Origin of the sequence: Streptomyces sp. NBC_00250 (assembly GCF_036192275.1) — a bacterium.
In the GTDB taxonomy this organism is placed as follows: Bacteria; Actinomycetota; Actinomycetes; order Streptomycetales; family Streptomycetaceae; genus Streptomyces.
This window is the reverse complement of the sequence record NZ_CP108088.1, coordinates 2,667,501-3,128,873: the sequence shown is the minus strand read 5'-3', so window position 1 is coordinate 3,128,873 and position 461,373 is coordinate 2,667,501. Positions and strand designations below refer to the sequence as shown.

Here is a 461,373-nt window from a genome sequence, read left to right as displayed (position 1 = left end):
CTCAGTGAGACTGAGTCCGGCCCTTCATCTTCGGCACTTCAGCAGGTCAGCGTCTTGATCACGCTGTCCGGGCTGGAGTGCCCCCGGCAGGATTCGAACCTGCGCACACGGCTCCGGAGGCCGTTGCTCTATCCCCTGAGCTACGGGGGCGTCCGCCGCGTTCGGCGGCGACGGGTAGAACCCTACCAGCTCTGTGGGAGTGGCTGTGAACAGGTATTTCCGGGGTGTCACCAGGGGCTGGGTCCCCCGCACGGGTCAGAAGTGGGTAAAACCCGGACGCAGCCGTTCGGGGCGGCCTACTCTCGTTCGTGTGTCAGGCGTGTCCGGTCGGGTGCTCGTTGTCGACGACAACAAGGTGATCCGGCAGTTGATCAGGGTCAATCTCGAACTCGAGGGGTTCGAGGTCGTGACCGCGGCCGATGGTGCCGAGTGTCTGGATGTCGTACATCGGGTTCGTCCTGATGTCGTCACCCTGGACGTCGTCATGCCCCGCTTGGACGGGATCAAGACGGCCGAGCGGCTACGTGCCGATCCGCGGACCAGTCATCTGCCGGTCGCGATCATCAGCGCCTGCGGTGAGCACGAGGTCTCCGGTGGGGCCGCCTCCGGCGTCGACGCCTTCCTCGCCAAGCCCTTCGAGCCCTCCGAGCTCGTGCGCGTCGTACGTCAGTTGATGCACCGCGAGCGGCGCGAGCGGCCGGAGGCGGCCGGGCCGGACGGGCCGGACGGGGGAGAGGAGCCGGCCGCAGTCGACGGCCGGCCAGACCCCCGACACGCCGGGAGCACCACCGGCCCGCACCAATGAGCCCGGCCCTCGCACCCCGGCCTGTGCACCACTGAGCCCGGCCCGCGTCACCGAGCCGGCCCGCACCGCGGAGTCGATCCGCACCGCCGAGCCGGCCCCGGACCACTGAGCCCGGCCCCTCCGCGCCGTCCTCCCCCGCACTGCCCCCGCCGAGTTCCGCCCGCACCGAGCCGAGCCTCTCCTCGCCCACGTGCCCCCACCGGGCCGAGCCTCTCCTCGCCCACGTGCCCGCACCGGGCCGAGCCTCTCCTCGCCCACGTGCCCCCACCGGGCCGAGCCTCTCCTCGCCCAGGTGCCCGCATCGCGAAACCGGTTCGCGTGAGGCCCCCCCTCCTCCCCTAGGCTTGTCCCGTGACCCCCGCGGACCTCTCCCTCACCGTGCTGCACGCCGTGCGCCGTGCGGTCGACGACGGTGCGCTGCGGGTCGACGTACCCCCGACGGTCAAGGTCGAGCGTGCTCGGCCCGGTGGTGCCGGGGAGTACGCCAGCAGCATCGCGCTCTCCCTCGCCCGGTCCGCCGGGCGTCCCGCCCTCGATGTCGCCGGGATCCTGGAGGAGCGTCTCCGTGACGCTCCCGGGCTTCGCGAGGTCGTGATCACCGGGCCCGGATTCCTGAACTTCTCCCTTCGGCGCGACGCCGACGCCGAGCTCGTACGGGCCGTCCGCGAGGCCGGGGACTCGTACGGGAGCAGTGACGCGCTCGCCGGGACCACCGTCCGTTTCGCCGGTCCGCCCGACCTGACAGAGTCGCGGGCCCTGCTCGTCACCGAGACCGTCGTCCGGCTCCTTCGGTCGCAAGGCGCCGACGCCGGGTTCGCCGGGTTCTCCGGACCGTCCGACGACGAGCGGGGCGAGAGCGTCGAGCGGGTCGAGCGGATCCATGTGCACCCCGGCGCCCACCAGGGCGAAGTCCTCGGTGTCGACGCCGCTCGCTGGGCGCTGCTCCGGCCCTCGCCCCAGGACCGGCCCCTCGACGGGCCTCCCCTTCTCGTGCAGCACGAGCGCAACTCGCTCTTCCGCGTCCGGTACGCGTACTCCCGGGTGCGGAGGCTGCTCGTCAACGGGCGGCAGCTCGGTGTCGTTCCGGTGTACGAGCACGATGCGCCCCTCCACGCACCCGAACTTCTCGGCGTCCTCCGCGACCACCCCGTCGTTCTTCTCGCCGCCGCTCGCCACCGCGCCCCCGACCGGGTCGCCCGGCACCTGGAAGCCACCGCCGACGCGCTGCTCGCGTTCCAGCACACCGTTCTGCCGCTCGGCGACGAGAAACCCTCGGCCGCCCACCGTTCCCGGCTCGCGCTCGCCGAAGCCGCCGGGACGGTGCTCGCCGGTGGCCTCTCCGTGCTCGGCATCAGCGCACCCGAACGGATTTGAAAGAGTTCTGACATGAGTCGTTCCGCCCATCCCGCAGGCCCTCGCCACGCCGACGTCCTCCCCGAAGGCCACTACACCGCGCCCGCCGCCGACCTCAACGTCCTCGACCCCAAGGTGTGGTCCCGGACCGTCGAGCGGGACGAGCACGGGGTCGTCACCGTCGGCGGGCTGAGCGTGACCGACCTCGCCGAGGAGTTCGGGACCCCCGCCTACTTCCTCGACGAGACCGACTTCCGGGCGCGCTGCCGCGCCTGGGCCGAGGCCTTCGGCAAGGACGCCGACGTGTTCTACGCGGGGAAGGCGTTCCTCTCCCGGGCCGTCGTGCGGTGGCTCAAGGAGGAGGGGCTGAACCTGGACGTGTGCTCCGGCGGCGAGCTCACCACCGCCCTCTCCGCCGGGATGCCCGCCGAGCGCATCGCCTTCCACGGCAACAACAAGAGCGAGGAGGAGATCCGTACGGCCGTCGAGGTCGGCGTGGGGCGGATCGTTCTCGACTCCTTCCAGGAGATCGTTCGCGTCGCCCACATCGCTCAGGGGCTCGGCAAGCGCCAGCGCGTGCAGATCCGGGTGACCGTCGGCGTCGAGGCCCACACGCACGAGTTCATCGCCACCGCGCACGAGGACCAGAAGTTCGGCATCGCGCTCGCCGGGGGACAGGCCGCCGAGGCCGTGCGCCGGGCGCTGAAGCTCGACGGTCTCGAGCTCATCGGCATTCACTCGCACATCGGCTCGCAGATCTTCGACATGGCCGGCTTCGAGGTGTCCGCGCGGCGGGTCGTCCAGCTGCTCGCCGAGGTCCGTGACGAGCACGGGGTCGAGCTGCCCGAGATCGACCTCGGCGGCGGTCTCGGCATCGCGTACACCTCCGAGGACGACCCGCGCGAGCCGCACGAGATCGCGAAGGCGCTGAGCGAGATCGTGACGCGGGAGTGCGAGGCCGCCGGGCTCGCAACGCCTCGCATCTCCGTCGAGCCGGGGCGCGCCATCGTCGGGCCCACCGCCTTCACGCTCTACCGGGTCGGCACCATCAAGCCGCTCGAAGGGCTGCGGACGTACGTGAGTGTCGACGGCGGCATGTCGGACAACATCCGCACCGCGCTGTACGACGCCGAGTACAGCGTCAACCTCGTCTCGCGGACCAGCGACGCCGCGCCCATGCTCTCCCGGGTCGTCGGCAAGCACTGCGAGAGCGGCGACATCGTCGTACGGGACGCCTTCCTCCCCTCGGACCTGGCGCCCGGCGACCTCATCGCCGTGCCGGCCACCGGTGCGTACTGCCGCTCCATGGCCAGCAACTACAACCACGCGCTCCGGCCGCCCGTCGTCGCCGTTCGTGACGGCGAGGCCCGGGTGATCGTCCGGCGTGAGACGGAGGAAGATCTCCTGCGTCTCGACGTCGGGTGATGAAATAGTCGAGTGATGAAATAGATGTCTCAGGATCCGGACTAGGGGCTGAATCCCTCGTCCGGTGAGTGAGACTGGTTCCGCGTAGAGATACGAAACCGTAGAGATACGAAGTAGTACGAGAAAGAGGTCGGATGATGCGTACGCGTCCGCTGAAGGTGGCGCTGCTGGGCTGTGGAGTGGTCGGCTCAGAGGTGGCGCGCATCATGACGACGCACGCCGACGACCTCGCCGCGCGCATCGGCGCACCGGTCGAGCTCGCCGGCGTGGCGGTCCGCCGCCCGGACAAGGTCCGTGAGGGAATCGCTCCCGAGCTGATCACCACCGACGCCACCGCGCTGGTCAAACGGGGGGACATCGACGTCATCGTCGAGGTCATCGGCGGGGTCGAGCCGGCCCGCACCCTCATCACCACCGCGTTCGAGCACGGCGCCTCCGTCGTCTCGGCGAACAAGGCGCTGCTCGCCCAGGACGGCGCGGCCCTCTACGCCGCCGCCGAGGAGCACGGCCAGGACCTCTACTACGAGGCCGCCGTCGCCGGCGCCATCCCGCTGGTCCGGCCGCTGCGCGAGTCCCTCGCCGGCGACAAGATCAACCGCGTCATGGGCATCGTCAACGGCACGACGAACTTCATCCTCGACAAGATGGACACGTCCGGAGCCGGCTACTCCGAGGCGCTCGACGAGGCCACCGCCCTCGGGTACGCCGAGGCCGACCCGACCGCCGACGTCGAGGGCTTCGACGCCGCCGCCAAGGCCGCCATCCTCGCCGGAATCGCCTTCCACACGCGCGTGCGCCTCGACGACGTCTACCGCGAGGGCATGACCGAGGTCACCGCCGCCGACTTCGCCTCCGCCAAGCAGATGGGCTGCACCATCAAGCTGCTCGCCATCTGCGAGCGCGCCGCCGACGGCGGCTCGGTCACCGCGCGCGTGCACCCGGCGATGATCCCGCTGAGCCACCCGCTCGCCTCCGTCCGCGAGGCGTACAACGCGGTCTTCGTCGAGGCCGAGGCGGCCGGTCAGCTCATGTTCTACGGCCCCGGCGCCGGCGGCGCCCCGACCGCGTCGGCCGTCCTCGGCGACCTGGTCGCCGTGTGCCGCAACAAGCTCAACGAGGCCAACGGCCCCGGCGAGTCCGCGTACACCCAGCTGCCCGTGAGCTCCATGGGCGAGGTCGTCACGCGGTACCACATCAGCCTCGACGTGGCCGACAAGCCGGGCGTCCTCGCCCAGGTCGCGACGGTCTTCGCCGAGCACGGCGTATCCATCGATACGGTGCGCCAGCAAGGTCGACAAGACGGATTCGGCGAGGCCTCCCTCGTCGTCGTCACCCACCGCGCGCCCGACGCAGCCCTTTCCGGGACCGTCGAGGCGCTGCGCAAGCTCGACACCGTGCGCGGTGTCGCCAGCATCATGCGTGTTGAAGGGGAGTAAGGACCCATGACCCACAAGGGCACCCACCAGTGGCGCGGCATCATCGAGGAGTACCGGGACCGCCTTCCGGTCACGGACACGACGCCGGTCGTCACGCTCCGTGAGGGCGGCACGCCGCTCGTACCCGCTCAGGTCCTCTCCGAGCGCACGGGCTGCGAGGTGCACCTCAAGGTCGAGGGCGCCAACCCCACCGGCTCCTTCAAGGACCGGGGCATGACCATGGCCATCTCCAAGGCCAAGGAGGAGGGGGCGCAGGCCGTCATCTGCGCCTCCACCGGCAACACCTCCGCCTCCGCCGCGGCCTACGCGGTCCGCGCCGGCATGGTCTCCGCCGTCCTCGTGCCGCAGGGCAAGATCGCGCTCGGCAAGATGGGCCAGGCCCTCGTGCACGGCGCGAAGATCCTCCAGGTCGACGGCAACTTCGACGACTGCCTGACCCTGGCCCGCAGCCTCTCCGAGAACTACCCGGTGGCGCTGGTCAATTCGGTCAACCCGGTCCGTATCGAGGGCCAGAAGACCGCCGCCTTCGAGATCGTGGACATGCTGGGCGACGCGCCCGACATCCACGTCCTGCCCGTGGGCAACGCCGGCAACATCACGGCGTACTGGAAGGGGTACCGCGAGTACGCCGCCGACGGTCTCGCGACGCACCGCCCGCGCATGTGGGGCTTCCAGGCCTCCGGCTCCGCGCCGCTCGTGCGCGGCGAGGTCGTCAAGGACCCGTCGACGATCGCCACCGCGATCCGCATCGGCAACCCGGCCTCGTGGGACTACGCGATCGCCGCGCGCGACGAGTCGGGCGGCTTCATCGACGAGGTGACGGACCGTGAGATCCTGCGCGCCTACCGCCTGTTGGCCGCGCAGGAGGGCGTCTTCGTCGAGCCCGCGTCGGCCGCTTCGGTCGCCGGTCTGCTGAAGGCCGCCGAGCAGGGCAAGGTCGACCCCGGCCAGCGGATCGTCTGCACGGTCACCGGCAACGGGCTCAAGGACCCCGACTGGGCCGTCGCCGGCGCGCCGCAGCCGGTCACCGTTCCGGTCGACGCGGCCGCCGCCGCCGAGCGCCTCGGTCTGGCCTGATCACACCCCCTCCGCGCGGGGAAAAGTACTGATCGAAACCCGATCAGGAACCTACATAGGCGCACAGGTTGGCTCGCGACACGCATCGTGCGCCTCCTGTGCGCCCTATGTCGCGGCAGAACCTTCCTTCGATAGGCTGTACCGAACCCGCCCCGACGCATATGCGCGGTGTCGTTGCCGTTGTCGCCTCCGTGGCCGAAACGGCCCCCGGGTTTCCCGTACTTCTCTCGAAACAACCGCTGTGCCGCAACACCCGCTGTTCCGAACCGACTGCTGTTCGTCAACACCTGTTGATCCGCACCACCTGCTGTTCTGAAACACCGTTGTCGCAATCAAGGAGAGTCATCGAGCGATGGCCGGTCCAGCGTTCCGCGCCGCCGCCGTACGGGTGCGCGTCCCCGCCACCAGCGCCAATCTCGGTCCGGGCTTCGACGCCTTCGGCCTGTCGCTGGGCCTCTACGACGACGTCGTCGTCCGTGTCGCCGACTCCGGGCTGCACGTCGACATCGCCGGCGAGGGTGCCGAGACGCTCCCGCGCGACGAGAGCCACCTGCTCGTGCGCTCCCTGCGTACCGCCTTCGACCTGCTCGGCGGACAGCCGCGCGGCCTGGAGGTCGTCTGCGCCAACCGCATCCCGCACGGCCGCGGCCTCGGCTCCTCCTCCGCCGCCATCTGCGCCGGCATCGTCGCCGCCCGCGCCGTGACCATAGGCGGGGACGCCAAGCTCGACGAGGCCGCCCTCCTGGAGCTCGCCACCGAGATCGAGGGCCACCCCGACAACGTCGCCGCCTGTCTGCTCGGCGGATTCACGCTCGCCTGGACCGAGTCCGGTGCCGCGCGAGCCATCAGGATGGAACCCTCGGATTCCATCGTTCCGGTGGTTTTCGTCCCCGGGAAGCCGGTGCTGACCGAGACCGCCCGCGGACTCCTGCCGCGCACCGTCCCGCACGTGGACGCCGCGGCCAACGCCGGGCGCGCCGCCCTCCTCGTCGAGGCCCTGACCCGCCGCCCCGAGCTGCTGCTCGCGGCCACCGAGGACCGGCTGCACCAGGAGTACCGGGCTCCCGCGATGCCCGAGAGCATCGCCCTGGTGAACCGACTGCGCGCGGACGGCGTCCCCGCGGTCATCTCCGGCGCGGGCCCCACGGTCCTCGCGCTGGCCGAACACGGGACGGCCGACAAGGTCGCCCGACTGGCGGGCGAGGGCTGGGCCGCGAACCGGCTCGACCTCGACGCCTCCGGCGCGAGCGTCCTGCCGCTGGCGCCCTAGGCGCACGGCGGCCGGACGCCGGGCAGCGTCCGGGACAGGAGATTGCCGGTGAGGGAGAGGGGGAATGTTTGTTGGAGCCGGTAGTGTTAACCTCAAGTCAGCACCCGGCGCCTTTGTGGCGCGGTGCTGAGTGTCCCCATCAGGGACCACCGATTCTTCCGGGAGCCTCCCCAACTGCCTGAGCAGCCTGCCTGAGCAGTTTCGAGCACGCTCCGGAACCGGCACGACACCCCTCGCTCTTCTGCAGTGAGGGCCGAGCAGGGGGCGCTCGGGCCGGACCCACAGCACGTTTCTCTCCGCCGTACCCGGCGGGACCACCGCCCCGGACACGGTCCACCCAACACGGGACCGCTGCCGGACAGCACAACCGGTCGCCGAGCCAGATGGCCGACGTCCGCTCCAGGGAAGGACCCTTCGTGAGCGACACCACCGATCTGATGGGCGTGACTGCCGACAGCAGTGTCGACGCCGCCGCGCCCGCCGCAGGTGCTGCCACCGGCGGCACCGCACGGCGCCGCCGCTCCGGCACCGGCCTCGAGGGCATGGTCCTGGCCGAGCTGCAGCAGGTCGCGTCCGGCCTCGGCATCAGGGGCACCGCGCGGATGCGCAAGAGCCAGCTGATCGAGGTCATCAAGGAGGCGCAGGCCGGTGGCGGTTCCGCCGCCCCCGCCAAGGCCGCCGACGCCGCCGAGACCAAGCCGAAGCGCCGCGCCACCGCCAAGACCCGTACGGGTGAGACCGCTGCCGAGGCCGCCGAGCCCAAGGCGGAGAAGGCCGAGAAGGCCGTCGCCCAGCAGCAGATCGACATCCCGGGCCAGCCGGCCTCCGACGACCAGCCCGCGGGCGAGCGTCGTCGCCGTCGTGCCACCGCCCCCGCCGGTTCGCCGGAGGGCGAGGCCAAGGCCGAGGCCGCGCAGGTCGTCAAGACCGAGGCCCGTACCGAGGCCAAGGCCGACGCGGGCACCGACAGCAAGGCCGAGGCCGCCGTCGACGGCGCCGAGGGCCGCGGCCGTCGTGACCGCGGCGAGCGCGGGGAGCGCGGCGAGCGCCGTGACCGCCGTGACCGTCAGCGCGACCGTGGCAAGGGCGACGAGCAGCAGGGCGGTGGCCAGGGCGGCCAGCGCCAGCGCCAGGGCGGCCAGGGCGGCCAGGGCCAGGGCCAGGGCGGCCAGGGTCAGGGCCAGCAGGTCCAGGGCCAGGGCCAGCAGGCCGGTCCGCAGGACGACTACGACGACGCCGAGGGCGGCCGCCGTGGGCGTCGCGGCCGTTACCGCGACCGCCGTGGGCGTCGTGGGCGTGACGACTTCCAGGCCGGCGAGCCGCAGGTCGCCGACGACGACGTCCTGATCCCCGTCGCGGGCATCCTCGACATCCTCGACAACTACGCGTTCATCCGGACCTCCGGCTACCTGCCCGGTCCGAACGACGTGTACGTCTCCCTCGCCCAGGTCCGCAAGAACGGTCTGCGCAAGGGTGACCACGTCACCGGCGCCGTGCGTCAGCCGAAGGAGGGCGAGCGCCGCGAGAAGTTCAACGCGCTGGTCCGCCTGGACTCGGCGAACGGCATGGCCGCCGACTCCGGCCGCGGCCGCCCCGAGTTCAACAAGCTGACCCCGCTCTACCCGCAGGACCGGCTCCGTCTGGAGACCGACCCGGGCGTGCTGACCACGCGGATCATCGACCTCGTGTCGCCGATCGGCAAGGGCCAGCGCGGTCTGATCGTGGCCCCGCCGAAGACCGGCAAGACCATGATCATGCAGGCGATCGCCAACGCGATCACCACCAACAACCCCGAGTGCCACCTGATGGTCGTCCTGGTCGACGAGCGTCCGGAAGAGGTCACCGACATGCAGCGGTCGGTCAAGGGCGAGGTCATCTCCTCGACCTTCGACCGTCCGGCCGAGGACCACACCACCGTCGCCGAGCTGGCCATCGAGCGCGCCAAGCGTCTCGTGGAGCTGGGTCACGACGTGGTCGTCCTGCTCGACTCGATCACCCGCCTGGGCCGCGCGTACAACCTCGCGGCGCCTGCCTCCGGCCGCATCCTGTCCGGTGGTGTCGACTCGACCGCGCTCTACCCGCCGAAGCGCTTCTTCGGTGCGGCCCGGAACATCGAGGACGGCGGCTCGCTCACCATCCTCGCCACCGCCCTGGTGGACACCGGTTCGCGCATGGACGAGGTGATCTTCGAGGAGTTCAAGGGCACCGGCAACATGGAGCTCAAGCTCGACCGGAAGCTCGCCGACAAGCGCATCTTCCCGGCCGTCGACGTCGACGCCTCGGGTACGCGTAAGGAAGAGATCCTGCTCGGCGCCGACGAGCTCGCCGTGACCTGGAAGCTCCGTCGTGTGCTGCACGCGCTCGACCAGCAGCAGGCGATCGAGCTGCTGCTCGACAAGATGAAGCAGACGAAGTCGAACGGCGAGTTCCTGCTCCAGATCCAGAAGACGACGCCTGGCGGCAAGAACGACGACTGACGTGTGACCTGCGTCATGCTCCAGTCGCGCGACCAGGACGCGGCCTCGGCCCCGTAACCCTGTCGTGACCTGCGTGAACCACTGCGCCCACCGTGCCCCGCACGGTGGGCGCAGTGCTGTTCCCGGCTGAGCTCACCGAAACCTCACAGGCCCGTATGCAACCCTTTTGGGTGCTTCGCCGTCACACATGGTGAACCGAGGGCCCGAGGGATGACGATGACCGAGCAGAGCAAGAGCAGCCGAATAGGCGGCGCGGGAAGCGGCCGCCGCCGCAAGCAGCCCGCCAAGCGCAGCCGAAAGGTGGCCGTCCTGGTCTCGGGGGCCCTCGCCGTCCTCGTCCTCGGCGGCGCCGGTCTCGGATACGTCTACTTCAAGCTCGACGGCAACCTCGAAGGCGTCGACATCAACGCCCAGCTGGGCACCGACCGCCCCGACGACGTCGACAACGGCTCCATGGACATCCTCGTCCTCGGCTCCGACTCCCGCTCCGGCGACAACGGCGCCTACGGCAAGGACGAGGGCGGCGCCCGCTCCGACACCGCGATGGTCGTCCACGTCTACGAGGGCCACAAGAAGGCCAGTGTGGTCTCCGTACCCCGCGACACCCTCGTCGACCGGCCCTCGTGCACCGACGCCCAGGGCACCGCCGTCGCGGGCGAGCAGCGGGCCATGTTCAACACCGCGTACGAGGTCGGCGGCCCCGCCTGCGCCGTCAAGACCGTCGAGGCGATGTCCGGCATCCGCATGGACCACTACATCGAGGTCGACTTCACCGGCTTCAAGAAGCTCATCGACGAACTCGGCGGGGTGGAGATCACCACCACCGCGGCCATCGAGGACAGCAAGAGCCACCTCGACCTCGAACCGGGCACCCACACCCTCGACGGCGAGCAGTCCCTCGGCCTCGTCCGCACCCGCAAGAGCGTCGGCGACGGCAGCGACCTCGGCCGCATCCAGCTCCAGCAGGCCTTCATGAAGGCCTTCATCGACCAGGTCAAGGACGTCGGCGTCTTCACCAACCCGACGAAGCTCCTCGACCTCGCCGACGCCGCCACCAAGGCCATCACCCCAGACTCCGAACTCGACTCGGTCCAGGAGCTGATGGGCTTCGCGAAGGGCCTCTCCGGCATCGGCGCCCAGGACGTCCACATGGTCACCATGCCCGTCGAGTACGACCCCCGGGACCCCAACCGCGTCGTGCCCCTGGAAGCCCAGTCCCGGCAGGTCTGGACGGCCCTGAAGAAGGACCTCCCGATCCCCGCCTCGGCGACGAAGGACGCGGCCACCGGCCAGGCCGACGGCGTCGTGAAGTAGCACCGGAAGCGCCGTCCGCGGCAGCTCAGGAATAGTTCCGGCCCGACCCCGGTTTTGGGAGATACGGCCGGTCCTGGCAGACTGGTACGTCGGCCCCGGTTCACGCTTGCCGCAACCCGCGACGGCGACCCGGAGCCCTCCCGAAACTAGGAGACACCTTGAAGCGCGAGATCCACCCCCAGTACGTCGAGACCCAGGTCAGCTGCACCTGTGGCGCGTCGTTCACCACCCGGAGCACGCTGACCGAGGGCACCATCCGTGCCGAGGTCTGCTCCGAGTGCCACCCGTTCTACACGGGCAAGCAGAAGATCCTCGACACCGGCGGCCGCGTCGCCCGCTTCGAGGCCCGCTTCGGCAAGGCCGCCGGCTCCAAGTAGCGAGCCCCTGCGCCGGTCCACGGTCGCCCCGCGCGGGTGGCCGGGACCGGCGCTTTGCCGTCCCCGTAGCAACTGACGAAAAAACCAGGAGCCCCCGATGTTCGAGGCGGTCGAGGAACTGGTCGGCGAACACGCCGGCCTGGAGACGAAGCTCGCGGACCCTTCGGTCCACGCCGACCAGGCGAACGCGCGCAAGCTGAACAAGCGCTACGCCGAGCTGACCCCGATCGTCGCCACCTACCGGGCCTGGAAGCAGACCGGTGACGACATCGAGACCGCCCGCGAGCTGGCACACGACGACCCCGACTTCGCCGCCGAGGTCAAGCAGCTGGAGAAGGACCGGGAGGAGCTCACCGAGAAGCTCCGACTGCTCCTCGTCCCGCGCGACCCCAGCGACGACAAGGACGTCATCCTGGAGATCAAGGCGGGCGCGGGCGGCGACGAGTCCGCACTCTTCGCCGGCGACCTGCTCCGCATGTACCTCCGGTACGCCGAGCGCGTCGGCTGGAAGACCGAGATCATCGACGCCACCGAGTCCGAGCTGGGCGGCTACAAGGACGTCCAGGTCGCCGTGAAGACCAAGGGCGGCAACGGCGCCACCGAGCCCGGCCAGGGCGTCTGGGCGCGCCTCAAGTACGAGGGCGGGGTGCACCGCGTCCAGCGCGTGCCCGCGACCGAGTCCGCCGGCCGCATCCACACCTCCGCCGCCGGCGTGCTCGTCACGCCCGAGGCCGAGGAGGTCGAGGTCGAGGTCCACGCCAACGACCTGCGCATCGACGTCTACCGCTCGTCCGGCCCCGGCGGCCAGTCGGTCAACACCACCGACTCCGCCGTCCGCATCACCCACCTGCCGACCGGCATCGTCGCCTCCTGCCAGAACGAGAAGAGCCAGCTCCAGAACAAGGAGCAGGCCATGCGTATCCTGCGGTCCCGGCTGCTCGCCGCCGCGCAGGAGGAGGCCGAGTCCAAGGCCGCCGACGCCCGTCGCAGCCAGGTCCGCACCGTCGACCGGTCCGAGAAGATCCGTACGTACAACTTCCCGGAGAACCGGATCTCGGACCACCGCGTCGGCTTCAAGGCGTACAACTTGGACCAGGTGCTCGACGGCGAACTGGACCCGATGATCCAGGCGTGCGTCGACGCCGACTCGGCTGCCAAGCTCGCAGCGGCGTAAGTTCCGTAAGCCCCACCCCGCACCACGGAGGACCAGCGTGAACCTGCTGCTTGCCGAGGTGGCCCAGGCCACCCAGCGGCTGGCCGACGCCGGCGTTCCCTCACCGCGTTTCGACGCGGAGGAGCTCGCCGCGTTCGTGCACGGCGTCAAGCGGGGGGAGCTGCACAACGTCAAGGACGCGGACTTCGACGCCCGCTACTGGGAGACCGTCGCCCGCCGCGAGGCCCGCGAACCGCTCCAGCACATCACCGGGCGGGCGTTCTTCCGGTACCTGGAGCTCCAGGTCGGACCCGGGGTCTTCGTGCCCCGCCCGGAGACCGAGTCGGTCGTCGGCTGGGCCATAGACGCCGTCCGCGCGATGGACGTCGTCGAACCCCTCATCGTCGACCTCTGCACCGGCTCCGGGGCCATCGCCCTCGCCATGGCACAGGAGGTGCCACGCTCGCGCGTGCACGCCGTCGAGCTCTCCGACGACGCCCTCGTGTGGACCCGGAAGAACGCCGAGGGCTCCCGCGTCACCGTCCACCAGGGCAACGCGCTGACCGCGCTCCCGGAGCTGGACGGCCAGGTCGACCTGGTCATCTCCAACCCGCCGTACATCCCGCTCACCGAGTGGGAGTACGTGGCACCCGAGGCCCGCGACCACGACCCGGAGATGGCCCTCTTCTCCGGCGAGGACGGCCTCGACACCATCCGCGGCATCGAGCGCACCGCCCACCGTCTGCTGCGCCCCGGCGGCCTCGTCGTCATCGAGCACGCGGACACCCAGGGCGGGCAGGTGCCGTGGATCTTCAACGAAGAGGCCGGCTGGGCCGACGCCGCCGACCACCCGGACCTGAACAACCGGCCGCGCTTCGCGACCGCCCGCAAGGCCATGCCATGACCGGCACGACTGCCATGACGAACCACGCTTACGAGGAGGCCGGGAACTGATGGCACGGCGATACGACTGCAACGAGGCGACCGACCGTGTGACGGGTCTGCGCGAGGCCGCGTCCGCCGTCCGCCGGGGCGAGCTGGTCGTGCTGCCCACCGACACCGTGTACGGGATCGGGGCGGACGCCTTCAGCAGCGAGGCCGTGGCGGACCTGCTCGCCGCCAAGGGCCGGGGCCGCAACATGCCCACGCCCGTGCTCATCGGCTCCCCGAACACCCTCCACGGCCTGGTCACGGACTTCTCCGAGCAGGCGTGGGAGCTCGTCGACGCCTTCTGGCCCGGCGCCCTCACCCTCGTCGCCAAGCACCAGCCGTCCCTCCAGTGGGACCTCGGCGACACCCGTGGCACCGTCGCCATCCGCATGCCGCTGCACCCGGTCGCCATCGAGCTGCTCACCGAGGTCGGCCCGATGGCCGTCTCCTCGGCGAACCTCACCGGCCACCCGTCGCCGGAGGACTGCGACGCGGCCCAGCAGATGCTCGGCGACTCCGTCTCCGTCTACCTGGACGGCGGACCGACCCCCGGCATCGTGCCGTCGTCCATCGTCGACGTCACGGGCAAGGTGCCGGTGCTGCTGCGCGAGGGCGCGCTCTCGCCGGAGGAGCTCCGGAAGGTCGTACCCGACCTCGAGGTGGCGAATTGACCGCCCCTGAGGGGCGTGGCATAGCGGGGTTCGACGACAGCAACACCTTCCGCATCCTCCACGTCAGCACCGGCAACGTCTGCCGCTCGCCGATCACCGAGCGGCTGACCCGCCATGCCCTGAGCGACCGTCTCGGAGACCCTCTCGGCGGCGGCCTGATCGTGGAGAGCGCGGGCACCTGGGGCCACGAGGGCGCCCCGATGGAGGCCAACGCGGAACTGGTCCTCGCCGACTTCGGCGCGGACTACAGCGGCTTCGTGGGGCGCGAGCTCCTCGACGAGCACGTCATCCGCGCGGACCTGGTCCTCACGGCGACCCGCGACCACCGCGCCCAGGTCATCTCGATGGGCCACTCGGCGGGTCTGCGCACCTTCACCCTGAAGGAGTTCACCCGCCTGGTCCGCGCGATCGACCCGGCCACGCTCCCGGACGCCCGCGACGAGGGCATGGTGGAACGCGCGCGTGCCCTGGTCCGCGCGGCGGCGGCTCTACGCGGGTGGCTCCTGGCCCCCTCGGTGGACGCGGACGAGGTCAACGACCCGTACGGCGCCCCGATCACCTTCTTCCGCTCGATCGGCGACGAGATCAACCAGGCACTGGATCCGGTGGTGACGGCGCTGACCGGGGTACGGGCGCGCGACTGACTGCTGTCAGGGGGCGCGGGCGCGCGACTGACCGCTGTCAGGGGGCGCGTGGGGGAGTGCGTGCCTACATTGGTGACATGTCGGTCACCGCTCCCCCCGATGAGGCTCTCGACGTCCTGCGCCGACAGGACCCGGAGATCGCCGACGTGCTGCTCGGCGAGGTGCGTCGGCAGGCCGACAGCCTGCAGTTGATCGCCGCCGAGAACTTCACCTCGCCCGCGGTCCTCGCAGCCCTCGGTTCCCCGCTGGCCAACAAGTACGCCGAGGGGTATCCCGGCGCACGTCACCACGGTGGCTGCGAGTACGCCGACGCCGCCGAGCGGATCGCCGTGGAGCGGGCCACCGCGCTCTTCGGGGCCGACCATGCGAACGTCCAGGCACATTCGGGCTCCTCGGCCGTCCTGGCGGCGTACGCGGCCCTTCTGAGGCCCGGTGACACGGTCCTGGCCATGGGCCTGGACCACGGTGGGCACCTCACCCACGGTTCGCCCGCCAACTTCTCCGGGCGCTGGTTCGACTTCGTGCCGTACGGCGTCGACGCCGAGACCGGGCTCGTCGACTACGAGCAGGTCGCCGCCCTCGCCCGCCACCACCGCCCCAAGGCGATCGTGTGCGGTTCCATCTCGTACCCCCGGCACCTCGACTACGCGACCTTCCGCGAGATCGCCGACGAGATCGGCGCCTATCTCATCGCCGACGCCGCCCATCCCATCGGTCTGGTCGCCGGGGGAGCGGCGCCCAGCCCCGTCCCGTACGCCGACGTCGTCTGCGCGACCACCCACAAGGTGCTGCGCGGTCCGCGCGGCGGAATGGTCCTGTGCGGCTCGGACCTCGCGGGGCGGATCGACCGCGCGGTGTTCCCGTTCACCCAGGGCGGCGCCCAGATGCACACGATCGCGGCCAAGGCGGTGGCCTTCGGCGAGGCGTCCACCCCGGCGTTCACCGCGTACGCCCATCAGGTGGTCGAGAACGCCCGCGTCATGGCGGCCGCGCTCGCCGCCGAGGGCTTCGCGCTGACCACCGGCGGCACCGACACCCACCTGATCACCGCCGACTCCGCACCCCTCGGCGTCGACGGCCGCACCGCACGCTCCCGGCTCGCCGCCGCCGGCATGGTCCTCGACACCTGCGCCCTGCCGTACGGGGAGGGGCGCGGGATCCGGCTCGGTACGGCCGCCGTCACCACCCAGGGGATGGGCGCCCCGGAGATGGCGCGGATCGCCGCCTTGTTCACCGCCGCACTGCGTGACGACGCCGCGGAGACGGCGAGGGTACGGGGGGAGGTACGGGCTCTGACCGGCCGATTTCCCCCGTATGGACGCTGAGGAAAGATCACGGAAAGTCGCTGTGCAACCGTTCGGGGGGTCCAGGTGTCTCCAAGCACATGGACGGCACGGCTAGGGTGTGGGGCTGAGATGGCCAGCGATTCCTGTGGGGCAGCCCGTGCGTGATTACCTGCTGACGCTCTGTGTCACGGCCGCGGTGACCTATCTGCTCACCGGTCCGGTGCGGAAGTTCGCCATCGCGACCGGGGCGATGCCGGAGATCCGTGCGCGAGACGTACACCGAGAACCGACTCCGCGGCTCGGTGGCATCGCCATGTTCTTCGGGCTGTGCGCGGGACTGCTCGTCGCCGACCACCTGCAGAACCTGAACAGCGTCTTCGAGCTCTCCAACGAGCCGCGGGCCCTGCTCTCCGGTGCCGCCCTGATCTGGCTGATCGGCGTCCTCGACGACAAGTTCGAGCTGGACGCGCTGATCAAGCTGGGCGCGCAGATGATCTCGGCGGGCGTCATGGTCGCCCAGGGTCTGACCATCCTGTGGCTGCCGATCCCGGGTGTCGGCGTCGTCTCGCTGACCCCGTGGCAGGGCACGCTCCTGACCGTCGCCCTGGTCGTCCTCACCATCAACGCGGTCAACTTCGTCGACGGTCTCGACGGTCTCGCCGCCGGCATGGTCTGCATCGCCGCCGCCGCGTTCTTCCTGTACGCCTATCGCCTCTGGTACGGCTACACGATCGAGGCCGCCGCCCCCGCGACGCTCTTCACCGTCATCCTCATGGGCATGTGCCTGGGCTTCCTGCCGCACAACATGCATCCGGCGCGGATCTTCATGGGCGACTCCGGCTCGATGCTGATCGGTCTGATCCTGGCGGCCTCGGCCATCTCGATCACCGGTCAGGTCGACCCCGACGCGCTGAAGATCTTCGAGGGCTCGACGCGTCAGGCCACGCACGCCGCACTGCCGGTCTTCATCCCGCTGATGCTGCCGCTGTCGATCATCGCGATCCCGATGGCGGACCTGGTCCTGGCGATCGTGCGCCGTACGTGGAAGGGCCAGTCGCCGTTCGCGGCCGACCGCGGGCACCTGCACCACCGGCTCCTGGAGATCGGGCACTCGCACAGCCGCGCGGTCCTGATCATGTACTTCTGGTCGGCGCTCATCGCCTTCGGGACGCTGGCGTACTCGGTCCACTCGGCCTCGATGTGGATCGTCCTCTGCGTCGTCGCGCTCAGCGCGATCGGCCTGGTGCTGCTTCTGCTGCCGCGCTTCACACCGCGCGCACCCCGCTGGGCCGAGTCCGTCGTACCGCCCCGCTACCGGCGCCGCAAGCGCGCCCTCGCGGTGGAGACCGCTCCGGACCCGGTCGTGGTCGAGGAGGAGCGGATTCCGGTGCCCGCCGGGATCAACGGCGCCACCGCCATCGGCAACCGCGGGCGCTTCACCGACAGGCGGAAGGCCGGAACGCCAAGTTGACGAAAGCCGCACACGCGGCCATTAGCACACAAGGCGCCTTCTCGTCGTGCACACACGCGCGGGGTAGCTCTCAGGTGTGACAGTTGGCACACCTTATGGGTAAAGACCTATTCAAATAGTTTGTGATACCGTTCACGAGACCCGGCGACAGTGCCGAAAGACCGTAGTGCGACGGTCTGTTGGCCCCGAGACCCACCTCGGACCGGGCTTACGCTCGTCCTCGACGACACCATCGCCCCCTCCAGCAAGCGGAGACACCGCCATGCCGTCCAACGACGCACGCATCCTTCTGCACACCGCCGTACCCACCGCAGCCGTCGGCGCGATCGCCACGGTCATCAGTGGCGTGGTCGCCGGTGGCAAGGGCGCGCTCGGCGCCGTGGTCGGCACTCTGGTCGTGCTCCTCTTCATGGGGATCGGTCAGCTCGTCCTGCAGCGGACGGCGAAGTCGCTCCCGCATCTGTTCCAGGCCATGGGGCTCATGCTCTACACGGCCCAGTTGCTGTTGCTCTTCATCTTCCTGGCTTTGCTCAAGAACACCACGCTGTTCGACTTCAAGGCCTTCGCTTTCACGCTGCTCGCGACGACCGTGGTGTGGGTCGCCGCACAGGCCCGCGCCTACATGAAGGCCAAGATCACGTACATCGACCCCGGAAACACGGGGTCGAAGTCGTGAAGGGTAGGGCCGGGATAAAGCCGCCTTCGGCTTCCTGCTATCGTCCGGTGCCAACTGCGGCATTGCGGGCGCGGGCATCCGAGACGCCTGTCCCAGCGCGAGGCTCGATGCCGAACCGCCGCCCCCTTATCCGTAAGACCAGTCCAGTGCCGACCCGCGGCTGCGTGCCGCGCCGACACAACGAGGTTGCCGTACCTATGCGCCACGCTGAAGGAGCCCGCGGTGAGTGCTGACCAGACGCTTGCCTTCGACCCGGATTGCCACATCTTCAGTGGATGTGGCTTCCCGGCGCCGGGCCTGCACACGTTCATGTACGAGCCCATCGCCACGGTGGCCGGCATCGAGATCACGAAGCCGATGCTGCTCGCGCTCCTCGGTTCCATCGTGGTCGTCGGGTTCTTCTGGGCCGCCTTCAACAAGCCCAAGCTGATCCCCGGCAAGATGCAGATGGTCGGCGAGGCCGGTTACGACTTCGTCCGCCGCGGCATCGTCTACGAGATCATCGGCAAGAAGGACGGCGAGAAGTACGTCCCCTTCATGGTGTCGTTGTTCTTCTTCGTCTGGATCATGAACCTCTGGTCGATCATTCCGCTCGCCCAGTTCCCGGTCACCTCGCTGATCGCCTTCCCGGCCGGTCTCGCGCTGATCGTGTATGTCATGTGGATCTCGCTCACTTTCAAGAAGCACGGCTTCGTGGGCGGCTGGAAGAACATCGTCGGCTACGACAAGTCCCTCGGTGCGATCCTCCCGATGGTCGTCGTCCTCGAGTTCTTCTCGAACCTCCTCATCCGGCCCTTCACGCACGCGGTGCGACTGTTCGCGAACATGTTCGCCGGTCACCTGCTGATCGTGATGTTCTCGCTGGCCACCTGGTACCTCATGAACGGCCTGGGCTTCGTCTACGCCGGCGCCTCGTTCGTGATGGTCCTCGTGATGACCGCCTTCGAGCTCTTCATCCAGGCCGTCCAGGCGTACGTCTTCGTGCTCCTGGCTTGCAGCTACATCCAGGGCGCCCTCTCCGAGCACCACTGAGCCGTCCCGGCCCGTAGCTCCACCCCGAAACCATCAGTCGTCCGGTGGCCAACCCCCACCGGGTCATTGAAAGAGAAGGAAGTAACGGCATGTCCGCTGCTCTCGACATGATCAACCTCGCCGCCGAAGGCGGCAGCGCCAAGACCAACGTCGTTGGCAACGTCGCCTCGATCGGTTACGGCCTGGCCGCGATCGGCCCCGGCGTCGGCGTCGGCATCATCTTCGGTAACGGTACGCAGGCTCTCGCCCGTCAGCCCGAAGCTGCCGGCCTGATCCGCACCAACCAGATCATGGGCTTCGCGTTCTGTGAGGCGCTTGCCCTCATCGGCATCGTCATGGGCTTCGTCTACCAGTAAATCGGACCGACAGCCCAAACCTTTTTACGGAAGGCACTGATGTGAACGCGCTGCTTCTTGCGCAGGCGGAGGAGCCCCAGCCTCCTCTGATCCCGCATCTCGACGAGCTCGTCATCGGCCTGATCGCCTTCGTCATCGTCTTCGGTTTCCTCGCCAAGAAGCTCCTCCCGAACATCAACAAGGTTCTGGAGCAGCGCCGCGAGGCCATCGAGGGCGGCATCGAGAAGGCCGAGTCGGCCCAGATCGAGGCTCAGAGCGTGCTGGAGCAGTACAAGGCCCAGCTCGCCGAGGCCCGCCACGAGGCCGCGCGTCTTCGCCAGGAGGCGACGGAGCAGGGCACCGCGATCATCCAGGAGATGAAGGCGGAAGGCCAGCGCCAGCGCGAGGAGATCATCGCGGCCGGCCACACGCAGATCGAGGCCGATCGCAAGGCCGCTTCCGCTTCGCTGCGTCAGGACGTGGGCAAGCTCGCCACCGACCTGGCCGGCAAGCTGGTGGGCGAGTCCCTCGAGGACACCGCCCGCCAGAGCCGGACGATCGACCGCTTCCTCGACGAGCTCGAGGAGAAGGCGGAGGCCGTCCGATGAACGGAGCGAGTCGCGAGGCACTGGCCGCCGGACGTGAGTCCCTCGACGCGCTGACCGACAACACGTCGGTCGACGCGACGAAGCTCGCGGACGAGCTGGCCTCCGTCACCACGCTGCTCGACCGCGAGGTGTCGCTGCGTCGGGTCCTGACCGACCCCGCGCAGTCGGGTGAGGCCAAGGCCGAGCTCGCGCAGCGACTCCTGACCGGTCAGGTGGGTGGCGAAACCGTCGACCTGGTGTCCGGCATGGTGCGTTCCCGCTGGTCGCGTTCGCGTGACCTGGTCGACGCGGCCGAGGAGCTGGCGAACATCGCCGACCTCACCGCGGCGCAGAAGGCGGGCGCCCTCGACGGCGTCGAGGACGAGCTGTTCCGCTTCGGCCGGATCGTGTCCTCCAGCCCCGAGCTCCGCTCGGCGCTGACGGACAAGGCCGCCACGGCCACCGCCAAGGGCGCGCTGCTCCGCAGCCTGCTCGGCGGCAAGGCCAACGCCGCCACCGAGCGTCTGGTCGTCCGTCTGGTGACCCAGCCCCGGGGACGTAGCCTGGAAGCGGGACTCGAGTCCCTCTCCAAGCTCGCCGCGGCGCGCCGGAACCGGATGGTCGCCGTCGTCACCACGGCGGTGCCGCTGTCGGACCAGCAGAAGCAGCGCCTCGGAGCCGTACTGGCCAAGCTGTACGGCCGCGAGATGCACCTGAACCTGGACGTGGACCCCTCGGTCCTCGGCGGGATCACGGTGCAGGTCGGCGACGAGGTCATCAACGGCTCGATCGCGGAGCGTCTCGACGAGGCGACCCGCCGCCTGGCCGGCTGACGACCGTCACCAGCAGCACAAGGCATCACAGCTACACAGCATCACCAGCGGCCCGGTTGGGCCGTGCAGAGATTGCAGAAGATTCCTGGGGGTCGGCCCCCAGACCCCTTAAGAAACTTCGGGCCCAACAAGGAGAGCAGGGAACCCAGATGGCGGAGCTCACGATCCGGCCGGAGGAGATCCGGGACGCACTGGAGAACTTTGTCCAGTCGTACCAGCCGGACGCGGCCTCGCGCGAGGAGGTCGGCACGGTCAGCCTGGCCGGTGACGGTATCGCGAAGATCGAGGGTCTTCCCTCGGCCATGGCGAACGAGCTGCTGAAGTTCGAGGACGGGACCCTCGGTCTCGCGCTGAACCTCGAAGAGCGCGAGATCGGTGCGATCGTCCTCGGCGAGTTCAGCGGCATCGAGGAGGGTCAGTCGGTGCAGCGCACCGGCGAGGTCCTCTCCGTCGGTGTCGGTGAGGGTTACCTGGGTCGCGTCGTCGACCCGCTCGGCAACCCGATCGACGGTCTCGGCGAGATCGCGACCGAGGGCCGCCGCGCCCTCGAGCTGCAGGCCCCGGGCGTTATGGCCCGTAAGTCGGTGCACGAGCCGATGGAGACCGGCTACAAGGCCGTCGACGCCATGACGCCGGTCGGCCGTGGTCAGCGTCAGCTGATCATCGGTGACCGTCAGACCGGCAAGACCGCTCTGTGTGTCGACACGATCATCAACCAGCGCGACAACTGGCGCTCGGGCGACGTGAACAAGCAGGTTCGCTGCATCTACGTCGCCGTCGGTCAGAAGGGCTCGACCATCGCCTCCGTGCGTGGCGCCCTGGAAGAGGCCGGCGCGCTCGAGTACACGACGATCGTCGCCGCCCCGGCGTCCGACCCGGCCGGCTTCAAGTACCTGGCGCCGTACACCGGCTCCGCCATCGGTCAGCACTGGATGTACCAGGGCAAGCACGTCCTGATCGTCTTCGACGACCTGTCGAAGCAGGCCGACGCCTACCGCGCCGTGTCGCTGCTGCTGCGCCGCCCGCCGGGCCGTGAGGCCTACCCGGGTGACGTCTTCTACCTGCACTCGCGTCTGCTCGAGCGCTGCGCGAAGCTCTCGGACGAGCTGGGTGCCGGTTCGATGACCGGTCTCCCGATCGTCGAGACCAAGGCGAACGACGTGTCGGCGTTCATCCCGACCAACGTCATCTCCATCACCGACGGCCAGTGCTTCCTGGAGTCCGACCTGTTCAACGCCGGCCAGCGTCCGGCCCTGAACGTCGGTATCTCGGTCTCGCGTGTCGGTGGCTCCGCCCAGCACAAGGCGATGAAGCAGATCTCCGGTCGCCTCCGTGTGGACCTGGCCCAGTTCCGTGAGCTGGAGGCGTTCGCCGCCTTCGGTTCCGACCTGGACGCCGCCTCCAAGGCGCAGCTGGAGCGTGGACAGCGCATGGTCGAGCTGCTCAAGCAGGCTCAGTACCAGCCGATGCCCACCGAGAACCAGGTCGTCTCCGTCTGGGCCGGTACCACCGGCAAGATGGACGACGTCCCGGTCGTCGACATCCGCCGCTTCGAGGCCGAGCTCCTGGCGTACCTGCGCCAGAGCCACTCGGGCCTCATGACCTCCATCCGTGAGGGCGGCAAGATGTCCGACGACACCCTGCAGGCCGTGGGCGACGCCATCGCGGAGTTCAAGAAGCAGTTCGAGACCTCTGACGGCAAGCTGCTGGGCGAGGACGCTCCTGCCGCCGTCAACGTCTCGAAGTGACGACGGAAGGGACCTGACTCATGGGAGCGCAGCTCCGGGTCTACAAGCGTCGCATCAAATCCGTCACCGCGACGAAGAAGATCACCAAGGCGATGGAGATGATCGCCGCCTCGCGTGTCGTCAAGGCGCAGCGCAAGGTGCAGGCGTCGACTCCGTACGCGACCGAGCTGACGCGCGCGGTCACGGCGGTGGCCACGGGTGCGAACGACAAGCACCCGCTGACCACCGAGGCGGAGAACCCGATCCGCGCCGCGGTCCTGCTCCTTTCGAGCGACCGCGGTCTGGCCGGTGCCTTCAACTCCAACGCCATCAAGGCGGCGGAGAAGCTGACGGCGAAGCTGGAGGGCGAGGGTCGCGAGGTCACCATCTACGTGGTGGGCCGTCGTGGCATCGCGCACTACAACTTCCGTGAGCGGAAGCTGGCCGGCTCGTGGACCGGGTTCACGGACCAGCCTTCGTACGGCGACGCCAAGACGATCGCGGCTCCGCTGATCGAGGCGATCGAGCAGGACACGGCGGAGGGTGGTGTGGACGAGCTCCACATCGTCTACACCGAGTTCGTCTCGATGATGACGCAGACCGCGGTCGAGGCCCGGCTGCTGCCCCTCAGCCTCGACGAGGTGGCGAAGGAGGCGGGCGACTCGGACACGCTTCGTCCGCTGTACGACTTCGAGCCGTCGGCGGAGGACGTCCTCGACGCCCTGCTGCCGCGGTACGTCGAGAGCCGGATCTACAACGCGCTGCTCCAGTCGGCTGCTTCCAAGCACGCCGCCACGCGACGCGCGATGAAGTCGGCGACCGACAACGCGGGAGACTTGATCAACAACCTCTCCCGACTTGCCAACGCGGCCCGCCAGGCCGAAATCACCCAGGAAATCAGCGAGATCGTCGGTGGCACCGCAGCCCTGGCCGACGCGACCGCGGGGAGTGACAAGTAATGACGACCACTGTTGAGACGGCCGCCGCCACGGGCCGCGTCGCCCGGGTCATCGGCCCGGTCGTCGACGTGGAGTTCCCCGTCGACGCGATGCCGGCGATCTACAACGCGCTGCACGTCGAGGTCATGGACCCGACCGAGGAGGGCGCGACCAAGACGCTGACCCTCGAGGTCGCCCAGCACCTCGGTGACGGCGTCGTCCGCGCCATCTCCATGCAGCCCACCGACGGTCTGGTCCGCCAGGCCCCGGTGACCGACACGGGTACGGGCATCACCGTCCCGGTCGGCGACGTCACCAAGGGCCGCGTGTTCAACACGCTCGGTCAGGTGCTGAACGCCGACGAGTCCACCGTGGCCGACGCGCCGCGCTGGACGATCCACCGCAAGGCCCCGGACTTCGACCAGCTCGAGTCCAAGACCGAGATGTTCGAGACCGGCCTCAAGGTCGTCGACCTTCTCACCCCGTACGTCAAGGGTGGAAAGATCGGTCTGTTCGGTGGTGCCGGTGTCGGCAAGACCGTTCTGATCCAGGAAATGATCGTCCGTGTGGCCAAGCTGCACGACGGTGTGTCGGTCTTCGCGGGCGTCGGTGAGCGCACCCGTGAGGGCAACGACCTCATGGTGGAGATGGAGGAGGCCGGCGTTCTGGACAAGACCGCGCTGGTCTTCGGCCAGATGGACGAGCCCCCGGGCACCCGTCTCCGCGTGGCCCTCGCCGGTCTGACCATGGCGGAGTACTTCCGCGATGTGCAGAAGCAGGACGTGCTGTTCTTCATCGACAACATCTTCCGCTTCACCCAGGCCGGTTCCGAGGTGTCGACCCTGCTCGGCCGTATGCCCTCCGCGGTGGGTTACCAGCCGAACCTGGCCGACGAGATGGGTCTCCTCCAGGAGCGCATCACCTCGACCCGTGGTCACTCGATCACCTCGATGCAGGCGATCTACGTCCCCGCGGACGACCTGACCGACCCGGCTCCGGCCACCACCTTCGCCCACCTCGACGCGACGACGGTTCTCTCCCGTCCGATCTCCGAGAAGGGCATCTACCCGGCCGTGGACCCGCTGGACTCCACGTCCCGGATCCTGGACCCGCGCTACATCGCGCAGGACCACTACGACGCCGCCACGCGCGTCAAGGGAATCCTGCAGAAGTACAAGGACCTCCAGGACATCATCGCGATCCTCGGTATCGACGAGCTGAGCGAGGAGGACAAGCTCGTTGTCCACCGCGCCCGCCGTGTCGAGCGCTTCCTGTCCCAGAACACCCACGCGGCGAAGCAGTTCACCGGTGTGGACGGTTCGGACGTTCCGCTCGACGAGTCGATCGCCGCGTTCAACGCGATCTGCGACGGTGAGTACGACCACTTCCCCGAGCAGGCGTTCTTCATGTGTGGTGGCCTTGAGGACCTCAAGGCCAACGCCAAGGAGCTCGGCGTCTCCTGAGCCCCGTGCTCTCCCGAGGGGGGCGGGATCGGTCCCGCCCCCCTCACCACGCCCACTAGAATTGACCCCAACACCCGGCACGACCGCCGGGTGGTGACCCGAGGAGCCACCCTTGGCTGCTGAGCTGCACGTCGAGCTGGTCGCCGCGGACCGGAGTGTCTGGTCCGGCGAGGCCACCCTGGTCATCGCGCGTACCACCTCCGGCGACATCGGCGTCATGCCCGGCCACCAGCCGCTGCTCGGTGTGCTGGAGTCGGGCCCGGTGACCATCCGTACCAGTGAGGGCGCGACTGTCGTCGCCGCCGTCCACGGTGGATTCATCTCGTTCGCCGACGACAAGCTGTCTCTGCTCGCGGAGATCTGCGAGCTGGCGGACGAGATCGACGCCCAGCGCGCCGAGCGCGCGCTGGAGCGTGCGAAGTCGGATTCCGACGCGGCCGCCGAGCGGCGCGCCGATGTCCGGCTGCGCGCGGTAGCGGTCCGCTGACGGTCCGCGCAGAGTAGTGCCCTCAGCCGCGGCACGGCTGGAATTTTCCAGACCGTGCCGCGGCTGAGGCGATGCAGATGCAGGTTGTATTCGGTTCTGCCGGCGGTGCCGGCTACGGGACGCAGCGAGGAGGTCGGTGAAGATGTTCCTCGCTCTGCTCGTGTGCGGCCTGGTCGTCGCACTGGTGGTGATCGGGCTCTTCGTCTTCGGCTTGCGCCGGAGGCTGATCCAGCGCGCCGGCGGCACCTTCGACTGCTCGCTGCACTGGAACGTCCCGGACGAGCCGGATCCGAGCGGCAAGGGCTGGGTGTACGGCGTCGCCCGTTACAGCGGTGACGAGATCGCCTGGTTCCGGGTCTTCTCGTACGCGCCCCGCCCGCGCCGGACCCTGGAGCGCTCGTCCATCGTGGCCCTGGAGCGCCGGATGCCGGAGGGCGAGGAGGAGCTCGCACTGCTCTCCGAGATGGTGATCCAGCCCTGTATGTACGAGGGCGTCCGTCTGGAGCTCGCGATGAGCGAGGACGCCCGGACGGGTTTCATGGCCTGGCTGGAGGCGGCGCCTCCCGGCCAGAGGGTCAATGTGGCCTGAGACGTCCATGTGAGGAAGCGGGGGACGGCGTGCTGCGCCGTCCCCCGCTTCTTCGTAGGCGCTAGTTCAGACCGGTGTTGATGGCGCCGACGAGCTCGCCGTTGCCGGTGTCACCGCTGAACTCCCAGAAGAACGCGCCGCCCAGGCCCTGGTTCTTCGCCCAGCTCATCTTGGACGTGACCGTGGCGGGGGTGTCGTAGCTCCACCAGTTGCTGCCGCACTTGGCGTACGCCGTGCCCGCGACGGTGCCGGTGGCCGGGCAGGAGGTCTTGAGGACCTTGTAGTCCTCGATGCCCTGCTCGTAGGTGCCGGGAGCCGGGCCGGTCGCCGTGCCGCCGGGGGCGGCCTGGGTGACGCCGGTCCAGCCGCGTCCGTAGAAGCCGATGCCGAGGAGCAGCTTGTTGGCGGGGACGCCCTTCGCCTTGAACTTGGCGATGGCCTCGGCGGAGTTGAAGCCGGCCTGCGGGATGCCGGCGTACGAGGTGAGCGGGGAGTGCGGGGCCGTCGGGCCCTGCGCCGCCCAGGCGCCGAAGAAGTCGTACGTCATGACGTTGAACCAGTTCATGTACTGTGCGGCGCCGGCGTAGTCGGCGGCGTCGATCTTGCCGCCGCTGGAGGCGTCGGCCGTGACGGCCGCGGTGACCAGGTAGTTGGCACCGAACTTGGCGCGCATGGCCTGCATCATGTTCTTGAAGGACGCGGCGCCGCTGGTGTCACAGGAGAGACCGCAGGCGTTGGGGTACTCCCAGTCCAGGTCGATGCCGTCGAAGACGTCGGCCCAGCGCGGGTCCTCGATCAGGTCGTAGCAGGACTGCGCGAAGGCCGCCGGGTTCTGCACGGCCTGGCCGAAGCCGCCGGACCAGGTCCAGCCGCCGAAGGACCACAGGATCTTGATGTTCGGGTAGGCCTTCTTCAGCTTGCGCAGCTGGTTGAAGTTGCCGCGCAGCGGCTGGTCCCAGGTGTCGGCGACGCCGTCGACGGACTGGTCGGCGGTGTAGGCCTTGTCGTAGTCGGCGTAGGCGTCACCGATGGTGCACTTGCCGCCCTGGACGTTGCCGAAGGCGTAGTTGATGTGGGTGATCTTGGACGCGGAGCCCGAGGTCACGATGTTCTTCACGTGGTAGTTGCGTCCGTAGACGCCCCAGTTGGTGAAGTAGCCCATCTTCACCGCGTTGGGGAGCGGCTGGCCGCCGCCGCCACCGGTGGTGTGGACGGGGACCGACCCGGAGTCGGGGCCGGTCTGGTCGATGGTGTCGCGGGCGACGACCGTGTAGCCGTAGTCGGTGCCGGCGGTGAGGCCCGTGTCGGTGTAGGTGAGGCCGGTGACCGTGGCGACGGTGGCGCCGTCGCGCTTGACGTCGTAGTTCTTGATGCCCTTGTCGTCGGTGGCCGCGGTCCAGGTGAGCTTCACGGAGGTGTCGGTGATGGCGGAGGCGACGGGGGTGCCGGGGGCGGAGGGGGCGTTGTCGCCGGGCTGGCTGGTGCCGTCACAGGCGGCGCCGTTGATCTTGCAGCCGCTGGGGGCGCCGGGGCCCGCGCCGTTGTAGCCGAAGGAGACGGAGGCGCCGGGGGCGAGGGTCCCGTTCCAGCCGACGTTCTTGGCGGTCCAGTGGGTGCCGGAGCTGGTGACGGTGGCGTCCCAGGCGGAGGTCACGGAGGTGCCGGCGGGGTAGTCCCACTCGACGGTCCAGGAGTTGATGGTGGTGGTGCCGGTGTTCTTGACGGTCCAGCTGGCGCCGAATCCGGTGCCCCAGTCCTGCGTCTTGGTGTACGTGGCCGTGGCCGAGGTGGCCGCTTCGGCGGGGGTGGCGAGGCCGACCATGGCGGCGAGGGGCAGGATCAGGGCGGTGAGACCGGCGGCGGCCCGGTGTCTGAACCCTGTTCTGCGCGTCGGTGCTTGAGTGCTCAACGGTGCTCCTCAAGTTGCGGACGGACATGGGTGGGGGTGGTCCGTGAAGATGCGCGCGCCCCGCGAGCGTAGGAAGGTCTGGACCAATCGTCAAGAGGTCCAGACCAACGTCGCCGATGTCCCCCTAGACGCCCAACTCCTGTGCTAGCACGGCCGCTTGAACCCTGCTCCGCAGCGCCAGCTTCCCCAGCACCTTGCTGACGTGGGTCTTCACCGTCGCCTCCGCCATGTCCAGCCGGACGGCGATCTCCGCGTTCGACAGACCCTCGCCGAGCGTCGACAGCACCTCCCGCTCCCGGGGCGTCAGCGCGTCGAGCACGGCCGGGTCCGTCCCCGCCGTCGCCCGCACCGGACGGCCCGTCGACGCGAACTCCGCGATCAGCCGCCGGGTCACCGCCGGGGCGATCAGACCCTCGCCGCGCGCCACCGTCCGTACCGCCTCGATCAGTTCCCGCGCGTCCGCGTTCTTCAGCAGGAAACCCGACGCCCCCGCCCGCAGCGCCCCGAAGACGTACGCGTCGATGTCGAAGGTCGTCAGGACCAGCACATCGGCGAGACCCTCCGACACGACGATCCCGGTCGCCGTCACCCCGTCCATCCGGGGCATCTGCACATCCATCAGGACCAGATCCGGCCGCAGTTCGCGGGCCAGCTCCACCGCCCGCTCGCCGTCCGCCGCCTCCCCGACCACCTCGATGTCCGGTGCGCTGCCCAGGATGAGGACAAGCCCCGCCCGTACCGCGGACTGGTCCTCGGCGACCACCACCCGCACTGTCATGCCCGCTCCTCGTCACTCGCGTCCATGGGCAGTTCCGCCCTGACCCGCCACTGTTTCCGGCCTTCGCGGTCCGTCGTCGGACCCGCCTCGAACTCGCCGCCGAGCAGGTCCACCCGCTCCCGCATCCCCACCAGGCCCGCCCCCGAACCGGGCGCGGTCGGCCCGGGGCGTTCCCCCGACGGACTCGTCACCTCGACCGTAAGGGCTCTGCGTTCGCGGCCGAGCACCACCCTGACCTCGCCGGGTGCCGCGTGCTTGAGCGCGTTCGTCAGGGACTCCTGCACGATCCGGTACGCGGCCAGTTCCACCGGCGCCGGAAGACCCGCCGCCGTGTCCCGGGTGTCCTCCAGGACGAGGACGAGACCGCTCGGCCGGGCGTTCGTCCGTGCCTGTTCGACCAGGGCGTCCAGACCCGCGAGGGTGGGCGCGGCGGCCGGCTCCGTGTCCCCGCTGCTGTCCCGCAGGAGTCCGATGAGCCGTCGCATCTCCGACAGGCCCGCCACGCTGTTCTCCCGGATGACGGTCAGCGCCTGCCGGGTGGTGGCCGCTTCGTCGATCGAGAGCGCCGCCGTGGAGTGGATCGCGATCGCCGAGAGGTGGTTCGCGACCATGTCGTGCAGCTCGCGCGCCATCCGGGCCCGCTCGGCCACCACGGCCTGCGCCCGGTCCATCTCGGCGAGCAACGCCGTCTGTTCGGCCCGGAGGCGGGCGGCCTCCGCGACCTCCCGGTGGTTGCGCACGACGGCACCGGTCATGGCGGGCATGAAGGAGATCATCGCGCTGATCACCCCGATGAGCAGGGCGATCGCGTTCTGCCACCAGACGAGGAAGCCGACCGTCATCGCGACCGAGATCAGCCCCGTGGTGTACGGGACGCGTCGGGCCGAGGTGGGAGGGCCGTACACCACGGACGCGTAGACCACGTCCGTGAACATCAGGACCGTGGCCAGGTTCCCGTTGGTGAACTGGTCGGCGACGATCGCGAGAGTGCCGACGTTCAGAGCCGTCCGCGGCATCGTCCGGCGTACCGCCTCCGTCGCCGCCATCACCGCGAGCGGGATCAGCGGCGCCCACCGCTGGTCGAGGACGCGGTCGCCGGTCGTGTAGAGACCGAAGGACCACAGGAGCAGCCCGGTGGCGAACCCGGCGAGGGCGATGAGCAGATCGAAGCGGTGCGGGCGGGGGAGTGTCACGGACTCATCCAACACGCCCGTACCCGCCCTGACCTCCTCGTCCGGGCCGATCCGTCCCTCCGTCGAAGGATGTACGCGGACGTCGTCACCGGCGACGACGAATCCGGCCGGATCCCACGAGACGCTGAAGGGGAACCGAAAGGGGAACCGCTGTGATCGTCACGCTGATCGTCATCTGCGAGGTCGGCTTCTGGGTCCTGCTGGCCGCCGGCCTCGCCACCCGCTACCTCCTGAAGATGCCCCGGACGGGTATCGCGCTGCTGCTCGCCGAGCCGCTCCTGGAGGTTCTGCTCCTCGTCGTCACCGCGATCGATCTCAAGAACGGCGCCGACCCCAGCTGGAAGCACGGCCTCGCCGCCCTCTACATCGGCTACACCGTCGGCCACGGCCACCGCACCGTGAAGTGGCTCGACGGCCACGCCGCCCACCGCTTCGGCGGGGCGCCCCCGCCGCCGAAGCCGCCGAAGTACGGGATGGCCCGCGCCCGCCACGAGGGTGCGGTCTGGGTCGGCTCGGCGGTCGCCGCGGCCGTCGCCTCGGTCCTGCTGCTCCTGGCCGCCTGGTACGTCGGCGACGACGGCGACACCGACGGGCTGTACGGCTGGATCTTCGTCGCCTGGCGGGCGGCGGGCATCCACGGCCTGATCGCGCTCACCTACGCGATCTGGCCGAAGAAGGCCCCGGTGAACGAGTCAGCGGTCCCCGCCCGGGACCCAGAGCACGTCCCCGACCTCCTTGTTCGCGGTGCGCGCAAGGATGAAGAGCAGGTCTGACAGGCGGTTGAGGTACGTGGCGGTCAGGGCGTTCATCGTCTCGCCGTGCACCTCCAGGGCCGCCCAGGTGGAGCGCTCCGCCCGCCGGACCACCGTGCACGCCTGGTGCAGCAGCGCTGCCCCGGGCGTGCCGCCCGGCAGGATGAAGGAGCGCAGCTTGTCGAGCTGCTCCAGGAAGAGGTCGCAGTCGGCCTCCAGCTTGTCGACGTACGACTGCTCGACCCGCAGCGGCGGGTACTTCGGGTCCTCCACCACCGGCGTGCAGAGGTCCGCGCCCACGTCGAAGAGGTCGTTCTGGACCCGGACGAGGACCTTCACGACCTCCGCGTCGAGCTGCCCGAGGGCGATCGCCGTACCGATGGCGGCGTTGGCCTCGTTGGCGTCGGCGTAGGCCGAGATCCGCAGATCCGTCTTGGCGGTCCTGCTCATGTCGCCGAGAGCCGTCGTGCCCTGGTCGCCGGTACGGGTGTAGATGCGCGTCAGATTGACCATGGGACCAGCCTAGTTAGGCGATGGCCTTCTGGAACGTCCGTGTGCCGACCGTCACGGCGAGTGCCGCGATCCCGAGGGCGACGAGCACCCCGTACAGCAGCGTCGGTGTCGTGTAGTGGCCGATGTACGCCTCCCGGACCGCGTCCACCAGATGGCGGAACGGCATCAGGCGCGAGAGCACGTCCAACCAGCCGGGGGCGAGGGTCATCGGCAGCATCAGGCCCGACAGCAGCATCGCCGGCATCGCGAGCGTGTTGATCGCGGGTCCGAACTCCTGCGGGGTCCGCAGCTTCAGGGCGAGTGCGTACGAGAGCGAGGCCAGCGCCACCGACAGGAGGGCGACGAAGCCGAAGCCGATCAGGATGCCGCCGAGCGGGGCCCTGAGGCCCATCGGCAGGGCGGCCAGGACGAGCAGTACCGCCTGGAAGACGAAGAGCGCGGCGTCCCGCAGGACCCGGCCGAGCAGCAGGGCGAGCCGGCTCACCGGGGTGACCCGCATGCGGTCGAAGACGCCCCAGTTCTTCTCCATGATGATCGAGAAACCAGCGAACGAGGCGCCGAAGAGCCCGAGTTGGAGCAGCAGGCCGGGGACGAGGATCTGCCAGGAGTCGCCCTTGCCGCCGAGTGGGAGTCCGGTGAGCAGCGGTCCGAAGAGGAGCAGGTAGAGCAGCGGCATCAGGGCGCCGAAGAAGATCTGGAACGGGGAGCGCAGGGTCTGGCGGGCGTAGCGCCCGAAGAGGAGAGCGGTGTCGTGGAGAAGCATCGGATGTCCTAGGGGACTGAGTGGCCAGGGGGCTTAGACCGCTACGGGGGTGGTGTCGACGGGGGCCGGGCCGCGTCCGGTGACGGCCAGGAAGGCGTCCTGGAGGGTGGCCGCGCCATGGGCGGCCTTGAGGGCGGCGGGGGTGTCCTCGGCGACGACCGTGCCCTTGTCGACGACGACCAGCCGGTCGGCGAGGGTGTCGGCCTCGTCCAGGTAGTGGGTGGTGAGGACGACGGTGGTGCCGTGCTCGTCGCGCAGCCGTCGCACCAGGGCCCAGAGGTCGGCGCGGCTGCCGGGGTCCAGGCCGGTCGTCGGTTCGTCGAGGAAGAGGATCTCCGGCCGGTGGGTGAGCCCCATCGCGAGGTCGAGCCGACGGCGCTGGCCGCCGGAGAGTGCCGGGGTCCTCCGGTCGAGGAGTTCGGTGAGCCCGAGGTCGGCCGCGAGTTCCTCGGCGCGGGCCGCCGCGTCGGCCCGGTTCATGCCGTAGAGCCGGCCCTGGAGGACCAGCTCGGAGCGGACGGTCTCCTGGGGGTCGAGGCCGCCGGACTGGGCGACGTATCCGATGCGGCGGCGGACGGCGGCGGGGTCCCGTACGAGGTCGTGGCCGGCGACGGTGGCGGCGCCGCCGGTGGGCGGGAGGAGCGTGGTGAGCATCCGGAGGGTGGTGGTCTTGCCGGCCCCGTTGGGTCCGAGCAGTCCGACGATCTCGCCGGGCCGGACGGTGAGGTCGATCCCGCGGACGGCCTGGACGGGGCCGTTCCTGGTGGCGAAGGTCCGGGCGAGCCCGGCCGTGTTGATGATGGGCATGGCGACTACAAAAACAGAGTCACTGAAATTTTGCAACGTCTCCAAAATTTCAGAGCCACTGAAATTTCAGGGAGCCTAGGATGAGGGGCATGGCCGAGGGACTCAGGGAACGTAAGAAGCGCGAGACGAAGCAGCGGATCTCGGACATCGCGACCGGGCTCTTCCTGGAGCACGGCTTCGTCCACGTCACCGTCGCGGACGTCGCCGAGGCGGCGGACGTCTCCGTCAACACCGTCTACAACTACTTCCCGGCCAAGGAGGACCTCTTCCTCGACCGGATGGACGGCGTCACCCAGCGCCTCGCCCGGATGATCCGAGGCCGCGACCGGGGGGAGTCCGCCGCGCGCGCCGTCCTGCGCGAACTCCGCCAGGACATCGGGGCGGTGTCACCCGCGTACGGGCTCATGGACGGCTTCGACGCCTTCATGAACGTCATCGAGCACGCCCCCACGCTCAAGGCCCGGCTCTTCCACGTCCAGCAGCAGGTCCACGACGCCGTCGTCGCCACCCTCCGCGAGGAGACCGGCGCGCCTGCCGAGGACCCGCTGCCGCTGCTGGTCGGGGGGCAGCTCGCCTGGATCGAGAGCACCGTCGTCGGCTACATCACCCGCGAGATGACCGACGGAGGCAAGGCGACCACCGTCTCCCGCGAGGCCCTCGTGCTCCTCGACGAGATCGAGGAGCTGCTGAGCGAGAAGGTGCTGACCTACGCGGTGCGCGAGGGCTGACGGACCACCCTGACCGGCGCCGACGGTGACTCCGCGGGCCGGCGCCGACGGTGACGCCGCGGGCCGGGGTGATGCCTACGCCGTGTGCGCCCGCCGGGGTGGCGCCTACGCCGTGTGCGCCTGGCGGCGGACGGCCACCGCCGCCAGCGCGTGGGCCGCGCGGACCGCGTCCGCCTCCGTCGTGAAACGGCCGAACGAGATCCGGACACTGCCCCGGATCCGCTCCGGCGGGAGCCCGATCGCCGCCAGGACGTGCGAGGGCTCCTGGGCCGAGCTGTTGCAGGCCGAACCCGTCGAGACGGCCAGATCGGCGACCTCCAGGAGCAGCTGCTGCGCGTCCACGCCCGGGAAGGAGAGATTCACGGCGTGCGGCAGGAAACCAGGACCCGTACCGCTGTTGAGCTCGTACGGGACGAGGCCGGCGAGCTCGGACAGGAACAGCGCCCGCAGCCCCGCGAGCCGTACCGCCTCCTCCTCCCGGCCCGCCGCGAGGACGCCGACGGCCGCGCCGAGACCGATGACCGCGGCGGTGTTGAGGGTGCCCGCGCGCAGCCCCCGCTCCTGGCCGCCACCGTGCAGCAGCGGCACCAGCGGCGCCCGGTCCGAGAGCCGGTGGGAGACGTAGAGGACGCCGACGCCCTTGGGGCCGTAGATCTTGTGCCCGGAGAAGGTCAGCAGGTCGACGCCGAGCGCCCGTACGTCCACCGGCAGCGAGCCCACCCCCTGGGTCGCGTCGCAGTGCAGCGGGACGCCCGCCGTCCGGGTCAGCGCGCCGATCTCGGCGACCGGCTGGATCGTGGAGACCTCGTTGTTGGCGAGCATCACGGAGACGAGCGCGGTGTCCGGCCGCAGCGCCGCCGCCACCTGCTCCGGGTCGACCCGGCCCGCGCCGTCGACCGGCAGCACCGTCACCTCGTGGCCCGCCTCCCGCAGCGAACGGCAGGTGTCGAGCACGGACTTGTGCTCCACCGCGGTCGTCACCACATGACGGGCCGTGCCGGGGCCGAGGGCGGGTGGGACGACCCCTTTGATCGCGAGGTTGTTGCCCTCCGTCGCCCCGGAGGTGAAGCAGATCTCGCTGCGTCCCGCCCCGATGAGCCGGGCGACCGCCCCGCGCGCCCGCTCGACCTCGCGGAAGGCGCGGATGCCGGCGGCGTGCGGGCTGGACGGGTTGGCGTAACAGTGGACGGCGGCGAACTGCATCGCCTCGACGACCGCCGGGTCCGCAGGGGTGGTCGCCTGGTGGTCGAGATAGATCGTGGACATGCCGGTTCTCTTCCTCTTCCGCTGTGACGGGTGATCAGAAGTCGGTGCTGTCAGAAGTCGTACGCCGTGTAGGTCAGGGCCAGCGGATCGGCGCAGGACGGATCGGCGAAGACGAGCACGATCTCCTCCTCGGGCGTGCCGTGCGTCCGGAAGTAGATCTCGGCGCCCTTGGTCACCTTGTCCCGGTCGGCGAGCGAGTTGATGTCGACGACATGGCGGTGCGCGCAGTCGGGGAAGGCCCGCCGCAGTCGGGCGAAGTAGCGGGCGAAGTACTCGGCGACGATCAGCGGGCAGCGCGGTACGACGTGGTCGTCCTCGACGACTCCGGCGAGCACCTTCTCGTACTGGCGGGAACGGAAGACGATCTCGTCGCCGTCGCGGGTGAACAGCGGCTGGGCGGCGGGGTCGCGCAGCCACCGTTTCATCGACCGGGCGGCGCGATTGCGCAGGTTCCGCTCGCGGGTGACGGTGAAGGAGATCCCGGCCTCGGCGGCCGAGGCGGTGAGCGGGGAGAGGTCGGTCTCCTCGGAGCCGGCGGCCGGCAGCGTGCAGACGTCGGTGGAACAGGACATGCCCAGGTCGTTGACGATGACGTCGTAGAGCACCTTGTTGCCCCGGTGCAGCCGGCGCGCGGCCGCGCCGGTCTCCTGCGCGAGGGCGAAGGAGTTGAGCGAGAAGGCGCCGATGCCGGCGGCCGTGTCGAAGTAGCCGCCCGCGACGAGGACCGCCGAGCGGGAGGTGGTGGAGACGGTCTCCAGGAGGGGTGCGACGCGGGGCGGCGGGCTCGTACGGCTCCGGGAGGTGGGCAGGGTGGTCATGAGTGCACTCCGTTCTTCCGGGACGGGGATCGATCGGACGGTGCGGTGGAGGTGTCGGGTGGTCCGGCTTCGGTGGGCGTGCCCGCGGCGGCCCGGCCCGTGCCGACGGCCGCGCCCACCACGCAGAGCACGGCCGCCCACTGGAGCCACGACAGGCGCTCACCGAGCAGGGCGAGCCCCACCAGGGCCGCGATGACCGGCTCCACCGTGGAGAGGACGGCGAAGACCCGCGGCGGCATCCGGCGCAGCGCGGCGAACTCCAGCGAGAACGGCACCACGGTCGTGAGGACCGCCACCGCGAGCGCGGCCGCGAGCACCCCGGGATCTAGGAGGACGTCCGGGGAGGGAAGGCCGAGCACCGGGGCGGTGGGCAGGGCGAGGACGGCGGCCACGGTGAGGCCGAGGGCCAGGCCCGAGCCGCCGGGGACGGCCCTGCCGACCCGGGCCCCGAGCAGGATGTAGCCGGTGAGCGCTGCTCCGGTGAGCAGGCTCGCGGCCAGGCCGACCGGGTCGTCCATGCCTTTCGTGCCGCCGAGGGCGAGCAGGCCGAGGCCCGCGAGTGCCACCCGGAGGCGGTCGAGCGCGCGGCGTGAGGTGAGGGCGGCGAGCAGCAGGGGGCCGCTGAACTCCAGCGTCACCACGACTCCGAGGGGGAGCCGTGAGGTCGCCTCGTAGAACGAGAACTGCATCACGGCGAAGACGGCTCCGTAGGGCAGCAGCAGCCGCCAGTGGGTGCGCAGCAGCCGGGGCGCGGGCCGGGAGAGCAGACAGAGCAGGGCGGCGGCGATGAGCAGCCGCAACAGGGTGGCGCCGGTCGGGCCGGTCTGTTCGAAGAGCCGTTTCGCGAAGGCGGAGCCGAACTGGAGGCTGACCATGCCGGTCAGCAGGAGCAGCGGGGCGGGGACGGCCCCCAGGGCGTACGGACGCATGACGACAGCTCCTCCCGGGTGACGGCCGACCGGACCAGTGCGCTCGACCATATACCCCCCATGGGTATGTGGCGACCGTGGAGGTGCCCGAACGGGGCGCTGAGAGGTGCTGCGAGTGTGACGTCCGTCAAAGAGGGCGTGACGCGCATTACTTCACGGTCACATGGCGGCTCCAGACCGCTAATCTCCGCCGGAGAGTCAGAAGTGAACAGGCGTTGAGGGGTGGAACATCGTGGCCAGGAAGCTCGCCGTCATCGGGGCCGGACTCATGGGGTCCGGCATCGCGCAGGTCTCGGCACAGGCGGGCTGGGACGTCGTCCTGCGTGACGTCACCGACGCCGCCCTCACCCGCGGCACCGACGGCATCAAGGCGTCGTACGACCGGTTCGTCGCCAAGGGCAAGCTGGACGCCGCCGACGCCGAAGCCGCGCTCGGCCGGATCACCGCCACCACCGAGCTGGAGGCCGTCGCCGACGCCGACATCGTCGTCGAGGCCGTCTTCGAGAACCTCGACGTCAAGCACGAGATCTTCCGCTCGCTCGACAAGGTCGTGAAGGACGGTGCCGTCCTCGCCTCCAACACCTCCGCGATCCCGATCACCAAGATCGCCGCGGTGACCGAGCGCCCCGAGTCCGTCGTCGGCGTCCACTTCTTCTCGCCGGTCCCGATGATGCAGCTCGTCGAGCTCGTCCGCGGCTACAAGACCAGCGACGAGACCCTCGCCGCCGCCCGGGAGTTCGCCGAGTCCGTCGGCAAGACCTGCATCGTCGTCAACCGCGACGTCGCCGGCTTCGTCACCACCCGCCTCATCTCGGCCCTCGTCGTCGAGGCCGCCAAGCTCCACGAGTCCGGCGTCGCCACCGCAGAGGACATCGACATCGCCTGCAAGCTGGGCTTCGGCCACGCCATGGGCCCGCTCGCCACCGCCGACCTCACCGGCATCGACATCCTGGTGAACGCGGCCAACAACATCTACACCGAGTCCCAGGACGAGAAGTTCGCGGTGCCCGAAGCGATGCGCCGGATGGTGGACGCGGGTGACATCGGCCGCAAGAGCGGGCAGGGCTTCTACAAGTACTGAGCCGTACCCGCCACCCCGCCTCACCCCGTGGGGTGAATTTCGGTATCGGTTCGCTGACAAGGCGCAACGTATCTGCCGGTGCGGCAGTCAGTTGTTGCGAAGACGGAGCACTCTCGGGGAGCGCATATGCACATCAGGGGCGACCATGTCGAGCTGGTCGTCGGGGGCCGCCTCGACGTCCGGAGCGCGGCGGACGCCCGTACGGTCCTGCACTCGGCCGTCGACGACGGAGTCGGCGACCTGGTGCTCGACCTGACCGGCCTCGACTCCTGGGACGCGACCGGGCTCGGCGTCATCATGGGCGCCCACCGGCGCGCGGGCCGCTGCGGCCGGCGACTCGTCCTGCGCGGGGTGCCGCCCCAGATGCAGCGGCTCCTCGTCGCCACCAAGCTGCACCGCATCCTCGCCATCGAGGGCGGCCTCGCCCTGGAGTCCCTGCCCCGGGTGTGACGCCCGGGGCCGCCGGGAGTGTGAAGCAGCCGTGTGAAGCAGCCGTGTGAAGCAGGTGTGTGAACCAGGCGTCACGCTCAATCCTCACAAGACCGTGACGTCTTGGTCTCCGGGGCACCCCACCTGTTCCCGAGCGCCTGACCACGGTCTAGGGTTCGGTCGCCTGCACATTGACGGACCCACCCGGCGGGCACCGGACACCGCTCTTGGGGGCTTGGACCATGGACCCGATCAACCGGGGACCGGAGGAGTACGGACACGACGCCGAAGGCGACGACGTCCGCCAGGGACGCGGCACGCCCGCGCCCGCACCCGCGCGTGCCCGCGTCGTCCGGCTCGTCTCCGGCGACCTGCTCGTCACCGTCAACCCGGTCGACGGCAGCGAGATCGAACCCTGCCCGCCCGGACAGGAACCCGCGGCCCCCCGCCCCCTCACCGCCGAGGAGCGGACCGAGGCCGACCGCGCCGCGGCCCCGGCCGTCCCGCCGGGACCGGCCGCACCCGAGCTGCCCCTCCTCGAACGCCACGAGGAGCGCGAGCGCCTCGTCGCCGTCCTCGGCCGCGGCCGCTCCGCCCGCCTGACCGGCCCCGCCGGATCCGGCCGCACCGCCCTCCTCGACGCGGTCGCAGCCGACTGCGCCGGCCTCGCACCCGACGGAGTCGTCCGGCTCTCCGGCCACCACCGCACCCCCGCCGAACTCCTCCACGAGCTGTTCGCCGCCGTCCGGCACGCCCCCGACCACCGGCCCGGCCGGGCCCTGCTCCTCGACCGGCTCCGCGAGATCGGCGCCGTCGTGGTCGTCGACGACCTGGAGTTCGGCGGCGCCGCCCTCGACGAGCTCCTCGCCGCCGCCCCCGAATGCGCCTTCCTGCTCGCCGCGGGACCCGACGTCCCGGCCCCCTCGGCCGACGCCCACGTCGAGGACCTCCACCTCGCGGGCCTCGGCCGCGGCGCCGCCCTCAAGCTCCTGGAGAGCGCCGTCGGCCGCACCCTCACCGACGACGAGGCCAACTGGGCCGGCGACCTGTGGTTCGAGTCCGAGGGCCTGCCGCTGCGCTTCGTCCAGGCCGGCGCCCTGCTCCGCCAGCGCGACCGGCTCCGCGTCACCCCCGCCGAGTTCGACGCCTTCGGCGCCCTCGAAGAGGCCTTCGGGCCGACCGACCCCGACGCGGCCGCGGCCGTCGCCGCGGCGGCCTTCGACGGAATCGACGACCCCGACGTCGAACTGCGCGAGATACCCCTGCCCAGCCTCGGCGAGGGCGCAGCCCCCGCCGCCCTGCTCGCCTCCCGACTCAGCCGCTCCGCCCAGACCGCCCTGCGCTTCGCCGTCGCCCTCGGCGGCGAGGTCCCGCACCAGGCCCATCTGCCGGCCCTCGTCGGCGACACCCACGCCGACGCCGCCCTCGGCGAGCTCATGGCCTGCGGCCTGCTCTCCCCGGTCGGCTCCCGCTACCGGCTCGCCGCCGGGGTGCTCACCCAGCTCCTCGCCCAGGGGTACGGGCCCGACGAGGCCGCCGCCGACCGCGCCCACACCGCCGCCCAGCACTACGCCTGGTGGGCGGCCCATCCCTCCGTCACCCCCGAGCGGGCCGCCGCCGAGTCCGACGCCCTCCTCGCCTCCCTCACCGTCCTGGTCACCGGCACCGGAGGCACCCCCGAGGCCGTCGCCGAGCACCGCGCCACCGCCGTGCTGCTCGCCCGCGCCGCCGCCCCCGCCTTCGCCGCCGGACTGCACTGGGGCGCCTGGGAGCGGGCCCTGCGCGCCGGCCAGGAGGCCGCCCGGCTCACCGGCGAGGTCGCCGAGGAGGCCTACTTCCACCACGAGCTGGGCGTCCTCGCCCTGTGCGCCGGAAACCTGGAGCGGGCCCGCGCCGAGCTGGAGGCCTCCATCGGCATGCGCGGGGTGCTCGCCGACAAGCGCGGCACCGTCGCCGGCCGGCGGGCGCTCGCCCTCGTCGCCGACCTCGCCGGGGAGCACACCGCCCCGGCCCGCGCCGAGGAGCCCGTCTCGCCGCCGCGCGGCACGCCGGCCCTGCGCGGCCCCGCCCGCAGACCGGCCCCCGAGCCCGCCACCGCGCCGCTGCCGGGCGGAGCCGCACGGCCGGCCCCGCTGACCGGCGGTCCCGGACGGGGTCCGGCGCAGGCCCCGATCCCGGCGTTCCCCGACTTCGCCGACGAGGGCCCGACCCTCATCACCCGCCCCGACACCGTCGACGGCGGGGGCCGCCCGAGCCTCAAGGGCGGCATCCTCGACGGCGCGCGCCGCAACCTCGCCGCCGTCGGCGCGGGCGCGCTCCTCGTCGCCGTCCTCGGCACCGTCGTGACCCTCGGCGCCACCTCCGGCAACGGCGAGGACCCGGCCACCAACCGCGTCACCTCCGACAGCACCGCCACCGAAGGCGCCACCGACGACGGCATCGACGGCGAGGAGCAGCCGGCCGACGGCGAGGCGGGGGAGCCCGGCGAGACGGGCAAGGCCACCCGCTCCGACTCCCCGAGCCCCTCCGCCTCCGGAAGCGCCTCCACGTCGGACCCCTCGGACCCGTCGAGCTCGGGCACCCCGGGCGGCTCCGGCACCCCGTCGACCTCGGACAGCCCGACGACGACCACACCGCCCACCACCACGACGGCCCCGCCGACGGGCCCGACGAACACGACCACCCGGCCGCCGCGGCCCACGACGACGTCCCCGAAGCCGCCGACCACCACGACGCCGCCGGTGACCCCGCCCACGACCACGCCGCCGGTGACTCCGCCGACCACCACCCCGCCGACGACTCCGCCGACCACCGCGCCGTCGACGGAGGAGAACAGCCCCAGCATCTCCGCCTCCTCGACCCTCGGCGGCTCGCCGGCCCCCGGTGACACCACCGGCTCCGTCACGCCCGCCTGACGGACGTGACGGAGCCGGAGGGCACCTAAGGAGACGGGGACGGCCCCGGGCGCGTTCACCGCACCCGGGGCCGTCCCCGTACCGCTGCCTTCGCCGTCGTCAGAACAGCCGCAGCTTGTCGTCCTCGATGCCCCGCATCGCGTCGTAGTCCAGGACCACGCAGCCGATCCCGCGGTCCGTCGCCAGGACCCGCGCCTGCGGCTTGATCTCCTGCGCCGCGAACACGCCCCGCACCGGTGCCAGGTGCGGATCGCGGTTGAGCAGCTCCAGGTAGCGGGTCAGCTGCTCGACGCCGTCGATCTCCCCGCGCCGCTTGATCTCCACCGCGACCGTCGCGCCGTCCGAGTCGCGGCACAGGATGTCCACCGGGCCGATCGCGGTCGGGTACTCGCGGCGGATCAGCGTGTAGCCCTCGCCGAGGGTCTCGATCCGGTCGGCGAGCAGCTCCTGGAGGTGCGCCTCGACGCCGTCCTTGATGAGACCCGGGTCCACACCCAGTTCGTGCGAGGAGTCGTGGAGGATCTCCTCCATCGTGATGATCAGTTTCTCGCCCGCTTTGTTGATCACGGTCCAGATGCCTGCCTCACCGTCGGCCCCCTCCTTCAGGGTGCACGGAGGGGACATCCAGTTGAGCGGTTTGTACGCCCGGTCGTCCGCGTGGATGGAGACGCTGCCGTCTGCCTTGATCAGGATCAGACGGGGGGCGGAGGGCAGGTGGGCCGTGAGCCGGCCCGCGTAGTCCACGGAGCAACGGGCAATGACGAGACGCATGGTCGACAACGCTACAAGACGGGCGCTCCTCCGCGCGATTCGGTCATCGGCCGGACACCCTCGGGGCGTGATCCTGAGCCGAACACCCGTCGGTTATCAGCCGGTTGTGTTCCCAATCTCCTGGTGCGGTCAGGACTGCGCGCTTACCGTGGAAGCTGGAGGTCGTCGCCCGTGCACGCTGCGTGGCGGGCGGCCCGGCCTTCGTCCCTGCCCGCAAGACCCCGTCCGCGGGGTCGCGAGAGGAGAACCCATGTCGCTCGACGTCTCACCGGCACTGTTGGAACAGGCCGAGCGAGGCGAGGTCGACGAAGCCGACTTCGTCGACTGCGTCCGGACCTCCCTGCCCTACGCATGGGAGATGATCAGTTCTCTGGTGGCCCAGCTGAAGGTCGACGGCGGAGAGTTCGCCGACAACCAGACGCCGCCGCCGAATGAGCAGGCACGTGGTCAGCTGCTGCGCGCGCTCGCGAGCGACGCCATTCGTGGTGCGCTGCAGCGGCATTTCGGGGTGCGTCTCGCCTTCCAGAACTGCCACCGGGTGGCGGTCTTCCCGCTGGACCCGTCGGTGGACGACCGGCTCGCCCGCTTCACGTCCGTACGGGGGCAGCTGCTCAACCAGTCGCCGGAACTGCGCGACTGCTGAGTCATGGTGCTGCCGCTCCCCATCGCGGGAGACGCGATCGATGCGTGTCGACGCGCATCGCCGCGCGGAGATGCCGGAGCGGCAGCACAGCCCCGCCCTGTCCGCCCGCTGCCCGTGCGGACAGCCCCACCCCCGTCCGTACGGACCGCACCCGTGTCCGTACGGTCAGACGAGCAGCGGCAGGACCTCCGTGCCCAGCCGCCGCACGTTCTCCTCGGTCGCCGCGAGGTCGCCCGTGCCCTCGGCGAGCAGCGCGAAGCGGGTGATGCCGGTGCGCTCCGCCGTCGCCGCGAGCCGGTCCGCCGCGCGCCGGGGCGTGCCCACCGGGTGCAGACCGCACAGCAGCTCCGTGTACGCCACGGGGTCCCGCATCGACCGGTGCCGGCCGTCGACCGTCACATGCGCGTCGAGGCCCTGCTTCAGCCAGCCCGGCATCGCCTTCACCAGCGCCTCCGCCGCGTCCGCCCCCCGGTCCGCGAGCTGCGCCACCCCCGCCGAGACGTGATCGGCCCCGATCCGCGCGATCTCGTCCGGGTCCCGTCCGGCCTCCCGCGCACAGCGCGCCCAGGCCGCGACCATCTCGGCCTTCTCCTCGTCGCCGCAGTGCATTCCGAGCAGCATCGGCAGTCCGCGCTCGGCGGCCAGCCGTACGCTCTTCGGCGAGGTGCAGGCCACCACGACCTCGGGGGCCGCGGCGCCGCCGATCAGCTCGTCGGGACGGGGCACCACCGGTACCTCACGGAAGCCGAATCGTTCTCCCTCGGCGCCCACGCGCGGCTCGGAGAGCCAGCGCAGCAGCAGGTCGAGCGATTCCGGGAAGCCCTGCTCGTACGCGCCGAGGCCCGCGCCGAACACCTCCAGATCCACCCACGGACCGCCCCGGCCCACCCCCAGGGTGAACCTGCCGCCCGAGGTGAGGTGCAGCAGCGCCGCCTGCTCGCCCAGGGCCACCGGGTGGACGGTCGGCAGCACGCTGACCGCCGTGCCCACCCGCAGCCGCTTCGTGCGGCCGAGCAGCAGCGCGGCCAGCGTCACGGCCGAGGGGCAGACCCCGTACGGCACGAAGTGGTGCTCGGCCAGCCAGGCCGATTCGAGACCCGCCTCCTCGGCGACCTCGGCGGTCCGCACCGCCCGGTGCAGGGCCTCACCCTGTCCCTGGCCCGGGAACTGGGCGGCCAGAACGAACGTACCCACGCGCATCGCCTTGTGCCTCCTTTGCGGCCGACGCGTAACTCCCCTCGCACCGGCAACAACGTCTGACACGTGCCAAAGGCAACGGCCGTTCGTTAAGTTCTTGCGATTTTCGGCTAAGCCGTCCCGGGCGGGGCCCGGGGCACCGTATGGCGGCCCGTAGGCTTGACGGAACGGTCCGTGTTCCCAGACCCCGTGAGGTGTGCCCGTGTCCCCGCGCCACAACCGCTCCCGAGGCGGCGAGAAGCCCGAGCAGCAGCAGGGCGACAACGGCGACCGGTACGGCGGCGTGCAGCGCAGCGAGACCTGGCAGGGCGAGGAGTGGTACGTCCGCCTCGTCGCCGGGGCCAGCGCGCCCGGCAAGCGCTACCGCTGCCCCGGTTGCGACCAGGAGATCCCGGGCGGCGCCCCGCACGTGGTCGCCTGGCCCGAGTACGGGGGAGTGGACGACCGGCGCCACTGGCACAAGGCCTGCTGGAACGCCAAGGACCGCCGCACCAGCAGGGTGCAGCGGTCCCGTAACGCGCCGAAGTACTAGGAGTGCCGGGAGCCCTCCGGACCGCTACACGTCCCGGTTGTTCAGCAGGGCGAAGGCGCCGGCGAGCGCGACCCCGGCGACCCCGCCCATGATCAGCAGCGGCTCCCAGCCCGAGGGGCCGTTGTCGCCGAACGGCGGCTGCGCCGCGTACAGCGAGATCATCTGCGAGGGGATCGCGTACGTGAAGAGCCACTCCTGCACGGGCTTCAGCGCCTCGGAGAACATGAACAGCGCCGCCACCAGCGGCAGCAGCAGCAGACCGATCATCACCGTGATCGCACCGGCCGAGTGCCGGATCAGCGTGCCGAGCGCCAGCGACAGCAGCCCCAGCATGGCCAGGTAGAGACCCGCGCCCACCGTGGCCCGCAGCCACTCGGCCGTCGTCGGGGTGTCCGCCCCGTCCACGACGGCGACCTGCACCGCGCCCACGAACGTGGCGACCACGGTGGTCACCGTGAAGACGAGCAGGAAGAACACGATCGCCTTCGCCGTCAGCACCCGGGCACGGCTCGGGCAGGCCGTCAGCGTCGTACGGATCATGCCGGTGCCGTACTCGGAGGCGATGGTCAGCACGCCGAGCGTGATCACACAGATCGAGGCCGGCAGCATCCCGAAGAAGCCGAAGCCGAGCGCCGACTCGTCGCCCATCCCCGCCTCGCCGGCGTTGGCGGCGATCGCCGCCACCCCCAGGCCGATGGTCAGCATCAGCAGGACCATGACCCCGAGCGTCCACAGCGTCGAACGCACCGAGCGGATCTTCGTCCACTCGGAGGCGAGGGCGTCACCGAGGTGCGCCCTGCGGACCGGGATGGGGGAGACGTAGGAGTGCGGCGCCGGAGCGTGGTGCGGGGCGGGGGCGGTCATCGGGCGTCCTTGGTGGTGTCGCTCGGCTGGGGGGCGGCCGGCTGCTGAGCGGCCGGAGGGGCGTACGGGCCCGGCACGGGCGGCTGGCCGGGAGCCCCGGCGTACGGGTTCTGCGCGGGCGGCGGCGGGGCGTACCAGCCCTGCTGCGGCACGTCCTGGACCACCGGCTGCGGCGGCATCCCGTACCCCTGGTGGCCGTGCTGCTGCGGCGGCTGGAGGTGCGCGAGCCGGTCGTCCGTGGAGCGGTAGTCCACGGCGCCCTGGGTCAGCCGCATGTACGCCTCTTCGAGGGAGGCCTGGTGCGGGGACAGCTCCCAGAGCCGTACGTCCGCGTCGTGCGCCAGGTCGCTGATCCTCGGCAGCGGCAGCCCCGTCACCCGCAGCGCGCCGTCCGGCTCGGACATCACCTGGCCGCCGGCCTCCACGAGGGCCGCCGTCAGCTTCTCCCGCTGACCCGGATCGGTCTGCGGGGTCCGCACCCGGGCGAAGTCCGCCGAGTTCGCCGAGATGAAGTCCGTGACGCTCATGTCCGCGAGCAGCTGGCCGCGGCCGATCACGATCAGATGGTCGGCGGTGAGGGCCATCTCGCTCATGAGGTGGCTGGAGACGAAGACCGTCCGCCCCTCGGAGGCCAGCTTCTTCATCAGGTTGCGGACCCAGAGGATGCCCTCCGGGTCCAGGCCGTTGACCGGCTCGTCGAAGAGCAGCACCTGCGGGTCGCCGAGGAGCGCCGCCGCGATGCCGAGCCGCTGGCCCATGCCGAGCGAGAAGCCCTTGGAGCGCCGCTTGGCCACGTCCTGGAGACCGACGACCCCGAGGACCTCGTCGACGCGCTGCGCCGGGATGCCGGCGAGCTGCGCGAGCGACAGCAGATGGCTGCGGGCGCTCCGCCCGCCGTGCACGGCCTTGGCGTCGAGGAGCGCGCCGACCTGCCGGGGCGCGTTCGGCAGCTGCCGGAAGGGGTGGCCGCCGATCGTCACATGGCCCGAGGTGGGCCGGTCGAGGCCCAGGATCATGCGCATCGTGGTCGACTTGCCGGACCCGTTGGGCCCCAGGAACCCGGTGACGACACCGGGCCTCACCTGGAAGGAAAGGTTGTACACGGCCGTCTTGGCGCCGTAGCGCTTCGTCAGGCCGACTGCCTCGATCATTCTTCCAGCCCCATCGACAGGTCGGTCGCACCAAGGTCGGGGCGTGACGGCCGTCGGCCGGAGCCCCCCGTATGAGCTAGGAGCTTATCCAGCCATTGACGGTTCCGGCGAAGTGGAGACGGCCTCCGGGCAGTCTCCGGGGGAACGTCGGGGCTGCCCCTAGGGGACCGGAGGGGCCCCCGGGGCGGCCCCGGGCACGGTCTGGGGACCCGGCGCGAGAACCGGCGGGATCAGGCGTCGCGGTTCTTCAGCACCAGATAGCCGCCGAGCAGCGCGGCCGCCACCCACAGCACCATGATCCCGAGCCCGGCCCACGGGCCGTACGGAGCCGCCTCCGAGTTCATGGCGTCGGGGATGACCCGCATGATCTTCGCGCCGGCCTGGTCCGGGAAGTACTGGGCCACCTCCTTGGCCTTCGGTACCGCCGAGAGGATGTTGGAGACCAGGAGGAGGAACGGCACCAGGATGCCGAGCGACAGCATCGACGAGCGCAGCATCGCCGCCACACCCATGGAGAACAGAGCGATCAGACCCATGTAGAGCCCGGCGCCGAACACCGCGCGCAGTACGTTGTCGTCGCCGATCGAGGCGCTGTGCTCGCCGAGCAGGGCCTGCGACAGGAAGAAGGTGAGGAAGCTCGTCGCGAGCCCCACCAGGAGGGCGAGCCCGCCCGCCACCGCGATCTTCGAGAAGAGGAAGGTCGCGCGCTGCGGCACGGCCGCCAGCGAGGTGCGGATCATGCCCGAGGAGTACTCGGTCCCCACCACCAGGACACCGAAGACCACCATGGCCAGCTGGCCGAGGATCATCCCGGAGAAGCTGACCAGGGTCGGGTCGAAGGTGAGCCGCTCCGCCTCGTTGAGATCGTCGAAGGTGGAGTTCACCAGGGCGCTCAGCCCCGCGCCCATCGCCACCGTGACGAGGAAGGCGCTCGCCAGCGTCCAGATGGTCGACGACACCGTCCGGATCTTGGTCCACTCGGACTGCAGGACCGCGGATGCCACTGCCATCGTTCAGGCTCCCTGGGAGGTCGTGCCCCACTGGGGGCCGGGCGCCGGGGCGCCACCGTGGATATCGGTGCCGTGCGCGTGGTACTCCACCGCACCCGCCGTCATCTGCATGAAGGCCTCTTCGAGCGAGGCGCGCTGGGAGCTCAGCTCGTGCAGCACGAGGCCGTGCTCGGCAGCGAGTTCGCCCAGCTTCTCGGTCGTCGTGCCGTCCACCTCAAGGGTGCCGTTGCCCGCCTCGACCGCGATGAATCCATTGGCGTGCAGCACGTCCCGGAGCCGCTCCTGCTGCGGAGAGCGCAGCCGTACATAACTCCGGGAATTCTGCTGGATGAAATCCGCCATCGACGTGTCGGCCAGCAGCTTTCCCTGTCCGATCACGATCAGATGATCGGCCGTCAGCGCCATTTCACTCATCAGATGGCTGGAAACGAAGATCGTTCTGCCCTCGGCCGCCAACGCCTTCATCAGATTGCGGATCCAGTGAATTCCCTCGGGGTCCAGACCATTGACGGGTTCGTCGAACATCAGGATCTCGGGATCGCCGAGCAGCGCCGACGCGATGCCGAGCCGCTGTCCCATACCGAGGGAGAAACCCTTCGACTTCTTCTTCGCGACCGGCGTCAGACCCACCAGGTCCAGCACCTCGCTCACCCGGGGCTCCGGGATGCGGTTCGCCTGCGCCAGACACAGCAGGTTGTTGTACGCCGAGCGGCCGCCGTGCATCGCCTTGGCATCGAGCAGCGCCCCGATGTACTTCAGCGGCTCGTCGAGCTCCCGGTAGTGCTTGCCGTCGATCCGGACCGTCCCGCTCGTCGGGTTGTCCAGGTCCAGCATCATCCGCATCGTCGTCGACTTGCCCGCCCCGTTGGGCCCGAGGAAGCCGGTGATCACCCCGGGACGCACCTGGAAGGAGAGATGGTCGACCGCGGTCTTCGCCCCGTAGCGCTTGGTCAGGCCCTCAAGCTCGATCATGCGTCCCAACCTACGGGCGCGCAAAACCCCCCGCCACCGGAATGACAGGGGGTTCTGGGGAACGCTACGTACTCGTTACCGGCCGTGCGCCGACAGGACGACGACGGCCGGAACGGGCGTCAGCGGGACTGCTGGGCCGGGACACCGGCCGGGCGCTCGTCGTCGATCGGCGAGCCGGCCGCCGCCACCGCGGCACCGGTCAGCGTCGCCAGCATCTCGCGGACGTTGGTCAGCTGGGCGTTGATCGAGTCCCGGCGGTTCGTCAGCGCCGCCAGCTCGCGCTCCGATTCGCTGCGGATCCGGTCGGCCTTGGCGTTCGCGTCGGCCACGATGTCCTCGGCCTGGCGCTGCGCGGTCTCCACCGTCTGACGGGCCCGGCGCTCCGCGTCCGTACGCAGCTTCTCGGCCTCCAGGCGGAGCTGCTCGGCGCGGTGCTCGATCTCCGCGAGGCGCTTCTCGGCCTTGGCCTGACGCGAGGCCAGGTCGCGCTCCGACTGCTCGCGGCGCTTGGCCAGGTTGGTCTCGAAGTCCGCGGCGGCCTGGGCGGCCTTGGCGCGGGTCTCCTCGAAGAGGGCGTCCGCCTCCTCGCGCTTCGACTGCGCGTCCTTCTGCGCCTCGGCACGCAGCGAGTTGGCCTCGCCCTGCGCCTTCTCGACGATCCGGACGCCCTCGTCCTCGGCCTTCGACTTGCGCTCGGCCGCGAAGGACTCCGCGTCGTTGCGCACCTGCTGGGCGGCCGACTCGGCCAGCTCGCGGTGCTGCTCGGCGGCGCGACGGGCCTCCTCACGCAGGTCCTTCGCCTCCTCCTCGGCGAGCCGGAGGATCTTCTCGACCCGGGCGCCGAGCCCCGCGTACGACGGCTCGGCGTCGGTGACCTGCGCCTGGGCGTTCTGCGTCTCGAGGTGGAGCTCCTCGATGCGCTTCTCCAGGGAGGTGATGCGGGACAGTGCGCTGTCGCGGTCGGAAACGAGCTTGGTAATGCGGTCGTCCACCTGACCGCGGTCGTAACCGCGCCGCACGAGCTCGAAGCCGAAGGGGGAGGATGTGTCGCTCATGGGTTTCCTGTCGAATGAGACCGGTGAGGTGTTAGAGGGAATCCTAGGGGCCGAAGCGGCGTGTCATCGAGCGTATGCCCGTTTGATCTGGAGAATGTCCAGCCTTTTGAGTGGCTAGCCGTCCTGGGACTTGCCACTCGAACGAGTGGACCCCACGGACGCACCCGCCTTGGCGCCTACCGCCCCGCCCGACTTCGCGCCGGCCGACGGAGTCTCGAAAGACTCCAACGCCTCCAGCACGTCCTGGACACGGGAGATCTCGGCATTGATGTCCTTGCGGCGCCGCACGAGCACCTCCAGTTCGCGCTGGCCCTCCTCGACCGTCTTCTCGGCCTCCGCCTGCGCCTCCGCCCGGGTCCGCTCCGCCTCGGCCTTGATGCCCTCGGCCTCCGCGACCAGCGAGGCCTTCTTCTGCTCGGCCTCCTTGAGGAGCGCCTCGGCCTTGCGGACCGCGGCGATACGGACCTTGCTCGCCTCCGAACTCGCCTCGGAGACCAGCTCCTTGGCCTTCTCCTCGGCCTCGGTGCGCTGTTCCGTCGCGGCCTTCACCAGGTTGTCGACCCGCTCGCCCGCCGTCTTCATCTGCTCGGCGCTCTCGCGGCGCGCCCGCTCGTGCAGCTCCTCGATCTCGCCCTCGATCCGGCCCCGCAGCTCCTCGGCCCGCTCCCTTATGGCCGTCGCGTCGCCGCGGGCCCCGACCAGGAGCTCGTCCGCGTCCGTACGGGCCTTCTCCACCAGCGAGTTGCCCTCGACGGTGGCCTCGGCGACGATCCGCTCGGCCTCCTTGCGGGCCGCGCCGACCATCGTGTCGGCCTGCGACTCGGCCTCGGTGGTGGCGCGCAGCGCCTCCTCCTGGGCCTTGCCGATGAGCTGGTCCGCCTGCTCGGCCGCGTCCGAACGCTTCCGGGCGCCGGCCTCCCGCGCCTCGTCGAGCACCCGGTCCGACTCCTCGCGGGCCTCCGCACGCATCTGCTCGGCCGCCGCCTCGGCGTCGGCCTTGAGCCGCTCCGACTCGGTACGGATCCGCTCGGCGTCCTGCTGGGCGGCGCCCACCGTCGCCTCGGCCCCGGCGTGCGCCTCCGCCGTGACGGCCTCGGCGAGTTCGCCCGCCTCGCGGGTGAGCCGCTCGGCTTCCGAGGTCGCCTCCGCGAGGAGGGCGTCGGCCTGTTCGGCGGCGTCGCTGCGTCGCTTGTCGGCGGCCTTGCGGGCCTCGTCGAGGAGCTGCTCGCCGTCGGCCAGGGCCGCGTTCCGCAGGGCCTGCGCGTGCGCCTCGCCGTCGATCTTGACCTGTTCGGCCTCGGTGCGGAGCCGTCGGGCGTCCTGCTCGGTGGTCTCCATGAGCTCGACCGCCTCGGCGGTGAGCCGTTCGGCCTCGGCGGCCGTCTCGCGGGTGAGTCGTTCGGCTTCCGAGGTCGCCTCCGCGAGGAGGGCGTCGGCCTGTTCGGCGGCGTCGCTGCGTCGCTTGTCGGCGGCCTTGCGGGCCTCGTCGAGGACCTGCTCGCCGTCGGCGACCGCGGCGGCCCGCAGCGCCTCCGCGTGCGCCTCACCGTCGGCCTTGACCTGTTCGGCCTCGGTGCGGAGCCGTCGGGCGTCCTGCTCGGTGGTCTCCATGAGCTCGACCGCCTCGGCGGTGAGCCGTTCGGCCTCGGCGGCCGTCTCGCGGGTGAGTCGTTCGGCTTCCGAGGTCGCCTCCGCGAGGAGGGCGTCGGCCTGCTCGGCGGCGTCGCCACGGCGCTTGTCCGCCGCCTGACGTGCCTCGTCCAGCACCTGCTCCGCCTCGGCGGCGATCCGCTCCGCCTCCGTACGGGCCTCGCCGATCACCGACTCGGCGCGCTCGGCGGCCTCCGAACGGATCCGGTTCGCGTCCTCCCGGGCGTCGGCCCGGGTGCGGGACGCGTCCTGCTCGGCCGAGGCGAGTGAATCCGTCACCTCGGTCCGTACCCGCTGCGCGTACTCGGCGGTGTCCGCCCGCAGCTTCTCCGACTCGGCGATCGCGTCGGCGACCGTCCGCTCGGCCAGCGACTTCGCGGCCTCGGTCTCCTCCTGGGCGCGCGCCCGCGTACGGCCCGCGTCCTCGGTCGCCCGCTCCCGCTCCTCGTACGCGTCGGCGCGGACCCGGTCCGCCTCCTCCTGCGCCTCGGTACGCGTCCGCTCGGCCGCGTGCTCGGCGGCGCTGCGCAGCCCGGAGATCTCCTCCTCGGCCTGCTCGCGCAGACCCGCCACCGAGTCCCGCACCTCCTGGGCGGCTCGCGAGGCCGCGGTGACCATCTCGGTCGCCCGCGTGTCCGCCTCCTCGACCAGGCGCTGCGCCTCGGTCTGCGCGTCCTCGACCCGCTTGCGGGCGGCCGCGAGGAGCTCCTCGGACTGCTCGCGGGCGTGCTCCCGCTCCCGGCCGGCCTCGGAACGGGCCGAATCGAGGGTCTCCTCGGCCTCCCGACGACGCCGGACGGCCTCGTCCTGGGCGGCGGCCAGCGCCTCGGCGGCCTCGGCGGCGACCCGCTCGGCGGCGGCGGCGGCCTCGGCCCGTACCCGGTCGGCGTTCTCCTGGGCCTCCGACCGCAGTCGCTCGGCCTCCTCGGCCGCCTCCGTACGCAGCCGTCCCGCGGCGGTCTCCGCCTCGGTACGGGTGGTGGACGCCTCCGACGCGGCCTCGGCGCGCAGCCGCTCGGCCTCCTGCTCGGCCTGCTCCTGGAGCGTACGGATGCGCTCGGCGGACTCGGTCCGCAGCCGCTCCGTCTCCTCGGCGGCCTCGCGCCGGATCAGCTCGCCCTCGGCACGCGCGTCGGAGAGCTCCTCCCCGGCGGCCGCGACCTTCGCCTCGGCGTCGGTGTGCAGCCGGGTCAGCTCCGCGGCGGCCTCCGCGCGGCGGGCCTCGGCGGCCCGCTCCGCGTCGGCGCGCAGCCCCGCGGCGGCCTCCTCGGCCGCGCCCTTCACCGACTCGGCCTGCTCCTCGGCCTCGGCGCGCAGCCGCTCGGCCTCGGCGCGGGTGCGCTCCAGGGTCTCCTCGGCCTGCGTCCGGAGCGTCTGGGCGCGCTCCATGGCCTCCGACTTGACCCGCTCGCTCTCGGCGCCGGCCTTCGTCCGCATCTCGTCGGCGTCGGTACGGGCCTTGGTGAGGAGCTCCTCGGCGCTGCTGGCCGCCTCCTCGATCTGCTGGACGGCCTCGCGGCGGGCCTCGCCGCGGATCCGCTCGCCCTCCGCGATGGCCTCGGCGCGCAGCTGCTCGGCCTCGCCGCGCAGCCGGCGCGCCTCCTCCTGCAGCTCGACCGTCTTGGCGCGGTACTCCTTGGTGTCGTCCTTCGCCGAACCGAGCAGCTCGTCGGCCTGCTCCTCGGCCTGGGAGCGCAGCCGGTCGATCTCCGCCTCGGTCTCGCGGCGGATCCGCTCGGCCTCCTCGGAGGCCTTGCGGGTGGTCTCCCGGGCGTCGTCGGACGCCTTGGTGAGGATCTCCTCGGCGTTCCGCGCGGCCTTGGCGAGCGCGGCGGCGGAGTCCTCCGCGGCGACCGTACGGGCGTTCTCGGAGGCCTCCGAGACGAGCTTCTCCGCCTCGGCGGTCGCCTCGCGCAGCTTCTCCGCGGCCTCGGCCTTGAGCGCCTCGGCGTCCTTGGTGGCCTCGCCCACCAGCCGGGCGATCTCCGTCTTGGCGGTGCGGGTGCGCTGCTCGTTGACCGACTCGGCGTTGGCGAGCTGCTTGGCGGCGGCGTCCTTGGCCTCGGTGAGGGCCTTCTCGGCCTCGGCGCGGGCGACCCGCAGCTTCTCCTCGGCCTCCTGCATGCGCTGCTCGGCGGCGCGGGAGAGGTCGGTGGCCTGCCGGCGGGCCTGGTCGGTCTCGGCCGCGGTGGTGGAGCGGAGCTGCTCGGCGTGGCTGGTGGCCTCCTGCGCCTGGCTGGAGGCGGCGCCGATCAGCCGCTCGGCGTCCTTGCGGGCGCGCAGCAGAATCGCCTCGGCCTCGGCACGGGCGGCTTCGGCGTCGGCGCCGACGCGCCGGCTGGTCTCCTCGGCGAGGCGGGTGGCCTCGGCGCGGGCGGCGGCGAGCGACTGCTCCGCCTCCGCGCGGGACTCCTCCATCAGGCGGCGGGCCTGGGACTCCGTGCGGGCGCGGAGCTGCTCGGCCCAGGCGACGTTCTCGTTGACGTGCGCCTCGACGGTCTGCCGGCGCTCGCTGAGCTCCTGGTCCAGCTGCTGACGGCGCTGGACCGCCTCGTTGTGCAGCTCGGCCTGGAGCCGGGACTGGTGCTCCGCGTGCTCCTGGAGGATGCGCTGCGTCTGGGCGCGGGCGTCCCGGAGCTCGCGCTCGGCGTCCTGGCGTAGCTGCTCGGCCTGCGCCTGCGCGTTCCGCAGCAGCTGCTCGGCCTGGTAGCCGATGTCCGCGCTGTCGTAGGCGGGCCGGGACGCGATGGTGCGGCGCGCCTCGTGGAGCTTGGCGCGCAAGACCTCGACCTGGTATCCGAGGTCCTCGGCGTGCTGGACGGCCTTCTCGCGCTCGGTCTTCAGCCGGTCCATCTCGGCTTCGAACCTGGCGAGATGGTCGTCCTCAGCTCGGTGGCCCTCCTGGCGTTCGTAGCCCCGCACTGCGCGGTCCATCCTTCCCCGAGCTCTTCGAGCAGGGGAGACCCCAACCCTGGTCGCAACTCCGACGAGCACCGTCCTCACGGCCGAGGACGGACCCCCGGGGAATCGTGGCAGATCGGACGACCCCGACATCCCGACTACGGTGCCGCACGGAGCGGCCCCGACCGGCCCCGGCCCGGAGTCGCCCACTCTACCGGGCCAGGAATCCGGAGGTCAGTGCTCCGCTGAGGAGTGGTCAGCGGACGGCTTGGCCGAGGTGACCAGTTCCGTGAGGACGCCGTGGGTGTCCTTGGGGTGGAGGAAGGTGATCCGGGAGCCCATGGAGCCGATCCGGGGCTGGTCGTAGAGGACTCGGATGTCCTTGGAACGGATGGCCTCGGCGTCCCCGTCGACGTCCGCCGTACCGAAGGCGATGTGGTGCACGCCCTCACCGTTCTTGGCGAGCCACTTGCCCACCGCCGAGTCCTCCCGGGTCGGCTCCAGGAGCTGGAGGTACGAGGACCCGCCGTCCGAGGTGTCGTTGATCTTGAGCATGGCCTCGCGGACGCCCTGCTCCTCGTTGACCTCGGAGTGGAAGACCTCGAAGCCGTACGTCGCACGGTAGAACTCGACAGTCTTGTCCAGGTCGAAACAGGCGATCCCGATGTGGTCGATTCGCGTCAGCATGCCTCCAGTGCAGCGCCGCGCGGATGGTTACGCAACGTGCGGGCCGTCACACCGACCGGCCGGTGACCCGGCGGGCCGCCGCTCAGTACATTGGCGGTAAACCCTCGTTCACTTCTCATCCCTAGGGGCCGTGCCTCATGTCTGGAACGACCGGTACCACCTCAGTGATCGTCGCGGGCGCCCGCACGCCCATGGGTCGCCTGCTCGGCTCGCTCAAGTCCTTCTCGGGCGCCGAGCTCGGCGGCTTCGCCATCAAGGCCGCGCTCGACCGGGCCGGCATCGGCGGCGACCAGGTGCAGTACGTGATCATGGGCCAGGTGCTCCAGGCGGGCGCCGGCCAGATCCCCGCCCGCCAGGCCGCGGTCAAGGCCGGCATCCCCATGAACGTTCCCGCGCTCACCATCAACAAGGTGTGTCTCTCGGGTCTCGACGCCATCGCGCTCGCCGACCAGCTGATCCGCGCCGGCGAGTTCGACATCGTCGTCGCCGGCGGCCAGGAGTCGATGACCAACGCCCCGCACCTGCTGCCGAAGTCCCGCGAGGGCTTCAAGTACGGCGCCATCGAGATGCTCGACTCCATGGCGTACGACGGCCTCACCGACTCCTTCGAGGGCGTCGCCATGGGCGAGTCCACGGAGAAGCACAACACCCGCCTCGGCATCAAGCGCCCCGAGCAGGACGAGATCGCCGCCCTGTCGCACCAGCGCGCCGCCGCCGCCCAGAAGAACGGCATCTTCGAGGCCGAGATCACCCCGGTCGAGATCCCGCAGCGCAAGGGCGAGCCGGTCGTCTTCTCCAAGGACGAGGGCATCCGCGCGGAGACCACCGCCGAGTCCCTCGGCAAGCTCCGCCCGGCCTTCGCCAAGGACGGCACCATCACCGCCGGCACCTCCTCGCAGATCTCCGACGGTGCCGCCGCCGTCGTCGTGATGAGCAAGGCCAAGGCCGAGGAGCTGGGCCTGGAGTGGATCGCCGAGATCGGCGCCCACGGCAACGTCGCGGGCCCGGACAACTCGCTCCAGTCGCAGCCGGCCAACGCGATCCTGCACGCCCTCAAGAAGGACGGCCTGGCCGTCGAGGACCTCGACCTCATCGAGATCAACGAGGCCTTCGCCGCGGTCGCCGTCCAGTCAATGAAGGACCTCGGTGTTACCCCCGAGAAGGTGAACGTCAACGGTGGCGCCATCGCCCTCGGTCACCCGATCGGCATGTCCGGCGCCCGCGTGGTGCTCCACCTCGCCCTGGAGCTCAAGCGGCGCGGCGGCGGCATCGGCGCGGCCGCCCTCTGCGGCGGCGGCGGTCAGGGCGACGCGCTGATCGTCCGCGTCTCCGGCAAGTAAGTCACCTCCGCAAGGTCAGGCAAGGAGTTCTGCACATGGTGGACGTCCCCGCTCTGGTCACCCAGGCACGGGAGGGCAGGCCGCGGGCCGTGGCCCGGCTGATCTCACTCGTGGAGGGGGCGTCCCCGCAGCTGCGCGAGGTGATGGCGACGCTCGCGCCGCTCACCGGCGGCGCGTACGTGGTGGGCCTGACCGGCTCGCCCGGCGTCGGCAAGTCCACGTCGACGTCCGCGCTGGTCTCCGCCTACCGGCGGGCCGGCAAGCGGGTCGGCGTCCTCGCCGTCGACCCGTCCTCGCCGTTCAGCGGCGGGGCGCTCCTCGGCGACCGGGTCCGGATGTCGGAGCACGCCTCCGACCCCGGCGTCTACATCCGCTCCATGGCGACCCGCGGTCACCTGGGCGGCCTCGCCTGGTCCGCCCCGCAGGCCATCCGCGTCCTGGACGCGGCCGGCTGCGAGGTGATCCTCGTCGAGACCGTCGGCGTCGGGCAGTCGGAGGTCGAGATCGCCTCCCAGGCCGACACCTCGGTCGTCCTGCTCGCGCCGGGCATGGGCGACGGGATCCAGGCCGCGAAGGCGGGCATCCTGGAGATCGGCGACGTGTACGTGGTGAACAAGGCCGACCGGGACGGCGCGGACGCCACCGCCCGCGAGCTCAACCACATGCTGGGCCTCGGCGAGTCGCGCGGCCCCGGTGACTGGCGGCCGCCGATCGTCAAGACGGTCGCGGCGCGCGGCGAGGGAATCGACGAGGTCGTGGAGGCCCTGGAGAAGCACCGCGCCTGGATGGAGGAGCACGGGGTCCTGGCGGAGCGCCGCCGCGCCCGTGCCGCGCGCGAGGTCGAGACCATCGCGGTCACGGCCCTGCGCGAGCGGATCGGCGATCTGCACGGCGACCGGCGGCTGGACGCGCTCGCGGAGCGGATCGTGGCGGGCGACCTCGACCCGTACGCGGCCTCGGACGAGCTGGTCGCGAGCATCACGGGCAACTGACGCGGTGACCGTACGCAGAAGGGCCTCCCCGGTCGCCCGGGGAGGCCCTTCTCTGTCAGGTACGGCCGCCGCTACGGCTTGCCGCGGCGCCCGCGCAGCTGTTCGGCGACGGGCTTGAGCGACGCGTGGAGGCCGCCGAGGGACTCCGGGCCGATCTGGTCGATGAAGTGCTTGCGCACCGACTCGACGTGGTGCGGGGCGACCTTGTGCATGGTCTCCATGCCCGCGTCGGTGAGGACGGCGTAGAGCCCGCGCCGGTCGGACTCGCAGTTCTCGCGCCGGACGAGTCCGGCGTTCTCCATGCGGGTGATCTGGTGCGAGAGTCGGCTCTTCGACTGAAGGGTGGCCGCGGCCAGGTCGCTCATGCGCAGCCGCCGCTCCGCCGACTCCGAGAGGTTCACGAGGATCTCGTAGTCGTTCATCGTCAGGCCGAAGGGCTGGAGGTCCCGCTCCAGCTGGTACGTCAGCATTCTGTTGACGTCCAGGAACGTGCGCCACGCACACTGCTCGGCGTCGGTGAGCCACGGGGTGGCGGTCTCGGTCTCCATGTATGGATTCTACCTAAGAAGTTGAATACTTGACGAAGTCTGGGAGCGTGCGTTCGAGGACGTCACACTCCGCAGACTACCGCTCACAGACCGAAGCGACGCTGGAGGTCCCCGAGCTGGCCGGGAAGGCGCGGTACCGAGCCTTGCACAGCCTGGCCGGAACCATGTGCACCGTGGCCGCCCGGTACGCCCGCCTGGGCGGGAGGGGCGCCGATCGCGCGGTCCGCCATCAGCAGTTCCGTCGACTGGAGCAGGACCGTGCCGGCGCCCACGAACTCGAACTGGTGCTCCTCGCCCGAGGTGCCGCCGATGCCCGTCAGGGCGCGGACGCCGCCCATCACGCCCGTCATGTAGCCGTGGTCGTAGTGGTGGCAGGGGGAGGGGCAGTCGGCCCAGCCGACCAGGGCCTGCGGGTCCACCCGCATCGGGGGCTCCATGAAGACCACCGGGCCGTTCGACGCCGCCACGAACTTCCCGGTGCCGATCAGCGTCACGAAGCCCGGCACGATCGACTGCTTCAGGGCGAGGGTGGGCTGGTAGGCGAGCAGGTTGCCGGAACGGATCGTCAGATTGCCCTTGTCCAGGTCGAACGAGTTCACGTCGAAGGCCCGGTCCGCGAGCAGCATCTTCCCGCTGCCCTCGGCCACCACCCAGTCGCTCGCGTGCAGCGGCGAGTGGAACGACGTCCGGACCAGCCGGTCCAGCCGCCCGTGCCCGATGCCGTTGAACTCGATCCGCCCGTAGTAGGCGATCATCTTGCCCTTCTGCAGGAACCACTGGGAGCCCTTGAGCTCCACGCAGAAGGTGTACGGGTTCACGTTGTCGTCCGACGGCAGGGTCGTCGGGTCGTGGATCACGGGACCGGTCACAGCTTTTCCTCCGAGGCCTGCACGTACACCGCACCGCTGCCGCTCAGCTCCAGCTGGAACGCCTCGCCCGAGCCGCGCCCCACCATGTCGCGCCAGCCGAGCGCGGTGGAGAGCTTGTTCCGCACGTCGCCGTGGTGGGCCACGTACGCCTGCGGGTCCACGTGGACCGGGCGGCCCGGGGTGATCGGCAGCTCGATGACTCCGCCGTGCGCCATGACCGCCACCGCGCCGTGGCCCTTCAGGGTGGTGGTGAAGAGGCCCTGGCCGGTCACCTGGCCGCGGACCATGCCCATGACCCCGCCCTGCGAGCCCATGAACATCGTGCCCTGTTCCAGGGTGCCGTCGAAGGCGAGCAGCCGGTCGGCCTCCACGTACAGGGTGTCGCCGGTCAGCCCGATCACCTGGATGTGGTGGCCGCCGTGCCCGAACATCACCGTGCCGTTGCCCTCGACGGTCATCAGCGGGGTCGCCTCGCCGGCCACCCGGCGGCCGATCATCGACATCACGCCGCCCTGGCCACCCGCCATGTTCGGCGTGAAAGTGACGTCGCCGCGGTACGCGAGCATCGCGCCGCGCTGGCTGAACATCCGCTGCCCGGGGATGACGGTCGCCTCGACCATCTTCGAGTTGATCTCGCGGAACGGCATCAGACGTCGCCCCCGATCGTGTTCCGCTCGCTCGGCTGGACGTACACCAGGCCGTCCCCCTCGAAGCGGATCTGGAAGGCCTCGCCGCCGCCCTCGCCCATGAGGGTGCGGAACGTCACACCCGACTGGAAGTGCTGCTGGAGGTTGCCCTGGTGGGCGATGTACGCGCCGGGGTCCACCTGGAGCGGGTACTGCGGGGTCACCCGCAGCACCACCGCCGGGCCGTCGGACATGATCGCCGCCTGCCCGTTGCCCTCGACGGTCGTCGTGAAGAGGCCGTTGCCGGTGGCCCCGCCGCGCATGCCGGTGAAGGTGGTGCCGGTGCGCAGCCCCGCGTCGGTGCAGAGCAGATTGCTCGCCTCGACCCAGAGCTTGTCGCCGTGCAGGGAGACGAGGTTGATCTCGGAGGCCCGGTCGGCGAACCAGCAGGTGCCCTGCCCGCGTACCTCCATCATCTCCATCTGCTCACCCGTGAGCCGGCGGGTGACCATGCCGCGCAGGCCCTCACCGCCACCACTCATCTTCTTGAACGCCATCTGGCCGTCGTAGGCGACCATCGAGCCGTTCTTCGCCTTGACGGAGTCGCCGGTCATGGAGACGGCGAGCACCTTGCTGCCTTGGAGTCGGAACGTTGCCACCCGCTGAAGGTACTGGGGACCCGGATAAAGAGACAGCAAAGTCGGCGTGCACAATGGACGGGCCCTTGTGCATCCGTTCACAAGATCGAACGAAGGTGACCCCCTCCGTGGACATCAAGACCGCTTCCTCCCTCCACCGGCTCCGGCTCGTCTCCGCGCCGGAGGCCGTCTCGTTCCTGCTCCTGCTCGTCTGCTCGGTGCTCAAGCGGACGACGGACTTCAACGCGGTGCCGGTCATGGGTGCGATCCACGGCGTGCTCTTCATCCTCTACGTCCTCTTCTGGCTGGACGCCTGGAACCGCACCAAGTGGAGCTTCGGGACCGCCGCCCTCTACTTCCTGCTCTCGGTGCTGCCCCTGGGCGGCTTCTACGCCGAGCGGAAGCTGAAGCGCGAGGCCGAGGAGGCCGTCGCCGCCTCCCGCGCCGCCGCCGGTGCCGCCGGGGACGCGGTGAAGGCGTGATCATCGCTTTCTCGGTCACCCCGCTGGGTGTGGGGGAGGAGGTCGGCGAGTACGTGGCCGACGCCGTCAGGGTCGTCCGCGAGTCCGGGCTCCCGAACCGCACCGACGCCATGTTCACCTCGATCGAGGGTGAGTGGGACGAGGTCATGGACGTCGTGAAGCGCGCCGTCGCCGCCGTCGAGGCGCGTGCGCCGCGCGTCTCGGTGGTCATGAAGGCCGACATCCGCCCGGGTGTCACGGACGGGCTCACCGGCAAGGTCGCCACCGTCGAGCGGTATCTGGAGGGCTGAGCCCCCCACGCGTACGTACGCGGACAAGCCCCCGGTCCTGGTTCAGGGCCGGGGGCTTCGTCGTGCCCGGAGATCCGTCTTGAGCGACTGCTCAAAATCGGCTACCTTCAGCGCGAGGCAGATTTGAGCAGTCGCTCAAAATGCTGGACGAACTGGGGGAACACCCATGGGTCTCTACATCGAGACACGGGTCCGCGCGGACCTGGAGACGCTCTGGGAGCACACCCAGGAACCCGACCGCCACCAGCGTTGGGACCTGCGGTTCACGGAGATCGCCTACCTCCCGCGCCCGGAGGGCGAACCCCAGCACTTCCGGTACGCGACCCGCGTCCTGCCCTTCCTGGTCGTCGCCGGCACCGGTGTCTCCGCGGGGGAGCGCCACCGGGCCGGCGGCGACCGGGTCTCCGCCCTCCGGTTCTCCTCGCCGCACCCGCTGTCGCTGCTCGCCGAGGGCAGCGGCTACTGGAGGTACGTGCCCACCGCCGACGGCGTCCGCTTCCTCACCGGCTACGACTACCGGCCCCGCTGGGGCCTCCTCGGCCGCGCCGCCGACCGGCTCGTCTTCCGGCCCCTCATGGGCTGGGCCACGGCCTGGTCCTTCGACCGGCTGCGGCTCTGGTGCGAGCGGGGGATCGCCCCGGAGCGCTCGCGGAACCGCTGGCTGCTCGAAGTCCTCCTCCGGGTGCTGGCCGTGGCCGTGCCGTGGGCCGCCGGCTCGCTGCCGCTGGCGTTCGCGTCGCTCGCCGCCGTCCCGCTCACCATCCTCGGGCTCGCCGCCGCCGTCCTCGTACCGCCCTCGTCGCGCGCCCCCGCGGCCCGGCGCTGCCTGCGCGTCCCGCCCGCCCGTACCCGGGAGCCCCGGCTCCTCGCCGGCCTGGAGCCCACCGCGAAGCCCGTCGCCCTGCGCACCCCGAAGTCCGCCCCGAAGTCCCCCCTGGAGCGGTCGTGACCTCGATCTTCCGTACCGCCATGGGGGACGCGGCCTTCGAGCGACTGCACCCCGAGCTCCAGCGGCGCTTCTCCGTCGGGCTCGCGAGCGGGGAGCTGTGCGTCGGGCGGGGCGTCATGGACCGGATCTGGCACGGCCGGGCCTTCGTGAAGCCGTTCCTCGCGGTCGGCGGGCTGCGGAACATCCTGCTGCCCCGCACCGGCCGGGACGTCCCCTTCACCATCGAGAACGTGCCGTACGCGGACTCGTACGGGCGCGAGACCGTCACCTTCGTCCGGACCTTCGCCCTGCCCGACGGGCCCCGGCGCTTCGACGCCACCATGGTCCACAGTCCCGAGCGCGACTGCGTCCTCGACTACCTCGGCACCCATCAGCACCTCGCCAGCGATCTGCACCTGTCCGCCGAACCGGACGGCTCGCTCCTCATCCGCTCCGGCGAACACCGCTTCCGTGAGGGTCCGTTGGACGTGCGCGTCCCGGAACTGGTCGGCGGCCGCGCCGAGGTGCGCGAGTCCTTCGACGAGCGCACCGGCCGCTTCCGCATCAAGGTGCGGGTGGTCAACCGGTACTTCGGCCCGCTCTTCGGCTACGAGGGGTCCTTCACCGCCCGGTACGCCGACGTAGGCTCCCACGGGGTGCGCGCCGGGCTGCGCCCGGTGCGCGAGGAGGTACGGGCGTGAGCGGGACCGCGGGCGGGGACCTGAGGAGCAGGAAGGCCGGGGACGCCAAGGGGCAGGACGCCCGCAGCCAGGAGACCCGGGAGAAGCTGCTCGAAGGCGCCCTGCGGACCCTCGTCGAGCAGGGCATCACCAAGGCCTCCGCCCGGGCCATCGCGACCACCGCCGGGGTGAACCAGGCCCTCGTCTTCTACCACTTCGGTTCCGTCGACGAGCTGCTCGCCGCGGCCTGCCGGCACGGCGCCGAGCAGCGGGTCGCCCGCCACCGCGAGCGCCTGGCCGAGGTCGGCAGTCTGACCGAGCTGCTCGCCTTCGGGCGGGAGCTGCACGAGGAGGAGCGGGCGGCCGGCCACGTCGCCTTCCTCGGGCAGCTGCTCGCGGGGGCGCAGGCGCACCCCCGGCTCGTGCCGGCCACGGTCGCCGGGCTCGACCTGTGGATCGCCGAGATCGAGCAGGTGCTCGTCCGGGTCCTCGCGGGGACCCCGATCGCCGAGTTCACCGACCCCGCCGGGCTGGCCCGCGCGGTCGGCGCCTCCTTCGTCGGCCTCGAACTGTACGAGGGCGTCGACCCGGCGGGCGCGGAGGCGGCCTTCGCGGCCCTTGAGCAGCTCGGCGCCCTGATGGCGGCCGTCGAGGAGCTGAACCCGGTCGCCCGGAAGGCCGTCACGTACACACTGCGGCGGCAGCGCGGCCGCGCGAAGTAGGGGTGCGTCAAGACCGCCCACTCGGACTACTCCAGTCGACACACCGACCGTTTGCCCCTTCTGTTGGGTTATCTACCCGTTTGGGTTACCTACCCGTTCGAGGGCAGCTGGAGGCACCGTGCGGCTGGGAGGCTACGACTACGACACCCACAGCCGACTCGCCGGTCCGCTCACGGAACCGGACCCGGTGGCCTACAAGGTGCGGTACCGAAGCCTGCTCTCGAAGGAGCCGCACCGCATACGGGCCGTTCTCCTCATGAGCCTCGCGCCGGTCCTCTCGGCGCTGCTCCTGGCCTATCTCGTCTGGCCCAGCCACTGGACCGTCCGGGAGGGCGGCGACCGCCGGCTCGTCCACCTCGACACCGTGATGCTGGTGTCGATCGGTCTCATCTGCCTCTTCATGCTGGTGAACGTCACGTCGATCGCCCACGCCACCATGGTCGCCCGCGACCCGATACCCGTGTACGCCGAGAAGGGCACCCGCGTCGCCTTCCTCACCACGTACGTCCCGGGCAAGGAGCCGCTCTCCGTGGTCCGCGGCACCCTCGCGGGCGCCGGCCGGTTGCGGCACGACGGGCTCCTCGACGTCTGGCTCCTCGACGAGGGCGACTCCGCCGAGGCCAAGGCCCTCTGCGCCGAGCTGGGCGTGCGCCACTTCACCCGGGCCGGCGTCCCCGAGTGGAACCGCCGGAAGGGCGTCCACAAGGCGAGGACCAAGCACGGCAACTACAACGCCTGGCTCGCCCTGCACGGCGACGACTACGACTACTTCGCCTCCGTCGACACCGACCACGTCCCGCTCCCCGACTTCCTGGAGCGGATGCTCGGCTACTTCCGCGACCCCGACATCGCCTTCGTCGTCGGACCGCAGGTGTACGGCAACTACACCAACATCGTCACCAAGGCCGCCGAGTCCCAGCAGTTCCTCTTCCACGCCCTCATCCAGCGCGCCGGGAACCGCTACCACGCGCCCATGTTCGTCGGCACGAACAACGCCGTCCGGATCTCCGCCCTCCGGCAGATCGGCGGCCTGTACGACTCGATCACCGAGGACATGGCCACCGGCTTCGAACTGCACCGCAGGAAGAACCCGCGGACCGGCCACTACTGGCGCTCCGTCTACACCCCCGACGTCCTCGCGGTGGGCGAGGGCCCGGCCTCCTGGACGGACTTCTTCTCCCAGCAGCTCCGCTGGTCCCGGGGCACGTACGAGACGCTCGTGAAGCAGTACTGGAAGGCGCCCTTCCGTACTCCGCCGGGACGCTTCCTCAACTACACCCTGATGCTCGTGTACTACCCGATGACGGCGGTCAACTGGCTCCTCGGCATCCTCAGCGGCGTCCTCTACCTCTGGTTCGGAGCCTCCGGCACCCAGGTCTCCGCCTCGGTGTGGCTGATGATCTACAGCGACGCCGTCGCCCTCCAGATCGGCCTCTACCTCTGGAACCGGCGGCACAACGTCTCGCCCCACGAACCCGAGGGCTCCGGCGGCCTCGCCGGCATGGCGATGTCCGCGCTCTCCGCGCCCATCTACCTCAGGTCCCTCGGCTCGGCGGTCCTCCGCACCCGCGGCCGCTTCGTCGTCACCCCCAAGGGCGGCGGGGCGAGCCCCGACAACATCCTGACCTTCCGCATCCACCTCTGCTGGGCGGCGGTCCTCGTCGCCTCCCTCGCCGCCTCCGTCCACTTCGGGCACGACCACGCGGCCATGCGCACCTGGGCCGCCCTCGCCCTGGTCATCGCGCTCGCCCCGATCTCCCTCTGGCTCTTCACGACCCTCCGGGACCGGCGCGTGCGGCGCGTCCGCGAACACGCCCGTGCCCGCCTCCGGGCCCGGGGTCTCGCCGGCGCCCGCGAAGGGGTCGAGACCGGCCCCGGGCACCCGGCCGCTCCTGTCACCCCCGCCCCCACGACGACCGGAGGGAGCTGAGCCATGGCCCACCGGCCGTCGAAGAGGTTCAGGAAGACCCTGCTCGGCGGCGGAGCGGTGCTGGTCCTCGCCGCGCTCAACGCTCCCGCCGCCGTCTCCTTCGCCGAGGAGAAGTACCACGCGTACAAGATCGCCCAGCCCGGCTACCAGCGGCGCTTCGGCTCCTGGACCGAGGTCGCGGTCCCCGACCGATTCCGGATCAACGCCATCCACGCGGCCCTGCTCCACACCGGCAAGGTGCTGCTGATCGCCGGATCCGGCAACAGCCAGAAGAACTTCGACGCCGGGACCTTCGAGACCATCCTCTGGGACCCGGTGAAGAACACCTTCAAGAAGATCCCCACCCCCGTGGACTTCTTCTGCTCCGGCCACGCCCAACTCCCCGACGGCCGGCTGCTCGTCGCCGGCGGCACCGCCCGCTACGAGATCCTCGACGGCGAGGTCAAGAGGGCCGGCGGCGGCATGCGGGTCAAGAACGAGAGCCCCGACAAGGCGGTCACCCTCAAGAAGGGCACCGTCTTCCGCTCCCCGTCCGGGGTCGAGTACGTCTCCCGATTCGACGTCACCGTCCCCAAGGCCACGCGCGAGTTCGAGATCTCGTACTTCGAGAGCGGGCAGATGAAGCCGTGGAAGACCAGGATCACCGCCGCCGAGGCCCGGGTCTTCGTCGAGGCCCGCGAGGAGGGCCCGCAGGGCCTCACCACCGAGGCCGCGCAGTACCGGGTCCTCGGCCTCAAGGGCGCCGCCGCCGACGACGTCTACGGCCTCGCGCAGAAGCTCACCACCGAGAAGCAGGACTTCCAGGGCATCAAGGGCGCCTACGAGTTCGACCCGAAGGCCGAGAAGTACATCCCGGTCGCCCCCATGAAGGACGCCCGCTGGTACCCCACCCTCGTCACCCTCGACGACGGCAAGGTCCTCGCCGTCTCCGGGCTCAACGACGTCGGCGACGTCGTCCCCGGCGACAACGAGATCTACGACCCCGCGACCAAGAAGTGGTCCAAGGGCCCCTTCCGCTACTTCCCCACCTACCCCTCCCTCTTCCTCACCAAGGGCGGCAAGCTCCTCTACACCGGCTCCAACGCCGGCTACGGCCCCGCCGAGAAGGGCCGCGAACCAGGCCTCTGGGACCTGAGGAAGAACTCCTTCACCAAGCTGGGCGGGCTCACCGACCCCGACCAGCTGGAGACCTCCGCCTCCCTGCTGCTCCCGCCCGCCCAGCACCAGAAGGTGATGGTCCTCGGCGGCGGCGGGGTCGGCGAGTCGCCCAAGTCCACCGCCCGCACCTCCATCGTCGACGTGTCCGAGGACAGCCCCGTCTTCACCGACGGGCCCTCGCTCCCGCAGGGCACCCGCTACCTCAGCAGCGTCCTGCTGCCCGACGACACCGTCTTCACCACCGGAGGCTCCGAGGACTACCGGGGCCGCGGCGGCAGCGACATCCTCAAGGCGCAGTTCTACGACCCGAGGAGCAACGCCTTCACCGAGGCCGCCGAACCCACCGTCGGCCGCAACTACCACTCCGAGGCGCTGCTGCTCCCCGACGGCCGGGTCGCCACCTTCGGCTCCGACCCGCTCTTCGACGACAAGGACGACACCAGGCTCGGCACCTTCGAGCAGCGCATCGAGGTCTTCACCCCGCCCTACCTCCACCGGGCCGGCACCGACCGGCCCGCCCTGGGGGAGGGCCCGCAGGAACTCGACCAGAACGGCCGCGCCACCTTCCGCACCGAGGACGCCGGCCGGATCACCGAGGCCCGGCTCATGCGGCCCAGCGCCGTCACCCACACCACCGACGTCGAACAGCGCTCGGTGGAGCTGGGCCTGACGAGGAGCGAGGACGGGACGACGGTCACCGTCGACGTACCGCGGGACAGGACGCTCGTCCCGCCCGGCTGGTACATGCTCTTCGTCACCGACGCGAACGGCATCCCGTCCGAGGCGAAGTGGATCCAGGTGGACTGACCCCGAGCCTTCGGCGGTGACCCGGCCCGCCTAGCCCTTCGCCCTGCGCGCCAGGCCCAGGGCGTACTCCGGCCACCAGGTACCGGCGGCCGGGCCGCCCCGGCAGGTGCCGTCCGAGTCGCCGGGGCGCTTGATCCACAGATACGCGTCGACCAGGTCGTCGCCCGTCCGGTCCGTCGGCGGTACGCCGAGGGCCCGGCCCGGCGGATTGCACCAGGCCTCCGCCCCGTCACCGGGGAGGGGGCCGTCGCCGTTGCGGCTGGTGTCCACCGTGAAGTGGGTGCCGCCGAGCAGCCCGGAGAGCGAGGCGCCGAAGGCCCTCACCGTGTCGTTCGTCTGGAAGTTGGAGACGTTCAGCGAGAAGCCGTCCGCGCGGGCGAGCCCCGCCCGGCGCAGCGGCTCCACCAGCTTCCCGGGATCGTCGATCCAGGCCGGATGGCCCGCGTCCAGATAGACCCGGGTGCGGGGCTGCCGCTTGAACCGCTCGACGGCCTCGGCGAGCAGCCGGTACCGCTCGTCGTGGTACCGGGCCGGGGTGCAGCCGTCGACGATGTGCGGCACCGCGTCCGGCTCCAGGACGACGACCGCGGAGGACTCCCCGAGCGCGGTGGCGAAGGAGTCGATCCAGTTCCGGTAGGCCTGCGCGTCGTGCGAACCGCCCGCCGAGTACATGCCGCAGTCGCGGTGCGGGATGTTGTACGCCACGAACACGGCCGTACGGTTCTCCGCCGCCGCGCCCCGGACCGCGCGGGTGATCTCCGGTACGGGATCGTCCCCGGCCGGCCAGTCCGCGACCGGCCGGTCCGCGATCCGCCTCAGGACCCGGGCGTCCTCGGTCCTGCCCTCCGCCTCGTACCGCCGGACCTGCTGGGCCGCGTCGCTCTCCGGGTCGACCCAGAACGGGGAGCCGCCGGCCGGGGACGCGCTCTCGCCGCGCGTGGACGGCGGCCCGACGGGGCCCCCGGGGCGCTCGTCCTCGCCGCAGCCGGTCAGGAGCAGCGCGGAGACGAGGGTCAGGGCGAGGGCGGTGGTGGTGCGGCGGGACATCCGGCCCCCAGGGTCGGGTACGGCGGGCACGGCGCGTACGGGGACGAAGCGGGGTCATCCTGGCATGACGGTCAGTCGGTTCCGGGCTGCGACACCGCGATCCCCAGCGGCGTCCGCTCGTACAGCACCTGGTGGCCGTACCGCCTGGAGGTCAGCAGCCCCGCGTCCCGCAGCACCGACAGATGCGAGGAGACCGAGGACGGGGCCAGGCCCAGCCGGTGCGCGAGCGCCGTCGTCCCGGCCGGCTCCTCCAGGGCGCACAGCACGTCCGCCCGCGCCCGGCCGAGGAGCCGGGCGAGCGCCTCCGGCGTACGGTCCCGGGGCTCGGCCCACAGCCCGCCGATCCCGCGCGCCGGATACACGACCGTCGGCTGCCACGGCGGATCGAAACCGCTCACCACGTCCGGCCAGGTGAACACCGACGGCATCAGGACGAGCCCCTGCCCCTCCAGCGGACGCACGTGCTCACCGCGGTAGGAGTCGATCCTCAGCGTCGAGGTCTCCGCGGCCCAGTCGAAGGCCGGGTGCAGCTCGGCGAGGAGCCGTTCGAGGCCACCGTCCGCGAGCCGCCGCGAGTGGTACGCCACGTCGGCCTCCAGGAGCGCCCGCAGCCGGGGCCACTCGGGCGCGATCAGCGCCTCCCACGCGGCCTGGAGCAGATCGGCGAGCCGTCCCACCGCACCGGCCGGATCGGTGAGCATCCGCCGCCCCTCCGCCGTCGCGGCCGCGCCCGGCGTTTCGGCGAGTGCCCGCTCGAAGTCGTCGAGGGCGAGCGCCGGATCGGTCTCCCGCACGGCGGCGATCTCGTCCTCGAACGTGGCGGCGGGCCCGATGGGCGGCGGATAGAGGAAGTCCGGGCTGTGCCCGTGCAGCGGCATCAGCAGATGCAGCGGCCCGAGGTCGAGCCCGCGCGCCGCGCCCGCGATCCGTCGCATCCAGGGGAGGTGGTAGCCCTGCTGCCGGGGTCGCGCGAGGACCCGCACGGCGGTGTGCGTCTCCCAGAGCGGCGAGATCGCGAACCGGATCCGCAGGGTGTCGGCCTCCCCGAAACGCAGGTGGTACGGCACGGTCGTCCCCGCCTCCTCCGGCCGGAAGATTCGTCTGGATCCGAAAGTCTAGGGCGGGCCGGGGGTCCGACGGCACGCTGCGGAGCATGCCGAAGCACGACCACCCCGACACCACGCTGCCCGGAACCGACCCGGCACGCGGGACCGACTCCGCACCCGGGACCGACCCGGCACCCGGGACCGACTCCGCACCCGGAACCGACCCGGCACGCGGGACCGACTCCGCACCCGGGACCGACCCGGCACCCGGGACCGACTCCGCACCTGGGTCCGTCCGCACCCCCGACCGCCCCGGATACCGCGCCGTCTTCCGGGTGCGGGAGTTCCGGGTCGTCTTCGTGGCCCATCTGTTCTCCCTGCTCGGGGTCGTCGTCAGTGAGCTCGCGCTCACCGTGCTCGTGTACGACCTCACCCGCTCCCCGCTCCTCTCCTCCCTCACCTTCGCGCTCGGGTTCCTCCCCTATCTCGTCGGTGGCACCCTGCTGGCCGGGCTCGCCGACCGGCTCCCGCCGCGGCGCATCCTCGTCGTCTGCGACCTCTTCTGCGCCGGCTGCGTCGCCCTCATGGTCGTCCCCGCCACCCCCGTCGCCGTCCTGCTCGTACTGCGCTGCGCGATCGCCGTCGTCTCGCCCGTCTTCAACGGCACGCGGACGGCGACCCTCGCCGACATCCTCGGCGAGGGCGACCTCTTCGTCCTCGGGCGGTCCCTCCTGCGGATCGTCTCCCAGAGCGCCCTGCTCACGGGCTTCGCCGTCGGCGGGGTCCTGCTCACCGTCGTCCCGCCGCGCGGCGCCCTCGCCGTCACCGCCGCCACCTTCCTCGTCTCCGCGCTGCTGCTCCGGCTCGGCACCGTCCGCCGCCCGGCCCGCGCCGCCGGGAAGGCGGCCGCGAGCGGGCTCTCCGGCACCTGGGCCGTGCTGAGGAACCGGCGGGTGCGCGCGCTGATGGTGATGTTCTGGGTGCCGCCGCTCTTCGCCGTCGTACCGGAGGCGCTCGCCGCCCCGTACGCCGACGAGATCGGGGTCTCCACCGCCGCCCTCGGTCTGCTCATGTGCGCGCTGCCCGTCGGCACCATCACGGGCGAGCTGTTCGCCGGGGCGTTCCTCAGCGCCGCGACCCGCTCCCGGATCGTGCTGCCGCTCGCGGTGACCGGCGTCCTGCCCTATCTGCTGTACGCCCCCCAGCCCGGCGTCGCCCTCGCGGCCGTCGCCCTCTTCCTGGCGGGCGCCACCGGCGCGTACACCCTCGGTCTCGACGCCTGGTTCGTCGCCGCCGTCCCGGAGGAGCAGCGGGGCAGGGCCATGACCCTGATGACGGCGGGGATGATGACCGTCCAGGGGATCGGCATGGCCGGGGCGGGGATCGCGGCCGAGTTCGCCCCCGTGCACGCGGTCGTCGCGGGCACGGGAGTCCTCGGCACGCTCTGTCTCCTCGCCGCCGCGGCCGAACTGCGGGCGGCCGGGGCGACCGAGGGACGAGACGGGGCTGACCGCCAAGTTCCCCATGGGTAAGGTCGACGCGTGCCGAAGCCGCTCAGTCTCCCCTTCGACCCCATCGCCCGCGCCGACGAACTGTGGCAGAAGCGCTGGGGCCCGGTCCCCTCGATGGCCGCGATCACCTCGATCATGCGCGCCCACCAGATCCTCCTCGCGGAGGTCGACGCCGTGGTCAAGCCGTACGGGCTGACCTTCGCGCGGTACGAGGCCCTGGTGCTGCTCACCTTCTCGAAGGCGGGCGAGCTGCCGATGTCCAAGATCGGCGAGCGGTTGATGGTCCACCCCACGTCCGTGACGAACACGGTGGACCGGCTCGTGAAGTCCGGTCTCGTCGACAAGCGGCCCAACCCCAACGACGGCCGCGGAACGCTCGCCTCCATCACGGAGAAGGGCCGCGAGGTGGTCGAGGCGGCCACCCGCGACCTGATGGAGATGGACTTCGGTCTCGGCGCGTACGACGCGGAGGAGTGCGCGGAGATCTTCGCGATGCTGCGCCCGCTGCGGGTGAGCGCGCAGGATTTCGACGAGAGCTGACCCGCGCGAAGATCGCCCGGAACGTGCCGTTACGCTCGACGGCATGAAATCCAGCGTGCTGACCCGTTACCGCGTCATGGCGTACATCACCGCCGTCATGCTGCTTGTGCTGTGCACCTGCATGATCTTCAAGTACGGGTTCGACATGGGCGAGGACGTGACCTTCGGGGTCTCCCAGGCCCATGGTGTCCTGTACATCATCTACCTGGTCTTCGCCTTCGACCTGGGCTCCAAGGCCCGGTGGCCGTTCGGGAAGCTGCTCTGGGTCCTGATCTCCGGCACGATTCCGTTCGCCGCGTTCTTCGTCGAGCGCAAGGTCGTCGCCGAGACGCTTCCGCTGGTCAGCGGCGCGCGGCCGGAGCCGGTCAAGGCCTGACCCCTGCCTCCGCACGTATGTGCGGAGGTTTGCCATCGACATTTACTAGGACGTCCTAGTAAATTCGAAGCATGGACGCTGACGCCATCGAGGAAGGCCGCCGTCGCTGGCAGGCCCGTTACGACAAGGCCCGCAAGCGGGACGCCGACTTCACCACGCTCTCCGGCGACGCCGTCGAGCCCGTCTACGGGCCCCGGCCCGGCGACACCTACGAGGGGTTCGAGCGCATCGGCTGGCCCGGCGAGTACCCCTACACCCGGGGACTCCACGCGACCGGCTACCGCGGCCGGACCTGGACCATCCGCCAGTTCGCCGGCTTCGGCAACGCCGAGCAGACCAACGAGCGCTACAAGATGATCCTGGCCGCCGGCGGCGGCGGCCTCTCCGTCGCCTTCGACATGCCCACCCTCATGGGCCGGGACTCCGACGACCCCCGCGCCCTCGGCGAGGTCGGCCACTGCGGTGTCGCCATCGACTCCGCCGCCGACATGGAGGTCCTCTTCAAGGACATCCCGCTCGGCGACGTCACCACCTCGATGACGATCTCCGGACCCGCCGTACCCGTCTTCTGCATGTACCTGGTCGCCGCCGAGCGCCAGGGCGTCGATCCGGCCGTGCTCAACGGCACGCTCCAGACCGACATCTTCAAGGAGTACATCGCGCAGAAGGAGTGGCTCTTCGAGCCCGAGCCCCACCTGCGCCTCATCGGCGACCTCATGGAGCACTGCGCGCAGGGAATCCCCGCGTACAAGCCGCTCTCCGTCTCCGGCTACCACATCCGCGAGGCCGGGGCCACGGCCGCGCAGGAGCTCGCGTACACCCTCGCCGACGGCTTCGGCTACGTCGAGCTCGGCCTCAGCCGCGGCCTCGACGTGGACGTCTTCGCCCCCGGCCTGTCCTTCTTCTTCGACGCCCACCTCGACTTCTTCGAGGAGATCGCCAAGTTCCGCGCCGCCCGCCGGATCTGGGCCCGCTGGATGAAGGAGGTGTACGGCGCCAAGACCGACAAGGCCCAGTGGCTGCGCTTCCACACCCAGACCGCCGGTGTCTCCCTCACCGCCCAGCAGCCCTACAACAACGTCGTCCGGACCGCGGTCGAGGCCCTCTCCGCCGTCCTCGGCGGTACCAACTCCCTCCACACCAACGCCCTCGACGAGACCCTCGCGCTCCCCAGCGAGCAGGCCGCCGAGATCGCGCTCCGCACCCAGCAGGTGCTGATGGAGGAGACCGGCGTCGCCAACGTCGCCGACCCGCTCGGCGGCTCCTGGTACGTCGAGCAGCTCACCGACCGCATCGAGGCCGACGCCGAGAAGATCTTCGACCAGATCAAGGAGCGCGGCCGCCGCGCCCACCCGGACGGTCAGCACCCGATCGGGCCGATCACCTCCGGCATCCTGCGCGGCATCGAGGACGGCTGGTTCACCGGCGAGATCGCCGAGTCCGCCTTCCAGTACCAGCGGTCCCTGGAGAAGGGCGACAAGCGGGTCGTCGGCGTCAACGTCCACCACGGCTCCGTCACCGGCGACCTGGAGATCCTCCGGGTCAGCCACGAGGTCGAGTGGGAGCAGGTCCGGGTCCTCGGCGAGCGCAAGGAGCGCCGGGACGACGCCAAGGTCCGCGCCTCGATCGACGCGATGCTGGCCGCCGCCCGGGACGGCTCGAACATGATCGCCCCGATGCTGGAGGCCGTCCGCGCCGAGGCCACCCTCGGCGAGATCTGCAACGCGCTGCGCGACGAGTGGGGCGTCTACACGGAGCCCCCGGGCTTCTGATCCCTTGTCATGAGAGAGGGGCGGTACGGGAGTTCCCGTACCGCCCCTCCCTCATGAGGTCCTCAGCCGTGCGCGGCCGCCGCCGCGCCCAGACCGCCCACCAGGAGCGCCGAGAGGCGCGCCACCCACGGCTCGTCGACCGGCTCCGCGCTCACCAGGGCGCGGTGCACGACCGCGCCCGCGATCACGTCGAAGATCAGGTCGTCGGTGGCGTCCACCGCGACCGGGTCCCGGTCCGCCGGGAGCTCCCCGCGCCGCTGCGCCCGCATCCGGCCCTCCAGGACGAGCCGCTTCTGTCGGTCGACGATCGAGGCCCGTATGCGCTCGCGCAGGGGTTCGTCGCGGGTCGACTCGGCCACCACCGCCATCAGGGCCGTCTTGGTCTCGGGGCGTTCGAGGAGGGTCGCGAACTGCAGGACCACATGTTCGATGTCGGCCTGGAGGGAACCGAGGTCCGGCAGTTCGAGTTCATCGAAGAGAACGGCCACGGCGTCCACCACGAGCTCGCTCTTGTTGGCCCAGCGGCGGTACAGGGTCGTCTTCGCCACCCCGGCCCGGCCGGCGACGTCCCCCATCGTGAGCTTGGACCAGCCCAGCTCGACCAGGGCCGCGCGGGTCGCCTCCAGGATGGCCGTGTCGGCCTCGGTGGATCGGGGGCGCCCGGTACGGCTGCTGCGGGGGTTGGTGGTGCGGCTACACATGGACGTCGACCATACCCGCCGGTAGGTACGGCACCAGAGGGGCGGCGTGTGAGGCAGTTCACCGTACGGATCGGGCCCGCGCTCTCCCCCCGGCTCTCCCCGGAGAGTTACGCTACGACCTGTAGCGAAAGGCAATGAGCGGCCTGAGCGACAACCACGGCACCGGGTGGGGACCCGGTGCGACCACGCGCCGGGTGGGGACCCGGTGCGGAACCGAAGACGAAGAGAAGAACCGTGTCGCCCCACGTCTCGCACACCGGCGGGAGACGTGCGGACGGCACGGTTCAGCCATGACTTAGCGGTTACCCACGCGGAAGGGGGAGGATGTACGCATGCAGCCCCGAAACATGTCCATGAGCGGCGTCGTCGACCTCGCCGCGGTGAAGGCGGCCGGAGAGGCCAAGGCGAAGGCGGAGCAGACGCGCGCCGAAGCCGCCCGGCAGGGTGGCACCGCCGCCGTGCCCCCGTCCGCCCTGGTGATCGACGTAGACGAGGCCGGCTTCGAGCGCGAGGTGCTCCAGCGCTCCGCCGAGGTCCCGGTCGTCCTCGACTTCTGGGCCGAGTGGTGCGAGCCCTGCAAGCAGCTCGGCCCCCTCCTGGAGCGGCTCGCCGTCGAGTACAACGGCCGCTTCCTGCTCGCGAAGATCGACGTCGACGCCAACCAGATGCTGATGCAGCAGTTCGGCATCCAGGGAATTCCGGCCGTTTTCGCGGTGGTCGCCGGTCAGGCGCTGCCGCTCTTCCAGGGCGCCGTGCCCGAGGCCCAGATCCGCGAGACCCTCGACCAGCTGATCCAGATCGGTGAGGAGCGCTTCGGTCTGACCGGCATCGTCGTCGACGCGAACGGCGAGGGCCCCGACGGCGGTGCGGCCGAGGCCGCGCCCCGCGTGGGCCCGTACGACGCGCTCCTCGAAGCGGCCATGTCCGCGCTCGACGCCGGTGACCTGGCCGGCGCCGTCCAGGCGTACAAGAACGTGCTCGCCGACGACCCGGCGCACCCGGAGGCCAAGCTCGGTCTGGCCCAGGCCGAACTCCTCACCCGGGTGCAGGACCTGGACCCGGCCGCCGTCCGCAAGGCCGCCGCCGACGGTCCGGCCGACGTCACCGCGCAGATCGCCGCCGCCGACCTCGATCTGGTGGGCGGTCATGTGCAGGACGCCTTCGGGCGGCTCGTCGAGACCGTGCGCCGCACGGTGGGCGAGGACCGGGACGCGGCGCGACTGCGGCTCCTGGAACTGTTCGAGGTGATCGGCTCCGACGACCCGCGGGTCACGGCGGCCCGGCAGGCCCTGGCCCGAGTGCTGTTCTAGTCCCGCCGACAGCGCCCGATCGTCCGGCGATTTGGCAACAGAGCGACAAAACGCGGCCGCGCTTTACCAAAACTTGGTAATCGCGGCCGCTGTTACTTGCAGTAAATCGAACCTGTGATTCTGTCCGTATTCTTCCGGCGATCTGCCGATATTGGACGTCACCCGACCGCACCCTGAGTGCCCGTTCGGCCCCGCCCCGCCATGACACGGTTATCCACCCGTTACTAGCCAGTAACGAACCCCCTTGTGCGGGGGCCCGGAATGGACCACGATCGGCGACGCTCGGTCCGAACCGCACCACCCCGGCAACCACCCGGGACACGGGGAGGGTCCCCACCGGGCGGACCGGTGTTCCGGCACCGGTCATGGACAGGGGGGTTCCCGCTCCCACCGAACGGGGCCTGTCCAATCAGGTCGTGCGCCAATGCGCGGCCCATGGTTGTCGCTCGGGGGTGATCGCCGGTGATTCGGACGCGCTACGCGCCGCCTGATGCCTCGGCGCTCTCCTTTCCGAGGACGTAGCTCTTCTCCCATCCCAGGACGGGCCCCGGGCCCTTCCGGAGATGTACGTCCGAGAAGGAGGAATTCTCATGAAGTCCCAGGTTCGTGGCGGAACCAGATGGAAGCGGTTCGCCGTCGTCATGGTCCCGAGCGTGGCCGCGACGGCCGCGATCGGTGTCGGTCTGGCCCAGGGTGCGCTCGCCGCGTCGTTCGCGATCTCCGGCCAGGAGTTCAAGGTTAAGGCGAAGAGCCTCGAGGGCTACGACTTCGTCCAGTACGGCAGCGTGGACGCCGGCAAGGACCTCGAAGGCAAGCCCTTCGCGGCCCCCGTCGCCGTCTCCGGCTTCTCCGAGGCCTACATCACCGAGATGTGCCAGTCGGTCGTGACGCCGAAGGTGCCGTTCATCGGTGACGTCACCCTTCAGCTGACCGCCGGCACCGAGGGTGCCAAGGACAAGAACAAGCGCGTCTACGCCAAGGACATCTACCTCGATGTCTCTTCGCTGAAGGCGGACGCCGAGTTCAAGAAGATCGACATCGGCGTGGCCACGGGCGCGCTGAACGCCGAGGACAAGAACAAGCCCGGCGTCGCGCCGGGCACGCCCTCGGACAGGGTCAACCTGAACGGCTTCGCTCAGCGCGCCGAGGAGGCCACCCTCAACAACGTCGAGCAGAAGGCCTGGGCGACCACGGCCGCGACGTTCAAGCTCCCCAACCTGAGCCTGTCCCTGCACCGGGGCACCTCGAAGGAGTGCTTCCAGGACTGATCCGGTCCTCGGGTGCGGGCCGCCCCGGCGGCCCGCACCCCCTCCGGGGTTCGTCCCCGCCTCTCCACCTTTTCTCAGCAACACCGCTTCCAGGGAGCTGTTTCCATGAGCGCCGAGACCCCTGCCTCCCGCGGAGTCCCCAAGCAGGACAACCGGTTCAAGGTCTGGCGGCAGACCCGGCCCTTCTGGGCGGGGCTGTTCACGATCATCGGTGGTGTGCCGATCGCCTACCTCCCGTACGGGGACATGCGGCTCGGCAACGTCACCCTCGCCATGAAGACGACCGCCGGATCCGGCGCGCTCATCATCGGAGTGCTGCTCATCACGCTCGGATTCACGATGTGGTTCCAGGCCATCGTGCGTGTCTTCGCGGGCATCGCGACCATCGTCCTCGGGCTGGTCTCCATCCCGGTGTCGAACTTCGGCGGTCTGGGCGTCGGGTTCTTGTTCGCCCTCATCGGAGGCGGCATGTCCGTCGCCTGGGCGCCTGCACCACCGGTCGAGGCGACCTCTGAGGCGGAGCACGACGACGAGCCGGAGGCCTCGGAGGAGGCCACGCACGCGCACGAGTCCGAGACCGAGGCCCTGTACGCCGCCGGCGTTCCGGAGCAGCGCGAGGCGGAGCACCACGCCACCGAAACGACGATCGACGCCAACGGCGGGAGGAACAGTGCGGGGTGACGAGACTCAGTCGGCGCTCGCGAAGGGTGGCCCGCGGCACGCGGCCCCACGCAAGTCGCTGCTGAACAGGATCCAGGGCCCTGCGGGCAAGGCCATGGCGCTGGCCGCCATGCCGACCGCGGTGCTCGTGGGCATGGGCCTCACGCCCAAGATCGCCCTCGCCGACGACAAGGACTTCCCCTACGCGGCCGGCCCCTGTGTGACGCGCTCGGACGAGCCGACGCCGGAGGCCACGGAGACGAAGAAGCCGGCCGAGACGGCGAAGCCGACCGCGTCCGCCACCCCGTCCTCGACGCCTTCGTCGACCGCGACGGTCACGCCGACCGCCACCGCGACCCCGACCGCCACCGGGGCCCCGACGCCGACCGCGACGGAGACCGGGCAGGCGACCACCCAGCGGACGCAGGAGCAGGCGAAGACCACCACCGCCCCGACCGCGACGCCGACGCCGACGGCCACACCCACGCCGACGAAGTCGAAGAACCCGCTCGACCCGCTGGGCGTGGGCGACGCGCTCAAGGACCTGTTCGACGGCCCGGACCCCGAGCCGACGGTGACGCCCACGACGGCGGCCCCGACGACCCAGGCCCCGACCAAGGCCCCCACCCAGGCCCCGACCGAGCCGGCGGCGGACGACGACGCGCCGACCACGCCGAAGCCGACGGCCACGGCGCCGAAGCCGCCCGCCGACGCCCCGGGCACCGAGGCGACGAAGGCCGCGATCCGCGAGGCCGCCGAGAAGGCCGGTGTCGCGGTCAAGGAGCTGCCCGAGAGCGCCAAGGGCCTCGACGCCAAGAAGGACGAGGACATACCCGAGGGCGCCAAGCCCCGCTTCCCGTGCCCCGAGCGTGACGACGCCGCCCTCGCGGCGGCCGATCTGGAGCCCGGCATACCGCTGCTCCCGGACGCACCGTGGCGCCTGGAGACCACGAAGCTCGAACTGAAGGGCCTGAAGTACCACGGCATCGTCGAGGTGAAGACCTACGGCGGAAAGATCAAGAAGGTGCTGAAGTTCACCGCGTCGTCGGTGGGGATCGACCATCTGCACCAGATCACGGAGCACTCCGAGGGACTCAGCGCCCACGTCCGCTCCCAGCCAAGGAACCCGCTGGACAAGACGTCGACCATCACCGACGGCACGGTGACGATGTACACGGAGGAGCTGAAGGGCAACCTCTTCGGTCTCGTCCCGGTCACCTTCGGTCCGGAGTCCCCGCCCCCGTTGGACCTCCCGTGGGTCGTCTTCACCAACGTCAAGCTCAAGCAGGCCGGCCAGTTCGGCGGCACGCTCCGGATCCCCGGCCTCCACAACACGATCGAGCCCAGCTGACTCCCTGAGCCCTGTCACGCGACGGCCTCCCCGCCCTTCCGGGCGAGGAGGCCGTCGTTCGTGTCGTACCGGTGCGTCAGCCGAGCGACTCGGTCGCCGCGCGCCTGATCCGCTTGGTGCGGCCCGACTCGGCCAGGAGTCGGAGGACCGCCCCGTCGGACACCTCGGCGGCGATCCGCAGCTGGAGCCAGTCGCTCCAGTCGGCGACCGACCCGGCGTCCGGCACCGGGGCCACGGCCCCGGACCGGAGGTCCTCCAGGACGCCCAGCTCACGCGCCCGGCGCTCGCTGAACGCGCGCACCGAAGGGGAGAGGGCCTCGACCCAGACGTTCCGGTCGGCGCGGGGCACCCTTTCCAGGGCCTCGCCGACGACCCCGGACGCGAGTGCGCCGTCCGATTCGGCGACGACCGCGGCCAGCAGGCCGGGCCGGGCCGCGTCGGACGCGAGGGCGGCCCGGTACAGCTCCCAGCGGGCGTGACCGTCGGTCACGTCGGTCACCGTCGTGCCGAGCCGGTCCTCAAGACCGCGCAGCGCTTCCCGCAGTTCCGGGGAGACGTCAGCATCCGCCATTGGCCTTGAACCTTTCCATGGCTGCTCGGATGTTCTCCCTGATGGTACGGATGTTGTTGTCGATGACGGCCTGCTGGAGCCGGGTCGGCGGCTTGTCGTTGAGGATCGGCTTGCCGTTCATACCGATCCGGACCTCCGCGCCCTTGCCCTGGACGTGCGCGTGCGGCGGGGCGTGGTCGTTGGAGTAGATCTGGATGGTGATGCCGGCCTCGTTCACGATCGTGCCGACACCCGGGTACTGCGGGCTCGTCGCCGCCAGGGAGGCGCGGGCCGTACCGGCCACCGCCGGAGCGGCGCCGAACGCGGTGCCCGCCCCCGAAGCGCCGGCGAACGACGCGGAGCGCGCGGACACGGGCTTGGGCTTGATCGGGCAGGCCTTGCCCTTGCCCTGCTTGGCGTCATCGATGATCTTGCGGAACTTGTCGAGCTTCCGCTTGGCGGTGACGGACTTCTCCAGGAAGCCGCCGATGCCGCTGGCCACCCGGACGATCGCCTTGCCCACGGAGAAGACCTTGGAGACGGGCACGAGCTTCGCCAGCGTCCACAGGCAGCTCTCGATGTCGCCCTTGGTGAAGCAGCGCTCCAGGTCGCGGTAGCCGATCTCCTCCAGGAGGATCTCGCCGCCGTTCTTGACGAGCCAGTCGAGGACGCCCTGGCCGGTCAGCGCCTTCGCGGCGCGGAAGGCCTCGACGCACTCCTCGCCGCACTCGCGCAGCAGCAGGCCCTCCTCGTCGAGCGTGAGCTCGGGGCCGGCGTCCTCGCCGTTGGCCTCGACGCGCTCCTCGATCGCCTGCTGCTCCGCCTCGCGCTCCACGGCCTCGGCCCGGTCGGCCGCCTTGTCGGCCTCCGTGGCGCTCTCCACCGCGCGGGTGGCGGCGCCCTCGGCGGCGGTGGCGTCCTCCTCCGCCTTGGTGGCGGTGTTACGGGCGCTGCCGGCGTCCTGCTCGGCGGCGGACGCCGAGGAACGGGCGGAGGCGGCGTCACGCTCGGCGGCGGTCGCCTCGCCGTCGGCGGCCATGGCCTCCGACTCGGCGTCGCTCGCGGCGAACGACGCCTGCATGGCGTCGGCGCCGGCCTGCGCGTCGTACTCCTGCGCCTTGGCGTCCGCCTTCTTGGCCGCCTCCGCGGCCTTGGCGGCTTCCGCCGCCGAAGCGCGGGCCGCGGCCACGTGCTCCAGCGCCTTGGCCGCGTCGGCGGCAGCGGCGGCCGAGGCCTGCGCCGCGATCTTGGCGTCACCCGCGGCCTTGTCCGCGAGCGCCTTGGCCTCGGCCGCGGCCTTCGCCGCCTCCTTCGCCTTGGCCTCCGCGGCGGCCGCCTGCTGCTCGGCGAGCGGCTTGGCGGTCTGGCCCACCAGGACCGCGAAAGCGGCCGAGATGTCCGTCTCCCGGTACGGGCTGCCCACCGCGATGGCCTCGTCGGCGGCCGTGGTCACCGCACGGGCCGCGTCACGGGCACCGGCGGCCGACTGCCCGGCCGCGAAGGCGAAACCGGCGGTCTTGGCGGCCCAGGCCGCCGTCTCGGCGGCCTCGGCCTTCGCCGCGGTCGCCTCCTGGCGGGCCTTGATGGCCGCGGCCTGGGCCTTCTTGGCCTCGGCCTCCGCCGCACGGGCGTTGGCCTTGGCGTCGGCGGCGGCGTCGATGGCCTCGGCAGCCGCCGCGTGGGCGGTGGCCGCGGCCGCGTTGGTGGTCAGGTAGGCCGACCACGCGTTGTCGGCCGCCGCGCGGGAACGCGAGGCCGCCGCTGCCGAACGGGTGGCGGCGGCACGGGCGTTGACCGCCGCGGTGGACGCCTCGTCGGCGGCGGTCCGGGCCCGGCCGGCCGCGTCCGTCGCGTCGTTGGCGGCGGCACGGGCCGCGGTCGCGGCCTGCCGCGCCTCCCCGGCGTCGGTGGTGCCCTCGGAGGCCGCGGCGGCGGCTTCGAGCGCCGCGGCCCGCGAGGCCTTCGCGTCCTTGTTCCGCTCCGCGGCCTCGGCGGTCGAGCGCGCGATGGCGGCCCGGCCCTCGGCGGCCTCGGCCGCCTCGCGCTCGGCGGCCGCGGTGGCCGCGGACCCCTCGGCGGAGGTACGGGCCCGCCCGGCGGCCTCGCGCTCGGTCTGCGCACGCGCCTCGGCGGCGGCGGCCTTCTCCCGCTCGCGGGTCGCGGTGGCCCGCTCCCGGGCCGCGTTCGCCTTCTCGGCCTCCGCGATGGCGCGCTGACGCTTGGCCTCGGCCGCACCGGCCTTGGCGGTCTGCTCGGCGGCCTCGGCGGTGGCCTGTGCCTTCTTCGCCCTGGTCGCGTTGGCGGCGGCTTCCTTCGCCTGCGCCTCGGCGGCCAGCATGGCGGCCTTGGCCTGGGCGGCGGCCTCCTGGGCGGCGGCCCTGCGGAACTCGGTGGCGAGGGCGTGGGCCTGGGTCTGGCTCAGCGAGTAGAGCGCGCCGCTGTCGGCGGCGGTGGCCTTGGCCGCGTTGGACGCGGTCAGGGCGGTCTTGGCGGCGGCCTGCGTGGCGGCGTAGGAGGCCTTCGCCACCTGCACCGACTGCTGCGCGTACATCAGACCGCGGCCGCGCGGCAGCTTCGCCGCGTCGGCGATCGCCCACGCGGAGGCCTGCTGGGCGGCGGCCTTGTCCGAGGCCGTCTTGGCACGGGTCACGGCGGCGTTGGCCAGCGGAACCTGGGCTGCCGCGGCGGCGCGGGCCGTGCTCAGGTCGGCGGCCGCCTTGGTGAACTCGGCCGGCTTGGGGTAGCTGGACCAGCTCTTCTTGTCGGACCAGTACTTCTGCCAGTAGAGGATCTGGTCGGCGTGCCAGGCCTGCCGGATCGACTCCAGCATGGCGTCGGTGGCGGTCCGCAGCTCCTTGGCGGCCGCCGCCTCGGCGGTGACGATCTCCTTGCGCTGCGCGGCCTGGGACGCGTACTCCGCCTCCCACTCCGTGTGGGCCTGGAGGACCACCAGGGACATCGCCCGGTAGTGGTCGATGGGGTTCTCGCTGTCACAGCCGGCCCAGGCCAGCTTCAGCGCCTCCACCTCGTTCCGGAACTCCGGGGAGTCCGGCACGGGTGCCGTCTTCGGGAATCCGCCGAAGCGCAGGAAGTCGGCGATGTCACGGGCCGAGCTGCTCCGGGTGGCTCCGTAGCCGACGAGCGTCTGACCCGCCACGAACTTGTACTGGGACGCCCAGAAGTCCTCGGTGGCCAGGCCGTCGAAGAGCTCCTTGGCCTTGTCGACGGCGGCCGTGCCCGGCTGGGGCGTCGGGTCGACGAAGGACTGGTGGTACAGGTTGCGCTGGGTCTCGACGGTGAAGGTGAGGATGTCCTTGCCGAAGTCCGGCATGTAGTACCCACGGCCCTGCGAGAAACTCAGGGAGGCGTAGGTCTTGTTGATCTCGTTGATCTTGTCCTGGCGCGCCCGGTAGGCCTGGGCGTAGGCCTGGCCCGCGTCGACGTCCTTCTTCTGGGCGAGGATCGACGGCTCGTAGTTCCAGTACATCGCGGCCTGGCGCAGCGTCGCGGGCGGCCCGGACAGGTCCGTGTTGGCCAGCGCCTTCAGCTCCGGGCCTCCGTAGTGGACGGCGCCGGAGACGAGGCACCGGTCCTTCCGCTCCGTCGCGCCGAGGCTGATGCGGAGGGTCCGCAGCCACGGGTCGGTGGGGTTGTCCCCCGGTTCGTCGGCCGCCGCGGGGGCGGCGGTCACGAGGCCGCCCAGGAGGGCGGCCGCCGTCGTGAGGACGATGCCCGATGTCCATCGTCTCGCCGGTCCGGCGCGCAGGGAGCGCCGTCTGCCCGGCAGTTTCGTCTTTCGCACTTCACAGCCTGTCGTATCGACAACTCGGTCTGCCCGGGTGGAAGGAAGCACGAAGAACACCCCGTCGCGCATGCGCCGGGGTGGGTCTCGTCGGTCTGTGTGGTACCTCGAAGGTGCCGCTGGTCAGTGCGGTTCCTTCGGATGCGCGTGGTCGCACGCGCGCGGTTCCCCCGCCTTCCCCCCGAAGGCGTAATGATCATGGCATGCCGAAGGGCGTTGCGAAAGGGAGATTACTCTCGGTACGCGGACGGGCCGCACCTTCCGCGGAAGGTGCGGCCCGTTGCCGTAAATCCTTGTGTCCGGGGGGACTTAGGCCTGCTCGCCGCCACCGAGGTGGTGGACGCGGACCATGTTCGTCGTGCCGGGGACGCCGGGGGGCGAGCCGGCGGTGATGACCATGGTGTCGCCCGCGTTGTAGCGCTGGAGCTTCAGGAGCTCGGCGTCCACCAGGTCGACCATCGCGTCCGTGTTGTCCACGAAGGGGACGAGGAAGGACTCGACGCCCCAGCTCAGGGTGAGCTGGTTGCGGGTGTTCGCGTCCGTCGTGAAGGCGAGGATCGGCTGCTGGACGCGGTAGCGCGAGAGGCGGCGGGCCGTGTCGCCGGACTGGGTGAAGGCGACCAGCGCCTTGCCGCCGAGGAAGTCGGCGATCTCGCAGGCCGCGCGGGCGACGGAGCCGCCCTGGGTGCGCGGCTTCTTGCCCGGGACCAGGGGCTGGAGTCCCTTGGAGAGCAGCTCCTCCTCGGCCGCTGTGACGATCTTCGACATCGTCTTCACGGTCTCGATCGGGTACGCGCCGACCGAGGACTCGGCCGACAGCATGACCGCGTCCGCACCGTCCAGGATGGCGTTGGCGACGTCGCTCGCCTCGGCGCGGGTCGGACGCGAGTTGGTGATCATCGACTCCATCATCTGGGTCGCGACGATCACCGGCTTGGCGTTGCGGCGGCACATCTCGACGAGGCGCTTCTGCACCATCGGGACCCGCTCCAGCGGGTACTCGACGGCGAGGTCGCCACGGGCCACCATGACCGCGTCGAAGGCCGCGACGACGGCCTCCATGTTCTCGACGGCCTGGGGCTTCTCCACCTTGGCGATGACGGGGACCCGGCGGCCCTCCTCGTCCATCACCTTGTGGACGTCCTTGACGTCGTCGGCGTCGCGGACGAAGGAGAGGGCGACCATGTCGCAGCCCATGCGGAGCGCGAAGCGGAGGTCGTCGACGTCCTTCTCCGACAGGGCGGGGACGTTGACCGCCGCACCGGGCAGGTTGATGCCCTTGTGGTCGGAGATGACACCGCCCTCGACGACGATCGTCTTGACCCGGGGGCCCTCGACCTCGACGACCCGCAGTTCGACGTTGCCGTCGTTGATCAGGACCTGGTCGCCCTTGGAGACATCGCCGGGCAGGCCCTTGTAGGTGGTGCCGCAGATGGACTTGTCGCCGGGGACGTCGTCGGTGGTGATGGTGAACTCGTCACCGCGCACCAGCTCGACCGGGCCCTCGGCGAAGGTCTCGAGGCGGATCTTGGGGCCCTGGAGGTCGGCGAGGACTCCGACGGCGCGCCCGGTGTCGGCGGAGACCTGCCGGACGCGGTCGTACCGCTCCTGGTGCTCTGCCTGGGATCCGTGGCTGAAGTTGAATCGGGCCACGTTCATGCCGGCCTCGATGAGAGCCTTCAGCTGCTCATAGGAGTCGACGGCGGGGCCCAGCGTGCAGACGATTTTGGAACGGCGCATGAGGCGGATCCTATCGGTTTGTTTCACTGCGGAATATTCCGTCTGGTGGAAAGTACAAATGGGCGCGGGGGTGCTCAGGCGTTCACTCCTCCGAGCGCTTCCCCGCCCACCAGAGCGAAGGTCTGGCGGGCGATCTCCAGCTCCTCGTCCGTCGGCACCACGGCGACCGCCACCCGCGCGTAGTTCGGCGAGATGAGCCGCGCCTCGTCCGAACGCACCGCGTTGAGGTCCGCGTCCACCGCGAGCCCCAGCTCCTCCAGGCCCGTGATCGCAGCCTCCCGCACCGGGGCCGCGTTCTCCCCGACCCCCGCCGTGAACGCCACCGCGTCCACTCGGCCGAGCACCGCGTAATACGCGCCGATGTACTTCTTCAGACGGTGGATGTAGATGTCGAAGGCGAGCGCCGCACGCTCGTCGCCCTCGTCGATCCGGCGGCGGATCTCCCGCATGTCGTTGTCGCCGCAGAGCCCGACCAGACCGGACTTCTTGTTCAGCAGGGCGTCGATCTCGTCGGCCGACATGCCCGCAACCCGCTTCAGGTGGAAGGTCACCGCGGGATCGATGTCTCCCGAGCGGGTGCCCATGACCAGGCCCTCCAGCGGGGTCAGCCCCATCGAGGTGTCCACGCACCTGCCTCCCCGCACCGCCGAGGCGGACGCGCCGTTGCCCAGGTGCAGCACGATCACGTTCACCTCCGCCGGCTCCTTGCCCAGCAGCCTCGCCGTCTCCCGCGAGACGTACGCGTGCGAGGTGCCGTGGAAGCCGTACCGCCGGATCCGGTACGCGTCGGCGGTCTCCACGTCGATCGCGTACCGCGCCGCCGACTCCGGCATCGTCGTGTGGAAGGCCGTGTCGAAGACCGCGACCTGCGGCAGGTCCGGGCGGAGCGCCGTCGCCGTACGGATCCCCGTGAGGTTCGCCGGGTTGTGCAGCGGCGCCACCGGGACGAGCCGCTCGATCTCCGCGAGCACCTCGTCGTCGATCACCGTCGGCTCGGTGAACCGCAGCCCGCCGTGCACCACCCGGTGACCGATCGCCGCCAGCTCGGGGGAGTCGAGCCCGAGCCCGTCCGCCGCCAGCTCCTCGGCGACCGCCTTCAGCGCGGCCGCGTGGTCGGCGATCGGACCGGTCTTCTCGCGCTTCTCGCCACCACCGCCCTGCAGCGGAGTGTGCACGAGCCGCGAGGTCTCCTCGCCGATGCGCTCGACCAGGCCCTGGGCCAGCCGGCTGTCGTCACGCATGTCGAGCAGCTGGTACTTCACCGACGATGAGCCGGAGTTCAGGACCAGGACCCGGGAGGCGGAAGGAGGGGTCGGGGTGGTCATGCGGTGAGCTCCTCACCCTGGGACGGGACCTGGGACTGGATCGCCGTGATGGCGACCGTGTTGACGATGTCGCTGACGAGCGCGCCGCGCGAGAGGTCGTTCACGGGCTTGCGCAGACCCTGCAGCACCGGGCCGACGGCCACGGCGCCGGCCGAACGCTGCACGGCCTTGTAGGTGTTGTTGCCGGTGTTGAGGTCCGGGAAGATCAGCACGGTCGCCTGCCCCGCCACCTCCGAGCCCGGCAGCTTCGTCGCCGCGACCGAGGGCTCGACGGCGGCGTCGTACTGGATGGGCCCCTCGATCCGCAGCTCCGGGTGCGCCGCGCGGACCAGCTTGGTCGCCTCCCGCACCTTGTCGACATCGGCGCCGGAGCCCGAGGTGCCGGTCGAGTACGAGAGCATCGCTATCCGCGGCTCGACGCCGAAGCGGGCCGCGGTGGCCGCCGACTGGACCGCGATGTCCGCGAGCTGCTCGGCGTTCGGATCCGGGTTGACCGCGCAGTCGCCGTACACCAGGACCTTGTCGGCCAGGCACATGAAGAACACCGAGGAGACGATCGACGCTCCCCCAGAAGCTTCGCTATGGGAGGTGCCCCCAGGCTTCGTCTTGATGATCTCGAAGGCGGGGCGGATCGTCGCGGCCGTGGAGTGCACGGAACCGGAGACCATGCCGTCGGCCAGGCCCTCCTGGACCATCAGCGTGCCGAAGTAGTTGACGTCCGAGACGACGTCGTACGCCAGCTCCACGGTGACGCCCTTGTGGGCCCGGAGCGCTGCGTACTTCTCCGCGAAGGAGTCCCGGAGCTCCGAGGTCTGCGGGTCGATCAACTGGGTGCCGGCGAGCGTGATGCCCAGGTCGGCGGCCTTCTTGCGGATGATCTCGACGTCGCCGAGCAGCGTCAGGTCGCAGACGTCACGGCGCAGCAGCACGTCGGCGGCGCGCAGCACCCGCTCCTCGGTGCCCTCGGGGAGCACCACCCGGCGCCGGTCGGCACGCGCCTGCTCGATCAGCTCGTGCTCGAACATCATCGGGGTGACCCGGCCGCTGCGGGCCACCGAGACCCGCTTGAGCAGGTCGGCCGTGTCCACGTGCCGCTCGAACAGGCCGAGCGCCGTCTCCGCCTTGCGCGGAGTGGCCGCGTTCAGCTTGCCCTCCAGCGCGAAGAGTTCGGTGGCGGTCGGGAAGCTGTTGCCCGGTACGGAGATGACCGGGGTGCCCGGCGCGAGGCGGGCCGCCAGGGTCAGGATCTCGTCGCTGGGCCGCTCGTTCAGGGTGAGCAGCACACCGGCGATCGGCGGGGTGCCGGCCGAGTGCGCGGCGAGCGCCCCGACGACCAGGTCGGCCCGGTCCCCGGGCGTGACGACCAGACAGCCGGGGGTCAGCGCGTTGAGGAAGTTCGGCAGCATGGCGCCGCCGAAGACGAAGTCCAGGGCGTCGCGCGCGAGGCCCGCGTCGTCGCCGAGGACCACGGAGGCGCCGAGCGCGTGCTTGATCTGGGCGACGGTGGGCGCGGCGAGCGCCGGCTCGTCCGGCAGGACGTAGCAGGGCACGGGCAGCCGGGCCCTGAGCCGCTCGGCGATGACCTCCCGGTCCTCGCCCGCCACCCGGTTGACGATCATCGCGAGCACGTCGCAGCCGAGTCCGTCGTACGCCCGGAAGGCGTTGCGCGCCTCGGACCGTACGGACTCCGCCGACTGGCCCTTGCCGCCGACGACCGGGATGACGGAGGCGCCGAACTCGTTGGCGAGCCGGGCGTTGAGCGCCAGTTCGTCGGGGAGCTGGGTGGCGGCGAAGTCGGTGCCGAGCACCAGGACGACCTCGTACTCGCGGGCGACCGTGTGGAAACGGTCGACCAGCTGCGAGACCAGCTCGTCGGTGCCGCGCTCGGCCTGGAGTGCGGAGGCCTCGTGGTAGTCCATGCCGTAGACCGTCGAGGCGTCCTGCGGAAGCCGGTAGCGGGTGCGCAGCAGGTCGAACAACCGGTCGGGACCGTCGTGCACCAGCGGCCGGAACACCCCCACCCGGTCCACCTGACGGGTGAGGAGCTCCATGACTCCCAGCTCGACGACCTGGCGGCCGTCACCGCGGTCGATCCCGGTCACGTACACGCTGCGCGTCACGCCGTGGTCTCCTGTCCAGTCCTGCGGAAAACGGGACTCGCGGAGCCGGGGCGAGCGGCACGCTCGCGGCCCGTACGCCGACCGACGCCGTCGTCCCTCGCGTCAACCTGCTGTGCTCGGAAAGCCCCGATAGGGCGGCATTACCCCCTTGACAATACCCCCGCCGATAGTTAGGTCGCCCGCCGGACGAAGGGCCCGGAAGCCCGGGACGAAAGGCCTCCGCGAGGGCCGCGGGAGGAACGCGCGGAGCGGTCGCGAGCGCGTCCTCCAGGCCGGGCGTGTGAGAATCGCTGTGGCTCACCAAGGAACGCGACCGAGCAGGAGACACAGCACGATGCGCATCGGAGTCCTCACCGCAGGCGGCGACTGCCCCGGCCTGAACGCAGTGATCCGGTCGGTCGTGCACCGGGCGCTGACCGGCCACAACGACGAAGTCATCGGCTTCGAGGACGGGTTCAAGGGCCTCCTCGACGGCCACTTCCGCCCCCTCGACCTCAACGCCGTCAGCGGCATCCTGGCCCGCGGCGGCACCATCCTCGGCTCCGCCCGACTGGAGCGGAACCGGCTCGCCGAGGCCGCCGCATCCGCCCCCGACCTGGCCCGCGAGTACGGCATCGACGTCCTCATCCCGATCGGCGGCGAAGGCACCCTGACCGCCGCCCGGATGCTCTCCGACGCCGGCATGCCCGTCGTCGGCGTCCCGAAGACGATCGACAACGACATCTCGTCCACGGACCGCACCTTCGGCTTCGACACCGCCGTCGGCGTCGCCACCGAGGCGATGGACCGCCTCAAGACCACCGCCGAGTCCCACCAGCGGGTGATGGTCGTCGAGGTGATGGGCCGCCATGCCGGCTGGATCGCCCTGGAGTCCGGCATGGCCGGCGGCGCGCACGGCATCTGCCTTCCCGAGCGGCCCTTCCAGGTCGACGACCTGGTGAAGATGGTCGAGGAGCGGTTCGCCCGCGGCAAGAAGTTCGCCGTCATCTGCGTCGCCGAGGGCGCCCACCCGGCCGAGGGGTCGATGGAGTACAAGAAGGGCGAGATCGACCAGTTCGGTCACGAGCGCTTCCAGGGCATCGGCAACCAGCTCGCCGTCGAGCTGGAGCGGCGCCTCGGCAAGGAGGCCCGCCCGGTCATCCTCGGCCACGTCCAGCGCGGCGGCACGCCGACCGCGTACGACCGGGTGCTCGCGACCCGCTTCGGCTGGCACGCGGTGGAGGCCGCGCACCGCGGCGACTTCGGCAGGATGACGGCGCTGCGCGGCACGGGCGTCGAGATGGTGCCCCTCGCCGAGGCCGTGACCCGCCTCAAGACGGTCCCCGCGGACCGCATGCGCGAGGCCGAGTCGGTCTTCTGACGGACCCCTGCGGGGCCGGCCGTCCGGCCCCGCCGCCGGGACCTCCGTCCCGACCTGTCCCGGATCTGCCCCGGGACGCGGACACACCGAGTGGCCCCGACCGTCCCCCCGTGGACGGTCGGGGCCACTTCGCCGTGCCCGGCATCACCCCTGGAAATGCCGAGTTCCACTCTTGAGCCGGAGCGCGAGATCAACAAGGCTTGGGGCCTGTCCCGGACATGTCCCAACCCTGTCCGGCGGAAGGGAAGAGGCGCGGATGACACCGGGGCGGCACACCCCTGACCCGCGGGGCGCACGGACCCCCGCCGAGTTCCTCGCGTGCCTCCAGGCGCTCAAGGACTGGTCGGGCCTGACCTACCGCGAGCTCTCGGCCCGCGCGGAGGCGAGAGGGGACGTCCTGCCCCGCTCCACCGTGGCGAACATGCTGGCCCGCGCCACCCTGCCCCGCGAGGAACTCCTGACCGTGTTCGTCCGCGCGTGCGGGGTGGCGCCGGGTGAACTGGCGCGGTGGCGGACGGTACGGAGGGAGCTGGCGGGCCGGGGGACGGACACGCCTGCCGGGGCGGACGCCGTGGACGAGGGGGACGAGGGGGACGGGGCCAGGGCGGCGGCCGATGCGGTCGAGCCGGTCGAGCCCGTCGAGCCGGGCACGGTGGAGTCCTCGGGGGTGCCGGCCGATGAGGTCGAGGCGGCGGCCGAGGCGGCGGCCGAGGCGGCCGGACCGGTGGAGTCCGCGAGTGCGACGGCCGGTCGCTCGTCGATCCCCGGGCCCCCGGACGCACCCGGCACCCCGGAGAGGACCGACCCCTGGCCCTCCCTGCCCCCAGCCGACGCCCGGCCGTCCGGCCGCGGCTCGGTCACGGCCCGCACCGGGCACCCGCTCCCGACCCCGTCCCGGATACGGCGCGCGGTCGTCGCCACGGTCGCGGTGGCCGGGCTCGTCCTCGCCGGGGTCAGCGTCGTCGCCTTCCTCCGCGACGGCGGCACGGGTCCCGCCGGTAAGCCGGCCCGTACGACCCCCGCCGTGACGGTCACCGCCCCCGCCGCCGGGGACGTACGCATCCGGGTCGTGGGCACGGACTTCTGCCTCGGCGAGCGGCGCGGGACCCGGACCGGACAGGTCCATCAGGTGCCGTGCGCCGAGTCGGGCTTCCCGCTCTACTCCCTCGCGGCGGTGGGCGCCGGCCGGTGGAGGATCGTTTCGGACCATCCCGACTTCGGGCCCGGCTGCTCGGGCATACCCTCCGGCGGCCGGATACCCGACTCGGCGTACGAGGACTCCGAGTGCGGGGACCCGAGCAGGGTCGAGGCCTTCGCCCTGGAGCCTTACGGCCGGGGCCCGGTCCGGGGCCATCGGATCGTCCCGGTCGGCTCCGCCACCCCCGGCACATGCGTCACCGTCGTCGGTGACCGCGAGGCGGCCTGGGCGAAGCTGGCCCAGGCGCCCTGCGCGCCGGACGCGTCCGGCCAGCTCTTCTCCTTCGAACGACGCGGCTAGGACGGAGCGACGTCGGTGTCGGTGTCGATGTTGGTGTTGGTCTTGGTGTCGGCGTTGGCGTCGACATCGACCAGCCGGGCCCTGAGCGCCGTCACCACCGCCGGGTCGAGCCCGACGTGGCCGGTGACGTACGCGTCCACGGAGCCGTACCGCGCGCGCAGGTCCGCGAGGAACAGTCGGATGATGTCGGCGGGTGCCCGGCCGTAGCCCGGCCAGCGCAGCTCGCGGCCCGGATGCGATGCCCGCCAGTCGGCGATCAGCCGTTCCGTGGCCAGCTCGGTGAGCGCGAAGTCCGCGAGGATCTCGTCGTCCGGGACGCCCACGAGGGCGAGGACGACGGCGGCGAGCAGCCCCGTACGGTCCTTCCCGGAGGCGCAGTGGAAGACGAGGGGGCCGTCGGCGGAGGCGATGACTTCGAGGGCGGTACGGAGTTCCACCGCGCCGTCCTCCGCGACTTCGGCGAACCGGTCGGCGAGGTAGCGCCAGGGGTCGAGGTCCGGGTCGATCTCCGCCTGGTCGTAGGGGCGGTGCTCGATGGAGAGGTTGTGCCAGGAGACGTCCTCGGTCTCCGGCAGGCGGCCCTTGGCGGCGATCTCCCACGGGTAGCGCAGGTCGATCACCGTGGCCACGTTCAGCGCGCGGAAGCGCTCCAGGTCGGCGGATCCGGCGTCCGCGAGCTTGGCGAGGGAGTCGGAGCGGTAGAGGGTCTCCCACCGCACGGTCCCGCCGTCGGCGGTCCGATAGCCGCCCAGGTCACGGAAGTTGTGGAGTCGTTCGAACGGTATGTGTCGTCTCACGGTGCCAATCTACGGCGCCGACTCGCGATGATCTAGGAACCGACCGCGGCCCAGAAGTGGCCGGTGATCTCGTCCAGGTACGCGCGACCCTCGTCGCCGGTCGCGGCCGAAGCACCCCAGCTGCTGGTCGCCGCCATCCGGGAGTGGTACTCCGCGTGCAGGCGCTGCAGGGCGAACTCCAGGGTCTGCTTGGGCAGCGGCACCATCTTCACCGCCGGTTTCACGTACGCCTGCCAGCGGGTGGTGGCGGCGTCGCGCAGCAGCTCGGCGAGGCGCTCGTCGCCGCCGGTCGCGGTGATCAGGGCGCGCGGGCCGAGGCCGAGGACCTCCGCGAGGGCGGCCGTCTGGCGTTCGGTGCCGCGCCAGCGTCCCTCGTCCTCCATCCGCTGGTACGCGTGGGCCGCCACGCCGACCCGCCGGGCCAGCTCCTCGGAGGGGAGTCCGCGTGCCATCCGGTGCTCGCGGAGGGTGGAGGCGGCGGCGATCAGCTCGGCGGGGGAGCACCACAGGACGCCCGCGAGGGCCGTGAGCTCCTGTTCGTTGGGGACGGCGCGGCCGCGTTCCCACGCGACGACGGTGTCGGGGTTGACGAAGAGGCCGTACTGCGCGCGGAGGCCGTACGCGACATGGCCGGGGGCCATGCCGAGGGCCTCACGGAGGCGGCGCGCGGCCAGGGCGTTGAAAGGTGGTGAGGGTTGGTGCACCCGGTCACGGTAGGTGCGGAGGGTAACGGCTGGCTACGGTGCGTTCCCCCAAGGTGTGGAGTCGTAGGAACGTCGGAACCGATCAGTAACCGGGCGTGGTCACCTTGGAAACGATCAGTGACCGAGTGCGGTGGCCTTCGGAAACGATCAGTGGCCGAGCGCGGTGACCTTCGGAAACGATCAGCGATCGCGGGCGATGACGCAAGGGCCCGATCGCCGCGGAGTCGTTTCCCCGGACGCGATGCCCTTCGGCGTCGGTCGGTCAGTGACCGCGGGCCGGGCCGTCGAGCCAGCGGTACTGGAGCTCGGGGCGCCCGATCTGGCCGTACTGCGGGGCGCGCACGGCCCGGCCCCCGGTCACCAGGTGCTCCAGGTAGCGGCGCGCGGTGATCCGGGAGATCCCGACGGCCGTGCCGGCCTCGGCGGCGGTGAGCCCCGCGGGGGTGGACCGGAGGGTCCGGGTGACGGCCTCCAGGGTGGGCGCGCTCAGGCCCTTGGGGAGGGCGGCGGGGTGCGGGGCCCGGAGGGTGGCGAGCGCCCGGTCCACCTCGTCCTGCCCGGAGGCCTCGCCGGCGGTCGCCCGGAACTCGGCGTACCGGGCGAGCCGGTCCCGGAGGGTCGCGAAGGCGAAGGGCTTGAGGACGTACTGGACGACCCCGAGCGAGACGCCCTCGCGGACGACGGCCAGGTCGCGGGCCGAGGTCACGGCGATGACATCTGCGGAGTGCCCGGCGGCGCGCAGCGCGCGCAGCAGCTGCAGGCCGTGGCCGTCGGGCAGGTAGAGGTCGAGCAGGATCAGGTCGACGGGCGTCCGCTCCAGCAGGCGCACGGCGGCGGCACGGGAGTGGGCGACCCCGACGACCGTGAAGCCCTCGACCCGGCCGGCGTACAGGGCGTGGGCATCGGCGGCGACGGGATCGTCCTCGACGACGAGCACCCGAAGGGGCAGCGCACTCACGAGACCACCTCGGTAGGGCCGGTGCCGGTGCCGGTGCCGGTGCTTGGGCTTGGGTCGGAGCCGGGGCGGGGGGCCGGGCGTTCCGCGCGGCCCGTGCCCGGCCCGGGGGCCGGGCCTCCGGCGGGGATCGTGCCCTGCCCGGGGATCGTGCCCTGCCCGGGGATCGTGCCCGGCCCGGAGGCCGTGCCCGGCCCGGAGGCCGTGCCCGGCCCGGAGGCCGTGCCCGGCCCGGAGGCCGGTCCGGCTCCGGCGGGCATGTCAGGCCCCAGGGTTCCGTCCGCTGCCCGGTTTCCCGTGGTCGGGGGTGCGGGATCGGATCCCGGCCGGTGGCTCGCCGGGGCCTTCGTCGCGGGCTCGGGCCGCATCCGGCCGTCCGTCACGCCCTCCCGCGCCGACGGCACCGGCACGGGTGCCGGCACCGGCACCGGTAGCGGCAGTCTTACGGTGAACTCCGCGCCGCCCGCCTCCGCGTCCGTGACGTCGAGTGTGCCCGAGGCTCGGGACACCGCCTGGCCGACCAGGGCCAGGCCCAGGCCCCGGCCGGGGCCCCGAGTGGTCCAGCCGCGGCCCAGGACCGCGTCACGGTCGGCCGGGCGGACGCCGGGGCCGCTGTCGCCGACACGGAGCAGCAGCTCGCCGTCGCCCGTGCGGGCCGCGACCGTCACCGTCACGCGCGCGTGCGGGGTGCCGCCCGCCGCCTCCACCGCGTTGTCGATGAGGTTGCCGAGGATCGTCACCAGGTCCCGGGACGGCAGGGTCGCGGGCACCAGGCCGTCGTCGATGCGGCTGTCCTCGGTCAGGACCAGCTCCACACCCCGCTCGTTCGCCTGTGCCGCCTTGCCGAGCAGCAGCGCCGCGAGCACCGGCTCCCCGACGGCGTCCACGACCCGGTCGGTGAGCGCCTGGGCCAGCTCCAGCTCCGCCGTCGCGAACTCCACCGCCTCGGCCACCCGGCCCAGTTCGATCAGCGAGACGACCGTGTGCAGCCGGTTCGCGGCCTCGTGGGCCTGCGACCTGAGCGCCTCGGTGAACCCCCGCTCCGAGTCCAACTCGCCTGACAGTGCCTGGAGTTCCGTACGATCCCGGAGCGTGGCGACCGTGCCGCGCCGCTCCCCGCCCACCACCGGCCGGGTGTTGACCACGAGCACCCGGTCGGCCGTCAGATGTGTCTCGTCGATCCGGGGCTCCGAGGACAGCAGCGCGCCGGTGAGCGTCGCGGGCAGCCCGAGCTCGGCCGCCGGGCGGCCGACGACCGCTTCGTCCAGGCCGAGCAGCTCCCTCGCCCCGTCGTTGATGAGCGCGATCCGCCGCCGCCCGTCGAGCATCACGAGCCCTTCGCGGACGGCGTGCAGCGCGGCCTCGTGGTAGTCGTGCATCCGGCTCAGCTCGGTCGCGTTCATGCCGTGCGTGTGGCGGCGCAGCCGCGCGTTGACCACGTACGTCCCCGCGCCGCCGAGCGCGAGCGCCGCGCCCGCCATGCCGAGCAGCGCGGTGACCTGCTCCCGTACCTGCTCGCTGATCTTGTCGATCGTGATGCCCGCGCTGACCAGGGCGACGACCCGGCCGCCGTCGAAGACCGGCACCACCGTCCGTACGGAGGGGCCGAGCACCCCCAGGTGGGTCTCGGAGTAGGTCCGGCCGGCCGCCGCCTCCTCGATGTGACCGAGGTACGTCCGGCCGATCTGCTCCGGCTCGGGATGGGTCCAGCGGGTGCCGTCCGGGGACATGATCACGACGAAGGCCACGCCGGCGTGACGGCGCAGCGCCTCGGCGTACGGCTGGAGCACCGCCGTCGGGTCGGCGGAGCGGGTCGCGGCGACCACCGACGGGGAGTCGGCGACGGCCGCGGCGGTGGCGGTGGCCTGGCGCCGCGCGGTCTCCTCGGCCTGCGCCCGGTCCGTGACGTACGCGAAGACCGCGCACCCCGCCACGACGACGGCCACGAGCACGACCTGCATCGCGAAGAGCTGGCCGGCCAGGCTGCGGGGGTGGGGGAGGGGGAAACGCATGCGGGTAAGTGTGCACGTGGGAGCGTGCGCCGACGCATCGCGTTCCCGAATCGTTCCCTCCGGGCCCGGTCGCGGCCCTGCCGCCGTGGCGCCCTGCCGCCCGGCCCCCGCCGTTCTGCCGTCACGCAGCCCCGCAGCCCCGCGGTGGTTTCGGTTGTGAACGAAACGTACGTAACCGTGACCCCGGTCACAGGCTGATGGATGCTCGCGGAGTCCACCGGGACGTGGACACCCATCAGCACGAGGAGGACCCCGTGGCCGCACGACGGGACCGTACCCATTATCTGTATCTGGCCGTCATCGGAGCCGTACTGCTCGGCATCGCGGTCGGATTCCTGGCGCCCGGCGTCGCCGTCGAGCTGAAGCCGCTGGGCACCGGCTTCGTCAATCTGATCAAGATGATGATCTCGCCGATCATCTTCTGCACGATCGTGCTCGGCGTCGGATCGGTCCGGAAGGCCGCGAAGGTCGGCGCCGTCGGCGGCCTCGCCCTCGGCTACTTCCTCCTCATGTCGACCGTCGCACTCGCGATCGGCCTCGTCGTGGGCAACCTCCTGGAGCCCGGCTCCGGGCTGCACCTCACCAAGGAGCTGGCCGAGGCCGGCGCCAAGCAGGCCGAGGGCGCGAGCGAGTCCACCCCGGACTTCCTGCTCGGGATCATCCCCAAGACCATCGTCTCCGCCTTCACCGAGGGCGAGGTCCTCCAGACCCTCCTCGTCGCGCTGCTCGCGGGCTTCGCGCTCCAGGCCATGGGCGCGGCGGGCGAACCGGTTCTGCGCGGGATCGGTCACATCCAGCGGCTCGTCTTCCGCATCCTCGGCATGATCATGTGGGCCGCCCCGGTCGGCGCCTTCGGCGCGATCGCCGCCGTCGTCGGCGCGACGGGTGTCGACGCGCTCAAGTCGCTCGCCGTCATCATGATCGGCTTCTATCTGACCTGCGCGATCTTCGTGTTCGTCGTCCTCGGGGCGCTCCTCAGGCTGGTCGCCGGGATCAACATCTGGACCCTCCTGAAGTACCTGGGCCGCGAGTTCCTGCTGATCCTCTCCACCTCCTCCTCCGAGTCCGCGCTGCCCCGCCTCATCGCGAAGATGGAGCACCTGGGCGTCAGCAAGCCGGTCGTCGGCATCACCGTGCCGACCGGCTACTCCTTCAACCTCGACGGCACCGCGATCTACCTCACGATGGCCTCGCTCTTCGTCGCCGAGGCGATGGGCGATCCGCTCTCGGTCGGTGAGCAGATCTCGCTCCTCGTCTTCATGATCATCGCCTCGAAGGGGGCGGCGGGCGTCACCGGCGCCGGTCTCGCGACCCTCGCGGGCGGTCTCCAGTCGCACCGGCCCGAGCTGGTCGACGGGGTGGGCCTGATCGTCGGCATCGACCGCTTCATGAGCGAGGCCCGCGCGCTCACCAACTTCGCGGGCAACGCGGTCGCCACGGTGCTCGTCGGCACGTGGACGAAGGAGATCGACAAGGCGCGGGTCGGCGAGGTGCTCGCCGGGCGGATCCCGTTCGACGAGAAGACGCTGGTCGACGATCACGCGCCTGCCGTACCGGTGCCGGACCAGCGGGCCGATGAGGGCGAGGAGAAGGCGCGGGCGGGCGTCTGAGGAACGGGGCGGGGCGGGCCGCTGCGCGGGGTCGTTTCCGCCCGCCCGGCGTTCGAGGGCACGGCCGAAGGCCGTACGGGGGGCTGGGGGCCTGCCCCCGGTTTCGGGAAGGGGCGGGGTGGGGGAGAAGCCCCGCGGGCAGCGGTACCCTCCCCGCGTCCTCCCCGCACCCCCCCGCCCCCACCCAGAACCAGGTCCCGGGCCTTGAGCCGGATCCGGGCCCCGGGGGAAGGGCGTCCCCGTCGGGGGCGCCCTTCTCGCGTTGCCCGAGGCGAGTTCTCACGCGTTGCCCGAGGCGGGTTCTCAGGCGCCGTTCAGCTCCGCCGACTCCTCCTCCGTGAGCTGCAGTTCGGCCGCCGCGGCCGAGTCCCGTACCGACTCCGGCCGGCTCGCCCCCGGGATCGGCAGCACCGTCTCCGAGCGGGCGAGCAGCCATGCCAGGGCCACCCGCTGCGGGCTGATCCCCCGTGCCCGCGCCACCCGGTGGAAGGCCCCGAACCGAGGGTCCTCCTCCTGGGTGGAGGTGCCGTCAAGGGAGCTGCGTGAGATGCCGCCCAGTGGGCTCCACGGCAGGAAGACGAGGCCCAGTTCCGCGCAGAGCCGTAGCTCCGCCTCGCTCGTGCGGACCGCCGGTGAGTAGCGGTTCTGTACGGAGACCAGTCGGTCGCCCAGGATCTCGCGGGCGAGCAGGATCTGCGGGGTGTCGACGTTCGAGATCCCGGCGAGCCGGACCGTACCGGCGTCCAGCAACTCCCGTATCGCGCCCAGGGATTCGGCGTACGGGACGGCCGGGTCCGGCTTGTGCAGCTGGTAGAGGCCGATCGGCGCGGAGCCGAGCCGTCGCGCCGAGGCCTCCGCGGCCCGCCGCAGATGGGCGGGTCGTCCGTCCACGGTCCAGCCGCCGTCCGCCGTACGGCCCCGCCCGCCCTTCGTCGCCACGAGGACGTCGTCGACGCGGCCCCCGTACGAGGCGAGCGCCCGGGCCAGGAGCAGTTCGCCCTCGCCGGGCGTGCCGTCCGGCGGATGGTAGGAATCGGCGGTGTCGAGCAGGGTCACCCCGGCGTCGAGCGCGGCGTGCACGGTGGCCACGGCGCGCGTCGCGTCCGGCCGGCCCTCGACGGAGAGCGGCATCGTGCCGAATCCGACGGCCCCGACCCGTACGTCCCCCAGCATGCGGAAGCGCGTCACGCCGTCACCTCGTCGATCGTCTCGGCCACGGCGTCCGCGAGCCAGGTGGAGGAATGCGAGAAGGGGTAACCGAGGCCGACCGCGCGGGAGTTGTCCATGGCGTACGAGCGGGCGAAGGAGAACGGCGAGACCTCGCCGACCTCCACCTCCTGGAAGACGGTCCGGCCGCCCACCCGCTTCTCGATCTCCGCGCAGATCTCCGCAGTGGTCAGCGGCCCGTGGGAATGGGCGTTCACCGGCCCGGTGAATTCCGCGTCGACCGCCCAGGCGAGAAATGCGGCGATCTCCTCCACGTAGACATAGGTCGCCGGGCGGTTCACGGTCGGGACGGCGATCGGTTCGCCCGCCCGGACGCGCCGCGCGTAGTGGTCGAGCCGGCCGGTGAAGTCGTCGGCGCCGCCCAGTACATGGGCCACGCGCACCGACGTCCACGCGAAGGGCGGGACGGCGGCCGCGAAGACCGCCTCGGCCTGCCGCTTCCCCTCCCCGTAATGCGCCTCACGGAACTCCGGGTCGTCCCAGGCCCCGCCGGTGTCGACGGTGACCGTGCCCAGGTCGAGGACGTCCTCGGTGACGGGTACGGCCGAGTCCTCGTACTCGTACACCTCCACCGTCGACGTCATCACATAGCGCCGGGTGCGTGCCGCGAACACCCGCCGGGCGATCTCCGCCTGGCGCGGGGTGTAGCAGACCTGGTCCACGACGACATCGAAGGAACGGCCCGCCAGAACCGATTCCAGGGCGGCCTCGTCGTCGCGGTCGGCGACGAGATGCTCGATTCCCTCCGGGGCGCCCGAAGAACCCCGATTGAGGATCGTGACCCGATGCCCGGATTCCTGCAGCAGGGCGATGAGCCGCTTTCCGAAATAGCGGTTCCCGCCGATGACCAGAACGTCCTTCATTCCCAACTCCCTTGTCTCACAGGACAAGTGTTACGTTGATCGTTCGCTGTCTGAAGGGGGAAAAATGGGAGTCCAGGCCGCCGTACCGAAGGAACCACGGCATTCGCGGTCAGCCGCCGACGAAACCTCGGCGACCGCTTTCGACCCCGTCGACCGGCAGATCCTGGACCTCCTCCAGAGCGACGGCCGCATCAAGCTCAGCGAGCTGGGCCGCCGCGTCCGGCTCAGCCCGGCGGCCGTCACCGAACGGGTCCGCCGCCTGGAGGCGAGCGGCGCCGTCACCGGCTACGGCGCCCATGTCTCCCCGGCCAGCCTCGGCTACGGCATCCAGGCCTTCATCCGGGTGAACCCGCACGGCGGCTACACCCTGAAGCACCCGCGGACCCTGGAGCTGATCTCGCGCCCCGAGATCCTGGAGGTCCATCACGTGGTCGGCGAGGACTGCTGGATCCTCAAGGTCGCCGTGACCGACACCATCCACCTCGAAGACGTCCTGGAGCAGACCTCGGCGCTCGGCCGGACCACGACCTCGATCGTGCTCTCCTCCCCCGTGGAGCGGAAACCGCTGCTGCCTCCCGCACGCCCCTGATCCCTCGCATCTCTCGCCTCGACGCCGGCACCTCTTGCCTTGACGTCGACGTCAGGGCCTACGGTCGTGGACATGCGCATCGGAGAGCTGGCCGAGCGGGCCGGAACGACCACACGGACTCTGCGCTACTACGAGTCCCGTGGCCTTCTGGCCGCCCGGCGCACGGAGAACGGCTACCGCACGTACGACGAGGGCGACCTGCGGCTCCTCCAGCAGATCAGGACCCTCCAGGACTTCGGGTTCGATCTGGAGGAGACCCGGCCGTTCGTCGACTGCCTGCGCGCCGGTCATCCGGCGGGCGACGCCTGTCCCGCGTCGATCGCCGTCTACCGGCGGAAGGTCGCCGAGCTGGACGGGCTGATCGAACAGCTCCAGGCGGTGCGCGCCGAGGTGGGCGCCCAGCTGCTGAGGGCCGAGGCGGAGCTGCCGCACGGCCCGGAACCCCGGTGCGAGCTCGGTACGGAACGGGACACGGAATCAGCCGGAACGACGGAGGGGTGACGGAGATGAAGGCGTACGCGCAGGGTGTGGCCGAGGTCACGGACGAGGACTTCGGTACGGAGGTGCTGGGCGCCGAGCTGCCGGTCCTGGTGAAGTTCACCGCGGAGTGGTGCGGGCCGTGCCGGCAACTGACCCCGGTGCTCGCGGCGATCGCCGCGGAGGAGGCGGAGCGGCTCCGGATCGTCGAGATCGACGTGGACCGGAACCAGGAGACCACGGTGAGGTACGGGGTCCTGGCGACCCCGACGCTCATGGTCTTCCGGGCGGGCGAGCCCGTGAAGGCGATCGTCGGGGCCCGCCCGAAGCGCCGCCTCCTGGCGGAGCTGGAGGACGTCCTCGCGTAGGCGGAGCCCACGGCACTTCCGCAGGGCATACAGAAATACCCCGACTACAATTGACAGTCGGGGTATTTCTTCGCGTATATTAATGGATTCTGCGCCCGGAAACATCACGGGCGCAGAGAAGTTCAATAAACGCACTGTATCGCGCCGGGAGTCGAATTGTCAACCGAGGAATTTCGGAACGAGCAGCAATTCATCACCGATCTCTACACACGACTCGACGATCTGAGGGACCAGGCCGAGGCCGCCGTCGAGCAGGCCCTGCGCACCCCGGGGGTCGGCAGCAACCAGGGGCGGCTCGAACGGGACGTCATGGTCGCCGAGCAGTCCGGGCTGCTCGCCGCGTTCAACGCGGGGGAGAGCGGGCTCTGTTTCGGGCGTCTGGTCTTCAAGGACGGGCGCGACCACCACATCGGCCGGATCGGCATCCGCGAGGACGACCCGAACCGCACCCCGCTCGTCGTCGACTGGCGCGCCGAGGTCGCCCGCCCCTTCTATCTCGCCACCGGGTACGAGCCGATGGGGCTCTCCCGCCGCCGGCACATCAGCACCCTGGGCCGTACGGTCACCGCGCTCCACGACGAGGTCCTCGACCTCGCCGACGCCACCCGCACCGGGCACGAGAGCCGTGACGCCGACGAGGTGCTGCTCGCCGCGCTGGACGCCGCCCGCACCGGCCGGATGCACGACATCGTGCAGACCATCCAGGCCGAGCAGGACGCCATCATCCGTTCCCCGCACCGCGGGGTCCTCGTCGTCGAGGGCGGCCCCGGCACCGGCAAGACGGCGGTCGCGCTGCACCGGGCCGCGTACCTCCTCTACGCGCACCGCGAGCAGCTCGCCAAGCGGGCCGTCCTCATCGTCGGCCCCAACCCGGCCTTCCTCGGCTACATCGGCAACGTCCTGCCCTCCCTCGGCGAGACCGGCGTCCTCCTCGCCACCCCCGCCGAACTGTTCCCCGGCGTCCGCGCCACCGGCACCGACACCCCCCGCGCCGCCGCTGTCAAGGGCTCCGCCGCCATGGCCGAGGCCCTCGCCGCGGCCGTACGGGACCGCCAGCAGGTGCCCGAGCGCGGCGAACCGCTCGTCGTCCCGCACGAGGACGGCGACCTGGTCATCGACTGGGACATGGCCCTGGAGGCCCGCCACAAGGCCCGCGAGACGGCCCTCCCGCACAACCTGGCCCGCCCCTACTTCGTCTTCCGGATCCTCGACGCGCTCGCCGAACAGCTCGCCGACCGGATCGGCGCCGACCCCTACGGCGGCCCCAACTTCCTCGGCCCCGACGACATCGCGCTGCTCGCCAAGGGCATCGCGGGCAACCCCGATGTGTACGCGGCGATCGACACCCTCTGGCCCGCCCTCACCCCGCAGGACTTCCTCGCCGACTACCTGGCCGAACCCACCCACCTCGCCGACGCGGACGCCGACGAGATCCGCCGCGACGGCCGTGACGGCGCCCCCTGGACCCCCGCCGACGTGCCGCTGCTCGACGAGGCCGCCGAACTCCTCGGCGAGGACGACTCGGCCGCGCGTGCCGCCGAGGAGGCCGAACGCCAGAAGCAGATCCAGTACGCGCAGGGCGTCCTCGACGTCTCCTACGCCTCGCGCACCTACGAGTTCGAGGACAAGGAGGAGCATGACAAGGACGCCTCCGAGGTCCTCTCGGCGCACGACATCATCGACGCCGAGCGCTTCGCCGAGCGTCACGAGGAGGCCGATCACCGCACGGCCGCCGAGCGGGCCGCCGCCGACCGCACCTGGGCCTTCGGACACATCATCGTCGACGAGGCCCAGGAGCTCTCCGCGATGGCCTGGCGGCTCCTCATGCGCCGCAGCCCCACCCGCTCGATGACCCTGGTCGGCGACCCCGCCCAGACCGGCGACCCGGCCGGCGTCGGCGCCTGGGAGCGGATCCTCGCCCCGTACGTGGCGGACCGCTGGGAGCTGGTGCGCCTCGGCGTCAACTACCGCACGCCCGCCGAGATCATGGCGGTCGCGGCCGAGGTGCGGAGGGCCGACGACCCGGGGTTCGAGCCGCCCAGCTCGGTGCGGTCCACCGGGGTGGAGCCCTGGGACCGCACGGTCGACGATCCGGTGAAGGAGGCCGCCGACGCGGTGGCGACCGAGCTGCGCGCCGAGGGCAGGATCGCGGTGATCGCCCCGCCCGAGCTGCACGCGGGTCTGATCGCGGCCCTGCCGGAGGCCGCGTACGGCCCGGCTCCCGACCTCACCCGGCCGGTGGTGCTGCTCGACCCCCGGCATGCGAAGGGCCTGGAGTTCGACACCGTCCTGGTCGTCGACCCGGAGGGCATCGTCGCGGGTGCCGTGCACGGCACCAACGACCTGTACGTGGCGTTGACCCGGGCGACCCAGCGACTCGGGATCATCCGCTCCGCAGCCCGCAGGTGAAGAGCCGCGCGCCGTCCTGGTACCCGGTGACCTCGAAGGCCCCCGCCGTGCTCCCGGGCTCCGCCCGGAGCAGGCAGGGGCCGCCGTCGAACTCGGCGTACCGGTCGAAGGCGACCCGCACGGAGGCCGGCAGATAGGGGCGCGGCCAGACGGCGGCCGAGGCGGCCTGCCGGGCGGCTTCGAGGAAGAGCATCCCCGGTATGTGGTCGTTGGGGCGCTGGAAGAGGGTGGGGTGCGCGGTGTCGACGACCAGTTCCCACACCCCCTCCCGTCCGCTGGGCCCGAGGAGGACGTCCTCGGGCCGCGACCGCCCCGCCAGTGGTGCCGGGGCCCGCCGGGTCCACGGTCCGGGACGCACGACCCCGGCCTCGACGTGCCCGCCGCGCAGCCTGCGATAGACGGCGGGACCGGCCAACCGCGCGTGGGCGCCGCCGGTCGCCACCACGCACGCGTCACGCAGCACGCTCCACTCCACCCGTATCTCGGTCAACTGATCTCGGCGCGAGCGGAGTTCGGCGAACCGGATCTCGATGTCGGGTTCCTCGCCGGCGACGGTGAGGCCCGTCGGGTCGCAGCTCAGGGAGATCTCGCTCAGCAGGATGTGCCGGGTCAGCGGAAGCCCGTGAACCGCGTGCAGGAGGGCCATCGTGGCCTGCCGCAGCGTCTCGACGACCATGAGCGGGTCATGGCACGGCTCCGATCCCCGGCGGACGGGGGTGAAGAACGGGTGGCCGGTGGGCCAGGTGGCCCGCACCGCGAAGCGGTCCTTCCCGTCGAGCGGCCGCCACTCGACGGGAAAGGTGTCCTCACCGCGCACCCGATGGCAGAGCCGTGGCGACAGGCGCCGCTCGACGGTTTCCCGCATCCTGTCCCCGCCCCTCTGGACCTGTCGGCCTGGTCAGTGGAGCGAAGATAGCCGAACGGGGAGCGGGATGCCCGAACGAGTGAACGATCAACTGATTGATCGTCAATTCTCGGACAGGTAGAGTCCTCTACCCCCCTCCGGGGCTCAGGCCGGCCGCAGCCAGACCGTCGCGAGCGGCGGCAGCGTCATCCGGATGCTGGCCGAACGGCCGTGGTGCGCAACCGACTCCGTCTTCACCGGGTCCCGCCCCACCACGTCCCCGCCGCCGTACCGGCCGGCGTCCGTGTTCAGGACCTCCGACCAGGCGACCACCGAGTCCGGCACGCCGAGCCGGTAGTCGTGCCGCACGACCGGCGAGAAGTTCGACACCGCGAGCAGCGGCGAGCCGAACGCGTCGAAGCGCAGGAACGCGAAGACGTTGTCCTCGCACGCGTCCCCGACCACCCACTGGAAGCCCTCCGGGACGGTGTCCCGCTCCCAGAGCGGGGGCGTCGCCTGGTACACCGTGTTCAGGTCGCGGACGAGATCCCGCACCCCCCGGTGGTCCGGCTCCGCCCCGTACGCCGGGTCGAGCAGCCACCAGTCGGGCCCGTGGTCCGCCGACCACTCCGCACCCTGCGCGAACTCCTGCCCCATGTAGAGCAGTTGCTTGCCCGGGTGGGCCCACATGAAGCCCAGATAGGCGCGGTGGTCGGCGCGCTGCTGCCACCAGTCGCCCGGCATCTTCGACACCAGCGACCGCTTGCCGTGCACCACCTCGTCGTGGGAGATCGGGAGGATGTAGTTCTCGCTGTACGCGTACACCATCGAGAAGGTCATCTCGTGGTGGTGGTACTTGCGGTGCACCGGCTCCTTCTGCACGTACTCCAGGGAGTCGTGCATCCAGCCCATGTTCCACTTCATGCCGAAGCCCAGACCGCCGAAGCCGCCCGGCCCCACCTGGTCCGTCGCCCGCGTCACGCCGTCCCAGGCCGTCGACTCCTCCGCGAAGGTCACGATCCCCGGGCAGCGCCGGTACACCGTCGCGTTCATCTCCTGCAGGAAGGCCACCGCGTCCAGGTTCTCCCGGCCCCCGAACTCGTTCGGCAGCCACTCGCCGTGCTCCCGCGAGTAGTCCAGGTAGAGCATCGACGCCACCGCGTCCACCCGCAGGCCGTCGATGTGGAACTCCTGGCACCAGTACACGGCGTTCGCCACCAGGAAGTTCCGCACCTCCTTGCGGCCGTAGTCGAACTCCAGCGTGCCCCAGTCGGGATGGTGTGAGCGGCGCGGGTCCTCGTGCTCGTACAGCGGCCGCCCGTCGAACTCCGCCAGCGCCCAGTCGTCCTTCGGGAAGTGCGCCGGGACCCAGTCCATCAGGACCCCGATGCCCGCCGCGTGCAGCGCGTCGACCAGGAACCTGAAGTCGTCCGGGGTGCCCATGCGGGCCGTCGGCGCGTAGAAGCCGGTGACCTGGTAGCCCCACGAGCCGCCGAAGGGATGCTCGGTGACCGGCATCAGCTCCACATGCGTGAAACCGAGGTCCCGGACGTACGCGGGAAGCTGCTCCGCGAGTTGGCGATACGTCAGTCCGGGTCGCCAGGAGGGCAGATGGACCTCGTACACGGAGAGCGGCGCCTCGTGGTGCGGGCGCGCCCCGCGACGTGCCATCCACTCCGCGTCGTCCCAGGTGTAGTGCGACTCGGTGACGATCGACGCGGTGTTCGGCGGGCACTCGGTACGGCGGGCCATCGGGTCCGCGCGGACGGTGTGCGTCCCGTCGGGCCGCGTGATGTCGTACTTGTAGAGCGCGCCCTCGCCGACCCCCGGCACGAACAGCTCCCACACGCCCGTCGAACCCAGCGAGCGCATCGGCAGCCCCGTGCCGTCCCAGTGGGTGAAGTCACCGGTGACCCGCACGCCGCGCGCGTTCGGCGCCCAGACCGCGAAGCGGGTGCCGGAGACGCCGCCGTGCGTCATGGGGTGGGAGCCGAGGGCCGTCCACAGCTCCTCGTGGCGGCCCTCGCCGATCAGATGCAGATCGAGGTCTCCGAGGGAGGGCAGGAAGCGGTACGGGTCCTGTACGGCGAGCTCGTCCGGCCCGTCGTAACGGACACGCAGCTCGTACGCGGGCACCTTGCGGAGGAGCGGCAGCAGTCCGGAGAAGAGGCCGTCGCCGTCGGGCGTGAGCGGGACCCGCTTGCCCTTGCTGACGACCGTCACCTCCGTCGCCCACGGGCGAAGCACCCGGACCACCACACCGCCCCGCACCGGATGCGCACCGAGCACGCCGTGCGGATCGTGGTGCTCCCCGGCGAGCAGCCGGGCCCGGTCACCCGGATCGAGCGGTGGCGCCTTCCGGGGCGCGGAGGGCGCGGGGGGCTTGGGGGACTTGGTGCTGCGGGCCGACTTGCCTGCGGGGCGGGCGGTCACCGGGATGCCTCCTGGGGGGTACGGGGGGTACGACTGCGCAACGGTGTGGTGAGGGGACGGGACACTCGGCCGAACGGGGGTTCCATGCGAGGGGGGCTCCACGCGACGGGGTTCCACGCGACGGGGTGGCGGGGGTCATCGGGGGGTGGAGAGGCGTTCGATGGCCGACATGGGGACCGGGAGCCAGTCCGGGCGGTGGCGGGCCTCGTAGACGACCTCGTAGACCGCCTTGTCCGTCTCGTAGGCGCGGAGAAGGGCAGGGTCGGTGCGTGGATCCGCGCCCGCCGCCTCCGCGTACCCCGTGCAGTACGCCGCCCGGCACCGCGCCGCCCAGTCCGCGTTCCAGGGCCGGTGGGTGCGGGCCGCGTAGTCGAAGGAGCGGAGCATGCCGGCGACGTCGCGGACCGTGGGCTGGGGGCTGCGCCGTTCGTCCAGCGGCTTCGCCGGTTCGCCCTCGAAGTCGATGACGGCCCAGCCGCCGTCGGAGCCCCGCAGGGTCTGGCCGAGGTGCAGGTCGCCGTGGATGCGTTGGACCGCGCCGCCACCGTCCGCGCCGCTCGCCGCCGCGAAGACGGCCCGCAGGCCCGGGACGTGCGGCAGCAGCGCCGGGACCGCCTGCGCCGCCGCGTGCAGCCGGCGGTCCATCGCCGCCGCCAGTTGCTCGGTCTCGGCCCGTTGGAGCTTCCGGGTCGGCAGTGCCTCCGCCAGGGCCAGGTGGACTTCGGCCGTGGCCCGGCCGAGTGCCCGCGCCTCGGTGGTGAACTCCCGTCCGTCGGCGAGCGCGTCGAGCGCGAGGCGCCATCCGTCGCGGGAGTCGCGGAGGTAGGGCTGGAGGACGCCGAGCGTCGCGGCGCCCGACTCGAACCAGGCGACCGGTGCCGGGACCCGGGCGCAGCCGGCCCCGGCGAGGGCGAGGGGCAGCTCCAGGTCGGGGTTGGCGCCCGGGCTGACCCTCCGGAAGATCTTCAGGATGAACGAATCTCCATAGACCAGGGACGAGTTGGACTGTTCCGCGTCGAGCATGCGGGGCGCGAGCGCGGGCGGCAGTGCCGTCGTGGCGTGGAAGCGCAGGGGGCCGGTCCGGCCCGGGGTGCGCAGTCGCTCGTAGAGGAGGCCGGCGAGCCGCGGGTCGCGCAGCCCTTCGTACACGGCGCGTCCGGCGAGCGGCCCCTGCCGGATCCGTCCGATCAGGGCGGGGCCGAGGCGGGGCGGGAGCTGGGTCCGTACGCCCAGGAGCAGTTGGTAGCAGTCGGCGGGTGTTCCGGCCGGGCGGCCCGGCTGTTCTACCCGTACGAGGAGATGGAGGAGACCGGGTCCCGCGCCGTCCAGGGGCAGCAGCTCGGTGGCCGCGTCCAGCGTGAATCCGGTGACCCGGCGGCCCTTGCCCGCGAACCAGCGCTGCCGTGGCAGCCATTCGTGGAGCAGGGGGGCGAGGGCCGGAAGGAGGGCGTCCGGGGCCCGGGTGGTGGATGCGGTCTCCGGCATGGCATCGCGTCCTTTCCCCGGGGCGCGCAGTTGGCTGTCGTATGCGTTCAAATGCGCAGAGTGTCCCGGATGGCGGCTGGGGCTGTCCGGATGTGCGGGACGTGTCGGAGGGGGAAGATCCGTATGGGCCCGACAAGAAGGCCCGTATGGACCTGAATCGTGCTGCGGAACGTGTGTGGGTCACAGTGCCCAGAGTGGGACGGGAGGAAACCGTCCCACCCAGGACGAATCCGAACTGACCGACGGTCAGCCCTTCTTGAGACGGAACCAGTAGAAGCCGTGTCCCGCAAGGGTCAGGAGGTAGGGGAGCTGGCCGATGGCCGGGAACGTCACCCCGCCGATCAGCTCCACCGGCTGGGTGCCGTCGAAGCGCCGCAGGTCGAGTTCGGTCGGCTGCGCGAACCGCGAGAAGTTGTTCACGCAGAGGACCAGATCGTCGCCATCCTCACGGAGGAAGGCGAGCACCGCCGGGTTGGACGCCGGGAGTTCGGTGTACGTCCCCGTGCCGAACGCCCGGTTCTGCTTACGGATCTCGATCATCCGTTTCGTCCAGTGCAGCAGCGAGGACGGTGATGCCATCCCCGCCTCGACATTGGTCACCTGGTAGCCGTGGACCGGGTCCATGATGGCCGGCAGGTAGAGCCGTCCCGGGTCGCAGGAGGAGAAGCCGGCGTTCCGGTCGGGGGTCCACTGCATCGGGGTGCGGACGCCGTCCCGGTCGCCCAGCCAGATGTTGTCGCCCATGCCGATCTCGTCGCCGTAGTACAGCACCGGTGAGCCCGGCAGCGAGAAGAGCAGCGCGGTGAACAGCTCCATCTGCTTGCGGTCGTTGTCGAGGAGCGGGGCGAGGCGGCGCCGGATGCCGATGTTGGCCCGCATGCGCGGGTCCTTGGCGTACTCGGCGTACATGTAGTCGCGCTCTTCGTCCGTGACCATTTCGAGGGTCAGCTCGTCGTGGTTGCGCAGGAAGATGCCCCACTGGCAGCCGGAGGGGATCTCCGGGGTCTTCGCCAGGATTTCCGAGACCGGGTAGCGCGACTCGCGCCGGACGGCCATGAAGATCCGCGGCATGACCGGGAAGTGGAACGCCATGTGGCACTCGTCGCCGCCCGAGCGGAAGTCGCCGAAGTAGTCGACGACGTCCTCCGGCCACTGGTTGGCCTCGGCGAGCAGCACCGTGTCCGGGTAGTGGTCGTCGATCTCCTTGCGGACCCGCTTGAGGAAGGCGTGGGTCGCGGGGAGGTTCTCGCAGTTGGTGCCCTCCCGCTGGTACAGGTACGGCACGGCGTCGAGCCGGAAGCCGTCGATCCCCAGGTCCAGCCAGAACTTCAGCGCGGACAGGATCTCCTCCTGCACCGCCGGGTTCTCGTAGTTGAGATCGGGCTGGTGCGAGAAGAACCGGTGCCAGTAGTACTGCTTGCGGACCGGGTCGAAGGTCCAGTTCGAGGACTCGGTGTCGACGAAGATGATCCGGGCGTCGGCGTACTGCTTGTCGTCGTCGGCCCAGACGTAGTAGTCGCCGTACGGCCCCTCGGGGTCGCGCCGCGACTCCTGGAACCACTCGTGCTGGTCGCTCGTGTGGTTCATGACGAAGTCGATGACCACGCGCATCCCGCGCTGGTGGGCCGCGTCGACGAACTCGACGAAGTCGGCCAGGTCGCCGAACTCGGGGAGTACCGAGGTGTAGTCGGCGACGTCGTAGCCGCCGTCCCTCAGGGGGGACTTGAAGAAGGGCGGCAGCCAGAGGCAGTCCACGCCCAGCCACTGGAGGTAGTCCAGCTTGGACGTGATGCCCTTCAGGTCGCCGACGCCGTCCCCGTTGCTGTCCTGGAAGGAACGGACGAGGACCTCGTAGAAGACCGCCCGCTTGAACCAGTCGGGATCACGGTCCTTGGCGGGGGTGTCCTCGAAGGTGTCGGGGACGGGCTCGTTGACAGTCATGATGTGGGTGACCCTCCGGTCTGCGGGGACGGTCGCAGGACGAGGACGTGCGCGGGTGTGACACCCGGCTCTAGGCGCACGTAGCTGGTCCTGCCCCAGTGATAGGTCTCGCCGGTGAGCTCGTCGCGCACCGGCACGGTCTCGTGCCAGTCGAGGCCGAGTTCCGGCATGTCCAACGAGAGCGTCGCCTCCTGGGTGTGGTGCGGGTCGAGGTTGACGACCACCAGAACGGTGTTCGAACCCGAACGCTTGCTGTACGCGATCACCTGCGGGTTGTCCGTGTCATGGAACGACAGGTTCCGCAGCCGGCGGAGCGCCGGGTGACGGCGTCGGATCCGGTTCAGGGCGGTGATCAGCGGAGTGATCGTGGTCCCCTCGCGCTCCGCGGACTCCCAGTCACGCGGCCGGAGTTGGTACTTCTCCGAGTCGAGGTACTCCTCGCTGCCGTCCCGCAGCGGCGTGCCCTCGCACAGCTCGTACCCGGCGTACATGCCCCAGGAGGGCGAGAGCGTCGCCGCGAGCACCGCCCGCGCCTCGAACGCCGGCCGGCCGCCCTCCTGGAGGTAGGCGTGCAGGATGTCCGGGGTGTTCACGAAGAAGTTCGGCCGCATCTGCGCCGCCGTCTCGCCGGACAGCTCCGTCAGGTACTCCGTGAGCTCCTCCTTGGTGTTCCGCCAGGTGAAGTACGTGTACGACTGCTGGAAGCCGATCGCGCCGAGCGTCCGCATCATCGCCGGCCGGGTGAAGGCCTCCGCCAGGAAGATCACGTCCGGGTCGGCCGCGTTGATCTCGCCGATCACCCGCTCCCAGAACACCACCGGCTTGGTGTGCGGGTTGTCGACGCGGAAGATCCGTACCCCGTGGTCCATCCAGTGCCGCAGCACCCGCACGGTCTCCGCGACGATCCCGTCCATGTCCGCGTCGAAGGCGATCGGATAGATGTCCTGGTACTTCTTCGGCGGGTTCTCCGCGTACGCGATCGAACCGTCCGGACGGTGGTGGAACCACTCCGGGTGCTTCTCCACCCACGGATGGTCCGGGGAGCACTGGAGCGCGAAGTCCAGGGCGATCTCCAGCCGCAGCTCCCGGGCCCGCGCCACGAAGGCGTCGAAGTCCTCGAAGGTGCCCAGATCCGGGTGGAGCGCGTCGTGCCCGCCCTCCGGCGAGCCGATCGCCCACGGCACGCCCACGTCGTTCGGCGACGCGGAGAGGGAGTTGTTGGGGCCCTTGCGGTGGGTCTCGCCGATCGGGTGCACAGGCGGCAGGTAGACCACGTCGAAGCCCATCGCCGCCACCGCGGGAAGCCGCTCGGCGGCGGTACGGAAGTTCCCCGGGACCGTACGGCCCTTGACCTTCCGTACGCCCTCCGAGCGCGGGAAGAACTCGTACCAGGAGCCGAACAGGGCCCGCTCCCGCTCCACCTGGAGCGGCAACGCGGGGGAGGCGGACAGGAGTTCGCGCAGCGGGTACCGGTCGAGGGATTCGACGACCCGGGGGCTGAGCGCCGCCGCGAGACGGACGGCCGCGGGGCGCGACACGTCGCGCAGCGCGTCCGCCGCGGCGAGCACGGCCTCCCGGCCGCCGCCCTTCTTCGGCACGCCCTTCGCGGCGCGCTCGTGCAGCTCGGCGCCCTCGGCGAGGACCAGTTCGGAGTCGATCCCGGCCGGGATCTTGATCCTCGCCGTGTGGCGCCAGGTGGCCACCGGGTCGCTCCATGCCTCGACGGTGTACGTCCAGGAGCCCTCGGTGTCGGGGGTGACCTCGGCACCCCACCGGTCGGTGCCCTCGGCCAGTTCGCGCATCGGGGTCCAGGGGCCGGGGCGGCCCGACGGGCCGCGCAGCACGACATTGGCGGCGACCGCGTCGTGGCCCTCGCGGAAGACGGTCGCCGTCACCTCGAAGGACTCTCCGGCCACCGCCTTCGCGGGGCGCCGGCCACAGTCGACCAGCGGGCGTACGTCCAGTACGGGAATGCGTCCCATGAGCGGATTCACAGCATCACCTGACGGTTTACGGGGGTGCGGGTGGTGGTTGTGCGCTCTTTCTAGCTCCGTCGACGGCCGGCGGGTTGCGGGCATGGCCGCTCCTGTCCGCGTTCACTCGGATGGGGGGTCCATAGGGATGAACAGGGGTCACGGGGGGAGGGGTTCGAGGGGTACCGCAGGAGCCTTCCACGGTCTTCGGGCGGGCAATCCAGGAGCTTTGTTAACTACTAGGGCGTAGCCGAACCGACAAGGACAGGACCCGGACAACAAAAACGCCCCGCCCTTGTAGGGCGGGGCCTGTTCGTCGTCCGGGCGCCGGGTGCCGCGGTCAGTGCGAAGGGGACGTGTCCGAGGACCAGACCTGCCAGGGCTGGCGGGCCACCCATTCCTCCACCGGGGGCGGTTCGAGCGCGAGGACCTCCGTCGACACCCCGTCGTCGTCCGCCATCAGGAGCGGATCGGCGCCGCTCGCCATGAAGTGGTAGATCCCGGCCACCCCCGCCGCCGTCTCCGGGCCGAGGAGCCGCGCGAGACCGCGTTCGAAAGCGGCCGGATCCAGCTCCTCGTACCGCACCGCCCTGCCGAGCCCCCGGCCGAACGCCGCCGCGAGTTCGCCGCCCGTGAGGGAGCGCTCGCCGCCGATGTCGAACGTCCGGCCCTCCAGGCCCTCCCGGGTCAGTGCCGCGTGCGCCGCCTCCGCCAGACCCCGGTGCGACAGCCAGGCCGTCCGCGCGGACGCCGGCAGCGGATAGGCGAGCACACCCTCGTCGACCAGGGCCGGACCGTTCCACGGCGAGAACAGGTTGTCCAGGTACACCGGCGGCCGGATCACCACCAGCGGCACTCCGCTGTCCCGCAGCACCCGCTCCGCGAGCCGCCGCGTCTCGAAGGCGGGGACGTCCGTCGGCCCCAGCGGTATCCGGGTGTTGGAGTTGAAGACCAGACGCTCCGTCCCCGCCTCCAGGGCCGCCTCCGCGACGTTCCGCGCGTACGCCTCCACCCGCTCGGTCTCGTACACCAGCGGCATCGTCACGAACGCGTGCGTCGTGTCCTCGAACAGCTGCCGCACATCGGCCGGCCGCCCCAGGTCGCCTGCGAGGAAGAAGGCTCCCGGCAGCGGCGGCCGGTCGGCCGAAGGACGCCGGGTCAGGGTCCGCACCCGGTGCCGCCGCTCGGCGAGCAGCCGGGCCACCGCGCCTCCCTGGAAGCCGCTCGCGCCCACCACCGCCACCCGCATCGGAATCTCACTGGACATGTGTGTCGAAGGCCCTTCGATAGACTTTTCCCGCTGTCGTGTCGGCGTCGTTCCAGGCTCGCCGCGACGGCTTCGGCCGTTCAATTAACAAACCGGGGCGGAAGTTGAAGGATCGTCCATGGCAATCGTGGGAACCGACCGTCACCATCAGCGCGATCCGCGCGATCCGCGCGAGCGACCCGAACAGCACGACGAGCACGACGACCTGTTGAGCGAACTGCTCAAACCCCTCCGGCTCACCGGAGTCTTCGACAGCCGTTGGCACGTCCGCGCCCCCTGGGCCATCGAGGGCGACGCCGAAGCCGGCTGCGCCGTCCTCCACTACGTCGTCGAGGGCGACTGCTGGATCACCACCGACGACGAACCCCCCGTCGAACTGCACGCCGGCGACCTCGTCGTCTTCCCCACCGGCACCGCGCACCAGCTCGCCGACCGGCCCGAACGCCAGGGCGTGCCGCTCAAGGCCGTCCTGCCCGAGCGGCAGCCCGGCACCTCCGGCGAGATCGTCATCGAGGGCAGCGGACCCGAGAGCCGGCTGCTCTGCGCCGGGCTCCACTACGACGCCAGCGCCGCCACCGGCCTCTACACCTCGCTGCCCTGGGCGCTCGTCCTCGACGGCGCCCAGGTCGACCGCGAGCCACTGCTCCGCGACACCCTCCGGCTGCTCGCCGCCCCCGACCGGCCCGTCGGACCCGGCGACCGGCTCATCACCCTGCGCGCCTTCGAGATGGCCCTGGTCCTGGCGCTGCGCCCGCTGCTCCGCGAACTCGCGGGCAATCCGGCCTCGCTGCCGCTGCTCAGGCACCCCGGGATCAGCCGGGCCGTCGTCATGATGGCGACCCGGTTCGCCGAAGCGTGGACGATCGACTCCGTCGCCCGGGAGGTCGGCATGTCCCGCTCCGCCTTCACCGCCGCCTTCCGCGACCTGGTCGGCGAGTCGCCCGCCCGGTACCTCGCCGCCCGCCGGATGCAGGAGGCGGGCCGGCTCCTCACCGAGACCTCGCTCCCGCAGTCCGCCGTGCCCGCCCGTGTCGGCTACCAGAGCGCCGTCGGCTTCCACCTCGCCTTCCGCAAATGGTTCGGGGTGACCCCGGGGGAGTACCGCGCGGGGGTCGAGCGGGCGGCCTGAAGGACGGCCGGCGGGTGGTCCGGGCGGTGTCGGGCCGGCCGACCTGACATCTTCGGGACTCCCTGGACGGTTCTTAAGGACCCCTGGACGGACGCTCATTGTCCGGGCGGGTCACCCCGGACAGGCTCGGGACCGGCAGTGCCGTGACACCCGAGGAGAGGCGACACACCGGTGACGAGGTCCGGGCAGGAGTATCTGGAGGGGCTGCGCGACGGGCGCGAGATCTGGCTGGACGGGGAACGGGTCGAGGACGTCACCGCCCACCCCGCGTTCCGGTCCACCGCGGCCTCCTTCGCCGGGCTCTACGACCTCGCCGACGACCCCGTCCACCGCCCCGTCCTCGTCCAGGGCGGGGTGCGCCGCGCCTACGCCGTGCCCCGCTCGTACGAGGACCTCGTCGCCCGCCGCCGGGCCTTCCGGACCACGGCCGGGGCGAGTTACGGCTTCCTCGGCCGTACCCCCGACTACATGGCCGCCGGCGCGGCCGGGTTCGCCGCCGCGCCCGCCGTGTTCAACGGCGAGGCCTTCGACGGCGCCGAGCACGCCCTCGCCTTCCACCGCCGGCTCGCCGAGGGCGATCTGCACTGCGCGTTCACCCTCGGCAACCCGGCCTCCGGGCCCGGCGGGGACGACCTGACCCTGCGGGTCGTGGCGGAGCGGGACGGCGGGATCGTCGTCCGCGGCGCCAAGACCGTCGGCACGGGCGCCGTCTTCGCCGACGAGATCCTCGTCGGCACCATCGAACCGCTCGCCGCCGACGACACCGAGCACGCGGTGACCTTCGCCGTACGGCCCGACGCCCCCGGCCTCAGCCTGATCTCCCGCACCTCCTACGAGGAACGCTCCCGGTCCGTCTTCGACCACCCGCTCTCCTCCCGGTACGACGAGAACGACGCGATGCTGGTCTGCGAGGACGTCTTCGTGCCCTGGGAGCGGGTCCTCACCCACCGCGACCCGGCCACCACCGGCGCCGTCTGGTGGCGGACCCCCGCCTACCTGAACTTCGTCCACCAGTCCGCGACCCGCTTCTGGACCAAGCTGGAGTTCCTCACCGGACTCGCGATCCTCATCACCCGCTCCCACGGCACCGAGAAGCTCCCGGCCGTCACCCAGGCCATCGGCCGGCTCCTCGGCATGGTCGCCCAGGCCAAGGCCTTCGTGCTCGCCGCCGAAGCCTCGTACGAGGAGGTCGACGGGGGCCGCGGCGGCGTCCGCCCCGGGCAGGACATCTCCTTCGCCCAGCGGATCATGGCCGGCGAGCTCTACCCGCGGGCCGTCCAGGACATCAAGCTCCTCGCGGGCGGCGCCCTCGTCCAGCTCCCCGCGAGCGGCCGGGACCTCCTCCACCCCGAGCTGGGGCCGCTGGTCCGCCGCTACTTCGGCACCCCCGGCCACCCAGCGGAGGACCGCGTCAAGCTCCTCAAACTCGCCTGGGACGCCCTCGGTTCCGAGTTCGCCGGACGCCACGAGCAGTACGAGCGCTTCTACCACGGCGCCCCGCACGTCTACCTGACGATGCAGACCTGGGCCGGCTCCGCCGACGACTGCGAGAGCCTCGCGCAGTCCTGTCTCGACGGTTACGGCCTCGGGACCACCCGGTGACGACACCACCGACACCACCGGTCCCACAGGCGCCACCGGCTCCACGGCGCGGGGCGCTCGCCCTGCTCGCCGCCACCCAACTGCTGCTGATCATGGACACCGCGATCGTCAACGTCGCACTGCCGTCCGTCGGCGAAGACCTCGGCTCCGGCTCCACCGGCCTCTCCTGGGTCGCCAACGCCTACCTCATCGCCTTCGGCGGACTGCTCCTCCTCGGCGGCCGGGTCGCCGACCTCCTCGGCCACCGGCGGGTCTTCCTCGGCGGCCTCGGCCTGCTCGCCGCCGCCTCCGCCGCCGGTGGTCTCGCCCCCGGCGCCGACGCCCTCGTCGCGGCCCGCGCCGCCCAGGGCGCCGGTGCCGCACTCGCCGCCTCCGCCGCCTTCGCCCTGCTGCTCCTGCTCCACCCCGAAGGCCCCGCCCGGCACAGGGCACTCGGCGCGTTCGCCGCGATGGGCGGCCTCGGAGGGGTGCTCGGGACGGTGCTCGGCGGCGTCGTCACCGACCTGCTCGGCTGGCGCTCCACGTTCTGGCTGAACGTGCTGCTCGCCGCCGTCCTCGCCGTCCTCGCCCTGCGGCTCCTCGACCACCGCACCGGCCCCGTCCGGCACGGCGGCTTCGACGTCGCCGGGGCGTTCACCGCGACCGCCGGACTCGGACTCGTCGCCTACGCGCTCGTCGGCTCCGGAGACGCCGGATGGCTGTCCGCCCGGACCCTCGGCGCCGGGGGCGCGGGCCTCGCGCTGCTGCTCGCCTTCGCCGCCGTCGAGACCCGGGCCGCCGCGCCCCTCGTCCCGCCCCGGGTACTGGCCCGCCCCGCGCTCCGGCTCGCCAACGCCCTGGCCGCGCTCGCCCAGACGACGCTCTTCCCGATGTTCTTCCTGGTCAGCCTCTACCTCCAGAACGTCCTCGGGTACGCGCCCCTCGGCGGCGGCCTCGGTCTGCTGCCGCTGTCGCTCGTCGTCGTCGCGGTCGCCCCGCAGACCGGCCGGCTCATCTTCCGGATCGGCCTGCACCGGACGATGACCCTGGGATTCGTCCTGCTGTGCGCCGGGACGCTGTGGCTGGCCCTGGCGCTCACCCCCGACGGCGGCTTCGCGAACACCGTCCTCGCCCCGAGCCTGCTCCTCGGCGCCGCCCTGCCGCTCGTCGTGGTCACCACGAACGTCGCGGCCACGGCGGAGGCCGGGACCGAGGAGACCGGACTCGCCGCCGGACTCGTCAACACCAGCCAGCAGTTCGGCTCCGTCCTCGGCCTCGCCGTCCTGGTCGCCGTCGCCACGAGCCGTACCGGGGCCGACGTCGGGGCCGGCACCGGGGCGGGGAACGCGGCCCGCGCGGCCGCGGAGACCTCCGGGTACCGCGCCGCCCTGCTCACCGGCGCCGCCTTCGCCGCCGCTGCCGCCCTCGCCTCCGTCCGCCTCCACCCGCCGAGACGGGTGCCCGCCCCGGCGCCCGGGCAACAGGTCCCGGACCACCACTGACCCGCACGAACCGGAAACGCCGCCCACCACCACCGGCGAGTGAGCCGTGCCCCGCGGCGAACCGAGCCCCGAAAAGAGGAGCCCAGTTGTTCGGCGATCCGCGTCACCGCACCGAGGACATACGCGCCGCCGACCCGCTCGGCGCGGACGCCCTGCTCGCCGCTGTGCCCGCGATGAACGCGGACGGCGACGTGGCCGCGCTCACCGTCGCGCTGCGCACCCTGGTCCCGGACCCCGACCGGGCCGCCCAGTGGAGCGTCGGCGACGCCCTCGCCGCGATGCGGGACCTCGGCATCCTGCTGGGTTCGCTGAAACGCCACGGCGTACAGCCCCTCGCCGCCGTACCGGAGGCGCTGCCCGTCCTCGAACTCCTCGGCCTGCGGACCGACATGGTGCCCCGGGACACCGTCCACCACTACACGACCTGGAACCCGCCGGGCCCGCGCCGCCGCTCGTACACCGGCCATCCGACCGAGGCCCTCCTCCAGGAAGCGGTACGGATGGTGTTCCCGGGGCTGGTCGCCGCCCTCGACGACTGCGGCCGGGTCGCCCGCCTCGAACCGTACGACCCGGGATTCCCCGCCGCCCTGGACCGGGTGGCCCGTCATGTGCGGGCGATGGTCGACTCCATCGACCTCACGGTGGCCGGAGTGTCCCCGGAGTACTTCGCGCACACCCTCCGCCCGTACTTCGAGGAGGTCGAGATCGCCGGCCGGGACTACCTCGGCCCCGCCGCCGCACAGGTGCCGCTCTGGCTGGTCGATCTGACGCTCTGGCAGTGCGACCGCTCCGACACCGCCTACGAGGCCTTCCTCGCGGAGGCGATGCCGTACGCGCTGCCGTCCTGGCGCGCGTTCCACGCCCGGCACCGGGGCGGGGTGTCGGCGGTGAGCAAACTGTCCGCCGCCGTGAGCTGGGAGGGCGCGGACCGGCTGCCGCCCTCGCTCACCGCGTCGGCGGAGGCACTCGGCCGGGTGCTGCGCCTCCTGAAGACCTTCCGCGCCCGGCACCTCGGCATCGCCCGCAAGGCGTACAGCGAAGAGGTGCGCCTGTACGAGGAGGGCAGCGGCGGAGCCCCGGTCGCGCTGCTGCGCTCCATCCTGGACCTGACCAGGGAGAACGAGACCATGGTGCGCCGCGCGACCGTGCGGCGCCGTCCCGCAGGGGCCCCCGTCGGGCCGTCGGCCGCGTAGCGGCGCCGAAGGAGCAGTCGTCATGTCCCCCTACATCCCCTCCCCGTTCCCTCCGGCGTACGGACGCGGCGCCGCCCCGGACTACTACGGGCAGAGCCCGCACATCGTGATCGCCGGCGGCGGCATCGCGGGACTCACCGCCGCCCTCGCCCTGCACTCCGCCGGTTTCGAGCGGGTGACCGTCGTCGAGGCGGCGCCCGCGATCCGCCCCGTCGGCACCGGGCTCAACCTGATGCCGAACGCGGTCCGCGAACTGGACGCGCTCGGCCTGCTCGACGCCCTGGAGGCGGGCGCCGTGCGCACCCGCGAGCTGCGCTACTACCACCGCTCGGGCGGCCTGATATCCCGGGAGCCGCGCGGTCTCGGCGCGGGCTACCGCTGGCCGCAGCTGTCGGTCCACCGGGGGCACCTCCAGCAGGTCCTGGCGGGGGCGGTACGGGCCAGGCTCGGTTCCGCGGCGCTGGTCACCGGGGTGCGGGCGAGCGCCGTGGAGTTGACCCCGGGCGGCCGACCGCGACTGCGGATCGAACACCGGGAGGGCGCCGTACGGGGCCGCGCCTCCCTCGCACCGGACCTGCTCGTCGGCGCGGACGGCATCCGCTCGACGGTACGGGCGGCCCTGCACCCGGGGGAGGGCGCGCCCCCGTGGAACGGGATGCTGGTGTGGCGGGGGGTGTCCCGGATGCCGGCGCGGGCCGTGGGCTCGTTCATGCTCATCGCGGGCGACGACCGGCAGAAGGCCGTGGTGTACCCGATGAGCCGGCCCACCGGTCCCGACCGGGAGGTGCTGGTCAACTGGGCGCTCGCCCGGCCGGCCGAGGCCACCTGCGGGGCCGGGGCCGGGCCGCTGTCCGCGGCGAGGGAGGAACAGCTCCTCGGCGACTGGAACCGTTCCGTCCCCGTCGACAGGTTCCTCCCGTTCTACGAGGGCTGGGAGTTCGACGGCGTCAGCCTCCCCGACATCCTGCGCGCCGCCGACACCGCCTACGAGTACCCCATGGTCGACCGCGAGCCCCTGGACCGGTGGACCCACGGCCGCACCACCCTCATCGGCGACGCCGCCCACGCCATGCACCCGATCGGCTCCAACGGCGCGAGCCAGTCGATCGTCGACGCGCGCGCCCTCGCCCACGCCCTCGCCCTGCACCCCGACCCGGCGGACGGCCTCGCCGCGTACGAGCGGGACCGCCGCCCCGTCACCACCGCGCTCCAGCGGGCCAACCGGGAGCTCGGCCCCGAGGTCGTCATCAACCTCGCCCACGCGCGCGCCCCGCAGGGGTTCACCGACATCCACGACGTCATCCCCACCGAGGAACTCGCCGCCGTCGCCCGCCGGTACGCCACCACGGGCGGCTGCGACCCGGTCACCGTGAACCAGGGCTCCCCCTACGAGGTGCCGCTCCCGGTCATCGGCTGACCCGCGCCGCGCCACCCCCGGAGAGGGGCCGACACACCCCGGGCCGCCCCCCGTGCGCCGTGGCCCGGCGGGGGCGCGTGCCCTAACGTCGGAGCGGAACGACGGACGCACAGCGTGGTGCGTCCACTCCGCTCCGTACTCGCCTGCGAAGGTGGAACGCGTGAAGGCAATCCGTCGATTCACCGTGCGTCCCGTCCTCCCCGACACCCTTCGACCCCTCGCCGACCTCGCGCACAACCTGCGCTGGTCCTGGCACGAACCCACCCGCGCCCTCTTCGAGTCCCTCGAACCCGCCGGTCCGGCGGCGCCGTCCGGCGGCACCGATCCCGTCCGGATCCTCGGGGCCCTCGAAGCCCCCCGGCTCGCCGCGCTCGCCGCCGACCAGGACTTCCTGGCCCGCCTGCGGACCGCCGCCGAGGACCTCGACAGCTATCTCCACGCCCCCCGCTGGTACCAGCGGCAGCCCGGCGAGCCGCCCGCCGCCCTCGCCTACTTCTCGCCGGAGTTCGGCGTCACCGCCGCCCTGCCCCAGTACTCCGGCGGCCTCGGCATCCTCGCCGGGGACCACCTCAAGTCCGCCAGCGACCTCGGCGTCCCCCTCATCGGCGTCGGCCTGCTCTACCGGCACGGCTACTTCCGTCAGTCCCTCGGCCGGGACGGCTGGCAGCAGGAGCAGTACCCCGTCCTCGACCCCGGCGAGCTGCCGGTCACCCTGCTCCGCGAGGCCGACGGCACCCCCGCCCGGATCACCCTCGCCCTGCCCGGCGGCCGCAGCCTGCACGCCCACCTCTGGATCGCGAGGGTCGGCCGCGTCCCCCTCCTCATGCTCGACTCCGACGTCGAGGAGAACGCCCCCGGCGAACGGAGCGTCACCGACCGGCTGTACGGCGGCGGCAGCGAGCACCGGCTCCTCCAGGAGATGCTGCTCGGCATCGGCGGAGTCCGCGCCGTCCGCACGTACACCCGGCTCACCGGCACCCCCGCCCCCGAGGTCTTCCACACCAACGAGGGTCACGCGGGCTTCCTCGGCCTCGAACGCATCCGCGAACTCCAGGGCGAGGGACTCGACTTCGACAGCGCCCTGGAGACCGTCCGCGCCGGGACCGTCTTCACCACGCACACCCCCGTCCCGGCCGGCATCGACCGCTTCGACCGCACCCTGGTCGCCCGCCATCTCGGAGAGGACGGCGCCCTCCCCGGCGTCGACACCGGGAAGGTCCTCGCCCTCGGCGACGAGACCCCGCTGGGCGGCGAGCCCGGCCTCTTCAACATGGCGGCCATGGGCCTGCGCCTCGCCCAGCGCGCCAACGGCGTCTCCACCCTCCACGGGGCCGTCAGCCGGGCCATGTTCGCCGGACTCTGGCCGGGCTTCGACGCCGACGACGTGCCGATCACCTCGATCACCAACGGTGTCCACGCCCCCACCTGGGTCGCCCCCGAGGTCGGCCGGCTGGGCCCCGACCCCGCCGACCGCGAGCTGTGGGAGCTGCGCCGCACCCTCCGCGAACGGCTCGTGACCGACGTACGGGAAAGGCTGCGGGCCTCCTGGCGGCAGCGCGGGGCGGCAGCCGCCGAACTCGGCTGGACCGACTCCGTCCTCGACCCCGACGTCCTCACCATCGGCTTCGCCCGCCGCGTCCCCTCGTACAAGCGGCTCACCCTCATGCTCCGCGACAAGGACCGGCTGCGGGCCCTGCTCCTGCACCCCGAGCGGCCGGTGCAGCTCGTCGTCGCCGGCAAGGCCCACCCCGCCGACGACGGCGGGAAGCGGCTCGTCCAGGAACTCGTCCGGTTCGCCGACGACCCCCGGGTCCGGCACCGGATCGTCTTCCTCCCCGACTACGGCATGGCGATGGCCCGCGGCCTCTACCCCGGCTGCGACGTCTGGCTCAACAACCCCCTCCGCCCCCTGGAGGCCTGCGGAACCAGCGGCATGAAGGCCGCGCTCAACGGCTGCCTCAACCTCTCCGTCCTCGACGGCTGGTGGGACGAGTGGTTCGAGCCCGACTTCGGCTGGGCCATCCCCACCGCCGACGGGGCCGCCGCCGCGGACGAGGACCGCCGCGACGACCTGGAGGCCGCCGCCCTCTACGAGCTGATCGAACGCCGGGTCGCCCCCCGCTTCTACGACCGGGGCCCCGACGGCGTCCCGGCCGGCTGGACGGCGATGGTCCGGCGCACCCTCACCGACCTCGGCCCGAAGGTGCTCGCCGACCGCATGGTCCGCGAGTACGTCGAGCGGCTGTACGTCCCTGCCGCCGCCGCCCGCCGGGCGCTCACCCCGGACCGGGCGCGGGACCTCGCCGCGTGGAAGGCCCGGGTCCGGGACGCCTGGCCCAAGGTGACCGTCGACCACGTCGAGGTCGGCGACGACCTCGCGGACGAACTGGCCGACGCCGAACTCGGCTCCACCCCGGTCGTCCGGGTCAAGGTCTCCCTCGCGGGGCTGCGCACCGACGACGTCGAGGTGCAGGCCGTCACCGGCCGGGTCGACGCCGACGACACCCTCGCGGACACCCGTGCCGTCCCGCTGAAGCCGGCGGGACGCCCGGACCTGGAGGGCCGGCAGCCGTACGCCGGCACCCTGGAACTCGACCGCACCGGCTCCTTCGGCTGCACGGTCCGGGTCCGCCCCTCCCATCCGCTGCTCGCCCACCCGGCGGAACCGGGCCTGGTGGCCCTGCCGGAGGAGACGACCGGGGAGGGGGCGGGAGTGCTGCTCCGCTAGACCGCGACCGCGACCGCGGTCGCCTACGGCACCTCGGCCTTGTCGGCGAGGTGCCCGTCGACGAAGCACAGCCGGTACACCGGGATCGTGGCGAGCATCGCCGAGCGGTAGTACCGGCATTCGTCCATGCCGGGAGGCTCGGGCGGCGCGGCATGGGGTGCGCTGTTCAGGGGGTGCTCGGGCCAGTCGTCGGTGTTCTCGTCGATCTGCGCGAGCGTCTGCCCGATCCGGATCCGGGCGTAGTCGTCCGGCTCCAGGTACGACTGGGCCTGCGTCCACACGGCGACCCCGGCCATCAGCGCGCCGAGCGCGGCGAGGAGCGCGAGCGGGATCCAGATCGCCCGCGCCAGGCCCTTGCGGACCTCGCGGCGGGCGAGGTCCAGTTCCCTGGCCGACATGGGGGCCGCGGGCAGCGGCGCGGGCGCCTTGCGGGGCAGGACGGCGGTCAGGGCGAACCCGCCGTCCTCGGTGGTCCGGTGGGCGAGGGTGCCACCGGCGAGGCGGACGCGCTCGTCGAGGCCGACGAGACCGGTGCCGGTGCCCCCGGAGGCCCCCGCGGGAGTGTCCGTGCCGGGGCCGTTGACCACCTCGACCCGTACGTTCCTCGCGTCCTGGGTGACGGCGACCGAGACGGCCGCGCCGGGCGCGTGCTTGGCCGCGTTGGTGAGGCCCTCCTGCACGACCCGGTGCAGGGCGAGCCCCGACATCCCCGGCAGGGTGGGCACGGGGGTCGGGGCGAGGGTGACCGCGAGTCCCGACGCCCCGGCGCGGGCCGTCAGTTCCTCGACCGTCTCACCGGGCGGGCTCGTCGGGGCCGCGTCGTCCTCCGCGCGCAGCACGCCGATGATGTCCCGCAGCCGGGCTGTCGCGTCCGCCGCCGCGCGGCGCAGCTCGCCCGCCGCCCGCTGCTGGTCGGGGCCGAGCTCGGGGGAGACCTCCAGGGCGCCCGCGCGGATCGCGATCAGGGCCAGGTCGTGGCCGAGGGAGTCGTGCATGTCGCCCGCGATCCGGGACCGTTCCCGCAGCCGTTCCCGGTCGGCGACCGCCGCCTGCTCGCGTTCCATCCGGTCCGCCAGCTGCCAGCCGCTCCGTACGAGACGGTCGTACTGGCGTACGTAACGGCCGATCAGCCAGGGCGCGACGACGGCGAGGGCGAGCGCGAGCAGCAGCGTGAACCACTGCCCGAGCGAGGTGTGGGTGATCCAGGTGAGGACCAGGCCCGTGACGGCGATCGCGCCGAACAGCCAGAGTGCCGCCCGGGTGTGCTCCTGGCGCCGTCCCGCGAGGTACCCGAAGGCGACCAGGGCCAGGCTGTACGAGGGGGTGAACAGCTCCAGGGTGGCCGGCAGGCTCGCCGCGACCGTGGCCGCGAGCGACACCAGCGGCCACCTCCGGCTGACCGCGACGCAGCCGGCGAGGACCACCACGCCGACGGCGACCTGGGTCCAGCTGCCGCCGTCGTTCGGGTCCGACCTCAGCAGGACCGGCACGCAGAGCAGCAGCCACAGGAGGAGGTCGAAGAGGCGCTCCCGGACCGGCTCTCGGCCCGCGTCAGGCATCGGGGACCAGGTCCGCCTCGTGGGCGAGGACGGCGAGCTGGACCCGGTTGCGCAGGCCCAGCCGGCCGAGGACGGCGCTCACGTGCGCCTTGACGGTGCCCTCGACGACGTACATGCGGTCGGCGATCTCCTGGTTGGAGAGCCCGGCGCCGAGGAGGGCGACGACCTCCCGCTCCCGGGCGGTGAGCGGCTCCAGGCGGGAGCGTGCCGCGGCCGCGCGGGTGAAGCGCTCGCCGCCGAGGGTATCGATGACCCGGCGGGCGACGGTGGGGGAGAGGGCGGCGCCGCCCCCGGCCACGGCCCGGACTCCGGCGATCAGCTCGCGCGGGTCCCCGGACTTGAGGAGGAAGCCGCTGACGCCGCTGCCGAGGGCGCGGGCGATGTACGTGTCCTCGGAGAAGGTGGTGAGCATGACGACGGCCGCGTCCGGCACGGACCGGCGCAGTTCCTCGGCCGCGCCGAGTCCGTCGAGGCGGGGCATCCGGATGTCCAGGAGGACGACGTCGGGCCGGTGCTCGCGGGCGAGTTCGACGGCCTCGTGGCCGTCGCCGGCCTCGGCGACCACCTCGATCCCGGGGTCGGTGGCGAGGATGGCCCGCACCCCGGCCCTGATCATCGTCTCGTCGTCGGCCAGCAGCACCCTGATCATGGGCTCCAGCCTACGTAGACCTCGCGGCCCTGTGCGGACGTGCGCACGCACGGACGCCCGGAGGGAAGGATCCCTCCGGGCGTCCGGCACTTGTGTTTCGGGGTTGCCTACCTGCTCACCCGTCTCCGGGTCTGCGGGAAGGTCAGAACGTCAGCTTGAAGCTGTTGATGTAGCCGGTGTCGATCGAGGCCTTGTCCTGGACGCGGAGCTTCCAGGCACCGTTGGCGACCTCGGAGGAGGCGTTCACGGTGAAGGTCTGGACGATGTTGTCGGCGCTGCCGCCGGACCGGTTGGACAGGCTGTAGACCGAGCCGTCGGGGGCGACGAGGTCGACGACGAGGTCACCGCGGTAGGTGTGGACGATGTTCACGTCCACCTTGAGGGTGGAGGGCGCGTTGCCCGTGACACCCGTGACGTTGACCGTCGAGGTCACCGCGGCGCCGTTGTCCGGGATGGACACGTCGGCGGTGTTCTCGAAGACCTTGCCGGTGGGCGGGGTGCCGCCACCGGAGCGCGGGCCCACGTTGATGGCGGCCCAGGCGTCCTCGACGGCCGCGACCTCGGGGCTGGTGGCGCCGTAGAGGGCCTTGGCGACGTCGACCGTGCCGGTACGGGCGCCGGCGTAGTCCGTCGTCGTGCCCCACTTGGTGGTGAGCGCCTTGAACCAGATCAGCTCGGCCTTGGCCCGGCCGATCCCGGTGACGGGCAGGCCGTCGGAGGTCGGCGAGTCGTAGGTGACGCCGTTGATGGTCTTGACGCCGCTGCCCTCGGAGAGCAGGTAGAAGAAGTGGTTCGCCGGGCCCGAGGAGTAGTGGACGTCGATGCCGCCGAGGCCCGAGTACCAGGCGTCCTTGGACGAGCCGTCCTTGCTCGGCTTGTCCATGTAGCGGAGCGGGGTGCCGTTGCCGCGGATGTCGATCTTCTCGCCGACCAGGTAGTCGCCCACGTCGTTGGCGTTGTTGGCGTAGAACTCGACGGCCGCCGCGAAGATGTCCGAGGTGGCCTCGTTGAGACCGCCGGACTCGCCGCTGTACTGCAGACCGGCGGTGTTGGAGGTGACGCCGTGCGTCATCTCGTGCGCGGCCACGTCTATGGACGTCAGGGGCTTGGTGTTGCCCGAGCCGTCGCCGTACGTCATGCAGAAGCAGCTGTCCGACCAGAACGCGTTGACGTACGCGTTGCCGTAGTGGACCCGGGAGTACGCGCCGACGCCGTCACCGCGGATACCGGTGCGGCCCTGCACGTTCTTGTAGTAGTCCCAGGTGAGCGCGGCGCCGTAGTGCGCGTCGGCGCCGGCCGTCTCCTTGTTGGACGGGTTGCCGTTGCCCCACACGTCGGTGGTGTTGCTGAACAGCGTCCCGGTGCCCGACGTACCGCCGTTGAGGTTGTACGTCTTGTGGTTGCCGCGACCGGTGTCGGTCAGGGTGTACGAGGGCGCGGTGCCGAGCGTCACCTGGCCGCTGTACATCGTGTTGCCGGTGCCGGTCTCGATGGCCTGCCACTCGTACAGCTTCTGGCCGGACTTGGCGTCGGTGACGACGTGCAGCTCGTTCGGGGTGCCGTCGTGCTGGAGGCCGCCGACGACGGTCTCGTACGCGAGGACGGGCGCGCCCTTGGCCATCCAGACGACCTTGCGCGGGGCGCGGTTGGTCTCGGCCTTGTCGGAGCCCTCCGCCTTCGCGGCGCCGAGGGCCTGCTTCGACGCGGCGGCCGGGGTGACCGTGGCGCTCGTGTCGACGTTCTTCAGCTCCGCGCGGGAAGCCTTGGAGATGCTCCGGGTCGCGCCGGCCTTGGACTCTTCGACGACCAGGTCGCCGCCGAGGACGGGAAGTCCGGCGTAGGTGCGCTCGTAGCGCGTGTGGGTCGTGCCGTCGCGGTCCTGCACGACGTCACGGACGACCAGCTTCTCCTGGGCGCCGAGGCCGAGTTCCTTGGCCTTGGCGGCCTTGTCGGCGTCGGCCGCCTTGATGAGCGCGGTGCGCTCGGCGGGAGTGAGGTCGGCCGGGAGCTTGCCGGGGTTCGCCGAGGTGCCCTGCTGGGCCTTCGGGGCGATGCTCCAGGGGGCGTCGGCCGCGGTGGCGGCGCCCGTCTGGACGCTCACGGTGAGCATGGCGGCGGCAGCGATCAGAGCGCCGGTCGCGGTGGCGCGACGGCTGGGCGTGGATCTCACGCAGACTCCTTCTTGCGAGGGGGGTACCGGCGGACTGGGTCGGCCCATCCGGGCGGAGCAAGCAGAGCTGTGGAGCACGTTCGGGTGAAGCGGCGAACTTTGATGCGAAGAACCGGGGAGAGAGTGACAGGAATGACGGGGACCTGTCAGGAGTGCATCGGCAAGTTGGCCAAAAATCGTCCGCTGCCCGTAAGGCCGTGTTCGTTAACCGGACGTTTCGTCGATCATGGACGCGATGCCGTCCAATGTTCGCCCGAGCCCGAATTCGAAGAGTGTCCGCAGATCGAGACCGAACCCGCCCACGCTCGTGACGGAGGCCAACTCGGGGTACGAGCCACCCGATTGGATCGCGTCGAATCGTGGCTCGTTCTGTTCCATCCACTCGCTGTCGGAGATGCCCGAATCCTGTCGCGCCTGCTCCTCCAGATCGTCCGCCATCGACAGTCCCTGGACGTACGAGAAGATCACCAGATGGGTGTACAGCTTCTGGGTGTGACTGAGGGGCGTGCCCCTCATCGCCCGAAGGATCCACTCCGTGTACGCCATCGCGTTCGGCGTCGCGACGGGCCGCGTGTACGAGGCCATCGCGTGCGCCAGCCACGGGTGCCGGGTGTACACGTCACGCAGCCAGCGCGCGCCGTGCTCCAGACCCGTCCGCCAGTGCGCCGGCACCGGGCCGAGCGGGACCTCGCCGCAGGCCGCGTCCGTCATCAGCCGGATCAGCTCCGGCTTGCCCGGCACGTGGCGGTACAGGGTCATCGTCGAGACGCCGAGCGTCGTCGCCACCCTGCGCATCGTCAGGGTGTGCAGGCCTTCCGCGTCGGCGAGTCCGAGGGCCGCGTCGACGACCTCCCTACGGGTGAGGGGGGTTGCCGTCCGGTCCCCGGCCGGCGTACGCGTGCCCGTCGTCGACGGCGCGACCACCGTGCCCACCCCCGGTTCCGGGCGGACCAGGCCCTCCTGACGGAGGACCGCCAGCGCCTTCGTCGCCGTCGCCATGGCCACGCCCCACTCACGGGTGATCGCCCGCGTCGACGGAACCCGGTCCCCCGGGGCCAACTCGCCCACCTGTACGCGGCGACGGAGCTCGGCGGCGATCACGAGGTAGGGCGGTCGGGTCGTCATGGCCGGAGTGTACTAGTGCACCAAGAGCGGCGTACACGTCTCTGAACTGGTGCTCCGTACCGAGAAGTCGAGGTGCACTAGGGCGGGAGTGGCACCGTACGCACACCGCTGCTTCTCTCCTCCCCATGACACTCACCGCACCGTCGGATCCCACCACCGGACCCGGTCCCGCTCGCGCCGGCCGCCGTGAATGGACCGCCCTCGGCGTCCTCATGCTGCCGCTGCTCCTCGTCTCGATGGACGTCTCCGTCCTCTACTTCGCCATCCCCTCCATCAGTGCCGACCTGCGGCCCGGAGCCACCGAACAGCTCTGGATCCTCGACATCTACGGCTTCGTCCTCGCCGGACTGCTCGTCACCATGGGCGCGCTCGGGGACCGCGTCGGGCGCCGCAAGGTGCTCCTCGGCGGCGCGGCGCTGTTCGGCGTCGCCTCCGTCGCAGCGGCCTACGCGCAGAACCCCGGCGCCCTGATCGGCGCCCGTGCGCTGCTCGGCGTCGCGGGGGCCTGCCTCATGCCCGCCACTCTCGCCCTGATCCGGGTGCTGTTCGCCGATCCGGCGCAGCGCGCGAAGGCCGTCACGCTGTGGACCTCGGTGATGGCGAGCGGCATCGCCCTGGGGCCTGTGGTCAGCGGCGCACTCGTCGAGCACTTCTGGTGGGGATCCGTCTTCCTCCTCAACCTCCCGGCCATGGCCCTGCTGCTCGTCCTGGGACCGCTGCTCCTGCCCGAGTCCAAGGGAGCCGCGGTCGCCGGACCGTTCGACGTCCTCAGCGCCGCCCTCTCGCTCGGCGCGCTGCTGCCACTCATCCACGGCATCAAGGAGCTCGCCAAAGACGGCTGGGCGCCCCTGCCGGCAGCCGGTGTGGCCGTCGGGCTGCTGGTCGGCCTGGTCTTCGTCCGCCGGCAGGCGCGACTCGCCCACCCCATGGTCGACCTCGCTCTCCTGCGGAACCGGGCCTACGGCGGCTCCGTCCTCGCCAACCTGCTCGCCATGGCGGCAACGGTCGGCTTCGCCGTCTTCCTCACCCAGTACCTGCAGTCCGTCCTGGGCCAGAGCCCGTTCGAGGCGGCGCTCTGGAGCCTCGTACCGACCGCGGGCGTCCTGGCCGCCGCGCCCACGGCTGCCGCACTCGCCCAGAAGGTCGACCGGGCGTACGTGATGGCCGGCGGCTTCCTCGGGGCCGCCGCCGGCTTCGCCTGGCTGGCCGGCATCGACCGCGCCACGCCGCTGTGGGCCGTCATCGCGGCCGGCGCCGTCTACGCCGGTGGGCTCGTCTCCGCGATGACCCTCGCCAACGAGCTCGCTCTCGGCGCCGCTCCGCCCGAGCGGGCCGGGTCCGCCGCCGCCGTACTGGAGTCGGGAGCCGAGCTCGGCGGGGCGCTCGGGATGGCCGTGCTCGGATCCGTGGGAACGGCGGTCTACACCGCGGCGATGCCCGCGTCCGCGCCCGCCGCGGCGCGCGAGACCCTGGGCGGGGCGCTGGCCGCCGGACCGGCGGTGCTCGACACCGCACGGACCGCGTTCGTCGACGCGATGGGGGCGGTCGCCGTGGGGGCGGCGGTGCTGATGCTGGGCGCGGCGGTGCTGTCGCTCGCGCTGCTGCGGCGGGCGCGGGGCTGACACCCGTGGGTGGCGCCGTGGGGGCCGTCGATCAACCCACCAGACTCTCCCGCCACGCCTGGTGCAGCCCCGCGTAGTGCCCCGCGCCGGTGACCAGGTCCGAGGGCGTGCCGTCCTCGACGATCCGCCCCGACTCCATCACCAGGACCCGGTCCGCGACCTCGACGGTGGACAGGCGGTGGGCGATGACCACCGCCGTACGGCCCGCCAGGACCGTGTCCATCGCCCGCTGCACCGCGCGCTCGCCCGGCACGTCCAGGGAGCTGGTGGCCTCGTCGAGGATCAGAACCGCCGGGTCCGCGAGCAGTGCCCGCGCGAAGGCGACCAACTGGCGCTGGCCCGCCGAGATGCGGCCGCCCCGCTTGCGCACGTCCGTGTCGTAGCCGTCCGGAAGGCCCATGACGAACTCGTGGGCCCCGATCGCCCGGGCCGCGTCCTCGATCTGCTCGCGGGTCGCGTCCGGGCGGCCGATGGCGATGTTCTCGGCGACCGTTCCCGAGAAGAGGAACGCCTCCTGGGTGACCATGACGATGCCCCGGCGGAGGTCCGGCGTGGTCAGATCGCGGAGGTCCGCACCGTCCAGGCGCACCGTGCCGTCCGTGGGGTCGTAGAAGCGGGCCAGGAGTTTCGCCAGGGTGGACTTGCCCGCGCCCGTCGCCCCCACCACCGCGACCGTCTGGCCGGCGGGGATGGTCAGGTCGAAGGTGGGCAGGACCTCGCCGCCCGTGCGGTAGGCGAAGCGGACCTTGTCGAAGGTGACCTCGCGCCCCGGGGAGCCCGTGCGGGCGGGCAGGGTGACGGGGGTCGTCGTCTCCGGGACTCCGGGTTCCTGGGCGAGCAGGCCCGCGATCTTGGTGAGCGACGCGGCCGCCGACTCGTACGAGTTGAGGAACATGCCGAGCCGGTCGATCGGGTCGTACAGGCGCCGCATGTACAGGACCGCCGCCGCCAGAACGCCCAGTTCCAGGGAGCCCGAGGCCACCCGGTAGGCGCCCCAGAGGCACATGCCGGCGACCGCCGTGTTCGCGACGAGCCGTGAGCCCACCACGTAGCGGGCCATTTCGAGGAGCGCGTCGCCGTTGCTGCGCTCGTGCCGGTGGTTGAGCGTCGCGAACTCGGCGTCGTTGACCGCCTCCCGGCGGAACGCCCGTACAGGACGGATGCCGTTCATCGTCTCGGCGAACTTCACGATGACGCCCGCGATGGCCGTGGACCGCTCGGCGTACACCGCTCCGGCACGTCGCCGGTAGACGCGCACGAGGAAGGAGAGCGGCAGGAAGGACGCCACCGCCACCGCGCCGATGCCCAGGTCGAGGTAGAGCAGGATCGCCGAGATCGAGACGAAGGAGAGGACGACGCCGATCAGTTCCTGCAGGCCCTCCGAGAGGAGCTCCCGGAGGGATTCGACGTCGGTGGTGGAGCGGGAGATGAGCCGGCCCGAGGTGTACCGCTCGTGGAAGTCGACGCTCAGGATCTGCGAGTGGCGGAAGATCCGGCCGCGCAGGTCGAGGAGGACGTCCTGGTTGACGCGGGCCGCGCCGCGGACGAAGACGTACTGGAGGAGGCCCGAGAGCGCCGCGCAGAGGAGATAGCCGAGGGCCACCGCGAGGACGGGACCGTGGTCGCCCGCCCGGAAGGCGGGGACGCCCTCGTCGATGGCGTACGCGACGAGGAGGGGCCCCGCCTGGACCGCGGCCTCCTTGATCAGGAGCACCAGGGCGGCGATCGCGACCCGGGCGCGGTGGGCGGAGAGGAGGGAGCGGAGCAGGGCGCCCGTCGCTCCGGGGGGTGCCGGGAGGTCGTCGCGGTCGAAGGGGTCGTTGGTGGGCTCGTTCGTCATCGGTCGCCGTCCTTGCCTGCGCCGGACATCAGCCAGGCGTACTCCTCGCTGCTCCGCAGCAGTTCGTGGTGGGTGCCCACGGCCGTGATCCGGCCCTGGGACAGCAGCGCCACCCGGTCGGCCAGCATCACCGTCGAGGGGCGGTGTGCCACCACGAGGGCCGTGGTGTCCCGCAGGACCTCCCGCAGCGCGGCCTCCACACGGGCCTCCGTGTGGACGTCGAGTGCGGAGAGGGGATCGTCGAGGACGAGGAAGCGGGGCCGGCCGACGACCGCCCTCGCGAGGGCCAGGCGCTGCCGCTGACCGCCCGAGAGACTGAGGCCCTGCTCGCCGACCTGGGTCGCGGTGCCCTCGGGCAGCCGGTCGACGAAGGCGTCGGCCTGCGCCACGTCCAGGGCGCGCCGCAGTTCGGGTTCGCCCGCCGCCCCGCCGGCTCCCATCAGGACGTTCTCCCCGACGCTGGCGGAGAAGAGGGTGGGCTCCTCGAACGCCACCGAGACCAGGGCCCGCAGCCGCTCCCGTTCCATCAGGGCGATGTCCTCGCCGTCCAGGAGGATGCGGCCGCCGGTCGCCTCGTGGAGCCTCGGTACGAGGGCGGTGAGCGTGGTCTTGCCGGAGCCCGTGCCGCCGACCAGGGCCAGCGTCTCGCCGGGGCGGATGTGCAGGTCGATGCCGTCGAGGACGGGTGGGGAGCCCTCCGGGGCGTCCGGGTAGTGGAACGACACGCACTCGAACCGGACCCCGTCGGGGGCGTCCCGGGGAGCGTGGGCTCCGGCGGCGATGCCCGGTTCCTCGTCGACGTCCATCACCTCGAAGTACCGTTCCGTCGCGGTCGCCGCCTCCTGGCTCATCGCGAGCAGGAAGCCGATCGACTCCACCGGCCAGCGCAGCGCCAGAGCGGTCGACAGGAACGCGACGAGCGTGCCCGCCGACAGGTCCCCGTCCGCGACCTGGATGGTGCCGAGGACGAGGGCGGCGCCGATGGCCAGTTCCGGTACGAAGGTGATGACCGCCCAGATCATCGCGAGCAGCCGGGCCTTGAGCAGCTCCGTGCCGCGCAGGCGGCCGGAGAGCTCCCGGAAGGCCGTCGCCTGGCTGCGGTGGCGGCCGAATCCCTTGATGATCCGGATGCCGAGGACGCTCTCCTCGACGACCGTCGTCAGATCGCCCACCTGGTCCTGGGCGCGGCGCGCGACCACTCCGTACCGGCCCTCGAAGATCGAGCAGACCACGACGAGCGGGATGACCGGGGTGAGGAGGACGAGCCCGAGCGACCAGTCCTGGGCGAGCAGCAGTACGTAACCTGCGAGGATCGTCACGGCGTTGACCAGCAGGAACGTCAGAGGGAAGGCCAGGAACATCCGGACCAGCATGAGGTCGGTCGTCCCGCGCGAGAGCAACTGCCCGGACGCCCACCGGTCGTGGAAGGCGATGGGGAGCCGCTGGAGCCTGCCGTACAGATCGGCCCGCATCCGCGCCTCGACGCCGGACAGGGGCCGCGCCACCAGCCACCGCCGGTACCCGAAGAGCACCGCCTCGGCGATGCCGAGCAGCAGGAGGTAGAGCGCCCCCAGCCACACCCCGCCCGGGTCCCGGTCCGCGACCGGCCCGTCGACCAGCCACTTCAGTACGAGCGGGATCACGAGGGACAGACAGGAGGCGACGATCGCGACGATCGCGGCCGTGAACAACCGCCCTCGCACGGGCCGCACGTACGGCCAGAGACGGAGCAGCGTCCGGACCGCCGAGCGGTCGGCGGCGTCGGGGGCGTCGGGGGCACCGGGCGCGTCGGGTGTGTCGGGGGCGGGGGGCTCTGAGGCGACAGGTTTCTCGGGCATCAGGTCCGACCATACGGTTCACCACTGACACGCCTCATCCGGTTTTCCGGCCGCCGTCAACCGATCGGCTGATGGCGTTTCGAGCGCGATGGCCGATGCCGCCGAGCGGGCCCGCTCGGCAGGCTTGGGCCATGACAGCGATCGAGGTGCAGGGACTGCACAAGACGTACGGCGGCCGGAAGGTCGTCGACGGGGTCTCCTTCGAGGTCGCCGAGGGCGAGGTCTTCGGGATCCTCGGCCCCAACGGCGCCGGCAAGACCACCACCGTGGAGTGCGTCGAGGGACTGCGGACCCCCGACGAGGGGCGGGTCCGCGTCTGCGGGTACGACCCCGCGACCAGCCGCCAGGAGATCACCCGGGTCCTCGGGGTCCAGCTCCAGGAGAGCGAGCTCCAGCCCAAGCTGACCGTCCGCGAGGCGCTCGACCTCTACGCCTCCTTCTACGAGCGGCCCGCCGACCGGCACGCGCTCGCCGAACGGCTCGGGCTGCTGCCCCACCTGAGGACCCGGTTCGGGAAGCTGTCCGGCGGCCAGAAGCAGCGGCTCTTCATCGCCCTCGCGCTCCTCGGCGACCCCCGGGTCGTGGTCCTCGACGAGCTCACCACCGGCCTCGACCCGCGGGCCCGCCGCGAGGTCTGGGAGCTCGTCGAATCGATCAGGGACAGCGGGGTGACCGTCCTGCTCGTCACCCACTTCATGGAGGAGGCGCAGCGCCTCTGCGACCGGATCGCGGTCCTCGACCGGGGCCGGATCGCCGCGCTCGACACCCCGGAAGGGCTGATCGGGCGGTCCGCCGCCGCGAAGGAGATCTCCTTCGCCGCCGACACCCCGCTCGACCCGGCGGAGCTGCGGGCCCTGCCCGGGGCCGTGTCCGTCACGACGGCCGACGGCCGGACCCTCGTCGGCGGCACCGACGAGACCGTCAGCGCCTTCGTCTCCCTGCTCGCCCGCCACGGCGTCACGGCCCGCCAGCTCCGGGTCACCGACGCCACCCTCGACGACGCCTACCTCGACCTGACGGGAACCGAACTCCGATGACCGCCCCCAGCCCCGCCGCGACCGTGCTGCGCACCGAGGTCCGCCTCTTCACCCGCGAACCCGGCTCCCTGTTCTGGGTGATGCTCTCGCCGACCGTGCTGCTCGTGATCCTCGGTCTGATCCCCTCCTTCCGGGAGGCCTCCGAGGACCTCGGGGGGCGTCGCGTCATCGATGTCTACGTCCCCGTCTCCGTGCTGTTCGCCCTCATCATGTCCGGGCTCCAGGCCATGCCCCCGGTCCTCGCCGGCTACCGCGAACGCGGCATCCTGCGCCGGATGTCCACCACTCCGGTCCGTCCCGGGGCACTGCTCACCGCCCAGATCGCGCTGCACGCCGCCGCCGCGCTGACCTCCTCGCTGCTCGCGATCGCGGTGGGCCGGCTCGCCTTCGGCGTCGCCCTGCCGGGGAACCCCGCGGGCTACCTCCTCGCGCTGCTCCTCGCCGTGGCGGGTGCTCTGGCCCTCGGCTCGGCCGTGTGCGCCGTGTCCCGGACCCAGAAGGTCGCCACCGCCGTCGGCTCGGTCGTCTTCTTCCCCAGCATGTTCACGGCCGGGGTCTGGGTGCCGGTCCAGGCCATGCCGGATACCCTGCAGCGGATCGTCGGGCTCACCCCGTTCGGCGCCGCCTCCGACGCCCTCGACGCGGCCGCCTCGGGCGGCTGGCCGGGCGGGGCCGCGCTCGGCGTGATGGCCCTGTGGACGGTCGTGCTGACCGGCGCCGCGGTGCGCTGGTTCCGCTGGGAGTGAGAGGGGGCGGCGGGGTGCCCATCACCGTCGAGGAGCGCTGGCGTCAGTTCTTCCGCTGGGGGCCGTACGGACTGCTCGGCATCGCCGCGGCGATCGCCGCGGCGTCGGCCGACGTGTTCATGGACCGTACCGAGAGGGTGGCGGCCGGCGTCCTGATGGCGGCGGTCCTCCTCCTCCACGTGGTGTGGGACCACCGCTGCCGGCGGGTGGTCGCCGCCACCGGGTGGGGACCCGAGCTGCCCGGGTGCGGACCCGTTCTCGTACCGGGGGCGCCGGGGCCGGCCTCCGTCGTCCACTTCGCCCTCCGCACCGCCCTCGCCTTCGCGTTGACCTGGCTCAACCCCTTCTTCGCGATCTACGCGTGCGTCGGCTACTTCGACGCCACCCATCTGCTGCCCCGCCGTCTCTCCCACGCCGGGCTCCTCGTCACCGCCGTCACCATGGCCGGCTCGCAGTCCGGCAGCCTGCCGCCCACCTCCCTCATGCAGTGGCTCGCGTTCGGCGGCCTGTTCGCCCTGAACGCCTGTCTCGCCGTGGGCTTCTCGCACCTCGCCACGAAGGACGCCGAGAAGGCCGCCGAGCGCGCCGCCACCATCGCCGAACTCGGCCGCGCCAACAGCCGCCTCGAACAGGCCCTCGCCGAGAACGCGGCCCTCCAGGCACAGCTCCTCCTCCAGGCCCGGGAGGCCGGGGTCGCCGACGAGCGGCGGCGGCTCGCCGCCGAGATCCACGACACCATCGCCCAGGGACTCACCGGCGTCGTCACCCAGCTCCAGGCCGCGTCCGCCGCCCCCGACCGCGAGCGCGCCGACCCGCACCTGCGGCGGGCCGCCGACCTCGCCCGGCACAGCCTCGGCGAGGCCCGCCGTTCCGTGCGGAACCTGAGCCCGGTCGCCCTGGAGCACGACACCCTCCCGGAGGCCCTGCGCAAGACGGTCACCGAGTGGGCCGAACGGACCGGCGTCGACACCCGGTTCACCGTCACCGGCACCGAGGCGCCGCTGCACGACGAGGTCGCCGCCACCCTGCTGCGGATCGCCCAGGAGGCCCTGTCCAACGCCGGCCGCCACTCCGGGGCCGCCCGCGCCGGCGTCACCCTCTCCTACATGGGCGACGAGATCACCCTGGACGTACGCGACGACGGCCGGGGCTTCGACCCGCTCGCCGGCCCCGAACGCGGCGGCGACGGCGGCGGGTTCGGGCTCGCCGGCATGCGGGCCCGCGCCGAGCGCCTGGCCGGTTCCGTCGCGGTGGAGACCGCCCCGGGCGAGGGCACGGCGATCTCCGCTCGCGTACCGTTGGGCGCGCCATGACTGACATCACCCTGCTGATCGTCGACGACCACCCCGTCGTACGGGACGGCCTGCGCGGCATGTTCGCCGCCGAGGGCTCCGGCTTCCGCGTCCTCGGAGAGGCCCCCGACGGCGTGCGGGGAGTCGGACTCGCCCTGGAACTCGATCCCGACGTCGTCCTCATGGACCTGCGCATGCCCGGCGGCAACGGTGTCGACGCCATCGCCGAACTCACCCGGCGCGGCGCCCGGTCCCGGGTCCTCGTCCTCACCACCTTCGACACGGACACCGACACCCTCCCGGCGATCGAGGCGGGCGCCACCGGCTACCTCCTCAAGGACGCGCCCCGGGAGGAGCTGTTCGCGGCCGTGCGGGCCGCCGCCGAGGGCCGCACCGTCCTCTCCCCGGCCGTCGCCACCCGCCTCGTCACCGCCGTCCGCACACCCGCCGCCCCCGCCGTCGCCACCGCGCTCTCCGCCCGTGAGGGCGAGATCCTGGCCCTGGTCGCCAAGGGCAACGCCAACCGGGCCATCGCCGCCGAGCTCTTCATCAGCGAGGCCACCGTGAAAACCCATCTCACCCACATCTATGGCAAGTTGGGGGTGAACGACCGGGCGGCGGCCGTCGCCGCCGGGTACGACCGGGGCATCCTGGGCGGCTCCTGACAGCCGCCCCCTCGTGACGGACGACCGGGGGAGGGAGCCGTGCGCGTCCACCGCATCAGCACCGAGGAGCTGCCGGAGCCGGAGCGCTTCGGGTACTGGCACGACATGACGGCCGCCGCTCTCATCCCGACCGTCATGGGCAGCGAGCACGCCGAGGACTTCCGGGCCGAGGCGCACACGGTCGACCTCGGGGCCGCGCAGGTCACCTCCCTGCGCTATCCGCCGCTCACCACCCGCCGTACGCCCCGGCTCATCCGTCGCGCCGACCCCGGCTACTACCAGCTGTCGCTCACCCTGAGCGGGGAGATGGCGATCTCCCAGGCGGGCCGGGACAACGTCTTCCGGGCCGGGGACTTCACCGTCTACGACTCCTCGCTGCCGTTCGACGGCATCACCCGTCATCCCGGCGGCCGTCTCGACCACATCGTCGCCCAGTTCCCGAAGGCGCTGCTGCCGCTGCCCGCCCGTGAGGCCGAGCGGCTCGTCGCCCTCCGGATCCCCGGGGACACCGGATTCGGCGCGCTGCTCGCCCCGTTCCTGCTCCGGCTCGCCGCCGATCCCGGGGGCTTCCGGCCCGAGGACGGGCCGCGGCTGACGACCGTCCTCCTCGACCTGCTCGCGGGCGCGGCCGCCGCGCGGCTCGACGCCGACACCGCGGCCGAGCCGGAGAGCCGCCGCCGGGCCCTCTTCCTGCGCACCCAGGACTTCGCGCGCCGCCGGCTCGCCGACCCGGACCTCACCCCGGGCACGGTCGCCGCCGCCCACCACATCTCGGTGCGCTACCTCCACCGGCTCTTCCAGGACCACGGCCTCACCGTCGCCGGCTGGATCCGCGAGGAGCGGTTGGCCCGCGCGGCCCGCGACCTCGCCGACCCGGCGCAGCACGGCACTTCCGTCCGTACCGTCGCCGCCCGCTGGGGCTTCCGCCACCACGCGGCCTTCAGCCGTGCCTTCCGCACGGCCCACGGCCACAGCCCCAGCGAGCACCGGGAGTGCGCGCAGGGTCAATGAGCCGTGCGCAGGGGGCCAAAGACACGGCCGTGGCCCCGACCCGACACTGTTCGAACACGCGGGCCCGTCACACGGGGGACGTTCGGACGACCCGCGGCACGGGGTGCCCGTGCGGACCGTGCTCCGGTCCGCAGGGGGAAAGCCCCCGCCCGCCCGGCCACCGCCGTCGCGCCGTGGTGGCCGGGCTCGGGGCCGTCGCCCGGCCCCCTCTAGGATCCCCACCTGAACAGCAGGAACAGGGTGGGGAAGAAGCGCATGAACAAGAGACTCCGAAGAGCGGCCGCGACCGTGCCGCTGCTGCTCGTGACCGTGGCCTGCCAGGCAGGAGGAACGGACGGTGCCGCCGGGCCGGCGGCGACGCCGTCGTCGACGGTGAAGCCGGTCTTCGAGCAGCGGCTCGACGACCAGCTGAGTGCCGCCACGCAGGCCACCAGGGCGAGCGGTTCCGCCCGCTTCACCTCCACCGTCACCTACGGCTCCGCCAAGGGCACCGCGGTGGAGCGCACCACCGGAGTCCTCGACTACACGAAGGGCACGGCCCGTGTGGAGCGGTCCTTCGACGTGCCGCGCCGCTTCCCGCAGGACGCGGCGTTCGCCTTCGGCCGCGAGCCCGGTGCCGAGGGCCGCGAGACGTACCGGGTCGAGGGCAGCACCATCGACTACCGCACCGGCGGCGGCACCTGGCTCCGCTACTCCGCGAGCGCCTCCATGGAGTTCGCCGAGAAGATCGAGGACTTCCTGACGCACGCGGGCGACGCGGCGCCGTGGGGGAGGACCCTCGCCGAGGTCGTCACCCATGCCGATCCCGAGAAGAACCCCTCGCCGACCGACGGCGGCGGGCGCAGGTACCAGGTGACGGTCGAGGGCAGGGAGGCCGCAGACGCGCTGCCGCCCGAGCTCGCCGAGGCCTTCACCAACGACATGTCCGCCGAGGTGGCGCTGACCGTGGACGTGGACAAGGGCGGCCGTCTGCTCCGGGCCGAGTCCGACTACACGCCGATCCTCGAACCGCTGCACAGGGCGGGGGTGCTCAAGGGCGTCACGACCCTCCGCGTCGCGTACGACCTGACCGGTCACGGCGGCCAGAGCGTGCCCGCGGCCGAGGGCGGGGAGAAGACCGAGGACGCCGAGAAGGCCCTCACCCCGCTGGACGCCGTGAAGCCCGGCGCCTGCGGTTCGCTCGACACCGGTCTCGGCGGCCCGGACCTCGTCCGCGCCGTGCCCTGCGGGGAGAAGGCCGACGTGCGGGTCTTCGGCCAGGTCCGGGTCTCCGAGAAGAGCGTGACGGGCGATCCGTGGCAGTTCGCCGAGGGCAGGGCCGACGAGGGCTGCCGTACCGAGATGGACGCCGCGCCGGACGCGTGGACGGCGGGGAGCGTGCCCCGGGACACCTTCGTGGCCTGGAGCGGCAACACCACGGCCCACAGCGAGGACGGCGCCGCGCCGACCGTCACCGGCGACTACGCCTGCTACGTCGAGCTGCGCTGAGGCACCACACCCGGGTCGGGCGGCTCACCCCCCGACCCGGAGCAGGACCATAGAGCGGGCCCCCACCGTGAGCGTTCCGCCGCCGCGGTGGAGGGTGCCCGGGGCCTGCGACTGGTCCTCCCTGCCCGTGTCGACGACCAGTTCGTACGTCTCCGCCCACGGGGGGCCCGGGAGGCGGAAGTCCAGCGGGCGGGGGCCCGCGTGGAGGACGGCGAGGAAGCTGTCGTCGGTGATCTGCTCGCCGCGCTCGTCCCGGCCCGGTATGTCGCGGCCCGACAGGTAGAGGCCGAGGGTGGCCGTGGGCGCGTACCAGTCGGGTTCCGTCATCTCGGTGCCCTCGGCGGTGAACCAGGCGAGGTCCCGCAGCCCGTCCGTGCCCTGGGGGCGACCGGAGAAGAAGGCGCGGCGGCGCAGGACCGGATGGTCGTGGCGGAGGGCGAGCAGCCGGCGGGTCAGGGCGAGGAGCTGGGCCCGGCCGGGGGCGTCCGGGAGGGTCCAGTCCAGCCAGCCGGTGGCGTTGTCCTGGCAGTAGGCGTTGTTGTTGCCGCCCTGGGTGCGGCCCATCTCGTCGCCCGCGACGAGCATCGGGACGCCGGTGGAGAGGAGCAGGGTGGTGAGGAGGTTGCGCTGCTGGCGGAGGCGGAGGGCGTTGATGTCGGGGTCGTCGGTCTCGCCCTCCGTCCCGCAGTTCCAGGAGCGGTTGTCGTGGGTGCCGTCGCGGTTGCCCTCGCCGTTGGCCTCGTTGTGCTTGCGCTCGTACGTGACGAGGTCCCGCAGGGTGAAGCCGTCGTGCGCGGTGACGAAGTTGACGGAGGCGTACGGCCGGCGGCCGCCCCAGGCGTACAGGTCGCTGGAGCCGGAGAGCCGGTAGCCGAGGTCCCGTACGTCGGGCAGCGCGCCCCGCCAGAAGTCCCGTACGGCGTCCCGGTAGCGGTCGTTCCACTCGGTCCACAGCGGCGGGAAGGCGCCGACCTGGTAGCCGCCGTTGCCCACGTCCCAGGGTTCGGCGATGAGTTTGACCCGGCGGAGCACCGGGTCCTGGGCGATCACGGCGAGGAAGGGCGAGAGCATGTCGACGTCGTGCATCGAGCGGGCCAGGGCCGCCGCCAGGTCGAAGCGGAAGCCGTCGACGCCCATCTCCGTGACCCAGTAGCGGAGGCTGTCGGTGATGAGGCGCAGCACCTGCGGCTGTACGACGTGCAGGGTGTTGCCGCAGCCCGTGTAGTCCGAGTAGCGGCGGGCGTCGGACTGGAGCCGGTAGTAGCCGCGGTTGTCGATGCCCTTCAGGGAGAGCGTGGGCCCGAGTTCGCCCGCCTCCGCCGTGTGGTTGTAGACGACGTCGAGGATGACCTCGATCCCGGCGGCGTGCAGCGCCCGCACCATCCGCTTGAACTCGCCGACCTGCTGCCCGGTGGTCCCCGAGGAGGAGTAGCCGGCGTGCGGGGCGAAGTAGCCGATCGAGTTGTAGCCCCAGTGGTTGCGCAGCCCGCGCCGGAGCAGATGGTCCTCGTGCGCGAACTGGTGCACCGGGAGCAGTTCCACCGCCGTCACGCCGAGGCGTACGAGGTGCTCGACCGCCGCCGGGTGCGCCAGACCCGCGTACGTGCCCCGCAGATGCTCCGGGACGCCCGGGTGGAGCTTGGTGAAGCCCTTCACGTGGAGCTCGTAGATGACCGAGTCCTGCCAGGGCGTCTTGGGCCTGCGGTCGTCGGACCAGTCGTCGTCGTCCTGGACGACGACGCCCTTCGGGACGTACGGCGCCGAGTCCCGCTCGTCGCGGACGGTGTCGGCCACATGCTGCTGCGGCCAGTCCCGGACGTGCCCGTACACCTCCGGGGGAAGGGTGAAGTCGCCGTCGACGGCCCGCGCGTACGGGTCGAGGAGCAGCTTCGCCGGGTTCCAGCGGGCGCCGGTCCACGGGTCCCACCGCCCGTGCACCCGGTAGCCGTACCGCTGCCCGGCCCCGATCCCCGGCACGAACCCGTGCCAGATCTCATGGGTCAGCTCGGTCAGCGACAGCCGCCGCTCCGTGCCGTCCGGGTCGAACAGACACAGCTCCACCGCCTCCGCGCCGCCCGCCCACAGGGCGAAGTTCGTGCCGGTGACCCCGTCGGGGCCCACCCGGCACCGGGCGCCGAGCGGCATCGGCGCGCCCGGCCACACAGGTGGTCCGGCCCGCTCCGGGGCATGCTCCGGTACCGCCTCCTGCTCGGCTGCGCTCGTCACCGTCCCGGCCTCCCGCGGCTCGTCGGGCCCGCACTCCGGGGAGCGACGGCGTCCCGGCCGCCGCTCCCTCGCGTGGTTCTCCCCCTGTTCTGCCCGGACGACCCGGGTCCCAACATGACCCGCACGCACGTTTCCCCTGGAGGGTGGCTGTCGTTGGGCCGAGCGTGACACATGTATGGAAGCGGGCGAGGTACGCCCTCGCGGTGGCGGGACTGATGGCGGGCCTCGTGGGCTGCACGGCGTCTGACGGCGGTGGCGGCGGAATCGACGTCGCCCTGCCGGGCAAGGCACGGGCCCCGGGCGATGTGATCCGGGTCAGCCCGGAGGACGGCAGCCGCGGGGTGCCGGCCGACGGCCCCGTCGAGGTGAAGGTGGACAGCGGGCGGCTCGAACGGGTGACCGTCGTCCAGGTGGAGGACGCGCAGCGGACCGAGGTCGCCGGGGAGATCTCCACCGACGGGCTGCGCTGGCGGCCCCGGCCGGACGCCCGGCTGGCGCTGGCCGCGAAGTACAGCGTGGACGCGGTCGCGCTCGACGCGCACGGCCGCCGCTCCGCCCGGCACACCACGTTCACCACGGTGGTGCCCGAGAGCCGCTTCATCGGCTACTTCAAACCGGAGAACCGTTCCACTGTCGGCACCGGCATGATCGTCTCCTTCGGGTTCAACATGCCGATCGAGAACCGGGAAGCGGTCGAGCGGGCCATCCGGATCACCTCCGTGCCGCCGGTGGAGGTCGTCGGCCACTGGTTCGGCGAGGAGCGGCTCGACTTCCGTCCCGCCGCGTACTGGCAGCCGGGCACCGAGGTCACCGTCGAGCTCGGTCTGCGGGACGTCGAGGGAGCACCCGGCGTGTACGGCATCCAGCGCAAGACGGTCGGCTTCACCGTCGGCCGCTCCCAGGTCTCCCTGGTCGACGCCGCCGCGCACACCATGGAGGTCAGGAAGGACGGCGAGGTCCTCGCCACCGTGCCGATCACCGCGGGAGCGCCGAAGACCACCACGTACAACGGGAAGATGGTCGTCACCGAGCTGTACGACGTGACCCGGATGAACGGGGCCACGGTCGGCTTCGGCGGCGAGTACGACATCAAGGACGTGCCGCACGCCATCCGTCTCACCGACTCGGGCACCTTCCTGCACGGCAACTACTGGGCCGATCCGAGCACGTTCGGCTCCGCCAACGTCAGCCACGGCTGCGTCGGACTGCGGGACGACAAGGGCGGCAGCGCCGATTCTCCGGCGGGCTGGTTCTTCGAGCGGACCCTCATCGGCGACGTGGTGGAAGTGGTCAACTCCCATGACCGAAAGGTCGCTCCCGACAACGGCCTCGGAGGCTGGAACATGGAGTGGAACCGGTGGAAGGCCGGCTCCGCACTGCACTGAACCCGCGTCCCCCTCGTACCGCCCGGCACTTTCGCCCTCTTAGCAGGTCGATCGGGACGGAACGGTGACATTCACGAGGATCTTTCGTGTCCTGCGGTGTGATTATCTAGCGCCGTGTGCGCGAGTGAATGCGCACGGGGGTGGGGCCGGGCGGTGCCGGGCCGTGCGAGGGGAGAAGACCACAGTGAACGGGCAGCCGATATCGGGGGCATCGGTAGGGACGACGGGGCGGCGCGGCCGACGACGCGGGGGCGTCCGGCTGCAGGCCCTGGCGGCGGGAGCGCTGCTCCTGGTGCTCACCGCCTGCGGCGGCGGAGAGACGCCCGGCGGCAGCGGTGCGGGGGGCAAGGCGCCGGCCGCCGAGGGCGGCGGCAAGCAGGAGAACGCGGCCTCCCAGGCGGTCGTGACGATCCTTCCGAAGGACGGCGAGGACTCGGTCGCCACCAGCGGGGTCCTCAAGATCACCGCGGAGCAGGGCAAGCTGACCACGGTCACGGTCGCCGACTCCAAGGGCACCCCGGTCGACGGCAAGATCGCGGCCGACGGCGCCAGCTGGTCGCCGACCGCCCACCTTGCCGCGGCGACCCAGTACAAGGTCCACGCGATCGCGAAGGACGCCGAGGGCCGCGAGTCGGCGAAGGACACCACCTTCACGACCCTGGTCCCGAAGAACACCTTCATCGGCCACTACACGCCGGAGGACGGTTCGACCGTCGGCGTCGGCATGCCGGTGTCCATCAACTTCACCCGGGGCATCACCGACCCGGAGGCCGTCGAGAAGGCCATCAAGGTGACGGCCGAGCCGGCCGTCGAGATCGAGGGCCACTGGTTCGGCAACGACCGCCTCGACTTCCGCCCGGAGAACTACTGGGCCGCCGGCACCAAGGTCACCGTGCACCTCAACCTGGACGGCGTCGAAGGCCGCCCGGGCGTCTACGGCAAGCAGAAGAAGACGGTCACCTTCACCATCGGCCGCCGTCAGGTCTCCACCGTCGACGCGAGCGCCAAGACGATGAAGATCGAGCGCGACGGGAAGATCATCAAGACGATCCCGATCACCGCGGGCGCGCCGTCCACGACCACGTACAACGGTCAGATGGTCATCAGCGAGAAGTTCAAGGTGACCCGGATGAACGGGGCCACGGTCGGCTTCGGCGGCGAGTACGACATCAAGGACGTGCCGCACGCGATGCGTCTGTCCAACTCGGGCACCTTCGTGCACGGCAACTACTGGGCCTCGGCGGGCACCTTCGGCTCCTCCAACGTCAGCCACGGCTGCGTCGGCCTCCAGGACGCGCGGGGCGCGGGCGACAGCTCGATGCCGGCGGCCTGGTTCTACGACCGCTCGATCATCGGCGACGTGGTCGTGGTGAAGAACTCGAAGGACAAGCAGATCAAGCCGGAGAACGGCCTCAACGGCTGGAACATGGACTGGTCGGAGTGGATCAAGTAGTCCACCGCTCGTACGTGTGAAGGGGCCCGGTGCTGTGAGCAACAGCACCGGGCCCCTTCGCGTTAACGGCCACTAACCTTCCTTCCATGACTGTGAACCTCGAAGTCGCCGAAGGCGTCGGCACGATCCGCCTCGACCGCCCCCCGATGAACGCCCTCGACATCGCCACCCAGGACCGGCTGCGCGAGCTGGCCCAGGAGGCGACCGACCGCGACGACGTGCGGGCCGTGATCATCTACGGCGGGGAGAAGGTGTTCGCGGCCGGCGCGGACATCAAGGAGATGCAGGCCATGGACCACGTGGCCATGGTCAAGCGGTCCCGCGCCCTCCAGGACGCCTTCACCGCCGTCGCCCGCATCCCCAAGCCGGTCGTCGCCGCCGTCACCGGCTATGCCCTCGGCGGCGGCTGCGAGCTCGCGCTCTGCGCCGACTACCGGATCGCCGCCGACAACGCGAAGCTGGGCCAGCCGGAGATCCTGCTCGGCCTGATCCCCGGCGCCGGCGGCACCCAGCGCCTGGCCCGGCTCGTCGGCCCCTCCAAGGCCAAGGACCTCATCTTCACCGGCCGGATGGTCAAGGCGGACGAGGCCCTGACGCTCGGCCTGGTCGACCGGGTCGTCCCGGCCGCCGAGGTGTACGAGCAGGCGCACGCCTGGGCCGCCAAGCTGGCACAGGGTCCCGCCGTCGCCCTGCGGGCCGCCAAGGAGTCGATCGACCAGGGTCTGGAGGCCGACATCGACACCGGTCTCGCCATCGAGCGCAACTGGTTCGCGGGCCTGTTCGCGACCGAGGACCGTGAGCGCGGGATGCGCAGCTTCGTCGAAGAGGGCCCCGGGAAGGCGAAGTTCGCCTGAGCCACCCTCGCCGGGGGCCGATTCCGCCGGAACGGCCCCCGCGATCGTCTCCGTGCGGCCATGATGGGGGGCATGGCGGGCCTGGAGGGTAGGGAACAACCGTGGCAGCGCGCAAGCGCCGCCGCAGCGCGGCGCTCACCGGTCGCGGACGACGAACAGGCCGCCGACGCAGTGGAGTTGTACGGCAACCCGGCCGAGGAGGATGTCCGGCTGCCGTCCCGCCCCGAATCCGCGTGGGTGGCCCGCAGGCTCACCCAGCACGTCGTGCTTCGGCAGTGGGCGCTCGGCCCGCAGATCGCCGAGCACGCGGTGCTGCTCGTCTCGGAGCTCGTCGGCAACGCGGTCCGGCACACCGGTGCCCGGGTCTTCGCGCTCCGGCTGCAGCGGCGGCGCGGCTGGATCCGGATCGAGGTCCGTGACCCCTCGCGCGGGCTGCCGTGCCTGATGCCGGTGCACGAGCTCGACACCAGTGGCCGGGGGCTCTTCCTCGTCGACAAGCTCTCGGACCGCTGGGGCGTGGACCTCGCGCCGCGTGGCAAGACGACCTGGTTCGAGATGCGGGTCGCCGACCGCCCCTGAGGGCCTCCGGCCTTCGTCGGGGATCTCCGGCCTTCCCCGAGGATCTCCGGCCGTCCCTGTCGTCGACGGCCCCCGAACGCACGGAAGCCCCCGTGTGCCGTGGTGAGGCACGTGGGGGCTGCCGTGATGTGCGCCGTGGACGGGGGGGTGTATCCACGGCCGCTATGTCGACCTGGCCCGGGTCAATGGGGGTCGTGTCTCCGACTATGGCAGACAGGTGGCCTTGCCGCCAAAAGTCCCTACTAGGGCAATACAGGTCAAAACGGGACAGTTGCATAATGAATCGTTGGTGACGTGCAGCACCCGCCTTCTAAACAGTGAATGGCTATGCGGTTCATCGCTTGTTTCCCCGGCCCGTCCGTATGGTGGACGCCCTCCCCGGGGTCGTAAACGTCCTGAATTGGCCTAATCGTAATAAACGGGGCACTACCGCCCTTAAATGGTCGCGTGAAGCCGATCGACCGCCGCGGAGCGCTCCGGGCCGGTGCGGCCGCCGCCCTCGCGGGAGCCCTCACCACCGCCTGCGGCGCGGAGCCCCGCCCCGCCGCGCCCGCGCCCCGGCGCCCCGCCCCCGCGCCCGTCGCGGCCCCCGCCCCCCGGCGCCTCCCCGGGCAGCCCCCCGAGATCGCCCACGGTCCGCGCGACCGGCCCCGGGTCGCGCTCACCTTCCACGGCCAGGGCGACCCCGCCCTCGCCCGGACACTCCTCGGCCAGGCCGAGAAGGCCGGCGCCCGCGTCACCGTCCTCGCCGTCGGCAGCTGGCTCGACCAGCACCCCGACCTCGCCCGCCGCGTCCTCGACGGCGGACACGACCTCGGCAACCACACCCAGCGCCACATCGACGTCAACGCCATGACCGAGGCCGAGGCCCTCGCCGAGATCGAGGCCTGCGCCACCCGGCTGCGCCGGCTCACCGGCTCCATCGGCACCTGGTTCCGGCCCTCCCGAACCCAGCACGCCGCCCCCGCCGTCCTGCGCGCCGCCGCCCGCGCCGGATACCCGCACGTCCTCTCGTACGACGTCGACTCCCTCGACCACACCTCGCCCGGCGCTCCCGCCGTCGTCCGCAACGTCACCGGATCCGTCCGCGCCGGATCCGTCGTCAGCCTGCACTTCGGCTACCCGGACACCGCCGCCGCGCTGCCCCTCCTCCTCGCCGACCTCGACCGCCGCGGACTGCGCGCGGTCACCACCACGGAGCTGCTGACCTGATGGCCCACCCCACGCAGAGACACGTCACGACAAGGACGAGGACCCTCCTCGCCGCCGCCCTCCTCGCCGCGCTCGCCGGCTGCGGCAGCGGGGACCCGGGTGACGGCGCCGCCCCCGTGAAGAAGGCCGCCGCCCCCGCCGTACCCAAGCCGGCCGCGGCCCCCGCCGGGCTCCCCGGGATGCCGCCGCTCCTCGACCCGAAGGACGTCTACGCCGCCGACCGGCCGAACCGGCTCTCGCCGGTCGTCAAGGACTTCCCCTCCCGGGTCTACGTCCCCAACACCAACTCCAACACCGTCTCCGTCATCGACCCGACCACCTACCAGGTCGTCGAGACCATCCGAGTCGGCATCCAGCCCCAGCACGTCGTGCCCTCCTGGGACATGAAGACCCTCTGGGTCAACAACAACCGCGGCCACACCCTCACCCCGATCGACCCCGCCACCGGTCGCGCGGGCAAGCCCGTCGAGGTCCACGACCCGTACAACCTCTACTTCACGCCCAACGGCAAGTACGCCATCGTGATGGCCTCGCTCGACCGCGAACTCGTCTTCCGCGACCCCCACACCATGGAACGGAAGAAGAGCGTCCCGGTCAGCTGCTACGGCGTCAACCACGCCGACTTCTCCGCCGACGGGCGCTACTTCGTCGTCTCCTGCGAGTTCTCCGGCGAGCTGCTCAAGGTCGACACCGAGCGGATGGAGGTGATCGGCCAGCAGAAACTGCCCTTCGAGGGCGCCATGCCGCAGGACGTGAAGATCTCCCCCGACGGCAAGACCTTCTACATCGCCGACATGATGGCCCACGGCATCTGGGTCCTCGACGGCGAGAAGTTCACCACCCCGACCCTGATGCCCACCGGCAAGGGCGCCCACGGGCTCTACATCAGCCGGGACTCCCGTGAGATGTACATCCCCAACCGCGGCGAGGGCTCGATCTCCGTCTTCGACTTCGAGCAGAACAGGCTCACGAAGAAGTGGCGGCTGCCGGACGGCGGCTCCCCGGACATGGGCGGCGTCTCCGCCGACGGCAAGGTCCTCTGGCTCTCCGGCCGCTACGACTCCGAGGTGTACGCGATCGACACCGCGAGCGGCAAGCAGCTGGCCCGCATCCCGGTCGGCGGCGGCCCCCACGGGCTCGCGGTGTATCCGCAGCCCGGTCGCTACTCGCTCGGCCACACGGGGATCTTCCGGTAGGCGGCGCGGCGCACCGCCCGCGTCGTCAGCCCGCGACCAGAAGGGCCTCCGAGGCCACCGGGCGGTACCCCGCCGCCTGGAAGGCGCGGACGCTGCGGGCGTTGCCCGGCGACTGCTGGGCCCAGACCACGGCGTCCGGCGTGAGGTGCCGGGCCGCCGTGGCCAGGGCGCGCCCCAGGCCCCGGTGGCGTACCTCCTCGTCCACCTCGACCGCCGCCTCCCAGCGGCTCGCCACACCCCGGCCCAGGATCACGAGACCGCCGTCCGCCGCCCACACCCGGACCTCGTCGCGGAACTTCAGGGCCCGCGCGACCCGGGGGTGGTCCGGGTCCACGATCTCCCGGAGCTCCAGCGGGGGAGCGCCCGGCAGGGCGTCGGCGACGGTGAGCAGGTCGATCGTGTTCATGCGCCGGCCGGTACGGGCCATCAGCGCCATCAGGAACCCCGGGTTCATGCTCGCCGCCAGCGGGTCGCTCGACGTGGCCGCCAGCTCGGCCCGTATCCACTCCGGGTCGGCGTCCGTGAAGACCACGGAATGGGCGGTGAACGCGAGCACCCCGGCGTCCCGGGGGTTCGGCTGCGGCACCACCGTCGTCGTCCCGTCCGGCGGAGGGAACTCCCCGTGTGCCGCCGCCGCCAGGATCCGTGCCACCTCGTCGCTCATACCGCCATCATCCGGCACGTCGGGGGCCAGCTAATCTGACCCCGTCAGTGAAGCACCAAGAAGGGGCGGAAGCAGTGGCGGACATCGACTCGGCACGCACGGCATTCAACAAGTTCGACGCCGACGGGGACGGTTTCATCACCGCCGCGGAGTACAAGAGCCTCATGGCCCAGCACGGCGACTTCCACGTCACCGAGTCGGTCGCCGAGGTGCTCATCAAGCAGCGCGACGACAACGGTGACGGCGTGCTCTCCTGGGACGAGTTCTGGGCGCACTACAACAAGGCCTGACCCGCCCGCCCCGACGGGCGGCGCAACGCTGAGTTGCCGCCCGTCCGGGGTTCGGGTTCGGTGACGACCGTCCGGTGACGCTTCCCGGACCCTCGGCATCCCGAGCCGTCCGACGGCGGCGGTCCTCGCCACGGTCGCCGCCCTCCTCGCCGCGGCCGCTTCGGCCGGGCTCCTGTTGCTCTTCTCCGCCGCCGGCGGACCGAGCCCGAGCGTCGTGCACGGGCTCCGCGAAGCCGTCTCGCGCTCGCCGCGGCCGACGCCTTCGTCCTCGCGGCCCTCTGCGCCGCCTCCCGGCCCCCGCCTCCGTGTTCGCCGCGTGCCGGTGGCAACTCGCTGCATCACGTGCCCGTGGCCGGATCCCGGCCCGGTGCGGAAACGGTCCTGCGCGCGCCTCCCACCTGGCCTTTTGGCCGGAAGAAGGGGGTCCGCTCGGAGTGTGCCTCCGCTTTTCCCGCAGGTCGTGAGGCAGCTCGTTGCCAGGCAGCTTCCTGGCCTGTCCGGAAGCGGACAGGTGGGGCCCGCCGGTGATTTCCTCTAGGTGTGCGGCCGGGAAGGCTGAAAAGTCACCGGCCGCCAAGGACCTCCTGAAACGCACGTACGCCGCACCCGTACCGCATCCGCACCCGGAATGGAGACCCACATGTCCTGTCGCTCCCGCCGCGCCGGAACCGTCCTCGCCACCCTCGCCGCCGCCGTCCTCGGCGGTCTCCTGGTCGCCTCCCCGGCCCAGGCCGCCCCCACCGCACCGCAGGCCGTCGCCCAGGGCGCGGACGACTTCGTCTGGCCGACGCCGCCCCACCCGCAGATGCCGGACTTCCCCTGCGTCCCCCCGCTCCCGGGCCTGCCCTGTGTCATCGAGGTCCCGGACGACTTCGTCTGGCCGATCGCCCCCAGGGACTGATCGCGATGCACGTCACGACCGCCGCCACGGCCGCCGCCCCGCTCCGGAGCCGCTCCCGGCTTCAGATCCACTCCCGGCGGGTCGCCTGCACCCCCGCCTCGAACCGGCTCGACGCCCCCAGCCGCTCCATCAGGTCGGCCACGATCCGCCGCTCCGTCCGCACCCCGATGCCCAGCGCCCGCGCCACGGCCTCGTCGGTGAGACCGCTCGCCAGAAGCTGGAGCAGCTTGCGCTCCTGCGGGGTGAGCCCGCCGGGCAGGGCGTCCCCGGGGCCGTTCAGCGGGCAGGCGTGTTCCCAGTAGGCCTCGAACAGGGCACGCATGGCCAGGACCACCGGCTGGCTGCTGAAGAGCAGCGCGGACGGCTGGGCCTGACCGGGCAGTCCGGCGACCACCGCCGCCGCCGTGTCCACGATGAGCAGCCGCATGGGAAGCGTCGGCGAGGTACGGATCTCGCTGCCGCGCTCCGCCATCCACTGGGCGTGCGCCCGGGTGACCCGGTCACCCGCGACGCTGTCGAGATAGATGGTCCGGAAGCGCACGCCCCGCGCCATCGCCCGCTCGTTCAGGGGCCGGCCGGCCTCGACGGACTCCTCCGTGAGGGCCTTGCCGGGATGGAAGGCGAGCGACTCTCCCGTACAGGACTCGGCGAGGGCTTCGAGCCGGGTGCGGATGTCGTCGACGTTGTCGAGGTGCTCCGCCCCGTCCAGACCGCCCGACCGGCCCGAGGCCGTGTACTCGGCCGCGAGTGCGGCGAGGGCGGCACGATTCTGCTCGATCCGCTGCTGCCGCGAGGCGAGTTCGCGTTCCTCCCGCTGGAGCAGCACCTTCAGACCCAGCGAAGGGTTCACCGCGCGCATCCGGCCCGGGGTGTCCCGGGACGGGGCGAGCAGCGAGAGCTTCGTCAGCAGGTCGAGGGCCTCGTCCACCTGCTCCGTCGTACAGCTCAGAAGCTTCGCGAGACGCTCGGGATCGTGCTCCTTGTGGAACAGGATCGCGCGGTACACGCCCAGCGTGTGTTGGTCGAGCGACGAGACCTCGTCCACGGTGTCCCCCAACGGTCGTACCGCCCTCGGGCCGATCGGGGCGGAAGCTCTGAACCGGGGCCCGCGCCCCGTCGCCCGCGCTACCCGGTACACCCCATTCACACGATCATCACGCTACCCGTTCGACGATCTCCTCGAAAGGGACGTCACGTGCTCCAGACCGGTTCCTCCCCGCCGCGACTCGACGGTCTCGTCGTGCTCGTCGTCGACGCCACCACGGGCATCGGCCGGGAGCTCGCGACGCGGCTGAGCGCCGCCGGGGCGGTCGTCGCCGTCGTCGGCGCCGGACATCCGGACCGCGGCGACGACGCCGCCACCAACGCGGCCTTCCTCTGCAAGGCGCTCGACGACGCCGGCCTGACGGCGCTGCCGTACCGCATCGACATCCGCGATCCGGCCGAGGCCGGTCGGCTGCCCGCACAGATCGCCGACGACGCCGGCCCGGTGAACGCCGCGGTCGTCGTCCTGCCGCCGCCGGACGCCGACGGGGAACTGTCGCACGCCTTCCACGCCGTGTCGGCCGCCCTCGCGGCCGCGCTGCCACCCGGCGCCCGGCACATCGAGCGCACCCCGGCCGCCGCGGCCGGACCGGACACGGCGACGGCAGAGGACCGCTCCTGGCTCCGCTCCGTCGTCGACGGCCTGGCCGCCGACGCGGCGCGGGCGACCAGTCGCTGACCGGCGGCCCGGAAGGGCCACCGCCACAGAAGTCACCACGGGGGAGACACATGTCCATTCGCGTCGTCGTGGCCGGGGACCACCAACTGGTCCTGGAGGCCTTCGCCGAGACCCTGAACGGCACCAACGGCCTGGACGTCGTGGGGCTCGCCACGACCTTCGAGGCGGTGCTGCCCGCCGTCCAACGGCACCGGCCCACCGTGCTGCTGCTCGGCGAGAGCACCATGGGAGGCAAGGCGCTGCACGCGGCGACCGAGGTCCGCTCGCACCACCCGAGCTGCGGGGTGGCCTTGATGGTCGGCTCGGCCACACCGTCCGTGGTGGACCGGGCGGTGGCCGCCGGAGCCCTCGGAGTCGTACCCAAGACGGCCCGGCTGCCGCAGCTGATCACCACCCTGGTGGGGGTCGCGGGGGGCTGCCTCACCGTCGACCCGGGACTGCTCCGTACCCCGTCGGCGGGGGAGACGGTGCTCAGCGTCCGGGAGACGGACGTGCTGAGGCTGACCGCCGGAGGGGCGACGGTCAAGGAGATCGCGGGCGAGCTCTACCTCGCGGCGGGGACGGTACGGAACCTCACCTCGGCGGCGATCAAGAAGCTCGGCGGGCGCAACCGCTTCGACGCGGCGCGCATCGCGGCGGAATGCGGGTTGCTGTGAGGAAGGTGAGGGAGCCCGGACGCGCGCCGGCCCCGGCACGAGGTGTGCCGGGGCGGGGCTTCACGACAGCGTGGAGCAGGGCGCTCCGTGCGCTCCTACTTCTCCAGGCAGAACTCGTTGATCGGGTAACCCACATGACGGTCGGCCGTCGGCAGGTGACCCAGGATGCGGTCGCCCGGCTTGAGTTCGGTGCTGTTGAGCACCGAGGCGCCGGGGCCGAGGACCCGCACGTGCCAGTCGTCCTGGAGGATCAGGTTGACCGTCTGACCGCTGGGCGCGACCGCGTCGATGGAGATCAGCGGACGCGTCTCGATCTTCACCCGGCCGACGCTGACCGGCCGCGTACGGCCGTCGACGTCGACCGCCAGGACGGAACTGCCGGCGTGCAGCTCGCTCAGGTAGTGGGTGCGGCCGTTCTGCCCCACGGTGTACGAGTGCAGGGCACCCGCGTTGACGCGGAACGGACGGGTCGGCATGTACGGCAGCGGGTGGGTCTCGCTGACGCACAGGACCATGCCCTTGGAGTGGGAGCCCACCAGGATGCCCTCGTCCTTGCGGAAGTGGGTCGTGGTGTCGACACAGGCACGCTCGCCCATGCCGATGTGCGTGGTCGCCGTGACCTCCAGTTCGACCAGCGAGATCTCCCCGCCGTGCGCGGTCGCCGCGGTCCGCAGGGCCGTCGCGTCGCCGACCGTACGGCCCCGCATCAGGACCCCGTCCGAGCCGTGCTCCAGGACGCCGTACAGGATCTCGGCCTCCTCGGTGTCGGCGGCCGTCGTCACGATCGAACCGGGCGCGCCCGACGCGGCCGCGATGACGATCTCCAGCGGGATCTTCGTCGGGTCGCGGAAGTCGAGGACGCTCCACGCCTCCAGACGCGCCGCCAGGCAGGCGTCCTCCAGGGTGTCGGCGTCGACGATCTCCACGTACCGCCCGAACTGCACGTCCGGGTGGGCCGCTTCGAGCTCGGCGCGGGCGTCCCGCGGACCGGGGACGATCACGACGTCGACCCCGCCGAGGTCGGCGGGCACGGTCGCGGCGCCGTCCTCGAAGAGCAGGACCTTGCGCACGGTGGGCGGCAGACCGGCGAAGACGGCCGGGTCGGTGGCGACGATGCCGTCGATCTTCTGGTGCACGGCCTCCTCGAGGACGGCGGCGGTGGCGGCGCCGGCCTCGCGGATGTCAAGCCAGCACAGTTTGGCGTCCGTCATGATGCGGACCTCCTGTCAGGTTGTCGAGAGACGAGTTGTCGAGCGTCGGGTCGTCGAGCTGGGTGTCGTGGTGCGGGTCGTCGAGCGGTGTGCCGTCGAGGTGGTCGGGGGTGAGGCGTTCGCTGTGAAGCCGCTCCCGGCCGCCCGGCTCGCCGAACGGGACGGTGGTGAAGTGCTGTTCGGGGAAGTGGTGCACGATCCGTGCGACCTTGGCCGCCAGCGCGCGCGGGTCCTTGGCCTGGAAGATGTTGCGGCCCATGGCCACCCCGCCCGCCCCTCCGGCGATGGCGTCCCTGACGTACGCGAGGACGTCCTCCTCCTTCTCCAGGGCGGGTCCGCCGGCCACGAGCACCGGCACCGGGCAGGCCGCGGTCAGGTCGAGCATCTCCGCGGTGGATCCGAGGAAGACGGTCTTGACCAGGTCCGCGCCCAGGTCCGCGGCGATCGTCACGGCGTGCGCGACGACCGCCGGGTCCCGGGGGTCGCTGATCCGCGGCCCGCGCGGGTACACCATCGCGAGCAGCGGCAGGTTCCAGCGGTCGCAGGCGTCGGCGATCCGGCCGAGGTCGCCGATCTGCTGCCGCTCGTCGTCGGAGCCGAGGTTGACGTGGACGCTGACCGCGTCCGCGCCGAGGCGCAGGGCCTCCTCGACGCCGGCGACGACGTACTTGGCGTTGGGGTCGAGCGCCTGGCTGGTGCTCGCGTTGAGGTGGATGATCAGCGACATCGCGGCGAACCGCTCCGGGCTGATGTGCCGGACGCTGCCCTTGTGCACGACGACGGCGTCGGCGCCGCCGGCCGCGATCCGGGCGGCGAGCTGGTCGAGCGTGGTGCCCTTCGGCACCACGGGACCGTCGTGGATCGAATGGTCGAGAGGGGTGATCATCAGGCCGGCCGTGCTGTGGCGGTAGAGCCGCCGTAGCCGCAGCGACCGGGCGAAGTGGCCGAAACCGGTCATGGAACGCCCTTTCTGGTTCGCGAGGAGGCGTGATCGGGCTGGTGACCCGCGCCGCTCACGCGGACGGGGTCGGCCCGCGCGGTGGCTCCGCGCGGGGAGCTGAGGGCCGGCCCGTCGAACCGCGGCCCGCCGGCGCGCGGGGCACCGGCGCCGGAGAGAGCGGCGCCGACCGGGGAGGCGGAGCCCGGCGGCGAGACCGGGGCGGCGGGGTCCGGCGGCGACACCGAGGCGGTGGGGTCCGGCGGCGAGACGGAGCGCAGATAGGCGCGGTCCGGTTTGCCCGAGGGCGTGAGCGGCAGCCGCGGCCAGACCGAGACGCGTACCGGAGTGTGCTCCGGAGTCAGCGCCGCGGCCACATAGCCCCGCAGGTCGCAGGAGGTGTGCCCGGCGCCCGAGTACAGCTCGACGGCCGCGTGCACCTGCTCCACCCAGTCGCGGTCCCGCACCCCGAACACCGTGGCCTGACGCACCTGCGGATGACGCATCAGCGCCTCCTCGATGGCCGCCGGATCCAGCTTGAGCCCGCCGTGCTTGATCACGTCGCCCACCCGGCCGTCGAGCCGGAGGTAGCCGTACCGGTCCCAGTGCCCGAGGTCTCCGGTGCACAGCCAGCCGTCGCGGAAGACGGTCCCGGTGCGTTCCTCGTCGCCGAGGTAGCCGGCCGTGACGGTCGGCGAGCTGATCCAGATCTCGCCCGACACCCCCCGCTCCACCTGCGGGCCGCCGCCGGGGCCGCGGATCTCCACCCGCACCCAGGGGAACGGGCGGCCCGCCGAGCCCAGCAGCTCCGGCTCGCGGTGGTCCAGCGGGTTGAGGCTGCTGATGCCGCCCGCCTCCGTCGTCCCGTACACCTGGATGAGCACGTCGCCGAAGAGCTCGACGGCCCGTGCCACCCGCGCCGGGGCCGCCGGGGTGCCGCTGTAGGTGATGCGGCGCAGCGACGACAGGTCGGTGAGCGGGGCGGCCGGGTGGTCCAGGAGTCGGTAGAGGTGCGGGACGGCGAGATAGACGTCGGTCACGCCGTGCCGCTCGAAGGCGTCGAGGACGTCGCCCGCGTCGAACTCGTCGTGCAGTACGACCCGTCCGCCGCTCGCGAGCACCGCGTCGGCCATCGGCGCGGTCGTGTGGCTGATCGGCGTGACGGACAGCAGCGTCGCGGGTCCCCGGGGATCGAGGCCATGGGCGAGACGGCTGACGAGCTCCTCACGCGTGTCGTACCGCTGGGCGACCATCTTCGGCCGTCCGGTGCTCCCGCTGGTGAACTCTACGGTCGCGAGGTCGTCCGGGCGCGGCTCGGGGAGCCGGGCCGGCAGCGGTTCCCCGGCCCCGCCCGCCGCCGTCCAGGGGACGGTCAGCGCGGTCACGGACGGGACGCGGCGGGTGAGCCATTCGCCGCGCTCGGCGCTCTCGTCGTCGACGAGCAGCACCGACACCCTTAGGTCCTCCAGGAGTCGGGCCTGGGTGGCGACCGAGAAGGTCTCCGTGTCGGTACGCGGATTCATCGACCGTACGTACACGGAGGTGGCGCCCAGGAGATGGACGGCGTACCGGGCGCCGAGCATCAACGGCCGGTTGGGGCCGGTGAGTACGGCGACGGTGTCGCCGGGTCGGACGCCGCGGGAGTGCAGCAGGGCCGTGGTGGCCCGCACCGAGCCGGCGAGCCGGCCGGCGGTGACGGCCTCGTCGGCGCGGTGGATCACCACGCGCCCCGGGTCCTTTCCGAGGGCGTCGAGAATGCGGCGTACGTACATGGTTCCTCCTTTCCTGAATGAGAAGTCCAGAGCTGCGGAAGGATGCGGCGACATTCAGGAGATGCGCATCTGCGCCATCATTCCCATGGCGCTGTGGTCGATCATGTGGCAGTGATAGGGAAAGACCCCGCGGTGGGTGTCGAAGGTCAGTTGGAGTTTCGCGGTCTGCCCCGGGAAGAGGAGGACGGTGTCCTTGAGGCCGGCCTCCGCCGGATAGACCGGCATTCCGTCCCGTTCGAGAATCCGGAACTGCACCAGGTGGGTGTGGAAGTTGTGCGGAACGGTCGTGCTGGTGTTCTTGACCGTCCACACCTCGGTGGAGCCCCACGTGATCTCCGTGTCGATCCGGTCGTGGTCGAAGGTCTTCTCGTTGATGTACGCGAGGTGGCCCGTGCCCGGCTCGTCCATCCGCAGCTCGAAGGTCCGCTCCACGGTCGGGGTGGGCAGCGGCGGCAGGGTGGTGAGGACGTCCGGCACCCGGCTGGTGTCGGCCACCTTCTCCTCGACGTCGAAGCGCATGATCTGCCCGACGAGCTCGGTCGGCCCCGGGCCCAGCATGTTCGCCAGGGTGACCTGGGTGCCGGGCGCGTACCGCGAGAAGTCGATGACGAAGTCGGCGCGCTCACCGGGGGAGAGGACGACCACCGGCGAGGGTGCCGGTGCCGGCAGCAGCCCGCCGTCCGAGCCGACGTGGATGATGGGGCTCCCGTCGGAGAGCGCCATCACGAAGATCCGCAGGTTGCAGGAGTTGACCATCCGGAAGCGGTACTTGCGGGCCTTCACCTTCATGTACGGCCACGGGGCCCCGTTGACCAGGATGGTCGTCCGGTTGAGCGCGTCGTCCATCGTGTAGACCAGCTGCCCCGCCGCGTCGAAGTGCGCGTCCCGCAGGATCAGCGGCACCTCGTACGGCCCCGAGGGCAGTCCCAGCGCGTCCTCGGCCTCGTCGCCGAGGAGATAGAGCCCGGAGAGGCCCCGGTAGACGTGCTCGGACTCCAGGTGGTGGGCGTGGTCGTGCGTCCACAGCGTGGCGCCCACCTGGCGGTTGGCGTACGTGTACGTCTTCGACCTGCCCGGCTGGATCAGGTCCATCATCCCGCCGTCCTGGTCCTGCGGGTTGGCCCCGCCGTGGAGATGGACCGAGGTCGGTGCGGAGAGCGCGTTGATCTGCTTCACGACGGCGGTGCGTCCGCTGCGGGCCCGGATGGTGGGGCCGGGGAAGGTGCCGTTGTACGTGAGGACCTCGGTCCGCAGGCCGGGCAGGATCTCGACCCGCGCCCTGCGCATGGTGACCGCGTAGTAGTCGGCCGACCGGGTCCGCCGGTACGGGGCGAGGACCCGCGGCCTCGGCAGGGGCACGGTGAACGGGGTGACCACGGGCGGGCCGGCGGGCGGCTCGGCGGCCACCGCCGGCGTACCGGAGGTGAGGCTCTGGAACACCCCGCCGGCCGCGCCGACAGCGCCGACGGCACCGGCGGTGAGTCCGAGTCGTATCGCGTTGCGGCGAGAGAACACAGCGGATTCCTAACGTGACGGTTTTTCCGGGAGCGGTGGTGAATTCGCTCTCCGAGCATGGGCGCGAACGGCCGGAACTCCGAGCGGGTTCGCGCCGGTTCTTGCATGTGTCACGCGATCGATGACCTCGGTCATTCCCGCCGGTGGGTAAGGGAATCGGGCGATCCGGAATGACGGGAGTCACGCATCGGCCGGGAGTTGTCACCTCTTCCGGCGCACTCGCAGCTGCGGCGTGTTCCCCGCGCGAGAGTGTTGCCCGGCGTCTGCCCTGCGTACGGCGCCTTTCCGTCCGCCGGCCCCGGGGCCCGCACGGCCCCGGCGCCGGACCGTCATCCTCGCGCCCACGGAGGCACCGTGCAGACCACCCAGGCACCCTCGGACACCGGTCCGCGCCCACTCGAACCCGCCCACGCCGTACCGGCGTTCACGGGAGGTGTGCGCGTCCACTTCGCACCCGACGGCGACGTCGCCACCCTCGCCGGGCCCGCCACCTCCCTCGCCCTCCGCCCCGTCCGCGACGGCGTCCGGACCGCCCTTGAGCGGCTCGCCGAAGGGCCTCTGCCCGCCGAGGAGCTGTACGAGGGACTGCGCCCCGCCGAGCGGGTCCAGTTCGACCGGGTCCTCGACCGCGCCCGGCACCTGGTGGCCCACGCCGTACTCGCCCGGGGCGGCGACGGGGAGGGCGGGAGCCGGGAGTTGCTCCGCCTGGAGCCGGTGGCCCGTGACGCCGCCCACCTGCCGGTCCTCGTCCCCGCCGACGCGACCGTCCGGCTCTCCCGCTTCGCCTTCTGCCGTACCCGCGAGGGCGCCCTGGTCCTGGAGTCGCCGCTGGTGAAGTTCCGGGCGGTGCTCACCGACCCCGCCGTCCGGACCCTGGCCGCCGCGCTCGGCGAGCCGGGCACCCCCGCCCGCCTCGGCGCGGACGCCGGTCTCGACGCGGCGGGAACCGCCGATGTCCTCGGTCATCTCGTCGGCGCCGGATTCGCCGAACTCGCCGACTCCGACGGGGACTTCGCCTCGGACGCCGAACCCGTCCTGCGTCAGTGGGACTTCCACGACCTCCTCTTCCACTCGCGCGTCCGCTCCGGCCGGTACGACGACGTGTTCGGCGCCGTCTACCCCCACCGCGGCGCCATCGAGCCCCGGCCGGCCGTACGCCCGGTCCCCGACGGCCCCTCCGTACCCCTCCACCGGCCGACCCGGGAGGAGATCGCGGCGCACGACCCCTCCCTCACCACGGCGATCGAGACCCGGCGCTCCATCCGGGGCTACGGCGAGCAGGAGATGACCGCGCGGCAGCTCGGCGAGTTCCTCTACCGCGCGGCCCGGGTCCGCGCCCACTACACGCCGGAGCCCGGCAGCGACCGCGACGAGGTCGTCTCGCGCCCCTACCCCAGCGGCGGCCAGGGCTACGAGCTGGAGCTGTACGTCACCGTGCGGCGCTGCGAGGGCCTGGCGCCCGGCATCTACTACTACGACCCCGTCGGCCACACGCTCGTCCTGCGGAACGCGGAGGAGGCCGACCGCGAGTCCCTCTTCCACGTGGCCTCCCGAGCCACCGGCATGGAGGCGCGCCCCGACGTCCTCGTCACCGTCACGGCCCGCTTCCAGCGCATGTCGTGGAAGTACCGGGCCATCGCCTACGCGACCACGCTCCGGCACACCGGCGTGCTCTACCAGACGATGTACCTGGTCGCGACGGCCCTCGGTCTGGCCCCGTGCGCCCTGGGCAACGGGGACGCCGACATGTCCGCGCGGGTCCTGGGGCTGGACTACCTCCAGGAGTCCTCGGTGGGCGACTTCCTCCTCGGCAGCCGGCGTTCCGACGACTCCGTCGCAGGTGAGCCGGGGGAGGGCTGGCGCATGCTCAACAGCCCCGAGTGGTCGCTTCCGGGGAATCCCTGAGCCTTTCCGGCATGACGTCGGTTATTCCGGGCGTGATAAACGTCAGGTGGTGTTCGGAAAGGCTGGTGCAGCAGGTGGCCGGTCAGCATTATTGGTGTTGCAGCCGAACGGTTGCCGAGAAGAATTCGGAAAGGAATTCAGAATGAGCATCGACGACATCAAGCAGGGCCAGGACGCGGACAAGGCGTTCGAGAACTTCGACGTCGACGAGCTGGAGACCCTTGAGGTCGCCCAGGGCGTGGCCCTCCCGGAGATGGGTGCCTCCAGCGGCTCGATCGGCACCTCGTCCTCCTCGTCCTCCACCTGCTCCGCCTGCTGAACATCCCCCAACCGAAACGCTGAAAGGAAACACACCATGAGCATCGACGACATCAAGAACGGCGACGACGCGGCCTTCGACAACTTCGACGTCGCGGAGCTGGAGACCCTCGAGGTCGCCCAGGGCGTGGCCCTCCCGGAGATGGGTGCCTCCAGCGGCTCGATCGGCACCTCGTCGTCGTCCTCCTCCACCTGCTCGGCCTGCTGACCGAGTAACCGAGGCTGAACGCACGACGCACGAAGGATGCGACCGCCCGGCCCAGGCCGGGTGGCGCATCCTCGCGTGCGTTACGGGTCTTTCCGGGCTCGATGCGTCAGCCGCGCAGGGCGACGTGGAAGGACGAGGCCCAGAGCACGATCGCCGCGCCCAGGCCCACCACCGTGCGGATCGTTTCCGCAGTGGTGCCGGCCGCCAGGACGGCGAGCCCCACCAGCGCGACCGCCGTCAGGAAGATCGCGGTCCACTTGTACTGCCCCTGGTCGAAGAGGCGGGCGAGCGGGAAGAAGTGCAGCCCCACGACCAGGCAGATCCCGACCGGGATGAACTCCGGGTGGCCCGAGGCGTTCGAGGCGGCGATCACCGCGAAGATCGCCACCAGCTCGGCCATGTTGACCAGGCCGACCCCCCGGTTCCACTTCTCCGGCAGACGGACGAGACGGGTCACCGGACCCGCGGTTCCCCGGAAGGCGAGCACCACCGCGCCGGCGGTCACGACGGCCGCGACGACACCGACCGCGACGGACACCGGCACCGCCGCTATCCCCGAACCGCCGGCGAAGGCCCATACGAGGGCGAAGACGGCGAGGACGATCGCGCCGCGACGGCGCAGATTACGCGTGAGTGCCAGGCACTCGGCGTCGGTGGTTTCCGTAGTCATGGCGCGGACCCTACAACGATCAACGGCGATGATCCGACCGGGCTGTCTATTTTCAGCCAGTCCGACTTGATCGGTATCGAACGAAGCCGTGGCCCGAGCGTCACGGAAAGGGTGACACATGTCAGCGCGGACCCCTTTCCCCTACCGCGCCACAATTTGCCGCCACATGATTACGGCCGGAAGTACAAGAAAGCCAAGGACGTTGTTCTCGAATTCTCGGAAGGTGCGAAAGCATGGGGGTTGATGCGCTGGAGCGCACTGCCGTGAAGCCGGATTCCGACGGCCTGACGGGAGTGCGGCTGCACACACGGATGCCGGTCACACCGGCCTGGCTCGCCCGGTACGTCGTACCGGTCGCCCGCGCGCTGAACGAGGCGGGCGCTCCCGCCGTCCAGCTGCGCCGCGGATGGCTCCACGGGCCGCACGTCGACATCCTCGCCCGCGACGCCACCGGCGTCCCGGGCGGCGGCCCCGACTGGGAGGGCGTCGCGCGGGGCCTGGACGCCGGCCCGCTCGACCCGCCCCGGGCCCTCACCGAGGAGACCTACCTCGACCAGGCCCGCGAGTTCGGCCGCCTGGAGGCCGTCCAGCCGCCGTACCTGCCGCTGCGCGAGCACGGCGCCGTCGAGCGGATCGAGCCCGGCGGGCGGCCCGGCGCCGCCTCCCGCGACCCGCGCCTCGACCGCTTCCGCACCGTCGTGCACGGAGCCCTGACACCCGCGCTCCTGCGGACGATCGACGACCTCGCCGGCGAGCCCGGCTCCGGCACCCTCCGGCTCGCCGAGGCCTTCGTCGCACTCGCCGACACCCACACCCTCGGCCTCGGGTACGGGGTCTTCTCGCCCCGCTCCCACGTCGAGGCCTTCCTCGCCTGGGCCGCACCCACCAAGGACGTACGCCCCGTCTTCCGGCAGCGCCTCGCCAAGGACGCGCCCGTCCTGCGCCGGGTCGTCGAGCAGCGACTGAGCGGCGAGGTCTCCGCGACCGCCGCCGCCTGGCGCACCGGACTCGCCTACGGCGCCGGGGCCCTGGAGAGCGCGGTCGCCGCCGGCACCCTCACCCTCGACCTCCTCGACGGCGCCACCGCCGGACTCGACCGCTCGGAGATGGGCCCGCCCGGAGCCACCACCGTCGTCCCGCAGGGCGAGCAGCCCGACAGCGACTTCCACCGGACCGTCGGCGAGGCCGGCGTGACCTCGGCCCCGTCCCCCTGGTTCGCCTCCTTCCGCCTCCTGACGAACCTCTTCTATGAGCAGCTGCCGCTGCTCACCGTCTCCCCGATGCAGCGCTACTACACCTGCTTCGCCGTCGCCGAGACGGTCGACGAGGTCCTCGGCGTCTCCTGGCGCGAGCGCATCGCCGCCCGACTGCCGGACTCCGCCGCCGCCGGGGAGCCCGGTCCGGCCGCCGCCGGAGACACGAGTGCCGCCGCCCCCGCCCCGAGCGCCGCTCCGGGCACCGCCCCCGAGGGAGCCCTTCGATGACCGCCCCCGTGATCGGCAACCCGACGGACCTGCTCGGGGTCGTACCGCCCGAGCCGGTGACCGTACCGACGCCCGCGGGCGTACCCGCGCCGGCCCCCGAGCCCCTCTGGTTCCTGCGGGTCAACCCGCTGCGCCGGGCCCGGCTCGCCGACGCCGAACTGCGCCGGCAGCTCGTCCTGGTCACCGCCGCCGAGCAGACCCTCGCCGAAGCCTCCGCCGCCGCCTCCGACGAGCTGTACGAGCGGATCGGCGCCGCGACCGACGACGCCGAACGGCGTGAACTGATCGCCCTGCGCCGCTCCGTGAACAGCGGCAAGGCCCCGAAGAAGGCGCCGGAGCCCGCCACCCCCGTGATCGACGCCTGGCTCGAAGCCCGCCAGGAGCGCGAGCGGATCCGCGAGGAGCTCGTCGCCGGCTACCCCGACGCGGCCGAACGCGAGCGCGGCGTCCTCGCCGAACTCCTCGGCGACCCCGACCTGTTGCGCTCCCTCGCCCTCGTCGCACCCGAGGTCCACCAGGAGGCCGAGCGCTACCGCGCCGCCGTCCGGGCCCCCGGCAGGGTCCCCTCCAAGTCCCGCAAGTCCGAGCGCGGACTCATCCAGTACGTCACCCGCGCCATGGTCCGTACGAGCCCCCTCGCCCGGTTCACGGCCGTCGGCATCGCCGAGCCCGACCCGTCCGCCCCCGGCCCCGACGAGGCGGGATTCGGAGGCGCGACCGCCTTCCCCGGCCTCGACCGCGTGATGCTCAACTACGTGCTCGGCGGACTGCCCGACCCCGCCGACCGGGCGATCGAGGACATGTGGATCGGCCTTCCGCCGACCTCCGCGCCCGACCCCGCCGCCGGGAAGCTGTTCTTCCTGAAGCCCGCCCCCGAGGGGATGCGCCGCGCCGCCGTCTCCCTCGACGGCCCCGCCGGAGACCTCCTCGACGCGGTGGGCATGGGCCCCCGCCCCTTCCCGTCCGTCGTCGCCCATGTCGCCGAGCGCTCCGGCATCGCCGCCGAGGACGCCGAGCAGAAGGTCCGCGGCGCCGTCGCCCAGGGCCTCCTCTGCACCTTCCACGAGGCGGAGGACGGCTCCACCGACTACGACGTGCTGCTCACCCCCGACGACCCGCGCCCGGCGACCGAGCGGCTCACCGACCGCGTCAAGGCGGGCATGCCCGCCTTCACCGCCGCACCCGCCGCAGAACGCGGCGCCGCCCTCGCCGAGTTGCGCGGCGCCCTCGGCGAGCTCAGCCACGCCGCCGGCCGCCCCGCGCACGTCACGGTCGAGGAGGACTACGTGATGCCGCCGCTCAAGGTGGCCACGGAACCCTGGAAGGAGTCCCTGAAGGACCTCGGCCCGGCCGTCGAACTCCTCACCGTCTTCGACTGGCTGCACGACGTGCGCGTCCTCATGACCGCCGCGTTCGTCGAGCGCTTCGGCCCGGGGGCGAACGTCCCCCTCGCCGCCAACGCCCCCTTCGTCGTCGGCGAGGTCTCCCGCCGCGCCGCCGCCATGGCCGCCGTGTACGGCCCCGACGGCCCCGGCGACCCGACCGCGCTCAAGGGCATCGGCCCCGCCGACGGCTCCCTGGAGCGCATCTACGAACTCCGCCGCGAGGTCACCGAGGCCCTCCACACCCTCATCGGCCAGGCCGTCGAGCGCGGCGACGACACCCTCCGCATCAGCCCGGAGCAGGTCGCCGGCCTCACCGGCGACCTGCCGGAACGCTTCCGCCGCGACCCGCTGATCTACGGCATCCTGCTCCAGCGCGGCGACGGCCACCTCGTCCTCAACGACGGCCTGCCGGGCCACGGCATGCTCTACGCCCGCTTCCTGGAGGCCGACAAGCGGCTGGGCGGCCGCGCCCTGCCCCGCCTCGCCGACCACGTACGCCGCGTGTACGGGTACGACGGCGCCCGCGTCACCGAGGACCTGGGCCTGCACCGCCTCAACGTCAACGCCCACACGCCGATCCTCCCCGGCGGCCTCACCCCCGACGACTGGTTCGGACTGCGGCTCGCCCACGACCCCGAGACCGACTCCCTGCGCGTCGAGGACGCCGAAGGCGCCCCCCTGCGGGTCCTGCCGCTCGGCACCGGCCACCCCGGCCTCTTCCCGCCGCCGCTCTCGGTCGCCTCCGGGCTCGCCATCAGCGGCCGCCTCTTCAACGCCCTCCCCAACAGCTGGCACGCCGCCACCCCCTGGGACCGGGCGACCACCCGCACCGCACCCCGGATGGCCGTCGGCGACGTCCTCATCGGCCGCCGCCGCTGGTACGGAGGAGAGGAGCTCGGTACGGCCCTGGCCGCCGGGCCCGAGGAGCACGAGCGGCTCCTCGCCCTCAACGCCTGGCGCGCCAAGTACGGCGTCCCCGAGGAGGTCGTCGTCAAGACCGTCCCCGAGGACGAGGGCCCGCTCTCCGTCGGCGCCCCCGACATCCAGTCCAAGCGCCTCCAGCAGAAGCCCCAGTACGTGGACCTCAGCAGCGCGCTCGGCGCCCGTGTCCTGCCCCGGATGCTGGAGCGCCGCGGCGCCGACACCGGCGGCAGCTACCTGGAGGAGGCGCTGCCCGGCGTCGTCGACGGCACCCACGCCACCGAGTGGGTCGTCGAGGTCGGCCGGACCGCCGGCGGCCGCTTCACCTACCACCCGACGACCGAGGCGGAGGAGCGATGACGATGCCCGGAGAAGCGCTCAGGACCCGCCCCGACCTCCACTACGCGCCGGTGTCCGGCGGGGTCTACTTCAGCGGCGCCCGCGGGCAGTTCGTGGTGCGGGGCTCCGAGGTCCTGCACGCCGTCGCCCAGGGCTGCGTCCCGCTGCTTGAGGGCGGCACCGACGAGGACGCGCTCGTCGCCGAGATCGGCACCGAACGCGCCCGCCCCGCCGTCCGCCTCCTCGTCGACAAGCTCCGCGAGAACGGACTGCTCCTCGACCCCGCCGCGCACACCGCGCCCGAGCCGCCCGCCGACGTACGGCAACGGCACGCCGAGTCCCTCGCCCGCCTCGAAGGCCTCCTCGACGACCCGTACGGGGCCTTCGCCCGGCTCCGCGCCGCGACCGTCCTCGTCAAGGGACCGGCGACCGCGACCGGACCCGCCGTGCGGGGGCTGCGCAGGGCCGGGGTCGGCACGGTCCTCACCGACGGCGAGGACCCGACCGTCGCCCCGGACGCGGTCCTCGACATCCGCGAGGACGACGGGACTCCTCCCCTCACAGCGGCCCTCGTCGTCCCCGTCCTCCTCGGCGGCACCGGCGTCACCCTCGTCGGACCCGCCCTCACCGGAGCCGGACACCCGGCCGTCCGGGCCGCGTTCCGCGACCGGGCCCGCGCCTGGGCCGCCGCCGAGGCCACCGCGCCCGCGCCCCGCCCCATGGCGGACGCGCTCGCCGGCGCCCTCGGGGCCCAGCTCCTCATCGACACCCTGACCGGCACCGCGGACACGGGCGAGGCCCATGTCGTGCACGGGACGGACCTGGTCTCCGACCGGGTCACCGTCGGGGGAGCCCACCAGGCGGCCGCGACCGGCCGACCGGGCTCCCTCCCCGAGCACGGCGATCGGGTGTCCACCCTCGCCGCCGCCCCCGCCGACCCCCGTCCCGAGCCCGACGAGGCACGCGAGACCGCGACCCTGCTCGCCGCGCGCTGGACCGGACCGCTCGCCCTCACCGAGGGCGCCGACCTGCCCCAGATGCCGCTCGCCCTGCGCGCCGCCGAGCTCCGCGCCGCCGGCCGCCCCACGACCACGGTCCTCGCCTGGGCCGCCCATCAGGAGACCGCCACCGTGGCGGCCACCCTGCAGGCCCTGCGGGCCCTCATCCCCGGGGCGACCACCCCGGCGGCCGGTCCGCACGCCCACATCCCCGGGGCTCCCACCCCGGCGGCCGGGCTCACGAGGGAACACTGGCTCCTCGACGGCGCGCTGCGCCTGCTCGCCGAGGAGACGGCACCCCTTCCGGCGAAGACCGCCACCCCGCACGTGCCGCCCGCGGCCCTCCCGGCGGGCGCCCCCGCCGTGGCCGCGGGCGGCGGGGCGTGCGAGGACCTCGACCCGGAGGGCCTGCGGATCCTCGCCGCCCTCCGCGGTCTCCTTCCCTCCGAGCCCCACGTGCGGTTCCACCACGCCCCCGGACTCGACTGGCGCCTCGCCGAGGTGACCGCCGGGGGCACCACCCTCGGACGCGCCTGGGGCGCCGACGCGGCGGAGGCCGCCCACGACGCCCTGTGCACCGCGCTCGCCCACACCCAGACCACGGGCGAGCCCGGCACCGTCGACCCGCTCTCCACCGACGCCCTGCTCTTCGCCGACCGCGCCGCCCTGGACGCCCTCCGCGCCCAGCTGACCGCCCGCGCGGACACCACGTACCGGGGCGAGGCCGTCCGCCACGACCCGGTGCTCGGCGAGCTTCCCCTCTGGTACGGCCCCGTGGAGGCCCACGATGCCCACTGACACCCTCGCCCCGGCCCTCGTCCCCGCCCTCGCCCTCGGGCCCGGGCTCGACGCCCACCCCGCCGACGAGGCCTGGCGCTCCGCGCTGGACGCCCTCGCGGACGTCCTCCCCGAAGGCACCGTCGCGGTCGACCGCGGCTGGCACCTCGACTGGGAGCGGGCGCGGTTCGACGAGGCCGTCGCCGCCGGCCGGGCTCATCTCTCCGTCCGGCTCCAGGGCGACGAGGTCCTCGTCGGCCCGCTCTGGCGGCCCGGCACCGACGCGGGCTGCGCCGGCTGCGCCGAGGTCCGCGACCGCACCGTCCCCGACCACCCGCTCGTCGGCGACCTCCGGTACGCGACCGCCGCCCCCGGGCCGGGCGCGCCGCTCCTCCCCGAACTGCTCCGGGCGACCCTGGAGCACCTGGTGAGGCGGCCGCTCGGGCCCGGCGAACTCTTCTCGGTCTCGCCGCGCGGCCTGCGCCGCCACCGGATCGCCCGCAGCTTCCACTGCCCGCTCTGCGGACCGGCGTACGAGCGGCTCGACGGTACGGAGGCCCCGGCGCCGCTCACCCCGACCGACCGGCCCGCGTTCCCGGCCGACTGCACCCGCACCGCCGCCAGCCGGCTCGTCGAGCGCGGGGTGCTCCAGGACCGCCTGGTCGACGACCGCTTCGGTCCCGTCCGCGCGCTCCTGCGCGAGTCCCGTGCCCCGTTCGCGATGAGCATGGCCGTGGTGCCGGACGCCCCGGCGATGGGCCACGGCCGTGCCCGGACCTTCGCCGAGACCGGACCCGTGGCGATCCTGGAGGCGTACGAGCGCCTCGCGGGCTTCCCGTACGACATCCCCGTCCTCACGAACCGCCCGTACGCCGAGGTCGCGGAGCACGCCGTCGACCCGGCCGGTCTCGGGCAGTACACGGCCGAACAGCTCGCCCACCCGACCAGCAGGGCCACGCCGTTCGACGCGGACACCCCGATGGACTGGGTGTGGGGCCACGACCTCGACGACGGGCGCGCGCTGCTCGTCCCCGCCGACCACGCCTTCTACCAGTACGAGTACAACCACCGTCGGGACCGCAGGGCCGCCCGCGCCGCCGGGACGCCCGGCCGCAAGCACTACTTCTACGAGTCGTCCAGCGGCTGCGCCGTCGGCGCCAACCTCGAAGAGGCCGCCCTGCACTCGCTGTTCGAGCTGGCGGAGCGGGACGCGTTCCTGCTCTCCTGGCACCGGGCCGCACCCCTGCCGACGATCCCGAACTCCTCCCTCACCGACCCCACCAGCCGCGCCATGATCGAGCTGATGGAGTCGCGCGGCTTCGACGTGCACCTCCTGGTCGCCACCCAGGACATCGGCCTGCCGGTCGTCTGGGTGCTCGCCGTCAACCGCCTCGCCCCCTTCCCCGCCACCTTCTCCTCGGCCGGCTCCGGCGCCGACCCGCAGTCCGCGATCCGCGGCGCCCTGCGCGAGGTCGCCCAGCTCGTCACCAACCCCGTCGACTGGACCCGCGAGGACGTCGAGCCGATGGTCGAGGACCCCTGGCTGGTCCAGGAGCTGGAGGACCACGTCCGCTTCTCCTCCCTGCCCGAGACCGCCGCCCGCGCCACCGCCGCTCTCGGCGGGCCCCGGGTCACGCTCGACGAGGCCTTCCCCGACTGGCCCGGCCGGATGGACCGCGGCTCCGGCGGGGACGTGCGCGGAGCCCTGGACTTCGTCCGCGGACTGTTCGCCGGGGCCGGGCTCGACCGGATCGTGCTCGTCGACCAGACCAGCCGCGAACACGCCGACGCCGGCATCCACGTGGCCCGCGCGGTCGTCCCCGGCATCGTCCCGATGTGCTTCGGCCACGCCCAGCAGCGGCTGGCCGGCCTGCCCCGGCTCACCGCCGCCCTGCACGGCACCGGGCAGGAGCACCGGGCGATCCCCCTCGACCCCCACCCGTTCCCGTGACGGCGGCCCCGCCGACCCCGCGCGACGCCGCGACCGCGGTGTCGCCCCGGCGCGGCCCCGTCGACCTGCCGGGACCCGAGGGCGACAACAGCATCGCCCGCGAGCCCCTCTGGTACGCGTACGGCGCAGGGGACGACGCCCCGGAGGCGCCCCCGTGGACCTGGGTGCCGCAACCCCCGCCCGACACGCACGTACCGCCCCCGCCGCCGCGCGGGGGCGGCCCGCGCCGGGCCCTGCCGCTCGGCACCCACGACCGGCTCGCGACCCTCCCGTACCCGGCGCCGCCACCGGGCGCCCGGGGTGCGGCCGAACCGGTCGGGGACCGGCTCGGCCGCGCCCTCGTCACCGCCTTCGGGCCCCAGCGCAGAGAGCCCGAGAACCCCTACAACGACCACCGGCCGTACGCCTCGCCGCGCTGCCTCTTCCCCGTCCACGCCTTCGTGGACGGGGGCGCGGGCATGCCGTGGCGCCTCCTGGAACCGGACCGGCACGCCCTCACCGGCACCCCGGCGGCCCCCGCCCGGAACGTCGTGCTCACCGGCCGGTACACGTCCGTGCCGCCCGCCTACCAGTGGTTCCGAGGCTCGCTCATCGCGATCGAACTCGGCTTCGTGCTGCGGGCGCTGAGCCTCGGGCTCGAACTCTTCGACGTACCGGCGCGGCTCCGGCTGCCGGGGCCGGACGCCCACGCGCTGCTGCCCGCCCTGGGCCTCGACGACGCCTGGGCCTGGTCGCTGCCGTTCGTCGTGGAACTGGACGGGGCACGGACACCGGTCCCGGAAGAGGACTCCGTACCGGGTCCGCCCGCACACCTCACCCGTACCGACCCCGCCCTCGCCGAACTGATCCGCGTCAACCGGGAGCAGACGTACGGCGGCGCCCCCGCCCCGCTCACCACCGCCGTCCCCGCGGGTCTCGGTCCCTCGGCGACCGTGCCGGACTGGGCCGAGCTGCTGTGGCGGCGCCACTCCGGACGCATGCCGCGCGCCCTGCACGGCATGAACGGCCGTCGCCGGAACGTGCCCGCCGAAGCCCTCGACAGCGCCGCCCGCTGGCTCTCCGTACCGCCGCCCGGACCCGAACTCGCCACCGCGTTCGAGGCGCTGAAGGTGACCGCGGTCGTCCGGGGCGTCGAAGGGCGGACCGACGGCGTCCACCGGCTGCGGAACGGCACCGCGCACCTCCTGCGCGCCGACGCGACCGCCCCCGAGCGCCTTGAGGAGCAGTACGGCTACGGCGTCTCGCCCGTCAACGGCTGCGGCATCCGCCACGCCCCGCTCACGGTGTTCCTGTCCGTACGGACCCGGGAGCTCTTCGAGCGCCTCGGGACCGCCGGCTGGGGCGCCGTCCAGCACGCCGCCGGCTGGGCCGCGCACGGACTCTGTCTGTCCGCCGCCGCCTCCGGCCTCTTCGCCCGCCCCGTGCGGGCCTTCAAGGAGATCCCCACCCAGCGCGTCCTCGGCCTGGCCCCCGACGAGATGATCGTCCTGTCCGTGGTCGTGGGAGTACCGCAGGACAACGGCGGCGCGCTGCTCGACCTCAGACTCTGAAGGAGCGTCCCCGTGACCCCGACCCTGTCGTCACCCACCCCGAGGCGGACCGACTGGACCGCCTGGCACCTCCACCTCGGCACGACGGCCCGGTCGGCACACGACCGGGTCGTCACCGATGTCATCGGGCCCACGGTCCGCGAACTCGGCCCCGGCACCCCGTGGTTCTTCATCCGTTACTGGCAGTCCGGCCCCCACCTCCGGCTCCGCGTCGGTGACCTCGACACCGCCGCACGCGCGCGCGTGGAGGCCGCCCTCGCCGAGCGCCTGGCCGTCGCCGGCACACCCGCCCCGGGCGAGGAACCGCTCGACCCCACCGCCTACCGCAGCGGGGCCGAGCGGCTCGCCGCCGCGGGCGAGACCGGCGAGAACACCTCCGTGAAGGCCCTGCTGCCCCCCGGCGTCCACCCGGCCGTCTACGAGCCGGAGTTCGACCGCTACGGCGGCGAGGCGCTCATGCCCGCCGCCGAGTCCCTCTTCACCCTGTCCAGCACCCTCGTCCTCGCCGCCCTGCCCAAGGTGAGCAGCGAGCGGCAGCGGGCCGTGCTCGCCCTGCGCGGCACCCTCGCGGTCGCCGCCGCCCTCGGCGACCCCGCGGAACGCGCGTACTACTACGCCCACGGCCTCGGCGCCTGGCGCGCCTGGGCCGCCGAGGCCGGCCACCCGGCCGAGCTCCTCGACACGATCACCCGGGTCGAGGGGGCGGTGACCCTCGACCCGGGCGCCCACGGCCCCTTCGCCGGCTGGCACACCCGGATCGCCGCCCACGCGGCCGAGATCCGCGAGCAGTCCCCGACCCATCCGGGCATGGTCCTCTTCTCGCACGCGCACATGCTCCACAACCGGCTCGGCCTGAGCCTCCTGGAGGAGCTGCGCACGTACGCGGTCCTGGCCCACGCCTTCCCCGTACCGGCGAACACCCCCGTACCGCAGAACGTCTGACCCCGAGCTCCCCCCCACGGGGATCGCGAAAGGCCCGGCCGGTTTCCCGGTCGGGCCTTTTCGTGGTGCGCTCCCGGCTGTCACTCGGGGCGCGGGTCCCAGCGGAAGGAACGGACGGCGATCAGGGCGCCGATGACACCCCAGGCGGCGAGGACCGCGAGGTCCCGCCACTGGAAGCCGGCGTCCTGGGTGAAGAGCGCCAGCATCGCGTCGTTGAACGGCTTCACGGGCAGCAGGCCCGCGATGGTGTTGAGCAGCTCCGCGTGGATCGGGAAGTAGCTGCCGGAGATGAAGACCAGCGGGAACTGGATGAACTGCACGACGGCCGGGGCCGCCTCGGAGTTCTTGATCAGCGAGGCCACGCCGACGCCGAGCGCGCAGAAGCTGGCCGCGCCGAGCACCAGGGTCAGCAGGACCGCGCCCCAGTGGGTGGGCAGGTCGACGCCGTAGAGCGCGCCGATGCCGAAGACGAGGGCGACGTCCACGATGCTGACGACGACGCAGTGCACGAGCAGACCGGCGAAGTAGACCCAGGCGGGCAGCGGTGTGGCGTGCAGCCGCTTGAGGACCCCGGTCTGCCGACGCATCGCGAGCACGATCGCCAACTGGCCGTAGCAGGCGCCGAGTACGGACACGGCGGCGATCACCGGCGTGTAGTACTGCATGCCGGTCAGGCCGAAGAAGAAGTCCTGGCCCTCGCTGCCGCTGAAGACGGCGCCGAAGATGCCGATGATGACGATCGGCAGGACGAAGGTGAACACCATCGACTGCGGGTTGCGCCAGAACGACAGCTGCTCGTAACGGATCTGATGACCCAGCAGGGCCAGCGGATTCCGCGCGCGCGGAACGTCCGCGCCGCGCTTGGCCGAGGCCGCCGGGGCGGTCTCGGTGGTCGGGGGGATCAGGGTGGTCATGAGCGGCTCCGTCCGGGTCGGCGCCCTCGTCCGGCGGGTGCCTTGCGCTCCCGTGCGGACGACGGCGAGGAGGCTTCCTGCTGTACGTACTCGCTGGTCAGGCTGAGATAGACGTCCTCGAGCGTGGGCTGCTCGACGGTCAGCCGGTCCAGCGGCGTGCCCCGGTCGAGGGCCCAGCCGGTCAGCCGGTGCAGCGCGGCCGTCGGCTCGGTCGTCTCGGCCGTCACCAGGCCGTCCTCCACATCGCTCACCGACAGGGGTACGTCGGCGAGCGCGGCGCCCGTCGGCAGCGCGAAGCGGATCCGGGTCTGGGCGCTGTCGCGGCCGCCCAGCGTGTCCGGGGTGCCCGAGGCGACGATCCGGCCCTCGGCGATGACCACGACCGAGTCGGCCAGGGCCTGTGCCTCGTCCATGTAGTGGGTGGTGAGGACGATGGTGGTGCCGTCGTCGCGCAGACTGCGCACCACGTCCCAGGCGCCGCGGCGCGCGTTCGGGTCGAAGCCGGTGGTCGGCTCGTCCAGGAACAGCAGCTTGGGCCGGCCGACGACGCCGAGCGCCAGGTCGAGCCGGCGCTTCTGGCCGCCGGACAGGTCCTTGACCTTGGCGCCCTTCTTCTCGTCCAGGCCGACGAGGTCGAGCAGTTCGTCGACGTTCCGCGGGTCCGGGTAGTACCCGGCGTTGCGGGCCACGGTCTCCCGTACCGACAGATAGGGCTCCACGGCGATGTCCTGGAGGACGAGGCCGACCTGGCCGCGCAGCCAGTGGCCGTCGGCCTTGACGCCGGGGTCGCGGCCGAGGACCTCGACCCGCCCGCCGTCGCGCTCCCGGAAGCCTTCGAGGATCTCCAGGGTGGTGGTCTTGCCGGCGCCGTTCGGCCCGAGCAGGGCGAAGATCTCGCCCTCCGCGACGCTGAAGTCGACGCCTCGCACGGCCTCGTGGTCGCCGTACCGCTTCTGCAGGCCTTCCACGGCCACCGCGGCGGTCACCGCGGTCCCTCGGCTCGTGTCACTGTGTGCCTCCCGGTCTGGGGTGTCGTGGGGTCGTCGCCCGCGGTCGGACTCCCGGGCGCCGCCTCGACGTTAGGTGCGGGGGACCGGCCCGGAGCGGGCGCGCGGGGGCGGCGGTGACGGACGTCATGGAAGCCGCGACAGTTGTCAGAGGGGGGCGTGACCCGCGTTGCCCGGGGCCGGTGGGCCGCCCATGCTCGGGGTGCGGCGGACGGCCGGGCTGCGGGAGACCGCGGCCGGCGACGCCGACGGTGCCGACACAGCAGCGACGCGGAAGGCGGTCTCAAAGGTGCGGTTCGGGGATCTGGACGAGTGGGGAGCGGAGGAGCGGCCGCACGTCTCGGTGGTCGGCGCCGGCATCGGCGGTCTGACGCTGGCCGGTGCGCTCTCCTCCATGGGCATTCCGTACACGGTGTACGAACAGACGCGGCGGCTCGCGGAGGTGGGGGCGGGGGTCCAGCTCTCGCCCAACGCGGTCAGGCCGCTGCTACGGCTCGGCCTCGGCCCGGCCCTGCGCGAGCGGGCGGTGGCGATCGAGGCCATGGAGGTACGGGGCTGGAGCGGGCGGCCGATCGCCCGGACGCCGCTGGGCGCGGAGTGCGAGCGGATGTTCGGGGCCCCTTACTACGCGGTGCACCGGGCGCATCTCCACGACGCGCTCCTCACGCTCGTCGACGACGGCAGCCTCAAGCTGGGCGAGCGCCTCGGCGAGGCCCGGGAGACGGAGCCGGCGGAGCCGGGTGACGGCGTACGGCTGACCTTCGAGGACGGAACCGTCCGCGGGGCGGAGCTGGTGGTGGGCGCCGACGGCATCCACTCCACGGTCCGCGAGGCCTTCCGGCGCGACGAGCCCGAGTTCTCGGGGCTCGGCATCTATCGGGGCCTGGTGCCGGTGGACCGGCTCCCGGACGCGGCCCGCGCGCCTCTGGTGCGCCTCTGGCTCGGCCCGGGCGGGCACTTCGTGTGCTACCCGGTCGCGGCGGGGGAGTACCTGAGCTTCGCGGCGACGGTGCCGATGGCGCAGTCCCCGGGCGAGTCCTGGTCGACGCCGGGCGACCCGGAGGCGCTGCGGCGGGTCTTCGGCGGCTGGACCGGTCTGGTCGCGGACGTCGTGGGCGCGGTGGAGACGACCCTCCAGTGGGCGCTGCACGACCGCCCGCCGCTGGACGTGTGGTCCTCGCGTCGGCTGACCCTGCTCGGTGACGCGGCGCACCCGATGCTGCCGTTCATGGCGCAGGGCGCGAACCAGGCGGTCGAGGACGCGATGGACCTGGCGGCCTGCCTGGCCGACCCGGCGCCGTCGACGACCGCGGCCCGGCTCGACCGCTACCAGGCGCTGCGGATCCCCCGCACGGCCGAGATCCAGCGCGGCTCCCGGGGCAACGCGGGCATCCTCCACCTCCCCGACGGCCCGGCCCAGCGCCGCCGCGACGCCCGCATGGCGGTCCACGCGTCCCTTCGTGACCGGGCGATGCTCTACGCCCACGAAACCGGCCGGAGCGTGGTGCCGACCCCGGCGTGACGGTCACGCCGACGAGACCTGACGCATTGGCCTAGACCTATTGTGTGGCTCTGTCCGCGACGGTACGTTCGTCCCCGGCTGCGCAGCCGGTACGTACCGCACCACATCGCATCGTCACGCACTCCGCCGGGGCATCCCGGCGTTTTCAGGAGGACATGCCATGTACCGCCGCACAGCAGCCGCCCTCGCCACCGCCGCCACCGCCGGGGCCCTCGCGCTCGGCACCGCCGGCACCGCCGAGGCCGCACCCGGCCCCGGCTTCTACGCCCGCAGCCACCACGCCTCGTACGCCGAATGCCAGGCCGCCGGTCAGGCCGGCTACCAGATCTGGGGCCCGATCTTCTTCTGCGAGCCCTTCACCTCGACCCGCCCGGACGTGATCGTCCTCTGGGTGCGCTACTGACCGAAAGGCCCGTGCCGGACGGCGCTCGCCGGCCGGCACGGGCCTTTCACGTGAACAACCGATTCAGCACTCGATGATGTTCACCGCGAGACCGCCGCGCGCGGTCTCCTTGTACTTCACGCTCATGTCCGCGCCGGTCTCCTTCATGGTCTTGATGACCTTGTCGAGGGAGACCAGGTGGCTGCCGTCGCCGCGCATCGACATCTTCGCCGCCGTGACGGCCTTGACCGCCGCCATGCCGTTGCGCTCGATGCACGGGATCTGGACCAGGCCGCCGACCGGGTCGCAGGTCAGGCCCAGGTTGTGCTCCATGCCGATCTCGGCCGCGTTCTCCACCTGCTCCGGGGTGCCGCCGAGGACCTCGGCGAGGGCGCCCGCCGCCATCGAGCAGGCCGAGCCGACCTCGCCCTGGCAGCCGACCTCGGCGCCGGAGATCGAGGCGTTCTCCTTGAAGAGCATGCCGACCGCGCCCGCCGCCAGCATGAAGCGGACGATGCCCTCGTCGTCGGCGCCGGGCACGAAGTTCATGTAGTAGTGCAGGACGGCGGGGATGATGCCGGCCGCGCCGTTCGTCGGGGCGGTGACCACCCGGCCGCCCGCCGCGTTCTCCTCGTTGACGGCCATCGCGTAGAGGGTGATCCACTCCATGGCGTGCATCTTCGGGTCGCCCTCGGAGCGCAGCTTGCGGGCCAGGTTCGCGGCGCGTCGGCGGACCTTCAGGCCGCCGGGCAGGATGCCCTCGCGCGACATGCCGCGTGAGACGCAGGACTGCATGACCCGCCAGATCTCCAGGAGGCCCTCGCGGATCTCGTCCTCGGTCCGCCAGGCCTTCTCGTTCTCCAGCATCAGCGCGGAGATCGACAGGCCGGTCTCCTTCGCCAGGCGCAGCAGCTCGTCGCCCGTACGGAAGGGGTACTTCAGGACGGTGTCGTCCGGGACGATCGGGCTCTCGCCCTGGACGGCGTCCTCGTCGACGACGAAGCCGCCGCCGACCGAGTAGTACGTCTTCTCCAGGACCAGGGCGTCCTCCGCGTCGTACGCGAAGATCGTCATTCCGTTGGCGTGGTACGGCAGTGCCTTGCGCCGGTGCAGGATCAGGTCGGCGTCGAAGTCGAAGGGGATCTCGTGCGCGCCGAGGAGGTTGATCCGGCCGCTCGACTTGATCCGCTCGACCTCGTCGTCGGCCGTCTCGACGTTCACCGTGCGCGGCGAGCTGCCCTCCAGGCCGAGGAGGACCGCCTTCGGGGTGCCGTGGCCGTGGCCGGTCGCGCCGAGGGAGCCGTACAGCTCCGCCCGTACCTTCGCGGTGTGGGCGAGCAGGCCCTCGTTCTTCAGGCGGCGGGCGAACATCCGGGCCGCGCGCATCGGGCCCACCGTGTGGGAGCTCGACGGGCCGATGCCGATCGAGAACAGGTCGAAGACCGAGATGGCCACGGGAGGACTCCTTGTGGGGGCTAGACGCCGTTGTCTGCCGGGGTGGAGCAGAAAAGCGCGGAGAAGAAGGGCGTGCGGTACGGCGCGGGGACATGGGGTGGGGCACCGCGCTCACTGTCCAGTGTGCGCGGTGCCCCGAAGGTCCGTACGAACGAAAGGGTACGAAATTACTACAGGCCGGGGTACAGCGGGTGCTTGTCGGCGAGCGCCGTCACCCGGGCCTTCAGCGATTCGGCCTTCTCGGCGTCGAAGCCGGGCTTCAGGGTCTCCGCGATGATGTCGGCGACCTCGGTGAAGTCCTCGGCCTGGAAACCGCGGGTGGCGAGCGCCGGGGTACCGATGCGCAGACCCGAGGTGACCATCGGCGGGCGCGGGTCGTTCGGAACGGCGTTCCGGTTGACCGTGATGCCGACCTCGTGGAGACGGTCCTCGGCCTGCTGGCCGTCCAGCTCGCTGTCGCGCAGGTCGACGAGGAGCAGGTGCACGTCCGTACCGCCGGACAGGACCGAGACACCGTGGGCGGTGACGTCGTCCTGGACCAGGCGCTCGGCGATGATGCGGGCACCGTCCAGGGTGCGCTGCTGGCGCTCCTTGAACTCCTCCGAGGCCGCGACCTTGAAGGAGACGGCCTTGGCCGCGATCACGTGCTCCAGCGGGCCGCCCTGGAAGCCGGGGAAGACCGAGGAGTTCAGCTTCTTCGCGAACTCCTTCTTCGCCAGGATGATGCCGCCGCGGGGGCCGCCGAGCGTCTTGTGCGTGGTGGAGGTCACCACGTCCGCGTACTCGACCGGGTTCGGGTGCAGACCGGCCGCGACCAGACCCGCGAAGTGGGCCATGTCGACCCACAGGAACGCCTCGACCTCGTCGGCGATCCGGCGGAACTCGGCGAAGTCCAGCTGGCGCGGGTAGGCGGACCAGCCCGCGATGATCACCTTCGGGCGGTGCTCCTTGGCGAGGCGCTCGACCTCGGCCATGTCGACCAGACCGGCTTCGTCCACGTGGTACGCGACCACGTTGAACTGCTTGCCCGAGAAGTTCAGGCGCATGCCGTGGGTGAGGTGACCGCCGTGCGCCAGGTCCAGACCCAGGATCGTGTCGCCGGGCTGGGCGATCGCGAAGAGGGCGGCCTGGTTCGCGGAGGCGCCGGAGTGCGGCTGGACGTTGGCGTACTCGGCGCCGAACAGGTCCTTGATCCGGTCGATCGCGATCTGCTCGGCGACGTCGACGTGCTCGCAGCCACCGTAGTAGCGGCGGCCCGGGTAGCCCTCGGCGTACTTGTTGGTGAGGACGGAGCCCTGCGCCTCCATGACGGCGACCGGAGCGAAGTTCTCCGAGGCGATCATCTCGAGGGTGGACTGCTGGCGGCGGAGCTCGGCGTCGACGGCGGCGGCGACGTCGGGGTCCAGCTCGTGGAGGGGAGTGTTCAGAAGCGACATGAATCGATCCCTAAGGGGTCTCGGGCCCGGTCTCAGTTCCCGGAGAACGCGGTGTACTCGTCGGCGGAGAGCAGCTCGTCCGGCTCACCCGTGACGCGCACCTTGAACAGCCAGCCACCCTCGAACGGAGCCGTGTTCACCAGCGACGGGTCGTCCACCACGTCCTGGTTGGCGGCGACGACCTCGCCCGTGACGGGGGAGTACAGGTCGCTCACGGACTTCGTCGACTCCAGCTCGCCGCAGGTCTCACCCGCGGTGACCGTGGAGCCGACCTCGGGGAGCTGGGCGTAGACGACGTCACCGAGCGCGTTGGCGGCGAACTCCGTGATGCCGACGGTCGAGACGCCCTCCTCGGCGTCCGACAGCCACTCGTGCTCCTTGGTGTAGCGCAGCTGCTGGGGGTTGCTCATGGCCTGATTCTCCAGGATTGGGTGAGTGCTGATGAACGTGGGTCTTGCGGGGTGAGACGCGAAGTGAGACGGATGCGTCACTTCTGGCGCTTGTAGAACGGCAGCGCCACGACCTCGTACGCCTCGTGGGTGCCGCGGATGTCCACACCTACACCCTGGGTGCCGGGCTCGGCGTGCGCCGCGTCCACGTACGCGATCGCGATCGGCTTTCCGAGGGTCGGGGACGGGGCACCGGAGGTGACCTCGCCGATCACCACGCCGTCCTTGACGACGGAGAAGCCGGCGCGCGGGACCCGGCGGCCCTCGGCGATCAGGCCGACGAGCTTGCGCGGCGGGGCGGTCTCGGCGCGCTCGGCGGCCTTCTCCAGCGCCTCGCGGCCGACGAAGCGGCCCTCGTTGGTCGTCTTCTCGAACTTCACGACCCGGCCGAGACCGGCGTCGAAGGGGGTGAGCGCGGTGGTCAGCTCGTGGCCGTAGAGCGGCATGCCCGCCTCCAGGCGGAGCGTGTCACGGCAGGACAGACCGCAGGGGATCAGACCGACCGGGGCGCCCGCCTCGGTCAGCGCCTTCCAGACGCCCTCGGCGTGCTCGGGCTTCAGGAACAGCTCGAAGCCGTCCTCGCCGGTGTAGCCGGTACGGGCGATCAGCGCGGGCACGCCCGCGACCGTGCCGGGCAGGCCGGCGTAGTACTTCAGACCGTCCAGGTCGGCGTCGGTGAGCGACTTCAGGATGCCGGGGGACTCCGGGCCCTGGACGGCGATCAGGGCGTACGCGTCACGGTCGTCGCGCACCTCGGCGTCGAAGCCGGCCGCGCGCTCGGTCAGCGCGTCCAGGACGATCTGCGCGTTGGAGGCGTTGGCGACGACCATGTACTCCGTCTCGCCGAGGCGGTAGACGATCAGGTCGTCGAGGATGCCGCCGTCCTCCTGGCAGATCATCGTGTAGCGGGCCCGGCCGACGCCCACCGTGGAGATGTTGCCGACGAGGGCGTGGTCGAGGAGTTCGACGGCCTGCGGACCGGTGACGGTGATCTCACCCATGTGGGAGAGGTCGAAGAGACCCGCCTTGGTGCGGACGGCGATGTGCTCGTCCCGCTCGCTGCCGTACCGGAGCGGCATGTCCCAGCCGGCGAAGTCGGTCATGGTCGCGCCCAGCGAACGGTGAGTCGCGTCGAGGGCGGTCAGACGGGGGGCAGTGCTCATGGGGTGGCTCCCGGGTCCCAAGGGCGTGATCGGTGACGAAACACATGACGGGCGAGGACGTCCTCCCCATCTGTCATGGAACCTGAGAGGTTCACCGAGAGCATCTCGTCACCGAGAGATCGGCTTGCACCTTGGGTGGGGACACGGCAGGGTGTCCCGCTTTTCAGATCTGCCTCATCCGCGCGGTACGGGGCCTGAGAGATTCAAGGGAGGGTCTTGCTCCTTCGGCGTCCGGACACGACGTGCGGTCCGGAACTCTCCCGCGCGGATTCGAGCGGCCGGTATGCGATTGTGTGGCGACTGTGCGCGCCTGGCGCGCACATCATTGCACGCGAGCTCGACGGGGCACATCGCTTGTGTCCCATTACCGTTTCTTTACACTTTGTGGGCAAGGGTCTTCCCAGGCCCGGCAGGGGGAGAAGCGATGAGGATCCAGCACACCGGCGCATACGCGTCGAGTACCGGCATACCGTCCCAGCGAGCCCGCGCCCGCACACGTGGCCGCGGGCGGCTCCTGCGCGACCTGCGCGAGCGCGGCGGCCGCGGCCCCCGCGCCCTCACCTTCGCCGCCGGCGACCTGGTGGTCGTCTCCGGGCTGCCCGGCAGCGGCAAGTCCACCCTCATGAAGCGCGCCGCCGAGGGCGGCGGCATCGACTCCCAGGACACCCGCGAGCACTGGGAGGCCCGCATGCCCCGCCTCCTGCCGTACGCCCTCTACCGGCCCCTGGTCCGGCTCGCCCACTACGCCCGCCTCCGGCGCGCCCTGCGCTCCGGCGCCGGGGTGATCGTGCACGACTGCGGCACCCAGTCCTGGGTGCGCGGCTGGCTCGCCCGGGAGGCCCGCCGACGCGGCCGGGCCCTGCACCTGATCCTCCTCGACGTCACCCCCCGGACCGCCCGCCAGGGCCAGCGCACCCGCGGCCGGGGCGTCTCCTCCTACGCCTTCGCCCGGCACCGGCGGGCCGTCGGCCGGCTCGTCCGGGCCGCCGAGTCCGGCCGCCTGCCGCACGGCTGCGCCTCCGTGACCCTGCTCGACCGGGACGCGGCGGACCTCCTGCGGAAGATCGGCTTCCGCGAGGCCGTCTGACGGGACCGCCCGAGGAGAGCACCTCCCGGGTGGCGCTCCGGCGTGCGCTCGTACCCTTGCCTTTTGGCCACGGCGGTGCCGGGGCGGCGTTAGGGTGCTGCCGGGGCGGCCGGTACGGCAGGCCGTGCGAGAAGGGGAAACGGGACCGTGGACGTGACGTGGCCGGGCAATGAGCTCGAAGAGGTCCTTGCCGCCTCCCTCGGCAACCCCTCGGCGGGCGCCCGCCTGGTCGAGGTGCTCGGCCGCAGCCCGGTCTGGGTGCCGCTGCCCAACGGCGGCGGACCCGACAGCACCGACCTCGACCTCGCCACCATGGAGATCGACGGCGCGGCGTACGTCCCCGTCTTCAGCTCCGAGGCGCAGTTCCTCGCCTGTGTCGGCAACCACATGTCGTTCACCGTCGCGCCGGCCCGCGACTTCGCCCGCGGCCTGCCCCCGCAGCTAGGCATCGCCGTGAACCCCGGCGGCACCGTCGGCGTCCCGCTGCCCCCGCCGGCCGTCGCGGAGCTGTGCCGCGTCGGCCGCACCCCGCTCGACGGCCCCGCCAGCGGCGGCCGCGTCCGTCTCTTCGAGCCCGACTGGCAGGACGACCCCGTCGACTTCCTCGCCGCCGCCTCCGCCGAGTTCGAGGCCACCGGCGTCGTCACCACCGCCCGCCGCGCCCTCGCCAGCATCGAGGGCACCGAACCCGCCCTCTTCGTCGGCGTCCAGCTCGCCGGCTGGGACGGAGTCGACCGCAACGCGCCCCTCGACGCCCTCGGCCGCGCCCTCGGCCGCGTCGAGTGCGCCTGGCCCGTCAACCTCATCCTGCTCGACATGGCGCAGGACCCGGTCGGCGACTGGATGCTGGAGCGGGTGCGTCCCTTCTACCAGCGCGCCGCCGTGTGACCGGTGGCCTGTTTAAGCTGAACTTCTCGACAGCAGGACAGACGTCGGCAGGACGGGCGTCGACAGGACGGACGTCGGCCAGGACGTACGTCGGAACAGACGTGGTGACGGAAGAGGGGCGGGACACAGGGTGAGCGCGTCAGGCACCGCTGCGACCGGACAGGTCGAGCACATGCTGCGCCAGGTGGCACCCGGACGCTACGACGCGTACGAGCAGCTGCTGCACGCCCTCGCCGACGGCGAGCTCTGGATGCTGCTCTGGCACGGCTCGCCCGGCTCGTCCGACGCCCAGTACGGGAACATGGAGGTCGACGGCTTCGGCTACGCGCCCTGCGTCACCTCCGCCCAGGAACTCGCCGCCTCCGGCTGGCACCGCGCCCACGAGCTCGTCACCGGCCGGGAGATCGCCCGCGCCCTCTACCCCGACCGCTGGGGCATCTGGCTCAATCCGCACGCCCCCGGCGGCGGCCTCGGCATCCCCTGGGCCGACCTGCGCCGGATCGCCACCGGCCTCGACCGGATGCCGGCGGGACCGCTGCGGGTCACCGAGCCCAGCCTGGAGATCCCGCAGTTCTACGCCCTGCTCACGCAGAACGCGCACCGCACCCCGGCCGTCCGGGCGCTGCGCCGCGGCTGGGTGCAGCCCGCGCTCGGCTCCCCGTACCTCGTCATCGGCCTCGATCTGTACGACACCTCGCCCGCGGCCGTCGACACGGTCCGGGCGATGATGCGCCAGTCCATCGGAGCCGTACCCGAGGGACTGCCCGTCTCGACGGTCGCCCTCTCCGACGCGTACGACCCGGTGGCCCTCTGGCTGCGGGCGAACGGGCGCCCGTTCTACGACCGCGAGGCACACGCCGGACGCGGTGCGGCGGCCGTTCCCGGGTACGGGTACCCGCCGCCGGCACCGTCCGGATACTGAGACGCATCCCTTCTCGCGTCCCGCCCCGCCAGCCTCCGGAGTTCGCTCCGGAGGCTTTCGTTCGCCCTAATTCAGCACCTGGAACGCCCGGTTGAGGGACATGTCCGATAAGGGGGAAGAGGCCCCGAGATGGTCCGCTCACGTGATCGAGGCGTCCGGATAACGGAAGTCGCAGCACCGCATCACGTTTGAGCAAACATTCCTCGTCAGGGCTGGCGGGTGATCACAAGCGCATTGAAGACTCCCCGGAACACCGGGTGTTCGGCTCCTTTCGAGCAGGTGCCCAGCAGTTGTTCCACCGAGCCGCTACCCGCGGCGGGCAAGGGCCGGCTACCGGCGGCCGAGAGGGGTCCTCACCACGATGACGGCACCACTGCACGAGAAGAGTGCGGGCGAGTCGACCGACACCGTCGATGGCGCGCCCGACGCACCCGGCACCCCGGACACCACCGGCACCGTCGGCAAGGCGATCGAGGGCCGCTCGCCCTGGCAGATCGCCTGGACCCGCCTCAAGCGCGACAAACTGGCCCTCGCGGGCGCCTTCATCGTCGTCTTCCTCGTCCTCGTCGCGATCTTCGCGCCGGTCATCGTGGGCCTCCTGGGCCACCCGCCGGACGAGTTCCACGAGGACCAGATCGACCCGCTCTTCGGTACCCCGATCGGCTCCTGGGGCGGTGTGAGCTCGGACTTCCTCTTCGGAGTCGAGCCCGTCAACGGCCGCGACGTCTTCAGCCGCATCGTCTACGGCGCCCGGATCTCGCTGCTCGTCGCCTTCCTCGCGGCGGTCTTCGCCGTCGTCCTCGGCACGATCCTCGGCATCATCGCCGGCTACTTCGGCGGCTGGATCGACGCGGCCCTCAGCCGGGTCATGGACGTGATGCTCGCGTTCCCGCAGCTGCTCTTCACGATCGCCCTGGTCTCCGTCCTGCCGAACGAACTCCTCGGCCTCGACGGCTCGGGCGTCCGCATCGCCGCCCTGGTGATCGTCATCGGCTTCTTCGGCTGGCCGTACGTGGGCCGCATCGTCCGCGGCCAGACCCTCTCCCTGCGCAACCGCGAGTACGTCGAGGCCGCCCAGAGCCTCGGCGCCGGCCGCCTCTACATCCTGCGCCGGGAGCTGCTGCCCAACCTGATCGCCCCGATCACGGTCTACGCGACCCTGATGATCCCCACCAACATCCTCACCGAAGCGGCGCTCAGCTTCCTCGGCGCGGGTGTGAAGCCGCCCACCGCTTCCTGGGGACAGATGCTGTCGACGGCCATCACCACCTACGAGTCGGACCCGCTGTTCATGGTGATCCCCGGCTTCGCGATCTTCATCACCGTTCTGGCGTTCAACCTCTTCGGCGACGGCGTGCGTGACGCGCTGGACCCGAAGGGCTCCCGCTGACCGTTCGCCGACGACCCGCAAGACCCGCCCCTGCCGCTGTCGACAGGAGGCTCATCCCCAATCGGCGGACCGCCGTTACGGCCGCCACTATCCGGAGGTTGCGAGACCCATGACTCTGATGAGCTCTCAGAGGCGCAGAATCGCCGCGGGCGCGCTGCTCGCGGCGGCCACGATGGTCGTCACCACCGCCTGCGGCGGCGACAACGGCGGCAGCGGCGACAAGGGCAAGGGCGGTGCGCCCGGCTTCAACGCCGGTGTGAACAAGGTCGCCAACGCCTCCACCAAGAAGGGCGGCGAGCTGAAGTTCATCGGCTCGCAGGAGGCCGACAACTGGGACCCGCAGCGCGGCTACTACGGCTTCGTCTGGGACTTCCAGCGCTACTACACGCGCCAGCTGGTCACCTTCAAGAGCGAGCCGGGCGCGGCCTCCACCGAGCTGGTCCCGGACCTCGCCACCGACGCCGGCAAGGTCTCCGAAGACGGCCTGACCTACACCTTCACGCTGAAGGACGGGGTGACCTGGCAGGACGGCAAGCCGATCACCTCGAAGGACATCAAGTACGGCATCGAGCGCATCTGGGCCCAGGACGTCATCTCCGGCGGCCCGATCTACCTCCAGCAGACGCTCGACCCCAAGGGCGAGTACAAGGGTCCGTACAAGGACACCTCCGCGGACAAGCTCGGCCTGAAGGCGATCGAGACCCCGGACGACAAGACCATCATCTTCAAGCTGCCGGTCGCCAACGGTGACTTCCTGCAGATGCTGGCCATGCCCGCCGCCTCCCCGGTCCGCCAGGACAAGGACACCAAGGCCAAGTACGGCCTGAACGTGTTCTCCTCCGGCCCGTACAAGTGGGAGTCGTACACGCCGAACAAGTCCATGAAGCTTGTCCGTAACGACAAGTGGGACGCCAAGACGGACACCGTCCGCAAGGCGCTCCCGGACAAGATCAGCGTCACGTTCACCACGAACGCCGACGACATGGACAACCGTCTGGTCGAGGGCGAGTACGACCTCGACATCAACGCGACGGGCGTCGGCGCCTCCGCCCGCCAGAAGGTGCTCCAGCAGCACAAGGGCAACGTCGACAACCCGCAGACGGGCTTCATCCGCTACGCGGTCTTCCCGCAGACGGTCATCCCCAACATCGAGTGCCGCAAGGCCATCATCTACGCGGCCGACTCCAAGTCGCTGCAGACCGCCCGTGGTGGCCCGCAGGCCGGTGGCGACATCGCCTCCAACATGCTCCCGCCGGCGATCAAGGGTGCCGACCCGAAGGCCGACCCGTACGGCAAGCTCGGCGGCGCGCCGGACCTCGCCAAGGCCAAGGAAGCACTGAAGAACTGCGGTAAGCCGAACGGCTTCAAGACCACCATCGCGGTCCGCAACAACAAGAAGATCGAGATCGCGACCGCCGAGTCCCTCCAGCAGTCGCTGAAGGCCGTCGGCATCGACGCCCAGATCGACCAGTTCGACGGCGCCCAGACGTCCGGCATCATCGGTTCGCCGAAGGTCGTCAAGGAAAAGGGCTACGGCATCATCATCATGGGCTGGGGCGCCGACTTCCCGACCGGTCAGGGCTTCCTGCAGCCGCTGGTCGACGGCCGCTTCATCCTCCAGAGCGGTAACAACAACTTCTCGGAGCTGAACGACAAGGCCGTCAACGGCCTGTTCGACCAGGCGCTGAAGGAGACCGACCCGGTCAAGGCCGGCGAGCTCTACAAGCAGATCAACACGAAGGTGTCGGAGGCCGCGGTCTACCTGCCCTTCACCCACGAGAAGAACATCATCTGGCGCAGCTCCCGGCTGACCAACGTCTACACGGCGGACGCCTACAACGGCCGCTACGACTACGCGTCGCTCGGCGTCGTCAAGTAATCCGACCCGCTTCACCGGCGCAACACCCGCCGCCAGGTCCGAAGGGCAGGTGATGGCCGAGGGCGGCGGCCGGGGAACCCGATCGGGATCCCCGGCCGCCGACCGGCCGACCGCATGCTTGCATACATAGTCCGGCGACTCTTCGCAGTCGTCGTGATGCTGCTCGTCGTCACTCTGGTGACGCTCAGCATCTTCTTCCTCATCCCCAAGATGACCGGCAGCGACCCTGCCGCGATGTTCGTCGGCAAGCAGGCGGATCCGGCTTCCATCGAGGCCATCCGGCAGAAGCTCGGCCTGGACGACCCGATCCTGGTGCAGTTCTGGCACTTCGTCTCCGGCATCTTCGTCGGCCGTGACTACACCGGTGGTGGCGACACCATCCACTGCGCGATGCCCTGCTTCGGCTACTCGTTCCGCACCGAGCAGGACGTCTGGTCGATGCTGGTCGACGCCTTCCCCGTCACCCTCTCCATGGTCATCGGCGCCGCTGTGCTCTGGCTGATCCTGGGTGTCTCCACGGGAGTCGTCTCCGCGCTCAAGCGGGGCACGATCATCGACCGCGCGGCCATGATCACCGCGCTCGCCGGTGTCTCGCTGCCCATCTTCTTCACCGCCATGCTGGCGATGCTGGTCTTCCGCACCCAACTGGGCTGGCTCAACGCCTCGTACGTGCCGATCACCGAGTCCTTCGGTGGCTGGTTCGGCGGTCTGCTGCTGCCCTGGGTGACCCTCGCCTTCCTGTACGCGGCGATGTACGCGCGGCTCACCCGCGCCACCATGCTGGAGGTCCTCGGCGAGGACTACATCCGCACCGCACGGGCCAAGGGCCTCCCGGAGTCGGTCGTGCTCGGCAAGCACGCCATGCGCTCCACCATGACCCCCATCCTGACCATCTTCGGCATGGACCTCGGCGCCCTCGTCGGCGGCGCGATCCTGACCGAGACCGCGTTCAGCCTCCACGGCCTCGGCGGCCTCGCCATCAAGGGCGTGAGCGAGCGTGACCTGCCGCTGATCCTGGCCGTCACCCTCATCACCGCGGCCTGCGTCGTCATCGCCAACCTCGTCGTGGACCTGCTGTACGCCGTGATCGACCCCCGAGTGAGGCTCGCATGACGGACAAGCTGACGAAGACCGGCGCGGCGGTGGGAGAACCCGTCGCCACCGGGTCCGCCCCCTCCGACGCCTTCCTCGACGTGCGCGACCTGAAGATCCACTTCCCGACCGACGACGGTCTGGTCAAGTCGGTCGACGGTCTCAGCTTCCAGCTGGAGAAGGGCAAGACCCTCGGCATCGTGGGCGAGTCCGGCTCCGGCAAGTCGGTCACCTCGCTCGGCATCATGGGCCTCCACACCGTCGGCCAGTACGGCCGGCAGAAGGCCCGCATCTCCGGCGAGATCTGGCTCGACGGGCGCGAGCTGCTCACGGCCGACCCGGACGAGGTCCGCAGGATGCGCGGCCGCGACATGGCGATGATCTTCCAGGACCCGCTGTCCGCGATGCACCCGTACTACTCGGTCGGCAACCAGATCGTGGAGGCGTACCGCGTCCACAACGACGTCGACAAGAAGACGGCGCGCAAGCGGGCCGTCGAACTCCTCGACCGGGTCGGCATCCCCGAGCCCGCCAAGCGGTTCGACAACTACCCGCACGAGTTCTCCGGCGGCATGCGCCAGCGCGCGATGATCGCCATGGCGCTCGTCAACAACCCCGCGCTGCTCATCGCCGACGAGCCGACCACCGCGCTCGACGTGACCGTGCAGGCGCAGATCCTCGACCTGATGCGGGACCTCCAGAAGGAGTTCGGCTCCGCGGTCGTCATCATCACCCACGACCTCGGCGTCGTCGCCGAGCTCGCCGACGACATCCTCGTCATGTACGGCGGGCGCTGCGTCGAGCGTGGACCGGCCGAGTCCGTCTTCTACGAGCCGCAGCACCCCTACACCTGGGGCCTGCTCGGCTCGATGCCGAGGATCGACCGCGACCAGACCGAGCGGCTCATCCCGGTCAAGGGCAACCCGCCCAGCCTCATCAACATCCCGAGCGGCTGCGCCTTCAACCCGCGCTGCCCGTACGCGGACGTCCCCAAGGGCGGCATCACGCGCACCCAGCGGCCGGAGCTGGCCCTGGCCGGGGACCGCCACTTCTCGGCCTGCCACATGCCGCAGGAGGAGCGGACCCGCATCTGGACCGAAGAGATTGCGCCGAAACTGTGAGCGACAACATGGAACCTCTGCTCAAGGTCACCGGCCTGAAGAAGCACTTCCCCATCAGGAAGGGCCTTCTCCAGCGCCAGACCGGCGCGGTCAAGGCGGTCGACGGGATCGACTTCGAGGTCCTGCCCGGTGAGACCCTCGGTGTCGTCGGCGAGTCCGGCTGCGGCAAGTCGACGATGGGCCGGCTCATCACCCGGCTCCTCGAACCGACCGACGGCACGGTCGAGTTCCAGGGCACGGACATCTCGCACCTCGGCGTCTCGGGCATGCGTCCGCTCCGCCGGGACATCCAGATGATCTTCCAGGACCCGTACGGCTCGCTGAACCCGCGCCACACGGTCGGCACGATCGTCTCGGCCCCCTTCAAGCTCCAGGGCGTGGAGCCCGAAGGCGGCGTGAAGAAGGAGGTCCAGCGCCTGCTCGGCCTGGTCGGCCTGAACCCGGAGCACTACAACCGCTACCCGCACGAGTTCTCCGGCGGCCAGCGCCAGCGCATCGGCATCGCCCGCGCGCTCGCGCTCAAGCCGAAGCTGGTCGTGGCGGACGAGCCGGTCTCGGCCCTGGACGTCTCCATCCAGGCCCAGGTGGTCAACCTCCTGGACGACCTCCAGCAGGAGCTCGGCCTCACGTACGTGATCATCGCGCACGACCTGTCGGTCATCCGGCACGTGTCGGACCGCATCGCGGTCATGTACCTCGGCAAGATCGTGGAACTCGCGGACCGCAAGTCCCTCTACGAGAACCCGATGCACCCGTACACCCGCGCCCTGATGTCGGCGGTCCCGATCCCGGACCCCCGCCGCCGAGGCGCGAAGAGCGACCGCATCCTCCTCACCGGCGACGTCCCGTCCCCGATCGCCCCGCCCCCCGGCTGCCGCTTCCACACCCGCTGCTGGAAGGCCACGGACCTCTGCAAGACGCAGGAGCCCCCGCTCGTGGAGCTCCGTCCGGGCCAGCGAGTGGCCTGCCACCACCCGGAGAACGCGGAGTCCCTGACGATCCCGGGCGCGAGGGAGTCGGTGGAGATCACGAAGGCCCCGGAGCCGGCCGAGGCGGAGGCCCCGGCCACGACGTCCGAGCCCGTGGCGGAGCCCACGGCCGAGGACGACGCTTCTAAGGCGTGACACAGGGGAGGCCCCTGGTGCCCTACGGCACCAGGGGCCTCCGTGCGTGCGGGGGTTCGGGGCGAAGCCCCCGGCCCCGTCAGGGTTTCGGGAGGGGCGGGGTGGGGGAGTTCTCCACCCCGCCCCTGCCCCGGCGCACCGCACCCACCCCGGGGGCACGGGGGCGGAGCCCCCGAACCGGGGAGCCCCCGCAGCCCCCGCAGGAACAACCGGCACAATTGGTCGGTGCTCCACGACCTGTTCACCCCCTCCGTCCAACACGCCCTCGATCTCGTCGGCATCTTCGTCTTCGCCATCTCCGGCGCCCTCCTCGCCGTCCGCAAGAACTTCGACGTCTTCGGCATCGCCGTCCTCGCCGAGGTCACGGCCCTCGGGGGCGGTCTCTTCCGCGACCTGGTCATCGGCGCCGTACCACCCGCCGCCTTCTCCGATCTCGGCTACTTCCTCATGCCCCTGATCGCCGCGGGTCTCGTCTTCTTCCTCCACCCGCAGGTCGAGCGCACCCAGACCGCCGTGAACGTCTTCGACGCCGCCGGCCTGGGCCTCTTCTGTGTGACCGGTACGACGAAGGCGTACGACTACGGCCTCGGGCTGACCTCCTCCGCCGCGCTGGGGCTCGCGACGGCCGTCGGCGGCGGTGTCCTGCGGGACGTGCTCGCCAACGAGGTCCCTTCGCTGCTGCGCTGGGACCGGGACCTGTACGCCGTCCCAGCGATCGTCGGCTCCGCGATGGTCGTCCTCTGCATCCGCTTCGACATGCTCAACGGGTGGACCAGCGGCGCCGCCGTCCTCACCGCCTTCGTCCTCCGCCTGCTGGCGATGCGCTACCACTGGCGCGCGCCCCGCGCCTGGAACCGGCGGTCCTCCGCACGCGAGGAACCGGAAAAAGCTACCGCTCAGTAGCTACCCTGGGGTACCGTCGAAACCATGAGCACGAGTACCGAGATCCCCGTCGCGACGACCCGCGAGAGCGAGTTCGACCGCGACACCGCCGTCGTCCTCCGCGAGCCCGGTGTCTACGACGCCGACCTCTCCGCCGGCTGGACGATCATCCACGCGGTCAACGGCGGCTACCTCCTCGCTCTGCTCGGCCGCGCCCTCGGCGAGCACCTCCCGCACTCCGACCCGTTCACGATCTCGGCGCACTACCTCACGCCGTCCGTGCCGGGCCCCGCGGTGATCAGGACCGAGACCGTACGCACCGGCCGGACGCTCTCCACCGGCCAGGCGTCCCTCTTCCAGTACGCGGAGGACGGCACCGAGGTCGAGCGGATCCGGGTCCTCGCCTCGTACGGCAGCCTCGACGCGCTCCCCGACGACGTCCGCACCACCGCGACGCCCCCGGCGATGGCCGCCATCGAGAACTGCTTCTCCGCCTCGGACGGCCCCACGCCGCAGATCCCCGGCTCCTCGGCGATCGCCGACCGGCTCGACCTCCGGCTCGACCCGGCCTGTGTCGGCTGGGCGATCGGCGCGCCGTCGGGGAAGGGCGAGATGAGGGCGTGGTTCGGCCTCGCGGACGGCCGTGAGCCCGACGCGCTGTCGCTGCTCCTGACGGTCGACGCGCTGCCGCCGACCTCCTTCGAGCTGGGCCTCAAGGGCTGGACCCCGACCGTCGAGCTCACCACCCACATCCGCTGCCGCCCGGCCCCCGGCCCGCTGCGGGTCTCCATCACCACCCGCAACCTCGCCGGCGGCTTCCTGGAGGAGGACGCGGAGGTCTGGGACAGCGCCGACCGCCTGGTGGCCCAGTCCCGCCAACTGGCCCGCGCACCGCGCAGCTGAAGAAGGACCGGGTCGCGAAGGGCCCGGTCCGGCCTGGTACGCCGGGTCTCGTGGGGCCCCGGTCCGGGCCTCGTACGCGGGTCCCGCGCCGGGTGCGACCACGGCCCGGCCCCCGGCGCGGCCGACCGGAGACCGGCTCCTCGGAGTGCTCCGGGACCCGTGCCGCCGCGCCCGGCCCCCGGTGTGCCGGGCGGCGTAAACCGGCCACCCGCCGGGACCGCCGTCGTGGGCTCGTAGAATCGACCCACCATGGCTTACCTCGACCACGCCGCGACCACGCCCATGCTGCCCGAGGCGATCGAGGCGATGACCGCCCACCTCGCCGTCACGGGCAACGCCTCCTCCCTGCACGCCGCCGGACGGCGGGCCCGGCGGACCGTCGAGGAGGGGCGCGAGACGCTCGCCGCCGCCCTCGGCGCCCGGCCGAGCGAGGTCGTCTTCACCTCCGGCGGCACCGAGGCCGACAACCTCGCCGTGAAGGGCCTCTACTGGGCCCGCCGCGACGCCGACCCCCGCCGCACCCGCGTCCTGTCCAGCCCGGTGGAGCACCACGCCGTGCTCGACGCCGTCGACTGGCTCGCCACCCACGAGGGCGCGGACGTCGAGTACCTGCCGGTGGACCGGTACGGCAGGGTGCACCCCGAGGCCCTGCGCGAGGCGATCGCCCGCGACCCCGAGTCCGTCGCCCTCGCCACCGTCATGTGGGCCAACAACGAGATCGGCACCGTCCTGCCGGTCCGTGAACTCGCGGACGCGGCCGCGGAGTTCGGCGTGCCGCTGCACGCCGACGCCGTCCAGGCCGTCGGCCAGGTCGAGGTCGACTTCGCCGCGTCCGGGCTCGCCGCGATGACCGTCTCCGGCCACAAGATCGGCGGCCCCTACGGCATCGGCGCGCTCCTCCTGGGCCGCGAGCACACCCCCGTACCCGTGCTGCACGGCGGCGGCCAGGAGCGGCACGTCCGCTCCGGCACCCTCGACGTGCCGGCCGTCGCCGCCTTCGCGGTCGCGGCCCGGCTCGCCACCGAACGCCGCGAGGAGTTCGCCCGCGAGATCGGCGCGCTGCGCGACGAGCTCGTGACCGCCGTCCGGGCCCTCGTCCCCGACGTGATCCTCGGCGGCGACCCCGTCGAGCGGCTCCCCGCCAACGCCCACTTCACCTTCCCCGGCTGCGAGGGCGACTCCCTGCTCCTGCTCCTGGACGCGGCCGGGATCGCCTGCTCCACCGGTTCCGCCTGCACCGCAGGCATCGCCCAGCCGAGCCACGTCCTGCTCGCCACCGGAACCGATCCGGACCTGGCCCGGGGCACCCTGCGCTTCTCGCTCGGCCACACCTCCACCAAGGAGGACATCGCGGCGGTCACGGACGCGATCGGCCCGGCCGTGGAACGGGCCAGGACCGCGGGCCTCAGCTGACGTCCCGACGCCTCGGCCGACGTCCGGAGGGAAGGCACTCACGCGCGTGCCTTCGGCGCCTCCCGCACCAGCTTCAGATAGCGGTCCCAGTCCCAGTGCGGACCGGGGTCGGTGTGATCGGTTCCCTCGACCTCCACGTGCCCGATGATGTGCTCCCGGTCCACGGGTATCCCGTACCGGGCGCATATGTCGGCCGTCAGCCGCGCCGACCCCGCGTACATCGCCGCCGTGAAGTCCTGCGGCCGGTCCACGAAGCCCTCGTGCTCGATGCCGATGCTCCGCTCGTTCATGTCACGGCTCCCGGCGTGGAAGGCGACGTCGAGCTCCCGGATCATCTGCGCCACATGCCCGTCCTTGCGGACCACGTAGTGCGCGGCGGCCCCGTGCCCGGGGTCCTTGAAGACCTTCAGCGCGGTCGCGTAGCTGCCCTGCACCACATGGATCACGACCCGGTCGATCCGGTAGTCGTCCGGCCGGTCGGCCCGCCGCCAGTTCGCCCGCGACGCCGAGGTCCACTCGGCGGCCCGGTGGTCGAGCTCGCCCTCGACCCGCTTCTTCTCCATCCCCGGCAGCCGCCACCAGGCGCGCGCCAGCTCGTCCCTGGCCAGCGCGGCCGTGCCCAGCACGGCGACCCCGCCGCCGAGCAGCACCGCGCGCCGCCCCACCCGCCTGTCCGAACCCTTCGCCCTGCTCCCCATGACACCGAGAACGCTTACTACCGCGACTCCGGTTCCCGGCGCCCCGTACCCTGGTAGGGCTATGACTCAGACTCCGCCCCCGCGCCCCCTTCGCGTCCTCGCCGCCATGTCGGGCGGAGTGGACTCCGCCGTCGCCGCCGCCCGTGCCGCCGAAGCCGGCCACGACGTCACCGGCGTGCACCTCGCCCTCTCCGCGAACCCGCAGTCCTTCCGTACGGGAGCGCGTGGCTGCTGCACGATCGAGGACTCCCGTGACGCGCGCCGGGCGGCCGACGTCATCGGCATCCCGTTCTACGTGTGGGACCTCGCCGAGCGCTTCCGCGAGGACGTCGTGGACGACTTCGTCGCCGAGTACGAGGCCGGTCGCACTCCCAACCCGTGCCTGCGCTGCAACGAGAAGATCAAGTTCGCCGCGCTGCTCGACAAGGCGCTGGCCCTCGGCTTCGACGCGGTCTGCACCGGCCACTACGCGACGGTCGTCCTGAACGAGGACGGCACCCGTGAGCTGCACCGGGCCTCCGACATGGCGAAGGACCAGTCGTACGTCCTGGGCGTGCTGGACGAGAAGCAGCTGGCGCACGCGATGTTCCCGCTGGGCGACACCCTCACCACCAAGGACGAGATCCGGGCGGAGGCCGAGCGGCGCGGGCTCGCGGTCGCGAAGAAGCCCGACAGCCACGACATCTGCTTCATCGCCGACGGCGACACCCAGGGCTTCCTCGCCTCCCGCCTGGGCAAGGCGGAGGGCGACATCGTCGACGAGGCGGGCGCGAAGGTCGGCACCCACGAGGGCGCGTACGGCTTCACCATCGGCCAGCGCAAGGGCCTGCGGATCGGCCACCCGGCCGCGGACGGCAAGCCCCGCTACGTCCTCGACATCTCGCCGGTGAACAACACGGTCACGGTGGGCCCCGTCGAGGCCCTGGACGTCACGGGCCTGACCGCGATCAAGCCCCGCTGGTGCGGCACCGCGCCGGAGGGCGAGGGCCGCTACACCGCCCAGCTCCGCGCCCACGGCGGCGAGACCGAGGTGACGGCGTCCCTGACGGACGGCGAGCTCACGGTCGCCTTCGCCGAGCCCGTCCGCGGCGTCGCCCCGGGCCAGGCGATCGTGCTGTACGACGGCACGCGCGTGGTGGGCTCCGCCACGATCGCCACGACGACCCGCCGCACGACGACCGCGGCGGCAGCGACGGCGTAGTCCTCCCGGGCCTCCCGGCCCCTCCTGGCAGGTCCCGAGGCCCCACCGTGGAGGGCCGCTCAGGCCGCCTCCGCGGTCTCCCGGTCCTCCGTGAGGAACTCCTCCAGGACCGGGGCCAGGACGTGCGGGCCCACCTCGTGCGTCTGGCCGGTCAGGGTGCGGTGCCGGGCCCGGGGGAGCGCGCCCGTCACGGCACGGGCCGCGTGCCGGGTCCCCGCCGGGCTCGCGCCCCCGTCGACCACCAGGACGCGCGCGTGGACCCGGGCGAGGAGCCGCTCCGGCACCGTCCCGTCGCCCAGGACGGCGATGTCGTACGCGAGGGTGCGGGCCAGGTCCGCGACCCCGAACCGCAGCTCCTCGGGCACGGCCGAGTCCGCCAGGAACAGGTCGAGCGCCGCGGCCCGCCGGCCCTGGCCGAGCAGCGCGGCCACCTGCCGCCACCGCTCGGCGGCCTCCGCCGAGTACGGCGGCTCGTACACCGACACCGCCCCCGCCGACAGCCCCGCGGCCACCGCGGCGAGGGCGAGCACGCCCCCCGTACCAGCCCCGTGCAGGGCGGCCCCCGCCCCGGCCTCGCCGACCACCGCGGCCAGGTCCTCGAACTCCCGCTCCACCGCGTACGGCCCCGTGTCGCCGCTTCCGCCGCGCCCCCTCCGGTCGTACGCCACGACCGAGAAGCGCCGGGCGAGGAGCCCGCCCAGCGAACGCTCGCCCTCGGCCGTCCCCAGGGCACCGCTCACCAGGACGAGCGGCGGCCCGTCCCCGTACCGCTCGTAGGCGATCGGCGTCCCGTCCCGTGACGTGACCCGTCCCTGAACCCTGCTCAGCGTGGTGCTCACCTCGTCCATGGCAGGTGAGACCGGACCCGTCACCGGAACTCATCGGCGCCCGGCGGGATTTCCCGAAAGAACTTCGGACGGCGCCGAAGCCGCTGGTCACGGCCTACGGTGGGGCCATGAACATCTGTGTCTTCCTCTCCGCGGCCGACCTCGACGAGCGCTACACGACCCCCGCCCGCGACTTCGCGCGGCTCCTCGGCAAGGCCGGCCACACCCTGGTCTGGGGCGGCTCCGACACCGGTCTGATGAAGGTCGTCGCCGACGGCGTCGAGGAGGCGGGCGGCCGGCTCGTGGGCGTCTCCGTCGACTTCCTCGCCCACAAGGCCCGCCCGAACGCGGACGAGATGGTCGTCGCCGGGGACCTGGCCGAGCGCAAGGCGCTCCTCCTCGCCAAGTCCGACGCGATCGTGGTCATGGTCGGCGGCACCGGCACCCTCGACGAGGCCACCGAGATCCTGGAGCTGAAGAAGCACGGCAAGCACACCAAGCCGGTGGTCCTGCTCAACACGGCCGGCTTCTACGACGGTCTGAAGGCCCAGTTCCGCCGGATGGACGAGGAGGGCTTCCTCCCGATCCCCCTCACCGAGCTCGTCTTCTTCGCCGAGGACGCCCCCGCGGCCCTCGCCCACCTGGAGGCGAACATCGCCGCCCGCTGATGCGAGCATGGTGACCATGGCTACACATGTGATCACCGGAGCCGGTTCCGGCATCGGCGCGGCCGTCGCGCGCCGCCTCCACGCGCGGGGGGACGAACTCGTGCTCCACGCGCGCGACGCGGGGCGGGCCAAGGAGCTCGCCGCGCAGTTCCCGGGCGCCCGCACGCTCGTCGGGGACCTCGCCGACCCGGACCGGCTCTCCTGGGCGTTCTCGCACCAGACCATGCCGGGGCGGGTGGACAGCCTGCTGCACATCGCGGGCGTCGTCGACCTCGGGCCGATCGGGGACCTCACCCCCAAGACCTGGCACCACCAGCTCAACGTCAACCTGGTCGCCCCCGCCGAACTGACCCGGCACCTGCTGCCCCAGCTGCGGGTCTCCCAGGGCCACGTCGTCTTCGTGAACTCGGGCGCCGGGCTCGCCGCGCACGCCGAGTGGGGCGCGTACGCCGCCTCCAAGCACGGCCTCAAGGCCCTCGCCGACTCCCTGCGCCACGAGGAGCACGGCAACGGCGTGCGGGTCACCTCGGTCTACCCGGGCCGTACCGCGAGCCCCATGCAGGCCAAGGTCCACTCCCAGGAGGGCAAGGAGTACGACCCGTCGAAGTGGATCGACCCCGAGTCGGTCGCGACGGCGATCCTCACCGCCATCGACCTGCCGCGCGACGCGGAGATCAACGACCTCACCGTTCGCCCGGGACGCTAGACATGAGCGAGACGAAGGCTGAAGACGACCGCGTGCTCTTCGGGCCCGCCACCGGCGTCGGGTCCATGCCCGGCGGCGACGCCCGCGAGACCGCGAAGACCGTCACCGGGTCCTTCGAGGACTTCCCGTTCCTCGCCGAGCTGCCCGCCCGGGGTCCCGGCGCCGACATGATCGGCCGGACCATCGGGATGCTCGTCGACTTCTACGCGCACGTGGAGCCGAGCGGCTGGCGGATCAGCGACCGCCCCGGCCGCGACACCAAGCGGGCCAGGTCCTGGATGGGCGAGGACCTGGACGCCCTGGAGGAGTTCACCCAGGGGTACGAGGGTCCGCTCAAGGTGCAGGCCGTGGGCCCCTGGACGCTCGCCGCGGCCCTGGAGCTGCGCGGCGGCGAGGCGGCCCTCGGCGACGCCGGCGCCTGCCGCGACCTCGTCGGCTCGCTCGCCGAGGGACTCCACGAGCACCTCGCGGACCTGCGCAAGCGGATCCCGGGCGCCCGGCTCGTCCTCCAGCTCGACGAGCCCTCGCTCACCGCCGTCCTGCGCGGTCACGTCCGTACCGCCAGCGGCTACCGCACCTACCGGGCCGTCGACCGGCAGGTCGTGGAGAGCGCCCTCCGTGAGGTGATCGCCGTCCACGACGGGCCGGTGGTCGTCCACTCCTGCGCCCCCGACGTCCCGTTCGCACTCCTCCGGCGGGCCGGCGCCTCCGGCGTCTCGTTCGACTTCTCGCTGCTCACCGAGCGTGACGAGGACACGATCGGCGAGGCCGTGGAGGCCGGTACCAAGCTCTTCGCCGGTGTGGTGGCGTCCACCGACGGCCCGTTGTCCGACCCGGGCGGTAGCGTCATGGGTGTCAGGACGCTGTGGCGCAGGCTGGGGCTGAATCCGGGGACTCTCGCGGAGTCCGTGGTCGTCACTCCCACGTGCGGGCTCGCGGGCGCTTCGCCCGCCTACGCCCGCGCGGCGCTCGCCCACTGCGCCCGGGCGGCGAGATCGCTCGCGGACAACCCAGAGTGACCGGGTTTCGAGGCACGGGAGGACGGACGAAGGTGGCAGTCGAACAGGGGGCCCTGCCCGCCGAGGCACGGGAGAAGCACGCCGATCTGGCCGAGCAGGTCGAGGCGCACCGCTTCCGGTACTACGTGAAGGACCAGCCGGTCATCAGCGACGGCGACTTCGACAAGCTCCTGCGCGCCCTGGAGGCGCTGGAGGAGGAGTACCCGGAGCTGCGGACGCCGGACTCGCCGACACAGAAGGTCGCGGGGCAGTACGAGACCGAGTTCACCTCGGTGGAGCACCGCGAGCGGATGCTCTCCCTCGACAACGCCTTCGACGACGAGGAGCTGGCCACCTGGGCCGAGCGGGTCGCACGGGACGTCGGCACCCCCGACTTCCACTACCTGTGCGAGCTCAAGGTCGACGGCCTCGCGGTCAACCTCACCTACGAGCACGGTCGGCTGACCCGGGCCGCCACCCGCGGCGACGGCCGCACCGGCGAGGACATCACGCCCAACGTCCGGACGATCGCCGACATCCCGGACCGGCTGCACGGGGACCGGATCCCGGACCTCGTGGAGATCCGCGGCGAGGTCTACTTCCCGATGGAGGCCTTCGAGGGGCTCAACGCCCGCCTGGTGGAGGCCGGCGACAAGCCCTTCGCCAACCCGAGGAACGCGGCGGCGGGTTCGCTCCGCCAGAAGGACCCCAAGGTCACCGCCTCCCGCCCGCTCCACATGGTCGTCCACGGCATCGGCGCCCGCGAGGGCTTCGACATCGACTGCCTCTCCCACGCGTACGAGCTGCTGCGCGAGTGGGGCCTGCCCACCGCCCGGCACAACAGGGTGGTCGGCTCGCTCGCCGAGGTGCGGGAGTTCATCGCGTACTTCGGGGAGAACCGTCACTCCGTGGAGCACGAGATCGACGGGGTCGTCGTCAAGCTCGACGAGATCCCGCTCCAGGGCCGGCTCGGTTCCACCGCGCGGGCCCCGCGCTGGGCGATCGCCTGGAAGTACGCGCCGGAGGAGGTCAACACCAAGCTGATCGACATCAAGGTCGGCGTCGGCAGGACCGGTCGCGTCACCCCGTACGCGCAGGTGGAGCCGGTGACCGTGGCCGGTTCCGAGGTCGAGTTCGCCACCCTCCACAACCAGGAGGTGGTGAAGGCCAAGGGCGTCCTCATCGGCGACACCGTCGTGCTGCGCAAGGCCGGCGACGTCATCCCGGAGATCCTCGGGCCCGTCGCGGACCTGCGGGACGGCAGCGAGCGGGAGTTCGTGATGCCCGCCGAGTGCCCGGAGTGCGGGACGCCGCTGAAGCCGATGAAGGAGGGCGACATCGACCTCCGCTGTCCGAACGCCCGGACCTGCCCGGCCCAGCTGCGCGAGCGGCTGTTCTTCCTCGCCGGGCGCCAGTGCCTGGACATCGAGAACTTCGGCGCGGTGGCCGCGGCGGCGCTCACCCGTCCCCTGGAGCCTTCCGAGCCCCCGCTGCTGGACGAGGGCGATCTCTTCGACCTCACCATCGAGCGGCTGCTGCCGATCAAGGCGTACGTCCTCGACCCGGACAGCGGACTGCCCAAGCGGGACCCGAAGACCGGCGAGGAGAAGATCGTCACGGTCTTCGCCAACCAGAAGGGCGAGCCGAAGAAGAACGCCCTGTCGATGCTGGAGAACATCGCGGCCGCGAAGACGCGCCCGCTGGCCCGCTTCATCAACGGTCTCTCCATCCGGCACGTGGGGCCGGTCGCGGCCGAGGCGCTGGCCCGTGAGTTCCGCTCCCTCGACCGGATCGAGCAGGCGACCGAGGAGGAGCTGGCCGCCGTCGACGGGGTCGGCGGGATCATCGCGACCGCGGTGAAGCAGTGGTTCGCCGAGGAATGGCACCGCGAGATCGTGCGCAAGTGGCGCGCGGCCGGGGTCACTCTGGAGGACGAGGGCGCCGGGGAGGACGTGGGGCCGCGTCCGCTGGAAGGCCTCACGGTCGTGGTGACCGGCACCCTGGAGAAGTTCACCAGGGATGGCGCAAAAGAGTCGCTCCAGAGCCTCGGAGCGAAGGTGACCGGTTCCGTTTCGAAGAAGACCGCCTTCGTCGTCGTCGGTGAAAACCCTGGTTCGAAGTACGACAAGGCGATGCAGCTGAAAGTTCCGGTTCTGGACGAGGACGGCTTCGCGATCCTGCTCGAACAGGGGCCCGACGCCGCCAGGGAGGCCGCGGTACCCGTCGCCGAGTAGCATCCCGACCCTCTCGCGAGGGCCCCGCCGGGCCCTCGCGACAGCCCCGCGCAGCTCACCCGTTCGGCGCATACCAGATCGTTACGGGTGGCCAGGTCGCATTCGGGCAAGAGAGGGAGAGCGCTGCCCGCCGGAGCCCTCGGCGGCCTAGTGTGGTGACAGTGCGTCTTGTCCTGCACGGCCGCGCGAGGGCTCTGCCCGTCGTGGCGTCGGGACATCGGCCCCCGTGGCACGTGTAACGGCCGCCCGACGGCAGCCGCATGACGGACGGCCGCGGGCACGCGGCCCATGGCACACCGACGGCACCGCCGCCTGTGAGAGGGACGGGAATGGAACCGACCGAGAGCGCCGCCCCGGTCCCACGGCCGCACGGCCGTGCGGGGTCCCCGGGCTTCACCTCCCGGCTGCCCGCAGCCGTGGTGGGCATCGCCGCCGTCGTACTCGTCGTCGGGCTCCAGCAAGCCCTGAGCGCCGGCACCGGACTCTTCCCCGGCGGGGTCACCGGCTGGTCCCTCGCCGTCCTCACCGGCCTCATCGTCGGCCACCTGGTCGCCCTCGGCCGTGACCGCTGGTGGGGAGGCACCGGTTCGGGCGCCGCCCTCACCCTCGCCGTCCTCCTGCTCTACGGCTGGGTGCCCGCCGGACTCGTCTCGCTGACGGTCGTCACCCTGGTCGGCGCCGCCCGCCGGCACCGCTGGCGCCAGGGCCTGCTGCACGGCGCCGCCGACATCCTCGGCGTCGCCGCCGCCGCCCTCGTCCTCGCCCTCTTCGGCGACGTCCCCACGGTCGAACAGCCCTGGCAGCCCCTCGACTGGACGATCGGGGACCTCCCGGAAGTCGTGCTCGCCGCCGCCACCTACCTCGTGGTGACCCGGCTCCTCCTGTGGTACACGCTCGCCCCCCAGGGCCGCGGACTGCCCACCGTCGCCCGCACCGCCCTCCTGCGGCAGGGCCTCGTCGCCGTCGCGCTGCTCGGCATCGCCCCGCTGATCTGCGTCGTCGCCGCCACCCGGCCCGTCCTGCTGCCGCTCTTCGCCGTCCCCCTCATCGCCCTCGACTCCACCCTGTGGATCGCCCGCGCCCGCGCCGAGGAGCAGCTGCGCGACCCGCTGACCGGACTCCCCAACCGCCAGTGGCTCCTGGAGCGGGCCTGGACCGCCCTGGAGGAGGCCGAGGGCGAAGGGGCCCGCGCCGCCCTCGTCCTGATCGACCTCGACCGTTTCCGATCGGTCAACGACACCCTCGGACACCTCGCGGGCGACCGGCTGCTCCTCCAGATCGCCGAACGCCTCCGCCTCGCCCTGCCCCGCGGCGCCGAGGCCGCCCGCCTCGGCGGCGACGAGTTCGCCGTCCTGCTGCCCACCGCCGACTCCACCACCAGTGCCCAGCGGGTCGCCCGCCACCTCGTCGCCGAACTCTCCTCCCCGCTCGACCTCGACGGACTCACCCTCGTCCTGGAGGCCAGCGCCGGCGTCGCCGTCTTCCCCGACCACGCCCTCGACGCCGAGGGCCTGCTGCGCCGCGCCGACGTCGCCATGTACCAGGCCAAGCGCGACCGCACCGGCGTCGAGGTCTACGAGTCCAAGCGCGACTCCAACACCCCCGACCGGCTCGGCCTCCTCGGCGACCTGCGCCGCGCCCTCGACGCCGGCGAGGTCGAACTCCACTACCAGCCCAAGGTGCGCTTCGACGGCCAGGTCGCCGGACTCGAAGCGCTCGTCCGATGGGTCCACCCCGAGCGCGGCAAGGTCCCGCCGGACGAGTTCATCGCCATCGCCGAGTCCTCCGGCCTGATGCCCCACCTCACCGAGTACGTCCTGGAGACCGCCCTCGCCCAGGTCGCCCGCTGGCGCGCCCAGGGCCTCAACGTGCCGGTCGCCGTCAACGTCTCCCCGCGCGACGTGCACACCCCCGGCTTCGCGGGTGCCGTCGCCGCCCGGCTCGCCCGCCACGGCGTCCCGGCCGGAGCGCTCCAGCTGGAGATAACGGAGCACGTCCTCCTGGAGGACCCCCAGCGGGCCGCCGACACGCTCAACGGCCTCACCGGCCACGGCGTCAAGATGTCCCTCGACGACTTCGGCACCGGCTACTCCTCGCTCGTCCATCTGCGCCGGCTCCCCGTCAGCGAACTGAAGATCGACCGCTCCTTCGTGGCCCGGCTCGCCGTCGACACCGAGGACGCCGAGATCGTCCGCTGCACCGTCGACCTCGCCCACTCCCTCGGCCTCCTCGTCGTCGCCGAGGGCGTCGAGGACGACGAGACCTGGGAGCGCCTGCGCGACCTGGGCTGCGACGCCGTCCAGGGCTGGCTGGTCGCCGCCGCGATGCCGCCCGGCGAGGCCACCGCCTGGCTCCTCGCCCGCGGCGAGCACGGCTGGCGCCGACCCGCCGACATCGCCGCCGAGATCGCCGTGGACCAGCCCTCCGGCCACGTCGTCCAGTAGGCCGTGTCACCCCGGCGCGACGACCCCGGGCAAACCGTTTCACGGGCAGCGGCACCGGCCCCATAGGATGGGCCCACACCATCAAGCTCACCCCGTGAGGATCCGCATGCCTGGCATCACGCGCGAGGAGGTCGCCCACCTCGCACGGCTGGCGCGTCTGGAGCTGAAGGGCGAAGAACTCGATCACTTCGCCGGCCAGCTCGACGACATCATCGGCGCGGTCGCCCGCGTCTCCGAGGTCGCCGACCAAGACGTACCGCCGACCTCCCACCCGCTGCCGCTGACCAATGTCATGCGCGCGGACGAGGTCCGTCCGTCGCTCACCCCCGAGCAGGCGCTCTCCGGCGCCCCGGCCCAGGAGCAGCAGCGTTTCAAGGTGCCGCAGATCCTGGGGGAGGACTAACAGTCATGACGGACAACATCATCAAGCTCACCGCGGCCGAGATCGCCGGGAAGATCGCCTCCGGCGAACTGACCGCCGTCGAGGTCACCGAGGCGCACCTCGCCCGTATCGAGGCCGTCGACGAGAAGGTCCACGCCTTCCTGCACGTCGACCGTGAGGGCGCGCTCGCCCAGGCCCGTGCCGTCGACGAGAAGCGCGCCCGCGGCGAGAAGCTCGGCCCGCTCGCCGGTGTGCCGCTCGCGCTCAAGGACATCTTCACCACCGCCGGCATGCCGACGACCGTGGGCTCGAAGATCCTCGAGGGCTGGATCCCGCCGTACGACGCGACGCTGGTCAAGAACCTGAAGGCCGCCGACGTCGTCATCCTCGGCAAGACCAACATGGACGAGTTCGCCATGGGGTCGTCCACCGAGAACAGCGCGTACGGTCCGACCGGCAACCCCTGGGACCTGACCCGGATCCCCGGCGGCTCCGGCGGCGGCTCGTCCGCCGCCCTCGCCGCGTACGAGGCGCCCCTCGCCATCGGCACGGACACCGGCGGTTCCATCCGCCAGCCCGCCGCCGTCACCGGCACCGTCGGCGTCAAGCCGACGTACGGCGGCGTCTCCCGCTACGGCATGGTGGCCTTCTCGTCCTCCCTCGACCAGGGCGGCCCCTGCGCCCGTACGGTCCTGGACGCGGCCCTCCTGCACGAGGCGATCGCCGGGCACGACCCGCTCGACTCGACCTCCATCGACGCCCCGGTCCCGCCGGTCGTCGAGGCCGCGCGCAACGGCTCGGTCGCCGGCATGCGCGTCGGCGTCGTCAAGCAGTTCCGCGGCGAGGGCTACCAGGCCGGTGTCGTGCAGCGCTTCGACGAGTCCGTCGAACTGCTCAAGTCGCTGGGCGCCGAGATCGTCGAGCTGGACTGCCCGACCTTCGACCTCGCCCTCTCGGCGTACTACCTGATCGCGCCGTCCGAGTGCTCCTCGAACCTGGCCCGCTTCGACGCCATGCGTTACGGCCTCCGGGTCGGCGACGACGGCACGCGGTCCGCCGAGGACGTCACCGCCCTCACCCGTGAGGCGGGCTTCGGCGACGAGGTCAAGCGCCGCATCATCCTCGGTACGTACGCGCTCAGCTCCGGCTACTACGACGCGTACTACGGCTCGGCCCAGAAGGTCCGGACCCTGATCACCCGCGAGTTCGAGAAGGCCTTCGAGGAGGTGGACGTGATCGTCTCCCCGACGACCCCCACCACCGCCTTCCCGATCGGCGAGCGCGCCGACGACCCGATGGCGATGTACCTCGCGGACCTGTGCACCATCCCGACCAACCTGGCCGGCAACGCCGCCATGTCGCTGCCCTGCGGCCTGGCGCCCGAGGACGGTCTGCCGGTCGGTCTGCAGATCATCGCTCCCGCCATGAAGGACGACCGGCTGTACAAGGTCGGCGCCGCCGTCGAGGCCGCCTTCGTGGAAAAGTGGGGGCACCCACTGCTCGAGGAGGCTCCGTCGCTGTGAGTACCAGTGCACTGCAGAAGGCCAAGGGCTTCAAGAAGTCCAAGACCGGCACGTACCTGTCCATCGGCACCACCGCGTTCGGCCTGATGGGCGTCGTCAAGCGCGCCCGTACGGCCCGCAGCGAGCACGACACGCTCAAGCTGATCGACGCCGTCGTCTCCGCCGCCGCCATCGCCACCGGTGTCGCTCTCCTCGTTCGCGAGCTGAAGCGCATCGGTGACGACGACGTCCTGTTCGGCTGAGGCCGAAGGCATCAGAGGGAATTCTCGTGACTGTCACTGAACTGCTGTCGTACGAAGCGGCGCTCGCCGAGTACGACCCCGTCATGGGCCTGGAGGTCCATGTCGAGCTCGGCACCAAGACGAAGATGTTCTGCGGCTGCTCGACCGAGCTGGGCGCCGAGCCGAACTCGCAGACCTGCCCGACCTGCCTCGGTCTGCCCGGCTCGCTGCCCGTCGTCAACGCGATCGGCGTCGAGTCCGCCATCAAGATCGGCCTCGCGCTGCACTGCGAGATCGCCGAGTGGTGCCGCTTCGCCCGGAAGAACTACTTCTATCCGGACATGCCGAAGAACTTCCAGACCTCCCAGTACGACGAGCCGATCGCCTTCAACGGCTACCTGGACGTCCAGCTGGAGGACGGCGAGGTCTTCCGCGTGGAGATCGAGCGCGCCCACATGGAGGAGGACACCGGCAAGTCGCTGCACGTCGGCGGCGCCACCGGCCGTATCCACGGCGCGTCCCACTCCCTGCTCGACTACAACCGGGCCGGCATCCCCCTCATCGAGATCGTCACCAAGCCGATCGAGGGCGCGGGCGAGCGGGCCCCCGAGGTCGCCAAGGCGTACGTCGCCGAGCTGCGCGAGCTGATCCGCGCGCTCGACGTCTCCGAGGCGCGCATGGACAAGGGCCAGATGCGCTGCGACGTGAACCTGTCGCTGCGCCCGCACGGCCGGGAGACCTTCGGCACCCGCTCGGAGACGAAGAACGTCAACTCGCTCCGTTCGGTGGAGCGCGCTGCCCGCTTCGAGATCCAGCGCCACGCCGCGGTGCTGTCCTCCGGCGGCACGATCGTGCAGGAGACCCGTCACTTCCACGAGGAGGACGGCTCCACCACCTCGGGCCGCATCAAGGACAACGCCGAGGACTACCGGTACTTCCCGGAGCCCGACCTCGTCCCCGTCGCCCCGGCCCGCGAGTGGGTCGAGGAGCTCCGCAAGGGCCTGCCCGAGCTGCCGCGGGTGCGCCGCAACCGGCTGCGCGAGGAGTGGGGCGTGTCCGAGCTGGACATGCAGTCCATCCTCAACGCCGGCGCGGTCGACGCGATCGTCGCCACGATCGAGGCCGGCGCGGACGCGGCCTCGGCCCGCAAGTGGTGGATGGGCGAGCTCGCCCGTAACGCCAACGAGCAGGGCGTCTCGCTCGAAGAGCTGGCGATCACCCCGGCGGACGTGGCCCGGGTCTCCGCCCTGGTCGCCGCCGGCGACCTGAACGACAAGCTGGCCCGTCAGGTCATCGAGGGCGTTCTCGCCGGCGAGGGCACCCCGGACGCGGTCGTCGAGAAGCGCGGTCTGAAGGTCGTCTCCGACGAGGGCGCGCTCGGCACGGCGGTCGAGGAGGCCATCGCGGCCAACGCGGCCATCGCCGACAAGATCCGCGGCGGCAAGGTCGCCGCGGTCGGCGCCCTGGTCGGCGCGGTCATGAAGGCCACCCGCGGTCAGGCCGACGCGGCGCGCGTGAAGGACCTGATCCTGGAGAAGCTGGGCGTCAGCGAAGGCTGAGCGTCTGCTGCTCGTACGGACATGTGAACGGCCCCGCACCGGAGTTCCGGTGCGGGGCCGTTCCGTGTGCGTGCCGGGTCAGCGGCGCAGGATCGGGGCGGCGATGACTCCGCTGCCCGAGTCGGTGCAGGTCTCCTCGACCTTGAGGCGCAGGCGCAGCGCCCCTTCGATCTTCAGGGACTTGGTGATCGGCTTGCCCAGGTCGACGGTCTCGTTGAAGAGGGCCGGCTGGTCGTCCACGGAGACGATGATCCGGGCGGTCTCGATGTTCGACCCGTCGTCGATCCCGGCGGTGAAGTCGAACCAGGACCATTCGCGGTTGAGGTCGTACTCGACATACGCGCCGTTGTAGCAGTCGCCGATGAGGGCGGCCCCGTACTCCTTGGTGTCGATCTTCGCGGTGCCGACGGAGAAGCGGTCGGGGTCGCTGACGGAGGCGAGCGTGGTCAGATCGGCGGTGGGCGCGTCAGGCACGGTCCCGGGGTCGTCGGTCGGACTCGCCGACTCCTCCGGGTCCGTGGTCGGCGGGTCGGTCGGCTCCTCGGTGGTCGGCTCGTCCGTGGGCTCCTCGGTCGGCGCCTCGGTGGTGGGGTCGGGCGTGGAGGAGGCGGTGGTCGCGGACGGCGTACCGCCCTTGCCCTCGGTGCCCTTGTCCTCCTTGTCGCCGAGCAGCCGGATCCCGATCACCGCGAGCACGGCGACGAGGAGGACCCCGGCCACGGCGCCGATGAGCGGGCCCTTGCGGCGGCGGCGAGGTTCGGGCGCCGGGGGAGGGGAGGTCGCCGCCACGGGGGACGGGGGAGGAGTCGGCGGTCCGAAGCCGGGGGCGCCGAAGCCGGGGGTGGCGACGGTGGGCGGCTCGGCGGACTGCGGGGCCACGGACCCGAGACCCACGGACTGCGGAGCCACCGGCTGCGGGGTCACGGGCTGCGGGGTCACGGGCGGCTGGGCCGCAGGCTGGGGGGTCACGGGCGGCTGGGCCGCCGGAGGTGCGGCCTCCGGTGGAGCCGCCGCGGGCGCGGCCACAACCGGCGCCTGGGGCGGTGTGGCGGGCTGCGGCGGCAGCGCGGGGCGTGCGGGCGGTGTCGAGGGGGCGGGCGGCACCGCGTCCTCGACCTTCGCCGGGCGGGAGGTCGTCGTGGACACCACCCCGTGCCGTACGTCCTTCACCCAGGCCGACAGGGACAGCGGCCGCCGGCCCGCGTCGGCCGCGGCGATGCTCAGCACCCGCTCCCGCTGCTCCGCCGGCAGCCCCGCGATCTGCGGCAGCGCACCGAGCGCGGACACCAGCTGTTCGGGGGCGGTCGGCGGGGACTGGCCGCTGAGCAGGAAGTACGCGATGGCTCCGAAGGCGTAGCGGTCCGTGCCCGGGGTCCGCTTGCCCTCGAAGATCTCCGGGGCGGCGTAGCCGGGGGTGAACCACACCTCGGCGGTCTGGTGGTCGGCGGTCAGCTTGCTCAGTCCGAAGTCGACGAGGGTCGCCTGCCCGTGCTCGTCGACCATGACGTTGCCCGGGGACAGGTCGCCGTGCACGACCGTGCGTCCGGACGGGGTGGCCTTGCCGGAGTGCAGCCAGTCGAGGACGTCGGCGAGTTGCTCCAGGGTCCGCATCACCTCGCGCCGCTCGCCGGGTGTGGCGAGGGTGCGTTCGGCCCGCCAGTCGCGCAGGTCGAGGCCGTCGACATGGTTCATGACGAGGACCAGGGCCCGGCCGGTGATCGTCCCGGACTCGCCGGGGCGGTGGATCGGCGGCCCCTGGAAGTGCTCCCGCACCCCGACGACGCCGGGCCGGTGGACGAAACGCAGCAGCTCGGCCTGTTCGTTCCACTTCTGGCTGATCCGCTCGAAGACCTCGGGCGTGATCGTGGTCTTCGAGTCGAGCACCTTGACGACGACGGGCTCGGCGCCACCGGCCAGCTCGATCTCCGCAAGATAGAGCACGGCCTCACCGCCCCGCCCGATGGACCGCAGCAGCCGATACCGGTCAGGTGTGGAGTCGGGGCCGATGTGGTGTGCGGTGTTGCTCAAGTTTCCCCCAGAGCACAGTGATTGACAGGCCATCAGCTTGCCGCCCGGGCGGGCCCCTGGTCAACGCGGCTGCGGGTCCCCGCCCCGACACCCGGTCGCTCCCGGTCGGGCGGGACCGGGGGGAGGGGCGGTCGCCCGAAGGCTGGCGCAGTTGACGCGGCACGGAGGAGCGAAGCAGGAGATGATCACTCAGATTCGGATCGACGGGTTCAAGTCGTTCCGCCGGTTCTCCCTCGACGTGCCGCCGACGCTGATCATGCTGGGCGCGAACGGCGCGGGGAAGTCGAACCTGTTCGACGCCCTCCGGCTCGTCGCCGGGACCGCGGACCGGGGCTTCGAGGAGACGGTCCGCTCGGACCCCCGGCTGACCCCGGCGCGGTTCTTCCGCGCGGGGCGGGGTGAGTCCGTCAGGGAGCGGGGGTGCTCGCGCAGGTTCCCTCGTACCGGAGGTGGTGCGACGACACCGAGCGGGCGCTGAGGGAGATCCGCTTCCTTTAGGTCGTGTCCGGAAACCAGCGTGGTCTGCCCGCAGGGCAGGGCCCGCGGCGTCTGGTGCGTGCCAGGCGCCGCGGGCCAGGCGGGGCTTTCCGGACACGGCCGAGCGCCCGTCCGGCGGATCATGGCCGGAAATCGCTTGGATTCCCGTCACGTTCTCTTGGACGTTCACCACCGCGCCCCCGTCGGGTCTTCTCCGTGTCATCCCGTCTCACTACCGTCCCCGGCGTACCACCCAATGGCTCGAAGGCGAACCATTGGTCGTCGACTGGAGGTCGGTCTTGTCATCCGAGATGTCCCGCAGAAGGCTCCTCGCGCTGGGCGGAGGCGCCCTCGGTGTCGCCGCCGCCGGCTCCTTGCTGCCGCCGTCGTTGCAGGCCGCGATGGCCGCGGAGCCCCCGGCCGGGGGGATGTCGGCGGTCCGGCACGTGGTGATCCTGATGCAGGAGAACCGATCCTTCGACCACTACTTCGGCACCCTCCGCGGCGTCCGCGGATTCGGCGACCGCAATGCCATTGAACTGCCCTCCGGCAAGCCGGTGTTCGAGCAGCCCGCCGCGCTCGGTCGGACCGTGCTGCCCTTCCCGATCCGCGGCGCGGCCGAGACGCAGCAGAAGGACCTCCAGTACATCGGGGACCTCGACCACTCCTGGGGCGGCGGCGGCAAGGCCTGGCACGGTGGCTGGATGGACGGATGGGTCTCGGCCAAGACCGCCGCGACCATGGCGTACTACGACCGGCAGGACATCCCCCTGCACTACGAGCTCGCCGACACCTTCACCGTCTGCGACGCCTACCACTCGTCCATCCACACCTCGACGAGCCCCAACCGCAACCACCTCTGGTCCGGCTGGACCGGCTTCGAGGCCGACGGCAGCCGGGCGGTCACCAACGCCGCGTACGCCGAGGGCACCCACCCCGGCTACGGCTGGTCCACCTACGCGGAGCGGCTCGAAGCCGCCGGGCGCAGCTGGAAGACGTACACCGAGTGGGAGAACTTCACCGACAACAACATCGAGTTCTTCACCACCTTCAAGAAGATCGCCCGCAAGGCGCTCGCCGGGACCGGCGGGCACACCTTCATGGAGTCCTTCTACGCCGCCGTCCGCGACACCGACGACGCCACCGAGCGCGCCCGTCTGCTCGGGCTCCTGGAGGAGGGCGTGGCGACCCTCACCGACGCCGAGCGCTCCCTCTTCGAGCGCGGACTGCGCCGCGTCGAGAGCGGCACCCTCGCCGACGCCTTCCGTGCCGACGTCGCCGCCGGCACCCTCCCCGAGGTCTCCTACCTCGTGCCGTCCGCGATCGACTCGGAGCACCCCGGCTCCTCCTCGCCGATCGCCTCCGCGACCCTCGTCTACAAGGTGCTCGACGCCCTCGGCGCGCACCCGGACGTCTGGCGCCACACCGTCGTCCTGATCAACTACGACGAGAACGACGGCTTCTTCGACCACGTGCCGCCGCCGGTCCCGCCCGCGGAGAACACGGACGAGCGCTGGAAGGGCCAGCCCACAGGGCTGGGCATCCGGGTCCCGCTGCTCGTCGTCTCGCCCTGGTCCGTCGGCGGCTACGTCTGCTCCGAGACCTTCGACCACACCTCGGTGATCCGGTTCCTGGAACAGCTCACGGGCATCCGGGAGCCCCAGATCACCCCCTGGCGCCGGGCCGTCACCGGTGACCTGACCTCCGCCTTCGACTTCGAGCGGGCCCGGCGGCAGCCCGAGGTCGAGCAGCCGGGCCCGATCCCGCCCTTCACCGGCCGCTGGCGCCCGCAGCCCCCGGCCGTGCAGCAGATGCCGGTCCAGGAGCCCGGGGTCCGCCGCGCCCGCCCGCTGCCGTACCAGCCGGACGCCTCGGCGACCTTCGCGGCCGCCGCGGCCGGTTCCGTCCGCGTGGCGCTCAGCAACAAGGGGAAGGCGAGCGCGCACTTCGCGCTCTACCCCTACGCGGGTGAGTTCGCCGTCCCGCAGCACCAGGACGTCAGGGGGACGGGGGAGTGGACCGTCCCCGTTCCGGGTGATCATTACCGCTTCACGATCACCGGCCCCAACGGCTTCCGCCGTGAGTTCGCGGGCCCCGCCGCCGGCGGCGCCGAGCTCGCCTCCCGGATCGATCATCACGACCGTGACCTGCATCTCACCGTACGGAACACGGGCTCGGCCCCCGTCTCCTTCACGGTGAGGCCGCTCGGGTACGTGGACGAGGACGACCTCGCCGACTGGACCCGCACCGTCACCGTGAAGCCCGGGAAGACCCGTACCGTCGTCCACTCCGCCGCCGACGCGCACGGCTGGTACGACGTCGAGGTGACCGCACCCGGTGGATTCCGCCGCCGGCTCATGGGTCACATCGAGAACGGCCGTGCCAGCGTCTCCGGCTGAGCACCCACGGTGAGCCGTTGTGCCCGGAGGGTCGGGACCGAGGTCCGGGACCTCCGCCCCGACCTTCCGGGCACTCCTGTGAGCATCGACACGAAACGGGCAAACGATCACGTTTGACTGCCACAGTGGGCCCACGTAGCTCATGCGTTCTTTTCGGGCGTTCTCCCGCGAAAGATCCACGAACCACCCAGGGAGCACGTCCTTTGGCAGCCATCGCACGGTGGTGCATCAAGCACCGCCTCGTCGCCGTTCTGCTGTGGCTCGTCGCTCTCGGCGGGGTCGGTACCGCGGCGGTCGTCGCCGGCAGCGCCTACTCCAACGACTACGAGGTCCCCGGGACCGAGTCGGGCCGTGCCACCGCGCTCCTGGAGCGCGGCTTCCACGGCCTCGGCGGCGACAGCGACACCATCGTCTGGCACACCGACAAGGGCAGCGTCCGCGCCGACGCCGTCGAACGGCGCATGACCGCGATGCTCGACAAGGTCGCCGAACTGCCCGGCATCGCCTCGGTCACCTCGCCGTACGGCGACACCCAGGGCCAGGTCAGCGAGGACGGGCACACCGCCTACGCCACCGTCACCTTCCGCGAGCAGGCCGACGACATCCCCGAGGCGCAGGCCCTGGCCCTCGTCGACACGGCCAAGGCCGCGGCGAACGACAGCCTCTCCGTCGAGCTCGGCGGCAGCGCCGTCGCCCTCACCGAGGCCCCCGGCGGACACATCGCCGAAGTCGTCGGCGTCGCCGTCGCGGCCGTCGTCCTCTTCCTCGCCTTCGGCTCCCTCGCCGCCTCCGCGCTCCCCATCGCGACCGCGCTCGTCAGCGTCGGCATCGCGTACTCCGGGATCGTGCTCCTCGGCCATCTGATGACCGTGGCCGACTTCGCGCCGATGCTGGGCATGCTCGTCGGCCTCGGCGTCGGCATCGACTACGCCCTCTTCATCGTCACCCGGCACCGCAGAGGCCTGAAACGCGGGCTCTCCGTCGCCGAGGCCGCCGAGACCGCCGTCGCCACCACCGGCCGCGCCGTCGTCTTCGCCGGGGCCACCGTCTGCATCGCCCTGCTCGGCATGCTGATCCTGCGGCTCAGCTTCCTCAACGGCGTCGCCATCGCCGCCTCCCTCACCGTCGTCCTCACGGTCGCCGCCTCCGTCACCCTGCTGCCGGCACTGCTCTCGCTCATCGGCATGCGGGCACTGTCCCGGCGCGAGCGCCGGGCGCTCGCCGAGCACGGGCCGCAGCCCGAGCTGCCCACCGGCTTCGCCGCCCGCTGGTCCGCCTTCGTCGAGCGGCACCCCAAGCTCCTCGGGCTGGTCGCCGCCGTCGTCATGGGCGTCCTCGCGCTGCCCACCCTCTCGCTCCACCTCGGCACCTCCGACCAGGGCAACGGCCCGGCCACCGCGACCACGCGGCAGGCCTACGACCTGATCGCCGAAGGCTTCGGCCCCGGTACGAACGGCCCCCTCACCCTGGTCGCCGGGCTCGACGGCGCCGACGACCGGGTCGCCCTCGACCAGCTGCCGGCCGCGCTCTCCGCGACCCGCGGCGTCGCCTCCGTCTCCCCGGTGACCTACAACAGCTCCGGCGACACCGCGGTCCTCACCGTCGTCCCCGAGTCCTCGCCCCAGTCCAAGGCCACCAGCGAGCTCGTCGACCGGCTCCGTACGGACGTCATCCCGGAGGCCGAGGCCGGCAGCTCCCTGCAGGTGCACGTGGGCGGTGTCACCGCCTCGTACGACGACTTCGCAGAGATCATCATCGGCAAGCTGCCGCTCTTCGTCGGGGTCGTCATCGCCCTCGGCTGTCTGCTGCTCCTGCTCGCGTTCCGGTCGATCGGCATCCCGCTCAAGGCCGCCGCCATGAACGTCGCGGCCGTCGCCGGTGCCTTCGGCGTGGTCGTGGCGATCTTCCAGTGGGGCTGGGGGAGCGAACTCCTCGGTCTCGGCAGTGCCGGGCCGATCGAACCCTTCCTCCCCGTGATCATGGTCTCCGTCCTCTTCGGGCTCTCCATGGACTACCAGGTCTTCCTGGTCAGCCGGATGTACGAGGAGTGGCTGGAGACCGGTGACAACCGGCGGGCGGTCCGGGTCGGCCTGGCCGAGACGAGCCGGGTCATCAACTCCGCCGCCGTGATCATGATCGCGGTCTTCCTCGCCTTCGTCCTCTCCGGCGACCGGGTCATCGCGATGTTCGGCATCGCGCTCGCCGCGGCCGTCGCCCTCGACGCCTTCGTCCTGCGGACGCTCCTCGTCCCCGCCCTCATGCACATGCTCGGCGGGGCGAACTGGTGGCTGCCGAAGTGGCTCGACCGGCTGCTTCCCCGGATCAGCATCGAAACGCCCGAGTGCCGCGAGGCCGCCGACGCACGTGGGAAAATACCCGCTCAGCGTGTGACGGCCGGGACGGCGACCGCGGCCCCGGCCGCGGAGGAGAGGAACGACGATGTTCGCGATATCGCTGGGTGACGACGGCGCCGAGCTGAGGCCCCTGGATCCCTCGAAGGCCGAGGAGTTCCTCGCCCACATGGACCGCGGACGCGAGTTCATCGGCGAGCACATCGTCCTCGCCGACGTCGTCACGGACCTCGACTCCGCCCGCTCCTTCCTCCGCTCGTACGCCGAGAAGGCCGCGAACGACACCGGACGGATCTACGGCATCTGGACCGACGGCACGCTCGTCGGCGGCGTCCTCTTCCGGACCTTCGACGTGACGTACGGGACCGCCGAGGCGGGCTGCTGGCTGGAGCCCTCCGCCGCCGGGAAGGGCCTGATCACCCGGGCCTGCCGGGTCATCATCGACTGGGCGGTCGAGGAGCGCGGCATCCACCGCGTCGAGTGGCACGCCTCCGCGAAGAACGGGCCGAGCATCGCCGTCGCCCGCCGCCTGGGCATGACGCGCGAGGGCGTACTGCGCGAGAACTACCCGCACCGCGGCGTCCGCACCGACACCGAGGTCTGGGCCGTCCTCGCCCCGGAGTGGCGCGCGGCGAAGACCTCGTCACCCTCGTGACCCGCTTTCCTCATACGGTTCTCATACGAGGCGCCTAGCGTGCGGCGCATGGACACCAAGACGACGACCGAGAAGACCGGCGAGAGCGCCGAGACCGCCGAGACCGCGGAGAGCGTGAAGACCGCCGAGGCCGCCGCGCCCGCCGAGGACACGGCCGTCGTCCTGCTCGACAAGCAGGACGACGAGTCGGCCGACGAAGCCGAGGACGAGGACGAGGACGACGAGCTGTTCGCGGAGGCGGCGCCCGCTCCCGCCTCCGCCGGCATCGGCGGCGCCGCCGCGGCCGTCGTCTCCGCCGCTCTCGGGGTCGTCGCCCTCACCGGCACCTGGACCGGCAAGGTCGTCTCCGAGCGCGAGACCCTCGTCGGGCAGATCAAGACCTCCGGGGCCGGCACCCCCGCCCAGCAGATCTCCGAGATCTACGGCGACGCCTGGCACAGCACCGCCCTGGTGAACGGCGTGTTCTCGCTCGTCGCCCTCTTCGTCGCCGTCCTCGTGCTCATCCTGCCCGGGCGCCCCACCTGGGTCCGCTCGGTCGCCGTCGCCGGTGCCGTCCTCGGCGGCCTGGGGCTGCTCCTGTCGGCCGGTACTTACTTCGACCTGTTCCTGAGCCTGCCCAGCGCCGGATCCTGAACCCGTCTAAGGCATCCCTAGGACCCGCCTAAGGACCCCCGTACTCCGAACATGCGGCACTCGCCCGATGTGGCCGCACCCCCTGGGAAACGAAAGTAGAGGCATCGCAAGGAGCGATACCGAAACCGAGGAAACCAGGGAGCATCCGATGTTCGAGTACGAACTCCACCGCATGAACCACGCCCAGCTCGTCCGTGAGGCCGCCGCCCAGCGTCTGTCCCACGAGGCCGCCGAGACGGTCGGCTCCGCCCGGGGCCTGCGCCGCCTCGGCCGCCGGAGCGGCAGCCAGGACGCGGAGGGGCGGGTGAGCGACGGCGGACGTGGCCGCTTCGTCCGGGCCGCGTGACCCCCGTATGAGCGACGGCACGGATGCCTGTGCGATGCTCGGCGCCGTGGAGACCAGGTCAGTCAGTCCCGTCTTCGTCGGCCGCGCCGGCGAACTCACCGCCCTCACCGAGGCGCTCTCCCGCGCGACCGCGGGAGAGCCCCAGGCCCTGCTCATCGGCGGCGAGGCGGGAGTCGGCAAGACCCGGCTCATCGAGGAGTTCCTCGACACGGCCTGCGGACAGGGCGCCGTCGTCGCGCTCGGCGGCTGCGTCGAACTCGGCGCCGACGGTCTGCCCTTCGCCCCCTTCGCCACCGCACTGCGCTCGCTCCGCCGCCGGCTCCCCGACGAACTCACCACCGCCGCCGACGGCCAGGAGGCCGAACTCGCCCGGCTGCTGCCCGAACTGGGCGACCCCGGCAGCCACGACTCCTCCGACGAGGACTCCACCGCCCGCCTCTTCGAACTGACCGTACGGCTCCTGGAACGGCTCGCCGCAGACCGTACGATCGTGCTCGTCCTGGAAGACCTGCACTGGGCCGACGCCTCCACCCGGCACCTCCTCACCTACCTCCTCCGCACCCTGCGCCGCGGCCGGATCGTGGTCGTCGCCAGCTACCGCGCCGACGACATCCACCGCCGCCACCCGCTGCGCCCCCTCCTCGCCGAACTCGACCGGCTCCGCACCATCCGCCGCATCGAACTCGCCCGCTTCACCCGCACCGAGGTGCACCGCCAGCTCACCGGCATCCTCGCCGCCGAACCCGACCCCGGCCTCGTCGAGGAAGTCTTCGAACGCTCCGACGGCAACGCCTTCTTCGTCGAGGAACTCGTCGTCTCCCACGAGGCCGGCTGCGCCCCGGGCCAGCTCAGCGACTCCCTGCGCGACCTGCTGCTCGTCCGGGTCGAGACGCTCTCCGAGGACGCCCAGCGGGTCGCCAGGATCGTCGCCGAGGGCGGCTCCACCGTCGAGTACGGGCTGCTCGCCGCCGTCGCCCGGCTCGGCGAGGACGAACTCATCGAGGCCCTGCGGGCCGCCGTCGGCGCCAACCTCCTGCTCGCCGTCCCCGACGGCGACGGCTACCGCTTCCGCCACTCCCTGGTCCGCGAGGCCGTCAGCGACGACCTGCTCCCCGGCGAACGCTCCCGCCTCAACCGGCGCTACGCCGAAGCCCTGGAGTCCGACCCCGCACTCGTCCGGGCCGACGAACGCGCCAACCGGCTCGCCACCTACTGGTACCACGCGCACGACCCGGCCAAGGCCCTGCCCGCCGTCCTCCGCGCCTCCGTCGCCACCCGCAAGCGCCACGCCTACGCCGAGCAACTCCGGCTCCTCGAACGGGCCATGGAACTCTGGGACGAGGCCCCCGCCGAGACCCGCGGCTCACTCCGGCCCATGGACTACGCCGAGGCCTACCCGCCCTGCGGCTGCGACCCCGAGACCGCCGCGCTCAGCTACCTCGACCTGCTCGCCGAGGCCGCCGTCGCCGCCCGGCTCAGCGGCGACCGCGAACGCGCCCTGAAGATCTGCAGGACGGCACTGCGCCTCCTCGACAGCGCGGAGTCCGACGACCCCCTGCGCGCCGCCTGGTTCTGGACCGAGCGGGCCCGCCTCCAGTCCAACCTCGGCCGGGGCGACGGCTGGGAGGAGATCGCCCGCGCCCAGGAACTCGTCAAGGGCCTCCCCCCGTCCGCCGTCCACGCCGTGGTCCTCGTCGGCGCCGCCGGCTGGGGCATGCTCCGCAACCCCGGCCCCGACGCCCTCACCGCCGCCGAACGCGCCGTCGAGTACGCCCGGCTCGTCAACGCCGAGTCGATCGAACTCAACGCCCGGCTCACCCTCGGCACCCTCATGACCGCGGCCGGCGACGTCGAGGCCGGTCTCGCCGAGATGCACGCGGTACGGGAACGGACCACGGCCCTCGGCCAGTTCACCGAGACCGCCCGCGCCCACATCAACATCTCCTCCGCCCTGGAATCCCTCGGCCGCTCCCGCGAGGCCGTCGAACTCGCCGACGACGGCATCCGCGTCGCCCGCTCCTACGGACTCGTCGACAGCATCGGCTGGGTCGAGGCCAACCGGGCCGAGTCCCTCTTCTCCCTGGGCAGCTGGGACGAGATCGGGGAGATCGCCACACGGTTGCTCCGCTCGGCCACCAGCAGCAAGCCCCGCGGCTCGGCCTCCCTCCGCCTCGCCCAGCTCGCGGTCGCCCGCGGCGAACTCGACGCGGCGCGCGGCCACCTCGCCGAAGCCCGCACCGCTTACGGCAGCCGCGACACGATCCCCCAGTACGTCCTGCCCATGGCACAGGTCGAGATCGCCGTGGCCGCCGCCGAGGGACGCGTCGAGGACGTCCGGACCCAGCTGGCCGCCGCCGAAGCGGCGGGCTTCCCGCCCGGCACCCACCGCTACGGCTGGCCCCTCGTCCTCACCGCCGTCACCGCCGAGGCCGACAGCCGGGGACTGCCCGCCGCCGCCGAGGGCCGCGCCGAGGCGCTCGACGTCGTCCGCCGCAGCGTCCGCCGCCTCGCCACCCCCGCCCCGGTCTGGGAGGCCCACTCCCGGCAGGTCTCCGAGGAGATCGCCCGCGCCGAAGGCCGCGAGACCGCCGCCCGCTGGGCCGAGGTCGTCGCCGCCTACGAACCGCTCGAACGCCCCCACCAGCTGGCCCGCGCCCGCCATCGCCTCGCCGACGCCCTGCTCGTCGAGGGCGGCCGCCGCGAGGAGGCCACGGCCCTGCTCCGTCAGGCCCACGCCACCGCGGTCCGCCTCGGTGCCCGCCCGCTCCGCGAGGACGTGGAGCTCCTCGCCGCCCGCGCCCGCCTCTCCCTGGCTGCGGAGAAGCAGGCCCCGGCACCCGCGGAGCCCGGGGACGACACCTTCGGCCTGACCCCCCGCGAGCAGGACGTCCTGGGCCTGGTCGCGGCCGGCCGTACCAACCGTCAGATCGCCGAGGAACTCTTCATCTCACCCAAGACGGCCAGCGTCCACGTCTCCAACATCCTCGCCAAGCTCGGCGTCGCCGGCCGGGGCGAGGCCGCCGCCCTGGCCCACCGCCTCCACCTCCTCGACACGCCCCTCTGACCCACCGGGCCCGCCGTCGGCCGCCGCGTCCCCCGCCGCCGGGCGGGGGGCCCGTATCGTCACGCGGCCCGAGGTGAGGTCTATCGGCCCGCGCGACGGGTCGGCATCGCCCGGGTCCTCCCTGGTCAGGGCCTGCCTGCGCAGCTCCTCCTCGGTGTGCCTGCGGCCGGGCGTGAAAAGCTCCGCCAACGGGTCGAACACGGTCACCAGCTCCTTCAGCTCACCTCCAGCCGGAGGATCCTGTCGTCCCCTGGCCCGGGTGTGCCCCGGGTGTCGGTTTCGCTGGTCACCAGCCAGAGCCGCCCGCCGCCCCCCGCGAGGACCGTGCGCAGGCGTCCGTACTCCTCTGTCAGGAACGCCTCGGGGTCCCCTGAGCGTTCCGCGCCGGAGAGCGGGACCCGCCACAACCGCTCGCCTCTGAGCCCGGCCATCCAGATCGCGCCCCGCGCGTACGCGATCCCACTGGGGGAGGCCTCCGAGGTCGGCCACTGGGCCACCGGGTCCACGAACCCGGCCTTTCCCGCCCGACCCTCGGTCTCCGGCCAGCCGTAGTTCCTGCCGGGCTCGACCAGATTCAGCTCGTCCCAGGTGTTCTGCCCGAACTCGGCCGCCCACAGACGACCCTCCGCGTCCCAGGCGATCCCCTGCACATTGCGGTGCCCGTACGAATAGACCACCGACCCGGGGAAAGGATTGCCCGGCGCCGGCTTGCCCTCCGGCGTCATCCGGAGGATCTTCCCGCCCAGCGACTCCCGGTCCTGGGCCAGACCGGTCCGGCCCGTCTCGCCCGTCCCCGCGTACAGCATCCCGTCCGGCCCGAACGCGATCCGTCCGCCGTTGTGCACGAGCCCCTTCGGGATGCCCGTCAGCACCGGCTGAGGCGCCCCGAGCCGGTCGCCTTCCGCGCCCCCGTACCGCATGCGCACGATGCGGTTGTCCGACTCGGCGGTCAGATACGCGTACACCCAGCCGTCGTGCACGGCGAGGCCCATCAGTCCGCCCTCACCGCCGGGCACCACCCCCGGCACCTCGCCGAGCGAGGTCTTCGCCCCGGTCCGTCCGTCGACCTTGGTGATCGTCCGCTCGTCCCGCGAGGAGACGAGCAGATCCCCGCCGGGCGACTCGGCGAGCCCCCAGGGCGACTTCAACCCCTCGGTGAGCGTGCCCGACACCGTCACCCGCCCACCGGCGGAAGCGGTGGCGGACCCGGACGGGCCGGCCGAGACGGCGGTCGGCGCGGACGCCGACGCCGCCGTCGGCGGGGACGTACCCGGCCGATCCTCCGTACCCCCCGAGGAGCAGCCCGCCACCAGGACCAGCACGGCGGCACCCCACAGGGCCTTCACAACTGCAGGACGGCTCATGGCACGGTCCCCTTCGACGAGTCGAGCGGCATCCCTTCATCCTTGATACACCGCCCGACGCGATCAGGTTCCCGACCGCCGCGACAACCCTCTTCGGAGACCCGTGGAGCCCTCAGTCCCAGGACCCCCGGGGCGCCGGCAGCACGGCGATCTCCGCCAGGTCCGCCGCCGTCAGCCGCAGCCCGGCCGCCCCGGCGTTCTCCACGGCCCAGCGCTCCCGCTTCGCCCCCGGCACCGGCACGACGTGCCGCCCCCGCCCGAGCACCCAGGCGAGGGCCACCTGGGCCGGGGTGACCTCCGCCCCGTGCCGCGCGGCCACCCGCCGCAGACCCGCCACGAGCGGCTGGTTCGCCGCCATCATCTCCGCGGTGAACCGGGGGTGCCGGGCCCGTGGGTCGTCCGGTTCGAACCCGCCGCCCGGGGTCAGCGTCCCGGTCAGGAAGCCGTTCCCCAGCGGCATCGCCGCCAGGAAGCCGACGCCCCGCGCCGCGCACCACGGCAGCAGCCGCACCAGCGCCTCCTGGGACCACACCGACAGCTCGGCCTCCACCGCCGCCACCGGGAACACCTGCTGGATCCGCTCCAGTTGGCGGATCGTTCCCTCGTATCCGTCACGGCTGACACCGGTCGCGCCCCGGCGGGCCGACCGGCTGCCGACGGCGCACAGTCCGAGCGCCCGCACCTTGCCCGCCGAGACCAGCTCGGCCATCGCGCCCCAGGTCTCCTCGACCGGCACCTCGGGGTCCGCCCGGTGCAGCTGGTACAGGTCGATCACATCGGTCTGGAGCCGCCGCAGCGAGGCGTCGCAGGCCCGACGCACGTACCCCGGCCTGCCGTTGGCGACCACGTGCCGGCGTCCGCCGCCGTCACCGACGAGCAGTCCGCCCTTCGTCGAGACGAAGACCTCCGCCCGCCGCTCCTTCAACACCCGCCCCAACAGAAGCTCGTTGGTGAACGGTCCGTACATGTCGGCGGTGTCGAGCAGGCTCACCCCGGCGTCCAGCGCCGCGTGCACGGTCCGCAGCGAGCGGTCACCCCGCTGTTCCGAACGGCTGTACGCCCAGTTCATCGGCATGCACCCCAGGCCGATCGCACCCACGTCGAGCGCCGTCGCCCCGATAGTCCTGCGCTCCACCTGCCGGTACCCCTCCCTGTGCCGTCCCCCAAAGTAACCAATGGCGCACGGGATTCTTCGCATAGCCTCCCGCTCATGAGATTCGAGGACACGACCGCTGACGTGTGGCTTCCGATTCCCGCGGACGAGATCGACGATCTCCCCGAACCGGGCGCGTCGGGCCTGAACTACCGCTTCTGGGACGGCGGACCGGAGTTCCCGGCCGACCCGGCGCGCTGCGCCTTCTACGTCGTCCCGTACATGAAGGGCTCCGAGATCGCCGTCCGGCCGCTGGCCGCGATGACCTCGATCCGGGCCGTGCAGACCCTGTCCGCGGGCATCGACCACGTCACCCCCGGCATCGACTCGCTGCCCCCCGGCGTCGCCCTCTGCAACGCGAAGGGCGTCCACGAGGCCAGCACCGCCGAACTCACCCTGGCGCTGATCCTGGCCTCCCTGCGCGGCATCCCCGGCTTCGTGCGCGGCCAGGACGCCGAGGAGTGGCGGGCCGGCTTCTACCCGGCCCTCGCCGACAAGTCCGTCCTGATCGTCGGGTACGGATCGATCGGCGCCGCCATCGAGGACCGGCTCGCGCCCTTCGAGTGCGCGCGGGTGTCCCGCGTCGCGCGCTCCGCGCGCACCACAGCGCGCGGCGAGGTCCACCCCCTGGCCGAGCTGCCCGCGTTGCTTCCGGATGCGGACGTCGTCGTGCTCTCCACGCCGCTCACGCCCGCGACCAGGCATCTCGCCGACGCGGGGTTCCTGGGCCGCATGAAGGACGGGGCCCTCCTCGTGAACGTCGCCCGGGGGCCCGTCGTCGACACGGCCGCGCTGCTCAAGGAGGTCGAGAGCGGGAGGATCACGGCCGCGCTCGACGTCACCGACCCGGAACCGCTGCCGGCCGGGCACCCGTTGTGGCACGCTCCCGGTGTCCTGATCAGTCCCCATGTGGGAGGTTCCACTTCTGCCTTCATGCCGCGGGCGAAGCGGCTGATCGCGGGACAGCTGAGGCGGTTCGCGGCGGGCGAGGAGCTGGCCAACGTGCTGCTCACCACCGGCTGAGCCGCACCCGGGCCGCTTCGGGGGCCGCGACCGGGACGCGACCGGCGATGGGCCGTCCGGACGGCTGCGATGGGCCGGTCGGGTGGTACGCGCCCCCGACACGCGCCGCCTGCAAGCCCCTTGGTCGTCACGCAGAGTACTGCGACCCTGTCCCTGAGTGACCATCCTGGTGTATCGTCCCGGAGCGGGGGGACTGCGTCGAGTACGGGCTGACGCTGGGGAGCGAAGTGACGGGTCATCAGATTCCGAGGGGGGCGACGGGTGAAGCACGGCCGGAGGACCGACGATCCGACGCGGCGACGCCGCCGCCGGCAAGCCTTCCGCGCCTCACCACCGGCCTCGCGCATTCCGTGCCGGACCAGGCCGCGCCACACCGCGCGCCCCGCGCCACCGAGCCGCCGGGCGCCGGACCGGAGGGCGGGGCGGGCGCCGGTACGCAGGCCGGGCAGGGCGCCGGACCGTGCACCGGACCGGACTCCCGAGCCGAAGGCCACGGTGCCGAACCACCGGGCCCCGGCGATCCTCAGGGGAGCCCCCCGCCCCACGGCGCCCACGCGCCGAACCACGCCTACGGGGCCTGCGCGGCCTCCGGCGCCGCCGTGCCGGAACCACTCGCCCCTGGCGTGCGGAAGCCGGAGTCGGGCGTCGTACCGGAACCGCTCGCCCCTGGCGCGCGGAAGCCGGGGTCGGGCGTCGTACCGGAGCCGGCCGCCCCGGTCGGGCGGAAGGTCGATGCCGTACGGGACCCGGCAGGCCCCCACGACTGCGACGGGCACGCACCCGGGCGCACCGACGAGCCGCCGGCGCGCCCGCACGACGCGGCAGGGTGCGGTGGCCCGGCGCCGGAGGGCCCGGTGAGCGCGCCCGGGGCGGTCCTCACGCGCCGCCCCGTCAGCGGCGGCGACTCCGGCCATCGGGACCCCGGCCGCCCCGGCGCCGGCGGCGTCCTCGCCCAGATCGCCCTCGGGCTGATCTGCGCGGGCTACACGACCGGCGCCTCGCTCGGCTGGGGCTCACCGGAACTCGCGCTCTTCATGGGTGACTTCGGACTCAGCGCCGCCGCCCTCACCGCCGCGGTCTCCTGCTTCCTCTACGGCCGCGCTCACCGCGGCAGCGCCCGCCCCGCCTGGCTGCTCTTCGCCTTCTCCTCGTTCATGGCCTCCGCCGGCAACGCCGTGTGGGGGTGGTACGAGGTCGTGCTCCGCACGGAGGTGCCCGACTCCTCCGTCGCCGACCTCTTCTTCTTACTCTTCGCGCCGCCGGCCATCGTCGGCCTCCTCGTCCTGGCCAAGAAGCCCGTCACCCGGGCCGGCTGGGTCTGCCTCGGACTGGACGCCTGGCTCATCGGCGGCTCGCTGCTGACGCTCTCCTGGAGCCTCGCCCTCGCCCGCACCGCCCACTTCCAGGAAGAGTCCGTCTCCCAGGCCGCGCTGTCGCTCGCGTACCCGCTGCTCGACATCGTGCTGGTGAGCATGGTCCTGGTCCTGCACTTCCGGCGCTCGCAGGCGAACCGCTCGGCGACCAACACCGCGATCGCCGCCCTCGCCCTGACCGTCCTGTGCGACGCCCTGTTCACCTCGCCGCTGCTGCGCGAGAACTACGCCTCGGGGCAGCTGCTCGACGCCGGCTGGTTCGCCGGCTCCCTCCTGCTCGCCTACGCGCCCTGGGGGGCGCGCCGTCTCCCGGACAGCGCCGCCCCCGCGCGTGGACCGTGGCTGCACAGCAGGCCGGTCGCCGGCTCGCTCGCCGCCCTCACCCCGTACCTCGCCGCCGCGGTCTGCACCCTCGGCATCCTCTACAACGTCGTGGAGGGGCGCAGGGTCGACCGCGTCGTCGTCCTCACCGGCTGCACGGTGGTCCTCGCCCTGGTCGTACGGCAGGGCATCATGCTCCTCGACAACATCGCCCTGACCCATGAACTGGCCCAGAAGGAGAACCACTTCAGGTCACTCGTGCAGGGCTCCAGCGACGTCATCATGATCGCCGCGCCGAACGGGATACTCCGTTACGTCAGCCCGGCCGCCTCCGGGGTGTACGGACGGGACGCGGAGGAGCTGATCGGCTCCGAGCTGGCCTCACTCATCCACCCCGAGGACCTCGGCGCCGTCGTCCACGAGGTACGGCGCTTCCTGGCCGTCTCGCCCGCCGAGGAGCCCACCACCCGGATCGAATGCCGCTTCCGCTCGGGCCATGGGGGTACCTCCCGCTCGAGCGGAGCCGAGAGCGGGGGAGACTGGCTCAACGTCGAATCGACGGTCAACCGGCACCAGGGCGGTCTGATCTTCAACAGCCGTGACGTCACCGAACGGGTGCGACTCCAGGCGCAGTTGCAGCACAACGCCGAGCACGACCCGCTCACCGACCTGCCCAACCGGGCTCTCTTCACCCGGCGGGTCCGGCAGGCCCTCGGCGGTCGCCGTGCCTCCGACCCCGGCACGGCCGTGCTCTTCATCGATCTCGACGGCTTCAAGGGCGTCAACGACCGTCTCGGCCACCAGGCGGGGGACGACCTCCTCGTCCAGGCCGCCCGCCGCCTCCACGACTCCGTGCGCGCCGGGGACACCGCCGCCCGGCTCGGCGGCGACGAGTTCGCCGCCCTCATCCTCGGCGACGGCGGCCGCGACCAGGCGGCCCGCCGGAACCAGGTCCAGGAGATCGCCGACCGTCTCCGGCTCACGCTCTCCCGGCCGTACCGCGTCGACGGGGGCAACGAGGTACGGGTCGCCGCCTCCATCGGCGTCGCCTTCGCCGAGCCCGGCATGGAGGCCGGCGACCTCCTGCGCAACGCCGACCTGGCCATGTACCGGGCCAAGGCGGCCGGCAAGGACCGGGTCGAGCTCTACGCGCCCCAGATGCAGGCCGACGTGGTACGCCGCACGGAACTGGCCGCCCGCCTGCGCACGGCGCTCCACGACGGCGAGTTCGCCCTGCTCCACCAGCCGGTCGTCGACCTCGCCACCGGCCGGATCTCCGCCGTCAGCGCCCAGGCGCGCTGGCGCTCGACCCAGGGCATCCTCTTCACCCCCGCCGAGTACCTCCGGGTCACCGACGACAGCGAGCGCACCGCGGAGCTCGGCCGCTGGCTTCTGGAGGAGGCCGTCGAGCAGGCCGCCGAGCGGGCGGGAATCGGCCATCGCGCCCCGGTGTCCATCCGGCTCTCCGCCCGCCGGCTCCTGGACCGCTCGCTGCCGCTCGGCTCGATCGAGTCGCTGCTCACCCGGCACGGCCTGCCGTCGGGCTCGCTGATCGTCGAGCTCGCCGACAGCGACCCCCGCATCCCGCTCGACGAGCTGGAACAGCGGCTGGTCGCCCTGCGCCGTCTCGGGGTGCGGATCGCGCTCGACGGATTCGGCAGCGGACATGTGGCGATCAACGCCCTGCGGAGGCTTCCCGTCGACATACTGAAGCTGGACCGCGGGCTCGTCGAGGGCGTGGTCGAGTCGGCCCGGCTCCGCAAGATCACCCGCGGGGTGCTCCGTATCGCCGGCGAGCTCGGGATGCAGACCGTCGCCGAGGGCGTCGACGTACCGGAGCAGGTCGTCGCGCTGCGGGCCATGGGCTGCAGCCACGCCCAGGGCATGGCCTTCTCGGGCCCGCTCGACGAGTACCGGCTGCGCAGGGCGCTCGTACGGGACGAGTACCCGCTGCCCGGAGCGGTCCCCGTCCGTGTCGGAAACCATCCCCCGTTCCGCTCAAATACTGAGACGCCCGTCCCACCCACTTGACAGTGGTGAGGGCTGAGAGGGAGGGTCAGTGCCATGCGCACCCGAATTCTCGTACTTGGAAAGCGCGTCGGCTGAAGCAGGGCCACCGTAGGCCCCGCTTGAAACGCACCCGACGCGCTCCCCTCGCTTGCCTCACGGCACGAGGGGTTTTTTGTTGCACCGACTCACCTCGAAGTCGGTGCAAAGCCTCGCAAAACACCTCGCAAAAACCCTCTGCTTCGAGAAGAGATGCTGATGACCGACCAGGCCACCGGGCACCATCCGCAGCCGCGGCCCCGTAGCGGCGCGCAGCCCGCCACCACCGTCGAGCACGTCACGGGTGCGCAGTCCCTCATCCGTTCTCTCGAGGAAGTGGGCGCCGACACCGTCTTCGGCATCCCCGGCGGCGCGATCCTCCCCGCCTACGACCCGATGATGGACTCGCAGAGGGTCCGCCACATCCTGGTCCGCCACGAGCAGGGCGCCGGACACGCGGCGACCGGCTACGCCCAGGCGACCGGCAAGGTCGGCGTCTGCATGGCGACCTCGGGTCCGGGCGCGACCAACCTCGTCACCCCGATCGCCGACGCGCACATGGACTCGGTCCCGCTCGTCGCGATCACCGGCCAGGTCGCCTCGAAGGCGATCGGCACGGACGCCTTCCAGGAGGCGGACATCTGCGGCATCACGATGCCGATCACCAAGCACAACTTCCTGGTCACCAAGGCCGAGGACATCCCGCGGACGATCGCCGAGGCCTTCCACATCGCCTCCACCGGCCGCCCCGGCCCGGTCCTGGTCGACATCTCCAAGGACGCCCTCCAGGCGAAGACCACCTTCAGCTGGCCGCCGCAGACCGACCTGCCCGGCTACCGCCCGGTGACCAAGCCGCACGCCAAGCAGATCCGCGAGGCCGCCAAGCTGATCAGCGCGGCCAAGCGCCCCGTGCTGTACGTCGGCGGCGGCGTCCTCAAGGCCGGCGCCACCGGCGAGCTGAAGATCCTCGCCGAGCTCACCGGCGCCCCGGTCACCACCACCCTGATGGCCCTCGGCGCCTTCCCCGACAGCCACCCGCTGCACGTGGGCATGCCCGGTATGCACGGTGCCGTCACCGCCGTCACGGCGCTGCAGAAGTCCGACCTGATCGTCGCCCTCGGCGCCCGCTTCGACGACCGCGTCACCGGCAAGCTCGACAGCTTCGCCCCCTACGCCAAGATCGTCCACGCGGACATCGACCCGGCCGAGATCGGCAAGAACCGCGCCGCCGACGTCCCGATCGTCGGTGACGCCCGCGAGGTCATCGCCGACCTGGTCCAGGCCGTCCAGGCCGAGCACAGCGAGGGCAACAAGGGCGACTACGCCGCCTGGTGGAGCGACCTGAACCGCTGGCGCGAGACCTACCCGCTCGGCTACGACCTGCCGGAGGACGGCAGCCTCTCGCCGCAGCAGGTCATCCAGCGCATCGGCCAGCTCGCCCCCGACGACACGATCTTCGCCGCGGGCGTCGGCCAGCACCAGATGTGGGCCGCCCACTTCATCGACTACGAGCGGCCGGCCACCTGGCTGAACTCCGGCGGCCTCGGGACGATGGGGTACGCGGTGCCCGCCGCGATGGGCGCCAAGGCCGGTCAGCCCGACCGCCCCGTCTGGGCGATCGACGGCGACGGCTGCTTCCAGATGACCAATCAGGAGCTCACCACCTGCGCCCTGAACAACATCCCGATCAAGGTCGCCATCATCAACAACGGCGCCCTCGGGATGGTCCGCCAGTGGCAGACCCTCTTCTACAACCAGCGCTACTCCAACACCGTCCTGCACTCCGGCCCGGACGACGTCCAGGCGAACAAGGGCACCCGCGTCCCCGACTTCGTCAAGCTGTCCGAGGCCATGGGCTGTGTCGCCCTGCGCTGCGAGGACCCGGCCGACCTGGACAAGGTCATCGCCGAGGCCAATGCCATCAACGACCGTCCGGTCGTGGTCGACTTCATCGTCCACGAGGACGCCCAGGTCTGGCCGATGGTCGCCGCCGGCACCTCGAACGACGAGGTCATGGCCGCTCGGGGCGTCCGCCCCGACTTCGGCGACGGCGAAGACGACTGAAGCGCGGAACGAAGCAGAGCGAAAAGGAAGAGACCCACACCATGTCCACCAAGCACACGCTCTCCGTTCTCGTCGAGAACACGCCCGGCATCCTCGCCCGGATCGCCGCCCTGTTCTCGCGCCGCGGCTTCAACATCGACTCCCTCGCCGTCGGCATCACCGAGCACCCCGACATCTCCCGCATCACCATCGTGGTCAATGTCGAGGACCTGCCCCTGGAGCAGGTGACCAAGCAGCTCAACAAGCTGGTCAACGTCCTGAAGATCGTCGAACTCGAGCCCAGCGCTGCGATCCAGCGCGAGCTCGTCCTGGTGAAGGTCCGCGCCGACAACGAGACCCGCTCCCAGATCGTCGAGATCGTGCAGCTGTTCCGCGCCAAGACCGTGGACGTCTCGCCCGAGGCGGTCACCATCGAGGCCACCGGTTCGAGTGACAAGCTCGACGCGATGCTCAAGATGCTGGAGCAGTTCGGCGTCAAGGAGCTCGTCCAGTCCGGCACGATCGCCATAGGGCGTGGTTCCCGGTCCATCACGGACCGGTCCCTCCGGGCCCTCGACCGCAGCGCCTGAGAGTCATCGCCTCAGAGTCATCGAAGGTCAACCGGCGGTCCATCCGCCGGTCCGACTGACGAGACCCGAAAACTTTCCTCCCGCTCCCCGCCGTACGGTGGGACGCAACACCAGCACCTCAAGGAGATTCCCAGTGGCCGAGCTGTTCTACGACGACGACGCCGACCTGTCCATCATCCAGGGCCGCAAGGTCGCGGTGATCGGTTACGGCAGCCAGGGCCACGCCCACGCGCTGTCCCTCCGTGACTCCGGTGTCGACGTCCGCGTCGGTCTGCAGGAGGGCTCGAAGTCCAAGGCCAAGGCCGAGGAGCAGGGCCTGCGCGTCGTCTCCGTCGCCGAGGCCGCCGCCGAGGCCGACCTCATCATGATCCTGACCCCGGACCCGATCCAGGCCCAGGTCTACGAGGAGTCCATCAAGGACAACCTGAAGGAGGGCGACGCGCTCTTCTTCGGCCACGGTCTGAACGTCCGGTACGGCTTCATCAAGGTGCCCGAGGGCATCGACGTCGCGCTGGTCGCCCCGAAGGGCCCGGGCCACCTGGTCCGTCGTCAGTACGAGGAGGGCCGCGGCGTTCCGTGCATCGCGGCCGTCGAGCAGGACGCGACCGGCAGCGCCTTCGCGCTGGCGCTCTCGTACGCCAAGGGCATCGGCGGCACCCGCGCCGGCGTCATCAAGACGACCTTCACCGAGGAGACCGAGACCGACCTCTTCGGCGAGCAGGCCGTTCTCTGCGGTGGTACCGCGGCGCTGGTCAAGGCGGGCTTCGAGACCCTGACCGAGGCCGGCTACCAGCCGGAGATCGCGTACTTCGAGTGCCTCCACGAGCTGAAGCTCATCGTCGACCTCATGTACGAGGGCGGCCTGGAGAAGATGCGCTGGTCGGTCTCCGAGACCGCCGAGTGGGGCGACTACGTCACCGGCCCGCGGATCATCACGGACGCCACCAAGGCCGAGATGAAGAAGGTCCTCGCGGAGATCCAGGACGGCACCTTCGCCAAGGAGTGGATGGCCGAGTACCACGGCGGTCTGAAGAAGTACAACGAGTACAAGACCCAGGACGAGAACCACCTCCTGGAGACCACCGGCAAGGAGCTGCGCAAGCTCATGAGCTGGGTGAACGACGAGGAGGCGTAAGCCTTCGGGACAGGGGCCGGACGGTGTGTCCGGCCCCTGTCCACATCGTTGGACACCCCGTCCAACCACGGACGGGTGATCCTTCCAACGAGGCGCATGAACTGCGCCGACGCACCACTACACTGCTCAACAACATTCGCGTTCAGGCCCACAGCGTCGTGCGCTTTCACGCGGCAAGCCCCCTCCACCGCCTGCGGCCGTCGGGACGGCCGTCCGCACTGGATCTGTGAGGACTCACGTGAGCTCGAAACCCGTCGTACTCATCGCTGAAGAGCTGTCGCCCGCCACCGTCGACGCCCTGGGCCCGGACTTCGAGATCCGGCACTGCAACGGCGCGGACCGCGCCGAACTGCTGCCCGCCATCGCCGACGTGGACGCGATCCTGGTCAGGTCCGCGACCAAGGTCGACGCCGAGGCCATCGCCGCCGCCAACAAGCTGCGGGTCGTCGCCCGCGCCGGTGTCGGTCTGGACAACGTCGACGTCTCCGCCGCCACCAAGGCCGGCGTGATGGTCGTCAACGCGCCGACGTCGAACATCGTCACCGCGGCCGAGCTCGCGTGCGGTCTGCTCGTCGCCACCGCGCGCAACATCCCGCAGGCCAACACCGCGCTGAAGAACGGCGAGTGGAAGCGCTCCAAGTACACGGGCGTCGAGCTGAGCGAGAAGACCCTCGGTGTCGTCGGCCTCGGCCGCATCGGCGTCCTGGTCGCCCAGCGCATGTCGGCCTTCGGCATGAAGATCGTCGCGTACGACCCCTACGTGCAGCCGGCCCGCGCCGCCCAGATGGGGGTGAAGCTGCTGGCCCTGGACGAGCTCCTGGAGGTCGCCGACTTCATCACCGTCCACCTGCCGAAGACCCCCGAGACCCTCGGTCTCATCGGTGACGAGGCGCTGCACAAGGTCAAGCCGTCGGTCCGCATCGTCAACGCCGCGCGCGGCGGGATCGTCGACGAGGCGGCGCTGTTCTCCGCCCTCAAGGAGGGCCGGGTCGCCGGCGCCGGTCTCGACGTGTACGCGAAGGAGCCCTGCACGGACTCCCCGCTCTTCGAGCTCGACCAGGTCGTCTGCACCCCGCACCTCGGCGCGTCCACGGACGAGGCCCAGGAGAAGGCCGGCATCGCCGTCGCCCGCTCGGTGCGCCTGGCGCTCGCCGGTGAGCTCGTCCCGGACGCGGTCAACGTCCAGGGCGGCGTCATCGCGGAGGACGTGAAGCCGGGTCTGCCGCTCGCCGAGAAGCTCGGCCGGATCTTCACCGCCCTCGCGGGCGAGGTCGCGGCCCGTCTCGACGTCGAGGTCTACGGCGAGATCACCCAGCACGATGTGAAGGTGCTCGAACTCTCCGCGCTCAAGGGCGTGTTCGAGGACGTCGTCGACGAGACGGTGTCGTACGTCAATGCCCCGCTGTTCGCGCAGGAGCGCGGTGTCGAGGTGCGTCTGACCACCTCCAGCGAGTCCCCCGACCACCGCAACGTGGTCACCGTGCGCGGCACCCTGTCGAACGGCGAGGAGGTCTCGGTCTCCGGCACGCTCGCCGGCCCCAAGCACCTCCAGAAGATCGTCGCGGTCGGCGACTACGACGTGGACGTGGCGCTCGCCGACCACATGGTGGTGCTGCGCTACGAGGACCGCCCGGGTGTCGTCGGCACGGTCGGCCGGATCCTCGGCGAGGCCGGTCTGAACATCGCGGGCATGCAGGTGGCGCGCGCGGAGGAGGGCGGCGAGGCGCTCGTCGTCCTCACCGTGGACGACACCGTCCCGGCGGCGGTGCTCGCGGAGATCTCGGCCGAGATCGGCGCGGCCTCGGCCCGCTCGGTCAACCTGATCTGACGCACCCCCGAAGCTCCGTACCCGGCCGATAGACGCCCGTCTTACACAAGCGTCTATCCGCCGGGTACAGTGCTGTCATGGGACACAAGGAAGACCTCCTCGAAGGCGCCAAGCGCTGCCTCCTGGAGAAGGGGTACGGGCGGACCACGGCCCGCGACATCGTCGCCGCCTCCGGCACCAACCTCGCCTCCATCGGCTACCACTACGGCTCCAAGGACGCCCTGCTCCAGCAGGCGTTCCTGGCGCTCACCGAGGAGTGGGGGGAGCGGGTCGGCCCCGCCGCCGCGGGCGAGGCGAAGCGGGAGCTGCCGGACGACCCGTACCAGCGCTTCCACGACGTCTGGGAGCAGGTCATCGCCGCCGCCGAGGCGAGCCGGCCCGTCTGGAAGCTCCAGACCGAGGTCGTCACCCGGCTCGACGACGACGAGAAGCTGCGCGATGCCATCAAGGAGCCGCAGCGGGAGGGCCGGCTCGGGATGGCCGAGGGCATGCTCGGCATCGACCCGGCGGTCGACCCGGAGAAGGCCCGGGTCGCGGGCCTGCTCTGCCAGGCCCTGGCGGCCGGCGTCATGATCCAGTGGATGGTGGACCCCGACACCGCGCCGACGGCGGACGACCTCACGGAGGGGCTCAAGGTGCTCATGGGGGAGCGGAGCTGACGTCACGTCAGGGGCGCCGGGAGCCCGGGAAGGGCCCGGGCGGGTGCCGTCCATCATGCGGGCCGTCGATTGACCGTCTTGCGGCAGTCGGGCTATGTTGCGCGCCATGCACCGTTCCGCGCTTCTCACGACACGAGGTCATGTCGACCTGAAGCGTGTGTGCTCCGCCGCGTGTCCGTAGCTCCGCGAGCGTACGGCGGAGACCGCGCGGCCCCCTGACAGCCCGAGAGCGCCTTCCGGGGGAGTGGACCCGCGGCCCGTCGGCGCACGCCGAGAGCGGCTCCCGCCCGGGAGCTTCGCGCGTCCGCCCGCCTCCGGAACGGCCCCCGCCCGTCCGGTCCCTCCGGTCCGCCGTCCCTCCCCGCCGCCGCACCCGGCGGGACGGGCGGCCGCACCCCGCGCGGCGGCTGTACGCACCACCGCAACGGACCCGAAGAAGGCCCTCGTGGACAGAACGCGCATGTCCTCCTCCCGCCCCGTCCCCCTGCGCCGCGCCGACATCCCCTCCGCGGCCGTCCCCCCGCGCCGCGCCGCCAGCACCGGCGCCGTCCTGGGGGCGATCCTCGACCACGGACCGGTCGCCCGCAGCACGATCGCCCGCCTCACCGGTCTCTCGCCCGCCTCGGTCACCGGCCACTGCGGCGCCCTGATCGGCCGGGGGCTCGTCAAGGAGGGCCCGGAGACGGCAGGTCCGCGAGGCCTCGGCCGCCCCCACATCCCCGTCGAGATCGACACAGCGCGCTATCTCCTCGCCGGTGCGCACGTCGCCGTCACCCACACCACGCTCGCCCTCATGGACCTCCGGGGGCGCCTCGTCGCCGAGGAGCGCCTCCCGCACACCAGTACCGAACCCGCCGAGGTGCTCGACCGGGTGTCCGAGGGGCTGCCCCGGATGCTCGCCGCCCAGGGCTCCGACCGGACCGCGCTCGCGCTCGGCGTGGCCACCGGCCACTGGGTCGACCCGGCCGCCGGGGTCGTCGTCCACCATCCGCAGCTGGGCTGGCGGGACGTCCCGGTGCGGGAGGTGCTCGCGGAGGCCACCGGGCTCCCCGTCCACGTGGACAGTCACGCCCGCGCCCTCGCCCGCGCCGAGCAGCTCGTCGGCGTCGCCTCGACCCGGGCGAGTGCGGTGGTGCTCTTCGTCGGCAACGTGGTGGACGCGGCCTTCGTCTCCTCCGGCGCGGTCCACCAGGGGCCGAGGTTCGGGGCGGGCAACATCGCCCATCTGCCGGTGGGGACGGGCGACGTCGGCACGACCTGCGAGTGCGGCATCCCCGGCTGCCTCCAGTCCGAGGTGTCGGAGCCCGCGATGCTGCGCCGGGCCGCCCGGCGGGGTCTGTACGCCGAGACCTTCCCGGAGCTGTTGCAGCGGGCGGTGGACGGGGACGAGGTGGCGGACTCGGTGTTCCGCCGGCGGGCCCGGTCCGTCGGCCGGGCCGCAGCCGTCCTCCTCGACATGTTCGACCCCGAGGTGCTCGTCGTGGTCGAACCGAGCGCCGGCCGACTGGCGCCCTGCCTGGCCGAGTTGCGTGCCACCACGGCCGAACGGTCGCTGGTCTGCGACGACCCCGAGCGCTCCGTCGTGCCGAGCAGCTTCACCGGCCGGGTCCTGGCCGTGGCGGGAACGGCCGTCGCCCTCGGCGCCCTGCACGACGATCCGCTCGGCCCCTGGCCGGCGCTGCCCGCGGTGTCCTGACGGCGGCGGGCGCCCGCCCGTACTCTTGGCGAATACCGACTTAATTCAGAAAGTTGCATTGTTGACCCGCTCGGATCGCGAACGGGAAGATGTATTCATGAGCAGCCCGCAGAGGACCCGACGCCACGTGCCGCATTCGGCACGCGTCCGTCGTTCCTGTCGTCCCTGCCGCGGCTGTTGATCCGAGCGGTTTTCCCGGCTCCCGGTTCCGCTTTCCCTTTCCACGCGTTCCCTTTTCCGCACGCGTGACGTTCCGGCTCTTCCGCCGCCGTGCCCGCATGCCGCCCCGTCCGGCTTCGGCGTGCCGTCCTCCGCCCTGTCCGTCCTTCTCCGTCGCCCGGGGGAAACATGACTGTCTCCTTGTCCTCGCATCCCGCGGCCGGTCTCGAACCCGGCCTCTTCAAGCAGGCGTTCCGCGCCTATCCGGCCGGCGTCGTGGTGGTCACCGCGGACGCCGGATCCGGCCCGGTCGGCTTCACCGCCACCTCGCTCACCTCCCTCTCCCTCGAACCGCCGCTCCTCTCCTTCGGCATCGCGACCCGCTCCTCCTCCTGGCCGCACATCCGGCGCGCCACGTCCGCGGTCGTCAACTTCCTCGGCGCCGAACAGGAGGACCTGGCCAGGCGCTTCGCCACCAGCGGGATCGACAGGTTCGCCCGGCCCACCGGCTGGCGGCGACTCGACCAGGGCGACCCGGTCCTCGACGGCGTCACCGGCTGGCTGCGCGTCGACATCGAGCAGCTCGTCCCCGCCGGGGACCACCGCATCGTCATCGGCCGCGTCGTGGACGCCTGGCAAGACGCGAACCGGCGCCCGCTGCTCTTCCACGACGGCGGCTACCACTCCCTCTGACCCCCTCGCCCGCGCACCGCACCCGACAGGAACTCCCCTGATGCCCTCTTTCCCGCACCCGCCTCCGTCCCCCGCCCTCGGGCGGAGAGGCTTCCTCGCCCTCGCGTCCGGCGCCGTCCTCGCCGCCGCCGGATGCGCGCCCCAGACCAGCAACGCCGCCCATTCCGTACCGCTGAAGGAACTGCCCACCGGGCCGCCGCCGACCGGTACGTCGCTGACCGTCGCCGTCCGCAGTTCGCGTATTCAATTCGCCGAATCAGGCATCGGGAAGAAACTCCCCTTCACCGTCTCCGAGTGGCCCAATCTGAGCGCGGGACCCGACATCATCCAGGGATTCCGGGCGCGCTCCATCGACCTGGCCAGCAATGCCGGAATTCCGCCGATCCAGGCCGAGGCCATCGGCGTGGAGTCCCGTATCGTCGCCGTGCAGGTGCGCAGGCAGCCCTCGTACGTCTTCGCCACCGCGCCGGGCTCGGCCGTCCGGAGCGTCGCGGACTTCCGGGGCAAGAAGATCGCCTTCTCGCAGGGGCAGGCACAGGGCGTGGTCGTCCTGCGGGCCCTGAAGCAGGCCGGGATAGCCAACGGCGACGTCGACCTCGTCGAACTGCCGAGCACCCAGTTCCTCACCGCGCTCCAGTCCAAGCAGGTCGACGCGGCGCCGCTCGGCGAGCCGACGCTCACCAAGTACCTGTCCCAGTACGCCGCGGACGGCGCCCGCCGGGTGCCCACCGACGTCATCGACCTCCTGACCGTCCTCTGGGCCCCGATCGAGGTGCTGAACGACCCGGCGAAGGCCGCGGCCGTCCGCAGCTTCGTCCCGCTGTGGGCCCAGGGCGTGGTGTGGGCGTGGGAGAACACCGACCGCTGGATCGACGCCTACTACGTCAAGGACCAGGGCGTGAAGGAGGCCGACGGCCGCCGCATCGTCGCCTCCCTCGCCAAACCGCAGTTCCCGGTCTCCTGGGACAAGGCCATCGCCTGGGAGCAGGAGACCGCCGACCTGCTGGCCGAAGGCGGGTTCGTGCCGAAGGTGGACGCCGCCTCGCTGTTCGACCGGCGCTTCGAGGGCCTCGCCTCCGGGGCCGTACCCGCCCAGTACCGGGAGGGATCATGAGCGACTCCCTGACCGACGTCCGCACCCGCGTCCCGGCGGCCGCACCGGCCACGCCACGTGAGGCGGACGGCACGAAGCCCCCCGAGGCCCGGAAGCCCGCCGCCGCGACCCCCGCCACCCTCCCGGTGTCCCGCTCCGGCATCCAGCGGCGGCGACGCCTCGGCCCCGGCCGGAGCGTGCCCTTCGGGCGGCTCCTCGGCCCCGTGCTCGTGGTCGCCCTCTGGTGGGCCGCCTCGGCGGCCGGCCATCTCGACCCGCGCATCCTCTCCGGCCCCGGCACGGTCGTCTCCACGGCCGTCGAGCTGATCGCCGACGGGCGGCTCCAGGGCAATGTGCTGGTCTCCCTGGAGCGCGCCGGGCTCGGTCTGCTGCTCGGGGTCGCCTCCGGTGTGCTGCTCGCCGTGATCGCCGGACTCAGCCGCACCGGCGAGTACCTCGTCGACGGGCCCCTCCAGATCAAACGGGCCATTCCGTCCCTCGCGATGCTGCCGCTGCTGATCCTCTGGCTCGGCATCGGCGAACAGATGAAGATCACCGTCATCGCCCTCGGTGTCGCCGTGATCGTCTACATCAACACCTACGCCTCGCTGACCAGCATCGACAGCCGGCATGTGGAGCTCGCCGAGGTGCTGGAGCTGGGCCGCCTGCAGTTCCTGCGCAAGGTCGTCCTGCCCGGCTCGCTGCCCGGATTCTTCGTCGGGCTCCGGCTCGGCGTCACCTCGTCCTGGCTGGGACTGATCGTGGTCGAGCAGGTCAACGCCACCAGCGGCATCGGCTACATGATGTTCCAGGCCCAGCAGTACGCCCAGTCGGACGTGATCATCGTCGGTCTGGTGGCCTACGGCACCTTCGGGTTCGCCTCCGACGCCCTCGTCCGCGCCGTCGAGAGGAGGGCCCTGTCATGGCGACGCACGCTGGCGGGCTGACGAAGGACCGCGCCCCGCGCCCCGGGGAGCCGGAGGCCGCACCCGACGGGCAGCCCCTCGGCCCCGGCGCCCCCGACGCACCCCCCGCCGTACGGGCCGGGCGCCTGGTCCGCCGCTTCGGCGACCGGGTCGTCCTCAAGGAGATCGATATCGCCCTGGCGGCGGGGGAGTTCACCGCCCTCCTCGGCCGCAGCGGCTCCGGCAAGTCCACGCTCCTGCGCGCCGTGGCCGGCCTCGACCACGACGTCGAGGGCTCGGGAGAGCTGCTCGTCCCCGAGCGGGTCTCGCTCTCCTTCCAGGACTCCCGGCTGCTGCCGTGGCTGCGGGTCCTCGACAACGTGACCCTGGGGCTGCGCGGGCCCGGCGCCCGTGAACGCGGTCTGACCGCGCTCGCCGAGGTGGGCCTCGCCGGCCGCGAGCGGTCCTGGCCGCATGAACTGTCCGGCGGCGAACAGCAGCGGGCCGCACTCGCCCGCGCCCTCGTACGCGATCCCGAACTGCTGCTCGCCGACGAGCCGTTCGGCGCGCTCGACGCACTGACCCGGATCAAGATGCACGACCTGCTCCGCGAACTGTACGAACGCCACCGCCCCGCGGTCCTCCTCGTCACCCACGACGTCGACGAGGCCGTCGAACTCGCCGACCGCGTCCTCGTCCTCGACGAGGGCGAGATCTCCGTCGACCTCGCCATCGACCTCCCCACCCCGCGCGACCGGCGCGACCCGCGCTTCCAGCAGTACCGCGACGCCCTGCTCGCCGCGCTCGGCGTGCACTCCGCACCGCTCGCCCCCGCACCCCGTCCGGAGGACCACCCCCATGCCGCACACGTCTGACCGCCCCGCCCGCAAGCCCCTCCACCTCAATGCCTTCCTCATGTCGGTCGGCCACCACGAGGCGGCCTGGCGTCTCCCCGAGAGCCCCGCCGACGGCGGCACCGGCATCGCGCACTACCAGAACCTCGCCCGCATCGCCGAACGCGGCCTGCTCGACTCGGTCTTCCTCGCCGACAGCCCCGTCCAGCAGGGCGATCCCGGCCGCCGGCCCGTCAGCAAGCTGGAGCCGACCGTGCTCCTCACCGCCCTGGCCGCCGTCACCTCGCACATCGGGCTGATCGCCACCGCGTCCACCAGCTACAACGAACCCTTCAACCTGGCCCGCCGCTTCAACTCGCTCGACCACGTGTCGAACGGGCGGGCCGGCTGGAACATCGTCACCACCGCAGGAGCGGACGCGGCCCGCAACTTCGGCCTCGACGACACCCCGCTGCACCACGAGCGCTACCGGCGCGCGGCCGAGTTCGTCGACGTGGCCACCAAGCTGTGGGACAGCTGGGCCGACGACGCGGTGGTCGCGGACAAGGAGGGCGGGATCCACGCCCGCGCCGACCGGGTCCGGAGCATCGGCCACCGGGGCGAGTTCTTCCGGGTGGAGGGGCCGCTGAACGTCGAGCGCTCCCCGCAGGGCTACCCGCTCCTGGTGCAGGCCGGGTCGAGCGAGGACGGCAAGGACTTCGCCGCCCGCTACGCCGAGGCGGTGTTCACCGCCCAGCAGACCCTGGAGGAGGGCATCGCCTTCTACAAGGACGTCAAGCAGCGGGCGCTCGCGCTCGGCCGCGACCCCGACGGCATCAAGATCCTCCCCGGCATCGTCCCCGTCATCGGCGACACCGAGGCCGAGGCCCGCGAACTGGACGCCGAACTCGACCGGCTCATCGTGCCGGAGTACGCCAAGCGCCAGCTGGCCCTGCGGCTGAAGATCGCGCCCGAGGAGCTGGACCTGGACGCAGAACTGCCCGAGGACATCCCGACCGAGGACGACATCGAGGGCGCGAAGAGCCGCTACACGCTGATCGTGGAGCTGGCCCGCCGCGAACGGCTCACCGTGCGCCAGCTGATCGGACGCCTCGGCGGCGGCCGCGGACACCGGACGTTCGCCGGGACGCCCGAGCAGATCGCCGACACCATCGAGCACTGGTACGTCAGCGGCGCGGCCGACGGCTTCAACATCATGCCGGCCGTCCTGCCCTCGGGCCTCGAAGCCTTCGTCGACCGGGTGGTGCCGCTGCTCCAGGAGCGCGGCCTGTTCCGTACCGAGTACACCGGCACCACCCTGCGGGACCACTACGGCCTTCCCCGGCCCGCCAACCGGCTGTTCGACGGCGCCGGGAGCGAGGGCGCCGAGGCACCCGGCGGCCACCTCGGCACCGGTCTGGTCGAATCCCGGTGAGCGACTGTCCCCCGCACGGGGGTGCCCCGGCCGCCGCACCGTCCGCACCCACCGGGGCGGGCGGGGCGGGGCACCCAAGGACGGTGCGGCCCGGCTGGGCGCGCCGCCTCGGCGGGTACGCGCTCCGCCGCCGCACCGACCTCCTGCTCGCCTTCGGCGCGGCGGCCGTCGCCGCCGTCGCCACCGCCTCGCTGCCCCTCGTCCTCCGCCACGTCGTCGACGGCGTCGCCGGCTCCACCACCACCTCCCTCGCCCCCTGGATCCTGCTGCTCACCGGCATCGGCGCGGTGCGCTTCGGCGGGAGCTTCGTCCGCCGCTACTGCTCCGGCCGGCTCTCCCTCGGGGTCCAGTACGACCTGCGCAACGACGCCTTCGCCGCGCTCCTGCGGCTCGACGGCGCACAACAGGACGACCTGCGCACCGGCCAGGTGGTGAGCCGCTCCATCTCCGACATCACCCTGATCCAGACGCTGCTGCAGTTCCTGCCCAACATGACCGGCAACGCCCTGATGTTCTGCGTCTCGCTGGTCTTCATGGCCTGGCTCTCGCCGCTGCTCACCGTCGTCGCCCTGGTCGTCGGCCCGCTCCTGTGGCTGATCGCGCTGCGCGGCCGGCGCACCCTCTTCCCCGCCAACTGGCACGCCCAGCAGGAGGCGGCTGAGGTCGCCTCCGCCGTCGAGTCCACGGTCACCGGTGTCCGCATCGTCAAGGGCTTCGGCCAGGAGCGGCGCGAACTGGAGGGACTCGAACGCCGGGTCCGGGGACTGTTCTCCTCGCGGCTGCGCGTCGTCGCCTTCACCAGCCGCTACAACCCGGCCCTCCAGGCCGTGCCCGCGCTCGGGCAGGTGGCGGTCCTGGTCCTCGGCGGCTGGCTGGCGCTCGACGGCCGGGTCTCGCTCGGCACCTTCCTCGCCTTCACCGCGTACCTCGGCTCGTTCGTCACCCCGGTCCGCCAGGTCGCGACCCTGCTCACCGTCTGGCAGCAGGCGAGGGCGGGCGCGGAGCGCGTCTTCGAGGTGATCGACGAGGAGCCGGGGATCACCGACCCGCCGACCGCCCGCGACCTGCCCGCCGAGTCCACCACCGCCCCGGGCGCCCCCGGCGCGGACGAACTTCCCGCGCTCGCCTGGGACGACGTGACCTTCGCCCACGGGGCCGGCGAGCCCCTGCTGCGCGGCTTCAGTCTGGACGTGCGCCCGGGGGAGACCCTCGCGCTCATCGGCCCCGCGGGCTGTGGCAAGTCCACCGCCGTCGCCCTGCTGCCCCGCTTCTACGACACGGCGGCGGGCACGGTCCGGGTCGGCGGGCACGACGTCCGCAACCTCACCCTGGCCGGTCTGCGCTCCCGCATCGGCTTCGTCTTCGAGGAGAGCCTGCTGCTCTCCGACACCGTGCGGGCCAACATCGCGTACGGCCGTCCGGACGCCGGTGACGAGGAGATCCGGGCGGCCGCCCGCCTCGCGTGCGCGGACGAGTTCGTCGAGCGGCTGCCCGACGGCTACGACACCCTCGTGGGGGAGCAGGGGCTCACGCTCTCCGGCGGCCAGCGCCAGCGGATCGCCCTCGCCCGCGCCCTGCTCGGCGACCCCGCGGTCCTGGTGCTCGACGACGCCACCTCCGCGATCGACGCCCGCGTCGAGGCCGACATCCACGCGTCCCTGCGCGATGCCGGGCGCCGGAGCACCACCGTGCTCGTCGCCCACCGCGAATCGACGCTGGAACTGGCCGACCGGATCGCGCTCATGGACGGCGGCCGGATCGTGGACACCGGCACCCTGGCCGAACTGCGCTCCCGCTCGGCCCTGTTCCGCTCGCTCCTGGCCGCCGACGGGGAGGAGGGCCGGCCGGAGGAGGCCTCGGCCCCGGCGCGGGGCGTCACCGAGGAGCTGTGGCGGCGCCCCGCGGACTCCGGGCGCGTCCACGACGAGTCCACGGCCGTACGGGCCGCCAACGCGCTCGCCGAGGCCGCGGCCACCGCCGGGCCGGGCCGCGGCGGACCGGGGGGAGGCGTCCTCGGCTCCGCACCGCCGACCCCCGAACTCCTCGCCGCCCTCGAACGGCTCCCGCTGCCCGAGGACGACCCCCGGGTGCCGCTGGAGCAGGCGGTCTCCGCCGACCCCCGGTTCCATCTCGGCACCCTCCTGAAGCCGTTCCGGCTGTCGCTCCTCGCCGGTCTGCTCCTGGTCGCCGTGGACGCCCTCGCGCAGATCGCCGTGCCCGTCCTCGTGCGCCACGGGGTCGACGGCGGCGTCGCCCACCAGGCCCGGGGAGTCCTCCTCGCGGCCTCCGCCGCGGCCGCCCTCGTCGTCGGGCTGAACTGGCTCGTCGGCGTCGCCCAGGTCCGCACCACCGGACGCACCGGCGAGCGGCTCCTCTACACCCTGCGGATCAAGACGTACGCCCAGTTGCAGCGGCTCGGCCTCGACTACTACGAGGGGGAGCCGGGCGGCCGCATCATGACGCGGATGACCACCGACGTGGACGCCCTGTCCACCTTCCTCCAGACCGGGCTGATCACCGCGGTCGTCAGCCTCCTCACCGTCCTCGGCGTCCTGGCCGCGCTCCTCGTCATCGACTCCGGCCTCGCGCTCGTCCTGCTCGCCGCGCTGCCGCTGCTCATCGGCGCGACCGCCGTGTTCCGGCACTACTCCGTCCCCGCCTACCTGGAGGCCCGGGAGCGCATCAGTACGGTCAACGCCTGCCTCCAGGAGAACGTGGGCATGCTGCGCGTCACCCAGGCGTTCCGGCGCGAGGGGCACAACGCCGCCCACTTCGCCGCCCTCGCCTGGTCGTTCCGCGACTCGCGGCTGCGTGCCCAGCGGTACATGGGCACCTTCTTCCCCTTCGTGGAGTTCCTCGGCACGCTCTCCACCGCCGCGGTCCTCGCCGTCGGCGTGGGGCAGGTGCGCTCCGGCGAGCTGACGGCGGGGACGCTGATCGCCTTCCTGCTCTACGTCGAACTCTTCTTCTCGCCCATTCAGCAGCTTTCCCAGGTCTTCGACGGCTACCAGCAGGCGGTCGTCGGGATGAGCCGGCTGCGGGCCCTGATGCGCACCCCCGTCGCCACGCCCCTGGCGGCGGCACCGCGCCGGGTGACCTCGCTGCGCGGCGAGATCGAGTTCGACGACGTGTCGTTCCACTACGCGGGCGGCCGGGAACGGGACGTGCTCCACGGCGTCCGGCTGCGGGTCGCGCCCGGCGAGACCGTCGCGCTCGTGGGCACCACCGGCGCGGGCAAGTCCACCGTCGTCAAGCTCCTCGCCCGGTTCTACGACCCGGTGGCCGGAGTCGTCCGGGTGGACGGGCACGACCTGCGCGAACTCGACCTGACCGGCTACCGCCGCAGGCTCGGCATCGTTCCGCAGGAGCCGCACCTGTTCGGAGTCACCGTCCGGGACGCCATCGCGTACGGCCGCCCGGACGCCACCGACGCCGAGGTGGAGGCCGCCGCCAGGGCGGTCGGCGCCCACGACACGGTGGCCGCCCTGCCGGCCGGCTATCTGACCCCGGTGGGGGAGCGGGGCCACGGCCTCTCGGCCGGGCAGCGCCAGCTGCTCGCCCTCGCCCGGGCCGAACTCATCGACCCCGACGTCCTGCTCCTCGACGAGGCGACCGCCTCGCTCGACCTCGCCACCGAGCGGCGGGTGGCCGCCGCCGTCGACGCGCTCAGCCGCCGACGGACCACGCTCGTCGTCGCGCACCGGCTCACCACGGCCGCCCGGGCCGACCGGGTCGTCGTCCTGGAGGCCGGCACCGTCGTGGAGAGCGGCACGCATGCGCAGCTCCTCGCGGGCCAGGGGCCGTACCGCCGTCTCTGGGACGCCTACCGGCAGGGCACCACCACCCGTACCACCCCGTCCGCCCCCGCGGCGGCGGAGCACCACGACCGACTCGTACAAGGGAGTGCACGATGACCACCGAACACCGCCTGCTGGGCCGCACCGGCGTCCGAGTGAGCCCGCTGTGCCTGGGCACGATGATGTTCGGCGCCCGCGGCAACACCGACCACGCCGACAGCGTCCGCATCATCCACAGGGCCCTGGACTCCGGCATCAACTTCGTCGACACCGCCGACGTGTACTCGGCGGGGGAGTCGGAGACGATCGTCGGCAAGGCCCTCGCGGGCGGCCGCCGGGACGACGTCGTCCTGGCCACCAAGTTCCACGGCAGCCTCGGCGAGGACACCAACGAGCGCGGCAACAGCCGGCGCTGGATCGTCCGCGAGGTCGAGAACAGCCTCCGCCGCCTCGGCACCGACTGGATCGACCTCTACCAGGTGCACCGGCCCGAGCCGGAGACCGACTTCGACGAGACGCTCGGCGCCCTGACCGACCTCGTCCGCCAGGGCAAGATCCGCTACATCGGCACCTCCACCTTCGAGCCCTCCGCCATCGTCGAGGGCCAGTGGATCGCCGAGCGCCGGGGCCGCGAGCGGGTCGTCGCCGAACAGCCGCCGTACTCCCTGCTCGCCCGGGGCGTCGAGCGCGAGGTGCTGCCCGTCGCCCAGCGCTACGGCCTGGGTGTCCTCACCTGGAGCCCGCTGGCGGGCGGCTGGCTCTCAGGCCGCTACCGCAAGGGCGCGGAGCAGCCGCAGTCCAGCCGGATCGACCGCCAGGCCGCCCGCTTCGACATCGCCGACCCGGAGAACGCAGCCAAGCTCGACGCCGCCGAGGCGCTGGCGCAGCTCGCCGACGAGGCCGGACTGAGTCTCGTCCAGCTCGCGCTCGCCTTCGTCCTGGAGCACCCCGCCGTCACCTCGGCGATCATCGGGCCGCGGACCTTCGAGCAGCTGGAGGCGCAGCTCGGCGCCGACCGGATTCGGCTGAGCAGGGACGTCCTCGACCGGATCGACAAGATCGTGCCGCCGGGCACGAACCTGTCGGCCCGGGACGGCGGATACGTGCCGCCCGCGCTGGGGGAGCCGGAGCTGCGCCGCCGAGCGCGTCCCTGACGGCTCCGTTCAGAGCCGGGCCGACTTCAGGGACATGTGGAGCAGCAGGCGGTCCTCGCCGTCGTCCAGGTCCAGGCCGGTGAGCTGCTCGACCCGGGACAGCCGGTAGTAGAGGGTCTGGCGGTGGATGCCCAGGGCCGCCGCCGTGCGGCCCGCCTGGCCCGCGTTGTCGAGGAACACCTCGGCGGTGCGGGCCAGTTCGGCGTGGGCGGGGGCGATGAGCGGTGCGACGGCGGGGTCGATCTCGGGGTGGTAGAGCGCCGCGAGCAGGCGGTACGGGCCGATCCCGGCCCACTCCGCGACCGGGCCGAGCGTCGGCTGGGCCGTGGCGGCGCGGGCCGCCGTGTTGGCCTCGCGCCAGGCCGCCGGGAGCTCGGTGAGGCCCCGGCGGGGGTTCGCGATGCCGGCCGGGGCGGCGGCGCGCAGCCGGTCGGCGGCCGTGTGGGCGGGGGCGAGGTCCTCGGCCGTCCGCAGCCGTACGAGGACGGCGAGGGACTCGCCCTCGGGGAGCGTGGTGACCGCCGCCGCGCCGGGGACCGACCGGATCGAAGGTGCCTCGCCCTGCCAGGGGGTCACGCAGACGACGGTGTGCAGGCCGTCCGCGCTGGGCCCCAGGGCCACCCGGAGCGCGGCGACGGCCATGTCGCTCTGCCAGCCGCGCCCGGCGGTCAGGACCGCTGCGAACTCGCGCGAGAGGTCGGCGTCCGCGCGCTCCTCGTCGGCGAGGAGGTCGCCGATCCGGGTGGCGACCTCCATCGCGGCCGTGAGCTGGTCGGGCGTGGGGCCGGGCTCGGCGTCGAGCAGCCAGACGTACCCGAGGACGACGCCCCGATGGCGTACGGGCAGGCAGAGGCGGTCCCGGAACACGCCGGCGTCCGGGGCGGCCGGGATGCGGACCGGGCCCGTCGCCCGGGTGATGCCGAAGCCCTCGAACCAGGCGCGGACCGCCGGGGTCGACTTCCGGGTCAGGATCGACCGCGTCCGGACGGGGTCCATCGCGGTGTCGTCGTCGCTGTCGTGGGCGCCGAAGGCGATCAGACCGAAATCGCGGTTCTCCAGCGTCGCCGGCGCACCGAGGAGCGCGGAGATCTCGTCCACCAGTTCTTGGTAATCGCCCTTCACAGCGCCATTCTCGCACCCTCTCAGACATATGTATGAGATGCCGCCCACGGATGCGTGACAGCTGTAGATGGCGGACGATCGGAGCGATCCATAGGTTTCACGGTGGTTCTTCGTGCTGTTCCCGTTTTCTTCCGAAAGATCGGGTACGGCACTCTTCGTCACCTGTCCTTCTGGAGGTCCCCGTGCTGGGTCCCGTGATCCTCGCCGCGTCGCGCAGCGACAAGATGCGCCGTTTCGTGTCGGCCGCCCCCGGGACCAAGCAGGTCGTCGCCCGCTTCATCGCCGGTGAGTCGGTCGACGACGTCGTCCCGATCGTCCAGGAGCTGAGCGACCGCGGCCTGGAGGTCACCCTCGACGTCGTCGGTGAGGACATCACCACCGTCGAGCAGTCGCACGCCGCCCGGGACGCCTACCTGGAGCTCATCGGCCGCCTCAAGGAGCTCGGCCTCGGCGAGCGCGCCGAGATGTCCGTGAAGCTCTCGATGTTCGGCCAGTCGCTGGAGAACGGGCACGAGCTGGCCCTCGCGAACGTCCGTCCGGTCGTCGCGGCCGCCGCCGAGATCGGCACCACGGTCACCCTGGACGCCGAGGACCACACCACCCTCGACTCGATGTTCGCCATCCACGAGGAGCTGCGGAAGACCCACCCGCAGACCGGCTGTGTCATCCAGGCCTACCTCTTCCGCACCGAGGACGACGCCCGTCGCCTCGCCGCGAACGGCTCCCGCGTCCGGATCGTGAAGGGCGCCTACAAGGAGCCCGCCTCCGTCGCCATCCAGGACAAGCCCGAGATCGACAAGGCGTACGTCCGGATCATGAGGATCCTGATGGACGGCGAGGGCTACCCGATGATCGGCTCCCACGACCCGCGGCTCATCGCCGTCGGCCAGGAGCTCGCCCGCCGTGCGGGGCGCAAGCTGGACGAGTACGAGTTCCAGATGCTGTACGGCATCCGGAGCGAGGAGCAGCACCGGCTCGCCGCGGAGGGACACCGCATGCGCGTGTACACCGCCTACGGCACCGACTGGTACGGCTACTTCATGCGCCGCCTGGCGGAGAAGCCGGCCAACCTCCTCTTCTTCGTCCGATCCATCCTCACCAAGGGCTGAGCCCACACCCCTCAGAAGGAGTCACGCGACCCATGGACGCTGTCACCCAGGTCCCCGCTCCGGTCAACGAGCCGGTGCACAGCTACGCCCCCGGATCCCCCGAGCGCGCCCGCCTCGAGACCAAGCTCAAGGAGCTGTCCGAGAACCCCCGCGAGCTGCCGATGACCATCGGCGGCGTGAAGCGCCTCGGCGGCGGCGAGGAGTTCAAGGTCGTCCAGCCGCACAACCACAAGGCCGTCATCGGTACCTTCCGCGGCGCCACCACGCAGGACGCCCAGGACGCCGTCGACGCGGCCCTGGCCGCGGCCCCGGCCTGGCGCGCGATGGCCTTCGACGACCGTGCCGCGATCATCCTGCGCGCCGCCGAGCTGCTCGCCGGCCCGTGGCGCGAGACGCTGGCCGCGTCCACCATGCTCGGCCAGTCGAAGACCGCCCAGCAGGCCGAGATCGACACCCCGTGCGAGCTCGTCGACTTCTGGCGCTTCAACGTGGCGTACGCCCGCCAGATCCTGGCCGAGCAGCCGCCGGCGAACTCCCCGGGTGTGTGGAACCGTCTGGACCACCGCCCGCTGGAGGGCTTCGTCTACGCGATCACGCCGTTCAACTTCACGGCCATCGCGGGCAACCTGCCCACCGCCCCCGCCCTGATGGGCAACGTGGTGGTCTGGAAGCCGTCCCCGACGCAGACCCACTCCGCCGTGCTCCTCATGGAGCTCCTGGAGGAGGCCGGGCTGCCGAAGGGCGTCATCAACCTGGTGACCGGCGACGGCATCGCCGTCTCCGAGGTGGCCCTGAACCACCCCGACCTGGCCGGTATCCACTTCACCGGTTCGACCAAGACCTTCCAGCACCTGTGGAAGACGGTCGGCACCAACATCGAGAAGTACCGCTCGTACCCGCGGATCGTCGGCGAGACCGGCGGCAAGGACTTCGTCGTCGCGCACCCCAGCGCCGACCGCGCCATCCTGAAGACCGCACTGACCCGTGGCTCCTTCGAGTTCCAGGGCCAGAAGTGCTCCGCGTCCTCGCGCGCCTACGTTCCGGCCTCCATCTGGAACGACGGCTTCAAGGAGGAGTTCGCCGCCGAGGTCGACGGCATCACCATGGGTGACGTCACCGATCTGTCGAACTTCATCGGTGCCGTCATCGACGAGCGCTCGTTCGCCAAGAACAAGGCCGCGATCGACCGTGCCGCGGCCGACCCGACCTGCACGATCGTCGCCGGTGGCACGTACGACGACTCGGTGGGCTACTTCGTCCGTCCGACCGTCATCGCCTGCACCGACCCGGAGAACGAGGTCTTCAAGGCCGAGTACTTCGGCCCGATCCTGGCCATCCACGTGTACGAGGACGACCAGTACGACGCGATGCTGACCCAGATGGAGTCGGTCTCGGACTACGCCCTCACCGGCTCGGTCATCTCCGGTGACCGCGCGGCGGCCGCGTACACGATGGAGAAGCTCCGCTTCGCCGCGGGCAACTTCTACATCAACGACAAGTCGACCGGCGCCGTCGTCGGCCAGCAGCCCTTCGGCGGCGGCCGTGCCTCGGGTACGAACGACAAGGCCGGTGCGCCGCAGAACCTGATGCGCTGGACGCTGACCCGCGCCATCAAGGAGACGCTGGTTCCGCCGACCGAGTACGGCTACCCCCACATGGGCTGACGCCCCCCGCCTCCGACACGGAGGCCCCCTGACACCGCCCCCCTCCTCGGTCCCCCAACTGAGGACGGGGGCGGTTCTCATGCGGCGGGCTTACGCTGCTGGGAGGGGGCTTCGGTGAGGAGGCACGACATGCCTGGTTCGACGACGATCCGGCCGGGGCACGGAGCCGACGCGGTCGAGCACCTCGACGCGCTGCGCATGACGTCCCTGATGAAGGAGCTGGGTCGGCTGCTGACGGCGACGGGACCCGACCGGATCACCGACGCGCAGGTCGCGGCCCTGTGCGGGGGCGAGGCCGGCCGTCGGGAGGATTTCACCGACTGGGTGGAGCGCGTCGCCCGCGATCTGGAGAAGGCTACGGCCTGACCGGAACGTGCCGCGCGAGGAAGTCGCCGATCAGTGAGGCGATCTGCGGCGCGTGGGTCTCCAGGGCGAAGTGGCCCGTGGGGAGCAGGTGGATCTCGGCGTCCGGGAGGTCACGGCGGAAGGCTTCGGCGCCCGCCGGGACGAAGACCTGGTCGCCTTCGCCCCAGACCGCGAGGAGCGGGACCCGGCTGGTGCGGAAGTACTCCTGGAAGGCCGGGTAGAGGGCGAAGTTGGAGCCGTAGTCGGCGATCAGGCCGAGCTGGATGTCGTCCTGCCCCTCGCGGGCCATGAGGCCGGCGTCGTGGTGCCAGGCGTCGGGGCTGAGCAGGTCGCGGTACTCGGCCGGGACGCCGGTCTCGTACTGCCAGCGGATGCCGTCGAGGGAGCGGATGGCGCGGACCGGCTCCTCGGTCTCGGGGGTGCGCTCCTCGATCAGGGCGAGGACCGGTGCCCAGGCCTCGGCGCCGAGGCCCTCCTCGTACGCGTTGCCGTTCTGGCTGATGATCGCGGTGATCCGCTCCGGGTGGGCGAGGGCGAGGCGCAGGCCGATGGGGGAGCCGTAGTCCTGGATGTAGAGGGCGAACCGGTCGAGGCCCAGGGCCTCGGTGAACTCGGCGGTGAGCGCCGCCAGTTCGGCGAAGGTGTAGTCGAAGTCGGCCGCCGAGGGGGCGGCGCTGCGGCCGAAGCCCAGGTGGTCGGGGGCGATCAGCCGGTAGTTCCCGGCGAGCAGCGGGATCAGGTCGCGGAACATGTGCGAGCTGGTGGGGAAGCCGTGCAGCAGCAGGAGCACGGGGGCGTCGGCCGGGCCCGCCTCGCGATAGGCGATCTCGTGCTCGCGGACCTTGACGGTGCGGTGGTGCGTCGGCAGCACGGTCGTCGCCATCTCTAACCCCTTAAGTGCGTGTGACTGGTTACGAGATGACTCAATCAGCTGCTGGCTAACCTGTCAATGGTCGATGAAGGGTTAGAGAGGGGTGTGGGAGCCTTGGGCGCATGACCGTGAGGATCGCGCCCACCCATGAACTCGGGGCCGGCCGGCTCCACTCCGTACGCGAGCTGCTCGACACCGCCTTCGACGGAGACTTCTCCGACGACGACTGGGACCACACCCTCGGTGGCGTCCATGCCTGGGTCGAGGACGAGCGGGGCGTCGCCGCCCACGGCGCCGTCGTGATGCGCCGCGCCCTCCACCGGGGCCGCTCCCTGCGCGTCGGTTACGTCGAAGGGGTCGCCGTCCGCGCCGACCTCAGGCGCCAGGGGCTCGGCGGCGCCGTGATGGAGGAGCTGGAGCGGGTCATCGACGGCGCGTACGTCCTCGGGGCGCTCGGCGCCTCGGACGCCGGGGCCGCGCTCTACCGGGCACGCGGCTGGCGGGTCTGGGAAGGCCGCCTCGAAGCCATGGGGCCCGAGGGGATCGTCCACCTCGCGGAGGAGGAGGGGTACGTCTTCCTGCGCCCGGCGGCCGGTCGGGCACTGCCCGATCCGGCCGCCGCGCTCGTCTTCGACTGGCGGGACGGCGACGTGATGTGAGGGAGGGCGGTGGGGGTCAGGAGGACTTCGAGCGGTCCTGGTCCACCCGCCCCTTGGTCGTCTCCAGGTGCGAGGTGAACAGGGCGGAGAGCATCGACGCCAGGGCGACGGTGATCGCCAGCCCGCCCATGCCGAGCGTCCCGATGAAGCACATCGCCATCGCGCCGCCGACGATGACGGCCCACACCGCGAGCGCCACCTTGCCGCGGCGGCTCAGGAACAGCCACCGGTGCGGGGCGGCCGGCCGGGCCTCCAGGGCCCCCGCCGGTCCCGCCGTCGCCGCGCGCGGCCGCTTGAAGTAGCCGTACACCAGCCACTCGCCGCACAGTTCCCAGCCCTCGGGCTCCAGCTCGGCCAGGACCTTGGCGCGGCGTCGGGCGCCGATGACCTCGCGGCGGTACTCCCAGCGCAGCGTCGCCGTCGCGGAGCGGCGGCAGACGAACCGGCCGAGGGAGTCCAGGGACTCCACCTCCCAGCCCTGGTCGCCGTGGACGGCGAGCATCCGGCGGTCGTTGAAGAGGTCCGCCGTCCAGGTCCAGCTCTCCGCCTTCCCGTCCGGCTCGCCCGGCAGCGGGGCGAGCCCGCCGAGCCGGGCGGCGAAGGCCGCGGCCGGCCCGAACTCCTCCTCCGGTCGCGTCCCGGTCCCGGAGAGATGCCCGCGCAGGTCCTCGACGGTGGCGGTGATCTGCTCCTCCGGCACTCCCGTGGTGCGCAGCGCGTCGGTGAGCTCGGCGAAGTAGCGGTCGGATTCCGTGGTCATGTGGTGCTTCCCCCTGGGTGGAGCGTGGTCTCGACGGCGCGGTGGAAGCGCAGCCAGTCGCGGCTCTCGGTGGCGAGGTGCTCGCGCCCCCGCGCGGTGAGTCGGTAGTAGCGGCGTCCGGGGCCGCGCTCGGCGGCGCGGAACTCGGCTTCCACCAGACCGGCTTCCTCCAGGCGGTTCAGGACGGGGTAGAGCGTCCCGCCCTTGATCTCGCCGAGTCCCGCCTCGGCGAGTGCCTTGGCGATCTCGTACCCGTAGCTCTCCCCGTCGGTCAGGCGGGAGAGGACGAGCAGGTCGAGGACTCCTTTGAGCCAGCTGGATCTGCGGTCTGCGGCCATGGGTGTATTGGAGCACCAGCTAGGTAGGAATGCAAACTAGGTAGAGAGGCCGATCTCATCGCCCGACCAGCATCTTCCCCAGGTTCTCGCCGCGCAGCATCCCCAGGAACGCGCTCACGATCCGCTCGAAGCCCTCCACGACCGTCACGTCCAGGGGCAGCGATCCGTCGCGCAGGTGCGGCACGGCCAGCTCGTACAGCTCGTCGAGGGCGTCCATGTGGTCACGGACCAGGAAGCCTTCGAGCCGGATGCTCTTGCCGACCACGTCGAAGAGGTTGCGCGGGGCCGGCGGGGGAGCGGAGAGCGAGTGGTACTGGCCCACCGCGCCCACCCAGGCGATCCGCCCGAACGGCCGCAGCGAGCCGATCGCCGCCTCCAGGTGCTCGCCGCCCACCCCCTCCAGGACCGCGTCGAGTCCCTCCGGAGCCGCCTTCGCGAGCAGCTCCGGGACCGGGCCGTCGTGATAGTCGAAGGCGGCGTCGAAGCCGACCTCCTCGGTCAGGTACGCCACCTTGCGCGCCGAACCCGCACTGCCCACGAGCCGTCCCGCGCCCAGCAGCCGGGCGAGCCGGCCCGCCGCCGTGCCCACCCCGCCCGCCGCCGCGGAGACGAACAGGTCCTCGCCCGGCTGGAGCCGCGCGATCCGGGTCAGACCCACGTAGGCCGACAGGCCCGTACCGCCGAGCAGGCTCAGATGCGCGGCGAGCGGGACGCCGGGGCCGAGGTCCGGGACCTTGCGCGCCTCGGCCGGTGCCACCAGGGAGTGGGTCCGCCAGCCCTTGCGGTGCAGGACGAGGTCGCCCGGCCGCAGCGCGGGATCGCGGGAGTCGAGCACCCGGCCCAGGGTGCGCCCCTCCATGGGGGAGTTCAGGGTCCAGATCTCGTCCGAGTCCATCGCCTCGCGGTGGTACGGGTCGACCGACCACTGGACGTTCTCGACGAGGGCGGTGCCGGGCTCCGGCGCCGGGACCGGGGACTCGACGAAGTCGAACAGGTCGGGGGTGGGGAAGCCGGTCGGACGGGCGGTCTGGCGGACGGTGATCATGGTGTCGTTCGTCATGGGGCAGACCGTAGGAAGGAATCCGGCGGCCGGGCAGAGGGTTGGCCCCATGGAACGGACCGATCCATGAATGTCGCTCATACTCCGAGGTGGGAGCCCCCATGACCGATCTCGCGCCCCGCGAGCTGCGCGTCCTCGTCGCCGTCGGGAGCGAGGGCGGCTTCTCGGCCGCCGCCGTCGCGCTCGGCATGACCCAGTCCGCCGTGTCCCACTCCGTCCGCGCGAGCGAACGCAAGCTCGGGGCCGTCCTCTTCGACCGGGGCCGGAACGGGGCGACCCCGACCGCGGCGGGGGAGCGGGCCCTCGGTCACGCGCGGCGGGTGCTGCGGCTCCTGGAGGTGATGGGGGCGGAGGTCCGGGGCGGCGTCTCACCGGACGGTACGGACGGGATCGCCGGCCCGCTGCGCATCGCGGCCTTCCGCAGCGCCGCCCTGCACCTGCTGCCCCGGGCCCTGGCGCGGCTGACCGCCCGCCACCCCGAGATCGTGCCCGAGGTGCGGATCGTACGGGAGGTGGGGCGCGGCGCCGCTGGTGAAGTCCTCGACGGGCGGGCCGACATCGGCATCGCGACCATCGGGACCACCTCGCCCGTGCCGCCGGAGCTGATCGGCGGGGTCCTCGTCGAGGAGGGGTACGCGCTCGTCCACCCCGCGGGCCATCCGGCGCCGCGCACGCTGCCGCTGGTGGACTGGGCGGAGAACTGCACCTCGTACACCCGCGAGTGGTGGGCGGCCCAGGAGTGGCTGCCGGCGGCGACGGTGGAGGCGGAGGACGACGGGGCGGTGCTCTCGATGGTGAGCAGTGGCTTCGGGATGGCCGTGATGCCGGAACTGTCCCTTGTCGGAGCATCGCCCTCGGTGGCGATCACCGATCTCGGCGCGGCCCGCCCGACGCGCTCGGTCGGCTATGTCACCACTCCTGAGCTGGGGCGATCCCTCGCCGTCCGGGCGCTGATCAGGGAGCTGCGGGCCGGCGAGGGTGCGGGGGCGCGCTGATCGCCGTCTCAGATAGTAGGAAGTCCGAGTAATTGTGGAGACAGATGAGGAGAGCTGTCCTAGCTTTGTAGAAGCCGAACGTCTCGCTCCATCAGCGAATGGCGGTCGAGAGCGCGACGCCCCTGTGCAGGCAACCCCTGCGGCGGCGCTCCCCGCCCCTGCCGGCGCCTTCGATCATCACTGATCTCCGCACTTCGGATCACCACTGATCTCAAGGAGTCGATCCCTCATGGCAACTCAGACCGCCCCCCGCGTCCGCCACTCCGCCAACCGTCCCAGCGACGAGGCCCGCCAGAACGCCGCCGCCGCCCTCCAGCGCGCCCTCGACCGCCGTGACAACGGCGGCTCCACCGGCCACTGACCCGCCTTCGACACGTCTTCACCCGGATGGCGCTTCGTCCACATGATGGACGTGACGTGTCAGACGATGGGACGAAGAGTAGGGTGCCGACATGTCTCACAGCATCAATCTCGCAGTCATTCCCGGCGACGGCATCGGCCAGGAGGTCGTGGCCCAGGGCCTCAAGATCCTCGCGGCCGTCCTTCCCCAGGACGTGAAGCTGGAGACCGAGGAGTACGACTTCGGCGCCAAGCGCTACCACGCCACCGGTGAGACCCTCACCGACGCCGACCTCGACTCCCTCAAGAAGCACGACGCCATCCTGCTGGGCGCCATCGGCGACCCGTCGGTGCCCTCCGGCGTCCTGGAGCGCGGCTTCCTCCTGAAGCTCCGCTTCGCCTTCGACCACCACGTGAACCTGCGTCCCTCGAAGCTGCTCCCCGGCGTGGCCACCCCGCTCGCCGGGCAGCCCGAGATCGACTTCGTCGTGGTCCGCGAGGGCACCGAGGGCCCGTACACGGGCAACGGCGGCACCATCCGCAAGGGCACCCCGCACGAGGTCGCCACCGAGGTCTCGGTCAACACCGCCTTCGGTGTCGAGCGGGTCGTCCGTGACGCCTTCGCCCGTGCCCAGGCCCGCCCGCGCAAGAAGCTCACGCTGGTCCACAAGAACAACGTGCTGACCTTCGCCGGCCACCTGTGGACGAACATCTTCACCAAGGTCGCGGCCGAGTTCCCCGAGGTCACGACCGACTACCTGCACGTCGACGCCGCGACGATCTTCCTCGTCACCGACCCGGCCCGCTTCGACGTGATCGTCACCGACAACCTCTTCGGCGACATCATCACCGACCTCGCCGCGGCCGTCTCCGGCGGCATCGGCGTCGCCGCCTCGGGCAACATCAACCCGAGCGGCGAGTTCCCGTCGATGTTCGAGCCGGTCCACGGCTCCGCGCCGGACATCGCGGGCCAGGCCAAGGCCGACCCCACGGCCACGGTCCTCTCCGTCGCGCTCCTGCTGCGCCACCTCGGCTACGAGGCCGAGGCCGTGCGGGTCGAGGAGGCCGTCGCCGCAGACCTCACCGAGCGCGGCGACACCGTCCGCACGACGGACGAGATCGGCGACGCGCTCGCCGCGCGAGTAGCGAGCTGACCCGCGCCTACTGACATCGACAGCAGCCGCCGGGTCGCACAACGCCCGGCGGCTGTCCCATGCGCGGCCCCCGGGTGCACCCCATCGAACCTGGACCGCGTTCACCCGTTTCCCGCACCGGTCCCCACGAGCGATAATCGAACGTGGGGCCGCGGCATGCGGGCATGCTCGGACGTCCACCTCGTCAGGGACAGCAGTCTCCGAGAGCAGGCGTGCGCGCGCGGTCCTCCCCACACGACCGGTGAAGGACACGCACTCATGACGACGCCCACGATCGAGCTCAAGCCCTCCTCCAGCCCGCTGTCCGCCGCGGAGCGCGAGGCGATCCTGGCCAACCCGGGATTCGGCCGCCACTTCACCGACCACATGGTCACCATCCGGTGGACCGAGGGCCGGGGCTGGCACGACGCCCAGCTCGTGCCGTACGGCCCGCTCGCCCTCGACCCGGCCACCAACGTCCTGCACTACGCGCAGGAGATCTTCGAGGGCCTGAAGGCCTACCGCCGCCCCGACGGCTCGGTCGCCAGCTTCCGCCCCGACGCCAACGCCCGCCGCTTCCAGGCCTCCGCCCGCCGGCTCGCCATGCCCGAGCTGCCCGTCGAGACCTTCGTCGAGGCCTGTGACGTCCTCGTCCAGCACGACAAGGCGTGGGTCCCGGAGCACGGCGGCGAGGCCTCGCTCTACCTGCGTCCGTTCATGATCGCGACCGAGGTCGGCCTGGGCGTCCGCCCGGCCAACGAGTACCTCTTCGTCGTCATCGCCTCCCCGGCCGGCCCGTACTTCCCCGGCGGCGTGAAGCCCGTCTCCATCTGGCTCTCGGAGAACCGCGTCCGCGCCGTCCCCGGCGGCGTCGGCGACGCCAAGACCGGCGGCAACTACGCGGCCTCCCTGCTCGCTCAGGCCGAGGCGGCCCAGAAGGGCTGCGACCAGGTCGCCTACCTCGACGCCGTGGAGCACAAGTGGGTCGAGGAACTCGGCGGCATGAACCTGTACTTCGTGTACGGGAACAAGCTGATCACCCCCACGCTCACCGGTTCGCTGCTCGCCGGCATCACGCGTGACTCGCTGCTCAAGCTCGCGGCGGACCTCGGCCTGGAGCCGGAGGAGGGCCGCGTCTCCATCGACCAGTGGCAGGCCGACAGCGCGAACGGCACCCTGACCGAGGTCTTCGCCTGCGGCACCGCCGCCGTGATCACCCCGGTCGGCACGGTCAAGTCCGAGCGGGGCGAGTGGCAGCAGTCGGGCGGCGAGCCCGGCGAGATCACGATGAAGCTGCGCGACGCGCTGCTCGCCGTCCAGACCGGCAAGGCCGAGGACGTCCACGGCTGGATGCACGAGCTGGGCTAGTCGTACGGGTCGGCCCGGCCGGGTGAGCCGGGCCGGTCGCTACTCCGCCTGCGCCAGGGCTTCCGGGGCCGTCACGGTCCCGGAGGCCCTGTTCGGCGTCAGGACCGCGTACAGCGCCCCGCCCACCAGCCCCGACAGCACGAAGCTGCAGTCGATGCCGCCGGTCAGGGCCAGCAGCGGACCCTCGTACAGCGGCGTCGACACCCCGGCGAGACCGACCGCCGCGCCGATCGCCCAGGAGGCGGTGGCACGCGGGTGCCAGCCCGCCGAGAACCAGTAGATCCCGCCGCGCGAGCGCCGGTTGTAGACCTGGAGCGCCTCCGGGTCGTACGACCCTCCGCAGCGCACATGGCCGATCAGGGTGATCACCGCCCACGGCGTGCCGATCGCGGTGAGCAGCAGGACGAACGAGGTCATCGCCGACTGCGCGTCCGAGGCGAAGTGGCCGAGGAAGACGAAGGCCGTCGCGACCGCCGCGACCACGAGGGTGGCACGCGCGCGGGTGGCCTTCGGCAGGATCGCGTCGAGGTCGAGCCCCATCGAGTAGAGCATCAGACCGGCGTTGCCGACGGAGCCGGCGGTGGCCGCGATCAGCAGCGGCACGAGGTACCAGACCGGGGACGCGGCGACGAGCGGTCCGGCGTAGTCGAGGCCGCCGCGCGCCGCCAGGGCGGTGAACGTACCGAAGAGCTGGGGGATCAGCAGCCCGACGACCAGGCCCAGACAGGTGGCCCGCCACACGGTCTTCGCGCTGTGCCGCCGCGGCGAGACGTACCGGGTGTAGTCGCCGAGCAGGGTGATGAAGGCGACCGGTCCGCTGAGGCCCGCGGCGACCGCCGAGAGCAGCCAGGTCGGCCAGAACGAGCCGAGCAGATACGGGGTGTCCGGCACCGCCGCCGTCGTGAAGTCCCCGGCGTACGCGAGGAGTCCGAGGGCCAGGAGCACGGTCATGCCGACGGCGAGCGCCTTGCTCAGCTTGAGCAGCAGCCGGTAGCCGTACACCGCGGCGACCGCCGTGCAGGCGGCGAGCAGCGCGTAGACGACGGCGTGCGTGGCGCCGCCGGTCGGCAGGCCGGTCAGCCGGGCGAGCGTGCCGACCATGACGTCGCCGCCGATCCAGAGGGTCAGCGCGGTGTACCCGAGCGAGAGCAGCAGTCCGACCACCGAGCCGACCAGCCGGCCCCGTACGCCGAAGAAGGCGCCGGAGGAGGTGGAGAGGTTGGTGGCGGTACGGAGCGACACGAGCGCCAGCGGGGCGGTGACGGCGACACCGACGAGGGTGCCGGTGACGACGGAGGTCACCGAGGCCCAGAAGCCGAGGCCGAAGGAGACCGGCAGCCAGCCGAAGACGATCACCCCCAGGCAGAGGTTGGACCCGAGCAGGATCGCGACGAGATCCCGGGGGCCACTGGTGCGTTCGGCCTCGGGGACGGTGTCGACTCCGCGCTGTTCGATCGGCATGGGGCCTCCTGGGGGCGCTAGCGGCGAGATTTAGAGTGGCGCTCAATGTGACCTGTGGCAGTGCCTCGCGTCAATGCTTGGAGAAGTGCGTCTCAACATTTAGAGTGTCGCTCAAACAGGAGGTGTTTCGGACGTGCGACTGACTCCCACGGAACGCGACCGGCTGCTGCTCTTCGGCGCCGCCGAGCTCGCCCGCGCCCGCCGGGCCCGGGGCCTGCGGCTCAATGTCCCCGAGGCGACCGCGCTCATCGCGGACACGGTCTGCGAGGCGGCCCGCGACGGCAAGCGACTCGCCGAGGCGATCGAGGCCGCCCGCTCGGTCCTCGGCCCCGACGACGTGCTCCCCGGCGTCGCCGACGTGGTCACCGAGGTCCATGTCGAGGCCGTCTTCGACGACGGCTCGCGGCTCGCGGTCGTCTCCGCCCCGATCGGCGGCGCCGGTCTGGGCGGGTCGGCGCCGGGCGCGCTGCTGCCCGGCCCCGGCCACCCGGAGTCCGAGCCGACGCTCACGCTCCCCGTGCGGAACACGGCGACCGTCCCCGTGAGCGTCACCTCCCACTTCCACTTCTTCGAGGTCAACCCGCGCCTCGACTTCGACCGCGCCGCCGCCTACGGCACGCGGCTGGCCATCCCCGCCGGCGCCTCCTTCCGTTTCGACCCGGGCGGCGAGGCCGAGGTGGGCCTGGTCCCGATCGGCGGCGCTCGGGTCGCCATCGGCTTCGCGGGCCTGGTCGACGGACCCCTCGACGCGCCCGGCGCGAGGGAAGAGGCCCTGCGGCGCGCGGCGGCCTGCGGCTACCTGGGAGTCGAGAGCGGAGACGGCCGGTCCGACGACGGCCGGTCCGACGGCGGCCGGTCCGACGGCGCTCGGTCCGACGAGGAGGGCAACTGATGGACCCGTACGAGTACGCATCCGTGCACGGCCCCCGCGCCGGCGACCGTGTCGTCCTGGGCGACTCCGGGCTCGTCGTCCGCGTCGAGTCGGACTCGCAGCAGCCGGGGGACGAGTTCCTGGCCGGCTTCGGCAAGACCGCCCGCGACGGACTGCACCTGAAGGCCGCGGCCGTCCGCGAGACGTGCGACGTCGTGATCAGCAACGTGCTGGTCATCGACGCCGTCCTCGGCATCCGCAAGGTGTCGATCGGCATCCGCGAGGGCCGCATCCACGCGATCGGCCGGGCCGGGAACCCCGACACCCTCGACGGCGTGGACGTCGTCGTCGGCACCGGCACCTCGATCGTCTCCGGCGAGGGCATGATCGCCACCGCCGGAGCCGTCGACACCCATGTCCACCTGCTCTCGCCCCGGATCATGGAGGCGTCGCTGTCGAGCGGTGTCACCACGGTCATCGGGCAGGAGTTCGGCCCGGTGTGGGGCGTCGGCGTGAACTCGCCGTGGGCGCTGCGTCACGCGTTCAACGCCTTCGACGCCTGGCCGGTCAACATCGGCTTCCTGGCCCGGGGTTCGTCCTCGGACCCGGCACCGCTGGTCGAGGCGCTGGCCGAGGGCGGGGCGTCCGGCTTCAAGGTCCACGAGGACATGGGCGCCCACACGCGCGCCCTCGACACCGCCCTGCGGGTCGCCGAGGAACACGACGTCCAGGTCGCCCTGCACAGCGACGGCCTCAACGAATGCCTCTCGGTCGAGGACACCCTGCGCGTCCTCGACGGCCGTACGATCCACGCCTTCCACATCGAGGGCTGCGGCGGCGGGCACGTACCCAACGTCCTGAAGATGGCGGGCGTGCCGAACGTCATCGGCTCCTCCACCAACCCCACGCTCCCCTTCGGCCGCGACGCCGTCGCCGAGCACTACGGGATGATCGTCTCCGTCCACGACCTGAAGACCGACCTCCCCGGTGACGCCGCCATGGCGCGCGACCGGATCCGGGCCGGGACGATGGGCGCGGAGGACGTCCTGCACGACCTCGGCGCGATCGGGATCACCTCCTCCGACGCGCAGGGGATGGGAAGGGCCGGCGAGACCGTACGCCGGACCTTCGCCATGGCCGGGAAGATGAAGGCCGAGCTCGGACCCATGGAGGGCGACGGCGCGCACGACGACAACGCGCGCGTGCTCCGCTATCTGGCCAAGCTCACCATCAACCCGGCGATCGCCCACGGCCTCGCCCACGAGATCGGCTCGATCGAGGTCGGCAAGCTGGCCGACATCGTGCTGTGGAAGCCGCAGTTCTTCGGCGCCAAGCCGCAGCTGGTGCTGAAGTCCGGCTTCCCGGCGTGGGGGGTCGTGGGCGACCCGAACGCCGCCACCGACACCTGCGAACCGCTCGTCCTCGGACCGTTGTTCGGCGCGCACGGCGCCACGGCCGCCGACCTCTCGGTCGCGTTCGTCGCCCAGGCGGCCGTCGACCTCGGCGCCGACAGGATGCCGACCCGCCGCCGCCGCGTCCCCGTCCGCGGCACACGCGGCATCGGTCCGGCCGACCTGCGGCTCAACTCCCGTACCGGAGACGTCCAGGTCGACGGCGACACCGGCCTCGTCTCGCTCGACGGCTCGCCGATCCGTTCCGAGGCGGCCGACTCCGTCTCGCTCAACCGCCTCTACTTCCTCTAGTTCCTCTAGGACCTGTCACCATGACCTACCGCATGCCCGCCGAGTGGATGCCGCACGAGCGCACCTGGATGGCCTGGCCCAGCCCCAACCCCACCTTCACCAACGCCGACGAGCTCGCCGAGGCCCGCACGGCCTGGGCGTCCGTGGCCCGCGCCGTACGCCGCTTCGAGCCGGTGACGATGGTGCACGGCCCCGGCGACGCCGAGTCCGTGCGCGCCCTCCTCGGGGAGGACGTCGACCTGGTCGAGCGGGACCTCGACGACGCCTGGATGCGGGACATCGGCCCGACCTTCGTCACCGACGGCACGGAACTGGCGGCCGTGGACTGGGTGTTCAACGGCTGGGGCGGCCAGGACTGGGCCCGCTGGGAGCACGACTCCAAGATCGCCCGCCATGTCGCGGACACGGCCGGAGTCCCGGTCGTGTCCTCCCCGCTCGTCAACGAGGGCGGCGCGATCCACGTCGACGGCGAGGGCACGGTCCTGCTGACCGACACCGTCCAGCTCGGCGCCGGCCGCAATCCCGAGTGGACCCGTGAGCAGGTCGAGCACGAGATCCACGCCAAGCTCGGCACGACGAAGGCGATCTGGCTCCCCAACGGCCTCGCCGGCGACTACGGCCTCTACGGCACCCAGGGCCACGTCGACATCGTCGCCGCCTTCGCCCGCCCCGGCACGGTCCTCGTCCACAGCCAGCAGGACCCGGCCCACCCGGACTACGAGCGCTCCAGGACGTACGTGAACATCCTGCGCGGCCAGACCGACGCCCAGGGCCGCCCCCTTGAGGTCGTCGAGATCCCCGCCCCGACCGTCCTCAAGGACGAGGAGGGCGAGTGGGTCGACTACTCGTACATCAACCACTACCTGTGCAACGACGGCGTGGTCCTCTGCGCCTTCGACGACCCGCACGACGAGCTGGCGGCCGAGATCTTCCGCCGCCTCTTCCCGGAACGCGAGGTCGTCCTGGTCGACGCGCGCACGATCTTCGCGGGTGGGGGCGGCATCCACTGCATCACACAGCAGCAGCCGAGGGTCTGAAACCCCTTGGCGGCGGTCGCGGGCGGCGTGACAGCCTGCGGCCATGCCGCTGATCACCCACGAAGGCGCCGCCTACGCGCTCCAGATCCTGTATTCCGTACCGGACGACGCCTGGTACCTGGAGCTGGACCACGTCGCCGACCGGAGGACCCTCGTCACGGCGGTCGTACCGGACGAGGATCCGGCGCGGGAGCCGACCGTGTGCGTCGACCCCGTGTCGGGCCACCACCGCATCCCGTACGACGTCATGTGCTGGTTCATGGAACACGTGGCGGAGGAGATCCGCACGTCCCGGGGATGGATGCGGCTGAGACCCGAGCTCGTCGAGATCATCCGCGGGCTGCGCGAGGAGTACCTGGGCATGATCGACGACGAGCGGTTCGGGCCCGTCCTCGCGGAGCTGCGGGCGACCGTGCCCGCCGAGGACCTCCCCGACGTCCTGGGCGCCGCCTTCGGACGGAACGCCGACGGAAGCGTGAGGTAGAACAGACGAGTGACCCGTATCGACCCCGCCGCACCCCGGCGACGCAACAACGCCGCCCCTCCCCGTGAGGAGCTGCTCGCCGCCGCCATGGACACCATCGCCGAGCGGGGGCTCGACGGGCTGACCATGGCCGGTCTCGGGCGTCAGGTCGGGATGAGCAGTGGGCACCTGCTCTACTACTTCCGCACCAAGGACGAGCTGCTGCTCCAGACCCTGGAGTGGAGCGAGGGACGGCTCGGCGCCGAGCGGAGTGCGCTGCTGTCCCGGCCGGGGACCGCGCGCGAGCGGCTCGACGGGTACGTGGACGTGTACGTGCCCGACGGCCCGCGCGATCCGCACTGGATCCTGTGGCTGGAGGTCTGGAACCGGTCCCAGAACGCCGACGCCGACGCCCGTACCCGCCAGGCCGCCATCGAGGGGGCCTGGCACCGGGACCTGGTCGCGATCCTCGCCGAGGGGGTCTCGCGCGGCGAGTTCCGGCCGGTCGACCCGGACCGCTTCGCCACCCGTACGAGGGCCCTCCTGGACGGCTTCAGCGTGCACGTCGCGGTCGGCGTACCCGGCACCGGTCGCGAGCAAGTCCTTTCGCACGTACGGGAGTTCATCGAGCAGGACCTGTTGCCGCGACCGTAACGCACGTAAGTACACAGGATCGTTGTCCGCTGCACCCTTGTTGACCGAAGGGCGGCTCCGGCACGGTTCCTGCCCATGGGACGAGAGCACTGGAAGAAGATCTGGGTCGGCTCCGCGGGCAACATGGTCGAGTGGTTCGACTGGTTCGTGTACGCGAGCTTCGCCACCTACTTCGCGGGGGCGTTCTTCCCCGAGGGCAACGACACCGCCAAACTCATGAACACCGCCGGCATCTTCGCCGTCGGCTTCTTCATGCGGCCCGTCGGCGGCTGGCTGCTCGGCCGGGTCGGTGACCGCAAGGGCCGCAAGGCCGCCCTCACCCTCACCGTCACCCTGATGTCCGCCTCCGCGCTCCTCATCGCCGTCGCGCCCACGTACTCCGTCGCCGGATACGGCGGCGCCGCCGTCCTCCTGATCGCCCGCCTCCTCCAGGGGCTCTCCGTCGGCGGGGAGTACGCCGCCAGCGCCACCTACCTCACCGAGGCCTCGGCCCCGGAGCACCGCGGCTTCGCCTCCAGCTTCCAGTACGTGTCGATGACCGCCGGCCAGATCCTCGGCCTCGGCCTGCTGCTGATCCTCCAGCACACCCTGTCCACCGAGGCCCTGCACAGCTGGGGCTGGCGCATCCCGTTCGTCATCGGCGCCCTCGGCGCGGCCGTCGTCTTCTATCTGCGTCGCACCATGCTGGAGACGGAGGTGTACGAGGCCTCCGCCGACGACGGGGTCGAGAGTGACCGGAAGGGGACCCTCAAGGCCCTGTGGGCGCACCGCCGCGAGGCCTTCCTCGTCATCGCGCTCACCATGGGCGGGACCGTCGCGTACTACACGTACACCACGTACCTCACGAAGTACCTCTCCAACTCGGCCGGCCTGCCCAAGCAGACCGCGACCCTGGTCTCCTTCTGCGCCCTCATCGTCTTCGCCTGCCTCCAGCCGCTGGCCGGCCGGCTCTCCGACCGCATCGGCCGCCGCCCGCTCCTCATCACCTTCGCGGTCGGCTCCACGCTCCTCACCGTCCCGATCCTGACCATGCTCAAGCACGCGGGCTCCTTCTGGCCGGCCCTCGGGCTCTCCCTCCTCGCCCTCCTCGTCATCACCGGCTACACCTCCATCAACGCCTGCGTGAAGGCCGAGCTCTTCCCCACCGGCATCCGCGCCCTCGGCGTCGCCCTGCCGTACGCCATCGCCAACGCGCTCTTCGGCGGCACCGCCGAGTACGTGGCCCTCTGGTTCAAGGACGCCGGGATCGAGTCGGGCTTCTACTGGTACGTGGCGGGCTGCGCGGCCGTCTCGCTGATCGTCTACCTCACGATGCGGGAGACCCGGGACATCGACCTGGGCCGGGTCGGGACGGACGGCACCGCCGTGCCCGGACAGAAGCGGGACCAGCTGCCCGTATCGTGAGACCGGCGTCCCGTTGATCTTCCACCTGTGTCAGACTTCCGGCGTGCTTGCTACCACGATGATTATCGGCAGCAGCGCGCCGGTCCGCAGTGGCCACTGATTCGCGGCACAACCCCGCGGCAGTGGACACCGTGCCCCAGACCCGCGCGCAGACCTCTCGCACCCGCGAGGGGTTTTTTCGTTTTCCGGCCCCACCCATGCCGGAAGCGGACGCCGCGTGAGAATGGGGGCAAGTGGATCCAGACCTTCCGGAGCCACATCCGACAGGAGCCATCACAGTCATGACCACGGAGAACGCCGAGAGCTCGCGCCTCGACGACAGCTTCCATGTCTTCGACACGACGCTGCGCGACGGGGCGCAGCGTGAAGGCATCAACCTCACCGTCGCGGACAAGCTGACCATCGCCCGGCACCTCGACGAGTTCGGTGTGGGCTTCATCGAGGGCGGCTGGCCCGGAGCCAACCCTCGCGACACGGAGTTCTTCGCCCGCGCGCAGCAGGAGATCGTCTTCAAGAACGCGCAGCTCGTCGCGTTCGGCGCGACCCGCAGGGCCGGCGGCGACGCGGCCGAGGACCCGCAGGTCAAGGCCCTCCTGGACTCCGGCGCGCCCGTCGTCACGCTGGTCGCCAAGTCCCACGACCGGCACGTGGAACTCGCCCTGCGCACCACGCTCGACGAGAACCTGGAGATGGTCCGGGACACCGTCTCCCACCTGGTCTCCCAGGGCCGCCGCGTCTTCGTCGACTGCGAGCACTTCTTCGACGGCTACAAGGCCAACCCCGACTACGCCAAGGCCGTCGTCCGCGCCGCGCACGAGTCCGGCGCCGATGTCGTCATCCTCTGTGACACCAACGGCGGCATGCTCCCGGCCCAGATCCAGGCCGTCGTCGCCACCGTCATCGCCGACACCGGCGCCCGCCTCGGAATCCACGCCCAGGACGACACCGGCTGCGCCGTCGCCAACACCCTGGCCGCCGTCGACGCCGGCGCCACCCACGTCCAGTGCACCGCCAACGGCTACGGCGAGCGGGTCGGCAACGCCAACCTCTTCCCGGTCGTCGCCGCCCTGGAGCTGAAGTACGGCAAGAGGGTGCTGCCCGACGGCGCGCTCGCCGAGATGACCCGCATCTCGCACGCCATCGCCGAGGTCGTCAACCTCACCCCCTCCACCCACCAGCCGTACGTCGGCGTCTCCGCGTTCGCGCACAAGGCCGGGCTCCACGCCTCCGCGATCAAGGTCGACCCCGACCTCTACCAGCACATCGACCCCGAACTGGTCGGCAACACCATGCGGATGCTGGTCTCCGACATGGCGGGCCGCGCCTCCATCGAGCTCAAGGGCAAGGAGCTCGGCGTCGACCTGGGCGACGACCGCGCCCTGATCGCCCGGGTCGTCGAGCGGGTCAAGGAGCGCGAACTCCAGGGCTACACGTACGAGGCCGCCGACGCCTCCTTCGAGCTGCTCCTGCGCGAGGAGGTCGAGGGCCGGGCCCGGCGCTACTTCCGTACGGAGTCCTGGCGGGCGATCGTCGAGGACCGCCCCGACGGCACCCATGCCAACGAGGCCACCGTGAAGCTCTGGGCCAAGGGTGAACGGATCGTCGCCACCGCCGAGGGCAACGGCCCCGTCAACGCCCTCGACCGTGCGATGCGCCTGGCCCTGGAGCGGATCTACCCGCAGCTCGCCAAGTTCGAGCTGGTCGACTACAAGGTCCGCATCCTGGAAGGCCGCCACGGCACCGAGTCCACGACCCGCGTCCTGATCACCACCAGCGACGGCAACGGGGAGTGGTCGACGGTCGGCGTCGGCGAGAACGTCATCGCCGCCTCCTGGCAGGCCCTGGAGGACGCCTTCACGTACGGGGTGCTGCGGGCCGGGATCGACCCCTCCGAGTAGCCCGCCCGATGCCGGGAGCGGCCCTCTATGTCTTGTTTGTCGCGCTTCAGGTAGCGTCGAACCATGAGGACCAGGGCGCTCACCGTACTGTCGGCCCTCGGCGGGCTGATACTCCTGCTGCTCCTGGCCCTGGCCCCCTCCGCGGGCGCCAGGGCCACGGGGATACCCGACGCGGCCGCCGCCCTGAAACAGGGCCCGGTGTACGTCGACCCGGGCGCCGCCGACCAGCTGTCGAAGCCCCAGGCGGACGCCCTCGCCCAGAAGATCAAGGACGCGGACAAGCCGCTGTTCGTGGCGGTCCTGCCCGCGAACGCGCAGTTCCCACCGGAGAACCTCCTCCAGAACCTGCGGACCCAGACCGGAATCACCGGCCTGTACGCGGTCCGCCTCGGTGACGGCTTCGACGCGGGCGCCGACCGCGCGGTCATGTCCCAGCAGGCCGTGCGGAACCTCGTCACCTCCGTGAAGCAGCCGGGGGCCGACGCGGCCACCGAACTCAACAACTTCGTCGACCAGGCCCTGCCCACGATGCGCGGCTCCGCCCCCGCCGGCTGGGGCTCCGTCGGCACCGACGAGGGCGTCCCCGTCGCCGGCCTGGTGACCCTCGGTGCCGTGGTCGCCGCCGGAGGCGCGGGCGCCTACGCGGTCGTCCGCCGCAACCGGCTCCGCAAGGAGGCCGAGGAGCGCGCCGCGCTCGACAAGCTCCGGGTCGTCGTCGACGAGGACATCACCGCCTTCGGCGAAGAACTCGAACGCCTCGACTTCCACCCCGCGGAGGCGGGCGCCGACGACGCCATGCGCGGCGACTACGAACGCTCCCTCGACTCGTACGACAAGGCGAAGTCCCTGATGGCCTCCGCCGCCCGGCCCCATGACGTCCGCGCGGTCACCGAGGCCCTGGAGGACGGCCGCTACTCCCTCGCCGTCCTCGCCGCCCGCCGCGAGTCCCGGCCGCTCCCCGAGCGCCGCGCCCCCTGCTTCTTCGACCCGCGGCACGGCCCCTCCGCCGAGGACCGCACCTGGACCCCGGCCGGCGGCACCGCCCGCCAGGTCCCGGTCTGCGCCGCCGACGCGGCCCGCCTCGACGACGGCCTGGACCCGATGGCCCGCACGGTCGACGCGGACGGCGTGCGCCGCCCGTACTGGGAGGCGGGACCGGCCTACGGCCCCTGGGCGGGCGGCTACTTCGGCGGCGGCATCCTCCCCGGCCTCCTGATGGGCACCGTCCTCGGCTCGATGCTCTCCACCCCGGCCTACGCGGCCGAGTACGGCGGCAACGACTTCTCCGGCGGCGACTTCTCCGGCGCCGACTTCGACTCCGGAGACTTCGGTGGCAGCGGCTTCGGCGACGGCGGCGGCTTCGGAGGCGGCGACTTCGGCGGGGGCGGCGGATTCGACGGCGGGGGCGGGTTCTAGAGAGGTGTCGTGGCAGCCCCTCAGACCAGCGGCTTCACCGACATCAGCAGGTGGCGGTGGTGCGCGTCCGGGCCGTCGGTGAGGAGGGCTCTCTGGCCGGGGCCCAGGAGGTGGAAGTGGACCTTCGGGGAGTCCAGGGTGGTCAGGGCGTCCAGGAGGTAGCCGGGGTTGAAGGCGACCGTCAGGGTGTCCGGGCCGGTGAGGGTGGACGGGAGGTTCTGGGAGGCCACGTCGTCCTCGTAGCCCGCCTGGAGATGGATCGACGTGGGGGTGAAGGTCAGCTGGACCGGACTGTCGCCCTCGGCGACGACCGCGACCCGCTTCACGGCCTCGGTCAGCGGGGCCCGGTCGGTGGTGGCCAGCGCGTGGTCGCCGAGGGCGAAGAGCTTGTCGTGGCGGGGGAGGCGGCCGTCGAGCAGACGGGTGGTGGTGCGCAGGCCGCCGCTCTCGAAGCCGATCGAGCCGCCGTCCAGGGCGAGCCGAGCCGCGCCCGTGCCCGTGAGGGAACGGGCGATCTCGGTGAGACGGCGGGCCGGGACGACCACGTCGGCGGGTTCGTCGTGGCCGTCCGCCCCCGGCTTCCATTCCAGGGTGCGGACCGCGTAGCGGTAGCGGTCGGTGGCCGCGAGCGTCATGGTCGTGCCGTCCAGGGCGAGCCGTATCCCGGTCAGCACCGGCAGGGAGTCGTCCCGGCCCGCCGCCACCGCCACCTGGCCGACCGCCGCCGCGAAGGCGTCCCCGTCCACCTCGCCGCGGACCTCGGGCAGCGCGGGCGGTGCCGGGTAGTCGTCCAGGGGCAGCAGGGAGAGGCCGAAGCGGGCGTCGCCGGAGGTCACCGAGAGGCGGGCGCCCTCCACGGCGAGTTCCGTGCGGCCCCGGGGGAGCACCTTGCAGATGTCGAGCAGCCGCCGCCCCAGGACCAGGGCCCGGCCCTCGACGTCCGTGTCGGCCTCGACCTCGACCCGGGCCGAGGCCTCGTGGTCGAGGCCGGAGACGCGCAGCCGGCCGTCCGCCGCCTCCAGGAGCAGGCCGCCGAGGACGGGCATGGGGGAGCGGGCCGGGAGGACGCGCGCGGCCCAGGCCACGGCATCGGTCAACACGCCGCTGTCGATACGGAATTCCATGCCGCCGACGCTAGCCGCCGCCACTGACAATGCCGTCGACCAGCAGGTTCAGGCGTCCTGAAGCGGGACGGGACGCGGGACGGGATGCGGGACGGTGCCCGGGACTGAGCCCGGGAAGGAAAGCGTGCCTTCGATCGTTCCGGGTCTGAGACAAGTCAGCCGCCTTCAGGGGGAGTAGTGCGATGAGCGACGTCCGCGTCCACGGCACGGTGGAGTCCGGATTCGAGGCCGTACGGGAGGAGTTCGCCACCGTCGTGGCGAACGAGGCGCGCGACGGCGGCGCCCAGCTCGCCGTGCATCACCACGGCCGCCTCGTCGTGGACCTCTGGGGCGGCGACGGGGTCGACGGGGACTCGCTCCTCGGCCTCTACTCCTCCTCCAAGGGCGCCATGGCCCTGGTCGCCGCCCTCCTCGTCCAGGAAGGCGCCCTCGACCTGGACCGCGAAGTCTCCTCCTGGTGGCCGGAGTTCGCCGCCGAGGGCAAGGGGAGGCTGACCCTGCGCCAGCTGCTCGCCCACCGCTCCGGCGTGATCGGCGTCGACGGAGGCTTCCGCCTCGACGAACTCGCCGACGACCGGGTGGTGGCCGCCCGGCTCGCCGGCCAGCGCCCCTTCTGGGAGCCCGGCACCGCCCACGGCTACCACGCCCTCGTGATCGGAGCCCTGGTCGGCGAGGTCGTCCTGCGGGCCACCGGCCGGACGATCCGGGAGACGTTCGAGGAGCGGGTCCGCGCCCCGTACGCACTCGACTACTACCTCGGCCTGCCGGAGGAGCTGGAGCCCCGCTTCCGTACGGCCCTGCCGATGCTGCCCACGCCCGCCGAGCAGGCGCTCCTCGCGGAGAACCCGATCGCCCCCGACAGCCTCATGGCCATCGCGTTCAACCTCCACGCGGACCCGCCGTTCGACGGCTGCGCGTACGCCAACTCCCGTACGGTACGGGCGCTGGCGCCGCTCTCCGGCGGCGGCATCGGCTCCGCGCGCGGCCTCTCCCGGATGTACGCCGCCATCGCCGGAGAGCTCGACGGCCACGCCCCGCTCCTGAAGCCGGACACCCTGGCCGAGGTCGCCCGGATCCACTCCTCCGGCACGGACCTGGTGACCGGTGAGAAGAACGCCTTCGGCCTCGGCTTCGTCCCGCTGGCCACCCGGTACCCGGCTCTCACCCGCGCCGCCGTCGGCCACAGCGGCGCCCCCGGTTCCCAGGCCTTCGCCGACCCGGCCACCGGCCTCGCCTACAGCTACACCCGCCGCCGCTTCGCCTTCGGCGGCGGCCCAGGCGCCGCCGAGAACGACCGCCTGATCCCGGCGGTGGCCGCGGCGGTCGGGAGTCAGAGCTAGGAGCGCCGTCGCGCAACGCCGAGCGCCCGCCTTCCGCTGTGGCGGAGGGCGGGCGCGCTCGGGTGACCGGGGGAGGATCCCCGGGGATGATCAGCCTCAGGCGGCGTTCTTGATCGCGGAGATGTCGAAGTTCAGCTTGACCTTGTCGCTGACCATCACACCGCCGGTCTCCAGGGCCGCGTTCCAGGTCAGGCCCCAGTCGGAGCGCAGGATCTCGGCGGAGCCCTCGAAGCCGACGCGCTCGTTGCCGTACACGTCCGTCGCGGAGCCGTTGAACTCCAGGTCGATGGCGAGCGGCTTCGTGACGTCCTTGATGGTCAGGTCGCCGGTGATCCGGTACTTGTCGCCGCCCAGCTGCTCGGCGGCCGAGGAGCGGAAGCTCATCAGCGGGAACTGCTCGGCGTCGAAGAAGTCGCCGCTGCGCAGGTGACCGTCGCGGTCGCCGATGCCCGTGTCGATCGAGGCGATCTTGATGTCGATCGAGGCGGTGGAGGCGTCCGGGTTCGCGCCGTCCAGCGAGAGGGCGCCCTCGTGCTCGGCGAAGGTGCCGCGGACGTTGGTGACCATGGCGTGACGGACGGTGAAGCCGATGCTGCTGTGGGCCGGGTCGATGGTGTAGTCGCCGGTCAGGGCGGCCAGGGCCGGGTCGACGGGGAGGGTGGCGACGGCGACGGCGGACTCGTTGCTCTTGCGGTTGAAGAGACCCATGACTGACTGCTCCTTGATCGAAGATTTGTTGTTGAGCGGTACTTGTTGAACCTTCAACGAGAACGACTGTAGACGCATTCCGTTCAATTTTCAACATCTAGGGAAGATGTTCATCCGGATGAGGCGAACCGGAAGCCGACGCCCCCTTTCGGACGCGCGTAGAACTGCGGCACCATCTCCCTGCGCCACGGTTCCCTCAGCGCCACCGGCACCACCTGCACTGCCGTCCCCAACCGTCACGGTCACCAGCAGGAGGCACTCCCGATGAAGTTCCGCTCCGTCCTCACCGCCCTGGCCCTCGTCCTCGGCGCCCTCTTCGCGCCCGGCGTCGGCGTCCTCACCGCCGCCGGCGAGGCCCACGCGGTCACCAAGATCAGCCACGCCACCGCGACCTCGATGTTCCGGTCCTCCGGGATCACCTGGAGCTCGTCCGGCAACTGCTCCAACCGCAACGTCTCCACCTGCACGTCCTTCGACCAGCTCAACCTGGCCACCGCCCAGGGTGCCCAGACCCTGAAGAGCGCCAGCGGCTGCGCCCTGAACATCACCGGAGGCACCGAGACGGGCCACGCGAGCGGCACGTACTCCCACTGGAACGGCTACAAGCTCGACTTCGGCAAGGCCACCTGTGTCACCAACTACGTGAAGAACACGTTCACGTACATCGGTGTCCGCGGGGACGGCGCCCCGCAGTGGAAGTCCGGCGCGGGCAACGTCTACGCCGACGAGGGCAACCACTGGGACGTGACCTTCTACAATTGCGGCGGCTGCTGACCGGTCGCTGACCGGCCGCGGATCGTCCGCGGACCGGCCGCCGGCCTCAAGGAACCCCCTTCGGTGGTCACTTGGACTAACCGAAGGGGATTCTTGGACTGGAGGGGCCCGCGCGGCTCGATCTCGTTGACGGTGCCGCCGGGGCGGGGCCAACTAGTGCGCATGTCCCTCCCCCCTTCGCGAAGAATCCGTGCAGTCTGCGCGCTCGCCGTCGCTTCCTCCGCCGTGTTCGCCCTGGCCGGGCCCGCGCTCGCCGAAGGCACCGCGGCCGGGGGCGCCACGGCCGAGGGCGCCCCGGCCGGAGGCGCCGCAGCCGCCACCGCGGCCGCCGATGCCCCCGTCATCGCCTCCCCCCAGCTCTCCGTCGCCGTCGCCGAGGACTTCCCCCGTGTCCTCGCGTACACCGACCGCACGACCGGTGCCCGCCTCCTCGGCAGTACGGCCCCGGTCACCGAGATCGTCCTCAACGGCACCGCCCGCACCGTCCGGGCCAAGGGCGCCCCCGTCCTGACCGCCTCCTCCGCCGCGTACACCCTCACCTTCCCCGAGCTGCCCGGCGTCGAGATCGACGCGCGCCTCGGCGTCGAGGGGCGGACCACCACCTTCAAGGTGACCGCCGTCCGTGACACCGAGGGCTTCCGGGTCGGCACCCTCGACATACCGGGCCACGACCTGGTCTCCGTGGGCTCCTCGGACGCCGGCGCGGCGACCGCCTTCACCCGGCTCGACCCCGACTCCACCCGTACCGCCGACGTCTTCGCACCGGTCACCGACGCGACCGCCGCCGACGCGAACCCGGTCGGCGCGAGCTACGCGATCGTCAACACCGGGCAGCTCGCCGCCGCCGTCGAGTCCAACTCCAGCTACGACAAGCCCACCGGGGCGTCCGCCCGCGACGGCGCCCGCTTCTGGCACCAGGCCCGCAAGAGCGGCACCGAGACCCGCGTCGGCGTCTGGTCCGGCCAGTGGACCTACCGCGGCGAGGGTGCCCCGAAGCCCGCGAGCGGCGACGGTCTGCCCTGGGCCAAGGTCGTCGTCACCCCCGACGCCAACGCCGACGGCGCCACCGACTGGCAGGACGGCGCCGTCGCCTTCCGTACGATCGGGATCAAGGCCCCCGGTAGCGAGCAGACCCCCGACCGGGTCGTCGCCCACATCCCGTTCAACTTCGCCTCCCAGGCCACCCACCCCTTCCTGCGCACCCTCGACGACGTCAAGCGGATCTCGCTCTCCACCGACGGACTCGGCCAGTTCGCGCTGCTCAAGGGGTACGGCTCCGAGGGCCACGACTCCGCCCACCCCGACTACGGCGGCAACTACAACAAGCGGGCCGGCGGCCTCGCCGACCTCAACGTCCTCCTCAAGGAGGGCCGGAAGTGGGGCGCGGACTTCGGCGTCCACGTCAACGCCACCGAGTCGTACCCCGAGGCGAAGAACTTCAGCGAGACCCTCGTCGACAAGACGAAGCCCGGCTGGAACTGGCTCAACCAGAGCTACTACATCGACCAGCGCCGCGACATCAACAGCGGCGACCTCGCCCGCCGCTTCCAGCAGCTGCGCGACGAGACCGACCGCAACCTCTCCATGCTCTACATCGACGTCTACTACACCCACGGCTGGATCGCCGACGAGACGATGCGCGCCGTCCAGGCACAGGGCTGGAACGTCGCCACCGAGTGGTCCGAGAAGTTCGAGAGGGCCTCCCTCTGGTCCCACTGGGCCAACGACCTCGACTACGGCGGCGCCACCAACAAGGGCATCAACTCTCAGATCGTCCGCTTCATCCGCAACGGCGAGAAGGACATCTGGAACAACCACCCGGTCCTCGGCCAGACCGCCCTCGTCGACTTCGAGGGCTGGACCGGCGAGACCGACTGGAACGACTTCACTGCCAACATCTGGCAGCGGAACCTGCCCGCCAAGTACCTCCAGCAGCAGAAGATCACCCGCTGGAACGGCAACGACCTCACCTTCACCGGCGGGGTCCGCGGCACCGTCGAGGACGGCCGCCGCACCTTCTACGACAACGGCCGCAAGGTCCTGGACGGCGAGAACTACCTGCTGCCCTGGGACGGCGGAAAAGACGGCGGCAAGGACGGCGGGAAGAAGCTCTACCACTACAACAAGACCGGCGGCACGACCAGTTGGGCCGTCCCGGCCGGTGCCGGCTCGTACTCCGTCTACAAGCTCACCGACAACGGACGCGTGAAGACCGCCACCGTGCGGCCCACCGGCGGGAAGATCACCCTCGACGCCGTCGCCGGGCAGCCCTACGTCCTCTACCCCGACCGGGCCCCCGACCAGGCCGCCGCCAAGTGGGGCCAGGGCACCCCGGTGAAGGACCCCGGCTTCAACGACGCGAAGCTCACCGGCTGGACCAAGGCCGGCACCGTCGCCCGTGACACCGACGAGCAGGGCCGCAACAGCGCCGCGCTCTCCGGCACCGCCGCCGCCTCGGTCCGCCAGCAGATCACCGGACTCACCCCCGGCAAGCGGTACACCGCCTCCGCCCTCATCGAGGTCGCGGCGGGCGCCACCCGGCCCACCACCCTCTCGATCGGCGGGCAGGCCGTCACCGTCGAACGCTCCTCGCTCCAGGACCGGGTCGCCGCCTCCGACTGGAACGGCACCCGCTTCCAGCGCGCCAAGGTCACCTTCACCGCACCGGTCGGCGGCAGCACCCCGCTGCGGATCCAGGCCGCGAGCGGCAGCGCCGCCACCGTCCGGATCGACGACGTCCGGATCGTCGCCAACGCCCCCGCCGGCAAGGCCGGAACGCTGGTGTACGAGGACTTCGAGGCCGTCGACCAGGGCTGGGGCCCCTTCCTCAAGGGCGACTCCGGCGGTACGACCGACCCGCGCACCCACATCGCCCAGCTGCACGCCCCGTACACCCAGGCCGGCTGGAACGGGAAGCTGATCGACGACGTCATCGGCGGCGCCGAGTCCCTCAAGTCCCACGACGAGAACAGCGGACTGGTCTACCGGACCGCGCCCTGGACCGTCCCCATGAAGGACGGCCGCACCTACCGCGTCGAGTACGACTACCGATCGAGCCACGCGGGCGCGTACGAGTGGGTCACCGGCTACGACCGTGCGAACGGGACCTCCGTGGAGACCCGCCGCACCCCCCTCGGGCAGCAGAGGGCCGACGGGCACTTCTCCGAGACCGTCACGGCCGGCTGCGGCGACACCTGGACGGGCCTGCGCAAGCGCGGTGACGCCCCGGACGGCGCCGACTTCGTCCTCGACGCCTTCACCGTCACCGACCTCGGCCCGGCCGCCGAGCGCGCCGCCTGCGGCACGCTCACCGTCGCCGCGCCCGAGACCCTGGAGCCGGGCCGCCCGAACCAGGTCACGGCCACCTTCGCCAACGACGAGGCGGGCGAGGTCTCCGGCGCCCGGGCCGAACTCACCCTCCCGGCGGGCTGGACCGCCGAACCGGCCGCACCCGTCTCCCTGGGCACGGTCGCGGCGGGCGGGAAGGCCACCGCCACCTGGCAGGTGACGCCTCCGGTGGACGCGGCCTACCGGCCGTACACGCTCGACGCCTCCGTCGCCTACAGGGTCGGGGGAGGGGAGCGGAAGCTCACCGCCGCCACCACCGTCCGTACGCTGCCCCCGCCGCCCACCGCCGACAGCTGGGCCAGCGACCTGGACTGGACCTCGGCCACCAACGGCTGGGGCCCCGTCGAGCGCGACCTCTCCAACGGCGAGACGGGCACCGGCGACGGCTCCCCGCTGCGCGTCGGGGGAGTGACGTACGCCAAGGGCCTCGGCAGCCACGCGCCCGCGAAGGTCCGCTACTACCTGGGCGGCCGCTGCACCTCCCTCACCGCCGAGGTCGGGGTGGACGACGTCCAGACCAGCCGGGGCAGCGTCCAGTTCAGCGTCCTCGCCGACGGAACGGAGAAGGTGAAGTCCCCGGTCCTCAAGGCCACCGACACGGCCTGGTCGCTCACCGCCGACGTCACCGGCGCCACCTGGGTCGACCTGGTGGTCGGCGACGGAGGCGACGGCAACGGCAACGACCACGCGGACTGGGGGAACGCCCGCTTCCACTGCGGAGGCTGAAATGGCCGAGAAGAGCTGACGCGAGCCGGATGCGCTGACGTGAGCTGACCGGAGTGCACAGAGGAGGTCACCCGCACGGGCCAACCCGTACGGGCCTGCTCACAGGCCACCCTCACAGGGCACGGCGAGACGGCACATACGTCTCGCCGTGTCCCGTTTTCAGCGGGCGGGGGTGCCGCGGCGCGACGGCCCACCTGGTCGGCGGTGCCGCGGAGAATGCCATGCTGGTGTGGAACACGGCCGGGGCGATCCGCCGCCCATGGGCAGGACGGGCAGTGCCCGAATCATCCCGACTCGCTGAGGTCGGTGTCGGAACCCTACAAACACGAGGGGTCCCTGGCTGTTCACTCGCGCTGGTCGGGTCATCGTTCTGTCCGGCCCCACCAGGAATCGACACGGGAGACTGTACGGAGTCGACGGCGGGGTTTTCTTGTCCGACTTCGTAGGGTCGGTACATGACCGTTGTGGATCAGATCCCGAGCGAGCCCGCCGACGCCCGTGGCCGAGTGGCCGAGCTGCACGTCCTGCGCGAGCAGGCCCTGCGTGGCCCGAGTGAGCGCGCGACCGAGGCCCAGCACGCGAAGGGCAAGCTGACGGCGCGCGAGCGCATCGAGCTGCTGCTCGACCCCGGTTCCTTCAACGAGGTCGAGCAACTGCGCCGGCACCGCGCCCAGGGCTTCGGCCTGGAGGCGAAGAAGCCGTACACCGACGGTGTGATCACCGGGTGGGGCACGGTCGAGGGCCGGACGGTCTTCGTCTACGCGCACGACTTCCGGATCTTCGGCGGCGCGCTCGGCGAGGCGCACGCGACGAAGATCCACAAGATCATGGACATGGCCATCGCGGCCGGAGCCCCGCTGGTCTCCCTGAACGACGGCGCCGGCGCCCGTATCCAGGAGGGCGTCTCCGCCCTCGCCGGCTACGGCGGCATCTTCCAGCGCAACACCCGCGCCTCGGGTGTCATCCCGCAGATCTCGGTGATGCTCGGCCCGTGCGCCGGCGGCGCGGCCTACAGCCCGGCCCTCACGGACTTCGTCTTCATGGTCCGCGAGACCTCGCAGATGTTCATCACCGGACCGGACGTCGTCAAGGCGGTCACCGGCGAGGAGATCACCCAGAACGGCCTCGGCGGCGCCGATGTCCACGCGGGTGTCTCCGGTGTCTCCCACTTCGCGTACGACGACGAGGAGACCTGCATCGCGGAGGTCCGCTACCTCCTGTCGATGCTCCCGCAGAACAACCGCGAGAACCCGCCGACCGTCGCCTCCGAGGACCCGGCGGACCGCCGCTCCGACGTCCTGCTCGACCTGGTCCCGGCCGACGGCAACCGCCCGTACGACATGCACAAGGTCATCGAGGAGCTCGTCGACGACGGCGACTACCTGGAGATCCACGAGCGCTGGGCCCGCAACATCATCTGCGCCCTCGCCCGGCTCGACGGCCAGGTCGTCGGTCTCGTCGCCAACCAGCCCCAGACGCTGGCCGGTGTCCTGGACATCGAGGCCTCCGAGAAGGCCGCCCGCTTCGTGCAGATGTGCGACGCCTTCAACATCCCGATCATCACCCTTCTGGACGTACCCGGCTTCCTGCCGGGCGTCGACCAGGAGCACGGTGGAATCATCCGCCACGGCGCGAAGCTGCTGTACGCGTACTGCAACGCGACCGTGCCCCGGATCAGCCTGATCCTGCGCAAGGCGTACGGCGGCGCTTACATCGTCATGGACTCCCAGTCCATCGGCGCCGACCTGACGTACGCCTGGCCCACCAACGAAATCGCGGTCATGGGCGCCGAGGGCGCCGCCAACGTGATCTTCCGCAAGCAGATCGCCGAGGCCGAGGACCCCGAGGCCATGCGAGCCCGCATGGTCAAGGAGTACAAGGCCGAGCTGATGCACCCGTACTACGCGGCGGAGCGCGGCCTGGTCGACGACGTCATCGACCCCGCCGACACCCGCCAGGTGCTCATCAGGTCCCTCGCGATGCTCCGCACCAAGCACGCCGACCTGCCGTCCCGCAAGCACGGCAACCCGCCTCAGTAAGAGGAGTCATCCACGTGACAACCCCTGCCAACCTTCTCCGTGTCGAGAAGGGCCTCGCCGACCCCGAGGAGCTGGCCGCCATCACGGCGGTGCTGCTCGCCCGCGCCGCCGCCCGGTCCGACGAGGACGCGACGACGGACCACCGCGCCCGCACCACGGCCGGCTGGCGCCGACTGGAGCGCGAGCACGGCTTCCGCGCGCCGCACAGCTGGCGCTGATCGCACGATCGGCCCGAGGAGGGCCGGAACCCGGTATCACCGGGTTCCGGCCCTCCTTCGCGCTGTCAGGGCCCTGGCGGCGCCGTGAGGCCGTGCTCCGGACACGCCGAAGGCCGCGCTCCCCGAGGGGAACGCGGCCTTCGGTACGAAACGCCGGGGACAGCTACCGCAGGCGGGCCATGAGGGCGTGCTCGACGAGTGTGATGAGCGCGCTCTTGGCGTCCGCGCGGTGGCGGGCGTCCGTGGTGATGATGGGGGTGTCCGGGCCGATCTGAAGGGCCTCGCGGACCTCCTCGGGCTGGTACGGCTGGCTCCCGTCGAAGCCGTTGAGGGCGATGACGAACGGCAGTCCGCTGTTCTCGAAGTAGTCGACCGCGGGGAAGCAGTCGGCGAGGCGGCGGGTGTCGACGAGCACGACGGCGCCGATGGCGCCGCGGACCAGGTCGTCCCACATGAACCAGAAGCGGTCCTGGCCCGGCGTACCGAAGAGGTACAGGATCAGGTCCTGGTCCAGCGTGATGCGGCCGAAGTCCATGGCGACAGTCGTCGTCGTCTTGTCGCCGGTGTGCGTGAGGTCGTCGATGCCCGCGGACGCGGACGTCATGACGGCTTCGGTACGCAGCGGGTTGATCTCCGAGACGGCGCCCACGAACGTGGTCTTGCCCACGCCGAAGCCACCCGCCACCACGATCTTCGCGCTGGTGGTTGAACGGGCCGCGCCGCCGCTAGAGCTTGCGAAGTCCACTGAGCACCCTTTCGAGCAGTGTCACGTCTGGCTGACCGCCGGCGGCTTCGTCGCCGCCCGGCTGGTGGATGGCGACAAGTCCGGCCTCTGCCAGGTCGGCGACGAGGATTCGGGCGACGCCGAGGGGGATGGAGAGAAGGGCCGAGATCTCCGCGACCGACTTGATCTCGAAGCACAGCCGGCAGATCCGCTGGTGCTCGGGCAACTGCCCCTGCAGCCGCGCCGGATCGGCCGTGGTACTGACCAGCGCCTCGATGGCGAGCTGGTAACGCGGCCGGGTCCGGCCGCCGGTCATCGCGTACGGACGCACCAGCGGGTTGTGCCCGCCCGAGCTGCTCGAACCGGCGGCGGAAGGAGCACGCGAGGAGCCCTGCGCACCCGCGGGCTGGGCGTGAGGCTGCCGGTAGGGCTGCGACACACCCTGTCTGCTCGGGGTGGAGGGAAAGTTGAACCGGTTCTGCGTGGTGTCGCCGAGCGGCGCCTGGTACGCGTCATAACCGTTGTAGGGGCTTGAGCCCGGTGGTGTTCCCACGTCTCCTCCTCCGACTGCCTCGCGGTCCATGTCCCTTGGAAACCGCGCCACCGCACCTTACGGGGCGGTGGCGCGAAACGCACTGTCTGTCTGTTAGTTGAGAAGACTTCCCTGAAGCTCCGCCCGGAGGTCAGGAGTCAGGACGCTGCCCGCGCGGTCCACGAGCAGAGCCATCTCGTAGCCCACGAGACCGATGTCGGCCTCCGGGTGGGCGAGGACGGCCAGCGAGGAGCCGTCCGAGACCGACATGATGAAGAGGAAGCCGCGCTCCATCTCCACCACGGTCTGATTGACCGCACCGCCCTCGAAGATCCGGGACGCGCCCGCGGTCAGCGAGGTCAGTCCGGAAGCGACGGCCGCCAGCTGGTCGGCGCGGTCCCGGGGGAAACCCTCGGACATCGCCAGCAGGAGTCCGTCGGCGGAGACCACCACCGTGTGCGACACCCCGGGGGTGTTGTCCACGAAGTTGGTGATCAACCAGTTCAGATTCTGCGCCGCCTGGCTCATGCTCACACTAACGCTCCTGGTTGTAGGTACTGCCCGGGCCGAGGCCCGATCCGTTCGTGTCCGTTCCCGCGCTGCGTCCCTGCTGGACACCACGGCGCAGGTTGCTCAACCTGCCCCGTACGTCCTCGGGTGCGCGGGAGACCTGGGGGCCGCCCTGCGGGGTCTGCTCAGCCGTGCCCTCGACCAGGTTGGCCTTCGGGACCCGGCGGGGGAGACCGGACGAGGTGACCCCGCCGGCCTTCGGGTCCTTGAGCTTCCCGGCCCGCTGCCAGCGCTCGTCGTTGGTCGAGCGCCATTCGTCGGTGGTGTCGGCGTCGTTCCGCTGCTCCTGCGCCGGCTGCGCGGGCTTCACCTGCTGCGGTGCCTGCTGCTGCGGCGCCTGCTGGTTCGGCGAGGCGACGCTGCCGCGGCGCGGCAGTCCGGCATCGGTCAGCGCGTGACCGGCGTCCGGGGCGGCACTGGGGGTCGGACCCGGACGGTCGAAGCCTACGCGGTCGGGGGCCTGTTCGGGAGCGCTCGGAGCAGATTCCGATTCCGCTCCGTACTGCTGCTGGTAGCCGCCCTGGTAAGCGCTCTGATCCTGCCACTCTGCCTGGTGGGACTGGGCATCGAACGCATTGCCGTACTGCTGGTGTTCGGTTGTCGGGGTCTCGTACGAAGCTTCCGCATAGCCCTGCTGGGGGTACGCCTCGTAGCCCTGCTGCGGGTACGCGTAGCCGTCCTGCTGCTGCGCGAAGTCGGCCGCGTACTCCTGGCCGTACTCCTGTGTCCCTTGGGGCTGCTGCTGCCCGTAGTCCTGCGCCGGGGCGTACTGCTCGGCCGGGTACTCCTGGGCCTGCTGCTGCCCGTACTCCTGACCCTGCCCGTACTCCTGGCCCTGGGCCTGCTGCGCGTACTCCTGGCCCTGTCCGTACTCCTCCGGCTGCTCGGCCTCGTCGCGGAAGAGCGGCCGGTCGCCACTCTGCGTCTGGGCCTCCAGGGCGGCACGCCGCCCCTCGCGCTTCAGCGAGCGGTCGACCGGGTCGAGCTGGCGCTCCTCCTCGGCCGGCTGCTCGTAACGCGAGTCGTCGAAGCCGAGGTCGGCCGCGGTCAGCATCGGCTGCTGCTGCGGCGGTGCGCTCTCGAAGGCACTCGGCTGCTGCTGCTGCGGAATGATCTGCGAGACCGTGAAGTCGCCCTGGAGCGGCTGCTCGCCACCACCACCGTGCGTGATCGCGTCCGGCAGCATGACCAGCGAGGTCGTACCGGCCTGCTCGCCCGAGGGGCGCAGCTGGACCCGGATGCCGTGGCGGTCGGCGAGTCGGCCGACCACGAAGAGGCCCATGCGCTGCGAGACGGCGGCGTCGACGGTCGGCGGGTTGGCCAGCTTGTGGTTGATGTCCGCGAAGTCCTCGGCGGTGAGGCCGATGCCCTTGTCGTGGATCTCGACCATCACACGGCCGTCGGGGAGACGGGTCGCGGTGACGCGGACCTTGGTCTGGGGGGAGGAGAACGTCGTGGCGTTCTCCAGGAGCTCGGCGAGCAGGTGCACGAGGTCGGTCACGGCCTGGCCGTGGATCTCGGCCTCCGGGACACCGGCCAGCTCGATGCGCTCGTACTGCTCCACCTCGGAGGAGGCGGCGCGCATGACGTCGACCAGCGGGACCGGCTGGTCCCAGCGGCGGCCGGGCTCCTCGCCCGCGAGGACGAGGAGGTTCTCGCCGTTGCGGCGCATACGGGTCGCGAGGTGGTCCAGGCGGAAGAGGTTCTCCAGCTGGTCCGGGTCGGCCTCGTTGTTCTCCAGGTCGGTGATGAGGGTCAGCTGGCCCTCGATCAGCGACTGGTTGCGGCGCGAGAGGTTGGTGAAGATCGCGTTGACGTTGCCACGGAGCATGGCCTGCTCGGCGGCGAGCCGGACGGCCTCGCGGTGGACCTGGTCGAAGGCGCGGGCGACCTCGCCGATCTCGTCCTGCGTGTCGATCGGGATCGGCTGGACGCGGGTGTCGACACGGCCCGGCTCGGTACGGGAGAGCTGGTCGACCAGCATCGGCAGGCGCTGCTCGGCGATGCCGAAGGCGGCGGTGCGCAGCTGCTGCATCGAGCGGCTCATCTGGCGGGCCATCATCCCGGCCAGGATGAAGGCGGCGAGCAGGGCGATGACGACGATGCCACCGATGACCCAGGCGTCGGTCTTGGCCTCGTCGGAGATCTTGATCGCCTCGGCCACGGCCTTGTCGACCAGGGCCTTCTCGACCTCGGAGTAGCCGTCGAACTTGGCGGTGGCGACGGCCATCCAGCTCTCGGCCGTGACGCCCTTGGACTTGAGCGCCGCGAGGGCCTCGGGGCCCTTGGCGGTGCCGATCGCGGTGGCGGAGCCGGAGTAGACGGAGCCGTCCTTGCCCTTGGGCAGGTCGACGCCGGCGGCCTGCATCTGCTTGGCGCCCTCGGCGGCCTTGCCCGCCATGACCTTCTTCAGCAGCTCGACGTCCTCGGGCATACCACCGGAGGAGAACTCGCCGAGGGCGATCTGCTCCAGGTAGTTGTACGAGTTGAACGCCACGGACTGCTGGGCGAAGACGGCTTCGGTGCGGCTGGGCCGGACCAGGAGCTGGGTGCCGATGGAGCGCTGGAGCGACTCGGCGCCCTTGGCCAGCTGGATGGCGTAGACGCTACGGCCGTAGGCGGTGACGTTGCCGGTGCCGAGGCCGAGCTCGTTGGAGAACTCGGTGAGGTAGTGCTGGACGCCGGTGTACCCGAGCTGGGTGTTCACCGGGTCGAGGGAGCGGGTGTACGCGGCCTTGCGCAGCGCGTCGAGCTTCGGCTCCTCGTCCTTGAAGAGCCGGAGGCGGCGTTCGAGACCCTGGCCCGAGGGCAGGTTCTTGGCGGCCTCGTCGAACTTGATCCGGGCGGCGTCGGTCGCGGCGTACGCCCGCGTGACGTCGTCGCTCTTGCGGTCCTCGGCGGACTTGGCCGCGAGCAGCGGGCCCGCGGTGAGGTCCCGCTCGTTGAGGAGGGCGGTGCTGTACTCCGAGGCGGCGCGCACGATGAGCGCCGTCTTCTCGGCGTCCTGCGCCTCCTGCCAGGTGTCGATCGCTCCCTTGACCTGGAAGCCGCCCATGACGAGGCCGACCAGCACGGGTATGAGGAGGATCGCGTTCAGCCTGGTGGGCACCCGCCAGTTGCGGGGCGAAAGCTTGCTGGAGCTGCCCGGGGTGGCGACCACGGGGGGCTGCGTCACGGGCACGTCCGCGGGCGACATCACCGTCCGCGACGGCGGGGTGAAGTTGCCCCGTGTCTCCTGCTCCGCGGAGCTTTCCTTGCTGCGCCTCACTCGACCAACAACCTCTCGGCGTCGGCACCTACGTTGTGCCGGTGTTTCGTTCAGGGCCGTACTACTCGGGAGTTCATGAATTGCAGCACGTGAAGGGGGTCGGTTCCAAACAGTGGGCACTGGCGGCTTTCGCCGGTCCAGACCTCGTATAAAACGGGCATAAAGAGCGAGCCCCGCCAAATGGCGGGGCTCATGTGAGCGCAGTGACACCGATCGGATGCGTCGGGTGTCCGAGGCGCCCCAATTCTCTGTCGAAATGTTATGAACGCGCGGGCGGCCGTGTCGAAGGACACAGACCGCCCCTGGCGGTGGCATATGACAACCGCCCCGGTTGGTCCCGTTACTTGAGGCGGGCCATGAGGGCGTGCTCGACGAGCGTGATGAGCGCGCTCTTGGCGTCCGCGCGGTGGCGGGCGTCCGTGGTGATGATGGGGGTGTCCGGGCCGATCTGAAGGGCCTCGCGGACCTCCTCGGGCTGGTACGGCTGGGCCCCGTCGAAGCCGTTGAGGGCGATGACGAACGGCAGTCCGCTGTTCTCGAAGTAGTCGACCGCCGGGAAGCAGTCCGCGAGACGGCGGGTGTCGACCAGGACGACGGCGCCGATGGCGCCGCGGACCAGGTCGTCCCACATGAACCAGAAGCGGTCCTGGCCCGGCGTACCGAAGAGGTACAGGATCAGGTCCTGGTCCAGCGTGATGCGGCCGAAGTCCATGGCCACGGTCGTCGTCGTCTTGCCACCCGTGTGCGTGAGGTCGTCGATGCCCGCGGACGCGGACGTCATGACGGCCTCGGTACGCAGCGGGTTGATCTCCGAGACGGCGCCCACGAACGTGGTCTTGCCCACGCCGAAGCCACCCGCCACCACGATCTTCGCGCTGGTGGTTGAACGGGCCGCGCCGCCGCTAGAGCTTGCGAAGTCCACTGAGCACCCTTTCGAGCAGAGTCACGTCCGGCGTGCCGCCGGTCTCTCCGTTGCCCGGCTGGTGGATCGCCACCATGCCGGCCTCCGCCAGGTCGGCGACGAGGATGCGGGCGACACCGAGGGGCATCGACAGCAGAGCCGACACCTCGGCCACCGACTTGACCTCACGGCACAGGTGGCAGATCCGCTGGTGCTCCGGGAGGAGCGTGGCGAGGTGCGCCGGGTCGGCCGTGGTGCTGACCAGCGCCTCGATGGCGAGCTGGTAACGCGGCCGGGTCCGGCCGCCGGTCATCGCGTACGGACGCACCAGCGGCTGGTCGCCCTCATGTCCGTACTCGTCGACTGAATTGCCGTACGGATCGTGAGAGGCGGGGGGCGGGGTCATGAATCCTCCGGGCGTGACGGCAAACGATCTGCCGTCTGATGGGGCCGGTGGGGGGCCGGGTGGGGCGGCCGGACGGATAACGGTGCCAGGGCGGTACGGAGGGGCGTACCGCCCTGTCGGTCGGTGGTGCGGTGGGGTTTCCGTGAAGCAACCCGGCTAGTGGAGCAGGCTGCCCTGGAGCTCCGCGCGGAGATCCGGGGTGAGGACACTGCCGGCCCGGTCGACCAGCAGCGTCATCTCGTAGCCCACGAGGCCGATGTCGCACTCGGGGTGCGCGAGCACGGCCAGCGAGGAGCCGTCGGAGACCGACATGAGGAAGAGGAAGCCGCGCTCCATCTCCACCACGGTCTGCGCGACGGGTCCCCCCTCGAAGATCCGGGACGCACCCGCGGTCAGCGAGGTCAGTCCGGACGCGACCGCCGCCAGCTGGTCGGCACGGTCGCGGGGGAATCCTTCGGACATGGCCAGCAGGAGTCCGTCGGCGGAGACCACCACCGTGTGGGACACCCCAGGGGTGTTGTCCACGAAGTTGGTGATCAACCAGTTCAGATTCTGCGCCGCCTGGCTCATCGCGTTCAACTAACGCTCCTGCTGATGGTTCGGACCGAGGTGGTGATTACCCGTGGTCGAGTTACCTGCCTGACGGCCCTGCTGAATGCCGCGGCGCAGATTGGTCAGCCGGCCGCGGACGTCGTCGGGTGCACGCGAGACCTGGGGGCCGGCGGTGTGCGCCTGCTCCTGAGCGGTCCCGGGTACGAGGTTGGCCTTCGGCACACGCCGGGGAAGACCAGAGGTGGTGACACCGCCGGCCGCGGGCTTGCGCACCCGTTCGGCCTGGCGCACCAGCTCGTCGTTGGGCGAGGTCCGCCAGGCGGCCCCGCCGTTCTGGCGGCCGTCGGCCGGGTCACCGGCCGGACGCTGAGCCGGAGCGGACGGCTGCGACACGACCGGGGTCTGCGTCGTCTGCTGTGCCTGCTCCTGCGCCTGCTCCTGGTTGAACCAGTTGGTCTCCAGCGTGTCGTACAGGGGGGTACGACCGTCGCCCGCACCGGCCGGCGGCAGGGCCTCCGGACGGCGCGGCTGCTGGAGCTGCGGCTGACGCGGCTCGGCGCCCTGACGCGGAGCGCCGAAGTCGCCACTGCCACCACCGGTGCGCTGACGCGGGGCCGGCGGCTGCGGGGCCTGCTGCTGCGCCTGCGGTACGAAGGGCTGCCGGCCGAACTGCTGCTGCTGGCCGCCCTGGTACTGCTGGTTCTGGCCCTGCTGCTGGCCCTGCTGCGGGGCGTACTGGTTCTGGCCCTGGCCCTGCGGCTGCTGCTGCTGCGGGGCACCGAAGTCGGGCCGCGCGAACTGGCCGGTGGAACCGGGACCCTGCGGGGCACCGAAGTCCGGGCGCGGGAACTGCGCCGTCGAGGCCGGGTCCTGGACCCCGCCCTGGTACACCTGCGGGGCCTGGTGCTGCGGGGCCTGCTGCGGGCGACCCTGCGGCTGCTGCTGCGGGGCACCGAAGTCGGGGCGCGGGAACTGGCCCGTGGAGCCGGGGCCCTGGGGGGCCGACGGCGCCGCGAACTGGCCCGACGTCTCCGGGTCCTCGTGACCGCGCGGGGCGTCCAGCGGGGACATCTCCTGCTGCGGGCGCCGGACCGGCTGCTGAGCCTGGTCGTTGCCCCAGCTCGCGGCCTGCGGGCGCTGCGGCTGGGGGTTGCCCCCCGGCAGCTCGGCGCGCGGGAACTCGTACCCACCGGTCTGGTCGGCCCCCGGGGCCTGGCCCTGCGGAGCGTGCTGCGGCGCGCCGGGTCCGGCCTGCGGGCCGCCCTGGCTGCCCCACACGTCCGTACGGGAGGGGATGGCGCTCGCGGCGCCGCCGATGAGACCGCCACCGGGGCCCGGCCGCTGCGGGTCGTTGATCCCCGGGGCCTGCGGGGCCTGGGGGATCTGCGGCAGCTGACCGGTCCGGTCCAGCTGCGCGTTCTGCGGCTGCGGGGTCCGGGCCTGCGGGCCACCCGTGAGCGGGGCACCGTCACGGGCGGGCAGCGCGGCCCGGGGGCCGCTCGTACCGACCTGACCGCGCGGCGCACCGGTGCCGAGGCGGCCGGCCGCCGAGGACGGCGCACCGCCCTGGCCCGGACGTCCGCCGGCGGGGCCACCGGCCGCGCCGGGACCGGCGGGAAGGCGGCCGCCCGGGGCGGAGGCACCCGGAGGCATCGCGCCCTGGCCACCTGCGGCCGGCTTGGGCATGGGCTTCTTGCCGCCCTGGGCGACGTCGACCGGCAGCATGACGAGCGCGGTGGTGCCGCCCGAGTCGGAGGGGCGCAGCTGGATGCGGATGCCGTGTCGCAGGGACAGGCGGCCGACCACGAAGAGACCCATGCGGCGGGAGACCGAGACGTCCACGGTGGGCGGCGAGGCGAGCCGCTCGTTGATCGCGGCGAGGTCCTCGGGGGAGAGGCCGATGCCGGTGTCGTGGATCTCGACGAGCACCCGGCCGTCGGGCAGCGCGTGACCGGTGACCCGGACCTTGGTCTGCGGCGAGGAGAACGAGGTGGCGTTCTCGAGCAGCTCGGCGAGGAGGTGGACGAGGTCGTTGACGACCCGGCCGGCGACCTCGGTCGCGGGGACCGAGGAGAGTTCGATGCGCTCGTACTGCTCCACCTCGGAGGCGGCGGCACGGAGCACGTCGACCAGCGGGACCGGGCGGGTCCAGCGGCGGCCCGGCTCCTCACCGGCGAGGACGAGGAGGTTCTCACCGTTACGGCGCATGCGCGTCGCGAGGTGGTCGAGCTTGAAGAGCGAGGACAGCTGGTCCGGGTCGGCCTCGCGCGACTCCAGTTCGGAGATGAGCGAGAGCTGACGCTGGATGAGGCCCTGGGAACGGCGCGAGAGGTTGGTGAACATCGCGTTGACGTTGCCCCGGAGGAGGGCCTGCTCGGCGGCGAGACGGACGGCCTCGCGGTGCACGTCGTCGAAGGCCGCGGCCACCTGGCCGATCTCGTCCCGGGAGTGCACACCGACGGACTCGACGGAGGTGTCGACGTCCTGCGGGTCGGACTCGGAGAGCTGCTTGACCAGCTCGGGCAGGCGTTCCTGGGCGACCTTGGTCGCGGTGTCCTGGAGCCGGCGCAGCGAGCGGATCATGGACCGGGCCACGACGAAGGCGCCGATGAGCGAGACACCGAGGACGAGGAGGATCAGCGCACCGTTGACGATGGCGTCCCGCTGCGACTCCTGGCGGAGTTCACGGGCCATGGTCTCCATGTCACCGAGCAGCTCGCGCTCGATGCGGTTCATGGCGGTGATCTTGGTGCCGTACTCGTCGGTGAAGTTCAGGTGACCGCGCTTCGGGCCGCCCGGCATCGTGGCGTCGGAGTTGAGGACGCGCTCGGCGTACTTCTCGGCGGCCGTGATCGACGGGTTGCCGGTGTTCAGGGAGGCGGTCCGCTCGGTGGCGTCACCGCCCGCCGACTCGTAGATCGCCTGGAAGGACTTGAGCTCGACGCCCTCGGAGTTGAGCGCGGCCTCGGCGTAGAGACGGTCACCCGGCTGGATCCTGCCGGAGGTCCGGTCGCTCGGGGGCAGCGCCGCGGCGATGATCGCCTGCTGGATGGAGGCGTACTCCTTGGCGGACGAGAACGCGGCGAGCGCTCGGGTCCGCTTGATCATCTCGGGGTTGCTGGTCGCCTGCGCCATGTCCTGGGACAGACCGAGCAGCGAGCGGATGAGGCGGCTGTACGCCTCGACCGTCACCGAGTGGGAGACGCCCTTCTCGTAGGCGTTCCGCCGGATCGTGTGGAGCTGGCTGACCTGCGAGGCGATCTGGTTGACGTTCTGCCGGATGCTGCGCAGCGCCTCGTCGCCCTCGGTGGCCGGGACGTCCTCGGTGGCCTGGAGGAAGGCCTTGTACTCGAGGTCCGTCCTGCGGCGCGGGTTGGCGACCTGGTAGTCGCTGGCCGGGCGGCCGTTGGCCAGCGGACCCGCGGACAGGTCGCGCTCGGACTGCAGGGCCTGCGCGAGGTCGGTCGCCTCACGGGTCAGCTTGGTGAGCAGCTGCATGTGGTCGAGCTGCTCCATGTCCTGGAGCGACTCGCTGATGCGGATGCCGCCCAGGGTGGTCGCTGCGACCACGGGGAGGGTGAGGAGCGCGACCAGGCGCGTGGAGATGCGCCAGTTGCGCAGGGCTATTCGGGGGCCGACCTCGTTCTCGGCCTTGGGCTTGGGGGGTGCGTCGGACGGCTCGGCGGAAGCGGCCGCGGCGCTCGTGCGCCTGCCGCCGTCACCGCCCTCGCCGGACGGTCCCTGACCCTGGTTCGGGGTGCGCGAGGCCGAGGGACCGCGGTCGGTCCCGGCACGCGGTTCCTGCTCCGCCGGAGTATCCGCTCGGCCCTGGCGGGCCTGGGGAGACCCCGAGCCATCCCTCTTGAAACGTCCCTGCACTAGCGTCGCAACCTCTGGACCAGGCGTCCCTCCGGATGAACGGAGAAGACGGTGTCGGCGTCAATCGGGGTGCGGAGAGCACCCCAGGTGGTCGTCGGTGACCGGCGCAGTTCCCCCTTCCCCGCCACATGGCCGGCGCTGCGTTGCGCCTCCTGCGCGCCGGCTTGAAACCCGCGGCGGTGCGTGGAATTCCAGCACAGTGCCGGAACTCCAACAAGGGCCGCGTGTCGCGCCGGGAGGGTCATGACAACCCGTACGCAGAGCGTCACCGCATGTAGAAGATGATCACGGAGGATTCGGACTTTTCCTCTCCAATGGCTGCGCGTACCCGTGTGTCCCAGTCGCCATGATCAGGAGCGGAATAGAGCATTCAGTGGCGTAATGTCCCTTTCCGTGGCGACAGGCGACGGTCCGTAATGCCCGGAATATGTCCCCAGTGGTGAGCAAACTCACACGATGATCGATGTCTTAGCCATGCATTCGAAGGGAATCGCATGTTTAGCCTGACGCTTTACACCCCCTCGCGCCCGAACGCGGCGCCCGTTCCGGAACAAGGTCAGATCACCGCGATGAAGACGACGCCCGGCTCCACGGCCAACCCCCGCCGTTCCACCCTCGTCCACCTCTCGGACGCCGCAGACCTCGGCCGGGTCGCCCTGCCCGAGTACGCGGCCGAGCTGCCCGCGAAGACGGCCAACCCGCGCCGCACCGTCCTCATGCAGCCCCCGGCCCCGTACCAGCCCCAGCCGTACGCCTCCGCGTCCCGCTGACCCCGTTCCGGGACCCACCCGCGTCATCCTTGTCACGAGCCCGGCGCCAACGCCGGTCGGCCGCCCCCGCGCCGCGTTAGCCTGGAGCGTCAGACTCCAGCCAGCATCAAGTGAGGGGCGAAAGCACTCGTGCGCATCGCCAGATTCTCCATCGACGGCAATGTGGCCTTCGGCGCCGTCGAGGGCGAGGGAACCGTCGAGTCCGGCGGCCTCGTCCTCGACATCATCAAGGGCATCCCGTACACCGACTTCGAGCTCAGCGGCACCAAGGTCCCGCTGAGCAAGGTACGGCTCCTGCCGCCCGTGCTCCCCAACAAGGTCGTGGCCATCGGCCGCAACTACGCGGAGCACGCCGCCGAACTCGGCAACGAGGTCCCCGAAGTCCCCGTCGCCTTCTTCAAGCCCACCACCTCGGTGATCGGCCCCGGCGACGCCATCGAGTACCCCTCCTTCTCCAACGAGCTGCACCACGAGGCCGAGCTGGCCGTGGTCATCGGCCGCATGTGCCGCGAGGTGCCCCGCGAGCGCGTGAAGGACGTCATCTTCGGCTACACCTGCGCCAATGACGTCACCGCCCGCGACGCCCAGCAGCGCGAGAAGCAGTGGGCCCGGGCCAAGGGCTTCGACACCTCCTGCCCCCTGGGGCCCTGGGTGGAGACCGGCTTGACCACGGCTGACGCGAGCGACCTGACCATCCAGGCGACGGTCAACGGCGAACAGCGCCAGCTGGGTCGTACGAGCGACATGATCCGCTCCATCGAGGACCTGGTCGTCCACATCACCGAGGCCATGACGCTGCTCCCCGGCGACGTCATCCTCACCGGCACTCCCGCCGGGGTCGGCCCCCTCAACGTCGGCGACGAGGTCGCCGTCACCATCGAAGGCATCGGCACTCTCACCAATAAGGTGATCAAGCGTGGCTAACGCGAACATCCGCGTCCGTTTCTGTCCCTCGCCGACCGGCAACCCCCACGTGGGCCTGGTCCGCACCGCTCTCTTCAACTGGGCCTTCGCCCGGCACAACGAGGGCACCATGGTCTTCCGCATCGAGGACACCGACGCCGCTCGCGACTCCGAGGAGTCGTACGAGCAGCTGCTCGACTCCCTGAAGTGGCTCGGCCTCGACTGGGACGAGGGCCCGGAGATCGGCGGCCCGCACGCCCCGTACCGGCAGTCGCAGCGGATGGACATCTACAAGGACGTCGCCGACAAGCTGCTCGCCGGCGGGTACGCGTACCCCTGCTACTGCACCACCGAGGAGCTCGACGAGCGCCGCGCCGCCGCCCGCGCCGCCGGCCGCCCCTCCGGCTACGACGGCCACTGCCGCGACCTCACCGAAGAGCAGAAGGCCGCCTACGAGGCGGAGGGCCGCGCGTCGATCGTCCGCTTCCGGATGCCCGACGAGCCGATCACCTTCACCGACCTGGTCCGCGGCGAGCTCACCTTCACCCCGGAGAACGTGCCGGACTACGGCATCCTCCGGGCCAACGGCGCCCCGCTGTACACCCTGGTCAACCCGGTCGACGACGCCCTGATGGAGATCACCCACGTCCTGCGCGGCGAGGACCTGCTCTCCTCCACCCCCCGCCAGGTCGCGCTCTACAAGGCGCTGATCGAGCTGGGCGTCGCCAAGGAGATCCCCTCCTTCGGACACCTGCCGTACGTGATGGGCGAGGGCAACAAGAAGCTCTCCAAGCGCGACCCGGAGGCCTCGCTCAACCTCTACCGGGAGCGCGGCTTCCTCCCCGAGGGCCTGCTGAACTACCTGTCGCTCCTCGGCTGGTCCTTCTCGGCCGACCAGGACATCTTCACCATCCCCGAGATGGTGGCGAAGTTCGACATCGCCGACGTCAACGCCAACCCGGCGCGCTTCGACCTCAAGAAGGCCGAGTCGATCAACGCCGACCACATCCGCCTGCTGGACGTGAAGGCCTTCGCCGCGGCCTGCGAGCCCTGGCTGCAGGCCCCCTTCGCCAACTGGGCGCCCGAGGAGTTCGACCGGACCGCCTGGGAGGCCATCGCGCCGCACGCCCAGACCCGCGTCACCGTCCTCTCGGACATCACGGCCAACGTGGACTTCCTCTTCCTGTCCGAGCCGGTCTTCGACCAGCCCTCGTGGGACAAGGCGATGAAGGGCGAGCCCGCGGCCCTCCTCACCACCGCCCGCGAGAAGCTCGAAGGCGCGGACTGGAGCGACCCCGAGTCGCTCAAGAACGCGGTCCTGGCCGCCGGCGAGGCCCACGGCCTCAAGCTCGGCAAGGCCCAGGCCCCGGTCCGCGTCGCGGTCACCGGCCGCACGGTCGGCCTGCCCCTCTTCGAGTCCCTGGAGATCCTGGGCAAGGAGAAGACCCTGACCCGCATCGACGCGGCGCTGGCGAAGCTCGCCGCCTGACCCCTTCCGGGCGGTACGGTCGTTCCATGACCATCCGCGCGGTCCTGTGGGACGTGGACGACACGATCTTCGACTACGCCCGCGCCGACCACGTCGGCATGAGCGCGCACCTGACGGCCGAGGGCCTGGTGGACGGATTCGACTCCGTCGACCAGGCCCTCCGTCGTTGGCGGGAGCTGACCGCGCTCCACTGGCGCCGTTTCGAGGCCGGTGGGGTCGACTTCCAGGAGCAGCGGCGGGAGCGCGTGCGGGACTTCCTCGCGGAGCCCGCGCTCACCGCCGCCGAGGCCGATCGCTGGTTCGAGCGGTACGTCTCCCATTACGAGGCGGCCTGGGAACTCTTCCCCGACGCCGTCCCCGTACTGGACCTCCTGGCCGATGACTATCGTCACGGGATTCTGTCCAACTCCAGCATCCACAACCAGGAGCGCAAGCTCCGGGTCCTGGGCGTACGGGACCGCTTCGAGGCCGTCCTCTGCGCCGCGGAGCTCGGGGTGGCCAAACCGGCCCCGGAGGCCTTCCACGCCGCCTGCACCGCTCTTGACCTGCGACCCCGCGAGGTCGCGTACGTGGGGGACCAGCCGGACATCGACGCCCGGGGCGCGGTGGAGGCGGGGCTGCGGGGCATCTGGCTGGACCGCGCGGACACCGGCGGCAGGCCCGAACTGAACCGGATCACGGACCTCCGCCAGCTCCCGGCCCTGCTCGGAGGGCATACCCGTTTTGGAGCACCGTCCACCTTCGGGTAATGTTCTTTCTGCGCCGAGGGGAACAAGCCGAAAGGCAAGAACCCGAAAAGCGCAAGCCGAGCAAGATCCCCCTGGTGGGGACGTTGTTCCGGTGGCCTATGGTGTAATTGGCAGCACGACGGTTTCTGGTTCCGTTAGTCTTGGTTCGAGTCCAGGTAGGCCAGCTCGCAGAGCTCATCTGCAACCCGTGGATAGGCATCCACAAAGCCCCCGTTGTGTAGCGGCCTAGCACGCCGCCCTCTCAAGGCGGTAGCGCCGGTTCGAATCCGGTCGGGGGTACTGATCCATCCTGTAGGTCACTTGGGTAGCTCCCGGTGGATCTACGGTGACATCACCCGGTTCCGACCGGGTGGGATCGCTAGGGCCCCCGTTGTGTAGCGGCCTAGCACGCCGCCCTCTCAAGGCGGTAGCGCCGGTTCGAATCCGGTCGGGGGTACGGTGTAACCACCATGGCCTATGGTGTAATTGGCAACACTACGGTTTCTGGTACCGTCATTCTTGGTTCGAGTCCAGGTAGGCCAGCTCGCAGAGCTCATCTGCACCGCGGATCTGATCCGCAAGGCCCCCGTTGTGTAGCGGCCTAGCACGCCGCCCTCTCAAGGCGGTAGCGCCGGTTCGAATCCGGTCGGGGGTACAAGACGAAGAAGCCCTTCCCTTCGGGGGAGGGCTTCTTCGCTGTTCGGCGCGAGCCCGTCATGGACCGGAAACGGACCGGAAGCGGGTACAACTCCGGCCCACCGCTGCGGCGTTGAAGCGGTGGGCCGGGACGAACAGAGGGCAGGGAGAACGTCAGCCGGTGCGGCGGAGCGCCTCGGAGAGACGGGCGGCGGCGTCGATGACCGCCTGGGCGTGCATACGGCCCGGGTGGCGCGTCAGACGCTCGATCGGACCCGAGACCGACACGGCGGCCACCACGCGGTTCGACGGGCCGCGTACGGGCGCGGAGACGGACGCGACGCCCGGCTCCCGCTCACCGATCGACTGGGCCCAGCCGCGGCGCCGTACGCCCGACAGGGCCGTCGCCGTGAAGCGGGCGCCCTGGAGGCCGCGGTGGAGCCGCTCGGGCTCCTCCCAGGCCATCAGGATCTGCGCCGACGAGCCGGCCTTCATCGTCAGCGTCGAGCCGACCGGGACGGTGTCCCGCAGGCCCGAGAGACGCTCGGCCGCCGCCACGCAGATGCGCATGTCGCCCTGGCGCCGGTAGAGCTGGGCGCTCTCGCCGGTGACATCGCGCAGATGCGTCAGCACCGGGCCGGCGGTCGCGAGCAGACGGTCCTCGCCGGCCGCGGCGGCGAGCTCCGCGAGGCGCGGTCCGAGGATGAACCGGCCCTGCATGTCACGCGCCACCATCCGGTGGTGTTCCAGTGCCACGGCCAGTCGGTGTGCCGTGGGTCGTGCGAGTCCCGTCGCCGCGACCAGTCCTGCGAGGGTGGCCGGACCGGACTCCAGGGCGCTCAGGACAAGGGCTGCCTTGTCGAGAACGCCTACGCCGCTAGAGTTGTCCATGCAACGATATTCGCGTCTCACTCTGTGAAACGCAAGTTCAATTTCCTGCGGAACTTGTCACTCTGGTGAGGCGGCCGCACAACGGCCCGCGAAACGGGTCTCTAGTTGTGCCGGCGTAGACGTCGGCCGGAGGGAAAGCGATGGGTAGGACACTCGCGGAGAAGGTCTGGGACGACCATGTCGTCCGGCGCGCCGAGGGCGAGCCCGACCTCCTCTTCATCGATCTGCACCTGCTGCACGAGGTGACCAGCCCCCAGGCCTTCGACGGCCTGCGCCAGAACGGCCGGCAGGTGCGGCGCCTCGACCTCACCATCGCCACCGAGGACCACAACACCCCGACCCTCGACATCGACAAGCCGATCGCCGACCCGGTCTCCCGCGCGCAGCTGGAGACCCTCCGTAAGAACTGTGCCGAGTTCGGCGTCCGGCTGCACCCGCTGGGCGACGTCGAGCAGGGCGTCGTCCACGTGGTGGGACCGCAGCTGGGCCTGACCCAGCCGGGCACCACCGTCGTCTGCGGCGACTCGCACACCTCCACGCACGGCGCCTTCGGCGCGCTGGCGTTCGGCATCGGCACCAGCCAGGTCGAGCACGTGCTCGCCACCCAGACGCTGCCGCTGGCCCGCCCCAGGACCATGGCCATCACGGTCGACGGCGAGCTGCCCGAGGACGTCACCGCCAAGGACCTGATCCTGGCGATCATCACCAAGATCGGCACCGGCGGCGGCCAGGGCTACATCCTGGAGTACCGCGGCTCCGCCATCGAGAAGCTCTCGATGGAGGCCCGGATGACCATCTGCAACATGTCGATCGAGGCCGGCGCCCGCGCGGGCATGATCGCCCCCGACGAGACCACCTTCGACTACCTGAAGGGCCGCGCCCACGCCCCCGAGGGCGAGGACTGGGACGCCGCCGTCGCGTACTGGAAGACCCTGAAGTCCGACGAGGACGCGGTCTTCGACGCCGAGGTCGTCATCGACGCCGCCTCCCTGGCGCCGTTCGTCACCTGGGGCACCAACCCCGGCCAGGGCGCGCCGCTTTCGGCGAACGTCCCCGACCCGGCTTCGTACGAAGACGCTTCGGAGCGCCTGGCCGCCGAAAAGGCCCTGGAATACATGGGGTTGACCGCCGGGCAGCCGCTGCGCGACATCAAGGTCGACACCGTCTTCGTAGGCTCCTGCACCAACGGCCGCATCGAGGACCTGCGCAACGCCGCCGGTCTGCTGGAGGGCCGCAAGGTCGCCGACGGCGTCCGCATGCTGGTCGTCCCCGGCTCGGTCCGGGTCGCCCTGCAGGCCGTCGAAGAGGGTCTGGACAAGGTCTTCAAGGAGGCCGGCGCCGAATGGCGGCACGCGGGCTGCTCGATGTGCCTGGGCATGAACCCCGACCAACTGGCTCCGGGTGAGCGCTCCGCGTCCACCTCGAACCGTAACTTCGAGGGCCGGCAGGGCAAGGGCGGCCGGACCCACCTGGTCTCGCCCCAGGTCGCCGCCGCCACCGCCGTCCTGGGCCATCTGGCCTCCCCGGCCGATCTGTCCGACGTCGCCACCACCGCGGGGGTCTGAGGAACCATGGAAGCTTTCACCACGCACACCGGCCGGGCCGTCCCGCTGCGCCGCAGCAACGTCGACACCGACCAGATCATCCCGGCGCACTGGCTCAAGAAGGTCACCCGCGACGGCTTCGAGGACGGTCTCTTCGAGGCCTGGCGCAAGGACTCCGAGTTCATCCTCAACCGCCCCGAGCGGCAGGGTGCCTCGGTCCTGGTCGCCGGCCCCGACTTCGGCACCGGCTCCTCCCGTGAGCACGCCGTCTGGGCGCTCCAGAACTACGGCTTCCAGACGGTCATCTCGGCCCGCTTCGCCGACATCTTCCGCGGCAACTCGCTGAAGAACGGCCTGCTCACCGTGGTCCTGCCGCAGGAGACGGTCGACGCGCTCTGGGAGCTGACCGAGGCCGACCCGACCGCCGAGGTCACCGTCGACCTGGAGCAGCGAAAGGTCCTGGCCGCCGGGATCGACGCCGACTTCGAGCTCGACGAGAACGCCCGCTGGCGGCTGCTGAACGGACTCGACGACATCAGCCTCACCCTTCAGAACGAAGCCGACATCGCCACCTATGAGGCGGCACGACCGGCCCACAAGCCCCGTACAATTACGGTCTGAGCAGCGCTTTTCCAAGACTGCGCCCCCCACCGCCCGGTGGGGGGCGCAGTCGCTTGTTGAGACCCTGTCGGGCGACAACTCGCCCTAGATGGCACAATCGGTGCATGGAACGCGACAGCCAACTCGAGCTCTACGAGTCAGTCGCCGCCCGATTGAAGGAAGCGCACACAAGAGTGCGCTCACTGCAAGTCCCGGAGGGCGTAAGGATGGCGCTGTCCCGGAAGCTGCTGGTCGTGACGGCCGCGGCGAAGCACGATCTCAAGGACGCGGCAACGCGTCTGGACCGGTTGATGAAGGACCTCGACGAGGGCCGATTCCCAGAGGACGACTGACACCAAGAACTCCGCAGCGGATCTTCTGCGTTGCGGCACTAGGGTGATTAGCCCGTTTCGTGTTTGATTTGCGGTATATACATGCCTAACGTGCGAAAAAGCTTGAACACTTTCGTTCTGGCAATGTCTCCGAAGGGGAAGACGTGAACAAGGCGCAGCTCGTAGAAGCGATTGCCGACAAGATGGGCGGTCGCCAGCAGGCCGCCGAAGCCGTCGACCACGTGCTCGACGCCATCGTGCGTGCCGTGGTCGGGGGCGACCGGGTCTCGGTGACGGGTTTCGGCTCGTTCGAGAAGGTCGACCGTCCGGCCCGCTACGCCCGCAACCCGCAGACGGGTGAGCGGGTGCGGGTCAAGAAGACCTCGGTCCCGCGCTTCCGTGCCGGTCAGGGCTTCAAGGACCTGGTCAGCGGCTCGAAGAAGCTCCCCAAGGGCGGCGAGGTCTCCGTCAAGAAGGCTCCCAAGGGCAGCCTGACCGGTGGCGCCGCCTCCGCGACCGTGAAGAAGGCCGCCGCCAAGAAGGCCAGCACCGCCAAGAAGGCCGCCGCGAAGAAGGCGACCCCGGCGAAGAAGGCGACGACGGCGGCCGCGAAGAAGGCGACCCCCGCGAAGAAGACCACCACGGCGGCCAAGAAGGCGACCCCCGCCAAGAAGGCCACCACGGCCGCGGCGAAGAAGACCTCCGCCGCCGCCAAGAAGACCACCACGGCCGCCGCGAAGAAGGCGACCAAGGTCACGGCCAAGAAGACCGCGCCGGCCGCGAAGAAGGCCACGGCGACGAAGGCGCCCGCCAAGAAGACGACGGCGCGCAAGACGACCGCCAAGAAGGCCGCCGCCAAGAAGTAGGACGAGCGGTAGACACCCGCCGGGCCGGGCTCCCCCCAGGGAGCCCGGCCCGCGGCGCGTCCGGGGCCCCGACGGCGGGGACCGGGCGCGTCAGAACGTCTGAAGCGTCACCAGGGTGATCCGCAGACCGGCGCCCGAGGTGCCCGGCTCCGCCTCGATCCGCACCCGCTGCCCCGGCCGCAGCAGCCGCAGCCCACCCGCCTCGAAGGCCTCCGCCCCGAACTCCACGGGGGTTCCGTCGTCGAGCAGCACACTGCCGCTGCGGGTCTCGGGGTCGTACGTGAACGCGGTCGCCTGCATGGAGCGCAGCCTATCCGGCCGCCGACAGCCACCGGGCGGCCGTCCGCGGGCCGAGCCCCAGTGCCTCCGCCGCCGCCAGATCCTCACCGGTGTCCACGTCCCGGCGTACGGAATCCACCCCGGACAGCCGGATTTCCACGGCACCCGACGACAAATGCCGGAGCCGTGACGCACCTCCGAATGCCGGTTCCAATTCCACCCCCGGGCCCGCCGAGAGGAATGTCGTACCTATTTCGGCGGCATCCGCGAGAAAAGCCCTCGGAAATTTCCGGGCCGCGTCCAGGACCAGGGCGAGCTCCGCCGGCCGCAGCGCCGGCAGGTCCGCGTTGAGCGTGGCCACGCGCGCGTACGGCCGCCGGGACCGTATGACGCGGACCCCGTGCGCCAGCGCCGCGTTGAGCCCCGCCGCAGGGGTGTCCGGGACGATCCGCGCCCCCAGCGAGCCCAGTGCCCCGGAGGCCGTCGGATCGTCCGTGACGACCACCACATCCCGTACCCGCGCGCAGTTCAGCACCGCACCCACGGTGTCCTCGGCGAACGCGAGCGCCAGCCGCGGGCGCAGCCGGGACCCGGCCGCCGCGGCCAGTCTGCTCTTCGCCAGGGCAAGGGGCTTCAGGGGCACGACCAGGGACCAGCCGTCGTCCGCATCCGTGTGTATGGCGTTCATCGGCCTCCATTCTGTCCCGCCCACGCGGTCCCGCGGGGGGCCCGGGGCGTACGGTGTCACTCGACAGAGCTGGAGCATGGGGCGACACTTGACCCCCTGCCAGCCGGTCCCGGAGAAAGGTGTACGAGTGCCCCGCCGCAGAATCGGCTTCTGGTACCGCCTCGCGGCGGTCATCGCCAAACCCCCCCTGGTGGTTCTGTTCAAGCGGGACTGGCGCGGTATGGAGCACATTCCGGCCGACGGCGGTTTCATCACCGCGGTCAACCACAACTCCTACCTGGACCCGCTGTCCTACGCGCATTACCAGTACAACACCGGCCGCGTCCCGCGCCTCCTGGCCAAGGCGGCCCTCTTCAAGGCCCCCTTCGTCGGCATGATGCTCCGCGGCACCGGGCAGATCCCCGTCTACCGCGAGACGACCAACGCGCTCGACGCGTTCCGCGCCGCCGTCGACGCCATCGAACGCGGCGAGTGCGTCGCCTTCTACCCCGAGGGCACCCTGACCCGGGACCCCGACATGTGGCCCATGGCGGGCAAGACCGGTGCCGCGCGCGTCGCGCTGCTCACCCGGGCCCCCGTCATCCCGGTGGCCCAGTGGGGCGCCAACCTCGCGATGCCGCCGTACGCCAAGGAGAACAAGCTCAGCCTGTTCCCCCGCAAGACCCTGATCGTGCAGGCCGGTCCGCCCGTCGACCTCTCCCGCTTCTACGGACTCGAACCCACACCCGAGGTGCTCCGCGAGGCGACCGAGGTCATCATGGCCGCGATCACCGCGATCCTGGAGCAGGTCCGCGGCGAACAGGCGCCCGCCGAACCGTACGACCACCGCAAGGCGCGCCTGGAGCAGCGGCGCAAGGCCGCCGAAGGGGGCACCAAATGACCAAGGCAGCCGTCTTCGGAAACGGATCCTGGGGTACCGCCTTCGCGATGGTGCTCGCCGACGCGGGCTGCGAGGTGAGCCTCTGGGGCCGCCGCGCCGAACTCGCCAAGGAGATCAACGCGACCCGGGTCAACCCCGACTACCTGCCGGGCGTCGAGCTCCCCGCGGCGATCACGGCCACCGCCGACCCCGCCGAGGCCGCCCACGACGCCGACTTCACCGTCCTCGTCGTGCCCTCGCAGACCCTGCGCGGCAACCTCGCCGCCTGGTCGCCGATGCTCGCGCCCGACACCGTCCTCGTCTCCCTCATGAAGGGCGTCGAACTCGGCACCGCCAAGCGCATGAGCGAGGTCATCACGGAGGTCGCCGACGTGCCCGCCGAGCGCGTGGCCGTCCTCACCGGCCCCAACCTGGCCAAGGAGATCGCCGCCCGGCAGCCCGCCGCCGCCGTCGTCGCCTGCGTCGACGAGACGGTCGCGCAGCGGCTCCAGACCGCCTGCATGACCCCGTACTTCCGCCCGTACACCAACACCGACGTGGTGGGCTGTGAACTCGGCGGCGCGGTCAAGAACGTCATCGGGCTCGCCGTCGGCATCGCCAACGGCATGGGCCTCGGCGACAACTCCAAGGCCACGCTCATCACCCGGGGCCTCGCCGAGACCACCCGGCTCGGCCTCGCCATGGGCGCCGACCCGCTCACCTTCTCCGGCCTCGCGGGCCTCGGCGATCTCGTCGCCACCTGCTCCTCGCCGCTCTCCCGGAACAACACCTTCGGCACCAACCTCGGCCGCGGGATGACCCTCCAGGAGACGATCGCGGCCACCAAGCAGACCGCCGAGGGCGTCAAGTCCTGCGAGTCCGTGCTCGATCTGGGCCGCCGCCACGGCGTCGACATGCCCATCACCGAAACCGTCGTCTCGATCGTCCACGACGGGAAGCCGCCGGTCGTCGCCCTCAAGGAACTGATGTCGCGCAGCGCCAAGGCCGAGCGCCGCTGAGCGCCACCGGGCGCCGCCGAGCCCTCGGCCCTCGCCCGGTAGCCGCCCCGTGCCCCCTGCGCGCCGCTGAGCCGGACGCGCGCGAGGGGACCGGGGCCGCAAGGTCGTTCGGGACTCGCAAGGTACGCTCATCGCGATATGAGCGAGAACACCCAGAGCCCCCGCAAGCCGCGCGTGGCCGTCGTCTTCGGCGGACGCAGCTCCGAGCACGCCATCTCCGTCGTCACGGCGGGCGCCGTCCTGAGCGCCATCGACCGGGACAAGTACGACGTGCTGCCCATCGGCATCACGACGGACGGGCGCTGGGCGCTCACCGCCGACGCCCCCGAGCGCATGGCCATCGCCGACCGCGCCCTGCCCAACGTCGCCGACCTGGCCGAGTCCGAGGAGGGCGGTGTCGTCCTCTCCGTCGACCCCGCCAACCGCGAGGTCGTCCTCACCGAGCCCGGCGCCGTGCCGAGGGCCCTCGGCGAGGTCGACGTGGTCTTCCCGATGCTCCACGGCCCGTACGGCGAGGACGGCACCCTTCAGGGCCTCCTGGAGCTCTCCGGCGTCCCCTACGTCGGTGCGGGCGTCCTCGCCTCCGCCGTCGGCCAGGACAAGGAGTACATGAAGCGGGTCTTCGTCTCCTTCGGTCTCCCGGTCGGCCCGTACGAGGTCATCCGGCCGCGCGAGTGGGAGCAGAACCCCGCCGCCGCCCGCAAGAAGATCGTCGAGTTCGCCGCCGAGCACGGCTGGCCGCTCTTCGTGAAGCCGGCCCGCGGCGGCTCCTCCATGGGCATCACCAAGGTCGACGACCTCTCCGGCCTGGACGAGGCCATCGAGGAGGCCCGCCGCCACGACCCCAAGATCCTCGTCGAGTCGCTGCTGCGCGGCCGGGAGATCGAGTGCGGCGTCCTGGAGTTCGAGGACGGCCCCCGGGCCAGCGTGCCGGCCGAGATCCCGCCGGTCACGAACCACGACTTCTACGACTTCGAGGCCAAGTACATCGACTCGGCCTCCGGCATCGTGCCCGCGCCCATCGGGGACGAGGCCACCGCCGAGATCCAGCGCCTGGCCGTCGCCGCCTACGAGGCGGTCTCCTGCGAGGGCCTGGTCCGCGCCGACTTCTTCCTCACCGAGGACGGCGATTTCGTCATCAACGAGATCAACACCATGCCGGGCTTCACGCCGATCTCCATGTACCCGCGCATGTGGCAGGAGAGCGGCGTGAGCTACCCGGAGCTCGTCGACCGCCTCATCCAGGCCGCGCTGAACCGCTCCACGGGCCTGCGCTGATCCGTAGCACCACGAAAAGACCGTGCCCCCGCCTCTCAGAGGCTGGGCGGCACGGTCTTCCGTACGGGCTCGGCGAGATCGGCGAGCGGCGTGATGTCGTGCGCGTACCGCTTGTCGAGCTGCACCTCGATGTACGTCTTCCGATACGTCGAGGTGAACCGGGGCCCGGCGCCCTCGGGGCGCTCCAGCATCCAGTTCACGCCGTTCGCCTCGATGCCCTGCGCCTTGGGATCGCTCATCTTTTCGGGCCGGGGCACCCCGCAGCGCAGTACGATCGCACCGTCACCCCAGCCGGCGGTCAGCTCGGAGCCGGGCTCCGGGTCACTCCGCTCCAGCCCCGCCAAGGTGTCGGGAAGCTCCTTCGCCAAGGCCTGGCAGAAGGCGGCCTCCGCCGCCGGTGGGCTGGGAACCTCGACGGACGCCGCGGCGTCCGACGAGGAGCAGCCGGCGACGGCCAGCAGCGATACGGCTGCCGTGACGGCGGCGGGCAGGCCGAAGGGCCGGTGGGAAGACATCACCGGCCAAGCGTAGACGGGGGCTACAGATGAACGACCGGGCAGGTGAGGGTGCGCGTGATGCCGTCCACTTGCTGGACCTTGGCGACCACCATGCGGCCCAGCTCGTCGACGGTGTCCGCCTGCGCGCGCACGATCACGTCGTACGGACCGGTCACGTCTTCGGCCTGGATGACCCCCTGGATCTTGGAGATGGTGTCGGCGACGGTCGACGCCTTGCCCACCTCGGTCTGGATGAGGATGTACGCCTGAACCACGGAACCTCCAGGGCGACCACGAGGATCTTGTGGGAGAAAGGGACGCCACGGTACCGCGTCGCCGCGGGCTGCGGGGAGACCTGCGTGTCCCGAGGCGCTCGCGGGGTGGCGTACGCAGGACAGAAGTTGACGGTCTACTTGACGGTACCCAGCACGGTGACGGCCCGCGACCCGCGGCGCGAACAGACGCGCCCCCGCCCGCCGGCCGGCACGAAGACACGAGGTGAGGCGCGGTGAAGGGCACAGTCGGAGAGCTGGGCGAGTTCGGGCTCATCAGGGAGCTCACGTCCCGGCTCACCTCCACCCCGGCGGTACGGATCGGGCCCGGCGACGACGCCGCGGTCGTCTCCGCCCCCGACCGGCGCGTGGTGGCCAGCACGGACATCCTCCTCGAAGGACGTCACTTCCGCCGCGACTGGTCGACGGCGTACGACGTCGGCCGCAAGGCAGCGGCACAGAACCTCGCCGACATCGCGGCCATGGGCGCGGTCCCCACAGCGCTCCTCCTCGGCCTGGTCGTCCCCGCCGAACTCCCCGTCACCTGGCCCACCGAACTCATGGACGGCCTGCGCGACGAATGTCAGGTCGCGGGCGCCGCGGTGGTCGGCGGCGACGTCGTCCGGGGCGACACGATCATGGTCTCCATCACCGCCCTCGGCGACCTCCGCAACCACGACCCGGTCACCCGGGGCGGCGCCCAGCCCGGCGACGTCGTCGCCTACACGGGCTGGCTCGGCTGGTCCGCCGCCGGATACGCGGTGCTCTCCCGGGGCTTCCGGTCCCCGCGCGCCTTCGTCGAGGCCCACCGCAGGCCCGAACCGCCGTACCACGCGGGTCCCGCCGCCGCCGGTCTCGGCGCCACCGCCATGTGCGACGTCAGCGACGGCCTCATCGCCGACCTCGGGCACATCGCCGAGGCCAGCAAGGTCCGCATCGACCTGCGCTCCGGCCTCATCGACATCCCCACCCAGATGAACGACATCGGCCAGGCCGTCGGTGTCGACCCCATGCAGTGGGTGCTCACCGGGGGAGAGGACCACGCCATCGTGGCCACCTTCCCGCCCGACGTGAAGCTGCCCGCCCGCTGGAAGGTCATCGGCGAGGTCCTCAACCCCTCGGCGCTGCCGCAGGTCACCGTGGACGGCGCGCCCTGGCACAGCGTGGGCGGCTGGGACCACTTCGGGGAGACCGAGTGACCTCCCGGCCCCCGCTCGTGCTGACCGTCGCCGGATCCGACTCCGGCGGCGGCGCCGGCATCCAGGCCGACCTGAAGACGATGCTCGCGCTCGGCGTCCACGGCATGAGCGTGCTCACGGCCGTCACCGCCCAGAACTCGCGGGGCGTCCAGGGCGTCTGGGAGCTGCCGGTGGAAGCCGTACGCGCCCAGTACCGGGCCGTCGTCGACGACATCGGCGTCCAGGCCGTCAAGACCGGCATGCTGGCCTCGGCGGCTCTCGTGGAGACCGTCGCCGAGCTGCTCGGCGACACCGGCGCCCCGGTCGTCGTCGACCCGGTCGGCGTCTCCAAGCACGGGGACTCCCTGCTCGCCGAGAGCGCGCTCGACTCCGTCCGGACGAAGCTGCTGCCCCGGGCCACCGTCGCCACCCCGAACCTGGACGAGGTGACACAGCTCACGGGCGTCCACGTCGTCTACGAGGCCGACATGCGGGTCGCGGCCGAGGCGATCCTGTCGTACGGGCCGGAGTGGGTCCTGATCAAGGGCGGGCACCTGCCCACCGGCCGGGAGGCCGTGGACCTGCTGACGGACGGATCCGAGGAGCACTGGCTGCGCGCCCCGCGCCACGACAACCGGCACACCCACGGGACGGGCTGCACGCTCGCGTCCGCGGTGGCGTCCGGGCTCGCCAAGGGACTCCCGGTGCCGGAGGCGGTGCGGGAGGCCAAGGAGTACGTCACGGGGGCCATCGGCGCCGGGTTCGCGCTGGGCGCGGGCATCGGGCCGGTCGATCACGGCTGGCGGTTCAGAGACTGAGGGTTTCCGGAGGCCTCCGACAGGGGCCTTCGGCCGCTCGACCGTTTCCGGGCAAGGCAAAAGGCCGGTTCACCTAGGTGAACCGGCCTTTCAAGGCAACCGCAGGGGCTGCGCTACGACAGAACACGCGTCGCAATTAGCGCGAGACCTTGCCGGCCTTGATGCACGAGGTGCAGACGTTGAGCCGCTTCGGCGTCCGACCGACCACGGCACGCACACGCTGGATGTTCGGGTTCCAGCGACGGGGCGTACGGCGGTGCGAGTGCGAAATGTTGTTGCCGAAGCCCGGCCCCTTGCCGCAGACGTCGCAGTTGGCAGCCACGGGTCACTCCAAAGACTTCAGAATTACAGTGAAATCCGGCGCACCGGAATCAGGAGTCTGAAGTGGCTTGCCGGGGGATGGCCCGGTGTGAACCGGGCAACCGAAGCAGCATACAACGCCTGCTTCGGTGGAACGAAACTACCACGGACTCGGCGGACCTCGCCTCGGGCCCAGGTCACGAGCCGGACACCTCGGGTCTACCCTGCGGTGAGCTCACCGCCGAAGGAGGACCCCCGTTGTCGCGAGCCCTTCAGCCCTTCGAGGAGCTCGTCGAGCTCGACGCCGAGGCGGTCAGGTCCTGGTGCGCGCGGGCGCTCGACGCGCTCGGCCGGGAGCGCGAGGAGATCGACGCGATCAACGTCTATCCCGTGGCGGACGGGGACACCGGCACCAATCTGTACCTGACGGCGGAAGCCGCCCACCAGGCCGTCGAGGCCGTCTTCGCCGCCTCCGCACCCGAACCCGACACCGCCGAGACCGTACGGGCCATGGCCCACGGCGCCCTGCTCGGCGCCCGCGGCAACTCCGGCACGATCCTCTCCCAGCTCCTGCGCGGCATGGCGGGCGTCCTCGCCGAGGGCTGTGACGGTGATCACCTGGCCCGCGCCCTCGCCGAGGCCGCGAGCGCGGCCCGGCAGGCCGTCGCCCACCCCGTCGAAGGCACCATCCTCACCGTCGCGAGCGCCGCCGCCGGGGCCTGCGCCGCCGGCGGCGGACTCGTCGACGTGGCCAGGAACGCCCACCACGGGGCCAGGGCGGCCCTCGCGGCCACCTCCGGGCAGCTCGACGTCCTCGAACGCGCCGGAGTCGTCGACGCGGGCGGCAGGGGCCTGGTGACGGTCCTCGGCGCCCTCCTCGAAACCGTGACCGGCCAGACCCCGCCCCCCGCCGCCACGACCCCGCTCATGCCCGCGCCCCGCGAGGAATGCCCCGCCGAGGACGGGCCCGCCTACGAGGTGATCTACCTCCTGGAGGCCGAGGACGCGGCCGTGGAGCTGCTCCGGTCCCGGCTCGACGCCCTGGGGGAGTCCCTCGTCGTCGTCGGCGGCGACGGACTGTGGAACGTCCATGTGCACGTCGACGACGCCGGCGCGGCCGTCGAGGCGGGAGTCGAGGCCGGCCGGCCGCACCGCATCCGGATCACCCACTTCGCCGCCGACGCGACCGCCACCGCGGGACGCGGGGAACGCGCCCAGCGCGCGGTCGTCGCCGTCGTCCCCGGCGAGGGCCTCGCCGGGCTCTGCGCCGAAGCGGGCGCGACCACCGTGCGGACCATGCCCGGCGAACAGCCCGCCGGCGACGAACTCCTCGACGCGATCCGACGGGCCCACGCGCGCGAGGTCGTCCTCCTGCCCAACGACACCGACCTGCGCCGGACCGCCGCGGCGGCCGCGGAACGCGCCAGGGCCGAGGGCATCCGCGTCGCCCTCATCCCGACCAGGGCCGCCGTCCAGGGCATCGCGGCCCTCGCCGTCCACGAACCCGACCGGCGCTTCGACGAGGACGTCGTCGCCATGACGGCCGCCGCCGGAGCCACCCGCTACGCCGAACTCGCCGTCGCCGAACGCCAGTCCTTCACCTCGGCCGGCGTCTGCCAGGCCGGCGACATCCTCGGCCTCATCGAGGGCGACGTCGCCGTCATCGGCAAGGACCTCACCGACACGGCCCGCACGGTCCTGGACCGGATGCTCTCCGCGGGCGGCGAACTCGTCACCCTCGTCGTCGCCGACGACACCCCGCCCGGACTCGCCCCCGACCTGGAGGCCCACGTCCGGCGCGGCTACCTCGCCGTCGACACCACCACGTACCACGCGGGCGCGGGCGCACCGCCGCTGCTCATCGGGGTGGAATAGGCGCCGTTCCGGGAGGTCGTCCACAACCCTCCGCACGCGTGTCAGTCCCGTGGTGTGCAATGGATGGCGTGCCCGCGCTCGACGAACCACTCAGCAAGAAGTCCCTCGGCCCCGCCACCGCGAAGGTCCTGGCCGAGGCACTCGACCTGCACACGGTCGGGGACCTGCTCCACCACTACCCCCGCCGGTACGCCGAGCGGGGGGAGCTGACCGCCCTCTCCGACCTGCCGCTCGACGAGCACGTCACGGTGGTCGCGCAGGTCGCCGACGCCCGTGTGCACACCTTCAACGGCTCCAAGGGGCGCGGCCAGCGCCTCGAAGTGACCATCACCGACGGCAGCGGCCGCCTCCAGCTGGTCTTCTTCGGCAAGGGCGTCCACAAGCCCCACCACGACCTGCTGCCCGGCACCCGCGCGATGTTCGCCGGCAAGGTCTCGCTCTTCAACCGGCGCCTCCAGCTCGCCCACCCGTCGTACGAACTCCTCCGCGGCGACGGCGAGGAGGCCGTCGACGTCTGGGCCGGCGCGCTCATCCCGATCTATCCGGCCACCACCAAGATGGAGTCCTGGAAGATCGCCAAGGCCGTCGACGCCGTCCTGCCCAGCGCCGTCGACGCAATCGACCCGCTCCCCGACGCCCTGCGCGAGGGCCGCGGCCTCGCCGAGCTGCCCGACGCCCTCCGGCTCATCCACCGGCCCCGCACCAAGGCCGACATCGCCACCGCGCGCGAGCGCCTCAAGTGGGACGAGGCCTTCGTCCTCCAGGTCGCCCTCGCCCGCCGTCGGCACGCCGACACCCAACTCCCCGCCGTCGCCCGGCGACCCGCCCCCGACGGCATCCTCGACGCCTTCGACGCCAAGCTCCCCTTCACCCTCACCGACGGCCAGCAGAAGGCCTCCAAGGAGATCTTCGACGACCTCGCCACCGAACACCCCATGCACCGCCTGCTCCAGGGCGAGGTGGGCTCCGGAAAGACGATGGTGGCGCTGCGCGCCATGCTCGCCGTCGTCGACTCCGGGGGACAGGCCGCCATGCTCGCCCCCACCGAGGTCCTCGCCCAGCAGCACCACCGCTCGGTCACCGAGATGATGGGCGAGCTCGCCGAGGGCGGGATGCTCGGCGGCGCCGAGCGGGCCACCAAGGTCGTCCTGCTCACCGGATCCATGGGGGTTCCCGCACGCCGACAGGCCCTGCTCGACCTGGTCACGGGGGAGGCCGGCCTCGTCATCGGCACGCACGCGCTGATCGAGGACAAGGTCCAGTTCCACGACCTGGGCCTGGTCGTCGTCGACGAGCAGCACCGCTTCGGCGTCGAGCAGCGCGACGCCCTCCGGGGCAAGGGGAAGCAGCCCCCGCACCTCCTGGTGATGACCGCCACCCCCATCCCGCGCACGGTCGCCATGACCGTCTTCGGCGACCTGGAGACCTCCGTCCTCGACCAGCTGCCCGCCGGACGCTCCCCGATCGCCAGCCATGTCGTCCCCGCCGCCGACAAACCGCACTTCCTCACGCGCGCGTGGGAGCGGGTCCGCGAGGAGGTCGAGAAGGGCCACCAGGCCTACGTGGTCTGCCCCCGCATCGGCGACGAGGAGGACCAGAAGAAGAAGGCCAAGGCGTCCGCCGAGGACGAGGCCGAGAAGCGCCCGCCGCTCGCCGTCCTCGACATCGCCGAGAAGCTCCGCACCGGCCCCCTCACCGGACTCCGGATCGCCGTCCTGCACGGCAGGATGCACCCGGACGACAAGGACGACGTGATGCGCCGCTTCGCCGCGGGCGAGCTCGACGTCCTGGTCGCCACCACCGTCATCGAGGTCGGCGTGAACGTCCCCAACGCCACCGCCATGGTGATCATGGACGCCGACCGCTTCGGCGTCTCCCAGCTCCACCAGCTCCGCGGCCGCGTCGGCCGCGGCTCCGCCCCCGGCCTCTGCCTCCTCGTCAGCGAGATGCCCGAGGCCACCCCCGCCCGCCAGCGCCTCGCCGCCGTCGCGGGCACCCTCGACGGCTTCGAGCTCTCCCGCATCGACCTCGAACAGCGACGCGAGGGCGATGTCCTCGGCCAGGCCCAGTCCGGCGTCCGCTCCTCCCTGCGGGTCCTCACCGTCATCGACGACGAGGAGGTCATCGCCGCCGCCCGCGAGGAGGCCACCGCCCTCGTCCTCGCCGACCCCGACCTCACCGCCCACCCCGGCCTGCGCACCGCGCTCGACGCCCTGCTCGACAAGGACCGGGAGGAGTACCTGGAGAAGGGCTGACCGCACGGTGTGGACCGCGGTCATATCCTGAGACGTACGCACTGGACGACGCAGGACGAGGACACCGATGACTCGCGTGATCGCCGGCACCGCCGGCGGGCGCCGCCTGGCAGTGCCGCCCGGCAACGGCACCCGACCCACCTCCGACCGGGCGCGCGAGGGCCTCTTCTCCACCTGGGGAGCGTTCCTCGGCACCCTCGACGGGGCACGGGTCGCCGACCTGTACGCGGGCTCCGGCGCCGTCGGCCTCGAAGCGCTCTCCCGGGGAGCCGCCCACGCCCTCCTCGTCGAGGCCGAACCGCGCGCCGCGAAGACCATCCGCGAGAACATCTCCTCGCTCGGTCTGCCCGGCGCCGAACTCCGCACCGGCAAAGCGGAGCAGATCGTGACGGGACCGGCGCCCTCCGACCCGTACGACCTGGTCTTCCTCGACCCGCCGTACGCCGTCTCCGACGAGGAACTCCGCGAGATTCTCCTCACACTGCGCTCGGGGGGCTGGCTGAGCGAGGATGCCCTCGTCACCGTGGAGCGCAGCACCAGAGGCGGCGAATTCGGCTGGCCGGCCGGTTTCGAACCACTGCGGGCCCGTCGTTACGGCGAGGGAACGTTTTGGTACGGTCGCGCCGCCTCTACGTGCGAAGACGCACGATGACCGGACCGGAGAGCGAGGGACCCAAGTTGCGCCGCGCCGTCTGTCCGGGGTCATTCGACCCCATCACCAACGGACACCTCGACATCATCGCCCGCGCCTCCAAGCTGTACGACGTCGTACATGTCGCGGTGATGATCAACCAGTCGAAGAAGGGCCTGTTCACGGTCGAGGAGCGGATCGAGCTGATCCGCGAGGTGACCGCCGACTTCGGCAACGTCGAGGTGGAGTCCTTCCACGGACTGCTCGTCGACTTCTGCAAGCAGCGCGACATCCCCGCCATCGTCAAGGGACTGCGCGCGGTCAGCGACTTCGACTACGAGCTGCAGATGGCCCAGATGAACAACGGCCTCACGGGTGTGGAGACCCTCTTCGTCCCCACCAACCCGACCTACAGCTTCCTCTCCTCCTCACTGGTCAAGGAGGTCGCGGCCTGGGGCGGCGACGTCTCCCACCTGGTCCCGCCGACGGTGCTTCCCCGGCTCACCGAGCGCCTGGCGCAGAAGTGACGCGCGGCCACCGTCGCTGACGCTCCGTCATCTGGTGTCGGACGGGCGCCGACTGCCCTTACAGTCGTCCCGTCCGTCTCCATCCAGCTGAGAGAGTGGCGAGCACCCGGTGGACGTACAGAAGAAGCTCGACGAGATCGTCGCGACCGTGCAGGGCGCCCGCTCCATGCCCATGTCGGCATCCTGCGTGGTCAACCGGGCCGAGCTGCTCGCCCTGCTCGAAGAGGTACGGGAGGCCCTGCCCGGCTCCCTCGCCCAGGCCCAGGAGCTGATCGGCGGCCGCGAGCACATGGTCGAGCAGGCCCGCCAGGAGGCCGACCGGATCATCGAGGCCGCCCACGCCGAGCGCGGCACGATCGTCTCCGACACCCAGGTCGCCCGGCAGTCGCAGGAGGAGGCCGACCGGATCCTCTCCGAGGCCCGCCGCGAGGCCGAGGAAGTACGCGCGGAGGCCGACGACTACGTCGACTCCAAGCTCGCCAACTTCGAGGTCGTCCTCAACAAGACCATCGGCTCCGTCGACCGGGGCCGCGAGAAGCTCCTCGGCCGCGGTCCCGGCCTCGACCAGGACGGCTACGCGGACGAGGACGCCCCCGAGTACAGCGCCGACCCGCAGACCCTAATCCACCGGGCCGACGAGTACGTCGACGCCAAGCTCGGTGCCTTCGAGGCAGTGCTCAGCAAGACCCTGGAGGCCGTCGGGCGGGGCCGGCAGAAGCTGCACGGCCGGATCGCCACCGACGCCCTGGGCGAGCACATGGCCGCCCAGGACGGTCTCGGCGGCACCGTGCACACCAGCGACTCGGACTACCTCGCCGGACTCGCGGAGCTCTCCGACCCCGAGCCGGTGCAGATCCCGGCCCAGCAGCAGCCCCAGCCCGACCCGTACGCGGCGTACCAGCAGGTGCAGCAGCAGCCCGACCCGTACGCCGGCTACCAGCAGGTCCAGCAGCAGCCCGACCCGTACGCGTACCAGCAGCAGCCGCAGCACCCCGACCCCTACGGCTACCAGCAGCAGGACCCGTACGCGTACCAGCAGCCGGTCCAGCAGCAGGTCCACCAGCAGCAGGGCGCCTCGCTCGACGAGACGAGCTTCTTCGACACGAGCATGATCGACCTGGAGCAGCTCCGCCGGTACGAGCAGGGCCAGGGTCACTAGCCGGCCAGGGCCCGTCCGGCGGATCCAGGCCGGACGGTGCCGGGCGGGGACGGGGGCGGTAAGCCCTCAAGGCCCGGATTGGGCCCTGAGCGAAGCGTCCAGTATCCTGGCTCTTCGGTCGCGCGTAGTCCGCGATCCTTGCTGCCCACGTTCGGCAGCCTCCTCACGATGCGACACGATTCGAAAGCAGGAAGAGCCCTGAGCACGCGCCTTGACCACCGCAACCCCCTCGTGTTCGACACACACGAGCTCGGGCGGCGTCCTGGTGCCCTCCAGCGGATCTCGCGTTCGATCGAGGCCCCCAGGGACCTGGGCGTCGAAGGAGTGATCGGAGTGCCCCAGGGCGCTCCGGTGGAAATCGATCTCCGTCTTGAGTCGGTCATGGAAGGGGTGCTTGTCACAGGCACCGCCCGTGCATCGGCCGAGGGGGAGTGCGTAAGGTGTCTGGAGCCCGTCGAGCTGGAGCTCGATGTGGACTTCCAGGAGATGTTCTCGTACCCCGACTCCGACGACCGGGGCCGCTCCAAGGCGGCCGCGGACGACGAAGCCGAGGCAGACGAGGACATGATCCCCCTCGAGGACGGCATGTTCGACCTCGAACCCGTGCTGCGTGATGCGGTGGTGCTCGCACTGCCGATGCAGCCGGTGTGCCGGGAGGACTGTGCAGGCCTGTGTTCCGAATGTGGAACCAACCTGAACGAGAACCCGGACCACCACCATGACGCCGTCGACGCTCGTTGGGCGGCACTGCAGGGACTCGCCGGTTCGCTGGGAACCGATGAGAAGGACAACATGAGCGGCAAAGCCTCTGACGGGGACGTCCGAAGCGCCGCCGAGAAGCAGGAGAAGTAGCCGTGGCTGTTCCGAAGCGGAAGATGTCGCGCAGCAACACGCGCCACCGCCGGTCGCAGTGGAAGGCTGCGGTCCCCACCCTGGTTTCGTGTGAGCGTTGCCAGGAGCCGAAGCTGCAGCACATCGCGTGCCCGAGCTGCGGCACCTACAACAAGCGCCAGGTCCTCTCGGTCTGATTGGGCTGGTGAGAGGCGCAATGTCTGAGTCCCGCAAGACGGACGACAAGACGGACCATGCCTCGTCCCACACGCTTCTGGAAGGGCGGCTCGGCTATCGGCTCGAGTCCGCCCTTCTGGTGCGTGCGCTGACCCACCGTTCGTACGCGTACGAGAACGGCGGTCTGCCCACCAACGAGCGGCTGGAGTTCCTCGGGGACTCCGTGCTCGGCCTGGTGGTCACGGACACGCTGTACCGGACCCACCCTGATCTGCCGGAAGGCCAGCTGGCCAAACTGCGGGCCGCGGTGGTCAACTCTCGTGCGCTGGCGGACGTGGGGCGCGGACTCGAACTCGGCTCCTTCATCCGGCTCGGCCGGGGCGAAGAGGGCACGGGTGGCCGGGACAAGGCGTCCATCCTCGCCGACACCCTTGAAGCGGTGATCGGTGCGGTCTATCTCGACCAGGGCCTCGACGCGGCGTCCGAGCTGGTGCACCGGCTCTTCGACCCGCTGATCGAGAAGTCCTCGAACCTCGGTGCCGGCCTGGACTGGAAGACCAGTCTCCAGGAGCTCACCGCGGCCGAGGGCCTGGGTGTTCCGGAATACCTCGTCTCCGAAGAGGGCCCGGACCACGAGAAGACGTTTACTGCTGCCGCCCGCGTCGGTGGTGTCTCGTACGGCACCGGCACCGGCCGCAGCAAGAAGGAAGCGGAACAGCAGGCGGCGGAGTCCGCATGGCGCGCGATTCGCGCGGCGGCGGACGAACGCGCGGCGGCGGCCAAGGCCGCGGCCGAGGCGGGAACGGGAGCGGTCTCCGACCCCTCTACGACCGCCCACCGGACATCGGCCTGACGGCCGGAAGCCCCGCTTCCCGAGAACCCCGCCCCAGGGCGGGGTTCTCGTCTTTCCCGCCGATTCCGCGGCGGTAGGGTTGAACCGCTGTCGAAGACGTACGTCCGGAGGAGTCCCGTGCCCGAGCTGCCCGAGGTCGAGGTCGTACGGCGCGGTCTGGAGCGTTGGGTCGCCGGGCGGACCGTGACCGAGGTCGAGGTGCTGCACCCCCGGGCCGTACGGCGTCATCCGGCGGGTGGCGCGGACTTCGCGGCCCGGCTGAAGGGGCACCGCTTCGAGGTGGCGCGCCGGCGTGGCAAGTACCTCTGGCTGCCGCTCGCCGAGACCGGCGTCTCCGTCCTCGGACACCTCGGCATGAGCGGGCAGCTGCTCGTCCAGCCGGAGGACGCCGCCGACGAGAAGCACCTCCGCATCCGGATCCGGTTCGACGATTCCGCCGGCACCGAACTCCGCTTCGTCGACCAGCGCACCTTCGGCGGGCTCTCGCTCCACGACCAGACCCCCGACGGGCTGCCGGACGTCATCGGGCACATCGCCCGCGACCCGCTGGACCCCGAGTTCGACGACGCCGCCTTCCAGAGCGCGCTGCGCCTGCGCCGTACGACGGTCAAGCGGGCACTGCTCGACCAGTCGCTGATCAGCGGCGTCGGCAACATCTACGCCGACGAGGCGCTCTGGCGCTCCCGGCTGCACTACGACCGGCCGACCGCCACCCTCACCCGCCCGCGCTCGGCCGAACTCCTCGGGCACGTCCGGGACGTGATGAACGCGGCCCTCGAAGTCGGCGGCACCAGCTTCGACAGCCTGTACGTGAACGTCAACGGCGAGTCCGGCTACTTCGACCGCTCGCTCGACGCCTACGGTCGCGAGGACGAGCCCTGCCACCGCTGCGGTACGCCGATGCGGCGCCGGGCCTGGATGAACCGCTCCAGCTACTTCTGCCCGCGCTGCCAGCGCCCGCCGCGCGCGAGCGCCTGAGGAATCAGGTGCCGACCGGGGCCTCGCGCTCCGCGTCGTAGCTCTCCCGGGCCGCCTCGACTTGGGGCATACGGCCCTCCACCAGCTCGATCAGGCCGATCAGCCGCTCCGCGATCTCGCGGCCGAGCGGGGTGAGCCGGTAGTCGACCCGCGGCGGGTTCGTGGGCTGCGCCTCGCGATGGACGAGTCCGTCGCGCTCCAGGGCGTGCAGGGTCTGCGACAGCATCTTCTCGCTCACGCCGTCGACCCGGCGCCGCAGCTCGTTGAACCGGAACGTCCCGTCGTGCAGGGCGCCCAGCGTCAGGCTGCCCCAGCGGCCCGTCACGTGCTCCAGCGTGCCGCGCGAGGGGCAGGCCCGGGCGAACACGTCGTAGGCGAGGTCGTCAGTCATGCCCTCCACCGTACTCCCGCGCAGCGCTTACCGCTATGAGTGCGCTCACCTATGGGTTGCGCTATCGAAAAGTTAGTGCTTTGCTTCTGGTCGTCCGGTCCCCACGGATCCGTCCCCGCCCAAGGAGCCCCTTGTGACCACCCCCGTCGTCTCCATCGCCTACCACTCCGGCTACGGCCACACCGCCGTCCTGGCCGAGGCCGTCCGTGACGGCGCCGCCGACGCGGGCGCCACCGTCCACCTGATCAAGGTCGACGGCATCACCGAGGCCGAGTGGGAGCTGCTCGACTCCTCCGACGCGATCGTCTTCGGCTCCCCGACCTACATGGGCACCGCCTCCGGCGCCTTCCACCAGTTCGCCGAGGCCTCCTCGAAGCGCTGGTTCGCCGACGCCTGGCTGGACAAGCTCGCCGCCGGCTTCACCAACTCCGGCTCCAAGAGCGGCGACAAGCTGCACACCCTGCAGTTCTTCCAGACCCTCGCCGGCCAGCACGGCATGACCTGGGTCAACCTCGGCCTCAAGCCCGGCTGGAACACCAGCGAGGCCTCTGAGAACGACCTCAACCGCCTCGGCTTCTTCTCGGGCGCGGGCGCCCAGACCCACAGCGACCTGGGCCCCGAGGGCGTCCACAAGGCGGACGTCGCCACGGCCGAACACCTCGGCCGCCGTGTCGCCCTGACGGCCCGCACCTTCGCGGTCGGCAGGGCCGCCGCCTGACGTCCCGTAGGCGAAAGGGCCCCGTCACCGGGAAGGTGACGGGGCCCTTTCGCGTATCCGGCCGGCCTGTCGGCCCGGTGGCCGAAGAAGTGAGGGGCGGGGGCTCTGGCCTGCGCCGTAGCGGTCACCGGCCGTCAGCGTCGGTCGCCGCCGGAGACACGGGGGAGGTTCCCGCATCCGGGCGCCCTCGGCGTCAGATGTGACGCGGCGGGCGATGACCCGTATGGACCGAGGCGCAAGAGCTCGTCCGCCGGGTGCGCTCGGTAGCGTTGCCGGGACGGGCACGCCGCAGTGCCTGGGCGTGGCGTTCGGAAGGGGAGACGGTGCTGATCCAGGCAGTCGGAGCTGTGTTGCCGGCGGCGCTCGCGGTCGCCCTCAGCCCTTTCCCCCTGATCGGGATCGTGCTGATCCTGGCCGGCCGACAGGGCCGGCGCAACGGCCTGCTGTTCACGGCCGGGTGGGTCGCCGGGCTCGGGATCGTGGCAACGCTCGTCGTGGTCGTACTCGGTGGAGCCGACGACCCCGAAAGCCCTTCGTCGGCGCTCGCGGACTGGGGACGGGTAGTCGCCGGAGCGGCCCTCATCGTGCTGGGGGCGCGCACATGGTGGCGGCGTCCACGTGCCGGCAGCGAGGCCGAGACGCCACGCTGGATGGCGTCACTCGATGACATCTCGGCCCCGCGGGCGCTGCTCCTCGGTGCGCTGCTGTCGGGCGCCAACCCGAAGAACCTCGTCCTGGCGGCCTCGGCGGCCACGTCGATCGTCGAAGCGGGGGCTCACGACGGCGATCTCGTCGTGGCCGTCGCCGTCTTCGTTCTGGTCGGATCCTGCACCGTCCTCGGCGCCGTCGCCATCCATCTCCTCGGCGGGCGGCGCGCGGCGTCGTTCCTGGACGGTGTCAGGCAATTCATGATCACCAACAGCACCGTGATCACCGTGATCGTGCTCCTCCTTCTGGGCGCCGGCGTTCTGGGAGACGGGCTCACCGGACTCGGTCGGTGAGCCCTCCCATCGGCGGCCCGAGTGAGGCGTCGAGCCGAACGGCTTCACGGCCGCGGGACTGTCTATCGGGCTCCCTCGATGCATCGAGGCAGCAGCCGCCGCCCTGGTGCGGCGACGGAACGCCGGTGGAGCGCGCCACTGGCAGAAACGACCGCACGCGGACCGCTGTGGACGCGAAATGGGCCGCCCCGGGTGCCGATCACGGCCCCGGGACGGCCCATACGCATGCGGAGAGTTCTGACCTGCGGGAGGCTCAGTAGCCGAAGTCCTGGGTCCACCAGGGGCCGCCGTCGCCGAAGTGGACGCCGACGCCCAGGGTGGTGAAGTCGCAGTTCAGGATGTTGGCGCGGTGGCCGTCGCTGTTCATCCAGGACTCCATCACGGACGCCGCGTCCGCCTGGCCGCGGGCGATGTTCTCGCCGCCGAGGCCCGAGATGCCCGCCTTCTCGGCGCGTGCCCACGGCGTTGCGCCGTCCGGGTCCGTGTGGTCGAAGAAGCCGCGGGCCGCCATGTCCGAGCTGAACGCCCCGGCCAGTGCGGCGAGCCGCGCGTCGGCGCTCACCGGTGAGCAGCCCACCTTGGCGCGCTCGGCGTTGACCAGTCGGACGACCTCCGCCTCGGCGGCCACGCCGCGGTCGGCGGTGGAAGGGGCCGAGGTCTTCTCGACCGGGGCCTCGGTCGTCGGGTCCGGCTTCGGCGCCGGGGCCTTCGTGGAGGGCGCGGCCGTGATCCGCGGGGCGGCCGGCTTGGTGGTCGGCGCCTTGGTCGGCGCCTTGGTCGGCGCCTTCGAAGGGGTCTTCGACGGGGTCGGCGTCGCCTTCGGGGTCGGCTTCGCGGACGGGCTGGCCGACGGCGAGGCCGTCTTGCCCTTGTCCGTACCCGCGCTCGCCTTCGTGCTCGTACGCGCGCTGCCCGAGGAGGCCGAGTCGCCCGTCGGGGTCCCGGTGGACCCGCCCTGGGTGGTCAGCTCCGGGGCCTGCCGCGACTGGCTCGGACGCTCGCTCGTGCCGGCGCTGCCGACCGTGAAGGTGTCCCCGCCGGGCAGCAGGCCCGAGGTGACGGCGATGGCGCCCACCGCGACGGCGGCGGAGGCCCCGAGCAGGCCGGTGCGCAGGGGCGCACCGCGCCGCTTGCGGCGGGTACCCCGGTGCCGGCGGTCCGTACCGTCCGCGTAGTCTTCGGCGGCGGGTGCGGCTCCGGCGCGACGGTGGCGTCCCATCTGGTCTGCCTTCCTCTGCTGGTCCTGTGCGGGTCCTGCTGGCCTTTGCTGATCTTTGCTGGCCTTTGCTGTCGGCACCGCTTCGGGCCGTCAGTCGAACAGCGCACGCCCGAACGGGTGGGGCGTGTTCGGTCGGGACTGTAGTCCATGCGAGCCGGGGGCGATGTGCTCATCTGGCAATCCGCCCGATAACGTGCAGTCATGAGTGACGACGTTCGGATGACCGCGTGGGTACGCGGCCGGGTACAGGGAGTGGGCTTCCGCTGGTTCACCAGGGCAAACGCTTTGGAGATCGGCGGCCTCGTGGGCTTCGCCCTGAACCTCGACGACGGCCGGGTGCAGGTGGTGGCCGAAGGGGCGCGTGAGAATTGCCACCGTCTGCTCGCCTGGCTCCACTCCGCCGACACACCCGGGCGCGTGGACGGCGTCACTGAGATCTGGGCCACCCCGCGTGGCGGCTACGACGGCTTCGCCATCCGCTGACGATCACTCTCCGACACCTCTTCCGGTGACCGAGAGAGGTGCCGGGAAGACGCGCGGTAACAGCCGTGCGGCGGGGAAAGCGCCTGGTGGTTGCCAAGAAGCGCCCGTCGTGGAAGGCTGCCCGGTAAGGAAGATCGCGACGCCCTGAGGCACCGAGTTCCCGAGGCCCGCCGCCCGTTGAGCGGCCGTGGACTCCTCGGTCGCCCCTTCGCGCGGGGCGTGATCGTGTTGACCGTCAAACTTTTTGGTGAGACGCTGGAATCCCCGCGCACCTTAGCTGTTTGGCAGTGGAACCGGCACGACAAGCAGTACTGCCGAGCACCGCGGGTGCGAAATCCCTCACGACCCAACCGCTTCGGTCGGTCACTCATTGTGGAGGACCATCCATCATGGCAAAGGCGCTTCTCGGTTACGTCGGCGGCTCCGACCCGCGACTCCTCGCCGAGATGCGACGGCTTCAGCAGCGCGTCCAGGACCTGGAATCCGAGCTGGTACGGATCCAGTCCGAGAACGACTCGCTTGCCGCTGCCGCCGCTCAGCACCAGGGAGAGTCACTGCTGAACAGCATCGACCTCGACGTACCCCAGGCGGAGCCTGCGCTCACCTGACAACCCAGCCCCGACGGGCCAGGTGGGAAACACTCACGCCGGCACAGCTCGACACACAACCGGCAGAGACAGACATGCAAGGGGCGCTCAGGCGTCCCTTCTTTCTTTCACCCGCTGTTTCCCCCACGTACCACCCCTCCTCATCCGAGGATCTGCCCTGCACCTTCGCGGGTGAAACGCACGGGCCCCGGTAGAGTCCCCGGGTGCACCTCAAGGCCCTGACCCTCCGCGGATTCAAGTCGTTCGCCTCGGCCACGACCCTGCGGTTCGAACCCGGAATCACCTGCGTCGTGGGCCCCAACGGATCCGGCAAGTCCAACGTCGTGGACGCCCTGTCCTGGGTCATGGGCGAGCAGGGCGCCAAGTCGCTGCGCGGCGGCAAGATGGAGGACGTCATCTTCGCCGGCACGACCGGGCGCCCACCGCTCGGCCGTGCCGAGGTGTCCCTCACCATCGACAACTCCGACGGCGCGCTGCCCATCGACTACGCCGAGGTCACGCTCACCCGGATCATGTTCCGCGGCGGCAGCAGCGAGTACCAGATCAACGGCGACACCTGCCGACTGCTCGACTTCCAGGACCTGCTCTCCGACTCCGGCATCGGACGGGAGATGCACGTCATCGTCGGGCAGGGCCAGCTCGACTCCGTGCTGCACGCCGACCCGATGGGCCGCCGCGCCTTCATCGAGGAGGCCGCCGGCGTCCTCAAGCACCGCAAGCGCAAGGAGAAGGCGCTGCGGAAGCTCGACGCGATGCAGGCCAACCTCGCACGCGTCCAGGACCTCACCGACGAACTGCGCCGCCAGCTCAAGCCCCTCGGCCGGCAGGCCGCCGTCGCCCGCCGCGCCGTCGTCATCCAGGCCGACCTGCGCGACGCACGGCTCCGCCTCCTCGCCGACGACCTCGTCCACCTCCAGCGGGCCCTCACCGCCGAGGTCGCCGACGAGGCGGCCCTGCTCGCCCGCAAGGAGACCACCGAGACGGAACTCCGGGCCGCGCTCGCCCGCGAGGCCGAACTCGAGGCCGAGGCACGCGCGCTCGTGCCCCGCCTGGAGCGCGCCCAGCAGAACTGGTACGCCCTCTCCCAGCTCGCCGAACGCGCCCGCGGCACGGTCTCCCTGGCCGACGCGCGCGTGAAGAGCTCCACCGCCGCGCCCGCCGACGAACGCCGCGGCCGCGACCCGGAGGACCTGGAGCGCGAAGCGGCCCGCGTCCGCGAACAGGAGGCGGAGCTGGAAGCCGCCCTGGAAGCGGCCGAACGAGCCCTGGAGGACACCGTCGCCCACCGGGCCGAGCTCGAACAGGCACTGGCGGCCGAGGAGCGCCGCCTCAAGGACCTGGCCCGCGCCCTCGCCGACCGGCGCGAGGGCCTCGCCCGCCTCCACGGCCAGGTCAACGCCGCCCGCTCGCGCGCCGCCTCCGCCCAGGCCGAGATCGACCGCCTCGCCGCCGCCCGCGACGAGGCGGGGGAGCGAGCCGTCACCGCCCAGGAGGAGTACGAGCAGCTCAAGGCGGAGGTCGACGGCCTCGACGCCGCCGACACCGAGCACAGCGAGCGGTACGAGGCCGCCCGCCGCGAACTCGCCGACGCGGAGGCCGCGCTGAGCGCCGCCCGCGAGGCCGCCGCCACCGCCGAACGCCGCCGCGCCGCGACCCGGGCCCGGCACGAGACCCTCGCCCTCGGGCTGCGCCGCAAGGACGGCACGGGCGCGCTGCTCACCGCCGGACTCAGCGGGCTCCTCGGCCCGGCGGCCGAACTCCTCACCGTCACCCCGGGACACGAGATCCCCGTCGCCGCCGCCCTCGGCGCCGCCGCCGACGCGGTCGCCGCCTCCGGACCCTTCGCCGCCGCCGAAGCCCTCCGGCTGCTGCGCAAGCAGGACGCGGGCCGCGCCTCGCTGCTGCTGACCGGAGCACCGGATCCTGCCCCCTTCCCCGAGGCCGGACTCCCCGCGGCCCAGGGGTACCCGTACGCCGCCGACCTGGTCCGCGGGCCCGACGACCTCATGAGCGCCGTCCGCCGGCTGCTCGCCGGAGTCGTGGTCGTCGGCGACCTGGACGAGGCCGCCGAACTGGTCAGGACCCGGCCCGCGCTGACCGCCGTCACTGCCGAAGGGGACCTGCTCGGGGCGCACTTCGCCCAGGGCGGCTCCGCCGGGGCCCCGAGCCTTCTCGAAGTCCAGGCCTCGGTCGCCGAGGCCGCCGCCGAACTCGACGAACTGGCCGTACGGTGCGAGGAGTCGGCGAACGTCCAGAGCGAGGCCGGCGAACGGCGCCGTACCGTCGCCGCACTCGTCGAGGAACTCGACACCCGACGCCGTACCGCCGAGCGAGAGAAGTCGGCCGTCGCCCAGCAGCTCGGCCGGCTCGCCGGCCAGGCCAGGGGAGCCGCGGGCGAGGCCGAACGGACCGCGGCCGCCGCCGCCCGCGCCCAGGAGGCCCTGGAGAAGGCGACCGCCGAGGCGGAGGAGCTCGCCGAGCGACTCCTCGTGGCCCAGGAGACGTTCGGGGACGGTGGGGACGAGGAAGCCGACACCGCCACCCGCGACCGGCTCGCGATCGACGGCTCCAACGCGCGCCAGACCGAGATGGAGGCGCGGCTCCAGGTCCGTACCCACGAGGAGCGGGTCAAGGGGCTCGCCGGGCGGGCCGAATCGCTCGACCGGGCCGCCCGCGCGGAACGCGAGGCACGCGCGCGTGCCGAGCAGCGCCGGGCCCGGCTGCGCCACGAGGAGCGGGTCGCGGGAGCGGTCGCGGCCGGCGCCCGGGGCCTCCTCGCCCATGTCGAGGTCTCGCTCGTCCGCGCGGAGCAGGAGCGGGTGGCGGCCCAGGCGGCGCGGGCCGACCGGGAGGAGGGCCTGACGTCCGCCCGGACCCGGGGCCGGGACCTCAAGGCCGAACTCGACAAGTTGACCGACTCCGTGCACCGGGGCGAGGTCCTCGGCGCCGAGAAGCGGCTGCGGATCGAGCAGCTGGAGGCGAAGGCGCTGGGGGAGTTCGGTGTGGAGGCGACCGCGCTGGTCGCCGAGTACGGCCCGGACCAGCCGGTACCGCCGTCGCCGGTTGTTGCCGACTCCCCAGCCGTCTCCGCCGACTCCGGCGACGGCGACGGCGACGGCGAGGGCGCGAAAGCCGAAGAGCCGCGTCCCTTCATCCGTTCGGAGCAGGAGAAGCGCCTCAGGGGCGCCGAACGGGCGTACCACCAGCTCGGCAAGGTCAATCCGCTGGCCCTTGAGGAGTTCGCGGCCCTGGAGGAGCGGCACCGCTTCCTCTCCGAGCAGCTGGAGGACCTGAAGAAGACCCGGACGGACCTGCTTCAGGTCGTGAAGGAGGTCGATCTGCGGGTCGAGCAGGTCTTCACGGAGGCGTACCGGGACACGGCCCGTGAGTTCGAGGGCGTCTTCTCGCGGCTCTTCCCCGGCGGCGAGGGCCGGCTGATCCTCACCGACCCCGACAACATGCTCACCACCGGCGTCGAGGTGGAGGCCCGCCCGCCCGGCAAGAAGGTCAAGCGGCTGTCGCTGCTGTCCGGCGGTGAGCGCTCGCTGACGGCCGTGGCGCTGCTGGTCTCGATCTTCAAGGCCCGGCCCAGCCCGTTCTACGTGATGGACGAGGTCGAGGCGGCGCTCGACGACACCAACCTCCAGCGGCTGATCCGGATCATGCAGGAGCTCCAGGAGTCCTCGCAGCTGATCGTGATCACCCACCAGAAGCGAACGATGGAGGTCGCGGACGCGCTGTACGGCGTGTCCATGCAGGGTGACGGTGTCTCGAAGGTGATCAGTCAGCGACTCCGCTGAGCATCCCCCACCCACTCTGTTCAAGTGTTGAACTCAACCCACCTCACAGTGCTGATTAAGTCACATGACATCACCTATTGACTTCGAAACTTGAAGGCATAGTCTCTGCAACGTTGCTTTTACCTTCACGTGGTGGGCGGCGTGATGTTGTGCGCCACTGGAAGGGCTTGCCCCCCACCGAGGAGTCCATGTGACCAACACCGCGCAGGCGCCCACGCCGCCGCCTTCCGAAGGCCGAGCCGCCCACCCGGACCACCTCGGCCACGTCATCTTCATCACGGCGTCCGCCGCGATGGGCGGTTTCCTCTTCGGATACGACAGCTCCGTCATCAACGGCGCCGTCGAGGCGATCCGCGACCGCTACGACATCGGCTCCGGCACCCTCGCCCAGGTCATCGCCATCGCCCTGATCGGCTGCGCCATCGGCGCCGCCACCGCCGGCCGGATCGCCGACCGCATCGGCCGCATCCGCTGCATGCAGATCTCCGCGGTGCTCTTCGCCGTCAGCGCCGTCGGCTCCGCGCTGCCCTTCGCCCTCTGGGACCTTGCGCTCTGGCGGATCGTCGGCGGCTTCGCCATCGGCATGGCCTCCGTCATCGGCCCGGCGTACATCGCCGAGGTCGCCCCCGCCGCCTACCGCGGCCGCCTCGGCTCCTTCCAGCAGGCCGCGATCGTCATCGGCATCGCCATCTCCCAGCTGGTCAACTACGGCATCCTCCAGCTCGCCGACGGCGACCAGCGCGGCGAGATCGGCGGCCTGGAGGCCTGGCAGTGGATGCTCGGCGTGATGGTCGTGCCCGCGCTCCTCTACGGCATGCTCTCCTTCGCCATCCCCGAGTCGCCCCGCTTCCTCATCTCCGTCGGGAAGATCGACCGGGCCAAGGAGGTCCTCTCCGAGGTCGAGGGCCACGGCGTCGACCTCGACCACCGCGTCGCCGAGATCGACGCGGCCATGCGCAGCGAGCACAAGTCCACCTTCAAGGACCTGCTCGTCGTCGGCTCCCGCTTCCGACTGCTCCCCATCGTCTGGGTCGGCATCGGACTCTCGGTCTTCCAGCAGCTCGTCGGCATCAACGTCGCGTTCTACTACTCCTCGACGCTCTGGCAGTCCGTCGGCATCGACCCGTCGAGCTCGTTCTTCTACTCGTTCACCACGTCGATCATCAACATCATCGGCACCGTGATCGCGATGGTCCTGGTCGACCGCGTCGGCCGCAAGCCGCTCGCCCTCGTCGGCTCCGTCGGCATGGCGATCGCCCTCGCCGTCGAGGCCTGGGCCTTCTCCGCCGACCTCGTCGACGGCAAACTGCCCGAGACCCAGGGCGTCGTGGCCCTCGTCGCGGCCCATGTCTTCGTGCTCTTCTTCGCCCTCTCGTGGGGCGTGGTGGTCTGGGTCTTCCTCGGCGAGATGTTCCCCAACCGGATCCGCGCGGCCGCCCTCGGCGTCGCCGCCTCCGCCCAGTGGATCGCCAACTGGGCCATCACCGCCAGCTTCCCGTCCCTCGCGGACTGGAACCTCTCCGGCACCTACATGATCTACACGTTCTTCGCCGTGCTCTCGATCCCCTTCGTGCTCAGGTACGTCAAGGAGACCAAGGGCAAGGCGTTGGAGGAGATGGGCTAATCCCCCGCTGCCCCTCTCCTCACCAACGGCACTGCCCCGGCCCAAGGCCTCACGCCTTGAGCCGGGGCAGTACGCCGTGTCACCCCGGGTCGTACGCCGTCGTGCCGGACGCCCTACGCCTTGAGCCGGGGCAGTACGTCCTCGCAGAACAGCCGCAGACCGCGCCACCCCTCCTCGACCGGCATCCCGCCGCACAGCGGATGCAGCACCAGGCTCTCCAGGCCGAGCGCCACGCACTCCTCCGGGGTGACGACCCGGTAGACCCCCTCCGCGCGCAGCTCCGCCACCGTCGTCGCCGTCGACCGCACCGCCGAACGGATGTCCTTCGACTGCCAGGAGGCGTACGTCCGCGCCTCGTGCAGGAAGTGCTCCCCGTACTCCGCCCAGGTCCGGTCCGGGTCCTCCGACAGATGCAGCAGCGGCGTCACCTCGGCCGGCATCATCGTCCAGCCCTCCGTGCCGTACTCCGCGCACCGCTCCCGGTAGTACGCCTCAAGGTCCGGCAGGTGCGCGCTCGGGAAGAACGGCAGCCCGAGCCGGGCCGCCCGCCGCGCCGCCGCCCGCGACGAACCCCCGACGAGCAGCATCGGATGCGGCTGGGTGAAGGGCCGCGGGGTGACCCGTACCGTACGGCCCTGATACGTGAACGGCTCCCCGGTCCACGCCGTCAGCAGGGTCTCCAGGAGCAGGTCCTGGAGCTTCCCGCGCCGCCCCCAGTCGACCCCGCGCTCCTCGTACTCCTCCGGCCGGTACCCGATCCCCGCCACCGTCACCAGCCGCCCGCCGCTCAGCAGGTCGAGGACGGCGATGTCCTCGGCGAGCCGCAGCGGGTCGTGCAGCGGCCCGATGATCGCGGAGACGGTGACGGCGATCCGCTTCGTCGCGCCGAAGACCGCCCCCGCGAACGCGAAGGGGGACGGCAGCCAGTTGTTGTCGACCCCGTGGTGCTCCTCGGTCTGCACGGTGTCGACCCCGTGGGCGTCGGCGTACGCGGCCATCTCGACGGCGGCCCGGTAGCGGGCCGAGAGGGATTCGGGGGTCGCGCGGGGATCGACGAGGTTGAACCGTACGACGCTGAACGGCATGGAAAGTCCCCCTCCGCGGGTGGGATACCGGCGAAGGGGGACGTTAGCTGACGCAGCGTCAGATGGAAACGGTCTCGCGGACCTCGTCCGGCTCCACCGGCGACCGCTCCGGCGCGCGCGTGCGGGGCAGCACGGCGTACAGCACACCCGCCACCACGATCGTCGCCGCCCAGCCCAGGCCGTTCTCGCCGATCCAGGAGGAGGCGAGCGGACCGGAGAACCAGTCGACCTTCGTGAAGAGCAGCCCCACGACCAGCGCCACCGCCCACGACGTCATCGCCTGCCAGGCGAAACCGCCCCGGTACCAGTAGGCGCTGGTCCGGGTGGTGTCCATGAGCGCCACCGCGTCGTACGACCTGCGCCGCAGCATGTCCACGCCGAAGACGCCGATCCAGGCCGAGAACGCCACCGCGAGCAGGGTCAGGAAGGAGATGAACGAGCCGATGAAGCTGGTCGCCACCACCATGAGCAGGAAGCCGAAGATCAGGCTGATCACCGCGTTGACGCTGACCGCCGCCGCGCGCGAGACCTTGATGCCCAGGGTCTGCGCGGTGAACCCGGCCGAGTACATCGACATCGAGTTGATCAGCAGCATCCCGATCAGGGCGATCACCAGGTACGGCACGGAGATCCACATCGGAAGCAGCTCACCGATGAAGGAGACCGGGTCCTGCGCCGAGGCCAGGTCCGGCGTCGACACCGCCATGACCGCGCCCATCAGGACCATCGGCAGGACGACGATCCCGGCGCCGCCGACCGTCGAGCCGACCATCGCCTTCGACGAGGCCGTACGGGGCAGATAGCGGGTGAAGTCGGGGCCCGAGGGCACCCAGCTGATGCCGCCGGCCGCGATCGTGCCGATGCCCGCGATCATCATCGCCGTCGAACCGGCCGGCTTGTCGAAGACCGCCGACCAGTCGGTGTTCGCCACCAGATAGACCAGGACGAGGACCGAGAAGGCGCCGAAGAGGTACGTGGACCACTTGCTGCACACCCGCAGCGCGTTGATCCCGAGGCCCGAGACGAGGAAGGTGCAGGTGACGAAGAGCAGCAGCGTCACCACGATGAGGAACGTGTTCGACTTCACCCCGAAGAGCAGGTCGAGGACGGTCAGCACCGCGTAGGCGCCGGTGACCGCGTTGATGGTCTCCCAGCCCCAGCGGGCGACCCAGATCAGCGCTCCGGGAAAAAGGTTTCCCCGCTGACCGAACACGGCTCGCGACAGCGCCATCCCGGGCGCGCCGCCCCGCTTGCCCGCGATCGAGATCAGACCGACGATCCCGTACGAGAGGACGGGCGCGGCGACCGCCACGGCCAGGACCTGCCAGAAGTTCAGGCCGTTGAAGACGATCAGGCCGGCGCCCATCGTGAGCAGCAGCACACTGATGTTCGCGGCCACCCAGGTCGGGAAGAGCTCGCGGACCCGCCCGGTCCGCTCGGCGTCGGGGACGGGTTCGAGACCGCGGGTCTCCATGGCGCCGTCGTGCGTCGCGCCTGCGGCTTCGGAGGCGTCGTGGGGCATGGGGGTACTCCGTACAGATGTGGGGGGAACCCACCCAGCGTACGTGCTCCTTCTCCGGTCGCTTCTTGGCCGATACTGGTCGGGTTATGGAACTCATCCTTGCTGTAGTCATCGCTCTGGTCGTCGCGGTCGCCGTGACGAGCGGGCTCGTGATCAGCGGCCGCAAGAAGAAGCAGCTGCCGCCGGCCGAGCCGCCGTCCACCACGCCGACCATCACCGCTCCGCCCGCCGAACCGCATGTCGGCGAGGAGGCGGAGACGCCGCGGGAGGAACCACGCCGCACGGTCGAGGAGGTCGAACTCCCCGCCGAGGTGGCCCCCGAGGCCCCGGTCGTCGAGGAGCCCGCCGCCCCCGAGATCGAGGTCCCGGAGCCCACCGCGGGCCGTCTCGTACGGCTCCGGGCCCGCCTCGCCCGCTCCCAGAACTCGCTCGGCAAGGGGCTGCTCACGCTCCTGTCCCGCGAGCACCTCGACGAGGACACGTGGGAGGAGATCGAGGAGACCCTTCTCACGGCCGATGTCGGCGTCGCTCCCACCCAGGAGCTCGTCGAGCGGCTGCGCGAGCGGGTCCGGGTGCTGGGCACCCGCACCCCGGAGGAGCTGCGCGGTCTGCTCCGCGAGGAGCTCGTCGCCCTCCTCGGCCCCGACCTCGACCGCACGGTGCACACCGAGAGCCCCGCGGACGTGCCGGGCGTGGTCATGGTCGTCGGCGTCAACGGCACCGGCAAGACCACCACCACCGGCAAGCTGGCCCGCGTCCTCGTCGCCGACGGCAAGTCCGTCGTCCTCGGCGCGGCCGACACCTTCCGCGCCGCCGCCGCCGACCAGCTCCAGACCTGGGGCGACCGGGTCGGCGCCAGGACCGTCCGCGGTCCGGAGGGCGGCGACCCGGCGTCGATCGCCTTCGACGCGGTCAAGGAGGGCATCGCCGAGGGCGCCGACGTCGTCCTCATCGACACCGCCGGCCGGCTCCACACCAAGACCGGCCTCATGGACGAGCTCGGCAAGGTCAAGCGGGTCGTCGAGAAGCACGGCCCGCTCGACGAGATCCTGCTCGTCCTCGACGCCACCACCGGCCAGAACGGTCTGATCCAGGCCCGGGTCTTCGCCGAGGTCGTCGACATCACCGGCATCGTGCTCACCAAGCTCGACGGCACCGCCAAGGGCGGCATCGTCGTCGCCGTCCAGCGCGAGCTGGGCGTCCCGGTCAAGCTGGTCGGCCTGGGCGAGGGCCCGGACGACCTGGCGCCCTTCGAGCCGGGCGCCTTCGTCGACGCCCTGATCGGCGACTGACGTCTCGTACGACATGCGGAAGGGCCCTCGCCGGGTGGCGAGGGCCCTTCCGCGTTCCGGGTCTCAGAAGTGGGTGCGATGGCAGATGTACGCCAGCGTGCCGAGCAGCAGTCGCGCCTGCGGCGGCGCGCCCGCCGTGTCCAGCGTCGGGGGCCGCAGCCAGCGCACCGGACCGAGCCCGCCCAGGTCCGACGGGGGAGCGGTGACGTAACTGCCCGGCCCCAGACAGTGCAGATCCAGATCGGCGTCGTCCCAGCCCATCCGGTAGAGGAGCTGCGGCAGCTCGGCCGCCGCCCCGGGCGCCACGAAGAACCGCGCCCGGCCCGTCGGCGTCGCGCACACCGGGCCCAGCGGCAGCCCCATGCGCTCCAGCCGGACGAGCGCGCGGCGGCCTGCCGCCTCCGCGACCTCGATCACGTCGAAGGCCCTGCCCACCGGCAGCAGCAGCGCCGCGCCCGGGTACTCCGACCACGCCTTGGTCGCGTCGTCGAGGGCGACGCCGGCCGGGACCGGTTCCGCGAAGGAGAGGGGGTGCGCGCCCGGGGCCGTACACGCCGGATCCCCGCAGGAGCACTGGCCGGAGACGGCCCGAGCTCCGGGCACCACGTCCCAGCCCCACAGTCCTGTGTACTCGGCCACCGCTGTGCACTCCGTGGTGCGTACGCGGCGGCGTGCGCCGGACCGCATCTCACGAATGCCGCCGATCGTGAAACCCATGCCCCCTCCAACGGGTCGAGCGCGCCGGTGGTTACGACCCGGAGCACCGCCGTCACCCTTCGTCACGAGTGCGTCGCCGAATGTGGCGCGCGGTCGTGCGCGGGGTGGTGCGGGCCGGTGCGCGCGCCTCTCCGCGCCTCCGTCCGCCGACTCCGGTTCGTCGCATGTCAAGTGAATCGCGTTCCACGCGCGGCGAGTTCATTCGAAGGGGTGGCGAATGGTGGCGTTTCTTGAATCGCCCTCGTGGACGGGTGATCGTAGGATTACTTTCGGTACTCGAACCCCGGGGCTGCTTGCGCACGCGGGTATGCCGGAGGCAACCCGGTTTCCAGTTCGAAGGAGCGCGAACTCAGGACGGGTGCCGTGAGACACGGCATTCTGATAGGGGTTCGCACAACAGGCAATCAGGTGGATGGGGGCGTTCCAGTGGGCGGCAACGGCGCAGACGGTACGACTGCCGGCAAGCGCCCGAACGAGCAGCTGGGCTCGTGGTTCGTGCGCAGCGGCTGGTCCAAGGGCGAACTCGCGCGCCAGGTGAACCGCCGGGCGCGCCAGATGGGCGCGCACCACATCTCCACCGACACCTCGCGCGTGCGCCGCTGGCTCGACGGCGAGCAGCCCCGCGAGCCCATCCCGCGCATCCTCTCCGAGCTGTTCTCCGAGCGCTTCGGCTCCGTCGTCGCCATCGAGGACCTCGGACTGCGCACCGCCCACCAGTCGCCCTCCGTCTCCGGCGTAGACCTGCCCTGGGCCGGACCGCAAACGGTCGCCCTGCTCAGCGAGTTCTCCCGCAGCGACCTCATGCTCGCCCGCCGCGGCTTCCTCGGCTCGTCCCTGTCGCTCGCCGCGGGACCCGCCCTCATCGAACCGATGCAGCGCTGGCTCGTCCCCACCCCCGTCGGCGACGCCGAGCGCCCCGACCCGCTCGCCGAGGCCCGCCGCCCCAACCGGCTCTCCGAGATCGAACTCGACCTCCTCGAATCCACCACCGCCATGTTCCGCAAGTGGGACGCCCAGTGCGGCGGCGGACTGCGCCGCAAGGCCGTCGTCGGCCAGCTCCACGAGGTCACCGACCTCCTCCAGGAGCCCCAGCCCTTCGCCACCGCCAAGCGCCTCTTCACCTGCGCCGCCGAACTCGCCGAACTCGCCGGCTGGATGAGCTACGACGTGGGCCTCCAGCCCACCGCCCAGAAGTACTTCGTGCTCGCCCTGCACGCCGCCAAGGAAGCCGGCGACAAGCCCCTCGGCTCGTACATCCTGTCCTCGATGAGCCGCCAGATGATCCACCTCGGCCGGCCCGACGACGCCCTCGAACTCATCCACCTCGCCCAGTACGGCAGTCGGGACTGCGCCACCCCGCGCACCCAGGCCATGCTGTATGCGATGGAGGCCCGCGCGTACGCCAACATGGGCCAGCCCTCCAAGTGCAAGCGGGCCGTCCGGATGGCCGAGGACACCTTCGCCGACGTCGGCCTCGACGGCGAGCCCGAGCCCGACTGGATCGGCTTCTTCTCCGAGGCCGAACTCAACGGCGAGAACTCCCACTCCTACCGCGACCTCGCCTACGTCGCCGGGCGCTCCCCGACGTACGCCTCGCTCGCCGAGCCCGTCATGGAGCGGGCCGTCGAGCTCTTCGAGAAGGACCCCGACCACCAGCGGTCCTACGCGCTCAACCTCATCGGCATGGCCACCGTCCACCTCCTCAAGCGCGAGCCCGAGCAGTCCGTCGTCCTCGCCGAGAAGGCCCTGGGAGTCGCCCGCAGCATCCGCTCCGAGCGGGTCAACACCCGACTCCGCAAGACCGTCGACCACGCCGCCCGCAACTACAGCGACGTCGCCGAGGTCGTCCAGCTCACCGACCGGCTCACCCAGCTGCTCCCCGAGGCCGCCGAAGCGGTCTGACCCCACCGGGCGCCCACGCGCCCCCGTACTCCGGCCGCGCCGGACGTCCCGTACTGCCCGACTCGGCTCCCCCGCCGCAAGGTCACACGGACGCCAGGCGCGGCCGGTTCTCATGTGCCGTGGACGCCGGGCCGAGCCGGTGTCCGTGTGCCACGGGCGTCGGGCCCCAAAAGGCCGGCTTCTCGTCTGCCGCGGACGCGGACGCGGGCGCAAGCCGCCTCGCCCTGCGCCACGGGCGCCGGTCCAGCCCCGTACCTCCCGCGCGGAGGACCCGTGCGTTACCTCGTCGTGACACGGCCGTTCACGGTCGCGTAACACGCCCCACCCCTTCGTCACCGCTCGGAAACATCGAGCGGCATCGGCGGAAACCGCCCTGCGCGAATCTCTGGGCCATAACCGGCCACCCCTCACGGCCGCAGCCGCTCTCCGGCCCCGCCCCCGCACAGGCCGCATTCGACGACGAGGAGACGCCGATGGCACCAGCCATCACGACCCTGGCAGCAGACGCCCCCGAGCTGTCCGCCGCCAACACCGGGTTCATGCTCATCTGCTCCGCCCTGGTCATGCTGATGACCCCGGCACTCGCCTTCTTCTACGGAGGCATGGTCCGCGTCAAGTCCACCCTCAACATGCTGATGATGAGCTTCATCAGCCTCGGGATCGTCACGATCCTCTGGGTGCTCTTCGGCTTCAGCCTCGCGTTCGGCACCGACTCCGGCTCGATCATCGGCTGGTCCTCCGACTACGTCGGCCTCAGCGGCATCGGCGTCACCGAACTCTGGGACGGCTACACCATCCCGGTGTACGTCTTCGCCGTCTTCCAGCTGATGTTCGCCATCCTCACCCCGGCCCTCATCAGCGGCGCCCTCGCCGACCGCGTCAAGTTCACCGCCTGGGCCCTCTTCATCACCCTCTGGGTCACCGTCGTCTACTTCCCCGTCGCCCACTGGGTCTGGGGCGCAGGCGGCTGGCTCTTCGAGATGGGCGTCATCGACTTCGCCGGCGGAACGGCGGTCCACATCAACGCCGGCGCCGCCGCCCTCGGCGTGATCCTCGTCATCGGCAAGCGCGTCGGCTTCAAGAAGGACCCGATGCGCCCGCACAGCCTCCCGCTGGTCATGCTGGGCGCCGGTCTCCTCTGGTTCGGCTGGTTCGGCTTCAACGCCGGATCCTGGCTCGGCAACGACGACGGCGTCGGCGCCGTGATGTTCGTCAACACCCAGGTCGCCACCGCCGCCGCCATGCTCGCCTGGCTCGCGTACGAGAAGATCCGCCACGGCTCCTTCACCACCCTCGGCGCGGCCTCCGGCGCCGTCGCCGGCCTCGTCGCCATCACCCCGTCCGGCGGCGCCGTCAGCCCGCTCGGCGCGATCGCCATCGGCGTCATCGCCGGCCTCCTCTGCGCCATGGCCGTCGGACTCAAGTACAAGTTCGGCTACGACGACTCCCTCGACGTCATCGGCGTCCACCTCGTCGGCGGTGTCCTCGGCTCCCTCCTCGTCGGCCTCTTCGCCACCGGCGGCGTCCAGTCCGACGCCAAGGGCCTCTTCTACGGCGGCGGCCTCGACCAGCTCGGCAAGCAGGCCGTCGGCGTCTTCGCCGTTCTCGCCTACTCTCTGATCGCCTCCGCGATCCTCGCACTGATCATCGACAAGACGATGGGCATGAGGGTCAGCGAGGACGACGAGGTCTCCGGCATCGACCAGGTCGAGCACGCCGAGACCGCGTACGACTTCAGCGGAGCCGGCGGCGGCGCGTCCTCGCGCTCCACCGCCGTCGCCGCCCCGGCCGTCACGGAGAACAAGAAGGTGGACGCATGAAGCTCATCACCGCGGTCGTGAAGCCGCACCGGCTCGACGAGATCAAGGAGGCCCTCCAGGCGTTCGGCGTCCAGGGCCTCACCGTCACCGAGGCCAGCGGCTACGGCCGCCAGCGCGGCCACACCGAGGTCTACCGGGGCGCCGAGTACACCGTCGACCTGGTCCCCAAGATCCGCATCGAGGTCCTCGTCGAGGACGAGGACGCCGAACAGCTCATCGACGTCGTCGTGAAGGCCGCCCGAACCGGCAAGATCGGAGACGGCAAGGTGTGGAGCGTGCCGGTCGAGACCGCCGTACGCGTCCGCACCGGCGAACGCGGTCCGGACGCCCTGTAGCCGACGGTCCGGACGCACCGTAAGCAACGAAGGAGCCGCCGGGTGACGAGCCTCGAAGTCAACGAAGAGACCGAAGATTCGGGACCCGGCGGTTACGCGGCGGCCCGGCTGCTCCTCCTCCACGAGAAGGAGCGGTCCGGGCCGCCGCGCCGTGCCGCCCTCGCCCGGCTCACCGACGAATGGCTGGCCGCGCTCTTCACTGCCGCCGCACCACCCCGCGGGGTCGCCCTCGTCGCCGTCGGCGGCTACGGCCGCGCCGAACTCTCCCCCCGCAGCGACCTCGACCTCCTCCTGCTCCACGACGGCAGCGCCGACAAGGCCGCCGTCGCCGCCCTCGCCGACCGGCTCTGGTACCCCGTCTGGGACCTCGGGCTCGCCCTCGACCACTCCGTCCGCACCCCCGCCGAAGCCCGCGCCACCGCCGCCGACGACCTCAAGGTCCACCTCGGGCTCCTCGACGCCCGGCCCCTCGCCGGAGACCACGGACTCGTCGCCGCCCTCCGCACCACCGTCCTCGCCGACTGGCGCAACCAGGCCCCCGAACGGCTCCCCGAACTCGACGAACTCTGCCGGGAACGCGCCGAACGCATGGGCGAGCTGCAATACCTCCTCGAACCCGACCTCAAGGAGGCCAGGGGCGGACTCCGCGACGCCCAGGCCCTCCGCGCCGTCGCCGCCTCCTGGCTCGCCGACGCCCCCCGCGAAGGCCTCGACAGCGCCCGCCGCCGCCTCCTCGACGCCCGCGACGCCCTCCACCTCACCACCGGCCGCGCCACCGACCGGCTCGCCCTCCAGGAACAGGACGCCGTCGCCGCCGAACTCGGCCTCCTCGACGCCGACACCCTGCTCCGCGAGGTCTACGAGGCCGCCCGGACCATCTCGTACGCCACCGACGTCACCTGGCGCGAGGTCAACCGCGTCCTCAAGGCCCGCTCCGCCCGGCCCCGCCTGCGCGCCCTCCTCGGCGGCCGGGGCGGCGCCGGCCGGGCCGCCACCGGAAAACCGCCCGTCGAACGCACCCCCCTCGCCGAAGGCGTCGTCGAGATGGACGGCGAAGTCGTCCTCGCCCGCACCGCCCGGCCCGAACGCGACCCCGTCCTGCCCCTGCGGGCCGCCGCCGCGGCCGCCCAGTCCGCCCTCCCGATCTCCCTGCACGCCGTACGCCGCCTCGCCGCCACCGCCAAACCCCTCCCCGTGCCCTGGCCCGCCGAGGCCCGCGAAGAACTCGTCACCCTGCTCGGCGCCGGCGAGGCCACCGTCCCCGTCTGGGAAGCCCTCGAAGCCGAAGGACTCATCACCCAGCTGCTCCCCGACTGGGAACGCGTCCGCTGCCGCCCCCAGCGCAACCCCGTCCACACCTGGACCGTCGACCGCCACCTCGTCGAGACCGCCGTACGCGCCTCCTCGCTCACCCGCCGGGTAGGCCGCCCCGACCTCCTCCTCGTCGCCGCCCTCCTCCACGACATCGGCAAGGGCTGGCCCGGCGACCACTCCGTCGCCGGCGAGACCATCGCCCGCGACCTCGCCACCCGCATCGGCTTCGACCGCACCGACGTCACCACCCTCGCCACCGCCGTCCGCCACCACCTGCTCCTCGTCGAGACCGCCACCCGCCGCGACCTCGACGACCCCGCCACCGTCCGCGCCGTCGCCACAGCCGTCGGCACCGTCGGCACCCTCGAACTCCTGCACGCCCTCACCGAGGCCGACGCCCTCGCCACCGGACCCGCCGCCTGGTCCTCCTGGCGCGCCTCGCTCGTCGCCGACCTGGTCAAACGGGTCGCCGGCGTCCTCGCGGGGGAGACCCCGCCCGACCCCGAGGCCGCCGCCCCCAGCGCCGAACAGGAACGGCTCGCCATCGAGGCCCTGCGCACCGGCGAACCCGTCCTCGCCCTGCACACCGAACCCGTCGTGCCGGAACCCGAGGAACCCGAGCCCGTCGGCGTCGAACTCGTCATCGCCCTGCCCGACCAGCCCGGCGTCCTCCCTGCCGTCGCCGGCGTCCTCGCCCTGCACCGGCTCACCGTCCGCGCCGCCGACCTCCGCGCCGTCGACCTCCCGCTCGACCTCGGCACCGGCTCGGGACCCGTCCTCGTCCTCGACTGGCGGGTCGCCGCCGAATACGGCTCCCTCCCCGAGGCCGCCCGGCTCCGCGCCGACCTCGTCCGCGCCCTCGACGGCTCCCTCGACATCCCCGCCCGCCTCGCCGAACGCGAAGCCGCCTACCCCCGCAGGCGCGGCCTCACCGCCCCACCGCCCCGCGTCACCGTCGCCGCCGCGGACTCCCGCCTCGCCACCGTCATCGAGGTCCGCGCCCAGGACGCCCCCGGCCTCCTCCACCGCATCGGCCGCGCACTGGAGGGCGCGACGGTACGGGTGCGGAGCGCACACGTGTCGACGCTCGGCGCCAACGCCGTCGACACCCTGTACGTGACCCGCCCCGACGGCTCGCTGCTGCCGGACGAGGAGGCGATCGACCTGGCCCGGACCCTGGAGTCGGCGCTCCGCTGATCCGTGGTTCACACCGCTCCCGCGCGCCGGATTCGGCGGGCGGGAGCACACACTTCGAGCGGCCCGATACCCTGGAGGGCAATCCGACCGCCCCCGACACCGAGGATCCGCGACCGCCGTGTTCGATACCCTCTCCGACCGCCTTGCAGCGACCTTCAAGAACCTCCGCGGCAAGGGCCGTCTGTCCGAGGCGGACATCGACGCCACCGCGCGCGAAATCCGTATCGCGCTGCTCGAAGCGGATGTCGCCCTGCCGGTCGTCCGGTCCTTCATCAAGCAGGTCAAGGAGCGCGCCCTCGGCATCGAGGTCTCGCAGGCCCTGAACCCGGCCCAGCAGGTCATCAAGATCGTCAACGAGGAGCTCATCGGCATCCTCGGTGGCGAGACCCGCCGCCTGCGGTTCGCCAAGACCGCCCCCACCGTGATCATGCTCGCCGGTCTCCAGGGTGCCGGTAAGACCACCCTCGCCGGAAAGCTCGGCCTCTGGCTCAAGAGCCAGGGCCACTCCCCGCTGCTCGTCGCCTGCGACCTCCAGCGCCCCAACGCCGTCACCCAGCTCGGCGTCGTCGCCGAGCGCGCCGGCGTGGCCTTCTACGGCCCGCAGCCGGGCAACGGCGTCGGCGACCCGGTCCAGGTCGCGAAGGACTCCATCGAGTTCGCGCGGACCAAGATGTACGACGTCGTCATCGTCGACACCGCCGGCCGCCTCGGCATCGACCAGGAGCTGATGCAGCAGGCCGCGGACATCCGCGACGCCGTCAGCCCCGACGAGGTCCTCTTCGTCGTCGACGCCATGATCGGTCAGGACGCGGTCAACACCGCCGAGGCCTTCCGCGACGGCGTCGGCTTCGACGGCGTCGTGCTCTCCAAGCTCGACGGCGACGCCCGCGGTGGTGCCGCGCTCTCCATCGCGCACGTCACCGGCAAGCAGATCATGTTCGCCTCCAACGGCGAGAAGCTGGACGAGTTCGACGCGTTCCACCCGGACCGCATGGCGTCCCGCATCCTCGGCATGGGCGACATGCTCTCCCTCATCGAGAAGGCCCAGCAGACCTTCGACGAGGAAGAGGCCGCCAAGATGGCCTCGAAGCTCGCGTCGAAGAAGGGCCAGGAGTTCACGCTCGACGACTTCCTGGCGCAGATGGAGCAGGTCCGCAAGATGGGCTCCATCTCCAAGCTCCTCGGCATGCTCCCGGGCATGGGCCAGATGAAGGAGCAGATCGCCAACATCGACGAGAAGGATGTCGACCGCACGGCCGCCATCATCAAGTCGATGACCCCGGGCGAGCGCCACGACCCGACGATCATCAACGGCTCGCGCCGCGCCCGTATCGCCAAGGGCTCCGGCGTCGAGGTCAGCGCCGTCAAGGGCCTCGTCGAGCGGTTCTTCGAGGCTCGCAAGATGATGTCCCGCATGGCCCAGGGCGGCGGCCTCCCGGGCATGCCGGGCATGCCCGGCATGGGCGGCGGCCCCGGCCGCCAGAAGAAGCAGGTCAAGCAGGCCAAGGGCAAGCGCAAGAGCGGCAACCCGATGAAGCGGAAGGCCGAGGAGCAGGCCGCCGCCGAGCGCCGCGACCAGGCACAGCAGGGCGGCGCGTTCGGCCTCCCGGCGCCGGGCCAGACCCCGAAGGACTTCGAGCTCCCGGAGGAGTTCAAGAAGTTCATGGGCTGACCGGAAGCCCGCAGGGGCTGACCGGCGGCCGTTGAGGGGCCCGGGGCGGTACGAAACCGCCCCGGGCTCCTTTTCACACCTCCGGACCGCCCGCGATGCCGCGTTCGTCCCGCTCTTCGATACTGGGGCCACAGCCGCCCCGAGGAGAGCCACGTGGCCAACCCCGTACCCCCGCGCGACCGGACCGACCAGCCCTGGCGCTCGGAAGGGGCACCGCCGCCCCCGTCGCCGAAGAAGCGGATGCCGGGCGGCTGGGGCGGCCTCATCCTCACCGCGCTCGTCGTGTACCTGCTGGCCAACATCGCCCTGTCGTTCTTCAACGAGGGCGACGGACCGACGATCTCCTACACCGAGTTCGACAAGCAGGTCGCCGCCGGAAACGTCACCAAGATCTACTCCAAGGGCGACGCGATCCAGGGGCAGCTGAAGAACAAGCAGCCCGTCCCCGACGGCGACGGCGACTACACCAAGTTCACCACCCAGCGACCCGCCTTCGCCGACGACGACCTGTGGGCGCAGCTCACCAAGCAGAACGTCACCGTCACCGCCGAACCGGTCGTCCAGGAACGCAGCTTCCTCTCCAACCTCCTCATCTCGCTCGCGCCGATGCTCCTGCTCGTCGTCCTGTGGGTGTTCATCGCCCGCCGGATGAGCTCCGGCATGGGCGGCGCCGGCGGCATGCTCGGCCGAAAGGCCCCGCCCAAACCCGTCGAGCTGGAGGCCGGCGCCCAACGCACCACCTTCGCCGACGTCGCAGGCATCGACGAGGTCGAGGGCGAGCTCAACGACGTCGTCGACTTCCTCAAGAACCCCGCCGCCTACCGCGAGATGGGCGCCAAGATGCCCCGCGGCGTGCTCCTCGCCGGCCCGCCCGGCACCGGAAAGACCCTGCTCGCCCGCGCCGTCGCCGGCGAGGCCGGCGTGCCGTTCTTCTCCGCCTCCGCGTCCGAGTTCATCGAGATGATCGTGGGCGTCGGCGCCTCCCGGGTCCGCGAACTGTTCGCCGAGGCCCGCAAGGTCGCCCCCGCGATCATCTTCATCGACGAGATCGACACCATCGGCCGGGCCCGCGGCGGCGGCTCCGGCATGGGCGGCCACGACGAACGCGAGCAGACCCTCAACCAGATCCTCACCGAGATGGACGGCTTCACCGGCTCCGAAGGCGTCATCGTCCTCGCCGCCACCAACCGCGCCGACGTCCTCGACCCCGCCCTCACCCGCCCCGGCCGCTTCGACCGGATCGTGCACGTCAACCCGCCCGACCGAGGAGGCCGCGAAGCCATCCTCAAGATCCACACCCGCGAGATCCCGCTCGCCGAGGACGTCGACCTCCAACACGTGGCCCGCACCACCCCCGGCATGACCGGCGCCGAACTCGCCAACCTCGCCAACGAGGCCGCCCTCCTCGCGGTCAAGCGCGACCAGAAGGCCGTCACCCAGTCCGACCTGTCCGACGCCCTGGAGAAGGTCCAGCTCGGCGCGGAACGCCCGCTCGTGATGCCCGCCGAGGAACGCCGCCGCACCGCCTACCACGAGAGCGGCCACGCCCTCCTCGGCATGCTCCAGCCCGGCGCCGACCCGGTCCGCAAGATCACCATCGTGCCGCGCGGCCGCGCCCTCGGCGTCACCCTCTCCACCCCCGACTCCGACAAGTACGCCTACACCGAGGACTACCTGCGCGGCCGGATCATCGGCGCCCTCGGCGGCATGGCCGCCGAACAGGTCGTCTTCGGCGTCATCACCACCGGCGCCGAGAGCGACCTCGAACAGGTCACCAACATCGCCCGGGGCATGGCCGGACGCTGGGGCATGAGCGAACGCGTCGGCCGCCTCACCGCCATCCCGAGCGACGCCCAGCAGGCGTACGGCCTCTCGGCGGCCCCCTCGACCCTCGACACCGTCGACGCGGAGATGCGCCGCATCGTCGACGAGTGCTACGACAGCGCCGTACGCCAGCTCCGCGACCACCGCGACCAACTGGACGCACTGGCCGCCGCGCTCCTGGAGAACGAGACCCTGGAAGAGGCGGCCGCCTACCGCGCGGCGGGCGTCACGCGGGCGGCCAAGGAGGACTGAGCCCACGCGCAGCGCTCCCAGGCGGGACTTCCACGACACCACCCGGCGCAGGCCTCCCGGGCTCCGCTCCACGGCACCCGGGCGACCACGTACCAGAACACATGGGCCCCGCCCCTACGGCACCAGGGCGACCACGTACCGGAACACGTTCGGCATCCACACCGTGCCGTCCGCGCGCACATGCGGGGCGAGCGCCTCCTCGATCTCCTTCTCCACCTGGGAGAGCTCCGTCGCCCGTACGGCCTCGTCGAACGCGCCCGTCGACAGCAGCCCCCGCACCGCGCTGCCCTCGTTCGCGTACCCGAAGGGGCAGGCCACCCGCCCCGAACCGGCCGGCCGCAGCCCCGCCCCCGCCACCAGCCCGTCCAGATCCGTCCGCAGGCCCGGCCGACGGTCCGCGAGCCGCTCCGCGACCCGCAGCACCGGCTCCGTGGCACACCGCTCCGGCGGCCCCCAGCCGGCGAGCACGACCGTCGTCCCCGATTGGGCCGTACGAGTGAGCGCCGCCAGCTCCGGGAGCAGCGCGTCCGTCGTGTGGAAGGCCGTGATCACGTCGTACGAGGCACCCTCCGCGGGCTCCTCCGTGACCGGCACGCCCTCGGGGAGCCGCTCCCTGGCCAGCTCCACGCGCGCGTGGTCCCGGTCCACGCCTGCCACCCGGGCGCCCCGCGCCGCCGCCATGAGAAGCGCCAGGCCGGAGCCGCAGCGGAGGCCCAGAACCCGGGTCCCGGTGCCCACACAGAGGCGGTCGTACACCGCCTCGTAGAGCGGGACGAGCATCCGTTCCTGGATCTCGGCCCAGTCACGCGCGGGGTGGTGCGGGACGAGCGTAGGTGTCATGGAAAAGTGCCCCAATCCGTGCTCGGACGACGACCCCCCGTAGTCAGGGAACTGCGCATCCCGGGCCGCGTCCAGTGCTCGCACCGCACCGATTCGGCCGGGGGAGGGGCGGGTGGGCCGGCGCGCGCGCCGACCCGGTAATGTCCCTGCAACACTTCCCGGTCCGAACGGGGAGCCTTTCCCCCAGAGGCGCGCGCACGACGCATACGCGCCGGGGCGTATGCGCCACTACGCACCAGCTTGACGTCCCCTGCGTGACTTCTCCGCAGATCGGCGCACTGGGCCCTCGTCACGACACATCAACAGCAACTGACGGGTACGTGCAAAATATTTGGGATGCCCCGGAATGGAACCCGGGGGCACTTCGGCTCGTTGTACGCGACGTGAGCACGACACCACCTGTTCTCGCCGCAGAGCTGGCACAGGCGTGGGCCGACATTCAGCGGCACCACCCCGAGCTGCCCGATCTTGCCGCGCCCGAGTCCCTGATCGGAGAGTCCTCGTCCGCCTGCGGCGCCGAGCTCTCCTTCGAACGACTGCTCCACGAGGCAGTCCACGGCATCGCCGCCGCCCGGGGTGTCCGCGACACCTCGCGAGCCGGCCGCTACCACAACCGCAGATTCCTCGCGATCGCCGAGGAGATGGGCCTCGACCACCCCGAGGAGCCACACGCCAGCAGCGGCTTCTCCCTGGTCACGCTCAACCCCGAGGCGCGGCGGCGCTACCGCCCCACCATCGAGCGCCTCCAGCGCGCCCTCAAGGCCCACACGGTCGCGACCGCGGCCGACACCAAGCGCTCCTTCCGCGGACCGGCCGCCCGGCACGGCTCCTCGGGCGGCGGCGTCCGCGTCAAGGCCGTCTGCGACTGCGGACGCAACGTACGCGTGGTGCCATCGGTCCTCGCCCAGGCCCCGATCGTCTGCGGCGGCTGCGGCAAACCCTTCCGCATCCCGGAGACCGTGGGCGCCGCGAGCTGACCTCGCGGTGTGTGGCACAATGGCTAGCTGTACTCGACAGTCGCACAGGACCCCTCTCTCCTCCGGCTGACGCGTCCATCGGGCATCCGAGTACCGCAACCCCACGTGGCATCTCAAAGTGCCCAACCACGTCAAGACCAGGAGACACCACTCCAGTGGCAGTCAAGATCAAGCTCAAGCGCCTCGGCAAGATCCGCCAGCCCCACTACCGCATCGTCGTCGCCGACTCCCGCACCCGTCGGGACGGTCGCGCGATCGAGGAGATCGGCCTCTACCACCCGACGTACAACCCGTCGCGTATCGAGGTCGACTCCGAGCGTGCGCAGTACTGGCTGTCCGTCGGCGCCCAGCCGACCGAGCCGGTTCTCGCCATCCTGAAGCTCACCGGCGACTGGCAGAAGGCCAAGGGCCTCCCGGCCCCCGAGAAGGCCCTGCTCGTCCCGGCGACGAAGGAAGCCAAGCGCGCCTCGTTCGACGAGTTCGCGAAGGCCCTCGAGGGCGACGAGGCCAAGGGTGAGGCCATCACCCCGAAGGCCAAGAAGGCCGACAAGAAGGCGGACGAGGCCGAGGCCGCGTCCACCGAGTCGACCGAGGCCTGATCATGCTCGAGGAGGCTCTCGAGCACCTCGTGAAGGGCATCGTCGACAACCCCGACGACGTGCAGGTCGCCTCGCGCACCCTGCGCCGTGGCCGCGTGCTGGAGGTCCGGGTCCACCCCGACGACCTCGGCAAGGTGATCGGCCGCAACGGCCGCACCGCGCGTGCGCTGCGAACCGTCGTGGGCGCCATCGGCGGCCGTGGCATCCGGGTCGACCTCGTCGACGTGGACCAGGTCCGCTGAGCAGGCCGGCAGCATCACCTTAGTTGTGCCGGCACGGGCCGGGGAGGGCTTACGAGCCCACCCCGGCCCGTTGTCGTTTGCGTCGTACGAGCGTGTGACAGGAGAGTGTGGAGCAGTGCAGTTGGTAGTCGCGCGGATCGGCCGCGCCCACGGGATCAAGGGCGAGGTCACCGTCGAGGTGCGCACGGACGAGCCCGAACTCAGGCTCGGCCCCGGTGCCGTACTGCTCACCGACCCGGCCTCCGCCGGGCCGCTGACCATCGAGACCGGCCGGGTGCACAGCGGCCGGCTGTTGCTGCGCTTCGAGGGCGTCCGCGACCGCACCGGCGCCGAGGCCCTGCGCAACATCCTCCTCATCTCCGAGGTCGACCCCACGGAGATGCCCGAGGAGGAGGACGAGTACTACGACCACCAGCTCATGGACCTGGACGTGGTCCTCGCCGACGGCACCGAGATCGGCCGCATCACCGAGATCTCCCACCTGCCGTCCCAGGACCTCTTCATCGTCGAGCGTCCCGACGGCACCGAGCTGATGATCCCGTTCGTCGAGTCGATCGTCACCGAGATCGACCTGGAGGAGCAGCGGGCCGTCATCGACCCGCCGCCCGGCCTGATCGACGACCGCGCCGAGATCGTCTCCTCCCGCGATGAGTCCGGCGAAGAGTCCGCCGAGGAGCCCGCCGAGGAGCCTGGCGAGGCGAAGGCATGAGGCTCGACGTCGTCACGATCTTCCCCGAGTACCTCGAACCGCTGAACGTCTCCCTCGTCGGCAAGGCCCGCGCCCGCGGACAGCTCGACGTCCACGTCCACGACCTGCGGGACTGGACGTACGACCGGCACAACACGGTCGACGACACCCCGTACGGCGGCGGCCCCGGCATGGTCATGAAGACCGACCCCTGGGGCGACGCGCTCGACCAGACGCTCGCCGACGGCTACGAGGGCGGCGCCCACGGCCCCGTCCTCGTCGTCCCCACTCCCAGCGGCCGCCCCTTCACCCAGGAGCTGGCCGTCGAGCTGTCCGAGCGGCCCTGGCTGATCTTCACCCCGGCCCGCTACGAGGGCATCGACCGCCGCGTCATGGACGAGTACGCGACCCGGATGCCCGTCTACGAGGTCTCCATCGGCGACTACGTCCTGGCCGGCGGCGAGGCCGCCGTCCTCGTCGTCACCGAGGCCGTCGCCCGCCTCCTGCCCGGCGTCCTCGGCAACGCCGAGTCCCACCGGGACGACTCCTTCGCCCCCGGCGCCATGGCCAACCTCCTGGAAGGCCCCGTCTACACCAAGCCCCCCGAGTGGCGCGGCCGGGGCATCCCCGACGTCCTCCTCAGCGGGCACCACGGCAAGATCGCCCGCTGGCGACGCGACGAGGCCTTCCGGCGCACCGCCGCCAACCGGCCGGATCTCATCGAACGCTGCGACCCGGCCGCCTTCGACAAGAAGGACCGCGAGGTCCTCTCCATGATGGGGTGGGCGCCCGAGCCCGGCGGCCGATTTTGGCGCAGGGTCCACGGCGTGGAAGAATAGGCCGCTGTCGTCCGTCCGGCGCACGCCCCTGCCACAGGGGGAACGATGCCGCCGGAAGCGGACGACGCTCCGAAACATCATCTTCGAACGCACCGCTGATGACCTGTGGCATCAGCGAGGAAAGAGACCTCCATGGCCTCCCTGCTCGACCAGGTCAACGCGGGTTCGCTCCGCTCGGACCTCCCCGCCTTCCGCCCCGGCGACACCGTGAACGTCCACGTGCGCGTCATCGAAGGCAGCCGCTCGCGTATCCAGCAGTTCAAGGGCGTCGTCATCCGCCGCCAGGGTTCGGGCGTCAGCGAGACCTTCACGGTCCGCAAGGTCTCGTTCTCCGTCGGCGTCGAGCGCACCTTCCCGGTGAACAGCCCGATCTTCGAGAAGATCGAGCTCGTGACCCGCGGTGACGTCCGTCGCGCCAAGCTCTACTACCTGCGTGAGCTGCGCGGCAAGGCCGCCAAGATCAAGGAGAAGCGCGACCGCTGAGCTTCGGCTCCCGGCACGCTCCACGCTTCCGAGCCCTCGCACAGGCAGTCCGGATAGGCTCTGCCACCGATGGACACCGAAGCACAGCACACGGAGCGCGACCCCTCTTCCGACAAGGAGGACGGGTCGCGCTCCGCGCGCGTTTCCGAGGACGCGAGGAGTACGGGGAGCGCCCCCGAGGCCGCGAGGAGCACGCCCGAGGGTGACAGCGGTTCACCCGAGGGCGAGAGCGATTCGCCCGTGGGTGAGAGCGATTCGCCCGCGGACGTGAGCAGGGCGCCCTCCTGGCGACGCACGGCCCTCGTGGGCGGCGCCTGCGTGGCGTTCATGCTGCTCCTGAGTCACTTCGTCATGCAGCCCTTCCTGATCCCCAGCGGCTCCATGGAACCGACCCTGCAGGTCGGCGACCGGATCCTGGTCGACAAGCTGGCGTACCGTTTCGGCAGCGAGCCGGGCCGGGGCGACGTCGTCGTCTTCGACGGCACCGGATCCTTCGTACGGGAACAGCCGAAGGACAACCCCGTCACCGGGCTCCTGCACGACGGCGCGGCCGCCCTCGGGCTGGCCGAACCCGACGAGACCGACTTCGTGAAGCGGGTCGTCGGCATCGGCGGCGACCGGGTGGTCTGCTGCGACAAGGACGGCCGGCTCACCGTCAACGGCGCCTCCGTCCAGGAGCGGTACCTGATGCCCGGCGACCAGCCCTCCGGCGTGCCCTTCGACATCGTCGTACCGCAGGACAAGCTCTGGGTCATGGGCGACCACCGCAGCCAGTCCAGCGACTCCCGCGACCACCTCGGCAGCCCCGGCGGCGGCATGGTCCCCGTCGACAAGGTCGTCGGACGCGCCGACTGGATCGTCTGGCCCTTCGGCCGCTGGTCCACGGTCCAGGAGACCGACGCCTTCGACGCCGTACCGGCCGCGCCGGCCGCCGGACACGGGGCGGGGCCCCATGGGTAGCCGGGGACGGCCGCCCGGCGGCACCGGACGCGCCTCCGACCAGGGACCCGGCGAGGCCGCACCGCTGCCCGGCCGGGCCGAGCGGCGCAGGCTCGCCCGCAAGGTCAAACGGCGCAGGCAGCGCTCCGCGATCCGGGAGATCCCCATCCTGGTCACGGTGGCCGTCCTCATCGCGCTCGTACTGAAGACCTTCCTGGTCCAGGCGTTCGTGATCCCGTCCGGCTCCATGGAACAGACGATCCGCATCTCCGACCGGGTCCTCGTCGACAAGCTGACGCCCTGGTTCGGCTCCCGGCCGCAGCGCGGCGACGTCGTCGTCTTCAAGGACCCCGGCAACTGGCTCCAGCAGGAGGCCGCGCCGGCCGACGACGACCCCGTCGGCATCAAGCAGGCCAAGCAGTTCCTCACCTTCATCGGCCTGCTGCCCTCCGCCGACGACCGCGACCTCATCAAGCGGGTCGTCGCCGTCGGGGGCGACACCGTCCGCTGCTGCGGCAAGGACGGGCGGATCACCGTCAACGGCGTACCCCTGAACGAGCCGTACCTGCACCCGGGGAACCAGCCGTCCACCATCCCCTTCGAGGTGAAGGTCCCGCAGGGCCGGATCTTCGTCCTCGGCGACCACCGCTCCGACTCGGCCGACTCCCGCTTCCACCTCGACGAGAAGGACCACGGAACCGTCTCGGAGGAGCAGGTCGTGGGGCGGGCCGTGGTGATCGCCTGGCCCGTCGGACACTGGCGGGGCCTGGAGGAACGGGAGACCTTCGCCGCCGTGCCGGACGCCAGTACGAGTTCCGACTCCGCGCTCGGTCTGTCGCATAGTGTGTCCCAGCGGAATCTGAACGGATTCCCCGGGCTCCCGACCCCTGCGGAACTTCTGCTCGTTATGGGAGTGGTGGGCCTGTCCCTGTTCCGGGGCAGGCGATCGCACGGACTGAGGAGTGGATGTGGGGGATTTGGCCGTCGGCGCACGATCCGGACACGATGAGCCCGACAAGAGGGCCGGCGGGGCCTTCGGCGATGATGCGACGGGTGACGACGTGACGGGTGACGGGCAGACGCAGCCGCCGGGCGGCGGTACGCCGGACGACGGGGACGACGACGCGGCGGGCGGCTCCGGCCGGGGCCCCAAGAAACCGCGCTCCTTCTGGAAGGAACTGCCCCTCCTCGTCGGCATCGCGCTCGTACTCGCCCTGCTGATCAAGACCTTCCTGGTGCAGGCGTTCTCGATTCCCTCGGAATCGATGATGAACACCCTCCAGCGAGGAGACCGGGTTCTCGTCGACAAGCTGACCCCCTGGTTCGGCTCCGAGCCCGAGCGCGGCGAAGTCGTCGTCTTCCACGACCCGGGCGGCTGGCTCGAAGGCCAGACCACACCCACGCCCAACGTCGTCCAGAAGTTCCTCAGCTTCATCGGCCTCATGCCGTCCGCCGAGGAGAAGGACCTCATCAAGCGTGTCATCGCCGTCGGCGGCGACACCGTGTCCTGCAAGGAGGGCGGCAAGGTCATCCTCAACGGCGTCGCCCTGGACGAGACCTCGTACCTCGCCCCCGGCTCCGTCCCCTGCCAGGACTCCTTCGGCCCGATCAAGGTCCCCGACAACCGCATCTGGGTCATGGGCGACAACCGGCAGAACTCCCTGGACTCCCGCTTCCACCAGCAGCTCCCCGGTGGCGGCACCGTCTCCAACGACGAGGTCGTCGGCCGCGCGGTCGTGATCGCCTGGCCCGTCACCCGCTGGGCCACCCTCCCCGTGCCCGACATCTTCGACCAGCCCGCCCTCAACCAGGCCATGGCCGCCGCCCCGCTCGGCGCGGCCGGCCTCGCCGGAGCGCTCCCGCTGGTCCTGTGGCGCCGGAAGAAGGTCGCCGCACGGCATACCGCCGAGTAGCGACCCGCGGGTAGGGTGCCGTCCCGGGCCGTCGACAGACCAGCGGTCCGCCGACAGACCTGCGGGGTGCCCGACATGAGCGGAAACATACGGACCAAGGGCGGCCACGGCCGCCTCGGCAGCACGCTGTCGGGGCTGGCCGTGGCCGTCGGCTGTGTGCTCTTCCTCGGCGGCTTCGTCTGGGGAGCCCTGCTCTACCAGCCGTACTCCGTCCCCACCGACTCCATGACCCCCACCATCGACGTCGGATCCAAGATCCTCGCCCAGCGCGTCGACGGTGACGAGGTGCGGCGCGGAGACGTCGTCGTCTTCACCGACCCGCTCTGGGGCGGCTCGCCCATGGTCAAGCGGGTCGCGGCCGTCGGCGGCGACACCGTCGCCTGCTGCGACGGCGACGGACGCCTCACCATCAACGGCAAGCCCGTCGAGGAGCCCTACCTGAGCCCGGGACCGGAGGGCCGGACCGTCGCCTCCCGTACGGAGTTCTCCGTCACCGTCCCGGCAGACAACCTCTTCCTCCTCGGCGACGACCGGTTCACCTCGCTCGACTCCCGTACGCACATCGAGGACGCCGGACAGGGCTCCGTACCCCGCTCCAACGTCGTCGGCAGGGTCGACGCCATCGTCTGGCCCGCCAAGGGCCTCCTGGAGCGGCCGACGGGCTTCGCGGGACTTCCGGGCGGCATCTCCGAGCCCGGACCCGTACGCCCCCTCCTCATCGCGATCGCGGCCGGAGCCGTACTGGTCCTGGCCGGAGGCGCGTACGGACCGGTGGCCCGCCGGACCGCGAAGCGTCGGCCGTCGGGCACCGCCCCCGGTACCCGGGAGAAGGTGGACGCATGACGGACCCCGAGGAGCGCTTCGCGACCGGTACGGATCCGAAGGCCGACGCGCGGACTAGGGATCCCAAGGCCGACGCACGGCTTACGGCTCCGAAGGCCGACGCACGGCCTACGGATCCCAAGGCCGACGCACCGCCTACGGAACCGAAGGCCGACGCGTCGCCCGAGCGGCGGCGCGTCGCACGGGTCGTACTGCTCGACGCCGACGACCGCGTCCTCCTCATGCACGGCTACGAGCCCGACGACCCGGACCAGACCTGGTGGTTCACCCCCGGCGGCGGCCTGGAAGGCGACGAGAGCCGGCAGGAGGCGGCGCTGCGCGAGCTCGCCGAGGAGACCGGCATCACCGACGTCGACCTCGGACCCGTCCTCTGGACGCGGTACTGCTCCTTCCCCTTCGACGGGCGCCGCTGGGACCAGGACGAGTGGTACTACCTCGCCCGCACCCGCAAGACCGAGGCCGCACCCAGGCCCAAGGCCCTCACCGAGCTGGAGAACCGCAGCCTCGCGGGCCTGAGATGGTGGACCTCCGCCGAACTGTCGGCGGCCCATGAGACGGTGTACCCGACCAGACTCGCCGAGCTGCTCCGCACACTGCTCGACGAGGGACCTCCGAGTGCTCCGGTGGTTCTCGCCCCGGAAATCGTTTAGGGGCGCGTCCGCCTGGCGCACAATAGGGGGACGCACGGCTGAAGGGGAACATGCCATGAGCGCCGAGGACCTCGAGAAGTACGAGACCGAGATGGAGCTGAAGCTCTACCGGGAGTACCGCGATGTCGTCGGGCTGTTCAAATACGTGATCGAGACCGAGCGGCGCTTCTACCTCACCAACGACTACGAGATGCAGGTGCACTCGGTCCAGGGCGAGGTCTTCTTCGAAGTCAGCATGGCCGACGCCTGGGTCTGGGACATGTACAGACCGGCCAGGTTCGTCAAGCAGGTCCGCGTCCTCACCTTCAAGGACGTGAACATCGAGGAGCTCAACAAGAGCGACCTCGAACTCCCCGGCAGCTGAGATCCCCACACCCCGCCTCACCCCCACGGGTGAGGCGGTTCTCCACAACCCCCCCGGCCGTCCACAGCGCCACACGCGATCCACCCCGGTCCGTCACAGTCGGTGACGGAGGTGGTACCGCATGAACAAGACCCAAGCACTCGGACGGTACGGAGAAGAGCTCGCCACCCGCCTGCTCACCGCGACCGGCATGCACATCCTCGCCCGCAACTGGCGCTGCGGCCGCACCGGCGAGATCGACATCGTCGCCCGCCACGGCGACACCCTCGTCATCTGCGAGGTCAAGACCCGACGCCACGGCGCGTACGAACACCCGATGGCCGCCATCACACCCCGCAAGGCCGACCGACTCCGCCGCCTCGCCGCCTGCTGGCTCGACCGCAACGACACCCCCGCCCCCCTCGACGGCGTCCGCATCGACCTCATCGGCATCGTCCTGCCCCGCAAGGGCGCCCCCGTCATCACCCACGCCCAAGGGGTGGCCTGAGATGGGATTCGCCCGCACCTGCTCCGTCGCCCTCGTCGGAGTCGAAGGCGTCGTCGTCGAGGTCCAAGCCGACCTCGAACCCGGCGTCGCCGCCTTCACCCTCGTAGGCCTCCCCGACAAGAGCCTCACCGAGAGCCGCGACCGCGTCCGCGCCGCCGTCGTCAACTCCGGCGCCGAATGGCCCCAGAAAAAACTCACCGTCGGACTCAGCCCCGCATCCGTACCCAAAGGCGGATCCGGATTCGACCTCGCCGTCGCCGCGGCCGTACTCGGCGCCGCCGAACGCATCGACCCCCGCGCCATCGCCGACCTCGTCCTCATCGGCGAACTCGGCCTCGACGGACGCGTCCGCCCCGTCCGCGGCATCCTCCCCGCCGTCCTCGCCGCCGCCGACGCCGGATACCGCCAGGTCGTCGTCCCCGAACAGACCGCAGGCGAAGCCGCCCTCGTCCCCGGAGTCTCCGTCCTCGGCGTCCGCAGCCTCCGCCAACTCATCGCCGTCCTCACCGACGAACCCGTCCCCGAAGAAGAACCCACCGAAGCCGGCCGACCCGACGCCATGCTCGCCGGACTCCTCATCCCCGGCGCCGGCATCGGCACCGGACTCAGCCCCGACCCCACCGACCCCACCGAAGGCCCCGACCTCGCCGACGTCGCCGGCCAGCACCGCGCCCGCCGCGCCCTCGAAATCGCCGCAGCGGGCAGCCACCACCTCCTGCTCTCCGGCCCACCCGGCGCAGGAAAAACCATGCTGGCCGAACGCCTCCCCGGCATCCTCCCGCCCCTCACCCGACAGGAATCCCTCGAAGTCACCGCCGTCCACTCCGTCGCCGGCATCCTCCCGCCCGGCGAACCCCTCGTCCGCCGCGCCCCCTACTGCGCGCCCCACCACTCCGCCACCATGCAGTCCCTCGTCGGAGGCGGAAACGGCCTCCCCAGGCCCGGCGCCGTCTCCCTCGCACACCGCGGCATCCTCTTCCTCGACGAAGCACCCGAATTCTCAGGGAAAGCCCTCGACGCCCTCCGCCAACCCCTCGAATCCGGACACGTCGTCATCGCCCGCGCCGCCGGAGTCGTACGCCTCCCCGCCCGCTTCCTCCTCGCCCTCGCCGCCAACCCCTGCCCCTGCGGACGGCACACCCTGCACGGCGCCGGCTGCGAATGCCCGGCCGCACTCGTCCGCCGCTACCAGGCACGCCTCTCCGGACCCCTCCTCGACCGCGTCGACCTCCGCGTCGAAGTCGAACCCGTCACCCGCGCCGACCTCCTCGGCCACGGAGACCGCGGCGAAACCACCGCGGCCGTCGCCGAACGCGTCCGCGAGGCGCGCGCCCGCACCGCCGCACGCCTCACCGACACCCCCTGGAACGTCAACAGCGAAATCCCCGGCCACGAACTCCGTACCCGCTACCTCGCCGCCCCCGGAGCCCTCGCCACCGCCGAACGCGACATCGAACGCGGACTCCTCACCGCCCGCGGCCTCGACCGCGTACTCCGCGTCGCCTGGACCGTCGCCGACCTCGCCGGACACGACCGCCCCGACAGCGAGGACATCGCCCTCGCCCTCGAACTGCGCACCGGCATCGCCCGCGGAGTACCCGTCGGAGCGGGAGACCGCGCATGACCACCCCCACCTCCACCTCCACCTCCACCTCCACGGACGAACGACTCGCACGCGCCACACTCAGCCGCGCCGTCGAACCCGGCGACGAACACGCAGGCCGCTGGCTCCACCGCTACGGAGCCACCGGCTTCCTCGACCGACTCCTCGGCGACGCCCGATCCACCGCCGCAGACGACCCCTTCCCCGGCACCGGCCAGAAACGCGTCGCCTCCTGGCGACTCCGCGCCACCACCGCCGACCCCACCCGCGACCTCGCCACCATCCACGAACTAGGCGGCCGCTTCCTCATCCCCGGCGACACCGAATGGCCCCGACAACTCGACGACCTCGCGGACGCCCGCCCCCTCGGCCTCTGGGTCAGAGGCCCCGCGGACCTGCGCACCTGGGCCCTCCGCTCCGTCGCACTCGTCGGCGCCCGCGCCTGCACCCCCTACGGCGCCCACACCGCCGCCGACCTCGCCACCGGTCTCGCCCGCCACGGCTGGGTCGTCGTCTCCGGAGCCGCCTACGGCATCGACGGCGCCGCCCACCGCGGCGCACTCGCCGCAGGCGGAGCCACCGTCGCCGTCCTCGCCTGCGGCGTCGACACCCCCTACCCCCGAGGCCACGACCAACTCATCCGACGCATCGCCCAACAAGGCCTCGTCGTCGGGGAACTGCCACCCGACACCCACCCCACCCCCAGCCGCTTCATCCTCCGCAACCGCGTCATCGCCGCCCTCACCCGAGGCACCGTCGTCATCGAAGCCCAGCACCGCAGCGGCTCCCTCGTCACCGTCCGCGCGGCCGCCCGACTCGGCCGCCACACCATGGGCGTCCCCGGCCCCGTCACCAGCGCACTCTCCGCCGGCGTCCACGAACTCCTCCGGGGCGACGCCACCCTCGTCACCGACGCCGACGAGATCATCGAACTCATCGGCGACATGGGTCAGCTCGCCCCGGCGCGCCGAGGCCCCGTACTTCCTCGCGACCTCCTCGCCCCCGCCACGGCACACATCCTCGAAGCGATCCCCGCCCGAGGCCCCACCCCCACCACCGTCATCGCCCGTCGCGCCGGAACCACCCCCGACGACACCCTCGTCAAGCTGTACGAACTCCACTCCCTCGGCTTCGTCGAACGACACGGAGAAGGCTGGCAGTTGACGAACAGGACAACGCCGACGTCGAACGCGCGGCGAGGCGGTACTTGACCTGGAGCATTCGGGTGAAAGGGTGAAGGCGATGAACAATCGAGTTCTCTCGGCCGCACCCGAGGGGCCGACGCGCGCCACGGCCCGGGTTCGAAGATGTGGCCGACGGTGTCCACCCGGACCGGCGCGATCCACCGATGTTCGCGCACCGCGACCGCGCACTCACGCTACGCTCACCAGAATTCCGTCCAGGACACCTTCATCGACACACCCGACAGCAGAACGGCTCAAGGCAACGCATGCCCCAGCACACCTCCGGGTCTGACCGCGCTGCGGTGCCCCCAGCAGCCCGGGGCACCGTGCGACCACCCGCACCGACCTCCCTCGACGAACTGTGGCGGTCGTACAAGGACACGGGCGACGAGCGGCTGCGCGAACAGCTGATCCTGCACTACTCACCGCTCGTCAAATACGTCGCCGGACGAGTCAGCGTCGGGCTGCCGTCCAACGTGGAACAGGCCGACTTCGTCTCCTCCGGCGTCTTCGGCCTCATCGACGCCATCGAGAAGTTCGACGTCGAGCGCGCCATCAAATTCGAGACGTACGCCATCACCCGCATCCGCGGCGCCATGATCGACGAACTCCGCGCCCTCGACTGGATCCCGCGCTCCGTCCGCCAGAAGGCACGCAACGTCGAGCGCGCGTACGCCACCCTCGAAGCCCAGCTCCGGCGCACCCCCTCCGAGACCGAGGTCGCCACGGAGATGGAGATCACGCTGGAGGAACTACACGCGGTTTTCAGCCAGTTGTCCCTGGCGAACGTCGTCGCCCTCGAAGAGCTGCTGCACGTCGGCGGCGAGGGCGGCGACCGGCTCTCCCTGATGGACACCCTCGAGGACACCGCCGCCGACAACCCTGTCGAGGTCGCCGAGGACCGCGAGCTGCGGCGACTGCTCGCCCGCGCCATCAACACGCTCCCCGAGCGCGAGAAGACCGTCGTCACCCTCTACTACTACGAGGGCCTCACCCTCGCCGAGATCGGCCACGTCCTCGGCGTCACCGAGAGCCGCGTCAGCCAGATCCACACCAAGTCCGTCCTCCAGCTCCGGGCCAAGCTGGCCGACGTCGGACGCTGAACCCGCGCGAGCCGGTCGTACAGTGGAGCCGTGCCCAGGATTCGAGCGGCCTCGGTGGCCGAGCACCGGACGATGCAGCGCGGCGCCCTCCTGGACGCCGCGCGTTCCCTGCTGTCCGAGGGCGGTACGGAGGCGCTGACCTTCCCCGCACTCGCCGAGCGCACGGGCCTCGCCCGCTCCTCGGTGTACGAGTACTTCCGATCGCGCGCGGCCGTCGTCGAGGAGCTGTGCGCCGTCGACTTCCCCGTCTGGGCAGCCGAGGTCGAGTTCGCCATGGACAGCGCGGACACCCCCCAGGGCAAGGTCGAGGCCTACGTCCGCAAGCAGCTGGAGCTGGTCGGCGACCGCCGGCACCGCGCGGTCGTCGCCATCTCGGCGAGCGAGCTCGACGACGGCGCCCGCGAGAAGATCCGCGCGGCCCACGGCGGCCTCGTCGCCATGATCGTCGAAGCCCTCGCCGCCCTCGGCCAGCCCCAGCCCCGCCTCGGCGCCATGCTCCTCCAGGGCGTCGTCGACGCCGCCGTCCGCCGCATCGAACTCGGCGCGGCCGAGAACCCGGCGGACATCGCGGAGGCGGCGGTCACGATGGCCCTCCACGGCGTCAACGGCACTCCGACCTGATCGCCGAGGGGAGGGGCCTCCCCCCTCCCCCTCCCCACCCACCCCGCCCCCGCCCGTCACGCACACCCCTCCGCTCGGCCGTGCTCCCGTGCGCCCCCCGTCCCGTCAGCCTTCGACCGGCAGCAGGCGTGACGGGGCGCGTTTCGTCAGGAGCAGGGGGTTCAGGTACTGGTCGCCTCTGAGGAGGCCCCAGTGGAGGCAGCTCCTCGGGCAGTGGGTGCCGGGGGTGACCCGGGCGATCGGGGTGCCTGCGCGGACCCGGGTGCCGGTTGTCACCAGGGGGGTCACCGGGGTGAAGGTGGTGCGGAGTGGGGGAGTGCCCGTAGCCGGGAGGGTGAGGGTGAGGGCCCCGCGGCCGCCGACGGGGCCCGCGAAGGTGACCGTCCCGTCGGTGGGGGCCAGGACCTGGGTGCCCGGTGGGGCGGCGAGGTCGACGCCGCGGTGGCCGGCGGCGTACGGGCCGGGTGGGGGCTGCCAGCCGCGGAGGATCTCCGGGGGCGGCGGGCCCACCGGCCACAGCAGGCCGAGGGCCAGGACCAATGTGGTGACGTGTGTGACGTGCATGGGGCAAGGTTTCCCGGGCAGTCCGGTTCGCGGGGGGTGCGGACGGTTTCTGTGGACTACTCGCGGGTTGTGGACAGCGCCGTCACCCGCTGCTCCCGGGGTCCCGTACACTTCCTATGGCGACCCGGGTCACCGGGTCGACTTCGCACGCCCCGCCACTGCCCTCACCGGTCGTGGCAGCGCCTTTCGGTCCCTCGCGGGCATGGCGCGTTCGGGGCGTCAGGAACACAACCGAGAAACCCAAGGAGATGGCCATGGCCGTCGTCACGATGCGGGAGCTGCTGGAGAGCGGCGTCCACTTCGGTCACCAGACCCGTCGCTGGAACCCGAAGATGAAGCGCTTCATCTTCACCGAGCGCAACGGCATCTACATCATCGACCTGCTCCAGTCGCTGTCGTACATCGACCGCGCCTACGAGTTCGTCAAGGAGACCGTCGCGCACGGCGGCTCCATCATGTTCGTCGGTACGAAGAAGCAGGCCCAGGAGGCCATCGCCGAGCAGGCGACGCGTGTCGGCATGCCGTACGTCAACCAGCGTTGGCTCGGTGGCATGCTCACCAACTTCTCGACCGTCTACAAGCGTCTGCAGCGCCTCAAGGAGCTCGAGCAGATCGACTTCGAGGACGTCGCGGCCTCGGGTCTCACCAAGAAGGAGCTTCTCGTGCTCTCGCGCGAGAAGGCCAAGCTGGAGAAGACCCTCGGCGGTATCCGCGAGATGTCCAAGGTTCCCAGCGCCGTCTGGATCGTGGACACCAAGAAGGAGCACATCGCCGTCGGCGAGGCTCGCAAGCTGAAGATCCCGGTCGTCGCGATCCTCGACACCAACTGTGACCCCGACGAGGTCGACTACAAGATCCCGGGCAACGACGACGCGATCCGCTCCGTCACCCTGCTCACCCGCGTGATCGCCGACGCCGTCGCCGAGGGCCTCATCGCCCGCTCCGGCGCCGCGACCGGCGACTCGAAGCCGGGCGAGAAGGCCGCCGGCGAGCCCCTCGCCGAGTGGGAGCGCGACCTGCTCGAGGGCGAGAAGAAGGCCGACGACGCCGAGGTCCAGACCTCTGCCGAGACCGAGAAGGTCGCCGACGCCGAGGCCGCCGACGCCCCGGCCGAGGCCGCTGCCGAGGTTGCCGAGGCTCCGGCCGCGGACGCCGAGCAGGCCTGACCCTTCAGGACCTTCGGGTGACGACGGCGGGGGCCCACGAAGCCCCCGCCGTCCACCCGTGGACCCGCCCGATCTTTCAGACTTCGAGAGAGAAACAGACTCATGGCGAACTACACCGCCGCTGACGTCAAGAAGCTCCGCGAGCTCACCGGCGCCGGCATGATGGACTGCAAGAAGGCCCTGGACGAGGCCGACGGCGACGTCGACAAGGCCGTTGAGGCCCTGCGCATCAAGGGCCAGAAGGGTGTCGCCAAGCGTGAGGGCCGCTCCGCCGAGAACGGCGCCGTGGTCTCCCTCATCGCCGACGACAACACCTCCGGTGTCCTCGTCGAGCTGAAGTGCGAGACGGACTTCGTCGCCAAGGGTGACAAGTTCCAGGCCGTCGCCGACCAGCTCGCCGCCCACGTCGCCGCCACCTCCCCGGCCGACCTGGAGGCGCTGCTTGCCTCCGAGATCGAGGCCGGCAAGACCGTGCAGGCGTTCGTCGACGAGGCCAACGCCAACCTCGGCGAGAAGATCGTCCTCGACCGCTTCGCGCAGTACACGGACGGCTTCGTCTACGCGTACATGCACCGCACGATGCCGGACCTCCCGCCGCAGATCGGTGTCCTCGTCGAGTTCGACAAGGCCGACGCCGCCGTCGCCAAGGGTGTCGCCCAGCACATCGCCGCCTTCGCGCCGAAGTACCTCACCCGTGAGGACGTTCCGGCCGAGGTCGTCGAGACCGAGCGTCGCGTCGCCGAGGAGACCACCCGCGCCGAGGGCAAGCCCGAGGCCGCGCTCCCGAAGATCGTCGAGGGTCGCGTGAACGGCTTCTTCAAGGACGCGACGCTGCTCGGTCAGCCGTACGCCCTTGACAACAAGAAGTCCGTCCAGCAGATCCTGGACGAGGCCGGTGTCACCCTGAAGCGCTTCACCCGCATCAAGGTCGGCATCTGAGTCCGTACGCGAACGCGACGGACACCGGACCCCGATAGGGTCTGAGGCAGTCGTCCGCGTACGCGCAGGACGACCGCAGATCTGACGAGGAGGCCATTGCCATACGGGAAACCGCGAGGACCCAAGGCAATGGCCTCCTTCGTATGTGCACGAGGAGATCTCCATGAACCAGGGCGCCGTACAGGGCGACGACAACAACGGCAGCAAGGCCGGCCGCTACATGCTGAAGCTGTCCGGAGAAGCCTTCTCCGGCGGTACGGGCCTGGGCGTCGACCCCAATGTCGTGCACGCCATCGCGCGTGAAATCGCAGCCGTCGTCCGCGACGGCGCGGAGATCGCGGTGGTGATCGGCGGCGGCAACTTCTTCCGTGGCGCCGAGCTCCAGCAGCGCGGCATGGACCGGGCCCGCTCCGACTACATGGGCATGCTCGGCACCGTGATGAACTGCCTCGCCCTCCAGGACTTCCTGGAGAAGGAAGGCATCGACTCCCGCGTCCAGACCGCCATCACCATGGGCCAGGTCGCCGAGCCGTACATTCCGCTGCGCGCCGTGCGCCACCTGGAGAAGGGCCGTGTGGTCATCTTCGGTGCGGGCATGGGCATGCCGTACTTCTCCACGGACACCACCGCCGCCCAGCGTGCCCTGGAGATCGATGCCGAGGCCCTGCTGATGGGGAAGAACGGCGTGGACGGCGTCTACGACTCCGACCCGAAGGCCAACCCCGACGCGGTCAAGTTCGACGCACTGGAGTACAGCGAGGTGCTCTCCCGCGACCTCAAGGTCGCCGACGCCACCGCCATCACCCTGTGCCGGGACAACAACCTCCCGATCCTCGTCTTCGAACTCCTCACCGAGGGCAATATCGCTCGTGCGGTGAAGGGTGAGAAGATCGGCACGCTCGTGAGCGACCAGGGCACCCGGGCCTGACCCGAACCGGGGAACCGCCCCGCAAGGGGATGGACAGAGCCCTGCCGGTCGTACACCGTGCAGGACACAACGCGACGACACGCAGGAGCATGTGGTGATCGAAGAGACCCTCCTCGAGGCCGAGGAGAAGATGGAGAAGGCCGTCGTGGTCGCCAAGGAGGACTTCGCCGCGATCCGCACCGGCCGTGCGCACCCGGCGATGTTCAACAAGATCGTGGCGGACTACTACGGTGCCATCACCCCCATCAACCAGCTGGCGTCCTTCTCCGTGCCGGAGCCTCGGATGGCCGTGGTGACCCCGTTCGACAAGAGCGCGCTGCGCAACATCGAGCAGGCCATCCGTGACTCGGACCTCGGCGTCAACCCGAGCAACGACGGCAACATCATCCGGGTGGTGTTCCCCGAGCTGACGGAGGAGCGCCGCCGCGAGTACATCAAGGTCGCCAAGAGCAAGGCCGAGGACTCGAAGATCTCGATCCGCTCGGTCCGCCGCAAGGCCAAGGAGACCATCGACAAGCTCGTGAAGGACGGCGAGGTCGGCGAGGACGAGGGCCGCCGCGCCGAGAAGGAGCTCGACGACACCACCGCGAAGTACGTCTCGCAGGTGGACGAGCTGCTCAAGCACAAGGAAGCCGAGCTGCTCGAGGTCTGATGAACGACTCTTCCTGGGGTGCCCCGGCCGGTTCCGGCCGTGGGGGACCCGACCAGGGTCCCGCCCCGGCGGGTCCCGCATACGATCGGCATCAGGCGGCGCAGACTCGGCCCATGCCCATCGTGCCCGACGTTCCCGCCGGCGGATTCCAGGACGGTCACGGTCGGGGGGCCGCTCACCCGAGCGGCCCCCTGTTCCGTGACGAGACGCCGCACGAGCACCCGCAGGAGCCCATGCCCAGCCCCACCCCGCCTCCGCCGCCCGCGCCGACGGCGCCCCGGCAGAAGAAGAGCGCGGGGCGTGACCTGGGCGCGGCCATAGGGGTCGGGGTCGGTCTCGGCGCCGTCATCATCGCCTCGCTGTTCATCTGGAAGCCCGCGTTCGTCGGGGTGATTACGGTCGCCGTGGTGGTCGGGCTCTGGGAGCTGACCTCGCGCCTCCAGGAGCGCAAGGCGATCAAGGCTCCGCTGGTTCCGCTCGCGGTCGGCGGCGCGGCGATGGTCGTCGCCGGTTACGTCCGGGGTGCCGAGGGTGCCTGGGTGGCGATGGCGCTGACGGCGCTCGCCGTGCTCGTGTGGCGGATGACGGAGCCTCCCGAGGGCTATCTGAAGGACGTCACGGCGGGTGTGTTCGCGGCGTTCTACGTGCCGTTCCTGGCGACGTTCGTGGCCATGATGCTCACGGCCGAGGACGGTCCGCAGCGGGTGCTGACGTTCCTGGTGCTGACGGTGGTCAGCGACACGGGTGCGTACGCGATCGGCTGGCGCTTCGGCAAGCACAAGCTGGCGCCGAGGATCAGCCCCGGGAAGACCCGTGAGGGTCTGTTCGGTGCGGTGGCCTTCGCGATGGCGGCGGGTGCGCTGTGCATGGAGTTCATGATCGACGGCGGCACCTGGTGGCAGGGTCTGCTGCTGGGTCTCGCGGTGGCGGCGAGTGCGACGCTCGGCGACCTCGGCGAGTCGATGATCAAGCGGGACCTGGGCATCAAGGACATGGGCACGCTGCTTCCGGGGCATGGCGGGATCATGGACCGGCTGGACTCTCTGCTGCCGACCGCGCCGGTCGTGTGGCTGCTGTTCGTGATCTTCGTCGGTTCGGCCTGATCCGTACGCTCGTGTCGTCAGGGCCCGTCACCCTCCGGGGTGGCGGGCCCTGACGCGTGTGAGCGTGGTCGCCGAGCCGAAAGGCGCATATATGGGCAGAATTCGGTCATGGCATCCAAGGCAGGCGCCGGCGGCGCACCCGCAGGGGCACGTGCCGTCCTGCTGACGCTCGCGGCGGGCCAGTTCCTGATGGCCCTCGACAGCTCCGTCATGAACGTCGCGATCGCGACCGTGGCCGACGACGTGGGCACCACGGTGACCGGGATCCAGGGCGCGATCACCGCCTACACGCTGGTGATGGCGATGTTCATGATCCCCGGGGGCAAGGTCGGGGTGCTGATCGGCCGCAGGCGCGCGTTCATGATCGGCTGCGTGATCTACGGCTGCGGCTCGCTGACCACGGCGCTCGCGCCGAACCTCCCCGTGCTGCTGTTCGGCTGGTCGTTCCTCGAAGGCATCGGGGCCGCGCTCATCCTGCCGTCGATCGTGGCGCTGGTGGCCGGCAACTTCCCCACCGAGGGCCGCGCCGCGGCGTACGGCATCGTGGCGGCGGCGGGCGCCGTGGCGATCGGGCTCGGGCCGCTCATCGGCGGTGTCGCCACGACCTACTTCTCCTGGCGCTGGGTCTTCGCCGGCGAGGTCCTGGTGGTGCTCGTCATCCTGGTGTTCGCCCGCCGCATCGCCGACACCGTCGACGAGCAACGCACGCGCATCGATCTCCTGGGCGCCTTCCTGTCCGCCGCCGGGCTCGGGGTCTTCGTCTACGGCGTGCTCCGCTCGGACGAATGGGGCTGGGTCCAGCCGAAGCCCGACGCGCCCGCATGGCTCGGGGTGTCGCTGACCGTATGGCTGATGATGGCGGGCCTGCTCCTGCTGTATCTGTTCCTCCACTGGGAGGCCCGGCTCGTCAAGCGCGGCAAGGAGCCGCTCATCCACCCGGCGATGCTGCAGAACAAGCAGCTCACCGGCGGTCTGACGATGTTCTTCTTCCAGTACCTCGTACAGATGGGCGTCTTCTTCGTCGTCCCGCTCTACCTGTCCGTGGCCCTGGGCCTGTCCGCGCTGCAGACCGGCGCGCGGATCCTGCCGCTCTCGCTGACGCTGCTGGCCGCCGCGGTCCTGATCCCGCGCCTCCTCCCCGACGTCTCGCCGCGGCGGGTGGTGCGGCTCGGGGTGGTGGCGCTGCTCGCCGGTGCGGTCGTCCTGATGGCCGCGCTGGACGCGGAGGCCGGAGCGGAGATCGTCACCGTCCCGCTGCTGCTGATCGGACTCGGGATGGGGGCGCTGGCGTCCCAGCTCGGATCGGTCACGGTGTCCGCGGTCCCGGACCGGGAGAGTGCGGAGGTCGGAGGGATCCAGAACGCCGTCACCAACCTCGGCTCCTCCATGGGCACGGCGCTCGCGGGTTCGCTGATGATCGCCGCGCTCACGTCGTCGTTCCTCGGCGCCGTGGAGCAGAACGAGGAGATCCCGGCCGAGGTCAAGAGCCAGGCCGTCGTCGAACTGCAGAGCGGTGTCCCGTTCCTCTCCGACGCCCAGCTGACGGCCGCCCTCGACGAGGCGGGAACCGACGAGGAGGTGGCCACGGCGGCCCTGGACGCGAACGAGGCCGCCCGGCTCGACGGCCTGAGGGCGGCCCTCGCGATCCTGGCCGGCGCGTCCGTCGTGGCACTCTTCTTCACCCACCACATCCCCCGGACACAGCCCCGGGCCCCCGCCCCCTGAGCCGGTGAACCGGGCCACGTGCGCGCGTGAGCCGGTGAACCGGGCCACGCGCGCGCGTCTGCGACACTGGTAGCACCATGCCCAAGCCCGGAGAACTCACTTTCGTCGCCCCCCGCGGAGCCAAGAAGCCGCCGCGGCACCTGGCCGACCTCACGCCCGCCGAGCGGAAGGAGGCCGTCGCCGCGATCGGCGAGAAGCCCTTCCGCGCCAAGCAGCTGTCCACCCACTACTTCGCGCGGTACGCGCACGATCCCGCCGAGTGGACGGACATTCCGGCCGCCTCGCGGGAGAAGCTGGCCGGGGAGCTGCTGCCCGATCTGATGTCCGTGGTGCGGCACATCTCGTGCGACGACGACACCACCCGTAAGACCCTGTGGCGGCTGCACGACGGCACGCTCGTCGAGTCGGTGCTCATGCGCTACCCGGACCGGGTGACGATGTGCATCTCCTCGCAGGCCGGCTGCGGGATGAACTGCCCGTTCTGCGCGACGGGGCAGGCCGGGCTCGACCGGAACCTGTCGACCGCCGAGATCGTGCACCAGATCGTGGACGGCATGCGCTCGCTGCGGGACGGGGAGGTGCCCGGGGGGCCGGCGCGGCTCTCCAACATCGTGTTCATGGGCATGGGGGAGCCGCTCGCTAACTACAAGCGGGTCGTCGGCTCGATCCGTCGGCTGACCGACCCCGAGCCTGACGGGCTGGGGCTGTCCCAGCGCGGGATCACCGTGTCCACCGTCGGGCTCGTGCCCGCGATGCTGCGGTTCGCCGACGAGGGCTTCAAGTGCCGTCTCGCGGTCTCGCTGCACGCCCCGGACGACGAGCTGCGGGACACCCTGGTGCCGGTCAACACGCGCTGGAAGGTGCGTGAGGTCCTCGACGCCGCTTGGGAGTACGCCGAGAAGTCCGGGCGCCGGATCTCCATCGAGTACGCGCTGATCCGGGACATCAACGACCAGGCGTGGCGCGGTGACCTGCTGGGCCGGCTGCTCAAGGGACGTCGGGTCCACGTCAACCTGATCCCGCTGAACCCGACGCCGGGTTCGAAGTGGACGGCGTCGCGTCCGGAGGACGAGAAGGCCTTCGTCGAGGCCATCGCGCGCCACGGCGTGCCGGTGACCGTGCGGGACACCCGAGGTCAGGAGATCGACGGTGCCTGTGGACAGCTGGCCGCCGCCGAGCGCTGACCTTGTAGTCTGAGCTCGAACACATCTCCATATTCCGACAGGGGAGCGCCACAGCGCTGAGAGTGCGGTCACCGTAGGACCGCAGACCCTCTGAACCTTGCCCAGGTCATTCTGGGTAGGAAGTTCGGTCGTTAACTCAAGCTGTTGCGCCCTGCCCGCGTCCGGTTCGCCGGTCGTGGGCAGGGCCGCGTCTCTTCCTGGTCATACCCAGGAGGAATCTCAGTGAGCACCAATCCGGTGAGCATCAAGAAGGCCGCTGCCGCCGCGCTCGTCGCGGCGCTGGGCGTCACCACCCTTGCCGCCTGCGGCACGGAGGACGTCCGGGACGCCGCGGGCAAGTCCGGCGCGCCCGTGCCGAAGACCGTGACCCTCGTGAGTCACGACTCGTTCAACGCCTCCAAGGAGGTGCTGGCCGAGTTCACCAAGCAGACCGGCTTCACCGTGAAGGTGCTGAAGAGCGGCGACGCCGGCGAGGCCGTCAACAAGGAGATCCTGACCAAGGGGTCCCCGCAGGGCGATGTCTTCTTCGGCGTCGACAACACGCTGCTGTCCCGCGCCCTCGACAACGGGATCTTCGTGCCGTACGCGGCGAAGGGCCTGGACCGGGTTCCGGCCGAGTACCAGCTCGACAAGGAGGAGCGGGTCACGCCGATCGACTCCGGTGACATCTGCGTCAACTACGACAAGAAGTACTTCGCCGACAAGAAGCTGGCGCCGCCGGTGACCTTCGACGACCTGGCGAAGCCCGCGTACAAGAACCTGCTCGTCGTCGAGAATCCCGAGCGGTCCTCCCCGGGTCTCGGCTTCCTGCTCGGTACGGCCGCGAAGTTCGGCGACGACGGCTGGCAGGGCTACTGGTCGAAGCTGAAGGCGAACGGTGTGAAGACCGTCGACAGCTGGGAGCTCGCCTACAACCAGGAGTTCTCCGGCTCGGCCGGCGGCAAGCAGGCCAAGGGCGACCGGCCGCTCGTCGTGTCGTACGCCTCCAGCCCGCCGGTCGAGGTGCTCTACGGCGAGCCGCAGCCGAAGGTGGCGCCCACCGGGGTGTCCACCGGCACCTGCTTCCGGCAGACGGAGTTCGCGGGTCTGCTGAACGGGGCGAAGAACCCCGAGGGCGGCAAGGCGCTGATCGACTTCCTGATCTCGAAGAGGTTCCAGGAGGACATGCCGCTCCAGATGTTCGTCAACCCGGTGGCGAAGGACGCGGCCCTGCCCGAGCTCTTCACCCGGCACGGTGTGGTCGTCGAGAAGCCGGAGACCATGGCGCCCGAGAAGATCGCCGAGAAGCGTGACCCGTGGATCCAGCAGTGGTCGTCGCTCGTTCTGAAGTAGTCCCCGACCGCAAGGGAAGCGCGGCGCGGCTCGGCCTGATGGTCGTGCCCGTCGTCTTCTTCGCGCTCTTCTTCGCCTGGCCCGTCGTCTCGATCGTCGAGCGCGGGCTGCGGGTCGACGGGGCGTGGCAGTTCGGCCGGTTCGGCGAGACGCTGAGCCGGCCGGAGATCCTCGACGTCCTGTGGTTCACCTGCTGGCAGGCACTCGCCTCCACCGGGCTGACCCTGCTGATCGCCCTGCCCGGGGCGTACGTCTTCGCGCGCTTCGACTTCCGCGGCAAGGGGCTGCTGCGGGCCGTCGTCACCGTGCCCTTCGTGATGCCGACCGTCATGGTCGGTACGGCGTTCCTCGCCCTGGTCGGGCGTGGCGGGCTGCTCGACGAGCTGTGGGGCCTGCGGCTCGACGGCACGGTCTGGGCGATCCTGATCGCCCATGTGTTCTTCAACTACGCGGTCGTCGTACGGACCGTCGGGGGCCTGTGGGCGCAGCTCGACCCGCGCCAGGAGGAGGCCGCCCGGGTCCTCGGCGCGTCCCGCTGGAGGGCGTGGCGGACCGTGACGCTTCCGGCGCTCGCCCCGTCCGTCGCGGCGGCCGCGCTGATGGTGTTCCTCTTCACCGCGAGTTCGTTCGCCGTCGTCCAGATCCTCGGCGGGTCCACGTACTCCACTCTGGAGACGGAGATCTACCGGCAGACCGTGGTCCGTTTCGATCTGACGACGGCGGCCGTCCTCACGATGGTGCAGTTCTTCGCGGTCGGCGCCGTTCTCGCCGTGCACGCCCGGATCGTGCGCCGGCGGGAGACCGCGCTGAAGCTGGTCGCGCCCGAGCAGACCGCGCGCAGGCCACGGGGCCTCGGCCAGTGGGCGCTGTTCGCGGGTGTCCTGCTGTCGGTCGCCCTGCTGATCGTGCTGCCGCTCGGGGTGCTCGTCGAGCGGTCGTTCGCCACGTCCCACGGTTACGGGCTCGACTACTACCGGGCGCTGCAGACCCCGGACCCCTCCGGCACCTTCCTCGTGCCGCTGCTCGACACGATCGGGAACTCGCTCCGGTACGCCGTCGTCGCCACCCTGATCGCCCTGGTCATCGGGGGACTCGCGGCGGCGGCGCTGACCCGGCGTGCCGGGCGGCTCGTGCGGGGTTTCGACGCGCTGCTCATGCTGCCGCTCGGGGTGTCGGCGGTGACCGTCGGCTTCGGGTTCCTCATCACGCTCGACGAGCCGCCGTTCGACCTGCGGGCCAGCTGGATCCTCGTCCCCCTCGCGCAGGCGCTGGTCGGTGTGCCCTTCGTCGTACGGACGATGCTGCCGGTGCTGCGGGCGGTGGACGAGCGGCTGCGGGAGGCGGCGGCCGTGCTCGGTGCCTCGCCGTGGCGGGCCTGGCGGGAGGTGGATCTGCCGCTGGTGCGGCGGGCGCTGCTGATCGCCGCCGGGTTCGCGTTCGCCGTGTCGCTCGGCGAGTTCGGTGCGACGGTCTTCATCGCCCGGCCCGACAGTCCGACGCTGACCGTGGCGGTGGCCCGGCTCCTCGGCCGGCCCGGGGAACTCAACTACGGCCAGGCGATGGCCCTCTCGACGATCCTCATGGTGGTGTGCGCGGTGTCCCTGCTGCTGCTCGAACGGCTCCGGACCGAACGCACCTCGGGGGAGTTCTGATGCTGAGACTCGACGGGGCGACCGTACGGTTCGGGGAGCGGGCCGTCCTCGACGCCGTGGACCTCGACGTCGCCGACCACGAGATCGTGTGTGTGCTCGGGCCCAGCGGCAGCGGCAAGTCCACGCTGCTGCGTGCCGTCGCCGGGCTCCAGGCCCTGGACGGCGGGCGGGTGCTGCTCGGGGGCGCCGACCAGCGCGGGGTGCCGGTGCACCGGCGGGGCGTCGGCCTGATGTTCCAGGACCATCAGCTGTTCCCGCAGCGGGACGTCGGCGGCAATGTCGCCTTCGGGCTGCGGATGCGCGGGGCCGGGAGGGCCGAGCAGGCCGGGCGGGTGAGGGAGCTGCTCGACCTCGTCGGTCTGCCCGGCGCCGAGCGGCGGTCCGTCGCCGCGCTCTCGGGCGGCGAACAGCAGCGGGTGGCGCTGGCCCGGGCCCTGGCGCCCCGGCCCCGGCTGCTCATGCTCGACGAACCACTCGGCCAGCTCGACCGGGGGCTGCGGGAGCGGCTCGTCGTGGAGCTGCGGCAGCTCTTCGGGAGGCTGGGGACGACGGTCCTCGCCGTGACCCACGACCAGGGCGAGGCGTTCGCGCTCGCCGACCGGGTCGTGGTCATGCGGGACGGCCGCATCGCCCAGTCGGGTGCCCCCGTCGACGTGTGGTCGCGGCCGGCCTCCGAGTTCGTGGCCCGGTTCCTGGGCTTCGACAACGTGGTGGCGGCGCTGGTGACCGGACCGGTCGCGGACACCGTGTGGGGGAAGGTCCCGGTGCCGGAGGGCTCGCCGCAGGGCGAGCGTCGGCTCCTCGTCCGGCCCGGCGGGGTACGGCTGGTACCCGTGGAGGAAGGGCCGGTGTGGACGGTCGAGTCCCGGACCTTCCGGGGCAGCCATGTGGCCGTACGGCTCCGCCCGGCGGACGGACCGCCGCTGGACGCGGAGCTTCCGCTGCGGGAGGTGCCGGGGGAGGACGCCGAGGTGGGGGTGGAGTTCCGGGCGGAGGACGTGGTGGTGCTCGGCGACGGGTCTCCGTAGCGACACGTCGTGGTGGGTGCGATGAGTTTTCCCCTTCGGGGGAGTCTCCTTGGTGTTGTTCCGGCGTCGTCGTCCCGGCGCCTTTCGGCGAACGCACAGGAGGAAAGCCATGGGCCAGCTGCTCAAAGTCCAGAACTTCATGGTCTCGTCCGACGGTTTCGGTACCGGTGAGGGCCAGAGCCTGGAGCATCCCTTCGGGCACGCGGATCCCGGGGAGATGTTCTCCTGGGCGGGTGCCACGGCGAGCTGGCCCAACCGCACCGACCCCGGGGGCAGCCGCGGCCTCGACGACTACCTCACGCGGGACTTCTCCCACAACATCGGTGCCGAGATCATGGGCCGCAACAAGTTCGGGCCCCAGCGCGGGCCCTGGGAGGACTACGCATGGCAGGGCTGGTGGGGCGACGAGCCGCCGTTCCACACGCCGGTCTTCGTGCTGACCCACCACCCGCGTCCCTCGTTCACGCTCTCCGACACGACGTTCCACTTCGTCGACGGCGATCCGGCGACCGTGCTGGCGCGGGCGAAGGAGGAGGCGGACGGCAAGGACGTCCGGCTCGGCGGCGGGGCCACCGTCATCCGTGAGTTCCTCGACGCCGACCTCGTCGACACCCTGCACGTCGCGGTCGCGCCGGTGAAGCTCGGCGCCGGGGTCCGGCTCTGGGAGTCGCCCGACGAGCTGCTCGACCGCTTCCACCGCGACGTCGTGCCCAGTCCGCGCGGTGGTGTGACGCACCACCTCTTCTGGCGGAAGTGACCCGGGGCGTCTCTAGCAGCGGTCGCAGGTCTTGAAGGCCGATCGCTGGTGGAGGAGCGTCGCGCGGCCCAGGGCGAGGCCGTAGCAGGAGAAGCCGCCGTAGGCGACGACGAACACCCAGGGGGCGTGGTCTGCGAGGCCCAGGCTGATCGCCCCCGTCCAGGCCAGTACGCCGGTGACGGCCAGGAAGGCCCCGAACGGGGCGAGCGCGCCCGCCCCGGCCCAGCCGAGCGCGAGCAGCGGCAGCCGGGGCAGCCGCCGCCCCCAGGGGCGGGTCAGGGCGAGCGCGAGGAGCATGCCGAGGACGGCGAGGACCGCGGTGACGTCGACCCCGTGGTCGTACAGCCACAGGCCCAGGTCGCTGGTGTACGTCGGGTCGGCGCCGGGGCGGCCGGTGCCGGTGAAACCGGGAGTGATGCCGAACGCCCAGGCCGTCTTCAGGGCGGCGTAGGGGAAGAGGGCGGCGACGGCGACCAGGCCGGCGCGGGTGCCGCTCTCGTGGGCCGCCGGGACGGGGGCGCGTCCGCCGCAGTGGAGGCAGGTGCCGCGCGCCCTGCGGCGGTGGGCGAGGGCCGCGTACCCCCACAGGACCGCACCGAGGACGGCGAGACTCTGGTTGGCCAGGGCCGCCCAGTCGATCGGCGGCTGGTTGCGGGACAGGAAGAACAGCAGGTGGACCGGGCTGAGAAGGGCTCCGAAGCCCGAGGTCAGACAGAGCGGGACGACCGCCCACGCCGCGGTGGACAGCCACCTCGTGCCGGGGCGGCGGAGCAGCGTGTACGCGAGGACGGCGGTGGTCCCGTACAGCGCCGCCGCGGCCGCCTCGGCGGCCGTCCCCGTCCCCTTGGCGAGGAGCGCGTAGCCGAACGCGGGCCCGGTGAGGGCGGCGAGGGCCGCGCCCGTGGCGTACAGCAGCGACCAGAGGAGGGCGGCGTGAGTCGCCCAGGAGGGTCGGTCGGCCCAGGTCGGCCGGTCGGCGGGGAGTGTCTTCGGCGTCATGGTCCGAGCCTCCCGGGGGAGGGGCCCGCCGGACGTCGGTCCGTGGTCGCGTCCCGCTCCGCCGCGCGGGGGAGGAGGGAGAACCGCCGGTGCTACTCCTTCGCCAGTCGTTCCAGCGCTTCCGGGGCGTCGTCGATCGAGTCGACGAGGGCGATGCGGTTCGCCATCGGGCGGCCCGCCGACAGGCTTTCCAGGAGGGGCCAGGCCGGGAGGCGTCGCGTCCAGTGGGCGCGGTCCACCAGGACCATCGGGGTCGGGGTGCCCCGGGAGGCGTAGTAGTTCGGGGTCGCGTTGTCGAAGATCTCCTGGACGGTGCCCGCCGCGCCCGGCAGGAAGACGACGCCCGCCGTGGAGCGGGAGAGGAGGCCGTCCTCCCTCGTGGCGTTGGCGAAGTACTTGCCGATGTGGCCCGCGAAGGCGTTCGGCGGTTCGTGGCCGTAGAACCAGGTGGGGATGCCGACCGAGTCGCCGCCGTGCGGCAGACGGGCCCGTACGGTGAAGGCCGCGCGGGCCCAGTCCGTCACCGACGGTTCGAACGACGGGACTTCGGCGAGCAGGGCGAGCGCCTCGGTGAGGGCTTCGTCGGGCAGCGGCGCCGTGTACGCGCCGAGGTTCGCGGCCTCCATCGCCCCCGGGCCGCCGCCGGTCGCCACGGTGAGACCGGCCCGCGCCAGCGATCTGCCGAGCCTGGCGGCTCCCGCGTACGCCTCGGTGCCCCGGCCCGTCGCGTGGCCGCCCATCACGCCGACGACCCGGGCGCCGTCGAGGTGTTCGTCGAGCGCGTCGGAGACGGCGTCGTCGTGGAGCGAGCGGAGCATCGAGGCGAAGATGTCGCCGTCGGCCCGTGTCCGGCCGAACCACTCGTACGTCAGCGCGTCCGGCGTCCCCTCGTACCCCGTGTCGGCGATCCCGTCGAACAGTTCCTCGGGGGAGTAGAGCGTCGCCCGGTACGGGTCGAAGGGCAGGTCGGGCACGGGCGGGAAGACGAGCGCCCCGTCGGCACGGACCTTGGCGGCGGCCTCCGGCTGCATGGCGCAGCCGAGGAAGACGGCGTCGGCGCTGACCGCGGTGAGCAGGGCGAAGGTCCGGTCGGTGAGGTCGACCGACTGCACGCGGTGCCCGGCGATTGAACCGGGCCGGGCGAGTGCCTCGTCGAACTCGTCGAGCGTGTGGATCTCGCGCCCGTGCCCGCGCGGTCCGGGCGGCCGGTGTGCCGGAGGAAGCGTCGCCATGGGCCCACGATAGGGGCGGCACCCGTGGTGCCGCCCCCTTGGAGCGTGCGCGGCCGCGCCGTCGCTCAGCCGGTCAGCGGCAGTGCCGCCAGCTCCGCGACCGCCCATGTCAGCGGGAGGAAGACCGCGAGGAGGATGCCCGCGCGGAGCAGGGCCGCCGAGCGGAGGACCGTGGGCGGGGCGCCGATGCGGAGGAGGGCCTCGGTGGTGTGGGCGCGGCCCTGCTTGGATTCCAGGGCCGCGGTGAGCAGGGTGGCCGTGGTGCAGGCCAGGATCAGGGCCGCGCCGAGGCCGGTGAGCGGGCCGAAGGCGCCGGGGCCGGTGCCCGCGTCGTGCAGGGCCGCCGCGGCGAGGGTTCCGGAGATCACCGCGCTGACCACGCCCAGGGGGCGGCCGATACGGCGGGACTCGTCCATCAGGACGCGGCCGGCGAGCAGCCGGGTGGCGCCGGGCCGGACCGCCTGGAGGAGGCGGCCGCAGCCGTGGACGATGCCCGGTCCGGCCATCGCGAGGCCGACGGCGGTGAGGACCCAGCCGACCAGGACGCCCGCCGGGTTGCCGTCGAAGCGGCCCGGCAGTGGGAGTCCGCCGGCGGCGCCGCTGCGGCCCGCGTACGTCTCGATGGCGAGGCCGACCGCGACCAGGGCGATGCCCCAGGGCAGCCCGGACGGCACCGGTCTCTCCGCGCCCTCCGGTGCGGTGGGCGCGGTGCGGGGGCGCAGCGCGAGGCCGGCGGCCGTGGCGGCGACGACCGGGAGGACCGCGAGCAGGGTGAGGGCGGCGGCGAGCGGGATGGGCTGGTCGGCGGCGAGGAGCTCGGCGGCGGCCCCGTCGAAGGGCAGGCCGGTGATGTCGCCGCGCAGATGCAGGTAGAACAGCAGTGCGACCATCGAGCCGAGCGTGCAGGCGACGGCCGTCGAGGCGGCGGCGATGGCGGTGAGGCGGGCGGGGCCGAGGCCGACGGCCGACAGCCCGGGGCGCGGGCGGGTGCTGGGGTCCGTGCGGGCCACCGCGACCGCGAACTGCACGGTCGCGGCGAGCGGCAGGAGGCACCAGAGCAGCCGCAGCGCGGACGCCGAGGACCGCTCCGGGTGCCCGACCGCGTACCCGAGGGTGCAGAGCAGGAGGAAGCCCACCCCCGCGGCCGCGGCGGCGACGAGGAGCCGGCGCGTCAGGACGAGGGGGTGGGCCCCGCGGGCTAGACGGAGAGCGAGCACGCGGCGACGCCCTCCGCCCCTGACGCCGGGGGTACGGTGCCGACCCGGCGTCCGTCGAGGAGCGCGACCGTGCGGTCGGCGAGCGCCGCGACCTCGGCGTCGTGGGTGGCGAGGAGCACGGTGATGCCGTGGGAGCGGGCGGCGGCGGTCAGGGTGCGCAGGACCTGGGCGCCGTCGGCCCGGTGCAGGGTGGCGGTGGGTTCGTCGGCGAACAGCACCGACGGGGTGGTGACGAGGGCGCGGGCGATGGCGATGCGCTGGCGCTGGGAGTGGGTGAGGGCGTGCGGCCGTTTGCGGGCGGCGGCGCCGATGTCCAGGCGCTCCAGCCATTCCACGGCAGTGGTCTTCGCGGCCCGGTGGGAGACCTTGCGGAGCAGCAGCGGCAGGGCCACGTTCTCCCAGCCGGTGAGCTCGGGGACGAGGCCGGGCTCGGGGTCGATCCAGCCGAAGCGGTCGCGCCGGAGCCGTTCGCGGTCGGCGGGGCCCAGGGTGTGCACGGGGCTGCTGTTGAACCAGACCTCGCCCTGTTGGGCGAGGAGCTGGCCGGACAGGCAGCGCATGAGGGTGGTCTTGCCGCTCCCGCGCGGGCCGACGAGGGCGAGGATCTCGCCCTCGCGGAGGCCGAGGGAGACGCCGCTGAGGGCGTCCGAACCGCCCAGGGCGCAGTGCAGGGAACGCGCCCAGAGCACGTCGTTGTCCGGTGGGGCCATCGCGTACACCTCGATGTCGGATCCGATCTGTGTCCCCCGTCCGGGGGAACGAAGGGAAGGGCCTGTCGGTCACTGGGCACCGTAAGGATTCAGATCCGGTTGTACGGACAGCACACGGCCCGGGCCGCCTCCATCCACTCGGATGGAGGCAGACCCGGGCCGGGGTCACGCCATGAGGGTGGCGTGATGTCGTGCGCCTCGCGGGGCGGGGACCGTTACAGCTTGGTCCAGGCCTCGGTGAGCACCGAGCGCAGGATGCCTTCGATCTCGTCGAAGGTGCCCTGGTCGGCGATCAGCGGCGGGGCGAGCTGGATGACCGGGTCGCCACGGTCGTCGGCACGGCAGTACAGGCCGTTCTCGAAGAGCGCCTTGGAGAGGAAGCCGTACAGGACGCGCTCGGTCTCCTCGTCCGTGAAGGACTCCTTGGTGACCTTGTCCTTGACGAGCTCGATGCCGTAGAAGAAGCCGTTGCCGCGGACGTCGCCGACGATCGGGAGGTCGTGCAGCTTCTTCAGGGTGTCGAAGAAGTTGCCCTCCTGGTCCAGCACGTGCTGGTTCAGGCCTTCCTTGTCGAAGATGTCGAGGTTGGCGAGCGCGACCGCCGACGACACCGGGTGGCCACCGAAGGTGTAGCCGTGGAGGAAGGTGTTGTCGCCCTTGTAGAACGGCTCCGCGATGCGGTCCGAGACGATGCAGGCACCGATCGGGGAGTAGCCCGAGGTCATGCCCTTGGCGCAGGTGATCATGTCGGGCACGTAGCCGAACTTGTCACAGGCGAACATCGTGCCGAGGCGGCCGAAGGCGCAGATCGTCTCGTCGGAGACGAGCAGCACGTCGTACTGGTCGCAGATCTCGCGGACGCGCTGGAAGTAGCCGGGCGGCGGCGGGAAGCAGCCACCGGCGTTCTGCACGGGCTCCAGGAAGACGGCGGCGACGGTGTCGGCGCCCTCGAAGAGGATCTCCTGCTCGATCTGGTCGGCGGCCCAGCGGCCGAAGGCCTCGGGGTCGTCACCGTGGATCGGGGCGCGGTAGATGTTGGTGTTCGGCACCTTGTGGGCGCCGGGGACCAGCGGCTCGAAGGGGGCCTTCAGGGCCGGCAGGCCGGTGATGGACAGGGCGCCCTGCGGGGTGCCGTGGTAGGCGACCGCACGCGAGATGACCTTGTACTTGGTGGGCTTGCCCTGCAGCTTGAAGTACTGCTTGGCGAGCTTCCAGGCGGTCTCGACGGCCTCTCCGCCACCGGTGGTGAAGAAGACCTTGTTCAGGTCGCCCGGGGCGTAGTCCGCGAGACGCTCGGCGAGCTCGACGGCCTTGGGGTGCGCGTACGACCACACCGGGAAGAACGCGAGCTCCTTGGCCTGCTTGTACGCGACCTCGGCCAGCTCCTCGCGGCCGTGTCCGGCGTTGACCACGAAGAGACCCGCGAGACCGTCGAGGTAGCGCTTGCCCTTGTCGTCGAAGATGTAGGTGCCCTCACCACGCACGATGGTGGGAACGGGCGAGTTCTCGTAGGACGACATGCGGGTGAAGTGCATCCACAGGTGGTCGTACGCGGTCTTGGAGAGGTCCTGGGTCACGATTATCGGGTTCCCCACATATAGGTCTGCTTCTTGAGCTTGAGGTAGACGAAGCTCTCGGTCGAGCGGACGCCCGGCAGAGTCCGGATGCGCTTGTTGATCACATCCAGCAGGTGGTCGTCGTCCTCGCAGACGACCTCCACCATCAGGTCGAACGAGCCCGCGGTCATCACCACGTACTCGCATTCGGCCATGCCTGTCAGGGCTTCCGCAACCGGATCAAGGTCACCCTCGACGTTGATGCCGACCATCGCCTGCCGCCGGAAACCCACGGTGAGCGGGTCGGTGACGGCGACGATCTGCATGACGCCCTGATCGAGCAGCTTCTGGACGCGCTGCCGCACGGCCGCTTCGGAGAGGCCTACGGCCTTGCCTATCGCCGCGTAGGGACGGCGACCGTCCTCTTGGAGCTGTTCGATGATCGCCAGGGAGACGGCGTCGATCGTCGGGGACGAACCGGTTCCGGTTCTGGAGTCTGTGCTTCGACTGGCCACGACTTCACTGTGCACCGAGAATGTCGGTCTTGCAACCCCGGAGCGATGTAATTCGTTGTCGAGGAGCTCGAAACGCACGGAATCCGAAGTTGCAGGGGGGTGGGCCTGTTGAAAGCGTCAGCCGAGCGACTAGGCTGAGGTGTCTCGCCCATCGGGACACCGCACAAGGACGTGCGACCCAGAACGTGACAGGAGGGGTGGCAAGTGACCACCGAGCTGCGCCGGCTGCGTAACTACATCAACGGGGAGTTCCGCGACGCGGCCGACGGCCGCACCATCGACGTGGTCAACCCGGCCACCGGCGAGGTGTACGCCACCTCCCCGCTCTCGGGGCAGGCCGACGTCGACGCCGCCATGGAGGCCGCCGAGGCCGCCTTCCCCGCCTGGCGTGACAGCACCCCGGCCGAGCGCCAGAAGGTGCTCCTCAAGATCGCCGACGCCTTCGAGGAGCGCGCCGAGGACCTCATCGCCGCCGAGGTGCTCAACACCGGCAAGCCGACCGCCCTCGTCGCGAGCGAGGAGGTACCGCCGATGGTGGACCAGATCCGCTTCTTCGCCGGTGCCGCCCGCATGCTCGAAGGCCGCTCGGCCGGCGAGTACATGGAGGGCATGACCTCCATCGTCCGCCGCGAGCCCGTGGGCGTCTGCGCCCAGGTCGCGCCGTGGAACTACCCGATGATGATGGCCGTGTGGAAGTTCGCCCCGGCGCTCGCCGCGGGCAACACCGTCGTCCTCAAGCCCTCGGACACGACCCCCGCGTCGACCGTCCTGATGGCCGAGATCATCGGGCAGATCGTCCCCAAGGGCGTCTTCAACGTCATCTGCGGCGACCGCGAGACCGGCAAGGCCATGGTCGAGCACCCGACCCCGGCGATGGCCTCCATCACCGGCTCGGTCCGCGCCGGCATGCAGGTCGCCGAGTCTGCGGCCAAGGACGTCAAGCGCGTCCACCTGGAGCTGGGCGGCAAGGCGCCGGTCGTCGTCTTCGAGGACACCGACATCGACAAGGCCGTCGGGGACATCTCCGTCGCGGGCTTCTTCAACGCCGGCCAGGACTGTACGGCCGCCACCCGCGTCCTCGTCCACGAGTCCATCCACGACGAGTTCGTCGCCGCGCTCGCCAAGGCGGCCGCCGAGACCAAGACCGGTCAGCCGGACGACGAGGACGTGCTGTACGGCCCGCTCAACAACGCCAACCAGCTGAAGCAGGTCACCGGCTTCATCGAGCGCCTCCCGGCCCACGCCAAGGTCGAGGCCGGCGGTCACCGCGTCGGCGACAAGGGCTACTTCTACGCCCCGACCGTCGTCTCCGGCCTCAAGCAGGACGACGAGATCGTCCAGAACGAGGTCTTCGGCCCGGTCATCACGGTCCAGTCCTTCACGGACGAGGCCCAGGCCCTCGCGTTCGCCAACGACGTCGAGTACGCCCTCGCCTCCTCCGTCTGGACCAAGGACCACGCGCGCGCGATGCGCATGTCCAAGGCCCTCGACTTCGGTTGCGTGTGGATCAACACCCACATCCCGCTCGTCGCCGAGATGCCCCACGGCGGCTACAAGAAGTCCGGCTACGGCAAGGACCTCTCCGCGTACGGCTTCGAGGACTACACGCGCATCAAGCACGTCATGACCTCCCTGAGCTGAACTCCCGCCTGAATCCCGGTCCGAACCTCGGCCTGGATTTCGGTCCGAACGGACCACGCGGCCCCGGCACCCCGGTCGACAGGGTGTCGGGGCCGCGCCGCGTCGCTCGACGGACCGTCCATTGCCGCAGGTGGTGGCGGGCCGCGATGCTGCACGGGTGAGAGCGACAGCCAGGAACAACATGTCCCGCCGGTCCCTGCTGCGCGGCATCGGGGGTGCCGGGGCCGCGAGTCTGCTCGCCGCCGGGTGCGGGGTCCCCGCCGCGTACGTCGACGAGAGCGAGCGGGCCGGCCGCGACCTCTCCGCACGCGACCGGACGGTCGACTTCGCCAACTGGCCGCTCTACATCGACACCGATGACGAGGACCCCAGGAAGCGCCCGACCCTCGACGCCTTCCGGAAGCGCACCGGGATATCCGTCCGGTACACCGAGGAGATCAACGACAACGACGAGTTCTTCGGCAAGATCAGCCCGTCCCTGACGAACCACCAGGAGACCGGTCGCGATCTGATCGTCGTCAGCGACTGGATGGCCGCCCGTTTCGTCCGCCTGGGCTGGGTCCAGGAGATGAACCGCGCCACCCAGCCGAACGTCGCCGAGAACCTCAACCCGCAGCTCCGCTCACCCGCCTTCGACCCGGGCCGGCTGCACAGCGTGCCCTGGCAGTCCGGGATCACCGGCATCGCGTACAACCGCAGGAAGCTCGGCCGGGAACTGCGCTCCACCAAGGAGCTGTGGGCCGACGACCTGCGCGGCAAGGTCACCCTGCTGTCCGGGCTCGACGAGTCCTTCGCGCTGCTCATGATGGGCCGGGGCGTCGACGTCACCCGCTGGACCGGCGACGACTTCCACGCCCTGTGCGAGCAGGTCGAAGGCCTCGTCAGGACCCGGCACATCCGCCGCTTCACCGGCAACGACTACATCAAGGACCTGTCGACCGGCGATGTGCTGGCCTGCCAGGCGTACTCGGGCGACGTCATCCAGCTCCAGGCCGACAACCCGGACATCGAGTTCGTCGTCCCCGAGGAGGGCGCCGAACTGTGGGCCGAGTCCCTGATGATCCCCAACCTCGCGCAGCACAAGACCAACGCCGAGAAGCTCGTCGACTACTACTACGAGCCCGAGGTCGCCGCCGAACTCGCCGCCTGGGTCAACTACGTCTGCCCGGTACCGGCCGCGCAGCAGGTCCTCGCGGACTCCGGCGACGAGGAACTCGTGGCCCTCGCCGAGGACCCGCTGATCTTCCCGGACGCGGACATGCGGGGGCGGCTCGCGATCGCCCGGGACATCACGGCCAAGGAGCGTCAGGAGTTCACCAAGAGGTGGAACGCCATCGTGGGGCTGTGAGTTGAGCCGGATGTGACCACATCGAACGTGAACCCGCTCGTCGGCTACGGGCTGTTCCTCGCCTGGGCCGTCCACGACGCCGAGGAGCTGGCCTTCGGGCCGCGATGGCTGCGGGAGAACCTGCCTCTGCTGCGCGAGCGCTTTCCCGGGGTGCCGGAGACGGTGTGGAAGGCCGCCGAGTCCGTCGACGAACGTGAATTCGCCCTCGCCGTCGGGGTGATGGCGACAATCGTCGGCGCCGCCGCCGCGGCCGGGGTCCGTTCCGGCGGCCGGTCCGCCTTCTACCAGGGGGCGTTGAACGGCTTCGGCCTGCACGGCCTCGTCCACCTCGCGCAGGCCGCCGCCGTGCGGGGGGTGACCCCCGGCTCCGTCACCTCGCCGCTCGTGGTCATCCCCTTCACCCTCTGGGCGCGTGGCCGGCTGCGCCGCGCGGGGGTGCTCCGCCCGGCCGGGCTCCGGGACGTGGTCACCGGCCTGGGGGTGGCGGCGGGCGCGACCGTCCTCGCGCACGCGGTGGGACGCCGGCTGGCGCCGCGCCCGGCGGGGCGTCGAGCGGTGCAGCCCGCGGTGGGACACCGACCGGCACCCCGTTTCTGAACGTGTTCAAGAGGGGCGTACGCTGGCCCCATGAGCGACACGAACGGGCCGAGAGCCCTTCTCAAGCGCATCCGCGTCTGGCTGATCGTCTTCGTCGTCTGTCTGGTCCTGAGCGGGGCCACCGCCTTCCCGCTCGTCACCGAACTCCGGCTGCTCGACTCCTCGCTCGACGGGTGGGCGGCGCCCGTGGCCGAGCTCTTCCCCGGGCTCGCCGAGTGGATCGACCGGGTGCGGGGCGGTGTCGAGGCCGCCGACGAGCAGGCCCCGTACCTGCTCTACGGCACCGACTGGCTCGCCTTCGCCCACCTCGTCATCGCGGTCGCCTTCTACGGCGCCTACCGCGACCCCGTCCGCAACATCTGGGTCGTCGAGTTCGGCATGATCGCCTGCGTCGGCATCATCCCGCTCGCCCTGATCTGCGGTCCGATCCGGGACATCCCCTTCTGGTGGTCGGTCATCGACATGTCCTTCGGCGTCATCGGGATCCTGCCGCTGCTCCACGTCCGCCGGATGATCAAGCGGCTCGAAGCCGCCACGGCACCGGAGCCCGTGGCGGCCGGCGCCCGCTAGTCCGGCAGGCCGTACGCCGCGACCATGAGGTTCAGGGCGGTCGGGTTCATGTCCTGGCCCTTCGCGTCGGTGGAGTTGACGCTGTAGACGAGGGTGCGCGCGCCGTCGCGGGTCGAGGCGATGGCCGTGTTGTACCCCCAGCGGCCGCCCGTCTTGCCCCAGACCTCGCGGCCGCCGAGCTTCTTCATCGAAAGACCCGCGGAGTACGCGGCCGGATCGCCGGACTTCAGGTCCGCGACCTTCGGCAGGGTGAACATCTCCTCCAGGAGCGGCCCGCGCACCACCCGGCCCGTGAACAGCGCCCGGGTGAACCGCTCCAGGTCGGCCGTGGTCGAGACCAGGTCACCGGCCGCCCAGCCGTCCGTCACCCCCCACACGGAGACGTCACGCAGACCGGTCGTCCCGTCGTCGAGACGCATGGTCTGGTAGCCGTGGTTGTACGGGCCGACGAGCCCGGCCGCCTCACCCGGAAGGTACGTGTCCCGCAGGCCCAGCGGGCGCAGGATCCGCCGCTCCACCTGACGCTCGTACGAGTCGCCCGTCACCCGCTCCACGATCAGACCGGCGATCGTGTAACCGATGTTGAGGTAGTGCTGCTTCGTGCCGGGCCGGAACTCGCGCGGCTTCGCCGTGGCCGAGCGGACCACGGCCTCCGGGCTGTGGACGTCGAAGCGGTGGGCGTACCACTCCTCCACCGTGTCGCCGACGGCCAGTTCGGGGGCCGGGATGCCGTGGGTGTGGTTCAGGAGCTGGCGCACGGTCACCGTGGCGTACCGGCCGGGGATCAGCTCCGGCAGGTACGAGCGGGCCGTGCGGTCCAGGTCGATCCGGCGCTCGGACGCCAGCTGGAGGACGGTCGCCGCCGTGAACACCTTCGTCACCGATCCGGCGCGGAAACGGGCGGCCGGGTCCGCCGGGGCACCGGTCGTCAGGTCATGGACACCTGAACTGCCCTGCCAGGAACCCTCGGTGCCGCCGACCCGGACGAGCGCGGCCGTGGCGTCGGCCCGGGGAAGCCCGGCGATCACCGCGCTCAGGTCCGGGCTCACCGGCCGTGCGGTCGACGCGGCCGCCGGGGCCGTCGCGAAGGCCGGGGTCAGGGCCGGGCCCGCCGCGACGCCCATGACCAGGGCGGCGGCGAGCAGCGCGTGGGTGGACTTCCTCATGGTCAACTCCGGTGGTGTGAGCCGTTGTTCTCGATGGCTCCATCCTGCTGACCTGCGGCGATCAGCGGATCGCCCGCACCGGCGGTCTTGCGCCGGTCAGTTCCTCGCCGACGCGGGGGAGGAGCCACGTCCCCCGTCTCCCCCGGGCGGGGGAGAGCCCGCCGCGACCAGCCCCGTCTCGTACGCGCAGATCACCGCCTGGATGCGGTCGCGCAGCCCCAGTTTGGCGAGCACATTGCCCACGTGGGTCTTCACCGTGTGGTCGCTGACCACCAGCTCCGCCGCGATCTCCGCGTTGGACAGACCGCGGGCGAGAAGGAGGAGCGTCTCCCGCTCCCGGCCCGTCAGCACCTCCAGGCGGGGGTCGGGTCCCTGGGCCGCCCTGCGGGGTCCGCCCGCCGTGTACTGCTCCACCAGACGGCGCGCCACGGACGGCGCGAGGAGCGACTCGCCCGCCGCCACCACCCGTACCGCGTGCACCAGGTCGTCCCGTCGTACGTCCTTGAGGAGGAAGCCGCTCGCGCCGGCGTGCAGCGCCTCGTACACGTACGCGTCGGTGTCGAAGGTCGTCAGGATCACCGTCCGGCAGGCCGACTCGGCGCTGATCGCCCGGCAGGCCTCGATGCCGTCGGTGCGGGGCATCCGGATGTCCAGCAGCGCCACGTCGGGCGCGTGCCGGCGCACCGCCTCGATCGCCTCCGCGCCGTCCCCGGCCTCCGCCACCACCTCGATGTCCGGCTGCGCGTCCAGGATCATCGCGAAACCGCTGCGGACCAGTTCCTGGTCGTCCGCGACCACCACCCGGATCGTCGTCATGTCCCCACCTCCGCCGTCGTGGGTACGGGGAGCAGGACCCGCACCTCGAATCCCCGGCCGCCCGGACCCGGTCCGGTCGTCGCCGTCCCACCGTGCGCGGCGGCCCGCTCCCGGATGCCGGTCAGCCCGTGGCCGCCGGAGCCGCGGGCGGCCGCCCCCGGTCCGGGCCCGCGGCCGTCGTCCGTCACCGTGATCCGCAGGACGCCGTCCGCGTGGACGAGCCGGACGTCGGCCGTGCGGGCGCCCGCGTGCTTGACGACGTTCGTCAGCGCCTCCTGGACGATCCGGTAGACGCCGGCGCCGGTCGCCGCGGGCAGCGCCCGTACCCCGCCCTCCGTCGTGTACTCCACCTCCAGGCCGCTGGCCTTCACCCGCTGCACCAGCCCGGGGAGTTCGGAGAGGTCCGGCTGCGGCTCGCGGGGCGCCGGACCCTCGGAACCCTCCCGCAGCAGCCCCAGCATCTGCCGCAGCTGTGTCATCGCCTCGCGGCCCGTCTCCGAGATCGCCTCGAACGCCGCCTCGGCGCGCTCGGGCGCCGCCCGGACCGCCACCGGGCCCGCCTCCGCCTGCACCACCATCAGGCTCACCGCGTGCGACAGGATGTCGTGCATCTCCCGTGCGATCCGGGCCCGTTCGCGTGCGGCGGCCCGCTCCGCCTCGATCAGGTGCGCCCGCTGCCGGGCGTCCTGGAGCCGGCCGAAGACGTAGGCGGCACCGAACACGAAGAGCGAGAAGGTCAGTTCACGGGCCGACTGGGTGTTGAGCCACACCGATGCCGGCACCGCGACCATCAGGAGTCCTGCCGTCGTGAGCCGCTTCCACGCCGGCGAGAGCAGCGCGATCGTGTAGACACTGACGAGCCCGGTGTACGGCAGCGGCTGGCCCGGTCCTTCGAGCGCCAGTGTGTAGAGCGCGCTCGTCGCCAGGATCGCGAGGAGTACGGCGATCGGCGCCCGCCGCCGCCAGACGAGCGGGACCACCGTGAGCGTCGTCAGCCCGTACGCGGGCCAGGTCGCCGGTTCGAGTTCCGGCCCGCGCGGCACCACGAACGGCATGGTCATCGCCGCCTGGACGAGCAGCGCGATCCCCAGGTCCACCGCCCACGGGTTCGCCGCGCCCCAGGTGCGCCCCCGCTCCCACCGGCCGCGCACGTCCCCCCGTACGTCCATTACGGCTTGCGGCCCACCGCGCCGAACTGCGCGACCGTGTAGGCCTCTTCGGAGGCGGCGCGCCAGCGCGCGCAGGAGACGATGCCCGGCTCCAGGAGGTCGAGGCCGTCGAAGAAGGAGGCGAACTCGGCGCGGCTGCGGGCGGTGATCGGCGGGGTGGCGTTCTCGTTCCAGAAGGCCATCGCGGCCTTGTTGCCCTCGCCGCCGAGCTCCGGCTCCAGGGTGGGGTGGGTGAGGACCAGGTGGCTGCCGGAGGGGACGGCGGCCATCAGGGTGCGGACGATCGACCGTGCCTCGTCGGTGTCCAGGACGAAGTTGAGGATGCCGAGCATCATCACGGCGACCGGCCGGGACAGGTCGAGCGTCGCTCCGGCTGCCGCCAGGATCTTCTCCGGGTCGTGGGCGTCGGCGTCCACGTACTCGGTGATCCCCTCCGGCGCGCTGGTCAGGAGCGCGCGGGCGTGGGTGAGGACGATCGGGTCGTTGTCGACGTAGACGATCCGGGCGTCGGGCGCGGTCCGCTGGGCGACCTCGTGGGTGTTGTCGGCGGTCGGCAGGCCCGTACCGATGTCGAGGAACTGGCGGACGCCCGCCTCGGCGGCGAGATGCGTCACGGTGCGGCCGAGGAACGCCCGGTCCGCGCGGGCCACTTCGCCGATGCTCGGGTAGAAGCCGGTGACCTGGTCGCCGACCGCGCGGTCGACCGGATAGTTGTCCTTGCCGCCCAGCCAGTAGTTCCACACCCGGGCGTTGTGGGCGATGTCGGTCCGGATCCGGTCGTTCATGCCTGGGCCTTTCGCAGGACGGTGGCGAGTGCGTCGACCCGGTTCGTGGTGATCGAGTCGACCCCGTTCTTGATCAGCTTACGCATGGTGCGCGAGGTGTCCGCGGTCCAGGCCGAGACGAGCAGCCCGTCCTTGTGCACGCGGTCGGTCAGCTCCCGACTCACCAGGCCGAAGCGGTAGTTGAGCCACCGGGGACGGACCGCTTCGAGCAGCACCGCGCGGGGCGGGGCGAGCGACGTCCAGGTCAGGGCGATCTCGGCGGCCGGGTCGGCGGCCCGCACCTGGAGCATGGCGACGCCCCCGGCGCAGTAGTACACCCGCTCCCCGGCGCCGCACTCGCGGACCGTACGGACGATGGTGCGGACCGAGTCCTCGTCGCCGCCGGGCAGGTCCAGCATCAGCCGCTTCTCGCCGGCGGTGAGCAGCGCCTCGCGCAGCGTCGGGACCCCGCCGTACGTCAGCTCGGTGAGCTGCTCGTACGAGAGCGCGGAGAGCGGCCGGTCGTGGCCCCACAGGCGCTTCAGGGTGTCGTCGTGGAGGAGGACGGGCACCCCGTCCTTCGTCAGCCGCACGTCGATCTCGACGGCGTCCGCACCCCGCTCGATCGCCGAGGCGATCGAGCGGAGCGTGTTCTCGCGGACGCGGTACGGGTCGCCGCGATGGGCCACGACGGTGACGGGGGCCTTGGCCTCGGCGGCTTTCACGACGGCGGTCGCCTCCATGGCGGTGTCGGAGTCCATGGCCCCATTCTCGCCGTCGTCAGCGCGCGAGCCAGTTGTCGGTGTACGTGTCGATCTCGGCGGCGATCCGGGTCTTCCCGGCCGGGTCGAGGAACGAGGCCTCCACCGCGTTCTTCGCGAGGGCGGCGACCCCGCGCTCGTCGAGGCCGAGGAGCCGGGCGGCGACCGCGTACTCGTTGTTGAGGTCGGTGCCGAACATCGGCGGGTCGTCGCTGTTGATCGTGACGAGGACGCCGGCGTCGACCATCTGCCGGATCGGGTGCTCGTCCAGGGTGGCGACGGCCCGGGTGGCGATGTTCGAGGTCGGGCAGACCTCCAGGGCGATCCGGTGCTCCGCCAGGTGGGCGAGGAGCGCCGGGTCCTGGACCGAGCTGGTGCCGTGGCCGATGCGCTCGGCGCCCAGGTCGTCGATCGCGTCCCAGATCGTCTGCGGGCCGGTCGTCTCGCCCGCGTGCGGGACGGAGTGCAGACCGGCCGCCCGCGCCCGGTCGAAGAACGGCTTGAACTGCGGACGCGGCACGCCGATCTCCGGGCCGCCGAGGCCGAAGGAGACGAGGCCCTCGGGGCGGATCCCGTCGGTGGTGGCGAGGCGCGCGGTCTCCTCGGCGGAGACCAGACCGGCCTCGCCCGGGATGTCGAAGCACCAGCGCAGGATCGTGCCGAACTCGGCCTCGGCCGCCTTGCGGGCGTCCTCTATGGCCGCCATGAAGGCGCGCTCGTCGATGCCCCGGCGGGTGGAGGAGTAAGGGGTGACGGTCAGCTCGGCGTACCGGATGTTCTGCCGGGCCATGTCACGGGCGACCTCGAAGGTCAGCAGCCGGACGTCCTCGGGGGTGCGGACCAGGTCGACGACCGACAGATAGACGTCGATGAAGTGCGCGAAGTCGGTGAACGTGAAGTAGTCGGTCAGCGCCTCCGGGTCCGTGGGGACCTTGGAGTCGGGGTGCCGGGCGGCGAGCTCGGCGACGATCCGGGGCGAGGCGGAGCCCACGTGGTGGACGTGCAGCTCGGCCTTGGGAAGGCCCGCGATGAAGGGATGGAGATCGGTCATCCCGTCATCGTAGGCCGGACGGTTCCCCCTCAGGGGGGAGGCCGTAGCATGGCGGGGACCATGATGGGGGAGGCCCATGTCTGACAACCAAGACCAGTCGCGGGGCGGATACGACCCGACGGACCCGTGGGCTCCGCCGAACCGTGACGGGGTGGAACTGAGCAAGCCGGTGACTCCGTCGCCCTCGCCGGTGCACGACCAGCAGACCGTCACGTCCGTTCCGCTCGCGTCGCCCGGCCCCGGCGAGGTGCCGCCGCCACCGGTGGCACCCGGCGGCCCGGCGGCCACGCCCGGCGCGTACGGCTACCCGGCGGCGAACACCTCCGGCGGGTACGGCTACCCGACGGCCCCGACCCCGGCGGCCTCCGGGTACGGCTACTCCGGATACCCGGCGGCCGGCGGCTACGGCGGCCAGCCCGGCTGGCAGCAGTCCCCGTCCAACGGCATGGGGACGGCCGCGATGGTGCTCGGCATCATCTCGGTGGCGGGCTTCTGCCTGTGGGGCCTGGGCACGATCCTGGGCATCCTGGCGCTGATCTTCGGCATCATCGGCCTGAAGAAGGCCGGCCGGGGCGAGGCGACCAACCGGGGCATGGCGGTCGCGGGCATCGTGCTCGGCGCGATCGGCCTCCTGATCAGCGCCGTCTTCCTGGGCTTCCTCATCTGGGCGGCCACGCAGGGATCCTCCACCTCCGGGGACCCGGACTACGAGGACCCGTTCGCTTCGAGCCTGGTGGTCGACGGCAGCCGCTGAGCGACGCACGCGACAGGGCCCCGCACCTCTTGAGGTGCGGGGCCCTGTCGCGTGTCACACCGGGTGCCGCTCAGGCGGCCGTGAGCAGTCGCTCCCGTGCCTCCATCAGGGCGAAGCCCAGGAGGTTGTCGCCGCGCCAGCGGGCGGGGTCCTGGGCGCGGGGGTCGTCGGCCGCGAGGCCGATGCCCCAGACGCGGTCCAGCGGGCTGGCCTCCACCAGGACCCGGCCGCGCGTGCCGAGGAGATAGGCGCGCAGGGCCTCGTCCGAGGAGAACTTGTGGACGCTTCCCTCGACGACGATCCCGAAGCGCTCGCGCGCCCACACCGTGTCGTCGAAGCCCCGCACCAGGCGGCCCGCCTTCTTGGCCTCCGCCGGGGTACCGGCGGTCAGCGCGGCGCGCTCCGCCTCGGCGTCCTCGAAGAGCCGGGCCTTGGCCGCCATCATCCAGTGCTCGGCCGTCGCGTACGACACGCCGTCGACCACGAAGGGTGCCGGCCACCACTGGCTCAGGCAGCTCGCCGAGAGGCGCCCGTCGGGGTGCGGACGGTGGCCCCAGAAGTGCAGCCACTTCACCCGGTCACCCCTGCTGACCTGCTGTGTCAGTGCCTCGATCGCGTTCATGCATGCGAGTGTGGCATTCGCCACGGACACTCCGTACGGAGATTTTCCGGCCGCCTCGACACATGGTCGACCGATTCCGTCGCGTAACCAAAAGGCAACAACGGAATCACTTGTTGGGCCATCATCACTCTGTCAGGATCGGCACTCAAATCGAGCTGGGACAACGGAGAGCGTCATGGGCAACCGCTTCCAGGTGACGGACCGCTTCGCGGACGGCGCACAGTACATCGGCGGGCGGCTCCGGGCCGGAACCTCCGGTCAGGAACACAGCGTGATCGATCCGGCGACCGGGGAGAGCGTGTACACCTACACCCTCGCCTCCACCGCCGACGTGGACGAGGCCGTCGCCGCCGCCAAGGCCGCCTTCCCCGGCTGGGCCGGCGCCACCCCCGGCGAGCGCTCCGACGCGCTGCACCGCTTCGCGGGCGTCCTCGCCGAGTGGGCGGACGACTTCGCCCGGGTCGAGTCGCTCCAGTGCGGCAAGCCCCTCAAGCTCACCACCGAGTTCGACGTACCCGGCACGGTCGACAACACCGCCTTCTTCGCGGGGGCCGCCCGCCACCTCCAGGGCCAGTCGGCCGCCGAGTACAGCGGCGACCACACCTCGTACATCCGCCGCGAGCCCATCGGTGTCGTCGGCTCCATCGCCCCCTGGAACTACCCGCTCCAGATGGCCGCCTGGAAGATCCTCCCGGCCATCGCCGCCGGCAACACGATCGTCCTCAAGCCCGCCGAGCTCACCCCGCTGACCTCCTTGATGTTCGCGCAGGCGGCGAAGGAGGCCGGCATCCCCGACGGTGTCGTCAACATCGTGAACGGCGCAGGGCGGACCGTCGGCGAACACCTCGTCGGCCACCCCGACGTCGTCATGACCTCCTTCACCGGCTCCACCCCCGTCGGCAAGCGGGTCGCCGAGATCGCCACCGCCACCGTCAAGCGCCTCCACCTCGAACTCGGCGGCAAGGCACCCTTCGTGGTCTTCGACGACGCCGACCTGGAGGCCGCCGCCCACGGCGCCGTCGCCGCCTCCCTCATCAACAGCGGCCAGGACTGCACCGCCGCCACGCGCGCGTACGTCCAGCGCCCGCTCTTCGACGCCTTCGTCGCGCGCGTGGCCGAACTGATGGAGACCGTACGGCTCGGCGACCCCTTCGACCCGGCCACCGACCTCGGCCCGCTCGTCAGCCACCGCCACCGCGACAGCGTCGCCGCCTTCGTCGAGCGCGCCCGCGGCTACGCCACCGTCGTCACCGGCGGCGAAGCCCCGGGCGGGGACCTGAAGGACGGTGCGTACTATCGTCCGACCCTGATCACCGGCGCCGCGCAGGACAGCGAGGTCGTGCAGTCGGAGATCTTCGGCCCGGTCCTGGTGGCCCTGCCCTTCGACAGCGACGACGAGGGCATCCGGCTCGCCAACGACACCCCGTACGGCCTGGCCGCCTCGGCCTGGAGCCGGGACGTCTACCGGGCCAACCGCGCCACCCGGGAGATCAAGGCCGGCTGTGTCTGGGTCAACGACCACATCCCGATCATCAGCGAGATGCCCCACGGCGGCACCAAGGCATCGGGCTACGGGAAGGACATGTCGGCGTACTCCTTCGAGGAGTACACGCAGGTCAAGCACGTGATGTTCGACAACACCGCGGTCGCCGCGAAGGACTGGCACCGCACGATCTTCGGGGACCGATAGCAGCTCGTCCGCCCGACCGGCGGCGTAACCATCCCGAAAGGGCACAGCGCATGGAGCAGTACGAGCCCGACAGCCTGTCCGCCGCGCAGACGGCGGCGATACGTCGCAGCCTGACGAGCGGCCGGGGCGCCCTCACCCGCCGTTCGATGCTGCGCGCGGGCGGTGTCGGCGCGCTCACCGTCGGCGGCCTCGCGTCGTTGAGCGCCTGTGGCATCCCGCCGGCCAAGCGGGAGGGCCAGGGACCCGCCTCCACCGACGTGTCGGCCAAGGAGAAGAGCGTCGCCTTCTCCAACTGGACCGAGTACATGGACGTCAGCGAGGACGAGAAGTCCCGTCCGACCCTGGAGGCGTTCGCGAAGCGCACCGGGATCAAGGTCAAGTACACGGAGGACATCAACGACAACGTCGAGTTCTTCGGCAAGATCAAGCCGCAGCTCGCGGCGGGCCAGGACACCGGCCGCGACCTGATCTGCGTCACCGACTGGCTCGCCGCCCGGATGATCCGGCTCGGCTGGGCCCAGAAGCTCGACTCCTCGAACCTCCCCCACGCGTACGCGAACCTCTCCGCCCAGTTCCGCAGCCCCGACTGGGACCCGGGCCGCGCCTACTCGTACCCGTGGACCGGCATCTCCACGGTCATCGCGTACAACGTCAAGGCGACCGGCGGGAAGAAGGTCGACTCGGTCACCCAGCTCCTGGACGACCCGTCGCTCAAGGGCCGGGTCGGCTTCCTCACCGAGATGCGCGACTCCGTCGGCATGACCCTGCTCGATCTCGGCAAGGACCCGGGCGACTTCACCGACGCCGACTACGACGCGGCGATCGGACGCCTCCAGAAGGGCGTCGACAAGAAGCAGATCCGCCGCTTCACCGGCAACGACTACACCTCCGACCTGGACAAGGGCGACATAGCCGCCTGTCTCGCCTGGGCCGGCGACATCATCCAGCTCCAGGCGGACAACCCGGACATCAAGTTCTCCATCCCGTCCGCCGGTTACATCACCTCCAGCGACAACCTGCTCGTCCCCGCCCAGGCCCGGCACAAGACCAACGCCGAGAAGCTCATCGACTACTACTACGAGCTTCCCGTCGCCGCCCAGCTCGCCGCGTACATCAACTACGTGTGCCCCGTCGACGGGGTGAAGGACGAGCTGGCCAAGATCGACCCCGAACTCGCGAACAACACGCTGATCCTCCCGGACAAGGCCATGGCCAAGAAGTCGCACGCCTTCCGCTCGCTCACCAGCGCGGAGGAGACGGCGTACGAGGAGAAGTTCGCCAAGCTCATCGGCGCCTGAGGCCCCCGTCGTCCACCTCTCCCTCACTCCCCTGGGACCACAACCCATGACTGACAAGACTGCGCACACCGGAAAGAACACTGGCGGCGGCGACGTCCGTCTCACCGGGATCAGCAAGTCGTACGGCTCCTTCACCGCCGTCCACCCGCTCGACCTGACCGTCCCTCGGGGCTCCTTCTTCGCCCTCCTCGGCGCCTCCGGCTGCGGCAAGACCACCACCCTGCGGATGATCGCCGGCCTGGAGGACCCCAGCACCGGCACCGTCTTCCTCGGCGACAAGGACGTCACCGACCTCCCGCCGTACAAGCGGCCGGTCAACACCGTCTTCCAGTCCTACGCGCTCTTCCCGCACATGGACATCACCGAGAACATCGCCTTCGGCCTGCGCCGCCGCGGCATCAAGTCGGTGAAGAAGCAGGTCGACGACATGCTGGAGCTCGTCCAGCTCGGCGACAAGGCCCGGCACAAGCCGCACCAGCTCTCGGGCGGCCAGCAGCAGCGCGTCGCCGTCGCCCGCGCCCTCATCAACCACCCGCAGGTGCTGCTCCTCGACGAGCCGCTCGGCGCCCTCGACCTCAAGCTGCGCCGCCAGATGCAGCTGGAGCTCAAGCGGATCCAGACCGAGGTCGGCATCACCTTCGTGCACGTCACCCACGACCAGGAGGAGGCCATGACGATGGCCGACCAGGTCGCGGTGATGAACGGCGGCCGCGTCGAGCAGCTCGGCGCCCCCGCCGACCTGTACGAGAACCCCAAGACCACCTTCGTCGCGAACTTCCTCGGCACCTCCAACCTCATCGAGGCCGAGGTCCTGGAGACCGGCTCCAGCAGCGCCGACGTGCTCGTCACGGCCGGCGGCGGCAAGCTCCGCGTCCCCGGCGACCGCTGTACCTCCGCCGTCCGCCAGGGCGGCAAGGTGCTCGTGGGCGTCCGCCCCGAGAAGATCTCGCTGACGCACAAGGACGACGCAGGATCGATAGCCGACGGCCGCAACCGGGTCACCGGCCGGATCGCCGACTCCTCCTTCATCGGCGTCTCCACCCAGTACGTGGTGAACAGCCCGGCGGGCGCGGAACTCCAGGTGTACGAGCAGAACATCGAGCGCGACACCCGTCTGGTCCCCGGCGCGGAGGTCGTCCTGCACTGGAACCCGGCGCACACCTTCGGGCTCGACGCCGCCCAGGACATCGACGCGGGTGTGGAGACGGTGGAGGACGCCGGATGAGCACCTCCACCCTCACGAAGGAGGAGACGGCGCCGCCGACCGGGGAACCGGTTCTGCGCAAGCCCTCCACCCGCAAGCGGCTCGTCCCCTACTGGCTGCTGCTGCCCGGCATCATCTGGCTGCTCGTCTTCTTCGCGCTGCCGATGGTCTACCAGGCCTCGACCTCCGTGCAGACCGGCTCCCTGGAGCAGGGCTTCCAGGTCACCTGGCACTTCCAGACCTACTGGGACGCCTTCCAGGAGTACTGGCCGCAGTTCGTCCGCTCCCTGCTGTACGCCGGAACCGCGACCCTGCTCTGTCTGCTGCTCGGCTACCCGCTCGCGTACCTCATCGCCTTCAAGGCCGGCCGCTGGCGCAACCTGCTCCTCGTCCTCGTCATCGCGCCGTTCTTCACCAGCTTCCTCATCCGGACGCTGGCCTGGAAGACGATCCTCGCCGACGACAGCCTCGTCGTCGACGCGCTGAACGCGCTGCACGTCCTGGACGTGACCAGCTGGATCGGCTGGACCGAGGGCGACCGCGTCCTCGCCACCCCGATGGCGGTCGTCTGCGGTCTCACGTACAACTTCCTGCCCTTCATGATCCTGCCCCTCTACACCTCCCTGGAGCGGATCGACGGCCGGCTGCACGAGGCCGCGCAGGACCTGTACGCCTCCCCGGCGACCACCTTCCGCAAGGTGACCTTCCCGCTGTCGATGCCCGGCGTCGTCTCCGGCACCCTGCTCACCTTCATCCCGGCGAGCGGTGACTACGTCAATGCCGAACTGCTCGGCTCGACCGACACCAAGATGGTCGGCAACGTCATCCAGTCGCAGTTCCTGCGGGTCCTCGACTACCCGACGGCGGCCGCGCTCTCCTTCATCCTCATGGCGATCGTGCTGGTCATGGTCACCGTCTACATCCGCCGAGCGGGAACGGAGGATCTGGTCTGATGCGTTGGATCCGTCGGAACCTTGTCGTCATCGCGGGTCTGCTGACGCTCGCGTACATGATCCTGCCGAACCTCGTGGTGATGGCGTTCTCCTTCAACAAGCCGAAGGGACGCTTCAACTACTCCTGGCAGGAGTTCTCGCTCGACGCCTGGAAGGACCCCTGCGGCGTCGCCGACATGTGCGAGTCGCTCTCCCTCTCGCTCCAGCTCGCCGCCTGGGCGACGGTCGGCGCGGTCGTCCTCGGCACGATGATCGCCTTCGCTCTCGTCCGCTACCGCTTCCGGGCGCGCGGGGCGATCAACTCGCTGATCTTCCTGCCGATGGCGATGCCCGAGGTCGTCATGGCCGCCTCGCTGCTGACCCTCTTCCTCAACATGGGCATCGAGCTGGGCTTCTGGACGGTCCTGATCGCCCACATCATGTTCTGCCTGTCGTTCGTCGTGACGGCGGTGAAGGCCCGAGTCATGTCGATGGACCCGCGTCTGGAGGAGGCCGCGCGCGATCTCTATGCGGGACCGACGCAGACCTTCCTGCGCGTGACCCTGCCGATCGCGGCCCCCGGCATCGCCGCCGGCGCCCTGCTGGCCTTCGCGCTCTCGTTCGACGACTTCATCATCACCAACTTCAACGCGGGCTCCACCGTCACCTTCCCCATGTTCGTCTGGGGCTCGGCACAGCGCGGAACCCCCGTTCAGATCAACGTCATCGGCACCGCGATGTTCGCCCTTGCGGTACTGGTGGTCGTGGCCGGGCAAATCATTACGAACCGGCGCAAGAAAACAGCAACAGCCTGAGCAGAACGCAGCCCAGGCACCGAAGGAGTTGGAAACCATGGCCCCAGTCGCCATGCGTCTCGCTGCACAATCTCTCTCCGACGCCCAGCCCGTCCCCTTCTGGCTGGAAGACCCCGGCAAGCCCGGCGCCCTGCCCGCCCTCACCGGCACCGAGAAGTGCGATCTCCTCGTCGTCGGCGGCGGTTACAGCGGACTGTGGACCGCGCTCCTCGCCAAGGAGCGCGACCCCGCCCGGGATGTCGTACTGATCGAAGGCCGCGAGGTGGGCTGGGCCGCCTCGGGCCGCAACGGAGGCTTCTGCGCCGCCTCCCTCACGCACGGCTTCGGCAACGGGCTCGCCCGCTGGCCGGGCGAGCTGCCGAAGCTGGAGGAGCTCGGCGAGCGCAACCTCGACGGCATCGAGGAGGCGGTCGCCCGCTACTCCCTGGACTGCGACTTCGAGCGCACCGGTGAGATCGACGTGGCCACCGAGCCGTACCAGGTCGACGAACTCCACGAGATGTACGAGGAGATCGACCGGCTCGGTCTCGCGGACGGTCTCGAACTCCTCGACCGGGACGCGGTCCGCGCCGAGGTCGACTCGCCGACCTTCCTCGGCGGCCTCTGGGACCGCCGCGGCGTCGCCATGCTCAACCCCGCCAAGCTGGCCTGGGGCCTGAAGCGCGCCTGCCAGGACCTGGGCGTCCGGATCTTCGAGAACACCCCGGGGCTCGAACTGGTCTCGGTCGGCGCCGGCATGGGCGTGCGCACCCCGTACGGCAAGGTCCTCGCCCGCCGGGTCGCCCTCGGCACCAACGTCTTCCCGTCGCTCGTCAAGCGCGTCCGCCCGTACACCGTCCCGGTCTACGACTACGCCCTGATGACCGAGCCGCTCAGCCCCGAGCAGCTCGCCTCCGTCGGCTGGAAGAACCGGCAGGGACTCGGCGACTCCGCCAACCAGTTCCACTACTTCCGGATCACCGCCGACCACCGCATCCTCTGGGGCGGCTACGACGCGATCTACCCCTTCGGCGGCAAGATCAGCGCCGAGATGGACCACCGCCCGGAGACGTACCTCAAGCTCGCCGAGCACTTCTTCCGCTGCTTCCCGCAGCTGGAGGGGCTGCGCTTCAGCCACGCCTGGGGCGGCGCGATCGACACCTGCTCCCGCTTCTCGGCCTTCTTCGGTACGGCGTACCAGGGCAAGGTGGCGTACGCGGCCGGCTTCACCGGACTCGGCGTCGGCGCCACCCGCTTCGGCGGGGACGTGATGCTCGACCTGCTCGCGGGGGAGCGCACCGAGCGCACGGAGCTGGAGATGGTCCGCCGCAAGCCGCTGCCGTTCCCGCCCGAGCCGGTCGCCTGGGCCGGAATCGGCATCACCAAGTGGGCGATGGCGCGCGCCGACGAGAACGGCGGTCGCCGCAATCTGTGGTTGAAGGCGATGGACCGGATGGGCCTCGGCTTCGACAGCTGAACCCTCTCCCCACTCCTCGCGCCTGTGACCTACATCACAACTGATCGGTAGCTGAAACCGCGTAAGAGTTGCCGACCGAATCGCTCTCTCCGTACGGACACCGAGTCCACACGGAAGGAGACCGTTGCGATGACTGGTACGGGGGCCTCGGGCGCCAAGAGCGCGGTGGAGTGGCTGGTTTCGGTCGCACCCGATCCCGACGCCTGCCGGTGGGAGTGGGAGCGCAACCCGCACGGGGTCGCGCTCCTGCCCGCCGGTAGGCGCTGGGACGTCCTGATCCTGCCGGCGGAACTCGGCTACCCCACGCTCGATGTGCTGACCCGCCTGGTGGACCGGCCGGGCCCGGTCCTCGCCGACTTCGGCGACGCCCGGATGGGCTTCTTCGTCCCGCCGGGCACCGCGACCCGCTGGCTCGGCACCGGCGTGCGCGGCGCGGGCGCCGGGACCTGGATCGTCGTCCCCTACCCGGGCCGGGCCACCGGTGGGGTGCGCTGGCTGGTGGCGCCGGACGGCGCGGGCACCCTCACCGACGCGGCGCTCCTGGAGATGGCGATGCACGAGGCGGCGGGGCAGATCGGCCGGGCGGGAGGAGGGTCATAGGGGGTGTGGTCCGTACGGTGGGCGGACCGGCCCGTCCGCCGTGCGGACGTCGTATACAGAGGTCTTGACCACTCGATTGGTCTGGACCATGCTGTGGCGCGCTCCCACCTCGATTCCCCCACCCCCGGAGGCAGTTGTGGACCGCGCCAGACCTCTCACCCTGCTCCTCGCGGGCGTCCTAGCCGCCGGAGGGCTCGCCGCACTCGGCCCCGCCGCCCAGGCCGCCGACGCCGAACTCGCCCGCAACGGAGGCTTCGAGGCCGGCCTCGACGGCTGGACCTGCACCGCCGGCAGCGGCGCCGTCGTCTCCACCCCCACCCACAGCGGTACGAAGGCGCTCCAGGCGACCCCCGCCGGCAGCGACAACGCCCGCTGCTCCCAGACCGTCACCGTCAAGCCCAACTCCGCGTACACGCTCAGCGGTTGGGTGCGCGGCAGCTACGTCTACCTCGGCGCCTCCGGCACGGGCACCACCGACGTCTCCACCTGGACCGGCTCCGCGCCCGACTGGCAGCGGCTCGCGACCACGTTCACGACGGGCGCCTCGACGACCTCGGTCACGATCTACACCCACGGCTGGTACGGCACCCCCGCCTACCAGGCCGACGACCTCTCCCTCTTCGGCCCCGGCGGCGACCCGGTGCAGCTCCCGGCCGCCCCCACCGGCCTCGCGGCGGGCTCCCCCACCTCCACCACCGTGCCGCTGACCTGGTCCGCGGTCTCCGGCGCCACCTCGTACAACGTCTACCGGGGCACCACCAAGGTCCAGACGGTCACCGGCACCTCGGCCACCGTCACCGGGCTCACCGCCTCCACCGCGTACACCTTCCAGGTCAGCGCCGTGAACAGCGCGGGCGAGTCGCCGAAGTCGGCCACCGTGAGCGCGACGACGACCAGCGGCGGCGGGGGCGGCAACCCCGGCCTGCCCGCGCACGCCCTCGTCGGATACCTCCACGCCAGCTTCGCCAACGGCTCCGGCTACACCCGGATGGCCGACGTCCCCGCCTCCTGGGACGTCATCAACCTCGCCTTCGGTGAGCCGACCTCGGTGACCTCCGGCGACATCCGCTTCAGCCTGTGCCCGGCGACGGAGTGCCCGAACGTCGAGTCGGTCGCCGACTTCAAGGCGGCCATCAAGGCCAAGCAGGCCGCCGGCAAGAAGGTCCTGATCTCCATCGGCGGCCAGAACGGCCAGGTGCAGCTCTCCACCACCGCCGCCCGTGACATGTTCGTCTCCTCCGTCTCGAAGATCATCGACGAGTACGGTCTCGACGGCCTCGACATCGACTTCGAGGGCCACTCGCTGTCGCTCCAGACCGGCGACACAGACTTCCGGAACCCGACGAGCCCCGTCATCGTCAACCTGATCCAGGCGGTCAAGACCCTCAAGGCCAAGTACGGCCAGAACTTCGTCCTGACGATGGCCCCGGAGACCTTCTTCGTCCAGCTCGGCTACCAGTACTACGGCTCCGGCCCCTGGGGCGGCCAGGACCCGCGCGCCGGCGCCTACCTGCCGGTCATCCACGCGCTGCGCGACGACCTCACCCTGCTGCACGTCCAGGACTACAACTCGGGCTCCATCATGGGCCTGGACAACCAGTACCACTCGATGGGCGGCGCCGACTTCCACATCGCGATGACCGACATGCTGCTCACCGGCTTCCCGGTCGCGGGCAACACCGACCGCGTCTTCCCGGCCCTCCGCCCCGACCAGGTCGCGATCGGCCTCCCGGCCTCCACCCAGGCGGGCAACGGCCACACGGCCCCGGCCGAGGTCGGCAAGGCCCTGGACTGCCTGACGAAGAAGACCAACTGCGGCACCTACCAGACCCACGGCACCTGGCCCGCCCTGCGCGGCCTGATGACCTGGTCGATCAACTGGGACCGCTACAACCAGTGGCAGTTCTCGAACAACTTCGACGCCTACAACTGGAGCTGACGGTCGTCGTGTCCCAGGCACCCCCTGGGGCACGACCTCGCGCGACGACCTGCCGCGCCGAACAGAGCCGGGCCGGAACCCCTCAGGGGTTCCGGCCCGGCGCCGTCACAGCGGACGGTCATAGCGGATCGTCGTCACAGCGGACGGTCATGGCGGATCGCCGTCACGGCGGTCCGTCGGAGTCGGGACGCCGGGTAAGCCGGTCCGGTCCGCGCCGCGCCGCCAGGGCGGGCCAGGTCAGCAGGGGAACGCACAGGGCGAGCGAGGCCAGCACGTCCAGCGGCCAGTGGAAGCCGCGCAGGATCAGCCCGGTTCCCGTCAGCGCGGTCAGGAGGGCGGCGACCGGGATCAGCCGGTTCGAGACGAGGAAGGCGGCACCGAAGTAGGCGACCGCAGCCGTGGCCGTGTGGCCCGAGGGGTAGTAGCCGTGGGCCCAGGGCTCCAGGGGGCCGGGGCGGGCCGTCCACTCCTTCAGGGGCACCACCAGGAGCGGTACGAGCGCCATCGCGAGGCCCGCGTACAGGGCGGCGATCCTTCGGCCGCGCCACACCGCGTACGCCATCGCGCAGGCGAGGACGGGGAGGGCGACGGTCATGTTGCCGAGGTCGGAGGCGAGTTCGGAGAGGGACCGGGGGACCGAGTCCACCACGGCCCGGGACACCCGCTCGTCGAGCCTGGCCAAGGGGCCGTGGACGAGCACCTGCCAGGTCACGACGACGAGGGCGACGAGCGCCGAGAAGAGAGCCGGCCGCCCTGGAACAGGGGGGGTGGTTCCAGGGCGGCCGAGGGGATCGGATCGCCGCACGCCCCGGGGGGTGTGGGGCGGGCGGCCGTCCGATCGGTGAGGAGTTCCGGAGCACGAGGCTCCAGGGGTGTGCGCGACGGCACGGTGTGGGCGGGGCTGGGGAGGCTCCGCCCGGGGTGTTTCTCTCATCTGCAGAAACCGTACGTCAGAGAAGGGGGGACCGACAGCCGGAAACGCGTCCCGCCATCGGCCCCCCACAGAGTCTTCACACGGAGTGTCAGATCGCCGATCGGATCCGGGATCTGCGATCGGATCTCGGATCCAGATCCGATCCGGGATCCGAGATTGGATCCGATCCGGGATCCAGATCCGGGATCCAGATCCGGGATCGGATCCGGGATCAGATCTCGGCTCAGGTCTCGGATCAGATCTGGGCGAGCGCGCCCTCGAGGACGTCGAGGCCCTCGTTGAGCAGGTCGTCGCCGATGACGAGCGGCGGCAGGAAGCGCAGCACGTTGCCGTAGGTGCCACAGGTCAGGACCAGCACACCCTCGGCGTGGCAGGCCTTCGCGAGCGCGCCCGCGGCCTCCGGGTTCGGCTCCTTGGTCGCGCGGTCCTTGACCAGCTCGATGGCGATCATGGCGCCGCGGCCGCGGATGTCACCGATGGCGTCGAACTTCTCGGCCATCGCCGTCAGTCGGGCCTTCATGATGGACTCGATGTTCTTCGCCTTGGCGTTGAGGTCGAGCTCCTTCATGGTCTCGATGGAGCCGAGCGCGCCGGCGCAGGCCACCGGGTTGCCGCCGTAGGTGCCGCCCAGACCGCCGCCGTGGACGGAGTCCATGATCTCGGCGCGGCCGGTGACGGCGGCGAGCGGCAGACCGCCCGCGATGCCCTTGGCGGTGGTGATGAGGTCCGGGACGATGCCCTCGTCCTCGCATGCGAACCACTGGCCGGTACGGCAGAAGCCGGACTGGATCTCGTCGGCGACGAAGACGATGCCGTTGTCGTTGGCGAACTTCACGATCGCCGGCAGGAAGCCCTTGGCCGGCTCGATGAAGCCGCCCTCGCCGAGGACCGGCTCGATGATGATCGCGGCGACGTTGTCGGCGCCGATCTGCTTGGTGATGTTGTCGATCGCCTGGGCGGCGGCCTCGGGGCCGCAGTTCTCGGCACCGGTGGGCCAGCGGTAGCCGTAGGCCACCGGCACGCGGTAGACCTCGGGGGCGAACGGACCGAAGCCCTGCTTGTACGGCATGTTCTTCGACGTCAGCGCCATCGTGAGGTTCGTACGGCCGTGGTAGCCGTGGTCGAAGACGACGACGGCCTGGCGCTTGGTGTACGAGCGGGCGATCTTGACGGCGTTCTCGACGGCCTCGGCGCCGGAGTTGAACAGCGCGGACTTCTTGGCGTGGTCGCCCGGGGTCAGCTCGGCGAGCGCCTCGCAGACCTCCACGTACCCCTCGTACGGCGTCACCATGAAACAGGTGTGGGTGAAGTCCTGCAGCTGCGCGGAGGCGCGGCGCACGACGGCCTCGGCGGAGGCGCCGACCGAGGTCACGGCGATGCCGGAACCGAAGTCGATCAGACGGTTGCCGTCGACGTCCTCGATGATGCCGCCACCGGCCCGCTTCGTGAAGACGGGGAGCGTGGAGCCCACGCCACCGGCGACCGTGTCGAGACGGCGGGCCTGAAGCTCCTGCGACTTCGGACCGGGGATGGCGGTGACGATGCGCCGCTCCTGCGGGACAGCGTTCATGCGGGGCTCCTGGGGGTGTTCTGGACGCACTTGCGGGTTTCCTCCGCAGGCTAGGCGCGGGGGAGGGGCGGAGGCATGCGCCGATCGGGAGTGGTGGGGGGTGTGTCGTTGTCCGAGATGGACATGGGGGCGCGGGTTGTGGTGCCTGGGGCGGGCGGGGCGGGTCCGTTTCCCCGCCACGGGGCAGCCTCGCCGTGCCTGTCCGCGGGTGCGCGGGCACACGGGTGGGTGAAACCCCTCCGGGGCGTCCCCGGGCCACTAGATTGACGGTGGCACAGAGACGGCGACCTGGCTGGTCAGGGGGCAGGGGTTCATGGAGACCGACGGCACGTACGAGTCGCGCGACCCGTTCGGCGGTGCGGCACCACCCCCCGCGAAGGAGTTCCCACCGGTGCCACGCCCGGCGGGCCCGCCGTCGCCGGGCCGTCCGGCAGCCGGTCCGCCGGCCGGGCTTCCGCCCGCACCTCCCGTTCCCGCGCACCTCCCGGCCCCCGCGCCGGCGGCCCCGCCCCGGCCGGCCGGCGCCCCCGGAGTGCGCCGGCCCGTCGCCGAGTGGCTGGACGCCCCGCGCCCCGAGGCCGGTCTCGGCATCTGGCGGTTCCGGCACGTCCCGCCGCCGCCCGGCGGGCCCGCGCGGCTGGCCCCCGCCACCGTCGCCGGGATGCTGATCCCGGTGGCCGTCGGCCTGCTCATCTGGTCGGCCTACCGGCGCGGCACGCTCCCGTACATGTACGCGGTGCTCCAGACCCTCACCCCCGGCGACTGGTGGTACCACGGCACCACCGCGCCACGGGACTGGCACGGGCAAGCGGCGCACGCCGTCTTCGGCGGCGTCGTCTTCGTCGGGCTCGTCTGCGCGATCGCCGCGCTCGGCTCCTGGGGCAGGATCGTCCGCCACTACCTCGGCCGTTTCCGCGCGCCCGTCCGCGCCGCTCTCGCGGGCGCCGGAGCGCTGATCACCCTGGCGTTCGTCTGGCCGGAGGCCTTCGGACTGGGCTGGGACCCACTGCCCGTCGGCCTGCCCGTGCTCTCGCTCGTCTCCCTCGTCGGCGGCGGCTACGACGTCCTCGAATCCCCCTTCCTCGTCTATCCGCTGTACGCGCTCATCACCGCGCTCGTGGTGTGGCCCTTCGCCCGCGTCGGCGAATGGGCGAGCCTCTTCCGGGCCTGGCGCGCCCGCTCCGCCACGGGTGTCACCGCCCCGGCGCCCGACGCCGCACCGGGCATCCCCCGCTCCCAGTGGCCCGAACTGCGGGAAGCCGGTCAGCACCGCGCCGCCGAGCTGCTCGTGGGCGAACTGGCCACCGGCCGGATGAACGACGTCGACTGCGCCCGCGTCCGCCGCGCCTGGCACGACACCGACCGGGACGCCGGACGCCGGGCCGCCCTCGTCAGGACCCTGATCGACCAGGGCGCCGCGACGGGCGCCCACCCGTCCGGCGACCGCGACCTGCCACGCCGCTCGGCCGACCACGACCTGCTCGTGGACCAGGTCAGGATCGGCCGGTACGCGCCCGCCGAGCGCACCCCGCCCGCCTATCACGGCGCCGGACTCGCGCTCGACCCCGGACTCCTCGGCACCTCCCTCCTCGCCGTCGGCCCTTCCGGTGCCGGCAAGACCCGTGCCCTGGTCGCGCCCGTCGTCGAGGCCCTCACCCTCCAGGCGCTCACCGGCACCTGTGCCGTCGTCGCCGTCGGCGCGGGCTCGGCCCCGCTCGGTGCCGACGAGGCGTACGACGTCGTCGTCCGGGTCGGCGACCCCGCCTCCCGCTACGACCTCGACCTGTACGCGGGAACCGCCGACGCGGACGAGGCCGCCGCCTTCCTCGCCGAGGGGCTCGTCGGCGACCTGGAGGGCGTGGAGACCCGGCGCGCCGTCACCGTCCTCGCGCAGCTCATCGGTCCCTACCGGACCGCGTACGGACACTTCCCGACCGTCCCGGTCCTGCGCGAGCTGCTCGAAGCCCGGCCCGAGACCCTCCGTGCCCTGCTCGACCTGCTGCCGGCCGACAGCGCGCAGGCCATGCGCCGCGAGCTGGACTCCCGGATCCGCCAGGTCGGCACCGCGACCGACCTCGGCCCTGTGCTCGCCGACCGGCTCGCCGCCCTCGACCGGCCCGTCTTCGCCGAGTTCTTCGGCGGCGGCCGCGACGTGCGGCCCTTCTCCCTCGCGGCCGTCGCCCAGCACCCGATGCGGGTGCGGATCAGCCTGCCGGAGGGCGGCCACGAAGAAGCCGCCCGGCTCCTGAACCGGCTGCTCCTCGCCCAGTTCCAGTCCGTCACCCGGGACCGCACCGGGCGCGGTCACACCGCCTTCCTGGTACTCGACGACGCGGCCAGCGCCCTCACGCCCGGGACCGTACGGGCCCTCCAACGGCTGCGCCCGCAGAAGTCGGCCGTCGTCCTCGCCCTCCGTACCCTCGCCGAGGTGCCCGAGGCGCTCCACGGGCCGCTCCTCGCGGTGGTCGGCTGCCGGATGGCGTTCGCCGGCCTGCCCACCTGGGACGGCCGGGCCTTCGCCGAGGCGTGGGGCACCGAACGGGTGGAGACCACGGAGGTGGCCCATCACACCGTGTTCGCGGATCAGCCCATGACCCGGGCCTTCCACGCCCTGCGCAAACTGGTCACCGGCAAGGCCGTGACCACCGAGGCCGTCACCGTACGGGAAGTGGAGCGGCAGCGATGGTCGGCCTCCGATCTCGCCCACGACGTCCCCGCCGGGCATGCCGTGCTGTCCCTCACCCATGTGCGGGGCGAGCACACGCCACCCCTGCTGGTGGATCTGCGGAGCTGAGGCAGCCGGGAGCGGAGGGTCGGTGGACGGGAGCCGGATCGGATCCGGTCGGGCCCGGGGTCGCGTGCGGCAGGGAGCCGGGGTCGCGTGCGGCGCGGAGCCGGAGCGGGCATCGGCTTGCCCTGGCACAATCGGGGTCGCCGCTCGGCTGAGCGGCGACCCCTCGCTCAAAGGTCCGACGGTCCCCAATGCCGCCCACCCTCGCCTCGCTCGTCCAGCACTCCTCGCTGAAGCTCGTCGTCCGGGCCGGTGAGGACCGCCTGGACACCCCTGTCCGCTGGGCGCACGTCAGCGAGCTCGCCGACCCCGTCCCGTACATGGAGGGCGGCGAACTCCTCCTCACCACCGCGCTCACCCTCGACGCCGAGGACCTGGAGGCGATGCGCCGCTACGTGCGGCGGCTGCTCGGCGCCGGTGTCGTCGGGCTCGGCTTCGCCGTGGGCGTCAACTACGAGGAGATCCCGCCGGCCCTGCTCGAAGCGGCCCGCGAGGAGCATCTGCCCCTCCTCGAAGTGCCCCGCCGGACCCCCTTCCTAGCCATCAGCAAGGCCGTGTCCGCGGCCATCTCCGCCGACCAGTACCGGGCCGTCACCGCCGGTTTCGAGGCACAGCGCGAGCTGACCCGCGCCGCGCTCGCCGAGGGCCCCGAGGCCGTCGTCGCCCGGCTCGCCGCGCACGTCGACGGCTGGGCCGCCCTCTACGACACCTCCGGCACCGTCGTCGCCGCCTCACCCGACTGGGCGGCGCGCCGGGCCGCCCGTCTCACCCCCGACGTGGAGCGGCTGCGCGACCGGCCCGCACCCGCCAGCGCCGTCGTCGGCGGTACGGACGACCGCGTCGAACTCCAGTCGCTCGGCTCCGGACGCCGCGTCCGGGGCGCCCTCGCGGTCGGTACCGGTGCGCCCCTCGGGACGGCCGAGCGGTACGCCGTGCACTCGGCGATCGCCCTGCTCACCCTCACGACGGAGCGTTCCCGTTCGCTGCAGGCGGCCGAACAGCGGCTCGGCGAGGCGGTCCTGAAGATGATGCTCGCGGGCCAGCCGGACCACGCGCGCGCGGTGGCCGGTGATGTGTACGGCGGGCTCCTCGACGCCCCCTTCCGGCTGCTCGTCGCGGAACCCGCCGGGGGCGACCCGACCGGCGAACCGGCCCTGCAGGTGCTCGCCGAGGCCCTGGAGTCGGCGGCCGCACGGGCGGGCGAGGCGGTGCTCACCGTCCCCGAGAGCGAGCAGCGGCTCGTCGTCCTCGCCGGGGACGCGGGCGCGGTCGTCGCCGCCTGCGAGGGGTACGCGGAACGGGACGCGGAGGAGTCCGGCGTCACCATCGGCCTCTCGGCCCCCGCCGGACCGATCACGGCCGCCGCGGCGTACAAGCAGGCGGAACAGGCGCTCTCGGTGGCGAGGCGGCGGGGCAAGGCGCTGGTCGAGCACGAGGACCTCGCGGCGGGCTCGGTCCTGCCCCTCCTCGCCGACGACGCCGTCCGCGCCTTCGCCGACGGGATGCTGCGCGCGCTGCGGGACCACGACGCGACGGGCCGCGGCGACCTGGTCGCCTCCCTGCGCGCCTGGCTCTCCCGGCACGGCCAGTGGGACGCGGCGGCGGCCGACCTGGGCGTCCACCGGCACACCCTGCGCTACCGGATGCGGCGGGTGGAGGAGATCCTCGGCCGCTCCCTCGACGACCCGGACGTACGCATGGAGCTGTGGCTGGCGCTGAAGGCGACGGGGGAGGGCACGGAGTAGTAGGGGAGGGGGAGGAGGAGCGGGGCGGGCGGGCAGGGTGCCATCAGGGGCCCCGGACCTCCGGACCGCGGACCACCGGACCCCCGAACCCCCGGCCTCCGGAACCCCCGGCCCCCGGCCCCCGGCCCGCGGACCCCCGGCCCCGGCCCCGGCCCCGGACCCTCGGCCCCCGGACCCGCGGCCCCCGGACCCGCGGCCCCCGGGCCCGCGCCCCCGGACCCGCGGCCCCCGGCGCGTCAGCCGTCAGCCGTCCGAGCTCGCGCCCCCGTCGCCGCTGTAGTTGTCGTTGTTGTTCGACCCCAGGCCGCGTCGCCGGTTGCTGCGCACCACGCTTCCGGCCGCCAGGGTCACGGCGGCGACCCCGCGGACCCACCGGGGCCCGCCCCGCGCGGCCCAGACCACGCAGACGCACCCTCCGACGGCGAGCACCAGGACGCCGATCAAGGCGAGCAGGACCATGTGTTTCCCCCTACCTGTCGTCTACTTCTTCCGCTGCTTCCCCCAGGGGGTGACTGCTCTCCCCACGGGTCGGGACATCCTGCCATTCCCCCGGAACGGCCTCCGCACGCCCGTCCATCGGTCCTCGCCTGCCCGAATGCGGGCAATTTTCTTGGTCATCGGGCCCCTGACTCCTTACTCTCCTGCTCATGACAAGCCCCGCCGTCGATCCGGCCCCCGAGGCACCCCCGGCCACCACCGAGCCCCGTACCGAGGCTCCCGCCACTCCCGCCGTTCCCGTCCGTCGGATCACCGGGGCCGTGTGGGCCGCGCTCGGCATCGTGTACGTCGTCTGGGGCTCCACGTACCTCGGCATCCGGATCGTCGTCGAGACGATGCCGCCGTTCCTCTCCTCGGGCGCCCGCTTCGTCACCGCCGGTCTGCTCCTCGCCGGGATCATCGCCTGGCGCCAGGGGCCCGCAGCCCTCAAGGTCAACCGTCGGCAGCTCGGTTCGGCCGTGCTCGTCGGTCTGCTCCTGATCCCCGGCGGCAACGGCCTCGTCGTCCTCGCCGAGACCTCCATACCCTCCGGCCTGGCCGCCCTGCTGATCTCCGTCGTCCCGGCCTGGGTCGTCGTCATGAAGGCCGCGACCGGCCAGCGGCCGAGCGCAGGCGGGGTCGCCGGTGTGCTTCTGGGGCTCGCGGGGCTCGCCGTGCTGACCCTGCCGGGTCTCAGCGGTGACGTGAAGGTCGTCGGGGTCGTCCTCGTCGTGGTCGCGACCCTGATGTGGTCCGTCGGTTCGTTCTCCTCCGCGCGCCTCCCGATGCCCGCGAACCCCTTCACGGCCAGTGCGTACGAGATGGTCGTGGGCGGTCTCGCCGGCGTGGCCATCGGTCTGGTCCGGGGCGAGCAGCACGGTCTCGACCTGGCGGAGATCTCGACCCGTTCCTGGGCCGCGCTCGCCTATCTGATCGTCTTCGGCTCGCTGCTGGCCTTCACGGCGTACGCCTGGCTCCTCCAGGCCGCACCGCTCTCCCTCGTCGCCACCTACGCGTACGTGAACCCCGTCGTCGCGGTCGCCCTGGGCGCCCTCGTCCTCAACGAGGCCCTGTCGTGGCCCATCGTCCTCGGCGGCGCGATCGTCGTCGGCGGAGTCTGTCTGATCGTGTCCACGGAGCGGCGCGGGTGATCGCCGCCCGCTAGCCTGACCGGGTTTCGATCTTTCGAGCCAGGGGTGGGGATCCGGATGGCAGCGCGTACGGGGAGCGGGAGCGGCCGGGAGCCGTTGAGCGGGTGGCGAAGGGTGCTGGCCCTGTTGACTGTGGGGGGCGTCCTGCTCGCCGTCGTCGGCGGGTTCGCCCTCGTCTTCATGGCCGGTTCCGGGTATGTGCCGTTCTTCTCGATGAGGACCGCCTGGGAGGCCCCGTACGACCGCGGCGCGTCCGATCGCGGCAACAGCTCCTGGCTCGTCGGAGACACCGTCGCCCGCAGCCGCTTCGACGGCGTCACCGGCTTCGACGTCGGATCGGGGCACAAGCGCTGGGAGTACGTCGTGCCCGGCCGGGCGGACACCTGCGCCGTCAGTCCGGCCGCCACCGGTTCCGTCGTCCTCCTCGCGTACGGCCTGAACGACGAGCGCTGTGCCACCGTCGTCGCGCTCGACCTCACCGACGGCCGCGAACTGTGGCACACCACGGCGCCCGGCACCGCCGCGTACGACACCCTCGTCACCGGCGGTGGCCTCGGAGTCCTGCGCGACAGCACGGGCCGGGTGCGCGCCGTCGACCTGAGGACGGGCGCCTCGCGTTGGAACGCCGCCGTGCCGAAGGGCTGCGCCACCGGTTCCGTCGCCGCCGCCGAGAAGCAGGTCCTCGCCACCGTCGCCTGCGGCACCGAGGCGAAGCTCGCCGCGTTCGACCCCGCCGACGGCAAGGAGCGCTGGACCGTGCCGCTCGACGCCCGGCGGGGCGTGGCCGCGAACGCGGAGGTGCGTCTCCTGTCCGCCGAGCCCGCGGTGGTGTCCGTCGCGGACCAGGCGGACAGCGGGATGCGGGCCACCCTCGCCTTCGGACCCGACGGCCGCCCTCAGGGACGGATCGACGACATCGGCGACTACGGTTCCATCGAGGAGAGTGCGGTCGGGGGCGGGAGGCTCTTCGCGATCGCCTCGTACGAGGGAAGCCAGAGCACGTGGGAGCGGGTCGTCGCCTTCGATCTGGCGACCGGCGACCAGGTGTGGCGGGCAGACCTCGGTAACGCCGACCTGGAGCAGCTGGACGTGACGGGCGGCCGTGTGACGACCGTGAGCCTCGACAAGAAGTACGGCGACGGGCTGTACGTCTTCGACGCCGCCACCGGCGACGAGGAGGAGGACCGGGCCTTCCGCGAGCGGATGGGTCCGTCGGACGCGCTCGGCGAGCTGTTCACCCACGGGGACCGGGTCGTCGTGGTGCGCTGGGGCGCGGGGCAGCGGCCCCTTTCGGTGTACGAACGCTGGTGACCCCCTCCCTCCCCAGACGCAGCGCTTCCCCCGGACACAGCCCGGCCTTCAGGCACAGCCCGACCTTCAGGCACAACTGGCCCTTCGGACGCAGCCCGGCCTTCCAGCACAGCCGAGAAGGCCGGTGACCTCATCGGCCCCGGGCCTCCTGATAGGAGACAACGACCCCGCTTCGGCCAATTCGGACAGAGGTCCGGACCCATCACTCCACACCGGACAAGCCCACGCTCGGCGCCTCGGCCCTAACGTGTCACGAGAGCAATCGCTCGCACCCCCCGAAACGGAAAGGGCCGGGACGCAATGACGACCACCCACGCCTTCTGGCTCGCCGGCCGCGAGGCCACCGGCGAGGCCACCTTCGACGTCACGAACTCCTTCGACGGGCGTCTGGTCGGCAAGGTCAGCGTGCCCACCGAGGCCCAGGTCGAGGAGGCCGTCGCCGCGGCGCACGCCGTCGTCGACGAGTTCGCCGCGACCCCGGCGCACGTCCGCGCCGCCGCCCTCGACCACGTGTCGAAGCGGCTCGCCGAGCGCACCGAGGAGATCGCCCTGCTGATCTCCGCCGAGAACGGCAAGCCCATCAAGTGGGCCCGCGGCGAGGTCGGCCGTGCCGTCTCCGTCTTCCGTTTCGCCGCCGAAGAGGCCCGCCGCTGGAACTCCGGCGAGGCCCAGCGCCTGGACACCGAGGCCGGCGGCGCGGGCCGCCTCGCCCTCACCCGCCGCATCCCCAAGGGCGTCGTCCTCGGCATCGCGCCGTTCAACTTCCCGCTGAACCTCAGCGCCCACAAGGTCGCCCCGGCCATCGCCGTCGGCGCCCCGATCATCCTCAAGCCGGCCCCGTCGACGCCGATCTCCTCCCTGATCCTGGGCGAGATCCTGGCCGAGACCGACCTGCCGGCCGGCTCCTGGTCGATCCTGACCGTGCCGAACGACCGCATGCCCGCCCTCGTCCAGGACGAGCGCCTCCCGGTCATCTCCTTCACCGGCTCCGACACGGTCGGCTACGCCATCCAGCAGTCGGTGCCGCACAAGCACTGCACCCTGGAGCTCGGCGGCAACGCCGCGGCCGTGGTCCTCCCCGACTGGTCCTCCGAGGAGGACCTGGACTGGGCGGCGAGCCGTATCGCCACCTTCTCCAACTACCAGGGCGGCCAGTCCTGCATCTCCGTCCAGCGCGTGATCGTCGACTCCTCCGTCCACGACCGCCTGCTGCCGAAGATCGTCGCCGCCGTAGAGGCCCAGGTCACCGGTGACCCGTCCGACTCCGCCACCGACGTCGGCCCGCTGGTCGACGAGGCCGCCGCGAAGCGCGTCGAGTCCTGGGTGGACGAGGCCGTCGCCGCCGGCGCCAAGCTCCTCGCGGGCGGCAAGCGCGAGGGTGCGACCTACGCCCCGACCGTGCTCGCCGAGCTTCCGGCGGACGTCACCCTGGCCCGCGCCGAGGTCTTCGGCCCGGTCCTGACCATCGCCAAGGTCGACGGCGAGGCCGAGGCCTTCGCCGCGGTCAACGACTCCGACTTCGGCCTCCAGGCCGGTGTCTTCACCCGCGACCTGCAGGCCGCCTTCCGCGCCCACCGCGCCCTGGAGGTCGGCGGCGTGATCGTCGGCGACGTCCCCTCGTACCGCGCCGACCAGATGCCGTACGGCGGCGCCAAGCGCTCCGGCGTCGGCCGCGAGGGCGTCAAGTTCGCGATGGACGACTACACCTACGAGCGCGTCCTCGTCCTGACGGGCCTCGCCCTGTAAGGACGCGTGCGTCCCGCGAGACCAGGCGGTCCGAACCCACTGTGCGGGGGTTCGGGCCGCCTTTCGCCGTACAACCGGGCCGCTGTCGGGTCTCCCGCCTGTCCGTACCTCCCGAAATCGGGTACGACGGACAGTGAGACCGAGGAGGTGTCCATGTCCGCCCCCACCCAGCGGCCCAAGGTCACAGCGCACGAGGCCCGGCAGACCGCCGAGGCCGCACGCGAGCGGGACTGGCATAAACCCAGCTTCGCCAAGGAGCTGTTCCTGGGCCGGTTCCGGCTCGACCTCGTCCATCCCCACCCGCTCCCCGCCGAGGAGGACGCCCGGCGCGGCGAGGCCTTTCTCGCCACCCTCCGCGCGTTCTGCGAGACCCGGATCGACGGCGCCCGCATCGAGCGCGAGGCGCGCATCCCGGACGAGACGCTCACCGGGCTCAAGGAACTCGGCGCGCTCGGGATGAAGATCGACCGGAAGTACGGCGGCCTCGGCCTCACCCAGCTGTACTACAACCGCGCCCTCGCCCTCGTGGGCTCCGCCAGTCCCGCCGTCGGCGCGCTGCTCTCCGCGCATCAGTCGATCGGCGTACCGCAGCCGCTGAAACTTTTCGGCACCCAGGAGCAGAAGGACGCGTTCCTGCCGCGGCTCGCCCGGACCGACCTCTCCGCCTTCCTGCTCACCGAGCCCGACGTCGGCTCCGACCCGGCGCGCCTCGCGACCACCGCGGTGCCCGAGGGCGACTCGTACGTCCTCGACGGGGTCAAGCTCTGGACCACCAACGGGGTCGTGGCCGACCTGCTCGTCGTCATGGCCCGCGTGCCGGCCTCCGAGGGACACCCCGGCGGCATCACCGCCTTCGTCGTCGAGGCCGACTCGCCCGGCATCACCGTCGAGCACCGCAACGCCTTCATGGGCCTGCGCGGCCTGGAGAACGGAGTCACCCGCTTCCACCGCGTGCGCGTGCCCGCCGCCCACCGCATCGGCCCCGAGGGCGCCGGTCTCAAGATCGCCCTCACCACCCTCAACACCGGCCGCCTCTCGCTCCCCGCGGCCTGCGCGGGCGCCGGGAAGTGGTGCCTGAAGATCGCCCGTGAATGGGCGGGCGTCCGCGAGCAGTGGGGCGGGCCGGTCGGCCGGCACGAGGCCGTCGGCACCAAGATCTCCTTCATCGCGGCCACCACCTTCGCCCTGGAGGCGGTCGTCGACCTCGCGTCGCAGATGGCCGACGAGGACCGCAACGACATCCGGATCGAGGCCGCCCTCGCCAAGCTGTACGGCTCCGAGATGGCCTGGCTCATCGCCGACGAACTCGTCCAGATCCGGGGCGGCCGCGGCTACGAGACCGCCGACTCGCTCGCCGCCCGCGGCGAACGCGCCGTCCCCGCCGAGCAGGTCCTGCGCGATCTGCGGATCAACCGGATCTTCGAGGGCTCGACCGAGATCATGCATCTGCTGATCGCCCGCGAGGCGGTCGACGCCCATCTCTCCGTCGCCGGTGACCTCATCGACCCCGGGAAGTCGCTCGCCGACAAGGCGAAGGCCGGTGCCCGGGCCGGCGGCTTCTACGCCCGCTGGCTGCCCGGCCTCGTCACCGGGCCCGGACAGCTGCCGGGGACGTACGGGGAGTTCGGCGAGCTGGCGGGACACCTCCGGTACGTCGAGCGGACCTCCCGCAAGCTCGCCCGCTCGACCTTCTACGCGATGTCCCGCTGGCAGGGCCGGATGGAGCTCAAGCAGGCTTTCCTCGGCCGGATCGTCGACATCGGCGCAGAACTCTTCGCGATGAGCGCCGCCTGCGTACGGGCCGAACTCCTGCGCACCACCGGAGACCACGGCCGCGAGGCCCATCAGCTCGCCGACGCCTTCTGCCACCAGGCCCGGCTGCGGATCGAGGAGCTCTTCGGGCGGCTCTGGTCCAACACCGACGACCTCGACCGGCGGGTCGCCGACGGCGTCCTCGCCGGCCGGTACACCTGGCTGGAGGAGGGCATCGTCGACCCGGGCGACGACGGCCCCTGGATCGCGGACGCCACCCCCGGCCCCTCGACGCAGGAGGACGTCCACCGCCGCATCCCGTGAACGACCCGCCCGCGTTCCGCCATGCGGAACGCGGGTCCACCGGGCGGGACGGAACGGCAGGATGTGGGACGTGACCGTCATCGACATCCCCGGCTCCAAGTCCGTCACCGCCCGCGCGCTCTTCCTCGCCGCCGCGGCCGAGGGCACCACCACCCTCCTCAGGCCCCTCGTCTCCGACGACACCGAGGGCTTCGCGGAGGGCCTCACCGCCCTCGGCTACGCCGTCCGCCGCGAGCCCGACGCCTGGCACATCGAGGGCCGCCCCGCCGGCCCCGGCGCGGACTCCGCCGACGTCTACTGCCGTGACGGCGCCACCACCGCCCGCTTCCTTCCCACCCTCGCCGCCGCGGGCCACGGCACCTACCGCTTCGACGCCTCCGCGCAGATGAGGCGGCGGCCCCTCGCCCCCCTGACGGAGGCCCTGCGCACCCTCGGCGTCGACCTGCGCCACGGCGAGAAGGAGGGGCACCACCCGCTCGACGTCCACGCCCACGGCGTGAAGGGCGGCGCGCTCACCCTCGACGCCGGCCAGTCCTCCCAGTACCTGACGGCCCTGCTCATGCTGGGTCCGCTCACCGCCGAGGGCCTCGACATCACCGTCACCGACCTGGTCTCGGAGCCGTACGTCGAGATCACGCTGGCGATGATGCGGAGCTTCGGCGCCGAGATCCGCCAGGAGGGACGGACCTACCGGGTCGCCCCCACCGGCTACCGGGCCAGGACGTACGGCATCGAGCCCGACGCCTCCACCGCCGGCTACTTCTTCGCCGCCGCGGCCCTCGAACCCGGCCGCTCCGTCACCGTCCCCGGCCTCGGCACCGGCGCCCTCCAGGGCGACCTCGGCTTCGTCGACGTACTGCGACGCATGGGCGCGGACGTCGAGATCGGCGACACGGGCACCACCGTCCGCTCCACCGGCACCCTGCGCGGCCTCACGGTCAACATGCGGGACATCTCCGACACGATGCCGACGCTCGCCGCGATCGCGCCCTTCGCCGACGGGCCGGTCCGCATCGAGGACGTCGCCAACACCCGGGTCAAGGAGTGCGACCGCCTCGACGCCTGCGCCGAGAACCTGCGCCGCCTCGGCATCACCGTCCGCACCGGCCCCGACTGGATCGAGATCCACCCCGGCACGCCCACCGGACCCGTCGAGATCGCCACCCACGGCGACCACCGGATCGTCATGTCCTTCGCGGTCACCGCCCTGCGCACCCCCGGCATCACTTTCGACGACCCCGGCTGTGTGAAGAAGACGTTCCCCGACTTCCACCGGGTCTTCGACACGTTCGTCCACACCCCGTGAAGCCCGCCCCCGTGAAGACCGCACAGCGTTTGCGGCAAGAATGGGGGGCATGAGCGACCGCCCCTCTCCTCTCGCCGATCCCCATATCGCCTTCGACGTCTCCGAAGGACGCCGGGACATCGTCGTCCTCGGCTCGACCGGGTCCATCGGTACCCAGGCCATCGACCTGGTGCTGCGCAACCCCGACCGCTTCCGGGTCACCGCCCTGGCCGCCTCGGGCGGCCGGGTCGCGCTGCTCGCCGAGCAGGCGCACCGGCTGAAGGTCGCCGCGGTCGCCGTGGCCCGCGAGGAGGTGCTGCCGGAGCTGCGTGACGCGCTGAAGGCGCTCTACGGCTCCGAGCCGCTGCCTGAGTTGCTCGCGGGCCCCGAGGCGGCCACCCAGCTCGCCGCCTCGCCGTGCCACACCGTCCTCAACGGCATCACCGGCTCCATCGGCCTCGCGCCGACCCTCGCCGCCCTCGAAGCCGGCCGCACCCTCGCCCTCGCCAACAAGGAGTCGCTGATCGTCGGCGGCCCGCTGGTGAAGGCGATCGCGAAGCCCGGTCAGATCATCCCGGTCGACTCCGAGCACGCCGCCCTCTTCCAGGCGCTGGCCGCGGGCACCCGCGCCGACGTCCGCAAGCTGGTCGTCACCGCCTCCGGCGGCCCCTTCCGCGGCCGTACGCGCGCACAGCTCGCCGACGTCACCCGCGAGGACGCGCTCGCCCACCCGACCTGGGCCATGGGCCCGGTGATCACGGTGAACAGCGCCACCCTGGTGAACAAGGGCCTGGAGGTCATCGAGGCCCACCTGCTGTACGACATCCCCTTCGACCGCATCGAGGTCGTCGTCCACCCGCAGTCGTACGTGCACTCGATGGTCGAGTTCACGGACGGCTCCACGCTCGCCCAGGCCACCCCGCCGGACATGGGCGGGCCGATCGCCATCGGCATCGGCTGGCCCGAGCGGGTCCCGGACGCGGCTCCCGCGTTCGACTGGACCAAGGCCTCCACCTGGGAGTTCTTCCCGCTCGACACCGAGGCGTTCCCGTCGGTCGGCCTGGCCCGGCACGTCGGCGAGCTGGGCGGCACCGCCCCCGCCGTGTTCAACGCCGCCAACGAGGAGTGCGTCGAGGCGTTTCTCGCGGGACGGCTGCCGTTCAACGGAATCATGGATACGGTCACAGCGGTCGTCACCGAGCACGGAAAGCCCAGCGGGGGAACCTCGCTCACGGTGTCGGACGTCCTCGAAGCGGAGACCTGGGCGCGCGCCCGGGCCCGAGAGCTCGCAGCGAAGGCAACAGCGGAGGCCCGCGCATGAACGAAATGCTCCTGTACGCCCTGGGCATCGTGCTGTTCGCCCTCGGCCTCCTCGTCTCCATCGCCTGGCACGAGCTGGGCCACCTCTCCACGGCCAAGCTCTTCGGCATCCGCGTGCCGCAGTACATGGTCGGCTTCGGCCCCACGATCTGGTCGAGGAAGCGCGGCGAGACCGAGTACGGCATCAAGGCCATCCCCGCCGGCGGCTACATCCGCATGATCGGCATGTTCCCGCCGGGCGAGGACGGCAAGATCGAGGCCCGTTCCACCTCGCCCTGGCGCTCCATGATCGAGGACGCCCGGGAGGCCTCGTACGAGGAGCTCAAGCCCGGCGACGAGACCCGGCTCTTCTACACGCGCAAGCCGTGGAAGCGCGTGATCGTGATGTTCGCCGGGCCGTTCATGAACCTGGTCCTGGCGGCGGCGCTGTTCTTCGGCTCGATGATGACGCTGGGCATCGAGGGGCAGACGACGGAGGTCGCCGGCGTTCAGAAGTGCGTCATCAAGCAGAGCGAGAAGCGCGAGAAGTGCGCCGCGAGCGACCCGGTGTCGCCGGCCTTCCAGGCGGGACTGAAGGACGGCGACAAGATCGTCGCCTTCAACGGCGCGCCGGTCGGTGACTGGGACACCCTGTCCGACCGCATCCGCGACACCATCGGCCCCGCGACGGTCACCGTCGAGCGGGCCGGACAGCGGGTCGAGCTGCACCCCACCCTCGTCTCCAACAAGGTGCCGAGGAAGGACGAGGACGGCGAGGTCGTCCAGCCGGTCACGTACATCGACGCCGGCTACCTGGGCTTCGCCTCCAAGACCGAGGTCGCGCCCCTCACCTTCGTCGAGACCACCGACCGCATGTCCGATCTCCTGGAGACCGGCGTCCACTCGGTCATCGCGCTCCCAGGCAAGATCCCCGGGCTCTGGGACGCCACCTTCGGCGACGGCGAGCGCGCCGACGACTCGCCGGTCGGCGTCCTCGGCGCCGCCCGGATCACCGGCGAACTGATGACCGTCGAGGCCCCGCCCGAGCGGATCCTCGTGTATTTCATGAACATCCTGGTGATGTTCAACGTCTCGCTGTTCCTGTTCAACATGCTCCCGCTGCTGCCGCTCGACGGCGGTCACATCGCGGGCGCCCTGTGGGAGTCCGTACGCCGCCACACGGCCCGGATCTTCAAGCGCCCCGACCCCGGCCCGTTCGACGTGGCCAAGCTGATGCCCGCCGCCTACGTGGTGGCCGGTGTCTTCGTCTGCTTCACGCTGCTCGTCCTCGCCGCCGACATCGTCAATCCGGTGAAGATCACGTAGCTCCCAGGGGAGGCCGGACCCCGTGGTGTCCGGCCTCCCGCCCCCGGGGCGGTAACCTCGGAGACCTGAGCCCGCCGACGCACAACCTTGAGGTTGCACAAAAGATGACCGCGATTTCTCTCGGTATCCCGACCGTCCCGACCCGGCTCGCCGAGCGGCGCAAGAGCCGCCAGATCCAGGTCGGCAGCGTGGCCGTCGGCGGTGACGCACCCGTCTCCGTGCAGTCGATGACCACCACCCGCACGTCCGACATCGGCGCCACGCTGCAGCAGATCGCCGAGCTGACGGCCTCCGGCTGCCAGATCGTGCGCGTGGCCTGCCCCACCCAGGACGACGCCGACGCCCTCGCGGTCATCGCGCGGAAGTCGCAGATCCCGGTGATCGCCGACATCCACTTCCAGCCGAAGTACGTCTTCGCGGCGATCGACGCGGGCTGCGCGGCCGTCCGCGTCAACCCCGGCAACATCAAGCAGTTCGACGACAAGGTCAAGGAGATCGCCAAGGCGGCCTCCGACGCCCGCACCCCGATCCGCATCGGCGTCAACGCCGGCTCGCTCGACGCGCGCCTGCTCAAGAAGTACGGCAGGGCCACCCCCGAGGCGCTCGTCGAGTCCGCCCTCTGGGAGGCCTCCCTCTTCGAGGAGCACGGCTTCCGCGACATCAAGATCTCGGTCAAGCACAACGACCCGGTGATCATGGTCGAGGCGTACCGCCAGCTCGCCGCCCAGTGCGACTACCCGCTGCACCTCGGCGTCACCGAGGCGGGCCCCGCCTTCCAGGGCACCATCAAGTCGGCCGTCGCCTTCGGCGCGCTGCTCTCCCAGGGCATCGGCGACACCATCCGGGTCTCCCTCTCCGCGCCGCCGGCCGAGGAGATCAAGGTCGGTATGCAGATCCTGGAGTCGCTGAACCTGCGCCAGCGCCGTCTGGAGATCGTCTCCTGCCCGTCCTGCGGTCGCGCCCAGGTCGACGTCTACAAGCTCGCGGAGGAGGTCACCGCCGGTCTCGACGGCATGACCGTCCCGCTGCGCGTGGCCGTCATGGGCTGCGTCGTCAACGGCCCGGGCGAGGCCCGCGAGGCCGACCTCGGCGTCGCCTCCGGCAACGGCAAGGGCCAGATCTTCGTCAAGGGCGAGGTCATCAAGACCGTCCCCGAGTCGAAGATCGTCGAGACCCTCATCGAAGAGGCGCTGAAGATCGCCGAGCAGATGGAGAAGGACGGCGTCGCCAGCGGCGAACCGTCGGTCGCCGTCGCCGGCTGACCCCCGGCCTTCCACGCCGAAGCCCCTCCACCCCACCGGGCGGAGGGGCTTCGTGTGCGTGAAGGGCCCCGCCACAGGCGAGAGGGGTAAAGTGCTGGGACCACGTAGAACCGTACGGTGAGGCCCCCTTCGTGCTGACACAACCCGCCACCCGGGTCCTCGAACCCGCCGACCTCGGCGCCGCACTCGCCGTTCTGGAGAGCGCCCCCGTCGAGAACGCCTTCGTGACCGCCCGCGTCCAGGTCGCCGGGCTCGACCCCTGGCGCCTCGGCGGCGAGATGTGGGGCTGGTACAGCGAGGGCCGGCTGCGCTCCCTCTGCTACTCAGGCGCCAACCTCGTGCCCCTCTGCGCGACCCCCGAGGCGGTCCGCGCCTTCGCCGACCGGGCCCGCAGGATCGGCCGCCGCTGCTCCTCGATCGTCGGTCCCGCCGAGCCCACCACCGAACTGTGGCGGCTCCTGGAGCCCAGCTGGGGCCCGGCCAGGGACGTCCGCGCCCGCCAGCCGCTGATGGTCGCCGAGGAACCCTCCGTCACCGTCGCCCCCGACCCGCTGGTGCGCCGCGTCCGCAAGGACGAGATGGACGTGATCATGCCCGCCTGCGTGGCCATGTTCACCGAGGAGGTCGGCATCTCCCCGCTCGCCAACGACGGCGGACTCCTCTACCAGGCCCGGGTCGCCGAGCTCGTCGGCGCCGGCCGCTCCTTCGCCCGCATCGAGGACGGCAAGGTCGTCTTCAAGGCCGAGATCGGCGCCGCCACCCGACAGGCCTGCCAGATCCAGGGCGTCTGGGTCGCCCCCGAGCACCGCGGCAAGGGCCTCTCCGAATCGGGCATGGCCGCCGTCCTCCGGTACGCCCTGGCGGATGTCGCACCCGTCGTCAGCCTGTACGTGAACGACTACAACACCCCCGCGAGGGCCTCGTACCGCCGCGTCGGCTTCCAGGAGACCGGCGCCTTCATGAGCGTGCTGTTCTGAGGCCCCGGCCGCTTGTAGGGTGCGCCGCATGGATGACGCAGAAGTCATGATCGGACCGGTCAATCTCGCCGCCCGCGTGGACGAGGCACTCGCCGTGCAGGCGCTCGCCTTCGGCCTGGACGAGGACGAGATCGCCGTACGCCGGCACATCGTGCTGCGCCACCTGATGAGCCCCGGTGCCCGCGCCTACGGGGCCACCACCCCTGACGGGAAGCTCGTCGGATTCGTGTACGGGATGCCCAACGACCGCGGTCACTGGTGGTCCACCGTCGTCGAGTCGTACCTGCGCGCGACCGGCACCACCGACTGGCTCGACGACTCCTTCGTCATCACCGAACTGCACGTCCACCCGGCCCACCAGGGGCGCGGCGTGGGCCGCGAGCTGATCACCACCATCACCGACAGCGCCGCCGAGCCGCGCTCCATCCTCTCCGCGATCGACACCGAGAGCCCGGCCCGCGGCCTCTACCGCTCGCTCGGCTACGAGGACCTCGCCCGCCAGGTCCACTTCCCGAGCGCCGCCCGCCCGTACGCGGTGATGGGCGCGCCCCTGCCGCTCAAGCGCCGGAACTGATTTCTCCGACTCGGGGCGGCCCGGCTAATCTCGGGGCACCATCCTTACCCGGCAGGAGTACGAGAACCATGGCCAACGCACCGGTCCAGCGCATGTCCCAGTTGATGGCGAAGACGCTGCGCGACGACCCGGCCGACGCCGAGGTCCTCAGTCACAAGCTCCTCGTCCGCGCCGGTTACGTGCGCCGCACCGCCGCCGGCATCTGGAGCTGGCTGCCCCTCGGCAAGAAGGTCCTCTCCAACATCGAGCGCATCGTCCGCGAGGAGATGGACGCGATCGGCGCGCAGGAGGTCACCCTCCCCGCGCTGCTGCCGCGTGAGCCGTACGAGGCGACGGGCCGCTGGGACGAGTACGGCGCCGAGCTCTTCCGCCTCCAGGACCGCAAGGGCGGCGACTACCTCCTCGGCCCGACGCACGAGGAGATCTTCACCCTCCTGGTCAAGGACCAGTGCTCGTCCTACAAGGACCTGCCGGTCATCCTGTACCAGATCCAGAACAAGTTCCGTGACGAGGCCCGCCCCCGCGCCGGCATCCTCCGCGGCCGCGAGTTCCTGATGAAGGACTCGTACTCCTTCGACACGGAGGACGAGGGCCTCGCCCAGTCCTACGCCCTGCACCGCCAGGCCTACCAGCGGGTCTTCGAGCGCCTCGGCCTCGACTACCGCATCGTCGCGGCCACCGCCGGCGCGATGGGCGGCTCGAAGTCCGAGGAGTTCCTCGCCCCGGCCGAGGCCGGCGAGGACACCTTCGCCGACTGCCCGAACTGCGACTTCGCGGCGAACACCGAGGCGATCTCGTACGAGCTGCAGCCGGTCGACGGCTCCGCCGTCCCGGCCGCCGAGGAGATCCCCACCCCCGACACCCCGACCATCGAGACGCTGGCCGCCTCGCTCGGCGTCCCGGCCTCCGCCACGCTGAAGAACCTCCTGGTCAAGGTCGACGGCGAGATCGTCGCCGTGGGCGTGCCCGGCGACCGCGAGGTCGACATGGGCAAGGTCGAGGAGCACTTCGCCCCGGCGACCGTCGAGATGGTCACCGAGGCCGACTTCGCCGAGCGCGCGGACCTCGTGCGGGGCTACGTCGGCCCGCAGGGCCTGGAGAAGGTCACGTACATCGCCGACCCCCGGGTGGCCCCGGGCACCGCGTGGATCACCGGCGCGAACAAGGACGGCATGCACGCGAAGAACGTCGTCGCGGGCCGTGACTTCGAGGTCGAGGAGTACGTCGACGTCGTCGTCGTGCAGGAGGGCGACCCGTGCCCCAAGTGCGGCACCGGCCTGAAGCTGGACCGCGCCATCGAGATCGGCCACATCTTCCAGCTGGGCCGCAAGTACGCCGACGCCCTCAAGCTCGACGTCCTCGGCCAGAACGGCAAGCCCGTCCGCGTCACCATGGGCTCGTACGGCATCGGCGTCTCGCGCGCCGTCGCCGCGCTGGCCGAGCAGTCGGCCGACGAGAAGGGCCTGTGCTGGCCCGCCGAGGTCGCCCCGGCCGACGTCCACGTCGTCGCGGCCGGCAAGGCCCTCCAGACCGAGCTGGCCCTGGAGGTCTCCGACAAGCTGTCCGCCGCGGGCCTCCGCGTCCTCGTCGACGACCGCGCGGGCGTCTCCCCGGGCGTCAAGTTCACCGACGCGGAGCTGATGGGCGTCCCGAAGATCCTGGTCGCGGGCCGTCGCTCGGCGGAGGGCGTCGTGGAACTCAAGGACCGCCGCACCGGCGACCGCGAGGAACTGACGGTGGACGAGGCGATCGCCCGCCTGACCGCCTGACTCCGGGAAACGTGAGGGAGGGGCGGGGGCCCGAGGCCCCCGCCCCTCCCTCACGTCGTGGGACCCTCAGGCGCCTTCCTCCGGTGGTGCCGGCTCCACCGACGCCCCCGCCAGGTCCTCCACCGGCTCCACCCCTTCGGCCGCGTGCGCCGCGCCCTTCAGATACGCGTCACTGACCGGCGGCGGCGACGGAGTCGGCGCCACGGCGCGTGTCTCGTTCACGGCGGCCGGAGCCCCCGCCGTCGACCGCTCCAGGAACCTCAGCAGCTCCACCGGGAACGGCAGTACCAGCGTCGAGTTCTTCTCCGCCGCCACCGCCACCACCGTCTGCAGCAGGCGCAGTTGCAGCGCCGCGGGCTGGTCGGACATGACCTCCGCCGCCTCCGCCAGCTTCTTCGAGGCCTGGAGTTCCGCGTCCGCGTTGATGACCCGTGCCCGGCGTTCCCGGTCGGCCTCCGCCTGCCGGGCCATCGAGCGCTTCATCGTCTCCGGGAGGGAGACGTCCTTGATCTCGACGCGGTCGATCGCGACGCCCCAGCCCATCGCCGGGCTGTCGAGCATCAGTTCAAGGCCCTGGTTGAGCTTCTCGCGGTTGGACAGCAGGTCGTCCAGATCGCTCTTGCCGATGATGGACCGCAGCGAGGTCTGGGCCATCTGGGAGACCGCGAACTTGTAGTCCTCGACCCGTATGAGGGCGTCCGCCGCGTCGACGACCTTGAAGTAGACGACCGCGTCGACCCGCACCGTCACGTTGTCCCGCGTGATGCCCTCCTGCGCGGGCACGGGCATCGTGACGATCTGCATGTTCACCTTGTGCAGGCGGTCGACGACCGGAACGATCATCGTGAAGCCGGGTGATCTCACGTCGTCGCGCAGCCGCCCGAAGCGGAACACGACGCCTCGCTCGTACTGCTTCACGACCCGCGCGGCCGCACCGGCGTACACGGCGGCCGCCGCGGCCGCGCCGGCCACCGCCACCAGCAGCTCTTCGATCATCACGGCCCCCTGGATTGAGCCGAACGGTACAAAAAGGGTATTCCCCTACAGCCAGCTCGCGAACTCAAGGAGCAGCTCGGCATCCTGCCGGCGCCCCGCCGTCAGCGCCCGCGTCCCCGACTCGACCGCGCGGAACAGCGTCCAGCCGCGCAGCCGCTCCCGGTCCAGGTCCAGGGAGTCCGCCAGCTTGTTGACCCGCCGCCGGGCGGCCGAGGCGCCCGAGGACGCGGCCACCAGGTCCTCGACCCGGTCCCGTACCAGCCGGGCCAGGTCGTACGCCCGCTCGCCGACCAGCGGCTCCGGGCCGACGGCCAGCCAGGGCGCCCGGTCACCGCCGAGTACCTTGCCCTGCCGGAAGTTCCCGTGCAGCAGCATCGACTCCGAGGAGGCCGCCACCAGCTCCTCGCGCGCCGCGAGCGCCGCCGCCGTCAGCTCCGAGGTCGCCGCCTCGGACCGGTACGGGACCATCGCCGCCGCCTGCCGGGCGGTCCGTTCGGTCACGGTCTCGAATCCGTGCTCCGCCGCGGGCTCGACCCACAGCTTGCGTACGGTCCCCGCCGCCTCCAGGAGCGCCTTCGCCTCGGGCAGCGAGCGCAGGGAGACCTCGGGGTGCAGTCGTTCGAGGACGAGCGCGCCCTCCTCGGCCTCGTCGAGGAGCCGGACCGCGCCCCAGCCGTTCCAGTGCGCGAGCGCGTCCCGCTCCAGGTCCGGCCGGGCGAACGGGGGCGCGATCTTGAGCGCGGCGGGGGAGCCGTCGGGCCGCCGGACGAGCACGACCAGGCTGCTCCGCCCGCCGGGCGCCATCACCCGTTCGGTGTCCAGAGAGGCGTGGTCGAGCACCTGATCGGCGAGCTCGGGCAGTTTCCCGAGCCACTCGGCCGCCGCGGCGTCCCCGTACGTCTCGCCGAGCGTCCTGATCAGTCGCTGCGGCGGTTCGAAACCCATGCGTACGTTGTTCCTTCGGTCGGGGCGGGACTCACACCCGCTCGGCGAGCCCAGGAAAGGTTACGTCGCTGCCGCGCCAGCGGACGGCGCGTACCGCCGCCTCCCTCAGCGCGGCGGCCGCCTCGCGCCGCCCGGGGCCCTCGGCGGCCCGGACCAGGTCGGAGTAGATCCCGGCCACCCGGTCCTCCAGGACGGCCGCGAGGCGCGCGGCGCCGGCCGGGTCCGCGACCCGGAACGGCAGCTCGTACGCGGCCTCCGCCGCGACCGGTGTGCCGCCGAGGTCGCGCACGCTCCGGCGCAGCGCGTCCCGGCGCGCCCGGTGCGCCTCGTACGCGGCGGTGGCCTCGGCCCGCCGTTCGGCACCGATCCGGCCGCCGACGACCCCGTACCCGTACACCGCCGCGTGTTCGGCGGCCAGCGCGGCCTGGGTCGCGTCGAGGGCGCTCATGCCCGTGCTCCTTCGGTCAGCAGGTACGCGTGCGCGGCGCCGGCGGCGGCCACGGAGGCGAGCAGCCGGGCGTACTCGGACGGGGCGGTGACCAGCGCGGCGGTGTGTGCGTCGGAGGTGGCGCGTTCGGCCGCCGCGAGCTCCTTGAGCGCGGTCCGGGGGTCGGCCGCGACGGTCACGGGGACGGGGGAGGGCGTCGGCTTCGCGGAGGCGGCGCTCGGTGAGGCCGTCGCGGGCCGTACGGTCGTGCCGCCCTCGCCGAGGGCCTTGGCGTGCGCCGCCACCGAGCGCCGCAGCGGGTTCAGCCGGGGCGCGAGGGCCGGGTGCGCGGCGAGCGCCGCGTCGTAACGTTCCAGCAGGGTCCTGGAGGCGGTCACGGAGCGCAGCCGCAGGTTCGCCTCGGCCCGTGCCACCCGTTCGGCCTCCACCTCGGCGGCGCTGGGCTTCCGGGGACCGGGGGCCTCGGAGGTGCAGCCCGACAGTGCCGCCGCGGCGGTGGAGATCCCCGCCGTCAGGAGTGCGCGCCTGCCCGTCGTCGTCACACTCTCTCCCTCGGCTGTGCTACGTGGTCGAAGATCGTCGGGATCACCGCAGGCGAGCGTACCCGCGGGCCCCGGGGCGATGGACGGCAACACCCTCCCGGACCGGATACCCTTTGGTCTGACACGCGACGAACACGCGGCGAACCCACAACAGCACACGCGGCCGAGGAGTCACCCGGATGAGCACCACCCAGAGCGACAGGCTGCGCGGACTCGTGGAGCCGCTCGTCCACGCGAAGGACCTGGATCTGGAAGAGATCGAGGTGTCCCGGGCCGGCCGTCGTGGACTGCTGCGGATCGTCGTCGACTCGGACGAGGGCGTGGAGCTGGACGTCTGTGCCGAGCTGAGCCGCGCGATCTCCGAGAAGCTCGACGAGACCGACGCGATGGGCGAGGGCGAGTACGTCCTCGAAGTCAGCTCCCCCGGCGCCGACCGCCCCCTGACCCAGCACCGCCACTACGTACGGGCCACCGGCCGGCTGGTCAAGCTCCAGCTCGCCGAAGCCGAAGAACTGGTCGCGCGGATCATCGCCGTGGACGACGACGGCCTCGACCTCGAAGTGCCGGGCGTGAAGGGGCGCAAGCCCACCGCCCGCCGGGTCGAGTTCGGCGACGTGGTCAAGGCGCGTGTCGAGATCGAGTTCAACCGCAAGGACAAGAAGGAAGAGGAGGCGTAGCCGTGGACATCGACGTGAAGCTGCTCAAGGGCTTGGCGAATGAGAAGGAGATCTCCTTCGACCTGCTGGTCGAGGCGATCGAGTCGGCCCTCCTCATCGCCTACCACCGCACCCCCGACGCCCGCCGCCACGCGCGTGTGGAGCTGGACCGGCTCACCGGTCACGTGACGGTGTGGGCGAAGGAAGACCCCTCCGATCTGGAGGAGGGCCAGGAGCCCAAGGACTTCGACGACACCCCGTCCGACTTCGGCCGGATCGCGGCGAGCACCGCCCGCCAGGTGATCCAGCAGCGACTGCGGGACGCCGAGAACGACGTGACGTTCGGCGAGTACGCCCGCCGCGAGGGCGATGTCGTCGCCGGTGTGGTGCAGCAGGGCAAGGACCCGAAGAACGTCCTGGTCCGGCTGGACGACAAGCTGGAAGCCATTCTTCCGGTGCAGGAGCAGGTGCCGGGCGAGGACTACACGCACGGTCTGCGGCTGCGCACGTACGTCGTCCGGGTGGCGAAGGGTGTCCGCGGTCCGTCCGTCACCCTTTCGCGTACCCACCCCAATCTGGTGAAGAAGCTCTTCGCCCTCGAGGTGCCGGAGATCGCCGACGGCTCGGTGGAGATCGCCGCCATCGCCCGTGAGGCCGGTCACCGCACCAAGATCGCCGTCCGCTCCACCCGTTCGGGCCTGAACCCCAAGGGCGCCTGCATCGGTCCGATGGGCAGCCGTGTCCGGAACGTGATGGCGGAGCTGCTCGGCGAGAAGATCGACATCGTCGACTGGTCGGACGACCCGGCCGAGATGGTGGCGAACGCGCTCTCCCCGGCGCGGGTCTCGAAGGTCGAGGTCGTCGACATGATGGCCCGCTCCGCGCGCGTGACGGTGCCGGACTACCAGCTGTCGCTGGCGATCGGCAAGGAGGGCCAGAACGCCCGCCTCGCCGCGCGCCTCACCGGCTGGCGGATCGACATCCGGCCGGACACGGAGCCGAGCGGTCCGGAGGACTGAGACCGTTTTTGGCCAACAACTGTTCGATTCTTGCCCCAAACAGGTGAGGTCGGTACGGGGAGGTAGACTTAATCGTGTCTGGCCGGACGCATGCCCGCGCGTGCCCTGAGCGAACCTGTGTGGGATGCCGGGAGCGAGCGGCCAAGAGCGATCTGCTGCGGATCGTGGTGAGCGAGGACGAGTGCGTTCCTGATCATCGCGGTACGCTGCCCGGCCGGGGTGCGTACCTGCACCCCGCCGTGGCTTGTCTCGATCTGGCGGTCCGCCGCCGAGCGTTCCCGAGGGCCTTCAAGGTCCAGGGCCCGCTCGAAACAGCGGAACTACGTCATCACATCGAACAGCCGGCACCGCAGTGAACAAGAAGTACGGCACGGAACACCGTGCGGTCAGGTACCTCGCGAGTTGGAAGTAGGTCGAGATTGCGATGAGCACTCGATGAGTACGCGATGAGTACGCCCATGAAGTAGCGACGGTCCGGCGGTAACCCGGACCTCACAAAGGAGCAAAGTGGCTAAGGTCCGGGTATACGAACTCGCCAAGGAGTTCGGTGTAGAGAGCAAGGTCGTCATGGCCAAGCTCCAAGAACTCGGTGAATTCGTCCGTTCGGCGTCCTCGACGATCGAGGCGCCGGTCGTGCGCAAGTTGACTGACGCTTTGCAGGGTCCCGGCGGCAACGCCGGCAAGACCGCTGCCAAGCCCGGCGCGCCCCGCAAGGCTGCGCCTTCCCCCGCGGCGCCGTCTCCGGCCGCCGCGGCACGTCCCGCTGCCCCGAAGCCCGGCGCCCCGGCCCCCAAGCCGGCCCCCGCCGCGCCTGCGGCGCCGGCCCCGGTCACTCCGGTCGCGCCCGCCGCGAGCAGCACCCCCTCCACGGCTCCGGCCGCCTCGGGCCCCCGCCCGGGCCCGAAGCCCGCGCCCAAGCCGGTCACGCCGGCTCCGGCCGCGCCCGAGTTCACCGCGCCCCCGTCGGCTCCCGCCGCCGGTCAGCGCCCCGGTGGCGCCGCCCAGGGACCCCGTCCCACCGGCGACCGCCCCGAGCGTCCCGCCCGTCCGCAGGGCCAGGGCGCGCCGCGTCCGCAGGGCCAGGGTGCCCCGCGTCCGCAGGGCCAGGGCGCTCCCCGTCCGGGCGGTGCCCGTCCGGCCGGTCCGCGTCCGGGCAACAACCCCTTCACCTCGGGTGGCTCCACCGGCATGGCGCGTCCGCAGACGCCCCGTCCGGGTGGCGGCGCTCCCCGTCCCGGCGGCCCCGGTGCCGCTCCGGGCGCCCCGCGTCCGCAGGGTGGCCCCGGCGGCGCACAGCGTTCCGGCGGCCCCGGCGCCCCGGGCGGCGCGCGTCCCACCCCCGGTGGCATGCCTCGCCCGCAGGCTCCCCGTCCGGGCGGCGCGCCCGGCGGTAACCGTCCCAACCCGGGCATGATGCCGCAGCGTCCCGCTGCCGGCCCGCGTCCCGGTCCCGGCGGCGGTGGCCGTGGTCCCGGTGGCCCCGGCGGCCGTCCGGGTGGTCCCGGCGGTGGCGGCGGCGGTCGTCCCGGCTTCGCCGGTCGTCCGGCCGGTCCCGGCGGTGGCGGCGGCGGCTTCGCCGGTCGTCCCGGTGGTCCCGGTGGTGGCGGCGGCGGTCGTCCGGGTGGTCCCGGCGGCGGTGGCGGCGGCTTCGGCGGTCGTCCCGGTGGCTTCGGTGGCCGTCCCGGCGGTCCGGGTGGACGTGGTGGCACGCAGGGCGCCTTCGGTCGTCCCGGCGGTCCCGCGCGTCGCGGTCGCAAGTCGAAGCGTCAGAGGCGCCAGGAGTACGAGGCCATGCAGGCCCCGTCCGTGGGCGGCGTGATGCTGCCTCGCGGCCACGGCGAGACCATTCGCCTGTCGCGCGGTGCCTCCCTCACCGACTTCGCCGAGAAGATCGGCGCCAACCCGGCGTCGCTCGTCGCGGTGATGATGAACCTCGGTGAGATGGTCACGGCCACGCAGTCCGTGTCCGACGACACGCTGTCGATGCTCGGCGACGAGATGAACTACACCGTTCAGATCGTCTCGCCGGAGGAAGAGGACCGCGAGCTCCTCGAGTCCTTCGACATCGAGTTCGGCGAGGACGAGGGCGGCGAAGAGGCTCTGGTCTCCCGTCCGCCGGTCGTCACCGTCATGGGTCACGTCGACCACGGTAAGACCCGACTTCTCGACGCGATCCGCAAGACGAACGTCGTCGCGGGCGAGGCCGGTGGCATCACCCAGCACATCGGTGCCTACCAGGTGGGTACCGAGGTCAACGGCGAAGAGCGTCGCATCACCTTCATCGACACCCCGGGTCACGAGGCGTTCACCGCCATGCGTGCCCGTGGTGCGAAGTCGACCGACATCGCGATCCTCGTGGTCGCGGCCAACGACGGCGTCATGCCGCAGACGATCGAGGCGCTCAACCACGCCAAGGCCGCCGGCGTCCCGATCGTCGTCGCGGTCAACAAGATCGACGTCGAGGGTGCGGACCCGACCAAGGTCCGCGGTCAGCTGACCGAGTTCGGTCTGGTGGCCGAGGAGTACGGCGGCGACACGATGTTCGTCGACATCTCCGCCAAGCAGGGTCTGCACATCGACTCCCTGCTGGAGGCCGTCGTCCTCACCGCCGACGCCTCGCTCGACCTGCGGGCCAACCCGAACCAGGACGCGCAGGGTATTGCGATCGAGTCCCACCTCGACCGCGGTCGCGGTGCCGTCTCGACCGTCCTGGTCCAGCGCGGAACGCTGCGCATCGGCGACACCGTGGTGGTCGGCGACGCGTACGGCCGTGTCCGGGCGATGCTCGACGACAAGGGCAACAACGTCGAGGAGGCGACCCCGTCGACTCCCGTCCTGGTCCTGGGTCTCACCAACGTCCCGGGTGCCGGCGACAACCTCCTGGTCGTCGACGAGGACCGTACGGCCCGTCAGATCGCCGAGAAGCGCGCTGCGCGTGAGCGCAACGCCGCCTTCGCCAAGCGCGTCCGCCGGGTGTCCCTCGAGGACCTCGACAAGGTGCTCAAGGCCGGTCTCGTCCAGGAACTCAACCTCATCATCAAGGGCGACGCGTCCGGTGCGGTCGAGGCCCTGGAGGCTTCGCTGCTCCAGCTCGACGTCGGCGAAGAGGTCGACATCCGTGTCCTGCACCGCGGTGTGGGTGCGGTCACCGAGTCGGACATCGACCTGGCCATGGGCTCCGACGCCATCGTCATCGGCTACAACGTCCGTGCGGCCGGCCGTGCCGCGCAGATGGCGGAGCGCGAGGGCGTCGACGTCCGGTACTACTCGGTCATCTACCAGGCGATCGAGGAGATCGAGGCGGCGCTCAAGGGCCTCCTCAAGCCGGAGTACGAAGAGGTCGAGCTCGGTACGGCGGAGATCCGCGAGGTCTTCCGCTCGTCCAAGCTGGGCAACATCGCCGGTGTCCTCATCCGCTCCGGCGAGGTCAAGCGCAACACCAAGGCGCGCCTCGTCCGCGACGGCAAGGTCATCGCCGAGGACCTCACGATCCACGGTCTGCGCCGCTTCAAGGACGACGTCACCGAGATCCGCGAAGGCTTCGAGGGCGGTATCAACCTCGGAAACTTCAACGACATCAAGATCGACGACGTCATCGCGACGTACGAGATGCGCGAGAAGCCGCGCAACTGATCGCGTCGGGTCGGAGCGATCCGATCGCAGCAGTGAGCCGGGGCCGGTCGGCGGAAAGTATTCCGTCGATCGGCCCCGGCCGTTGCGTGTACGGTTTCGGATGTTCCCGCCGAGCGGTCGGCGGGCACACCGAACCCGAACCGGCGGGACATCCGGACACCTATGTATGTGGGGACACTGTCCTTCGATCTGCTCCTCGGCGACGTACGTTCGTTGAAGGAGAAACGCTCCGTCGTCAAGCCGATCATCGCCGAGCTCCAGCGGAAATTCGCGGTGAGCGTGGCGGAGGTCGGCGGCCAGAACCTCCATCGGCGGGCCGAGATCGGCGTCGCGATGGTGGCGGGGGACACGGGACACCTCAGCGACGTACTGGACCGGTGCGAGCGGCTCGTCGCCGCCCGTCCCGAGGTGGAGCTGCTGTCGGTGCGCCGCAGGCTCCACACTGATGAAGACTGATTTTGAGCAAGGCAAAGAAGGAGAAGGACCAGTGGCCGACAACGCGCGGGCGAAGAAGCTGGCAGACCTCATCCGGGAGGTGGTCGCCGAGAAGCTGCAGCGCGGCATCAAGGACCCCCGCCTGGGCACGCACGTGACCATCACGGACACCCGCGTCACCGGCGACCTGCGGGAGGCCACGGTCTTCTACACGGTCTACGGCGACGAGGAGGAGCGGGCGAGCGCCGCCGCCGGCCTGGAGAGCGCCAAGGGCATCCTCCGTTCGGCCGTGGGCCGCGCGGCCGGGACCAAGTTCACCCCGACGCTGGCCTTCGTGGCCGACGCCCTCCCGGAGAACGCCAAGACCATCGAGGACCTCCTCGACAAGGCGCGGGCCTCGGACGCCCAGGTGCGGGAGGCGTCCTCGGGCGCCGCCTTCGCGGGCGAGGCCGACCCCTACAAGAAGCCGGGCGAGGACGAAGCCTCCGAATGAGCAACGCAGCAAAGGTGCCCGACGGCCTTGTCATCGTCGACAAGCCGTCGGGCTTCACCTCGCACGACGTCGTGGCCAAGATGCGCGGGATCGCGAAGACCCGCCGGGTGGGCCACGCCGGCACGCTCGACCCCATGGCCACCGGCGTCCTCGTCCTCGGCGTGGAGCGGGCGACCAAGCTCCTCGGTCACCTCGCGCTGACCGAGAAGGAGTACCTGGGCACCATCCGCCTGGGCCAGACGACGGTCACCGACGACGCCGAGGGCGAGATCACGGCCTCCGTCGACGCCTCCAAGGTGACCCGTGAGGGCATCGACGCGGGCGTCGCCGAGCTGACCGGCGCCATCATGCAGGTGCCTTCGAAGGTCTCCGCGATCAAGATCGACGGCAAGCGGTCGTACGCGCGCGTGCGCGGCGGCGAGGAGTTCGAGATCCCGGCCCGCCCGGTCACCGTCTCCTCCTTCCGGGTGTACGACGTCCGTGAGGCGACCGCCGAGGACGGCACCCCCGTCGTCGACCTGGTCGTCTCCGTCGTCTGCTCCTCCGGTACGTACATCCGGGCGCTCGCCCGGGACCTGGGCGCCGGGCTCGGTGTGGGCGGGCACCTGACCGCGCTGCGCCGCACCCGGGTCGGCCCGTACAAGCTGGACTCGGCGAAGACGCTCGACCAGCTCCAGGAGGAGCTCACGGTCATGCCGGTCGCCGACGCGGCCTCGGCGGCGTTCCCCCGGTGGGACGTCGACGAGAAGCGGGCCAAGCTGCTGCTGAACGGCGTGCGCCTGGAGATGCCGGAGTACCCGGCGGGTCCGGTCGCGGTCTACGGACCCGACGGGACGCTTCTCGCGCTCGTCGAGGACCATCGGGGCAAGGCCAAGAGCCTGGCCGTCTTCGGCTGATCCCAGCGGTTCATCGTGGGGCGGGCACGCGCGCGTGCCCGCCCCACGTTGTTCCCCCACCTTTCCCCCGGGAGAGCCTGTCCGGTGGAACGCCGAGGAATCACCCGATCAGGGAGGCGCTCGGAGTGAACGGGGGAGTGCCAGGGGGCGCGTTTCCCTTCCTGGTTCGTCGTGTGATCACCGGCGACCTACCGTCGACACCATGGGACGCGGGGACCTGGCGACGCTGGTACGGATCTGCGATCTGGCGGGCCGGCCTCGCGGCACCGGATTCCTCGCCGACCACCACGGAACGGTCGTCACCAGTCACGAAGCCGTCGACGGGCTCAGCCGTGTCGTCCTGCACGCCCCGGGCGACCGGACCTGGCTCGCCGAGGCCGAGGCCGTCACCCCCCTGCCGGAGAGCGGCCTCGCGCTCGTACGGACCGAAGGGCTCGACGTACGCCCGCTGCCGCTCGCGACCCGCGCCGAGATCGAACCCGGCACGTACGTACGGATCGCCGCCCACGGCTGGCGCGAGGCCCGGGTGCTCGGGCCCGCCGCCGTCACGTACACCGCCACCGACCGCTTCCACACCCTCGCCGACGCCCTCGAACTCGCCATCGGCACCGAGGGCGCCGAGGCCCTCCGCCTCGGCGGACAGGCCGCCGGCGGGCCCGTCCTCGACACCACCACCGGCACCGTCCTCGCCGTCCTCGGCACCGCCCTGCACGGCGACCGCCAGGCCGCCGGATACGCCGTGCCGCTGCGGCCCGAAGGCCCCCTCACCGCCCTCCTCCGGCGCAACGCCGCCACCGTCCCCGCCTACGGACCCGACCTCAACCTCGCCGGAATCCTGGAACTCACCGCCACCTCCACCGGCCCCGTACGGGAACCCGATCCCTGGCCCGAACCGGTCGAACGGCCCGAGTGCGTCCGAGAGTTCGCCCGCTTCGCGGCGGGCGAGGCACCCGTCCTGGCCCTCGTCGGCGCCCCCGGCACCGGCCGCACCACCGCCCTCGCCGCCCTCTGCGCCCGCCGCGCCCGGGGCGTCGCGCCCGCCCCCACCGTCCGGCTGCGCGGCGCCGACCTGCGCGCCGAGGACGACTCGCTCGCCGACGCCGTCGGCCGCGCGCTCCAGCAGGCCGGCCGGATCGTCGCCGCCTCCGGGGCGCTCGGCGACACCGCCACCGCCACCCCGGAACGGGCCGCCGCCCTAGCCCACGAGGCGGGCCGGCCGCTCCTCGTCGTCCTCGACGGCCCCGAGGAGATGCCTCCGCACCTCGCCCACCGGCTCGCCGAGTGGACGGCGGCCACCGAGGACTGGCTCCGCGCCCACCACGCCCACCTCGTCACCGCCTGCCGCCCCGAGCACTGGGAACGGGCCGGGGCCCTCTACGGCCCGGGCGCACTGCACAAGCCGGCGACAGGCCCCCGGGACGGACTGCCCGCGGCGCTGCCCGCCGCCCTCGTCCTAGGGCCGTACTCAGCGACGGAGGCACGGGCCGTACGCGAGGGGTACGGGCTCGGGGAGACGGACCTCGCCGAGGCCGACGCCCGCCACCCACTGGCCCTGCGCCTGCTCGCCGAGGTACGGGCCGCGCTGCCCGGGGACGTACCCGGGCGGCCGGGCCGCGAGGAGATCTTCACCGCCCATCTGGACCTGATGTGCCTGCGGATCGCCGTCCGGATCGCCGCCGGCACCCGGCCCCTCCTCCGGGGGAACGGCGTACGCCGCCTCGCCGCGCGGGTGACCGGCCAGGTCCACGAGGCGGCCCGCCGCTGCCTCGGCCCCGGACACGGCGTCCTCGACCGGGCCTCCTTCGAGGAGCTCTTCCCCTGGCGGGAGGGCTGGGCCCCGGCGGTGCTCACGGAAGGACTGCTGGTGCCCGCGGGCTCCGGCTACCGCTTCGCCCACGAGGAGCTGGCGGACTGGGTGCAGGCGGCACACCTGGACCTGGACGGCGCCCTGGAGGCACTCCTCTCCCCGGGGCTCGGATCCCCTCCGGGACGCCCCTTCGGCCCCCTCGCCGGTCCTGAAGCAGCTGCCCCGCCCGCCGGTACCGCCGACCCCGCCGCCCCGCCCGCCGTCCCCCGGCAACGCACCCCCGGCAACGCACCCCCGGCCCCGCCCGTCCCGCGCCACCGCATCGGCCCCGTCCTCCAGGCGCTCCTGCTGCTCCACCGGGAGCGCGGCCCGGCCGCCCTCGCCCCCCGCCTCGCCGCGCTCGCCGAGGCCCTCGCCGGCTTCGCGGACGAGGAGCGCGGGGCTCCCGGCGACGGGCCCTGGTGGGCCGCCCGGCTGTTCGGGGAGAGCGTGCGGCGGCTGCCGGACCCCCGGCCGTACCTGCCCGTGCTGCGGCTGCTCGCCGACCGGATCGGGGCCCGCGCCGAGCGGCACGCCGTGTTCGCCGCGTTCGGCCCGGAGTTCTGGCTGGGGCTTCCGCTCGGGGAGGACGAACGGATCGATCTGCTGCGGCGGCTCGTCCCCGCCGACCGGCCGGCCGGCCCGGAACCCCGCGAAGACCGGTCGCTCGACGCCGTCGCCGCCCTGCTGGCCGCCGACCCCCGGGGTGTGCAGCCGCTGCTCTGCCGCTGGTTCGGCGACGAGCGCCCCCTCCCCGCCGCCCCGCACGCCACCGTCGCCACCACCGCCCAGACCCTCCTGCACACCCATCGGGGACTCGCCGTCGACGACCTGTGCGAGGCGCTCGTCGCCACCGCCCACCCGCTCGCCGACGGCCTCCTCGCCGCCCTCGCCGAGGACGAGCCCTCGGCCGTCTGCCGGGCCGTCGACCGCTGGGCCCACGACGACGGGCGCCCGGAGCGGCGCGTCGCGGCCGCCACGTACGGGCAGCTGGTCGCCGGTCACGCCACCGGCGCCACCGACCGGGAACTCCTCCGCTACGCCGCCCTCGCCCTGCTCGCCCGTCCCGGCGACCGGACCCTCCACGGCGCCGCCCTCGGCCTGCTGATCCGCGACCCGCACGCCCGGGACCGCCACCTGCCCCGCGCCCTGGCCGAGCCCCAGGTGCCCGCGAGCGCCCTCGCCGAGGCCCTGGCGGCCGACCCCGGGCCGGTCCTGGCCGCCTTCGGGGGGCGGCTCCACGGCACGGGCGAGGTCCCGGCCGCCGCCCTGCGCGCCCTCGCCGAGGTCGACACGCCCGCCCTCGCCCGCCGGGTCGCCTCCCTCGTCCGCGAGTACGTCGCCCGCCACCCCGAGGGCGCCGGGCACGTGGCCGACTTCGTCGACCGACGGTTCGAGTACGGTCCGGCGGCCCGGACCGTACTCTTCCCGCTCGTCTCGGGCCTGATCCGGGGCCGGCCCGCGCAGGTCCGCCGCGCGCTCGCCCCCGTCCTCGCCGCCCCCGGCACCGGCGCCTCCCGGCATCTGCGGGCCGAACTGCTCGACGTACTCCTGGAGCACGAGCGGTACGAGTCCGAATCGGGGGAGTTCACCGTCCTGGACGCCCTCCTGACGGCCGCCGCGGAGGGCGCGGAGCGGCGCAGCGAGCCGCGCACCCGGGCGCTCACGCACCGGGTCGGCGAGCTGTGGGCCCGTACCCCCGAAGGCGCCGGGCTGCTCGACCCGGTCCTCGCGGGACTCGTCCGCACGTGGCCCGCCTTCGCCGCGCTGCTCGCCGCCTGGACGGTCGCCGACCCCGCCCGCTGGGCGCCGCTGCTCGGTCAGGAGACCCTCCGGACGATGCTGAGCCACGGCACTTCCATGCCGATGCGAACCGATGGCCGTGGGCATGGCAGTCTTAGACCTGCGTAATCGGCGAACAGGCGGACGAGGAGCGGTCACAGTGCAGCGCTGGCGTGGCTTGGAGGACATCCCCCAGGACTGGGGGCGCAGCGTCGTCACCATCGGCTCCTACGACGGGGTGCACCGCGGGCACCAGCTGATCATCGGGCGTGCCGTCGAGCGCGCCCGGGAACTCGGCGTCCCGTCCGTCGTGGTCACCTTCGACCCGCACCCCTCCGAGGTCGTACGGCCCGGCAGCCATCCGCCGCTGCTCGCCCCGCACCACCGGCGCGCCGAGCTGATGGCCGGCCTCGGCGTGGACGCGGTGCTCGTGCTGCCGTTCACCGCCGAGTTCTCCCAGCTGTCCCCGGCCGACTTCATCGTCAAGGTGCTCGTCGACAAGCTGCACGCGAAGGCCGTCATCGAGGGCCCCAACTTCCGCTTCGGACACCGGGCCGCCGGAAACGTCGCCTTCCTCTCCGAGCTCGGCGCCACCTACGACTACGAGGTCGAGGTCATCGACCTGTACGTCAGCGGCTCCGCGGGCGGCGGCCAGCCCTTCTCCTCCACCCTCACCCGCCGGCTCGTCGCCGAGGGCGACATGGCCGGGGCTTCCGAGATCCTCGGCCGCCCGCACCGGGTCGAGGGCATCGTGGTCCGCGGCGCGCAGCGCGGCCGCGAGCTCGGCTTCCCGACGGCCAACGTCGAGACCCTCCCGCACACCGCGATCCCGGCGGACGGCGTCTACGCCGGCTGGCTGACGGCCGACGGGGAGCGGATGCCGGCGGCCATCTCGGTCGGCACCAACCCGCAGTTCGACGGCACGGAGCGGACGGTCGAGGCGTACGCGATCGACCGCGAGGGCCTCGACCTGTACGGGCTGCACGTGGCCGTGGAGTTCCTGGAGTACGTCCGAGGGATGCTCAAGTTCGACACCCTGGACGACCTCCTGGAAGCGATGGCCGGCGACGTGAAGCGCTGCCGCGAGCTGACGGAGGCGTACGACCTGGAGCACCCCCAGGCCGATTAGGCCCGTCAGGGCAAGCCGCCCGCCACGCCCGCCACCCTCTGAGCCGACCGGCTCAGACCGCCGCCTCCCGCGTCACCCAGTGGCAGGCCACCGCCTGATCCCCGCCGCCGCCCAGGACCGGCAGGCTCTCGCCGCGGCAGCGGTCCGCGACCGCCGCCGCCTCGCCCGAGGCGAGGACCTGGCAGCGGGCGTGGAAGCGGCAGCCGGACGGGATGCGGGACGGGTCCGGGGGCTCACCGGTCAGCACCACCGGAGCGCCACCGGACTCCGGAAGCACCGACAACAACGCCTGTGTGTACGGATGTCGAGGCCGGGTCAGGACGGACTCCACCGTCCCCGTCTCCACGACCCGGCCCAGGTACATCACCGCCACCCGGTCCGCGATGTTCCACGCGAGACCCAGGTCGTGCGTCACCACCAGGGCGGACAGGCCGAGTTCGTCCCGCAGGCGCAGCAGCAGTGCCAGGATCTCGCCCCGTACGGACGCGTCCAGCGAGGCCACCGGCTCGTCGGCGACGATGAGTTCGGGCTCCAGCACCAGCGCGCCCGCGATGACCACCCGCTGCCGCTGCCCGCCGGACAGCTCGTGCGGGTAGCGCAGGAAGAAGCGCTCCGGAGGTCGGAGTCCGGCCCGTGCGAGGGCGCCGGCGACCGCCTCCCGTTCGTCGCCCGCGTATCCGTGGATCCGCAGCCCCTCCGCCACCGCGTCGTACACGGTGTGCCGGGGGTTCAGCGAGCCGCTCGGGTCCTGGAGGACCAGCTGCGCCCGCTTCCGGTAGGCCTTGAGGGCCCCGGAGGAGTAGGCGAGCGGCTTCCCGTCGAAGGCGATCGTCCCCGAGGTGGGGCGGACCAGACCGAGGAGCGAGCGGGCCAGGGTCGTCTTGCCGCAGCCCGACTCCCCGACGAGGGCCACGATCTCGCCCGCGCCGATGTCCAGGTCCACCCCGTCGACGGCGCGCGCGGGCGGCGCGCCCCGCCGCCCGGGGAAGGTGACGTGCAGTCCGCGCGCCGACAGCAGCGACCCGGTGGACGTCTCCGTGGGCGCGGTGGATGTCTCCGTACTCATGACGCACTCCCGACATGGACGCAGGCGGCCCGGTGTCCCGCGCTCGCGTCCCGCAGTTCCTGGTCGAGCTCCGTGCAGGCGTCCACCGCCACCGGGCAGCGCGGATGGAAGGTGCATCCGGCGGGCAGCTCCGCCGGGTCCGGCGGGTCGCCGGGCAGTCCGCGCGGTGCCCGCCGGGACGCGAGGTCCCCGACGCGGGGGAACGCCGAGGACAGCGCCCGGCCGTAGGGGTGGTGGGCGGACTCGTACACCGCCCGCGCCGGACCCTCCTCGACGACCCGGCCCGCGTACATCACGGCGAGCCGGTCGCAGGTGTCGGCGAGGACCGCCAGGTCGTGGCTGATCATCAGGAGGCTGATGGACTGCTCGGCTACGAGCCGCTCGATCAGCCGCAGGATCTGCGCCTGGATCATCACGTCGAGCGCGGTCGTCGGCTCGTCCGCGACGATCAGCCGAGGGTCGCAGGCGAGCGCCATCGCGATCATCACGCGCTGCCGCTGCCCGCCGGACAGCTCGTGCGGATAGGCGGCCGCGCGCGCGGCGGGCAGACCGACGTGTTCGAGCAGCTCGCCGGCCTTCCTGCGGGCCGCCGCCGGGGTCGCACGCCCGTGTACGAGCATCGGTTCGGCGATCTGCTCCCCGATCCGGTGCACGGCGTTCAGCGAGTGCATCGCGCCCTGGAAGACGATCGACGCACCCGCCCAGCGCACGGCCCGGAGCCGCCCCCACTTCATGGCGAGGACGTCGTCGCCGTCGAGCAGGATCCGCCCCTCGATCCGCGCCGACGCGGGAAGCAGACGCAGCAGCGCGAGTGCGAGCGTGGACTTGCCGCAGCCGGACTCGCCCGCCACGCCGAGCTTGCTGCCCGCCTCCAGGGTCAGGTCGACCCCGCGGACGGCGGGCACGGCGGCCGCGCCCGACCCGTACGTCACCCTCAGGTCCCGTACCTCCAGGAGGCTCATCGCCCCACCCCCAGCTTCGGGTTGAGCACGGACTCGACGGCCCGGCCGCAGAGCGTGAACGCCAGCGCGACCAGGGCGATGGCGATGCCGGGCGGGGCCAGGTACCACCAGTGCCCGGAGGAGACCGCGCCGGCCTCGCGGGCGTCCTGGAGCATCCCGCCCCAGGAGACCACCGTGGGATCGCCGAGTCCGAGGAAGGCCAGGGTGGCCTCGGTGAGGATGGCGGTCGAGATGCCGAGGGTGGTCTGCGCGAGGACCAGCGGCATCACGTTCGGCAGCACGTGCCTGCTCATGACGTGCCCGTGGCCGCCGCCGAGCGCGGTCGCCCGCTCGATGTACGGGCGGGACTCGACCGCGATCGTCTGGGCCCGTACCAGGCGGGCGGTGGTCGGCCAGGAGGTCACCCCGATGGCGATGACGACCGTCCACATCGACCGGGACATGACGGTGGCGAGCACGATCGCGAGGACCAGCGTCGGCATCACCAGGAACCAGTCGGTGATCCGCATGACGACGGTCGAGAACCAGCCGCCGTAGTGTCCGGCGATGATCCCCACGAGGGTGCCGATGGCGACGGAGAGCGCCGCCGCAAGGAGTCCCACGAGCAGCGAGATCCGTGCTCCCCAGATCAGCAGACCGAGCAGCGAACGCCCGAACTGATCGGTTCCCAGGGGGAATTCGGCGCTCGGTGACTCCAGTGCGGTGCCCGGGGCCTGTGTCACGGACTGCACGTCGGCGCCGACGGTCCACGGGGCGGTCAGCGCGAGCAGCGCGATGAGGGCGAGCCCGGCGAGGCCGAAGAGCCCGGCGCGATGGGTGCGGTACGCCTTCCAGAAGCGGGCCACCGAGCTGCGGCGGCGTTCCCACCGCAGAGAGGCCGCCGACGACAGCGTCGGCTCGGTCGAGGTCATCGGCCCACCCTGGGGTCGAGCAGCGGATAGAGCAGGTCGGCGATCAGGTTCATCAGGATCATCGCTCCGGCGAAGACCACGAACAGGCCCTGGACGAGCGGCAGGTCGGGCACGCTCAGGGCCTGGTAGAACAGCCCGCCGAGCCCCGGCCAGGAGAACACCGTCTCCACCAGGATCGAACCGGCCGCCACATGGCCCAGGTTGATGAAGATCATGGTCACGGTCGGCAGGAGCGCGTTCGGCACGGCGTGCCGGCGCCGCACGTCGTCGTCGCGCAGCCCCTTCGCCCGCGCCGTCGTCAGATAGTCGCCGCCCATCTCGTCGAGGAGCGAGGAGCGCATCACGAGCAGGGTCTGCGCGTAGCCGACGGCCACGAGCGTGACGACCGGGAGGACGAGGTGGTGGGCGACGTCGAGGACGTAGGCGAAGCCGGTCTCGCCCGTGCCCGACTCCATGCCGCCGGTCGGGAAGAGTCCCGGGATCGGACCGATGCCGACCGAGAACACGATGATGAGCAGCAGCCCGAGCCAGAAGGAGGGCACCGACCACAGGGTCAGCGCGATCCCGGTGTTCAGCTTGTCGCCGAGCCCGCCGTGGCGCCAGGCCGAACGGGTGCCGAGCCAGAGCCCGAGCGCCGAGTAGATCACCACGGCGACGCCGGTGAGCAGCAGCGTCGCGGGCAGCTTCTCCGCGATCAGCTCGCCGACCGGGGCGCGGAACTGGAACGAGGTGCCGAGGTCACCGCTCAGCGCCTTGGCGCAGTAGTCGGTGAACTGCTGCCAGAGCGGCAGATCGAGGCCGAACTGACGTCGTAGTGTGGCGAGTTGCTCGGCGGAGGTGGGGACGCCGTGCGTCATCGCCTTCACCGGGTCTCCGGGGATGATCCGGAAGAGGAAGAAGCTGGTGACGAGGACGGCGAAGAGGGAGACGAGCGCGCCGCCCAGCTTGCCCGCCGCGTGGCGGAGATAGCCGAGGGAGGAACCGGTGCGGGGTGCGCCGTCCGTGGCGCGGGCCTCTTCGGCCCGCGCCACGTCGGCGGGGGTGCTCGCTGTCGTCACGGACTACTCGCGGTCGTCGGCGGTGGTGCGACGGCGGCGGGCGGTCCAGACGCCCACGGCGACGAGGACGAGCGCGGCGGGGCCGAGGATCAGCCAGATGTTCGTCGAGGAGCCGGAGCTGTCGCTGTCGGACGCGGAGGCCGTGGGCACGGCCGACCACCAGCTCCAGTAGCCGTCCTGGCCCCACAGGTTTCCGGCGGCCTCGGGCATGGTCGTGATGGACTTGATCTGGTCCGTGCGGTACGCCTCGAGGGCGTTCGGGTAGGCCATGATGTTCATGTACCCCGTGTCGTACAGCCGGGACTGCATCCGCTTGACCAGATCCGCCCGCTTGGCGGTGTCGTACTCCACCGCCTGCTGCGCGTAGAGCCCGTCGAACTGCTGGTCGCAGATGAAGTTGTCGGTGGCCCCGGAGTCCTTCGGCGTCGCGGGGAGCGTGCCGCAGGTGTGGATCGACAGGACGTAGTCCGGGTCGGGGTTGACCGACCAGCCGTCGAACGCGAGGTCGTAGTCACCCTTGACCCACGGATCCGAGACGCTGTCCAGGCATTCGACCTTCAGACCGATGCCCAGCTTGCCCCACCACTCCTGGAGGTACTTGCCGACCGCCTTGTCGTTCGGGTCGGTGGCGTGACAGAGGATCCGGAACTCCAGCGGTTTGCCGTCCTTGCCGACCCGCTTGCCGTCGGCGTTCTTCCGGTAGCCGGCCGCGTCGAGGGCCTTCTCCGCCCCGACGGGGTCGTACGCGCGCTTCTGTCCGCCCTCCGGCTTCCAGAAGTACGAGCCGAAGCGGGGCGGGATGTAGCCCTCGCCCTCGACCGCGTGACCCTGGAAGACCTTGTCGACGAGGGTGGTGCGGTCGACCGCGAGGAAGAGCGCCTTGCGCACCTCCGGGTCGAGCAGCGCCTTGTGGCCGTTGCCGAAGGTCTTGCCGTCCTGGGCCTTCGCGCCGGGGTTGGTGGCGATGGCGTAGAAGCGGCGCCCGGGGGCGTCGTTGACCTTGACGTTCTTCTGCGTCTTGAGCGCCGCGGCCTGGGCGGGCGTCAGGTTCGGTACGAAGGACACCTCGCCCTTCTGGAGCGCGGCTACGGCGGCGTCCCCGTCCTTGTAGTACTTGAAGACCAGCTCGTCGAACTTCGGCGCGCCCCGCCAGAACGTCTTGTTCGGCCTGAGCTTGATGTACTGGTCGACCTTGAAGTCCGTGATGACGAACGGCCCGTTGCCGACGATGGGGAACTGCTTGTCGTTGTTGAACTTCGAGAAGTCGCCGACCTTCTCCCAGACGTGCTTCGGGACGATCGGCACGTCGAGCGCGGTCATCGTCGCCTGCGGCTTCTTCAGCCGGATGACGAGCGTCTTCGGGTCGGGTGCGGTGACCTGCGCGAAGTTGGCCGTGAAGCTGCCGTTGGCGGTGGCGGCGTTCGGGTCGGTCATCATCTTGTTGAAGGTCCAGGCCGCGTCCTCGGCGGTGGCCGGCTTCCCGTCGGACCACTTCGAGTCCTCGCGGATCGTGTACGTCCACGTCAGCTTGTCCGCCGAGGGGGTCCACGCGGTCGCCAGGCCCGGGATCGTGCGGGCGTCCTTGGCGTCGTAGTTGGTGAGGTACTCGTAGGCCAGCCGGTGGATGCTGGTCGAGGTGAGCTTCTGGGCGAGGAACGGGCTCAGCGAGTCGATGCTCTGCGAGACGGCGACGGTGAGCGTGTTCCCCGCGGACTTGTCGTCCTCCGCGACGGCGGTACCGGGGACGGCCACGAGCGAAACGGCGGTGACACCGGAGGCGAGCAGCAGACGGAGGGCTCTGTGAGCGGGGGCGGAACGGGGCGGAACCTTCGTGACCATGACCATGGGACGTGACCTCGCGTCGGGGGATCTGTCGTGGATCTTGGGCTGACGGTGAGTGAAGCGAAGGTTTATCAGCGGTGGTCTGCCGTCGTCAACGATCCCTCAAACCCCTTGTGGGCTGCGGGAATGCCAAGAGGCCCCGTACCGGTGAACCGGTACGGGGCCTCATTGGTCTACTCCTGTGACGCCTTACTGCTGAGGGGCTGGCGGAGCCTGCGGAGGCTGCTGCTGATGCCAGTTCGGCGGCGGGACCTGCCCCTGTCCCTGGTCATGGCCCTGACCCTGTCCCTGCGGCTGCCCCTGACCGTGATCCTGCGGGTCGGCCTGCGGAGGCAGCGGCTGGCCGGGCTGCGGCTGCTGCCAGCCCTGGGGCATGCCGGGCTGACCGGGAGGCGCGCCGTACGGCTGTCCGGGCGCGGGCTGTGCTCCGTACGGCTGACCCGGGGCGGGCTGGCCGGGCATCGGCTGCCCCGGCAAGGGCTGGCCCGGCATCGGCTGTCCGGGCATGGGCTGCGACCCGTACGGCTGTCCGGGCGCGGGCTGCGCGCCGTACGGCTGCCCCGGCGCCGGCTGCTGTCCGTACGGCTGCTGCGGCGGGTACGGCTGCCCCGGGACGGGCTGGCCGGGCGCCTGCTGACCGGGCATCGGCTGGGCCCCGTACGGCTGTCCCGGCACGGGCTGACCGGGCGCGAACTGCCCCGGCAGCGGCTGTCCGGGCATCGGCTGCCCCGGCGCCTGCTGACCGGGCATCGGCTGTCCGGGCATCTGGTGGCCCGGCATCGGCGGGGCCATGTGCGGCGGCATCGCGCCCTGGCCGTCGCCGGTCCAGAGGCCCTGCGCCTGCTGCGCCCGCACGAAGTCCTCGGCGACCATCGCAGAGAGGTGGAAGTACGCCTCCCGGGTCTTCGGCCGCATCATGTCGAGGTCCACCTCGGCGCCGGCCGACAGGTGCTCGTCGAAGGGCACGACCACGACACCGCGGCAGCGGGTCTGGAAGTGCTGCACGATGTCCTCGACCTTGATCATCTTTCCGGTCTCGCGGACCCCGGAGATGACCGTGATCGAGCGCTGCACCAGGTCCGCGTAACCGTGCGCGGAGAGCCAGTCCAGTGTCGTCGAGGCGCTGGACGCGCCGTCCACGGAGGGCGTGGAGATGATGATCAGCTGGTCGGCGAGGTCGAGCACCCCGCGCATGGCGCTGTACAGCAGACCCGTGCCCGAGTCCGTGAGGATGATCGGGTACTGCTTGCCCAGGACGTCGATCGCCCGCCGGTAGTCCTCGTCGTTGAAGGTCGTCGAGACGGCCGGGTCCACGTCGTTGGCGAGGATCTCCAGACCGGACGGCGCCTGCGAGGTGAACCGGCGGATGTCCATGTACGAGTTCAGGTACGGGATCGCCTGCACCAGGTCACGGATGGTCGCCCCGGTCTCGCGCCGCACCCGGCGGCCCAGGGTGCCGGCGTCCGGGTTGGCGTCGATCGCCAGGATCTTGTCCTGCCGCTCGGTCGCCAGGGTCGCGCCCAGCGCGGTGGTCGTCGTGGTCTTGCCGACACCGCCCTTGAGCGAGATGACCGCGATCCGGTAGCAGGAGAGGACGGGGGTCCGGATCAGCTCCAGCTTGCGCTGACGCTCCGCCTCCTCCTTCTTCCCGCCGAGCTTGAAGCGGGCGGCGGCGCCACCGGGCGTCCGGCTGGACTTGGGCTTCTGCTTGTTGTTCCGCAGGAGGCGGTCGGAGGACAGCTCGACCGCCGCGTTGTACCCGAGCGGGGCGCCCGGCACGGACCGCTCCCGCTGATCGTGCGTCACGGGCGAGGGCCAGGCGGCCCCGGTCCGCGGATCGACGGGCTGCCCGTCGTGCGGGTACTGGGGGGCCTGGGGAGCCTGGGGGGCCTGGGCCTGCGGGGGTACGGCGGCGGGGTGCGGATAGCCGTAACCGCCCTGGGCCTGCGGCGGTACGCCACCGGGAGCGCCGGGCTGTCCCCCTGGGCCCTGCGGCCCGGGAGGTGCCCCCAGCGGGTAGCCGTAACCGGCCTGCTGCGGCGGCGTCCCGGGCTGCGGGAAGCCGTAGCCGTCCTGCGGGGCGGGGGCCTGCGGCTGGGCCTGGGGCTCCGGGGCCTGGGGCGCCTGCGGGTAGCCGTAGGCGCCGGCCTGCGGGGGCTGCGGCTGGCCGGGCTGCGCCTGCTGGGCGTGCGGGTAGCCGTACGCTCCGGGCGTCTGGGGCTGCGGCTGGGCCTGCGGCGGTACGGGGCCGGTGGCCTCGGGGGTCGCGGGGGCCGGCCAGGCGGCGGCGGGCGGCAACGGCGCGGCCTGGGGAACCGGCTGGGCGCCCGGGCCCGGCTGCGCGGGCCACTGCTGGGCGGGCCCGGGAGCGGCCGGCTGGAAGGACGGCGGCAGCGGGGGCAACCCGGCACCGGCCTGCGGACCGGCGGCCGGGAAGGGCTGCCCGGGCGCGGGCGCGGCACCCGGGAAGGGGCCGGGAGCCGTACCGGGACCGAAGCCCTGCGGCGCGGGGTCGGTGGCCGACGGGTAGGAGGCGGGAGCCAGGGGCTCCGTCAGGGCTTCGGCAGCGGCGGGGAGGGCGTCCGGGGCCACGGAGTCGCCGGAGGCGTCCGCAGGTGCGGCGTCGGTCACCGCCGGGTCGGCGATCGGCGCATCGGTGACCGACGCATCGGTGACCGCTGCGGAGTCCGTCACGGCGTCCCCGGCAGCTCCGGCATCCCCGGAGTCGTCCGCGTGCGCACGGGCCAGGGCATCGGCGGCCTCCTCGGCCGCCGACTCGTCGTGCACTTCCGGAACGCCCGCGGAAGCGGTGCTCTCCGCGGCGCCGGAACCGGTCTCGTCGGCCGCGTCGACCTCGGCGGACGCGCTGCCGTCCGCGCCCTCGGCGGGCTGGGCGGCGCTGTCGTCGGCGGTCCCGGTCGGCTCCTCGACGACGGACCCGGCCGGTGCGGGGGCGTCGACCTGTTCCTGGCCCGGGTCCGTCACGTCCGCGGCGCCGCCTTCGGGCGTCGCCGTGGCCTCCGCCGTGCGCTCCGCGATCTCACGCTGGAGCGAGGCGGGGGAGAAGCGCATGGTCGCGCCGCTCTCGACGTTCCCGCCCCCGAACGGCGTCGCGGGCGCGGCCGCTTCGGGCGCGGGCGCGTGCGCCGGCACCGACGTGCCCGGCAGCGGGGCGGGCGGCGGGAAGGCGCCCGGCACCGAAGCGCCGGCCGCGGCGACCTGCTCCCCGGCGACGGGGGGCGTGACGACCGGAGGCGTGACGATCGGGGGCGTCATGGCGGGAGGTACGACAGCCGGAGGTACGGCCACCGGAGCCACCCCGTACCCGTCGACCGGAGGCGCACCCACGGCGGGTCCGCCGACAGCAGGAGTACCCGCCGCGGGGGTACCCCCCTGGGGCCCGCCCATCGGCGGAGCCCCCGCGTTCCAGCTCGGCTCGAAGCCGCTGCCCGCCGGGAGCCCCGGTACGGGGACCGGCGCTCCGCTCGGCGGCGGGGGAGTGGCACCGCCGGCCCCCGCACCGCCCGACGCGTTCTGCGTGTACCAGGCAGGCGGGGTGTAGTCGATGGTGAACTCACCCGTCATCTCGGCGGGATCCGCGTCGGACTGATCGTCGGCGGGCGGACTCCAACCCCCGCGGATCTCGTCGCGATCGCCGTTCACTTTGCCTCCTGGTGTGGTCGAGCACCCTTGTGCCTTTGTGGGCGGGGCCCTTCCACCCTAATCGGCGCGAGCAACCCCCGGGCAGGCCCGACGGCCCCTCCGCGCCCGTCCCCGTGACCCGGTTCGGTCACCAAGTGACCTGGCCGCGCCGCAGAGTGAGAACCCCGACCGTTCAAAACGATGCAAAAAGGGACGTACTTGAACGACTTCGTGCCGTTCAGTCCATCCGGCGCGCGCCGCCCAACAATCCGGTCTCGGCGTCGGTCCCCTGCGTCATGACGAACTGGCGGTCGCTCGGCGTACACCACAGCGTCACTCCGTCCGCGAGCGTGGACAGCGCCTCGTACTCATGGCGGGGCAGGCTCATGATGCGGCCGATCTGCGCGGCCTCGTCGGGGGACACCCGCTGGACGCCGACGAGGGACGACTTCTCTAGGAGCCGGGGCGCGACCGGACTCAAGTACGGGAGCAGCGTCACCACCGACTGCCAGGGCGCCGACACGACCCGGCCGCGCGGCGGCCGCATGCCGCAGTCACGGACCACGACCACCGGACTGCCCGCGGACGCGCCCTGCGGCGGCACGCGACCCACGTCGTGCAGCGAGATGCACGGCTGCCCGCCGCCGGCGGCCTGCGCCAGCGCCGTCCAGGCCTGCGCGCGGCCGGTCTCGACCGCCACCCGGGCACCCGTCGCGGCGGCCCGGAGGGCCAGCACCTGCGCGGTCCACAGACCGCCGATGAGCGTGATGTCGTACGGAACGGGCCGGTTGATGCCGAGCACCGCCGGCCGGCTCTCGGCGTCGACGCCGATCACCATGCCGTCGTCGCCGACCGGCAGGGCCAGCGCCTCGAGTTGGTCGAGGGGGACGGCGTGCCGGTCGCGGCGCGGCCCGACGAGCCCGAAACCGAACCGGGGCTTCGTGGCGCGCCCCGTCCCCCGGGAACCCGTCGCCCGGGAAGCGGACCTGCCGGACCTGCCGGAGCCGGCGGAACCGCCGGAACGAGCCGGCGTACCGAAGGACGGAGAGGAAGCGGAGTGGGACATCAGCGCGCACCTCCCAGCGGAAGCGTCGCGAGCATGCCGGGCACCTGTTCACGGTCGAGTCGCACGAGTCCCGTCCTCACCCCGCGCGCCGCGCGCTCCAGTTCGTGCCGCGCAGCGACCAGTTCCTCGTCGCTGCGCCCGGTGATCCGTACATGCCCGGCCACCGTCACCTCCTGCCGGTCCCCGCCGCTCAGCGTCAGGCTGAACGTCGTCGCGAGCGCGGGCAGCGAGGTCAGCAGGGCCACCAGCTGCGGCATCGAGGCCCCCGCGCCGCCCTGGCCGCCGAGCTGGGGCCAGCGCCCCACCCAGTACGTCGTGTGCCGCCGGTCGTCCACCCGCCAGGTCCGCGCGGTCTCCTGGGTCCGACGCCCCTGCGTCTGTCCCCGGCCGGCCTGCGCTATCGCCATCGGGCTGGCGCAGGTCGAGGTGGCGAGCGCCGAGGTGAGCTCCTGCTCCGTCAGCACGCTCGCGCTGAACCCGGCGCCCGCGAGCCGGCTGGCCAGCTGGTCCGCCGCGCGCACCACGCACTTCTGCGCGCCCGCGAGACCGCCGCCGCGCGCGGCGACCGCCTCCGGGCAGAGTTCGGGGTCGAGTTTGAGCGCGATCCAGGTGATCCGCACGGCGGGCGAACCCGTCTGCGCCTGGAGCGGCCCGTAGTTGCGGGCCGCCATCGACTGCGCGGGCAGGTGCGGCGCGGGAGCGGGCTGCGTGTGCTGCACGATCTGCGCCGACTCCAGACGGATGCCGTCCACGCTCAGCACGTCACGGACGATCCCGACGGGCAGCGGCCGCGCGCCGCGGTCCGGGCGCAGCGCCGTGCCGTCCGACTCGACCCGCAGCACAGCCGTCAGGAAGGTGCCGTCGCCGATCATGCCGACCGGACGCCGGTCACGGTCGCTGTACGCGTAGGTCCGCAGCGCCGGGTCGCACTCCACGACCGGAGCGAGTCCCGGCTCGGTGCCCTCCGGCACCGTGAACGAGGACGCCCTGCGGCTACGGGCCCGCAGCGCGAAGAACGTACCGAGCCACTCGGGCAGTGAACGGCGGTGCCGGCGGACGACCGCGAGCAGGACGAGCACGACGGCGACGACGCCGGCGGGCGCGAGCAGCACCGGCTCGACGACCCAGGCGACAAGGAGCAGCGCCGCCGCCACCTCGACCAGTACGAGCTGTTGCAGTTGAAACGAACCGAAGTGTCCCGGGCGCGCCTGGAGCCTCGGCGAGACCGAGGAAACAGGTCCCGTGGACGGGGGTTCTGAAGTGGTGGCCGCGGCGGGCCGCGTCCGCGTCGCGGAAGCCATGATGGAGAATCCCCCTCAATTCATCCCGATCACCCTGGCCCGCCAGGGCTTTGGCGGCCGGATCACCCTACCCGCCCCACGAACCCCACGGGACAGCAGGCATAGTAGGGGGCCGGTCCGACGGCCGGGGCCAGGGTGTCACCTCCCTGGCTCCCGCGCGAAGATCGCGCCTGACGAGAATGGGGACTCATGGCATCGCGGCGGGATGAGCTCAACGCGTACACCTTTGCGAAGAAGCGCACGGTGGCGGCATTCCTCCAACCCTCGCCCTCCGGCACGGAGGAGGGGGCACCGAAGCCGCTGCGCGCGATCCTTCCCGGGATGATCGTCGCCGCGCTGGTCGTCGCGGGCTTCGGCGCCTGGGGCATGTTCAAGCCGCAGGCCCCCAAGAACTGGGACATGCCCGGCACCCGGGTCATCGTCGGCAAGCAGTCGACCACCCGGTACGTGGTCCTGCAGACCGGCAAGGGCAAGGACGCGAAGACGCTGCTCCACCCGGTCCTCAACCTCGCCTCCGCGCGGCTCCTCCTCAACCCCGACCAGTTCCAGGTCGTTCAGGTCTCCGACACGGAGCTGGACAAGGGCACGCCCCCGCGCGGCCCGATCCTCGGCATCCCGTACGCCCCCGACCGGCTGCCCACCGCGGACGAGGCGGGGAAGTCCAAGCGCTGGGCGGTCTGCGAGCAGCCCGGTGGCGGCGCGGGCGCCAGCGTCCAGAAGGCGACCTTCGTCTTCGCCGAGCGGGACCTGAAGCTCACCGAGGACGACAACCGGCTCGACGACGGGGAGATCCTGTACGTCAAGGGGCAGAAGGGCGCGGCCCAGTTCCTCGTCGACCACACCGGCACCAAGTACCCGGTGAAGGCCGACTCCACCGGACTGCTCACCGCGCTCGTCGGCCTCGGCAGGGAGCCGCAGCCGGTCACCGACGACTGGCTCGCCACGCTGAACACCGGCGACGAGATCGACTTCCCGCGCATCGCGAGCGGCGATGTCGGCCGCACCACCCAGATCCCCGGCGCCACCCTGACCGAGACCGAGAGCCGGATCGGCAACGTCCTCCTCGCGGCGACCGGCTCCGGGCCCCAGAACTACGTCGTGCTCCCCGGCAAGGTGCAGCCGGTCACGCCGTTCACCGCCTGGCTGCTCATCAACGCCCCGCAGACCCGCTCGCTCGACATGGACGGCAAGGCCACGCCCGCCGACGCCTCTTCCTTCGTCCCTGACCCGACCGTCTTCCACGGCGGGGTGAAGTGGCCGAAGAAGAAGACGACCCAGGTCGTCAACTCCGTCTCCGGAGTGGACGCCCGCGACACCGTCTGCAGCGTCCTCACCGGCGTCGGCGAGCGGGGGCAGACGACCCTCATGACCTGGTCGGGCACCAAATACCCGGCCGACATCACCGCGGGCGGCAGCAGCACGTACGTCACGCCCGGCACCGGTCTGCTCTACACCCAGATCCAGGGCAAGCAGAAGACGCCCGACGGCTCGCTGTTCCTCGTCACCGACACGGGCCTCCGCTACGCGGTCCAGGCCAACGGCGACAGTGACTCCGCCCGTTCCGAGATCGGCACCGGGGACAAGGAGAAGTCGGCCGACGGACGCCCGGAACCCAGCGACGCCCAGAAGCGTCTCGGCTACGAGAAGGTCGTGCCGGCCCGGATCCCCATCGAATGGTCCGAGTTCCTTTCGAAGGGTCCCCGGCTCGACGCCAACAGCGCGCGTCAGCCGCAGGGTTCCTAGGGGGTGGCACCGGTGACGAAGAACTCCCGCACGACGTCCCGTACGCCGTCCCGCGCCGCGGCCCTCCTCGCCGCGGGCACCCTCGGCGCGCTCCTCGCCGCCCCGGGCGCGGCCTCGGCCGCCCCGTCCGCCCCGGAGCGCAGCGACGGCCCCGTCCTCGACGGCAGCGGCGAATGCACCTTCCCGATGAAGAAGCAGATCGCGGACACCCCCTGGCCGCTCCAGCGGGTCCTCCTCGACGAGCTGTGGCAGGACACCAAGGGCAAGGGCGTCAAGGTCGCGGTCATCGACACGGGCGTCGACGACGTCAACCCGCAGCTGCGGAGCGCCGTCGATCCCAAGCTGGGCAAGGACTACCTCAAGCCCGACAAGAAGAACCCCGGCTTCGGCGACGAGCAGCGCGGCAAGACCGACGGCACCGTCGACCAGGTCGGCCACGGCACCAAGGTCGCCGGCATCATCGCCGCCCGCCCCCGAAAGGGAACCGGCTTCGTCGGCCTCGCGCCCGAGGCGACGATCATCCCGATCCGGCAGAACGACGAGAAGAACAGCGGCAAGTCCGACACGATGGCACAGGCCATCACGTGGGCCGTCGCCAAGGGCGCCCACGTCATCAACATCTCGCAGGACACCACCGAGCCGCTCGACGCGGATTCGGACATGGCCAAGGCGGTGGCCGAGGCGATCAAGAGGGATGTCGTCGTCGTCGCCTCCGCCGGCAACGACGGCATGGACGGCACCTTCAAGAAGACCTACCCGGCCGCCTTCCCCGGCGTCCTCGCCGTCGCCTCCTCCGACCGGAACAACGAGCGCGCCGCGTTCTCCCAGGCCGGCGACTTCGTGGGCGTCGCCGCCCCCGGCGTCGACGTCGTCTCCACGGTCCCCGGCGGCGGCCAGTGCGTCGACAACGGCACCAGCTTCTCCGCGCCGTACGTCGCCGGTGTCGCCGCCCTGCTCCGCGCCGAGCACGACGACTGGACCGCGGCGCAGATCGTCGCCCGGATCGAGCAGACCGCCGTCCGCTCGGTCAACGGACGTGACAACTACGTCGGTTGGGGTGTGGTCGACCCGGTGCGGGCCCTGGCGGACGCCCCCGGGGCGCCGCCCACCGCGCCCACGCCCGACCCTCGCCCGCCCAAGCCGCCGGCTCCCGAGCCGGCCCGTCTGGCGCTGTCGGAGACGCCTCAGGAGCGCTCCGAACGGCTCGCCACCTACACGTTGGGGATCGGTGTCGTCCTGGTGGCCGTGGTCGCCGGGACCGCCACTGTGATCCGCGACAGCCGCCGCAGAAGGGGGGCACGTTGACCCGCGTAGCGGTCAAGTATCCCGACCCTCCTTTGCAGTTGGAACTGCCGCCGTCAATGGCTAAAGTGACCGCTGGGCGCACGGCAGTGCGATCCCAGCACGGGGGCGGCATCAGAAGATTCCCGTCCGCATCACGACCGGATGGCCCGATGGCCCAGCCGTCGACGTCACCGAAGGAAGAAGGGGCAAGATGTCGAAAGACCTGAACGTAACCAGTGCCGAACAAGTCAAGCTCGCCGGCCGGATCCAGGACTTCTCCGACGAGCTCCAGTCCCGCATCACCAACCTCAACGGCGTGGTCGACCGCGTCCAGGCGGGCTGGCAGGGCGCTGCGAGCAAGGAGTACGACCGGGTCCAGAACGACCTGAACCAGCGTCTGCGCAGCATGCGTGCCGAGCTCAGCAAGCTCGAGGAGATCATGCGCATGAGCGCCGACGGGTTCACGCAGGAGGAAGAGGACCGTCTGCGGTCCTTCAAGACCATGGACTCCAGCGGCGGCGGCCAGAGCGCCATCCTGGGCGTCTGAGCAGCCCGGTCCCCACAGTCCTCCGCGCCACTCTCACTTCAGGAGTCATCATCATGACCACTGCGGTCAATTACGACACCGTGACGCAGGCGGCGGCCGACACCCGCCTGACCTCCACCACGCTCACCCAGAAGCTCGACGACCTCATGGCCGAGGTCAACCGTGTCGCCTCCAACTGGGAAGGCGAGGCGAAGGTCGCCTACCGCGAGAGCCAGGACCGCCTGACCCGTGACATGGCCGGCATGAACCAGGACCTGGCGCGCATCGCCCAGCTCCTCGACGAGTCGGTCATGGGCTACCAGGACACCGACAAGGGCAACGCCGCCCGGTTCCGCATGATGTGAGCGACTCTGCCGACCGGCAGAGACACGCGTGAGGGGGTGGCCCGTCCGACGGGCCACCCCCTCACGTGCGTCCGCGGGTCACCGCAGGTCGAACTCGCCGTCCCTGGCGCCGAGGACGAACGCGTCCCACTCGGCCTTCGTGTAACGCAGCACCGTCTCCTTGTCGAGGGACGAACGCATCGCCACCGCGCCCTCGGGGAGCCGGGCGATCTCCACCCGCTCCTCGTCCGGGCTCGTCCCGGGAGCGCCCTCCCACGCGACGCCGGAGATGTCGAGCGCGTACAGCTCGTCCTTCTGGCGCTGCTTCTCGGCGGCCAGAGCGCTGTCGGCGGCGCTGCCCGCGGCGCTGTCGGAGCTGCTCGTGCTGGTGTCTGCGTCGGTCATCGGCGCGTTCCCTTCGCGGTGGTACGGCGGTCCCTCCCACAGTAGTGGGACCGCCGTACCCGATCAGCGGGAATTCCCGCGCCCGCCAGGCCTGCTTCGCCGGGCCTGCTCCGTCGGACCTGCTCCGGCAGAGCGGTTCTGCCGGAGCCGCTCCGTCAGTGCCGTTCCGGCAGCCAGCCCAGCTGGACCAGCGGCGTGCCCCGCTTCCGCGACACGAACGTGCCCCGGCCCGGAGGCATCGGCCGGGCCCGGACGTTGCCGAGGATGTCGCCCTCGCCCGGGTCGCCGGAGAGCAGCACGCCCTGCGCGCCCAGCTCCCTCATGCGCTGCATGAACGGCTCGTACATCGCCCGGGACGCGCCCGCGGCGCTGCGCGCCACGATGAACCGGATGCCGACGTCCCGCGCGAACGGCAGGTTCTCCACCAGGACCGCCAGCGGGTTCCCCGAGTTGGTGGCCACCAGCTCGAAGTCGTCGACCAGGACGTACAGTTGCGGCCCCGTCCACCAGCTGCGGTCCCGCAGCTGCTGCGGCGTGATGTCGGGCTTGGGCGCCCGCTTCGTCATCACCGTGTTGATCGCCTCCATGTGCATCTGCATGGCGGAGGCCATCGGCGCGTACTCCAGGAGGTGCGAGGGTGCGACCGCCTCCAGCATCGTGCGCCGGTAGTCACCCACCACGATCCGCGCCTGCTCCGGCGTGTACCGCTCGCACAGCTGCTTGGCGATGAGCCGGAGCAGTGCCGTCTTGCCGGACTCGCTCTCGCCGAAGACCAGGAAGAACGGGTCCGACTCGAAGTCGACGAACACCGGCTCCAGGTTCGTCTCGTCGATACCGATCGCGATGCCGTGCTGCGGGTACTCGAAGCCCTTCGGCAGCCGCTCGGCCGGCAGCTTGCGCGGCAGCAGCCGCACCGCGGGGGCCGGGGCCCCGGTCCAGGACGCCTGCACCGACCGTACGAACGCCGACGTGCCGTCCGACAGGTCCACGGACGAGCTCGACCCGTCGATGCGCGGCAGCGCCCCCATGAAGTGGAGCTTCTCCGGCACCTGGCCGCGACCCGGTACGCCGGGCGGCACGTTCGCCGCGACCTTGCGGTCGAACTCGGAGTCCATGACGTCACCGAGCCGCAGTTCGAGCCGGCCCAGCATCTGGTCCTTGAGCGCCGCCCGCACCTCCATGTACCGGGAGGCGGTGATCACCACATGGATGCCGTAGCCCAGACCGCGCGCCGCGATGTCCGCGACGATCGGCTCCAGCATGTCGTAGTCGTTGCGGAAACCGCCCCAGCCGTCCACGACCAGGAAGACGTCGCCCCAGGCCTCGCCCGGCAGTTCGCCCGCGGCCCGCTTGCGCCGGTAGGTGGCGATCGAGTCGATGGAGTTCGAGCGGAAGAACTCCTCCCGCCGGTTCAGCACGCCCATCACCTCGGCGACCGTACGCCGCACTCGCTCCGGGTCGAGCCGGGACGCGACCCCGCCGACGTGCGGCAGGTCGGCGAGCGAGACCATGCCGCCGCCACCGAAGTCCAGGCAGTAGAACTGCACCTCGGCCGGGGTGTGGGTGAGCGCGAACGACGAGATGAGCGTCCGCATCATCGTCGACTTGCCGGACTGCGGACCGCCGACCACCATCATGTGACCGGCCGCGCCCGAGAAGTCCCGGTACAGCACCTCACGCCGCTGCTCGAACGGCTTGTCGATGAGGCCGAGCGGCACCGTGAGCCCGCCCTGACGCGTGTACTCCGTCGCCGTGAGCCCCCGGTCCGCGGTCTGCGCGAGACCCGGAAGCAGCTGGTCGAGCGAGGGCGCCTGGTCGAGCGGCGGCAGCCACACCTGGTGCGCCGGCACGCCCTGGCCCTCCAGACGGCGCACGATCACGTCGAGGACGGTGTCCGCGAGCGCGTCGTCCTCCTCCGCCCGCTGCGCCGTGAGGTATGCCGGGTCCGGCGCCGCGTACACCACCGGCACCGGCGCCGCCGTGAACACCGCGGGACGCCGCTCCACCGGCAGCTGCCCGATCTCCAGACGCGGCCCGCCGGTCCGGTAGGTCCCCGAGACGTACGCCGCCTTGAAGCGGGTCATCTCGTCCGTACCGAACTTCAGATAGCCCGAACCGGGCACGGACGGCAGGTGGTACGCGTCCGGCACACCGATCGCCGTCCGCGACTCCGCGGCCGAGAACGTCCGCAGACCGATCCGGTACGAGAGGTACGTGTCCAGGCCGCGCAGCTTGCCCTCCTCCAGGCGCTGCGAGGCGAGCAGCAGATGCACACCCAGGGAGCGGCCGATGCGGCCGATCTGGATGAACATGTCGATGAAGTCCGGCTTGGCGGTGAGGAGCTCGGAGAACTCGTCGATGACCAGGACGAGCGAGGCCAGCGGTTCGAGCGGGGCACCCGCCGCACGCGCCTTCTCGTAGTCGTGGATGTTGGCGTAGTTGCCCGCCGACCGCAGCAGCTCCTGGCGCCGCTGCAGCTCGCCGCGGATCGCGTCGCCCATGCGGTCGACGAGCGTCAGGTCGTCGGACAGGTTGGTGATGACCGCCGCCACGTGCGGCATCTGCGACATGCCCGCGAAGGTCGCGCCGCCCTTGAAGTCCGCGAGGACGAAGTTCAGCGTCTCCGAGGAGTGCGTCACCGCGAGACCGAGGACCAGCGTCCGCAGCAGCTCCGACTTTCCGGAACCGGTGGCGCCCACGCACAGACCGTGCGGGCCCATGCCCTCCTGCGCGGCCTCCTTGAGGTCCAGCATGACCGGCTGGCCGTCCTCGCCGACACCGATCGGCACCCGGAGCCGTTCGGCCACCGAGCGGGGCCGCCAGGTCCGTGCCACGTCCACCGAGGCGGCGTCGCCCAGGTTCAGCAGATCCGTGAAGTCCAGATTGGCGAGCAGCGGCTCGTCGTCGTCCCCGCCGCCCATCCGCAGTGGGGCCAGCTGGCGCGCCAGGGCCTCCGCCGCGGGCAGCGAGATGCCGTCCGGCAGCCCCTCGTACGCGAAGCCGCCTCCCGACTCCAGCCGCAGCCGGCCCGGCCGAACCACCACCGAGAGACCGCCGCGCGGCTCGTCGAGGTCGCCGGAGACCACCTCGACGATCGTCACGCCCTGGAGGCCCTCGGCCGCCGCGAGCAGGGAGTCCGGCGGCACCATGCCACCGCGCGTCGAATCGGAGTCCAGGACCACGACCACGTGCGGCTGGTCGAGGACCGGCTGGTTCTCCCGGGAGAACCGCGGCCGCCCGTCCAGCTTCGAGCGGATCAACTGCTCCAGTTCATTGAGGTCGTCGCCGAACAGGCGCTTCGTGCCCGCCCCGTCGACCTGCCCCGGCACCTGGGTGTGCGGCAGCCACTTCGTCCAGTCCCAGCGCTCCTGCGCGGGCCGCGTCGCGACCACGGCGAGCATCAGGTCGTCGGGGGAGTGCAGGGTCACCAGCTGCGACACCAGGGCACGCGCCGTCGCCTGCGCCGACTCCGCGTCACCCGACACCGTCACGTGGTAGAACGCCCGCATCGAGACCGCCATCGGCAGTCCGTCCAGGGTGCCGTGCACCGCGAGGAACTGCTGCATGGCGCCCGCGCACAGCGGCTCCAGCTCGTCCACCGGAGCCGTGTCCGGGGCCACCAGCGGGGTCGCCAACTGCTGCGCCCCCAGCCCGATCCGCGCCTGCCCGAAGTCATGGTCGCCGACCCGGCGCTCCCACACCCGCGAGCCCTCGGCCACGACCGACCACAACTGCTCGGGGGAGGGGTGCAGATACAGCTGCGCGTCCCGCTGCTTGCGGGCCGTGCGGCGCACCGTACGACGGGTCTGCGCGAGGTATTTGAGGTAGTCGCGGCGGACATCGGACATTTGCCCCTGCGTACCGCGACGGAATCTGACGAACTGGGCGACGGCCATCGCGACCGTCGACGCCAGCATCAGCGTGCCCATGATCTTCATGATCGGCGACGGCGTCATGAAGAAGAACACGACCGAGGAGCCCATGCCGAGCATCGGCAGGAGCTGCATCAACGCCGACTCCTGCTGTCCCCGCGGGAGTTCCGGCGGAGACTCCAGGATCAGTTCCTCACCGGGCACTTCCGGCGGAAGTGACCTCGGCGGGCGTTTGACGACGATCTGGCTCACCGGCGCATCAATCCCTCGTTGGAGGCGGGCTCGTGGCGGGAGCATCCGCACGGCACCCCTGTCGGCAGCCGAGCGCACGGACTTCCCCCATGGGACGGCGATCCTACTTGCAGCCCCCACCCCCCGTCCCCGGTAGGGTGGCGCGCGCATCGTGCGCAACCGCGAATCAGGGGGTCCAGACACGTGAGTACGACCGCAGCGACCGGCTTCTGCCGCGTCACCGTCGTGGCGCCGGACAGCCGCATCGACGTCGCACTCCCCGAGGACATCGCCGTCGCCGACGTCTACCCGGAGATCCTGCGGCTCACCGGACAGACACAGGCCGCCGGTACGCCCACGGGCTACCACCTGGTCCGCCGGGACGGATCCGTCCTCGACGGGGCCCGCACCCTCGCGGCCCAGCAGGTCCTCGACGGCGAGGTGCTCTCCCTGCGCCCGTTCGCCCAGTCCCTGCCGCCGGCCGTCTACGACGACGTGTCCGACGCCGTCGCCTCCGCCGTCACCCGCGACCGGCACCTGTGGAGCGACGAACTGCTGCGCGGCGCCGGACTCGTCGGCGGCGTGCTGCTCCTCGTCCTGATGGGCTTCGTGCTGTGGTTCGCCGACCCGGTCCGCCACGACATGCACAGCCTCCCCGGGATCATCGCGGGCGCCGCGGGATTCCTCCTCACCGCCTTCGCCGGAGTGCGTGCCCGCGTGTACGGCGACCGGGCGACCGCCGTCGCCCTGGGCCTCGGCGCGCTGCCGCTGCTGCTCATCGCCGGCTCCGGCATCGTCGGCCCCGACGCCGGCCAGGGCCCCGGCCGACTGCAGTTCCTGCTCGGCTCCGTCACCGTCCTCGTCGCCTCGGTGGCCCTGGTCGCGCTCACCCCCAGCGGTGACGCACCCTTCGTCGCCGCCACCTTCCTCGCCACCGTCGGCACCCTCGCCACCTTCGTGGCGATCCTCACCGAGTCGACCGCCACCGAGACGGCCGCCGCCTGCGCCCCCGTCGCCATCGGCCTGGTCGCCTTCCTGCCCGGACTCTCCGCCCGCTTCGCCCGGCTCCCCATCGGCTACGCGGCTCCCCGCAGCGCCACCGACGACGAGTTCCACGGCGACCCGCAGCAGACCCCCGGCGAGGAGCTCCAGCCCGTCGACGGCGAGCGCATCGCGCTCCAGGCCCGCCGCGGCCACGAGATGCTCCTCGGCCTGGTCGGCGGCTGCGCGGCGGTCGTCGTCGGCTCCGCCGCCGTCCTCGGCTTCGCCGGAAACGTCTGGGGCCAGTTCCTCGCCCTCGCCGCCGGCCTGGCGATGCTGCTGCGCGCCCGCCTCTTCCGCTACACCTCGCAGGTCGCCTGCGTCCTGGTCGCCGGCATCGCCGCCATCGCCCTGCTCGTCCTCGGCCTCTCCCTCAACCCGCCGGTGGACCTGATCAAGGACTTCCTCATGTACGGGGACCGGGGCCCCCTGGACATCCGGACGATCTGGCTCACCGCGGCGGTCGCCGCCGGAGCCGCGCTGATCACCGCGATCGGCCTGATCATCCCGAGGAAGGGCCTCTCCCCGTTCTGGGGCCGGCTCCTCGACCTGGCCGAGGGCGTCGTCCTGCTCTCCCTCGTCCCGCTCTGCCTCGCCGTCCTCGACGTCTTCACCACGGTCCGGTCCTTGACCAGCAAGTAGAGGTCTGCTCCGGGGGCGCTCCGGCGAGCTGGTACGCTGTGTGACGGCCGTTTGTGTACGCGCTCCCGGAATCCTCTGGAAGCTGCGCCCATCGGACCTTCGCCCGTCGAGTCACGGAAGCTTCCCCTGAGATCAAGACCAGGGGCACTCGCGGGCGCACGAATACCTAGAGGAGATCCGCGTGGCTCTCGACGCCGCTGTCAAGAAGCAGATCATGACCGAGTTCGGCACCAAGGAGGGCGACACCGGCTCCCCCGAGGTCCAGGTCGCCATGCTGTCCCGTCGCATCTCGGACCTGACCGAGCACCTCAAGCAGCACAAGCACGACCACCACTCCCGTCGTGGTCTGCTGATCCTGGTCGGCCAGCGCCGCCGCCTGCTGCAGTACCTGGCCAAGAAGGACATCGCGCGCTTCCGTACGCTCGTCGACCGGCTCGGCATCCGCCGTGGTGCGGCCGGCGGCGCCAAGTAAGTCGCCGTTGAGGGAGCGGTTCCCCCTTTCAGGGGGCCGCTCCCTTTGCTGTACGTGCACAAAGTGCGCATCGGCCCGTAGGCTGGTCGCACAACCCCCATAACGACGAGCGAGGAGCCGCCGGCTCGCCGCCGGTCCTCGGTAGTGGCCCCCGGAACGAATCCCCGGGTGCTTCGATCGAAGACCGGCCAGCACCCGAGGCGCGCTTCTCCGCCCCCGTCGCACACCGTCCCCGGCCACACGGGCCCCGGACGCAAAGACGAACACGTAGGAGAAACCGCTAGTGGAGAACGAGACCCACTACGCCGAGGCCGTCATCGACAACGGCGCCTTCGGTACCCGCACCATCCGCTTCGAGACCGGCCGCCTCGCCAAGCAGGCCGCCGGCTCCGCCGTCGCCTACCTGGACGACGACACGATGGTCCTTTCCGCGACCACCGCCTCGAAGCGCCCCAAGGACCAGCTCGACTTCTTCCCCCTCACGGTGGACGTCGAGGAGCGGATGTACGCGGCCGGCAAGATCCCCGGCTCCTTCTTCCGCCGGGAGGGCCGCCCCTCCGAGGACGCGATCCTCACCTGCCGTCTGATCGACCGGCCGCTGCGCCCCTCCTTCAAGAAGGGCCTGCGCAACGAGATCCAGATCGTCGAGACGATCATGGCGCTCAACCCCGACCACCTGTACGACGTGGTCGCGATCAACGCCGCCTCCTGCTCCACGCAGCTGGCCGGCCTGCCCTTCTCCGGCCCGATCGGCGGCACCCGTGTCGCCCTGATCAAGGGCCAGTGGGTCGCGTTCCCGACGCACACCGAGCTTGAGGACGCCGTCTTCGACATGGTCGTCGCCGGTCGTGTCCTCGAGGACGGCGACGTCGCGATCATGATGGTCGAGGCCGAGGCCACCGAGAAGACCATCGAGCTCGTCAAGGGCGGCGCCGAGGCGCCGACCGAAGAGGTCGTCGCCGCCGGTCTCGAGGCCGCGAAGCCCTTCATCAAGGCCCTCTGCAAGGCCCAGTCGGACCTCGCCGCCAAGGCCGCCAAGCCCACCGGCGAGTTCCCGGTCTTCCTGGACTACCAGGACGACGTCCTGGAGGCGCTCACCGCCGCCGTCAAGGGTGAGCTCACCAAGGCGCTCACCATCGCCGGCAAGCAGGAGCGCGAGGCCGAGCTCGACCGCATCAAGGAGCTCGCCGCCGAGAAGCTCCTCCCGGCCTTCGAAGGCCGCGAGAAGGAGATCTCGGGCGCCTACCGCGCGCTGACCAAGAAGCTGGTCCGCGAGCGCGTCATCAAGGACAAGGTCCGCATCGACGGCCGTGGCCTCACGGACATCCGTACGCTCGCGGCCGAGGTCGAGGCCATCCCGCGCGTGCACGGCTCGGCGCTGTTCGAGCGTGGCGAGACCCAGATCCTGGGCGTCACCACCCTCAACATGCTCCGTATGGAGCAGCAGCTGGACACCCTCTCCCCGGTGACCCGCAAGCGCTACATGCACAACTACAACTTCCCGCCGTACTCCGTCGGCGAGACCGGCCGCGTGGGCTCGCCCAAGCGCCGTGAGATCGGCCACGGCGCGCTCGCCGAGCGCGCCATCGTGCCGGTCCTTCCGACGCGCGAGGAGTTCCCCTACGCGATCCGTCAGGTGTCCGAGGCCCTCGGCTCCAACGGTTCGACGTCCATGGGCTCGGTCTGCGCCTCCACCATGTCGCTGCTGAACGCCGGTGTGCCGCTGAAGGCCGCCGTCGCCGGTATCGCCATGGGTCTGATCTCCGAGGAGATCGACGGCCAGACGCACTACGTCGCCCTCACCGACATCCTCGGTGCGGAGGACGCCTTCGGCGACATGGACTTCAAGGTCGCCGGCACGAAGCAGTTCGTGACCGCGCTCCAGCTCGACACCAAGCTCGACGGCATCCCCGCCTCGGTCCTGGCCGCCGCGCTGAAGCAGGCCCGCGACGCGCGTCTGCACATCCTCGACGTGATGAACGAGGCGATCGACGTTCCGGACGAGATGTCCCCGAACGCGCCGCGCATCATCACCGTCAAGATCCCGGTGGACAAGATCGGTGAGGTCATCGGCCCCAAGGGCAAGATGATCAACCAGATCCAGGAGGACACCGGCGCCGAGATCACGATCGAGGACGACGGCACCATCTACATCGGTGCCGCCGACGGCCCGGCCGCCGAGGCCGCCCGCGCCACGATCAACGGCATCGCCAACCCGACCATGCCGGAGGTCGGCGAGCGCTACCTGGGTACGGTCGTCAAGACCACCACCTTCGGTGCCTTCGTCTCCCTGCTCCCGGGCAAGGACGGCCTCCTGCACATCTCGCAGATCCGCAAGCTCGCCGGTGGCAAGCGCGTGGAGAACGTCGAGGACGTGCTGGCGATCGGCTCCAAGGTCCAGGTCGAGATCGCCGAGATCGACCAGCGCGGCAAGCTGTCCCTGATCCCCGTGATCGCGGACGAGGACGCTGCCGAGGGTGACAAGGACGACGCTGCCAAGTGACGTCCCGTAGTTCCCGCGCGACGGCCCGCCCCTCTTCGGAGGGGCGGGCCGTCGCCCGTACCCAAACGCTTCTCCCGGGCAGGGACGGCATCGGCACGGTCCGCCGTACGACCCTCCCCGGCGGCCTCCGGATCGTCACCGAGACCCTCCCCTCCGTGCGCTCCGCCACCTTCGGCATCTGGGCGCACGTCGGATCCCGCGACGAGACCCCTTCGCTGAACGGCGCGACCCACTACCTGGAGCACCTCCTCTTCAAGGGCACCCACAAGCGGTCCGCCCTCGACATCTCCGCCGCGATCGACGCGGTCGGCGGCGAGATGAACGCCTTCACGGCGAAGGAGTACACCTGCTACTACGCCCGGGTCCTCGACACCGACCTGCCGCTGGCGATCGACGTCGTCTGCGACATGCTCACGGGCTCGCTCATCCTCGACGAGGACGTGGACGCCGAGCGCGGTGTCATCCTCGAAGAGATCGCGATGACCGAGGACGACCCCGGTGACGTGGTGCACGAGCTGTTCGCGCAGACCATGTTCGGCGACACCCCGCTGGGCCGCCCGGTCCTCGGCACCGTCGACACGGTCAACGCCCTCACCCGCGGCCAGATCGCCCGCTTCTACAAGAAGCACTACGACCCGACCCACCTGGTCGTCGCCGCCGCGGGCAACGTCGACCACGCCACGGTGGTACGCCAGGTCCGCCGCGCCTTCGAGAAGGCCGGCGCGCTCACCCGTACCGACGCCGTCCCCGTCGCCCCCCGCGACGGCCTGCGCACCCTGCGCGCGGCGGGCCGCGTCGAGCTCCTGAACCGGAAGACCGAGCAGGCCCACGTGGTCCTCGGCATGCCGGGTCTGGCCCGCACCGACGAGCGCCGCTGGGCGCTGGGCGTACTGAACACCGCCCTCGGCGGCGGCATGTCCTCCCGTCTCTTCCAGGAGGTCCGCGAGAAGCGCGGCCTGGCCTACAGCGTGTACTCGTACACCTCCGGCTTCGCCGACTGCGGCCTCTTCGGGGTGTACGCGGGCTGCCGACCGGGCCAGGTCCACGACGTCCTGAAGATCTGCCGCGACGAACTCCACAAGGTCGCCTCCGACGGCCTCACGGACGACGAGATCGCCCGCGCCGTGGGCCAGCTCTCCGGTTCGACCGTGCTCGGCCTGGAGGACACCGGCGCGCTGATGAACCGCATCGGCAAGAGCGAGCTGTGCTGGGGCACCCAGATGTCCGTCGACGACATGCTGGACCGGATCGCGGCCGTCACCCCGGACGAGGTCCGGGAGGTCGCCCGCGATGTACTGGACCAGCGGCCCTCGCTCTCGGTGATCGGCCCGCTGAAGGACAAGCAGGCGGACCGCCTCCACCAAGCGGTCTCCTGACCCCGATCCGTAAGGAAGACGAAGCAATGAGCAAGCTGCGCGTGGCAGTCCTCGGTGCACAGGGCCGTATCGGCTCCGAGGCCGTGAGGGCCGTCGAGGCCGCCGAGGACATGGAACTGGTCGCGGCCCTCGGCCGCGGGGACAAGCTGGAGACGCTCACCGAGGCGGGCGCCCAGGTGGTCGTCGAGCTGACGACCCCCAGCTCGGTCATGGAGAACCTCGACTTCTGCGTGCGCCACGGCATCCACGCGGTCGTCGGTACCACCGGCTGGACCGAGGAGCGCCTCGCGCAGCTGCGGACCTGGCTCGCCGCCTCCCCGGAGACCGGCGTCCTCATCGCTCCGAACTTCTCCATCGGCGCGGTCCTCACCATGAAGTTCGCCCAGATCGCGGCCCCGTACTTCGAGTCCGTCGAGGTCGTCGAACTGCACCACCCGCACAAGGTGGACGCACCCTCCGGCACCGCCGCCCGGACGGCCCAGCTGATCGCCGCCGCCCGCGCCGAGGCCGGTCTCGGCGCCCAGCCGGACGCGACCGCGACCGCCCTGGACGGCGCGCGAGGCGCTGACGTCGACGGCGTCCGTGTCCACTCGGTACGCCTGGCGGGCCTGCTGGCCCACCAGGAGGTGCTGCTCGGCGGCGAGGGCGAGACCCTCACGGTCCGCCACGACTCGCTGCACCACTCCAGCTTCATGCCGGGCATCCTTCTGGGCGCCCGCCGTGTCACCAGTACTCCGGGCCTCACCTTCGGCCTGGAGAACTTCCTGGACCTGGGCTGACGGCCATGGGCGGAAAGATCACGTACGTCTTCCTGGCCACCGTCCTCGTCCTCGTCTTCGGCGTGGTGGCGATGGAGGGCGTCCTGCTGCTCCTCACGGGTGAACCGGCCGCCATGGGCATGGGCGCGGTGGCGTTCCTGCTGCCCGCCGTCGGCGGCTGGTTCCTCTGGAAGAACACCCGGTTCGCCCGCCAGGCGGGCCGCCTCGCCACCGAACTGGAGGCGGAGGGCGGCCTGCCCGTCGACGAGCTGAAGCGCACGGAGGGCGGCCGGATCGACCGCGACTCGGCCGACGAGGTCTTCTCCCGGCGCAAGGCCGAGACGGAGGACTCGCCGGACGACTGGCGCTGCTGGTTCCGGCTCGCGGTCGCGTATCACGACGCCCGCGACACCCCCCGCGCCCGCAAGGCGATGCAGAGGGCCATCGCCCTCCACGAGGGGCGTCCGGTCAGCGCGTAGCGGCCTGCGGCCGGCCGTACTCGGCGTTCCAGGCCTCGACCGTGTCGGCCGCCCGGTCGAAGGCCTCGACACGGGAGAGGAAGTCGGCGTTGTGGTCGGTGAGCAGCATCAGCTGCTCACCACCCTGCCGACCGAGCTCCAGGGCCTGGCCCTGGACGGTACGGGGGAGCCCCAGCCAGCGCACCGGCTGCTGCACGGTCCTGACGTGGGTCACCTTCGCCCACGGCACGGTCACGGTCGAGAAGAAGGCCACGCGCCGGATCCCGGCACGGCTCACCCAGGTGCCCATACGGAGCATCCGCAGGGCGGCCAGGATGACCAGCACGGCGATGGTCAGGGTGGCGGCCCCGCCGCTGAAGCCTCCGGCCGCGGTGATGATCACCGCGGCGAGGAGTACGAACGAGGCCAGCAGCAGCGCGAGCGCCGCCGCTCCGACCCGCCAGGACCCGGGCCGGTACGGACGACGCCACTGGTCGTGGTCGTCGAACGGCAGGGCGACGTGGTCGGTCGTGTCAAAAGCACGGTCCGCCGTCAGAAAGGGCAGGGGCACGACAGGTCCTCACTCACAAGCACGCTCGAAGGGGCAGTGCCCGGTGAGGCTACCTCAGCGGTTGTCGGAGGCTTCGGACTGCTGCTGGCTCCGGGCGGAGTCGCCCGATTGCAGGGACGGCATCCCGAAGATCAGCGACCCCACGAGACCGGCCACGACCGTCAGCCCGATCAGGGTACGGCCCACGATCTGTGAGGCGCCGAGGCGCTCCCGGGGTGGCGGCGTGACGTTACTGCGGAATTGGTCGGCCTCCGCGACGAACGCGAACGGTACGGCCTCGTTCCGGCTCAACATCAGGGCCACTCTCCTCGGGTTGTCTTCATGTGTCACAGGGAGAGACGACAGAACCGGGGTTTTGGTGCCCTATTTCACCAAAGCGGCCGAATCTCATCCTCCGGTAGGACGTCGTTAGAGTGGGCGACTGCAACAGCCGATTGGAAGGACCGCTGGTGACCGACAGCCCCACCGAGAACGTGAAGATCGACTTCCGGAGCGACGTCACCGTCGAGCTGGTCAAGAGCGCGGCGGCCGACTCCGACGTCCTCTGGGCAGCCCGGGTCTCCACGGCGGGCGAGCAGTCCCTCGAAGAGCTCCAGAAGGACCCGGAGCGCTCGAAGGGCCTCATCAACTACCTGATGCGCGACCGCCACGGCAGCCCCTTCGAGCACAACTCGATGACGTTCTTCATCAGCGCCCCGATCTTCGTGTTCCGGGAGTTCATGCGGCACCGCGTGGGCTGGTCGTACAACGAGGAATCGGGCCGCTACAGGGAGCTCCAGCCGGTCTTCTACGTCCCCGACGCCTCCCGCAAGCTCGTCCAGGAGGGCCGCCCCGGCAAGTACGTCTTCGTCGACGGCACCCAGGAGCAGCACGACCTGGTCAGCCGCACGATGGAGGACTCGTACCGGCAGGCGTACGCCACCTACCAGGAGATGCTGGCGGCCGGCGTCGCCCGCGAGGTCGCCCGCTCGGTCCTCCCCGTCGGTCTCTTCTCCTCGATGTACGCCACGTGCAACGCGCGCTCGCTGATGCACTTCCTCGGCCTGCGCACCCAGCACGAGCTCGCCGCGGTCCCGTCCTTCCCGCAGCGGGAGATCGAGATGGTCGGCGAGAAGATGGAAGAGCACTGGGCCCGGCTGATGCCGCTGACCCATGGAGCCTTCAACAAGAACGGCCGTGTGGCCCCGTAGAGCACTGATGTCCGAACACCCCGAGCGAAGTGTCCGTATTGCGACGTTTCACGAAGTTCATCTAGGCTGATCAAACGGACCCGGCGCTGCCTGAACCCCCGAGCAGGCAGCGCCGGGCTCCCTTTCTCCTGTCCCCCCAGGGGGACACCCGGCGCTGAGCAGCGAGTAGCGTGTTACCCATGGCTCCGATCTCCACTCCGCAGACCCCCTTCGGGCGGGTCCTCACCGCCATGGTCACGCCCTTCACGGCGGACGGCGCACTCGACCTCGACGGTGCCCAGCGACTGGCCACCCACCTGGTGGACGCAGGCAACGACGGCCTCGTCGTCAACGGGACCACCGGCGAGTCCCCCACCACCAGCGACGCGGAGAAATCGGAGCTGGTACGAGCGGTACTGGAGGCGGTCGGCGACCGCGCCCACATCGTGGCCGGCATCGGCACCAACAACACCCACCACTCCATCGAGCTGGCCCGCACCGCCGAGCGTGACGGCGCACACGGCCTGCTCGCCGTCACCCCGTACTACAACAAGCCGTCGCAGGAGGGTCTGTACCGGCACTTCTCGGCCATCGCCGACGCCACCGAGCTCCCGGTGATGCTCTACGACATCCCCGGTCGCAGCGGCGTCCCGATCGACACCGAGACGCTCGTCCGGCTCGCCGAGCACCCGCGCGTCGTCGCCAACAAGGACGCCAAGGGCGACCTCGGCCGCGCCAGCTGGGCCATCGCCCGCTCCGGCCTCGCCTGGTACTCCGGCGACGACATGCTCAACCTGCCCCTGCTCTCCGTCGGCGCCTGCGGCTTCGTCTCCGTCGTGGGCCACGTCGTCACCCCGGAGCTCCGCGCCCTCCTCGAGGCCCACCTGGGCGGCGAGGTCCAGAAGGCCACCGAGATCCACCAGAAGCTGCTCCCGGTCTACACCGGCATGTTCCGCACCCAGGGCGTCATGACGACCAAGGCCGCCCTCGCCCTCCAGGGCCTCCCGGCCGGCCCCCTGCGGCTGCCGCTCGTGGAGCTCTCCCCCCAGGAGACCGAGCAGCTCAAGGTCGACCTGGCCGCCGGCGGGGTAGAGCTCTGACAACGGACTTCACAACTGAACACTGACAACAGCAAGTGCACGAATGTCATGCGCGCCACGTGCCAAGGGGTACGTGGCGTGCGTGGTGAGGAGAGTCTTTTGAGTCATCCGCATCCTGAACTCGGCGCCCCGCCGAAGCTGCCGAAGGGCGCCCTGCGCGTCATCCCGCTCGGCGGGCTCGGCGAAATCGGCCGGAACATGACGGTCTTCGAATTCGACGGCCGTCTGCTCATCGTCGACTGCGGCGTCCTCTTCCCCGAAGAGGAGCAGCCCGGCGTCGACCTGATCCTCCCGGACTTCAGCATCATCCGGGACCGCCTCGACGACATCGAAGGCATCGTGCTCACGCACGGCCACGAGGACCACATCGGTGCCGTCCCCTACCTGCTCCGGCTCAAGCCGGACATCCCGCTCATCGGCTCCAAGCTGACCCTCGCCCTGATCGAGGCCAAGCTCCAGGAGCACCGCATCCGCCCCTACACCCTTGAGGTGAAGGAGGGGGACCGGGAGGTGCTGGGTTCGTTCGACTGCGAGTTCATCGCGGTCAACCACTCCATCCCGGATGCGCTGGCGGTCGCCATCCGCACCCCCGCGGGCATGGCCGTCGCCACCGGCGACTTCAAGATGGACCAGCTCCCGCTGGACGGCCGCCTCACCGACCTCCACGCGTTCGCGCGTCTGAGCGAGGAAGGCATCGACCTCCTCCTCTCGGACTCCACGAACGCCGAGGTCCCGGGCTTCGTCCCGCCGGAGAAGGACATCTCCAACGTCCTGCGCACGGTCTTCGCGAACGCCCAGAAGCGCATCATCGTGGCCAGCTTCGCCAGCCACGTGCACCGCATCCAGCAGATCCTCGACGCCGCCCACGAGTACGGCCGCCGGGTCGCCTTCGTCGGCCGCTCGATGGTCCGCAACATGGGCATCGCCCGTGACCTGGGCTACCTCCGGGTCCCGGCCGGCCTCGTAGTGGACGTGAAGACCCTCGACGACCTGCCGGACGACGAGGTCGTGCTGGTCTGCACGGGTTCCCAGGGCGAGCCGATGGCGGCCCTGTCCCGCATGGCGAACCGCGACCACCAGATCCGGATCGTCCCCGGTGACACCGTGATCCTGGCGTCGTCCCTGATCCCGGGCAACGAGAACGCGGTCTACCGCGTGATCAACGGCCTGACCCGCTGGGGCGCGAACGTCGTCCACAAGGGCAACGCCAAGGTCCACGTCTCGGGCCACGCCTCGGCCGGCGAGCTGCTGTACTTCTACAACATCTGCCGCCCGAAGAACCTCATGCCGGTCCACGGCGAATGGCGCCACCTGCGCGCCAACGCCGAGCTCGGCGCGATGACGGGTATCCCCAAGGACCACATCGTCATCGCCGAGGACGGCGTCGTCGTCGACCTGGTCGACGGCCGCGCCCGGATCACCGGCAAGGTCCAGGCGGGTTACGTGTACGTCGACGGCCTCTCGGTCGGCGACGTCACCGAGGTCCACCTCAAGGACCGCCGCATCCTCGGCGAAGAGGGCATCATCTCGGTCTTCGTGGTGGTGGACTCCTCCACCGGCAAGATCGTCAGCGGCCCGAACATCCACGCTCGTGGCTCCGGCATCGAGGACTCGGCGTTCGACGCCGTGATCCCGAAGGTCGACCAGGCGCTGAACAAGTCGGCCCAGGACGGCGTGCTCGAACCCCACCAGCTCCAGCAGCTGATCCGCCGCACCGTCGGCAAGTGGGTCTCCGACACCTACCGCCGCCGGCCGATGATCCTCCCGGTCGTCGTCGAGGTCTGACGAGCCTGACCAGCAACGCACCGGAGCGGGGCGCCTCGATTTGCATCGGGGCGCCCCGCTCCAGTACGTTTACGGCTCCGCCAGAACGGGAAGCCCCGGCGCCGACGTGCGCCTGAACGCTTCTACGGGAGGCGGGAAATCCGACTCAGATCTTCTGATAAAGTCGGAAACGCCGAAAGGCCCCCGGAGTGAAAACAAAAGGGACCGGAAAGCACCGAGGAAATCGGATCGGAAAGATCTGATAGAGTCGGAAACGCAAGAACGAAGGGAAGCCCGGAGGAAAGCCCGAGAGGGTGAGTACAAAGGAAGCGTCCGTTCCTTGAGAACTCAACAGCGTGCCAAAAATCAACGCCAGATTAGTTGATACCCCGTCCATCTTCGGATGGCGAGGTTCCTTTGAAAGTCCTGCCGGCCCTTGTGGCGGGTAGGCAACATACACAGCGAGGACGCTGTGGACAGTCGGCCTTATTCCGGCCTGACTGTCCCGCTCAACGCGAGTGTCACCCGATTACGGGTAAACATTCACGG

Annotated in this window: 393 protein-coding genes, 6 tRNA genes, 1 rRNA gene, 1 pseudogene and 2 riboswitches (1 of these 403 cut by a window edge); of the genes and pseudogenes, 271 read left to right on the top strand and 130 right to left on the bottom strand. The window is 71.7% G+C overall.

Features of this window, described 5'->3' with window-relative positions; translation table 11 throughout:
* Positions 1-78: 78 nt before the first annotated feature.
* Positions 79-150 (bottom strand) — tRNA-Arg (locus tag OG259_RS13820).
* 43 nt (positions 151-193) lie between these two features.
* On the opposite strand from OG259_RS13820, the gene OG259_RS13815 reads away from it, so the two are divergent.
* The 25 genes from OG259_RS13815 (at position 194) to OG259_RS13695 (ending at position 26,356) form a co-directional block, all read left to right on the top strand.
* Entirely contained in the window at positions 194-805 is a 612-nt protein-coding gene (locus OG259_RS13815; protein ID WP_443051962.1) for a response regulator, read from the top strand.
* A 351-nt stretch (positions 806-1,156) separates the two neighbouring features.
* Complete coding sequence (gene nrtL, locus OG259_RS13810) at positions 1,157-2,179, top strand: ArgS-related anticodon-binding protein NrtL (RefSeq protein WP_328942534.1); 1,023 nt, start codon at positions 1,157-1,159, stop codon at positions 2,177-2,179.
* Positions 2,180-2,191: 12 nt separating this feature from the next.
* Complete coding sequence (gene lysA, locus OG259_RS13805; protein WP_328942533.1) at positions 2,192-3,583, top strand: diaminopimelate decarboxylase; 1,392 nt, start codon at positions 2,192-2,194, stop codon at positions 3,581-3,583.
* A 137-nt stretch (positions 3,584-3,720) separates the two neighbouring features.
* Positions 3,721-5,019 carry a homoserine dehydrogenase gene (locus OG259_RS13800; protein ID WP_328947083.1) on the top strand — a complete coding sequence of 433 codons (1,299 nt, stop codon included), beginning with the start codon at positions 3,721-3,723 and terminating at the stop codon, positions 5,017-5,019.
* Positions 5,020-5,025: 6 nt separating this feature from the next.
* Positions 5,026-6,096: a threonine synthase gene (thrC, locus tag OG259_RS13795; protein WP_266896669.1), complete on the top strand. Its 1,071-nt coding sequence runs from the start codon at positions 5,026-5,028 to the stop codon at positions 6,094-6,096.
* Positions 6,097-6,448: 352 nt separating this feature from the next.
* Positions 6,449-7,366 (top strand): homoserine kinase, encoded by a 918-nt coding sequence (thrB, locus tag OG259_RS13790; RefSeq protein WP_328942532.1) that lies wholly within the window; start codon positions 6,449-6,451, stop codon positions 7,364-7,366.
* 416 nt (positions 7,367-7,782) lie between these two features.
* Positions 7,783-9,843 (top strand): transcription termination factor Rho, encoded by a 2,061-nt coding sequence (gene rho / locus OG259_RS13785; RefSeq protein WP_328942531.1) that lies wholly within the window; start codon positions 7,783-7,785, stop codon positions 9,841-9,843.
* Between the two features lie 216 nt (positions 9,844-10,059).
* Positions 10,060-11,157: an LCP family protein gene (locus OG259_RS13780; RefSeq protein WP_328942530.1), complete on the top strand. Its 1,098-nt coding sequence runs from the start codon at positions 10,060-10,062 to the stop codon at positions 11,155-11,157.
* A 158-nt stretch (positions 11,158-11,315) separates the two neighbouring features.
* A complete protein-coding gene (gene rpmE / locus OG259_RS13775; RefSeq protein WP_266896673.1) occupies positions 11,316-11,534 on the top strand; it encodes a 50S ribosomal protein L31 in 219 nt (72 codons plus the stop codon).
* A 97-nt stretch (positions 11,535-11,631) separates the two neighbouring features.
* Positions 11,632-12,708 carry a peptide chain release factor 1 gene (gene prfA, locus OG259_RS13770; RefSeq protein WP_328942529.1) on the top strand — a complete coding sequence of 359 codons (1,077 nt, stop codon included), beginning with the start codon at positions 11,632-11,634 and terminating at the stop codon, positions 12,706-12,708.
* 37 nt (positions 12,709-12,745) lie between these two features.
* Positions 12,746-13,591, top strand: a complete 846-nt coding sequence (gene prmC, locus OG259_RS13765; RefSeq protein ID WP_266896675.1) for a peptide chain release factor N(5)-glutamine methyltransferase — start codon at positions 12,746-12,748, stop codon at positions 13,589-13,591.
* A gap of 49 nt (positions 13,592-13,640) precedes the next feature.
* A complete protein-coding gene (locus OG259_RS13760; protein WP_030321077.1) occupies positions 13,641-14,288 on the top strand; it encodes an L-threonylcarbamoyladenylate synthase in 648 nt (215 codons plus the stop codon).
* Complete coding sequence (locus OG259_RS13755; protein WP_318207885.1) at positions 14,285-14,932, top strand: arsenate reductase/protein-tyrosine-phosphatase family protein; 648 nt, start codon at positions 14,285-14,287, stop codon at positions 14,930-14,932. Before OG259_RS13760 ends, OG259_RS13755 begins: the two co-directional genes overlap by 4 nt.
* Positions 14,933-15,009: 77 nt before the next feature.
* Positions 15,010-16,257 (top strand): serine hydroxymethyltransferase, encoded by a 1,248-nt coding sequence (gene glyA / locus OG259_RS13750; protein ID WP_328942528.1) that lies wholly within the window; start codon positions 15,010-15,012, stop codon positions 16,255-16,257.
* A gap of 118 nt (positions 16,258-16,375) precedes the next feature.
* The gene (locus OG259_RS13745) at positions 16,376-17,689 is read left to right on the top strand and encodes an MraY family glycosyltransferase (RefSeq protein WP_328942527.1); all 1,314 of its coding nucleotides are present in this window, start codon (positions 16,376-16,378) and stop codon (positions 17,687-17,689) included.
* Positions 17,690-17,951: 262 nt separating this feature from the next.
* Positions 17,952-18,365 (top strand): hypothetical protein, encoded by a 414-nt coding sequence (locus tag OG259_RS13740; protein WP_266896684.1) that lies wholly within the window; start codon positions 17,952-17,954, stop codon positions 18,363-18,365.
* A gap of 222 nt (positions 18,366-18,587) precedes the next feature.
* The gene (gene atpB / locus OG259_RS13735) at positions 18,588-19,397 is read left to right on the top strand and encodes a F0F1 ATP synthase subunit A (RefSeq protein ID WP_266896686.1); all 810 of its coding nucleotides are present in this window, start codon (positions 18,588-18,590) and stop codon (positions 19,395-19,397) included.
* 89 nt (positions 19,398-19,486) lie between these two features.
* Complete coding sequence (atpE, locus tag OG259_RS13730; protein ID WP_024761915.1) at positions 19,487-19,753, top strand: ATP synthase F0 subunit C; 267 nt, start codon at positions 19,487-19,489, stop codon at positions 19,751-19,753.
* A 41-nt stretch (positions 19,754-19,794) separates the two neighbouring features.
* Positions 19,795-20,340, top strand: a complete 546-nt coding sequence (locus OG259_RS13725) for a F0F1 ATP synthase subunit B (RefSeq protein ID WP_266896691.1) — start codon at positions 19,795-19,797, stop codon at positions 20,338-20,340.
* Positions 20,337-21,152, top strand: a complete 816-nt coding sequence (locus tag OG259_RS13720; protein ID WP_328942526.1) for a F0F1 ATP synthase subunit delta — start codon at positions 20,337-20,339, stop codon at positions 21,150-21,152. Before OG259_RS13725 ends, OG259_RS13720 begins: the two co-directional genes overlap by 4 nt.
* 149 nt (positions 21,153-21,301) lie before the next feature.
* A complete protein-coding gene (atpA, locus tag OG259_RS13715) occupies positions 21,302-22,900 on the top strand; it encodes a F0F1 ATP synthase subunit alpha (RefSeq protein ID WP_328942525.1) in 1,599 nt (532 codons plus the stop codon).
* 20 nt (positions 22,901-22,920) lie between these two features.
* On the top strand, positions 22,921-23,838 hold the full coding sequence (locus tag OG259_RS13710) for a F0F1 ATP synthase subunit gamma (RefSeq protein WP_030321096.1): 918 nt from the start codon (positions 22,921-22,923) through the stop codon (positions 23,836-23,838).
* Positions 23,838-25,280, top strand: a complete 1,443-nt coding sequence (gene atpD / locus OG259_RS13705) for a F0F1 ATP synthase subunit beta (protein WP_328942524.1) — start codon at positions 23,838-23,840, stop codon at positions 25,278-25,280. The genes OG259_RS13710 and atpD overlap by 1 nt, the downstream gene beginning before the upstream one ends.
* A gap of 112 nt (positions 25,281-25,392) precedes the next feature.
* Complete coding sequence (locus tag OG259_RS13700; RefSeq protein WP_024761909.1) at positions 25,393-25,767, top strand: F0F1 ATP synthase subunit epsilon; 375 nt, start codon at positions 25,393-25,395, stop codon at positions 25,765-25,767.
* Positions 25,768-25,909: 142 nt separating this feature from the next.
* Entirely contained in the window at positions 25,910-26,356 is a 447-nt protein-coding gene (locus OG259_RS13695) for a DUF2550 domain-containing protein (protein WP_030321101.1), read from the top strand.
* A gap of 61 nt (positions 26,357-26,417) precedes the next feature.
* Here OG259_RS13695 and OG259_RS13690 read toward each other — a convergent pair whose 3' ends face one another.
* The 3 genes from OG259_RS13690 to OG259_RS13680 all read right to left on the bottom strand — a co-directional run bounded on the left by OG259_RS13690 (position 26,418) and on the right by OG259_RS13680 (position 30,236).
* Positions 26,418-28,265 carry a glycosyl hydrolase family 18 protein gene (locus OG259_RS13690; RefSeq protein WP_443051961.1) on the bottom strand — a complete coding sequence of 616 codons (1,848 nt, stop codon included), beginning with the start codon at positions 28,263-28,265 and terminating at the stop codon, positions 26,418-26,420.
* Positions 28,266-28,389: 124 nt separating this feature from the next.
* Entirely contained in the window at positions 28,390-29,043 is a 654-nt protein-coding gene (locus OG259_RS13685) for a response regulator (RefSeq protein ID WP_266896705.1), read from the bottom strand.
* Positions 29,040-30,236 (bottom strand): sensor histidine kinase, encoded by a 1,197-nt coding sequence (locus OG259_RS13680; protein WP_328942523.1) that lies wholly within the window; start codon positions 30,234-30,236, stop codon positions 29,040-29,042. Before OG259_RS13680 ends, OG259_RS13685 begins: the two co-directional genes overlap by 4 nt.
* A 152-nt stretch (positions 30,237-30,388) precedes the next feature.
* Between OG259_RS13680 and OG259_RS13675 the strand changes: the two genes are divergently transcribed.
* Positions 30,389-31,009, top strand: a complete 621-nt coding sequence (locus OG259_RS13675) for a hypothetical protein (RefSeq protein ID WP_328942522.1) — start codon at positions 30,389-30,391, stop codon at positions 31,007-31,009.
* Here OG259_RS13675 and OG259_RS13670 read toward each other — a convergent pair.
* From OG259_RS13670 to OG259_RS13660, 3 genes are read right to left on the bottom strand one after another with little or no spacing between them, the layout of a single operon-like run.
* Positions 30,929-31,501 (bottom strand): cob(I)yrinic acid a,c-diamide adenosyltransferase, encoded by a 573-nt coding sequence (locus tag OG259_RS13670; protein WP_187622544.1) that lies wholly within the window; start codon positions 31,499-31,501, stop codon positions 30,929-30,931. The genes OG259_RS13675 and OG259_RS13670 overlap by 81 nt on opposite strands.
* A gap of 13 nt (positions 31,502-31,514) precedes the next feature.
* Positions 31,515-32,264, bottom strand: a complete 750-nt coding sequence (locus OG259_RS13665; protein ID WP_328942521.1) for an ABC transporter permease — start codon at positions 32,262-32,264, stop codon at positions 31,515-31,517.
* A 33-nt stretch (positions 32,265-32,297) separates the two neighbouring features.
* Positions 32,298-33,071, bottom strand: coding sequence for an ABC transporter ATP-binding protein (locus OG259_RS13660; RefSeq protein ID WP_328942520.1), 774 nt, complete (start codon positions 33,069-33,071; stop codon positions 32,298-32,300).
* 89 nt (positions 33,072-33,160) lie between these two features.
* Between OG259_RS13660 and OG259_RS13655 the strand changes: the two genes are divergently transcribed.
* Complete coding sequence (locus OG259_RS13655) at positions 33,161-33,799, top strand: TetR/AcrR family transcriptional regulator (protein ID WP_328942519.1); 639 nt, start codon at positions 33,161-33,163, stop codon at positions 33,797-33,799.
* Positions 33,800-33,904: 105 nt separating this feature from the next.
* Here OG259_RS13655 and OG259_RS13650 read toward each other — a convergent pair whose 3' ends face one another.
* The 3 genes from OG259_RS13650 to OG259_RS13640 are packed head-to-tail and all read right to left on the bottom strand — an operon-like array spanning position 33,905 to position 36,812.
* Positions 33,905-35,065 carry a cysteine desulfurase family protein gene (locus OG259_RS13650; RefSeq protein WP_328942518.1) on the bottom strand — a complete coding sequence of 387 codons (1,161 nt, stop codon included), beginning with the start codon at positions 35,063-35,065 and terminating at the stop codon, positions 33,905-33,907.
* 50 nt (positions 35,066-35,115) lie between these two features.
* Entirely contained in the window at positions 35,116-35,883 is a 768-nt protein-coding gene (locus OG259_RS13645; RefSeq protein WP_328942517.1) for a hypothetical protein, read from the bottom strand.
* On the bottom strand, positions 35,880-36,812 hold the full coding sequence (locus OG259_RS13640; protein ID WP_328942516.1) for an EamA family transporter: 933 nt from the start codon (positions 36,810-36,812) through the stop codon (positions 35,880-35,882). Before OG259_RS13640 ends, OG259_RS13645 begins: the two co-directional genes overlap by 4 nt.
* A gap of 232 nt (positions 36,813-37,044) precedes the next feature.
* Here OG259_RS13640 and OG259_RS13635 point away from each other — a divergent pair, with 232 nt between their 5' ends.
* The 3 genes from OG259_RS13635 (at position 37,045) to OG259_RS13625 (ending at position 41,237) form a co-directional block, all read left to right on the top strand.
* On the top strand, positions 37,045-37,893 hold the full coding sequence (locus OG259_RS13635) for a 3-hydroxyacyl-CoA dehydrogenase family protein (protein ID WP_328942515.1): 849 nt from the start codon (positions 37,045-37,047) through the stop codon (positions 37,891-37,893).
* Between the two features lie 126 nt (positions 37,894-38,019).
* Entirely contained in the window at positions 38,020-38,343 is a 324-nt protein-coding gene (locus tag OG259_RS13630) for an STAS domain-containing protein (protein WP_015036221.1), read from the top strand.
* A 221-nt stretch (positions 38,344-38,564) separates the two neighbouring features.
* Positions 38,565-41,237 (top strand): ATP-binding protein, encoded by a 2,673-nt coding sequence (locus OG259_RS13625; protein ID WP_328942514.1) that lies wholly within the window; start codon positions 38,565-38,567, stop codon positions 41,235-41,237.
* A 99-nt stretch (positions 41,238-41,336) separates the two neighbouring features.
* Here the strand turns inward: OG259_RS13625 and nucS are convergent, their stop codons facing one another.
* Positions 41,337-42,008: an endonuclease NucS gene (gene nucS, locus OG259_RS13620; protein WP_328942513.1), complete on the bottom strand. Its 672-nt coding sequence runs from the start codon at positions 42,006-42,008 to the stop codon at positions 41,337-41,339.
* A gap of 250 nt (positions 42,009-42,258) precedes the next feature.
* Between nucS and OG259_RS13615 the strand changes: the two genes are divergently transcribed.
* The gene (locus tag OG259_RS13615; RefSeq protein WP_266896733.1) at positions 42,259-42,651 is read left to right on the top strand and encodes an SCO5389 family protein; all 393 of its coding nucleotides are present in this window, start codon (positions 42,259-42,261) and stop codon (positions 42,649-42,651) included.
* Positions 42,652-42,816: 165 nt separating this feature from the next.
* Here OG259_RS13615 and OG259_RS13610 read toward each other — a convergent pair whose 3' ends face one another.
* Positions 42,817-43,851, bottom strand: coding sequence for an LLM class flavin-dependent oxidoreductase (locus tag OG259_RS13610; RefSeq protein WP_328942512.1), 1,035 nt, complete (start codon positions 43,849-43,851; stop codon positions 42,817-42,819).
* A gap of 199 nt (positions 43,852-44,050) precedes the next feature.
* On the opposite strand from OG259_RS13610, the gene OG259_RS13605 reads away from it, so the two are divergent.
* Entirely contained in the window at positions 44,051-44,380 is a 330-nt protein-coding gene (locus OG259_RS13605; protein ID WP_266896737.1) for an ATP/GTP-binding protein, read from the top strand.
* A gap of 24 nt (positions 44,381-44,404) precedes the next feature.
* On the opposite strand, the gene OG259_RS13600 is transcribed toward OG259_RS13605, so the two are convergent.
* From OG259_RS13600 to mce, 7 genes are all read right to left on the bottom strand, one after another.
* The gene (locus tag OG259_RS13600) at positions 44,405-45,244 is read right to left on the bottom strand and encodes an ABC transporter permease (protein WP_328942511.1); all 840 of its coding nucleotides are present in this window, start codon (positions 45,242-45,244) and stop codon (positions 44,405-44,407) included.
* A complete protein-coding gene (locus OG259_RS13595; RefSeq protein WP_328942510.1) occupies positions 45,241-46,395 on the bottom strand; it encodes an ABC transporter ATP-binding protein in 1,155 nt (384 codons plus the stop codon). Before OG259_RS13595 ends, OG259_RS13600 begins: the two co-directional genes overlap by 4 nt.
* A gap of 230 nt (positions 46,396-46,625) precedes the next feature.
* A complete protein-coding gene (locus OG259_RS13590; protein WP_328942509.1) occupies positions 46,626-47,405 on the bottom strand; it encodes an ABC transporter permease in 780 nt (259 codons plus the stop codon).
* A gap of 3 nt (positions 47,406-47,408) precedes the next feature.
* Complete coding sequence (locus OG259_RS13585; RefSeq protein ID WP_328942508.1) at positions 47,409-48,377, bottom strand: ABC transporter ATP-binding protein; 969 nt, start codon at positions 48,375-48,377, stop codon at positions 47,409-47,411.
* 119 nt (positions 48,378-48,496) lie between these two features.
* Positions 48,497-49,432, bottom strand: coding sequence for a cellulose-binding protein (locus OG259_RS13580; protein WP_328488876.1), 936 nt, complete (start codon positions 49,430-49,432; stop codon positions 48,497-48,499).
* Between the two features lie 114 nt (positions 49,433-49,546).
* A complete protein-coding gene (scy, locus tag OG259_RS13575; RefSeq protein ID WP_443052126.1) occupies positions 49,547-54,004 on the bottom strand; it encodes a polarized growth protein Scy in 4,458 nt (1,485 codons plus the stop codon).
* Positions 54,005-54,217: 213 nt separating this feature from the next.
* On the bottom strand, positions 54,218-54,670 hold the full coding sequence (gene mce / locus OG259_RS13570) for a methylmalonyl-CoA epimerase (RefSeq protein WP_328488878.1): 453 nt from the start codon (positions 54,668-54,670) through the stop codon (positions 54,218-54,220).
* Positions 54,671-54,807: 137 nt separating this feature from the next.
* Between mce and OG259_RS13565 the strand changes: the two genes are divergently transcribed.
* Both OG259_RS13565 and meaB read left to right on the top strand, forming a co-directional pair.
* Positions 54,808-56,010 carry an acetyl-CoA C-acetyltransferase gene (locus OG259_RS13565; protein ID WP_266896750.1) on the top strand — a complete coding sequence of 401 codons (1,203 nt, stop codon included), beginning with the start codon at positions 54,808-54,810 and terminating at the stop codon, positions 56,008-56,010.
* 35 nt (positions 56,011-56,045) lie between these two features.
* A complete protein-coding gene (meaB, locus tag OG259_RS13560; protein WP_328942506.1) occupies positions 56,046-57,002 on the top strand; it encodes a methylmalonyl Co-A mutase-associated GTPase MeaB in 957 nt (318 codons plus the stop codon).
* A 71-nt stretch (positions 57,003-57,073) separates the two neighbouring features.
* On the opposite strand, the gene OG259_RS13555 is transcribed toward meaB, so the two are convergent.
* The 4 genes from OG259_RS13555 to OG259_RS13540 form a co-directional block, all read right to left on the bottom strand.
* Positions 57,074-57,550: a MarR family winged helix-turn-helix transcriptional regulator gene (locus OG259_RS13555; protein WP_328942505.1), complete on the bottom strand. Its 477-nt coding sequence runs from the start codon at positions 57,548-57,550 to the stop codon at positions 57,074-57,076.
* A gap of 83 nt (positions 57,551-57,633) precedes the next feature.
* Complete coding sequence (locus OG259_RS13550) at positions 57,634-58,419, bottom strand: AIM24 family protein (RefSeq protein ID WP_266896756.1); 786 nt, start codon at positions 58,417-58,419, stop codon at positions 57,634-57,636.
* Positions 58,416-59,066, bottom strand: coding sequence for an AIM24 family protein (locus OG259_RS13545; RefSeq protein ID WP_024755272.1), 651 nt, complete (start codon positions 59,064-59,066; stop codon positions 58,416-58,418). Before OG259_RS13545 ends, OG259_RS13550 begins: the two co-directional genes overlap by 4 nt.
* Complete coding sequence (locus tag OG259_RS13540; protein ID WP_328942504.1) at positions 59,066-59,704, bottom strand: AIM24 family protein; 639 nt, start codon at positions 59,702-59,704, stop codon at positions 59,066-59,068. Before OG259_RS13540 ends, OG259_RS13545 begins: the two co-directional genes overlap by 1 nt.
* A 107-nt stretch (positions 59,705-59,811) precedes the next feature.
* Here OG259_RS13540 and OG259_RS13535 point away from each other — a divergent pair, with 107 nt between their 5' ends.
* The 7 genes from OG259_RS13535 to OG259_RS13505 all read left to right on the top strand — a co-directional run bounded on the left by OG259_RS13535 (position 59,812) and on the right by OG259_RS13505 (position 66,680).
* Complete coding sequence (locus OG259_RS13535) at positions 59,812-60,165, top strand: DUF3817 domain-containing protein (protein ID WP_266896762.1); 354 nt, start codon at positions 59,812-59,814, stop codon at positions 60,163-60,165.
* On the top strand, positions 60,162-60,455 hold the full coding sequence (locus OG259_RS13530) for an MTH1187 family thiamine-binding protein (RefSeq protein ID WP_328942503.1): 294 nt from the start codon (positions 60,162-60,164) through the stop codon (positions 60,453-60,455). Before OG259_RS13535 ends, OG259_RS13530 begins: the two co-directional genes overlap by 4 nt.
* Positions 60,456-60,621: 166 nt before the next feature.
* Entirely contained in the window at positions 60,622-61,404 is a 783-nt protein-coding gene (locus OG259_RS13525; RefSeq protein WP_328942502.1) for a hypothetical protein, read from the top strand.
* Positions 61,401-62,084 (top strand): DUF4166 domain-containing protein, encoded by a 684-nt coding sequence (locus tag OG259_RS13520; RefSeq protein WP_328942501.1) that lies wholly within the window; start codon positions 61,401-61,403, stop codon positions 62,082-62,084. Before OG259_RS13525 ends, OG259_RS13520 begins: the two co-directional genes overlap by 4 nt.
* Before the next feature lie 20 nt (positions 62,085-62,104).
* Positions 62,105-62,785, top strand: a complete 681-nt coding sequence (locus OG259_RS13515) for a TetR/AcrR family transcriptional regulator (protein WP_328947081.1) — start codon at positions 62,105-62,107, stop codon at positions 62,783-62,785.
* Between the two features lie 118 nt (positions 62,786-62,903).
* Positions 62,904-64,715 carry a glycosyltransferase family 2 protein gene (locus OG259_RS13510; protein WP_328942500.1) on the top strand — a complete coding sequence of 604 codons (1,812 nt, stop codon included), beginning with the start codon at positions 62,904-62,906 and terminating at the stop codon, positions 64,713-64,715.
* Positions 64,716-64,718: 3 nt separating this feature from the next.
* Positions 64,719-66,680, top strand: coding sequence for a kelch motif-containing protein (locus OG259_RS13505; protein ID WP_328942499.1), 1,962 nt, complete (start codon positions 64,719-64,721; stop codon positions 66,678-66,680).
* 30 nt (positions 66,681-66,710) lie between these two features.
* Here the strand turns inward: OG259_RS13505 and OG259_RS13500 are convergent, their stop codons facing one another.
* Positions 66,711-67,727, bottom strand: coding sequence for a glycoside hydrolase family 6 protein (locus OG259_RS13500; protein WP_328942498.1), 1,017 nt, complete (start codon positions 67,725-67,727; stop codon positions 66,711-66,713).
* Between the two features lie 71 nt (positions 67,728-67,798).
* On the bottom strand, positions 67,799-68,794 hold the full coding sequence (locus OG259_RS13495) for a DUF5937 family protein (protein WP_328942497.1): 996 nt from the start codon (positions 68,792-68,794) through the stop codon (positions 67,799-67,801).
* A gap of 86 nt (positions 68,795-68,880) precedes the next feature.
* Between OG259_RS13495 and OG259_RS13490 the strand changes: the two genes are divergently transcribed.
* From OG259_RS13490 to OG259_RS13475, 4 genes are all read left to right on the top strand, one after another.
* The gene (locus tag OG259_RS13490) at positions 68,881-70,305 is read left to right on the top strand and encodes an MFS transporter (protein ID WP_328942496.1); all 1,425 of its coding nucleotides are present in this window, start codon (positions 68,881-68,883) and stop codon (positions 70,303-70,305) included.
* A 9-nt stretch (positions 70,306-70,314) separates the two neighbouring features.
* Positions 70,315-70,824: a MarR family winged helix-turn-helix transcriptional regulator gene (locus OG259_RS13485; protein WP_266896780.1), complete on the top strand. Its 510-nt coding sequence runs from the start codon at positions 70,315-70,317 to the stop codon at positions 70,822-70,824.
* 43 nt (positions 70,825-70,867) lie between these two features.
* The gene (locus OG259_RS13480) at positions 70,868-71,200 is read left to right on the top strand and encodes a DUF3817 domain-containing protein (RefSeq protein WP_328942495.1); all 333 of its coding nucleotides are present in this window, start codon (positions 70,868-70,870) and stop codon (positions 71,198-71,200) included.
* Between the two features lie 71 nt (positions 71,201-71,271).
* Positions 71,272-72,972 carry an acyl-CoA mutase large subunit family protein gene (locus OG259_RS13475; RefSeq protein WP_328942494.1) on the top strand — a complete coding sequence of 567 codons (1,701 nt, stop codon included), beginning with the start codon at positions 71,272-71,274 and terminating at the stop codon, positions 72,970-72,972.
* A gap of 62 nt (positions 72,973-73,034) precedes the next feature.
* Here OG259_RS13475 and OG259_RS13470 read toward each other — a convergent pair whose 3' ends face one another.
* Positions 73,035-73,673 (bottom strand): TetR/AcrR family transcriptional regulator, encoded by a 639-nt coding sequence (locus tag OG259_RS13470; protein WP_328942493.1) that lies wholly within the window; start codon positions 73,671-73,673, stop codon positions 73,035-73,037.
* Between the two features lie 332 nt (positions 73,674-74,005).
* On the opposite strand from OG259_RS13470, the gene OG259_RS13465 reads away from it, so the two are divergent.
* The 4 genes from OG259_RS13465 to OG259_RS13450 all read left to right on the top strand — a co-directional run bounded on the left by OG259_RS13465 (position 74,006) and on the right by OG259_RS13450 (position 78,262).
* The gene (locus OG259_RS13465; protein WP_328942492.1) at positions 74,006-74,983 is read left to right on the top strand and encodes a tetratricopeptide repeat protein; all 978 of its coding nucleotides are present in this window, start codon (positions 74,006-74,008) and stop codon (positions 74,981-74,983) included.
* 590 nt (positions 74,984-75,573) lie between these two features.
* Positions 75,574-76,251 (top strand): DUF6230 family protein, encoded by a 678-nt coding sequence (locus OG259_RS13460; RefSeq protein WP_328942491.1) that lies wholly within the window; start codon positions 75,574-75,576, stop codon positions 76,249-76,251.
* Between the two features lie 105 nt (positions 76,252-76,356).
* Positions 76,357-76,932, top strand: a complete 576-nt coding sequence (locus OG259_RS13455) for a DUF6114 domain-containing protein (RefSeq protein ID WP_328942490.1) — start codon at positions 76,357-76,359, stop codon at positions 76,930-76,932.
* Positions 76,922-78,262, top strand: a complete 1,341-nt coding sequence (locus tag OG259_RS13450; RefSeq protein WP_328942489.1) for a hypothetical protein — start codon at positions 76,922-76,924, stop codon at positions 78,260-78,262. Before OG259_RS13455 ends, OG259_RS13450 begins: the two co-directional genes overlap by 11 nt.
* A gap of 76 nt (positions 78,263-78,338) precedes the next feature.
* On the opposite strand, the gene OG259_RS13445 is transcribed toward OG259_RS13450, so the two are convergent.
* The 5 genes from OG259_RS13445 to pta all read right to left on the bottom strand — a co-directional run bounded on the left by OG259_RS13445 (position 78,339) and on the right by pta (position 87,799).
* Complete coding sequence (locus OG259_RS13445) at positions 78,339-78,833, bottom strand: hypothetical protein (RefSeq protein WP_328942488.1); 495 nt, start codon at positions 78,831-78,833, stop codon at positions 78,339-78,341.
* On the bottom strand, positions 78,820-82,614 hold the full coding sequence (locus OG259_RS13440; RefSeq protein ID WP_328942487.1) for a hypothetical protein: 3,795 nt from the start codon (positions 82,612-82,614) through the stop codon (positions 78,820-78,822). Before OG259_RS13440 ends, OG259_RS13445 begins: the two co-directional genes overlap by 14 nt.
* A gap of 309 nt (positions 82,615-82,923) precedes the next feature.
* A complete protein-coding gene (gene pyk, locus OG259_RS13435; RefSeq protein ID WP_266896801.1) occupies positions 82,924-84,354 on the bottom strand; it encodes a pyruvate kinase in 1,431 nt (476 codons plus the stop codon).
* 74 nt (positions 84,355-84,428) lie between these two features.
* Complete coding sequence (locus OG259_RS13430; protein ID WP_328942486.1) at positions 84,429-85,679, bottom strand: acetate kinase; 1,251 nt, start codon at positions 85,677-85,679, stop codon at positions 84,429-84,431.
* Entirely contained in the window at positions 85,676-87,799 is a 2,124-nt protein-coding gene (pta, locus tag OG259_RS13425) for a phosphate acetyltransferase (RefSeq protein WP_328942485.1), read from the bottom strand. The genes OG259_RS13430 and pta overlap by 4 nt, the downstream gene beginning before the upstream one ends.
* 334 nt (positions 87,800-88,133) lie before the next feature.
* Between pta and OG259_RS13420 the strand changes: the two genes are divergently transcribed.
* Positions 88,134-89,159, top strand: a complete 1,026-nt coding sequence (locus OG259_RS13420; protein ID WP_328942484.1) for an ATP-dependent 6-phosphofructokinase — start codon at positions 88,134-88,136, stop codon at positions 89,157-89,159.
* A 256-nt stretch (positions 89,160-89,415) separates the two neighbouring features.
* Entirely contained in the window at positions 89,416-90,657 is a 1,242-nt protein-coding gene (locus OG259_RS13415) for an RICIN domain-containing protein (RefSeq protein ID WP_328942483.1), read from the top strand.
* Here OG259_RS13415 and OG259_RS13410 read toward each other — a convergent pair.
* The 4 genes and pseudogenes from OG259_RS13410 to OG259_RS13395 form a co-directional block, all read right to left on the bottom strand.
* A complete protein-coding gene (locus OG259_RS13410) occupies positions 90,654-91,454 on the bottom strand; it encodes a tyrosine-protein phosphatase (RefSeq protein ID WP_328942482.1) in 801 nt (266 codons plus the stop codon). The genes OG259_RS13415 and OG259_RS13410 overlap by 4 nt on opposite strands.
* 32 nt (positions 91,455-91,486) lie before the next feature.
* Positions 91,487-92,095 carry a helix-turn-helix transcriptional regulator gene (locus tag OG259_RS13405; RefSeq protein WP_328947080.1) on the bottom strand — a complete coding sequence of 203 codons (609 nt, stop codon included), beginning with the start codon at positions 92,093-92,095 and terminating at the stop codon, positions 91,487-91,489.
* 325 nt (positions 92,096-92,420) lie between these two features.
* Positions 92,421-93,116, bottom strand: a complete 696-nt coding sequence (locus tag OG259_RS13400) for a response regulator (RefSeq protein WP_328942481.1) — start codon at positions 93,114-93,116, stop codon at positions 92,421-92,423.
* A gap of 410 nt (positions 93,117-93,526) precedes the next feature.
* Positions 93,527-95,125 (bottom strand): annotated as a pseudogene (locus OG259_RS13395) (sensor histidine kinase); the annotation flags it as partial.
* Positions 95,126-95,322: 197 nt separating this feature from the next.
* Here OG259_RS13395 and OG259_RS13390 point away from each other — a divergent pair.
* Positions 95,323-96,735, top strand: coding sequence for a cation:dicarboxylate symporter family transporter (locus OG259_RS13390; RefSeq protein WP_443051960.1), 1,413 nt, complete (start codon positions 95,323-95,325; stop codon positions 96,733-96,735).
* A gap of 303 nt (positions 96,736-97,038) precedes the next feature.
* On the opposite strand, the gene OG259_RS13385 is transcribed toward OG259_RS13390, so the two are convergent.
* Positions 97,039-97,908 carry an aldo/keto reductase gene (locus OG259_RS13385; RefSeq protein ID WP_328947079.1) on the bottom strand — a complete coding sequence of 290 codons (870 nt, stop codon included), beginning with the start codon at positions 97,906-97,908 and terminating at the stop codon, positions 97,039-97,041.
* A gap of 11 nt (positions 97,909-97,919) precedes the next feature.
* Positions 97,920-98,825, bottom strand: a complete 906-nt coding sequence (locus OG259_RS13380) for an NAD-dependent epimerase/dehydratase family protein (RefSeq protein WP_328942478.1) — start codon at positions 98,823-98,825, stop codon at positions 97,920-97,922.
* Between the two features lie 64 nt (positions 98,826-98,889).
* On the opposite strand from OG259_RS13380, the gene OG259_RS13375 reads away from it, so the two are divergent.
* From OG259_RS13375 to OG259_RS13360, 4 genes are all read left to right on the top strand, one after another.
* Positions 98,890-99,414 (top strand): Lrp/AsnC family transcriptional regulator, encoded by a 525-nt coding sequence (locus OG259_RS13375; RefSeq protein ID WP_328942477.1) that lies wholly within the window; start codon positions 98,890-98,892, stop codon positions 99,412-99,414.
* A gap of 72 nt (positions 99,415-99,486) precedes the next feature.
* Positions 99,487-99,915, top strand: a complete 429-nt coding sequence (locus tag OG259_RS13370) for a MerR family transcriptional regulator (RefSeq protein WP_328942476.1) — start codon at positions 99,487-99,489, stop codon at positions 99,913-99,915.
* Positions 99,916-99,920: 5 nt separating this feature from the next.
* On the top strand, positions 99,921-100,259 hold the full coding sequence (locus tag OG259_RS13365) for a thioredoxin family protein (protein ID WP_328947078.1): 339 nt from the start codon (positions 99,921-99,923) through the stop codon (positions 100,257-100,259).
* Between the two features lie 156 nt (positions 100,260-100,415).
* Positions 100,416-102,668 carry a HelD family protein gene (locus tag OG259_RS13360; protein ID WP_328942475.1) on the top strand — a complete coding sequence of 751 codons (2,253 nt, stop codon included), beginning with the start codon at positions 100,416-100,418 and terminating at the stop codon, positions 102,666-102,668.
* Here OG259_RS13360 and OG259_RS13355 read toward each other — a convergent pair.
* The 6 genes from OG259_RS13355 to OG259_RS13330 all read right to left on the bottom strand — a co-directional run bounded on the left by OG259_RS13355 (position 102,643) and on the right by OG259_RS13330 (position 112,611).
* Complete coding sequence (locus OG259_RS13355; RefSeq protein WP_328942474.1) at positions 102,643-103,533, bottom strand: ScbA/BarX family gamma-butyrolactone biosynthesis protein; 891 nt, start codon at positions 103,531-103,533, stop codon at positions 102,643-102,645. The two genes, OG259_RS13360 and OG259_RS13355, sit on opposite strands and share 26 nt — an antisense overlap.
* Positions 103,534-103,677: 144 nt before the next feature.
* Entirely contained in the window at positions 103,678-105,945 is a 2,268-nt protein-coding gene (gene glgB, locus OG259_RS13350) for a 1,4-alpha-glucan branching enzyme (RefSeq protein WP_328942473.1), read from the bottom strand.
* A 135-nt stretch (positions 105,946-106,080) separates the two neighbouring features.
* Complete coding sequence (locus OG259_RS13345; RefSeq protein ID WP_328942472.1) at positions 106,081-107,430, bottom strand: maltokinase N-terminal cap-like domain-containing protein; 1,350 nt, start codon at positions 107,428-107,430, stop codon at positions 106,081-106,083.
* A gap of 246 nt (positions 107,431-107,676) precedes the next feature.
* Positions 107,677-109,371, bottom strand: a complete 1,695-nt coding sequence (treS, locus tag OG259_RS13340; protein ID WP_319309768.1) for a maltose alpha-D-glucosyltransferase — start codon at positions 109,369-109,371, stop codon at positions 107,677-107,679.
* Positions 109,368-111,353 carry an alpha-1,4-glucan--maltose-1-phosphate maltosyltransferase gene (locus tag OG259_RS13335; RefSeq protein WP_328942471.1) on the bottom strand — a complete coding sequence of 662 codons (1,986 nt, stop codon included), beginning with the start codon at positions 111,351-111,353 and terminating at the stop codon, positions 109,368-109,370. The genes treS and OG259_RS13335 overlap by 4 nt, the downstream gene beginning before the upstream one ends.
* Before the next feature lie 331 nt (positions 111,354-111,684).
* Complete coding sequence (locus OG259_RS13330) at positions 111,685-112,611, bottom strand: SDR family oxidoreductase (protein ID WP_328942470.1); 927 nt, start codon at positions 112,609-112,611, stop codon at positions 111,685-111,687.
* 118 nt (positions 112,612-112,729) lie between these two features.
* Between OG259_RS13330 and OG259_RS13325 the strand changes: the two genes are divergently transcribed.
* The 6 genes from OG259_RS13325 to glgP all read left to right on the top strand — a co-directional run bounded on the left by OG259_RS13325 (position 112,730) and on the right by glgP (position 122,161).
* On the top strand, positions 112,730-113,740 hold the full coding sequence (locus OG259_RS13325; RefSeq protein WP_328942469.1) for an AraC family transcriptional regulator: 1,011 nt from the start codon (positions 112,730-112,732) through the stop codon (positions 113,738-113,740).
* 171 nt (positions 113,741-113,911) lie between these two features.
* On the top strand, positions 113,912-115,342 hold the full coding sequence (locus OG259_RS13320; protein WP_328942468.1) for a 4-hydroxyphenylacetate 3-hydroxylase family protein: 1,431 nt from the start codon (positions 113,912-113,914) through the stop codon (positions 115,340-115,342).
* Entirely contained in the window at positions 115,339-116,823 is a 1,485-nt protein-coding gene (locus OG259_RS13315; protein ID WP_328942467.1) for an MFS transporter, read from the top strand. The genes OG259_RS13320 and OG259_RS13315 overlap by 4 nt, the downstream gene beginning before the upstream one ends.
* A gap of 86 nt (positions 116,824-116,909) precedes the next feature.
* A complete protein-coding gene (locus OG259_RS13310) occupies positions 116,910-118,016 on the top strand; it encodes a monodechloroaminopyrrolnitrin synthase PrnB family protein (RefSeq protein ID WP_328942466.1) in 1,107 nt (368 codons plus the stop codon).
* A 22-nt stretch (positions 118,017-118,038) separates the two neighbouring features.
* A complete protein-coding gene (locus OG259_RS13305) occupies positions 118,039-119,433 on the top strand; it encodes an FAD-dependent monooxygenase (protein WP_328942465.1) in 1,395 nt (464 codons plus the stop codon).
* Positions 119,434-119,593: 160 nt separating this feature from the next.
* The gene (glgP, locus tag OG259_RS13300) at positions 119,594-122,161 is read left to right on the top strand and encodes an alpha-glucan family phosphorylase (RefSeq protein WP_328942464.1); all 2,568 of its coding nucleotides are present in this window, start codon (positions 119,594-119,596) and stop codon (positions 122,159-122,161) included.
* A 23-nt stretch (positions 122,162-122,184) separates the two neighbouring features.
* Here glgP and OG259_RS13295 read toward each other — a convergent pair whose 3' ends face one another.
* The 4 genes from OG259_RS13295 to OG259_RS13280 all read right to left on the bottom strand — a co-directional run bounded on the left by OG259_RS13295 (position 122,185) and on the right by OG259_RS13280 (position 127,664).
* Entirely contained in the window at positions 122,185-123,720 is a 1,536-nt protein-coding gene (locus OG259_RS13295) for a sensor histidine kinase (protein ID WP_328942463.1), read from the bottom strand.
* The gene (locus OG259_RS13290) at positions 123,713-124,369 is read right to left on the bottom strand and encodes a response regulator transcription factor (protein WP_328942462.1); all 657 of its coding nucleotides are present in this window, start codon (positions 124,367-124,369) and stop codon (positions 123,713-123,715) included. Before OG259_RS13290 ends, OG259_RS13295 begins: the two co-directional genes overlap by 8 nt.
* A 142-nt stretch (positions 124,370-124,511) precedes the next feature.
* Positions 124,512-126,539: a M4 family metallopeptidase gene (locus OG259_RS13285; RefSeq protein WP_328942461.1), complete on the bottom strand. Its 2,028-nt coding sequence runs from the start codon at positions 126,537-126,539 to the stop codon at positions 124,512-124,514.
* Positions 126,540-126,743: 204 nt separating this feature from the next.
* Complete coding sequence (locus OG259_RS13280; protein ID WP_328942460.1) at positions 126,744-127,664, bottom strand: TetR/AcrR family transcriptional regulator C-terminal domain-containing protein; 921 nt, start codon at positions 127,662-127,664, stop codon at positions 126,744-126,746.
* 125 nt (positions 127,665-127,789) lie between these two features.
* On the opposite strand from OG259_RS13280, the gene OG259_RS13275 reads away from it, so the two are divergent.
* A complete protein-coding gene (locus tag OG259_RS13275) occupies positions 127,790-129,286 on the top strand; it encodes an MFS transporter (RefSeq protein WP_328942459.1) in 1,497 nt (498 codons plus the stop codon).
* Positions 129,287-129,317: 31 nt separating this feature from the next.
* On the opposite strand, the gene OG259_RS13270 is transcribed toward OG259_RS13275, so the two are convergent.
* Together OG259_RS13270 and OG259_RS13265 are read right to left on the bottom strand one after the other, a co-directional pair.
* Positions 129,318-131,126, bottom strand: coding sequence for an ABC transporter ATP-binding protein (locus tag OG259_RS13270; protein WP_328942458.1), 1,809 nt, complete (start codon positions 131,124-131,126; stop codon positions 129,318-129,320).
* Positions 131,123-132,964 (bottom strand): ABC transporter ATP-binding protein, encoded by a 1,842-nt coding sequence (locus OG259_RS13265; RefSeq protein ID WP_328942457.1) that lies wholly within the window; start codon positions 132,962-132,964, stop codon positions 131,123-131,125. The genes OG259_RS13270 and OG259_RS13265 overlap by 4 nt, the downstream gene beginning before the upstream one ends.
* Positions 132,965-133,095: 131 nt before the next feature.
* Here OG259_RS13265 and OG259_RS13260 point away from each other — a divergent pair, with 131 nt between their 5' ends.
* The 6 genes from OG259_RS13260 (at position 133,096) to OG259_RS13235 (ending at position 139,203) form a co-directional block, all read left to right on the top strand.
* Positions 133,096-134,001, top strand: coding sequence for an ABC transporter ATP-binding protein (locus OG259_RS13260; protein ID WP_328942456.1), 906 nt, complete (start codon positions 133,096-133,098; stop codon positions 133,999-134,001).
* On the top strand, positions 133,998-134,747 hold the full coding sequence (locus OG259_RS13255) for an ABC transporter permease (protein WP_328942455.1): 750 nt from the start codon (positions 133,998-134,000) through the stop codon (positions 134,745-134,747). Before OG259_RS13260 ends, OG259_RS13255 begins: the two co-directional genes overlap by 4 nt.
* A gap of 14 nt (positions 134,748-134,761) precedes the next feature.
* On the top strand, positions 134,762-136,060 hold the full coding sequence (locus tag OG259_RS13250; protein ID WP_328942454.1) for a sensor histidine kinase: 1,299 nt from the start codon (positions 134,762-134,764) through the stop codon (positions 136,058-136,060).
* Positions 136,057-136,704, top strand: coding sequence for a response regulator transcription factor (locus OG259_RS13245; protein WP_328942453.1), 648 nt, complete (start codon positions 136,057-136,059; stop codon positions 136,702-136,704). Before OG259_RS13250 ends, OG259_RS13245 begins: the two co-directional genes overlap by 4 nt.
* Positions 136,705-136,743: 39 nt before the next feature.
* Positions 136,744-137,715, top strand: a complete 972-nt coding sequence (locus OG259_RS13240) for a helix-turn-helix domain-containing protein (protein WP_328942452.1) — start codon at positions 136,744-136,746, stop codon at positions 137,713-137,715.
* A gap of 255 nt (positions 137,716-137,970) precedes the next feature.
* A complete protein-coding gene (locus OG259_RS13235) occupies positions 137,971-139,203 on the top strand; it encodes a hypothetical protein (RefSeq protein ID WP_328942451.1) in 1,233 nt (410 codons plus the stop codon).
* A gap of 24 nt (positions 139,204-139,227) precedes the next feature.
* On the opposite strand, the gene glgX is transcribed toward OG259_RS13235, so the two are convergent.
* On the bottom strand, positions 139,228-141,429 hold the full coding sequence (gene glgX / locus OG259_RS13230) for a glycogen debranching protein GlgX (RefSeq protein ID WP_443051959.1): 2,202 nt from the start codon (positions 141,427-141,429) through the stop codon (positions 139,228-139,230).
* A gap of 164 nt (positions 141,430-141,593) precedes the next feature.
* Between glgX and OG259_RS13225 the strand changes: the two genes are divergently transcribed.
* The 6 genes from OG259_RS13225 to OG259_RS13200 all read left to right on the top strand — a co-directional run bounded on the left by OG259_RS13225 (position 141,594) and on the right by OG259_RS13200 (position 148,108).
* The gene (locus OG259_RS13225; protein ID WP_328942450.1) at positions 141,594-142,814 is read left to right on the top strand and encodes a L,D-transpeptidase; all 1,221 of its coding nucleotides are present in this window, start codon (positions 141,594-141,596) and stop codon (positions 142,812-142,814) included.
* A gap of 184 nt (positions 142,815-142,998) precedes the next feature.
* Positions 142,999-144,267, top strand: a complete 1,269-nt coding sequence (locus tag OG259_RS13220) for a L,D-transpeptidase (RefSeq protein ID WP_328942449.1) — start codon at positions 142,999-143,001, stop codon at positions 144,265-144,267.
* A gap of 86 nt (positions 144,268-144,353) precedes the next feature.
* Positions 144,354-145,121 (top strand): enoyl-CoA hydratase/isomerase family protein, encoded by a 768-nt coding sequence (locus OG259_RS13215; RefSeq protein WP_266896874.1) that lies wholly within the window; start codon positions 144,354-144,356, stop codon positions 145,119-145,121.
* A 60-nt stretch (positions 145,122-145,181) separates the two neighbouring features.
* Entirely contained in the window at positions 145,182-145,700 is a 519-nt protein-coding gene (locus tag OG259_RS13210) for an ATP-binding protein (RefSeq protein WP_266896876.1), read from the top strand.
* A gap of 447 nt (positions 145,701-146,147) precedes the next feature.
* Positions 146,148-146,912 carry a polysaccharide deacetylase family protein gene (locus tag OG259_RS13205; RefSeq protein ID WP_328942448.1) on the top strand — a complete coding sequence of 255 codons (765 nt, stop codon included), beginning with the start codon at positions 146,148-146,150 and terminating at the stop codon, positions 146,910-146,912.
* Entirely contained in the window at positions 146,912-148,108 is a 1,197-nt protein-coding gene (locus OG259_RS13200) for a YncE family protein (protein ID WP_328942447.1), read from the top strand. Before OG259_RS13205 ends, OG259_RS13200 begins: the two co-directional genes overlap by 1 nt.
* Before the next feature lie 25 nt (positions 148,109-148,133).
* Here the strand turns inward: OG259_RS13200 and OG259_RS13195 are convergent, their stop codons facing one another.
* Positions 148,134-148,772 (bottom strand): GNAT family N-acetyltransferase, encoded by a 639-nt coding sequence (locus OG259_RS13195; protein WP_328942446.1) that lies wholly within the window; start codon positions 148,770-148,772, stop codon positions 148,134-148,136.
* Positions 148,773-148,846: 74 nt separating this feature from the next.
* On the opposite strand from OG259_RS13195, the gene OG259_RS13190 reads away from it, so the two are divergent.
* Both OG259_RS13190 and OG259_RS13185 read left to right on the top strand, forming a co-directional pair.
* A complete protein-coding gene (locus tag OG259_RS13190; protein WP_328942445.1) occupies positions 148,847-149,062 on the top strand; it encodes an EF-hand domain-containing protein in 216 nt (71 codons plus the stop codon).
* 640 nt (positions 149,063-149,702) lie between these two features.
* Positions 149,703-149,963: a hypothetical protein gene (locus OG259_RS13185; protein ID WP_328942444.1), complete on the top strand. Its 261-nt coding sequence runs from the start codon at positions 149,703-149,705 to the stop codon at positions 149,961-149,963.
* A 61-nt stretch (positions 149,964-150,024) separates the two neighbouring features.
* Here the strand turns inward: OG259_RS13185 and OG259_RS13180 are convergent, their stop codons facing one another.
* On the bottom strand, positions 150,025-151,008 hold the full coding sequence (locus OG259_RS13180) for a helix-turn-helix transcriptional regulator (RefSeq protein ID WP_328942443.1): 984 nt from the start codon (positions 151,006-151,008) through the stop codon (positions 150,025-150,027).
* A gap of 150 nt (positions 151,009-151,158) precedes the next feature.
* Between OG259_RS13180 and OG259_RS13175 the strand changes: the two genes are divergently transcribed.
* Entirely contained in the window at positions 151,159-151,686 is a 528-nt protein-coding gene (locus tag OG259_RS13175; protein ID WP_328942442.1) for an SDR family NAD(P)-dependent oxidoreductase, read from the top strand.
* 50 nt (positions 151,687-151,736) lie between these two features.
* Positions 151,737-152,342, top strand: a complete 606-nt coding sequence (locus OG259_RS13170) for a response regulator transcription factor (RefSeq protein ID WP_328942441.1) — start codon at positions 151,737-151,739, stop codon at positions 152,340-152,342.
* Between the two features lie 95 nt (positions 152,343-152,437).
* Here the strand turns inward: OG259_RS13170 and OG259_RS13165 are convergent, their stop codons facing one another.
* Genes OG259_RS13165 through OG259_RS13150 form a run of 4 tightly spaced genes read right to left on the bottom strand, consistent with a single transcriptional unit; the run spans position 152,438 to position 157,777 of the window.
* On the bottom strand, positions 152,438-153,553 hold the full coding sequence (locus OG259_RS13165; RefSeq protein WP_328942440.1) for a 3-dehydroquinate synthase II family protein: 1,116 nt from the start codon (positions 153,551-153,553) through the stop codon (positions 152,438-152,440).
* Complete coding sequence (locus OG259_RS13160) at positions 153,525-154,511, bottom strand: 2-amino-3,7-dideoxy-D-threo-hept-6-ulosonate synthase (protein WP_328942439.1); 987 nt, start codon at positions 154,509-154,511, stop codon at positions 153,525-153,527. Before OG259_RS13160 ends, OG259_RS13165 begins: the two co-directional genes overlap by 29 nt.
* The gene (locus OG259_RS13155) at positions 154,508-156,262 is read right to left on the bottom strand and encodes a class I adenylate-forming enzyme family protein (RefSeq protein ID WP_328942438.1); all 1,755 of its coding nucleotides are present in this window, start codon (positions 156,260-156,262) and stop codon (positions 154,508-154,510) included. Before OG259_RS13155 ends, OG259_RS13160 begins: the two co-directional genes overlap by 4 nt.
* Positions 156,263-156,316: 54 nt before the next feature.
* Positions 156,317-157,777 (bottom strand): multicopper oxidase family protein, encoded by a 1,461-nt coding sequence (locus tag OG259_RS13150; protein ID WP_328942437.1) that lies wholly within the window; start codon positions 157,775-157,777, stop codon positions 156,317-156,319.
* Positions 157,778-158,131: 354 nt separating this feature from the next.
* Here OG259_RS13150 and OG259_RS13145 point away from each other — a divergent pair, with 354 nt between their 5' ends.
* The 3 genes from OG259_RS13145 to OG259_RS13135 all read left to right on the top strand — a co-directional run bounded on the left by OG259_RS13145 (position 158,132) and on the right by OG259_RS13135 (position 160,208).
* Positions 158,132-159,682 (top strand): SagB/ThcOx family dehydrogenase, encoded by a 1,551-nt coding sequence (locus OG259_RS13145; RefSeq protein WP_328942436.1) that lies wholly within the window; start codon positions 158,132-158,134, stop codon positions 159,680-159,682.
* 142 nt (positions 159,683-159,824) lie between these two features.
* Positions 159,825-160,001, top strand: coding sequence for a thiazolylpeptide-type bacteriocin (locus OG259_RS13140; protein WP_073912617.1), 177 nt, complete (start codon positions 159,825-159,827; stop codon positions 159,999-160,001).
* A 36-nt stretch (positions 160,002-160,037) separates the two neighbouring features.
* Entirely contained in the window at positions 160,038-160,208 is a 171-nt protein-coding gene (locus OG259_RS13135; protein WP_015036315.1) for a thiazolylpeptide-type bacteriocin, read from the top strand.
* A gap of 106 nt (positions 160,209-160,314) precedes the next feature.
* Here the strand turns inward: OG259_RS13135 and OG259_RS13130 are convergent, their stop codons facing one another.
* Entirely contained in the window at positions 160,315-160,878 is a 564-nt protein-coding gene (locus OG259_RS13130) for a DUF7010 family protein (protein WP_328942435.1), read from the bottom strand.
* A 233-nt stretch (positions 160,879-161,111) separates the two neighbouring features.
* On the opposite strand from OG259_RS13130, the gene OG259_RS13125 reads away from it, so the two are divergent.
* The 6 genes from OG259_RS13125 to OG259_RS13100 are packed head-to-tail and all read left to right on the top strand — an operon-like array spanning position 161,112 to position 171,225.
* Entirely contained in the window at positions 161,112-162,362 is a 1,251-nt protein-coding gene (locus OG259_RS13125; RefSeq protein ID WP_328942434.1) for a hypothetical protein, read from the top strand.
* A complete protein-coding gene (locus tag OG259_RS13120) occupies positions 162,359-165,028 on the top strand; it encodes a hypothetical protein (protein WP_328942433.1) in 2,670 nt (889 codons plus the stop codon). Before OG259_RS13125 ends, OG259_RS13120 begins: the two co-directional genes overlap by 4 nt.
* A gap of 2 nt (positions 165,029-165,030) precedes the next feature.
* Positions 165,031-166,803: a hypothetical protein gene (locus tag OG259_RS13115; protein WP_328942432.1), complete on the top strand. Its 1,773-nt coding sequence runs from the start codon at positions 165,031-165,033 to the stop codon at positions 166,801-166,803.
* Positions 166,793-168,733 carry a TOMM precursor leader peptide-binding protein gene (locus OG259_RS13110; RefSeq protein ID WP_328942431.1) on the top strand — a complete coding sequence of 647 codons (1,941 nt, stop codon included), beginning with the start codon at positions 166,793-166,795 and terminating at the stop codon, positions 168,731-168,733. The genes OG259_RS13115 and OG259_RS13110 overlap by 11 nt, the downstream gene beginning before the upstream one ends.
* A complete protein-coding gene (locus OG259_RS13105) occupies positions 168,730-170,283 on the top strand; it encodes a hypothetical protein (protein WP_328942430.1) in 1,554 nt (517 codons plus the stop codon). Before OG259_RS13110 ends, OG259_RS13105 begins: the two co-directional genes overlap by 4 nt.
* Before the next feature lie 12 nt (positions 170,284-170,295).
* Positions 170,296-171,225: a thiopeptide-type bacteriocin biosynthesis protein gene (locus OG259_RS13100; protein WP_328942429.1), complete on the top strand. Its 930-nt coding sequence runs from the start codon at positions 170,296-170,298 to the stop codon at positions 171,223-171,225.
* 80 nt (positions 171,226-171,305) lie between these two features.
* On the opposite strand, the gene OG259_RS13095 is transcribed toward OG259_RS13100, so the two are convergent.
* A complete protein-coding gene (locus tag OG259_RS13095; RefSeq protein ID WP_328942428.1) occupies positions 171,306-172,139 on the bottom strand; it encodes an ABC transporter permease in 834 nt (277 codons plus the stop codon).
* Positions 172,136-173,125, bottom strand: coding sequence for an ABC transporter ATP-binding protein (locus OG259_RS13090; protein WP_328942427.1), 990 nt, complete (start codon positions 173,123-173,125; stop codon positions 172,136-172,138). The genes OG259_RS13095 and OG259_RS13090 overlap by 4 nt, the downstream gene beginning before the upstream one ends.
* A gap of 214 nt (positions 173,126-173,339) precedes the next feature.
* Here OG259_RS13090 and OG259_RS13085 point away from each other — a divergent pair, with 214 nt between their 5' ends.
* Both OG259_RS13085 and OG259_RS13080 read left to right on the top strand, forming a co-directional pair.
* Complete coding sequence (locus OG259_RS13085; protein WP_328942426.1) at positions 173,340-174,668, top strand: FAD-dependent monooxygenase; 1,329 nt, start codon at positions 173,340-173,342, stop codon at positions 174,666-174,668.
* Between the two features lie 160 nt (positions 174,669-174,828).
* Entirely contained in the window at positions 174,829-175,071 is a 243-nt protein-coding gene (locus tag OG259_RS13080) for a hypothetical protein (protein ID WP_328942425.1), read from the top strand.
* Between the two features lie 63 nt (positions 175,072-175,134).
* On the opposite strand, the gene OG259_RS13075 is transcribed toward OG259_RS13080, so the two are convergent.
* The 4 genes from OG259_RS13075 to gcvT all read right to left on the bottom strand — a co-directional run bounded on the left by OG259_RS13075 (position 175,135) and on the right by gcvT (position 179,553).
* Positions 175,135-176,505 (bottom strand): L-serine ammonia-lyase, encoded by a 1,371-nt coding sequence (locus OG259_RS13075; RefSeq protein ID WP_328942424.1) that lies wholly within the window; start codon positions 176,503-176,505, stop codon positions 175,135-175,137.
* Between the two features lie 170 nt (positions 176,506-176,675).
* Positions 176,676-177,941: a serine hydroxymethyltransferase gene (gene glyA, locus OG259_RS13070; protein WP_266896929.1), complete on the bottom strand. Its 1,266-nt coding sequence runs from the start codon at positions 177,939-177,941 to the stop codon at positions 176,676-176,678.
* 32 nt (positions 177,942-177,973) lie between these two features.
* Positions 177,974-178,351 carry a glycine cleavage system protein GcvH gene (gene gcvH / locus OG259_RS13065; protein WP_266896931.1) on the bottom strand — a complete coding sequence of 126 codons (378 nt, stop codon included), beginning with the start codon at positions 178,349-178,351 and terminating at the stop codon, positions 177,974-177,976.
* 77 nt (positions 178,352-178,428) lie between these two features.
* Positions 178,429-179,553, bottom strand: a complete 1,125-nt coding sequence (gcvT, locus tag OG259_RS13060; protein ID WP_328942423.1) for a glycine cleavage system aminomethyltransferase GcvT — start codon at positions 179,551-179,553, stop codon at positions 178,429-178,431.
* Between the two features lie 60 nt (positions 179,554-179,613).
* A riboswitch (glycine riboswitch) is annotated at positions 179,614-179,725 on the bottom strand.
* Position 179,726: 1 nt separating this feature from the next.
* Positions 179,727-179,826: riboswitch (glycine riboswitch) on the bottom strand.
* Positions 179,827-179,977: 151 nt separating this feature from the next.
* Between gcvT and OG259_RS13055 the strand changes: the two genes are divergently transcribed.
* From OG259_RS13055 to OG259_RS13005, 11 genes are all read left to right on the top strand, one after another.
* On the top strand, positions 179,978-180,640 hold the full coding sequence (locus tag OG259_RS13055) for an AAA family ATPase (RefSeq protein WP_328942422.1): 663 nt from the start codon (positions 179,978-179,980) through the stop codon (positions 180,638-180,640).
* 147 nt (positions 180,641-180,787) lie between these two features.
* Positions 180,788-181,528 (top strand): enhanced serine sensitivity protein SseB, encoded by a 741-nt coding sequence (locus tag OG259_RS13050; protein WP_328942421.1) that lies wholly within the window; start codon positions 180,788-180,790, stop codon positions 181,526-181,528.
* A 130-nt stretch (positions 181,529-181,658) separates the two neighbouring features.
* Complete coding sequence (locus OG259_RS13045; RefSeq protein ID WP_328942420.1) at positions 181,659-182,450, top strand: enhanced serine sensitivity protein SseB C-terminal domain-containing protein; 792 nt, start codon at positions 181,659-181,661, stop codon at positions 182,448-182,450.
* Between the two features lie 361 nt (positions 182,451-182,811).
* Positions 182,812-183,840: an ABC transporter permease gene (locus tag OG259_RS13040; protein ID WP_328942419.1), complete on the top strand. Its 1,029-nt coding sequence runs from the start codon at positions 182,812-182,814 to the stop codon at positions 183,838-183,840.
* Between the two features lie 109 nt (positions 183,841-183,949).
* Positions 183,950-185,719 carry an ABC transporter substrate-binding protein gene (locus tag OG259_RS13035; protein ID WP_328942418.1) on the top strand — a complete coding sequence of 590 codons (1,770 nt, stop codon included), beginning with the start codon at positions 183,950-183,952 and terminating at the stop codon, positions 185,717-185,719.
* 114 nt (positions 185,720-185,833) lie between these two features.
* Complete coding sequence (locus tag OG259_RS13030; protein ID WP_328942417.1) at positions 185,834-186,832, top strand: ABC transporter permease; 999 nt, start codon at positions 185,834-185,836, stop codon at positions 186,830-186,832.
* Entirely contained in the window at positions 186,829-187,932 is a 1,104-nt protein-coding gene (locus tag OG259_RS13025) for an ABC transporter ATP-binding protein (protein WP_328942416.1), read from the top strand. The genes OG259_RS13030 and OG259_RS13025 overlap by 4 nt, the downstream gene beginning before the upstream one ends.
* Before the next feature lie 8 nt (positions 187,933-187,940).
* A complete protein-coding gene (locus OG259_RS13020) occupies positions 187,941-189,056 on the top strand; it encodes an ABC transporter ATP-binding protein (protein ID WP_328942415.1) in 1,116 nt (371 codons plus the stop codon).
* A gap of 225 nt (positions 189,057-189,281) precedes the next feature.
* A complete protein-coding gene (locus tag OG259_RS13015; protein ID WP_328942414.1) occupies positions 189,282-189,959 on the top strand; it encodes a trimeric intracellular cation channel family protein in 678 nt (225 codons plus the stop codon).
* A 24-nt stretch (positions 189,960-189,983) separates the two neighbouring features.
* On the top strand, positions 189,984-190,841 hold the full coding sequence (locus OG259_RS13010) for a thioesterase family protein (RefSeq protein WP_328942413.1): 858 nt from the start codon (positions 189,984-189,986) through the stop codon (positions 190,839-190,841).
* A gap of 249 nt (positions 190,842-191,090) precedes the next feature.
* Positions 191,091-192,254: a cysteine desulfurase family protein gene (locus OG259_RS13005; protein WP_328942412.1), complete on the top strand. Its 1,164-nt coding sequence runs from the start codon at positions 191,091-191,093 to the stop codon at positions 192,252-192,254.
* A 38-nt stretch (positions 192,255-192,292) separates the two neighbouring features.
* Here OG259_RS13005 and OG259_RS13000 read toward each other — a convergent pair whose 3' ends face one another.
* Positions 192,293-192,952 (bottom strand): N-acetylmuramoyl-L-alanine amidase, encoded by a 660-nt coding sequence (locus tag OG259_RS13000; RefSeq protein WP_328942411.1) that lies wholly within the window; start codon positions 192,950-192,952, stop codon positions 192,293-192,295.
* Between the two features lie 61 nt (positions 192,953-193,013).
* Between OG259_RS13000 and mnmA the strand changes: the two genes are divergently transcribed.
* On the top strand, positions 193,014-194,153 hold the full coding sequence (mnmA, locus tag OG259_RS12995; RefSeq protein WP_328942410.1) for a tRNA 2-thiouridine(34) synthase MnmA: 1,140 nt from the start codon (positions 193,014-193,016) through the stop codon (positions 194,151-194,153).
* A 59-nt stretch (positions 194,154-194,212) separates the two neighbouring features.
* On the opposite strand, the gene OG259_RS12990 is transcribed toward mnmA, so the two are convergent.
* Positions 194,213-195,001, bottom strand: coding sequence for an alpha/beta fold hydrolase (locus OG259_RS12990; RefSeq protein WP_328942409.1), 789 nt, complete (start codon positions 194,999-195,001; stop codon positions 194,213-194,215).
* Positions 195,002-195,108: 107 nt separating this feature from the next.
* Between OG259_RS12990 and OG259_RS12985 the strand changes: the two genes are divergently transcribed.
* The 9 genes from OG259_RS12985 (at position 195,109) to gatB (ending at position 205,715) form a co-directional block, all read left to right on the top strand.
* A complete protein-coding gene (locus OG259_RS12985) occupies positions 195,109-195,648 on the top strand; it encodes a TIGR00730 family Rossman fold protein (RefSeq protein ID WP_328942408.1) in 540 nt (179 codons plus the stop codon).
* A gap of 7 nt (positions 195,649-195,655) precedes the next feature.
* Positions 195,656-196,354 carry an SDR family oxidoreductase gene (locus OG259_RS12980; RefSeq protein WP_328942407.1) on the top strand — a complete coding sequence of 233 codons (699 nt, stop codon included), beginning with the start codon at positions 195,656-195,658 and terminating at the stop codon, positions 196,352-196,354.
* 2 nt (positions 196,355-196,356) lie between these two features.
* Complete coding sequence (locus OG259_RS12975) at positions 196,357-197,373, top strand: methionine synthase (RefSeq protein WP_328942406.1); 1,017 nt, start codon at positions 196,357-196,359, stop codon at positions 197,371-197,373.
* Between the two features lie 32 nt (positions 197,374-197,405).
* Complete coding sequence (gene ligA / locus OG259_RS12970) at positions 197,406-199,586, top strand: NAD-dependent DNA ligase LigA (RefSeq protein WP_328942405.1); 2,181 nt, start codon at positions 197,406-197,408, stop codon at positions 199,584-199,586.
* Positions 199,587-199,915: 329 nt separating this feature from the next.
* On the top strand, positions 199,916-202,030 hold the full coding sequence (locus OG259_RS12965) for a putative bifunctional diguanylate cyclase/phosphodiesterase (RefSeq protein ID WP_328942404.1): 2,115 nt from the start codon (positions 199,916-199,918) through the stop codon (positions 202,028-202,030).
* A 106-nt stretch (positions 202,031-202,136) separates the two neighbouring features.
* Complete coding sequence (gatC, locus tag OG259_RS12960; protein WP_015036350.1) at positions 202,137-202,433, top strand: Asp-tRNA(Asn)/Glu-tRNA(Gln) amidotransferase subunit GatC; 297 nt, start codon at positions 202,137-202,139, stop codon at positions 202,431-202,433.
* A 5-nt stretch (positions 202,434-202,438) separates the two neighbouring features.
* Positions 202,439-203,935: an Asp-tRNA(Asn)/Glu-tRNA(Gln) amidotransferase subunit GatA gene (gene gatA, locus OG259_RS12955; protein ID WP_328942403.1), complete on the top strand. Its 1,497-nt coding sequence runs from the start codon at positions 202,439-202,441 to the stop codon at positions 203,933-203,935.
* Positions 203,932-204,177 (top strand): hypothetical protein, encoded by a 246-nt coding sequence (locus OG259_RS12950; RefSeq protein ID WP_189830837.1) that lies wholly within the window; start codon positions 203,932-203,934, stop codon positions 204,175-204,177. Before gatA ends, OG259_RS12950 begins: the two co-directional genes overlap by 4 nt.
* Before the next feature lie 26 nt (positions 204,178-204,203).
* Complete coding sequence (gene gatB, locus OG259_RS12945) at positions 204,204-205,715, top strand: Asp-tRNA(Asn)/Glu-tRNA(Gln) amidotransferase subunit GatB (protein ID WP_328942402.1); 1,512 nt, start codon at positions 204,204-204,206, stop codon at positions 205,713-205,715.
* Between the two features lie 78 nt (positions 205,716-205,793).
* Here the strand turns inward: gatB and OG259_RS12940 are convergent, their stop codons facing one another.
* Positions 205,794-207,743, bottom strand: coding sequence for a protein kinase domain-containing protein (locus OG259_RS12940; RefSeq protein WP_328942401.1), 1,950 nt, complete (start codon positions 207,741-207,743; stop codon positions 205,794-205,796).
* Positions 207,744-207,924: 181 nt separating this feature from the next.
* Between OG259_RS12940 and OG259_RS12935 the strand changes: the two genes are divergently transcribed.
* The 7 genes from OG259_RS12935 (at position 207,925) to OG259_RS12905 (ending at position 217,668) form a co-directional block, all read left to right on the top strand.
* Positions 207,925-208,221, top strand: coding sequence for an AAA family ATPase (locus tag OG259_RS12935; protein ID WP_328942400.1), 297 nt, complete (start codon positions 207,925-207,927; stop codon positions 208,219-208,221).
* A gap of 298 nt (positions 208,222-208,519) precedes the next feature.
* On the top strand, positions 208,520-210,619 hold the full coding sequence (locus OG259_RS12930) for a phosphocholine-specific phospholipase C (RefSeq protein ID WP_328942399.1): 2,100 nt from the start codon (positions 208,520-208,522) through the stop codon (positions 210,617-210,619).
* Positions 210,620-210,822: 203 nt separating this feature from the next.
* A complete protein-coding gene (locus OG259_RS12925; protein ID WP_328942398.1) occupies positions 210,823-213,081 on the top strand; it encodes an MMPL family transporter in 2,259 nt (752 codons plus the stop codon).
* On the top strand, positions 213,059-213,625 hold the full coding sequence (locus tag OG259_RS12920; protein ID WP_328942397.1) for a GNAT family N-acetyltransferase: 567 nt from the start codon (positions 213,059-213,061) through the stop codon (positions 213,623-213,625). The genes OG259_RS12925 and OG259_RS12920 overlap by 23 nt, the downstream gene beginning before the upstream one ends.
* Before the next feature lie 48 nt (positions 213,626-213,673).
* Positions 213,674-214,258, top strand: coding sequence for a hypothetical protein (locus tag OG259_RS12915; RefSeq protein WP_443051956.1), 585 nt, complete (start codon positions 213,674-213,676; stop codon positions 214,256-214,258).
* A gap of 148 nt (positions 214,259-214,406) precedes the next feature.
* Entirely contained in the window at positions 214,407-214,604 is a 198-nt protein-coding gene (locus tag OG259_RS12910) for a hypothetical protein (RefSeq protein ID WP_266896991.1), read from the top strand.
* A gap of 7 nt (positions 214,605-214,611) precedes the next feature.
* A complete protein-coding gene (locus OG259_RS12905; RefSeq protein WP_443051955.1) occupies positions 214,612-217,668 on the top strand; it encodes a helix-turn-helix transcriptional regulator in 3,057 nt (1,018 codons plus the stop codon).
* Here OG259_RS12905 and OG259_RS12900 read toward each other — a convergent pair.
* From OG259_RS12900 to OG259_RS12890, 3 genes are all read right to left on the bottom strand, one after another.
* Entirely contained in the window at positions 217,552-217,869 is a 318-nt protein-coding gene (locus tag OG259_RS12900; protein WP_328947075.1) for a DUF6191 domain-containing protein, read from the bottom strand. The two genes, OG259_RS12905 and OG259_RS12900, sit on opposite strands and share 117 nt — an antisense overlap.
* 14 nt (positions 217,870-217,883) lie before the next feature.
* Complete coding sequence (locus tag OG259_RS12895) at positions 217,884-219,032, bottom strand: PQQ-dependent sugar dehydrogenase (protein WP_328942395.1); 1,149 nt, start codon at positions 219,030-219,032, stop codon at positions 217,884-217,886.
* A gap of 112 nt (positions 219,033-219,144) precedes the next feature.
* A complete protein-coding gene (locus tag OG259_RS12890) occupies positions 219,145-220,167 on the bottom strand; it encodes an aldo/keto reductase (RefSeq protein ID WP_328942394.1) in 1,023 nt (340 codons plus the stop codon).
* Between the two features lie 75 nt (positions 220,168-220,242).
* Between OG259_RS12890 and OG259_RS12885 the strand changes: the two genes are divergently transcribed.
* From OG259_RS12885 to OG259_RS12815, 15 genes are all read left to right on the top strand, one after another.
* Positions 220,243-221,208, top strand: coding sequence for a 2-hydroxyacid dehydrogenase (locus tag OG259_RS12885; protein WP_328942393.1), 966 nt, complete (start codon positions 220,243-220,245; stop codon positions 221,206-221,208).
* Between the two features lie 854 nt (positions 221,209-222,062).
* The gene (locus OG259_RS12880; protein ID WP_443051954.1) at positions 222,063-224,933 is read left to right on the top strand and encodes a putative bifunctional diguanylate cyclase/phosphodiesterase; all 2,871 of its coding nucleotides are present in this window, start codon (positions 222,063-222,065) and stop codon (positions 224,931-224,933) included.
* Between the two features lie 228 nt (positions 224,934-225,161).
* Positions 225,162-227,012: an acetolactate synthase large subunit gene (locus tag OG259_RS12875; protein WP_328942392.1), complete on the top strand. Its 1,851-nt coding sequence runs from the start codon at positions 225,162-225,164 to the stop codon at positions 227,010-227,012.
* 41 nt (positions 227,013-227,053) lie between these two features.
* Positions 227,054-227,581, top strand: coding sequence for an acetolactate synthase small subunit (ilvN, locus tag OG259_RS12870; protein ID WP_030216183.1), 528 nt, complete (start codon positions 227,054-227,056; stop codon positions 227,579-227,581).
* A gap of 133 nt (positions 227,582-227,714) precedes the next feature.
* Positions 227,715-228,716 (top strand): ketol-acid reductoisomerase, encoded by a 1,002-nt coding sequence (gene ilvC, locus OG259_RS12865; protein WP_266897005.1) that lies wholly within the window; start codon positions 227,715-227,717, stop codon positions 228,714-228,716.
* Between the two features lie 238 nt (positions 228,717-228,954).
* Positions 228,955-230,544, top strand: a complete 1,590-nt coding sequence (serA, locus tag OG259_RS12860; RefSeq protein ID WP_328942391.1) for a phosphoglycerate dehydrogenase — start codon at positions 228,955-228,957, stop codon at positions 230,542-230,544.
* 77 nt (positions 230,545-230,621) lie between these two features.
* Positions 230,622-231,203, top strand: a complete 582-nt coding sequence (locus OG259_RS12855; protein ID WP_328942390.1) for a TetR/AcrR family transcriptional regulator — start codon at positions 230,622-230,624, stop codon at positions 231,201-231,203.
* A 445-nt stretch (positions 231,204-231,648) separates the two neighbouring features.
* Entirely contained in the window at positions 231,649-232,899 is a 1,251-nt protein-coding gene (locus OG259_RS12850; RefSeq protein ID WP_443051953.1) for an ROK family protein, read from the top strand.
* Between the two features lie 348 nt (positions 232,900-233,247).
* Complete coding sequence (locus OG259_RS12845) at positions 233,248-233,751, top strand: flavin reductase family protein (protein ID WP_328942389.1); 504 nt, start codon at positions 233,248-233,250, stop codon at positions 233,749-233,751.
* A 40-nt stretch (positions 233,752-233,791) separates the two neighbouring features.
* Positions 233,792-234,865 carry an ABC transporter substrate-binding protein gene (locus OG259_RS12840; protein ID WP_328942388.1) on the top strand — a complete coding sequence of 358 codons (1,074 nt, stop codon included), beginning with the start codon at positions 233,792-233,794 and terminating at the stop codon, positions 234,863-234,865.
* A complete protein-coding gene (locus OG259_RS12835) occupies positions 234,862-235,791 on the top strand; it encodes an ABC transporter permease (RefSeq protein WP_328942387.1) in 930 nt (309 codons plus the stop codon). The genes OG259_RS12840 and OG259_RS12835 overlap by 4 nt, the downstream gene beginning before the upstream one ends.
* Positions 235,767-236,624, top strand: a complete 858-nt coding sequence (locus OG259_RS12830; RefSeq protein WP_328942386.1) for an ABC transporter ATP-binding protein — start codon at positions 235,767-235,769, stop codon at positions 236,622-236,624. Before OG259_RS12835 ends, OG259_RS12830 begins: the two co-directional genes overlap by 25 nt.
* Complete coding sequence (locus tag OG259_RS12825) at positions 236,608-238,017, top strand: LLM class flavin-dependent oxidoreductase (protein WP_328942385.1); 1,410 nt, start codon at positions 236,608-236,610, stop codon at positions 238,015-238,017. The genes OG259_RS12830 and OG259_RS12825 overlap by 17 nt, the downstream gene beginning before the upstream one ends.
* Entirely contained in the window at positions 238,014-241,931 is a 3,918-nt protein-coding gene (locus tag OG259_RS12820; RefSeq protein WP_443051952.1) for an ABC transporter ATP-binding protein, read from the top strand. The genes OG259_RS12825 and OG259_RS12820 overlap by 4 nt, the downstream gene beginning before the upstream one ends.
* Entirely contained in the window at positions 241,928-242,968 is a 1,041-nt protein-coding gene (locus OG259_RS12815) for an aldo/keto reductase (protein WP_328942383.1), read from the top strand. Before OG259_RS12820 ends, OG259_RS12815 begins: the two co-directional genes overlap by 4 nt.
* A gap of 9 nt (positions 242,969-242,977) precedes the next feature.
* Here OG259_RS12815 and OG259_RS12810 read toward each other — a convergent pair whose 3' ends face one another.
* Positions 242,978-244,090, bottom strand: coding sequence for a PucR family transcriptional regulator (locus tag OG259_RS12810; RefSeq protein WP_328942382.1), 1,113 nt, complete (start codon positions 244,088-244,090; stop codon positions 242,978-242,980).
* A gap of 182 nt (positions 244,091-244,272) precedes the next feature.
* Between OG259_RS12810 and OG259_RS12805 the strand changes: the two genes are divergently transcribed.
* From OG259_RS12805 to OG259_RS12795, 3 genes are all read left to right on the top strand, one after another.
* Positions 244,273-245,199, top strand: a complete 927-nt coding sequence (locus tag OG259_RS12805) for a proline dehydrogenase family protein (RefSeq protein ID WP_328942381.1) — start codon at positions 244,273-244,275, stop codon at positions 245,197-245,199.
* A 32-nt stretch (positions 245,200-245,231) separates the two neighbouring features.
* Positions 245,232-246,863: an L-glutamate gamma-semialdehyde dehydrogenase gene (gene pruA / locus OG259_RS12800; RefSeq protein ID WP_328942380.1), complete on the top strand. Its 1,632-nt coding sequence runs from the start codon at positions 245,232-245,234 to the stop codon at positions 246,861-246,863.
* A 129-nt stretch (positions 246,864-246,992) separates the two neighbouring features.
* Positions 246,993-247,229 (top strand): hypothetical protein, encoded by a 237-nt coding sequence (locus tag OG259_RS12795; RefSeq protein ID WP_328942379.1) that lies wholly within the window; start codon positions 246,993-246,995, stop codon positions 247,227-247,229.
* Here OG259_RS12795 and OG259_RS12790 read toward each other — a convergent pair.
* On the bottom strand, positions 247,219-248,112 hold the full coding sequence (locus tag OG259_RS12790; RefSeq protein WP_328942378.1) for an alpha/beta fold hydrolase: 894 nt from the start codon (positions 248,110-248,112) through the stop codon (positions 247,219-247,221). The two genes, OG259_RS12795 and OG259_RS12790, sit on opposite strands and share 11 nt — an antisense overlap.
* A 110-nt stretch (positions 248,113-248,222) precedes the next feature.
* Here OG259_RS12790 and OG259_RS12785 point away from each other — a divergent pair, with 110 nt between their 5' ends.
* Complete coding sequence (locus OG259_RS12785; protein ID WP_328942377.1) at positions 248,223-248,759, top strand: GNAT family N-acetyltransferase; 537 nt, start codon at positions 248,223-248,225, stop codon at positions 248,757-248,759.
* Between the two features lie 16 nt (positions 248,760-248,775).
* On the opposite strand, the gene OG259_RS12780 is transcribed toward OG259_RS12785, so the two are convergent.
* From OG259_RS12780 to OG259_RS12770, 3 genes are read right to left on the bottom strand one after another with little or no spacing between them, the layout of a single operon-like run.
* Positions 248,776-249,519 (bottom strand): hypothetical protein, encoded by a 744-nt coding sequence (locus tag OG259_RS12780; RefSeq protein WP_328942376.1) that lies wholly within the window; start codon positions 249,517-249,519, stop codon positions 248,776-248,778.
* Complete coding sequence (locus tag OG259_RS12775; RefSeq protein WP_328942375.1) at positions 249,516-249,857, bottom strand: PadR family transcriptional regulator; 342 nt, start codon at positions 249,855-249,857, stop codon at positions 249,516-249,518. The genes OG259_RS12780 and OG259_RS12775 overlap by 4 nt, the downstream gene beginning before the upstream one ends.
* Before the next feature lie 55 nt (positions 249,858-249,912).
* On the bottom strand, positions 249,913-250,917 hold the full coding sequence (locus OG259_RS12770; RefSeq protein ID WP_328942374.1) for an NADP-dependent oxidoreductase: 1,005 nt from the start codon (positions 250,915-250,917) through the stop codon (positions 249,913-249,915).
* Positions 250,918-251,018: 101 nt separating this feature from the next.
* On the opposite strand from OG259_RS12770, the gene OG259_RS12765 reads away from it, so the two are divergent.
* The 4 genes from OG259_RS12765 (at position 251,019) to OG259_RS12750 (ending at position 254,752) form a co-directional block, all read left to right on the top strand.
* Entirely contained in the window at positions 251,019-251,912 is an 894-nt protein-coding gene (locus OG259_RS12765; RefSeq protein ID WP_328942373.1) for a LysR family transcriptional regulator, read from the top strand.
* 229 nt (positions 251,913-252,141) lie between these two features.
* Positions 252,142-252,273, top strand: coding sequence for a hypothetical protein (locus OG259_RS12760; protein ID WP_266897031.1), 132 nt, complete (start codon positions 252,142-252,144; stop codon positions 252,271-252,273).
* Positions 252,274-252,364: 91 nt separating this feature from the next.
* Entirely contained in the window at positions 252,365-253,405 is a 1,041-nt protein-coding gene (locus OG259_RS12755; protein ID WP_328942372.1) for a 3-isopropylmalate dehydrogenase, read from the top strand.
* Between the two features lie 258 nt (positions 253,406-253,663).
* Complete coding sequence (locus OG259_RS12750) at positions 253,664-254,752, top strand: branched-chain amino acid aminotransferase (protein WP_328942371.1); 1,089 nt, start codon at positions 253,664-253,666, stop codon at positions 254,750-254,752.
* A gap of 39 nt (positions 254,753-254,791) precedes the next feature.
* Here OG259_RS12750 and OG259_RS12745 read toward each other — a convergent pair whose 3' ends face one another.
* Positions 254,792-256,213: a cytosine permease gene (locus OG259_RS12745; RefSeq protein WP_328942370.1), complete on the bottom strand. Its 1,422-nt coding sequence runs from the start codon at positions 256,211-256,213 to the stop codon at positions 254,792-254,794.
* 133 nt (positions 256,214-256,346) lie between these two features.
* Here OG259_RS12745 and ureA point away from each other — a divergent pair, with 133 nt between their 5' ends.
* The 8 genes from ureA (at position 256,347) to OG259_RS12705 (ending at position 265,659) form a co-directional block, all read left to right on the top strand.
* Entirely contained in the window at positions 256,347-257,105 is a 759-nt protein-coding gene (gene ureA, locus OG259_RS12740) for an urease subunit gamma (RefSeq protein ID WP_328942369.1), read from the top strand.
* Entirely contained in the window at positions 257,105-258,787 is a 1,683-nt protein-coding gene (locus OG259_RS12735; protein WP_328942368.1) for an urease subunit alpha, read from the top strand. The genes ureA and OG259_RS12735 overlap by 1 nt, the downstream gene beginning before the upstream one ends.
* 20 nt (positions 258,788-258,807) lie before the next feature.
* Positions 258,808-259,824, top strand: coding sequence for an agmatine deiminase family protein (locus OG259_RS12730; RefSeq protein WP_328942367.1), 1,017 nt, complete (start codon positions 258,808-258,810; stop codon positions 259,822-259,824).
* Between the two features lie 43 nt (positions 259,825-259,867).
* Positions 259,868-260,308 carry a hypothetical protein gene (locus OG259_RS12725; RefSeq protein WP_328942366.1) on the top strand — a complete coding sequence of 147 codons (441 nt, stop codon included), beginning with the start codon at positions 259,868-259,870 and terminating at the stop codon, positions 260,306-260,308.
* Positions 260,309-260,380: 72 nt separating this feature from the next.
* On the top strand, positions 260,381-260,941 hold the full coding sequence (locus OG259_RS12720) for a TetR/AcrR family transcriptional regulator (protein WP_443052125.1): 561 nt from the start codon (positions 260,381-260,383) through the stop codon (positions 260,939-260,941).
* Positions 260,942-261,016: 75 nt separating this feature from the next.
* On the top strand, positions 261,017-262,345 hold the full coding sequence (locus tag OG259_RS12715) for an MFS transporter (protein ID WP_328942365.1): 1,329 nt from the start codon (positions 261,017-261,019) through the stop codon (positions 262,343-262,345).
* 281 nt (positions 262,346-262,626) lie between these two features.
* Positions 262,627-264,243, top strand: coding sequence for a citramalate synthase (gene cimA / locus OG259_RS12710; protein WP_328942364.1), 1,617 nt, complete (start codon positions 262,627-262,629; stop codon positions 264,241-264,243).
* A 63-nt stretch (positions 264,244-264,306) separates the two neighbouring features.
* Positions 264,307-265,659: a hypothetical protein gene (locus OG259_RS12705; RefSeq protein ID WP_328942363.1), complete on the top strand. Its 1,353-nt coding sequence runs from the start codon at positions 264,307-264,309 to the stop codon at positions 265,657-265,659.
* A gap of 20 nt (positions 265,660-265,679) precedes the next feature.
* On the opposite strand, the gene dnaN is transcribed toward OG259_RS12705, so the two are convergent.
* Positions 265,680-266,783, bottom strand: a complete 1,104-nt coding sequence (gene dnaN / locus OG259_RS12700) for a DNA polymerase III subunit beta (RefSeq protein ID WP_328942362.1) — start codon at positions 266,781-266,783, stop codon at positions 265,680-265,682.
* Between the two features lie 182 nt (positions 266,784-266,965).
* Between dnaN and OG259_RS12695 the strand changes: the two genes are divergently transcribed.
* The gene (locus OG259_RS12695) at positions 266,966-268,123 is read left to right on the top strand and encodes a serine hydrolase domain-containing protein (RefSeq protein ID WP_328942361.1); all 1,158 of its coding nucleotides are present in this window, start codon (positions 266,966-266,968) and stop codon (positions 268,121-268,123) included.
* A gap of 96 nt (positions 268,124-268,219) precedes the next feature.
* Here OG259_RS12695 and OG259_RS12690 read toward each other — a convergent pair whose 3' ends face one another.
* On the bottom strand, positions 268,220-268,831 hold the full coding sequence (locus OG259_RS12690) for a YceI family protein (protein WP_328942360.1): 612 nt from the start codon (positions 268,829-268,831) through the stop codon (positions 268,220-268,222).
* A gap of 264 nt (positions 268,832-269,095) precedes the next feature.
* On the opposite strand from OG259_RS12690, the gene OG259_RS12685 reads away from it, so the two are divergent.
* The 4 genes from OG259_RS12685 (at position 269,096) to OG259_RS12670 (ending at position 275,936) form a co-directional block, all read left to right on the top strand.
* Positions 269,096-269,605: a hypothetical protein gene (locus tag OG259_RS12685; protein WP_266897058.1), complete on the top strand. Its 510-nt coding sequence runs from the start codon at positions 269,096-269,098 to the stop codon at positions 269,603-269,605.
* 162 nt (positions 269,606-269,767) lie between these two features.
* Positions 269,768-273,679: an endo-alpha-N-acetylgalactosaminidase family protein gene (locus tag OG259_RS12680; protein WP_328942359.1), complete on the top strand. Its 3,912-nt coding sequence runs from the start codon at positions 269,768-269,770 to the stop codon at positions 273,677-273,679.
* A gap of 455 nt (positions 273,680-274,134) precedes the next feature.
* Positions 274,135-275,718 carry an acyl-CoA carboxylase subunit beta gene (locus OG259_RS12675; protein WP_328942358.1) on the top strand — a complete coding sequence of 528 codons (1,584 nt, stop codon included), beginning with the start codon at positions 274,135-274,137 and terminating at the stop codon, positions 275,716-275,718.
* A gap of 14 nt (positions 275,719-275,732) precedes the next feature.
* Positions 275,733-275,936 carry an acyl-CoA carboxylase subunit epsilon gene (locus tag OG259_RS12670; protein ID WP_328942357.1) on the top strand — a complete coding sequence of 68 codons (204 nt, stop codon included), beginning with the start codon at positions 275,733-275,735 and terminating at the stop codon, positions 275,934-275,936.
* A 163-nt stretch (positions 275,937-276,099) separates the two neighbouring features.
* Here OG259_RS12670 and OG259_RS12665 read toward each other — a convergent pair whose 3' ends face one another.
* From OG259_RS12665 to OG259_RS12630, 8 genes are all read right to left on the bottom strand, one after another.
* On the bottom strand, positions 276,100-276,681 hold the full coding sequence (locus OG259_RS12665; protein WP_187623077.1) for a GTP-binding protein: 582 nt from the start codon (positions 276,679-276,681) through the stop codon (positions 276,100-276,102).
* Positions 276,662-277,213 carry a DUF742 domain-containing protein gene (locus OG259_RS12660; protein WP_266897068.1) on the bottom strand — a complete coding sequence of 184 codons (552 nt, stop codon included), beginning with the start codon at positions 277,211-277,213 and terminating at the stop codon, positions 276,662-276,664. Before OG259_RS12660 ends, OG259_RS12665 begins: the two co-directional genes overlap by 20 nt.
* 93 nt (positions 277,214-277,306) lie before the next feature.
* Complete coding sequence (locus OG259_RS12655) at positions 277,307-277,720, bottom strand: roadblock/LC7 domain-containing protein (RefSeq protein WP_053725133.1); 414 nt, start codon at positions 277,718-277,720, stop codon at positions 277,307-277,309.
* Positions 277,721-277,727: 7 nt separating this feature from the next.
* Complete coding sequence (locus tag OG259_RS12650) at positions 277,728-281,030, bottom strand: sensor histidine kinase (protein WP_328942356.1); 3,303 nt, start codon at positions 281,028-281,030, stop codon at positions 277,728-277,730.
* A gap of 340 nt (positions 281,031-281,370) precedes the next feature.
* The gene (locus OG259_RS12645) at positions 281,371-281,952 is read right to left on the bottom strand and encodes a GTP-binding protein (protein ID WP_017235981.1); all 582 of its coding nucleotides are present in this window, start codon (positions 281,950-281,952) and stop codon (positions 281,371-281,373) included.
* Positions 281,933-282,337, bottom strand: coding sequence for a DUF742 domain-containing protein (locus tag OG259_RS12640; protein WP_030206207.1), 405 nt, complete (start codon positions 282,335-282,337; stop codon positions 281,933-281,935). Before OG259_RS12640 ends, OG259_RS12645 begins: the two co-directional genes overlap by 20 nt.
* A gap of 156 nt (positions 282,338-282,493) precedes the next feature.
* A complete protein-coding gene (locus OG259_RS12635; protein ID WP_030325548.1) occupies positions 282,494-282,907 on the bottom strand; it encodes a roadblock/LC7 domain-containing protein in 414 nt (137 codons plus the stop codon).
* 9 nt (positions 282,908-282,916) lie between these two features.
* Complete coding sequence (locus OG259_RS12630) at positions 282,917-286,768, bottom strand: sensor histidine kinase (RefSeq protein WP_328942355.1); 3,852 nt, start codon at positions 286,766-286,768, stop codon at positions 282,917-282,919.
* A 569-nt stretch (positions 286,769-287,337) separates the two neighbouring features.
* On the opposite strand from OG259_RS12630, the gene OG259_RS12625 reads away from it, so the two are divergent.
* From OG259_RS12625 to OG259_RS12585, 9 genes are all read left to right on the top strand, one after another.
* On the top strand, positions 287,338-287,538 hold the full coding sequence (locus OG259_RS12625; RefSeq protein ID WP_266897080.1) for a hypothetical protein: 201 nt from the start codon (positions 287,338-287,340) through the stop codon (positions 287,536-287,538).
* A gap of 129 nt (positions 287,539-287,667) precedes the next feature.
* Positions 287,668-288,462, top strand: coding sequence for a fumarylacetoacetate hydrolase family protein (locus OG259_RS12620; RefSeq protein ID WP_328942354.1), 795 nt, complete (start codon positions 287,668-287,670; stop codon positions 288,460-288,462).
* A complete protein-coding gene (gene gltX / locus OG259_RS12615) occupies positions 288,455-289,930 on the top strand; it encodes a glutamate--tRNA ligase (protein WP_328942353.1) in 1,476 nt (491 codons plus the stop codon). The genes OG259_RS12620 and gltX overlap by 8 nt, the downstream gene beginning before the upstream one ends.
* Positions 289,931-289,956: 26 nt before the next feature.
* Positions 289,957-290,679 (top strand): HAD family hydrolase, encoded by a 723-nt coding sequence (locus OG259_RS12610; RefSeq protein ID WP_328942352.1) that lies wholly within the window; start codon positions 289,957-289,959, stop codon positions 290,677-290,679.
* A gap of 92 nt (positions 290,680-290,771) precedes the next feature.
* A tRNA-Gln gene (locus tag OG259_RS12605) sits at positions 290,772-290,843 on the top strand.
* Positions 290,844-290,885: 42 nt separating this feature from the next.
* Positions 290,886-290,958: transfer RNA gene (locus OG259_RS12600), tRNA-Glu, on the top strand.
* Between the two features lie 84 nt (positions 290,959-291,042).
* Positions 291,043-291,115 (top strand) — tRNA-Glu (locus OG259_RS12595).
* 14 nt (positions 291,116-291,129) lie between these two features.
* A tRNA-Gln gene (locus OG259_RS12590) sits at positions 291,130-291,201 on the top strand.
* A 39-nt stretch (positions 291,202-291,240) separates the two neighbouring features.
* Positions 291,241-291,313, top strand: a tRNA-Glu gene (locus OG259_RS12585).
* Positions 291,314-291,468: 155 nt separating this feature from the next.
* Here OG259_RS12585 and ndgR read toward each other — a convergent pair.
* Positions 291,469-292,185 carry an IclR family transcriptional regulator NdgR gene (ndgR, locus tag OG259_RS12580; RefSeq protein ID WP_015036427.1) on the bottom strand — a complete coding sequence of 239 codons (717 nt, stop codon included), beginning with the start codon at positions 292,183-292,185 and terminating at the stop codon, positions 291,469-291,471.
* Positions 292,186-292,325: 140 nt separating this feature from the next.
* Here ndgR and leuC point away from each other — a divergent pair, with 140 nt between their 5' ends.
* The 4 genes from leuC (at position 292,326) to OG259_RS12560 (ending at position 295,527) form a co-directional block, all read left to right on the top strand.
* Positions 292,326-293,750: a 3-isopropylmalate dehydratase large subunit gene (gene leuC / locus OG259_RS12575; protein WP_328942351.1), complete on the top strand. Its 1,425-nt coding sequence runs from the start codon at positions 292,326-292,328 to the stop codon at positions 293,748-293,750.
* 6 nt (positions 293,751-293,756) lie between these two features.
* The gene (leuD, locus tag OG259_RS12570; protein ID WP_328942350.1) at positions 293,757-294,350 is read left to right on the top strand and encodes a 3-isopropylmalate dehydratase small subunit; all 594 of its coding nucleotides are present in this window, start codon (positions 293,757-293,759) and stop codon (positions 294,348-294,350) included.
* 104 nt (positions 294,351-294,454) lie between these two features.
* Positions 294,455-294,682 (top strand): hypothetical protein, encoded by a 228-nt coding sequence (locus tag OG259_RS12565; protein ID WP_030325570.1) that lies wholly within the window; start codon positions 294,455-294,457, stop codon positions 294,680-294,682.
* A 143-nt stretch (positions 294,683-294,825) separates the two neighbouring features.
* Complete coding sequence (locus tag OG259_RS12560; RefSeq protein WP_328942349.1) at positions 294,826-295,527, top strand: HU family DNA-binding protein; 702 nt, start codon at positions 294,826-294,828, stop codon at positions 295,525-295,527.
* A gap of 90 nt (positions 295,528-295,617) precedes the next feature.
* Here OG259_RS12560 and OG259_RS12555 read toward each other — a convergent pair whose 3' ends face one another.
* A complete protein-coding gene (locus OG259_RS12555) occupies positions 295,618-295,827 on the bottom strand; it encodes a hypothetical protein (protein ID WP_030551092.1) in 210 nt (69 codons plus the stop codon).
* A gap of 10 nt (positions 295,828-295,837) precedes the next feature.
* Positions 295,838-296,494 carry a 2-phospho-L-lactate guanylyltransferase gene (cofC, locus tag OG259_RS12550; protein WP_328942348.1) on the bottom strand — a complete coding sequence of 219 codons (657 nt, stop codon included), beginning with the start codon at positions 296,492-296,494 and terminating at the stop codon, positions 295,838-295,840.
* Between the two features lie 127 nt (positions 296,495-296,621).
* Between cofC and OG259_RS12545 the strand changes: the two genes are divergently transcribed.
* The 3 genes from OG259_RS12545 to OG259_RS12535 all read left to right on the top strand — a co-directional run bounded on the left by OG259_RS12545 (position 296,622) and on the right by OG259_RS12535 (position 299,650).
* On the top strand, positions 296,622-297,374 hold the full coding sequence (locus OG259_RS12545; protein ID WP_328942347.1) for a lysophospholipid acyltransferase family protein: 753 nt from the start codon (positions 296,622-296,624) through the stop codon (positions 297,372-297,374).
* Positions 297,371-298,372 (top strand): NAD(P)H-dependent glycerol-3-phosphate dehydrogenase, encoded by a 1,002-nt coding sequence (locus OG259_RS12540; RefSeq protein ID WP_328942346.1) that lies wholly within the window; start codon positions 297,371-297,373, stop codon positions 298,370-298,372. Before OG259_RS12545 ends, OG259_RS12540 begins: the two co-directional genes overlap by 4 nt.
* A 138-nt stretch (positions 298,373-298,510) precedes the next feature.
* Entirely contained in the window at positions 298,511-299,650 is a 1,140-nt protein-coding gene (locus OG259_RS12535) for a D-alanine--D-alanine ligase family protein (protein ID WP_328942345.1), read from the top strand.
* Between the two features lie 35 nt (positions 299,651-299,685).
* Here OG259_RS12535 and OG259_RS12530 read toward each other — a convergent pair whose 3' ends face one another.
* Both OG259_RS12530 and OG259_RS12525 read right to left on the bottom strand, forming a co-directional pair.
* Complete coding sequence (locus OG259_RS12530; RefSeq protein ID WP_328947071.1) at positions 299,686-300,165, bottom strand: DUF3515 domain-containing protein; 480 nt, start codon at positions 300,163-300,165, stop codon at positions 299,686-299,688.
* Positions 300,166-300,188: 23 nt separating this feature from the next.
* Positions 300,189-300,422, bottom strand: coding sequence for an Lrp/AsnC ligand binding domain-containing protein (locus tag OG259_RS12525; protein ID WP_328942344.1), 234 nt, complete (start codon positions 300,420-300,422; stop codon positions 300,189-300,191).
* A 233-nt stretch (positions 300,423-300,655) separates the two neighbouring features.
* On the opposite strand from OG259_RS12525, the gene OG259_RS12520 reads away from it, so the two are divergent.
* Positions 300,656-301,618 carry a thiamine-phosphate kinase gene (locus OG259_RS12520; protein WP_073819075.1) on the top strand — a complete coding sequence of 321 codons (963 nt, stop codon included), beginning with the start codon at positions 300,656-300,658 and terminating at the stop codon, positions 301,616-301,618.
* Positions 301,615-302,415, top strand: coding sequence for a bifunctional hydroxymethylpyrimidine kinase/phosphomethylpyrimidine kinase (gene thiD / locus OG259_RS12515; RefSeq protein ID WP_328942343.1), 801 nt, complete (start codon positions 301,615-301,617; stop codon positions 302,413-302,415). The genes OG259_RS12520 and thiD overlap by 4 nt, the downstream gene beginning before the upstream one ends.
* A 136-nt stretch (positions 302,416-302,551) precedes the next feature.
* Here thiD and rpmB read toward each other — a convergent pair whose 3' ends face one another.
* Positions 302,552-302,737: a 50S ribosomal protein L28 gene (gene rpmB, locus OG259_RS12510; protein ID WP_015036441.1), complete on the bottom strand. Its 186-nt coding sequence runs from the start codon at positions 302,735-302,737 to the stop codon at positions 302,552-302,554.
* 236 nt (positions 302,738-302,973) lie between these two features.
* Here rpmB and OG259_RS12505 point away from each other — a divergent pair, with 236 nt between their 5' ends.
* The 9 genes from OG259_RS12505 to mutM all read left to right on the top strand — a co-directional run bounded on the left by OG259_RS12505 (position 302,974) and on the right by mutM (position 312,001).
* Positions 302,974-304,590, top strand: a complete 1,617-nt coding sequence (locus OG259_RS12505) for a DAK2 domain-containing protein (RefSeq protein ID WP_328942342.1) — start codon at positions 302,974-302,976, stop codon at positions 304,588-304,590.
* Between the two features lie 59 nt (positions 304,591-304,649).
* On the top strand, positions 304,650-306,845 hold the full coding sequence (gene recG / locus OG259_RS12500; RefSeq protein ID WP_328942341.1) for an ATP-dependent DNA helicase RecG: 2,196 nt from the start codon (positions 304,650-304,652) through the stop codon (positions 306,843-306,845).
* Positions 306,846-306,912: 67 nt separating this feature from the next.
* Positions 306,913-307,497: a 16S rRNA (guanine(966)-N(2))-methyltransferase RsmD gene (rsmD, locus tag OG259_RS12495; protein WP_328942340.1), complete on the top strand. Its 585-nt coding sequence runs from the start codon at positions 306,913-306,915 to the stop codon at positions 307,495-307,497.
* Positions 307,498-307,523: 26 nt separating this feature from the next.
* Complete coding sequence (coaD, locus tag OG259_RS12490; protein WP_328947070.1) at positions 307,524-308,003, top strand: pantetheine-phosphate adenylyltransferase; 480 nt, start codon at positions 307,524-307,526, stop codon at positions 308,001-308,003.
* Between the two features lie 109 nt (positions 308,004-308,112).
* A complete protein-coding gene (locus OG259_RS12485) occupies positions 308,113-309,162 on the top strand; it encodes an ATP synthase F0 subunit B (protein ID WP_328942339.1) in 1,050 nt (349 codons plus the stop codon).
* 168 nt (positions 309,163-309,330) lie between these two features.
* Positions 309,331-310,014, top strand: coding sequence for a YceD family protein (locus tag OG259_RS12480; protein WP_328947069.1), 684 nt, complete (start codon positions 309,331-309,333; stop codon positions 310,012-310,014).
* A gap of 2 nt (positions 310,015-310,016) precedes the next feature.
* Entirely contained in the window at positions 310,017-310,190 is a 174-nt protein-coding gene (gene rpmF, locus OG259_RS12475; RefSeq protein ID WP_015036448.1) for a 50S ribosomal protein L32, read from the top strand.
* A gap of 20 nt (positions 310,191-310,210) precedes the next feature.
* Entirely contained in the window at positions 310,211-311,023 is an 813-nt protein-coding gene (gene rnc / locus OG259_RS12470) for a ribonuclease III (protein ID WP_328942338.1), read from the top strand.
* A gap of 117 nt (positions 311,024-311,140) precedes the next feature.
* Entirely contained in the window at positions 311,141-312,001 is an 861-nt protein-coding gene (mutM, locus tag OG259_RS12465) for a bifunctional DNA-formamidopyrimidine glycosylase/DNA-(apurinic or apyrimidinic site) lyase (RefSeq protein ID WP_328942337.1), read from the top strand.
* Between the two features lie 4 nt (positions 312,002-312,005).
* On the opposite strand, the gene OG259_RS12460 is transcribed toward mutM, so the two are convergent.
* Complete coding sequence (locus tag OG259_RS12460) at positions 312,006-312,392, bottom strand: winged helix-turn-helix transcriptional regulator (RefSeq protein WP_328942336.1); 387 nt, start codon at positions 312,390-312,392, stop codon at positions 312,006-312,008.
* 133 nt (positions 312,393-312,525) lie between these two features.
* On the opposite strand from OG259_RS12460, the gene OG259_RS12455 reads away from it, so the two are divergent.
* Both OG259_RS12455 and OG259_RS12450 read left to right on the top strand, forming a co-directional pair.
* Positions 312,526-313,110 (top strand): flavodoxin family protein, encoded by a 585-nt coding sequence (locus OG259_RS12455; RefSeq protein ID WP_328942335.1) that lies wholly within the window; start codon positions 312,526-312,528, stop codon positions 313,108-313,110.
* 323 nt (positions 313,111-313,433) lie between these two features.
* Positions 313,434-314,111: a GAP family protein gene (locus OG259_RS12450; RefSeq protein ID WP_328942334.1), complete on the top strand. Its 678-nt coding sequence runs from the start codon at positions 313,434-313,436 to the stop codon at positions 314,109-314,111.
* Positions 314,112-314,364: 253 nt separating this feature from the next.
* On the opposite strand, the gene OG259_RS12445 is transcribed toward OG259_RS12450, so the two are convergent.
* Complete coding sequence (locus tag OG259_RS12445; RefSeq protein ID WP_328942333.1) at positions 314,365-315,330, bottom strand: CAP domain-containing protein; 966 nt, start codon at positions 315,328-315,330, stop codon at positions 314,365-314,367.
* A gap of 201 nt (positions 315,331-315,531) precedes the next feature.
* Between OG259_RS12445 and OG259_RS12440 the strand changes: the two genes are divergently transcribed.
* From OG259_RS12440 to OG259_RS12425, 4 genes are all read left to right on the top strand, one after another.
* On the top strand, positions 315,532-315,813 hold the full coding sequence (locus OG259_RS12440; RefSeq protein WP_030325609.1) for an acylphosphatase: 282 nt from the start codon (positions 315,532-315,534) through the stop codon (positions 315,811-315,813).
* A 389-nt stretch (positions 315,814-316,202) separates the two neighbouring features.
* On the top strand, positions 316,203-316,421 hold the full coding sequence (locus OG259_RS12435; protein WP_015036455.1) for a hypothetical protein: 219 nt from the start codon (positions 316,203-316,205) through the stop codon (positions 316,419-316,421).
* A gap of 203 nt (positions 316,422-316,624) precedes the next feature.
* The gene (smc, locus tag OG259_RS12430; RefSeq protein WP_328942332.1) at positions 316,625-320,221 is read left to right on the top strand and encodes a chromosome segregation protein SMC; all 3,597 of its coding nucleotides are present in this window, start codon (positions 316,625-316,627) and stop codon (positions 320,219-320,221) included.
* A gap of 190 nt (positions 320,222-320,411) precedes the next feature.
* Positions 320,412-321,845 carry a sugar porter family MFS transporter gene (locus OG259_RS12425; protein ID WP_328942331.1) on the top strand — a complete coding sequence of 478 codons (1,434 nt, stop codon included), beginning with the start codon at positions 320,412-320,414 and terminating at the stop codon, positions 321,843-321,845.
* A 113-nt stretch (positions 321,846-321,958) separates the two neighbouring features.
* Here OG259_RS12425 and OG259_RS12420 read toward each other — a convergent pair whose 3' ends face one another.
* Together OG259_RS12420 and OG259_RS12415 are read right to left on the bottom strand one after the other, a co-directional pair.
* On the bottom strand, positions 321,959-322,930 hold the full coding sequence (locus tag OG259_RS12420; RefSeq protein ID WP_328942330.1) for an LLM class flavin-dependent oxidoreductase: 972 nt from the start codon (positions 322,928-322,930) through the stop codon (positions 321,959-321,961).
* Positions 322,931-322,988: 58 nt separating this feature from the next.
* On the bottom strand, positions 322,989-324,452 hold the full coding sequence (locus OG259_RS12415) for a cytosine permease (protein ID WP_328942329.1): 1,464 nt from the start codon (positions 324,450-324,452) through the stop codon (positions 322,989-322,991).
* A gap of 86 nt (positions 324,453-324,538) precedes the next feature.
* Here OG259_RS12415 and ftsY point away from each other — a divergent pair, with 86 nt between their 5' ends.
* Positions 324,539-325,744 (top strand): signal recognition particle-docking protein FtsY, encoded by a 1,206-nt coding sequence (ftsY, locus tag OG259_RS12410; RefSeq protein WP_266897138.1) that lies wholly within the window; start codon positions 324,539-324,541, stop codon positions 325,742-325,744.
* A 63-nt stretch (positions 325,745-325,807) separates the two neighbouring features.
* On the opposite strand, the gene OG259_RS12405 is transcribed toward ftsY, so the two are convergent.
* The gene (locus OG259_RS12405; protein WP_266897140.1) at positions 325,808-326,461 is read right to left on the bottom strand and encodes a bifunctional DNA primase/polymerase; all 654 of its coding nucleotides are present in this window, start codon (positions 326,459-326,461) and stop codon (positions 325,808-325,810) included.
* Between the two features lie 426 nt (positions 326,462-326,887).
* Between OG259_RS12405 and nsdA the strand changes: the two genes are divergently transcribed.
* The 6 genes from nsdA (at position 326,888) to ftsH (ending at position 336,777) form a co-directional block, all read left to right on the top strand.
* Complete coding sequence (gene nsdA, locus OG259_RS12400; RefSeq protein ID WP_328942328.1) at positions 326,888-328,363, top strand: transcriptional repressor NsdA; 1,476 nt, start codon at positions 326,888-326,890, stop codon at positions 328,361-328,363.
* A gap of 473 nt (positions 328,364-328,836) precedes the next feature.
* Positions 328,837-330,183 (top strand): ammonium transporter, encoded by a 1,347-nt coding sequence (locus OG259_RS12395; protein WP_266897144.1) that lies wholly within the window; start codon positions 328,837-328,839, stop codon positions 330,181-330,183.
* On the top strand, positions 330,180-330,518 hold the full coding sequence (locus OG259_RS12390; RefSeq protein WP_069170469.1) for a P-II family nitrogen regulator: 339 nt from the start codon (positions 330,180-330,182) through the stop codon (positions 330,516-330,518). Before OG259_RS12395 ends, OG259_RS12390 begins: the two co-directional genes overlap by 4 nt.
* Before the next feature lie 42 nt (positions 330,519-330,560).
* Positions 330,561-333,029 (top strand): [protein-PII] uridylyltransferase, encoded by a 2,469-nt coding sequence (locus OG259_RS12385; protein ID WP_328942327.1) that lies wholly within the window; start codon positions 330,561-330,563, stop codon positions 333,027-333,029.
* A 118-nt stretch (positions 333,030-333,147) separates the two neighbouring features.
* The gene (gene ffh / locus OG259_RS12380) at positions 333,148-334,701 is read left to right on the top strand and encodes a signal recognition particle protein (protein WP_328942326.1); all 1,554 of its coding nucleotides are present in this window, start codon (positions 333,148-333,150) and stop codon (positions 334,699-334,701) included.
* Positions 334,702-334,854: 153 nt separating this feature from the next.
* Positions 334,855-336,777: an ATP-dependent zinc metalloprotease FtsH gene (gene ftsH / locus OG259_RS12375; RefSeq protein ID WP_328942325.1), complete on the top strand. Its 1,923-nt coding sequence runs from the start codon at positions 334,855-334,857 to the stop codon at positions 336,775-336,777.
* A 114-nt stretch (positions 336,778-336,891) separates the two neighbouring features.
* Here the strand turns inward: ftsH and OG259_RS12370 are convergent, their stop codons facing one another.
* Positions 336,892-337,617 (bottom strand): class I SAM-dependent methyltransferase, encoded by a 726-nt coding sequence (locus tag OG259_RS12370; RefSeq protein WP_328942324.1) that lies wholly within the window; start codon positions 337,615-337,617, stop codon positions 336,892-336,894.
* Between the two features lie 383 nt (positions 337,618-338,000).
* Here OG259_RS12370 and OG259_RS12365 point away from each other — a divergent pair, with 383 nt between their 5' ends.
* From OG259_RS12365 to OG259_RS12285, 17 genes are all read left to right on the top strand, one after another.
* The gene (locus OG259_RS12365; RefSeq protein WP_024755886.1) at positions 338,001-338,594 is read left to right on the top strand and encodes a hypothetical protein; all 594 of its coding nucleotides are present in this window, start codon (positions 338,001-338,003) and stop codon (positions 338,592-338,594) included.
* 155 nt (positions 338,595-338,749) lie between these two features.
* On the top strand, positions 338,750-339,193 hold the full coding sequence (rpsP, locus tag OG259_RS12360; RefSeq protein WP_187623038.1) for a 30S ribosomal protein S16: 444 nt from the start codon (positions 338,750-338,752) through the stop codon (positions 339,191-339,193).
* Between the two features lie 2 nt (positions 339,194-339,195).
* Entirely contained in the window at positions 339,196-339,435 is a 240-nt protein-coding gene (locus OG259_RS12355; RefSeq protein WP_003980229.1) for an RNA-binding protein, read from the top strand.
* Positions 339,436-339,550: 115 nt separating this feature from the next.
* A complete protein-coding gene (rimM, locus tag OG259_RS12350) occupies positions 339,551-340,144 on the top strand; it encodes a ribosome maturation factor RimM (protein WP_328942323.1) in 594 nt (197 codons plus the stop codon).
* Positions 340,141-340,962 (top strand): tRNA (guanosine(37)-N1)-methyltransferase TrmD, encoded by an 822-nt coding sequence (gene trmD, locus OG259_RS12345; protein ID WP_328942322.1) that lies wholly within the window; start codon positions 340,141-340,143, stop codon positions 340,960-340,962. The genes rimM and trmD overlap by 4 nt, the downstream gene beginning before the upstream one ends.
* A gap of 132 nt (positions 340,963-341,094) precedes the next feature.
* On the top strand, positions 341,095-341,445 hold the full coding sequence (gene rplS / locus OG259_RS12340) for a 50S ribosomal protein L19 (protein WP_053644504.1): 351 nt from the start codon (positions 341,095-341,097) through the stop codon (positions 341,443-341,445).
* A gap of 69 nt (positions 341,446-341,514) precedes the next feature.
* Complete coding sequence (gene lepB / locus OG259_RS12335; RefSeq protein WP_328942321.1) at positions 341,515-342,405, top strand: signal peptidase I; 891 nt, start codon at positions 341,515-341,517, stop codon at positions 342,403-342,405.
* Positions 342,398-343,393 (top strand): signal peptidase I, encoded by a 996-nt coding sequence (gene lepB / locus OG259_RS12330; RefSeq protein WP_328942320.1) that lies wholly within the window; start codon positions 342,398-342,400, stop codon positions 343,391-343,393. Before lepB (OG259_RS12335) ends, lepB (OG259_RS12330) begins: the two co-directional genes overlap by 8 nt.
* Positions 343,362-344,297 carry a signal peptidase I gene (gene lepB / locus OG259_RS12325; RefSeq protein WP_328947068.1) on the top strand — a complete coding sequence of 312 codons (936 nt, stop codon included), beginning with the start codon at positions 343,362-343,364 and terminating at the stop codon, positions 344,295-344,297. The genes lepB (OG259_RS12330) and lepB (OG259_RS12325) overlap by 32 nt, the downstream gene beginning before the upstream one ends.
* 75 nt (positions 344,298-344,372) lie before the next feature.
* Positions 344,373-345,140 carry a signal peptidase I gene (lepB, locus tag OG259_RS12320; protein ID WP_328942319.1) on the top strand — a complete coding sequence of 256 codons (768 nt, stop codon included), beginning with the start codon at positions 344,373-344,375 and terminating at the stop codon, positions 345,138-345,140.
* A complete protein-coding gene (locus OG259_RS12315; protein ID WP_328942318.1) occupies positions 345,137-345,790 on the top strand; it encodes an NUDIX hydrolase in 654 nt (217 codons plus the stop codon). Before lepB (OG259_RS12320) ends, OG259_RS12315 begins: the two co-directional genes overlap by 4 nt.
* Positions 345,791-345,845: 55 nt before the next feature.
* Positions 345,846-346,154 (top strand): DUF2469 domain-containing protein, encoded by a 309-nt coding sequence (locus tag OG259_RS12310; protein ID WP_005311352.1) that lies wholly within the window; start codon positions 345,846-345,848, stop codon positions 346,152-346,154.
* Positions 346,155-346,275: 121 nt separating this feature from the next.
* Complete coding sequence (locus OG259_RS12305) at positions 346,276-346,641, top strand: YraN family protein (RefSeq protein ID WP_328942317.1); 366 nt, start codon at positions 346,276-346,278, stop codon at positions 346,639-346,641.
* 1 nt (position 346,642) lies between these two features.
* The gene (locus OG259_RS12300) at positions 346,643-348,265 is read left to right on the top strand and encodes a YifB family Mg chelatase-like AAA ATPase (protein WP_328942316.1); all 1,623 of its coding nucleotides are present in this window, start codon (positions 346,643-346,645) and stop codon (positions 348,263-348,265) included.
* Positions 348,262-349,455 carry a DNA-processing protein DprA gene (dprA, locus tag OG259_RS12295; protein ID WP_328942315.1) on the top strand — a complete coding sequence of 398 codons (1,194 nt, stop codon included), beginning with the start codon at positions 348,262-348,264 and terminating at the stop codon, positions 349,453-349,455. The genes OG259_RS12300 and dprA overlap by 4 nt, the downstream gene beginning before the upstream one ends.
* A 239-nt stretch (positions 349,456-349,694) precedes the next feature.
* Positions 349,695-350,531 (top strand): RNA polymerase sigma factor WhiG, encoded by an 837-nt coding sequence (gene whiG, locus OG259_RS12290; protein ID WP_266897182.1) that lies wholly within the window; start codon positions 349,695-349,697, stop codon positions 350,529-350,531.
* A 72-nt stretch (positions 350,532-350,603) separates the two neighbouring features.
* Positions 350,604-351,152, top strand: coding sequence for a TetR/AcrR family transcriptional regulator (locus tag OG259_RS12285; RefSeq protein WP_328947067.1), 549 nt, complete (start codon positions 350,604-350,606; stop codon positions 351,150-351,152).
* Between the two features lie 105 nt (positions 351,153-351,257).
* Here OG259_RS12285 and OG259_RS12280 read toward each other — a convergent pair whose 3' ends face one another.
* The gene (locus tag OG259_RS12280) at positions 351,258-351,716 is read right to left on the bottom strand and encodes a murein hydrolase activator EnvC family protein (protein WP_328942314.1); all 459 of its coding nucleotides are present in this window, start codon (positions 351,714-351,716) and stop codon (positions 351,258-351,260) included.
* Between the two features lie 254 nt (positions 351,717-351,970).
* Between OG259_RS12280 and rpsB the strand changes: the two genes are divergently transcribed.
* The 11 genes from rpsB to OG259_RS12225 all read left to right on the top strand — a co-directional run bounded on the left by rpsB (position 351,971) and on the right by OG259_RS12225 (position 364,182).
* On the top strand, positions 351,971-352,882 hold the full coding sequence (gene rpsB, locus OG259_RS12275) for a 30S ribosomal protein S2 (RefSeq protein ID WP_328942313.1): 912 nt from the start codon (positions 351,971-351,973) through the stop codon (positions 352,880-352,882).
* Positions 352,883-352,984: 102 nt separating this feature from the next.
* On the top strand, positions 352,985-353,821 hold the full coding sequence (tsf, locus tag OG259_RS12270) for a translation elongation factor Ts (RefSeq protein ID WP_266897188.1): 837 nt from the start codon (positions 352,985-352,987) through the stop codon (positions 353,819-353,821).
* Positions 353,822-353,984: 163 nt separating this feature from the next.
* Positions 353,985-354,749, top strand: a complete 765-nt coding sequence (gene pyrH / locus OG259_RS12265) for a UMP kinase (protein ID WP_328942312.1) — start codon at positions 353,985-353,987, stop codon at positions 354,747-354,749.
* Positions 354,750-354,843: 94 nt separating this feature from the next.
* Positions 354,844-355,401: a ribosome recycling factor gene (frr, locus tag OG259_RS12260; RefSeq protein ID WP_055598433.1), complete on the top strand. Its 558-nt coding sequence runs from the start codon at positions 354,844-354,846 to the stop codon at positions 355,399-355,401.
* Complete coding sequence (locus tag OG259_RS12255) at positions 355,401-356,504, top strand: phosphatidate cytidylyltransferase (RefSeq protein ID WP_328942311.1); 1,104 nt, start codon at positions 355,401-355,403, stop codon at positions 356,502-356,504. Before frr ends, OG259_RS12255 begins: the two co-directional genes overlap by 1 nt.
* A gap of 108 nt (positions 356,505-356,612) precedes the next feature.
* On the top strand, positions 356,613-358,229 hold the full coding sequence (locus tag OG259_RS12250; RefSeq protein WP_328942310.1) for an MFS transporter: 1,617 nt from the start codon (positions 356,613-356,615) through the stop codon (positions 358,227-358,229).
* A gap of 77 nt (positions 358,230-358,306) precedes the next feature.
* Positions 358,307-359,413, top strand: coding sequence for a 23S rRNA (adenine(2503)-C(2))-methyltransferase RlmN (gene rlmN / locus OG259_RS12245; protein ID WP_030322331.1), 1,107 nt, complete (start codon positions 358,307-358,309; stop codon positions 359,411-359,413).
* A 237-nt stretch (positions 359,414-359,650) separates the two neighbouring features.
* Positions 359,651-360,745, top strand: coding sequence for a thiamine ABC transporter substrate-binding protein (locus OG259_RS12240; RefSeq protein ID WP_328947066.1), 1,095 nt, complete (start codon positions 359,651-359,653; stop codon positions 360,743-360,745).
* A 38-nt stretch (positions 360,746-360,783) separates the two neighbouring features.
* Positions 360,784-362,397, top strand: coding sequence for an ABC transporter permease (locus OG259_RS12235; protein ID WP_328947065.1), 1,614 nt, complete (start codon positions 360,784-360,786; stop codon positions 362,395-362,397).
* Entirely contained in the window at positions 362,397-363,425 is a 1,029-nt protein-coding gene (locus OG259_RS12230; protein WP_328942309.1) for an ABC transporter ATP-binding protein, read from the top strand. The genes OG259_RS12235 and OG259_RS12230 overlap by 1 nt, the downstream gene beginning before the upstream one ends.
* A 109-nt stretch (positions 363,426-363,534) precedes the next feature.
* Positions 363,535-364,182 carry a dihydrofolate reductase family protein gene (locus OG259_RS12225; RefSeq protein ID WP_328942308.1) on the top strand — a complete coding sequence of 216 codons (648 nt, stop codon included), beginning with the start codon at positions 363,535-363,537 and terminating at the stop codon, positions 364,180-364,182.
* Positions 364,183-364,194: 12 nt separating this feature from the next.
* Here OG259_RS12225 and OG259_RS12220 read toward each other — a convergent pair whose 3' ends face one another.
* From OG259_RS12220 to OG259_RS12195, 6 genes are all read right to left on the bottom strand, one after another.
* Complete coding sequence (locus OG259_RS12220) at positions 364,195-365,181, bottom strand: hypothetical protein (RefSeq protein WP_328942307.1); 987 nt, start codon at positions 365,179-365,181, stop codon at positions 364,195-364,197.
* Between the two features lie 92 nt (positions 365,182-365,273).
* Complete coding sequence (locus tag OG259_RS12215) at positions 365,274-366,413, bottom strand: LOG family protein (protein ID WP_328942306.1); 1,140 nt, start codon at positions 366,411-366,413, stop codon at positions 365,274-365,276.
* Positions 366,414-366,478: 65 nt separating this feature from the next.
* Positions 366,479-367,630: a hypothetical protein gene (locus OG259_RS12210; protein WP_328942305.1), complete on the bottom strand. Its 1,152-nt coding sequence runs from the start codon at positions 367,628-367,630 to the stop codon at positions 366,479-366,481.
* On the bottom strand, positions 367,612-368,340 hold the full coding sequence (locus OG259_RS12205) for an ABC transporter ATP-binding protein (RefSeq protein ID WP_328942304.1): 729 nt from the start codon (positions 368,338-368,340) through the stop codon (positions 367,612-367,614). Before OG259_RS12205 ends, OG259_RS12210 begins: the two co-directional genes overlap by 19 nt.
* A 215-nt stretch (positions 368,341-368,555) precedes the next feature.
* Positions 368,556-369,935 (bottom strand): aspartate aminotransferase family protein, encoded by a 1,380-nt coding sequence (locus tag OG259_RS12200; RefSeq protein ID WP_328942303.1) that lies wholly within the window; start codon positions 369,933-369,935, stop codon positions 368,556-368,558.
* Positions 369,920-370,426 (bottom strand): Lrp/AsnC family transcriptional regulator, encoded by a 507-nt coding sequence (locus OG259_RS12195; RefSeq protein ID WP_266900918.1) that lies wholly within the window; start codon positions 370,424-370,426, stop codon positions 369,920-369,922. The genes OG259_RS12200 and OG259_RS12195 overlap by 16 nt, the downstream gene beginning before the upstream one ends.
* Before the next feature lie 189 nt (positions 370,427-370,615).
* Here OG259_RS12195 and OG259_RS12190 point away from each other — a divergent pair, with 189 nt between their 5' ends.
* The 4 genes from OG259_RS12190 (at position 370,616) to OG259_RS12175 (ending at position 374,567) form a co-directional block, all read left to right on the top strand.
* The gene (locus tag OG259_RS12190; RefSeq protein WP_328942302.1) at positions 370,616-372,052 is read left to right on the top strand and encodes a gamma-aminobutyraldehyde dehydrogenase; all 1,437 of its coding nucleotides are present in this window, start codon (positions 370,616-370,618) and stop codon (positions 372,050-372,052) included.
* Positions 372,053-372,233: 181 nt separating this feature from the next.
* Complete coding sequence (locus tag OG259_RS12185) at positions 372,234-373,400, top strand: polyamine ABC transporter substrate-binding protein (protein ID WP_328942301.1); 1,167 nt, start codon at positions 372,234-372,236, stop codon at positions 373,398-373,400.
* 12 nt (positions 373,401-373,412) lie between these two features.
* Positions 373,413-373,997, top strand: a complete 585-nt coding sequence (locus tag OG259_RS12180) for an HXXEE domain-containing protein (protein ID WP_328942300.1) — start codon at positions 373,413-373,415, stop codon at positions 373,995-373,997.
* A gap of 30 nt (positions 373,998-374,027) precedes the next feature.
* Positions 374,028-374,567 carry a hypothetical protein gene (locus tag OG259_RS12175; protein WP_328942299.1) on the top strand — a complete coding sequence of 180 codons (540 nt, stop codon included), beginning with the start codon at positions 374,028-374,030 and terminating at the stop codon, positions 374,565-374,567.
* On the opposite strand, the gene OG259_RS12170 is transcribed toward OG259_RS12175, so the two are convergent.
* From OG259_RS12170 to OG259_RS12145, 6 genes are all read right to left on the bottom strand, one after another.
* Complete coding sequence (locus OG259_RS12170) at positions 374,564-375,733, bottom strand: serine hydrolase domain-containing protein (protein ID WP_328942298.1); 1,170 nt, start codon at positions 375,731-375,733, stop codon at positions 374,564-374,566. The genes OG259_RS12175 and OG259_RS12170 overlap by 4 nt on opposite strands.
* 96 nt (positions 375,734-375,829) lie before the next feature.
* Complete coding sequence (locus OG259_RS12165) at positions 375,830-376,549, bottom strand: response regulator transcription factor (protein ID WP_328942297.1); 720 nt, start codon at positions 376,547-376,549, stop codon at positions 375,830-375,832.
* The gene (locus OG259_RS12160; RefSeq protein WP_328942296.1) at positions 376,546-377,718 is read right to left on the bottom strand and encodes a sensor histidine kinase; all 1,173 of its coding nucleotides are present in this window, start codon (positions 377,716-377,718) and stop codon (positions 376,546-376,548) included. The genes OG259_RS12165 and OG259_RS12160 overlap by 4 nt, the downstream gene beginning before the upstream one ends.
* A complete protein-coding gene (locus OG259_RS12155) occupies positions 377,718-378,503 on the bottom strand; it encodes an SAM-dependent methyltransferase (RefSeq protein ID WP_328942295.1) in 786 nt (261 codons plus the stop codon). The genes OG259_RS12160 and OG259_RS12155 overlap by 1 nt, the downstream gene beginning before the upstream one ends.
* Positions 378,500-379,225 (bottom strand): glycerophosphodiester phosphodiesterase, encoded by a 726-nt coding sequence (locus OG259_RS12150; RefSeq protein ID WP_328947064.1) that lies wholly within the window; start codon positions 379,223-379,225, stop codon positions 378,500-378,502. The genes OG259_RS12155 and OG259_RS12150 overlap by 4 nt, the downstream gene beginning before the upstream one ends.
* Before the next feature lie 37 nt (positions 379,226-379,262).
* Positions 379,263-380,294: an adenosine deaminase gene (locus tag OG259_RS12145; protein ID WP_328942294.1), complete on the bottom strand. Its 1,032-nt coding sequence runs from the start codon at positions 380,292-380,294 to the stop codon at positions 379,263-379,265.
* Positions 380,295-380,370: 76 nt separating this feature from the next.
* On the opposite strand from OG259_RS12145, the gene OG259_RS12140 reads away from it, so the two are divergent.
* Positions 380,371-381,048, top strand: a complete 678-nt coding sequence (locus tag OG259_RS12140) for a DUF4190 domain-containing protein (RefSeq protein ID WP_328942293.1) — start codon at positions 380,371-380,373, stop codon at positions 381,046-381,048.
* Positions 381,049-381,118: 70 nt separating this feature from the next.
* Here OG259_RS12140 and OG259_RS12135 read toward each other — a convergent pair whose 3' ends face one another.
* On the bottom strand, positions 381,119-381,670 hold the full coding sequence (locus tag OG259_RS12135) for an NADAR family protein (RefSeq protein WP_328942292.1): 552 nt from the start codon (positions 381,668-381,670) through the stop codon (positions 381,119-381,121).
* Between the two features lie 175 nt (positions 381,671-381,845).
* Between OG259_RS12135 and OG259_RS12130 the strand changes: the two genes are divergently transcribed.
* From OG259_RS12130 to OG259_RS12095, 8 genes are all read left to right on the top strand, one after another.
* A complete protein-coding gene (locus OG259_RS12130; RefSeq protein ID WP_328942291.1) occupies positions 381,846-383,360 on the top strand; it encodes a gamma-aminobutyraldehyde dehydrogenase in 1,515 nt (504 codons plus the stop codon).
* Between the two features lie 50 nt (positions 383,361-383,410).
* Entirely contained in the window at positions 383,411-384,658 is a 1,248-nt protein-coding gene (locus OG259_RS12125) for an ABC transporter substrate-binding protein (RefSeq protein WP_328942290.1), read from the top strand.
* Positions 384,659-384,704: 46 nt separating this feature from the next.
* Entirely contained in the window at positions 384,705-385,883 is a 1,179-nt protein-coding gene (locus tag OG259_RS12120; RefSeq protein WP_328942289.1) for an ABC transporter ATP-binding protein, read from the top strand.
* Positions 385,880-386,815: an ABC transporter permease gene (locus tag OG259_RS12115; RefSeq protein WP_328942288.1), complete on the top strand. Its 936-nt coding sequence runs from the start codon at positions 385,880-385,882 to the stop codon at positions 386,813-386,815. Before OG259_RS12120 ends, OG259_RS12115 begins: the two co-directional genes overlap by 4 nt.
* On the top strand, positions 386,815-387,609 hold the full coding sequence (locus tag OG259_RS12110; RefSeq protein WP_328942287.1) for an ABC transporter permease: 795 nt from the start codon (positions 386,815-386,817) through the stop codon (positions 387,607-387,609). The genes OG259_RS12115 and OG259_RS12110 overlap by 1 nt, the downstream gene beginning before the upstream one ends.
* 37 nt (positions 387,610-387,646) lie before the next feature.
* Entirely contained in the window at positions 387,647-389,065 is a 1,419-nt protein-coding gene (locus tag OG259_RS12105; RefSeq protein ID WP_328942286.1) for an NAD(P)/FAD-dependent oxidoreductase, read from the top strand.
* A gap of 129 nt (positions 389,066-389,194) precedes the next feature.
* Positions 389,195-389,665: a hypothetical protein gene (locus tag OG259_RS12100; protein ID WP_328942285.1), complete on the top strand. Its 471-nt coding sequence runs from the start codon at positions 389,195-389,197 to the stop codon at positions 389,663-389,665.
* A gap of 136 nt (positions 389,666-389,801) precedes the next feature.
* Positions 389,802-391,604: a chitinase gene (locus tag OG259_RS12095; RefSeq protein ID WP_443052124.1), complete on the top strand. Its 1,803-nt coding sequence runs from the start codon at positions 389,802-389,804 to the stop codon at positions 391,602-391,604.
* Positions 391,605-391,767: 163 nt separating this feature from the next.
* On the opposite strand, the gene OG259_RS12090 is transcribed toward OG259_RS12095, so the two are convergent.
* The gene (locus OG259_RS12090) at positions 391,768-392,538 is read right to left on the bottom strand and encodes a phosphatase PAP2 family protein (protein ID WP_328942284.1); all 771 of its coding nucleotides are present in this window, start codon (positions 392,536-392,538) and stop codon (positions 391,768-391,770) included.
* Positions 392,539-392,773: 235 nt separating this feature from the next.
* Complete coding sequence (gabT, locus tag OG259_RS12085; protein ID WP_328942283.1) at positions 392,774-394,108, bottom strand: 4-aminobutyrate--2-oxoglutarate transaminase; 1,335 nt, start codon at positions 394,106-394,108, stop codon at positions 392,774-392,776.
* 313 nt (positions 394,109-394,421) lie between these two features.
* Between gabT and OG259_RS12080 the strand changes: the two genes are divergently transcribed.
* The gene (locus OG259_RS12080; RefSeq protein ID WP_328942282.1) at positions 394,422-396,902 is read left to right on the top strand and encodes an ATP/GTP-binding protein; all 2,481 of its coding nucleotides are present in this window, start codon (positions 394,422-394,424) and stop codon (positions 396,900-396,902) included.
* 188 nt (positions 396,903-397,090) lie between these two features.
* On the top strand, positions 397,091-398,644 hold the full coding sequence (locus OG259_RS12075) for a PucR family transcriptional regulator (protein WP_328942281.1): 1,554 nt from the start codon (positions 397,091-397,093) through the stop codon (positions 398,642-398,644).
* A gap of 243 nt (positions 398,645-398,887) precedes the next feature.
* On the opposite strand, the gene OG259_RS12070 is transcribed toward OG259_RS12075, so the two are convergent.
* Positions 398,888-399,103 (bottom strand): hypothetical protein, encoded by a 216-nt coding sequence (locus OG259_RS12070; protein WP_328942280.1) that lies wholly within the window; start codon positions 399,101-399,103, stop codon positions 398,888-398,890.
* A 188-nt stretch (positions 399,104-399,291) separates the two neighbouring features.
* Between OG259_RS12070 and OG259_RS12065 the strand changes: the two genes are divergently transcribed.
* The 11 genes from OG259_RS12065 to OG259_RS12015 all read left to right on the top strand — a co-directional run bounded on the left by OG259_RS12065 (position 399,292) and on the right by OG259_RS12015 (position 413,897).
* Entirely contained in the window at positions 399,292-400,272 is a 981-nt protein-coding gene (locus tag OG259_RS12065) for an EamA family transporter (RefSeq protein WP_328942279.1), read from the top strand.
* Between the two features lie 132 nt (positions 400,273-400,404).
* Positions 400,405-401,583: an outer membrane protein assembly factor BamB family protein gene (locus tag OG259_RS12060; protein ID WP_328947062.1), complete on the top strand. Its 1,179-nt coding sequence runs from the start codon at positions 400,405-400,407 to the stop codon at positions 401,581-401,583.
* Between the two features lie 300 nt (positions 401,584-401,883).
* Positions 401,884-403,329, top strand: a complete 1,446-nt coding sequence (locus OG259_RS12055) for an aldehyde dehydrogenase family protein (protein WP_328942278.1) — start codon at positions 401,884-401,886, stop codon at positions 403,327-403,329.
* Between the two features lie 153 nt (positions 403,330-403,482).
* Entirely contained in the window at positions 403,483-405,405 is a 1,923-nt protein-coding gene (locus OG259_RS12050; RefSeq protein ID WP_328942277.1) for an acyl-CoA dehydrogenase family protein, read from the top strand.
* Positions 405,406-405,475: 70 nt separating this feature from the next.
* Positions 405,476-406,711, top strand: coding sequence for a 3-phosphoshikimate 1-carboxyvinyltransferase (gene aroA, locus OG259_RS12045; RefSeq protein ID WP_328942276.1), 1,236 nt, complete (start codon positions 405,476-405,478; stop codon positions 406,709-406,711).
* Between the two features lie 49 nt (positions 406,712-406,760).
* On the top strand, positions 406,761-408,011 hold the full coding sequence (dxr, locus tag OG259_RS12040; RefSeq protein ID WP_328942275.1) for a 1-deoxy-D-xylulose-5-phosphate reductoisomerase: 1,251 nt from the start codon (positions 406,761-406,763) through the stop codon (positions 408,009-408,011).
* Positions 408,008-409,315 carry a M50 family metallopeptidase gene (locus tag OG259_RS12035; protein WP_328942274.1) on the top strand — a complete coding sequence of 436 codons (1,308 nt, stop codon included), beginning with the start codon at positions 408,008-408,010 and terminating at the stop codon, positions 409,313-409,315. The genes dxr and OG259_RS12035 overlap by 4 nt, the downstream gene beginning before the upstream one ends.
* Positions 409,316-409,419: 104 nt before the next feature.
* Entirely contained in the window at positions 409,420-410,577 is a 1,158-nt protein-coding gene (ispG, locus tag OG259_RS12030; RefSeq protein WP_030322406.1) for a flavodoxin-dependent (E)-4-hydroxy-3-methylbut-2-enyl-diphosphate synthase, read from the top strand.
* A gap of 131 nt (positions 410,578-410,708) precedes the next feature.
* Positions 410,709-411,554: a GNAT family N-acetyltransferase gene (locus tag OG259_RS12025; RefSeq protein WP_328942273.1), complete on the top strand. Its 846-nt coding sequence runs from the start codon at positions 410,709-410,711 to the stop codon at positions 411,552-411,554.
* Positions 411,555-411,582: 28 nt separating this feature from the next.
* Positions 411,583-412,128: a GNAT family N-acetyltransferase gene (locus OG259_RS12020; protein ID WP_328942272.1), complete on the top strand. Its 546-nt coding sequence runs from the start codon at positions 411,583-411,585 to the stop codon at positions 412,126-412,128.
* 68 nt (positions 412,129-412,196) lie between these two features.
* A complete protein-coding gene (locus tag OG259_RS12015; protein WP_266897280.1) occupies positions 412,197-413,897 on the top strand; it encodes a proline--tRNA ligase in 1,701 nt (566 codons plus the stop codon).
* 66 nt (positions 413,898-413,963) lie between these two features.
* Here OG259_RS12015 and OG259_RS12010 read toward each other — a convergent pair whose 3' ends face one another.
* Genes OG259_RS12010 through OG259_RS11995 form a run of 4 tightly spaced genes read right to left on the bottom strand, consistent with a single transcriptional unit; the run spans position 413,964 to position 416,828 of the window.
* Positions 413,964-414,893 (bottom strand): slipin family protein, encoded by a 930-nt coding sequence (locus tag OG259_RS12010; RefSeq protein WP_328942271.1) that lies wholly within the window; start codon positions 414,891-414,893, stop codon positions 413,964-413,966.
* 45 nt (positions 414,894-414,938) lie between these two features.
* Positions 414,939-415,838, bottom strand: coding sequence for an aminoglycoside phosphotransferase family protein (locus OG259_RS12005; RefSeq protein WP_328942270.1), 900 nt, complete (start codon positions 415,836-415,838; stop codon positions 414,939-414,941).
* 31 nt (positions 415,839-415,869) lie between these two features.
* Positions 415,870-416,286 (bottom strand): ferritin-like domain-containing protein, encoded by a 417-nt coding sequence (locus OG259_RS12000; protein WP_328942269.1) that lies wholly within the window; start codon positions 416,284-416,286, stop codon positions 415,870-415,872.
* Complete coding sequence (locus OG259_RS11995) at positions 416,283-416,828, bottom strand: hypothetical protein (protein WP_328942268.1); 546 nt, start codon at positions 416,826-416,828, stop codon at positions 416,283-416,285. Before OG259_RS11995 ends, OG259_RS12000 begins: the two co-directional genes overlap by 4 nt.
* A gap of 179 nt (positions 416,829-417,007) precedes the next feature.
* Here OG259_RS11995 and rimP point away from each other — a divergent pair, with 179 nt between their 5' ends.
* The 9 genes from rimP to OG259_RS11950 all read left to right on the top strand — a co-directional run bounded on the left by rimP (position 417,008) and on the right by OG259_RS11950 (position 428,717).
* On the top strand, positions 417,008-417,505 hold the full coding sequence (gene rimP, locus OG259_RS11990) for a ribosome maturation factor RimP (RefSeq protein WP_328942267.1): 498 nt from the start codon (positions 417,008-417,010) through the stop codon (positions 417,503-417,505).
* A gap of 2 nt (positions 417,506-417,507) precedes the next feature.
* Positions 417,508-418,503, top strand: coding sequence for a transcription termination factor NusA (gene nusA, locus OG259_RS11985; RefSeq protein WP_328942266.1), 996 nt, complete (start codon positions 417,508-417,510; stop codon positions 418,501-418,503).
* A gap of 74 nt (positions 418,504-418,577) precedes the next feature.
* Positions 418,578-418,859: a YlxR family protein gene (locus OG259_RS11980; RefSeq protein ID WP_328942265.1), complete on the top strand. Its 282-nt coding sequence runs from the start codon at positions 418,578-418,580 to the stop codon at positions 418,857-418,859.
* A gap of 151 nt (positions 418,860-419,010) precedes the next feature.
* The gene (gene infB / locus OG259_RS11975) at positions 419,011-422,136 is read left to right on the top strand and encodes a translation initiation factor IF-2 (RefSeq protein WP_328942264.1); all 3,126 of its coding nucleotides are present in this window, start codon (positions 419,011-419,013) and stop codon (positions 422,134-422,136) included.
* 162 nt (positions 422,137-422,298) lie between these two features.
* Positions 422,299-422,592, top strand: coding sequence for a DUF503 domain-containing protein (locus OG259_RS11970; RefSeq protein ID WP_266897298.1), 294 nt, complete (start codon positions 422,299-422,301; stop codon positions 422,590-422,592).
* A gap of 31 nt (positions 422,593-422,623) precedes the next feature.
* Positions 422,624-423,064 carry a 30S ribosome-binding factor RbfA gene (gene rbfA, locus OG259_RS11965; RefSeq protein ID WP_328942263.1) on the top strand — a complete coding sequence of 147 codons (441 nt, stop codon included), beginning with the start codon at positions 422,624-422,626 and terminating at the stop codon, positions 423,062-423,064.
* The gene (truB, locus tag OG259_RS11960; RefSeq protein WP_328942262.1) at positions 423,061-423,960 is read left to right on the top strand and encodes a tRNA pseudouridine(55) synthase TruB; all 900 of its coding nucleotides are present in this window, start codon (positions 423,061-423,063) and stop codon (positions 423,958-423,960) included. The genes rbfA and truB overlap by 4 nt, the downstream gene beginning before the upstream one ends.
* A gap of 202 nt (positions 423,961-424,162) precedes the next feature.
* Positions 424,163-427,717 carry a serine protease gene (locus tag OG259_RS11955; protein ID WP_328942261.1) on the top strand — a complete coding sequence of 1,185 codons (3,555 nt, stop codon included), beginning with the start codon at positions 424,163-424,165 and terminating at the stop codon, positions 427,715-427,717.
* A gap of 31 nt (positions 427,718-427,748) precedes the next feature.
* Positions 427,749-428,717, top strand: coding sequence for a bifunctional riboflavin kinase/FAD synthetase (locus OG259_RS11950; protein WP_328942260.1), 969 nt, complete (start codon positions 427,749-427,751; stop codon positions 428,715-428,717).
* Between the two features lie 52 nt (positions 428,718-428,769).
* Here OG259_RS11950 and OG259_RS11945 read toward each other — a convergent pair whose 3' ends face one another.
* The 8 genes from OG259_RS11945 to eccE form a co-directional block, all read right to left on the bottom strand.
* Complete coding sequence (locus OG259_RS11945) at positions 428,770-429,783, bottom strand: ABC transporter ATP-binding protein (protein ID WP_328942259.1); 1,014 nt, start codon at positions 429,781-429,783, stop codon at positions 428,770-428,772.
* Positions 429,780-430,745 (bottom strand): ABC transporter ATP-binding protein, encoded by a 966-nt coding sequence (locus OG259_RS11940; protein ID WP_328942258.1) that lies wholly within the window; start codon positions 430,743-430,745, stop codon positions 429,780-429,782. The genes OG259_RS11945 and OG259_RS11940 overlap by 4 nt, the downstream gene beginning before the upstream one ends.
* Entirely contained in the window at positions 430,742-431,656 is a 915-nt protein-coding gene (locus OG259_RS11935) for an ABC transporter permease (protein ID WP_328942257.1), read from the bottom strand. The genes OG259_RS11940 and OG259_RS11935 overlap by 4 nt, the downstream gene beginning before the upstream one ends.
* Complete coding sequence (locus tag OG259_RS11930; RefSeq protein ID WP_328942256.1) at positions 431,653-432,714, bottom strand: ABC transporter permease; 1,062 nt, start codon at positions 432,712-432,714, stop codon at positions 431,653-431,655. The genes OG259_RS11935 and OG259_RS11930 overlap by 4 nt, the downstream gene beginning before the upstream one ends.
* 3 nt (positions 432,715-432,717) lie before the next feature.
* Positions 432,718-434,553, bottom strand: a complete 1,836-nt coding sequence (locus OG259_RS11925; protein WP_328947061.1) for an ABC transporter substrate-binding protein — start codon at positions 434,551-434,553, stop codon at positions 432,718-432,720.
* A 192-nt stretch (positions 434,554-434,745) separates the two neighbouring features.
* The gene (locus OG259_RS11920; protein WP_328942255.1) at positions 434,746-438,219 is read right to left on the bottom strand and encodes an SCO5717 family growth-regulating ATPase; all 3,474 of its coding nucleotides are present in this window, start codon (positions 438,217-438,219) and stop codon (positions 434,746-434,748) included.
* A 217-nt stretch (positions 438,220-438,436) separates the two neighbouring features.
* Entirely contained in the window at positions 438,437-439,264 is an 828-nt protein-coding gene (locus tag OG259_RS11915) for a hypothetical protein (RefSeq protein ID WP_328942254.1), read from the bottom strand.
* Positions 439,264-440,565: a type VII secretion protein EccE gene (gene eccE / locus OG259_RS11910; protein WP_328942253.1), complete on the bottom strand. Its 1,302-nt coding sequence runs from the start codon at positions 440,563-440,565 to the stop codon at positions 439,264-439,266. Before eccE ends, OG259_RS11915 begins: the two co-directional genes overlap by 1 nt.
* 189 nt (positions 440,566-440,754) lie before the next feature.
* Here eccE and eccB point away from each other — a divergent pair, with 189 nt between their 5' ends.
* The 4 genes from eccB (at position 440,755) to OG259_RS11890 (ending at position 444,483) form a co-directional block, all read left to right on the top strand.
* Positions 440,755-442,308, top strand: coding sequence for a type VII secretion protein EccB (gene eccB, locus OG259_RS11905; RefSeq protein ID WP_328942252.1), 1,554 nt, complete (start codon positions 440,755-440,757; stop codon positions 442,306-442,308).
* A gap of 186 nt (positions 442,309-442,494) precedes the next feature.
* Positions 442,495-443,613, top strand: a complete 1,119-nt coding sequence (gene mycP, locus OG259_RS11900) for a type VII secretion-associated serine protease mycosin (RefSeq protein ID WP_443052123.1) — start codon at positions 442,495-442,497, stop codon at positions 443,611-443,613.
* Positions 443,614-443,803: 190 nt separating this feature from the next.
* The gene (locus OG259_RS11895; RefSeq protein WP_266897326.1) at positions 443,804-444,139 is read left to right on the top strand and encodes a WXG100 family type VII secretion target; all 336 of its coding nucleotides are present in this window, start codon (positions 443,804-443,806) and stop codon (positions 444,137-444,139) included.
* A 53-nt stretch (positions 444,140-444,192) separates the two neighbouring features.
* Positions 444,193-444,483 carry a WXG100 family type VII secretion target gene (locus tag OG259_RS11890; RefSeq protein WP_266897328.1) on the top strand — a complete coding sequence of 97 codons (291 nt, stop codon included), beginning with the start codon at positions 444,193-444,195 and terminating at the stop codon, positions 444,481-444,483.
* A gap of 78 nt (positions 444,484-444,561) precedes the next feature.
* Here OG259_RS11890 and OG259_RS11885 read toward each other — a convergent pair whose 3' ends face one another.
* Together OG259_RS11885 and eccCa are read right to left on the bottom strand one after the other, a co-directional pair.
* A complete protein-coding gene (locus tag OG259_RS11885) occupies positions 444,562-444,867 on the bottom strand; it encodes a DUF397 domain-containing protein (protein WP_443051950.1) in 306 nt (101 codons plus the stop codon).
* A gap of 155 nt (positions 444,868-445,022) precedes the next feature.
* Positions 445,023-448,991, bottom strand: coding sequence for a type VII secretion protein EccCa (gene eccCa, locus OG259_RS11880; protein ID WP_328942250.1), 3,969 nt, complete (start codon positions 448,989-448,991; stop codon positions 445,023-445,025).
* Between the two features lie 183 nt (positions 448,992-449,174).
* Here eccCa and eccD point away from each other — a divergent pair, with 183 nt between their 5' ends.
* From eccD to OG259_RS11850, 6 genes are all read left to right on the top strand, one after another.
* Positions 449,175-450,653: a type VII secretion integral membrane protein EccD gene (gene eccD, locus OG259_RS11875; protein WP_328942249.1), complete on the top strand. Its 1,479-nt coding sequence runs from the start codon at positions 449,175-449,177 to the stop codon at positions 450,651-450,653.
* Between the two features lie 181 nt (positions 450,654-450,834).
* Entirely contained in the window at positions 450,835-451,125 is a 291-nt protein-coding gene (rpsO, locus tag OG259_RS11870; protein WP_231071434.1) for a 30S ribosomal protein S15, read from the top strand.
* Positions 451,126-451,408: 283 nt separating this feature from the next.
* The gene (locus tag OG259_RS11865) at positions 451,409-453,628 is read left to right on the top strand and encodes a polyribonucleotide nucleotidyltransferase (RefSeq protein WP_328942248.1); all 2,220 of its coding nucleotides are present in this window, start codon (positions 451,409-451,411) and stop codon (positions 453,626-453,628) included.
* Positions 453,625-455,004 (top strand): M16 family metallopeptidase, encoded by a 1,380-nt coding sequence (locus OG259_RS11860; RefSeq protein WP_328942247.1) that lies wholly within the window; start codon positions 453,625-453,627, stop codon positions 455,002-455,004. The genes OG259_RS11865 and OG259_RS11860 overlap by 4 nt, the downstream gene beginning before the upstream one ends.
* 26 nt (positions 455,005-455,030) lie before the next feature.
* Positions 455,031-455,783 carry a 4-hydroxy-tetrahydrodipicolinate reductase gene (gene dapB, locus OG259_RS11855; RefSeq protein WP_266897347.1) on the top strand — a complete coding sequence of 251 codons (753 nt, stop codon included), beginning with the start codon at positions 455,031-455,033 and terminating at the stop codon, positions 455,781-455,783.
* A 5-nt stretch (positions 455,784-455,788) separates the two neighbouring features.
* Entirely contained in the window at positions 455,789-456,241 is a 453-nt protein-coding gene (locus OG259_RS11850) for a hypothetical protein (protein ID WP_266897349.1), read from the top strand.
* On the opposite strand, the gene OG259_RS11845 is transcribed toward OG259_RS11850, so the two are convergent.
* The gene (locus OG259_RS11845) at positions 456,231-456,791 is read right to left on the bottom strand and encodes a hypothetical protein (RefSeq protein ID WP_328942246.1); all 561 of its coding nucleotides are present in this window, start codon (positions 456,789-456,791) and stop codon (positions 456,231-456,233) included. The genes OG259_RS11850 and OG259_RS11845 overlap by 11 nt on opposite strands.
* A 54-nt stretch (positions 456,792-456,845) precedes the next feature.
* On the bottom strand, positions 456,846-457,085 hold the full coding sequence (locus OG259_RS11840) for a hypothetical protein (RefSeq protein ID WP_328942245.1): 240 nt from the start codon (positions 457,083-457,085) through the stop codon (positions 456,846-456,848).
* Positions 457,086-457,240: 155 nt separating this feature from the next.
* Here OG259_RS11840 and thyX point away from each other — a divergent pair, with 155 nt between their 5' ends.
* The 4 genes from thyX to OG259_RS11820 form a co-directional block, all read left to right on the top strand.
* The gene (gene thyX / locus OG259_RS11835; RefSeq protein ID WP_055600971.1) at positions 457,241-457,981 is read left to right on the top strand and encodes an FAD-dependent thymidylate synthase; all 741 of its coding nucleotides are present in this window, start codon (positions 457,241-457,243) and stop codon (positions 457,979-457,981) included.
* Positions 457,982-458,160: 179 nt separating this feature from the next.
* Positions 458,161-459,060, top strand: coding sequence for a 4-hydroxy-tetrahydrodipicolinate synthase (gene dapA / locus OG259_RS11830; RefSeq protein WP_328942244.1), 900 nt, complete (start codon positions 458,161-458,163; stop codon positions 459,058-459,060).
* 99 nt (positions 459,061-459,159) lie between these two features.
* Complete coding sequence (locus OG259_RS11825; RefSeq protein WP_328942243.1) at positions 459,160-460,845, top strand: ribonuclease J; 1,686 nt, start codon at positions 459,160-459,162, stop codon at positions 460,843-460,845.
* 521 nt (positions 460,846-461,366) lie between these two features.
* A 16S ribosomal RNA gene (locus OG259_RS11820) occupies positions 461,367-461,373 on the top strand (it continues 1,519 nt past the right edge of the window).

What these genes read in the sequence shown, in the direction of transcription:
- lysA (WP_328942533.1), top strand. Translation starts at nt 2,192, where the DNA reads ATGAGTCGTTCCGCCCATCCCGCAGGCCCTCGCCACGCCGACGTCCTC.
- OG259_RS13800 (WP_328947083.1), top strand. Translation starts at nt 3,721, where the DNA reads ATGCGTACGCGTCCGCTGAAGGTGGCGCTGCTGGGCTGTGGAGTGGTC.
- thrC (WP_266896669.1), top strand. Translation starts at nt 5,026, where the DNA reads ATGACCCACAAGGGCACCCACCAGTGGCGCGGCATCATCGAGGAGTAC.
- thrB (WP_328942532.1), top strand. Translation starts at nt 6,449, where the DNA reads ATGGCCGGTCCAGCGTTCCGCGCCGCCGCCGTACGGGTGCGCGTCCCC.
- OG259_RS13780 (WP_328942530.1), top strand. Translation starts at nt 10,060, where the DNA reads ATGACCGAGCAGAGCAAGAGCAGCCGAATAGGCGGCGCGGGAAGCGGC.
- prfA (WP_328942529.1), top strand. Translation starts at nt 11,632, where the DNA reads ATGTTCGAGGCGGTCGAGGAACTGGTCGGCGAACACGCCGGCCTGGAG.
- OG259_RS13760 (WP_030321077.1), top strand. Translation starts at nt 13,641, where the DNA reads ATGGCACGGCGATACGACTGCAACGAGGCGACCGACCGTGTGACGGGT.
- glyA (WP_328942528.1), top strand. Translation starts at nt 15,010, where the DNA reads ATGTCGGTCACCGCTCCCCCCGATGAGGCTCTCGACGTCCTGCGCCGA.
- OG259_RS13740 (WP_266896684.1), top strand. Translation starts at nt 17,952, where the DNA reads ATGCCGTCCAACGACGCACGCATCCTTCTGCACACCGCCGTACCCACC.
- atpE (WP_024761915.1), top strand. Translation starts at nt 19,487, where the DNA reads ATGTCCGCTGCTCTCGACATGATCAACCTCGCCGCCGAAGGCGGCAGC.
- OG259_RS13720 (WP_328942526.1), top strand. Translation starts at nt 20,337, where the DNA reads ATGAACGGAGCGAGTCGCGAGGCACTGGCCGCCGGACGTGAGTCCCTC.
- atpA (WP_328942525.1), top strand. Translation starts at nt 21,302, where the DNA reads ATGGCGGAGCTCACGATCCGGCCGGAGGAGATCCGGGACGCACTGGAG.
- OG259_RS13710 (WP_030321096.1), top strand. Translation starts at nt 22,921, where the DNA reads ATGGGAGCGCAGCTCCGGGTCTACAAGCGTCGCATCAAATCCGTCACC.
- atpD (WP_328942524.1), top strand. Translation starts at nt 23,838, where the DNA reads ATGACGACCACTGTTGAGACGGCCGCCGCCACGGGCCGCGTCGCCCGG.
- OG259_RS13695 (WP_030321101.1), top strand. Translation starts at nt 25,910, where the DNA reads ATGTTCCTCGCTCTGCTCGTGTGCGGCCTGGTCGTCGCACTGGTGGTG.
- OG259_RS13685 (WP_266896705.1), bottom strand. Translation starts at nt 29,043, where the DNA reads ATGACAGTGCGGGTGGTGGTCGCCGAGGACCAGTCCGCGGTACGGGCG.
- OG259_RS13670 (WP_187622544.1), bottom strand. Translation starts at nt 31,501, where the DNA reads ATGGTCAATCTGACGCGCATCTACACCCGTACCGGCGACCAGGGCACG.
- OG259_RS13665 (WP_328942521.1), bottom strand. Translation starts at nt 32,264, where the DNA reads ATGCTTCTCCACGACACCGCTCTCCTCTTCGGGCGCTACGCCCGCCAG.
- OG259_RS13660 (WP_328942520.1), bottom strand. Translation starts at nt 33,071, where the DNA reads ATGCCCATCATCAACACGGCCGGGCTCGCCCGGACCTTCGCCACCAGG.
- OG259_RS13655 (WP_328942519.1), top strand. Translation starts at nt 33,161, where the DNA reads ATGGCCGAGGGACTCAGGGAACGTAAGAAGCGCGAGACGAAGCAGCGG.
- OG259_RS13650 (WP_328942518.1), bottom strand. Translation starts at nt 35,065, where the DNA reads ATGTCCACGATCTATCTCGACCACCAGGCGACCACCCCTGCGGACCCG.
- OG259_RS13645 (WP_328942517.1), bottom strand. Translation starts at nt 35,883, where the DNA reads ATGACCACCCTGCCCACCTCCCGGAGCCGTACGAGCCCGCCGCCCCGC.
- OG259_RS13640 (WP_328942516.1), bottom strand. Translation starts at nt 36,812, where the DNA reads ATGCGTCCGTACGCCCTGGGGGCCGTCCCCGCCCCGCTGCTCCTGCTG.
- OG259_RS13630 (WP_015036221.1), top strand. Translation starts at nt 38,020, where the DNA reads ATGCACATCAGGGGCGACCATGTCGAGCTGGTCGTCGGGGGCCGCCTC.
- OG259_RS13625 (WP_328942514.1), top strand. Translation starts at nt 38,565, where the DNA reads ATGGACCCGATCAACCGGGGACCGGAGGAGTACGGACACGACGCCGAA.
- nucS (WP_328942513.1), bottom strand. Translation starts at nt 42,008, where the DNA reads ATGCGTCTCGTCATTGCCCGTTGCTCCGTGGACTACGCGGGCCGGCTC.
- OG259_RS13615 (WP_266896733.1), top strand. Translation starts at nt 42,259, where the DNA reads ATGTCGCTCGACGTCTCACCGGCACTGTTGGAACAGGCCGAGCGAGGC.
- OG259_RS13610 (WP_328942512.1), bottom strand. Translation starts at nt 43,851, where the DNA reads ATGCGCGTGGGTACGTTCGTTCTGGCCGCCCAGTTCCCGGGCCAGGGA.
- OG259_RS13600 (WP_328942511.1), bottom strand. Translation starts at nt 45,244, where the DNA reads ATGACCGCCCCCGCCCCGCACCACGCTCCGGCGCCGCACTCCTACGTC.
- OG259_RS13595 (WP_328942510.1), bottom strand. Translation starts at nt 46,395, where the DNA reads ATGATCGAGGCAGTCGGCCTGACGAAGCGCTACGGCGCCAAGACGGCC.
- OG259_RS13590 (WP_328942509.1), bottom strand. Translation starts at nt 47,405, where the DNA reads ATGGCAGTGGCATCCGCGGTCCTGCAGTCCGAGTGGACCAAGATCCGG.
- OG259_RS13585 (WP_328942508.1), bottom strand. Translation starts at nt 48,377, where the DNA reads ATGATCGAGCTTGAGGGCCTGACCAAGCGCTACGGGGCGAAGACCGCG.
- OG259_RS13580 (WP_328488876.1), bottom strand. Translation starts at nt 49,432, where the DNA reads ATGAGCGACACATCCTCCCCCTTCGGCTTCGAGCTCGTGCGGCGCGGT.
- mce (WP_328488878.1), bottom strand. Translation starts at nt 54,670, where the DNA reads ATGCTGACGCGAATCGACCACATCGGGATCGCCTGTTTCGACCTGGAC.
- OG259_RS13565 (WP_266896750.1), top strand. Translation starts at nt 54,808, where the DNA reads ATGTCTGGAACGACCGGTACCACCTCAGTGATCGTCGCGGGCGCCCGC.
- meaB (WP_328942506.1), top strand. Translation starts at nt 56,046, where the DNA reads ATGGTGGACGTCCCCGCTCTGGTCACCCAGGCACGGGAGGGCAGGCCG.
- OG259_RS13555 (WP_328942505.1), bottom strand. Translation starts at nt 57,550, where the DNA reads ATGGAGACCGAGACCGCCACCCCGTGGCTCACCGACGCCGAGCAGTGT.
- OG259_RS13545 (WP_024755272.1), bottom strand. Translation starts at nt 59,066, where the DNA reads ATGCCGTTCCGCGAGATCAACTCGAAGATGGTCGAGGCGACCGTCATC.
- OG259_RS13525 (WP_328942502.1), top strand. Translation starts at nt 60,622, where the DNA reads ATGGGTCTCTACATCGAGACACGGGTCCGCGCGGACCTGGAGACGCTC.
- OG259_RS13505 (WP_328942499.1), top strand. Translation starts at nt 64,719, where the DNA reads ATGGCCCACCGGCCGTCGAAGAGGTTCAGGAAGACCCTGCTCGGCGGC.
- OG259_RS13500 (WP_328942498.1), bottom strand. Translation starts at nt 67,727, where the DNA reads ATGTCCCGCCGCACCACCACCGCCCTCGCCCTGACCCTCGTCTCCGCG.
- OG259_RS13490 (WP_328942496.1), top strand. Translation starts at nt 68,881, where the DNA reads ATGCCGAAGCACGACCACCCCGACACCACGCTGCCCGGAACCGACCCG.
- OG259_RS13480 (WP_328942495.1), top strand. Translation starts at nt 70,868, where the DNA reads ATGAAATCCAGCGTGCTGACCCGTTACCGCGTCATGGCGTACATCACC.
- OG259_RS13475 (WP_328942494.1), top strand. Translation starts at nt 71,272, where the DNA reads ATGGACGCTGACGCCATCGAGGAAGGCCGCCGTCGCTGGCAGGCCCGT.
- OG259_RS13470 (WP_328942493.1), bottom strand. Translation starts at nt 73,673, where the DNA reads ATGTGTAGCCGCACCACCAACCCCCGCAGCAGCCGTACCGGGCGCCCC.
- OG259_RS13465 (WP_328942492.1), top strand. Translation starts at nt 74,006, where the DNA reads ATGCAGCCCCGAAACATGTCCATGAGCGGCGTCGTCGACCTCGCCGCG.
- OG259_RS13460 (WP_328942491.1), top strand. Translation starts at nt 75,574, where the DNA reads ATGAAGTCCCAGGTTCGTGGCGGAACCAGATGGAAGCGGTTCGCCGTC.
- OG259_RS13455 (WP_328942490.1), top strand. Translation starts at nt 76,357, where the DNA reads ATGAGCGCCGAGACCCCTGCCTCCCGCGGAGTCCCCAAGCAGGACAAC.
- OG259_RS13445 (WP_328942488.1), bottom strand. Translation starts at nt 78,833, where the DNA reads ATGGCGGATGCTGACGTCTCCCCGGAACTGCGGGAAGCGCTGCGCGGT.
- pyk (WP_266896801.1), bottom strand. Translation starts at nt 84,354, where the DNA reads ATGCGCCGTTCCAAAATCGTCTGCACGCTGGGCCCCGCCGTCGACTCC.
- OG259_RS13430 (WP_328942486.1), bottom strand. Translation starts at nt 85,679, where the DNA reads ATGACCACCCCGACCCCTCCTTCCGCCTCCCGGGTCCTGGTCCTGAAC.
- OG259_RS13420 (WP_328942484.1), top strand. Translation starts at nt 88,134, where the DNA reads ATGCGCATCGGAGTCCTCACCGCAGGCGGCGACTGCCCCGGCCTGAAC.
- OG259_RS13415 (WP_328942483.1), top strand. Translation starts at nt 89,416, where the DNA reads ATGACACCGGGGCGGCACACCCCTGACCCGCGGGGCGCACGGACCCCC.
- OG259_RS13405 (WP_328947080.1), bottom strand. Translation starts at nt 92,095, where the DNA reads ATGGCCCCCGGCCATGTCGCGTACGGCCTCCGCGCGCAGTACGGCCTC.
- OG259_RS13390 (WP_443051960.1), top strand. Translation starts at nt 95,323, where the DNA reads ATGGATGCTCGCGGAGTCCACCGGGACGTGGACACCCATCAGCACGAG.
- OG259_RS13385 (WP_328947079.1), bottom strand. Translation starts at nt 97,908, where the DNA reads ATGCTGGGGGACGTACGGGTCGGGGCCGTCGGATTCGGCACGATGCCG.
- OG259_RS13380 (WP_328942478.1), bottom strand. Translation starts at nt 98,825, where the DNA reads ATGAAGGACGTTCTGGTCATCGGCGGGAACCGCTATTTCGGAAAGCGG.
- OG259_RS13375 (WP_328942477.1), top strand. Translation starts at nt 98,890, where the DNA reads ATGGGAGTCCAGGCCGCCGTACCGAAGGAACCACGGCATTCGCGGTCA.
- OG259_RS13370 (WP_328942476.1), top strand. Translation starts at nt 99,487, where the DNA reads ATGCGCATCGGAGAGCTGGCCGAGCGGGCCGGAACGACCACACGGACT.
- OG259_RS13365 (WP_328947078.1), top strand. Translation starts at nt 99,921, where the DNA reads ATGAAGGCGTACGCGCAGGGTGTGGCCGAGGTCACGGACGAGGACTTC.
- OG259_RS13355 (WP_328942474.1), bottom strand. Translation starts at nt 103,533, where the DNA reads ATGCGGGAAACCGTCGAGCGGCGCCTGTCGCCACGGCTCTGCCATCGG.
- OG259_RS13345 (WP_328942472.1), bottom strand. Translation starts at nt 107,430, where the DNA reads ATGCCGGAGACCGCATCCACCACCCGGGCCCCGGACGCCCTCCTTCCG.
- treS (WP_319309768.1), bottom strand. Translation starts at nt 109,371, where the DNA reads ATGACTGTCAACGAGCCCGTCCCCGACACCTTCGAGGACACCCCCGCC.
- OG259_RS13335 (WP_328942471.1), bottom strand. Translation starts at nt 111,353, where the DNA reads ATGGGACGCATTCCCGTACTGGACGTACGCCCGCTGGTCGACTGTGGC.
- OG259_RS13330 (WP_328942470.1), bottom strand. Translation starts at nt 112,611, where the DNA reads ATGTCCAGTGAGATTCCGATGCGGGTGGCGGTGGTGGGCGCGAGCGGC.
- OG259_RS13325 (WP_328942469.1), top strand. Translation starts at nt 112,730, where the DNA reads ATGGCAATCGTGGGAACCGACCGTCACCATCAGCGCGATCCGCGCGAT.
- OG259_RS13305 (WP_328942465.1), top strand. Translation starts at nt 118,039, where the DNA reads ATGTCCCCCTACATCCCCTCCCCGTTCCCTCCGGCGTACGGACGCGGC.
- OG259_RS13295 (WP_328942463.1), bottom strand. Translation starts at nt 123,720, where the DNA reads ATGCCTGACGCGGGCCGAGAGCCGGTCCGGGAGCGCCTCTTCGACCTC.
- OG259_RS13290 (WP_328942462.1), bottom strand. Translation starts at nt 124,369, where the DNA reads ATGATCAGGGTGCTGCTGGCCGACGACGAGACGATGATCAGGGCCGGG.
- OG259_RS13280 (WP_328942460.1), bottom strand. Translation starts at nt 127,664, where the DNA reads ATGACGACCCGACCGCCCTACCTCGTGATCGCCGCCGAGCTCCGTCGC.
- OG259_RS13275 (WP_328942459.1), top strand. Translation starts at nt 127,790, where the DNA reads ATGACACTCACCGCACCGTCGGATCCCACCACCGGACCCGGTCCCGCT.
- OG259_RS13270 (WP_328942458.1), bottom strand. Translation starts at nt 131,126, where the DNA reads ATGACGAACGAGCCCACCAACGACCCCTTCGACCGCGACGACCTCCCG.
- OG259_RS13265 (WP_328942457.1), bottom strand. Translation starts at nt 132,964, where the DNA reads ATGCCCGAGAAACCTGTCGCCTCAGAGCCCCCCGCCCCCGACACACCC.
- OG259_RS13260 (WP_328942456.1), top strand. Translation starts at nt 133,096, where the DNA reads ATGACAGCGATCGAGGTGCAGGGACTGCACAAGACGTACGGCGGCCGG.
- OG259_RS13255 (WP_328942455.1), top strand. Translation starts at nt 133,998, where the DNA reads ATGACCGCCCCCAGCCCCGCCGCGACCGTGCTGCGCACCGAGGTCCGC.
- OG259_RS13245 (WP_328942453.1), top strand. Translation starts at nt 136,057, where the DNA reads ATGACTGACATCACCCTGCTGATCGTCGACGACCACCCCGTCGTACGG.
- OG259_RS13235 (WP_328942451.1), top strand. Translation starts at nt 137,971, where the DNA reads ATGAACAAGAGACTCCGAAGAGCGGCCGCGACCGTGCCGCTGCTGCTC.
- OG259_RS13215 (WP_266896874.1), top strand. Translation starts at nt 144,354, where the DNA reads ATGACTGTGAACCTCGAAGTCGCCGAAGGCGTCGGCACGATCCGCCTC.
- OG259_RS13210 (WP_266896876.1), top strand. Translation starts at nt 145,182, where the DNA reads ATGATGGGGGGCATGGCGGGCCTGGAGGGTAGGGAACAACCGTGGCAG.
- OG259_RS13200 (WP_328942447.1), top strand. Translation starts at nt 146,912, where the DNA reads ATGGCCCACCCCACGCAGAGACACGTCACGACAAGGACGAGGACCCTC.
- OG259_RS13195 (WP_328942446.1), bottom strand. Translation starts at nt 148,772, where the DNA reads ATGAGCGACGAGGTGGCACGGATCCTGGCGGCGGCGGCACACGGGGAG.
- OG259_RS13185 (WP_328942444.1), top strand. Translation starts at nt 149,703, where the DNA reads ATGTCCTGTCGCTCCCGCCGCGCCGGAACCGTCCTCGCCACCCTCGCC.
- OG259_RS13170 (WP_328942441.1), top strand. Translation starts at nt 151,737, where the DNA reads ATGTCCATTCGCGTCGTCGTGGCCGGGGACCACCAACTGGTCCTGGAG.
- OG259_RS13165 (WP_328942440.1), bottom strand. Translation starts at nt 153,553, where the DNA reads ATGACGGACGCCAAACTGTGCTGGCTTGACATCCGCGAGGCCGGCGCC.
- OG259_RS13160 (WP_328942439.1), bottom strand. Translation starts at nt 154,511, where the DNA reads ATGACCGGTTTCGGCCACTTCGCCCGGTCGCTGCGGCTACGGCGGCTC.
- OG259_RS13155 (WP_328942438.1), bottom strand. Translation starts at nt 156,262, where the DNA reads ATGTACGTACGCCGCATTCTCGACGCCCTCGGAAAGGACCCGGGGCGC.
- OG259_RS13140 (WP_073912617.1), top strand. Translation starts at nt 159,825, where the DNA reads ATGAGCATCGACGACATCAAGCAGGGCCAGGACGCGGACAAGGCGTTC.
- OG259_RS13135 (WP_015036315.1), top strand. Translation starts at nt 160,038, where the DNA reads ATGAGCATCGACGACATCAAGAACGGCGACGACGCGGCCTTCGACAAC.
- OG259_RS13130 (WP_328942435.1), bottom strand. Translation starts at nt 160,878, where the DNA reads ATGACTACGGAAACCACCGACGCCGAGTGCCTGGCACTCACGCGTAAT.
- OG259_RS13125 (WP_328942434.1), top strand. Translation starts at nt 161,112, where the DNA reads ATGGGGGTTGATGCGCTGGAGCGCACTGCCGTGAAGCCGGATTCCGAC.
- OG259_RS13120 (WP_328942433.1), top strand. Translation starts at nt 162,359, where the DNA reads ATGACCGCCCCCGTGATCGGCAACCCGACGGACCTGCTCGGGGTCGTA.
- OG259_RS13115 (WP_328942432.1), top strand. Translation starts at nt 165,031, where the DNA reads ATGCCCGGAGAAGCGCTCAGGACCCGCCCCGACCTCCACTACGCGCCG.
- OG259_RS13110 (WP_328942431.1), top strand. Translation starts at nt 166,793, where the DNA reads ATGCCCACTGACACCCTCGCCCCGGCCCTCGTCCCCGCCCTCGCCCTC.
- OG259_RS13095 (WP_328942428.1), bottom strand. Translation starts at nt 172,139, where the DNA reads ATGACCACCCTGATCCCCCCGACCACCGAGACCGCCCCGGCGGCCTCG.
- OG259_RS13085 (WP_328942426.1), top strand. Translation starts at nt 173,340, where the DNA reads ATGCTCGGGGTGCGGCGGACGGCCGGGCTGCGGGAGACCGCGGCCGGC.
- OG259_RS13080 (WP_328942425.1), top strand. Translation starts at nt 174,829, where the DNA reads ATGTACCGCCGCACAGCAGCCGCCCTCGCCACCGCCGCCACCGCCGGG.
- glyA (WP_266896929.1), bottom strand. Translation starts at nt 177,941, where the DNA reads ATGTCGCTTCTGAACACTCCCCTCCACGAGCTGGACCCCGACGTCGCC.
- gcvH (WP_266896931.1), bottom strand. Translation starts at nt 178,351, where the DNA reads ATGAGCAACCCCCAGCAGCTGCGCTACACCAAGGAGCACGAGTGGCTG.
- gcvT (WP_328942423.1), bottom strand. Translation starts at nt 179,553, where the DNA reads ATGAGCACTGCCCCCCGTCTGACCGCCCTCGACGCGACTCACCGTTCG.
- OG259_RS13055 (WP_328942422.1), top strand. Translation starts at nt 179,978, where the DNA reads ATGAGGATCCAGCACACCGGCGCATACGCGTCGAGTACCGGCATACCG.
- OG259_RS13040 (WP_328942419.1), top strand. Translation starts at nt 182,812, where the DNA reads ATGACGGCACCACTGCACGAGAAGAGTGCGGGCGAGTCGACCGACACC.
- OG259_RS13035 (WP_328942418.1), top strand. Translation starts at nt 183,950, where the DNA reads ATGACTCTGATGAGCTCTCAGAGGCGCAGAATCGCCGCGGGCGCGCTG.
- OG259_RS13030 (WP_328942417.1), top strand. Translation starts at nt 185,834, where the DNA reads ATGCTTGCATACATAGTCCGGCGACTCTTCGCAGTCGTCGTGATGCTG.
- OG259_RS13025 (WP_328942416.1), top strand. Translation starts at nt 186,829, where the DNA reads ATGACGGACAAGCTGACGAAGACCGGCGCGGCGGTGGGAGAACCCGTC.
- OG259_RS13020 (WP_328942415.1), top strand. Translation starts at nt 187,941, where the DNA reads ATGGAACCTCTGCTCAAGGTCACCGGCCTGAAGAAGCACTTCCCCATC.
- OG259_RS13010 (WP_328942413.1), top strand. Translation starts at nt 189,984, where the DNA reads ATGAGCACGAGTACCGAGATCCCCGTCGCGACGACCCGCGAGAGCGAG.
- OG259_RS13005 (WP_328942412.1), top strand. Translation starts at nt 191,091, where the DNA reads ATGGCTTACCTCGACCACGCCGCGACCACGCCCATGCTGCCCGAGGCG.
- OG259_RS13000 (WP_328942411.1), bottom strand. Translation starts at nt 192,952, where the DNA reads ATGGGGAGCAGGGCGAAGGGTTCGGACAGGCGGGTGGGGCGGCGCGCG.
- mnmA (WP_328942410.1), top strand. Translation starts at nt 193,014, where the DNA reads ATGACTCAGACTCCGCCCCCGCGCCCCCTTCGCGTCCTCGCCGCCATG.
- OG259_RS12990 (WP_328942409.1), bottom strand. Translation starts at nt 195,001, where the DNA reads ATGGACGAGGTGAGCACCACGCTGAGCAGGGTTCAGGGACGGGTCACG.
- OG259_RS12985 (WP_328942408.1), top strand. Translation starts at nt 195,109, where the DNA reads ATGAACATCTGTGTCTTCCTCTCCGCGGCCGACCTCGACGAGCGCTAC.
- OG259_RS12980 (WP_328942407.1), top strand. Translation starts at nt 195,656, where the DNA reads ATGGTGACCATGGCTACACATGTGATCACCGGAGCCGGTTCCGGCATC.
- OG259_RS12975 (WP_328942406.1), top strand. Translation starts at nt 196,357, where the DNA reads ATGAGCGAGACGAAGGCTGAAGACGACCGCGTGCTCTTCGGGCCCGCC.
- OG259_RS12965 (WP_328942404.1), top strand. Translation starts at nt 199,916, where the DNA reads ATGGAACCGACCGAGAGCGCCGCCCCGGTCCCACGGCCGCACGGCCGT.
- gatC (WP_015036350.1), top strand. Translation starts at nt 202,137, where the DNA reads ATGCCTGGCATCACGCGCGAGGAGGTCGCCCACCTCGCACGGCTGGCG.
- gatA (WP_328942403.1), top strand. Translation starts at nt 202,439, where the DNA reads ATGACGGACAACATCATCAAGCTCACCGCGGCCGAGATCGCCGGGAAG.
- OG259_RS12935 (WP_328942400.1), top strand. Translation starts at nt 207,925, where the DNA reads ATGATCACTCAGATTCGGATCGACGGGTTCAAGTCGTTCCGCCGGTTC.
- OG259_RS12920 (WP_328942397.1), top strand. Translation starts at nt 213,059, where the DNA reads ATGTTCGCGATATCGCTGGGTGACGACGGCGCCGAGCTGAGGCCCCTG.
- OG259_RS12915 (WP_443051956.1), top strand. Translation starts at nt 213,674, where the DNA reads ATGGACACCAAGACGACGACCGAGAAGACCGGCGAGAGCGCCGAGACC.
- OG259_RS12910 (WP_266896991.1), top strand. Translation starts at nt 214,407, where the DNA reads ATGTTCGAGTACGAACTCCACCGCATGAACCACGCCCAGCTCGTCCGT.
- OG259_RS12905 (WP_443051955.1), top strand. Translation starts at nt 214,612, where the DNA reads ATGAGCGACGGCACGGATGCCTGTGCGATGCTCGGCGCCGTGGAGACC.
- OG259_RS12895 (WP_328942395.1), bottom strand. Translation starts at nt 219,032, where the DNA reads ATGAGCCGTCCTGCAGTTGTGAAGGCCCTGTGGGGTGCCGCCGTGCTG.
- OG259_RS12885 (WP_328942393.1), top strand. Translation starts at nt 220,243, where the DNA reads ATGAGATTCGAGGACACGACCGCTGACGTGTGGCTTCCGATTCCCGCG.
- OG259_RS12875 (WP_328942392.1), top strand. Translation starts at nt 225,162, where the DNA reads ATGCTGATGACCGACCAGGCCACCGGGCACCATCCGCAGCCGCGGCCC.
- ilvN (WP_030216183.1), top strand. Translation starts at nt 227,054, where the DNA reads ATGTCCACCAAGCACACGCTCTCCGTTCTCGTCGAGAACACGCCCGGC.
- OG259_RS12855 (WP_328942390.1), top strand. Translation starts at nt 230,622, where the DNA reads ATGGGACACAAGGAAGACCTCCTCGAAGGCGCCAAGCGCTGCCTCCTG.
- OG259_RS12845 (WP_328942389.1), top strand. Translation starts at nt 233,248, where the DNA reads ATGACTGTCTCCTTGTCCTCGCATCCCGCGGCCGGTCTCGAACCCGGC.
- OG259_RS12840 (WP_328942388.1), top strand. Translation starts at nt 233,792, where the DNA reads ATGCCCTCTTTCCCGCACCCGCCTCCGTCCCCCGCCCTCGGGCGGAGA.
- OG259_RS12835 (WP_328942387.1), top strand. Translation starts at nt 234,862, where the DNA reads ATGAGCGACTCCCTGACCGACGTCCGCACCCGCGTCCCGGCGGCCGCA.
- OG259_RS12830 (WP_328942386.1), top strand. Translation starts at nt 235,767, where the DNA reads ATGGCGACGCACGCTGGCGGGCTGACGAAGGACCGCGCCCCGCGCCCC.
- OG259_RS12825 (WP_328942385.1), top strand. Translation starts at nt 236,608, where the DNA reads ATGCCGCACACGTCTGACCGCCCCGCCCGCAAGCCCCTCCACCTCAAT.
- OG259_RS12815 (WP_328942383.1), top strand. Translation starts at nt 241,928, where the DNA reads ATGACCACCGAACACCGCCTGCTGGGCCGCACCGGCGTCCGAGTGAGC.
- pruA (WP_328942380.1), top strand. Translation starts at nt 245,232, where the DNA reads ATGGACGCTGTCACCCAGGTCCCCGCTCCGGTCAACGAGCCGGTGCAC.
- OG259_RS12795 (WP_328942379.1), top strand. Translation starts at nt 246,993, where the DNA reads ATGCCTGGTTCGACGACGATCCGGCCGGGGCACGGAGCCGACGCGGTC.
- OG259_RS12790 (WP_328942378.1), bottom strand. Translation starts at nt 248,112, where the DNA reads ATGGCGACGACCGTGCTGCCGACGCACCACCGCACCGTCAAGGTCCGC.
- OG259_RS12785 (WP_328942377.1), top strand. Translation starts at nt 248,223, where the DNA reads ATGACCGTGAGGATCGCGCCCACCCATGAACTCGGGGCCGGCCGGCTC.
- OG259_RS12780 (WP_328942376.1), bottom strand. Translation starts at nt 249,519, where the DNA reads ATGACCACGGAATCCGACCGCTACTTCGCCGAGCTCACCGACGCGCTG.
- OG259_RS12775 (WP_328942375.1), bottom strand. Translation starts at nt 249,857, where the DNA reads ATGGCCGCAGACCGCAGATCCAGCTGGCTCAAAGGAGTCCTCGACCTG.
- OG259_RS12770 (WP_328942374.1), bottom strand. Translation starts at nt 250,917, where the DNA reads ATGACGAACGACACCATGATCACCGTCCGCCAGACCGCCCGTCCGACC.
- OG259_RS12765 (WP_328942373.1), top strand. Translation starts at nt 251,019, where the DNA reads ATGACCGATCTCGCGCCCCGCGAGCTGCGCGTCCTCGTCGCCGTCGGG.
- OG259_RS12760 (WP_266897031.1), top strand. Translation starts at nt 252,142, where the DNA reads ATGGCAACTCAGACCGCCCCCCGCGTCCGCCACTCCGCCAACCGTCCC.
- OG259_RS12755 (WP_328942372.1), top strand. Translation starts at nt 252,365, where the DNA reads ATGTCTCACAGCATCAATCTCGCAGTCATTCCCGGCGACGGCATCGGC.
- OG259_RS12750 (WP_328942371.1), top strand. Translation starts at nt 253,664, where the DNA reads ATGACGACGCCCACGATCGAGCTCAAGCCCTCCTCCAGCCCGCTGTCC.
- OG259_RS12745 (WP_328942370.1), bottom strand. Translation starts at nt 256,213, where the DNA reads ATGCCGATCGAACAGCGCGGAGTCGACACCGTCCCCGAGGCCGAACGC.
- OG259_RS12735 (WP_328942368.1), top strand. Translation starts at nt 257,105, where the DNA reads ATGGACCCGTACGAGTACGCATCCGTGCACGGCCCCCGCGCCGGCGAC.
- OG259_RS12730 (WP_328942367.1), top strand. Translation starts at nt 258,808, where the DNA reads ATGACCTACCGCATGCCCGCCGAGTGGATGCCGCACGAGCGCACCTGG.
- OG259_RS12725 (WP_328942366.1), top strand. Translation starts at nt 259,868, where the DNA reads ATGCCGCTGATCACCCACGAAGGCGCCGCCTACGCGCTCCAGATCCTG.
- OG259_RS12715 (WP_328942365.1), top strand. Translation starts at nt 261,017, where the DNA reads ATGGGACGAGAGCACTGGAAGAAGATCTGGGTCGGCTCCGCGGGCAAC.
- cimA (WP_328942364.1), top strand. Translation starts at nt 262,627, where the DNA reads ATGACCACGGAGAACGCCGAGAGCTCGCGCCTCGACGACAGCTTCCAT.
- OG259_RS12705 (WP_328942363.1), top strand. Translation starts at nt 264,307, where the DNA reads ATGAGGACCAGGGCGCTCACCGTACTGTCGGCCCTCGGCGGGCTGATA.
- dnaN (WP_328942362.1), bottom strand. Translation starts at nt 266,783, where the DNA reads ATGGAATTCCGTATCGACAGCGGCGTGTTGACCGATGCCGTGGCCTGG.
- OG259_RS12695 (WP_328942361.1), top strand. Translation starts at nt 266,966, where the DNA reads ATGAGCGACGTCCGCGTCCACGGCACGGTGGAGTCCGGATTCGAGGCC.
- OG259_RS12690 (WP_328942360.1), bottom strand. Translation starts at nt 268,831, where the DNA reads ATGGGTCTCTTCAACCGCAAGAGCAACGAGTCCGCCGTCGCCGTCGCC.
- OG259_RS12685 (WP_266897058.1), top strand. Translation starts at nt 269,096, where the DNA reads ATGAAGTTCCGCTCCGTCCTCACCGCCCTGGCCCTCGTCCTCGGCGCC.
- OG259_RS12680 (WP_328942359.1), top strand. Translation starts at nt 269,768, where the DNA reads ATGTCCCTCCCCCCTTCGCGAAGAATCCGTGCAGTCTGCGCGCTCGCC.
- OG259_RS12675 (WP_328942358.1), top strand. Translation starts at nt 274,135, where the DNA reads ATGACCGTTGTGGATCAGATCCCGAGCGAGCCCGCCGACGCCCGTGGC.
- OG259_RS12655 (WP_053725133.1), bottom strand. Translation starts at nt 277,720, where the DNA reads ATGAGCCAGGCGGCGCAGAATCTGAACTGGTTGATCACCAACTTCGTG.
- OG259_RS12640 (WP_030206207.1), bottom strand. Translation starts at nt 282,337, where the DNA reads ATGACCCCGCCCCCCGCCTCTCACGATCCGTACGGCAATTCAGTCGAC.
- OG259_RS12635 (WP_030325548.1), bottom strand. Translation starts at nt 282,907, where the DNA reads ATGAGCCAGGCGGCGCAGAATCTGAACTGGTTGATCACCAACTTCGTG.
- OG259_RS12625 (WP_266897080.1), top strand. Translation starts at nt 287,338, where the DNA reads ATGAAGACGACGCCCGGCTCCACGGCCAACCCCCGCCGTTCCACCCTC.
- OG259_RS12610 (WP_328942352.1), top strand. Translation starts at nt 289,957, where the DNA reads ATGACCATCCGCGCGGTCCTGTGGGACGTGGACGACACGATCTTCGAC.
- ndgR (WP_015036427.1), bottom strand. Translation starts at nt 292,185, where the DNA reads ATGGACAACTCTAGCGGCGTAGGCGTTCTCGACAAGGCAGCCCTTGTC.
- leuC (WP_328942351.1), top strand. Translation starts at nt 292,326, where the DNA reads ATGGGTAGGACACTCGCGGAGAAGGTCTGGGACGACCATGTCGTCCGG.
- leuD (WP_328942350.1), top strand. Translation starts at nt 293,757, where the DNA reads ATGGAAGCTTTCACCACGCACACCGGCCGGGCCGTCCCGCTGCGCCGC.
- OG259_RS12565 (WP_030325570.1), top strand. Translation starts at nt 294,455, where the DNA reads ATGGAACGCGACAGCCAACTCGAGCTCTACGAGTCAGTCGCCGCCCGA.
- OG259_RS12555 (WP_030551092.1), bottom strand. Translation starts at nt 295,827, where the DNA reads ATGCAGGCGACCGCGTTCACGTACGACCCCGAGACCCGCAGCGGCAGT.
- cofC (WP_328942348.1), bottom strand. Translation starts at nt 296,494, where the DNA reads ATGAACGCCATACACACGGATGCGGACGACGGCTGGTCCCTGGTCGTG.
- OG259_RS12540 (WP_328942346.1), top strand. Translation starts at nt 297,371, where the DNA reads ATGACCAAGGCAGCCGTCTTCGGAAACGGATCCTGGGGTACCGCCTTC.
- OG259_RS12535 (WP_328942345.1), top strand. Translation starts at nt 298,511, where the DNA reads ATGAGCGAGAACACCCAGAGCCCCCGCAAGCCGCGCGTGGCCGTCGTC.
- OG259_RS12530 (WP_328947071.1), bottom strand. Translation starts at nt 300,165, where the DNA reads ATGTCTTCCCACCGGCCCTTCGGCCTGCCCGCCGCCGTCACGGCAGCC.
- recG (WP_328942341.1), top strand. Translation starts at nt 304,650, where the DNA reads ATGGATGGCGTGCCCGCGCTCGACGAACCACTCAGCAAGAAGTCCCTC.
- rsmD (WP_328942340.1), top strand. Translation starts at nt 306,913, where the DNA reads ATGACTCGCGTGATCGCCGGCACCGCCGGCGGGCGCCGCCTGGCAGTG.
- OG259_RS12480 (WP_328947069.1), top strand. Translation starts at nt 309,331, where the DNA reads ATGCGACACGATTCGAAAGCAGGAAGAGCCCTGAGCACGCGCCTTGAC.
- rnc (WP_328942338.1), top strand. Translation starts at nt 310,211, where the DNA reads ATGTCTGAGTCCCGCAAGACGGACGACAAGACGGACCATGCCTCGTCC.
- OG259_RS12460 (WP_328942336.1), bottom strand. Translation starts at nt 312,392, where the DNA reads ATGACTGACGACCTCGCCTACGACGTGTTCGCCCGGGCCTGCCCCTCG.
- OG259_RS12445 (WP_328942333.1), bottom strand. Translation starts at nt 315,330, where the DNA reads ATGGGACGCCACCGTCGCGCCGGAGCCGCACCCGCCGCCGAAGACTAC.
- OG259_RS12440 (WP_030325609.1), top strand. Translation starts at nt 315,532, where the DNA reads ATGAGTGACGACGTTCGGATGACCGCGTGGGTACGCGGCCGGGTACAG.
- OG259_RS12435 (WP_015036455.1), top strand. Translation starts at nt 316,203, where the DNA reads ATGGCAAAGGCGCTTCTCGGTTACGTCGGCGGCTCCGACCCGCGACTC.
- OG259_RS12420 (WP_328942330.1), bottom strand. Translation starts at nt 322,930, where the DNA reads ATGCCGTTCAGCGTCGTACGGTTCAACCTCGTCGATCCCCGCGCGACC.
- OG259_RS12415 (WP_328942329.1), bottom strand. Translation starts at nt 324,452, where the DNA reads ATGCCCCACGACGCCTCCGAAGCCGCAGGCGCGACGCACGACGGCGCC.
- ftsY (WP_266897138.1), top strand. Translation starts at nt 324,539, where the DNA reads ATGGAACTCATCCTTGCTGTAGTCATCGCTCTGGTCGTCGCGGTCGCC.
- OG259_RS12405 (WP_266897140.1), bottom strand. Translation starts at nt 326,461, where the DNA reads ATGGGTTTCACGATCGGCGGCATTCGTGAGATGCGGTCCGGCGCACGC.
- OG259_RS12395 (WP_266897144.1), top strand. Translation starts at nt 328,837, where the DNA reads ATGGCACCAGCCATCACGACCCTGGCAGCAGACGCCCCCGAGCTGTCC.
- OG259_RS12390 (WP_069170469.1), top strand. Translation starts at nt 330,180, where the DNA reads ATGAAGCTCATCACCGCGGTCGTGAAGCCGCACCGGCTCGACGAGATC.
- OG259_RS12370 (WP_328942324.1), bottom strand. Translation starts at nt 337,617, where the DNA reads ATGACACCTACGCTCGTCCCGCACCACCCCGCGCGTGACTGGGCCGAG.
- OG259_RS12355 (WP_003980229.1), top strand. Translation starts at nt 339,196, where the DNA reads ATGCTCGAGGAGGCTCTCGAGCACCTCGTGAAGGGCATCGTCGACAAC.
- trmD (WP_328942322.1), top strand. Translation starts at nt 340,141, where the DNA reads ATGAGGCTCGACGTCGTCACGATCTTCCCCGAGTACCTCGAACCGCTG.
- rplS (WP_053644504.1), top strand. Translation starts at nt 341,095, where the DNA reads ATGGCCTCCCTGCTCGACCAGGTCAACGCGGGTTCGCTCCGCTCGGAC.
- lepB (WP_328942321.1), top strand. Translation starts at nt 341,515, where the DNA reads ATGGACACCGAAGCACAGCACACGGAGCGCGACCCCTCTTCCGACAAG.
- lepB (WP_328942320.1), top strand. Translation starts at nt 342,398, where the DNA reads ATGGGTAGCCGGGGACGGCCGCCCGGCGGCACCGGACGCGCCTCCGAC.
- lepB (WP_328942319.1), top strand. Translation starts at nt 344,373, where the DNA reads ATGAGCGGAAACATACGGACCAAGGGCGGCCACGGCCGCCTCGGCAGC.
- OG259_RS12315 (WP_328942318.1), top strand. Translation starts at nt 345,137, where the DNA reads ATGACGGACCCCGAGGAGCGCTTCGCGACCGGTACGGATCCGAAGGCC.
- OG259_RS12310 (WP_005311352.1), top strand. Translation starts at nt 345,846, where the DNA reads ATGAGCGCCGAGGACCTCGAGAAGTACGAGACCGAGATGGAGCTGAAG.
- OG259_RS12305 (WP_328942317.1), top strand. Translation starts at nt 346,276, where the DNA reads ATGAACAAGACCCAAGCACTCGGACGGTACGGAGAAGAGCTCGCCACC.
- OG259_RS12300 (WP_328942316.1), top strand. Translation starts at nt 346,643, where the DNA reads ATGGGATTCGCCCGCACCTGCTCCGTCGCCCTCGTCGGAGTCGAAGGC.
- dprA (WP_328942315.1), top strand. Translation starts at nt 348,262, where the DNA reads ATGACCACCCCCACCTCCACCTCCACCTCCACCTCCACGGACGAACGA.
- whiG (WP_266897182.1), top strand. Translation starts at nt 349,695, where the DNA reads ATGCCCCAGCACACCTCCGGGTCTGACCGCGCTGCGGTGCCCCCAGCA.
- OG259_RS12285 (WP_328947067.1), top strand. Translation starts at nt 350,604, where the DNA reads ATGCAGCGCGGCGCCCTCCTGGACGCCGCGCGTTCCCTGCTGTCCGAG.
- OG259_RS12280 (WP_328942314.1), bottom strand. Translation starts at nt 351,716, where the DNA reads ATGCACGTCACACACGTCACCACATTGGTCCTGGCCCTCGGCCTGCTG.
- rpsB (WP_328942313.1), top strand. Translation starts at nt 351,971, where the DNA reads ATGGCCGTCGTCACGATGCGGGAGCTGCTGGAGAGCGGCGTCCACTTC.
- tsf (WP_266897188.1), top strand. Translation starts at nt 352,985, where the DNA reads ATGGCGAACTACACCGCCGCTGACGTCAAGAAGCTCCGCGAGCTCACC.
- pyrH (WP_328942312.1), top strand. Translation starts at nt 353,985, where the DNA reads ATGAACCAGGGCGCCGTACAGGGCGACGACAACAACGGCAGCAAGGCC.
- OG259_RS12255 (WP_328942311.1), top strand. Translation starts at nt 355,401, where the DNA reads ATGAACGACTCTTCCTGGGGTGCCCCGGCCGGTTCCGGCCGTGGGGGA.
- OG259_RS12250 (WP_328942310.1), top strand. Translation starts at nt 356,613, where the DNA reads ATGGCATCCAAGGCAGGCGCCGGCGGCGCACCCGCAGGGGCACGTGCC.
- rlmN (WP_030322331.1), top strand. Translation starts at nt 358,307, where the DNA reads ATGCCCAAGCCCGGAGAACTCACTTTCGTCGCCCCCCGCGGAGCCAAG.
- OG259_RS12235 (WP_328947065.1), top strand. Translation starts at nt 360,784, where the DNA reads ATGGTCGTGCCCGTCGTCTTCTTCGCGCTCTTCTTCGCCTGGCCCGTC.
- OG259_RS12230 (WP_328942309.1), top strand. Translation starts at nt 362,397, where the DNA reads ATGCTGAGACTCGACGGGGCGACCGTACGGTTCGGGGAGCGGGCCGTC.
- OG259_RS12225 (WP_328942308.1), top strand. Translation starts at nt 363,535, where the DNA reads ATGGGCCAGCTGCTCAAAGTCCAGAACTTCATGGTCTCGTCCGACGGT.
- OG259_RS12220 (WP_328942307.1), bottom strand. Translation starts at nt 365,181, where the DNA reads ATGACGCCGAAGACACTCCCCGCCGACCGGCCGACCTGGGCCGACCGA.
- OG259_RS12215 (WP_328942306.1), bottom strand. Translation starts at nt 366,413, where the DNA reads ATGGCGACGCTTCCTCCGGCACACCGGCCGCCCGGACCGCGCGGGCAC.
- OG259_RS12205 (WP_328942304.1), bottom strand. Translation starts at nt 368,340, where the DNA reads ATGGCCCCACCGGACAACGACGTGCTCTGGGCGCGTTCCCTGCACTGC.
- OG259_RS12185 (WP_328942301.1), top strand. Translation starts at nt 372,234, where the DNA reads ATGTCCCGCCGGTCCCTGCTGCGCGGCATCGGGGGTGCCGGGGCCGCG.
- OG259_RS12175 (WP_328942299.1), top strand. Translation starts at nt 374,028, where the DNA reads ATGAGCGACACGAACGGGCCGAGAGCCCTTCTCAAGCGCATCCGCGTC.
- OG259_RS12170 (WP_328942298.1), bottom strand. Translation starts at nt 375,733, where the DNA reads ATGAGGAAGTCCACCCACGCGCTGCTCGCCGCCGCCCTGGTCATGGGC.
- OG259_RS12165 (WP_328942297.1), bottom strand. Translation starts at nt 376,549, where the DNA reads ATGACGACGATCCGGGTGGTGGTCGCGGACGACCAGGAACTGGTCCGC.
- OG259_RS12160 (WP_328942296.1), bottom strand. Translation starts at nt 377,718, where the DNA reads ATGGACGTACGGGGGGACGTGCGCGGCCGGTGGGAGCGGGGGCGCACC.
- OG259_RS12155 (WP_328942295.1), bottom strand. Translation starts at nt 378,503, where the DNA reads ATGAACGACCGGATCCGGACCGACATCGCCCACAACGCCCGGGTGTGG.
- OG259_RS12150 (WP_328947064.1), bottom strand. Translation starts at nt 379,225, where the DNA reads ATGGAGGCGACCGCCGTCGTGAAAGCCGCCGAGGCCAAGGCCCCCGTC.
- OG259_RS12145 (WP_328942294.1), bottom strand. Translation starts at nt 380,294, where the DNA reads ATGACCGATCTCCATCCCTTCATCGCGGGCCTTCCCAAGGCCGAGCTG.
- OG259_RS12140 (WP_328942293.1), top strand. Translation starts at nt 380,371, where the DNA reads ATGTCTGACAACCAAGACCAGTCGCGGGGCGGATACGACCCGACGGAC.
- OG259_RS12135 (WP_328942292.1), bottom strand. Translation starts at nt 381,670, where the DNA reads ATGAACGCGATCGAGGCACTGACACAGCAGGTCAGCAGGGGTGACCGG.
- OG259_RS12130 (WP_328942291.1), top strand. Translation starts at nt 381,846, where the DNA reads ATGGGCAACCGCTTCCAGGTGACGGACCGCTTCGCGGACGGCGCACAG.
- OG259_RS12125 (WP_328942290.1), top strand. Translation starts at nt 383,411, where the DNA reads ATGGAGCAGTACGAGCCCGACAGCCTGTCCGCCGCGCAGACGGCGGCG.
- OG259_RS12120 (WP_328942289.1), top strand. Translation starts at nt 384,705, where the DNA reads ATGACTGACAAGACTGCGCACACCGGAAAGAACACTGGCGGCGGCGAC.
- OG259_RS12115 (WP_328942288.1), top strand. Translation starts at nt 385,880, where the DNA reads ATGAGCACCTCCACCCTCACGAAGGAGGAGACGGCGCCGCCGACCGGG.
- OG259_RS12110 (WP_328942287.1), top strand. Translation starts at nt 386,815, where the DNA reads ATGCGTTGGATCCGTCGGAACCTTGTCGTCATCGCGGGTCTGCTGACG.
- OG259_RS12105 (WP_328942286.1), top strand. Translation starts at nt 387,647, where the DNA reads ATGGCCCCAGTCGCCATGCGTCTCGCTGCACAATCTCTCTCCGACGCC.
- OG259_RS12100 (WP_328942285.1), top strand. Translation starts at nt 389,195, where the DNA reads ATGACTGGTACGGGGGCCTCGGGCGCCAAGAGCGCGGTGGAGTGGCTG.
- OG259_RS12090 (WP_328942284.1), bottom strand. Translation starts at nt 392,538, where the DNA reads ATGAGAGAAACACCCCGGGCGGAGCCTCCCCAGCCCCGCCCACACCGT.
- gabT (WP_328942283.1), bottom strand. Translation starts at nt 394,108, where the DNA reads ATGAACGCTGTCCCGCAGGAGCGGCGCATCGTCACCGCCATCCCCGGT.
- OG259_RS12080 (WP_328942282.1), top strand. Translation starts at nt 394,422, where the DNA reads ATGGAGACCGACGGCACGTACGAGTCGCGCGACCCGTTCGGCGGTGCG.
- OG259_RS12075 (WP_328942281.1), top strand. Translation starts at nt 397,091, where the DNA reads ATGCCGCCCACCCTCGCCTCGCTCGTCCAGCACTCCTCGCTGAAGCTC.
- OG259_RS12070 (WP_328942280.1), bottom strand. Translation starts at nt 399,103, where the DNA reads ATGGTCCTGCTCGCCTTGATCGGCGTCCTGGTGCTCGCCGTCGGAGGG.
- OG259_RS12065 (WP_328942279.1), top strand. Translation starts at nt 399,292, where the DNA reads ATGACAAGCCCCGCCGTCGATCCGGCCCCCGAGGCACCCCCGGCCACC.
- OG259_RS12055 (WP_328942278.1), top strand. Translation starts at nt 401,884, where the DNA reads ATGACGACCACCCACGCCTTCTGGCTCGCCGGCCGCGAGGCCACCGGC.
- OG259_RS12050 (WP_328942277.1), top strand. Translation starts at nt 403,483, where the DNA reads ATGTCCGCCCCCACCCAGCGGCCCAAGGTCACAGCGCACGAGGCCCGG.
- dxr (WP_328942275.1), top strand. Translation starts at nt 406,761, where the DNA reads ATGAGCGACCGCCCCTCTCCTCTCGCCGATCCCCATATCGCCTTCGAC.
- OG259_RS12035 (WP_328942274.1), top strand. Translation starts at nt 408,008, where the DNA reads ATGAACGAAATGCTCCTGTACGCCCTGGGCATCGTGCTGTTCGCCCTC.
- ispG (WP_030322406.1), top strand. Translation starts at nt 409,420, where the DNA reads ATGACCGCGATTTCTCTCGGTATCCCGACCGTCCCGACCCGGCTCGCC.
- OG259_RS12020 (WP_328942272.1), top strand. Translation starts at nt 411,583, where the DNA reads ATGGATGACGCAGAAGTCATGATCGGACCGGTCAATCTCGCCGCCCGC.
- OG259_RS12015 (WP_266897280.1), top strand. Translation starts at nt 412,197, where the DNA reads ATGGCCAACGCACCGGTCCAGCGCATGTCCCAGTTGATGGCGAAGACG.
- OG259_RS12010 (WP_328942271.1), bottom strand. Translation starts at nt 414,893, where the DNA reads ATGATCGAAGAGCTGCTGGTGGCGGTGGCCGGCGCGGCCGCGGCGGCC.
- OG259_RS12005 (WP_328942270.1), bottom strand. Translation starts at nt 415,838, where the DNA reads ATGGGTTTCGAACCGCCGCAGCGACTGATCAGGACGCTCGGCGAGACG.
- OG259_RS12000 (WP_328942269.1), bottom strand. Translation starts at nt 416,286, where the DNA reads ATGAGCGCCCTCGACGCGACCCAGGCCGCGCTGGCCGCCGAACACGCG.
- rimP (WP_328942267.1), top strand. Translation starts at nt 417,008, where the DNA reads ATGAGCACCACCCAGAGCGACAGGCTGCGCGGACTCGTGGAGCCGCTC.
- OG259_RS11970 (WP_266897298.1), top strand. Translation starts at nt 422,299, where the DNA reads ATGTATGTGGGGACACTGTCCTTCGATCTGCTCCTCGGCGACGTACGT.
- truB (WP_328942262.1), top strand. Translation starts at nt 423,061, where the DNA reads ATGAGCAACGCAGCAAAGGTGCCCGACGGCCTTGTCATCGTCGACAAG.
- OG259_RS11955 (WP_328942261.1), top strand. Translation starts at nt 424,163, where the DNA reads ATGGGACGCGGGGACCTGGCGACGCTGGTACGGATCTGCGATCTGGCG.
- OG259_RS11945 (WP_328942259.1), bottom strand. Translation starts at nt 429,783, where the DNA reads ATGAGTACGGAGACATCCACCGCGCCCACGGAGACGTCCACCGGGTCG.
- OG259_RS11940 (WP_328942258.1), bottom strand. Translation starts at nt 430,745, where the DNA reads ATGAGCCTCCTGGAGGTACGGGACCTGAGGGTGACGTACGGGTCGGGC.
- OG259_RS11935 (WP_328942257.1), bottom strand. Translation starts at nt 431,656, where the DNA reads ATGACCTCGACCGAGCCGACGCTGTCGTCGGCGGCCTCTCTGCGGTGG.
- OG259_RS11925 (WP_328947061.1), bottom strand. Translation starts at nt 434,553, where the DNA reads ATGGTCACGAAGGTTCCGCCCCGTTCCGCCCCCGCTCACAGAGCCCTC.
- OG259_RS11915 (WP_328942254.1), bottom strand. Translation starts at nt 439,264, where the DNA reads ATGTCCCACTCCGCTTCCTCTCCGTCCTTCGGTACGCCGGCTCGTTCC.
- eccE (WP_328942253.1), bottom strand. Translation starts at nt 440,565, where the DNA reads ATGGCTTCCGCGACGCGGACGCGGCCCGCCGCGGCCACCACTTCAGAA.
- eccB (WP_328942252.1), top strand. Translation starts at nt 440,755, where the DNA reads ATGGCATCGCGGCGGGATGAGCTCAACGCGTACACCTTTGCGAAGAAG.
- mycP (WP_443052123.1), top strand. Translation starts at nt 442,495, where the DNA reads ATGAAGAAGCAGATCGCGGACACCCCCTGGCCGCTCCAGCGGGTCCTC.
- OG259_RS11895 (WP_266897326.1), top strand. Translation starts at nt 443,804, where the DNA reads ATGTCGAAAGACCTGAACGTAACCAGTGCCGAACAAGTCAAGCTCGCC.
- OG259_RS11890 (WP_266897328.1), top strand. Translation starts at nt 444,193, where the DNA reads ATGACCACTGCGGTCAATTACGACACCGTGACGCAGGCGGCGGCCGAC.
- OG259_RS11885 (WP_443051950.1), bottom strand. Translation starts at nt 444,867, where the DNA reads ATGACCGACGCAGACACCAGCACGAGCAGCTCCGACAGCGCCGCGGGC.
- dapB (WP_266897347.1), top strand. Translation starts at nt 455,031, where the DNA reads ATGAGCAAGCTGCGCGTGGCAGTCCTCGGTGCACAGGGCCGTATCGGC.
- OG259_RS11850 (WP_266897349.1), top strand. Translation starts at nt 455,789, where the DNA reads ATGGGCGGAAAGATCACGTACGTCTTCCTGGCCACCGTCCTCGTCCTC.
- OG259_RS11840 (WP_328942245.1), bottom strand. Translation starts at nt 457,085, where the DNA reads ATGTTGAGCCGGAACGAGGCCGTACCGTTCGCGTTCGTCGCGGAGGCC.
- dapA (WP_328942244.1), top strand. Translation starts at nt 458,161, where the DNA reads ATGGCTCCGATCTCCACTCCGCAGACCCCCTTCGGGCGGGTCCTCACC.